Source organism: Pseudomonas batumici (genome assembly GCF_036585405.1).
GTDB classification, from domain to species: Bacteria; Pseudomonadota; Gammaproteobacteria; order Pseudomonadales; family Pseudomonadaceae; genus Aquipseudomonas; species Aquipseudomonas batumici.
This window is the reverse complement of the sequence record NZ_CP144470.1, coordinates 977,575-1,431,261: the sequence shown is the minus strand read 5'-3', so window position 1 is coordinate 1,431,261 and position 453,687 is coordinate 977,575. Positions and strand designations below refer to the sequence as shown.

412 protein-coding genes, 2 tRNA genes and 14 pseudogenes (2 of these 428 cut by a window edge) are annotated in these 453,687 nt (G+C 61.1%); 205 read left to right on the top strand and 223 right to left on the bottom strand.

Annotated elements, in window-relative coordinates; genetic code table 11:
* From NUH87_RS06135 to NUH87_RS06125, 3 genes and pseudogenes are all read right to left on the bottom strand, one after another.
* Positions 1-3,251, bottom strand: partial view of an Ig-like domain-containing protein gene (locus tag NUH87_RS06135; RefSeq protein ID WP_338525218.1) — the 5' portion only. 457 nt of this gene lie to the left of the window's left edge; 3,251 of the gene's 3,708 nt are visible here — the first part of the coding sequence; it begins with the start codon at positions 3,249-3,251; the stop codon falls past the left edge of the window.
* A gap of 4 nt (positions 3,252-3,255) precedes the next feature.
* The gene (locus NUH87_RS06130) at positions 3,256-4,404 is read right to left on the bottom strand and encodes a cytochrome-c peroxidase (RefSeq protein WP_338525217.1); all 1,149 of its coding nucleotides are present in this window, start codon (positions 4,402-4,404) and stop codon (positions 3,256-3,258) included.
* A 1,229-nt stretch (positions 4,405-5,633) separates the two neighbouring features.
* Positions 5,634-5,741, bottom strand: a pseudogene (locus NUH87_RS06125) (IS5/IS1182 family transposase); the annotation flags it as partial.
* A 137-nt stretch (positions 5,742-5,878) separates the two neighbouring features.
* Here NUH87_RS06125 and NUH87_RS06120 point away from each other — a divergent pair.
* From NUH87_RS06120 to NUH87_RS06100, 5 genes are all read left to right on the top strand, one after another.
* On the top strand, positions 5,879-7,180 hold the full coding sequence (locus NUH87_RS06120; RefSeq protein ID WP_338525216.1) for a Vps62-related protein: 1,302 nt from the start codon (positions 5,879-5,881) through the stop codon (positions 7,178-7,180).
* The gene (locus NUH87_RS06115) at positions 7,150-7,938 is read left to right on the top strand and encodes a VCBS repeat-containing protein (protein WP_338525215.1); all 789 of its coding nucleotides are present in this window, start codon (positions 7,150-7,152) and stop codon (positions 7,936-7,938) included. The genes NUH87_RS06120 and NUH87_RS06115 overlap by 31 nt, the downstream gene beginning before the upstream one ends.
* A gap of 426 nt (positions 7,939-8,364) precedes the next feature.
* Positions 8,365-8,523 (top strand): hypothetical protein, encoded by a 159-nt coding sequence (locus NUH87_RS31225; RefSeq protein ID WP_422393906.1) that lies wholly within the window; start codon positions 8,365-8,367, stop codon positions 8,521-8,523.
* 275 nt (positions 8,524-8,798) lie between these two features.
* Positions 8,799-10,268, top strand: coding sequence for a hypothetical protein (locus NUH87_RS06105; RefSeq protein ID WP_338525214.1), 1,470 nt, complete (start codon positions 8,799-8,801; stop codon positions 10,266-10,268).
* 339 nt (positions 10,269-10,607) lie between these two features.
* Complete coding sequence (locus tag NUH87_RS06100) at positions 10,608-12,869, top strand: KAP family P-loop NTPase fold protein (protein WP_338525213.1); 2,262 nt, start codon at positions 10,608-10,610, stop codon at positions 12,867-12,869.
* Positions 12,870-13,062: 193 nt separating this feature from the next.
* On the opposite strand, the gene NUH87_RS06095 is transcribed toward NUH87_RS06100, so the two are convergent.
* The gene (locus tag NUH87_RS06095; protein WP_338525212.1) at positions 13,063-13,410 is read right to left on the bottom strand and encodes a DUF6124 family protein; all 348 of its coding nucleotides are present in this window, start codon (positions 13,408-13,410) and stop codon (positions 13,063-13,065) included.
* Between the two features lie 1,083 nt (positions 13,411-14,493).
* Here NUH87_RS06095 and NUH87_RS06090 point away from each other — a divergent pair.
* Both NUH87_RS06090 and NUH87_RS06085 read left to right on the top strand, forming a co-directional pair.
* Complete coding sequence (locus NUH87_RS06090; RefSeq protein WP_338525211.1) at positions 14,494-16,443, top strand: AAA family ATPase; 1,950 nt, start codon at positions 14,494-14,496, stop codon at positions 16,441-16,443.
* A gap of 231 nt (positions 16,444-16,674) precedes the next feature.
* Positions 16,675-17,652 carry a hypothetical protein gene (locus NUH87_RS06085; protein WP_338525210.1) on the top strand — a complete coding sequence of 326 codons (978 nt, stop codon included), beginning with the start codon at positions 16,675-16,677 and terminating at the stop codon, positions 17,650-17,652.
* Between the two features lie 415 nt (positions 17,653-18,067).
* On the opposite strand, the gene NUH87_RS06080 is transcribed toward NUH87_RS06085, so the two are convergent.
* The 5 genes from NUH87_RS06080 to NUH87_RS06060 all read right to left on the bottom strand — a co-directional run bounded on the left by NUH87_RS06080 (position 18,068) and on the right by NUH87_RS06060 (position 23,084).
* Positions 18,068-18,592, bottom strand: coding sequence for a hypothetical protein (locus NUH87_RS06080; RefSeq protein WP_338525209.1), 525 nt, complete (start codon positions 18,590-18,592; stop codon positions 18,068-18,070).
* 357 nt (positions 18,593-18,949) lie between these two features.
* Complete coding sequence (locus NUH87_RS06075) at positions 18,950-20,581, bottom strand: AAA family ATPase (RefSeq protein ID WP_338525208.1); 1,632 nt, start codon at positions 20,579-20,581, stop codon at positions 18,950-18,952.
* Positions 20,582-21,020: 439 nt separating this feature from the next.
* Positions 21,021-21,917: a DUF6685 family protein gene (locus NUH87_RS06070; protein ID WP_338525207.1), complete on the bottom strand. Its 897-nt coding sequence runs from the start codon at positions 21,915-21,917 to the stop codon at positions 21,021-21,023.
* Positions 21,918-22,283: 366 nt separating this feature from the next.
* Positions 22,284-22,571 carry a hypothetical protein gene (locus NUH87_RS06065; RefSeq protein WP_338525206.1) on the bottom strand — a complete coding sequence of 96 codons (288 nt, stop codon included), beginning with the start codon at positions 22,569-22,571 and terminating at the stop codon, positions 22,284-22,286.
* A gap of 102 nt (positions 22,572-22,673) precedes the next feature.
* Positions 22,674-23,084, bottom strand: coding sequence for a hypothetical protein (locus NUH87_RS06060; RefSeq protein ID WP_338525205.1), 411 nt, complete (start codon positions 23,082-23,084; stop codon positions 22,674-22,676).
* A gap of 163 nt (positions 23,085-23,247) precedes the next feature.
* On the opposite strand from NUH87_RS06060, the gene NUH87_RS06055 reads away from it, so the two are divergent.
* Together NUH87_RS06055 and NUH87_RS06050 are read left to right on the top strand one after the other, a co-directional pair.
* The gene (locus NUH87_RS06055; RefSeq protein WP_338525204.1) at positions 23,248-23,532 is read left to right on the top strand and encodes a barstar family protein; all 285 of its coding nucleotides are present in this window, start codon (positions 23,248-23,250) and stop codon (positions 23,530-23,532) included.
* A gap of 416 nt (positions 23,533-23,948) precedes the next feature.
* On the top strand, positions 23,949-24,845 hold the full coding sequence (locus NUH87_RS06050; protein ID WP_338525203.1) for a hypothetical protein: 897 nt from the start codon (positions 23,949-23,951) through the stop codon (positions 24,843-24,845).
* A 551-nt stretch (positions 24,846-25,396) separates the two neighbouring features.
* Here NUH87_RS06050 and NUH87_RS06045 read toward each other — a convergent pair.
* The 3 genes from NUH87_RS06045 to NUH87_RS06035 all read right to left on the bottom strand — a co-directional run bounded on the left by NUH87_RS06045 (position 25,397) and on the right by NUH87_RS06035 (position 27,839).
* A complete protein-coding gene (locus tag NUH87_RS06045) occupies positions 25,397-26,047 on the bottom strand; it encodes a hypothetical protein (RefSeq protein ID WP_338525202.1) in 651 nt (216 codons plus the stop codon).
* 174 nt (positions 26,048-26,221) lie between these two features.
* Entirely contained in the window at positions 26,222-26,902 is a 681-nt protein-coding gene (locus NUH87_RS06040; RefSeq protein ID WP_338525200.1) for a hypothetical protein, read from the bottom strand.
* A gap of 511 nt (positions 26,903-27,413) precedes the next feature.
* Complete coding sequence (locus tag NUH87_RS06035) at positions 27,414-27,839, bottom strand: hypothetical protein (RefSeq protein WP_338525199.1); 426 nt, start codon at positions 27,837-27,839, stop codon at positions 27,414-27,416.
* Between the two features lie 554 nt (positions 27,840-28,393).
* Between NUH87_RS06035 and NUH87_RS06030 the strand changes: the two genes are divergently transcribed.
* Complete coding sequence (locus tag NUH87_RS06030; RefSeq protein WP_338525198.1) at positions 28,394-28,585, top strand: hypothetical protein; 192 nt, start codon at positions 28,394-28,396, stop codon at positions 28,583-28,585.
* Positions 28,586-29,167: 582 nt separating this feature from the next.
* Entirely contained in the window at positions 29,168-29,557 is a 390-nt protein-coding gene (locus NUH87_RS31220; RefSeq protein WP_422393925.1) for a conjugal transfer nickase/helicase domain-containing protein, read from the top strand.
* 96 nt (positions 29,558-29,653) lie between these two features.
* Here NUH87_RS31220 and NUH87_RS06020 read toward each other — a convergent pair whose 3' ends face one another.
* Positions 29,654-30,187 carry a carboxymuconolactone decarboxylase family protein gene (locus NUH87_RS06020; RefSeq protein ID WP_338525196.1) on the bottom strand — a complete coding sequence of 178 codons (534 nt, stop codon included), beginning with the start codon at positions 30,185-30,187 and terminating at the stop codon, positions 29,654-29,656.
* Between the two features lie 139 nt (positions 30,188-30,326).
* Between NUH87_RS06020 and NUH87_RS06015 the strand changes: the two genes are divergently transcribed.
* The gene (locus NUH87_RS06015) at positions 30,327-31,202 is read left to right on the top strand and encodes an AraC family transcriptional regulator (protein WP_338525195.1); all 876 of its coding nucleotides are present in this window, start codon (positions 30,327-30,329) and stop codon (positions 31,200-31,202) included.
* 102 nt (positions 31,203-31,304) lie between these two features.
* Here NUH87_RS06015 and NUH87_RS06010 read toward each other — a convergent pair whose 3' ends face one another.
* Entirely contained in the window at positions 31,305-31,718 is a 414-nt protein-coding gene (locus NUH87_RS06010) for an SgcJ/EcaC family oxidoreductase (RefSeq protein ID WP_338525194.1), read from the bottom strand.
* Positions 31,719-31,730: 12 nt separating this feature from the next.
* Positions 31,731-32,327, bottom strand: coding sequence for an eCIS core domain-containing protein (locus NUH87_RS06005; protein WP_338525192.1), 597 nt, complete (start codon positions 32,325-32,327; stop codon positions 31,731-31,733).
* A 185-nt stretch (positions 32,328-32,512) separates the two neighbouring features.
* Between NUH87_RS06005 and NUH87_RS06000 the strand changes: the two genes are divergently transcribed.
* Positions 32,513-33,181, top strand: a complete 669-nt coding sequence (locus NUH87_RS06000; RefSeq protein WP_338525191.1) for a dihydrofolate reductase family protein — start codon at positions 32,513-32,515, stop codon at positions 33,179-33,181.
* Here NUH87_RS06000 and NUH87_RS05995 read toward each other — a convergent pair.
* From NUH87_RS05995 to NUH87_RS05970, 6 genes are all read right to left on the bottom strand, one after another.
* Positions 33,178-33,801 (bottom strand): hypothetical protein, encoded by a 624-nt coding sequence (locus NUH87_RS05995; RefSeq protein ID WP_338525190.1) that lies wholly within the window; start codon positions 33,799-33,801, stop codon positions 33,178-33,180. The genes NUH87_RS06000 and NUH87_RS05995 overlap by 4 nt on opposite strands.
* 116 nt (positions 33,802-33,917) lie before the next feature.
* Complete coding sequence (locus NUH87_RS05990; RefSeq protein WP_338525189.1) at positions 33,918-34,265, bottom strand: hypothetical protein; 348 nt, start codon at positions 34,263-34,265, stop codon at positions 33,918-33,920.
* Between the two features lies 1 nt (position 34,266).
* Complete coding sequence (locus NUH87_RS05985) at positions 34,267-39,039, bottom strand: RHS repeat-associated core domain-containing protein (protein WP_338525188.1); 4,773 nt, start codon at positions 39,037-39,039, stop codon at positions 34,267-34,269.
* Positions 39,039-39,824 carry a DUF4123 domain-containing protein gene (locus NUH87_RS05980; protein WP_338525187.1) on the bottom strand — a complete coding sequence of 262 codons (786 nt, stop codon included), beginning with the start codon at positions 39,822-39,824 and terminating at the stop codon, positions 39,039-39,041. Before NUH87_RS05980 ends, NUH87_RS05985 begins: the two co-directional genes overlap by 1 nt.
* The gene (gene tssI, locus NUH87_RS05975) at positions 39,766-41,811 is read right to left on the bottom strand and encodes a type VI secretion system tip protein TssI/VgrG (protein ID WP_338525186.1); all 2,046 of its coding nucleotides are present in this window, start codon (positions 41,809-41,811) and stop codon (positions 39,766-39,768) included. The genes NUH87_RS05980 and tssI (NUH87_RS05975) overlap by 59 nt, the downstream gene beginning before the upstream one ends.
* Before the next feature lie 133 nt (positions 41,812-41,944).
* On the bottom strand, positions 41,945-42,463 hold the full coding sequence (locus NUH87_RS05970; RefSeq protein WP_338523663.1) for an Hcp family type VI secretion system effector: 519 nt from the start codon (positions 42,461-42,463) through the stop codon (positions 41,945-41,947).
* Positions 42,464-43,039: 576 nt separating this feature from the next.
* Between NUH87_RS05970 and tssA the strand changes: the two genes are divergently transcribed.
* The 22 genes from tssA (at position 43,040) to NUH87_RS05860 (ending at position 71,251) form a co-directional block, all read left to right on the top strand.
* Positions 43,040-44,596, top strand: a complete 1,557-nt coding sequence (gene tssA, locus NUH87_RS05965; protein WP_338525185.1) for a type VI secretion system protein TssA — start codon at positions 43,040-43,042, stop codon at positions 44,594-44,596.
* Between the two features lie 32 nt (positions 44,597-44,628).
* Complete coding sequence (tssB, locus tag NUH87_RS05960; RefSeq protein ID WP_338525184.1) at positions 44,629-45,132, top strand: type VI secretion system contractile sheath small subunit; 504 nt, start codon at positions 44,629-44,631, stop codon at positions 45,130-45,132.
* A gap of 28 nt (positions 45,133-45,160) precedes the next feature.
* On the top strand, positions 45,161-46,636 hold the full coding sequence (gene tssC / locus NUH87_RS05955; protein ID WP_338525183.1) for a type VI secretion system contractile sheath large subunit: 1,476 nt from the start codon (positions 45,161-45,163) through the stop codon (positions 46,634-46,636).
* A 14-nt stretch (positions 46,637-46,650) separates the two neighbouring features.
* Positions 46,651-47,058 (top strand): type VI secretion system baseplate subunit TssE, encoded by a 408-nt coding sequence (gene tssE / locus NUH87_RS05950; RefSeq protein WP_338525182.1) that lies wholly within the window; start codon positions 46,651-46,653, stop codon positions 47,056-47,058.
* A 10-nt stretch (positions 47,059-47,068) separates the two neighbouring features.
* Complete coding sequence (locus NUH87_RS05945) at positions 47,069-47,593, top strand: PAAR domain-containing protein (RefSeq protein WP_338525181.1); 525 nt, start codon at positions 47,069-47,071, stop codon at positions 47,591-47,593.
* A 2-nt stretch (positions 47,594-47,595) separates the two neighbouring features.
* On the top strand, positions 47,596-48,273 hold the full coding sequence (locus NUH87_RS05940) for a DUF6695 family protein (RefSeq protein ID WP_338525179.1): 678 nt from the start codon (positions 47,596-47,598) through the stop codon (positions 48,271-48,273).
* Entirely contained in the window at positions 48,270-48,635 is a 366-nt protein-coding gene (locus NUH87_RS05935) for a hypothetical protein (RefSeq protein ID WP_338525178.1), read from the top strand. The genes NUH87_RS05940 and NUH87_RS05935 overlap by 4 nt, the downstream gene beginning before the upstream one ends.
* 407 nt (positions 48,636-49,042) lie before the next feature.
* Positions 49,043-50,830: a type VI secretion system baseplate subunit TssF gene (gene tssF / locus NUH87_RS05930; protein ID WP_338525177.1), complete on the top strand. Its 1,788-nt coding sequence runs from the start codon at positions 49,043-49,045 to the stop codon at positions 50,828-50,830.
* A complete protein-coding gene (gene tssG / locus NUH87_RS05925; RefSeq protein WP_338525176.1) occupies positions 50,794-51,801 on the top strand; it encodes a type VI secretion system baseplate subunit TssG in 1,008 nt (335 codons plus the stop codon). The genes tssF and tssG overlap by 37 nt, the downstream gene beginning before the upstream one ends.
* Positions 51,802-51,814: 13 nt before the next feature.
* A complete protein-coding gene (gene tssH, locus NUH87_RS05920; RefSeq protein WP_338525175.1) occupies positions 51,815-54,463 on the top strand; it encodes a type VI secretion system ATPase TssH in 2,649 nt (882 codons plus the stop codon).
* Between the two features lie 10 nt (positions 54,464-54,473).
* A complete protein-coding gene (locus tag NUH87_RS05915) occupies positions 54,474-55,991 on the top strand; it encodes a sigma-54 interaction domain-containing protein (RefSeq protein WP_338525173.1) in 1,518 nt (505 codons plus the stop codon).
* Positions 55,992-56,140: 149 nt separating this feature from the next.
* Positions 56,141-56,278 carry a type VI secretion protein gene (locus NUH87_RS05910; RefSeq protein WP_338525172.1) on the top strand — a complete coding sequence of 46 codons (138 nt, stop codon included), beginning with the start codon at positions 56,141-56,143 and terminating at the stop codon, positions 56,276-56,278.
* Between the two features lie 17 nt (positions 56,279-56,295).
* Entirely contained in the window at positions 56,296-57,492 is a 1,197-nt protein-coding gene (gene tagH / locus NUH87_RS05905; RefSeq protein WP_338525171.1) for a type VI secretion system-associated FHA domain protein TagH, read from the top strand.
* Between the two features lie 5 nt (positions 57,493-57,497).
* Positions 57,498-57,998, top strand: coding sequence for a type VI secretion system lipoprotein TssJ (gene tssJ, locus NUH87_RS05900; protein ID WP_338525170.1), 501 nt, complete (start codon positions 57,498-57,500; stop codon positions 57,996-57,998).
* Positions 57,999-58,000: 2 nt separating this feature from the next.
* Positions 58,001-59,332 (top strand): type VI secretion system baseplate subunit TssK, encoded by a 1,332-nt coding sequence (gene tssK / locus NUH87_RS05895; protein ID WP_338525169.1) that lies wholly within the window; start codon positions 58,001-58,003, stop codon positions 59,330-59,332.
* Between the two features lie 5 nt (positions 59,333-59,337).
* A complete protein-coding gene (icmH, locus tag NUH87_RS05890) occupies positions 59,338-60,213 on the top strand; it encodes a type IVB secretion system protein IcmH/DotU (protein WP_338525168.1) in 876 nt (291 codons plus the stop codon).
* 13 nt (positions 60,214-60,226) lie between these two features.
* Positions 60,227-63,766 carry a type VI secretion system membrane subunit TssM gene (gene tssM, locus NUH87_RS05885; protein ID WP_338525167.1) on the top strand — a complete coding sequence of 1,180 codons (3,540 nt, stop codon included), beginning with the start codon at positions 60,227-60,229 and terminating at the stop codon, positions 63,764-63,766.
* On the top strand, positions 63,766-64,494 hold the full coding sequence (locus NUH87_RS05880) for a PP2C family serine/threonine-protein phosphatase (protein ID WP_338525165.1): 729 nt from the start codon (positions 63,766-63,768) through the stop codon (positions 64,492-64,494). Before tssM ends, NUH87_RS05880 begins: the two co-directional genes overlap by 1 nt.
* Positions 64,491-65,492, top strand: coding sequence for a serine/threonine-protein kinase (locus NUH87_RS05875; RefSeq protein ID WP_338525164.1), 1,002 nt, complete (start codon positions 64,491-64,493; stop codon positions 65,490-65,492). Before NUH87_RS05880 ends, NUH87_RS05875 begins: the two co-directional genes overlap by 4 nt.
* A 28-nt stretch (positions 65,493-65,520) precedes the next feature.
* Complete coding sequence (tssI, locus tag NUH87_RS05870) at positions 65,521-67,563, top strand: type VI secretion system tip protein TssI/VgrG (RefSeq protein WP_338525163.1); 2,043 nt, start codon at positions 65,521-65,523, stop codon at positions 67,561-67,563.
* Between the two features lie 53 nt (positions 67,564-67,616).
* On the top strand, positions 67,617-70,301 hold the full coding sequence (locus NUH87_RS05865) for a hypothetical protein (protein WP_338525162.1): 2,685 nt from the start codon (positions 67,617-67,619) through the stop codon (positions 70,299-70,301).
* Entirely contained in the window at positions 70,298-71,251 is a 954-nt protein-coding gene (locus NUH87_RS05860) for a hypothetical protein (protein ID WP_338525161.1), read from the top strand. Before NUH87_RS05865 ends, NUH87_RS05860 begins: the two co-directional genes overlap by 4 nt.
* 155 nt (positions 71,252-71,406) lie before the next feature.
* Here the strand turns inward: NUH87_RS05860 and NUH87_RS05855 are convergent, their stop codons facing one another.
* Positions 71,407-72,141: an SDR family NAD(P)-dependent oxidoreductase gene (locus NUH87_RS05855; RefSeq protein WP_338525159.1), complete on the bottom strand. Its 735-nt coding sequence runs from the start codon at positions 72,139-72,141 to the stop codon at positions 71,407-71,409.
* Between the two features lie 98 nt (positions 72,142-72,239).
* On the opposite strand from NUH87_RS05855, the gene NUH87_RS05850 reads away from it, so the two are divergent.
* A complete protein-coding gene (locus tag NUH87_RS05850) occupies positions 72,240-73,181 on the top strand; it encodes a LysR family transcriptional regulator (protein ID WP_338526737.1) in 942 nt (313 codons plus the stop codon).
* A 124-nt stretch (positions 73,182-73,305) separates the two neighbouring features.
* Here the strand turns inward: NUH87_RS05850 and NUH87_RS05845 are convergent, their stop codons facing one another.
* The gene (locus NUH87_RS05845; protein ID WP_338525158.1) at positions 73,306-73,926 is read right to left on the bottom strand and encodes an isochorismatase family protein; all 621 of its coding nucleotides are present in this window, start codon (positions 73,924-73,926) and stop codon (positions 73,306-73,308) included.
* Positions 73,927-74,161: 235 nt separating this feature from the next.
* Here NUH87_RS05845 and NUH87_RS05840 point away from each other — a divergent pair, with 235 nt between their 5' ends.
* Complete coding sequence (locus NUH87_RS05840) at positions 74,162-74,662, top strand: DUF3916 domain-containing protein (RefSeq protein WP_338525157.1); 501 nt, start codon at positions 74,162-74,164, stop codon at positions 74,660-74,662.
* Positions 74,663-74,763: 101 nt separating this feature from the next.
* Here NUH87_RS05840 and NUH87_RS05835 read toward each other — a convergent pair whose 3' ends face one another.
* Both NUH87_RS05835 and NUH87_RS05830 read right to left on the bottom strand, forming a co-directional pair.
* Complete coding sequence (locus NUH87_RS05835; protein ID WP_338525156.1) at positions 74,764-75,057, bottom strand: hypothetical protein; 294 nt, start codon at positions 75,055-75,057, stop codon at positions 74,764-74,766.
* Between the two features lie 53 nt (positions 75,058-75,110).
* Complete coding sequence (locus tag NUH87_RS05830; RefSeq protein WP_338525155.1) at positions 75,111-75,482, bottom strand: hypothetical protein; 372 nt, start codon at positions 75,480-75,482, stop codon at positions 75,111-75,113.
* A gap of 331 nt (positions 75,483-75,813) precedes the next feature.
* On the opposite strand from NUH87_RS05830, the gene NUH87_RS05825 reads away from it, so the two are divergent.
* Positions 75,814-76,509 (top strand): hypothetical protein, encoded by a 696-nt coding sequence (locus tag NUH87_RS05825; RefSeq protein ID WP_338525154.1) that lies wholly within the window; start codon positions 75,814-75,816, stop codon positions 76,507-76,509.
* A gap of 99 nt (positions 76,510-76,608) precedes the next feature.
* Here the strand turns inward: NUH87_RS05825 and NUH87_RS05820 are convergent, their stop codons facing one another.
* Together NUH87_RS05820 and NUH87_RS05815 are read right to left on the bottom strand one after the other, a co-directional pair.
* Positions 76,609-77,130: a hypothetical protein gene (locus NUH87_RS05820; protein ID WP_338525153.1), complete on the bottom strand. Its 522-nt coding sequence runs from the start codon at positions 77,128-77,130 to the stop codon at positions 76,609-76,611.
* Entirely contained in the window at positions 77,088-77,387 is a 300-nt protein-coding gene (locus NUH87_RS05815; protein ID WP_245220782.1) for a DUF1778 domain-containing protein, read from the bottom strand. The genes NUH87_RS05820 and NUH87_RS05815 overlap by 43 nt, the downstream gene beginning before the upstream one ends.
* Before the next feature lie 506 nt (positions 77,388-77,893).
* On the opposite strand from NUH87_RS05815, the gene NUH87_RS05810 reads away from it, so the two are divergent.
* On the top strand, positions 77,894-78,190 hold the full coding sequence (locus NUH87_RS05810) for a fructose-bisphosphate aldolase (protein WP_338525152.1): 297 nt from the start codon (positions 77,894-77,896) through the stop codon (positions 78,188-78,190).
* 189 nt (positions 78,191-78,379) lie between these two features.
* On the opposite strand, the gene NUH87_RS05805 is transcribed toward NUH87_RS05810, so the two are convergent.
* Together NUH87_RS05805 and NUH87_RS05800 are read right to left on the bottom strand one after the other, a co-directional pair.
* Positions 78,380-78,694 carry a DUF3630 family protein gene (locus NUH87_RS05805; protein WP_338525151.1) on the bottom strand — a complete coding sequence of 105 codons (315 nt, stop codon included), beginning with the start codon at positions 78,692-78,694 and terminating at the stop codon, positions 78,380-78,382.
* A gap of 203 nt (positions 78,695-78,897) precedes the next feature.
* Positions 78,898-79,302 carry a DUF3592 domain-containing protein gene (locus NUH87_RS05800; protein ID WP_338525150.1) on the bottom strand — a complete coding sequence of 135 codons (405 nt, stop codon included), beginning with the start codon at positions 79,300-79,302 and terminating at the stop codon, positions 78,898-78,900.
* 335 nt (positions 79,303-79,637) lie between these two features.
* On the opposite strand from NUH87_RS05800, the gene NUH87_RS05795 reads away from it, so the two are divergent.
* Complete coding sequence (locus tag NUH87_RS05795) at positions 79,638-80,183, top strand: NADAR family protein (RefSeq protein WP_338525149.1); 546 nt, start codon at positions 79,638-79,640, stop codon at positions 80,181-80,183.
* A 19-nt stretch (positions 80,184-80,202) separates the two neighbouring features.
* Here the strand turns inward: NUH87_RS05795 and NUH87_RS05790 are convergent, their stop codons facing one another.
* The 5 genes and pseudogenes from NUH87_RS05790 to NUH87_RS05770 form a co-directional block, all read right to left on the bottom strand.
* Positions 80,203-81,957 (bottom strand): ABC transporter ATP-binding protein, encoded by a 1,755-nt coding sequence (locus NUH87_RS05790; RefSeq protein ID WP_338525148.1) that lies wholly within the window; start codon positions 81,955-81,957, stop codon positions 80,203-80,205.
* A complete protein-coding gene (locus tag NUH87_RS05785; RefSeq protein ID WP_338525147.1) occupies positions 81,950-83,644 on the bottom strand; it encodes an asparagine synthase-related protein in 1,695 nt (564 codons plus the stop codon). Before NUH87_RS05785 ends, NUH87_RS05790 begins: the two co-directional genes overlap by 8 nt.
* A complete protein-coding gene (locus tag NUH87_RS05780; protein WP_338525146.1) occupies positions 83,644-84,315 on the bottom strand; it encodes a lasso peptide biosynthesis B2 protein in 672 nt (223 codons plus the stop codon). The genes NUH87_RS05785 and NUH87_RS05780 overlap by 1 nt, the downstream gene beginning before the upstream one ends.
* A gap of 90 nt (positions 84,316-84,405) precedes the next feature.
* Positions 84,406-84,582 carry an acinetodin/klebsidin/J25 family lasso peptide gene (locus tag NUH87_RS05775; RefSeq protein WP_338525145.1) on the bottom strand — a complete coding sequence of 59 codons (177 nt, stop codon included), beginning with the start codon at positions 84,580-84,582 and terminating at the stop codon, positions 84,406-84,408.
* Between the two features lie 245 nt (positions 84,583-84,827).
* A pseudogene (locus NUH87_RS05770) lies at positions 84,828-85,010 on the bottom strand (hypothetical protein); the annotation flags it as partial.
* Between the two features lie 171 nt (positions 85,011-85,181).
* On the opposite strand from NUH87_RS05770, the gene NUH87_RS05765 reads away from it, so the two are divergent.
* Complete coding sequence (locus NUH87_RS05765; RefSeq protein WP_338525144.1) at positions 85,182-85,478, top strand: fructose-bisphosphate aldolase; 297 nt, start codon at positions 85,182-85,184, stop codon at positions 85,476-85,478.
* Between the two features lie 88 nt (positions 85,479-85,566).
* Here the strand turns inward: NUH87_RS05765 and NUH87_RS05760 are convergent, their stop codons facing one another.
* The 4 genes from NUH87_RS05760 to NUH87_RS05745 all read right to left on the bottom strand — a co-directional run bounded on the left by NUH87_RS05760 (position 85,567) and on the right by NUH87_RS05745 (position 89,658).
* Positions 85,567-86,814, bottom strand: coding sequence for a ribonucleotide-diphosphate reductase subunit beta (locus NUH87_RS05760; protein ID WP_338522962.1), 1,248 nt, complete (start codon positions 86,812-86,814; stop codon positions 85,567-85,569).
* A gap of 278 nt (positions 86,815-87,092) precedes the next feature.
* A complete protein-coding gene (locus NUH87_RS05755; protein WP_338525143.1) occupies positions 87,093-87,467 on the bottom strand; it encodes a DUF2784 domain-containing protein in 375 nt (124 codons plus the stop codon).
* 64 nt (positions 87,468-87,531) lie between these two features.
* Positions 87,532-88,407 carry a 4-hydroxy-tetrahydrodipicolinate synthase gene (dapA, locus tag NUH87_RS05750; protein WP_338525142.1) on the bottom strand — a complete coding sequence of 292 codons (876 nt, stop codon included), beginning with the start codon at positions 88,405-88,407 and terminating at the stop codon, positions 87,532-87,534.
* 327 nt (positions 88,408-88,734) lie between these two features.
* Positions 88,735-89,658 carry a LysR family transcriptional regulator gene (locus NUH87_RS05745; protein ID WP_338525141.1) on the bottom strand — a complete coding sequence of 308 codons (924 nt, stop codon included), beginning with the start codon at positions 89,656-89,658 and terminating at the stop codon, positions 88,735-88,737.
* Positions 89,659-89,761: 103 nt separating this feature from the next.
* Here NUH87_RS05745 and tam point away from each other — a divergent pair, with 103 nt between their 5' ends.
* On the top strand, positions 89,762-90,526 hold the full coding sequence (gene tam, locus NUH87_RS05740; protein WP_338525140.1) for a trans-aconitate 2-methyltransferase: 765 nt from the start codon (positions 89,762-89,764) through the stop codon (positions 90,524-90,526).
* 60 nt (positions 90,527-90,586) lie between these two features.
* Here tam and ppnN read toward each other — a convergent pair whose 3' ends face one another.
* From ppnN to NUH87_RS05725, 3 genes are all read right to left on the bottom strand, one after another.
* The gene (gene ppnN / locus NUH87_RS05735; RefSeq protein WP_040068059.1) at positions 90,587-91,960 is read right to left on the bottom strand and encodes a nucleotide 5'-monophosphate nucleosidase PpnN; all 1,374 of its coding nucleotides are present in this window, start codon (positions 91,958-91,960) and stop codon (positions 90,587-90,589) included.
* A gap of 175 nt (positions 91,961-92,135) precedes the next feature.
* Positions 92,136-93,449: a HAMP domain-containing sensor histidine kinase gene (locus NUH87_RS05730; RefSeq protein WP_338525139.1), complete on the bottom strand. Its 1,314-nt coding sequence runs from the start codon at positions 93,447-93,449 to the stop codon at positions 92,136-92,138.
* Complete coding sequence (locus NUH87_RS05725; protein ID WP_338525138.1) at positions 93,446-94,186, bottom strand: response regulator; 741 nt, start codon at positions 94,184-94,186, stop codon at positions 93,446-93,448. Before NUH87_RS05725 ends, NUH87_RS05730 begins: the two co-directional genes overlap by 4 nt.
* Positions 94,187-94,514: 328 nt before the next feature.
* Here NUH87_RS05725 and NUH87_RS05720 point away from each other — a divergent pair, with 328 nt between their 5' ends.
* The 3 genes from NUH87_RS05720 (at position 94,515) to fabV (ending at position 96,438) form a co-directional block, all read left to right on the top strand.
* Positions 94,515-94,784, top strand: coding sequence for a DUF2790 domain-containing protein (locus NUH87_RS05720; RefSeq protein WP_338525137.1), 270 nt, complete (start codon positions 94,515-94,517; stop codon positions 94,782-94,784).
* A gap of 61 nt (positions 94,785-94,845) precedes the next feature.
* Complete coding sequence (locus NUH87_RS05715; protein ID WP_338525136.1) at positions 94,846-95,049, top strand: hypothetical protein; 204 nt, start codon at positions 94,846-94,848, stop codon at positions 95,047-95,049.
* Positions 95,050-95,241: 192 nt separating this feature from the next.
* Positions 95,242-96,438: an enoyl-ACP reductase FabV gene (gene fabV / locus NUH87_RS05710; RefSeq protein WP_338525135.1), complete on the top strand. Its 1,197-nt coding sequence runs from the start codon at positions 95,242-95,244 to the stop codon at positions 96,436-96,438.
* A gap of 90 nt (positions 96,439-96,528) precedes the next feature.
* On the opposite strand, the gene NUH87_RS05705 is transcribed toward fabV, so the two are convergent.
* The gene (locus NUH87_RS05705; RefSeq protein ID WP_040068068.1) at positions 96,529-97,353 is read right to left on the bottom strand and encodes an aspartyl/asparaginyl beta-hydroxylase domain-containing protein; all 825 of its coding nucleotides are present in this window, start codon (positions 97,351-97,353) and stop codon (positions 96,529-96,531) included.
* Between the two features lie 195 nt (positions 97,354-97,548).
* On the opposite strand from NUH87_RS05705, the gene NUH87_RS05700 reads away from it, so the two are divergent.
* The 7 genes from NUH87_RS05700 to NUH87_RS05670 all read left to right on the top strand — a co-directional run bounded on the left by NUH87_RS05700 (position 97,549) and on the right by NUH87_RS05670 (position 102,168).
* Entirely contained in the window at positions 97,549-98,205 is a 657-nt protein-coding gene (locus tag NUH87_RS05700; RefSeq protein ID WP_338525134.1) for a ribonuclease T2, read from the top strand.
* 142 nt (positions 98,206-98,347) lie between these two features.
* Positions 98,348-99,046 (top strand): AzlC family ABC transporter permease, encoded by a 699-nt coding sequence (locus NUH87_RS05695; protein ID WP_040068073.1) that lies wholly within the window; start codon positions 98,348-98,350, stop codon positions 99,044-99,046.
* A complete protein-coding gene (locus NUH87_RS05690) occupies positions 99,046-99,360 on the top strand; it encodes an AzlD domain-containing protein (protein WP_209437178.1) in 315 nt (104 codons plus the stop codon). Before NUH87_RS05695 ends, NUH87_RS05690 begins: the two co-directional genes overlap by 1 nt.
* A 161-nt stretch (positions 99,361-99,521) precedes the next feature.
* Positions 99,522-100,751, top strand: coding sequence for a D-amino acid dehydrogenase (locus tag NUH87_RS05685; protein WP_338525133.1), 1,230 nt, complete (start codon positions 99,522-99,524; stop codon positions 100,749-100,751).
* Between the two features lie 31 nt (positions 100,752-100,782).
* Complete coding sequence (locus tag NUH87_RS05680) at positions 100,783-101,079, top strand: hypothetical protein (RefSeq protein ID WP_338525132.1); 297 nt, start codon at positions 100,783-100,785, stop codon at positions 101,077-101,079.
* Between the two features lie 10 nt (positions 101,080-101,089).
* Positions 101,090-101,407 (top strand): hypothetical protein, encoded by a 318-nt coding sequence (locus tag NUH87_RS05675; RefSeq protein ID WP_338525131.1) that lies wholly within the window; start codon positions 101,090-101,092, stop codon positions 101,405-101,407.
* A 344-nt stretch (positions 101,408-101,751) separates the two neighbouring features.
* Positions 101,752-102,168 carry a hypothetical protein gene (locus tag NUH87_RS05670; protein ID WP_338525130.1) on the top strand — a complete coding sequence of 139 codons (417 nt, stop codon included), beginning with the start codon at positions 101,752-101,754 and terminating at the stop codon, positions 102,166-102,168.
* Positions 102,169-102,586: 418 nt separating this feature from the next.
* Here NUH87_RS05670 and NUH87_RS05665 read toward each other — a convergent pair whose 3' ends face one another.
* Genes NUH87_RS05665 through NUH87_RS05655 form a run of 3 tightly spaced genes read right to left on the bottom strand, consistent with a single transcriptional unit; the run spans position 102,587 to position 106,377 of the window.
* Positions 102,587-103,888, bottom strand: a complete 1,302-nt coding sequence (locus NUH87_RS05665; protein WP_338525129.1) for an FAD-binding oxidoreductase — start codon at positions 103,886-103,888, stop codon at positions 102,587-102,589.
* Positions 103,885-104,973 carry a polyamine ABC transporter substrate-binding protein gene (locus NUH87_RS05660; RefSeq protein ID WP_338525128.1) on the bottom strand — a complete coding sequence of 363 codons (1,089 nt, stop codon included), beginning with the start codon at positions 104,971-104,973 and terminating at the stop codon, positions 103,885-103,887. The genes NUH87_RS05665 and NUH87_RS05660 overlap by 4 nt, the downstream gene beginning before the upstream one ends.
* A 45-nt stretch (positions 104,974-105,018) precedes the next feature.
* Entirely contained in the window at positions 105,019-106,377 is a 1,359-nt protein-coding gene (locus tag NUH87_RS05655) for a glutamine synthetase family protein (RefSeq protein ID WP_338525127.1), read from the bottom strand.
* 173 nt (positions 106,378-106,550) lie between these two features.
* On the opposite strand from NUH87_RS05655, the gene NUH87_RS05650 reads away from it, so the two are divergent.
* Positions 106,551-107,462, top strand: coding sequence for a helix-turn-helix domain-containing protein (locus tag NUH87_RS05650; RefSeq protein WP_338525126.1), 912 nt, complete (start codon positions 106,551-106,553; stop codon positions 107,460-107,462).
* 9 nt (positions 107,463-107,471) lie between these two features.
* On the opposite strand, the gene NUH87_RS05645 is transcribed toward NUH87_RS05650, so the two are convergent.
* The gene (locus NUH87_RS05645) at positions 107,472-107,873 is read right to left on the bottom strand and encodes a hypothetical protein (RefSeq protein ID WP_338525125.1); all 402 of its coding nucleotides are present in this window, start codon (positions 107,871-107,873) and stop codon (positions 107,472-107,474) included.
* Positions 107,874-107,916: 43 nt separating this feature from the next.
* Positions 107,917-109,092 (bottom strand): class C beta-lactamase, encoded by a 1,176-nt coding sequence (gene ampC / locus NUH87_RS05640; RefSeq protein WP_338525124.1) that lies wholly within the window; start codon positions 109,090-109,092, stop codon positions 107,917-107,919.
* A gap of 245 nt (positions 109,093-109,337) precedes the next feature.
* Between ampC and NUH87_RS05635 the strand changes: the two genes are divergently transcribed.
* A complete protein-coding gene (locus NUH87_RS05635; protein WP_338525123.1) occupies positions 109,338-110,216 on the top strand; it encodes a LysR family transcriptional regulator in 879 nt (292 codons plus the stop codon).
* Positions 110,217-110,531: 315 nt separating this feature from the next.
* Here NUH87_RS05635 and NUH87_RS05630 read toward each other — a convergent pair whose 3' ends face one another.
* The gene (locus NUH87_RS05630; RefSeq protein WP_338525122.1) at positions 110,532-111,323 is read right to left on the bottom strand and encodes a glycosyltransferase; all 792 of its coding nucleotides are present in this window, start codon (positions 111,321-111,323) and stop codon (positions 110,532-110,534) included.
* Positions 111,324-111,563: 240 nt separating this feature from the next.
* Between NUH87_RS05630 and NUH87_RS05625 the strand changes: the two genes are divergently transcribed.
* From NUH87_RS05625 to NUH87_RS05615, 3 genes and pseudogenes are all read left to right on the top strand, one after another.
* Positions 111,564-112,598: a hypothetical protein gene (locus tag NUH87_RS05625; RefSeq protein ID WP_338525121.1), complete on the top strand. Its 1,035-nt coding sequence runs from the start codon at positions 111,564-111,566 to the stop codon at positions 112,596-112,598.
* An 87-nt stretch (positions 112,599-112,685) separates the two neighbouring features.
* Positions 112,686-114,040, top strand: a pseudogene (locus NUH87_RS05620) (MATE family efflux transporter).
* A gap of 144 nt (positions 114,041-114,184) precedes the next feature.
* A complete protein-coding gene (locus NUH87_RS05615) occupies positions 114,185-114,835 on the top strand; it encodes a pyridoxamine 5'-phosphate oxidase family protein (protein WP_338525120.1) in 651 nt (216 codons plus the stop codon).
* Positions 114,836-114,930: 95 nt separating this feature from the next.
* Here the strand turns inward: NUH87_RS05615 and NUH87_RS05610 are convergent, their stop codons facing one another.
* The 6 genes from NUH87_RS05610 to rtcR all read right to left on the bottom strand — a co-directional run bounded on the left by NUH87_RS05610 (position 114,931) and on the right by rtcR (position 122,170).
* On the bottom strand, positions 114,931-115,455 hold the full coding sequence (locus tag NUH87_RS05610) for a DUF2867 domain-containing protein (protein ID WP_338525119.1): 525 nt from the start codon (positions 115,453-115,455) through the stop codon (positions 114,931-114,933).
* 51 nt (positions 115,456-115,506) lie between these two features.
* Positions 115,507-117,048, bottom strand: a complete 1,542-nt coding sequence (locus tag NUH87_RS05605) for an ArnT family glycosyltransferase (protein WP_338525118.1) — start codon at positions 117,046-117,048, stop codon at positions 115,507-115,509.
* Positions 117,045-118,736, bottom strand: a complete 1,692-nt coding sequence (gene arnT / locus NUH87_RS05600) for a lipid IV(A) 4-amino-4-deoxy-L-arabinosyltransferase (protein WP_338525117.1) — start codon at positions 118,734-118,736, stop codon at positions 117,045-117,047. Before arnT ends, NUH87_RS05605 begins: the two co-directional genes overlap by 4 nt.
* A 321-nt stretch (positions 118,737-119,057) precedes the next feature.
* A complete protein-coding gene (locus tag NUH87_RS05595; protein ID WP_040066760.1) occupies positions 119,058-119,498 on the bottom strand; it encodes a CBS domain-containing protein in 441 nt (146 codons plus the stop codon).
* A gap of 186 nt (positions 119,499-119,684) precedes the next feature.
* Entirely contained in the window at positions 119,685-120,440 is a 756-nt protein-coding gene (locus tag NUH87_RS05590) for a YkgJ family cysteine cluster protein (protein WP_338526736.1), read from the bottom strand.
* A 122-nt stretch (positions 120,441-120,562) separates the two neighbouring features.
* Positions 120,563-122,170, bottom strand: coding sequence for an RNA repair transcriptional activator RtcR (gene rtcR, locus NUH87_RS05585; protein WP_338525116.1), 1,608 nt, complete (start codon positions 122,168-122,170; stop codon positions 120,563-120,565).
* 204 nt (positions 122,171-122,374) lie between these two features.
* On the opposite strand from rtcR, the gene NUH87_RS05580 reads away from it, so the two are divergent.
* The 6 genes from NUH87_RS05580 (at position 122,375) to rtcA (ending at position 129,381) form a co-directional block, all read left to right on the top strand.
* Positions 122,375-123,922 carry an RNA-binding protein gene (locus NUH87_RS05580; RefSeq protein WP_338525115.1) on the top strand — a complete coding sequence of 516 codons (1,548 nt, stop codon included), beginning with the start codon at positions 122,375-122,377 and terminating at the stop codon, positions 123,920-123,922.
* 387 nt (positions 123,923-124,309) lie between these two features.
* Complete coding sequence (locus NUH87_RS05575; protein WP_422393905.1) at positions 124,310-125,536, top strand: RtcB family protein; 1,227 nt, start codon at positions 124,310-124,312, stop codon at positions 125,534-125,536.
* Positions 125,537-125,540: 4 nt separating this feature from the next.
* Positions 125,541-126,881, top strand: coding sequence for a PBS lyase (locus tag NUH87_RS05570; RefSeq protein WP_338525113.1), 1,341 nt, complete (start codon positions 125,541-125,543; stop codon positions 126,879-126,881).
* A 19-nt stretch (positions 126,882-126,900) separates the two neighbouring features.
* Entirely contained in the window at positions 126,901-127,542 is a 642-nt protein-coding gene (locus tag NUH87_RS05565) for a hypothetical protein (RefSeq protein WP_338525112.1), read from the top strand.
* Positions 127,543-127,554: 12 nt separating this feature from the next.
* On the top strand, positions 127,555-128,343 hold the full coding sequence (locus tag NUH87_RS05560; protein WP_338525111.1) for a nucleotidyltransferase domain-containing protein: 789 nt from the start codon (positions 127,555-127,557) through the stop codon (positions 128,341-128,343).
* Between the two features lie 9 nt (positions 128,344-128,352).
* On the top strand, positions 128,353-129,381 hold the full coding sequence (rtcA, locus tag NUH87_RS05555; RefSeq protein ID WP_338525110.1) for an RNA 3'-terminal phosphate cyclase: 1,029 nt from the start codon (positions 128,353-128,355) through the stop codon (positions 129,379-129,381).
* An 82-nt stretch (positions 129,382-129,463) separates the two neighbouring features.
* Here the strand turns inward: rtcA and NUH87_RS05550 are convergent, their stop codons facing one another.
* Positions 129,464-130,471: a dienelactone hydrolase family protein gene (locus tag NUH87_RS05550; protein WP_338525109.1), complete on the bottom strand. Its 1,008-nt coding sequence runs from the start codon at positions 130,469-130,471 to the stop codon at positions 129,464-129,466.
* Positions 130,472-130,624: 153 nt separating this feature from the next.
* Between NUH87_RS05550 and NUH87_RS05545 the strand changes: the two genes are divergently transcribed.
* Entirely contained in the window at positions 130,625-131,083 is a 459-nt protein-coding gene (locus NUH87_RS05545; protein ID WP_338525108.1) for a hypothetical protein, read from the top strand.
* A gap of 213 nt (positions 131,084-131,296) precedes the next feature.
* On the opposite strand, the gene NUH87_RS05540 is transcribed toward NUH87_RS05545, so the two are convergent.
* A complete protein-coding gene (locus NUH87_RS05540; RefSeq protein ID WP_338525107.1) occupies positions 131,297-131,608 on the bottom strand; it encodes a hypothetical protein in 312 nt (103 codons plus the stop codon).
* A gap of 404 nt (positions 131,609-132,012) precedes the next feature.
* Between NUH87_RS05540 and NUH87_RS05535 the strand changes: the two genes are divergently transcribed.
* Together NUH87_RS05535 and hemB are read left to right on the top strand one after the other, a co-directional pair.
* Entirely contained in the window at positions 132,013-132,207 is a 195-nt protein-coding gene (locus tag NUH87_RS05535; RefSeq protein WP_338525106.1) for a hypothetical protein, read from the top strand.
* An 83-nt stretch (positions 132,208-132,290) separates the two neighbouring features.
* Positions 132,291-133,265 carry a porphobilinogen synthase gene (gene hemB / locus NUH87_RS05530; RefSeq protein WP_338525105.1) on the top strand — a complete coding sequence of 325 codons (975 nt, stop codon included), beginning with the start codon at positions 132,291-132,293 and terminating at the stop codon, positions 133,263-133,265.
* A 74-nt stretch (positions 133,266-133,339) separates the two neighbouring features.
* Here hemB and NUH87_RS05525 read toward each other — a convergent pair whose 3' ends face one another.
* The 4 genes from NUH87_RS05525 to NUH87_RS05510 form a co-directional block, all read right to left on the bottom strand.
* On the bottom strand, positions 133,340-133,915 hold the full coding sequence (locus tag NUH87_RS05525) for a phage infection protein (RefSeq protein WP_338525104.1): 576 nt from the start codon (positions 133,913-133,915) through the stop codon (positions 133,340-133,342).
* A 167-nt stretch (positions 133,916-134,082) separates the two neighbouring features.
* Positions 134,083-134,598 (bottom strand): NUDIX hydrolase, encoded by a 516-nt coding sequence (locus tag NUH87_RS05520; protein ID WP_338525103.1) that lies wholly within the window; start codon positions 134,596-134,598, stop codon positions 134,083-134,085.
* An 8-nt stretch (positions 134,599-134,606) separates the two neighbouring features.
* Complete coding sequence (locus NUH87_RS05515; protein ID WP_338525102.1) at positions 134,607-135,323, bottom strand: NUDIX hydrolase; 717 nt, start codon at positions 135,321-135,323, stop codon at positions 134,607-134,609.
* A 1-nt stretch (position 135,324) separates the two neighbouring features.
* Positions 135,325-135,870, bottom strand: coding sequence for an adenylyltransferase/cytidyltransferase family protein (locus NUH87_RS05510; RefSeq protein ID WP_338525101.1), 546 nt, complete (start codon positions 135,868-135,870; stop codon positions 135,325-135,327).
* Positions 135,871-136,038: 168 nt separating this feature from the next.
* Here NUH87_RS05510 and NUH87_RS05505 point away from each other — a divergent pair, with 168 nt between their 5' ends.
* The 3 genes from NUH87_RS05505 to nadE are packed head-to-tail and all read left to right on the top strand — an operon-like array spanning position 136,039 to position 138,754.
* Positions 136,039-136,692, top strand: coding sequence for an isochorismatase family protein (locus NUH87_RS05505; RefSeq protein WP_338525100.1), 654 nt, complete (start codon positions 136,039-136,041; stop codon positions 136,690-136,692).
* A gap of 3 nt (positions 136,693-136,695) precedes the next feature.
* Entirely contained in the window at positions 136,696-137,925 is a 1,230-nt protein-coding gene (gene pncB / locus NUH87_RS05500; protein ID WP_338525099.1) for a nicotinate phosphoribosyltransferase, read from the top strand.
* 1 nt (position 137,926) lies between these two features.
* On the top strand, positions 137,927-138,754 hold the full coding sequence (gene nadE, locus NUH87_RS05495) for an ammonia-dependent NAD(+) synthetase (RefSeq protein ID WP_338525098.1): 828 nt from the start codon (positions 137,927-137,929) through the stop codon (positions 138,752-138,754).
* A 7-nt stretch (positions 138,755-138,761) separates the two neighbouring features.
* Here the strand turns inward: nadE and NUH87_RS05490 are convergent, their stop codons facing one another.
* Together NUH87_RS05490 and NUH87_RS05485 are read right to left on the bottom strand one after the other, a co-directional pair.
* Positions 138,762-139,358, bottom strand: coding sequence for an NUDIX domain-containing protein (locus NUH87_RS05490; protein WP_040066732.1), 597 nt, complete (start codon positions 139,356-139,358; stop codon positions 138,762-138,764).
* 61 nt (positions 139,359-139,419) lie between these two features.
* Positions 139,420-140,622, bottom strand: coding sequence for an MFS transporter (locus tag NUH87_RS05485; RefSeq protein WP_338525097.1), 1,203 nt, complete (start codon positions 140,620-140,622; stop codon positions 139,420-139,422).
* Positions 140,623-140,966: 344 nt separating this feature from the next.
* Here NUH87_RS05485 and NUH87_RS05480 point away from each other — a divergent pair, with 344 nt between their 5' ends.
* The 10 genes from NUH87_RS05480 to NUH87_RS05435 all read left to right on the top strand — a co-directional run bounded on the left by NUH87_RS05480 (position 140,967) and on the right by NUH87_RS05435 (position 152,418).
* Positions 140,967-141,758, top strand: coding sequence for an enoyl-CoA hydratase/isomerase family protein (locus NUH87_RS05480; protein WP_338525096.1), 792 nt, complete (start codon positions 140,967-140,969; stop codon positions 141,756-141,758).
* 18 nt (positions 141,759-141,776) lie between these two features.
* Positions 141,777-142,937, top strand: a complete 1,161-nt coding sequence (locus NUH87_RS05475; RefSeq protein WP_338525095.1) for an acyl-CoA dehydrogenase family protein — start codon at positions 141,777-141,779, stop codon at positions 142,935-142,937.
* A gap of 18 nt (positions 142,938-142,955) precedes the next feature.
* A complete protein-coding gene (locus NUH87_RS05470) occupies positions 142,956-145,043 on the top strand; it encodes an acetate--CoA ligase family protein (RefSeq protein ID WP_338525094.1) in 2,088 nt (695 codons plus the stop codon).
* Positions 145,044-145,118: 75 nt separating this feature from the next.
* Entirely contained in the window at positions 145,119-146,720 is a 1,602-nt protein-coding gene (locus tag NUH87_RS05465) for an ABC transporter substrate-binding protein (RefSeq protein ID WP_338525093.1), read from the top strand.
* A gap of 14 nt (positions 146,721-146,734) precedes the next feature.
* Entirely contained in the window at positions 146,735-147,694 is a 960-nt protein-coding gene (locus NUH87_RS05460; protein ID WP_338525092.1) for an ABC transporter permease, read from the top strand.
* A 3-nt stretch (positions 147,695-147,697) separates the two neighbouring features.
* Positions 147,698-148,528: an ABC transporter permease gene (locus NUH87_RS05455; protein ID WP_338525091.1), complete on the top strand. Its 831-nt coding sequence runs from the start codon at positions 147,698-147,700 to the stop codon at positions 148,526-148,528.
* Positions 148,529-148,530: 2 nt separating this feature from the next.
* Complete coding sequence (locus NUH87_RS05450; RefSeq protein ID WP_338525090.1) at positions 148,531-150,156, top strand: ABC transporter ATP-binding protein; 1,626 nt, start codon at positions 148,531-148,533, stop codon at positions 150,154-150,156.
* Between the two features lie 39 nt (positions 150,157-150,195).
* Positions 150,196-150,897: an NAD(P)H-dependent oxidoreductase gene (locus NUH87_RS05445; RefSeq protein ID WP_338525089.1), complete on the top strand. Its 702-nt coding sequence runs from the start codon at positions 150,196-150,198 to the stop codon at positions 150,895-150,897.
* 48 nt (positions 150,898-150,945) lie between these two features.
* A complete protein-coding gene (locus NUH87_RS05440; RefSeq protein WP_338525088.1) occupies positions 150,946-151,578 on the top strand; it encodes a TetR family transcriptional regulator C-terminal domain-containing protein in 633 nt (210 codons plus the stop codon).
* 120 nt (positions 151,579-151,698) lie between these two features.
* On the top strand, positions 151,699-152,418 hold the full coding sequence (locus NUH87_RS05435; protein WP_338526734.1) for a response regulator transcription factor: 720 nt from the start codon (positions 151,699-151,701) through the stop codon (positions 152,416-152,418).
* A 1-nt stretch (position 152,419) separates the two neighbouring features.
* Here the strand turns inward: NUH87_RS05435 and NUH87_RS05430 are convergent, their stop codons facing one another.
* Entirely contained in the window at positions 152,420-157,888 is a 5,469-nt protein-coding gene (locus NUH87_RS05430) for a membrane-targeted effector domain-containing toxin (RefSeq protein WP_338525087.1), read from the bottom strand.
* Positions 157,889-158,308: 420 nt separating this feature from the next.
* Between NUH87_RS05430 and NUH87_RS05425 the strand changes: the two genes are divergently transcribed.
* The 7 genes from NUH87_RS05425 (at position 158,309) to NUH87_RS05395 (ending at position 166,979) form a co-directional block, all read left to right on the top strand.
* On the top strand, positions 158,309-159,940 hold the full coding sequence (locus NUH87_RS05425) for a 5-guanidino-2-oxopentanoate decarboxylase (RefSeq protein ID WP_338525086.1): 1,632 nt from the start codon (positions 158,309-158,311) through the stop codon (positions 159,938-159,940).
* A 71-nt stretch (positions 159,941-160,011) separates the two neighbouring features.
* Positions 160,012-161,430, top strand: a complete 1,419-nt coding sequence (locus NUH87_RS05420; RefSeq protein ID WP_338525085.1) for an aldehyde dehydrogenase family protein — start codon at positions 160,012-160,014, stop codon at positions 161,428-161,430.
* A gap of 153 nt (positions 161,431-161,583) precedes the next feature.
* Entirely contained in the window at positions 161,584-163,587 is a 2,004-nt protein-coding gene (locus NUH87_RS05415) for an aminotransferase class I/II-fold pyridoxal phosphate-dependent enzyme (protein WP_338525084.1), read from the top strand.
* 27 nt (positions 163,588-163,614) lie between these two features.
* A complete protein-coding gene (locus NUH87_RS05410) occupies positions 163,615-164,397 on the top strand; it encodes a transporter substrate-binding domain-containing protein (RefSeq protein WP_040066715.1) in 783 nt (260 codons plus the stop codon).
* Positions 164,398-164,557: 160 nt separating this feature from the next.
* Entirely contained in the window at positions 164,558-165,271 is a 714-nt protein-coding gene (locus NUH87_RS05405) for an ABC transporter permease subunit (protein ID WP_338525083.1), read from the top strand.
* A gap of 5 nt (positions 165,272-165,276) precedes the next feature.
* Positions 165,277-165,975, top strand: coding sequence for an ABC transporter permease subunit (locus tag NUH87_RS05400; RefSeq protein ID WP_338525082.1), 699 nt, complete (start codon positions 165,277-165,279; stop codon positions 165,973-165,975).
* Entirely contained in the window at positions 165,975-166,979 is a 1,005-nt protein-coding gene (locus NUH87_RS05395) for a DMT family transporter (RefSeq protein ID WP_338525081.1), read from the top strand. Before NUH87_RS05400 ends, NUH87_RS05395 begins: the two co-directional genes overlap by 1 nt.
* Here NUH87_RS05395 and NUH87_RS05390 read toward each other — a convergent pair.
* A pseudogene (locus NUH87_RS05390) lies at positions 166,935-167,363 on the bottom strand (TetR family transcriptional regulator C-terminal domain-containing protein); the annotation flags it as partial. The gene NUH87_RS05395 and the pseudogene NUH87_RS05390 sit on opposite strands and share 45 nt — an antisense overlap.
* 226 nt (positions 167,364-167,589) lie before the next feature.
* Here NUH87_RS05390 and NUH87_RS05385 point away from each other — a divergent pair.
* Positions 167,590-168,606 (top strand): succinylglutamate desuccinylase/aspartoacylase domain-containing protein, encoded by a 1,017-nt coding sequence (locus NUH87_RS05385; protein WP_338525080.1) that lies wholly within the window; start codon positions 167,590-167,592, stop codon positions 168,604-168,606.
* 21 nt (positions 168,607-168,627) lie between these two features.
* Here NUH87_RS05385 and NUH87_RS05380 read toward each other — a convergent pair whose 3' ends face one another.
* On the bottom strand, positions 168,628-169,785 hold the full coding sequence (locus tag NUH87_RS05380; RefSeq protein WP_338525079.1) for an aKG-HExxH-type peptide beta-hydroxylase: 1,158 nt from the start codon (positions 169,783-169,785) through the stop codon (positions 168,628-168,630).
* Positions 169,786-169,979: 194 nt separating this feature from the next.
* Positions 169,980-170,237: an Os1348 family NHLP clan protein gene (locus NUH87_RS05375; protein ID WP_338525078.1), complete on the bottom strand. Its 258-nt coding sequence runs from the start codon at positions 170,235-170,237 to the stop codon at positions 169,980-169,982.
* A gap of 357 nt (positions 170,238-170,594) precedes the next feature.
* On the opposite strand from NUH87_RS05375, the gene lexA reads away from it, so the two are divergent.
* The 5 genes from lexA (at position 170,595) to NUH87_RS05350 (ending at position 177,131) form a co-directional block, all read left to right on the top strand.
* Entirely contained in the window at positions 170,595-171,215 is a 621-nt protein-coding gene (gene lexA, locus NUH87_RS05370; protein ID WP_338525077.1) for a transcriptional repressor LexA, read from the top strand.
* Entirely contained in the window at positions 171,215-171,832 is a 618-nt protein-coding gene (gene imuA, locus NUH87_RS05365; protein WP_338525076.1) for a translesion DNA synthesis-associated protein ImuA, read from the top strand. Before lexA ends, imuA begins: the two co-directional genes overlap by 1 nt.
* A gap of 7 nt (positions 171,833-171,839) precedes the next feature.
* The gene (locus NUH87_RS05360) at positions 171,840-173,258 is read left to right on the top strand and encodes a DNA polymerase Y family protein (protein ID WP_338525075.1); all 1,419 of its coding nucleotides are present in this window, start codon (positions 171,840-171,842) and stop codon (positions 173,256-173,258) included.
* Positions 173,255-176,335, top strand: a complete 3,081-nt coding sequence (locus NUH87_RS05355) for an error-prone DNA polymerase (protein ID WP_338525074.1) — start codon at positions 173,255-173,257, stop codon at positions 176,333-176,335. Before NUH87_RS05360 ends, NUH87_RS05355 begins: the two co-directional genes overlap by 4 nt.
* A 97-nt stretch (positions 176,336-176,432) precedes the next feature.
* Positions 176,433-177,131, top strand: a complete 699-nt coding sequence (locus tag NUH87_RS05350; RefSeq protein WP_338525073.1) for a glutathione S-transferase N-terminal domain-containing protein — start codon at positions 176,433-176,435, stop codon at positions 177,129-177,131.
* A 23-nt stretch (positions 177,132-177,154) separates the two neighbouring features.
* Here the strand turns inward: NUH87_RS05350 and NUH87_RS05345 are convergent, their stop codons facing one another.
* Positions 177,155-177,994, bottom strand: coding sequence for an NAD-dependent protein deacetylase (locus NUH87_RS05345; protein ID WP_338525072.1), 840 nt, complete (start codon positions 177,992-177,994; stop codon positions 177,155-177,157).
* A gap of 92 nt (positions 177,995-178,086) precedes the next feature.
* Positions 178,087-178,431 (bottom strand): FKBP-type peptidyl-prolyl cis-trans isomerase, encoded by a 345-nt coding sequence (locus NUH87_RS05340; protein ID WP_338525071.1) that lies wholly within the window; start codon positions 178,429-178,431, stop codon positions 178,087-178,089.
* Between the two features lie 251 nt (positions 178,432-178,682).
* On the opposite strand from NUH87_RS05340, the gene NUH87_RS05335 reads away from it, so the two are divergent.
* A complete protein-coding gene (locus NUH87_RS05335; protein ID WP_338525070.1) occupies positions 178,683-179,702 on the top strand; it encodes a branched-chain amino acid aminotransferase in 1,020 nt (339 codons plus the stop codon).
* Between the two features lie 161 nt (positions 179,703-179,863).
* Complete coding sequence (locus tag NUH87_RS05330; protein WP_338525069.1) at positions 179,864-180,778, top strand: LysR family transcriptional regulator; 915 nt, start codon at positions 179,864-179,866, stop codon at positions 180,776-180,778.
* Here the strand turns inward: NUH87_RS05330 and NUH87_RS05325 are convergent.
* From NUH87_RS05325 to NUH87_RS05315, 3 genes are all read right to left on the bottom strand, one after another.
* Entirely contained in the window at positions 180,768-181,538 is a 771-nt protein-coding gene (locus tag NUH87_RS05325) for a substrate-binding domain-containing protein (protein WP_338525068.1), read from the bottom strand. The genes NUH87_RS05330 and NUH87_RS05325 overlap by 11 nt on opposite strands.
* Before the next feature lie 30 nt (positions 181,539-181,568).
* On the bottom strand, positions 181,569-182,867 hold the full coding sequence (locus NUH87_RS05320) for an MFS transporter (RefSeq protein ID WP_338525067.1): 1,299 nt from the start codon (positions 182,865-182,867) through the stop codon (positions 181,569-181,571).
* A gap of 163 nt (positions 182,868-183,030) precedes the next feature.
* Positions 183,031-183,909, bottom strand: a complete 879-nt coding sequence (locus NUH87_RS05315; protein ID WP_338525066.1) for a LysR family transcriptional regulator — start codon at positions 183,907-183,909, stop codon at positions 183,031-183,033.
* 244 nt (positions 183,910-184,153) lie between these two features.
* Here NUH87_RS05315 and NUH87_RS05310 point away from each other — a divergent pair, with 244 nt between their 5' ends.
* The 3 genes from NUH87_RS05310 (at position 184,154) to NUH87_RS05300 (ending at position 187,129) form a co-directional block, all read left to right on the top strand.
* A complete protein-coding gene (locus NUH87_RS05310) occupies positions 184,154-185,467 on the top strand; it encodes an MFS transporter (RefSeq protein ID WP_338525065.1) in 1,314 nt (437 codons plus the stop codon).
* 118 nt (positions 185,468-185,585) lie between these two features.
* Positions 185,586-186,140: a phosphonate metabolism protein/1,5-bisphosphokinase (PRPP-forming) PhnN gene (gene phnN / locus NUH87_RS05305; RefSeq protein ID WP_338525064.1), complete on the top strand. Its 555-nt coding sequence runs from the start codon at positions 185,586-185,588 to the stop codon at positions 186,138-186,140.
* Positions 186,141-186,316: 176 nt separating this feature from the next.
* Positions 186,317-187,129 (top strand): hypothetical protein, encoded by an 813-nt coding sequence (locus tag NUH87_RS05300; RefSeq protein ID WP_338525063.1) that lies wholly within the window; start codon positions 186,317-186,319, stop codon positions 187,127-187,129.
* Here NUH87_RS05300 and NUH87_RS05295 read toward each other — a convergent pair.
* A complete protein-coding gene (locus NUH87_RS05295) occupies positions 187,116-188,024 on the bottom strand; it encodes a LysR substrate-binding domain-containing protein (protein ID WP_338525062.1) in 909 nt (302 codons plus the stop codon). The genes NUH87_RS05300 and NUH87_RS05295 overlap by 14 nt on opposite strands.
* Positions 188,025-188,167: 143 nt before the next feature.
* On the opposite strand from NUH87_RS05295, the pseudogene NUH87_RS05290 reads away from it, so the two are divergent.
* Both NUH87_RS05290 and NUH87_RS05285 read left to right on the top strand, forming a co-directional pair.
* Positions 188,168-189,177, top strand: a pseudogene (locus NUH87_RS05290) (aldo/keto reductase).
* Between the two features lie 108 nt (positions 189,178-189,285).
* Positions 189,286-189,702, top strand: coding sequence for an SRPBCC family protein (locus NUH87_RS05285; RefSeq protein WP_338525061.1), 417 nt, complete (start codon positions 189,286-189,288; stop codon positions 189,700-189,702).
* 22 nt (positions 189,703-189,724) lie between these two features.
* Here the strand turns inward: NUH87_RS05285 and NUH87_RS05280 are convergent, their stop codons facing one another.
* Both NUH87_RS05280 and NUH87_RS05275 read right to left on the bottom strand, forming a co-directional pair.
* On the bottom strand, positions 189,725-191,119 hold the full coding sequence (locus NUH87_RS05280; protein ID WP_338525060.1) for a HAMP domain-containing sensor histidine kinase: 1,395 nt from the start codon (positions 191,117-191,119) through the stop codon (positions 189,725-189,727).
* Positions 191,097-191,780 (bottom strand): response regulator transcription factor, encoded by a 684-nt coding sequence (locus tag NUH87_RS05275; RefSeq protein WP_040066654.1) that lies wholly within the window; start codon positions 191,778-191,780, stop codon positions 191,097-191,099. The genes NUH87_RS05280 and NUH87_RS05275 overlap by 23 nt, the downstream gene beginning before the upstream one ends.
* Before the next feature lie 296 nt (positions 191,781-192,076).
* Between NUH87_RS05275 and NUH87_RS05270 the strand changes: the two genes are divergently transcribed.
* Complete coding sequence (locus NUH87_RS05270; protein WP_338525059.1) at positions 192,077-193,696, top strand: glucan biosynthesis protein D; 1,620 nt, start codon at positions 192,077-192,079, stop codon at positions 193,694-193,696.
* Positions 193,697-193,742: 46 nt separating this feature from the next.
* On the opposite strand, the gene msrA is transcribed toward NUH87_RS05270, so the two are convergent.
* The 3 genes from msrA to msrB all read right to left on the bottom strand — a co-directional run bounded on the left by msrA (position 193,743) and on the right by msrB (position 196,843).
* The gene (gene msrA / locus NUH87_RS05265; RefSeq protein ID WP_422393924.1) at positions 193,743-194,387 is read right to left on the bottom strand and encodes a peptide-methionine (S)-S-oxide reductase MsrA; all 645 of its coding nucleotides are present in this window, start codon (positions 194,385-194,387) and stop codon (positions 193,743-193,745) included.
* Positions 194,388-194,491: 104 nt separating this feature from the next.
* Positions 194,492-196,297 carry a cytochrome c biogenesis protein DipZ gene (locus NUH87_RS05260; protein WP_338525057.1) on the bottom strand — a complete coding sequence of 602 codons (1,806 nt, stop codon included), beginning with the start codon at positions 196,295-196,297 and terminating at the stop codon, positions 194,492-194,494.
* Between the two features lie 27 nt (positions 196,298-196,324).
* Positions 196,325-196,843: a peptide-methionine (R)-S-oxide reductase MsrB gene (gene msrB / locus NUH87_RS05255; RefSeq protein WP_040066799.1), complete on the bottom strand. Its 519-nt coding sequence runs from the start codon at positions 196,841-196,843 to the stop codon at positions 196,325-196,327.
* A gap of 160 nt (positions 196,844-197,003) precedes the next feature.
* Here msrB and NUH87_RS05250 point away from each other — a divergent pair, with 160 nt between their 5' ends.
* Both NUH87_RS05250 and NUH87_RS05245 read left to right on the top strand, forming a co-directional pair.
* Positions 197,004-197,720, top strand: coding sequence for a response regulator transcription factor (locus NUH87_RS05250; RefSeq protein ID WP_338525056.1), 717 nt, complete (start codon positions 197,004-197,006; stop codon positions 197,718-197,720).
* Positions 197,717-199,177 carry a HAMP domain-containing sensor histidine kinase gene (locus tag NUH87_RS05245; RefSeq protein ID WP_338525055.1) on the top strand — a complete coding sequence of 487 codons (1,461 nt, stop codon included), beginning with the start codon at positions 197,717-197,719 and terminating at the stop codon, positions 199,175-199,177. The genes NUH87_RS05250 and NUH87_RS05245 overlap by 4 nt, the downstream gene beginning before the upstream one ends.
* 49 nt (positions 199,178-199,226) lie before the next feature.
* Here NUH87_RS05245 and NUH87_RS05240 read toward each other — a convergent pair whose 3' ends face one another.
* Positions 199,227-200,150: a LysR substrate-binding domain-containing protein gene (locus NUH87_RS05240; RefSeq protein ID WP_338525054.1), complete on the bottom strand. Its 924-nt coding sequence runs from the start codon at positions 200,148-200,150 to the stop codon at positions 199,227-199,229.
* Positions 200,151-200,244: 94 nt separating this feature from the next.
* Here NUH87_RS05240 and NUH87_RS05235 point away from each other — a divergent pair, with 94 nt between their 5' ends.
* Complete coding sequence (locus tag NUH87_RS05235; RefSeq protein WP_338525053.1) at positions 200,245-201,126, top strand: EamA family transporter; 882 nt, start codon at positions 200,245-200,247, stop codon at positions 201,124-201,126.
* 21 nt (positions 201,127-201,147) lie between these two features.
* On the opposite strand, the gene NUH87_RS05230 is transcribed toward NUH87_RS05235, so the two are convergent.
* Both NUH87_RS05230 and NUH87_RS05225 read right to left on the bottom strand, forming a co-directional pair.
* Positions 201,148-202,278, bottom strand: a complete 1,131-nt coding sequence (locus NUH87_RS05230; protein WP_338525052.1) for a patatin-like phospholipase family protein — start codon at positions 202,276-202,278, stop codon at positions 201,148-201,150.
* 184 nt (positions 202,279-202,462) lie between these two features.
* Positions 202,463-203,218 (bottom strand): thioredoxin family protein, encoded by a 756-nt coding sequence (locus tag NUH87_RS05225; RefSeq protein WP_338525051.1) that lies wholly within the window; start codon positions 203,216-203,218, stop codon positions 202,463-202,465.
* A 241-nt stretch (positions 203,219-203,459) separates the two neighbouring features.
* On the opposite strand from NUH87_RS05225, the gene NUH87_RS05220 reads away from it, so the two are divergent.
* The 3 genes from NUH87_RS05220 to NUH87_RS05210 all read left to right on the top strand — a co-directional run bounded on the left by NUH87_RS05220 (position 203,460) and on the right by NUH87_RS05210 (position 205,165).
* Complete coding sequence (locus NUH87_RS05220; RefSeq protein ID WP_338525050.1) at positions 203,460-203,885, top strand: YciI family protein; 426 nt, start codon at positions 203,460-203,462, stop codon at positions 203,883-203,885.
* Positions 203,886-203,917: 32 nt separating this feature from the next.
* Positions 203,918-204,334, top strand: a complete 417-nt coding sequence (locus NUH87_RS05215; RefSeq protein ID WP_338526733.1) for a VOC family protein — start codon at positions 203,918-203,920, stop codon at positions 204,332-204,334.
* 162 nt (positions 204,335-204,496) lie between these two features.
* On the top strand, positions 204,497-205,165 hold the full coding sequence (locus NUH87_RS05210) for an HAD family hydrolase (protein ID WP_338525049.1): 669 nt from the start codon (positions 204,497-204,499) through the stop codon (positions 205,163-205,165).
* On the opposite strand, the gene NUH87_RS05205 is transcribed toward NUH87_RS05210, so the two are convergent.
* The gene (locus tag NUH87_RS05205; RefSeq protein WP_338525048.1) at positions 205,127-205,321 is read right to left on the bottom strand and encodes a hypothetical protein; all 195 of its coding nucleotides are present in this window, start codon (positions 205,319-205,321) and stop codon (positions 205,127-205,129) included. The genes NUH87_RS05210 and NUH87_RS05205 overlap by 39 nt on opposite strands.
* A 222-nt stretch (positions 205,322-205,543) precedes the next feature.
* Here NUH87_RS05205 and NUH87_RS05200 point away from each other — a divergent pair, with 222 nt between their 5' ends.
* Positions 205,544-207,259 (top strand): hydrogenase maturation protein, encoded by a 1,716-nt coding sequence (locus tag NUH87_RS05200; RefSeq protein WP_338525047.1) that lies wholly within the window; start codon positions 205,544-205,546, stop codon positions 207,257-207,259.
* Here the strand turns inward: NUH87_RS05200 and NUH87_RS05195 are convergent.
* The 4 genes from NUH87_RS05195 to NUH87_RS05180 form a co-directional block, all read right to left on the bottom strand.
* Positions 207,256-208,329: an ABC transporter ATP-binding protein gene (locus NUH87_RS05195; RefSeq protein ID WP_338525046.1), complete on the bottom strand. Its 1,074-nt coding sequence runs from the start codon at positions 208,327-208,329 to the stop codon at positions 207,256-207,258. The two genes, NUH87_RS05200 and NUH87_RS05195, sit on opposite strands and share 4 nt — an antisense overlap.
* Complete coding sequence (locus tag NUH87_RS05190; protein WP_422393923.1) at positions 208,326-209,870, bottom strand: ABC transporter permease; 1,545 nt, start codon at positions 209,868-209,870, stop codon at positions 208,326-208,328. Before NUH87_RS05190 ends, NUH87_RS05195 begins: the two co-directional genes overlap by 4 nt.
* 69 nt (positions 209,871-209,939) lie before the next feature.
* Entirely contained in the window at positions 209,940-210,956 is a 1,017-nt protein-coding gene (locus tag NUH87_RS05185) for an iron ABC transporter substrate-binding protein (protein ID WP_338525045.1), read from the bottom strand.
* A gap of 258 nt (positions 210,957-211,214) precedes the next feature.
* On the bottom strand, positions 211,215-212,285 hold the full coding sequence (locus NUH87_RS05180; protein ID WP_338525044.1) for an AbrB family transcriptional regulator: 1,071 nt from the start codon (positions 212,283-212,285) through the stop codon (positions 211,215-211,217).
* 131 nt (positions 212,286-212,416) lie between these two features.
* Between NUH87_RS05180 and NUH87_RS05175 the strand changes: the two genes are divergently transcribed.
* Positions 212,417-213,319 carry a LysR family transcriptional regulator gene (locus tag NUH87_RS05175; RefSeq protein WP_338526730.1) on the top strand — a complete coding sequence of 301 codons (903 nt, stop codon included), beginning with the start codon at positions 212,417-212,419 and terminating at the stop codon, positions 213,317-213,319.
* Positions 213,320-213,334: 15 nt separating this feature from the next.
* Here NUH87_RS05175 and NUH87_RS05170 read toward each other — a convergent pair whose 3' ends face one another.
* From NUH87_RS05170 to NUH87_RS05135, 8 genes and pseudogenes are all read right to left on the bottom strand, one after another.
* Positions 213,335-214,282 (bottom strand): AraC family transcriptional regulator, encoded by a 948-nt coding sequence (locus NUH87_RS05170; protein WP_338525043.1) that lies wholly within the window; start codon positions 214,280-214,282, stop codon positions 213,335-213,337.
* Positions 214,283-214,288: 6 nt separating this feature from the next.
* The gene (locus NUH87_RS05165; protein ID WP_338525042.1) at positions 214,289-214,648 is read right to left on the bottom strand and encodes a Na+/H+ antiporter subunit G; all 360 of its coding nucleotides are present in this window, start codon (positions 214,646-214,648) and stop codon (positions 214,289-214,291) included.
* Positions 214,645-214,923 carry a K+/H+ antiporter subunit F gene (locus tag NUH87_RS05160; RefSeq protein ID WP_040066604.1) on the bottom strand — a complete coding sequence of 93 codons (279 nt, stop codon included), beginning with the start codon at positions 214,921-214,923 and terminating at the stop codon, positions 214,645-214,647. The genes NUH87_RS05165 and NUH87_RS05160 overlap by 4 nt, the downstream gene beginning before the upstream one ends.
* Positions 214,920-215,408, bottom strand: a complete 489-nt coding sequence (locus NUH87_RS05155) for a Na+/H+ antiporter subunit E (RefSeq protein ID WP_338525041.1) — start codon at positions 215,406-215,408, stop codon at positions 214,920-214,922. Before NUH87_RS05155 ends, NUH87_RS05160 begins: the two co-directional genes overlap by 4 nt.
* Positions 215,405-217,072 carry a monovalent cation/H+ antiporter subunit D gene (locus NUH87_RS05150; RefSeq protein ID WP_338525040.1) on the bottom strand — a complete coding sequence of 556 codons (1,668 nt, stop codon included), beginning with the start codon at positions 217,070-217,072 and terminating at the stop codon, positions 215,405-215,407. Before NUH87_RS05150 ends, NUH87_RS05155 begins: the two co-directional genes overlap by 4 nt.
* Positions 217,069-217,413, bottom strand: coding sequence for a Na+/H+ antiporter subunit C (locus tag NUH87_RS05145; protein WP_040066597.1), 345 nt, complete (start codon positions 217,411-217,413; stop codon positions 217,069-217,071). The genes NUH87_RS05150 and NUH87_RS05145 overlap by 4 nt, the downstream gene beginning before the upstream one ends.
* Positions 217,413-220,330 (bottom strand): annotated as a pseudogene (locus NUH87_RS05140) (monovalent cation/H+ antiporter subunit A). Before NUH87_RS05140 ends, NUH87_RS05145 begins: the two are co-directional and overlap by 1 nt.
* A 200-nt stretch (positions 220,331-220,530) precedes the next feature.
* Positions 220,531-221,606, bottom strand: a pseudogene (locus tag NUH87_RS05135) (DMT family transporter).
* Between NUH87_RS05135 and NUH87_RS05130 the strand changes: the two are divergent.
* The 4 genes from NUH87_RS05130 (at position 221,565) to NUH87_RS05115 (ending at position 224,725) form a co-directional block, all read left to right on the top strand.
* On the top strand, positions 221,565-222,128 hold the full coding sequence (locus tag NUH87_RS05130; protein ID WP_338525038.1) for an XRE family transcriptional regulator: 564 nt from the start codon (positions 221,565-221,567) through the stop codon (positions 222,126-222,128). The pseudogene NUH87_RS05135 and the gene NUH87_RS05130 overlap by 42 nt on opposite strands.
* Before the next feature lie 140 nt (positions 222,129-222,268).
* Positions 222,269-223,735: an FAD/NAD(P)-binding protein gene (locus tag NUH87_RS05125; protein ID WP_338525037.1), complete on the top strand. Its 1,467-nt coding sequence runs from the start codon at positions 222,269-222,271 to the stop codon at positions 223,733-223,735.
* A gap of 148 nt (positions 223,736-223,883) precedes the next feature.
* Positions 223,884-223,957: transfer RNA gene (locus tag NUH87_RS05120), tRNA-Cys, on the top strand.
* Between the two features lie 414 nt (positions 223,958-224,371).
* The gene (locus tag NUH87_RS05115; protein ID WP_338525036.1) at positions 224,372-224,725 is read left to right on the top strand and encodes a DUF6124 family protein; all 354 of its coding nucleotides are present in this window, start codon (positions 224,372-224,374) and stop codon (positions 224,723-224,725) included.
* 97 nt (positions 224,726-224,822) lie between these two features.
* Here the strand turns inward: NUH87_RS05115 and NUH87_RS05110 are convergent.
* Positions 224,823-224,970 (bottom strand): annotated as a pseudogene (locus NUH87_RS05110) (DNA cytosine methyltransferase); the annotation flags it as partial.
* Between the two features lie 106 nt (positions 224,971-225,076).
* Here NUH87_RS05110 and NUH87_RS05105 point away from each other — a divergent pair.
* A complete protein-coding gene (locus NUH87_RS05105; protein WP_338525035.1) occupies positions 225,077-225,493 on the top strand; it encodes a hypothetical protein in 417 nt (138 codons plus the stop codon).
* Between the two features lie 152 nt (positions 225,494-225,645).
* Here NUH87_RS05105 and NUH87_RS05100 read toward each other — a convergent pair whose 3' ends face one another.
* Positions 225,646-226,422 carry a hypothetical protein gene (locus NUH87_RS05100; protein ID WP_338525034.1) on the bottom strand — a complete coding sequence of 259 codons (777 nt, stop codon included), beginning with the start codon at positions 226,420-226,422 and terminating at the stop codon, positions 225,646-225,648.
* Between the two features lie 92 nt (positions 226,423-226,514).
* Here NUH87_RS05100 and NUH87_RS05095 point away from each other — a divergent pair, with 92 nt between their 5' ends.
* The 8 genes and pseudogenes from NUH87_RS05095 (at position 226,515) to NUH87_RS05060 (ending at position 233,136) form a co-directional block, all read left to right on the top strand.
* Entirely contained in the window at positions 226,515-226,952 is a 438-nt protein-coding gene (locus tag NUH87_RS05095; RefSeq protein ID WP_338525033.1) for an MFS transporter, read from the top strand.
* A 380-nt stretch (positions 226,953-227,332) separates the two neighbouring features.
* Positions 227,333-227,821 carry a hypothetical protein gene (locus tag NUH87_RS05090; RefSeq protein ID WP_338525032.1) on the top strand — a complete coding sequence of 163 codons (489 nt, stop codon included), beginning with the start codon at positions 227,333-227,335 and terminating at the stop codon, positions 227,819-227,821.
* 201 nt (positions 227,822-228,022) lie between these two features.
* The gene (locus tag NUH87_RS05085) at positions 228,023-229,261 is read left to right on the top strand and encodes an FYVE zinc finger domain-containing protein (RefSeq protein ID WP_338525031.1); all 1,239 of its coding nucleotides are present in this window, start codon (positions 228,023-228,025) and stop codon (positions 229,259-229,261) included.
* Between the two features lie 234 nt (positions 229,262-229,495).
* Positions 229,496-229,888: a hypothetical protein gene (locus NUH87_RS05080; protein WP_338525030.1), complete on the top strand. Its 393-nt coding sequence runs from the start codon at positions 229,496-229,498 to the stop codon at positions 229,886-229,888.
* Between the two features lie 74 nt (positions 229,889-229,962).
* Positions 229,963-230,691, top strand: a complete 729-nt coding sequence (locus tag NUH87_RS05075; RefSeq protein ID WP_338525029.1) for a hypothetical protein — start codon at positions 229,963-229,965, stop codon at positions 230,689-230,691.
* Between the two features lie 10 nt (positions 230,692-230,701).
* Positions 230,702-230,866: pseudogene (locus NUH87_RS05070) on the top strand (recombinase family protein); the annotation flags it as partial.
* A 1,294-nt stretch (positions 230,867-232,160) separates the two neighbouring features.
* Positions 232,161-232,676 carry a hypothetical protein gene (locus NUH87_RS05065; protein ID WP_338525028.1) on the top strand — a complete coding sequence of 172 codons (516 nt, stop codon included), beginning with the start codon at positions 232,161-232,163 and terminating at the stop codon, positions 232,674-232,676.
* Positions 232,677-232,791: 115 nt separating this feature from the next.
* Positions 232,792-233,136, top strand: a complete 345-nt coding sequence (locus NUH87_RS05060; protein WP_338525027.1) for a DUF6694 family lipoprotein — start codon at positions 232,792-232,794, stop codon at positions 233,134-233,136.
* A gap of 271 nt (positions 233,137-233,407) precedes the next feature.
* Here the strand turns inward: NUH87_RS05060 and NUH87_RS05055 are convergent, their stop codons facing one another.
* Positions 233,408-233,734, bottom strand: a complete 327-nt coding sequence (locus NUH87_RS05055) for a DUF2388 domain-containing protein (RefSeq protein ID WP_338525026.1) — start codon at positions 233,732-233,734, stop codon at positions 233,408-233,410.
* Positions 233,735-234,065: 331 nt separating this feature from the next.
* Between NUH87_RS05055 and NUH87_RS05050 the strand changes: the two genes are divergently transcribed.
* From NUH87_RS05050 to NUH87_RS05035, 4 genes and pseudogenes are all read left to right on the top strand, one after another.
* Positions 234,066-234,236 carry a hypothetical protein gene (locus NUH87_RS05050; protein WP_338525025.1) on the top strand — a complete coding sequence of 57 codons (171 nt, stop codon included), beginning with the start codon at positions 234,066-234,068 and terminating at the stop codon, positions 234,234-234,236.
* 96 nt (positions 234,237-234,332) lie between these two features.
* Positions 234,333-234,872, top strand: a complete 540-nt coding sequence (locus NUH87_RS05045) for a GNAT family N-acetyltransferase (protein WP_338525024.1) — start codon at positions 234,333-234,335, stop codon at positions 234,870-234,872.
* A gap of 210 nt (positions 234,873-235,082) precedes the next feature.
* The gene (gene thpR, locus NUH87_RS05040) at positions 235,083-235,631 is read left to right on the top strand and encodes an RNA 2',3'-cyclic phosphodiesterase (RefSeq protein WP_338525023.1); all 549 of its coding nucleotides are present in this window, start codon (positions 235,083-235,085) and stop codon (positions 235,629-235,631) included.
* 39 nt (positions 235,632-235,670) lie between these two features.
* A pseudogene (locus NUH87_RS05035) lies at positions 235,671-235,964 on the top strand (transposase domain-containing protein); the annotation flags it as partial.
* Positions 235,965-236,512: 548 nt separating this feature from the next.
* On the opposite strand, the gene nadS reads toward NUH87_RS05035, so the two are convergent.
* Both nadS and NUH87_RS05025 read right to left on the bottom strand, forming a co-directional pair.
* Complete coding sequence (gene nadS, locus NUH87_RS05030; protein WP_040065010.1) at positions 236,513-236,800, bottom strand: NadS family protein; 288 nt, start codon at positions 236,798-236,800, stop codon at positions 236,513-236,515.
* A 2-nt stretch (positions 236,801-236,802) separates the two neighbouring features.
* The gene (locus tag NUH87_RS05025; protein WP_040065016.1) at positions 236,803-237,117 is read right to left on the bottom strand and encodes a type II toxin-antitoxin system RelE/ParE family toxin; all 315 of its coding nucleotides are present in this window, start codon (positions 237,115-237,117) and stop codon (positions 236,803-236,805) included.
* A 523-nt stretch (positions 237,118-237,640) separates the two neighbouring features.
* Between NUH87_RS05025 and NUH87_RS05020 the strand changes: the two genes are divergently transcribed.
* Positions 237,641-238,084, top strand: a complete 444-nt coding sequence (locus tag NUH87_RS05020) for a hypothetical protein (protein ID WP_338525022.1) — start codon at positions 237,641-237,643, stop codon at positions 238,082-238,084.
* 79 nt (positions 238,085-238,163) lie between these two features.
* Entirely contained in the window at positions 238,164-238,559 is a 396-nt protein-coding gene (locus NUH87_RS05015) for a DUF3224 domain-containing protein (RefSeq protein ID WP_338525021.1), read from the top strand.
* 45 nt (positions 238,560-238,604) lie between these two features.
* Here NUH87_RS05015 and NUH87_RS05010 read toward each other — a convergent pair whose 3' ends face one another.
* Positions 238,605-239,744 (bottom strand): lactonase family protein, encoded by a 1,140-nt coding sequence (locus NUH87_RS05010; RefSeq protein ID WP_338525020.1) that lies wholly within the window; start codon positions 239,742-239,744, stop codon positions 238,605-238,607.
* A 1,027-nt stretch (positions 239,745-240,771) separates the two neighbouring features.
* Here NUH87_RS05010 and NUH87_RS05005 point away from each other — a divergent pair.
* Positions 240,772-240,858, top strand: a tRNA-Leu gene (locus NUH87_RS05005).
* A gap of 135 nt (positions 240,859-240,993) precedes the next feature.
* Here NUH87_RS05005 and NUH87_RS05000 read toward each other — a convergent pair.
* Positions 240,994-241,360 (bottom strand): annotated as a pseudogene (locus tag NUH87_RS05000) (DUF2786 domain-containing protein); the annotation flags it as partial.
* Between the two features lie 344 nt (positions 241,361-241,704).
* Between NUH87_RS05000 and NUH87_RS04995 the strand changes: the two are divergent.
* Positions 241,705-242,193 carry a hypothetical protein gene (locus NUH87_RS04995; protein WP_338525019.1) on the top strand — a complete coding sequence of 163 codons (489 nt, stop codon included), beginning with the start codon at positions 241,705-241,707 and terminating at the stop codon, positions 242,191-242,193.
* Between the two features lie 223 nt (positions 242,194-242,416).
* Here the strand turns inward: NUH87_RS04995 and NUH87_RS04990 are convergent, their stop codons facing one another.
* From NUH87_RS04990 to NUH87_RS04970, 5 genes are all read right to left on the bottom strand, one after another.
* The gene (locus NUH87_RS04990) at positions 242,417-242,830 is read right to left on the bottom strand and encodes a hypothetical protein (protein ID WP_338525018.1); all 414 of its coding nucleotides are present in this window, start codon (positions 242,828-242,830) and stop codon (positions 242,417-242,419) included.
* A 189-nt stretch (positions 242,831-243,019) separates the two neighbouring features.
* Entirely contained in the window at positions 243,020-243,364 is a 345-nt protein-coding gene (locus NUH87_RS04985) for a hypothetical protein (protein WP_338525017.1), read from the bottom strand.
* Positions 243,361-243,984, bottom strand: coding sequence for a hypothetical protein (locus tag NUH87_RS04980; protein ID WP_338525016.1), 624 nt, complete (start codon positions 243,982-243,984; stop codon positions 243,361-243,363). The genes NUH87_RS04985 and NUH87_RS04980 overlap by 4 nt, the downstream gene beginning before the upstream one ends.
* A 116-nt stretch (positions 243,985-244,100) precedes the next feature.
* Positions 244,101-244,592 carry a PAAR domain-containing protein gene (locus tag NUH87_RS04975; RefSeq protein ID WP_338525015.1) on the bottom strand — a complete coding sequence of 164 codons (492 nt, stop codon included), beginning with the start codon at positions 244,590-244,592 and terminating at the stop codon, positions 244,101-244,103.
* Between the two features lie 20 nt (positions 244,593-244,612).
* Entirely contained in the window at positions 244,613-245,284 is a 672-nt protein-coding gene (locus NUH87_RS04970; protein WP_338525014.1) for a hypothetical protein, read from the bottom strand.
* A gap of 220 nt (positions 245,285-245,504) precedes the next feature.
* Between NUH87_RS04970 and NUH87_RS04965 the strand changes: the two are divergent.
* Positions 245,505-245,983: pseudogene (locus tag NUH87_RS04965) on the top strand (anti-virulence regulator CigR family protein).
* 176 nt (positions 245,984-246,159) lie between these two features.
* Positions 246,160-246,699, top strand: coding sequence for a hypothetical protein (locus NUH87_RS04960; RefSeq protein WP_422393922.1), 540 nt, complete (start codon positions 246,160-246,162; stop codon positions 246,697-246,699).
* 49 nt (positions 246,700-246,748) lie between these two features.
* Here the strand turns inward: NUH87_RS04960 and NUH87_RS04955 are convergent, their stop codons facing one another.
* Positions 246,749-247,291 (bottom strand): DinB family protein, encoded by a 543-nt coding sequence (locus NUH87_RS04955; RefSeq protein ID WP_338525012.1) that lies wholly within the window; start codon positions 247,289-247,291, stop codon positions 246,749-246,751.
* Positions 247,292-247,550: 259 nt separating this feature from the next.
* On the opposite strand from NUH87_RS04955, the gene NUH87_RS04950 reads away from it, so the two are divergent.
* Positions 247,551-249,440, top strand: coding sequence for a PAS domain S-box protein (locus NUH87_RS04950; protein WP_338525011.1), 1,890 nt, complete (start codon positions 247,551-247,553; stop codon positions 249,438-249,440).
* Between the two features lie 79 nt (positions 249,441-249,519).
* Here the strand turns inward: NUH87_RS04950 and folD are convergent, their stop codons facing one another.
* From folD to NUH87_RS04935, 3 genes are all read right to left on the bottom strand, one after another.
* Positions 249,520-250,398: a bifunctional methylenetetrahydrofolate dehydrogenase/methenyltetrahydrofolate cyclohydrolase FolD gene (gene folD / locus NUH87_RS04945; protein ID WP_338525010.1), complete on the bottom strand. Its 879-nt coding sequence runs from the start codon at positions 250,396-250,398 to the stop codon at positions 249,520-249,522.
* Between the two features lie 174 nt (positions 250,399-250,572).
* Positions 250,573-251,616, bottom strand: a complete 1,044-nt coding sequence (locus NUH87_RS04940) for an LLM class flavin-dependent oxidoreductase (protein WP_338525009.1) — start codon at positions 251,614-251,616, stop codon at positions 250,573-250,575.
* A gap of 117 nt (positions 251,617-251,733) precedes the next feature.
* Positions 251,734-252,219 carry a flavin reductase family protein gene (locus NUH87_RS04935; protein ID WP_338525008.1) on the bottom strand — a complete coding sequence of 162 codons (486 nt, stop codon included), beginning with the start codon at positions 252,217-252,219 and terminating at the stop codon, positions 251,734-251,736.
* A gap of 193 nt (positions 252,220-252,412) precedes the next feature.
* On the opposite strand from NUH87_RS04935, the gene NUH87_RS04930 reads away from it, so the two are divergent.
* The 3 genes from NUH87_RS04930 (at position 252,413) to NUH87_RS04920 (ending at position 256,123) form a co-directional block, all read left to right on the top strand.
* Positions 252,413-253,420, top strand: a complete 1,008-nt coding sequence (locus NUH87_RS04930) for an Ldh family oxidoreductase (RefSeq protein ID WP_338525007.1) — start codon at positions 252,413-252,415, stop codon at positions 253,418-253,420.
* Between the two features lie 499 nt (positions 253,421-253,919).
* Positions 253,920-254,867, top strand: a complete 948-nt coding sequence (locus tag NUH87_RS04925) for a DMT family transporter (RefSeq protein ID WP_338525006.1) — start codon at positions 253,920-253,922, stop codon at positions 254,865-254,867.
* Positions 254,864-256,123: an ATP-grasp domain-containing protein gene (locus NUH87_RS04920; RefSeq protein WP_338525005.1), complete on the top strand. Its 1,260-nt coding sequence runs from the start codon at positions 254,864-254,866 to the stop codon at positions 256,121-256,123. Before NUH87_RS04925 ends, NUH87_RS04920 begins: the two co-directional genes overlap by 4 nt.
* 121 nt (positions 256,124-256,244) lie before the next feature.
* Here NUH87_RS04920 and NUH87_RS04915 read toward each other — a convergent pair whose 3' ends face one another.
* From NUH87_RS04915 to NUH87_RS04815, 21 genes are all read right to left on the bottom strand, one after another.
* Positions 256,245-257,825, bottom strand: coding sequence for an aldehyde dehydrogenase (NADP(+)) (locus NUH87_RS04915; RefSeq protein ID WP_338525004.1), 1,581 nt, complete (start codon positions 257,823-257,825; stop codon positions 256,245-256,247).
* Between the two features lie 21 nt (positions 257,826-257,846).
* A complete protein-coding gene (gene abaF, locus NUH87_RS04910; RefSeq protein WP_338525003.1) occupies positions 257,847-259,244 on the bottom strand; it encodes a fosfomycin efflux MFS transporter AbaF in 1,398 nt (465 codons plus the stop codon).
* Positions 259,245-259,315: 71 nt separating this feature from the next.
* Positions 259,316-260,233 (bottom strand): dihydrodipicolinate synthase family protein, encoded by a 918-nt coding sequence (locus tag NUH87_RS04905; RefSeq protein ID WP_338525002.1) that lies wholly within the window; start codon positions 260,231-260,233, stop codon positions 259,316-259,318.
* Between the two features lie 134 nt (positions 260,234-260,367).
* A complete protein-coding gene (locus NUH87_RS04900; RefSeq protein ID WP_338525001.1) occupies positions 260,368-261,396 on the bottom strand; it encodes a trans-3-hydroxy-L-proline dehydratase in 1,029 nt (342 codons plus the stop codon).
* Between the two features lie 9 nt (positions 261,397-261,405).
* Positions 261,406-262,128: an amino acid ABC transporter ATP-binding protein gene (locus NUH87_RS04895; RefSeq protein ID WP_040065053.1), complete on the bottom strand. Its 723-nt coding sequence runs from the start codon at positions 262,126-262,128 to the stop codon at positions 261,406-261,408.
* Complete coding sequence (locus NUH87_RS04890; protein ID WP_040065054.1) at positions 262,121-262,771, bottom strand: amino acid ABC transporter permease; 651 nt, start codon at positions 262,769-262,771, stop codon at positions 262,121-262,123. The genes NUH87_RS04895 and NUH87_RS04890 overlap by 8 nt, the downstream gene beginning before the upstream one ends.
* Positions 262,772-262,780: 9 nt before the next feature.
* A complete protein-coding gene (locus tag NUH87_RS04885) occupies positions 262,781-263,446 on the bottom strand; it encodes an amino acid ABC transporter permease (protein WP_338525000.1) in 666 nt (221 codons plus the stop codon).
* Entirely contained in the window at positions 263,439-265,220 is a 1,782-nt protein-coding gene (locus NUH87_RS04880; RefSeq protein ID WP_338524999.1) for an aconitase family protein, read from the bottom strand. The genes NUH87_RS04885 and NUH87_RS04880 overlap by 8 nt, the downstream gene beginning before the upstream one ends.
* Before the next feature lie 10 nt (positions 265,221-265,230).
* Positions 265,231-266,049 (bottom strand): transporter substrate-binding domain-containing protein, encoded by an 819-nt coding sequence (locus NUH87_RS04875; RefSeq protein ID WP_338524998.1) that lies wholly within the window; start codon positions 266,047-266,049, stop codon positions 265,231-265,233.
* A gap of 243 nt (positions 266,050-266,292) precedes the next feature.
* Positions 266,293-267,042, bottom strand: a complete 750-nt coding sequence (locus tag NUH87_RS04870) for an AraC family transcriptional regulator (protein WP_040065091.1) — start codon at positions 267,040-267,042, stop codon at positions 266,293-266,295.
* A gap of 74 nt (positions 267,043-267,116) precedes the next feature.
* Entirely contained in the window at positions 267,117-268,373 is a 1,257-nt protein-coding gene (locus NUH87_RS04865; RefSeq protein WP_338524997.1) for an FAD/NAD(P)-binding oxidoreductase, read from the bottom strand.
* Positions 268,370-268,606 carry a (2Fe-2S)-binding protein gene (locus NUH87_RS04860; RefSeq protein WP_040065059.1) on the bottom strand — a complete coding sequence of 79 codons (237 nt, stop codon included), beginning with the start codon at positions 268,604-268,606 and terminating at the stop codon, positions 268,370-268,372. Before NUH87_RS04860 ends, NUH87_RS04865 begins: the two co-directional genes overlap by 4 nt.
* Complete coding sequence (locus NUH87_RS04855; protein ID WP_338524996.1) at positions 268,599-269,714, bottom strand: FAD-dependent oxidoreductase; 1,116 nt, start codon at positions 269,712-269,714, stop codon at positions 268,599-268,601. Before NUH87_RS04855 ends, NUH87_RS04860 begins: the two co-directional genes overlap by 8 nt.
* Positions 269,711-270,643 (bottom strand): 4-hydroxyproline epimerase, encoded by a 933-nt coding sequence (locus tag NUH87_RS04850; protein WP_338524995.1) that lies wholly within the window; start codon positions 270,641-270,643, stop codon positions 269,711-269,713. The genes NUH87_RS04855 and NUH87_RS04850 overlap by 4 nt, the downstream gene beginning before the upstream one ends.
* Positions 270,644-270,757: 114 nt before the next feature.
* Positions 270,758-271,429: a GntR family transcriptional regulator gene (locus NUH87_RS04845; RefSeq protein ID WP_209437141.1), complete on the bottom strand. Its 672-nt coding sequence runs from the start codon at positions 271,427-271,429 to the stop codon at positions 270,758-270,760.
* Between the two features lie 161 nt (positions 271,430-271,590).
* Positions 271,591-272,625, bottom strand: coding sequence for an HlyD family secretion protein (locus NUH87_RS04840; protein WP_338524994.1), 1,035 nt, complete (start codon positions 272,623-272,625; stop codon positions 271,591-271,593).
* A gap of 6 nt (positions 272,626-272,631) precedes the next feature.
* Positions 272,632-274,203, bottom strand: a complete 1,572-nt coding sequence (locus tag NUH87_RS04835) for an MFS transporter (RefSeq protein WP_422393904.1) — start codon at positions 274,201-274,203, stop codon at positions 272,632-272,634.
* A complete protein-coding gene (locus tag NUH87_RS04830) occupies positions 274,200-275,756 on the bottom strand; it encodes an efflux transporter outer membrane subunit (RefSeq protein ID WP_338524993.1) in 1,557 nt (518 codons plus the stop codon). Before NUH87_RS04830 ends, NUH87_RS04835 begins: the two co-directional genes overlap by 4 nt.
* Positions 275,757-275,792: 36 nt before the next feature.
* Positions 275,793-276,194 carry a cupin domain-containing protein gene (locus NUH87_RS04825; RefSeq protein WP_338524992.1) on the bottom strand — a complete coding sequence of 134 codons (402 nt, stop codon included), beginning with the start codon at positions 276,192-276,194 and terminating at the stop codon, positions 275,793-275,795.
* Between the two features lie 89 nt (positions 276,195-276,283).
* On the bottom strand, positions 276,284-276,763 hold the full coding sequence (locus NUH87_RS04820) for a carboxymuconolactone decarboxylase family protein (protein ID WP_338524991.1): 480 nt from the start codon (positions 276,761-276,763) through the stop codon (positions 276,284-276,286).
* Positions 276,764-276,894: 131 nt separating this feature from the next.
* Positions 276,895-277,638 carry an SDR family oxidoreductase gene (locus NUH87_RS04815; RefSeq protein WP_338524990.1) on the bottom strand — a complete coding sequence of 248 codons (744 nt, stop codon included), beginning with the start codon at positions 277,636-277,638 and terminating at the stop codon, positions 276,895-276,897.
* Positions 277,639-277,864: 226 nt separating this feature from the next.
* On the opposite strand from NUH87_RS04815, the gene NUH87_RS04810 reads away from it, so the two are divergent.
* Positions 277,865-279,448 carry a winged helix-turn-helix domain-containing tetratricopeptide repeat protein gene (locus NUH87_RS04810; protein WP_338524989.1) on the top strand — a complete coding sequence of 528 codons (1,584 nt, stop codon included), beginning with the start codon at positions 277,865-277,867 and terminating at the stop codon, positions 279,446-279,448.
* Between the two features lie 145 nt (positions 279,449-279,593).
* Positions 279,594-281,027, top strand: a complete 1,434-nt coding sequence (locus NUH87_RS04805) for a mechanosensitive ion channel family protein (protein WP_338524988.1) — start codon at positions 279,594-279,596, stop codon at positions 281,025-281,027.
* Positions 281,028-281,147: 120 nt separating this feature from the next.
* Here NUH87_RS04805 and NUH87_RS04800 read toward each other — a convergent pair whose 3' ends face one another.
* The 3 genes from NUH87_RS04800 to NUH87_RS04790 all read right to left on the bottom strand — a co-directional run bounded on the left by NUH87_RS04800 (position 281,148) and on the right by NUH87_RS04790 (position 283,960).
* Complete coding sequence (locus NUH87_RS04800) at positions 281,148-282,350, bottom strand: NAD(P)/FAD-dependent oxidoreductase (RefSeq protein WP_338524987.1); 1,203 nt, start codon at positions 282,348-282,350, stop codon at positions 281,148-281,150.
* Between the two features lie 135 nt (positions 282,351-282,485).
* Complete coding sequence (locus NUH87_RS04795) at positions 282,486-283,139, bottom strand: response regulator transcription factor (protein WP_338524986.1); 654 nt, start codon at positions 283,137-283,139, stop codon at positions 282,486-282,488.
* 2 nt (positions 283,140-283,141) lie between these two features.
* Positions 283,142-283,960 carry a sensor histidine kinase gene (locus NUH87_RS04790; RefSeq protein WP_338524985.1) on the bottom strand — a complete coding sequence of 273 codons (819 nt, stop codon included), beginning with the start codon at positions 283,958-283,960 and terminating at the stop codon, positions 283,142-283,144.
* A gap of 251 nt (positions 283,961-284,211) precedes the next feature.
* Between NUH87_RS04790 and NUH87_RS04785 the strand changes: the two genes are divergently transcribed.
* A complete protein-coding gene (locus NUH87_RS04785) occupies positions 284,212-286,506 on the top strand; it encodes an AAA family ATPase (RefSeq protein ID WP_338524984.1) in 2,295 nt (764 codons plus the stop codon).
* Positions 286,507-286,509: 3 nt separating this feature from the next.
* Positions 286,510-287,505, top strand: coding sequence for an endonuclease (locus tag NUH87_RS04780; protein WP_338524983.1), 996 nt, complete (start codon positions 286,510-286,512; stop codon positions 287,503-287,505).
* A gap of 10 nt (positions 287,506-287,515) precedes the next feature.
* Here the strand turns inward: NUH87_RS04780 and NUH87_RS04775 are convergent, their stop codons facing one another.
* The 6 genes from NUH87_RS04775 to ribBA form a co-directional block, all read right to left on the bottom strand.
* Positions 287,516-288,151 carry an START domain-containing protein gene (locus tag NUH87_RS04775; protein ID WP_338524982.1) on the bottom strand — a complete coding sequence of 212 codons (636 nt, stop codon included), beginning with the start codon at positions 288,149-288,151 and terminating at the stop codon, positions 287,516-287,518.
* Between the two features lie 69 nt (positions 288,152-288,220).
* Positions 288,221-289,372, bottom strand: a complete 1,152-nt coding sequence (locus NUH87_RS04770; protein ID WP_338524981.1) for an ABC transporter ATP-binding protein — start codon at positions 289,370-289,372, stop codon at positions 288,221-288,223.
* Between the two features lie 17 nt (positions 289,373-289,389).
* Positions 289,390-290,199, bottom strand: coding sequence for an ABC transporter permease (locus NUH87_RS04765; RefSeq protein ID WP_338524980.1), 810 nt, complete (start codon positions 290,197-290,199; stop codon positions 289,390-289,392).
* 6 nt (positions 290,200-290,205) lie between these two features.
* A complete protein-coding gene (locus NUH87_RS04760; RefSeq protein ID WP_338526727.1) occupies positions 290,206-291,147 on the bottom strand; it encodes an ABC transporter permease in 942 nt (313 codons plus the stop codon).
* A complete protein-coding gene (locus NUH87_RS04755) occupies positions 291,144-292,169 on the bottom strand; it encodes a polyamine ABC transporter substrate-binding protein (protein ID WP_338524979.1) in 1,026 nt (341 codons plus the stop codon). Before NUH87_RS04755 ends, NUH87_RS04760 begins: the two co-directional genes overlap by 4 nt.
* Positions 292,170-292,405: 236 nt before the next feature.
* Positions 292,406-293,518, bottom strand: a complete 1,113-nt coding sequence (gene ribBA / locus NUH87_RS04750; protein WP_338524978.1) for a bifunctional 3,4-dihydroxy-2-butanone-4-phosphate synthase/GTP cyclohydrolase II — start codon at positions 293,516-293,518, stop codon at positions 292,406-292,408.
* 75 nt (positions 293,519-293,593) lie between these two features.
* Between ribBA and NUH87_RS04745 the strand changes: the two genes are divergently transcribed.
* On the top strand, positions 293,594-293,887 hold the full coding sequence (locus tag NUH87_RS04745) for a DUF1330 domain-containing protein (protein ID WP_338524977.1): 294 nt from the start codon (positions 293,594-293,596) through the stop codon (positions 293,885-293,887).
* On the opposite strand, the gene NUH87_RS04740 is transcribed toward NUH87_RS04745, so the two are convergent.
* The 11 genes from NUH87_RS04740 to NUH87_RS04695 all read right to left on the bottom strand — a co-directional run bounded on the left by NUH87_RS04740 (position 293,877) and on the right by NUH87_RS04695 (position 304,108).
* A complete protein-coding gene (locus NUH87_RS04740) occupies positions 293,877-294,440 on the bottom strand; it encodes an NUDIX hydrolase (RefSeq protein WP_338524976.1) in 564 nt (187 codons plus the stop codon). The genes NUH87_RS04745 and NUH87_RS04740 overlap by 11 nt on opposite strands.
* A gap of 1 nt (position 294,441) precedes the next feature.
* On the bottom strand, positions 294,442-295,194 hold the full coding sequence (locus tag NUH87_RS04735; RefSeq protein ID WP_040068441.1) for a GntR family transcriptional regulator: 753 nt from the start codon (positions 295,192-295,194) through the stop codon (positions 294,442-294,444).
* Between the two features lie 102 nt (positions 295,195-295,296).
* Complete coding sequence (locus NUH87_RS04730) at positions 295,297-295,782, bottom strand: flavin reductase family protein (RefSeq protein ID WP_040068439.1); 486 nt, start codon at positions 295,780-295,782, stop codon at positions 295,297-295,299.
* 12 nt (positions 295,783-295,794) lie between these two features.
* The gene (locus NUH87_RS04725) at positions 295,795-297,276 is read right to left on the bottom strand and encodes an aldehyde dehydrogenase (protein ID WP_338524975.1); all 1,482 of its coding nucleotides are present in this window, start codon (positions 297,274-297,276) and stop codon (positions 295,795-295,797) included.
* Complete coding sequence (locus NUH87_RS04720; RefSeq protein WP_338524974.1) at positions 297,273-298,106, bottom strand: alpha/beta fold hydrolase; 834 nt, start codon at positions 298,104-298,106, stop codon at positions 297,273-297,275. The genes NUH87_RS04725 and NUH87_RS04720 overlap by 4 nt, the downstream gene beginning before the upstream one ends.
* 25 nt (positions 298,107-298,131) lie before the next feature.
* On the bottom strand, positions 298,132-298,722 hold the full coding sequence (locus NUH87_RS04715; protein WP_338524973.1) for an amino acid synthesis family protein: 591 nt from the start codon (positions 298,720-298,722) through the stop codon (positions 298,132-298,134).
* A gap of 544 nt (positions 298,723-299,266) precedes the next feature.
* Positions 299,267-299,890, bottom strand: coding sequence for a potassium-transporting ATPase subunit KdpC (gene kdpC / locus NUH87_RS04710; RefSeq protein WP_338524972.1), 624 nt, complete (start codon positions 299,888-299,890; stop codon positions 299,267-299,269).
* A gap of 12 nt (positions 299,891-299,902) precedes the next feature.
* Positions 299,903-301,978, bottom strand: a complete 2,076-nt coding sequence (gene kdpB, locus NUH87_RS04705; RefSeq protein WP_338524971.1) for a potassium-transporting ATPase subunit KdpB — start codon at positions 301,976-301,978, stop codon at positions 299,903-299,905.
* Between the two features lie 16 nt (positions 301,979-301,994).
* Entirely contained in the window at positions 301,995-303,722 is a 1,728-nt protein-coding gene (kdpA, locus tag NUH87_RS04700) for a potassium-transporting ATPase subunit KdpA (protein ID WP_338524970.1), read from the bottom strand.
* A 61-nt stretch (positions 303,723-303,783) separates the two neighbouring features.
* Entirely contained in the window at positions 303,784-303,867 is an 84-nt protein-coding gene (gene kdpF, locus NUH87_RS31215) for a K(+)-transporting ATPase subunit F (protein WP_084615063.1), read from the bottom strand.
* A gap of 94 nt (positions 303,868-303,961) precedes the next feature.
* Entirely contained in the window at positions 303,962-304,108 is a 147-nt protein-coding gene (locus tag NUH87_RS04695) for a hypothetical protein (RefSeq protein WP_245220811.1), read from the bottom strand.
* 223 nt (positions 304,109-304,331) lie between these two features.
* Here NUH87_RS04695 and NUH87_RS04690 point away from each other — a divergent pair, with 223 nt between their 5' ends.
* From NUH87_RS04690 to NUH87_RS04670, 5 genes are all read left to right on the top strand, one after another.
* On the top strand, positions 304,332-306,323 hold the full coding sequence (locus NUH87_RS04690; RefSeq protein WP_338524969.1) for an APC family permease: 1,992 nt from the start codon (positions 304,332-304,334) through the stop codon (positions 306,321-306,323).
* A gap of 176 nt (positions 306,324-306,499) precedes the next feature.
* Complete coding sequence (locus tag NUH87_RS04685; RefSeq protein ID WP_338524968.1) at positions 306,500-307,636, top strand: aminotransferase class I/II-fold pyridoxal phosphate-dependent enzyme; 1,137 nt, start codon at positions 306,500-306,502, stop codon at positions 307,634-307,636.
* Complete coding sequence (locus NUH87_RS04680) at positions 307,633-308,604, top strand: ornithine cyclodeaminase (RefSeq protein ID WP_338524967.1); 972 nt, start codon at positions 307,633-307,635, stop codon at positions 308,602-308,604. The genes NUH87_RS04685 and NUH87_RS04680 overlap by 4 nt, the downstream gene beginning before the upstream one ends.
* Positions 308,605-308,693: 89 nt before the next feature.
* Positions 308,694-309,317: a helix-turn-helix transcriptional regulator gene (locus tag NUH87_RS04675; RefSeq protein ID WP_040068417.1), complete on the top strand. Its 624-nt coding sequence runs from the start codon at positions 308,694-308,696 to the stop codon at positions 309,315-309,317.
* A gap of 87 nt (positions 309,318-309,404) precedes the next feature.
* Entirely contained in the window at positions 309,405-310,658 is a 1,254-nt protein-coding gene (locus tag NUH87_RS04670) for a 3-phosphoshikimate 1-carboxyvinyltransferase (protein ID WP_338524966.1), read from the top strand.
* 9 nt (positions 310,659-310,667) lie between these two features.
* Here the strand turns inward: NUH87_RS04670 and NUH87_RS04665 are convergent, their stop codons facing one another.
* Positions 310,668-311,318: an HAD-IA family hydrolase gene (locus tag NUH87_RS04665; protein WP_040068413.1), complete on the bottom strand. Its 651-nt coding sequence runs from the start codon at positions 311,316-311,318 to the stop codon at positions 310,668-310,670.
* 192 nt (positions 311,319-311,510) lie between these two features.
* Here NUH87_RS04665 and NUH87_RS04660 point away from each other — a divergent pair, with 192 nt between their 5' ends.
* On the top strand, positions 311,511-311,729 hold the full coding sequence (locus NUH87_RS04660; protein WP_040068412.1) for a hypothetical protein: 219 nt from the start codon (positions 311,511-311,513) through the stop codon (positions 311,727-311,729).
* A 145-nt stretch (positions 311,730-311,874) separates the two neighbouring features.
* A complete protein-coding gene (locus NUH87_RS04655; protein ID WP_040068411.1) occupies positions 311,875-312,174 on the top strand; it encodes a putative quinol monooxygenase in 300 nt (99 codons plus the stop codon).
* Between the two features lie 45 nt (positions 312,175-312,219).
* Here NUH87_RS04655 and NUH87_RS04650 read toward each other — a convergent pair whose 3' ends face one another.
* The 10 genes from NUH87_RS04650 to NUH87_RS04605 form a co-directional block, all read right to left on the bottom strand.
* Positions 312,220-313,035, bottom strand: a complete 816-nt coding sequence (locus NUH87_RS04650; RefSeq protein WP_338524965.1) for a hypothetical protein — start codon at positions 313,033-313,035, stop codon at positions 312,220-312,222.
* Between the two features lie 232 nt (positions 313,036-313,267).
* On the bottom strand, positions 313,268-313,615 hold the full coding sequence (locus NUH87_RS04645) for a DUF2493 domain-containing protein (protein ID WP_338524964.1): 348 nt from the start codon (positions 313,613-313,615) through the stop codon (positions 313,268-313,270).
* Positions 313,603-315,333, bottom strand: coding sequence for a Na/Pi cotransporter family protein (locus NUH87_RS04640; RefSeq protein ID WP_338524963.1), 1,731 nt, complete (start codon positions 315,331-315,333; stop codon positions 313,603-313,605). The genes NUH87_RS04645 and NUH87_RS04640 overlap by 13 nt, the downstream gene beginning before the upstream one ends.
* A gap of 24 nt (positions 315,334-315,357) precedes the next feature.
* Positions 315,358-315,573: a hypothetical protein gene (locus NUH87_RS04635; RefSeq protein WP_338524962.1), complete on the bottom strand. Its 216-nt coding sequence runs from the start codon at positions 315,571-315,573 to the stop codon at positions 315,358-315,360.
* Between the two features lie 113 nt (positions 315,574-315,686).
* Positions 315,687-318,398 (bottom strand): magnesium-translocating P-type ATPase, encoded by a 2,712-nt coding sequence (gene mgtA / locus NUH87_RS04630; protein ID WP_338524961.1) that lies wholly within the window; start codon positions 318,396-318,398, stop codon positions 315,687-315,689.
* A 286-nt stretch (positions 318,399-318,684) separates the two neighbouring features.
* Entirely contained in the window at positions 318,685-318,978 is a 294-nt protein-coding gene (locus NUH87_RS04625) for a hypothetical protein (RefSeq protein WP_338524960.1), read from the bottom strand.
* A gap of 509 nt (positions 318,979-319,487) precedes the next feature.
* On the bottom strand, positions 319,488-320,576 hold the full coding sequence (gene modC, locus NUH87_RS04620; protein ID WP_338524959.1) for a molybdenum ABC transporter ATP-binding protein: 1,089 nt from the start codon (positions 320,574-320,576) through the stop codon (positions 319,488-319,490).
* Positions 320,577-320,579: 3 nt separating this feature from the next.
* Complete coding sequence (modB, locus tag NUH87_RS04615) at positions 320,580-321,260, bottom strand: molybdate ABC transporter permease subunit (protein WP_338524958.1); 681 nt, start codon at positions 321,258-321,260, stop codon at positions 320,580-320,582.
* Entirely contained in the window at positions 321,261-322,028 is a 768-nt protein-coding gene (modA, locus tag NUH87_RS04610) for a molybdate ABC transporter substrate-binding protein (RefSeq protein ID WP_338524957.1), read from the bottom strand.
* A gap of 163 nt (positions 322,029-322,191) precedes the next feature.
* Positions 322,192-323,256, bottom strand: coding sequence for a nitronate monooxygenase (locus tag NUH87_RS04605; RefSeq protein WP_338524956.1), 1,065 nt, complete (start codon positions 323,254-323,256; stop codon positions 322,192-322,194).
* A 187-nt stretch (positions 323,257-323,443) separates the two neighbouring features.
* Between NUH87_RS04605 and NUH87_RS04600 the strand changes: the two genes are divergently transcribed.
* A complete protein-coding gene (locus NUH87_RS04600) occupies positions 323,444-323,902 on the top strand; it encodes a GyrI-like domain-containing protein (protein WP_338524955.1) in 459 nt (152 codons plus the stop codon).
* 52 nt (positions 323,903-323,954) lie between these two features.
* Here the strand turns inward: NUH87_RS04600 and alkB are convergent, their stop codons facing one another.
* From alkB to NUH87_RS04585, 3 genes are read right to left on the bottom strand one after another with little or no spacing between them, the layout of a single operon-like run.
* Entirely contained in the window at positions 323,955-324,611 is a 657-nt protein-coding gene (gene alkB, locus NUH87_RS04595; RefSeq protein ID WP_338524954.1) for a DNA oxidative demethylase AlkB, read from the bottom strand.
* Positions 324,612-324,632: 21 nt separating this feature from the next.
* Complete coding sequence (locus NUH87_RS04590; RefSeq protein ID WP_167337445.1) at positions 324,633-324,809, bottom strand: hypothetical protein; 177 nt, start codon at positions 324,807-324,809, stop codon at positions 324,633-324,635.
* Positions 324,810-324,848: 39 nt separating this feature from the next.
* Positions 324,849-325,154 (bottom strand): DUF1883 domain-containing protein, encoded by a 306-nt coding sequence (locus NUH87_RS04585; protein ID WP_040068390.1) that lies wholly within the window; start codon positions 325,152-325,154, stop codon positions 324,849-324,851.
* Between the two features lie 208 nt (positions 325,155-325,362).
* Between NUH87_RS04585 and NUH87_RS04580 the strand changes: the two genes are divergently transcribed.
* On the top strand, positions 325,363-325,725 hold the full coding sequence (locus NUH87_RS04580; protein WP_338524953.1) for a hypothetical protein: 363 nt from the start codon (positions 325,363-325,365) through the stop codon (positions 325,723-325,725).
* A 20-nt stretch (positions 325,726-325,745) separates the two neighbouring features.
* On the opposite strand, the gene NUH87_RS04575 is transcribed toward NUH87_RS04580, so the two are convergent.
* Together NUH87_RS04575 and NUH87_RS04570 are read right to left on the bottom strand one after the other, a co-directional pair.
* A complete protein-coding gene (locus tag NUH87_RS04575) occupies positions 325,746-326,027 on the bottom strand; it encodes a hypothetical protein (protein WP_040068385.1) in 282 nt (93 codons plus the stop codon).
* Between the two features lie 8 nt (positions 326,028-326,035).
* On the bottom strand, positions 326,036-326,221 hold the full coding sequence (locus tag NUH87_RS04570; protein ID WP_040068382.1) for a hypothetical protein: 186 nt from the start codon (positions 326,219-326,221) through the stop codon (positions 326,036-326,038).
* Between the two features lie 278 nt (positions 326,222-326,499).
* On the opposite strand from NUH87_RS04570, the gene galU reads away from it, so the two are divergent.
* The 7 genes from galU (at position 326,500) to NUH87_RS04535 (ending at position 332,908) form a co-directional block, all read left to right on the top strand.
* A complete protein-coding gene (gene galU, locus NUH87_RS04565; protein WP_040068380.1) occupies positions 326,500-327,339 on the top strand; it encodes a UTP--glucose-1-phosphate uridylyltransferase GalU in 840 nt (279 codons plus the stop codon).
* Between the two features lie 171 nt (positions 327,340-327,510).
* Positions 327,511-328,869 (top strand): glutathione-disulfide reductase, encoded by a 1,359-nt coding sequence (gene gorA, locus NUH87_RS04560; protein WP_338524952.1) that lies wholly within the window; start codon positions 327,511-327,513, stop codon positions 328,867-328,869.
* Positions 328,870-328,872: 3 nt separating this feature from the next.
* Positions 328,873-329,640, top strand: coding sequence for a helix-turn-helix transcriptional regulator (locus tag NUH87_RS04555; protein WP_338524951.1), 768 nt, complete (start codon positions 328,873-328,875; stop codon positions 329,638-329,640).
* A gap of 392 nt (positions 329,641-330,032) precedes the next feature.
* On the top strand, positions 330,033-330,953 hold the full coding sequence (locus NUH87_RS04550; RefSeq protein WP_338524950.1) for a DMT family transporter: 921 nt from the start codon (positions 330,033-330,035) through the stop codon (positions 330,951-330,953).
* A gap of 250 nt (positions 330,954-331,203) precedes the next feature.
* Positions 331,204-331,377: a DUF1427 family protein gene (locus NUH87_RS04545; RefSeq protein ID WP_084615061.1), complete on the top strand. Its 174-nt coding sequence runs from the start codon at positions 331,204-331,206 to the stop codon at positions 331,375-331,377.
* 36 nt (positions 331,378-331,413) lie between these two features.
* On the top strand, positions 331,414-332,373 hold the full coding sequence (locus NUH87_RS04540) for a zinc-binding alcohol dehydrogenase family protein (RefSeq protein WP_338524949.1): 960 nt from the start codon (positions 331,414-331,416) through the stop codon (positions 332,371-332,373).
* A gap of 76 nt (positions 332,374-332,449) precedes the next feature.
* Positions 332,450-332,908, top strand: coding sequence for a DUF2214 family protein (locus NUH87_RS04535; protein WP_338524948.1), 459 nt, complete (start codon positions 332,450-332,452; stop codon positions 332,906-332,908).
* 29 nt (positions 332,909-332,937) lie between these two features.
* On the opposite strand, the gene NUH87_RS04530 is transcribed toward NUH87_RS04535, so the two are convergent.
* Positions 332,938-333,483, bottom strand: coding sequence for a DUF4946 domain-containing protein (locus NUH87_RS04530; protein ID WP_040068369.1), 546 nt, complete (start codon positions 333,481-333,483; stop codon positions 332,938-332,940).
* Between the two features lie 229 nt (positions 333,484-333,712).
* Between NUH87_RS04530 and NUH87_RS04525 the strand changes: the two genes are divergently transcribed.
* Complete coding sequence (locus NUH87_RS04525; RefSeq protein WP_338524947.1) at positions 333,713-334,990, top strand: serine/threonine transporter; 1,278 nt, start codon at positions 333,713-333,715, stop codon at positions 334,988-334,990.
* Positions 334,991-335,166: 176 nt separating this feature from the next.
* Here the strand turns inward: NUH87_RS04525 and NUH87_RS04520 are convergent, their stop codons facing one another.
* Positions 335,167-335,544 (bottom strand): cupin domain-containing protein, encoded by a 378-nt coding sequence (locus NUH87_RS04520; protein ID WP_338524946.1) that lies wholly within the window; start codon positions 335,542-335,544, stop codon positions 335,167-335,169.
* A gap of 156 nt (positions 335,545-335,700) precedes the next feature.
* Between NUH87_RS04520 and selD the strand changes: the two genes are divergently transcribed.
* Positions 335,701-336,735, top strand: a complete 1,035-nt coding sequence (gene selD / locus NUH87_RS04515) for a selenide, water dikinase SelD (protein WP_338524945.1) — start codon at positions 335,701-335,703, stop codon at positions 336,733-336,735.
* Entirely contained in the window at positions 336,735-337,835 is a 1,101-nt protein-coding gene (gene mnmH, locus NUH87_RS04510; RefSeq protein ID WP_338524944.1) for a tRNA 2-selenouridine(34) synthase MnmH, read from the top strand. The genes selD and mnmH overlap by 1 nt, the downstream gene beginning before the upstream one ends.
* An 89-nt stretch (positions 337,836-337,924) precedes the next feature.
* Here mnmH and NUH87_RS04505 read toward each other — a convergent pair whose 3' ends face one another.
* Both NUH87_RS04505 and NUH87_RS04500 read right to left on the bottom strand, forming a co-directional pair.
* Complete coding sequence (locus NUH87_RS04505) at positions 337,925-338,980, bottom strand: permease (RefSeq protein WP_338524943.1); 1,056 nt, start codon at positions 338,978-338,980, stop codon at positions 337,925-337,927.
* A gap of 234 nt (positions 338,981-339,214) precedes the next feature.
* Positions 339,215-339,652, bottom strand: a complete 438-nt coding sequence (locus NUH87_RS04500) for an Lrp/AsnC family transcriptional regulator (RefSeq protein WP_338524942.1) — start codon at positions 339,650-339,652, stop codon at positions 339,215-339,217.
* A gap of 145 nt (positions 339,653-339,797) precedes the next feature.
* Here NUH87_RS04500 and NUH87_RS04495 point away from each other — a divergent pair, with 145 nt between their 5' ends.
* A complete protein-coding gene (locus tag NUH87_RS04495) occupies positions 339,798-340,691 on the top strand; it encodes a DMT family transporter (RefSeq protein WP_338524941.1) in 894 nt (297 codons plus the stop codon).
* 73 nt (positions 340,692-340,764) lie between these two features.
* Here the strand turns inward: NUH87_RS04495 and NUH87_RS04490 are convergent, their stop codons facing one another.
* The 3 genes from NUH87_RS04490 to NUH87_RS04480 form a co-directional block, all read right to left on the bottom strand.
* Positions 340,765-341,553: an SDR family oxidoreductase gene (locus tag NUH87_RS04490; protein WP_338524940.1), complete on the bottom strand. Its 789-nt coding sequence runs from the start codon at positions 341,551-341,553 to the stop codon at positions 340,765-340,767.
* 122 nt (positions 341,554-341,675) lie between these two features.
* The gene (gene ada / locus NUH87_RS04485; RefSeq protein ID WP_338524939.1) at positions 341,676-342,740 is read right to left on the bottom strand and encodes a bifunctional DNA-binding transcriptional regulator/O6-methylguanine-DNA methyltransferase Ada; all 1,065 of its coding nucleotides are present in this window, start codon (positions 342,738-342,740) and stop codon (positions 341,676-341,678) included.
* A 105-nt stretch (positions 342,741-342,845) separates the two neighbouring features.
* Positions 342,846-343,547 (bottom strand): 2OG-Fe(II) oxygenase, encoded by a 702-nt coding sequence (locus tag NUH87_RS04480; RefSeq protein ID WP_338524938.1) that lies wholly within the window; start codon positions 343,545-343,547, stop codon positions 342,846-342,848.
* Positions 343,548-343,742: 195 nt separating this feature from the next.
* On the opposite strand from NUH87_RS04480, the gene NUH87_RS04475 reads away from it, so the two are divergent.
* Entirely contained in the window at positions 343,743-344,342 is a 600-nt protein-coding gene (locus NUH87_RS04475) for a flavin reductase family protein (protein WP_338524937.1), read from the top strand.
* A 1-nt stretch (position 344,343) separates the two neighbouring features.
* Here the strand turns inward: NUH87_RS04475 and NUH87_RS04470 are convergent, their stop codons facing one another.
* The 4 genes from NUH87_RS04470 to NUH87_RS04455 form a co-directional block, all read right to left on the bottom strand.
* Positions 344,344-344,985 carry a LysE family translocator gene (locus NUH87_RS04470; RefSeq protein WP_338524936.1) on the bottom strand — a complete coding sequence of 214 codons (642 nt, stop codon included), beginning with the start codon at positions 344,983-344,985 and terminating at the stop codon, positions 344,344-344,346.
* 282 nt (positions 344,986-345,267) lie between these two features.
* Positions 345,268-346,686 (bottom strand): efflux transporter outer membrane subunit, encoded by a 1,419-nt coding sequence (locus NUH87_RS04465; protein ID WP_338524935.1) that lies wholly within the window; start codon positions 346,684-346,686, stop codon positions 345,268-345,270.
* Positions 346,670-347,833: an efflux RND transporter periplasmic adaptor subunit gene (locus NUH87_RS04460; RefSeq protein ID WP_338524934.1), complete on the bottom strand. Its 1,164-nt coding sequence runs from the start codon at positions 347,831-347,833 to the stop codon at positions 346,670-346,672. Before NUH87_RS04460 ends, NUH87_RS04465 begins: the two co-directional genes overlap by 17 nt.
* On the bottom strand, positions 347,826-351,044 hold the full coding sequence (locus tag NUH87_RS04455) for an efflux RND transporter permease subunit (RefSeq protein WP_338524933.1): 3,219 nt from the start codon (positions 351,042-351,044) through the stop codon (positions 347,826-347,828). The genes NUH87_RS04460 and NUH87_RS04455 overlap by 8 nt, the downstream gene beginning before the upstream one ends.
* A 219-nt stretch (positions 351,045-351,263) precedes the next feature.
* Here NUH87_RS04455 and NUH87_RS04450 point away from each other — a divergent pair, with 219 nt between their 5' ends.
* The 4 genes from NUH87_RS04450 (at position 351,264) to NUH87_RS04435 (ending at position 354,527) form a co-directional block, all read left to right on the top strand.
* A complete protein-coding gene (locus NUH87_RS04450) occupies positions 351,264-351,668 on the top strand; it encodes a hypothetical protein (RefSeq protein WP_338524932.1) in 405 nt (134 codons plus the stop codon).
* Between the two features lie 36 nt (positions 351,669-351,704).
* Positions 351,705-352,115 (top strand): hypothetical protein, encoded by a 411-nt coding sequence (locus NUH87_RS04445; RefSeq protein ID WP_040068323.1) that lies wholly within the window; start codon positions 351,705-351,707, stop codon positions 352,113-352,115.
* Between the two features lie 139 nt (positions 352,116-352,254).
* Positions 352,255-353,790 carry a tyrosinase family protein gene (locus tag NUH87_RS04440; protein ID WP_338524931.1) on the top strand — a complete coding sequence of 512 codons (1,536 nt, stop codon included), beginning with the start codon at positions 352,255-352,257 and terminating at the stop codon, positions 353,788-353,790.
* 2 nt (positions 353,791-353,792) lie between these two features.
* Positions 353,793-354,527 carry a DUF2182 domain-containing protein gene (locus NUH87_RS04435; protein WP_338524930.1) on the top strand — a complete coding sequence of 245 codons (735 nt, stop codon included), beginning with the start codon at positions 353,793-353,795 and terminating at the stop codon, positions 354,525-354,527.
* On the opposite strand, the gene NUH87_RS04430 is transcribed toward NUH87_RS04435, so the two are convergent.
* Genes NUH87_RS04430 through NUH87_RS04420 form a run of 3 tightly spaced genes read right to left on the bottom strand, consistent with a single transcriptional unit; the run spans position 354,528 to position 359,965 of the window.
* Complete coding sequence (locus tag NUH87_RS04430) at positions 354,528-356,525, bottom strand: hypothetical protein (RefSeq protein WP_338524929.1); 1,998 nt, start codon at positions 356,523-356,525, stop codon at positions 354,528-354,530.
* A gap of 16 nt (positions 356,526-356,541) precedes the next feature.
* Positions 356,542-358,221 carry an alpha-keto acid decarboxylase family protein gene (locus NUH87_RS04425; RefSeq protein ID WP_338524928.1) on the bottom strand — a complete coding sequence of 560 codons (1,680 nt, stop codon included), beginning with the start codon at positions 358,219-358,221 and terminating at the stop codon, positions 356,542-356,544.
* Positions 358,208-359,965, bottom strand: coding sequence for a flavin monoamine oxidase family protein (locus NUH87_RS04420; protein WP_338524927.1), 1,758 nt, complete (start codon positions 359,963-359,965; stop codon positions 358,208-358,210). Before NUH87_RS04420 ends, NUH87_RS04425 begins: the two co-directional genes overlap by 14 nt.
* 155 nt (positions 359,966-360,120) lie before the next feature.
* Here NUH87_RS04420 and NUH87_RS04415 point away from each other — a divergent pair, with 155 nt between their 5' ends.
* Positions 360,121-360,996 carry a patatin-like phospholipase family protein gene (locus NUH87_RS04415; protein ID WP_338524926.1) on the top strand — a complete coding sequence of 292 codons (876 nt, stop codon included), beginning with the start codon at positions 360,121-360,123 and terminating at the stop codon, positions 360,994-360,996.
* Positions 360,997-361,010: 14 nt separating this feature from the next.
* On the opposite strand, the gene NUH87_RS04410 is transcribed toward NUH87_RS04415, so the two are convergent.
* Positions 361,011-361,703: a YoaK family protein gene (locus tag NUH87_RS04410; protein WP_338524925.1), complete on the bottom strand. Its 693-nt coding sequence runs from the start codon at positions 361,701-361,703 to the stop codon at positions 361,011-361,013.
* Positions 361,704-361,928: 225 nt separating this feature from the next.
* On the opposite strand from NUH87_RS04410, the gene NUH87_RS04405 reads away from it, so the two are divergent.
* On the top strand, positions 361,929-363,575 hold the full coding sequence (locus NUH87_RS04405) for a phospholipase D-like domain-containing protein (protein ID WP_338524924.1): 1,647 nt from the start codon (positions 361,929-361,931) through the stop codon (positions 363,573-363,575).
* A 5-nt stretch (positions 363,576-363,580) separates the two neighbouring features.
* On the opposite strand, the gene NUH87_RS04400 is transcribed toward NUH87_RS04405, so the two are convergent.
* Positions 363,581-364,813, bottom strand: a complete 1,233-nt coding sequence (locus tag NUH87_RS04400) for an NADH:flavin oxidoreductase/NADH oxidase family protein (RefSeq protein WP_338524923.1) — start codon at positions 364,811-364,813, stop codon at positions 363,581-363,583.
* A gap of 78 nt (positions 364,814-364,891) precedes the next feature.
* On the opposite strand from NUH87_RS04400, the gene NUH87_RS04395 reads away from it, so the two are divergent.
* Positions 364,892-365,317, top strand: a complete 426-nt coding sequence (locus NUH87_RS04395; protein ID WP_040068310.1) for a MerR family transcriptional regulator — start codon at positions 364,892-364,894, stop codon at positions 365,315-365,317.
* Positions 365,318-365,330: 13 nt separating this feature from the next.
* Here the strand turns inward: NUH87_RS04395 and NUH87_RS04390 are convergent, their stop codons facing one another.
* Both NUH87_RS04390 and NUH87_RS04385 read right to left on the bottom strand, forming a co-directional pair.
* Positions 365,331-366,869 (bottom strand): MFS transporter, encoded by a 1,539-nt coding sequence (locus NUH87_RS04390; protein WP_338524922.1) that lies wholly within the window; start codon positions 366,867-366,869, stop codon positions 365,331-365,333.
* Positions 366,866-367,036, bottom strand: coding sequence for a hypothetical protein (locus NUH87_RS04385; protein ID WP_338524921.1), 171 nt, complete (start codon positions 367,034-367,036; stop codon positions 366,866-366,868). The genes NUH87_RS04390 and NUH87_RS04385 overlap by 4 nt, the downstream gene beginning before the upstream one ends.
* Positions 367,037-367,139: 103 nt before the next feature.
* Between NUH87_RS04385 and NUH87_RS04380 the strand changes: the two genes are divergently transcribed.
* A complete protein-coding gene (locus NUH87_RS04380) occupies positions 367,140-368,024 on the top strand; it encodes a LysR family transcriptional regulator (RefSeq protein ID WP_338524920.1) in 885 nt (294 codons plus the stop codon).
* A gap of 208 nt (positions 368,025-368,232) precedes the next feature.
* On the top strand, positions 368,233-370,314 hold the full coding sequence (locus tag NUH87_RS04375) for a putative bifunctional diguanylate cyclase/phosphodiesterase (protein WP_338524919.1): 2,082 nt from the start codon (positions 368,233-368,235) through the stop codon (positions 370,312-370,314).
* Positions 370,315-370,317: 3 nt separating this feature from the next.
* Here the strand turns inward: NUH87_RS04375 and NUH87_RS04370 are convergent, their stop codons facing one another.
* The 3 genes from NUH87_RS04370 to NUH87_RS04360 all read right to left on the bottom strand — a co-directional run bounded on the left by NUH87_RS04370 (position 370,318) and on the right by NUH87_RS04360 (position 373,020).
* On the bottom strand, positions 370,318-371,763 hold the full coding sequence (locus NUH87_RS04370) for a DHA2 family efflux MFS transporter permease subunit (protein ID WP_338524918.1): 1,446 nt from the start codon (positions 371,761-371,763) through the stop codon (positions 370,318-370,320).
* 162 nt (positions 371,764-371,925) lie between these two features.
* Complete coding sequence (locus NUH87_RS04365; protein ID WP_338524917.1) at positions 371,926-372,426, bottom strand: contractile injection system tape measure protein; 501 nt, start codon at positions 372,424-372,426, stop codon at positions 371,926-371,928.
* Between the two features lie 123 nt (positions 372,427-372,549).
* Positions 372,550-373,020, bottom strand: coding sequence for an FAD/FMN-containing dehydrogenase (locus NUH87_RS04360; RefSeq protein WP_338524916.1), 471 nt, complete (start codon positions 373,018-373,020; stop codon positions 372,550-372,552).
* A 445-nt stretch (positions 373,021-373,465) separates the two neighbouring features.
* Between NUH87_RS04360 and NUH87_RS04355 the strand changes: the two genes are divergently transcribed.
* Positions 373,466-374,896: a GGDEF domain-containing protein gene (locus tag NUH87_RS04355; protein ID WP_338526726.1), complete on the top strand. Its 1,431-nt coding sequence runs from the start codon at positions 373,466-373,468 to the stop codon at positions 374,894-374,896.
* Between the two features lie 477 nt (positions 374,897-375,373).
* Here NUH87_RS04355 and NUH87_RS04350 read toward each other — a convergent pair whose 3' ends face one another.
* The 3 genes from NUH87_RS04350 to ppk2 all read right to left on the bottom strand — a co-directional run bounded on the left by NUH87_RS04350 (position 375,374) and on the right by ppk2 (position 378,801).
* Positions 375,374-375,640, bottom strand: a complete 267-nt coding sequence (locus NUH87_RS04350; protein ID WP_338524915.1) for a hypothetical protein — start codon at positions 375,638-375,640, stop codon at positions 375,374-375,376.
* 555 nt (positions 375,641-376,195) lie between these two features.
* A complete protein-coding gene (locus tag NUH87_RS04345; protein WP_338524914.1) occupies positions 376,196-377,815 on the bottom strand; it encodes an inorganic phosphate transporter in 1,620 nt (539 codons plus the stop codon).
* A 68-nt stretch (positions 377,816-377,883) separates the two neighbouring features.
* Positions 377,884-378,801, bottom strand: a complete 918-nt coding sequence (gene ppk2, locus NUH87_RS04340) for a polyphosphate kinase 2 (RefSeq protein ID WP_338524913.1) — start codon at positions 378,799-378,801, stop codon at positions 377,884-377,886.
* 418 nt (positions 378,802-379,219) lie between these two features.
* Between ppk2 and NUH87_RS04335 the strand changes: the two genes are divergently transcribed.
* From NUH87_RS04335 to NUH87_RS04325, 3 genes are all read left to right on the top strand, one after another.
* Positions 379,220-380,161 (top strand): Ppx/GppA family phosphatase, encoded by a 942-nt coding sequence (locus tag NUH87_RS04335; protein ID WP_338526724.1) that lies wholly within the window; start codon positions 379,220-379,222, stop codon positions 380,159-380,161.
* Between the two features lie 356 nt (positions 380,162-380,517).
* Complete coding sequence (locus NUH87_RS04330; protein WP_338524912.1) at positions 380,518-381,291, top strand: ParA family protein; 774 nt, start codon at positions 380,518-380,520, stop codon at positions 381,289-381,291.
* A 62-nt stretch (positions 381,292-381,353) separates the two neighbouring features.
* On the top strand, positions 381,354-381,767 hold the full coding sequence (locus NUH87_RS04325) for an arsenate reductase ArsC (RefSeq protein WP_338524911.1): 414 nt from the start codon (positions 381,354-381,356) through the stop codon (positions 381,765-381,767).
* A 201-nt stretch (positions 381,768-381,968) separates the two neighbouring features.
* Here the strand turns inward: NUH87_RS04325 and NUH87_RS04320 are convergent, their stop codons facing one another.
* From NUH87_RS04320 to NUH87_RS04300, 5 genes are all read right to left on the bottom strand, one after another.
* Positions 381,969-382,151 (bottom strand): hypothetical protein, encoded by a 183-nt coding sequence (locus NUH87_RS04320; protein WP_338524910.1) that lies wholly within the window; start codon positions 382,149-382,151, stop codon positions 381,969-381,971.
* 124 nt (positions 382,152-382,275) lie between these two features.
* Positions 382,276-382,482: a hypothetical protein gene (locus tag NUH87_RS04315; RefSeq protein WP_338524261.1), complete on the bottom strand. Its 207-nt coding sequence runs from the start codon at positions 382,480-382,482 to the stop codon at positions 382,276-382,278.
* 283 nt (positions 382,483-382,765) lie between these two features.
* Complete coding sequence (locus NUH87_RS04310) at positions 382,766-384,994, bottom strand: xanthine dehydrogenase family protein molybdopterin-binding subunit (protein WP_338524909.1); 2,229 nt, start codon at positions 384,992-384,994, stop codon at positions 382,766-382,768.
* Positions 384,978-385,460, bottom strand: a complete 483-nt coding sequence (locus NUH87_RS04305) for a (2Fe-2S)-binding protein (protein WP_338524908.1) — start codon at positions 385,458-385,460, stop codon at positions 384,978-384,980. Before NUH87_RS04305 ends, NUH87_RS04310 begins: the two co-directional genes overlap by 17 nt.
* Positions 385,457-386,728, bottom strand: coding sequence for a c-type cytochrome (locus tag NUH87_RS04300; RefSeq protein ID WP_338524907.1), 1,272 nt, complete (start codon positions 386,726-386,728; stop codon positions 385,457-385,459). Before NUH87_RS04300 ends, NUH87_RS04305 begins: the two co-directional genes overlap by 4 nt.
* A gap of 213 nt (positions 386,729-386,941) precedes the next feature.
* Here NUH87_RS04300 and NUH87_RS04295 point away from each other — a divergent pair, with 213 nt between their 5' ends.
* The 6 genes from NUH87_RS04295 to NUH87_RS04270 all read left to right on the top strand — a co-directional run bounded on the left by NUH87_RS04295 (position 386,942) and on the right by NUH87_RS04270 (position 393,108).
* Positions 386,942-388,159 (top strand): MFS transporter, encoded by a 1,218-nt coding sequence (locus NUH87_RS04295; RefSeq protein WP_338524906.1) that lies wholly within the window; start codon positions 386,942-386,944, stop codon positions 388,157-388,159.
* A gap of 115 nt (positions 388,160-388,274) precedes the next feature.
* Complete coding sequence (locus NUH87_RS04290; RefSeq protein WP_338524905.1) at positions 388,275-389,174, top strand: LysR family transcriptional regulator; 900 nt, start codon at positions 388,275-388,277, stop codon at positions 389,172-389,174.
* Between the two features lie 104 nt (positions 389,175-389,278).
* Complete coding sequence (locus tag NUH87_RS04285; RefSeq protein WP_338526723.1) at positions 389,279-389,902, top strand: DsbA family protein; 624 nt, start codon at positions 389,279-389,281, stop codon at positions 389,900-389,902.
* Between the two features lie 204 nt (positions 389,903-390,106).
* Complete coding sequence (gene nspC / locus NUH87_RS04280) at positions 390,107-391,204, top strand: carboxynorspermidine decarboxylase (RefSeq protein ID WP_338524904.1); 1,098 nt, start codon at positions 390,107-390,109, stop codon at positions 391,202-391,204.
* A gap of 27 nt (positions 391,205-391,231) precedes the next feature.
* Positions 391,232-392,467, top strand: coding sequence for a saccharopine dehydrogenase family protein (locus tag NUH87_RS04275; protein ID WP_338524903.1), 1,236 nt, complete (start codon positions 391,232-391,234; stop codon positions 392,465-392,467).
* A gap of 287 nt (positions 392,468-392,754) precedes the next feature.
* Positions 392,755-393,108 carry a DUF3617 domain-containing protein gene (locus tag NUH87_RS04270; RefSeq protein WP_338524902.1) on the top strand — a complete coding sequence of 118 codons (354 nt, stop codon included), beginning with the start codon at positions 392,755-392,757 and terminating at the stop codon, positions 393,106-393,108.
* Between the two features lie 53 nt (positions 393,109-393,161).
* On the opposite strand, the gene NUH87_RS04265 is transcribed toward NUH87_RS04270, so the two are convergent.
* Positions 393,162-394,037: a LysR substrate-binding domain-containing protein gene (locus tag NUH87_RS04265; RefSeq protein ID WP_338524901.1), complete on the bottom strand. Its 876-nt coding sequence runs from the start codon at positions 394,035-394,037 to the stop codon at positions 393,162-393,164.
* Between the two features lie 202 nt (positions 394,038-394,239).
* Between NUH87_RS04265 and NUH87_RS04260 the strand changes: the two genes are divergently transcribed.
* Together NUH87_RS04260 and NUH87_RS04255 are read left to right on the top strand one after the other, a co-directional pair.
* The gene (locus NUH87_RS04260) at positions 394,240-395,142 is read left to right on the top strand and encodes a DMT family transporter (RefSeq protein WP_338524900.1); all 903 of its coding nucleotides are present in this window, start codon (positions 394,240-394,242) and stop codon (positions 395,140-395,142) included.
* A gap of 89 nt (positions 395,143-395,231) precedes the next feature.
* A complete protein-coding gene (locus NUH87_RS04255; RefSeq protein WP_338524899.1) occupies positions 395,232-396,524 on the top strand; it encodes an MFS transporter in 1,293 nt (430 codons plus the stop codon).
* 30 nt (positions 396,525-396,554) lie between these two features.
* Here the strand turns inward: NUH87_RS04255 and NUH87_RS04250 are convergent, their stop codons facing one another.
* The 11 genes and pseudogenes from NUH87_RS04250 to NUH87_RS04200 form a co-directional block, all read right to left on the bottom strand.
* A complete protein-coding gene (locus NUH87_RS04250; RefSeq protein ID WP_338524898.1) occupies positions 396,555-397,955 on the bottom strand; it encodes an alkaline phosphatase family protein in 1,401 nt (466 codons plus the stop codon).
* Between the two features lie 60 nt (positions 397,956-398,015).
* A complete protein-coding gene (locus NUH87_RS04245; RefSeq protein WP_338524897.1) occupies positions 398,016-399,350 on the bottom strand; it encodes a hypothetical protein in 1,335 nt (444 codons plus the stop codon).
* A 150-nt stretch (positions 399,351-399,500) separates the two neighbouring features.
* Positions 399,501-400,550, bottom strand: coding sequence for a hypothetical protein (locus NUH87_RS04240; protein ID WP_422393903.1), 1,050 nt, complete (start codon positions 400,548-400,550; stop codon positions 399,501-399,503).
* A 152-nt stretch (positions 400,551-400,702) separates the two neighbouring features.
* Positions 400,703-403,093, bottom strand: a complete 2,391-nt coding sequence (locus NUH87_RS04235) for a hypothetical protein (protein WP_338524895.1) — start codon at positions 403,091-403,093, stop codon at positions 400,703-400,705.
* A 10-nt stretch (positions 403,094-403,103) separates the two neighbouring features.
* On the bottom strand, positions 403,104-404,237 hold the full coding sequence (locus NUH87_RS04230; protein WP_338524894.1) for a hypothetical protein: 1,134 nt from the start codon (positions 404,235-404,237) through the stop codon (positions 403,104-403,106).
* A complete protein-coding gene (locus NUH87_RS04225) occupies positions 404,216-405,661 on the bottom strand; it encodes a nucleotide pyrophosphatase/phosphodiesterase family protein (RefSeq protein ID WP_338524893.1) in 1,446 nt (481 codons plus the stop codon). The genes NUH87_RS04230 and NUH87_RS04225 overlap by 22 nt, the downstream gene beginning before the upstream one ends.
* Positions 405,651-406,883: a metabolite traffic protein EboE gene (eboE, locus tag NUH87_RS04220; protein WP_338524891.1), complete on the bottom strand. Its 1,233-nt coding sequence runs from the start codon at positions 406,881-406,883 to the stop codon at positions 405,651-405,653. The genes NUH87_RS04225 and eboE overlap by 11 nt, the downstream gene beginning before the upstream one ends.
* Positions 406,880-407,764, bottom strand: a complete 885-nt coding sequence (locus NUH87_RS04215; protein WP_338524889.1) for a TatD family hydrolase — start codon at positions 407,762-407,764, stop codon at positions 406,880-406,882. Before NUH87_RS04215 ends, eboE begins: the two co-directional genes overlap by 4 nt.
* 39 nt (positions 407,765-407,803) lie before the next feature.
* Complete coding sequence (locus NUH87_RS04210; protein ID WP_338524887.1) at positions 407,804-408,586, bottom strand: EboA domain-containing protein; 783 nt, start codon at positions 408,584-408,586, stop codon at positions 407,804-407,806.
* Positions 408,583-409,473: a UbiA family prenyltransferase gene (locus NUH87_RS04205; protein ID WP_338524886.1), complete on the bottom strand. Its 891-nt coding sequence runs from the start codon at positions 409,471-409,473 to the stop codon at positions 408,583-408,585. Before NUH87_RS04205 ends, NUH87_RS04210 begins: the two co-directional genes overlap by 4 nt.
* Positions 409,470-410,663 (bottom strand): annotated as a pseudogene (locus NUH87_RS04200) (3-dehydroquinate synthase); the annotation flags it as partial. The gene NUH87_RS04205 and the pseudogene NUH87_RS04200, both read right to left, overlap by 4 nt.
* 309 nt (positions 410,664-410,972) lie before the next feature.
* On the opposite strand from NUH87_RS04200, the gene NUH87_RS04195 reads away from it, so the two are divergent.
* Positions 410,973-413,222, top strand: a complete 2,250-nt coding sequence (locus tag NUH87_RS04195; protein WP_338524885.1) for a bifunctional diguanylate cyclase/phosphodiesterase — start codon at positions 410,973-410,975, stop codon at positions 413,220-413,222.
* 47 nt (positions 413,223-413,269) lie between these two features.
* Complete coding sequence (locus NUH87_RS04190) at positions 413,270-414,004, top strand: substrate-binding periplasmic protein (protein ID WP_338524884.1); 735 nt, start codon at positions 413,270-413,272, stop codon at positions 414,002-414,004.
* Positions 414,005-414,040: 36 nt separating this feature from the next.
* On the opposite strand, the gene NUH87_RS04185 is transcribed toward NUH87_RS04190, so the two are convergent.
* Both NUH87_RS04185 and NUH87_RS04180 read right to left on the bottom strand, forming a co-directional pair.
* A complete protein-coding gene (locus NUH87_RS04185; RefSeq protein WP_338524882.1) occupies positions 414,041-414,619 on the bottom strand; it encodes a hypothetical protein in 579 nt (192 codons plus the stop codon).
* Between the two features lie 6 nt (positions 414,620-414,625).
* Positions 414,626-415,054: a DUF3224 domain-containing protein gene (locus NUH87_RS04180; protein WP_338524881.1), complete on the bottom strand. Its 429-nt coding sequence runs from the start codon at positions 415,052-415,054 to the stop codon at positions 414,626-414,628.
* 139 nt (positions 415,055-415,193) lie between these two features.
* Between NUH87_RS04180 and NUH87_RS04175 the strand changes: the two genes are divergently transcribed.
* Entirely contained in the window at positions 415,194-416,024 is an 831-nt protein-coding gene (locus tag NUH87_RS04175; RefSeq protein WP_338524879.1) for a helix-turn-helix domain-containing protein, read from the top strand.
* 10 nt (positions 416,025-416,034) lie between these two features.
* Here NUH87_RS04175 and NUH87_RS04170 read toward each other — a convergent pair whose 3' ends face one another.
* Positions 416,035-416,976, bottom strand: a complete 942-nt coding sequence (locus tag NUH87_RS04170; protein ID WP_338524878.1) for a LysR family transcriptional regulator — start codon at positions 416,974-416,976, stop codon at positions 416,035-416,037.
* 207 nt (positions 416,977-417,183) lie between these two features.
* Between NUH87_RS04170 and NUH87_RS04165 the strand changes: the two genes are divergently transcribed.
* Positions 417,184-418,149 (top strand): quinone oxidoreductase, encoded by a 966-nt coding sequence (locus tag NUH87_RS04165; protein ID WP_338524877.1) that lies wholly within the window; start codon positions 417,184-417,186, stop codon positions 418,147-418,149.
* 76 nt (positions 418,150-418,225) lie between these two features.
* On the opposite strand, the gene NUH87_RS04160 is transcribed toward NUH87_RS04165, so the two are convergent.
* The 5 genes from NUH87_RS04160 to NUH87_RS04140 all read right to left on the bottom strand — a co-directional run bounded on the left by NUH87_RS04160 (position 418,226) and on the right by NUH87_RS04140 (position 424,743).
* Positions 418,226-420,613, bottom strand: a complete 2,388-nt coding sequence (locus NUH87_RS04160) for an exo-beta-N-acetylmuramidase NamZ domain-containing protein (protein WP_338524876.1) — start codon at positions 420,611-420,613, stop codon at positions 418,226-418,228.
* Entirely contained in the window at positions 420,565-421,836 is a 1,272-nt protein-coding gene (locus tag NUH87_RS04155; RefSeq protein ID WP_338524875.1) for a putative glycoside hydrolase, read from the bottom strand. Before NUH87_RS04155 ends, NUH87_RS04160 begins: the two co-directional genes overlap by 49 nt.
* Positions 421,833-422,645 carry a polysaccharide deacetylase family protein gene (locus tag NUH87_RS04150; RefSeq protein WP_338524874.1) on the bottom strand — a complete coding sequence of 271 codons (813 nt, stop codon included), beginning with the start codon at positions 422,643-422,645 and terminating at the stop codon, positions 421,833-421,835. Before NUH87_RS04150 ends, NUH87_RS04155 begins: the two co-directional genes overlap by 4 nt.
* 206 nt (positions 422,646-422,851) lie before the next feature.
* Positions 422,852-424,078: a pyridoxal phosphate-dependent aminotransferase gene (locus NUH87_RS04145; protein WP_338524873.1), complete on the bottom strand. Its 1,227-nt coding sequence runs from the start codon at positions 424,076-424,078 to the stop codon at positions 422,852-422,854.
* A complete protein-coding gene (locus NUH87_RS04140) occupies positions 424,078-424,743 on the bottom strand; it encodes an RraA family protein (protein WP_338526721.1) in 666 nt (221 codons plus the stop codon). Before NUH87_RS04140 ends, NUH87_RS04145 begins: the two co-directional genes overlap by 1 nt.
* A 120-nt stretch (positions 424,744-424,863) precedes the next feature.
* Between NUH87_RS04140 and NUH87_RS04135 the strand changes: the two genes are divergently transcribed.
* From NUH87_RS04135 to chrA, 3 genes are all read left to right on the top strand, one after another.
* Positions 424,864-425,757 carry a LysR family transcriptional regulator gene (locus tag NUH87_RS04135; protein WP_338524871.1) on the top strand — a complete coding sequence of 298 codons (894 nt, stop codon included), beginning with the start codon at positions 424,864-424,866 and terminating at the stop codon, positions 425,755-425,757.
* Between the two features lie 150 nt (positions 425,758-425,907).
* Positions 425,908-426,726 carry an alpha/beta hydrolase gene (locus tag NUH87_RS04130; protein WP_338524869.1) on the top strand — a complete coding sequence of 273 codons (819 nt, stop codon included), beginning with the start codon at positions 425,908-425,910 and terminating at the stop codon, positions 426,724-426,726.
* A gap of 167 nt (positions 426,727-426,893) precedes the next feature.
* The gene (gene chrA / locus NUH87_RS04125) at positions 426,894-428,252 is read left to right on the top strand and encodes a chromate efflux transporter (protein ID WP_338524867.1); all 1,359 of its coding nucleotides are present in this window, start codon (positions 426,894-426,896) and stop codon (positions 428,250-428,252) included.
* Positions 428,253-428,324: 72 nt separating this feature from the next.
* On the opposite strand, the gene NUH87_RS04120 is transcribed toward chrA, so the two are convergent.
* From NUH87_RS04120 to NUH87_RS04110, 3 genes are all read right to left on the bottom strand, one after another.
* The gene (locus NUH87_RS04120) at positions 428,325-429,461 is read right to left on the bottom strand and encodes a nickel/cobalt efflux protein RcnA (RefSeq protein WP_338524865.1); all 1,137 of its coding nucleotides are present in this window, start codon (positions 429,459-429,461) and stop codon (positions 428,325-428,327) included.
* Between the two features lie 7 nt (positions 429,462-429,468).
* The gene (locus NUH87_RS04115) at positions 429,469-429,768 is read right to left on the bottom strand and encodes a metal-sensing transcriptional repressor (protein WP_338524863.1); all 300 of its coding nucleotides are present in this window, start codon (positions 429,766-429,768) and stop codon (positions 429,469-429,471) included.
* Positions 429,769-429,936: 168 nt separating this feature from the next.
* Positions 429,937-430,839 (bottom strand): LysR family transcriptional regulator, encoded by a 903-nt coding sequence (locus tag NUH87_RS04110; protein WP_338524861.1) that lies wholly within the window; start codon positions 430,837-430,839, stop codon positions 429,937-429,939.
* Positions 430,840-430,956: 117 nt separating this feature from the next.
* Between NUH87_RS04110 and NUH87_RS04105 the strand changes: the two genes are divergently transcribed.
* Genes NUH87_RS04105 through NUH87_RS04085 form a run of 5 tightly spaced genes read left to right on the top strand, consistent with a single transcriptional unit; the run spans position 430,957 to position 435,809 of the window.
* Positions 430,957-432,147, top strand: a complete 1,191-nt coding sequence (locus NUH87_RS04105) for a CoA transferase (protein WP_338524859.1) — start codon at positions 430,957-430,959, stop codon at positions 432,145-432,147.
* 15 nt (positions 432,148-432,162) lie between these two features.
* On the top strand, positions 432,163-433,131 hold the full coding sequence (locus NUH87_RS04100) for a hydroxymethylglutaryl-CoA lyase (protein WP_338524858.1): 969 nt from the start codon (positions 432,163-432,165) through the stop codon (positions 433,129-433,131).
* Positions 433,128-433,523: a VOC family protein gene (locus NUH87_RS04095; RefSeq protein ID WP_338524857.1), complete on the top strand. Its 396-nt coding sequence runs from the start codon at positions 433,128-433,130 to the stop codon at positions 433,521-433,523. Before NUH87_RS04100 ends, NUH87_RS04095 begins: the two co-directional genes overlap by 4 nt.
* Positions 433,520-434,461, top strand: coding sequence for a D-2-hydroxyacid dehydrogenase (locus NUH87_RS04090; RefSeq protein ID WP_338524855.1), 942 nt, complete (start codon positions 433,520-433,522; stop codon positions 434,459-434,461). Before NUH87_RS04095 ends, NUH87_RS04090 begins: the two co-directional genes overlap by 4 nt.
* Before the next feature lie 31 nt (positions 434,462-434,492).
* Complete coding sequence (locus NUH87_RS04085) at positions 434,493-435,809, top strand: dicarboxylate/amino acid:cation symporter (RefSeq protein ID WP_338524854.1); 1,317 nt, start codon at positions 434,493-434,495, stop codon at positions 435,807-435,809.
* 90 nt (positions 435,810-435,899) lie between these two features.
* Here the strand turns inward: NUH87_RS04085 and NUH87_RS04080 are convergent, their stop codons facing one another.
* The gene (locus NUH87_RS04080) at positions 435,900-436,478 is read right to left on the bottom strand and encodes a helix-turn-helix domain-containing protein (protein ID WP_338524853.1); all 579 of its coding nucleotides are present in this window, start codon (positions 436,476-436,478) and stop codon (positions 435,900-435,902) included.
* Positions 436,479-436,638: 160 nt separating this feature from the next.
* On the opposite strand from NUH87_RS04080, the gene NUH87_RS04075 reads away from it, so the two are divergent.
* Both NUH87_RS04075 and NUH87_RS04070 read left to right on the top strand, forming a co-directional pair.
* Positions 436,639-437,508 (top strand): alpha/beta hydrolase, encoded by an 870-nt coding sequence (locus NUH87_RS04075; RefSeq protein ID WP_338524851.1) that lies wholly within the window; start codon positions 436,639-436,641, stop codon positions 437,506-437,508.
* Positions 437,509-437,532: 24 nt separating this feature from the next.
* Positions 437,533-438,531: an NADP-dependent oxidoreductase gene (locus NUH87_RS04070; protein WP_338524850.1), complete on the top strand. Its 999-nt coding sequence runs from the start codon at positions 437,533-437,535 to the stop codon at positions 438,529-438,531.
* Between the two features lie 71 nt (positions 438,532-438,602).
* Here NUH87_RS04070 and NUH87_RS04065 read toward each other — a convergent pair.
* Together NUH87_RS04065 and NUH87_RS04060 are read right to left on the bottom strand one after the other, a co-directional pair.
* Positions 438,603-440,842: pseudogene (locus NUH87_RS04065) on the bottom strand (molybdopterin cofactor-binding domain-containing protein).
* 12 nt (positions 440,843-440,854) lie between these two features.
* Positions 440,855-441,328, bottom strand: a complete 474-nt coding sequence (locus NUH87_RS04060) for a (2Fe-2S)-binding protein (RefSeq protein ID WP_338524849.1) — start codon at positions 441,326-441,328, stop codon at positions 440,855-440,857.
* Positions 441,329-441,926: 598 nt separating this feature from the next.
* On the opposite strand from NUH87_RS04060, the gene NUH87_RS04055 reads away from it, so the two are divergent.
* The 8 genes from NUH87_RS04055 (at position 441,927) to otnI (ending at position 449,504) form a co-directional block, all read left to right on the top strand.
* Positions 441,927-442,367, top strand: coding sequence for a CBS domain-containing protein (locus NUH87_RS04055; RefSeq protein ID WP_040068105.1), 441 nt, complete (start codon positions 441,927-441,929; stop codon positions 442,365-442,367).
* 94 nt (positions 442,368-442,461) lie between these two features.
* On the top strand, positions 442,462-443,508 hold the full coding sequence (locus NUH87_RS04050) for an MCP four helix bundle domain-containing protein (protein ID WP_422393902.1): 1,047 nt from the start codon (positions 442,462-442,464) through the stop codon (positions 443,506-443,508).
* Positions 443,505-444,071, top strand: a complete 567-nt coding sequence (locus NUH87_RS31210; protein WP_422393901.1) for a methyl-accepting chemotaxis protein — start codon at positions 443,505-443,507, stop codon at positions 444,069-444,071. The genes NUH87_RS04050 and NUH87_RS31210 overlap by 4 nt, the downstream gene beginning before the upstream one ends.
* Before the next feature lie 138 nt (positions 444,072-444,209).
* Positions 444,210-445,115: an L-threonate dehydrogenase gene (gene ltnD / locus NUH87_RS04045; protein ID WP_338524847.1), complete on the top strand. Its 906-nt coding sequence runs from the start codon at positions 444,210-444,212 to the stop codon at positions 445,113-445,115.
* A gap of 10 nt (positions 445,116-445,125) precedes the next feature.
* Positions 445,126-446,415 carry a 3-oxo-tetronate kinase gene (otnK, locus tag NUH87_RS04040; protein WP_338524846.1) on the top strand — a complete coding sequence of 430 codons (1,290 nt, stop codon included), beginning with the start codon at positions 445,126-445,128 and terminating at the stop codon, positions 446,413-446,415.
* Positions 446,412-447,050 (top strand): aldolase, encoded by a 639-nt coding sequence (locus NUH87_RS04035; protein WP_338524845.1) that lies wholly within the window; start codon positions 446,412-446,414, stop codon positions 447,048-447,050. The genes otnK and NUH87_RS04035 overlap by 4 nt, the downstream gene beginning before the upstream one ends.
* 189 nt (positions 447,051-447,239) lie before the next feature.
* Positions 447,240-448,700 (top strand): SLC13 family permease, encoded by a 1,461-nt coding sequence (locus tag NUH87_RS04030; protein WP_338524844.1) that lies wholly within the window; start codon positions 447,240-447,242, stop codon positions 448,698-448,700.
* Between the two features lie 21 nt (positions 448,701-448,721).
* Positions 448,722-449,504 (top strand): 2-oxo-tetronate isomerase, encoded by a 783-nt coding sequence (otnI, locus tag NUH87_RS04025; RefSeq protein WP_338524842.1) that lies wholly within the window; start codon positions 448,722-448,724, stop codon positions 449,502-449,504.
* Between the two features lie 46 nt (positions 449,505-449,550).
* On the opposite strand, the gene NUH87_RS04020 is transcribed toward otnI, so the two are convergent.
* Together NUH87_RS04020 and NUH87_RS04015 are read right to left on the bottom strand one after the other, a co-directional pair.
* Entirely contained in the window at positions 449,551-450,369 is an 819-nt protein-coding gene (locus NUH87_RS04020) for a DeoR/GlpR family DNA-binding transcription regulator (protein ID WP_338524841.1), read from the bottom strand.
* Positions 450,370-450,517: 148 nt separating this feature from the next.
* Entirely contained in the window at positions 450,518-452,575 is a 2,058-nt protein-coding gene (locus NUH87_RS04015; protein ID WP_040068092.1) for a carbon starvation CstA family protein, read from the bottom strand.
* Positions 452,576-452,738: 163 nt separating this feature from the next.
* On the opposite strand from NUH87_RS04015, the gene NUH87_RS04010 reads away from it, so the two are divergent.
* Positions 452,739-453,687, top strand: the 5' portion of a protein-coding gene (locus NUH87_RS04010; protein WP_338524840.1) for a cache domain-containing protein. It continues 413 nt past the right edge of the window; only the first 949 of its 1,362 coding nucleotides appear in the window; the start codon lies at positions 452,739-452,741; the stop codon falls past the right edge of the window.

Genomic DNA, 453,687 nt, shown 5'->3' with positions numbered 1-453,687 from the left:
CCATTACTGGTACTGGCGTTGCCGCTGGCATCTGGTTTGTAGACGGTGAGCGATTCGCTGCGGGGATAGGTGGAGTTGGGTGTGGTGAGGTAAATACGCTGGCCGGAGGTGCCGCTGAACGTGAGGCTGCCCTTCTGGCCAATGGCGGTCGTGGTCAGGGTGACATCGGCGCCATCAATGCTGATCGTACCCGTGACATCCGCCGGCACGCTGATCAGATGGAACGTCATGCTGCCGGTGTCGGAACTACTCGGGTTGAGATAGAGCGTGTAGGTGCCCGTGGCCGGGAGCGTGAGGGTGCCCGTGTAGTCTCCTGCCGACCACAAGTTGCTATAGATGTTGCCATTACTGGTGCTGGCGTTGCCGCTGGCATCCGGCTTGTAGAGCGTGAGCATTTCGCTACGGGGATAGGTGGAGTGGGGCGCACTGAGGTAAATACGCTGGCCGGAGGTGCCGCTGAAGGTAAGGCTGCCGTTCTGGCCAATGGCGGTCGTGGTCAGGGAGACGTCGGCGCCATCAATACTGATCGTCCCCGTGGCATCCGCCGGCACGCTGATCAGGTGGAACGTCATGCTGCCGGTGTCGGAGCTACTTGGGCTGAGATAGATCGTGTAGGTGCCTGTGGCCGGGAGCGTCAGGGTATCGGTGTAGTCTCCGGTCGACCATAGCCCGGAATAAATATTGCCGTTGCTGGTGCTGGCGTTACCGCTGGCATCGGGCTTGTAGAGAGTAAGCAGTTCGCTACGGGGAAACGTGGAGTGGGGTGTACTGAGGTAAATACGCTGGCCGGAGGTGCCGCTGAACGTGAGGCTGCCCTTCTGGCCAGCGACGACTGTGGTCAGGGTGACATCGGTGCCATCAATGCTGATCGTCCCCGTGACATCCGCCGGCGTGCTGCTCAGGTGAAACGTCATGCTGCCTGTGTCGCTGCCAGTCGGGTTGAGATAGATCGTGTAAGTGCCCGTAGCCGGGAGCGTGAGGGTGCCCGTGTAGTTTCCGGTCGACCACAGGGCGGAATAAATATTGCCATTACTGGTGCTGGCGTTACCGCTGGCATCTGGCTTGTAGACAGTGAGCGATTCGCTACGGGGGTAGGTGGAGTTGGGTGTGCTGAGGTAAATACGCTGGCCGGAGGTGCCGCTGAACGTGAGGCTGCCCTTCTGGCCAATGGCAGTCGTGGTCAGGGTGACATTGGCGCCATCAATACTGATCGTCCCCGTGGCATCCGCCGGCACGCTGATCAGATGGAAGGTCATGCTGCCGGTGTCAGAGCTGCTTGGGTTGAGATAGATCGTGTAGGTGCCCGTGGCCGGCAACGTGAGGGTGCCCGTGTAATCTCCAGTCGACCACAGGGCGGAATAAATACTGCCATTACTGATGCTGGCGTTACCGCTGGCATCGGGCTTGTAGACAGTGAGCGATTCGCTACGGGGATAGGTGGAGTTAGGCGCGCTGAGGTAAATACGCTGGCCGGCGGTGCCGCTGAAGGTAAGGCTGCCGTTCTGGCCAATAGCGGTTGTGGTCAGGGTGACGTCGGCACCATCAATGCTGATTGTACCTGTGACATCCGCCGGCACGCTGATCAGATGGAACGTCATGCTACCGGTGTCAGTGCTGCTCGGGTTGAGATAGATCGTGTAGGTGCCCGTGGCCGGGAGCGTCAGGGTATCGGTGTAGTCTCCTGTCGACCATAGAGCGGAATAAATATTGCCATTACTGGTGCTGGCGTTACCGCTGGCATCCGGCTTGTAGAGAGTGAACATTTCGCTACGGGGAAACGTGGAGTTGGGCGCACTGAGGTAAATGCGCTGGCCGGCAGTGCCGCTAAAAGTAAGGCTGCCGTTCTGGCCGATGGAAGGCATTGCCAGTGTGACATCCGAGCCGTCAACACTAAGGGTGCCGGTTGGATCAGGTGGCACGTTGTACAGGTTGAGCGTCACATTGCCCGTGGCACTACTGCTGGGGTTGACCAGGATCGTGTAGGTACCGGCCGCCGGCAATGTTGTGGTGTCAATATCGACGGGGGAGGAGGAGCACGGGGTGGTGGTTAGGAGGTTGCCATTGGGGGTGTAGATGCTCAGGGTATAACAGGCTGAAAAAGTCGCCCCCGTCACATTGAGATAAAACCGCTGGTTCTGTGTCGCGTCAAAGAGCAGCAGCGCCTTTTTACCGCCAGTGGTAATGCTGGCCGTCTTGCTCGCACCAAAGGCGATACGGTCCATGTACTGAATGTCCGTTGCCAACAACGGAGAAGGCGGAACAAAAAAGTCCTGTGTGCTGATGGCAGTGCCATAGGCCGTTGTGACACTGACCTTACCGCCCAGGGTATTGGCGGGAACACTTGTGGTGATACTGCTTGTACTTGCGGAATTGATGATCAATGAGCTGGCGTTAAAAATCGCTTTGTCTTTGAATTTATCCGCCTGGAAGTTGCTTCCTGAAATCGTGAGCGCGGTGCCGGCCGTTCCGATCGTTGGCGACAAGCCAGTAATGCTGGGGGCCTGGCTCGCCGCGATCGTGAAATTGACTGTCGAGGTGGCGCTGCCTGCCGGGGTGGTCACGTTGATCGGTCCAGTCGTGGCGCCACTGGGTACCACCACCGTCAGGCGGTTGGGATAGCCCGGATCGAGGGTCACCGAACTGGCGGTGATGCCATTGAACTGCACGGTGTTTTGGCTGGCCGTGCTGTTGAAGTTATTGCCATCAATCGTGACCGTGGTGCCGGCGGGGCCTTGCGCTGGCGAAAAGACCAGGATACTGGGCGTACTGGCGGCATAGCCTTTGATGGCCGTGATATTGCCCACGGCATCGTGATCGTATTCGCTCGATACGGTGCTGTTGGTGACGCCGGTTAGACGGCCAGCCTGGTCGTAGCTATAGCCAATGGAGCCAGTGCCAACAGTGATGCTAACGGCGGACGAGGTCGTTGCGACGTTCTGGGTATCGGTGGCTTTGGCCGTGAGGCTGTAGGTGCCGGGTGGAACGTCGGTCCAGTTGAAGGCGTACGGTGCAGCGGTGACCGTGCTCAGCAGGGTGCTGCCCTGATAGAAGTCCACCTTGGCAATGTTGCCGCCGCTCTCTGTGGCATTGGCCGTCAAGGTGAGCGTCGTCGGCACGATGAATGAAGCGCCACTGGCTGGCGAGGTTAATGTCACGGTAGGCGCGGCCATGGCTTGGGCGGCAAGCACCAGGCCCAGCATCCATCCTGCCATCACCACGAGCTTATGCCAGCCTGACGCGTGCCGTGACATATCCTTATCCTCGATTCTGTTGGGGTGGGGCGGATTCACATTCAGCCCTTTGCTTGAAACGAGGGCTCGTTAAGGCTTTGAGAAACGCCACCAGATCGTTCTTTTCTGAGGGGGTCAGAATCAAAGGGTGACCGGCTTCGACGCCGCGGTAATACACTTCCAGGTCCACCGCTTCTTCAAGGGTCGCGACACTGCCGTCGTGCATATAGGGCGCCGTCTCGGCCACATTGCGCAGGCTGGGGGTGCGAAAGCGCCCGAGATCGGTCGGCTTGAGGGTGACACTGAAACGGCCCAACTCGGCCAGGTCCGGATCCGACAGCACGCGTTGTTGGCGCTCGGCGGCGGTCAGCTGCGCGAAACGAACCGCCTCTGGGGCCAAACGATCTTCCAGGCGCTTGAGCCCCACGCCCAGGGTGTGAAACTGCTGATCGGTGAACAACGCACTGGTCTGGCCGATGACATGGCATTGCCCGCACTGGGCACGACCACGAAACAACTCCAGACCACGCAATGCGGCTGCATCCAGGGCCGTTTTGTCATGCCCATAGAGATAGCGATCAAACGCAGAGTTGCCGGCCACCAGCGTGCGCTCGTAGGCCGCGATGGATTGTGCAACGTGCGCGACCGTTAACGTCTCAGGGGGGACCGCAAACGCCTTCTCGAAGGCCGCAACATAATGGTCATCTTGCCGGATGACGTGGAGTAACTGCGCCTCATCGCGCAGGCCGTGTTCGATCGGGTTGAAGAGCGGGTCAGTAGCCTGCGTCTCGAGGCTGTCGCGGCGCCCGTCCCAGAACTGGGTCTGGGCAAAGACCGCATTGATCAGGGTCGGTGTGTTACGCGTCCCCAGCTGGCGGTGGAGACCTTGGGCACGCGGCAATCCATCGATGAAGCCCTGTTCGGGATGATGACAGGAGGCACAACTGATCGAGCCGTCAGCACTCAGACGCTTGTCAAAGAACAGCGTTTTGCCGAGCTGAACTTTTTCCGTCAGGTGGTCAGGCGACGAGTCTCCTGGTACGGGTGGAAGGCCCAGCAGATTCTCGGCGGTTTGCTCGCTGCACGTCGCCGACGATAGAGGCAGAGGGTCGGCTATTGGCATGCCAACAGGCACCAGCACCAGGCACATGCTCAGGCAATGCACGATGCGCATGCTCAGTACGTGTACTGGGTGGGCGCAAGCCAGGAGTCGGGATACCAGGGGAAATAGGAGCGGAAAACGGAGTGTTTCGTATCAGTCCATTGGAGAGCGTCCAGCATTGGCTGCTGAGACTGTAGACCTGAAGCCACCATAAGCACCTCCCTGTGAACCAGAGCCGAATTTGGCTCGTCGTACACGTCGTATGCACAGCGGTTGGAACACTTGCGTGCTCACAATGGGGCCTTCATTCCATGAACGTGGGCGAGATCGAACATCCGCGATCCCGAGCATCCAGCACGGAGTGACAGTAGTACAGTGTCAAAAGAATCGCCAACGGGGGCCTGAAAACCCAGCGGGCGGGATGGCTTTTCTGCCACCAATTTAGACCCTGCGAGGTTTGTTCGAAGGCAGCCTCCTGACTTGCAGGAAGGCAGTAGCCTTCTCGTTTCACAGGCTCTCCATGTCCTGTCCTTTGCGGTAACCACAACCCGATCTGGCTGTTTTTGTTTACTTTTAAGGGGCGTCTTAGGCCGTTACCCGTATGCTCAGCCGTTCCCCCAATAGTGCGCCCCTCAAGGCCAACGCTCGAGATTAAGAGGGTGTGACGCGGTGGGAGGGGAGGAAAAAATATTTTTTGAGCAGTCGAGCTGCGGTTCACAGCGGTAGCGTTTTTTCTGAGACATTGGCCGCGACCGGTGCTTCGTACCTTGCACCAATGCAGCCGAAACGGCGCAGCGGTGCAAGATCGGTACTTGTTGCCCAGGGTGGGGAACTACACAGACTCGCCCACCTTTTTGCATTCGACCTGATCAGCCATTTGCATCGGATTTGACCACCACGCTTCGTGGTCATGACCGGCAGAAAACGATCCATAGCTACCTGTGACCAGCGGCAGAAAACGGCCAGAAGCAGACGGTCAGGGTTACTAAACCCGTAGTGCGTAGGTTTTCCCTCTCCTATCGGTAGTTGATTGAGGTGAATAAATTTTGGCTGCAAGCGTGCCATGCGTCAAATTGCCACTATGCTGCTTTTACCGTCCTCTTGGTCAGGCGGGCAGTGAGGGGCAAGAGCTCGAACATTTCACTTAGCGATAGATTTTTTTAGAAACACTGCCACGAGTTCAGGAAACCGCGACATTCAAATCTGAAGAGCGTGGTCGCCACACTTGCTGCGCCTAATGCCTGAATTGGACTTATAAAAAGGATATTTTATGTTGGCGCCACAAAACACCAAACTCGGTGCATTCCCTCGACCGTCAACTGCAGATCTGGCTTGTGATAAATCGTTTGTTGAAGCAGAGATTTTTCCAGCTTCGACCAAAGCTCGTCACTGAGCATCAATCGGGGCATTGTAAACCCGCAGGGTTACTGGTCTAGGAACCTCAATTCTGCAGTTTGCTTTTCTCTCTCAAGTCCCAGCCGCAAACGTCAACAGGCCATAAGCCTTTTTACTCATCGTGGGAAAATTATAATTGGAGCAATTGGTCATGATTACAGTTGAAGAAGTCAACGCAATTATTCAGCAGTACGGTCCCGTTTTTAAGTTCCATCCCGATGAAATGTATCTTCCCGATGCACCCGTGCCGTTCCTCGCTGCGGGCGCTTGCACATTGGGCTGGGGCTTGATTACCGGAGAGGACGACTACGATGCATTCAAGGAGCAGGGCTTGGGCCTCGTGGGATTGTTATCCCAGGACGCGCTGGCCGCTGCTGTTGCGAAGGCCAAGGCAGATCCAAATGCGAATAAAAGCGATTCTTTCCGCTACTGGCTCAATATCCATGACAGTCTAAAAGGTGGCAACCTTGATAGAGCGGCGGCGCAGGTTTGCGTGAAACGTGGTGTTACCGACGACGTCGTCAACATCCAGTTCTGGATGTTTTACGGTTACAACGGCCCTGGCAAAATCCACATCACCTTTGGCAACATCATTAACCAGATTGTGTTTCTCAAGGAAAGCGGCATTCATTACGGCGATTGGGAACATGTCACCCTGGTGTGCGGCCGGGATGCCAGTGCCCCCGCCGGGTGGAAGATCAAGAAGGTCTACCTCTCGCGACACGACCTGACCATCTGGGTTCAGGATCCCTCGACACTTTCCTACCAAGGCACGCACCCTATCATCTACGTCGCAAAAGATTCTCACGCACACTATGAATCGGCAGGGACCCATAACTACAAGCGGATCGCCCACAAGGATTACTTTGTCGGACATCTGGACGTCGACCTGTTCGACATGGCCGCAGATCAAGGTCGCCAGTTCGATGTATCGGCCGCCGGGCATGCAGACATCGTCTTTTCAGACTATCCCGAACATGGCGTAACCCCTCCGGCGTGGTGGAGTTTCGACGCCCGATGGGGGCAGTACACGAAGGAGTTCGATGATGTCAAGGTAGCGATTCCCGTGTACGGCGACTATTCCTACCCCTACAAATCGGTCGAAAGTGGCCCGAAAGGTCCTGTAGGACATGTTCCGAGTGGCCTGTCCGCTGAGTGGGCGGGTGCCATGGGCCAAGGCACCGGCGCTGTCCAGTGGCTGGTCGGCGACTTCAACGGCGACGGCAAGGATGAGATCGTCCAGGCCTGGGGCGGTGACCTCAATTTCATCATGTACGGCAGCGACGGCTACGGCGGCATCAAGACCCTGTGGACGGGGGCCATGGGCCAAGGTACTGGCGCTGTCCAGTGGCTGGTCGGCGACTTCAACGGCGACGGCAAGGATGAGATCGTCCAGGCCTGGGGGGGGATCTCAACTTCATCATGTATGGCAGCGATGGCAATGGAGGACTGAAAACACTGTGGGCGGGGGCCATGGGCCAAGGCACCGGCGCCGTCAAGTGGCTGGTCGGCGACTTCAACGGAGACGGCAAGGATGAGATCGTCCAGGCCTGGGGCGGTGATCTCACCTTCATCATGTATGGCAGCGATGGCAATGGAGGACTGAAAACACTGTGGGCGGGGGCCATGGGCCAAGGCACCGGTGCCGTCAAGTGGCTGGTCGGCGACTTCAACGGAGACGGCAAGGATGAGATCGTCCAGGCCTGGGGCGGTGACCTCAATTTCATCATGTACGGCAGCGACGGCAACGGCGGCATCAAGACCCTGTGGACGGGGGCCATGGGCCAAGGTACTGGCGCTGTCCAGTGGCTGGTCGGCGACTTCAACGGAGACGGCAAGGATGAGATCGCTCAGGGCTGGGGCGACGATCTCAACTTCATTGTGTACGGCAATGATGGTGCCAACGGAATGAAGGTTGCCTGGACCGGTGCCATGGGACAGGGTTCCGGCGCCGTCACCTGGCTAGTCGGCGACTTCAATCGCGACGGTAAAGCGGAGATCGTGCAGGGCTGGGGCGATGAGCTGAACTTCACCATGTACGCCAGTAACGGCGCCGGAGGATTCCAGAAAGCCTGGACCGGTGCCATGGGCCGGGAACCGGGTGCGGTGGTATGGCTCGTGGCCGACATCCATGGCAACGGCTCACAACAGATCATCCAGGCATGGGGGGGGGATCTCAACATGATCATGTACAGCAAAACCACCGAGTAACAACCATGTATCAAAGGCTGATCTGATGACCTTTTGGCGTATGACCTGTTGACGTTTGCGGCAGAGATTTGAGAAAGAAGAGCAAACCCGCAGGGTTCCTACACCAGTAACCCTGCGGGCCATGACTGCGTTGTTGAGCAGGCTAAATAGCACTGTGGAGCCGGTAATCCAGAGCTTGAAATGTCGACGCTCAACTATAGGATGCCGGGAGAGCAGGTCATTCAAATCCTCTCGGCCGTAGACGTCGATGGGACAGGACGCTTGACTGCACAGAGCCTCGACCAACTCCTGCTTGTTTAACCTTGTAAGCGAATGAGAGACCACCAGAATGTAGCGCTCCGGATTGAGAGCGGCTGCCTTCGGCGCCTCAGAGTTTCGTAGGTGGGTCACGAGTTGAGGTAAAGGCGTCCCAGGTCGGTGCTTTGCTTGAAGGATCCATTCAGTACCAGTGGGCGTGAAAAAGCGCCCGTCAACGCCACCATCGCGGCCAGGCTTGAACTGCTCAAATCTCACGCCTTTGTCGGCGCCGATGAGGTCAGCATACAGCACCTCGAATTCTTTTCTGAATCGCCCTCAGGTTTGTAGGCGTTCAACGACCGCTTCTGGCCGATTACTGCCTGTCGCCGTGATCGGCAGTAATGTGCAGTTCTCCGGCGATCATGGCTATGAAGCAAGATGGTCAAATCCGATGCAATCGCTGGCCAGATGCAATGCAAATGACTGGTCAGGCCGAATGCAAACAGGTGGTCAAGTGGAGTGCTATTCCGCACCAGGGCGCTGAAGCTGGCGCCGCCGCCCCCTCAGTGACGGAGCTGTATTCATGTTAAAGTGCCATCTTTCTATCGACTAAGTACGCTCGCATGGATGCCACGTTTCACCGCTTCAGCTGTTTTCCGTTGCTCGCTCTCACCTTGGCACTTTCAGGATGCCAAACCACCGGGCTCGGATCGTCCACACCGCCGGCGATCTCGCCAGGACTTGAGGTGTTCAACGCTGTTCTGAAGGAGACCCCAGAGCCAAGCTCGATCGTGCGTGAAGGGGAACGGATCACCTATGTCGTGCGCACCCCGCCGGGACGGGAGCACCGCTATCTCGCGAGTTTCGATACCGATTGCAGCAAACCTACTGTAGAGATGGTATTTCTTACCACGAGGGGCATGGTGTCGTTCTCTGATGGTCCGAACACACGCCCCGAGGAGTTGGGGCAAATCCCAGTAGAACAAAAAAAGCAGTACCTGCAGAGCGCACAACTCAAACAAGTCTGCGCTCAGACAGCACCACCCGACTGGCGCGCATTTGCGACACCCAACCATCAGGACTGGCAACTGATCGACCGCGCCAGCCTGAAGGTAAAGGGTGATGAGGTCACGTTCTGGAGTGCCCGAGTCCCGGCCAGCGAAACGCTGTTGCCCGACAAAGAAGCCTTGTATAGCCAGTCGCGCCAGCGTTGGACGGCCAACTGTTCACTGCAACAGCTTGCCCTCTTGAGTGCTTTCTATCTCGGTCCGAAAGGCCTCGTCATTGGTGGAGAGATACAGGCAAAACCCGCCCCCAAGGGCCAGGGCAGTCTGGACGCCGATGAACGCCAACTGCTTCAGTTGGCATGCGGCAAACCGCAGTCATTGGAGCAGTACGCGCATTATGAAGGGCGTGAGCAATCACCCTTTAAATTGCCGGTACCAGCGATAGCGCCCTCTATCGTGAAGGCCATCGAGGCATTGAACATGCCCAGGCCGGAGAAGAGCATCCAGCACCTGCAACTGGTGTTCAACGACTTGGCCCAGGCAAACCGACCCGGGCTATATGGCTTGGGACGCTTGGGGAGCGATACAAGCTACCCGTCGAGCGAGACAGGCAAGATGCTGGTCGAGCGCGGCCAAGGCTCGCTGAACCAGGAGGTTAAAGTCAGTTTCCGAGGTCTGATTACCCTGGGCAAAAGTAACTTCAACACCTCTGCCAATGGGTTCTCTGTCAAAGAGCGTTCACCTGCCACTAACCTCAAGTTCGAGGGTGATTGGGCAACGATGCCGGTCGGTGCGCAGCTGCGATACACCCTGGAAATACCGTTCGTCTTTGACGAAAACTTACAGATACCCAAGGACTACGGCTTTACGTGCAACGTTGAATCGCAGCGGCCTGCCAGTGCCTATTACCCGAGCCTGACAGGCAACGCAAAAGTGCTCAACTGCACCGGCTGGGACTACCAGTGGGGGCAGGGCATCGGTACTTTCGCCTACCTGGAGGCGTATGGACTGTTTGTGCCGGTCGAGTATGTCGCGAACAGCCCGTCCAAATGGTACGGGAAGTGGACGATCAAAGCGGTGGAGTGACGCCCCGCGGAACGGGAGGCCTGGCTTCCCGATCCAGTTCTACATTGAACGCCATCACCGTCGATGGAATACCAGCAGAAGATTTGATGAATACGCCGTGAGGAAGTTTTACCGGTATAGGCCAGTGCTCGTCTCTTCAATAGTACCGGTATCTCTGTGGGGAGAGTTGCCGGTACCAATCCCTCGGCAAACACTGGTACTGCCGGCTGCAGCGCCAGCGGTGAATAGCAAATCACGCATATGGGCCAGTGCATCGTAGAAAGGTCTGACTGCATGAGCAGGGCGGACCGAGATCATCATCACAATCGCCGCGGGGCCCATGGCGCAAGGAAAAACAACATGGAAAATTTACGGTTTGCCGATGACCGGCCAATCGCTAAGCACGATCAGGATCTCCTCGGCCGATCGGGGTTTGCAAAGGGCCTGACTGAAGCCATGGCCAGTTGGAAAGACCAGGAGAGTCTGGTCATTGCGCTGATGGGGGCCTGGGGCAGCGGCAAGAGCTCGATCAAGAACCTAGTCGTTGAGGACTTTAAGAGCGTCCCCGGGCATGAGGTCATCGAGTTCAATCCGTGGGAGTGGGCCGGCCAGGAGAAGCTCAGTGCGACTTTTTTCGACGAGGTCTCTCTTGCCATTCAGAGAAAAGACAAGAGCAAGGAGGGCAAGCGGCTGGCCAAAGCCCTACGCCGGTATGGACGGCGGATCAACACCGGTGCGGGGGTGATCGATGGCATGGCCAAGTACCTGCCTATACTGCTCGGATCCGCGCTGACCGCGAGCTATGTCAGCAGTTGGGTCGCCAATCCCATGATGCAAACGGTACTGCATTTCGTTAGCGGCTTTTCGGCGATAGCGGCCGTACCGGCTGTGCTCAAAAAGGTTGCTAAGTTTCTGCAGGACCTAGCCGACAGTGCGGACAAGACGGCCAAGGACGACGAGCTCACCCTGAGTGAGATTCGCGGCGAAATATCCTCTCTGTTGGCCAAGCGAAATCACCCACTGCTGATTGTGATGGATGACATTGATCGCCTGGCATCGGATCAAATGAAGGCCCTGTTCCAACTGGTCAAGGGGAATATGCAGTTTCCCAACGTGGTGTTTCTCTTGCTGTTCCAGCGCGATGTTGTTGAGGAGGGGCTCCAGCGTGCCGGTTTCAATGGGGCCGAGTATCTTGAGAAAATCATCCAGGTGCCGTTCAGCGTCCCGGTTCTTCCCGCCTCAAGCCTGGAAAAGGTGCTGTTTCAACGGTTGGACTCGATCCTCGCCGCAGAACCGCAATTGGCCGCACACTTCGACTCAAACTATTGGGCCGGTGTCTACCGGCACGGTATGAAGCCGTTTTTCCAGAACTTGCGTGATGTTTACCGCTACACGTCCACGCTTACGTTCCACTGCCGATTGCTGCGGGGAGGAGACGTGGCGGAGATCAACCCTGTGGATCTGTTTGCGCTGGAGTGCTTTCGGGTTTTCGCTCCGTCCAGTTACGAAGCAATAGCTCAGAGTAAAGAGCTGCTGACCAGTAGCCAGCAGGTGATGTCCCAAACACAAGGCGAAAAGGAGCGCATTAAAGGGCTGATCCAGCAGATGGTGGAGCGTGCGCCACAGGAGTGTCGAGAGGGCACTGAGCAGACACTGAAACATCTATTCCCCAATTTGGACTGGGCATTCAATAACACTTCGTACAGTGGCTCCATGCGGAAGCGATGGATACGCGAATCGAGGGTGTGCTGCGGCGACTTCTTTGACCGCTACTTTGAATTAGGGCTACCAGTCGAAGAGGTCTCCAACTCACTGCTACATTCCTTGGTCCAGCAACTGACCGACGCGCAGCAATTTTGCGATACGTTGCGTGATTGCGACGAGACACGGCAGAAGGCGATTTTGGAACGGCTGGAATCCCGGATAGAGGAATTTCCAATTGAACATTCTGAAGCCGTTGTCGAGACGTTGCTGGAGGTTGGTGAAACCGTGATCGGAAGTGAATCATCCATTACGTCGATGTCCGCGCCAGCCCAGACGTTTCGCTTGTTGTTGTTCTTCCTGCAGCGCCACAACGAAGCTGCCGTACGTAGCGAGCTACTGTCTTGCGCTTTCGAGCAAGTCAAAGGATTCGCTGTGCTCGAACGTGTCCTGATGTCGGAGTCCTCCGCCCGGGAAAACTCGGATATCACCGATCTGGATGACGTCGGCTTCGAAGCGCTAAAACAAGCATTTACTGAAGCCCTGTTGGTGCACGCGAACCAGGAGCCCGAAGCGTTTCTTGCGCATTGGAACTTCGTTTCCTATGCATATCGATTGAATCGGTTTGCGGACGGGGCGGGGAAAAATTGGACCAACCAGCATGTCACAACCATGGAGCGATTTCTTCTGCTGGCTCGTTCGGTCGTAAACAAGGGGACGTCCTACGGCGGCGAGGTTGCGTCTAACTTCTACTTTGTGCGTATCGCGGTGGTCGACGATTTGTTTGGAATTGAAGCATGTAAGGGATGGCTTGCCCAGGTCGACCGCGCCGCGCTGACCGGATCTGAAAAACAAGCCATTGAGCTTGTCGAGGAAGCAGTGGGAAGGCACGAGCGGGGCGAGAAGTCGGACTATGACTGAAGTGCAGTCGCGAACGCATGACAGTTAGCGGCATGGGTGTTGGAGAACAGCAACACCTGAGCCAGCCACTGCTTTGGGATTCTTATCTCGGTCTGAGTAGGTGTCAGGCAATCGCCTAAGGGGGCGGCGATTGAACCTCATACTCAAATGAACGGGAAGTCTCACTTCCCGTTCTGCTCTCGTTTGAAAGCTGTCAGCCTCTGACGCTGACCACCTGCTTATCCAGCACAGAGTCCATTTTTAGCTGTGCCAGTTCAATCAGGTGCACCACACCCATCGCCACTTTGCGGTTCGAACCGGTTTGGTTGTCGGCGTGCTCATAGGCTGTGGCTGCAGCGGATTGCAGAATCGAGTAGATGTTGGCCAGGGCGTCTTCCTGGTTCCCGGGTTCAGGCAGATGCTCATGCAGTACGGTGACAGGGGCAGGTTTCGAGACTGCATCCGGACCGAGGTTGTAGTGAGACAAAGCCCGGTCGGCGATACGAGGGTCAATGCTTTCAACGTTGGAGGTTGCGGGCGGGTTGGGGGTAGGCTTGAACATAGTACGAGGTACTCCAAGTGCATGTTTTGGAGCCGTCACCATCGCTACCAAACGATTTAAGGGTGGCGGCCGTACGCAGGTTGGTAGACCGGTGCACTAGGAACCCGGCGCGTCCGCGGACGCCCTGCGCACGACCACCATAAAAGCAGAGGCCGAAAAAAAGCGCCTTGCTCAAGGTGGCGCTTTGCGCCTAGTTACACCGAGGGCTACCAAACCCTGTCACTGATATGCAGTGATAACTCGAAGATAGCCACCGGGGCGGGCAGGCGCAAGCGGTCAGGATTTTCTAGGAAATTTCAGTCAAGGGAAAGAGATATATCTTGCATGTCGCGCGCGAGCCCCTCATCGAGGGGCGAGTAAAAAACTATTATTGTCGGGAGATGCAGTGGATACAGGCTCTGAACTGAGATGGGCGTGCTCGTAGGGGGGAGTTCGGTCTACGTTGGGTTCAAGGGGCACGTCGAGAGAGTCGTCCTCGAGAGCGTATCCCGAAGTGGGATGATTCGGATGCTCACTTTTTGCCGGAAGGGGCTAGCGAGTATTGGCCGCTTTCGGCCGATTCTGTTGAAAAAGTCGGTTTCGGTTTCCACGGCAGAAAAGTACGCCTCTGAGATTGAAATCTGTGTTCTGAGCAGAAGGTTCCGGACTTAGATTTCACGTGACAGCGGGCAAAAGTGGCGTTTTCACCGTTCAATGTATGGACAATCAGTCCAGGTCGACTTTTTCAACAGAATCGGCCAATAGCAGACTATTAGTGCATGACGTTGCGCGCTTGCATCAAAATTTTTGATGCTGCTAGGAAGCTATGGGAGGTTCAGCAATCTAGGATCCTGCTATCCGCTTGCTGAACCCAGATGGTACTTAAAGCATAAATTTAGCGATTGCGGCCTGTGACTCTACGACCGCTCACGGACACAAAACTGAGGTGAGCTAAATAGGCTGGCCATTGGCTATCATTATCGAGATCCGTAGGATAGGATCAAAAACTAGAGAGCACTATGTTGCTTCGGTGAGTACATCCGAGACCGTTTCTGGACATCTGCGAAAGCAGCAAGCCCTTGATTGATAATGGATTGATTACTTATGAAATTAACCCTTTTGCGTCCTTACAAATCACTAAAGACGTTTGAAGATATAGAGTTGCCAGACTTCACGATCATCACAGGAACTAATGGCGCAGGTAAGAGCCAATTATTGAAGGCCTTGGATGAGGGGGCCCTATCAATCGAGGGAATCGCACATTCACCACACAACCGATTGATTCGCTTATTTGATGCGACGACGTTGGTTCCTACAGATACAGGAGCGTTCGTAAGCTTTCAGAGCAAACAGGAAAGAGATGGGATATGGAATCACATATCTAGCTTGATCAACAGCGCAAGGGTAGGAGTTGAAGCGTACATGCTTCAGTGGTCCGAACTTTCTAAGCTGGATTTAAAAAAGCTAGCAATACTAGAACCATCAGACCTACCTAGCTATGGCATCCAACCCGATCAAGTTGAAGCGGTGCATAAAAATATTAAAAGTAATTTAGCTGCCAATAGTCAAAACATTGCATCACAATTTAGCTCGAATAACCCCGCAATTAACTCAAAGCTTATTGAAAAAATTACAGCTAGCTGCGGCATTCCAATCGTTGCGTTCGATATGGATTTATTCTATGAGCACTACCCAATGGCCTGGCAGCCCGTAGAGTTATTTCAACAATCGTTCGCAAGGCTTTTTTCAGAATATCAAGCAACTTTTGTAGCAAATGAAGTCAAGGCCTATCGCCGCGACATTCGTGGTGCCAACGTACCAGTATTAACCAAGGAGGAATTTTTTGAAAAGTATGGATCACCGCCTTGGGATTTCCTGAACGATATTCTAGAGGCAGCCAGTCTTTCGTTTAGAATCAATCAGCCCGATGAGTTTGAAGAGCGCCCTTACGAGCCAATACTCACAGACTTGGTTACTAATGCACAAGTGAAATTTAATGATCTTTCGTCGGGTGAAAGGATTTTAATGTCATTTGCGCTGTGTTTATATTACACGAGAGACTCGGGAGACAGAGTTAACTATCCGCTAATACTTCTTTTTGACGAAGTCGATGCTCCTTTACACCCGTCAATGACAAAGTCACTTCTTGATACCATTCAAAAGGTATTAATTGGCGAGCGTAAAATAAAAGTAATTATGACTACCCACTCCCCTTCGACTGTAGCGCTCTGCCCGGAGGAGGCTATCTTTATAATGACGAAGGAAGGGCGTGGTCGGCTTAAAAAAACCAACAAAGACAGTGCGCTATCTTTATTGATGTCGGGGGTGCCAAGCATAAGTATCAGCTACGAGAATAGACGTCAGGTTTTTGTAGAAAGTCATCTTGATGTCCAGTATTATGATCATATTCTTCGAAAAATTAAATCCAGGCTGCATCCTGCGGTATCACTAAGCTTTATTGCATCCAGTGATTCAAAAATCGGTGGGTGCGTTCATGTTAAAGATATTGTAGGGCAGCTATCCAAGCATGGAAACCCCACAATCAGAGGCTTGATTGACTGGGATACTACTAATCAGCCAAGTGATAAAATAGTAGTTCTTGGTCATAATTTTCGTTATTCTATAGAAAACTACATTTTAGATCCCTTGCTAGTAGCGATGCTACTATTTCAAGATAAGAGCGTTGAAAGAAGCGAGCTTGGATTGGGTGAGCATGAAGGGAGCGCTGACATATTGAAAATGGCTCAGCCGCGACTGCAGCGCATTGTAGACTATATTGTTGATACGGTTTCGTGTGGAGCATCTGACGCTGAATCCGTAAAAATTAAATGTGAGTACCTCGGTGGCCAATTTGTACTCCTACCCAAACCATTCATGTTAATGCAAGGGCACGGCTTTGAAGACTTGCTGAAGTCAAAATTTGAAGGCTTGAAACGTTATCACAGGACTAACGACCTAAAAGCAACAATTTTGAAACGTGTCGTTGACGAATTCCCGTCACTTATTCCACTTTGCTTGCTTGAAGCATTTAGAGAGCTACAGGAACCAATTTAAACTTAAAAGCCACCACCTCATATACTTTCTTTGTATGAAAAGGTGATAGATTTATTTTTACCCTGATTATCAGCTTTTGGCTGAAGGTTACCTATGGGGGGAAGAAAGCCGAAGTCGGATTCTGCGTAAAATAAATCTGTCCCGCTTTTCGCAGGCGGTTGGTCGGGGTGTAAATTAAGTTTGTATTTAAAAGATGGCCGGCTTTCGGCAGGTAAGGAGTGATTTGCTATAATGCTTTTTAGGTCTGTTGATATTCTGATTGGCTTCAACTTCATGGCGTCGATGTTGGTTGTGATTTTTGGCACGCTTTCGGCAATCTATGTGTTCGTGCTTTATGTGGGAGAGAAGCGAGACAAAGACCTTTCGCATTATCTGTTTTCCAGAAGGCATCGCCTAGTTCTTAGATGTTTTAATTTGCCGGGTGCTAAGGTTGCCATAATAACGGCCTCGCTCTGCGCGTTGATAATTCTATCGCTACTCTTGTTAGATATTCACCAGCAGCTAAAATTTGGGGCTGGTTTGAAATCAATAGCTTGGCATAGCTATCTTTCTATCTGGATAGTAATTGGTCCTGCAATTTTAGGGGTTGTTGTTCAGGTTGGTTCGGGCGACAAAGGTATGGTATTGCCTATCGGAAATAAGCTGGCGCTAAGCGTTGATAAGGGAAACTCGTTGGCAATCCACTTGTCGGAGGAAAAGCCGAACATAAAAAATGTCATCGCAATACTACCTCCAGTGGTGAAGGACTTAAGGGCGCGTGGAATAAAAGATCCTCTAGTCTTCAAAAGCTGGCTTTTTGTATCGCAGCTTGATCGAAATGACAAAAGTGTCAAGCAGATACGTGTGTATTTCAAGCGTGTGCAATGGCTCAGCCGACTAATCGACTGCTTACCTTGGAGTGCGCCAAGCAAGGAAAGTGTATTGCGCAAATTTTTTACCTTGGTAATACCAACTGCGACAGCTCCCTTGTATGCACTCGTTTTCTGGATGCCTATGAAGCGCTGCTTGACAAAATTACCTGGTGCTAAGTTGCGGGGGAAAGCGCAATTGCTGATGGCGAATCTTAAAGATCAAACAGGTGGCAGGATTGAGCTGATATTGCCTAGGCCAGTTTCCCCCGCAATGGTTGTCAGTTTGGGTGTAAAATTGCCAGCCATTGCTAACAGTTTTGGAGGCAAGCATGGAGGGTTTATTCTACATGTGGACTAATTGGTGGTCCTCTCATTAAGATTTCATCCGTATTCGGCAAGTGGAAAAATAGCTATGGGTTTGTTTAAAACGCTTTTCAAGCGCAAACAAACGGAGTTGAGGCTTAGAGAAGCTACAGAGGAAGATCTAGTGATGGTTCGTACTCTACTGGTCATGGAGGCGCGCAACGGTCATTTTTCTGGTCTGTCTACGCCTACGGACGTTGACTCATATATATATATCAGCTAAAAGCATCGATGAGCGATATGAAAGCGGGGAAGCAGATCGGTATTTTTCTCCAAACACTCGCTATTGGTCATGAGTCTGTGGGTTTTGTAATTCTACGGGCGTGTCCGGAGCCAACTGAGCTATAACGAAAAGGTGGCGGATTTATTTTCTGGCCTGTTAATCGACCCGGAGTCTGGCCAGACTATTGTCAAACGAAATCCTGGCATACCCTGCGCAGCACTCCGGATACATCACTAATCACTTCACCGCAACGTTGTACGAAGGCATCGTCGACTTCGATAAGGGTCGATACCTCGGAAACGTCACCCTCAAAGAAAAAGTCCTCATCCGGAAGCTTCACGCGGAATGGTAGCCTCTGCGCTTTAGCTACGAGCGTGTCATAGCTGCGACCTCTTCCGTGTTTGAGCACATTGATGGCTGCCGCTAGGTCCAGGAAGTTTTCTTTCAGGTTATTTTCTCCATGCTGGTCCAAGATAGCTTCCGTCTCGCGGAAGCCATCTTTGCAATTTAAACGGTCTTGTAAGTTGGCTTCAAAGATCGAGAACATTCCAACCGCCAAAATCACTTTCTGCAGCTGTATCATCTGGAGCGCTTTCACGAGTGGGGTGGCGGCGCTCGTTTGCAGCGCTTCAACCGTTCTCTCGTTTGCATTCCGCAGGGCTTCAAGGGTAAAGGCCGCGCAACGGTAGGCGAGCTCGTCAAAATCGTGCATGGGTCGTCTCCCGTATTGTTACATTGCTGAAGAGTAAGTTGCCCAACCGCTGCTTGCAGGAGCAAGCCTGGGCGCGTGAGCGCGCGCCCAGGTACCGCTTCAGCTGGATCGAGGTGTTAGTGCTGCCGCTGTGCTTTGGCCCTGTTCTGCCGGGTATCGCGTTTTTACTGGGTATATTGCTCTAGTGCGCCGAAGATAACTGGCGCAGTGCCGAACACCATTGGCGCAGTCGGCGCACAACGAGAAGCGTCGGCGATCATCGAGTTATCCCTTCATACACCACGTCGATAATCTCCTGTGCCCCTCGCGCGCCCAGTCATCACTCGGTGTTATCGTGAGTTGCGCTGGCGGTTTTTTTCAGGCAGCTGTTACCTCAGGAAGAACTGCGCGAATTGCTTGGTGGAGTCGGTCGTCGTGTGAGCTTTGGATAGCCCGCGTAACCCAAGCGGTGAACACCTCGATCTTCCAGTTACGCAGGTGGGCGGAAGCAAGCGCTAGGAGCGGCTTCTTGCGATCGTATACGGCCAGCAGTGAGGCTAGATCGCCTGCGGCGACAGCGGCGGTGATTTTCGTCTTCATATCGGCTGCAAGTGCTACGACGTCCAGTTCCGTCGTCCGGGCCGTGTAACTGGCAGCTATGGCCGCGATGGACTTGTCCGCCGAGAGGTCGACCTGCTTAAGCATCCTGTCGATGCGTCGGCGGCAATAGCCAAGGACGACCTCATTCACATTTTCCTCTATCCGCGCATCGTCGAGAATTGCATCCTTCAACTTGGCAAGCTTCGTTTCTAGGTCGTCTCCTTTGAGCTCGTTCATTTCCAGGATTGTGCGCGAAACGGCCGGCAGTAATAGAAGATTCTCAATCTCCGAAACGGGCAAAATCTGGATGCCGTTGCCGGCGAGACTGGCACGGTCGGCTTCGTCGTGACCGTCCGCATCAACTAATCCAGAGCATTGAATCCGGGTGAATGCTTCGTTGCGCCGCATCGTGACGACCGAGTGGATCACGGCTTCACACCCGCCGCGCGGCACCACTGTCCACCCGGGATAACATGCGCGGTAGAAGGCAAGGTCGAGGCTGCCCTGCTCACCTTCGACGAAAAGGACCGGCTTGCGACTACCAAGGATCAGAGTGACGAGTTCTTCGCTGAAACCCTCCGCCTCGGGTACGTTTTCGATGACCCAGCCAGTGTCGGGCGCGTAGCTTCGCATCATGTACTTTCTACCTGCTCGCGATGCAGCAAACTCCAGATCGTGCGTGATTAGGAGAAAAGCGCAGTCGGGCCGCGCGGCTTCTAGCTCGTCCCATAGGCGACTGAGGATAGAGCGATGAACGTGAATTTCAGGCTCATCCATGATGAAAATCGAACTTTGGTCGGCAACCAGTACCTGGCCGATAACGTAGAAGACAGCTTTTTCACCGTCGCTCATCTGCGTGATGCTGTACGGCTCGCCTGCCGTATTGTCCTTAAGGGCGCAGGCTGTGATGTCATCCGCCGTTATTTCTAAGCGGCGGGTTGGCAAGACCCGATGGTATATCGCTTTCAATTTCCGCATTAGTGTATCACCGCCCACGAACGGGGCGCCGTCAGTAGCCGCGTTGAACGCCTTCACTGCGGTATTAGCTTGTTCCGCGAAGAGCACTTGGAGCAACGCGCCGGCGTCATTGAGTATGAATCGCGGTTGAGTGTTACCCCAACGGCCAGTGTTACGGGTAGTTAGGAAGGGTCCGTAGTCGGTCGGCTTGCGGGCGCCGTAACGGAGTTGGCTTCGTGCGTACTCTTCAGTGGTTTTTTCAACCTCCGGGTCGAGCGCAAGCATCCGCTGCGCCGAGATGCGGTGCGCATTGGCTTCGAGCTGCCTTTCGCATTCAATCGCTAACTTTGTTTTTCCACTACCGTTCGCGCCGACAATAATTGTGGACAAACCCGCACGAAGCTCGATCGGCAGAGCTGCGCCTGTAACTGTGAGATCAATCGAGAGCGGCATCCATTCATCCTGAAAGGGCTGATTTCTGGAGATCTTAAGACACCATGACGAGGGCGTCTATTGAACCTTTGGGGTAAGTTAAAGCTCGCAGTGCAGGATCGAAGTAACGCGGGATCGCCCATTGGTCTATCGCTGCTGACCGCCTCGGGCGGCCGCTATCATGAGTTTGATCCAGTTGTTACGCACGAATGGGCACGCTCTGTATGCCTATCTCAAAGTTGTGCTGATGCTGTCGGCGCGATGGGCCAGCGAGATCGCGTAACTGCCGCCACATCAGTGGGGGCCAGCCGGAGTTAGGCAAGGTGACTTGGGCAGACGCTTACCTTTGATCGGACTGACCGTTATTTGATCAAGGGCTTGGTTTGCGTTGGATGCCGTTGTCTGAGCCTGTGGAAGGTGTACAAGACTATGAGCAGAGCTCTGAATTGGAAAAAGTGGTTCAGCAATCGGAAGGTCGTGCGAGGTTGTCCAGATAGACAGCCAGATCTTGGAAGCCAGCCCCGCTGAGAATGTTCGATATTTTGACTGATCTGTTGTTCTCCTTCGGCAGCATCAGCGCTCGTTGTTTGGTATAGGGAAAGGGGAGTGGCACCTCGGAGTAGGGCGCCTTGTAGTCTTTAATTGCCGTATGCAGGGCGTTGGCTTGTTTAGGCTCGGAGGAGACAACATACATATCGAAATCACGGCGAAGACAGGCCAGGGCTGCTGGATTGAGTCGATAGGTTCGAAGCCGGCCATTTAGTCGAACAGGCACATTTAGCTGTTCTGCTTGGACTATGGCTGCCGCGAGGTGGTGTGAGCCGTCGATATTCTCGATGAACACTCTTCCATCCCATGTCCATCGAGAGAACGAGTGTGGCTCATTGTCCTGGAGAATGCGTCTCTCAGCATGTGCGAGATTTTCCTTCAACTTTTCGGGAGTGACTGGGGTCAGCAGGCCCGGTGCCATAAGCTCGACGAAAGCCTTCAGGTTAGAAAAAGGGTCATACATGTCCTTGGATGCAGCGAAGCCCTGCACCTCCCGTAGGTCGCATTCCCAGTTGTCTTGCTCCTCACTGATGACCAAGGCCGATAGATGGTCATTCACCTGGTTCAACTCGCACCAGCACATATTGACCGGATCGTATAGCCAAGATAAGAGTTGGCCCTTGGTCCCCCATAGTCTCCCCTCGCAGCCGAACTTCTCCCAATTAACGACGTCACTTTTCCAGATACCGTGTCTTATCTCGCGGATTACGGCTTTCTGCAGGGGATCGTTGGTGAGGAGGGTGAATAAGCGGAACGATGGAGTATTCAGGTGTTTATGCACGAGTCGCGTGAATTTTTCAATGAACATTGTCGCATCCTGGATGACTGTTACGCGGGCCGCCTCCGGCTATCGCAGCTAGTTAGTTTAACGGTAAAGGAGTGAAGGGCGGAGCGGAAGTTGGGTAGGGAATTGCGAAGCGTAGGTAAGCTATTGTGGTTCAATATTGGACACCGCTGGTCGTATGGTCGATCACCATTGGTGAAAGAGACTGCTGCTAGGTAACTACCTGGAGGCGTATGTGCTGTTTGTGCAGGTAGAGGTTGTTGAGAACGGCTCGTACGGCAGGAAAGGGTAGTGGACGATCAAGGCGGTGGCGCGATTCCCCGGAGCGGGAAGCCTGGCTTCCCATTCAGCAGTGAGCGCTATCAGCGACTCGCGTTGTAAGCCGCTTAATCAGGCATCCCGAATGAGTTTGTCGTTAGTGGCTTGGAAAATACGGCTGGTGACGAACCCAATGTCACAATGGTCGCAGTAAAAACCGCCCACCAGCTGTTGCAGCGGGGGCTCTTTCAATAGCTCAGGTTTGCACTCATCAACGGCCAACTGATCCACACGTTGATAGCCTGCTCTTTCTTCCCCGTTAAAGCGCTGCTTGGGGCTAGCCGCGCCTATCAGCATTTCCTTCGGTCGAACGTGTTGAGCTGATCCACAACGTGGGCAGGGTTCAAGGCTGTGCTGCATGACATGACTCTATGTGAGAGGGCGGTGGCGTTGTGGGGCGATGATACTGGTAGGTTCAAGGCGTCCGTTGGGCATCGTCATTCCAAACGCCGATTAATCGTTTCACGGTTGGACAAGCAGCTCGCGCTTCACTTGCTTTGCTATCGCGGCAAAGCCCTTTCCCGTACCACGGTTGCTGGTCGAATAGTCCTGGTGGGCGGAGACATCTTCCCAGCGATCCACCGATTCAATCTGCTGGTGAGTGCTGTCTGTATCGATTTCGAAGGCTATAAAGCGATTTGCCTGGTTGAGCAATAGCCCAAACAAACGCGGCATCCCGGGGAAATCGACTTCGAGCTTGAGGACGATAGTTTCTGACCAGTTAACGCCTTGGGTCTCGCCATAATGAGCCAGGGCAGCGGGAACACCAACATCCATCCAGGCTTTCGCGGTGCGCATGAGCCAATAGGCACTGACGGCGTTCTGTTCCTGTACGTTCAACTGCCTTTTTTTGAGGAGGCGTTCAATGTCCATCACGATCCTTCGTATTGCTTTGGTTGCAGGATGCCAATGCCTTTGCGTGTCTGCAAACGGTTGACCACGATCGTGCTGTCGGCTTTGTCATCTGACCAGAGCATGGAGACCCACAGAAGTCAGTTATCCTTCTCCACGGTGAACAATTTTCGGGACGCTGGCGATGACCTTAGAGGTTGTAGAAATTGACTTGAGCGAGGTGACGAGCTCAAGCGAACTCCACTCCATCTTGAGTGAGGCGCTCGGGTTCCCCGGCTGGTACGGCGGTAATTGGGATGCTTTCTGGGATGCCATTACGGGACTTGTCCCAATGCCTGCGCAGCTGAAAATCTCAGGGTGGGAGAGCTTTTCCAGATGTTTGCCTGGTGATGCGAGGCTCATGCAGAAATGCCTTGCCGACATGAAAGCTGAGTACCCAGAGCGGGCATCAAATGTGGTGTTCGGCTAAGCGATTTTTTGAGCTGGCCCCGGTGGAGACCGAGTCCAGCAATTTTAAGAGGAGCTCTTATTCCGTCGACGCGCCGTACTTACTCCAACCTGTTCAAGGCCCAGATCGACCAGGAGTGCACCTAGCAATTCAATGACTTTCACTTTCACCACTCGGATCTAACTTTTCAATCAACCTGGAAGGCAAGCACGGTCTAAGCTCCCCGGCAGACCGAAGCTAAGAATCGATTGCCGCGTCAGTGAACGCGCCGCCACGGTCGAGGGCGACACGGCATGGCAAACATGGCCTACCATTCCGTGGCGACCCGAGCCCCTCCAGAGACCCCGGGGCCACCGCCTATCGGGTCCCGCTCGATAGCCTGCATCACGTCTATGCACAGTTGGCACAGATGCGCGTACAGCGCGGGAGATAACAGCATGGCACTTTTATTCAACCTGCCTCGTACTGCCATCAGCAACAATTTCATTCAGAAAGGACCGACCTGCTGGTATTACGCAGCAAAAATGCTGGTGGCCATGCATAACCTGCGTGGCACGGCCGCCTTCGAGCAGCAATGGAAAGGGCTGCATGAGGTGCGCAAGGTCATCAGTGAACTCAGTGCTGATTCGCAATTGGGCGGTGACCCCAGCGAAGACCTTGACTGGCTGCGTGGCCGTCTGGGTGCGACGCTGGGCCAGCATCACCAGCTGATTACCAACGTGGAACGGGCCTATGCTTTGCCCCCCGGTGTGTTCAGCGATCACGAGCGGCGCAAAAGCGTTACCATCCTGGAGCGCGCGCTAGGCATAGACCTGGCCAAGGCCCGGCGTGAGCAACAGGCAATCATTCAAGCTCGTGATCATATGACGGCAGCCAACAGCATGAGCCGCCATTATCTGCTGGACACCTTTATGCCTGGCGTCTTTGTCAGCGGCACACTGGCACTTGCTGACTGCACGCTGGAGAGTATTGAAGCCAAGCTAAGAGCCACCGGCCCCTTCTATGCCTCGGGCGATGTCTGGTCAAGCCGGGAAAACCGTCGAGTACGCAGCGGTCCGTCGACCATGATTCCTGTCGACAGCCGGGTCGAAGTAGCCACTATGGCGGTGGACTCAGCACATGCTGTGGTCGTGGCCGGTATTGTCGGCAAACATCTGTACTACAAGGACCCCAACAACTCTGCAGAGGTACGCTTCGCCAGTTTTGAAACCTTCAAGACCGGTTGGGGACGTTCTGGAAGCTGTGACTTCATTGATGTGCTGTGCCCCAACCGGGCAGGCGGTCAGACAGGCGGTTGTGTTCACACGGCAGCGCTTGTCCTGCACGATCGCTGAGTGGGGTTACTCCTCTTCCTAGGCATGTGGGCCTGCTCCTTCTGCATAGCCCACTTCGACAAAATGGCTGGTATTCTCCCTGGCTCCTCGAGAGCGGTGATGACGTTAGGGAGCCGCCTCGCACACACGTCGAGATTGATCATCCCAGCAGCCCCCCTGACAACGTAGAACAAGGTTTTGGAGGCTAGATGGTTGCAGGAAGCAATTCATTTATTTGTCCAGTGTGTGGATACGCTGAGCTCGATGAGCCTCCGTATGATGAGTTTGGTAGCTCTTCGTTTGGCCTATGCCCATCCTGTGGGACACAGTTCGGATACGATGACGCAACGTCAGCTCATATCGATTTGCGGAAAGTATGGATATCTAAAGGGATGCGTTGGTGGAGCACAGCTCGAGCTATGCCGGTTGGCTGGGACCCAGTAAGGCAATTGGGGACGGTCGAAAGGTGCAACGACAATTAACGCGGTACCGGCCGGTGAGCATCACCACAAAAACCTGAATGCAAAAAACCGCCTACCCGCCTGAAAAGACGGGTAGACGGTCAGTTGGCCTCAGTCAAACCGAGGCAGGGTGGGTTCAATGGGCAGGAGCAGATAGGTGAATCGCCTGTCTGCCGACGTGATGATCCAGAGCTTCTTCGCCGCTCCAATGTCAACGTCGTATTCCGAGAACAAGCTGGCGCCGGTCAGCACCGCCCGTTCGTTTTTCAGTCTATCCGCCCCAGGTAACTCTCCCCAGTCACCGCAGAGGTGGCGGTCAAGATAGGTCGCTATGTCCAACAGGCCTTGTTGCACGAGCGCCTCTACGCCATAGGTCATCACGACTTCACCGAGAACAAAGAGCTCTCCAGGAACCCGCTTTTCAAGCGCCTCGGCTTCATGCCTGAGCATGAGCGTCAGCACATGCAATTCTTCTTCCGTACGGTCTACGACCAGACGCAGATCCAACTGAGTCAGCACCGATCGCTCACCCGTAGAGGGAAAGCATTTGTGGCTGAAGTCAAAGAACAACGGTTCATCATCCCACACCTTTTGGATGATGGCATTGCGAGCTGCCTGATGTACCGCGGTCAGGCGATAGCCATGCTCGGCGATGTTCAGTGGCCTTGCTATGTAAACACTCTCATTCCAGGCCCTCGGAGTAAAAACGACAGGCAGGTTGAGTAGTGCTTCCTGTTGCGGTGTCAGTGCATCTAATTTCATAGGTCTCTCCAGAAAAGCCCAAAACGGAGAGACACTGCGCCCGTACGGGGAGTGTTCCCCGCATGGGCAGAAATAGTGGTGTATCAGAGCAACGCGGACAGTGCCCACGTCTTGAAGCGTTTAAACCACAGGCCGATGCCTACCGGTAGAGCAGTACAGCTTTGGATCATAATGCTATTTGCCAACGAAGTAGTCGTAGGCTATTTTCCCCACTGCACCAACTATAGCAGTGACGATAAAGCCAAACTGCCAGTTCACGTACTTGAGCTTTGATCCGATCTCCTTGATGGATGCCTCTAGTTGGAGGCCTTGCACTTGGATAGCATTTTCAAGCTTTACCCCCATTTGGTTTAGTGTTGTTTCCTGTGCCTTGATTGCTGTGTTAGTTTGATGGGCTTGCTTTTCCATCGACATCCGGAATTCATGGCCTTGTGTTTCTATTGCAAGCCGAAACTCGCTGCCTTGCTCCTTGATTTCAGCGCGTAGCTCGCTGCTTTGTTTTTCCATCGCAAGCCGGAACTCATTGCCCTGCTTTTCTATTGACGAGCGAAGTTCGTTACCTTGGTCTTTGATTTCCGCACGAAGCTCAATCCCCTGGGTGATAATCGCTTGGCTGAGCGCGTTTATCTGCTCGCCGTGGATTTTGACCGTGTCGCTAACCTCTTTGATCGAGCCACGCAGTTCTCGACCCAGATCGACGGTTTTTTGAATCAGCAGTTTCTCCGCTCGTACGAGATCGGATTTCGTTGCTACGTTTCGCACTTCGGCCTCCCAAGCCTTTACGACGGCTTTGGCTTTTTCCGGTGGTACGCTGATGGCTGACAGCGCGTCATACACAGCCATAGATCTACTCATGGTGACTCCTACTCAATGAAATCGTGACGAGGAGGCACCACCTGACGGTAGGTCTCCGTCACGGTGGGGTTGCGGCATTCGATCGGCGAGAGTGTCGACGACTGTTCGCGCTTCCGAATGCTGGGCGAACTAGGGATGATCAATGTGCTATCTGCACACCGTGGCCTCGAAGATCACGACCACTTGGGAAGGTGCTGCCAACGACAGCGAACCAGGTCAAATCATCGATCCAAACTCACTGGCTGAGATAGCCAGCTACTTCCGATGAAAATGTAGGAAACGACCTAGCTAATTGCGCGTAGCTACACGTATGCCGCGCACAGCGGCATAGAGAGCGGGGGACTCTGTTCTCAGTTCTGGATGTGTTGTTCTTTTATCGCACGTGCTGTCACGGGGTGTGCCTCAGAAGGCGCCACGTCAGCATGCCTGCTTCGGTAGCGACACCGCTGTCCATAGCGGCGTCCTGGCATAACCCCAACCGTTCAATACCGCATAGGGTATTAGCGTGGATTTATTGGTGCGCGTCTGTTGACTCACATTGCGTCGTAGCAACCGAGATATCAGATGATGCTGGTGTCGGCGCAGACGACCCGGGCTTTGAGACTGGTTTAGTAACAGGCGCAAGAATAACTAGAAATAGCGCCAGTACCGCGCCTATATAGGTCAGCCACGACATGATAGTGAAAGTCCTTCGCTCTTTGACTCTCTCGTGCTCTTCACGAATTTTAAGCACTATGTCATCGGCGATTTTGTTGCGAAGCTCGCGATGTTGATCGACAACGGTTTTGCTGAGAGTGGCTATGCTCTCGCTCTGTTCTTTAATAGATGTGCGCAGATATCTAACGGAGGAATCTAACTTGTCGCCCTGATTTGAGATGTTCTGATTTAACTGGCTTTCAGTATATGAAAGATCATATTTTGATGCTGGATCTCGCACTTCGTCCTCCTAAGCCGTTGAGAGCGGCTTTGGTCTTGTAGGGTGGTTCATTGGTGACGGCTCACACTTGCAAAGGTCGGGCGAGCCTCAACCAATCAATGAACCGTCAGTACACGGTGGTCTTGAAGACGAAGCCACCTGGGAAGAGGTTGTTGCTAACCGTCATCCCGATCTAATAATCGAGCCAATCCCATTGACTGAGATAGCCAGCCATTTCCCGGGAGGTTGTAAGGAGATGCTTCGTTTGTCGCGTGCAGATGATCTGCTCTCTGCTGGAGAACTGAGCGAATTTTGACGTATTCCTGGAGAAAACAGGCGCCTCACAACTGATACATGCATTTCCTCTTCAATGAAGCGCTTTTTCTGACAGATGATCCTTCAGGGAAGCACTACATCATTAGGGGCGCCACAAAATTGAGCGGCTGTAGAGCGGAGTTGTTCGATGAATCATCGGATCGGTTTCGCAGGTTCGCAGAGGAAAGTGGCCGTCGGCCGCTCAGCCAGCACCGTCTATCGATCTCGAGATCGATAGCCGCTACAGGGAGAACAAACAAATGGATTTGGGGACAGATGCCACTGGCGATAACACCTATACGGATCAGCTCAAACTCAGCCCTGAGCAATCGATGAACCCTAGCTTTCTGCATGAACTGGCCTGCCGCATGGAAGACTGGACAGGTGTCGAGGTACTGAGTGTCCAGCGTGAAGGACACCGTGATGAGACCGACGGCTCGATGAAATATTGAGCTTGAAGACGAACGGCTTGTAAGTGAGGCCGTTAAATAATCATGGAACGGTGGAGGTACATATGACCCGTTGAATCTGGCTGTCGCCTCTCAAATTTTGGACAACATCAAAAATGGCCAACTGCGTAGCTGTCTGGCCATGGGGTTCGAAGAGAAGGATCTGAAAACCCTCATTGATCCTCGCAGCATGGGGACCTTGGTGAATTCACCCGTCCCTTGGTTCAAGGTCGCCGTGGATGGCACTGTCGTCCACCGGCTATTGGCCCATGCCTGTCACCGCGGTGATGAATGCGAGAGCGGTCCGGTAAAGAGCCCTTGGCGGTCTAGTCCTCCCTTTTTAGACGAAGGGTGTCGGATTTTTCCGCTTGAGCACCGTGGGCTTTGCGAAGCATCTCGCGTCTGTCACTTCCTGTGCACCTTCCGACTGACACGTCTGGGTCCCACCCTCGACAGAAAAATACAGCTGGACGTAATCCTGTTTTCTTCTGGAACCCCGCGCCCAAAAGGTCATAAAAGGAAAGGCGAAACGGAAGGGGCTAAGGGAAGCAAAACGAAGGGCAAAGGGCTTACCCGCAAAAGGTCATCCGTGCACTGAACAGCCAAAAGGCTCCCTCACTCCACACGGATGGCAGGCTGAATGTTCTGGCGATTCAAATTGAAAAAGGCGGCACGATCACCCTCAACGACGCCCACGCACCGGTCCATAGTGTCGCGAGACGGCCTTTCTGGTCACTCCAAAGATCTTTCAGCGTTACGCCCAGGAACACCCCCGAAACTGCGCGGATGGCCAAGGAGCAGGGGACCAGCGATTGGCGCTGGGTTCAACGCTGTTTTGAGAAATTGGGTCTGCACCACAAGAGTGAAGAGGGCCTGAATATCTGGGTCTGTGAGGTCAAAGGTCCACGCAAAACCCGAAGCATCAAAGGGTATCTGCTCAAGGACCCCAGCCTGCGCGCAGGGCTGAGAGGCTGATCGGTGTTGAGCCAGTCGCTGACTTCGATTTCGTCATTGATCATTCTTTCGCAAGGGGATGAGCCCCACCCGGTACCGGGCGAGGCTCAGCCGGGTTTACTTCAGGGCAACCCTGGGGAAGTCCAACGGAACATCCAGGGCGACGTTGATGTAGTTGGTGAACAGATTCAGCGCCACATGGGCCAAGAGCTCGACGATCTGCTCATCATCAAAGCCCGCTTCCCGCAGGTTCGCCACATCGGCGTCATTGAGCTGTGCTCGATGCTCGACCACCTTGAGCGCGAAGGTCAGTGCCGCATCAGTTTTACCATCGGTGGACAGCCCGACCTGCGCTGCCGACATGTCGGCGGCTGAGGCACCGGCCTTCTGGCCGAGCACCGTGTGGGCCGCCAGGCAGTATTCACAGCGGTTGCGATTGGCGATGGCCACGGCAATCTGCTCGCCCAGTTTTGCACCCAGCTTGCCTTTGCCCAATGCACCAAAGGCGCCCCACATGCTCTGCAAGGCCGCCGGCGAATTGGCCACGGCCTTGAACATGTTCGGGGTGGCATCGAAGACTTGCTGGATCTGCGCCAGAAACGGCTGGCTGGCGGCAGGGGCGTTTTGAGTTTGAATGCTGACACGGGACATGGCGATCTCCTAAGGTTGGGAAAACAACCGGCGAGGGGATGGATGGGTTAGCCCCGCCGGGTAACGCGAGGTCGCAGTATAAGAAGACGTTCTGTATGATTGGGATCAATACGTCCGCTAAACATACCAATTGGTTCATATGAGCAATCTGCCGCCTCTTGACCGCCTTTCCGGCATCCTCGAACGCTTCCGCGTCCAGGCCGAGCTGCATCACTCGGGGGCGCTGTGCGGGATCAGCCACTTCGACGCCCGCGACGGGCATGGTTACCTGCACGTGCTGCGTCGCGGTGAGCTGGAAGTGCACCATCCGGGCAGAGGTGAGTTGCCCGCCTCGATGCGTTTCGATGAACCGACCCTGCTGCTGTATCCACGCCCCGTTACCCATCGCTTCCACAACCCGCCCGAGGAAGGCTCCGACTTCACCTGCGCGCGGCTGAATTTCGACGGTGGCGCCTACAACCCGCTGGCACGGGCGCTGCCGGCGTTAGTGGCGATACCGCTGGCACGGGTGTCGGGTCTGGAGCTGGCGCTCGAACTGTTGTTTGCCGAAGTCGATCACGCGCGCTGCGGACAGCGTCTGCTGGTCGACCGGATCTTCGAAGTGGTGGTGATTCAACTGCTGCGCTGGTTGCTCGATCACCCGCAGGAAGCCGGCGTGCGCCCCGGCTTCATCACCGGGCTGTCGGATCCGCGCCTGGCCCGCGCGTTGGTGGCCATGCACCAGGCACCCGGGGAAAACTGGTCGCTGGAACGCATGGCCGCCTGCGCCGGCATGTCGCGCACAGCGTTCGCCAACCACTTTCGCGAGGTGGTCGGCCAGACGCCCGCAGACTACCTGGGCGACTGGCGCATGGCGCTGGCCCAAGGACGGCTGCGCGCAGGTCAACCGATCAAGCTGCTGGCGGAGGAGCTGGGTTACGCGAATCCGTCGGCACTGTCGCGGGCCTTTACGGCCAGGGTCGGTATGTCGCCACGGGGTTGGTTGGCGAAAAGCTTGGAGGAGGTGGGTAGCTGAAGGTCTTTTAGGGAGGAGGGGGCCGCTATCGCCCCAAAGCACCTGACCGTGACACGAGACCGGCTAATGGGTGTCCCCACTTTTCCATAGCCCGAGGTTTCGCTAATCGCGCAAGATCGCCTCACCGGTCCGCGGGTTTGTCAGGGTCACATTCTCCAGCGCTCGAATGCGCCAGATCTCGTCCTGTCTCGTCAGCACGGCGAGAATCAGCGTATCCACTACGTGTGGTCCGGCAGGGTGAGCGGCGCCGGCCGCCAGGCGACTCCAGAAATGTATGACTGCCACCCCGTCGGCGATATGAGCAATATCGATGAGTTCGTTCTGGAGCGTAGAGTCACGATAGATCGTTTCGTGAATGGGAACGTGGAGCGCCACGATCTCTTCAATGCCCCGGACATAGTGACCGAAACGATTCACGAACGTCGCCTCTTGATCGAACAGGCCACCGAGAGCCGCCATGTCGTGGCTGTTCCAAGCCGCTTGGAACGCACCGGGTGCATCTTCAGGTCTTTTCATCTTCGCTAGCCTTCAGTCAGTTTCTTTCCGCACCGACCGTCTGACCTCAGCCTGTATGGCATAAGCCGGCGCCTCCACAGCATTGAAATCTTGTGTATAGCGTTGGGCAAATCCTTCTACCCCCCATTCCTGATACTGCTGCACGTGCTTTAGTTCGTGAGCCCAGAGCGCAACGTTCTGTTCTGCGGTTTGGGCGTCCTGGAAGACTATGATGTCGATCAGCGTCACGGCCCCGACATCGGGGTTTTGCAGTATGGCATTGGCGGCACTGAGTTGGCTGTTGTCGCTGACTGTGTAGCGCGCGGCATCGAGGACGCTGGGGGTGTACCAGCGCAGCAGTTGCTCCCGGATGTGCGGTGGAATGGGGCGGGTGCCGGATTTGGCTGCTTCAGCGCGGGCTTGGGTCAGCCACAGCGCCAGGGCAGGTGCCGCGATCCGGTAGAGGCCATCAGGCAGGGGGCCGAGCAACGGTCCCAGGTCTGGCAGACAGATGCAGCTATCCAGGCACACTTGTTTTTCGCCAGCTGGGCAGGCATTGGTCTGGGCTGGGACTTCAAGCGTCAGGCAAAGCACAAGCAGCGCCACCAGGCGCGTGATGATGGGCGGCATTGGGCGCTCCAGGGGCGGATGCAGCGCGAGCAGTGGGGCACTTGATCGACGACCTCGCATAAGTTTTAGCGTAGTCCCGAACTAAGCGCTCCCAATAAGCGACAGACCACCTTTCCTGCGACTGCAAAGGTGACAGATTCATTTTTTACCTAAAATAAATCTGTCCCACTTTTCCAAAGGAAGGCATGAAAATGACACGCGTCCGAGTTAATGGCTTTACGATCTCGCTTGACGGATACGGAGCGGGTCCGAATCAGGACATGAGTCATCCGCTCGGCGTGGGTGGGACAGATTTGCACCGGTGGTTAGTCCCGACACGCACGTTCCAACGGACGCTATTTGGCGTCGACGGTGGCACAACGGGGATCGATGACGACTTCGCTGCGCGGGGCTTTAAGAATGTTGGCGCCTGGATTCTCGGAAGAAACATGTTCGGACCGATTCGCGGTTCCTGGCCCGACATGAACTGGAAAGGCTGGTGGGGGGACAACCCACCCTATCACGTTCCCACATTCATCTTGACTCATCACGCGCGCGCGCCCATCCATATGGAGGGCGGAACGACCTTCTATTTCGTCACGGGCGGTATCCACGAGGCGCTTGACCAGGCGCGCGACGCAGCCAACCGCATGGATGTGCGCATTGGCGGCGGAACTAACACTATCCAGCAATATCTTCGTGCGGGCCTCATCGATGAGCTGCACGTCGCTATCTCGCCGGTCCTGCTGGGCGGGGGAGAGCGACTGTTCGAGGGGATTGACGCGCGCACTCTAGGATACGAATGCGTTGAGTTCGTCGCGTCGGAGAAAGCCACCCATGTTGTACTTCGGCGCCAAGGGCACACTGACGCCTAGGATTGAACCGGCGATAGCGCGTCGTTGGCCGATGAAGACGATACCCAGATGGCACCTTGTCGTGCTTCCTCTTCACGGTGTGCCTTGTCGATGCGGTACACGATTTCCTCCGCCAACAGGTCGGGATCGGCACTCTGGCCTCCGGTGATGCGCAGCCCACCGTAGTTGAACCCGACCAGGTGTTTACGGAACCCGCGCCCCTTGCGCGCATCCGGCATCATGAACAGGAGTTTCCAGCGTTTGTTGTTGAAGTGTGGAAGGGTGTCCGCTTTCTCGGCATGAATGTGAAGGACCAGGTTTCGCTGGATGTCCTTCAGGGTGTTGTAGCTCTCAACCTCAACCGCCTCAATCGAGGTATAGGGCACCAATCCATCGGCGTTGAAGAACCAGATCCCCTTATCCTTGAGGATCATCAGCGGCGTGGATCCTGCCTTACGATTGAGGAAGGCCACAACAAACATGAACAGTGAGCAAAAGAGCAGCACGTAGGCGAACTTGCCTACCGTGTCGATGCGCAATGCTTGAATGGCGAGAGGCAAGACAAGCAGGCCTCCAATCAAGGCGCCGATTGGGACGCGGCGGCGTTCCGAGAAAGACATATCATTAAGTGATTTTTGCATTTCGTCCTCCAATGACAAAATAGCTATAAGGTGACAGATTTATTTTCTGATGCGAGAAAATAAATTTGTCACCTTATTGTAGAGAAATAAATTTTCTCCCCTTTGTGTTTTTGGGGTTAATCATCATCCTCTAAACTGTTTAGTTCGTTCAGCATTAGAGTGTCTGTTATTTTTATCTTGCTCAAATTGTTGAGGTCGACTGCGCCCCAATCCTCGCTGTCGGAGATCTCTATAATTGTTAATGGGATTTTCTTGTTATGGAAAAAATCTATAATCGCTCTTATGTTTGCATCGTGTTCCAGATGGTCGCTCAAGTAGAGTTGGCATGTGTAAAAAAAACCTTTCTCGCCCATGGCCAGCATCTTGGAGGCGCTAGCTAACGCCCAACCAAGTTTTTTATGGAGGAATTTTGTTGCTTCAATATCCTTTACAGGGGTGCTGCACGAAATGCTTATTTTTGGCATGTTAGAATTCCTCTGGAACTAATGGGTTAAGCGGCTTGCCCATGGTGTCATTTTGGAAGTTACCACCATGCCAACGATATTGGTGCTCGCTTCTGGTTGTAGGGTAAATATTAGACTTTTTATTTGCTAATTGAGGGTAGTCTAACGCGTTGTACATGTGGTGTCCCTCCATTGACTTTCCGTCAAATTTTGGGGTCTTTTTGTTCAAAATATCCTCGGCTTGTGAGTCCGACCAATTCCTTGTGCCGGGCTCGCCGTTCTTGAGTTTTGCTCTTTCATCTGCCCAGAATCCTCTTACGCCTTGGCGTCTTCTCAGACTGAAGCGTCTATCCCAATCAAGATGGGCGGCCTCATCTTGAGTTGCCGTTCTGTTTGCAACCTTACCTTGTAGTACCTCTTTCTGAGGTTTGCTAAGTGGGCTATACGGCGTTTTATAGCTCGGTACGGGTGGGGCGCCTTCATCGACAGCTGCTTTCGCTGTCGAGTTCTCAGCCCCAATATCTGGCTTACCCCCATCCGCTCCCGGACAAGTATCCAACCCCAACGGATCCACCCACCCCGTAGGGTTAGGCACGTACTGGTAGTTGTTCAACCCACCCGCAAGCTTGATCGGATCCGGCGTCAAAAACCGTCCAGTGCCCGGATTGTAGTAGCGATGCCGGTTGTAATGTAAGCCCGTCTCCGCATCGAAATACTGCCCCTGAAACCGCAACGGGTTGTCGATTTCGGCAACGTCCAGCGTGGCGAGGTTGCCGTAGGCACGGTACTTGGCCGACCACATGATCTCGCCGCTGTAGTCGGTGAGTTCCTGCGGGGTGCCGAGGTGGTCGAGTTGGTAGTAGAACGGCTCGGCCTTCAGCGGACCTTCGCCGTCGAGCATCGCCAGTGGGCGGAAAGTACCGGGTTCATAGATGTAACTGCGATAGCGCTTGTCGGCGCTTTCGGCGATCAGCCGTTCGCCTTGCCAGAGGAATTCGGTGGTGTGGCCGTCGACGGTCTTGGCGATACGGCGCCCGAAGGCGTCGTACTTGTAACTGGCGGTACTGCCGCCGGGCAGGCTGACGCCGATCAGGCGGTGTTGGCAGTCGTAACGGTACTCGGTGACCAGTTTCTGCCCGGTGCCGCGACGTTCGCGGATCAGGTTGCCGTAGGCGTCGTAGTCATAATGGCGGTCGCCCTGCATCAGCAGGCGGTTGCCCTTGACGTTGGCCAGGTTGGCGGCGGGCTGATCACCCTGGCCCAACAGGTTGCCGGCCGGGTCGTGGGCAAAGGTTTCCGGGGTGCTGCCGCGTACGTTGATCAGCCGATCGAGCGGGTCGTAGTGGTAGCTGCGATTGCCCTTGCGGCTGTCATCGATGCCCGCGAGGTTGCCGTTGGCGTCGTAGGCGTAGCGGCGCTGGAACAGGTTGCGGTCCTGCTGGCTGACGCTGTGCGCCTGCAACCGGCCTTGTTCGTCGTACTGGTATTGGCTCAGCAGCAGGCCTTGCTGGCGCTGCTGTTCGCGGCCGGCGCTGAACTGGTGGGTGGTCAGGCGCGAACCGTTGAGGTCGATGCTGCTCAGGTGTCCGCCGGGTTGGTGGCGGTAGTCGAGCTTGCTGCCGTCGGGGAGGCGGCAATGGCTCAACTGACCCAGCGTGTCGTACTCATAACGCAGCGTGCCCCAACCCTGATGTTCAGTGATCAGGCGGTCTTGCAGGTCGTACTCGTAGGCGAGGGGCCAGTGGCCGTCGTCGACATTCACCAGGCGACCGAGGGCGTCGTAGCGGTAGTGAATGGCTTCACCGTCGGCCAGGGTTTTCACCAGCAGTCGGCCCGCCGCGTCGCGCTGGTACTCGGTGATCAGCTCGCTGTCGTCATCGCCGAATTCGGTTCTCTTCAGCAATTGTCCGTTGAGGTCGTACTCGTAGGCCGTGCGACGCCCATCAAAGCCGGTTTCCTGTTGGATCAGACCGTTCGGGTAGTAATCGAGGTGGTAGTGCTCGCCACGTTCGTTTTCGATCTCGCTGAGCAGCAGGCGCGAGTTGTCGTAGCGATAACGCAGCTGGCTGCCGTCCGGGTTGATGCGGCGACTGACCAGGTGCAGGCCATCGGCGTATTCGTAGCGAGTCACGCGGCCCAGTTCATCGCGCTCGGCGGTGACCCGGCCATAAGGGTTGTAGCTGAAGGCACGGGTGGCGCCGCCGGGCAGGGTGATTTGCGCGAGGCGGTTGGCGTTGTCCCATTGGTAGTGGGTGATGGCGCCGCTTTCTTCCTGGCGGGTGATCTGCCGACCGAGGGCGTCATAGCGGTATTTGCGCTGGCCGCCGTCGGGCAGGCGCTCTTCGAGCAACTGGCCGAGGTTGTTCCAGCCCAGTTGATGGCGGCTACCGTCCGGGTGACGGATTTCCAGCAAGCGACCCTGGCGGTCGTAGCTGTAGTGGGTGGAGTGGCCGTTCGGGTCGATCTGTTCGGTGATGTCGCCCTGGTGGTTGCGCTGGTATTTCCAGGTCGCCTGGCCACGATGGACTGCACTGACGAAACCGTTGCTGTACTCGTAGGCGGTCGGCTCGTCTTCCGGCGGAACGACGGAGGTCATGCGGCCGGCTTCGTTGTAGTGGTACTCGGTCACCGCCCCCAGCGGGTCTTTTTCGGCGATCAAGCGACCCTTGTCGTCATAGGCCTTGAGGTGTTCGGCACCGTCCGGGTCGACTTTGCTGACCAGCCGCGCCTGATCGTCGTGGGTGTAGATCTCCTCGCTGCCGTCCGCGTTGGTCACGGTCACGCTGCCGTTGTCATCCCAGACGTAATGCGCATCCATCTGCGAGAAACTGGCCCAGTGATGGATGCAGCGCGCCGACTTGCCTTCCTTTTCCCATTCCCAGAAGAAACTCGCGCCGCCGGCCAGTTGCCGCTCGAGAATCACGTTCTGATCGTTGTAGGCGTAGCGCTCGGCTTCGCCGGCCGCGTTCTTCGCCTCGATCAGACGTTGACGTGCGTCGTAGCCATAGGTGACGACGGTCTGAACGGTGCTCCAGGCCTCTTCCAGAGTGTCCGCCGGGCTGAACTGCTGATAGTCGACGGCGATGATGTGCTTGCGGTCATAGCGCAGCAGCAAGGCGCGGCCAGCACCGTTATCGACCCGTTTGATACGCCCGTGGATGTCGCGGGTGATGTGCAGGCGATTGCCGTAATCGTCGCTGATAGCAATCAGCGTCGCGCCCTGGCTGTTGTAGCGGAAGTGGTAGAAGCGGGCGCGTTCACCGGCTTGAGTCAGGATCAGCTCGGACGGATCGTCACCGAGGAAAATCGCCGCTTCCGACAGGCTGTTGGTAATGGCCGGGCGTTGCACACTCGGCAGCGGGAACGTGGTGACGCGGTTTTCGTGGTCGGTCCAGACCACCTCGTCGCCTGCGATATCGACCCGTTGCGCCAGCGCGTGACTCCAGCCGTAGCCGAGGCCGCAATCGATTTCCGCGGCGCTGGTGCGGTAGAGGCGAGTCCACTCGAAGGGCAGCAGGCCGTTGAGCTGGCCATCGGTCAGGGTCAGCAGTTCTTCACCGGTGACCATGGAAACGGGGCAGCCATTGGTGCAGGTGTCCTTGGCACTGGTCGCGCTTTTTTCGTCGGGGTTTTTCGACTGTTTGGGCGCGTCGTGGTGAGGCCTTTCAGCTTTCTCCAGTGTCGAGTTGCGCTTGCCATCGAAACGCAGCTGCGCCAGACCTTTCTTCATCTGAGTGGTGACACCCCGTGCTGCAACGGCGGTGTACTTCTCGACGTACTCCATGAAGCCTTTGATGATCTTGAACACGGACTCGACAAATCCGGTCACGGCCTTGATGACGATTTCGCCGTATTTTTTCAACCGCGCGGCCAGGTAAATGACCCCCGTGCCTTCCGCCGCAATGGTCAGCACTATCGAAATCACCATGTCGATCGCGATCCCGACGACCGCTGCCGTGGCCACTTTCGCGGTTTGGCCAGCCACCTGGGTCGGCGGCAAGCCGGCCAGCCAGATGAAGGCACTGCGCACCAGCAGAAACAGCGCGGCCTCGTCGCTGGCGAGCAACATGGCCTTTTTCATGACGTCGGGTGCGTCCTTGGCCAGTGCCTCAAGCTTGGCGAAGTCGGCTCCGAGATCATCCTTGATCTGTTTCGGATTCTTCAGGATCTCGAGCACCCGGCTGATGCCGTCCCAGACCCCCTTGATCGCCTCCCAGCCGCCTTCCAGGATGCCGGTGCCGACGGCCATGGCGGCAGACGAAGCGGACAGGGTCGCCCATTGAGGTTTGAACCCCGCCCATTCCTTGCGCAGGAAACCTTCCAGTTGAGCGGTCAGGCCGTCATAGGATTTGAACAAGGTGTCGATCTGAGCCGGTGTCACTTCATTGTGAACACGGATCTTGTAGAACTTGCCCGGCACACCCCCCGTCCAGCTGGCTTTGCCCTTGGCATCCAGTTTGACTTTGCTGACCGCACCGCCTTCCACCGCGACGATTTCGACTTCGATGTCGCCGATCGGGATGTCATAGACCGATTCGAATTTGCTTTCGATCAGCAGCGGGCCCTTGAGCGGACACTGGGCCACGCTGGAGAAGTCGCCGTCGGTCATGGTGACCGATTTGCTGGTATTACCGGCCTTGAGCACCCGCTCCATGCCCAGCAGCGAGGGCATGTCAGTCGCCCGGCTGACCTTGTCGGCCGCTTTGGCGTACCAGGTTTGGGTTTGCTCGCGGTACAGCGTCAGGCTGTCCTTGAAGGTACTCAGTTGGTTGTCGACGTAGGCAACGCGATCCATCAGCCTTGCTCCAGAATCAGGTGGTTTAGCAGTGCTTCATTAACGGGTTTCGGAGCATCGGGGCGGCGCACGAAACGGGCGACTTTGTGCCTCAGGTTGCTCTCGGGGTAGGCGGCGTAGAGGTCTGGGCGTTCCTCGCTCAGCCATTGCATCAGGTTGTCGATCAGGGGCGTCGGGTCCTTGGCCGTGAGCTGATCGAGCAACTCCTGCGGCACCTCCCACCACGGCCACGCCTTGGCCGGTGGCACGCCGCGGGCGCCGACGTCCAGGGGCTGGCCATTGATCAGGTAGCGCTCGAACACCGGCAGCAGCTCACCGGCCCCGGCACCGAGACCTTCGAGGATCGGTTGGAGATGCCGGCCGTCCCAGAAGCGAAAAAACACCTCGGTCCCGTCCGGCATGCGGACCTGGGTCAGGCTGCGCAGGTGTTCGAACACGACGTCCGGCGGGCTGCTGGAAACCGCCAGCCAGCCCCAGTCTTCGGCGTCGGTTTCGGCAATCCACTCAAGGAACGCCGAGCCGGGTTTCAGTTCCACCAGGTAAGGCATCACCGGCTGCCAGTCGGCGTAGGGGGTACCGCCCCAGATCGGGATCGGTTCGGCGCTGGCTTCTCGCTGGTAAAGCGCGTTGAGCGGTACCGCATCGCTGGCGTTGCCGATGATCACGTACAGGCGCTCGCCGGTTTGCAGCGGGCGGCTGGCGAGCCAGCCGCGGGGTGTCAGGCGATCAGAAGACGACACAGGCACCTGCCTTGCACTTTTCGCACTCTTCACAGAACGGCGCATTGCGCTTGAGGGTATTGATCTGCGCCGGGGTCAGCACCGCGCCAGCCTTGGCGGCGTCTGCCCGTTTCAGCACGCCTGGCATCAACGGCGCGGCCCCCGTGCCGCTACCCGGGCTGCCGCCGGAGTTCAGGTTGATCACCGGCCCGCTGAGGGTCACGCCACCGGCGTCGATCTTGATGAAGCTGCCACCGCCCTTGAGGGTCAGTTCGCTGCCGGCTTCGAGCACGATTTTCAGGCCACTGCTCAGGTGGATTTCCTGGCCGGCTTCGATGAATTGGCCGGTACCGATCTTGATGTGCTGGTTCACGCCCACGGTCAGGTGGTCGTCGGCCCGGGCTTCGACTTTGCGGTCGGCGTAGACGGTGTGGTGTTCTTCGGCCTTGAACTCGCTGTAGCTGTTGGCCTCGACGGTGTCGTGGCGTTCGTTTCCAACGCGGATCTTCTGGTCGTGCTCGATGTTTTCATCCCAGTCGCGCTGGGCGTGCAGGAAGATCTGCTCCTGGCCTTTCTTGTCTTCGATGCGCAGTTCGTTGAAACCGCCGCCACCCGGGGAACTCAGGGTCTTGAACGTGCTGCGGGTCTTGTTCGCCGGCAGGTCGTACGGGACGACGTTTTCCTTGTGGTACAGACAGCCGCTGATCAGCGGTTGGTCGGGGTCGCCTTCGAGGAAGGTCACCAGCACTTCCATGCCGATCCGCGGAATGGCGATGCCGCCGTAGTGAGCACCGGCCCAGGCGGAGGAGACGCGCAGCCAGCAACTGGTCTTGTCGTCGGCCTGACCTTCGCGGTCCCAGTGGAATTGCACTTTCACCCGACCGTACTGGTCGCAGTGGATCTCTTCACCTTTGGGGCCGGTCACCACGGCGCTCTGGCTGCCGAGAATGCGCGGCTTGGGATGGTTCAGCGGTGGCCGGTTCGGCACGTCCCACGGGGTGGCCTGGAAGCGGTTGCGGTAGCCCTGGTGGAAATCGTCTTTCAGGTTGGTCGTGTCGCTGGTGACCGACTCTTCCAGCACCTGCGGCTGCTTGCCTTCGTGGAGGATTTCGGTGAGCAGCCAGAGGTCGTTCCACTTGGCCTTCGGGTGCTCCGTCAAGGCCAGGAAATGGCCGCTGACCAGCAACGGCTGATCGCTTTTGCCTTCGGCCAGTTGGTAGTCGCTGCGGTGACGCTCAAGGGAGCGCTTGGCCAGGTGCTTGCCGCGTTCGCGGTCGGTGAAGCGACCTGGGTAGTCGTAATCCTCGAGGTCCGGTTTGGCGTCGCCACGGGACTCGCTTTCGAGGGTGATGCGTGGTTTTTCGAAGTCGTAGTCACGGCGGGTGGTGCGGCTGGTGCGGGTTTCCAGGCGCAGGTCGAAGCGCTTGATCACCGGGTCGTTGGCGACCATGCCGGAGTCTTGCTGATAGGCCACGGGCGCCAGTTTCGGGAACACCGTCTGGTCATCGCCGAACACCAGCTTATGGGCCGTGGCGCTGTGCTCGAAGTGGTAATGAATCCCTTCTTCCTCGCACAGGCGCTGGATGAACTGCAGGTCCGATTCATCGTACTGAACGCAATACACGCGTTCGGGATAAGTCGCCCCTAGCTGAAACTGGTAGGCATTGCTTTGGATGCCGTGCTCTTCGAGGACCTGGCCGATGATTTTCGGCACGCTGAGGTTCTGGAAGATGCGTTGGTTGATGCGGTGCGCCAGGTAGGCCAACTGCGGGCGCAAGGTCACGGAGTAACGCGTCAGGCGTTTACCGGCGTCACCTTGGGCAACGCGATAGATCTGTCCGTGAATACCCGTGCCGCTTTGTGCGAGCTGCAGGAACGCCGGTTTGTGCAACAGGCTTTCGAGGTCCAGGGACGGCTGTTCACTGACCAGTTCGACGTCGAACGCGAACGGTTGGCTGATGGCTTCCCGGCCGATGAGGGTGAACACTTGAAGATCGTTCGTAAATCCTTCTACGGTCAGGCTGAAGTGAGTCTGGTTGGCCGGCGCGAACATCCCTTGTTCCTCGTGCAGTGCAACGACATCCGTCGAGGCCCGAGCGGGCGATCAGCGAATGCAAGAATTCTTGAGTGACGCAAACAACATCGACCAGCAGAGCTGGCCGATGTTTTGTAACGGTCGGCCAGACTTAGCCGGCGACCGGGGAACGCCAGTCATCGGAACCCGAAGTACCGGAGACTTCGTGGGTCCAGGTGATTTTGCGGTAGGTGAACTCGACGTCTTCCAGGTGAGTGAAGTGCGAGTTCGACGGGTCCTGGCAGTTGTGCATGTAGTCTTTGATATCGACGATGATCGCGTCTTCAAGCTTGGTGGTGAAGTAATGTTCCTGGGTGCCGGCAGCCGAAGTGCGGTACCACTGGATGGTGATTTCGGTCAGGCGTTCGCCGGAAGTCAGGGCCGCCAGCAGCAGAGGCGAAGACTTGTCGAAGACCTTGGTGATTTTCACTGGCTTGTGCACGCGCTGGCCGGTCGGTTGGCCGGACTGTGGGTCACGCGGGATGATCACTTCGTGGACGAAACCCTGAACCATGACCTGGTCTTCGTGACCTTCCTGGTAGGTGTTGCCCACCGAATCAGCGGTGAAGGCACCGGCGGTGATCAGGCCTTGTTTGGTGCCGGTGATGGACATATACGCTGGTGTTGCCATGGATGCTCTCCTTGCTGAAACATTGAGGGTGCCCGGGAGGCGAAATCGCCCGGTGGGTATCAGTCACCTATCAGGTTTCGTGCCATTTTTATTTTTTGCATGAAAATCAATGGCTTGACGTATGTACGTGTCGGATTTTGCTCAATGTGTTGTGTGAAAAATCTCTAATGTGCGCAAGAAGTTGCGCAGTACTGCGCGAGTTCTTGCGCAGTCGTCTGTACAGCACGAATAACAGGCGCTGTAGGAATATATGCACAGGGTTATCCACAATTATGTGCGCAACTTCTTGCGCATAGTGGCCATGTGATATTAATTGTGGGTTGCCGGCGGTTGAATATTAAAGCGACATCCTTGGCGCTCCCGCTGAATAGGGGAGATGTCTCGTTTTCAGGCCAGTCGATTCATTCTGATTTTTTTGATTGCGTACTTGCTGATTGCCATCATCGTGAGTAGGATGCGCGCTCTTTTTAAGGGCCCGACCTCAATTGGATTGAATGAGTCGTCGCTCTTTGCCGTTATTTGGCGCCATTGAATTGGCAATGGTCATCTGGCGGCATTTCTCATTAAAGGTCATGGATGTCCTACTCAAGCAAACTTTCGGCTCATTACCTTGAGCTCGCCAAAATCTCTGTTTCCAAAGAAGATTTTGCGGGCGAGGACGTTCGTTTTTCGAGCGAATATGAAGCCTTGGAAAGCGAGCTGGGCAAAGCCCAATCCATGCACGAAAGCGGCCAGATCGACTGGCTGAAAATCCGCGAAAATAGCGAAAATCTGCTGCGCACCCAGTCGAAGGATTTACGGGTAGGCGCCTGGCTGACCTGGGCCCTATACCAGCGCGAATCCTTCCAGGGGCTGTTGGCTGGCCTCGGGCTTCTGGATCATTTGTGCAAGCACCACTGGGCCGAGGTTCATCCGCGCAAGGCCCGCACCCGCGCGGCGGCCATCAGTTGGCTGGTGCTGCGCATTGAGCAGGTGCTCAACGAAAACGTCGCGGTCAAAGAGCAGTTGCCGCTGTTCCGCTGCCTGGCCGAACACCTCGAGGGCCTTGATGCCACGTGCACCGAGCACTTGGGTAGCGACGCGCCACTGCTGCTGCCGATCTCCCGTCGCCTGAAAACCATGGTTCAGCGCGCCGCGGACAACCAGCCGGAACCTGGCGTTGTGAATGCTGCCGTGGCGCAGGTCAAGCAGGTCGCCACGCAGTTGTTTGCCCCCGGCGCGCCGATCGACAACGAGAAAGAAGCCCACAAGGCCTTGCGTGCCCAGCAGGAAAGCGCCCGTCCCTTGTGCGCCTGGTGGCTCAAGCAGAAGGCCACCGACTGGCGCGCCCTGCGCCTCAATCGCACGTTGTTGTGGCTGCCCATTGATGCGGTGCCCGAGCGCAACACCGAACAGATCACGGCGCTGCGCGGGTTGCCGGCGGACAAGCTCAAGGCCTACCGGGATCGTTATGAGCAGGGGGCCTACGCTGATCTGCTCGTGGAGTTGGAGGCCAGCCTGGCGAAGGCGCCGTTCTGGTTCGATGGCCAGAGAATGGTCTGGGAGTGCCTGCAAGGGCTGAACGCCGAGATGGCCATGCGTGAGGTGGAAATCCACTTCGCGCTGTTGATTCAGCGCCTGCCCGGCATCGTGGAGTTGCGTTTCCACAACGGTGATCCGTTCGCCGACCCGGCCACTCGCGCCTGGATCAGCGCCCATGTAATTCCGCACCTGCAGACCGCCAGTGCACCGCGCAAGGTCGAAGTCGTTGGCACCCAGTTGCCCTGGGAACAGGCCCTGGAAGATGTCCAGCCGATCTTGCGCAAGGACGGCCTCAAGGCCGCCGTGCAGGTCCTCAAGCAGGGCCTGCAAAACGCCCACGGCGGGCGCGTTCGCTTCTTCTGGCAGTTCGCCCTGGCGCGACTGTGCTTCATGGCCAAGAAATACGAGCTGGCCAAGACCCAACTCGAAACCCTCGACCAGACGCTACAGGACTCGGGCCTGCACGCCTGGGAACCCGATCTCGCGCTGGAAGTGCTGCATCTGCTGCATAGCTGCTGTGAGTTGTTGCCGCAGAACCATGCAGTGCGTGAACGCAAGGAAGAGATTTATCGCAGGCTCTGCCACCTCGATCTCGAAGTCGTACTCGAATAGGCCCCAGGGCCACAACCGCAAGGAGAAAAGCCATGGCCAAAGAAGGCTCGGTAGCCCCCAAGGAACGCATCAACGTCACCTTCAAACCTGCCACCGGTGGTGCTCAGGAAGAGATTGAACTGCCGTTGAAACTACTGGCAATCGGTGACTACACCCACCGCAAGGACGAACGCAAGATCGAAGATCGCAAGCCGATCAGCATCGACAAGATGACCTTCGACGAAGTGCTGGCCAAGCAAGAGCTGCAGCTGACACTGAGCGTACCGAACCGTCTTCAGGAAGACGGCGAGACTGACGAACTGGCCGTGAAACTGCGCGTCAACTCGATGAAGGACTTCAACCCGGCCAGCCTGGTCGAGCAAGTGCCTGAGCTGAAAAAGCTGATGGAACTGCGCGACGCGCTGGTGGCCCTCAAAGGTCCGCTGGGTAACGCGCCTGCGTTCCGCAAAGCCATTGAAGGCGTTCTCGCCGACGACGAGTCCCGCGGTCGCGTACTGGGTGAGCTGGGCCTGAACGCCGCCAACCAGGACGCCTGAGTCCCTATCAGCCAAGGAAGCCAACATCATGAGCACTAGCGCAGCACAGCAAACGAGCGCCGAAAACGGCGAATACAGCATTCTCGACAGCATCATCGCCGAAACCCGCCTGACCCCGGACGATGAGGCCTATGACATCGCCAAGCGCGGTGTGTCGGCGTTCATCGAAGAGCTGCTCAAACCGCAGAACGACGGCGAGCCGGTCAAGAAAGCCATGGTCGACCGCATGATCGCCGAGATCGATGCCAAGCTCAGCCGTCAGATGGACGAAATCCTGCACCACCCGGACTTCCAGGCGCTGGAATCGTCGTGGCGTGGCCTGCAGCTGCTGGTCGACCGCACCAACTTCCGCGAAAACATCAAGATCGAAATCCTCAACGTCTCCAAGGACGACCTGCTGGACGACTTCGAAGATTCGCCGGAAGTGATGCAGTCGGGCCTGTACAAGCATATCTACACCGCTGAATACGGTCAGTTCGGTGGTCAGCCGGTGGGCGCGATCATCGCCAACTACTACCTGTCCCCAAGCTCGCCGGACGTGAAGCTGATGCAGTACGTGTCCAGCGTCGCCTGCATGTCCCACGCGCCCTTCATCGCCGCGGCCGGCCCGAAATTCTTCGGCCTGGAAAGCTTCACCGGTCTGCCGGACCTGAAGGATCTGAAGGACCACTTCGAAGGCCCGCAATTCACCAAATGGCAGAGCTTCCGTCAATCCGAAGACTCCCGCTACATCGGTCTGACCGTGCCACGTTTCCTGCTGCGCAACCCGTACGATCCGGAAGAAAACCCGGTGAAATCGTTTGTGTACCGAGAAACCGTCGCCAACAGCCACGAGCATTACCTGTGGGGCAACACGGCCTACGCGTTCGGTACCAAGCTGACCGACAGCTTCGCCAAGTTCCGCTGGTGCCCGAACATCATCGGCCCACAAAGCGGTGGTGCGGTTGAAGACCTGCCGTTGCACCACTTCGAAAGCATGGGCGAAATCGAAACCAAGATTCCGACTGAAGTGCTGGTGTCCGACCGTCGCGAATACGAACTGGCCGAGGAAGGTTTCATCTCCCTGACCATGCGCAAAGGCAGCGACAACGCCGCGTTCTTCTCCGCAAGCTCGGTGCAGAAGCCGAAGTTCTTCGGCATCAGTGCCGAAGGCAAGGCGGCAGAGCTGAACTACAAGCTCGGCACCCAGCTGCCGTACATGATGATCGTCAACCGCCTGGCCCACTACCTGAAAGTGCTGCAGCGCGAGCAACTCGGTTCGTGGAAAGAACGTACCGACCTCGAGCTGGAACTCAACAAGTGGATCCGTCAGTACGTGGCCGACCAGGAAAACCCGAGCGCCGAAGTCCGTGGCCGTCGTCCGCTGCGTGCTGCCCAGATCATCGTCAGCGATGTTGAAGGCGAGCCGGGCTGGTACCGCGTCAGCCTGAACGTGCGCCCGCACTTCAAGTACATGGGTGCCGATTTCACCCTGTCGCTGGTTGGCAAGCTGGACAAAGAGTAAACGGAGCCTAACTCATGACTGGATACGGCAGCCTTTTCGAACGCCTGGGTGGCGACGCGGACAAGCGCGTCGGCTGGAGCCGCGAGGTTTCTGCCATGGCGTCCGTGGCTGCCCATCTGGCCAAGATGCTCAGCACCCGTGCGGGCAGCGTGCAAACGCTGTCCGACTACGGGCTACCCGATCTCAACGACATGCGCCTGAGCCTGCACGACTCCCTGAGTCAGGCCCGTCTGGCCATCGAAGGTTTTATCGAAGCCTACGAGCCACGCCTTACGAACGTGCGTGTCGTTTCCCTGCCGCGAGACAACGATCGGCTCCGGTTGACCTTCAGTATCGAGGGTTTGCTGGAGGTCGAAGGTTTCAAGCGTCAGGTCAGTTTTGCCGCGCGCCTGGATGGCAGCGGTCAAGTCAAGGTCAACTAAGGAGACAAGGATGTCCGGCAAACCCGCAGCACGAGTCGGTGACCCTACCGCTTGCCCGCTCTCCGGCCACGGAACCAACCCGATCGCCGCCGGTTCCGGCGACGTGTTCTTCGACGGCCTTGCGGCTGCCCGCCAGGGCGATGCCTCGGCGTGTGGTGGTGCGTTGGTCGGTGACCTTGCGGCGACCGTTTTGATCAACGGCAAGCCGGCGGCCACCCTGGACTCGGTGGGAACCCATGGCAACAAGGTCACGGCGGGTTCCGGGACAGTGATTATCGGGAACTCGCATACACCAGCGCCGTTTGTGGCGCCTGTTCCACTGAACATTTTTGGGTTTGATGTGCGCGTCCAACTGCTGGATTCGGCAACCGGAGCACCACTGAAGAATGTCGCATATGTTGCAACCCTTGAGGACGGCACCGAGGTGCAAGGGATTACCGATGAGGCAGGTCTCTCTAAATCTTTAGGTAAAAAAGCTCAATCACAAAACGTCCAGTTTGCGGCCAAGCCAAACTGGCTTTTGCGGGGAGAGTGAAAATGGCTCAAGCCGCTCAAGTCACAACGGTAGCCACGACGCCTGCCGTAGAGGTAGCCCCTGTCCAAATCTATTTGGTTGGCGACCAAGACTACGTTATTCCAATCGTTTTCCCTGATTATAAAATTCATATCGACGGTTATCAGGCGACCCTGTTTGGAAAAAAAATTGAAATCGCAGGGGGTAGCGCTCCGTACCTTGGGCATGCGGGCGTTTTAATCATTAATGGGAAAACAGGGCAGTCGAAGTATTATGAGTATGGTCGGTACCCAGGTCCGGGGCCTGCCGGTCGTGTGCGTGTTGGACAAATCCCTGATGTCGTTTTGAAAGGTGGGGCGATTACTGAGTCATCCCTGAAGAAAACGCTACGGCAAATAGCTATAAAACATGGTCAGTCCGGAGATATTACAGGGGTTGTATTAAGAGGTGTTGTCTACGATAAGGCACTGGCGTGGTTGAAGGCAAAAGAGGCCGAGAATACCAACGACAAGCGTCAGGAGTATGACCTCGGAAATCATAATTGTGTAACTTTTGCGACCGATTTGGCCGCGGCTGTTGGGTTTTCCATTCCTTTTCGTACTCGTGTGGTTGTGCCAAGCGTATATATGACGCAGTTCCAGTTTAGTGAGCCGGATTTGAATTATAAATTTGCTGCGGATACGTTGGAGATCACGAAGTGAGGGTGCTGAAGTGGTTTGTCATCTCCCTGGCAGTGCTGATACTGATTCTGGTAGCGGTTGCCTACTCATTGCTTGATCGCTCCGGTGGAAAGGTGCCGACCTTGAAAGATCATCCCAATGCTTACTGGAGCGGGGCGCAGGACGGCGGTGTTTTTTTTGAAGTCACCAAGGCGAATCCCCCGAACTATTACATTGAGGTTCGTTACGAGAGCGGCGATATTTGGTCTGAAGGTTGGGTGAAATATAAAGGCAAAGGTGAAAGCCAGCTTTTCAGCAAGGACTTGCTTGGTTATGACGGTGGGGAGGATGTTTACTTGCAGGATGGAACGGCTCTGAAACTGAGTCCGGTCATGATCAAATAAAATTAAAGCACTGATTATCAGTGAAATAGCTATATGAAGGTGTGAAGTGGTTAACCTGGATGGGTATCTGGCCGTCGTAGCCGAGAGTGATCTTTTTGGCTCTCTGGCGTTGCTGTGTCTTGTGCTGATTCTGACTGGACTTCGTCGTGGGTTTCGAGAGTCTGTGTTGCATCGGGTACTTACGTTTGTGGTGTTGATGACCGTTGTTGTGATGCAGGTTGTAGGTTCTTACTACGCTAATTTTAATCCTGCATGAGAAAGAGCGTCTGCATGCTCCAGTGCCTGCTTTTCCATGCCGTGGGGTGTGTCGGATGACCATGTTGGTTGCGGGCTACGTATTTGCCGGTCTGACGGTTGCGCTCTACAGGATGATTTATTCATGAGATTCAATACCAGGAAGGTACTCCGTGTCCTTTAACCACTACTACCAAAGCGAACTCACCGCACTTCGCCAGTTGGGTCGTCGATTCGCCGAGCGTAGCCCGGCGTTGGCGCCGTTCCTGGGGCAGGCCGGGCGGGATCCGGACGTGGAGCGGTTGCTGGAAGGCTTTGCGTTCCTGACCGGGCGTTTGCGGCAGAAGCTCGATGACGAGTTGCCGGAGCTCAGCCATTCATTGATGCAGTTGCTGTGGCCGAACTACATGCGGCCGCTGCCGGCGTTCAGCATCTTGCAGTTCGACCCGTTGAAACGTTCCGGACCGGCGCTGCGGGTCGAGCGCGATACGCCGGTGGAAAGTGTGCCGATCGATGACGTGCGTTGCCGGTTTCGCACCTGCTACCCGACGGAAGTCCTGCCGCTGGACCTGACCGCGTTGACGTACTCGGTGAAGGGCGACGGTTCGCTGTTGAGCCTGCGCCTGGAGATGAGCTGCGACGGGCATTTCGGTGAGCTGGACCTGAGTCGTCTGCGCCTGCACCTGGCCGGTGAGCGTTATATCAGCCAGATGCTTTACCTGAGCCTGCTGCGCAATCTGGAAGGCATCGAGCTGATCCCGCTGGACGTGGCCGGCAAGCCGCTCAATGGAGTTAACGGCACGCCGATGGCCTTCAAGATGCCCGGCGATCGCGTGCAGCCGGTGGGCTTTGCCGAAGAAGAAGCGTTGATCCCGTATCCGCTGAACACCTTCCGTGGCTACCGCTATCTGCAGGAATATTTCGCTTTCCAGGACAAGTTCCTGTTCGTCGACTTGAACGGCCTCGACCTGCTCAAGGCGCTGCCCGAAGACACGCTCAAGCAGATGCACGGCCTGGAGCTGCGCTTCGACATTCGCAAGAGCGGCATCCAGCGCCTGCGCCCGACCCTGGACAACGTGAAGCTTTACTGCACGCCCATCGTCAACCTGTTCAAGCACGATGCCTTGCCGATTCGCCTCGATGGCAAGCAGGACGAATACCTGTTGCTACCGGCCGAATACGACCTGGAAAACTGCGGTGTGTTTTCGATTGAAGGCGTCACCGGCTGGAAGCCGGGCGGCCTGGGTTATCAGGCGTACGTACCGTTCGAATCCTTCGAGCACGACCCGAGTTTCGATGTGCCGCAAAGCCGTCCGCATTACAGCATTCGCCAACGCACCTCGCTGCTGCACGACGGCCTCGACACTTACCTGAGCTTCGGCATTCGCCACACCGAAGCCCACGAAACGCTGTCGATCGAGCTGATGTGCACCAACCAGAACCTGCCGCGCCGGCTCAAGCTCGGCGACATCTGCATGGCCTGTGAAGAGACCCCGGAGTTTCTCAGCTTCCGCAACATCACCCCGGCGACCTCAAGCTTCGCGCCGCCGCTGAGCCACGACTTCCTGTGGAAGCTGATCAGCAACATGTCGCTCAACTACCTGTCGTTGGCCAACGTCGACGCGCTCAAGGTGATTCTCGAAACCTACGACCTGCCGCGCTACTACGACCAGCACGCGCAGAAAGTCAGCAAGCGCCTGCTGGGTGGACTCAAGTCGATCCGTCACCAGCACGTCGACCGACTTCACCGAGGGTTGCCGCTGCGCGGCTTGCGCACCGAACTGACCATCGACCCACAAGGCTATATCGGTGAGGGCGACCTGTTCGTTTTCGCTTCGGTTCTTAACGAGTTTTTCGCGCTTTACGCCAGTCTCAATTCGTACCACGAGCTGCGGGTAAAAAGCACACAGGGAGAGGTGTACCAATGGACACCACGTATGGGCCTGCAGCCGCTTCTTTAAGCGGACTGACCCGGGGAATACGCGAGTACTCGCTGTTTCAGGCCGTGCTGCTGGTGGTTGACCGGCTGCGCGAGGCCCACCCGCACCTGAGCCAGGACGATCTGTACGACCAGTTGGAGTTCCAGGCCAATCCGAGTCTGGGTTTCCCCGGCAGTGACGTCGATCGCGTGGAGTTTTTCCATGAACACGGGCAGATGCGCGCGCGTCTGCGTTTCAACCTGATCGGCCTGGTCGGTTCCGGTTCGCCACTGCCGGCGTTCTACGGCGAGCAGGCCCTGGGCGACAGCGAAGACGGCAACCCGACGCGGCATTTTCTCGACCTGTTCCACCATCGCCTGCAACGGCTGATGTTGCCGATCTGGCGCAAGTACCGCTACCGCGCCAGCTTCGAAAGCGGTGCCCTCGATCCGTTCTCCTCGCAGTTGTTTGCGCTGATCGGCCTGGGCGGCGAAGACATCCGCAAGGCTCAGGAACTGAACTGGAAGCGCCTGCTGCCGTACCTCGGCCTGTTGAGCTTGCGGGCGCACTCGGCGGCGCTGATCGAAGCGGTGCTGCGCTACTACTTCAAACACGCCGAACTGACCATCGAGCAGTGCATCGAGCGCCGCGTGGAAATCCTCGACGAACAGCGCAATCGCCTGGGCCATGCCAACAGCGCGCTGGGTGAAGACCTGGTGCTGGGGGAGAGCGTGCGTGATCGCAGTGGCAAGTTCCGGATTCACATTCGCGAACTCGACTGGGAGCGCTTTCACGAGTTCCTGCCGATCGGCTTCGGCTACCAGCCGCTGTGCGCGCTGGTGCGGTTCACCCTGCGTGACCCGCTCGATTACGACATTCGCCTGGTCCTGCGCCAGGAAGAAATCCGCGAACTGCGTATCGATGAGCAGAACGCCTGCCGCCTGGGCTGGACCAGTTGGCTCGGCCGCGAAAAAGCGGACGGGGTAGTGACCCTGGGCAGCAAAATTCATTAAGGACGTGAGACTGATGAGCAACGTAGACCTGCAACAACTGATCCAGGCGCTGGACGCCGAAACCCGTCGTGACCTGGAACGTTCGGCTGAGCGCTGCGTCGCCCGTGGCGGCAGCAAGATCCTCGTGGAAGACCTGCTGCTGGGCCTGCTGGAGCGCCCGCAGGGCTTGCTCGCACGCGCGTTGCAGGATGGCGAAGTGGACGCCGGTGAATTGAGCGCCGCCCTGCAATCGCGGGTGGAGCACAGCGCTTCGCGCAACCCGGTGTTCGCGCCGGAGCTGGTGCAGTGGCTGCAGGACGCCTTGTTGGTGGCCAACCTCGAACTGGGCCAGACTCAGGTCGAACAGGCCGCGCTGATCCTCGCGCTGCTGCGCAACCCGATGCGCTATGCGGGCAGTCGCTACCAGCCGTTGCTGGCCAGGTTGAACATCGAGCGCCTGAAAGAGTTTGCCCTGTCGCAACAGCAGCAACCGGCCAGCGGTAAACCCGCCGTGCCGGGCGAGTCGCTGCTGGAGCGCTTCACCCATAACCTGACCCAACAGGCCCGCGACGGCAAACTCGATCCGGTACTGTGCCGCGATGGCGCCATCCGGCAGATGGTCGACATCCTCGCCCGTCGTCGCAAGAACAACCCGATCGTGGTCGGTGAAGCGGGCGTCGGTAAAACCGCGATCGTCGAAGGCCTGGCCTCGCGTATCGCGGCCGGTGAAGTGCCGCAAGTGCTCAAGGGCATCGAGTTGCTGTCGCTGGACATGGGCCTGCTGCAGGCCGGGGCCAGCGTCAAGGGCGAGTTCGAACGCCGCCTCAAAGGCGTGATCGACGAGGTCAAGGCCTCGCCGAAACCGATCATCCTGTTCATCGACGAAGCCCACACCCTGATCGGCGCGGGCGGCAATGCCGGCAGCTCCGACGCCGCCAACCTGCTCAAGCCGGCGCTGGCCCGAGGCGAGCTGCGCACCATCGCCGCCACCACCTGGGCGGAGTACAAGAAGTACTTCGAAAAGGATCCGGCGCTGGCCCGTCGTTTCCAGCCGGTGCAACTGCACGAACCGACCGTCAGCGAAGCGGTGACCATCCTCCGTGGCCTGGCTCAGGTCTACGAGAAGAGCCACGGCATCTATCTGCGCGATGACGCGGTGGTCGCCGCCGCCGAGTTGTCCGCTCGCTATCTGGCGGGCCGTCAGTTGCCGGACAAGGCCGTCGATGTACTCGACACCGCCTGTGCCCGCGTTCGTATCAGCCTCGCCGCCGCCCCGGAAAAACTCGAACGCCTGCGCGGCGAATTGGCCGAAGGGGGGCGTCAGCGCCAGGCCCTGCGCCGTGATGCCGAGGCCGGCCTGCTGATCGACCACGAAGCGCTGGACGTACTGGAAGCCCGCCTGGGCGACGCCGAAGACGAAATGATCGCGCTGGAAACCCTCTGGAGCGAACAGAAGGCACTGGCCGAGCGCCTGCTGGAACTGCGCCTGCAACTGGCCAAGGCCCGTGAGGCCGCCGCCGTCGAGCAGACCGTGACGGTCGAAGAGGATGCCGAAGGTCGCGTGATCGAAACCCGGGTGGTAGACGAAGCGCAAAGCGTCGAAACCCTGGAAGCCGCGCTCAACGAAACCCACCGCGCCCTGAGCGAGCGGCAAGTCAAGGAGCGTCTGGTGAGTTTCGAGGTCTGCCCGCGGCTGGTGGCTGAAGTGATCAGCGCCTGGACCGGCGTACCCTTGGCGCAACTGGCCCGCGAGCACAACGCCAAGGTGGCGAGTTTTGCCACCGACCTGCGCGCGCGCATCCGTGGCCAGGAGCAGGCCGTTCATGCCCTCGACCGCTCGATGCGTGCCACGGCCGCCGGCTTGAACAAGCCCGATGCACCGGTCGGTGTGTTCCTGCTGGTGGGTCCGAGCGGTGTCGGCAAGACCGAAACCGCGCTGGCGCTGGCGGATCTGCTGTATGGCGGCGATCGTTTCATCACCACCATCAACATGTCCGAGTTCCAGGAAAAGCACACCGTTTCGCGTCTGATTGGCGCGCCGCCGGGCTACGTCGGTTACGGCGAGGGCGGCATGCTCACCGAAGCCGTGCGGCAGAAACCGTACTCCGTCGTGCTGCTCGATGAAGTCGAGAAGGCTGACCCGGACGTGCTCAACCTGTTCTACCAGATCTTCGACAAGGGCGTGGCCAACGACGGCGAAGGGCGCGAGATCGACTTTCGCAACACGCTGATCCTGATGACCTCGAACCTGGGCAGCGAGCGTATCAGCGAACTCTGCGAAAACGGCACGCGGCCGACCGCCGAAGTGCTCGAAGAAACCATTCGCCCGGTCCTCAGCAAACACTTCAAGCCGGCGCTGCTGGCGCGCATGCGTGTGGTGCCGTACTACCCGGTGGGTGGCCCGGTGCTGCGCGAGCTCATCGAAATCAAACTCGCTCGTCTGGGCGAGCGCCTGAACCGCCGTCAACTGGACTTCACCTACAGCCAGAACCTCGTCGATCACCTGGCCGAACGCTGTACCCAGAGCGACAGCGGTGCGCGCTTGATCGATCACCTGCTGGACCTGCACGTGTTGCCGCTGGTGGCTGACCGCCTGCTCGACGCGATGGCCAGCGGTGAAAGCCTCAAGCGTGTCCACGCGACGCTCGACGGCAATACCAGCGTGACCTGCGAGTTTGCCTGAGATGGGTGTGATGTTTACTCAAGTACCACGACCGCTGGTCTATGCCGAAGCCTTGTTTGCGCAGTTCGCCCGTCTGTCGCGGGCAGCGGACGGTGCGGCGCTGTTGGGGGATTTCGTCCGCGGCCTGGCCGAGCTCAGCGGTTGCGAGCTGACGCAGCTGTATCTGCTGGACGCCACCCATACTTGCCTGGAAATGAACGCCGAATGCCTCAACGGCATTCTGCAACCCCGGGACGCGGCGAGCCTGCCGGCGGATTACCACGGCGAACAGCTGCTGCAATTCGCCCTGTGCCAGAACCGCGTGGTGTGTCTGAGCGAGCTGAGCGGCAGCCTGCACGAAACCGCTTTCCTGCCACCGCAGGCCATGCCCTGGCAGTCGCTGCTGTGCGTGCCGCTGGTCAATCAGCAGAAGGCCGTCGAAGGCTTGCTGCTGTGCGCCAGCCACCGGCATGTCGACCTGCAAGGCTTTGGCGATTCCCTCGGTCAGTTGGGCTCGTTCGTGCTGGGTCAACTGCATCTGTTGCAACGCTTGCGTTGGTCGGCCGGTGAAGCACGCCCGGCGCCGGTCAGCGTGCCAAGCGCCAGCGGTTACGGTTTGATCGGCAAGAGTTCGGCCATGCGCCAGACCTACTCGCTGATCAGCAAGGTCCTGCACAGCCCGTACACCGTGCTGTTGCGTGGCGAGACCGGTACCGGCAAGGAAGTGGTTGCACGGGCGATTCACGATTGCGGTCCGCGTCGCTCCCAGGCGTTCATCGTGCAGAACTGCGCGGCATTCCCGGAGAACCTGCTGGAAAGTGAGCTGTTCGGCTACCGCAAAGGGGCGTTCACCGGCGCCGACCGCGACCGTGCCGGGCTGTTCGATGCGGCCAATGGCGGCACCTTGTTGCTGGACGAAATCGGCGACATGCCGCTGTCGCTGCAAGCCAAGCTGTTGCGGGTATTGCAGGAAGGCGAGATTCGCCCGCTGGGCTCCAACGACACCCACAAGATTGACGTGCGCATCATCGCCGCGACGCACCGGGATTTGTCGGTGCTGGTCAGTGAAGGCAAATTCCGCGAGGACTTGTACTACCGCCTTGCACAGTTCCCCATCGAGTTGCCGGCCCTGCGTCAGCGTGAAGGCGACATCCTCGATCTGGCCCGGCACTTCGCCGACAAGGCCAGCGCGTTCCTGCAGCGTGATGCGGTGCGCTGGTCCGATGAGGCGCTGGATCACCTGGCCGGTTACGCCTTCCCTGGCAACGTGCGGGAACTCAAGGGCCTGGTCGAACGGGCGGTGCTGTTGTGCGAGGGCGGCGAGTTGCTGGTCGAGCATTTCTCCTTGCGCATGGAAGCCATGCCCGAAGACAACAACCTGAACCTGCGCGAGCGCCTGGAGCAGGTCGAGCGCGGCCTGCTGCTCGATTGCCTGCGTAAAAACGACGGCAACCAGACCCTCGCGGCCCGCGAACTCGGCCTGCCAAGGCGCACGCTGCTGTACCGCCTCGGGCGCCTGAATATCAATCTGGGTGTTTTCAATGGCTGAACCTGTGAGTCCCGTCGCGAGAGGGCTGTCTTGTTCGCCACCAAGGATCGGTGTCAGAGCCCCGTCCTAGAGCCGTCCAATCCACTTTATTCGCATCCGATGGCGCTGCCCGAAAGGGTCGTGCCTTGTTTATTTCTGGAGACCCTCTGATGTCTGTTCGTCACTGGCAAGCCGTCCTGCTGACCCTTGTCCTATGCGGCCTCGGCGGCTGCAACGGCAATTACAAATACAACGACAACACCTATCGCCCATTGGGTGATCCGCAGGCGGCCAACCGCGGCAAGTGACCGCAAGGAGCATCATCATGGAACTGGTTTTCGAAATACTGAACACCAAGCAGTTCGTGCCCACGGACTTGTGCCAGAAGACCTTCAAGGAGGCCGGAGGCGTGATTGGCCGGGGCGAGGACTGCGACTGGATCATCCCGGACCGCAAGCGTCACCTGTCCAACCACCACGCGTTGATCAGCTACCGCGAAGGTCGGTTTTACCTGACCGATACCAGCAGCAATGGTATCGAGGACAGTGCAAGCGGCGCGCGCCTGCGCAAGGGCGAAGCGATGCGTATCGAGCACGGCAGTGCGTACGTGCTGGGGGATTTCGAGATCCGCGCGCGCCTGGTCCGCGATCCGGCGAGCTTCGATGTGGAAGTCGGCCGTCCGCAAGCCGCCGGCAGCATTATTCCTGACGATGCCTTCCTCGACCTCGACCCGCTGAACGCCCTCGACCAGCAGGAGCGCGTGTACTCGGAGATCGAGGAGTTGATCTCGCCAGGCACCGTCGTCCAGGACATCCGTCAGCGCGCCGACTATGCGCGCATCGACATGGAAAGCCTGATGGTGCCGGAGCTGATCGACGCCCCGGCAGAGCCTGCCCCCGCGCCGGCTCCGAAAGCGGTCGAGCGTCAGAGCGAGGGCTTCTGGGAGCATTTCGGCGCCGCCTTGGGTGTGGACCTCAAGGGCCTCGACCACGACACCCGAGAGGCGCTGGCGCTCAACGCGGCGCGCCTGCTCAAGCAAAGTGTCGGCGGTTTGCAGCAGAGCCTGCGGACCCGCAGCGAGTTGAAAAACGAACTGCGCCTGGCTCAGACCACCGTGCAAGGCACGCAGAAAAACCCGTTGAAATTCGCCGTCGATGCCCGTGAAGCCTTGGGCATTCTGCTGCAGCCGAACAAGCCGGGCCAGTTGCCGGCCGAGCAGGCGGTTTCCCGTGCGTTCCGCGATTTGCAGGCGCATCAGGTGGCCCTGTTGACCGCCAGCCGTGCCGCGGTGCGCGGCACCCTCGAACACTTCTCGCCACAGCAACTGACCCTGCGTTTCGAGCGTGACAACAAGCCGTTGCTCGCCACGTCCGGCAGTCGCTGGAGAGCCTATGGCCGTTATCACCAGGCGCTGCGTCAGGACGATGACTGGAGCGAGCGTCTGTTGGCCCGTGACTTTGCCCAGGCCTACGAAGAACAGATCCGCCTGATTTCCACCCTCCACACCGACCACCAAGGATGATAGGCATGTCTCGCCGCTCGACCGCTTTTCTCAAGATGCTGACTGTGTTGGCCACGTTGCTGTGGCTGGCCGGCTGCTCGTCGCTGTCGCCGTATTCTCAAGTCACCAAACTGAACCTGAAGCTGACCGCCAGCGATCGGTTGAACCCGGACCTCAACGGTCGTCCGTCGCCGATTGTCGTGCGCCTGTTCGAACTCAAGCACCCGGTGGCGTTCGAGAACGCGGACTTCTTCAGTTTGTACGAACGGGCCAAGGAGGCCCTGGCACCGGACATGGTCGCCAGCGAAGAACTGGAGCTGCGTCCGGGTGAAACCGTCGAGCTCAAGCTCAGCCTGGAGGAGGGCAGCCGCTACGTCGGAGTACTGGCCGCCTACCGTGATCTACCGGAAAGCAAATGGCGCTACACGGTGCAAGTCACGCCGCTGGACGTCACCGGCGCGGACCTGACCCTCGACCAGAATGGCATTCGAAACACCCATGAACCGCTCGCCAAGGCAGATGACTGACCATGAACACCCATAAAGTCATTTGGCAGGAAGGCATGCTGCTGCGTCCGCAGCACTTCCAGCACAACGATCGCTACTACGACCACCAGATGAAGACCCGCACCCAGTTGCTGGGCAGCTACACCTGGGGCTTCCTCAACCTGGACATCGACTTGCAGTTCCTCAACATGGGCAAGCTGGTGATCAGCCAGGCCTCGGGGATTCTGCCGGACGGCAGCCTGTTCGAACTGGGCGGCAACACCGAGCCGCTGGCCCTCGACGTGCCGCCGAACACCGGCAACACGCCGATCTACCTGGCGCTGCCGCTGGTGACCGGCAACCACATCGAGGCCCGTCGCCCGGAGCATTCCGACGTGCTGGCGCGTTACACCGCGTACGAAACGCAAGTCGCCGACTCCAACGCCGGCGATGACTCCGCCAGCCAGGTCAGCTGCGCCCGGCCGGACTTCAAACTGTTGCTCGGCGAGCAGCAGAGCGATCAGGCCTACGTGAAGCTGAAAGTCTGCGAAGTGCTCGACACCACGCCGGACGGCGTGATCAGCCTCGACCCGGATTTCGTGCCGACCTACATCCAGGCGCACGCCTCCAGCTACTTGCTGTCGTGCCTCAAGGAAGTGATCAGCATGCTGGGCCACCGGGGGGACACCATCGCCGACCGGATTCGTTCCAACGGCAAGGTTGGCGGCGCGGAAGTCGGCGACTTCATGATGCTGCAACTGATCAATCGCACCGAACTGCTGCTGCGTCACTACCTCGGTCTGGAACAGGTGCACCCGGAAGAGTTGTACCGCACGCTGTTGACCATGCTCGGCGATCTGGCGACCTTCTCCAGCGACAGCAAGCGCCCGCGTCTGGACAGCCGTTATCAGCACAGCGACCAGGGCGCGAGCTTTCGCAAGCTGATGGACGCGATTCGCCAGGTGTTGTCGATGGTGCTGGAACAGCACGCCATCGAGCTGGTCCTGCAAGCGCGTCAGTACGGCATCATCGTCTCGCCGTTGCACGATCACAAACTGCTGGGCTCGGCATCGTTCGTGTTGGCGGCCAGTGCCAACTGCGACGGCGAGGAACTGCGCCACCGCTTGCCGACGCACCTCAAGGTCGGCCCGGTGGAGCGTATCCGCCAGCTGGTCAACCTGCATCTGCCCGGCATCAAGATCAAACCGTTGCCGGTGGCCCCGCGGCAGATCGCGTTCCACTCCAACAAAACCTATTTCATCCTCGAACTCAGTTCTGAAGACCTGGCGCAACTCGAACGCTCCGGCGGTTTCGCGTTCCACGTGTCCGGCGAATTCGCCGAGCTTGAACTGAAATTCTGGGCCATCAGGAACTGACCGACATGATCAAGGACAGGGAATACCACCAGGACGACAAAACCGTCCTGCTCGACCGTCAGGGCCATGCCACGGCCTCGAGTCCGCTGACGGACTTCGCTGCGCCGCCGCGCTTCGAACAGTTGGAAGAACGCATGATCTACGCCGCACGCCTGCGTCCGGCCGAATCATTCAACATCAGCCTCAACTCGCTGGTGGCCGCCGCCTCCGAGTTGCTGTCGCACGTGGTGCGGCTCAAGCACAGCGACACCCGCGAAGACCTCTACGCCCTCAACGAGCGCCTGACCGCCGGGTTGAAACTGTTTGAAGTCCGCGCCTTGCACGACGGCGCCGAGAGCAGCCAGGTGATGGCGGCCCGTTACGTGCTATGCACCGTGGTCGATGAAGCGGTCGTCACTACGCCGTGGGGTAACGAAAGCGAGTGGTCGCAGATGAGCCTGCTCACCAGCTTCCATAACGAAACCTTTGGTGGCGAGAAGTTCTTCCAGTTGCTCGATCGGCTGTCGAAGAACCCGGTCAAGCACTTGCCGATGCTGGAGCTGATGTACCTGTGCCTTTCACTGGGTTTCGAAGGCAAGTACCGGGTGCAAGCGCGCGGCATGCTCGAACTCGAAGGCATCCGCGACGCCTTGTATCGCCAGATCCGCCAGTTGCGCGGCGACGTGCCACGCGAGCTTTCGCCTCATTGGGAAGGCTTGAACGATCAGCGCCGCAACCTGGTGCGCATCGTGCCGGCGTGGATGGTGGTGCTGTTCACCGTGGTCTGCCTGGTGGTGATGTATTCGGGCTTCGCCTGGGTGCTGGGTGAGCAACGCGATACCGTTCTGCAACCTTATCAGCCGCTGGATCCGGCTGCGGTCCAGCCGCAGTCGAAGCCGTAAACAGGGACGTGTGATGAAGAAGTTTTTCAAGAAAGTCGGCGCGTTCTTGCGCAAGACCTGGGTCTGGACCCTGCTGCTGGTGCTGTTTGTCGCGCTGCTGGTGTGGTTCGTCGGGCCGCTGTTGGCGGTCGATGATTACAAGTTCTGGGAAGGCTCGACCTCCCGCCTGCTGAGCATCAGCGTGTTGTGCCTGATCTGGGGCCTGACCATGGTCTTTGTCAGCTGGCGTGCCGGTGTGCGCAAAAAGGCTGTCGAGGAAACCGAAGACGGCCAGGATCGTATCCGCCGCGAAGAGCTGATCGACGAAGAGCAAAAAGAGTTGAAAGCGCGTTTCAAGGACGCCCTGAAAACCCTGAAGACTTCGAGCTTGTATCGTGGCCGTAGCGAACGCTGGCGCAGTGACTTGCCGTGGTACTTGCTGATCGGCCCACAGGGCAGTGGCAAGACCAGCCTGCTGGACTTCTCGGGCCTTGAGTTTCCGATCAACAAGATCGACCGCAAACTGACCCGTGACACCCTCGGCACCCGCCACTGCGACTGGTACTTCGCCGACCATGGCGTGCTGATCGACACCGCCGGCCGTTACCTGACCCAGCCGGATGCCGACGTCGATGGCAGTGCCTGGAGCACCTTGCTCGACCTGCTGCGCAAGCGTCGTCGCAACCGTCCGCTGAACGGCGTGCTGGTGACCATCCCGGTCGAAACCCTGCTGGGCGGCAGCGAACAGGACCTCGATACCCTGGCCCGCCAGGTGCGTGCACGCCTGCAAGACGTGCATCAGAAACTGCACGTCGATGTGCCGATTTATCTGGTGCTGAGCAAGGCTGATCGCCTGCTGGGCTTCGACGAGTTCTTCGATCAACTGACCCGTGAAGAAAGCGATCAGGTCCTCGGCACCAGCTTCGGCAAGGAGCAGAGCGGTACCGATGTGGCCGTGCTGCGCGCCGAGTTCGAAGAGCTGCTGCGTCGCCTCAACAGTCAGGTGATCATGCGCATGCATCAGGAGCGCGACACCCAGCGCCGTGGTCGCATTCTCGATTTCACCCACCAACTGGGGCAGATCGGCGAGCGCCTGTGCCTGTTCGTCGACATGGCGTTCACGGGCAACCGCTACCAGCGGGTCAGCCAGTTGCGCGGTTTCTACCTGACCAGTGCACCGCACCTGACTCAGCAAATGGACGCGACCACCGCCGGTATCGGCGCCAACCTGGGCATGAGCGCGGGCGTACTGCCGACCCTGCGCAGTGGCCGTTCGCGTTTCATTCATCACCTGCTTAGCCGGGTGATTTTCCCCGAAGCCGATCTGGCCGGTCTGGACAAGCGCGAGCGCAGCCGCATCCACTGGGGCCAGCGAGCCTTGTACGTCGGCGCCTTGGCGGTATTGGCTCTGTCCGGCATGCTGTGGGCGGGCGGTTTCTCCGCGAACTACGAGCGCCTGGAAAACCTGCGCAACCTGGCACAGAACTGGACCCAGCAGCGCTCGACCCTGACCGCCCGCGATGACGCCATGGCGGTGCTCAGGACCCTGGATACCAGCTACGCGGCCACCCAGGTGTTTCCGAAAAAGGGCGAGGTGGGTTACCACGAGCGCGGCGGCCTGTATCAGGGCGAGAGCGTCAATCCAGTGGTCAAGGCCGCCTACGAGCGCGAGCTTGAAGCGCAGCTGTTGCCCCGGGTCGCGACCCTGCTGGAAGGGCAGATCCGCAGCAACATGAAGGACCGTGAACGCCTGCTCAATAGCCTGCGTGCGTACCTGATGCTGAACATGAAGGATCGTCGCGACGCAGCGTGGCTCAAGGATTGGGTCGCTACCGAGTGGTCCCAGCGCTATACCGGCAACACGGCGGTGCAGAACAGCTTGAGCAGTCACTTCGAGCGCCTGCTGAAGCAGCCGTTCATCTATCCGCTGAACGATCAACTGGTGGCCCAGGCGCGTCAGGTCCTGCGCAGCGAGTCCCTGCCCACTGTGGTCTACCGGATGCTGCGCGAGCAGGCTCGCAACCTGCCGGACTACCGCTTGAGCCAGCACCTTGGCCCGCAGGGGGCGCTGTTTGTCGGCACCGACTACGTGATTCCGGGGTTCTACACCCAACAGGGTTATCAGCAGTACTTCTCGGTGCAGGGGGCGGCGCTGGTCACCGACATCCTGCAGGACAACTGGGTGCTGGGCGAAGGCGCAGGTATCAGCGGCATGGACTTGCGTCGCCTGATGGTCGAGCTGGAGCAACTGTACTTCCGCGACTACGCCAACTTCTGGAGTGAAGCGGTTGGGCAGGTCGCGCTGCCGGCGATCAGCGACTTCCGTGAAGGCGCCGAGCAACTGGCGGGCCTGACTTCGGCCAACTCGCCGATCCTGCAACTGCTGACGGAAGTGCGCGAGAACACGCGTTTCCCGGTGGTCGCCGATGTCGCTGACAACGCAGCGGATGCCGCAGGGAAACTGGCCCAGCAGGGGGGCAAGTTGGGCAAACTGGGTAAGCTGGCGTCTGCCGCCGCGGACAAGACCTCCGACCTGGCCGCGAGCAAAAACCTGCCGGACACCGCGAAGAAATCCCTGCAGCTGCGCTTCGAACCGCTGCACCGCCTGCTGGATGACAACAACGGCCCGGCCGCTGATTTGACCCCGGTCCTGACCGCGCTCAACGACCTGCAACTGCAAATGGCCAGCCTGGCGCGCGCCAGCGCACCGGAACAGGCGGCGTTCGAAATGGCCAAGACCCGCATGGGCGGCCAGCGTGATGCGCTGAGCAACCTGCGCAGTGCCTCCGGTCGTCTGCCGCGTCCGTTGAGCGTGTGGTTCAACCTGATGGCCGAAGACACCTGGCGTCTGGTGCTCAATGATTCCTACCAGTACCTGAACCAGCGTTATCAGAGCGAGTTGTACAGCTTCTACGGCAAGGCGATCAACAAGCGTTATCCGTTCAACGCCCACAGCACCAGCGACGTGGCGATCGGCGACTTCCGCGAGTTCTTCAAGGCCCAGGGCATCGCCGACCGCTTCTTCGACACCTACCTGCGTCCGTTCGTCAGTGGCGATTCGGGCAACTACCGCATGCGCAGCGTCGATGGCTACAGCCTGCCGATCTCCAAGGTCTACCTCGACCAGATGAACGCCGTGCTGGTGATTCGCCAGAGTTTCTTCGCCGACAACCCGGCCGAGCCGCAGGTGCAGTTCAAACTGGAGCCGTACACCCTCGACCCGGCGGTCAGCCGTTCCGAGTTCAAGTTTGGCGACAAGACCATCGAATACCGCCACGGTCCGATCGTGCCGGTGTCGTTCAAATGGCCGACCGAAGCCCAGGACGGTCGCACCAGCCTGCTCCTCGACAGAATGGTCGGTCGCCCGCTGGGTATCGAGAAGAACTCCGGCCCCTGGTCGCTGTTCCGCCTGTTCGATCTGATGCAGACCGAATACCTGGTCGGCCGCGACGTGCTGGTGCTCAAGGCTGACGTGGGTGGCCTGCGCGCGAACTATCTGCTGACCAGCCAACGCACGCCGAACCCGTTCGACATGGGCGTACTGCGTACCTTCCGTATGCCGGTGCAGCTCTGATGCGGGTTGCCAGCCCCTGGCGCAGCGCTGCGCGCACCGATGCCGGCAAGGTTCGGTCGCGCAACGAAGATGCCTTCCTGGACTGCCCTCAGCAGGGGTTGTGGGTGGTCGCGGACGGCATGGGCGGTCATCAGGGGGGCGATATCGCCAGCCAGTTGATCGTCGCCAGCCTGGCGGAATTGCCGGTGCAGGATGACTTCGACGAACGGCTCAATGGCATTCGCCAGTGCCTGCACTGGCTTAACCGCCGTTTGGGGCAGGAGTTGACCGTCACGGCCGGGCGCCACGACAGCATCATGGGCAGCACCGTGGTGGTGCTTTTGGTGGAGGGCAATCGCGCGGCCTGTATCTGGGCCGGCGATAGCCGCTGCTACCTGTGGCGGGGCCAGTGTTTGTATCAGCTGTCCAAGGACCACTCACTGCAACAGCAACTGATCGACGAGCAACAGATGAGCATTGAGGCGGCCCGCGCCCATCCGGCCGCGCAGGCCCTGACCCGTGCGGTCGGCGCCGCCGAGCAACTGACCCTGGATGTGCTGGAACTCGAGGTGTATCCCGGCGATACGTTCTTGCTGTGCAGCGATGGCCTGTATCAAGGCTTGAGCAGCGATGCCCTCGGCAACGCCCTGAGCCTGACTGCGCCGCAGGTTGCGCTGGAGCGTCTGTTCGACGGCGCCTTGCGTGGCTCGGCCCGGGATAACCTGACCGCCGTGGTGATTCGCCAATGACTGAACTTGTGCCGGCGCTCGACGACCTGCTGGTGAGCGAAGAGCAGGACCTCAACCTGACCTACTTTGCGTTCGCCAAGTCGCACGGCGCAGCCCCCGCACCGGCGCCGACCCCATCCAGCGTCGGTGCAATCCCCGACGTGCTGGCCGGCCGTTACCGCCTCGAGCGCCTGCTCGGTGCCGGTGGCATGGGGGCGGTTTACCGCGCACGGGACTTGCTGAGCGAACAGTTCGGCGATCCCGATCCTTACATCGCGCTGAAGATCCTCAGCGAAGAATTTGCCGAATCGCCGGACGCCAGCGCCTTGCTCTACAGCGAGTTCGCCCTGACCCGACGACTGCGCCACGACAACGTGCTGCGTCTGCACACCTTTGAAGTGGACACCGATTGCCAACGCGCCTTCATCACCATGGAACTCATGCGTGGGTTGACCCTGGACAGACTGCTCTGCGAACGGCCCCTGGGCCTGCCCTGGAAAGAGCTGCGCGATATCGTGCTGCCGATGCTCGATGCACTGGCCCACGCCCACGCCCGGGGCGTGCTGCACGGTGACATGAAACCAAGCAACGTGATGCTCAGCGAAGACGGCGTGCGCCTGTTCGACTTCGGCCTGGGTCGGGCCGAAGAGGGTATCCTGCCTGGCCTGCCACACCTGAGCCGCGACCGCTTCAACGCCTGGACGCCAGGCTACGCAGCCCCGGAGCTGCTCGAAGGCCAGCCGCTGTCGGCCCGCGTCGATGTGTATGGCGTGGCCTGCGTGGTCTACGAACTGGCGAGCGGCAAACACCCGTTTCGCCGCTTGCCCTCCACCCAAGCCCGCGATGAGCATCTGGAGCGCGAGCTGCACGCACCGAAAAATCTACCGAAACACTGCTGGCCAGCCCTGAAGGCGGCGCTGGCTTTCGATGCCGCTGATCGCACGATGACCGCCGTACAATTGCGTGACGCTTTCGCCGTCACTTCGTCCTGGCTGCAGCGTTTGCGATTTCAGGCGTAACGGATGACTACCGAACAGGGAGCAAGGAATGTTCAACACCGCTAACGAAAAGCATTTCAGCCTGACCGTCGACGACTACGTGGGCGATCTGCAAGTGCTGTCGTTCACCGGCACTGAAGGCATCAGCCAGGCGTATCGCTTCGACCTGGAGCTGGTCAGTGAGAACCCCGATCTGGACCTGGAAAAGCTCCTGCACAAGCAGGCGTTCCTCGCGTTCGATCCGCAGGGCAGTGGCATTCACGGCCAGATCTACCGTGTCGCCCAAGGCGATGCCGGCAAGCGTCTGACACGCTACAAAGTCTCCCTGGTGCCGCAACTGCAATACCTGCATCACCGCACCAACCAGCGCATCTATCAGCAGATGTCGGCGCCGAAAATCATCGCGCTGATCCTCGAAGAGCACGGCATCAAGAGCAACGCCTACAGCTTCCAGCTCGGCCAACCGTGTCCGGACCGCGATTACTGCGTGCAGTACGACGAAACCGACCTGCATTTCATCCAGCGCCTGTGTGAAGAGGAGGGTATTCACTACCACTTCCAGCACAGCGAAAAGGCCCACCTGCTGGTGTTCGGCGACGACCAGACGGTGTTCCCGAAACTCGGCCAGCCAACCGCCTATGTGCAAGGCAGTGGCATGGTCGCCGATGAGCCGGTGATCAAAGGTTTCAAGCTGCGCCTGGAAACCCGCACCAGCCGTGTCAGCCGTCGCGACTACGACTTCGAAAAACCCAGCCTGCAACTCGAAGCCGCTTACAAGCCCCACGGCGAAAGCACCGAACCGGACCTGGAAGACTACGACTACCCGGGCCGCTTCCTTGACCGCGCGCGTGGCAAATTTCTCAGCCAGCGTGCGCTGGAACGCCACCGCGCTGACTACCAGCAAGCCGAAGGCTGGGGCGACCAGACCACGCTGAGCAGCGGTCACTTCCTGGAGATGTCCGACCACCCGCGCAGCGAGTGGAACGACCTCTGGCTACTCACTGAAATCGTCCATGAGGGCAAACAGCCACAGGTGCTTGAAGAGTCGGTGACCAGCGACACCACCGCGAGCAAGGACGACTTCCACCAGGGCTACCGCAACCGTTTCCTCGCCACTCCGTGGGCGGTGTTCTACCGTCCGGCGCTGGAACACAGCAAACCCCGGGTGCTCGGCAGCCAGAGCGCCACGGTCACCGGCCCCAAAGGCGAAGAAATTCACTGCGATCAGTACGGCCGCATCAAGGTGCAATTCCACTGGGACCGCGAAGGCCTGGCCGACGACAAGACCAGTTGCTGGCTGCGCGTCTCCAGCGCCTGGGCCGGCGACCGCTACGGTGCCATCAGCGTCCCGCGCGTGGGCATGGAGGTGCTCGTCACCTTTCTTGAAGGCGATCCCGACCAGCCATTGGTGACCGGTTGCCTGTACCACAAGGAAAACCAGGTGCCCTATGAACTGCCGGCGAACAAAACCCGCACGGTGTTCAAGACCCTCAGTTCACCGGGTGGCGGCGGGTACAACGAACTGCGCATTGAAGACAAGAAGGGCGCCGAGCAAATCTTCATCCACGCCCAGCGCGACTGGGATGAAAACATCGAGCATGACCAGAAGATTCGCGTCGGCAACGAACGCCACGACACGGTGGAGAAGAACACCTACACCGAGCTGAAAGCCGAAGAACACCGCACCACCGTTGCGGATCGCAAGACCGAGACCCGGATGGACGACCATCTGACGATTGGGCAGAACCAGCACATCAAACTCGGCACGGCGCAACTGACCCGTGCGGGGAAAGAGATACACCTCAAGGCGGGGGACAAGATCGTCATCGAGGCCGAAATGGAACTCACGATCAAGGCCGGGGGCAGCTTCATCAAGCTGGATGCCGGTGGCATCTCGGTGGTTGGGCCGGTGGTGAAGAACAATGCCGGTGGATCTGCGGGGAGCGGGACCGGAATTGGGATCAAGCCGCCGGTGCTGCCGGGGGCGGCGGCTAAGGATAAGGCGGGGAGTTTGATGGAGCAGGCGTTGGTGAATGCGCCAGAGGAGCAGATCAAGCGCAAACCGAAACGAATGCTCAATTTTTCCGGCTAACAGACACCGACGGCACTCCAGGCCACCAGGGATCAGAATTCAGGTAATTGGTAATGACTGAGACAACAACAAGCAAAGTAGAGAAGTGGTCGTACCCCTTCAAAGTAGGGGGGGCAGAAGCAACGGATCCGCAGCAGTATTACAAGGCGTTGGCGCAGGCCAAGGATGGTTACTACCCATTGGGCTCCAACGGCCTTTGGCACGGCGGCGTTCACATCGACGAGGCCACTGGTCTGCTGGTGGGGGACAACGTCGAGGTCCGCTGCATTGCGGATGGCGAGGTGGTCGCCTATCGCATTGATGAGGTTTATCCCAAATCAGATTTCGGCTCGACGCACTCAGTCTTTTCAACGGGTTTCGTGTTGGTTAAACACCGCTTGGCGGCTCCCGTGCCTCCCGCACCAGCGCCTGCCCCCGGTGCGGCACCTGCGGCAGCGGCGCCAGGGCCAAGCCTGACCTTTTTCAGTCTGTATATGCATTTGCTGGATTGGGACACCTACAAGTTGAATCCGGCGCTTAAAAGGCCCGACTTCTGGGGGAAAGGGCTGTTTCAAGTAAAAGCGAGTGCTCCGGATGAGTCATTGGGGATTAGGGTTCGTAGCGGAAACTCAACACAGTTTCCTGTATTGGCGATATTGCCTCGTGGGACCACGGTGCTGACAAAGCCTGCTCCAGCAACTCAGAATTGGCTCGAGATCATCAGTGTCACGCCTGAGTTTCCGGGGTTAGCGGCAAATACCGGCTGGGTGTTTAAAGGCCAGATGAAGCCTCTTTCTGGGGATCGGTATCTTGTAGGCAAGGACGCTGTGGATCCTCTACCGGGTGAGAAAAAAGGGGCAAACATTCGAAGCGCACCCACCAATGGCCAGCCGATTGGATTTTTGCCCGTTGGGACAGAGGTCAAACTCAGCGATGAACCAACGCCTAACAAATTTCGCAAGTTGGTGGAGATCGTAAGCGGGCAGTCCACCCCTATGCTGAGCCCTGGTGCAGATGGAAAGCTGCCCGGCTTCGTTTGGCTGGACTCCCTGGAAGCAAAGAATGAGCCGAAAAGCCCTAGGGGGGAGGTAGTCCCCCTAACCTCGACCTATAAAATTAGGGCTGGTGAGGTTTTGGGACATGTCGGTAAATATCAAAATCATACGGATGCAGCACCTAAGAACTTGCTGCACCTGGAAGTGTTCAGTTGCGAAGACGTCAAGGCGTTTACTGAGCTGAGCAAGTCCAATGCCTCCAGTTTGCCGGCTACCGAGAAGACACTGCTCAAGATTCCCAAAGACAGCCTGTTGATCACTCACGTACAAGGCATGAACGCTACGAACCCACCCAAAGTGACCGATGCTCACAAAAAGGTCGGCTATGACTTTTTGGTTCCTGTCAGTGTGCTGGAGGCGTTACCTGCCGAGAAGAAAATCAAGGTGCCGGTCGTCATGGGCGGAACAACCACCTACACGCTTTGGTGGCGTCTAGACGGACTGCTTGGCGATGCAGATGGTAACGAGATCAACGGTTGGTTTGCGGAGCCGGACACCACATTGTCGCGTCACTCACCCTTTGAGTGGGAAGGCTTCACTTTTATCGAAGAAACCGTCAGCAATGTGGATCACCTGGCTGCTTTCCTTCATGCGCAGGAAAGCCTTAATGAACAGGAGCGCGCGACTTACCTGCCGAACGTCGGAAACGCTGACGATAGTCTTGCGAAGAAGCAGCTATATAAAATTCTCGATAAAAATGGTGATAGCAAACTCAAACCTGAAGAAATAACGGAGGCTCTCGGTAAGCCTTGGTTCTCTCAACCTATTTCTCAGATGGTCACACGCTACGAAAGCGAGTGGCAATACAAGTCAGAAAAATGGGATGCCCTGGATGAACTAATGGGGCATAGCGATTCGGATCCGCACAAAAGTTGGGTAGAAGAAAAGGCAAGAATCGAGCGTCTTAGTTTGTGGGGGCAGTTGTTAGGTCAGCATGGCATAACTGCTAATGCGTCTGTGCAGCATATTCATCCAGTTGGGCTGATTGCAAGCTTTGCTAAATATTCTTGTGGTTGTTTGAATATAGAAAAATTTGTGGAGGAGTACAAAAAAGAGCATCAACATGTTTTTGGTTGGTTTGCTACTAATAATGTTACACATATTTCGCTATCTAGTTCATTGAACCAAGAGTCAGAAGAAAATCTGAAAAAACTGTTGGCGATGATGATGAAGTTGTGGGGTGAGTATTTTGATGGATGTAATGATGCCTATTTAGCCTATATGTTGGCTACAATCCGAGTGGAATCATATGATTGGCATCGGGTGGTTTTTTTTGGCCCCATTCGCGAGAAAATTTCTTATGAAGACGCAGAGATTGATTACGGTTCTGGCCCTACTGGGCGCCGAGCTAGCATGGCAGAGGCATACGGTAACACTGAAATTGGTGACGGCTTCAAGTATAGAGGACGAGGGCTCAGTCAGATAACTTGGAAAGTAAACTACCAAAAATTTTCAACTGCACTTGGATTGGATTTTACAGGTAATCCGGATTTGGTGCTGGATCTGGAGTGTGCAACAAGGATTATGCTAAGAGGGATGAGGGATGGTATTTTTTCATCTGGAAACACCTTGGCTGCACATTTGTCACCTGGGAGTAAAAACTATCTTGCAGCACGTAAAATTATTAACGGGTCAGACCGCGCTGGGATTTTTAAATTTTATGCAGAAAAATTCGAAGCTCTTTTGGTGAGGATTAGAAATTGAAGTTTATAGTTTTTGTGTTGGTTATTTTTACGTCGACTTTCGTCTGTGCGGAGCCTTTGTTTCCACAGCATGAATCCTGCACAGCAGGTAAAGATAAAGCGAGTGGCTGTGGTGTAATACTTGATGAAGGTGGCTTTTTAGTCGATGGGTCTACAGGGGATAAAATTTCTATAGTTTCTGAAAACACAGGGATGATGAGCTCTAATTGGCTGTATAGATATAGCGGCAAATATGTATTGGAGCATCTGGACTTTACATCTTCAAAAGCTCGTCAGTGGGTGGTGTTCAGTTACATTGATAAGAAAATAATTATTGATAGGGTTTATAGTTTTTCGCAAGAAATTTCCGCGCAGTCAGTACCTGCTTGGTATGGATATGAGTGTCGAGGGAGTGGGGGTGAGTTAGTTAATGATAAAAATTTGGCGTTTAGCGAATCGGTTATAGCCACAATTTGTGGTGATGCTGTTAATGGTAGTTTGAGACTAAAAAAAGAAGCATTTCCATCTATGGGTGTTACTCTCGCTATAAGCATTCCTGTCTATAGTTCAAAGAAGATAGCTGGTGCGGCAACCTATCTGTTTTTTGATACGAATAAACCAGAAGTATTTCAGATGGCTTGTTATTTTAACTGCGCATTGCAGTCTCAAGATCGTAAAAAAATTTATGTCGGAAGAATTTCGAGTTCGGCATGGTTTGTTAGTCAGGTTAACGAAAATGGTTGCCAAAGCAGTGGTGGTTATAAATATAAAAAATCACAAGAGCAAATTGTATTTAGTGGCTGTGTTGAAAAAGACGCTATGAATCTTGTGGAGTACCTTCCTGGTACAAACTCTGAACGTGCACAGTTCTCCGGGAAAGCAGACGGTGAAGGGTATAAAGGTGAGTGGGTATCTAAGTCTGGTGATAATAAACGGTTTGGGTTTTTCATGTATCCACTGACCGTATATTAGAGGTGTGACGAAAAGGGGACGGATTTATTTTTTGTACGCGAGCAAGGTGGTATTCCTGTCAACCGCATCTGAAAATAAATCCGCTCCCTTTCGCTCGATAGAAAGAGTTGGTTGCGGAGCAGGCTACTAAATTTGAAAGAGTATTGAAAACTACGTCAGTCGGAAAAGGTGACAGATTTATTTTTACCCTGGGCGCCGAATTTTAGTTGAAAGTCACCTGTGGCGCACGCAGCTGACTGAAGTCGGATTCTGCGTAAAATAAATCTGTCCCGCTTTCCGCGAAATTGGGCTAACTGGCCAGTTGGGCCGCTCAGACCAGCCTTGCGCCGCCGTCGATATTCAATGTGGCGCCGTTCATAAAGCCATTGGTCATCAGGAAAACAGCGGCAGCGCCTGCCTCTCGCTGCTGACGCAGCAGCCAACACCGCGGTGCCATGGGCATTGGGGCGGTCCGACAACATCCCGGAGATAAAGATGATGGAACCGTCTTTAGCCAGGCGTTCGCCAAGGGCTCGAATGGCATGCACCGAAGCCCACAGACGCTCCTCAAATGCCCGGCGCAGGTGGTCAATCCCGGCATCCAGTACGTTGCCCACCACGTAAGTGCCGGCCAGGAGCACCAAGTGGTCTACTTTCGGGATATCCGCCAAGGCGGCGTGGATGGCTTGGCTATCGGTTACATCGGCTGCGCGCCAGGCGTCCAGACCGTTGTTGCGGGCGGCCTGCTCGGCACGGGTGGCATCGGAACCGATGATGGTCACGTGTGCGCCGTCGGCCTTGGCTTGAATGGCTGCGGCCAAACCGATGCCGGACGTACCACCGAAAATCACCACGGTACGGCCCTGCAGATTGGCGGGCAAAGCTTGATTGAGAGCAGGTGTAGTCGTCATGGTCCATCTCCTTGAACGCCTGGATGGCGTCGATGGGAGAAAGGCTAAAGGCTTGGGTCGAGATTGATAATTATGGCGTAAGTTGCTTTACTCGTGCCATGAAGGAACAAATAGGGTTGGACCGCCTTACCGGTCTCATTGCCTTTGCCCGTGCCGCCTCCCTGGGCAGCTATACCGCCGCAGCCCGCGACTTGTCGGTCTCACCGTCAGCCATCAGCAAGAGCGTGCAACGCCTTGAACAGCACTTCGAACTCAAGCTATTTAGCCGGACCACCCGCTCGCTCACCCTGACCCCGGAAGGACGGGATTTGTACGAGCGGGCATTGCGCATTTTGCGCGAGGTGGAAGATATCGATCAGGCCGCCGTTGCCTCTCGGGCCGAGCCTTCCGGCACCTTGAAGGTCACCGCGCCGCCGCCTATCGGCCTGAACATCTTGGTGCCAGCCATTCCTAAATTTCGCGAGCGTTACCCAAAGCTCGCCATCGACCTGCGCCTGGGCGACCCGTTTTCGGACATCATTGAGCAAGGCATCGACGTAGCGGTACGCGTGGGCAACCTGGCGGACTCGCGGCTGATCTCGAAAGCCTTGGGGCCTCATCGGCTAGCCGCTTTTGCTTCACCGGCCTACTTGGCCAGACGTGGCACTCCGCTGGAACTCAGCGACCTGGCGCACCACGACTGCGTGAACTTTCGTTATCAAAGTTCCGGCCAGGCATTGCGCTGGCCGTTCAATGTGGACGGGAAAGTGGTCGAGTGGGTGCCGAACTCGGCCATCGTCATCGATGCGAGCGATGCCGTTGCGGCCGTGGTTGCAGCGGGTGGCGGAATAGGTATTTCGCCTACTTATGTAGCGGCCCCCTACGTGGCTCGTGGGGAATTGAAGCCGCTCTTTCCTGAGTTTGCGGTGGACCGGGCTTCGATCACTGCGTTATGGCCGGAAAGTCGACGAGGCAGCCCCAACGTCAAAGCGTTTGTGGGGTTGCTCGGGGAGCTTTTCGCGATCCCCACAGTCTGGGACGAGATAGTTCGAAACGCTTAAATGCTTGCTTCTGGCCGATTCCTGTCTGTCGCGACCGGTTGAATCCACAACCCCTAGCGGACATAGAAGAGCGCCCCGGGTGTTCGGGGCGCTTGGCAGGCGTTGGTGGTGGATCGGTAGACGCTCAGTGGTGCGAGAAGTACTGCTTCAAGCCATACACGAGGCCGGCGAAGGGCATGCCGAGCGCAGCGTAGACGGCCTCGGCTTCGGGCGCGGCGTTGTCGGCCAGCATCTCAACGGCGACGTTCGAGTAACCGACGGGGATCACGCCGGCCTGCAGCATGCGCGCCACGCCCATGTCGACTTGCGTCTGGGTGAAACCGCCGGAAGCATCGATCACTGCATAGCTGTTGTAGCCGTCGGCAATGGCCGAGATCGCCGGGAAAGCGAGGCAAACGTCGGTCGAGATACCCGTCACGATCAGTTTCTTGCGGCCGGTCGCCTTGACGGCATCGACGACGCGCTGCTCGTCCCAGGCGTTGACGGTGGTGCGTTCGATGCGCTTCACACCCGGCAGTGCTTCGGCGAGCTCGGGGATCAGCGGCCCCCACATCTGCTCGGTCGTGGTGGTGACGATGATCGGCACCTTCAGCGCTAGCGCTGCCTTGGCCAGGCCGACGACGTTGTGCTTGAGGGCCAGTGTGTCGATGTCGCGCACGCCGGTGTAAAGGCCAACCTGATGGTCGACCAGTAGCAGGATGGCATTTTCGCGGGTCAGGCGTTCGTAAAGATGGGGCGAGTTCATGGCGAGGCTCTCCGGGGCGGAATGCCTTGACAGTATAATCTGAGAACAATGGGGCTTTTTGAAAGCAGTGGGGCGGTTTTCAGGAGGATCATCGTATGATACCGAGCACTGGATCGGCAGCTGCCGCGCCTCCACAACCCTACAGTCCCGACCAGCTATCAGGTCCCAAAAATCTGCGCCCCTCCCGTCAGCAGACAACCGCGAAAGACTTTTTCGGCATCACAAGGACGTATCAATGCGGCAAATCGGCCTCAGCAACAAGCCACTCAGAGGCATTCCCCGCCGCCTTCGCGCTCTGGAACGCTGGGCCTCCAGTTTTCGCGACGAGTTTTACCCACGATCCGGGCACATGGAGCGTTACACGCACTGGAAGATCCCGGTACACGCGGCCCTGGTCCAAGGCCCTCAAGCCAGGATCGAAGTTCAGGCCTTCTGCATTCAGCAACTGCTCGAAGCCGCTAGCCACCTGTCCGATGCTGCTGACCGCTCACAGGGTTACTACCGGGTCGCTTGCCTGCTGGTGTGGCCATGGGTTCACCAGAGCGAGGTCACCCTCTTCTATGACCGGGACTATTATCTGGGTTTTCTCGGTGAAGCCAACGCGCTCAAGCCAGAGCGGATCAGTCATGCTCTTGCGTTGCACACACCAGCGCATTTCATCGAGCACGGGCATGACGTAACTCAACCTGACGATGAGGTCGCAGTACAGTGGTGGTGCATCGGGGAGCCGGCCTGACGGGCTTCGTTCAGTCAGTCGTCACGTGCCGGAATCGACTCAATATAGATAGTCCGTTCCTGGCCGAACGCGGACTTGACCAACTTGCAATCAGCCAACCGCTAGACGCGTTTAACACAGACGCGATACCTGATATGCCGATCAAATTCGTCTTCCGGGTTCTCGTAAGCTTCAAGCTTTTCCAGGAGCCCTGTCTGCTCAAGGCTAGCTAGGTCCTCAAGAGTCCATCCAGCAGGAAAGTCGCTGGAAAAGTCTTCGCCCTGGTGTTCAACCCAGTGATAAACCCCGAAGGGGAGATAACCGAGCCACTCTGATTTATAGACAATCTCGTCAGATCCGCTGGCGGTCACCACAGCGTCGATCTTGTTTTTGATTGTTTTTTTGCGTTCATCCATGGCGTTTTCGATCTCGGTTAATAATTTTCCGCTGGGGTTAGGCTCCGCGATACTTATGGCATACCAGTATTGTCTGCGTCAGGCCGATTGCAGCCTGTCGCGAAAGGCTGAAATTGATCCAAAGCGGCCTCTTGCACGAGTTTTTCAACCAAAATCGTAGTGGCTTTAATAGCTATATCTCCGAAATCACCCTCAAGGAATAGAACGTGTTCAACAATGTTTATCCCTTCAAGCTCTCCGAGTACGCCGGAGTTTTGAACGTGAAGAGCGCCAAGCCTGATAGTTAGCTCAGAGCCGTCGGCATTCCATGCCATCAGCTTGTATTTGGTCCCGTCATCTAGACTGACAACCATCTCGAAATAGCGATGGGCCTGGTCCACTGTGATCGATAAGACGCTGCTTTCTTCGAGTTCTTGAACATCCATGGTGGAGTTTCTTTTTTTTTAAAGCAGCATTCTACTACAAGCGAACGCCTGCCTTTGAAAGTGAAGGTCCGGTTTTTGCCGATTGCAGCCGGTCGCGACCGGTTGAGTCCGCCGTGCCCCTTTTTTTAATCGTTTCCTGCTCAAAAGCGCCTGCCAGGACTCGGTCACCTTCGAAATGTACATCGTGGGCGTGTTGTCATGGCACAGATCGGCCATCGCCATGACCCTTTGCACGCGCCCGCGATAAGCACCGCTGGGGCTGTTGCAGAGCTCAAGAAACCCGTCCTGCGGGCGATATGTCACTTATCTACAAAATCGGTTTTCCAATCAGATGAAGAAGCTAATAATCACAGTGTGTGCGCTCGCTTTGCTTTCCGGGTGTGTCACCAAGAATCTAAGTGTTGAAGATCGTCAGCAAATCAAGACCATAAAAATTCTTCCGGTGTTTGTCGCGGTAGACAACTTCAAGTACACGAGTATGGATCAGGCGTGGGGTGCTGGCCTGGGCGCGGGTGCCGGCGCGGCGACTGGAATGATCACCGGTGCTTCGAACGCTGGGACGAGCGCGTTGACTGGTGCAGGGACAGTTGCGGGAACGAAAGCTGCCGATGTCTCGACCATGGACGTCTCTCGGGCAATCCTGAACAACATGCAAACCCACAACATCGACTTGGGTAAGTTGGTCCGCAAAAGCTTTGAAGATCGTGTCAAACGGGAGCATTTATTCACCATCGTTGCTAATGGCGAGCAGGCGGATGCAGAGGTCGAAATCATGGTCATGCAGTGGGGGCTTTGCTTGAAGAATTTCAGCACCGTGTTGTACCCCGTCATTGGCGCCAACGGCTTTATGAAGCGCAACGGAACCTCAGTATGGCGAAATTTCGCAACTATCTCGGTATTCAATGACGCCAACACCACCGCATATACCCCTGAGCAATACGCGACCGATCCCGAAGCCCTGCGCACCGCCTTTACCAACGTGTCTGATCTTGTGGTCGGAAATCTGGTGGAGGACATGAAGAAATAATCTATCGCCGAACGGGCGACGCCATGCGTTAAAAGCCTCAGCAATCGTACGTGCGATGACGGTTATGAAAGTCTCGAGAATGACTAGGCAACTCGGCGTTCATTGCAACGGCAGCATCATTGTTATGGGTGAGACACTGGGGCAGGGGATGAAGCCTGCATGTCTGGAATAAAAATCCGCGAGCCTGTCGTTCAAGGGATGGGCCAGAACAGCGGTTGAACCCACTGTCTCGGATGCGCTGATACACCGCTCGATTGCGTCCTGCAGCAGGTCGATGGCGTAACCATTGCCCTGAGCAATGAGGCTGATGCCCATTCGGCCAATGATGGTGACAGGGTGCTGCCCGGGAGAATTACGTTGTCGGCTCTTCGGCACTACGGATGCGCGCATGACTGATCCGTTGGACAGGGTGTAGTAACCGACGACCTTCAGGGTACCTTTGATGCAAATCACATAGACCACCGCGTGTTTGGCGGCTTGGGCCTTATGTGCTTTTTTGACGAGGTACTCATTGATCGAGCTTTCACCACAATCGAAATCGTTCAGATCGTGTTGTTCACTTAACCTTGCTGGGGCACTCAGCTCCAGCGTTTTGGCCTTGCCAGGAGTTTTTGCAGGCACTGGTTCCCTCGCACCGGATTGGATTCCAAAGCTTGCTCGAATGAGTCAAACGCATCCTCATCGAGTACGAACAACCGCCTGTCCAGAATGACCTCTTCCGCTTTCTGGCAGGCTGCTTCCAGAATGAAGCTGGTACGGTCACGGCCTGATAAGGCAGCAGCGATATCAATCAAATTTCGTTTCTTGATGTCTGCCCGCATATTGATGGGTACGGGCTTTTCTTTCGTCGGTTCTGGGGGGCTGGTCTTCAGCATCATGAAACCCTCTATGGGGGCGCTCTCTATCGTCGGCAGGCTGAGCAGACCTGCGGCACAATCGTAGCATTCCTGTATAGCAGATGTAAGTCCTGTGTATCTCATTGATATACGAGTCTTGCCTTGAGTTGTGTTCGATTGTTGATGCCTGCCAAGCGTTGATGCACGTGTAGATTGCACGCGGATTTTGTAGGCGTCCACACGTCGACACCTGCTGAAACAAAGACTTTTGGCGGCGTGGGTTGGGTGGATTGACGTCCAAGACGTTCGGAAGGTGCTTACAGAAAAACGGATTTTTCCGAGCATTTCGCTTTCTGATACCGATGGCCGTGCTGTTGTACCCTGTGCCTACCTAGTGGTCGGAAAATTCGACAGCTATCTGACGGCTTTGGCGAATTGCTTCGATGGAGTGGGGCGCTCAAGCTTGGGTCTGTTCCCCGGCTGATCCCGGAGAGCCGGGTTTCGCAGCCTGACGACATATGGAATTCTTCATGATCAGGAGTTCCAGCATGAATAGCGAGCACCCCTCCAGGCGCTTCGTCCCGATGGACAGCGTCTCCACCCAACTCCCCGTTCTCTACATCGATCGCCATGCGCCGCTGGTTGATCTGCATGCCTGCGTCAGCGAGCGCATGCGGGCGGTCAACAAGTTGATGACCTTGTTCACCTGTAGCCGACTGAGCGATAGCGATCCGCGAGACCTGGGCAACATCGCCGCGATTTCGCGCCTGTTGCTACAGGATGCCAGTGACGTGTTCGACGTGATCGAAGCGCGAGGGCTGGAAGCGAAGCGCATGGCTTCATAACGCAGTGCACAGACACAAACAAAAAGCCCTGAACAAATTCAGGGCTTTTCGGTGTTCCAGTCTATTCACCCAAGGTGAATGCCTGCATCAATCCCAGCTCAACGCACCGCCCGAAAAGATGACAGATTTATTTTCTATCCTGAACATCAGAAGGGCTCTGATTCTGTACGGAGTCATTTTGACGGTGCTTCAAGCAGCGCCGGTGTAGCGGCTCCAATCCTGACGAACGCTCTCAGTAAGATGTGGGTCCAGCAGAAGGTAAGCTCTGGCCCCCAGATTAGTTAAAAGATCCTGACTCTGACCTTCGTGAGGAATGAGCATACTGATGCCCAGGTAGTGCTCTAGGTGGAGCGTGATGGTCTGATCGTCGATGGCCAAATCCCAATAGCGTTGGTCGGGACCATCGAGCTTTGTTACCCATGAGCCTTTAAGTCCTTGCTCAAGCGTTTGGGCGATCACGTCAAATAGTTGCCAATCAGAAGCTTCTGAGATTCTCAGTTCCATCAATTCAGCGCCTTGTGGGTCAGTGGGCAATTCTAAGTGACAAGAAAAGCGGGACAGATTTATTTTACGCAAAATTCGACTGGAGCCTGCTGCGCTCCTCCCCGCAGGTGGGCCTTCAACCAAAAGCCGATGCTCAGGGTAAAAAATAAATCTGTCACCTTTTCAGTCACCTTTTCACTATAGCCGCCACCCTGCCATTCGGGTCAACGAAACAGACGTATCAAGCCCTCACTCAACTGTGCAAACCGGTTCCCGATGAAGTCGCGCGGTTGCACGCGCTCGCCAATGCAGCAGACGTCAGGGTCGGCCTTTGCGTACCAGACCGGGACGCTGTCGCCAATGTTATAACGCGCGACGGCGTCTAGCAGTTTGTGTCGCGAACGAGCATCAAGGGTCTCTCCCCAGGTTTTGTGCAAGCGCTGGCCCTCGGCGCTGTAGCTGAAGGTCAGAAGGGGGCTGCCACCGCGCCCCGGCTTTCCTTCAACGTAGGTGATCTGGCCTTCGACGATAGAGCCCTCGGTCATGCGCAGTATTTGAATCATCCGCCACAGGCTCAATAGCGTGACCATTACCGCTACGAAAACCTTTAACGACAGAACATAAGTCATGGAGCGAGCAGTCCTTGCGAGCCAGAGGGTTTGCGCGATTATTTCCTGATTGGTGGCCAGATGCTACCTCGTGATAGATGCCATGTGGTTGGGCACAGGAAGCCGCACCAAATTCCGTGCTGGGCTACTTGTCTCTGAGGCCTCTGACAAGCATCAAGGAAAGCTGCTGGGCCACGTCGGACGGTGAGTCGAGTGGGGAGCCTCGCCCATTCAACGCTGACGAATTCAAAAAGAGAATGTTGACTGCGCATGGCTGAAAAACGCTTCAATCGAGATTTACCTGGCACATCGTGGTAAACCTATTACGTCAGCAGCTAGTCGCTAAGGAAGCTCCATTGCACGACTCCAAATACCTCGAAGATCTTCGCTCCCGTTTCAACGCTGGAGAGGCGCTAGAGTATGCCTTTTTCTGGGGGCACCAACGAAGCAAGAAGGGCATCACTGCTTCGTGCTTCAGCCAGTGGTTCAACGCCGAGTTCATCGTCGAGGGGCAATGCTACCCAACGGCTGAGCATTTCATGATGGCCGAGAAGGCTGCCTTATTCGGCGATCAGGAAGTTCGTGCTCAAGTGCTTCTGGCGCCCACCCCCAACGCCGCCAAAGCGCTTGGTCGCAACGTGCGCGGATTCAACGATGAGGTTTGGCTGCAACATCGATATGCGATTGTCGTCCGGGCCAACCAGGCCAAGTTCTCCCAAAACCCGGAGCTGTGGGCTTTCCTGAAGGAGACCGGCTCTCGCATTATCGTTGAGGCCAGTCCCGTTGATAGCATCTGGGGGATTGGGCTCGCCCAGGACGATGAAAACGCGAACAACCCCAATCTGTGGCGTGGGCTGAATCTGTTGGGCTTCGCGCTTATGCAGGTCCGGGACGAAATCTAAGTGAAATGACCTGATTTTTTTATACTTCTAATCCCTTTGCGTCCGCGTCAAGCACATGGTTAATGAATGCATTGTGGGTTTTCAAACGCTGCAGGCCTTCAAAACCTTCGATTTGACCGCCGGACACAACCATTACTCGATCGGCCATCGGCAGGGCTGTAGCACGATGCGTGATGATCAAAATAGTCTTGTGCTGAAACGCGTCGACAATATTCTGAAGAATACGTTTCTCGGTGACGACATCCAGAGATGAGGTGGCCTCATCGAGTAAGATAATGTCCGGTTGACGCAGGAACAGCCTGGCCAACGCCAATCGTTGCCGTTGCCCGCCAGACAGTGTCACCCCCCTGTCACCCAGTACAGTGTCGAGTCCCTGCGGCAGGCCGGCCAAGTAGTCGCGCAATTCAGCTTTGTCCAGAGCCAGAAGCAGTTCATGGTCAGACGCAGAGGGGTGCGCGACCAATAGGTTGAATCTCAGGGTATCCTTGAACGCAAAAACCTCTTGAGAAACAAATCCGATTTTTTCACTCGCGGCGTGCAAATCTATCTCCGCGAGCTTATCGTCAAAAACACAAACCGATCCTGCCTCGTGAACATATTGCTTCATCAGAATTTTGGCGATAGTGCTTTTCCCTGCGCCACTAGGGCCTGTTATCACCACGCACTCACCGGGTTTTATTGAAAACGACACATCGTTCAGTGCCGCGTGTTCCTTTCCTGGATAGGTGAGTGTCACGCGATCAAATGCTACCGCCCAACGATGAGGGGGCGTACATTTAGAGGTCAGCCCGCGCCGTTCGCTTTGCGTGGCTATCTTGTCGATAAAAATTGCAAACGTTCGCAGCGCTTGATTGATTTCGGTAAACATATTGCCCAGGCTTTCTATAGGGGATAGCAGGGTCAATGTGTAGGCTCCAATTAAAACGAAGTTGCCAACGGAGCGCCCGTTATAGACAACGTCGTAAAGGGCTAACATGAAGGAAACCCCAAATAGCCCTACAAAGAGCAGCGCATTGATCATCTGCATTCGCACCATCGTGGTCCAGTAATGACTCTGGGCCTGACGATCTTCTTTTAAGGCTTTGTTGTAGCGTCCAAGAAGAAAGTCGTAAGCGTTATATTGCCTTGCCACGTTGATGTTGGAGATGGAGTCGGTCAGTGTTGCATAGGTGTTGCGGCCAGCCGTCATATACGCCATCTTGAGTGCTGTCAGACGACGGGCATAATAAATATTATTGATCAGGAATAGTATGACATAGACCGCCATGGCCATGGCAACAAACGTGTTTTTGCTGAGGATGAGGACGATAACGGCAATCCCTATCTGGACGATAGGGGAGACAATGGAAAAGGATAGGTTTCTGACAATGCTGAATAAATCATTCGAGGCTTGATTGACCTCTTGGCTAAGCTCCCCTGGATTTTTTTGCGAGAAGAAACTTTCTGATTGCACGCACAAGTAATTAAAGTAGCTCGCCAGCAGCGTCTGATTGGCACTTAGTCTTAGGAGGCTCTGTAAGTACATGATCACCGAGTTTATCAGCTTCGGAATGGCGATCAGGAGGAGATAGAATAGGGCGGTGATGATGATCTGCTGGGCACTGCTGGTATCGGCCTTCAGCAAGCTATCCGTTAACCGGCCCAGCATGAACGGTGCAGTAGACAAGCAGCTGGCTGCAATAAGGGTGCACACGATGGTGGACACAATGAACGTACGATCTCTTGCCTTTAGATGATGCAGGAAAAGGAGGTACAATTTTTTCCAGTTATTCATGGCTTAATAATTTGTCCGATTGAGTGCTTACCGCGAAAAGGTATTTTTCCAGTTTGAAGACATTCATTAGGTTTTTTAAGCTCTCGGTGAGCGCTACTTCGCAATTCATCTCCAAGTCAGCAAGGATCTTGGTCCTGTCTATGCCAAGCGCTGAAATCACCACGCCGTGATTTAATGTGCTGATTAAATTACTTTTGGCGCTCGATAAAGCCTTAAAAAACATCACCGACGAAGATCGCTTGGTTCGTCTCCAAGCAAAAGCCTTCCCTGTCCTTTCATAAATGGGTTGACGTATGATTATGCGATCGTGAGTATCCGAAAAAGTGTGTTCTACGGGCGTATCTACGACATGACCTATTATATTTTGCAACAGGAGTGGCGCTAGCACGGTTGTGCGGCCAGGAACCGTTTGAGTCGAGTGTAATGCAAGTAATATGGTCGACAAATGTGAATACTTGGCGCTACGCCGGTCCAACCCGCGAAGCAGATAATGCTCATCCCCCGCCTTGCTTTTCAAGGGGCCCAACCATGCAGGAGGCACGACTGAACCCTCGTGAGGCGTTAGCATCAGCGAAAGGTTACGTTTGATAATCTCATACACGCTGGCTCCTTTTAATCGAGACAGCTTTCTTGCCGTTCGAAAAAAAGACAGGTATCTCCCCTGGCTCAGTAATGAAAAGCAGGCATTGGCTCCTGGATTTTGAATAAAGACCTGATCCCCGCCATGCCCAGTCAGAATCAACCGACTTCCATTAAGCTCCAATACATCTTTCGCTGGACCCTGATGGCTGAATATAGGGGTGCTATTGAGAGAGCAGTGCTTATCCGTCGTGGTGAGTTTGAATGCATCACTAAAATCATCTTCTTGCTCTGGTTCTATTCTCATTACTTCATTGCCAAGATCACTGGCTATAACTCGCGCCTCCTCGTATTCACTGTCATCGGTGCCGGGCTTCGAATCGTTGTGTATTGCCAAGGTGTCGACGTCGCACGCTTTCAGTGCCCACAACAGGGTGCTGGAGTCCAACCCGCCCGAAAACATGAGGAGCGTGTGATCAAATGATTGAGAGAAGGTGGCCAATGTGTTTTTTAGTGTGTCCGCAATTCCCTCTGTTGGAGGTAGCGGACGATTCACAAACTCAGTATTGATTCTCCCTTGTGGACCAATACTCATCCGCTCACCCAACATGAGCTCTCTGATCTGCAAAAAGGGTGTTTGGCCACCAAATTTTTGCTGAACGCCGATGTAATTCCTGCAGTAATCAGTGTCCAATGTCTGCTGTAGGTAACCACCTCGAGAGGCGATTAATACCGGTAAATGGCTACAGAGTATTGGCTCTCCGTCGAGTGTCGTATAAAAAATATCCAGGCTCCGATATAAGCTTCTGGTAATTCTAAATTCGTCTGATTCAATGGATACGCACGTAAAGTACCCAATTGCATGGCCGAGTGAGGTTTCAGTAAAACCCGCTTCTGGGTGAATTGACTTTTGTTTGTGCTGTCCCCATGGGTGTAAAACCCCTTCAAACAGCTCAACGCCTTGGGCATTCTTCGAAAGCTTCCAGCGATCGGAAAAGCCCACCACGAAGCTCCCACACACGAGAGTGGTCAGCGTGTTTTGGCTTGCCCACCGCTCAAGGATTTTTTTTCTAGACGCAGATAACGTAACTGAGTAGGCGATGAACATCAAAGCTCCAATATCACGGCAAGTTTATTGCGCAAGTCTGGGTCATCACTGATCACTCTGTTATCTTGTTCAACCCAGGCATGACTCAAAAATGGACGCGTGCGAACACCCACTATCAATTTCACGCTTGGGATCTTCCGGCGTAAAATAAGCGTCAACGCGAGTGAATAGGTCAGGCATTTATTTTTGCTGAAATCAAGGAAGAAAACCTTGTTTAAACTGGCCTTGGCTCGATTTAAAATTTCATCATGATCATCTGCAGTTAAGGTCCGGGAATGGCTCTCTGTCTCGACGGACATGACCCGTTTGAAGCCTCCAAACCTAACGCAAAAAGCAGCGCGCAACAGGGCATATAATGCTTTTATTATGTCCATTCGCCGCAGGGGGGCTGCGGATGTCAACGGCGTCATCCAGCGTTGCTCGATATAATCTATCGGCTTTAGTGTCGACAAGCATCCGTTGGTGGGTGTTGAGGAATCAGTGATCGCACCAATCGAGTGCAGTGCGGTATAAAGAGGTGTGCCCTTACTTTTCTCTGGACAGGAGATCAGGTCGTTAACTGAACCTAGCGAAACGTTTTGAATGAGATGGAATTTGTTGTCCGCCACTGTTAGGACAATAAGATCCCGTCCATAGTAAGCGAACCCCACCTGTAAACTAGATGAAGGCATATAGATATCGTCTCAATTCCCTATGAAAACGCTTCAGTGCTCAAGGTGGACGTAACCAGAGCATGCACTCTGGCTACGCCTACTGTTTACTTAGCCATAGAAGTCTTGTGCCTGCCAATCAGCATTGATCCTGAAGGCATTAAAATATTCGGAAATTGGGCCGTCGCCCCCTTGGGTGATTTTGCTTGCACTCTGGTTCATAGTGATAACCCGCAGCTCACCGATATCTTGAGCTGTGAATGCCTTCTCGTTGGTCATATTTTCCATAATATTTCTCATGTATTGATTTAAGTGAATTTCAAGCGATGAACGCGATGTGCCATCAATTCAAATGATAAGCGTTTGCATTCGCGAGCAAAATTATTCTGCGCATTGTTTTTTGTCAAGCGTTTTTGTTGGTTCAAGGAGAGCGCTCACTCGAGAGAATCGTCTTCCCAATGCTCAACAATGCCCTCAATCAGGACTGTGTCAGATCCCCCATCTTTGCTTTTAAATGCACTGAGATTGCACATTTATGCGGCGAGATTGCTGTTATTTTCGCTCAAAAGACCACGCTGACAATCAATCCGCTGCGCCACGGCCATCGCTGCATCGAGCTCGCTGATGCCGTGCGCTTTCACCGGCGCGAACCGTTCGGCTTTTTCCTCCGGCTCCGTCATAGCCTGGGTCAGGTAGAGACTCGGTGGCACTACCCGAACAGCATCTCCATCTTTCAATCGGAAAACTCGACAGGTATCTGATGGCTTTGGCGAATTGCTTCGATGGAGTAGGGCGCTCAAGCTTGGGTCTGTTCCCCGGCTGATCCCGGATAGCCGGGTTTCGCAGCCTGACGACATATGGAATTCTTCATGACAAGGAGTTCCAGCATGAATACCGAGCACCCCTCCAGGCGCTTCGTCCCGATGGACAGCGTCTCCACCCAATTCCCCGTTCTCTACATCGATCGCCATGCGCCGCTGGTTGATCTGCATGCCTGCGTCAGCGAGCGCATGCGGGCGGTCAACAAGTTGATGACCTTGTTCACCTGTAGCCGACTGAGCGATAGCGATCCGCGAGACATGGGCAACGTCGCCGCGATTTCGCGCCTGTTTCTACAGGATGCCAGTGACGTGTTCGACGTGATCGAAGCGCGAGGTCTGGAAGCGAAGCGCATGGCTTCATAACGCAGTGCCCAGACACAAACAAAAAAGCCCTGAACAAGTTCAGGGCTTTTCGATGTTCCAGTCTATTCACCCAAGGTGAATACCTGCATCAATCCCAGCTCAACGCCCCGCCAGTCTGATACTCGATCACGCGGGTCTCGAAGAAGTTCTTCTCTTTCTTCAAGTCCATGATCTCGCTCATCCATGGGAACGGGTTGGTGGTGCCTGGGTACTCTTCCTTCAAGCCGATCTGGCTCAGGCGACGGTTGGCGATGAACTTGAGGTAGTCCTCCATCATCGCCGCGTTCATGCCCAGCACGCCGCGCGGCATGGTGTCACGGGCGTATTCGATTTCCAGCTGGGTGCCCTGCAGGATCATCTGGGTGGCTTCTTCCTTCATCTCGGCATCCCACAGGTGCGGGTTCTCGATCTTGATCTGGTTGATCACGTCGATGCCGAAGTTCAGGTGCATGGATTCGTCACGCAGGATGTACTGGAACTGCTCGGCCACGCCGGTCATCTTGTTGCGCCGGCCCATGGACAGGATCTGGGTGAAGCCGCAGTAGAAGAAGATGCCTTCCAGTACGCAGTAGTAGGCGATCAGGTTGCGCAGCAGTTCCTTGTCGGTCTCGACGGTGCCGGTCTTGAATTCCGGGTCGGAGATCGAACGGGTGTACTTCAGGCCCCAGGTGGCCTTCTTCGCCACCGATGGAATCTCGTGGTACATGTTGAAGATCTCGCCTTCATCCATGGCCAGCGATTCGATGCAGTACTGGTAGGCGTGGGTGTGGATCGCCTCTTCGAAGGCCTGGCGCAGGATGTACTGGCGGCACTCGGGGTTGGTGATCAGGCGGTACACGGCCAGCACCAGGTTGTTCGCCACCAGGGAGTCGGCGGTGGAGAAGAAGCCCAGGTTGCGCATGACGATGCGGCGTTCGTCGTCGGTCAGGCCTTCCGGGTTTTTCCAGAGGGCGATGTCGGCGGTCATGTTGACTTCTTGCGGCATCCAGTGGTTCGCGCAGCCGTCGAGGTACTTCTGCCAGGCCCAGTCGTACTTGAACGGCACGAGCTGGTTGAGGTCGGCGCGGCAGTTGATCATGCGCTTTTCATCGACCGCGACACGGGCTGAAGCGCCTTCGAGCTCGGCCAGGCCTTCGGCGACGTCGAGGGCGTCGAGCGCGGCCTTGGCGCGGGCGATGGCGGCCGAGTCGGAAGCGGTCACGGCACGGGCTTCCAGGGCCGCGGCGCCACCGGCGCTGTCGAGGCGGTCCAGGTTGGCTTCGGTGGCGTGGCCGGCGTTGGCGCCCTTGACGGCTACCTCGCCTTCTTCTTTGTCGAATTCGTCCCAGCTGAGCATCGGATATTCCTTGTGTGGGGTGTTTGTAGGCCTGGTTCACTGCCTTTTCGTCAGGCAGGTAGACACGTGTTTGAAGTTCCCGTTCAACAGGATTCACGGCATAAGCAGGCATCGAAAAACCCTGGTATCCCAGGGCGATGAGAGGTGCCGGTAGGAGAAGGCGGCACATCATGTAGTGTTTTTTATTTAATATTAGCACACTATATGGTGGTTTTCTCAGAGGGTCAATCCGAGGGACGGCAACAGCGCTGTTTCGTCGCAGCCCCTCGGCGAGGTGTCTAGAGGGCGGCTTTCGGACGGCGGGTCTTGAACAGGTGCAGGTAGACCGTGAGGTTGAGCAACAGTACCAGGGCGCCCAGGCCAAGCTGTATCGTCGGTGTCAGCCCGGCCGGGTAAATCAGTGGAATCAGGTAGTGTTCGATGAAACCTTCGCCATAACCGCCTTGTCCGGCGGCCTGGCGAAAGAGGTTTTCCCAACGGGTCAGCGGGCACTCCAGGTGGAAGACTTCCACGGCCACGCCCCAGGTCGCGGCGGGCAGGTGCAGCCAGATCAATCGGCGCCATTTGAGCACCAGCAGCCCGCCAAACAGCACGAACAGGATGAACAGCAGGTGAAACGACACCAGCCCGTCGGCTGCTATCCGGTAGAACATCTCGACTTCCTTGGCAAGTTCATGGATTAAGTCCAGACATCCTACCCGGGTGGGTGTCCGGCCTCTACCGGGCGTTGTGCTTGAGCGTCGCGAGGATGTCTTTCAGGCGCTGGGTCGTAGCTTCACTGCTGGTTTGCATCGGTGCGCGCAGTTCGTCAGCAATCAGTCCTTGAAGGGCGAGGGCGGTTTTCACCGGGCCGGGGTTGGGCTCGACGAACAGGGCCTGGATCAGCGGTGTCAGTTGGAAATAAGTCGCTCTGGCAGCTGCGAGCTGTTGGTCTTGGATCTGCCGGTGGAGTTGTACGAACAACTCGGGATGGATATGCGCCGAGGCGGCAATCGCACCGGTTGCCCCGAGGCACATCGCATTGAACATCTGGTTGTCCTCGCCGCACAGCACATCGACCTTGCCGCTGGCCAGCAGTGCCAGGGTATTGCCCAGGTTGCCGCCGCAGTCCTTGATGGCGACGATATTCTCGTGGGCGACGATCTTGAGCAGGGTCGCCTGCTCGAAGCTCACTCCGGTCCGGTAGGGAATGTCGTAGACAATGATCGGTACGCTGGAGGCATCGGCGACGGTCTTGAAAAAGGCTTCCAGACCGGCCTGGGAAGGGCGGATGTAATAGGGCGCGGGCACCAGCAGGCCGGCCAGGGGACGCTTGAGTATCTCGCTCTGGAACTGCAGCAACTCGCTGAGGTTGTTGCCTGCCAGGCCCATCACCACCTGTTGCGGCGGGACCAGTTCCAGCACGGCATCCAGCACCGCCAGTTGTTCATGTTTGCCCAGTGCGGCGGCTTCCCCGGTGGTGCCACAGACCACGATGCCGTCGACGCCGCTATCCAGCAGATGCGTGACCAGGCGCCGTAAACCGACGAAATCGATGGCCTGGTTCACGAACGGCGTGACGAGGGGAACCCAGATACCTTGAAACGATGACATGCACTTTCTCCTGATGGTTGACCGTGTCGTCACCGTCAGAAGCATAGAAGGAAGTTGGGAAGGAGGAGGGGTGACCCGTCGTCGCGCTCAATGTCCTGTCAGCTCATCTGACGGGACAGCGCGCCCCGGTCACATGAGCGACTGTTTCTTCGATTTAGGGGCAAACGCAACGCACGCCGCTGCCTTGGCATTCAAGCCAATGGCAATAGCGATAGAGTTGAACGTTGCGGACATGTTTGTTTACACCCTGGATCAGGCGTTCAGTTTTAAAAGCTGGCGGCGGGTTTGTCAATTGCCGATACCTGTTAATTGGAAGTTCCGACGGCTTCAGGTCCGGGATGATTGACTCTCCGCCGACGCCGCCTCGATCACCAGTTCCCGAAACCGCCGTAGCACCGATGAGCTATCGCCCACGCGGGTTGCCAGGTGCAGCGGTGCGATCAGCCCCGGACACTGCGACAGCGCGCGATAGGCGATCCCGTCGCCACGCAGGCGCTGCATCGAGGCCGGAACGATGGAAACCCCGAGGCCAGCGGCGACCAGACTCAAGGTGGCGGCCATGCGCGGGGCTTCCTGAATCACCTGTGGGCTGAAACCGGCTTCACGGCACGCCACCAGGATGGCGTCGTAAAGTCCCAGCCCCACCCGGCGTCGATACAGCACAAAGGCTTCGCCCGCGAGCGCGGACAAGGGCAGTGGTGTGCGGGTGTCCTGCGCCATGGGGTGATCCATCGGCAGCGCCAGCAGCATCGGTTCGACCAGGATCGGTTCGGCCTGCAAGGTCGGTGTGCCGCTCAAGGGCGAGCGCACGAAGGCCGCATCCAGGCGCTCGTGCACCAGGGCATCCATCAGCTCGCCAGTACCGGCTTCCTCCAGGACGACCGACACGCCGGAAAAGGCCTCGCGAAAATGCCGCAGCACGCCCGGCACAAATGGATGCAACGCCGCCGAACTGGTGAAGCCGACACCGAGCCGCCCTTGTTCGCCACGGGCGGCGCGGCGCACCACCTCGGTCACGCCCTCGGCCCGCGCCAGCACGGCCCGTGCTTCTTCCAGCAGCGCCAGGCCCGCCGTGGTCGGGCGAACACCGCGCGGCAAGCGCTCCATCAGCGGCACACCCATCTCGGCCTCGAGCTTCTGCAACAGGCGGGTGAGGGGCGGTTGCTGCATGTGCAGGCGCTCCGCCGCCCGGGTGATATGGCCTTCTTCGGCGATCACGACAAACGCGTGCAAACGACGCAGCTCAAGCATTTCAATACCTTTTTAGTATGGCAGCTTGTCATTATTAGCATTTGTCATCATGGCGTGCAAAACCTAGGCTTGTGCTCACTCCCCGCACACAAGAGGAAGCGTGATGACCTGGTCAGCCAAGCAATATTCGGCATTTGAAGAAGAACGCACCCGCCCGGTCCGCGATCTGGTGGCCGCCATCCCCACGCGCACGGTCCGTGTGGCCGTCGACCTGGGTTGTGGTCCGGGCAATTCCACCGAGGTCCTGGCCCAGCGTTTTCCCGAGGCGCGGGTCACCGGCATGGACAGTTCCGACGACATGCTGGTCAGTGCCCGGGCGCGCTTACCGGAGTTGAATTTCGAACTGGCCGATATCGCCACCTGGAACCCGGACCAGGCCTTTGATGTGATCCTGGCCAATGCCTCGCTGCAATGGGTGCCGGATCACGCGACGCTTTACCCCCATCTGGTCAGCAAGTTGGTCGCCGGTGGCAGCCTGGCGGTGCAGACCCCGGACAACATGCAGGAGCCGTCCCACCGGCTGGCGCGTGAGGTAGCCGCCAACGGTCCGTGGGCGGACAAGATCGCGACGGTTCGGCATCCGCCACGGCACGACGCGACCTTCTACTATGAGCTGTTGCGCCCGCACTGCAGCCACGTGGATGTCTGGCGCACCACCTATCACCATCCGTTGGCCGGTGGTCACGCTGCGGTGGTTGAGTGGTTCAAGGGCTCGGCGCTACGGCCGTACCTGGCACCGTTGGACGAGGGTCAGAAGGCAGAGTTTCTGGAGGCTTACCTGGCGGTGGTCAGCGAGGCCTATCCGGCGCTCGCCGATGGAACGGTGCTGTTGCCGTTTCCCAGGTTGTTCGTGGTCGCGACGCGTTGAAACCTGTGCGAGGGCATCTGCCTGTGCCAGTCCGGCTGGCACAGGCAGATCGCCAGGGGTTTAGCTCACCACGCGATAGCAAGGCACATAGGCCGCGCCACCGGGGAGTTTCATGCGGTGTTGTGCAACGAAGGCCTTGAGCAGCTTGTCCAGCGGTTGCATCACCGCCGCATCGCCGTGGATCTCGTAGGGGCCGTGCTCCTCGATCAGGCGAATGCCCTTATCCTTGACGTTGCCGGCGACGATCCCGGAAAACGCCCGGCGCAGGTTGGCCGCCAGTTCGTGGGCGGGCAGGTTGCGGCTGAGATTGAGGCTCGCCATGTTGGCATGGGTCGGATCGAACGGGCGCTGGAAGCCGCCGTCGATCTTCAGCAACCAGTTGAAGTGGAAGGCGTCGTTGCGTTCGCGGCGGAACTGCTTGACCTCCTTCAAGCCCTGGGCCATCTGCCGGGCCACCTCGGCCGGGTCGTCGATGATGATTTCGTAGTGTTTCTGCGCCGCCTCGCCGAGGGTCGCCACCACGAAGTCGTTCAGTTGCTGAAGGTAGGCTTCTGCGCTGCGCGGGCCGGTCAGGATCACCGGGAAGGGCAGGTCGCGGTTGTCCGGGTGCATCAGGATGCCGAGCAGGTAGAGGAACTCTTCGGCGGTACCGGCGCCGCCCGGGAAGATGATGATGCCGTGTCCGACCCGGACGAACGCCTCAAGGCGTTTCTCGATGTCGGGCATGATCACCAGTTCGTTGACGATCGGGTTCGGTGCCTCGGCGGCGATGATGCCCGGTTCGGTCAGGCCCAGGTAGCGGCCGGAGGTGATGCGTTGCTTGGCGTGGGAAATGGTGGCGCCTTTCATCGGCCCCTTCATCACGCCGGGACCGCAGCCGGTGCAGATATCCAGGCTGCGCAGGCCCAGTTCGTGACCGACCTTCTTGGTGTACTGGTATTCCCCGCTGCTGATGGAGTGGCCACCCCAGCACACCACCATTTTCGGCGCCAGGCCAGGGCGCAGGGTGCGGGCGTTGCGCAGCAGGTGGAAGACGTAGTCGGTGATGCCCTGGGAGCTTTCCAGGTCGATGCGCTGGCTTTCCAGCTCGTTCTCGGTGTAGACGATATCGCGCAGGGCGCTGAAAAGCATTTCGCGGGTGCTGGCGATCATTTCGCCGTCGACGAAGGCGTCGGCCGGGGCGTTGAGCAGTTCCAGGCGTACGCCGCGATCCTGCTGGTGAATACGGATCTCGAAGCTCTTGTAGGCTTCGAGGATGGTCTTGGCATTGTCGACATGGGCGCCGGTGTTGAGGATGGCCAGGGCGCATTGGCGGAACAGTGTGTAGATACTGCCGGAGCCGGCTTCGCTCAGTTGCTGCACTTCACGTTGGGAAAGGGTTTCGAGGCTGCCCTTGGGGCTAACCGAGGCGTTGATTACCGATCGTTGGGTCATGCTTTATTCCATCAAGGCGATGCCTCCGGGCCACAAGGCGCCGGCCGCACCAGAAAGGCTTCGCGCGCACGCGTGGTTCTAGCATAGCTAAATCGGCACCCAGGTGGTTGGTGCCGGTCTGTTCAGCTTGCAGGATTTTAACGCGCCGCGAAACCCGTAGACGTGTCGTCAGTGCTCAACTCGCGTCGCTATCCAGCTCGAGCTCCGCGCACAAGCCACCGCCCTCACGGTTGCTCAGGGTCAGGGTCCCGCCCATGGCAATGGCCAGTTGTTGGGCGATGGCCAGGCCCAGTCCGGTTCCTCCGGTGCTGCGGTTGCGTGAGTTTTCCACGCGATAGAAGGGCTTGAGAACGTCCGCAAGCTCAGCCTGGGAGATCCCCGGGCCACGATCCAGGACCTGGATCGACAGGCGCCGGTTTTCCCGGGTGGCGATCACGATCTGCGCCTGCCCGGCGAATTTCAGTGCGTTATCCACCAGGTTGACCAGCACCCGCCGTAGCGCATGGGGGCGGGTGTCGATCAGCATGCCATTCTTGCCGATCAGTTCCACGGCTTGTCCGGTGTCCTGGTAGTCGAACACCAGGCTGTCGAGAAAGGCGTCCAGGTCGATGCGGCAACTGGCTTCGGTGGCGCCGTGCACGCTGCGGGCATAGGCCACGCCTTCGCGAACCAGGTGTTCGATCTCGCCCAGGTCCTGCCAGAGCTTGTCCTTCTCGGTCGAGTCGTCCATGAACTCGGCCCGCAGTTTCATGCGGGTGATGGGGGTCTGCAGGTCATGGGAAATCGCCGCCAGCAGTTGCATGCGTTCCTTGAGGTAGGCGGCGATACGCGCCTGCATGGCGTTGAAGGCCGCCGCCGCGTGGGCTACTTCGGTCGGGCCGGTTTCGTCCAGGGGCGCGCCGTGGGTGTTGGGATCGAGGTTTTCCACGGCGTGGGCCAGGCGGGTCAGCGGGCGCACGGCAATCCGCACCGCCAGCCAGACGCAGCCGAGCATCAGCAGCAACTGGCCCAGTAATACAAAGGGCAGCCAGGGCGACATGGGCTTGATCGACGGAGTCACGTCGAGGGTCACCGGGCTGCCGTCGTGCAGTTTCAGATGGGCCTGGAAGTGTTTGCGCGGACCGGGAATGTCGCTGAAGGTCAGCGGGTAGTCACGGCCGATGGCCTCTTCGAGCGAGGGCACGGCGATCGGTACTTCGTCCGGCCGCATGGGCGTGCCGGGTTCGCCGTCGTTCAGCAGGTAGCGGTAGTTGCTCCGCTCAAGACGTGGCAACCAGTTTTCGCGTTCGTTCGCCGGCAGGCGCTCAAGGATGGCGATGGCGGTCGAGACATCGGTTTCCAGATTGCCGAGCATGGCACTCCTGGCGCTTTGATAGCGCTCGTAGGACTGCGCGCCGAAAGACAGTGCCTGGGCGAGGATCAATCCACCGAGGAAGATCAGCGACAGTCGCGAGCCCAGCGTGCGCGGCCAGCGCAGGGACAGTGTCATGGTTGCTCACCGAGGATTTCCACCGGCAGCGAGAACACATAGCCTTCGCTGCGCACGGTCTTGATATAGGCCGGCTCGCGGGCATCGTCCAGCAGGCGCTGGCGCAGGCGGCTGACCAGCAGGTCGATGGAGCGGTCAAACAGATCGGCGTCGCGGCCCTGGGTGAGGTTGAGCAACTGGTCGCGGTTCAGAACCCGCTGCGGATGATCGAGAAACACCCGCAACAGGCGATATTCGGCGCCACTGAGGGCCACCAGGGTACCGTTTTCATCCAGCAGGTGACGGGCGCTGGTGTCGAGTTTCCAGCGACCGAAACCCAGCAGCCGGCCGCTCTCGGTGACGACCAGGTTGGGCGGCAGCATCCGTGTGCGGCGCAGCACCGAGTTGATCCGGGCCAGCAGTTCGCGGGCGGAGAAGGGTTTGACCAGATAATCGTCGGCGCCCATTTCCAGGCCGATGATGCGGTCGGTTTCGTCGCTGCGCGCGGTGAGCATCAGCACGGGTGTGTTCTTGTGCTTGCCGGCGCGCAATTCGCGGCACAGCAGCAGGCCGTCGTCGCCGGGCATCATGATGTCCAGCACGATCAGGTCCACCGGCGTGGTTTCGAGGAAGGCACGCATCTGCCGGCCGTCGGCGACCACGGTGGTGCGCAGGCCGTTCTTCTTGAGGTAGTTGCCCACCAGCTCTCTGATCTCGCGGTCATCGTCCACGATCAGGATGTGATCGACATGATCCATGGGGCCAGGCTCCGTCAGTGTAGGTTCAGGGCACAGTCTAGCGAGGGCGGCGGCGGATGGCATCGGGCCTTTGTATTGCAGTGTATCTGGCGGGCTACGGATACACGGGAATGCAAAAACGCCTGGCGGTTGCGCGCCGATGGCGGCCCGCAACCGAAGGATTTGTATCGCTCTGTATCCCGGTGCCTTCGGGATACTTGAGCTTGAACGCGGGCCGGTTCGCGACACATTCGGGATACCTCAAGGGCGTTCAATGAGCTCCATCGAGGCACTGCGGAGTGCCTCGGGCTCACTGAACAACCGACCCTTGAATCGACAGGAAACCACCATGAACAGCAAATCCATCTACGCCGCCTGCCTCTTCACCGCCCTCAATATCTGCACGTTGTCGGCCCGGGCCGAAGCACAGGTCCAGCCCCAGCCAGAAACCTACAGCTACGGCACCCACCTGGATGTCAGTAAAGTGCTGTCCATCACCGAGGCCGACGGAGCAGCGTGCAGCGTCATCAACGCCCGGATGACCTACCTCGATTCACAGAGCCAGGAGCATATCCTCGACTATCGCAAATTCTCCGACCGTTGCAACGAAGGCAGCTGAGCTGTCTTCGACCCTTCACTCAAGCGCGCTGCCTTTGATCCCTGATATGAGAGCCTATGCCATGAACCACGTTAAAAGCTGCCTGACGGCGATTGTCTTCTCCCTGGCCGGTGTTGCGGTGCACGCCAATGCCGCTGCTGAAAGTCGCCATTGTGACAGTGGCGTCTGTTTCCAACTGGCACCGTTGGCTGAAGACGGTTCCCGCCATGCGCCCCAGGAGCGCTATCTCGAGGCGTCGGGTCAGGATGGCACGGTGCTGGCGTAGATGGGGGCTGGAATGTTGCGCGCTCGTCGGCTGATCAGGGTTCGGGCGATACAAGGCAAGGGATTTTGCTTTCCCCACAGGGGCCTGTGTTGTAAAAGCAGTGACGCCTCGGCTTTTTGAACGTCTATGACTAGAATCCGCGACGCTGCTTACCATCAGTGTCGATATCGGCCTATGAGAAAAGGGAACCTTATGATCATCAAACCACGCGTTCGTGGCTTTATCTGTGTGACCACCCATCCAGTGGGTTGCGAAGCCAACGTCAAGCAACAGATTGACTACGTCACCCAGCAAGGCCCGGTCAGTGACGGACCGAAGAACGTCCTGGTGCTCGGTGCTTCCACCGGCTACGGCCTGGCGGCACGCATCACCGCGGCCTTCGGCTGCGACGCCAATACCCTCGGCGTGTTCTTCGAGCGCGAAGGCGACGAAGGCAAGCTCGGCACCGCCGGCTGGTACAACAGCGCCGCGTTCCACAAGTTCGCTGAAGCCAAGGGCCTGTACGCCAAGAGCATCAACGGCGACGCTTTCTCCGATGAAGTCAAGCGCCTGACCATCGAGACCATCAAGCGCGACATGGGCAAGATCGACCTGGTGGTCTACAGCTTGGCGGCACCGCGTCGTACCGATCCGAAAACCGGTGAAGTCTACAGCTCGACGCTCAAGCCGATCGGCAAGTCGGTCACCCAGCGTGGCCTGAACACCGACAAGGAAGAGGTCAACGTGACCACCTTGGCCGAAGCGACCCAGGAAGAAATCGACGGTACCGTCAAGGTCATGGGTGGCGAAGACTGGCAGCTGTGGATCGACGCCCTGGACGAAGCCGGCGTGCTGGCGGACGGTGCGAAAACCACTGCGTTCACCTACCTGGGTGAAAAGGTGACCCACGACATCTACTGGAACGGCTCCATTGGCGCGGCCAAGAAGGACCTGGACCAGAAAGTCCTGAAGATTCGCCAGCGTCTGGCGGCCAAAGGCGGCGACGCGCGGGTTTCGGTGCTCAAGGCCGTGGTCACCCAGGCCAGCTCGGCGATCCCGATCATGCCGCTGTACCTGTCGTTGCTGTTCAAGGTGATGAAGGCGCAGGGTTCCCACGAAGGCTGCATCGAGCAGGTCTACGGCCTGTACAAGGACAGCCTGTACTCGCCGACGCCGATCCTCGACGAAGAAGGCCGCCTGCGTGCCGACTACAAGGAACTGCAGCCGCAGGTCCAGGAGCAGGTAGCGAAGCTGTGGGATGAGGTCACCACCGAAAACCTCAACGAACTGACGGACTTTGCCGGCTACAAGGCCGAGTTCCTGCGTCTGTTCGGTTTCGGGGTCGAAGGTGTGGATTACGATGCCGACGTCAGCCCGGACGTGGCGATCGTCAATCTGATCCAGGCTTGAGTCAGGACCCTGGCAGGGGCTGGTCATCCAGCGCCTGTCGGGGGATCGGCATTGCGCAACGTCGAAGACGCTGCGCAACCCTGGCTGTTGTTACTCGATGACTTTCCAGTTCTTGTAGAAGACCCGGCGCAAAGTGAACGCTGCGCCCGCGAACGCCGAGATCACGCCGTTGAGAATGAACGGTGCGTAGGACGGGCGGACGATGTCGATGAACAGGCAGTAACGCTTGGCGTCGTTCTTGTTGAAGGACGCGTGCAGCAGCGTGTCGTCGAAAATGAACAGCGGATCATCGTGCCAGTAATGTTTCTGTTTCCGGCACTGGATGTAGACGCCTTCATGGTGCGGCGCCGGGGCCATGTTGTAGAGCACACGGAACATCATGCGCAACGGGCCGAAGTGGAAGGAGGTCGAGCGGTTTTCATTGAACACCGACACGCCCACGGTCTTGACGTAGGGGAACTTCTGCTGGAGCTCGGAGATGTCCAGTTCGGTGTCGATCTTGCGCCCGTACCACTGGAAGAACAGCATGCCGCGCCGGTTTTCCGCCATCCGCGAGTCGAGGTACTCGATGATCTCGTCCTTGTGGCTCATCGCTTTGTCGATGACCTGCTGCAGGTCGCGCTGGCAGTCTTGCGGCAGGTCCTGCATCCGGTAGACGCCGCGGTTGGGCTTGCTGATCAGGTCGAACAGCGAGTTGAAGGGCGACAGCACCCAGGTGTTGCGACCGTTGCCGATAAAGTACTTCTTCGCAAGCTCGGCGGTGTAGATGCCGTTGCGCAGGAAGTCATAGATGCCGCAGACCCCGACCAGAAGCAGAAAGCCGAGGATGGTTTTTGGAAAGCTGTAGATCAGCAAGAGCACGGCCAGGACCCAAAGGACGGAGACGGCTTTCTTGCGGATAGTGCGAGTACTCATGAAACACTGCTCCCTGGAGCGACTACTGTCACGGGTGGCGTGCGCCGGGACGGCGCGGTAAAGCCTGAAAAAAGTGCTGAATGTTACTGTTTTGCAGTGGCTATTAACAGTTTTTGTTAGAGCCGGATATCAATCTGACGCCATGGTTATGCTGCGTTGATCGCCATGATGGCGCCTGAAGGAATGGGAAAACCAATGAAATTATCTTCTGTAGTCGCATTGCTCATTGTCTTGACGATGGGCTATGCAGGTGTGAGTGAAGCCCGGCAATCGAGGCCGCAGACGGAGTCGGTGGCGGGCGTCTTCGATTACTACCTGCTGACCTTGTCCTGGTCGCCGACCTTCTGTTTGACCCATGCCAATGCCCAGCAGTGCAGCGGGAAGGGCTACGGCTTCGTGCTCCATGGCCTGTGGCCGCAATATGCCAAGGGCGGCTGGCCGCAATCCTGCCCGCCGCTGACGCCCTTGACTCAACAGGAGCGGCAGAAGGGGCTCAGTCTGTTTCCCTCGGGCAAGCTGCTGGAACATGAGTGGAACAAGCACGGCACCTGCAGTGGCCTGGGCGCCTCGGGCTACCTGAATGCAGCCGACAAGGCACTGGGGGCGGTCGTGGTTCCCGAGGCCCTGCAACCCTCGACGACACCGCGCGAGTATTCCGCTGATCAGATCGTCCAACTGTTCCGGCAGAGCAATCCGGGGATGCCCGAGGGCGGCGTGACGGTGCGCTGCAGCGGACCTGAACTGGCGGAAGTGCGGGTGTGCCTGACCAAGGACCTGGGCTTCGGCGAGTGTGGCAAGGGTGTCAGGAATCAGTGCCGACAAGGGCCGGTGCGCGTGCCGCCGATTCGCTGATCGGTCCGGGGGCCCTGGGCAGCGTTTGACTCGGCGCGCTGCCACCGGGGCCAGGGCTCAAGTGCGCGGTCGTGCACAAATGTTCAAGACAGACGCGCTACGGGCTGGCAAAGTCGGCGTCTTTTCCTTGTGCCCGAGTCCTATGTCCGATCATCTGTTACCTCGCACTGCCTTCCTGCGCGGTGCCGCGGCCATCATGCCGCTGTCCCTGGCGACCGCGCCCTGGGGATTGCTGGCCGGCTCCATGGCCATCGAGGCCGACCTGACGCCCCTGCAAGGCCAGGGCTTGTCCAGCATCGTGTTTGCCGGGGCTGCGCAACTGGTGGCCATCGGCATGCTCAAGGGCGGCGCCGGGATCTTCTCGATTCTGCTCACCACCGCCTTGCTGACGTCGCAGCACCTGCTTTATGGCATGAGCATGCGCTCGGTGATTTCCCCCTTGCCCGGCCGTTGGCGGCTCGGGTTGGGCTTCCTGCTCACCGACGAGCTGTTCGCCCTGACCAGCCAGCACGACAAGCAACAGTTCAACCGTTGGTATGCCCTGGGAGTGGGGCTGACGTTCTATGTCGCCTGGAACCTGTTCACCCTGGCGGGGATCGTGCTGGGGCGCAGCATTCCCGGTCTTGAGCACCTGGGGCTGGATTTCTCCATCGCCGCGACCTTTATCGCCTTGATCACCCCGGTGGTGCGCAATGTGCCCACGGTGGTCTGCGTGGCCGTGTCGTTGTTCTGTTCGGTGCTGTTCAGCTACTGGCACTGGGGTTCGGCGCTGGTGCTGTCGGGATTGGCGGGAATGGCGGCGGGGTTTGTCTGCAACAAGCTGTATCGGGGGCGCGAATGATCGTCTGGGCGGTGATAGTTGGCATGGGCTTGCTGGTGTTCCTCAACCGTTATGTGTTTCTCGAACCGCGCCTGCCGGTGCGCTTGAGCAGCAACGCCCGGCAGTTCCTCGGCTTTGCCGTGCCGGGCATGCTCACGGCGATCTGCGGGCCGATCGTGTTCATGCCCGATCACCAGTTGAACCTGCAGTACGACAATCCGTATTTGATCAGTTCGCTGGTGGCCATCGGCTTAGTGATCTACACCCGCAACACCTTGCTGAGCATGTTGCTGAGCATGGCGTTCTTCTTTCTGTTGCGGTGGTGGTTGGCGTGATAGCGAACTGAGTCGCTGGTGCGGGGCATTTGAACGGGGTATCGCCCACCGGTAGTTTGAGTGCCTGGTCATGCGCCGCATAATGACTCCGACCTATCAGCAGCGGACCGACTGCACCGGTTGAGCCTGAGCGGCTGGGCCCTGGACAAGGAGGCGGAGTGATGGAGATTTGCGTAGTGGGCGCGGGCATCGTCGGCCTGAGCAGTGCCTGGTTTCTGCACCGGGCCGGGCATCGCGTCACGGTTGTCGACCAGGCGCCCGGACCCGGCATGGGCGCCGTGGCCGGCAACGGCGCGCAGTTGAGCTACAGCTATGTGCAACCGCTGGCCGATCCGTCGCTGTTGCCGGGTATCCCGAAGCTGTTGCTCGACCGTAGCGGGCCTTTGCGCTTCACCCCGCAATGGAGCCCGGAACAATGGCGCTGGTGCATGGAATTCCTGGCCGCCTGCCGGACCTCGGTGTCGCGCCAGACCACGGTGGAGTTGCTGGCGCTGGCGACCGAGAGCCGTCTGGCCCTGGAGGCGTTCATGCAGGCGCAGCCCCTGGACTGCGATTTCACCCGCACCGGCAAGCTGGTGCTGTACCCGGATGCCGAAGGGCTGGACAAGGCGCAGAACCAGCTACGTTTCCAGGCGGGCCTGGGATCGCGACAGCAGGTGGTCAGCGCGAGCGAGGCGGTGGCGATCGAGCCGGCGCTGGCCGGCTATCAGTCGGCGTTTCATGGTGCGATTCACACCGACAGCGAGTGCGCGGTGGATGGTCTCAAGCTGTGTCGCGAAATGGCCCGGATCATGGCCGGCGAGGGCGTGCGCTTGTTGTTCGACCGCAAGGTCGAAGGTTTCCAACGCCGTGGTGGGCGGATCACCGCCCTGAACCTGAGGCATGCCCAGGAAGGGGCCGAGGTACTGCACAGCGAGGCGGTGGTGCTGGCAGCGGGCGCTTACAGCACTGGCCTGCTGGCGCAGTTGGGGAGTCGCTTGCCGGTGTATCCGCTCAAGGGCTACAGCATTACGCTGCCGATTACCGAGCACACCCGGGCGCCGACGGTGAGTATCACCGATATGCGCCGCAAGACTGTGTTCGCCCGCATCGGTGACCGCCTGCGGGTCGCGGGAATGGTGGAGTTGTGCGGGATGGATGCGTCGATTCCGGCGGCACGGATCGAGCAGTTGCAGGCCTCGACCGAGGCGCTGTTCGGTGGCGGTTGGAATGCCGACGATTGCCAGCCCTGGAGCGGCTGGCGGCCGGCAACGCCCACCGGCAGGCCTGTGTTGGAGCGCCTCGCAGGCAGTAACCTGTACGTCAACACCGGGCATGGCGCACTGGGCATGACCCTGGCCTTTGGCAGTGCGCAGCGACTGGTGCGGCTGATCGAACACGCGGCTGGCTGATGTTTACCGACTGCAAGGGACATTGCAGGCCGTGACGGACAGCTATACCTATTACCCCATCTTCAATCAGTTGACCAGCCACACCGATGGTCTGAGTCACACGACCAGCTACAGCGATGACAGTTTTGGACATCTGACGCAGATTACCGATCCCTTGGGCAATGCCGTGAAATTCACCTCGGACGGCCAAGGGCGAACGACAGCGGGCGCCACCACTGGGGCGGTTGCGACGAGCTCCTTCATATTCGAGGGGGTCTATGACTGGGGCGTCATAGGCGAGGCTGCATGGGGCGCGATATCATCAGACGACTGTGGTTGTCAGAAATGATGAGGCAGCTATGAACGATATTGAAAAGCGGATATGGGATGCAGCGATGAGGCGAGTCGCGGCGGTGTTCGGAATCGCTCTCGATGCCTTACGCCTCGAGCAAAAATTCGGTGAGGATTTGAAAAGCAGCTTCGTTTCGAATTTCAAAAGGAACGAATTCGATCTAATCAACGACGACATATACGACGTTGTTGATCGCAAGGTGGCGAAGGATATTGCCTCTGGTGCGCTGGTTATCCGAACGGTTGAAGACTATTGCCGCTACATGGTCCGTTGCTATGAAACGAACCCCAAAGCCGTGAGGCAAGTGTTACGCATTGAAGAGTAAATTCTTTGAGTCTGCTGCCTAATTATTTCCTTCCTGCTTCCGATTCGCTCACTTGGCCGCCGATCTGAGCGATTGCAAGTCCTCCTTTGGTGCCACACCAGCACAGATCGCCGACCCCATCGGAGCGAATACCGCTCTCAGCTATTCTATTGGAGATCTCGCCAGCGTGAGCAACCCCTTGGGGCGAACCGCCAGCGACTTCACCGATAACGTGGGGCGCGTCATGGCAATAACGATCCCTTCCAGGCTGCTGGGAAGGTTGGATTAGGAGGGTGAGAATGAAAAGCATTTTGGGAGGAAAGCCTTCTTCAATCCTAAAGCAGTTGGATCCAAAGTGAGGCCCTATGAGCAAGCAAATACACGTTTTCGTAGGGTGTGCACTAATAATGCTTTTGGCAGTGGTTGTCTTTGTATATCAACTTTATACAAGGGCTATGAGTGGCGAGCTTGGCGATAAAAAATATTATTCAATTTTACAAGGTTTGGAGTTAGAGCATAGAAATGACGTGGATAGGACTTTCGTCATGATTATTAATAATGTTAATCAGGCGGGGGTGGACGTCGTGGGCTTTCCAGCTGAAGCTAATCAAGCTGCACGAGTATGGGTTATCTTGAATAGAATAGGGGAGAATGGGGCTCTTTTTGCCGTACCAGAGCGCCTAAAAACCAAAATACTATGTCGTGATGTAGATGTTGTTTCGAGCAAGAAGCAAGGAGATAACAAGGTTTTAGAGCGTTTATATTTTTCTTGTCTAAAGTAACTTGAGGTTTTATAAAAATCATGCCTCACGATAAAAATGATTTTCTAAAGGAAGTACGCCGTCGGCGCAATTCGTTCTGGTTGTGGTTGCCAGTCGCGTTCTTGACTCAACTGGCAGTCTTATTAAGTATAGAATTTTTTTGGGGGGAACCACCTGCATGGGTTTTCACAGTGCTTAATTCCGGCGGTGCTATAATTGGATTTATGTTGATAATCCGAATTTCAAACATTCGCTGTCCTAGGTGCGGAAATAAGGCGCTTCGGTTTATTCCATTTTTCACCTTGAAATACGTTCAGTGTCGATGGTGTAACTATCCAGAAAAGGAATAATTAAACGCCTGTGTGGTGAGGCATTTTTAGTTAAAAATGGGCGGCCGCAAAAGCTAAGTGCAACACCTTACCTTGTGACGTCGCACCTCTCAGCCCAACACCTCACGCAACCGATGCCACAACATCCCCAATGCCAGGAGCGGCGAGCGCAACGCCTTGCCACCGGGGAAGGTCATGTGCGGCACCGCGCTGAAGATATCCATGCCTTGGCTCTGTCCGGCATGGATCGCTTCGGCGAGCAATCGCGCGGTCCAGTGAGTCACGTTGACGCCATGCCCCGAATAACCCTGGGCATAGAACACATTCGGATACTGTTGCAGGCGCCCGACCTGGGGGAAACGATTGGCGGTGATGCCGATCATGCCGCCCCATTGATAGTCGATACGCACATCCGCCAGTTGCGGGAACACCTTGAGCATCTTCGGTCGCATATAGGCACCGATATCCGCCGGATCGCGCCCGGAATAATGACAGGCACCGCCGAACAACAGGCGCTTGTCGGCCGAGAGGCGGTAGTAGTCCAGCCCGACCTTCTGGTCGCACAGCGACAGGTTCTGCGGAATCAGCTCGGCCGCCACCTCGGGCGCCAGCGGTTCGGTGGCGATGATGTAGCTGCCGGCCGGCAGCACCTTGCCGCTCAGGCGGGGCTCCAGGTCTTCCAGGTGCGCATTGCAGGCCAGTACCAGGCTATTGGCGCGCACGCTGCCGGCGGCACAACGCACCTCCACGGTATTGCCGTGAACCAGCTCCAGCACTGGGCTGTGCTCGAATATCTGCACCCCCAGCGCCTGCGCCACCCGAGCTTCACCGAGCACCAGGTTGAGCGGATGCAAATGCCCCGAGCCCCGGTCGATCAGGCCGCCGGCATACACCGTGCTGGCGACCACCTGGGCCATGTCCTGGGGCGCGACAATCCGGGTTTCATGGGCATAGCCCAACTCCGCCAGGTGCTCCTGTTCCGCCCGAAACGCCGCGAACTGCGCCGGGGTATTGGCCAGTTCGCAGAAGCCCCAGCGCAGATCGCAGTCGATGGCGTGCTCGTGTATGCGATTGGCCACCACCTCGACCGACTCGATACCGGCGCGCTCCAGGTAGCGCACGCCTTCCTCACCAACGTACTTGGCAAAACCACTGACATCATGACCGATGCCACGAATCAGCTGCCCGCCGTTGCGCCCGCTGGCGCCCCAGCCGATCCGCCGGCCTTCGAGCAGCACCACCGAGAGTCCGCGCTGTGCCAGTTCGATGGCGGTGTTGATGCCGGTAAAGCCGCCGCCGATCACGCACACATCGGCGCTCACCTGCGATTCGAGCCGGGGATGATCCGGCATCGAACCGGCAGTCGCCGCGTAGTAGGAGCGGGCATGTTCCATTGGGCTGGCTTGACTCATTTGTTGGACTTCACTTTGCTCCAGGAGCGGGTCATCAGGCGCATGATCTCAGGCGTCGGTGTGGTGGAGATGTAGAGCTTATCGAGGACCTCCTGGGACGGATAGACCTCGGGGTTGTTCACCAGCGCCACGTCCATGTACTGCTTGGCCGCCGGGTTGGGGTTGGCGTAGCCGACGGTGGCGCTGACCTTGGCAATCACCTGCGGGTCCAGCAGGTTGTTGATGAAGGCGTGGGCTTGCTTGACGTTGGCCGCATCCGCGGGAATGGCCAGCAGGTCGAACCACAGGTTGCTGCCCTCCTTGGGAATCGAGTAGGCGATGTTCACCCCGTTCTTCGCTTCCTTGGCCCGGTTGGCGGCCTGGAACACGTCACCCGAGTAACCGAAGGCGACGCAGATATCGCCGTTGGCCAGGTCCGAGATGTACTTGGAGGAGTGGAAGTAGGTGATATAGGGGCGCAGGGTCAGCAGCTTGGCTTCGGCTTTCTTGAAGTCGTCGGGTTTCGAACTGCGCGGGTCCATGCCCATGTAGTTGAGCACCGCCGGGAACACCTCGTCGGCCGAGTCCATGAACGACACACCACATTGGGTGAGCTTTTTCAGGTTCTCCGGTTCGAACAGCACCGCCCAGGAGTCGATATGGTCGATGCCCAACACCTGCTTGACCTTGTCGACGTTGTAGCCGATGCCGTTGGTGCCCCACAGGTACGGCACCGAGTGTTCATTGCCCGGATCGTTCTGCTCCAGCAGCGTGAGCAGCTTGGGATCGAGATTCTTCCAGTTCGGCAATTGCGCGCGATCCAGTTTCAGGAAGGCCCCGGCTTTCACCTGGCGACCGAGAAAGTGGTTGGACGGCACCACCACGTCGTAGCCGGTGCGTCCGGCCAGCAACTTGCCTTCCAGGGTTTCGTTGGAGTCGAAGACGTCGTAGATCACCTTGATACCGGTCTTGCCCTGGAAGTCGGCGAGGGTGGTCTCGCCGATGTAATCGGTCCAGTTGTAGACACTGACGGTCGGCTCGGCCCGGGCGGTTGCGCTGAACAGCAGCGCCAATGCCAGCGGAACGACGGATTTCAATAGACGCATTCGACACCTCTTGGAGTTGTTTTCGGTCGGGATAAAGGTTCGGAATCAGACGCTCAGCAACAGGAATTCGCGCTCCCAGGAGCTGATCACGCGCTTGAAGTTTTCGTGTTCGGCGCGCTTGACCGCCACATAGCCACGTACGAACTGGGTGCCCAGGTAGCGTTCGAGGGTCGGGCACTCTTCCATGTGCGCCAGTGCGTCCTCGATGGTGATCGGCAGGCGCAGGTTGCGGCGTTCATAGGCCCGGCCCTCGACCTTGGCGCTCGGCTCGACCTGTTCGACCATGCCCAGGTAGCCGCACAACAGGCTCGCGGCAATCGCCAGGTAAGGGTTGGCGTCGGCGCCGGGCAGGCGGTTTTCCACGCGCATGGCGTCGGGGCTGGAGGTCGGTACCCGCAGGCCCACGGTGCGGTTTTCCTCGCCCCACTCGACGTTGACCGGAGCCGAGGTGTCCGGCAGGAAGCGGCGGAACGAGTTGACGTTGGGGGCGAACATCGGCAACACCTTGGGGATGTACTTCTGCAAGCCGCCGATATGGTGCAGGAACAGCTGGCTCATCTGCCCGTCGGCATCGACGAAGATCGGTTTTCCGGTGGCGCTGTCGACCACGCTCTGGTGCAGGTGCATGGCGCTGCCGGGCTCGTCGGCGATGGGCTTGGCCATGAAGGTCGCGGTCACGTTGTGCTTGAGCGCGGCTTCACGCAGGGTGCGCTTGAACACGGTGATCTGGTCGGCAAGGTCCAGGGCATCGCCGTGACGGAAGTTGATTTCCATCTGCGCCGGGCCGTCTTCGTGGATCAGCGTATCGAGGTCCAGGCCCTGGGCTTCGCACCAGTCGTAGACGTCTTCGAACAGCGGGTCGAATTCGTTGGCGGCATCGATGGAGAACGACTGCCGACCGCTTTCCGCACGGCCCGAACGGCCCAGCGGCGCCTTGAGCGGCAGGTCCGGGTCTTCGCAGCGCTGGGTCAGGTAGAACTCCATTTCCGGTGCGACGATGGGCTGCCAGCCCTTGTCGGCGTAGAGCTTGAGGACTTTTTTCAGGACATTGCGTGGCGACAGCTCGATGGGGTTGCCCTGCTTGTCGAAGGTGTCGTGGATCACGATGGCAGTCGGCTCGATGGCCCAGGGCACCAGATAGATCGCCGACGAGTCCGGCCGGCAGATCATGTCGATATCGGCGGGATCGAGCAGGTCGTAATAGACATCGTCGTCGACGAAGTCCCCTGTTACCGTTTGCAAAAGTACACTTTCCGGCAGGCGCATGCCTCGCTCATGCAGGAACTTGTTGGTGGGGGCGATCTTGCCGCGGGCGATACCGGTCAGGTCACTGACCACGCACTCTACTTCGGTAATCTTGTGTTCTTTCAGCCAGGAAGACAGCTGATCGAAAGGGGCATTCATAAAGACCTCGTGGTTGGTTTTTTTCTGCGCCGGGTGCCGTGTCTTCATCCCGGTCGAACGGCGAGAGACTTCCCCCGCGGCGCATTGGCGACTATCTTGGGCGAGCGATGGGGGTTCCATCTATCCACTTTATGACGCCTAAAATGCACCAAATGAGTGCAAATGGTCATCCGATGACAGAGTCAAACGCCTTGCGGGTTCAAGCGTTCAACACCGCCGATGTGGCTGAGCAGATACGGGTCACACCGGGTTGGGTGCAGCATTACCAGCAGATGTCGCCGGGGCATTTCGCCGGACAGATTCGTTACCTGGACCTGCAAGGGGTGCAGATCTACGAGGAGTGCATGAACACCCGGGTCGAACAGAACTTCAGCGCGCCGTCGGGGGCGTTGGCCTTCTGCTTCGATCGCAGCGACAACGCCCTGTATGTGCTCAACGGCGAGAGCCGCAATATCTGGATCACCCCCGAGAACTATCAGGAGGTGGCGGTGGTGTTCGGTTCGGCGTTCGTTCAGCAGCATGGCCTGGACGTGGCGCGGCTGGAGGGGTTGTTCATGGCGCCGCTCAACTCGCAGCAGAACGGCTTGTTCAGCCGCTGGCTGAGCGGGACCTTGACCCGCCTGGCGCAGACCCTCGACCCGCCGAGCCGGGAAAGCCTCACGCAGCAACTGCTGGACGATTGTCTCTACATTCTCGACAACGCCTGTGTCCGCCTGGATCGGGGCTCCTTGCAGCGTCGCGCCGAAGAGCGTTCGATCATGAAGCACATCGGCGAGTGGGCGGCCGATTCGCCTGAGCAGACCCTCAATCTGCTGGAGCTTTCCCAGGTCGCCGGGGTTTCATTGCGCCAGCTGCAGCACGCGTTCAAGGCCTACACCGGGATGACGCCGAGCCATTGGTTGCGCTTGCGCCGGCTCAACAGCGCCCGCCATGAACTGCTCGGGCGTAACGCCCAGGACAAGACGGTGGCCGAGGTGGCGATGAATTGGTCGTTCTGGCACCTGGGGCGGTTCTCCAACAGCTATCGGGCGCTGTTCGGCGAACTGCCGAGCGAGACCCTCAAGCGCGGGCAGCGGCTGCGCTGAGCGCGCGTCTCAGGCATCGCGCAACAGGTCGTTGGCGTTGAGCAGGTCGTAGGCGATCTGCGGGTTTTTCTCCAGGCCCCGGCGTATCGCCGCCGGAATCGACTGGCGGGTCTTGCGGCACAGGCCGGGATGTTCGTCGATCTGGATGTCGATGCCGCGCATGGTCCGCACTTCATTGAAGCCCGGGGCGACGCTCACGCGGAGGCCCAACTGATCGTACATCCGCTGTTGCAGGCGCTCGAGGTCGGCCAGGCTCTGCAGGTTTTCCAGACGATCGAGCAGGCGCTTTTCCTCCTGGCGCGTCAGGCTCAGGATGCGCAGGTCGGCGCCCGGCATCTGCAGCAGTTGCTCCCGCTCGCAAATGCAGGCGCCGGGAGGGCAGGGCTGGCGGATCGGGAGTGAGACTGTCATGGGCTCCGATCATAGCCAACCCGGCCGGCCTTTGCCTATCCGCTTACCGAACGCCCTCCAACGCGTTCAGGATCTGGTAGGCGGCCTTGACCCTGACCGGGTTGGGATAGTTTTTGTTGGCCAGCATCACGATCCCGACCTTCTTCGCCGGCACGTAGACGACATAAGCGCCGAAGCCGCGGGTCGAGCCGGTCTTGTTGAACAGCGCGTTCTTTTGCGGCGGGTGCGCCGGGTTGAATGGGTTGACCTTGTAGGCCTCGAGCGCCATCTCCGAGGAGTTGCCCGTCAACAATCGATCAAGCTTGACCGGGTAGGGGTAGAACTCCCATCCCAGTCCTTGGGTGGTGGTGCCCGCGACCTGGTAGTAACCGCTCTGCGTCAGGTCGATGGCTTTGTGCAGCGGGGCCTCGAGGGGTTCCGGCCGGATGTTGGCCTCGACATAGCGCAGCAGGTCGGTCGAGGTGGTCTTGACGCCGTAGGCTTCGGCATCCAGTGCACCGGGACCCACTCTGACGGGTTTGTCATCCTGGGCGTAACCCTGGGCGTAATGGCTCATCCGGGCCTCTGGAACGTGGATGTAGCTGTTCTTGAGGCCGAGCTTGGGAAACAGGGTTTTCTCCATCAGCTCATCGAAAGGGGCCCCCAGGCTTTTCGCCGCCACATAGCCAAAGAGTCCCAGGCTCGGGTTCGAATACTGGCGATGGGTGCCCGCCGCATAAGTCGGTTTCCATTGCTTGAAGTAGTCGAGCATTTTGTCCTGGGTGTCGAACGCGTCCGGGAACTGCAGGGGCAGACCGCCGGCCGAGTAGGTGCCGAGCTGGAGCACCGTGATGCGGTCGAACGCGCTGCCTTGCAGTTCCGGCAGGTAGTGGCTGACGCGTTCCGACGGGTTGAGTTTGCCCTGCGCCTGGGCATAGCCGGCCAGGGTCGCGGTGAAGGTCTTGCTGACCGAGCCGATCTCGAACAGCGTGTCATTGGTCACGGGTTGCCGGTCCGTCTTCGAAGCCACCCCGTAGTTGAAGTAATACGGCTTGTCGTTGACCAGGACAGCCACCGCCATGCCGGGAATGTTCTGCTCCTGCATGACGGGGCCGATGGCGGCGTCGACGATGGCCTTGATGTTGTCCTGGGTGTTGTCCGCCGCGAAGCTGTGGCTGGCGCCGACCAGCAGGAGGGATGTTACGAGGGCTTCCAGTTTGGCAAGGTTCTTTTTGAGCATGGCTCGAAGGCTCCCAATATGTTTCATTATGTTAACCGCTCGCCCTGGAGCGGTTTTTTGCGTCGAAAATACGCCGGTCGGATGACCCTGCTGCGTTAAGGGAGGGCGGTAGCCCCGATTTACGCGGTTTTTCGTGAGTTTTAGCGGTCCATGCAGGTGCCTGGACGCTGAATGTAGTCAGCGTGGGGGAAATCGACAAACAATGAAATTTCGGATTAGCCATTAGGAAAACTAGGAACTCGATCATGGTTCGACCGCACTTGCCGCTTAATGCGCTGCGCGCCTTCGAGGCGTCCGCGCGACACCTGAGCTTCACCCGGGCGGCGATCGAGCTGTGCGTGACCCAGGCGGCGGTGAGCCATCAGGTCAAGGGGCTGGAACGGCAGTTGAAAGTGACACTGTTCAAGCGAATTGCCCGAGGACTGATGCTGACGGCCGAAGGCGAAAGCCTGTTGCCGGTGCTGAACGAGTCCTTCGACCGGATTGCCCAGACGCTGGGGCGGTTCGAGGGCGGGCATTATAGGGAGGTGCTGACGGTGGGGGCCGTGGGGACTTTTGCGCTGGGCTGGCTGTTGCCCCGCCTGGCCGATTTCCGCGCCCGCTATCCCTTTATCGACTTGCGCCTGTCGACCCACAACAACCGGGTCGATGTGGCCGCCGAAGGCCTTGATTTTGCCATCCGTTTCGGCGCCGGTGCGTGGCACGGGGTGGAGGCCGTGCACCTGCTGGAAACGCCCCTATCGGTGGTGTGCATTCCGCAGATTGCGCGACAACTGAAGAGCCCGGCCGACGTGCTGAAGCAGACGCTGTTGCGCTCCTATCGGACTGACGAGTGGCCACGATGGTTTCAGGCCGCCGGCTTGCCGGTCGAGGGGAGGGTACCCGACAGCATCGTCTTCGATTCCTCGCTGGCGATGATGGAGGCGGCCCTTCAGGGGGGTGGTGTCGCCCTGGTGCCGGTGATGATGTTCTCCCGGCAATTGGCAGCCGAGGTGGTTCGACAACCTTTCGATATCGGTATCGCCACGGGCAGCTATTGGCTGACGCGTTTGCAATCCCGTCCTGAAACCTCGGCGATGGTGGCGTTCAGGGGCTGGCTGGTCGAGGCTATTGCCACGGCTTGAGCAGCGTTCAGCCGTGAAGCAGGGCAATGGCGAAGGACACGACAACGGCGCAGGCAATGGCAAAATTGAGATTCATGGGCTTCGTCCGAGAGAGTAGGGGCGAGCGTATCCTGGACGGATTGCAGAAAAATGAAAAATTCTGTTTTGCGATTTGAATGATCAATCGAAATGATGATTCAAGCGCCGGGTTATATCCAGGCTGCTGTAGGAGCGAGCTTGCTCGCGATGGACGTCAACGATAACGCGGGAAACCTGATGCCCCGCAGTGTCTGGACGATCATCGCGAGCAAGCTCGCTCCTACAGAATTAGTACATTCAGGCCATCACGGGACCCCGGCTCAGTTGGTTGTACATCTTGACCCGGCGGTGGTTCCTGCCATAGCCGCCCAAGGCCGCCACCGTCCCGCTCTGGATATGGTCCAGATAGCGAAAGAGCTGGCGCGGCGCAATGCACTCGACCCCGTAGCCCAGTTCAGTCATCCGATCTTGCAGCTCATAGCCGGGATTGCCGCCGTTCATATGGAAGCGCAGACCGTGTTGTTTGATCAGTCGCGCATTCCACAGCGCGCAAAAGCTCTTGAGATGCTTTTCCCGGAACGGTTTGGGTGTTCTGGCATCCAGGCCCATGGCGCGTAGGCCACGTCGGGTGTAATGCTGGACAAAGCGCGAGGCCAGGCGCCAGGTCGACCGGACAACCCCTCGGTTCAACTGTTCCAGGCAGCCGACCGCCACGACTTCCCGTGGCGCCGAGCACCGCTGGAGCATCAGGCGGAAAACCTCCGGGTCATGGATAAAGGTGTCGGTGTGCAGTAGGAACAGGTACTCGGTTTCGACTTCCGCCAAGGCAAGATCCAGGGCCCGGCCATGGGCGGCGTTCCCGGCCTCTGGCGCGTGGCCCTTGCGCTCGATCAGGTTGATCCAGTCCAGGCTGCGCAAGTAGTCGAGGCTGGCATCGTTCGAATCGTTATCGACCACGAACACCGGGGCATCGGTTCCGTGCAGGGCTGTTTGCAGCAACTCCAGGCAGGTCCGGGTCAGCTCGGGGGTCTTGTAGTTGACCAGCACGATGCTGAAGTTCGCTTGAAGGGGACGCGTGCGCACCATCATGGATAAAGCCTCGCTCATGGGCTGATGTGAGTGCCTGGATGTTCAGGCGTGGGCGCATTCTGTAAGGGGGCGGGTTTCAGGCGATTCTCCGGCGGGTAACATTTTTGACACCTGTCGCTACCGTTGTTTGCCCGGTCAAGGTCGGCAAGCGCCCGGGCCTGACGGGGTGGCGACCTATACTCAAGACAGGGGATGCCGGCGGCACGCGTGTGCTTGACCCGGCTTTCGGGAGTTGCAATCTTGAGCCCGCGTGTGCTGATCGTTGCCTTGGTGATGGTGTTGGCCGGATGCGCCGGTCTTGACCGCGCCCGTGAAACGTCGGCACCGTCTTCGGTTTCCCCGGCGGTCTGGCAGCAAGTCGATGTCGATCTCATCCAGGCGTCCGAGCAGGCCACCTTGCAATCCGACGCCTGGGCACGCAGCGCCATGGAGTATTGGCGCACGCGGATCTATCAGCAGACCGACGAAAAATTCATTCCCTGGTTTGACAATTATTGGACCCAGGAGTGGTTGTCGATCAAAGTCGGTTGGTACCAGCTCAATGACCGGGGCGAGCAGGATGCGTCAGCCACGCGCCTGGCGAGCTATCTGCAGGAGCAGTATCGAGCACGGGTTCTGGCCCCTGTGGCGTTGGAGACCGATCCCGACGCCATCATGGATCAGGCGGCGCAGTTTTACCTTGAGCAGTTGGGTAAGCAGCTAGGGTTGATCGCCCAGCGTTATGGTGTGCCGGCGGACCAGTTCGACCAGCACATCAATCAGATCCCGGCGATTTCCCTGGCCCCGCCTGCGGATCATAACGTGTCGCTCTATCAAGCGCTGCGGGCTGCGCCGTTGGCCCGGTTGCCGGCCTATGTTGCCTTGGACGCCCGTATTCACAAGGCCGGGGGCGCGAGTGAAGGCACATCGAGCGCGGGCATCAATTCGGTGGCGAAACAGACCAGCGAGAAACTCCAGGGCGAGTTCGCCAGTCGCGGGGCGGCCGGTGCGGTCGCGACGGCGGTCGGGCGGGTGGCCGGGGCGATGATCTCCCTGGGGGTGGCGGGTTTCCGTGCCATCGTCCACGAGCATGAGCAACCGGATACCCGGGAGCGACTTCGCAAGAGCCTGGGGGAGGCCTTCGACAAGGCGTGGCTCAAGCTGGTATCGGATCCGAACACCGGGGTGATGGCCGCGACCTACTATCTTTCGGCACAGATCGAAGGGCATCTCGCGACAGCGATGGAGCAGCGGGGCGGGACCGAGCCCGCGCCGAAGGTGACCCCGGGTCTTTGAGCAAGGCGATGAGACTCAACACGGGCTCCTCTATCAGGTAGAGTCGGCGGGCACGTAGCTGCCTATCCATCGGAATCCGACCCCTTCATGCAAAAAAACTCCCAGCGCCCGCTTTGGCAAACCTATTTGGTTTTTCTGGCACCCATGGTGCTTTCCAATTTCCTCCAGTCGTTCTCCGGCACTCTCAACAGCATCTACATCGGCCAACTGCTCGGCACCCAGGCATTGGCGTCGGTGTCGGGGATGTTTCCCATCGTCTTCTTCTTTATCGCCCTGATCATCGGGCTGGGGCGGGGGCCTCGGTGTTGATCGGGCAAGCCTGGGGCGCCCGCGAGCCGGACTCGGTCAAGGCGGTTGCCGGTACGACGCTGGCCCTGGGCGTCCTGATCGGCCTGGTCGCAGCCGTGCTGGGCAGCGTGTTTGCGCGCCCGGCCCTGATCGGCCTGGGCACGCCCGCCGACGTGCTCGACGAAGCGGTCGGCTATGCCCAGGTGATGATGTTGATCATGCCGCTGTTGCTGGTCTTCGTGCTCTTCACCCAGTTGCTGCGTGGCATCAGCGATACGCTGTCGCCGCTGCTGGCCTTGGCGGTCTCCACCTGCACCGGCTTGTTCCTGACCCCGGCGCTGATTCTCGGCTGGCTGGGATTGCCGCAGATGGGCATCCGCAGCGCGGCCGTGGCCGGGCTGGTGGGCACCGCGTTGGCGATGATCTTCCTGGCCTTGCGCCTGCTTCGTAAAGCCAGCGTCCTGGCCCCGGACCGGGCGTTGCTGATGGCGATGCGACTGGATTGGAACATCCTGGGCAAAGTCCTGAAAATCGGTCTGCCTACGGGCTTGCAGATGGTGGTGCTGTCGCTGTCCGAACTGGTGATCCTGTCCCTGGTCAACCATCACGGTTCCCAGGCGACGGCGGCGTATGGCGCGGTGACCCAGATCGTCAACTACGTACAGTTCCCGGCGTTGTCGATTGCCATTACCGCGTCGATTCTCGGTGCCCAGGCCATTGGCGCGGGGCGTCTGGAGCGCATGGGACCGATCCTGCGCACGGGCCTGATGATCAACACCTGCCTGACCGGCGCACTGATCGTCCTGGGGTATGGGTTGTCCCACTGGTTGCTGGGCCTGTTCATCACCGACCCGACCACCCGCGCCCAGGCCGAGCACCTGTTGCACATCATGCTCTGGAGCATCCTGGTCTTCGGTTTCCAGGCGGCGATAGGCGGCATCATGCGGGCCAGCGGCACGGTGCTGGCACCGGTGCTCATCTCGGTGTTCTGCATCGTCGGGGTGGAGTTGCCGGTGGCTTATCTGCTCGATGCGCGTTTCGGGTTGGAAGGGGTATGGATGGCCTTTCCGGTGGCTTACCTGTGCATGTTGGTGATGCAGACCACCTATTACCGGGGCGTGTGGCGGTATAAGCGGATCGAACGGTTGATTTGACCGGACGTCGGTGGCCAGGTTGAAGGCGTTCGCGGAGTTCGTTTCACGGAAATTGGTATGATCAAAAGTACTTTGATTGGATCTTTTTAAAGAGCCAATCGTACCTTAACTTGTCATTCCCATTGACTGACAAGGAATACAGCCATGAGTGAAAAGACCGGACCGTTGTCCGAACGCGCACGGGTGCGTCGGGAGCCGCGGCACGCCGATTACGAGCGTGAAACCCTCAATGCGATCATCGATGCCGCCTATGTCTGCCACCTGGCCTTTACCGATCAGCGTGGGACGCACTGCATTCCAACGGCCTGCTGGCGTGAAGGTGATTATCTCTACATCCACGGTTCCAACGGCAGCCGGTTGATCAAGGCCGCGGCGCTGGGAGCCCAGGTTTGCCTGACCATCACCCATATCGACGGTTTGGTGCTGGCTCGCTCGGCGTTCAACCACTCGATGAACTATCGCGCGGCCGTGATTTATGGCGTCTGCGAGGAAGTGGAGGGGGAGCACAAGCTGACCTCGCTGGATGCGCTGGTGGAGAAAATCGCCGTGGGCCGCTCGAAGGAGGCGCGCCGCGCCAACGCCAAGGAGCGGGCCGCCACGACCGTGTTGCGCGTGGCGCTGGACGAGTTCTCCTGCAAGATCCGTACGGGAGGGCCGAACGATGATGACGAGGATCTCGACCTGCCAGTATGGGCCGGCGTCCTGCCACTGGAACTGGTACCCGCTGCCGCGGTGCCTGCCGATGAGCGTGTCGAGATGCCGGCCTACGTCGCCCGCTGGGGCCGCCAGGGCTGACTACCCCGGTCGTATCCAGTGATTACCGTGTGTCCCTCTGTATCACAGGGTACCGATAAATAGTTGCGCATACCTGGACAAGGCCGACCGCCTGTTCAGCATCGGGAGATGTTTCTCAGGGTGATCGGCACGATCATCCGGTGAAAAGGCCCTACGGGAAGCATGTAGAGCTTGCCCAGGAGATTGTGCGTGCGCACCACCGTCGACAGGGTGAGCGTGCGCGTGCCTTCCGGCGTCGCCGCTGAGCGATTGAGTGTCAGGTAGACGTCCAGGTGCTTGTCCTTGTCGGCGAGCACCACTTCATCGGGTCGATTGGCGATCAGGGTGAAGATGCCCACCCGGTCATTTTCGCCGTAGGACGCATCGTCCCTGGACAGGTCGACCCGGGTCAGGTGCCCGAGGTCCTTGAGCCCGAACAGCTGGACCAGGCGATTGCGCAACACCATCAGGTTGTCGATCCAGGCCGGTGTCATCGACATCAGGTTCAAGGCATGCCGCAGGGCGGTGCGTTCGGTGTTGTCGACCTCCACGCATTGGCTATCGATGAAACTCGCGCCCGGCAGGTATTGATGAATGGCCGAGTCGATGGGAAGAGGGCATGTCCGTATGCGGGGGTTCATCGCGTCTCCTTGAAAGAAAAAAGGGCACCTTCCGGTGCCCTTGTTCATTGGTTAAAGCCCCTTGGCCTTGGGGATGTAGGCCACGCTGCCACTCTCTTTCTTCTTGGCAATCCGCGCGCCATTGGTGAGTTCGGTGGTGACCACCTCATGGTCGGCCGAGAGGTAGTTCAACGGCACCTCTTCGTGCTTGCTGTAGCTGGTGACGATCAGCGTGCGTGCCGGGTCCCAGCGCTGGCCACTGGTCTTCTCCAGCCAGGCCATGAACGCAGCGCTGTCGCCGGTACGTGGGTAGTCCTGGGAGTTGTTGATGTAGTAGAACGGCGTGCCCTGGTTGTTCATGTACATCGGCACTTTGTTGTCCACCTCGATCATGACCATTTTCCACTCATCCCAAGGCATTTGCTGACTGGCCTTGGCACGCACGTCGTCGGCGAACTTGATCACGCCGCCGCCACCGTTGGTCCATGGATAGAGCACGCCGATCACCAGCAGCAGAAACACCGCCGTCGCGCCGAAGCCCTTGGCCCAGCCCGGTCCCGCGACCTTGCCGGCAGCGCGCTTCTCTTCGAGGCGCCGGGTGACCCACCAGGCCGCCAGCAATTGGGCGAACGGCACCAGGGGCAGTACATAGTAGCTGCGCCGACTGCCGCTGAGGGTGAAGAACAGGAACAACAGCCCCAGTGCCCAGACCAGCCAGCGGGTATTGGGCTCGATCGTTTTCCATTGGCGTATGGCGACCCACAGGCCGAGGATCCAGCACGGTGCCCAGGGCAGGGTGTAGGCCGGCAGGTAGATCAGGTAGGTGTAGATCGGCCCCATATGGTCGAAGGGGTTGAAGAAGCGGACGACGTTTTCCTTGAACACCAGCGCCAGGCCGCTCTCGCCATAGGTCGGCGAGCCGTAGAAATGCGACAGCGCGAAAGGGACGGCGTACAGCGCGCCGGCAATGACCAGGGCGACGAACAGGCGTGGGTTGAGGTGACGTTTCCAGCGCCCGTCAGCCAGTACGTGCGGCAGCAGGATCAGTCCCGGAAGGATGAAGCCGATCAGCCCCTTGAGCAGCGAAGTCATGGACAGGATCAGGAAAAACACCGTGTAGCGGCCCAGTCGGGTGTCATCCGGCCCGCGCCAGTACCACCAGATGGCCGCGACCACACCAAATACCGTGAGGATGTCGGCGGTCGCCACCCGTGCCCAGAACACGAAATAGAAGGTGGTGGCCAGCATCCAGCCGGCGATCAGGCCGGTGCCCTTGCGCCACAGGCGCTCGCCGATCAGGTAGACCAGCCACACCGTCAGCCAGGCGGCAATCACCGACGACAGGCGCAGTGACCAGTGGCCCAGGCCACCCATCAGCCCGGCGCTGGCGGTGATCAGCCAGTAGGAGGGCAGCGGTTTGTCGTAGTAGGGTGAACCCCTGAGGTAGGGATCGAAGTAGTTGCCCGACTGCAACATCTGCAGGGCGATGTTGGCCCAGCGCGTTTCCGCGCCCCACAACTCCCGTTGGCCGAGACCAACCAGCAGCAGGAGGGCGGTTACGATAAGCAGAAGCGTCAGTGCGCCTTTGTCGGTTTTCCAGAAACTCTGATTCATGGTTGGGTCTGCGGGAAGATCATGATGATGGTATTACCCTTCTGATAACGCTTGCCGTCCAGTGGAAGCTGCTCGACTTCACGCATTTCGTCTACGCTCTTGACGCGCAGGACTACACCGACCGAACCCTGTTTACGGGCCTCGGTCATCCATTGTTCGATGCTGGCGGAGTTGACCTGCCGCTCGGCGGCATCAGGATAGTCGAGACCGTACTTCAATTCACCCGCTGTGTTGAACAAATCCACCCGCGGACGTTGCAGGCGCCAGGAGAGCGCGGAGGCGGCGCCCAGTTCGTTGCTGAGCAGGCGGTTGGTCTGGCGCAATTCATCGACATGTTCTGCAATAAATTGATCCGGCATCCTCTCGTTGATGATGCTGGCCGGCATGCCCGCCGGCAGCAGTGCCACCAGCAAGCCGATCCCCAGCGCCGGCATGGCCCAGAGGGTCAGCGGGCGCAGCGCTTGCAGGGCGTTGGCAATGATCCAGCCCATCAGCATGATGAACACCAGCGAGAGATTGAAGACTTCCGCATGGCTGTTGCTGTAGATCGAACGGCTGGTTTGCAGGTAGATCAGCGCGACCAGGGCGACCACGCCCAGGACCAGGTTGAGCCAGCCATTGATCCGCAGCAGCCGGCCTTCGGCACGGGCCACACGGTCGATCAACGCATTGCCCATCATCAGCGCCAGTGGCAATAGGCACGGCATGATGTAGGTCGGCAGCTTGCCTCGGCTCAGGCTGAAGAAGGCCAGGGGCAACAGGAACCACAGCCACAGGAAGCCGGTGCCGGCCTGGCGCTTTTCCTGCCAGGCCTGCTTGAACGTCGGGACCAGCAGCACCGACCACGGCAGGCAGGACACCACCAGCAGCGGCAGGTAGAACCACCAGGGCCGGGCATGCTGGGCGTTGTCCCCGGCAAAGCGCTGGATGTGTTCGTGCCAGAAGAAGAAATTCCAGTAGTCGGGCTCCTGGGCGTTGACCGCCAACACCCAGGGCAGCGCGACGATGACCGCCACGACTACCGCTAGCGGGCCATAGCGCAACAGTTCACCCAGGCGACGCTGCCAGAGCATGTAGGGCAGGGCGATCAGTACCGGCAGCAGCAAGGCGAGGAAACCCTTGGTCAGGAAGCCCATGCCGCAGGCCAGGCCCAGCCCGGTCCAGGCGTACAGGCGATGGCGTCGCTCGGTGCTGTCGACCGCGAACCAGAAGGCGAAGAGACTCAGGTTCGACCACAGGGTGAATTGCGGGTCGAGGTTGGCGTAGCCGGCTTGCCCGGCGATCAAGCCGAAGCTCATGAACAGCAAGGCCGAGGCGAAGCTCTTGCGCGGGTCGTTCCACAGGCGTCGGGCGATCAGGTAGGTCAGCAGCACGCTAAGGCCGGTGGAGAAAGCCGACGCCACACGCACCCCGAAAAGGTTGTCACCAAATATCGCCTGGCCGATGGCGATCATCCAGTAGCCGGCAATGGGTTTTTCGAAGTAGCGCAGGCCCATGAAGTGCGGAGAGGTCCAGTTGCCGCTCAGCAGCATCTCCTGGCTGATCTGGGCGTAGCGGGGTTCGTCGGGAATCCACAGGCCGTGGCTCATCAGAGGCAGCAGGTAGAACACCGCGAAGCCCAGCAGCAGTACCGGTACGGACCAGCGCCTGAGCGTTTCGGCGGAGAGGGGAAAGACGTGAGGGTTCATGGGTCGACCTTAGCGGTGAGCGCCGCGGCTAGGGTTTGAGCGGATCACGCACAATGCATGTACTTGATGGTCCGATCCAGGCTGTCGATGTTTAAAACTGTAAAGGGTGGACAAGGCTGGGCGCGGACGGAGGGGGAATGTAGAGACGCGCAGGTGGGAGTCAAGTGAAAGCGTTGTGAAAAAATCGGAAATATCGCCGAAAGCCCCGTATTACCTGGGTTTCATAAACATTTTGACATAATTTTCCGGCGGTAATCGGTACGGCAGGCGCGAGTGGGCTCGCGCCTGCCGTGATCCTGTTCATGGCCCCGGGGGCCGGTCTTACTCACCGCGAATATACTGTTCCAGTTGCCGGATCAGGTCGGCCTGTTCGGCAATGGCCTCCTTGACCAGGTCGCCGATGGACAGCAAGCCGATCAGTTGCCCGTCGTCGACCACCGGAAGATGGCGCAGATGCTTGTCGGTCATGATGTTCATGCAGGTTTGCACGTTCTGGCGCGAATCCACGGTGATGACCGGGGCGTTCATGATCTCGTGGACCTTGGTGGTGACCGAACTGAGTCCGTGCAGGATCACTTTGCGGGCGTAATCACGTTCGCTGATGATGCCTACTACCTGGCCGTTGTCGACTACCGGAAGGGCGCCGACATTTTTCGAAGCCATCAGGATCAGGGCTTCGAACACCGTATGGTCATGGGCGATCGTATGCACGCCCTGATGCTGGCTACCCTTGAGTTTCAACAGCTCTGCGACGGTTTTCATGGACGGCTCTCTCTGGCTGTTCTTGCTGTTCTTGTCGGGAGGGGGTCACATTCCATCGTGACCGTTCTTACAGAATCGTAGACGGATACCGCGAGGGCAATACAGAAAGCGGCATTTAGAGATTGAAAAAACGCCATCTTGGCGTTTTTGGCCGGAGTACGGTGGCGGATGGCGGGTTCGGCAGCCTTAATCCTGGGTTTGCAGTGGGATGAACGTGTAGCGCTCGTCATCTGGCTGGTTCAGTGCGGCGCCGTGTTCAAGGAGGATCCGCGCGGTCGACGGATTCGCCAGTTGAAACCCCCAGGGGGAGTTGTCCGCAGTTGCCTGTGGGCTGTCGCAGACCTCATTGGCCGCCGCGATAAAGCCCGGCATGTCGGGCAGATAGGTGGCAAAGCCGTCGCCCTTGAGGGCGGTCGTATGGATGCCCAGCCGCGTGCAGATCGCCGCTTTCTGCTGGATATCGTCCCGATCGGCCTGGCGTGAGCGCTCGATCAGCGTTGCCAGCTCGCTGGCGACCAACTGGCCTCCGACGATCAGGGGCGTTCCCTGTTCCCAGGATTCGGGCGGACAATCCTTCATGTCGGGTCGCAATGGGATGTGCGGGTTGATTTCCGCCGGATAGATGCGGCACACCAACGGCCGCCGTTCATAGATGCCGCAGCGGTTGTCGGCGTCGAGGTTGCGGCAGGGGCCCTTGTTATAGGCGGCGAATGTCACCGCCAGCCAGGCATGGGTCGTGCCGCTGGGCACCTTGGTCGAACGCCGCCGGGCATGTTCGAACTGCAAGGCCGGAACGCCATGGCCGTTTTCCAGGAAAGCCTCCACCAGGATGATCACGGTACCGCCGTCTGCCGCCCACTGCCGGGACTCGGCCAGTGTCAGCGGAACATGGTGGTCATTGCAGCATTTGCCGCAGCCCACGCAGGAAAATCGTGTATTGATCAACTTGCCACCTCAGCCAGCTTTTTTGAACCGGAGCACGAGCACCGGCCCCCGTGATTTCACGGAGTTTGAGCTGTGGAGAGGGTGAGTAGCTTTTTTGTTACAAGGTTGTAGAAATAAACTCAGTTTTTGATATTCAGTTGCTTCCAGTCCAGGCCGAACCGCGCCAGGTATTTGCGCAGACGGTCGGCATCGTTCGGATTGGCCTTGGCCTGGCGGGAGGCGTCGAACAGTTGGCGTCCGGCATCCGAGAGGCTGCTGGCCCGGCGACACACCTCGATCACGGCATTGAGTTGCAGGCGATCGAACAGATCGATTTCCCGGGCATTTTCGCCGAGCAGCTGATCCAGGGCGTCCTGCGGTTCAGCCTGGCCCCAGGCGCGGCGCAGGCGTTCTATTTCTTCTTCGACCTGGGCTTCATCGATACGGCCGCTGTCTGCCAGGGTGGCCATTCTCGTCATTGAAGCCGACAGCTCACGGAAATTGCCGAGCCAGCTCGCTTCGCTGGAACTGGCGAAGGTCAGGTAGCGGCGCCGGGCTTCGGCGTTGAAGCGCGCCAACTGGCCCTGTTCCCGAGCATGGCGCTCCAGTTCGAAGTCCAGGTTCGGCTCGATGTCTTCGCGCCTACCCGCCAGGCCCGGCAGGTCGAAGGTCCACAGGTTGATCCGGGCGTACAAGTCTTCGCGAAACAGTCCTTCGGCAACACGGCTGCGCAGGTCGCGGTGGGTGCCGGCGATGATCAGGAAGTCGCTCTCGACTTCTTTATCCGAGCCCAGGGGGAAGAAGCGTTTTTCCTCGACGGCCTTGAGCAGCATCGCCTGCTCGTCCAGGCCCAGTTCACCGATCTCATCCAGGAACAGCAGTCCGGCGTCGGCGGCTCGCAACAACCCCTCGCGACTGTTTTGCGCGCCGGTGAACGCGCCCTTGATATGGCCGAACAGCGCGGACATGGCGCCGTCGCCGCGCAAGGTGGCGCAGTTGACCTCGACAAACCGTCCCTGGATCTGATGTCGGCTGCGTTTGAGTTCATAAATGCGCCGGGCGAGAAAGGACTTGCCCGCGCCGGTCGGGCCGATCAGCAGCATCGGCGCGCGCGAGCGCACGGCGACGCGTTCGATCTGCTCGATGGTGCGGTTGAAATTGGCGTTGCGGGTGGCAATCCCGGACTTCAGGAATGCCAGCCCCTCGAGGCGCTTGTGGGTGAAGCGCGTGGCGATCCGGTCATAACGCGACAGGTCGAGGTCGATCAGCGCGTGAGTGCCGGTGACCCGTGCTTCTTCATTCAGGCGCCGGGCGGGTGAGGTCTGAATCAGCCGAGCCGGCAGATAGCGCGCCTCGGTGAGCAGGAACCAGCAGATCTGCGCCACGTGGGTACCGGTGGTGATATGCACGAGATATTCCTCGCGCTCGGTATCGAAGGGGTAGTCGGTGGTGAAGTCATGCAGCGTGGCGTACACCTCCTCGAAATCCCAGGGGTTACGCAAGGTCATGGGGTGCAGGCGTACTTCGGTCTCCGGCGATACCTGGCGAATGTCGTCGCGTATCCGTTCGGCCAGGCTCACATCCCGGGCGTCGGTGCCGTGGATCAGTTCGAGGCGGTGTACCAGCAAGTCAGGCTGCTGGCACAGACCCACGCTTGGCCTCCAGTGATTCCATCGGTTGGCGCCCTTGCCGACGCGATCGAGGGTGGAGCCGATAAAACCGAGGGTGACCAAACGCTTGCTGGACATTCTTATCCTTTGGGATAAATGACGATACAGAATAATAGATATAAAAGGCTCTTTTGTCTGGCTTAGGAGTCGATTCTTTGATGATTAAATAAAAAATTACTTATAAATCATGTTGTTATGAGATTTTTTGATGAGTTGGTAAAAACTGGCACACCACCTGCAATACCTCTGTCAGCAAACAAGACAACAGAGCGAGATGCCAGCATGGCCAATACCCAACTGTTCCAGACCCGTGCCCTGCCTATGGCGTGCGACACACTGAATGCCGCCCAGGCACCGGCGTATGCCTATACGGCTCGCCATGCCCTGGCACAGTTGGCCGTCACCGGTTGCCTGAACCAGACCTTCTATGCCAGCGCTGAAAGCCAACTGGACGAAGTCCTGAAGCGGGTGGCCGAACTTGACAGCGTCTTTGTCGCCAAGGCCGCGATTTATGCCCGCAAGAAGGGGCACATGAAAGATATGCCGGCGCTGCTCTTGGCGGCCCTGGCGGCTCAGCACTCGACAATGCTGCCGGTGGTGTTCGCACAGGTGGTGGATAACGGCAAGATGTTGCGCAATTTCGTACAGATCCTGCGCAGCGGTGTTACCGGACGCAAGTCCCTGGGGTCGCAGCCCAAGCGGTTGGTGCAGAATTGGCTGAACACAGCCAGCGAGCTGCAGTTGCTACAAGCATCAGTGGGTAATCAGCCTTCCCTGGCGGATGTGCTGAAGATGGTTCACCCCAAGCCGAGTGAAGCCTGGCGCGAGGCATTCTTTGCCTGGGTCATCGGCAAGCCGGTGGCGATCGACGCCCTGCCACCGCTGACTCGCTCGCTGCTGGAGTTTCGCGTCGGTGCGACCCGGCAACTGCCTGAAGTACCGTTTCAGTTGCTTGGCAACGAGACGCTGGACAAGCACCAGTGGGCTTCGCTGGCAATGAGCATGGGCTGGCAGGCCTTGCGGATGAACCTGAACACGTTGGTTCGCCACGGTGCCTTTGAAGTCCAGGGTTGTGCCGCGGCTGTGGCGGTGCGGCTGGCAGACCCAGAGGCAGTGGCCAGGGCGAGGGTTTATCCGTACCAGTTGCTCGCGGCCTACCGGATGGCAGGTGCCGAAGTGCCGCAGGTGATCCGTGAAGCATTGCAGGATGCGTTGGAGCTGTCCCTGGGCAATGTCCCGGCGTTGCGGGGCTCGGTGGTGATCTGCCCGGATGTCTCGGGTTCGATGCACAGTCCGGTCACCGGCTACCGCCAGGGCGCGACCACGGCAGTGCGTTGCATCGATGTGGCGGCACTGGTTGCGGCAGCCGTGTTGCGCAAGGCACCACAGGCGAGAGTGATGCCGTTCGAGAACAAAGTAGTAAAGGTGCAGCTCAATCCACGGGACAGTGTGATGAGTAACGCCCAGAAGCTGGCCGCCATTGGTGGTGGGGGCACCCGTTGTTCGGCACCGCTGGCGCAGTTGGCTGATGAAAGGGCCTGGGTAGATACCTTGATTCTGGTGTCGGATAACGAGTCCTGGATGGATGCCCGTCGTTACGGCGCTACGGAAACCATGCAGCAGTGGGAGCGTATCCGCCAGATAAACCCGAATGCGCGGTTGATCTGCATCGACATGCAACCCGGTGCGACCACCCAGGCACCGGACCGGCCGGACATCTTGAATGTCGGCGGTTTCAGTGACGCGGTGTTCGATGTCATCAGCCAGTTCACCGAGGGTGCCTATAGCGCGCAGCACTGGATGAAGACGATTGACGCCATGTCGATATGAAAAAACGCGTTCGCCCGTCATGGTGTGGATGCAACGATGCTGAATTTCGTGGCAACTGAATGCAGGTGGGACTACATCCAAGAATGTCTCACCACACCCTTGTCAGTTGTAACGAAGGTACGAATGCCAGTGGCTGTACATCTGAATGCCGGTTCAAACCCGGCCCGTGGCGACACGGATCAGTCACTCCCCTTGTCGTACCCCTTTGATTGATGGTTTTACCCCGGCGAATGCCGGTGGAACTACAGTACGCCGTGGTCGCGGGTTCGATTCCCGCTTACCGTAAGGTAATAGCTCAGTGGTCAGAGCGCGGTGCATGTTTCACCCCTTGTTGTCGCCGTTAACCCAGGACAAGGCCAGTGTATTGGCCATCAGGAAATGAAGAATATGCAAGACCAGACCTACACCTTGCTCGAAGTCGCCAACGGCAAGCCGATCAAACTCTGGACCCAGGGCGTTCCGGTCGAGCCCGAGGCTCGCCAGCAGTTGATGAACACCGCGAAGATGCCGTTCATCTTCAAACACATGGCGGTGATGCCGGACGTGCACCTGGGCAAGGGTTCGACCATCGGCAGCGTGATTCCCACGCTGGGCGCGATCATTCCGGCGGCGGTCGGCGTGGATATCGGTTGCGGCATGATTGCCGCGTGTACATCGCTGACCGCCAGTGATCTGCCGGACAACCTGCACGGTTTGCGCACGGCCATCGAACGGGCGGTACCCCATGGGCGCAGCGGCACTCGCGGCGGGCGGGACAAGGGCGCCTGGGATCATATCCCGACTTCGGCCGATCTGGCGTGGTCGGCGCTGGAGTCGCGGTTCAAGGCGATCACCGACAAGTACCCCAAGCTGGCCAAGACCAACAACCGCAACCACCTGGGGACCCTGGGTTCAGGCAACCACTTCATCGAAGTCTGCCTGGATGAGGCGAACCGCGTCTGGTTCATGCTGCACAGCGGCTCGCGTGGCGTCGGCAACGCCATCGGCAACCTGTTCATCGAACTGGCCCGGGCCGATATGCGCGGGCACATTGCCAACTTGCCGGATCGGGACCTGGCGTACTTCGAAGAAGGCAGTCGGCATTTTGACGATTACGTCGAAGCGGTTGGCTGGGCTCAGGACTTCGCCCGGCAGAACCGTGCCGTGATGATGCAGGCGGTGATCGCCGCCGCGCGCCAGGTGATCGGCAAGCCGTTTGACGCGGCGCTGGAAGCGGTGAACTGCCATCACAACTATGTGCAGAAGGAGCGGCACTTCGGCGAAGAGGTCCTGGTGACCCGCAAGGGTGCGGTGTCGGCGAAGAAGGGCGAACTGGGCATCATCCCCGGTTCCATGGGCGCCAAGAGCTTCATCGTTCGCGGGCTGGGCAACGAGGAGTCGTTTTGCTCCTGCAGCCATGGCGCCGGTCGGACCATGAGCCGCACCCGGGCCAAGCAACTGTTCACCGTCGAGGACCAGGTCCGCGCAACGGCCCACGTGGAGTGCCGCAAGGACGCGGCGGTGATCGACGAAATTCCGATGGCCTACAAGGACATCGACCAGGTCATGCACGCCCAGCGCGAGTTGGTGGAAGTGCTGCACACCTTGCGGCAGGTGGTGTGTGTAAAGGGATAGAGCGATGAATGGCAGAGAAGAGCTGAAGGGAATGCGGCATTGGCCCTATCAATTGACCGATTACGAAGCCGCGCGCGTCCGAGATGTGTTGGACAGTCACGATGCTTGCAGCGCCTGGGTGATATTGAGTCGGTCCTATAACGGTTTTGTTCGCGAAGCCGCGTTGCGTGGACTGTCTGATCATATGGGTGTTGAGGCGCTGGAGGTGCTGTTCGAGCGTTTGAATGACTGGGTGCCACAAGTTCGGGAACAGGCGGTGTTGGGGCTCGAAAAGTATCTGGTGCCCGAGAAGGCTGACTTGTTGCTTCGGGTTTTGGGAAGGCTGCTGGCGCTAACCAACAAGCAACGCACAGATCATGGCGCCACTCTTGCCAAGGCACGTGCGACGTTGTTGGCGGAATCTGTACGCCGGCAAGTGGAAGAGGCTTTTTTGGGCTCTACGGGAAAAGCTTCGCGATTTCTCTTCGGTGTGTTGATCGAGGAATCGGAAGGGCGCATGGGGTTGTTGGAAAACTCAGTGGTTCATCGGGATCCGACGGTACGGCAGTTGGCGGTGGATGCCTGTGCTGGACTGCCTGCGATACAAGCGCTGCCATTGCTGGAGCGAGCGATGCAAGCCTCGGGTGCCAGCGTTAGGGTCAAGGCACTACGGGTGCTGTTGACGCTGATCGAGGACCCGCGAGCGCATTTGCGAGCGGCCATGTTTGACGCATCTGCGGCCATGCGTTGCTTGGCTCGTTGGGCTGCGCCGCGTTGGCAATTGGATTGCCGGCAAGAGCTATTGAGCAGATTGGCTGGCCCGGTTCCTGGCAGCAAGCGGGAATGGTTGGGTTTGATCGGTTTGGCCAAGGACCTGAATGAGCCTCTGGCCGACCCGATGCTGGCTCGGGCGTTGATGCTTTCTTCGGTCAATGTGCGGTTGCAGGCGCTGAATGCACTGGGTGAGCGAGGCGTGATGCAGCAGATCGAGGCTCTGAACGACCCGTCGGACAAGGTTTTCAATGCGGCGATTGTCTTGCTGCGGCAGCAACCCAGGTCTTGTTTCGAGGTGTCACTGGAGCAGCTCCTGAACACGCAGTGGTACCAACTGCCTGAACCACGTCGCTGGCTGCTGTTGACGCTCAAGCCGGGGTGGCGGCAATTGGAGTACTTGTTGCTTCGTCATGAGCAGGAGCTTGAACAGTCGGATTACTGGTTGGATCAACTGGCTCGTTGCTGCAGCACCAGGAATACCCTGCTGGATTCGAGTACGCCCAAGATGCACCGCCAGGCATTACAGCAGCGATTGCAGGAATTGGAAGAGTCAGGAGCGTTGCCCGGGGGGAGCGTCAGCCTGCTGAAGTGATAAATAGGGAAATAACGTTATGTCGAACCTGCAGAAATTGAGCGTCATTGAATCGCAGGAAACTGCTTCATTGCGCGAGCGAATGAGCAGCGCAGGTTGCGTCTTCGAGTTTGTGGTGCTGGCAGTCGAGCCTGAACTCTCGGTGGATGAGGCGCTGCATCGACAGGCCCTGATGGCAATGTATGAACAGATCATGGTCAGCCAGCATGAGTGGCGCCAGTCATTGATTCGACTGCGACCGGACGGTATCGACCGGATACCGCCCCTGACCTGGAAGCTGGATCAGGCGGTGGCCACGCCTTTGGATTGGGCGAAGGTGCTTGATCCGAGCATGACTCTGTCTCCTCGGTTGAGTGGTTCAACGCTGTTTAATGCTTTTCGCGATCCACCCTACGGCATCAGGCTTGCTGAAGAGGCGGCCCTGGAACTCTTCAAGGAGTGGCTGGCGCTGCTCGGGTTCGATGTGCGAGACGATATCGTGGTGTTGAATTGGGTTGATGGCCTCCAGACAGACCGTGACAGGGCAGAGGGCATTCTCGGCCCGACTCCGTGGAGTAACTACTTCGAAGCTGGATTGGAATGGTGGGGTGTCTGGTGCCTGACCATCTGGAATCCTAGGCGCCGCACACTGAGTGCGCTGGTTGCCAGTGCAACGGATTGAAAGGACATAAAGATGGAACATGCAGAGCGTCACCCGCTGGATAACGCCATGCGCGCCCGGGTGCTGGAGGAGCTTGCGCGGATAGAGCGTGAGCGCAACGTCAAGGTGTTGTATGCCTGTGAGTCCGGTAGCCGTGCCTGGGGCTTTTCGTCGACGGACAGTGATTACGACGTACGGTTTGTCTACGTGGAAAAGCCGGACTGGTTCATCCAGGTCAGCGAAGCGCGGGATGTGATCGAACGGCCCCTGGACGACGAGTTGGATATCAGCGGCTGGGAGTTGCGCAAGACCCTCGGGTTATTGCGCAAGTCCAACCCGACCTTGCTCGAATGGCTCGACTCGCCCCTGGTGTACTGCAGCGAAGAAGTCGCGGCCCGGCAATTGCGTGAACTGGCAGAGGCGTTCTATAGCCCGCCGGCCGCGCGTAATCACTATTTGTCGATGGCCAGGAAGAACTTTCGCGGCTACCTGCAGGGCGAGACGGTGCGTTTCAAGAAATATTTCTACGTGCTGCGACCCTTGTTGGCGGTGCGCTGGATCGACCTGGGGCTGGGGCGTCCGCCCATGACGTTCGACGCCTTGCTCAAGACCGTCGACGACCCGCGGCTGCTGGAGGAGGTCGATGAGTTGCTGAGGCTCAAGCGCAGTGCCGATGAATCGGCCTACGGCCCTCGGCGCCCGGCGCTGCACGGGTTCATCGAAACACAATTGGAACGCCCGGTACCGGCATTGCCGCGTACCACTGAAGACAGCCAACGCCTGGACCGCTACCTGAGGGAAATGGTTCGCACCTATGCGTGAAGGAAGGATATGGAAAGGGAAGTAATCGAACTGGACGGCGCCATGGGCGGCGGCCAGGTGTTGCGCAGTGGGCTGAGCCTGTCGATGGTGACAGGGCGGGCGCTGCGGATTTGCAATATTCGGGCGAAGCGCAGTCGTCCCGGCTTGATGCGCCAGCACCTGGCGGCGGTGCTGGCGTCCGCCGAGGTCTGCGGGGCGACGGTGGAGGGCGCGCAACTCGGTTCGCAAAGCCTGTATTTCGAGCCGGGTCCGATTCGTGGTGGGGATTTTCGCTTCGTTATCGGTTCGGCCGGGAGCTGCACCTTGGTGCTGCAAACCGTTTTGCCTGCCTTGTTGCAGGCGCCAGTGCCGAGCCGTGTGGTGATTACCGGCGGAACCCATAACCCGTTGGCGCCGCCGTTCGAGTTTCTCGAACGTGCCTGGTTGCCGCTGTTGCGGCGGATGGGCGCGAAGGTCGAGTTGCAGCTCTCGCGTCATGGTTTTGTGCCGGCGGGGGGCGGTGAATTGGAGGCCTTTATCCAGCCTTCGCTGTTGAAACCTTTGCACCTGGGCGAGCGGGGAGCTGTGCTTGCGCGTGAAGCCTGCGTATTGCTCAGCGGGGTTGCCGAGTCTGTGGCCGAGCGCGAGTTGGCCAGGGTCAGCAGTCGTTTGGATTTCCCGGGCGAGTCGCGCCATACACTGCTGATCGATCCGGCTGAAGGTCCTGGCAACGCGGTGTTGCTGGAATACCGCTGTGAGCAGGTGACCGAGGTGTTCAGTGCATTCGGGCAAGCCCGCTTGCGGGCCGAGGCCGTGGCTGATGAGGCGGTCGAGGCTGCCAGGCGCTGGTTGAACAGTAGCGCCGCGGTGGGCGAGCACCTGGCCGATCAGTTGTTGCTGCCCATGGCGCTGGCCGGTGGCGGGAGTTTCACCACGCCTGGCATGACCGAGCATCTGCAAAGCAATATTCGGGTGATCGAGGGTTTTCTGCCGCTCAGGATTGCCTGTACGACGCTGGCAGATGGTGTGTTGAGCATCGAGTGTCCAGTCTTGAAATAGGTTTACACCTGTTTCACCCCAACGCCCGGTGCATCGCATCGGGCGTTTTGTAGTTCAAAAACAGCTGCGGACGACGGACGCTTCAAGGCTTGGAGAGCATTTCCTTCACCGCCGCCAAGACATCAGTCGTCGCCTGGGCTGCCGCTTCAGCATTGGGTCCGACACGCGCGCCTTTGGCCACGCAAGCATCTGTGTACTGGAAGGGCTTACCCGTTTGCTCGTTGATCAGCTGTCCATTGCTGGCCTCAACAATTTTACAGTCCCTTACACTCTGGCTGGTTTTAGCCTCGCGAACGGGACTCCAAGTGTAGGGGCTATCAAATACGTGATTGGCCCCTTCATAAGTATGATAGGCAATGTCGATGCCTTTCTTCTTCAGCTCCTTGAAATAGGGTTCGCAGACGGAAAAAGGGTCATAGTTATCCGCCAAGCCGTGGAAGACCCTGATGGGGCGCTTCATCACTACGTCTTGATCTTTGAAGTCCGTCGCACAATCCGGGTAAAAAGCGATATAACCCGCAAAACTATAGTCGGCCGACTTCCACATCTTGTCGAACCGCTCAAGTGAGGCATACAACGACGCCTGGCCACCCCGTGAAAACCCCATCAAGATGATTCGCTTGGGATCGATGCGTGGATGCTTGGCAAGCAAAGCGCCTGCATTGTAATCATCGAGTATGAAGTTCAAACGCCCGAGCTGCGCCTGGTCTGCGGAGGTACTGACTATTCCTCTTCCGGTAAAACCATCCATTGCAAAGGTAGCAATGCCTGCCGCATTGAAGGTACGTTGCCAATACGTAATATTGGACCCGACGCCACCAGAACCGTGTTGTAAAATGACAACGGGGAAGGTTCCCTCTCCCTGCGGAAGGCTTAGCACTCCCCCCAAAACCACGTCGGAACCACCTTTATCACCATTCAAAAACTGCTGATCTGTCAGGGTTTTTGAATGTATCGTGGTCACCTCTTGGCGCGCCGGAATATCGGAATCGTTCTCTGCTGCCCAAACGGTGGGCGCAGTCAGCGCAGCGAGCAAAGCCACACACTTTCCGAAAGTTTCAGGTGTTTTTTTCATGAAAGTACTAGCCATATTGTCCCTCTTTTATTATTGGATTCAAATACGCTATTCACTTTCTGGCCGCCATGGTTGCGGATTTCACGCCATCCGACCAGTCATTCCACGCACATCCAGCCACCTGCTCCACGTTCATCCAGCCAAGCAGCCGGACCTCTCAAGGAAATCATGCAGAGATTTTTTACCTGGGTCGAAACTTTTTTCTCCGGTATTCGTTCGATTGTTCTCATGGTGTTCGGGATAGTCTTCCTCGTTTGCGCTGGCATGGCGCTTTACGATGCCGCCACGCTTTGGCAAGCGCGTGATTGGCCGTCGGTTGTGGCTCGAGTCGATCAATGTTCGATGAACATGCGCTACAGCAAGCAGGACTCGTGGTGGGAAGTTTCGGCCGCGTTCAGCTACGGGGACGACTTCGCTCGTCACCACCAGGAAACCTGGACGCCACCAGATACGCCGAGGTATGGTCGCCATCCTGATCCTGTGATCAGCGATAGTGAGCAGAACGCGCTCGCGAAACGATTCTGCGATAAGGCGGCAGCCGAAGGGCTGAGGGTGTCGCCAGACCATCCATGGATGGCGTGGAGAAGCGAAGCTGTCGCGAGGGGGAGTGGAACGCGAATTTTGTGATGATAGCGGTGTGTGGTCTGGGCGCAGTGATTCTTATTGCGCTAGGCGTCTCGCTATGGCCGGGAAGGGAAGCCGCGGTGAAGTCGGCCAGTCGAAAAAAACGGACTCAGGCGGCGAGGAAGAAGGTGTAAGAGGAAAGGAACGGGAAGCACAGCTTCCCGTTCAATGACTGAGTCCTGTCAGCCTTGCCACAAAACTCGGCCGTAGCAGTCGTCAAGCGCTCTTCGGCAGGGCGTGGTGGGAGGCCCATTCCGATTTCAGGGTTTGCAGCACGCGCCCCATGAAGTCGTTGTCCGCCGCCGCTTTCTTGCCGACATAGCCCTGACCCCGGCGGTACATCTTGATGCAGGCGAACAGCTCGGGCTTGGCCTGGCTGAAGGCGCGCTCGTCGGTGTAGGGCGAGCGACCGTCGAGTTTTACATCGCCGGTTGCGCTGATCCAGAGGATATGGTCGTCGTGGCTGTCCTTGCGCGATGCGAACAGTCGAGCCAGTTGATCGATAGTCGGTTGATTGTTCAGATTCATGTTAAAGCCCCTTTGACCACTCGTTAATCTGTCTGGTTTACGCGTGTATCGATGCCAAGACGGCGAATCGCTGTGGAGCCGCACGCGGACAGTGGTGTCCGTCGAGTGTGGCGCCGGCCCTGGGCGTGATTCGTGTAGCGGAGGTGAAAGCCTGCTACACACAACGTTTCAACGAGAACAAGCAGCAGCGCGATCCTTGAACGGCGCCGACGACAGTAACGAAGTCAGCCACAAGCATTTTGAGGACGTTAGGCCAGTGCTCATCGCCCGTTGGGACGATCACGCCAGGTCAGCTTCATCAATCTGCCTTGTGGGCAGTACAGATCCGGAACAGCTCGACGGCTTGTCGAGCCTGTTGTAGCAACAGCTTTTGCAACGCTCCCGATCGGGGAGACGGGCCCATCATGCAAGCGCTGAAAGCAGGCGTCAATCATTTTGTAGTGAATATTTTTAAGCACTACATCTTGCAAATTCGTGATTTCTTACAACATTGGAAAAGGGCCGAATGGACGAAATATGACCGGCAAGTCTTGTTTTCAGCGGGTTGCCGGGTACAACCGGCGAATTCGCCGAGTGCCGCACTGTTGCAGCCTTCGTAACAGACCTTTCTTGATCTATCGGTGTAAATCGGCGCGAGACTGGCCTAAGCTCGGCAGCTTCTGAATCCGCCTCGGGAAACACGATGTCACAGCTATTTCCGACGACGCGCCTGCGTCGCCTGCGCCGAAATGAAAGCCTGCGCGGCCTGTTCCAGGAAACCGAGTTCAGTCTCAACGACCTGGTATTGCCGATCTTCGTGGAGGAGGGCATCGACGATTTCGTGCCCATCACCAGCATGCCCGGGGTGATGCGGATTCCGGAAAAGAAACTGGCAAGCGAGATCGAGCGTTACGCCCGGGCCGGTATCAAGTCGGTGATGACGTTCGGTGTGTCCCATCACCTGGATACGACGGGCAGCGACACCTGGAACGAGCAGGGCCTGGTCGCGCGCATGGCACGGATCTGCAAGGACACGGCACCGGAAATGGTGGTGATGTCCGACACCTGTTTCTGCGAGTACACCTCCCATGGTCACTGCGGTGTGCTGCATGGCGATGCCGTCGACAACGATGCCACCCTGGAAAACCTCGGGCGCCAGGCGGTGGTGGCGGCACAGGCGGGGGCGGACTTCATCTCGCCGTCCGCGGCCATGGACGGGCAGGTCCAGGCCATTCGCAGCGCCCTGGATGCTGCCGGTTTTCTCGACACCTCGATCATGGCCTATTCGACCAAGTTCGCCTCGGCGCTCTACGGGCCGTTCCGCGAGGCCGGCGGCACGGCGCTCAAGGGTGATCGCAAGGCTTACCAGATGAACCCGATGAACCGGCGCGAAGCGGTGCGTGAATCGTTGCTGGACGAGCAGGAAGGGGCCGATGCGCTGATGGTCAAGCCGGCCGGTGCCTACCTGGACATCATCCGCGATATCCGCGAAGCGTCACGCCTGCCGCTGGCGGCGTATCAGGTCAGTGGCGAGTACGCGATGATCAAGTTCGGCGCCCTGGCCGGGGCCATCGACGAGCACCGTGTTGTTCGCGAAAGCCTGGGGGCGATCAAGCGCGCCGGGGCGGACATCATCCTGAGTTACTTCGCGATGGACATTGCTCGCGACGGGATCTGACGCGTCACCGATGCGGACAAAAAAAGCCCGGCTGATAAGGCCGGGCTTTTGGTTGGATGCTGCAGTAAAGCGACTCATGCACGATTCTGGATCAGACGGTCGGAGCCACCTTCGGCTACGCGGCGATCGATCAGACGGTCGGAACCACCTTCAGCTACGCGGCGGTCGATCAGACGATCGGAGCCACCTTCGGCTACACGGCGATCCATCAAGCGATCGGAACCACCTTCGGCTACGCGGCGATCGATCAGACGATCAGAACCACCTTCAGCTACACGGCGATCGTTCAGACGGTCGGAACCACCTTCAGCTACGCGGCGATCGATCAGGCGGTCGGAGCCACCTTCGGCGACACGGCGATCGATCAGACGATCAGAGCCACCTTCGGCTACACGACGATCAATCAGGCGATCGGAGCCACCTTCAGCTACACGACGATCGATCAGACGGTCGGAGCCACCTTCAGCTACACGGCGATCGATCAGGCGATCAGAACCACCTTCAGCTACACGGCGATCGATCAAGCGATCAGAACCGCCCTCAGCGACTGCTTGTTGAGTGTGGGCGACGACGGGTTGAGCCGAGGACGCAGCGAAAACGTTGACTGCCAGTACCGAGAAAGCAAGGCCGAGGAAGAGTTGGCGTTTCATGGTGGTGTGCTCCGGGTGTTATGTGTTGGGTATGGAGCAAAGGTTACGCGACTGGATTTTTAAGAGAACTTCATTGGGTCGATGGTGACCATCGACGGTAATGATGGAGGCCCGGCATGGGGCCATGCCGGGTGGATCGGGAGGGGAATGGCGGGGGGAGCGTTGGTTTACGCGGACGCAACCTCTGCATGGGCGATCAGCATCATCGCCGCCGACAAGGTATGCCCATCGGTAATCTTGCCTGCGGCAATCATCGCCTTGAGTTGTGCCAGGCTGACGAACAGCACCTTGTCGACCTCGCCATCGGTGCTTTCGACGGCCTCGCCATCAATGTCCACTCGGCAGACGGAAACCGCGCTGGCGATCAGTGAGGTGTTGCTGTGCAGCAGGCCCAGTTCCGTGACCTTCAGGGCCGGCCAGCCGGTCTCCTCCAGAAGCTCGCGAGCGGCGGCATCGGTGGCGGTCTCACCACTGTCGATGGCGCCACGGGGGAACTCGATCGACTGGGCACCGATGGCCCGGCGTTGCAGCACCGCCAGCATCAGGCGTCCGTCCGGCAGCACGGGCACCGCTACCACGCCATTGATGGCCTGGGGTTCCTTGACGATGAAATAACCCCGCTCCTTGACCACATCGAAATAGGGCGTGTGCAGCAGGCATTGGGATTCGGTGTCGGGCTTCATGCGTGGCGTTACTCCAGAAAGCAGCGGTCGAACAGATAAAGGGCATCAGGTTTCAGGTTTTCCAGGGTGGCTTGCGGTCGGCCGCCGTCACCCTGTTTCTTGCGCCCGGTTTCACGCAGGTAGCCGGCGTCGGTCATCTTCAGCAAGCGTTGCCGGGTGCTGGTCTTGAGCACCGGCCGCGCCAGCACCCGGGAAAAGATCGCGGTGGCTTCCGGGGCGCTGAACTCGGGGCCGAGAAACATCAGCGGCAGGCTGCTGTACAGCGATTTGGAAAACAGCCGTTCCTGTGTCGCCGCCACCAGGGCGTTGTGATCGAAGGGCAGCCTGACCGAACCGTTGGCGACGCTGTCGAGATCGAACCAGGCCTGTTGCTCGTTCAGGGTCGGCTCTTCACTGACGATGGCCAGGTAGAAGGTCGAGGATGACCAGCAGCGCGGGTCGCGAAAGGCGTCGCCCACAGTGCCCACCTGCTCGATCCAGGCCAGCGGCAGGTCGACCTTGTCGCTGGCCCGCAAGCGTTCCACCGCGTCTTCCAGCGTCAGGTCGGCCACCGCGCCGTTGACCACCACGCCGGGTAAGGCCCAATGGCCCTGGAAGGGATCGGCCTCGCGCTGGTGCAGCAGGATTTGCAGGGACTGGGCGTCACGACAGTAGAAGAGCGCGCACAGGTCGACGGTGTGCAGGTAGTCGCTTTTCTTCGGCGCGGTGGAGGTACGGTCCGGCATATCAATTCCTGTGTGCGGCATAGACGCCGTAGTCTACCGGATCCATCCCGGGTGCCATCCAGTGGGTGGGTAATGTTTCGCCCAGCGCCAATCGCTCGCGCAGCAATGTACTGCGTACGCCAGCCTGTTCTTCCACGCACAGTACCGAGAAACGTTCGAGCAGTTGCGCGCCCAGATGAAAGTCCGGCAGCTGCGCGGCGACGTCGTGCCCGACCACCAGGGCGATCTGTCGGGTGGGCAGGCCGGTCATCTCGGCCAGGGCACACAGCAGCTCATAACTGTAGACAGGTGTCTCGTTGTCCCGGGCCAGTTGCTGCTCGATCCGGCACACCGAAATCGTCGACGAGCAGGCCGGACGCACCCGTTCGACGATCGATTGCAACCAGCCCAGGCGTCGCTCGTACTCGGCCATACGCTTGCCATGGGGATGCCTGAAGGACGGCGTCACCCACACCGAGCGCGCGTGACGGGACGCTTCGATCATCACCTGGGCGTGACCGGCGTGAGGGGGGTTGAAGGCGCCGCCGTAGATTGCGAGTTCGTACATGGATGGGTCTCCTTTGTTTTTAAGGTACTCGTCATGTACTTATGTATCAAGAGGCTTATTTTTTAAGAAATCCTGTCAAGGTTTGAACTGCTTAAAATCAGAAATATCGTGCTTGCATTGAAAGTACATGACGTGTACCTTTGTTTCATCGCAAAGGGAGAACCTGCCATGAACGCTCAAGTGATCAAGACCGCCGCCTTCGATGTCGACGCCCAGAAGGGCTTCACGCCGCTCTGCCCGGATGAACTGCCGGTGGTGGGCGGCCACCTGATCGGTGCCGAGCTGAACTTCATGGCCTCGTTGGCCGATATCCGCGTCGGCAGCAAGGACGCCCACAGTCCCCAGGCGCCCTGGGTGGTGGGCTCCCACGAGGAGATGCTCAAGCCCATCGGCCTCGAGCACGCCGACCTGACCTGGGTCAGCCACTGCGTACCCGGCACCGAAGGCTTCACCCTGCTCGACGAACTGCCGGCGCCGCAAGACTACGACTACTTCGTCTGGAAGGGCGTGGAGCCGGCATTGCACCCTTACGGCGCCTGCTTCCACGACCTCCATCACAAGCTTTCCACCGGTGTGATCGAGTACCTGAACGCCCGGCAAGTCCGGCAGGTGATCGTCGGCGGCCTGGCCCTGGATTTCTGCGTCAAGACCACCGCGCTGCAACTGGCGGGGGCGGGGTTCAAGGTCATCGTCTTCCTGCCGGCCTGTCGCGCCCTCAGTGCCGAAGGCGCACAGCAGGCGGTCCACGACCTGCAACAGGCAGGTATCGAGGTCGTCGACAGTCGCGAAGAACTGGTCCGCGCGGCGGGCCACAAGGAGTAAGTCATGGAAAGCGTATTCAACCGCGAAGGCGGCATCATCCAGGGACTGCTGGACACCGATTACTACACCTTCACCATGATGCAGGCGGTGCTGCACCAGTACCCCAATGTCGAGGTGGAATATCAGTTCATCGTGCGTTCCCGGGAAAAACTCACGCACCTGATCCCCGAGCTGCGCCTCGAATTGGAAAAACTCGCCGACCTGCAAATGCGCGAAGGCGAATTGCGTTTCCTGTTCAATCGGCGTTTTCGCGAGTACCTGACACCGGACTTCGAGCAATTCCTCGAGTTGTTCCGTTTCAACCTGCGCTACATCCAGGTCGCTGAAGTCGACGGTCAACTGAGCATCCGCGTCCGTGGCCCGATGTTGCACTGCATCATGTTCGAACAGCCGGTACTGGCGCTGGTCAGCGAGTTGCGCAACCGCGACAAATATCCAGACGTGGCCCTGGAAGACGTCAGCTGCAAGCTCTACCAGAAGTTCGAATGGCTGGAGAAGAACCTCAGCCGCGACGAACTGGCCGACCTGCGGGTCTCGGACTTCTCGACCCGCCGGCGCTTGTCGTTCCGCGCCCAGCGCGAGGTGGTGGACATCATGCGGCGTGATTTCCCCGGCGTGTTCGTCGGCACCAGCAATGCGCACCTGGCCTACGCGTTCGACCTGCCGCTGATTGGCACCATGGCCCACCAATGGCTGATGGTGCACCAGCAACTCGGTCGCCTGCGGGAAAGCCAGAATGCGGCGCTGGAAAACTGGGTGCGCGAATACCGCGGCCGTCTCGGGATCGCCCTGACCGATTGCATCAGCACCGATTTTTTCCTCAAGGACTTCGACCTGTATTTCGCCAAGCTCTACGACGGCCTGCGCCAGGACTCGGGGGACCCGCTTGCCTGGGCCGACAAGGTGTTGGCGCGTTATGCGCAACTGGGGATCGATCCGATGACCAAGGAGCTGATGTTCTCCGATGGCCTGAACTTCGAGACCTGTCTGCCGATCTTGCGTCACGTCCGCGGCAAGGCCCGGTTCGGCTTCGGCATGGGCACCAGCCTGGCCTGCGATGTCGAGGGGGTCGAACCGCTGAGCATCGTGATGAAGCTGGTGCGGGTCCACGGCGAACCGGTGGTGAAGTTTTCCGATGACCCGGTGAAGAACGTCTGTGAAGACCCTTCGTTCCTGCGCTATGCGGCGCAGGTGTTCAACGTGACTGAAATCAACCAGCAACTGGGGGTGTGAGATGGGAACCGAGAATCAGGATCGTATTGCCGCGGCGCTTGGGGTGAACCGGCAACTGGCACCGGGCGATGAGGCGGCGGAACTGGCCCGTCGCATCGATTTTATCAAGGCGGTGTTGAAACGCTCCGGTTGCGAGGCGCTGGTGCTCGGGATCAGCGGCGGCGTCGACTCGCTGACGGCCGGTCGGCTGTGTCAGTTGGCGGTGGAGCAGTTGCGGGAGGAGGGCGGCACGGCCCGCTTTATCGCGATGCGCTTGCCATACCGGACCCAGGCCGACGAAAGCGACGCCCAGGCGTCCCTGGCGTTTATCCGGCCGGACCAGGTCAGCACCGCGAATATCTCGGCCTGCGTGGAGGGCTTGATGGGCAGCCTTGGCGTCGAGGGTCGGGAAGCAACCCCGGCGCAGGTGGATTTCGTCAAAGGCAACGTCAAGGCCCGGGCTCGGATGATGACCCAGTACGCGCTCGCCAACTTCGTCAACGGGCTGGTGGTCGGCACGGATCACGCCGCCGAGGCGTTGATGGGCTTCTTCACCAAGTTCGGCGACGGTGCCTGCGACCTGGCGCCCTTGTCCGGCTTGACCAAGGGCCAGGTGCGGCGGCTGGCTTCGGCGCTGGGGGCGCCGGAACCACTGGTGTACAAGGCGCCGACGGCCGATCTGGAGGAACTGCTGCCCGGCAAGCCGGACGAGGTCGCCTATGGCTGCAGCTATGCCGAGATCGACGCCTACCTGTTGGGACAACCGGTGTCGGCGCAGGCCCGCACGATTATCGAGGCGGCCTACGCCAGGACCGCACACAAGCGGGCCTTGCCCTACGCACCGGTGTGAGCCGGGATCAGCGCGGGGTGTCGAGGGTCTTGTTCAAGGCCACGTACTGCAACAGCATGATGGTCTTGGCATCGACGATCTCCCCGCGCCGCACGGCGTGCAGCGCGTCGTCCAGGGACAGCTCCAGCACCTCCAGGTCCTCGCCCTCGGCTTCCAGGCCGCCACCGTGGCTGACCTTGCTGTCGCCATCGTATTCGCCGAGGAAGAAATGCAGTTTCTCGGTCACCGAGCCCGGGCTCATGTAGGCCTCGAAGATCTTCTGCACGTTCTGCACGCGGTAGCCGGTTTCCTCCTCGGCTTCGGCGCGGATGCGGTCCTCGGGCGAGGCGTTCTCCAACAGGCCGGCGGCAGCTTCCACCAGCATGCCGTCGTGGCCGTTGACGAACACCGGGAAGCGGAATTGCCGGGTCAGCACCACGGTCTGTTTTTCGCGGTTGAACAGCAGGATGGTCGCGCCATTGCCACGGTCATAGGTCTCGCGGCTTTGCCGCTGCCAGGTGCCGTCACTGCGCAGGAAATCGAAGGTGGTTTTCTTCAGCAGGTACCAGTCGTCCGAGAGGACGGTGCTGTCGACGATGCGAACCCGGTCTTTCGTTGCGGTCATGATCCACGCCCTGTGGTGTGCAAAGCGCAGATCATACAAGGGAGCGTCGTCTTTGTCGGGATTATGCCAGCGCCATCTGACGCTTCTGGCGATTGGCGACGGTCAGGAAACTCAACAGCGCCACCAGCGGCATCGCGCTGCCCAGGGCCATGATCGCCAGCCAGCCGCCTTGCTCATACAGCACGCTGGCCAGGGCCGAGCCGCTGGCACCGCCGATGAAGATGCTGGTCATGTACAGGGCGTTGAGGCGACCGCGGCTGGCGGCGTCGAGGGCGTAGACCGAGCGCTGTCCGAGCACCATGTTCATCTGCACCGCGAAGTCCAGCAGGACCCCGGTCACGGCCAGGCCGATCACGCTGTAGGCCGGATGGATCAACGCCGGGGCAAAGCTCAGGGTCGCCAGCGACATCGCCAGCCAGGACGCCCGGTGGGTATGCCCGGCATCCGCGAGTCGACCGGCCAGCGGCGCGGCGAGGGCGCCCATCGCACCGACCAGGGCGAACAGGGCGATCTCGGATTGCGACAGGCCGTGGACCCGCGACAGCTCCAGGGGCACGGCGGTCCAGAACAGGCTGAAGGTGGCAAACATCAGGCCCTGGTACCAGGCGCGCTGACGCAGCACCGGTTGGTCGCGAAACAGTTTCCCCAGCGACCCCAGCAGTTGCCCATAGCTGGCGCTGTGGTTGGGTTGGCGCTTGGGCATGGTGGTGAGGATCACCAGCATGATGAACAGCATCAGCACGGCGGCGGCGATAAACACCGTGCGCCAGCCGAAGTGATCGGCGACCACGCTGGACAGTGGTCGTGCCAGCAGGATGCCCAGCAGCAGGCCGCCCATGATCCCGCCCACCACGCGCCCGCGTGATTCTTCAGGGGCCAGGTGGGCGGCCAGGGGGATCAGGATCTGCACCGAGACAGAGCTGAAGCCGATCAGCAGCGACACCACCAGGAACACCCCGGGCTGCCGGGCCAGGCCGGCGGCCACCAGGCTGATCACCGCGATCAGCGCGGTGCCGAGCATCAGCTTGCGGTTTTCCAGCAGGTCGCCCAGTGGCACCAGGAAAAACAGGCCCAGGGCGTAGCCGATCTGGGTCAGGGACACGATCAGGCTGGCGCTGTGGGCGGAAATACCGAGGTCCGGGGCGATGAGTTCGATGATCGGCTGGGCGTAGTAGATGTTGGCCACGATGGCACCGCAGCAGAAAGCGAAGAGCATCACCAGGGCACGGGTCATGACGGGGGCGGCGTGAGGATGGTTATTCATCGGCGAAGGCTCTGGAACAGGTGGAAAGCGAGTCTAGAGACTGGCGGGCGCCGGAGTAAGACGATCACAGGCATAGTCGATATCAGCCGTGTTGATTGTCCCGAGCCCTCTGTTTCGCCTGCCTCGCCGCCAGGGCCGTCATCAGGGGGAGTTGTTCGAAGATGTAACAACTTGCCCGCAGCATCGCCTTCGATTTTATAAATCTCATTTTTAATCAATGGCTTGCCCTTTAAATCCGGCGCTCTTCGGATTTTCCCGAGAGATTGCGGTCTTACTGAACACTTGTTTAGTATCGGCTCCAGCACTTCACCTCACGCTCAAGAACAACAAGACGAGGGCCCTTCATGACCTCCCACCCGACACTGCTCGACACGGTCGAGGCCGGCATCGCCCGGATCACTCTCAACCGTCCCGAGCAACGCAATGCGCTGGACATTCCCACCCTCAAGGCACTGATCGAACTGCTCGATCGCCACGCCGCCGACCCGGCGGTACGGGTATTGGTGCTGACCGGCAGCGGACGCAGCTTCTGCGCCGGCGCGGACCTCGCCGAATGGGCCGATGCCGAACGCCGCGGGATCCTCGAAAGCTACGGCTGGACCGAAACCGCCCACGTCCTGATGAACCGCCTGCACGGCTTCGCCAAGCCGACCATTGCCGCCATCAACGGCACGGCGGTGGGGGCCGGGATGGACCTGAGCCTGTGCTGCGATTTCCGCCTGGCCGCGCAATCGGCGCGGTTCAAGGCTGGTTACACCGGCATGGCCTATTCGCCGGACGCCGGGGCCAGTTGGCACCTGCCGCGCCTGATCGGCACGGAGCAGGCCAAGCGCCTGCTGTTCCTCGACGAACTCTGGAGCGCCGACCGCGCCCTGGCCACGGGCCTGGTGAGTGAGGTCTGCGCCGATGAGCAACTGCCATCCGCCGTCGCCGAACTGGCCGCGCGACTGGCGGCGGGTCCGACCTTCGCCTTTGCCCAGACCAAGGTGCTGATCCGCGACGGTGTCCAGCGCAGCCTGGCCGAACAGCTCCAGGCCGAACAGGCCGCCGGACTGCTCTGCGGCCGCAGCCGCGATGGCGCCGAAGCGCTGCAGGCCGCCGTGGAAAAACGCCTCCCCCATTTTATCGGCCAGTAACCGAACAGCAGGTATTCCATGAATTTCCAACTGACCCAAGAGCAGGACATGCTGGTCGACGCGGTGCGCAGTTTTGTCGAAAAGGAGCTGCTGCCCCATGAAGAAGCCGTTGACCGCGCCGACGCGGTACCGCCGGAGCTGGCCGCGCAGATTCGCGCCAAGGCCATTGCGGCGGGCTTCTATGCCTTCAATATGCCGGAAGAAGTCGGCGGCGGCGGTCTCGATTACCTGTCCCAGGCCCTGATCGAGCGCGAGCTGTCCAAGGTGTCCTGGGCGCTGCACGTGTTCGTCGCCCGGCCTTCGAAGATCCTGATGGCCTGCACCGGCGCGCAGATCGAGGACTACCTGTTGCCGTGCGTGCGCGGTGAAAAGGTCGACTGTTTCGCCCTGACCGAACCGGGCGCCGGCTCCGATGCCAATGCGATCAAGACCCGCGCGGTACGCGATGGCGATGACTTCGTGCTCAACGGCAGCAAGCATTTCATCAGTCACGCCGGACACGCGGACTTCGCCATCGTCTTCGCGGTGACCGACACCTACGAACACAACGGCCGCAAGCGCAACGCCGTGACCTCGTTCCTGGTGGACCGCGACACCCCCGGCATGACCATCCGCCGCGGCCCGAAATGCGTGAGCAACCGCGGCTATCACACCAGCGAGATCTTCTTCGACGACTGCCGCGTCCCGGCTTCCAAGGTCCTCGGCGAAGTCGACAAGGGCTGGGAGGTCGCCAATGCCTGGCTGACCGCCGGCCGGGTGATGGTCGCGGCCAACTGTGTCGGCCAGGCCCAGCGCGCGCTGGATGTGGCGCTGCAATGGTCGGCCGATCGCAAGCAGTTCGGCCAGGCCATCGGCACTTACCAGGGCATCTCCTTCAAGCTGGCGGACATGGCCACGCAAATCCGCGCCGCCGAACTGATGACCCTGCACACCGCCTGGAAAATGGACCAGGGCACCATGACCGACGGCGAGGCCGGCATGGCCAAGCTGTTCGCCAGCGAAGTGCTGGGGCGTGCCGCCGACGAAGCGGTGCAGATATTCGGCGGTATGGGCCTGATGGACGAAGGGCCGGTGGAGCGGATCTGGCGCAATGCGCGGATCGAGCGGATCTGGGAAGGCACCTCGGAAATCCAGCGCCACATCATTTCCCGAGAACTGCTGCGGCCACTGCTGCGCTGATCGTACCAGGAGAACACGATGTCCATCAGAGACAACCTCAAGCGTTTGCTCGCGCCGCGCCACCTGGCGTTCGTCGGCGGACGCAGCATGGCGCGGGCGTTCAAGCGCTGCGCCGACGGCGGCTTCCAGGGCCGGATGTGGCTGGTCAACCCGCAGCATGCCGAGCTCGACGGCATTCCCTGCGTGGCGTCGGTCGCGGACCTGCCTTGTGGACCCGACGCGGTGTTTATCGCCACCAACCGTGAACTGACCCTGACCTGCGTCGCCGAACTGGCGGCCCGGGGCGCGGGCGGGGCGATCTGCTATGCCTCCGGCTTTGCCGAAACCGGTGAAGCGGGGCAGGCCTTGCAGGAGCAACTGCTACAGGCGGCGGGCGAGATGGCGCTGCTCGGGCCCAACTGCTACGGCTTGCTCGACTACCTGCACCATGTCGCGCTGTGGCCGGTGGCCCACGGCGGCAAGGCGGTGGAGAAGGGCGTGGCGGTGCTGACCCAGAGCGGCAACTTCGCCTACAACCTGTCCATGAGCGACCGTTCGTTGCCCCTGGCCTACATGGCCTCGGTGGGTAACCAGGCGCAGTTGGGCGTGGCGGAACTGATGGACGTGCTGCTCGATGAGCCGCGCGTCACCGCCATCGGCCTGCACCTGGAAGGCTTGAAGAACGTCCAGGGCTTTGCCCGTGCCGCGTACAAGGCGCTGGAGAAAGGCATTCCGGTGATCGCCCTGAAAACCGGGGTTTCGCAGATCGGTGCCGAACTGGCCCTCAGTCACACCAGTTCCCTGGCCGGTTCCGATGCGCTGTATGACAGCCTGTTCGCGCGTCTCGGGGTGATTCGGGTCAGTGGCCCGGTGAGTTTTGTCGAAACCCTCAAGGCCGCGGCCTGCGGTCATTTGCCGGCGGGTCCGAGCCTCACCGGGCTGGCCTGCTCCGGTGGCGATGCGGGGTTGATCGCCGATTATGCCGAGCGCAACGGCCTGACCTTGCCCGCCCTGGACGACGGCCAGCGCAGCGAACTGGCGCAGGTGCTGCCCGGCTACGCCAACCTGGTCAATCCGTTGGACTTCACCACGGCGATCTGGGGCGATCGCGACGCCCTGGAAAAGATGCTGGACAGCGCCATGCGTACCCCGGCCGATGCCGCCTTGCTGGTGCTCGATTATCCGGCGCAATTTACCGGCGAGCGCAAGGAGTGCGACCTCTTGCTGGAGTTGTATTGCGAGTGCCTGGAGCGGCATGGCAAGCGCGGTTTCGTCGCCTCGGCCTTTCCCGAATTGCTACCGGCCCATGCCCGCGAGCGTCTGCACGCACACGGCGTACCGGCGTTGCAAGGGGTGGAGGATGGGTTGGCGGCCTGGGGCCGGATCGCGCATTACCGCCGTCGGCGCGAGGCTTTGCTGGCGGGGGGCGAGGCGGCGTTGGCGCTCGTGTGTCCCCGCGCGTGGGCGGGCAGCGGCCGGCTGCTGGATGAATGGCAATCCAAGCAAGCCTTGCGACCCTTCGGCCTGCCGTTGCCCGAAGGTCGGCTGTGTCGTCCGGAGCAGGCCTTGGCCGAGGCGCGCAATCTGGGGTATCCGCTGGTACTCAAGGTGGTCAGTGCCGACTTGCCGCACAAGACCGAGGCCGGTGGCGTCGCCCTCAACCTCAAGGACGAGGCGGCGTTGCAGGTCGCGCTCGAGACCATGCGCGGCAACCTGGCCCGGCATGCGCCGGGGCTGGTCTTCGACCAGGTGCTGTTGGAGCGCATGGCCTCGGCGCCGTTGGCGGAGCTGATCGTCGGCATCAAGCGCGAAGCCGGTTTCGGCCTGGCACTGGTGATCGGCGCCGGGGGGATTCTGGTGGAGCTGCTCAAGGACAGTTGCAGCCTGTTGCTGCCGACCACCGACCAGGCCATTCACCAGGCGCTGCTGGGCTTGCGCTGTGCGCCGCTGCTGACCGGCTTTCGTGGCGGGCCCGCAGTGGACATGTTGGCCCTGGTCAAGGCGATTCGCTCGGTGGCGGACTACGCCTACGAAAACGCCGGACCGCTGTTGGAGCTGGATGTGAATCCGCTGCTGGTCAACGCCGAAGGCGCGGTGGCGGTGGATGCCTTGATTCGGCTGGTCTGAGGTGTAACGAGGATTCCGCGCAATAGCACAGTCAGCAAACGAACCCTTTTCCCGCAACGTAACAGGGGCAATTCGATGAGCGATAATAACAACAAGATTCCTCAACCCTCCCACGGCCTCTCGCTGCAGCGCCGCGACTTCCTCAAGCTCGGCGCCGTCGCCGGGCTGGCCGGCGCCGCCGCTTCCATGGGCTTTCCGCTGAACGGCTGGGCCGCCGAGGCCACCCCCAAGCCCGGTGGCACCCTGCGCCTGGGCCTGGCCGGCGGCAGTACTTCCGATTCCTACGATCCCGGCTCCTGGAGCGACACCTTCACCTTCGTCGGCTTCTCGGCGATCTACAACACCCTGGTGGAAATCGCCGTGGACGGCTCCGCCATCCCGGAACTGGCCGAAAGCTGGGAGTCTTCGCCAGATGCGCGGATCTGGACCTTCAAGCTGCGTCCAGGGGTGCAATTCCACAACGGCAAGCCTCTGGCCGTCGAGGATGTGGTCGCCTCGATCCAGCATCACCTCGGCGAAAAATCCACCTCCGCCGCCAAGACCGTGCTCGGCGAAGTGGTCGCGGTGCGCGCCGCCGGCAACGACAGCGTGGCCTTCGAACTGCACTCGGGCAACGCCGATTTCCCCTATGTGGTCGCCGATTATCACCTGGTGATCATGCCCGCCAAGGACGGCCTGGCCGACTGGCGTGCCGGCGTCGGCACCAGCGGGTATCGCCTCAAGTCCTTCGAGCCCGGCGTGCGCATGGCCCTGGAGCGCCACCCCGGGTACTGGAAAACCGGTCGCGCGCATTTCGACGGGGCGGAATTGCTCGCCATCTCCGACGGCGCGGCGCGGGTCAACGCGCTGATCACCGGGCAGGTCGATGTCATCAACAAGGTCGACCTGAAGACCGTCGGCCTGCTCAAGCGCAACCCGAACATGGTCATCGAGGAAACCAAGGGCGCCCAGCAATACACCTTCCCGATGCTCTGCGACAGCGACCCGTTCAAGAGCAACGACATCCGCCTGGCGATGAAGCACGGCATCGACCGCGAAGCGCTGCTCTCGTCGGTGCTCAAGGGCTATGGCGCGGTGGGCAACGACCATCCGATCCAGCCCGGCAGCCGTTTTCTCAATACCCAGCTGCCGCAGCGCAAGTACGACCCCGAGCAGGCGAAATTCCACCTGCGCAAGGCCGGGGTGGATTCGCTCAAGGTCCGCCTGCAAGCCAGTGACGCGGCCTATGCCGGAGCCGTGGACGCTTCGGTGTTGTTCAAGGAGCAGGCCAGGGCGAGCGGTATCGACATTGACGTGGTGCGCGAGCCGGCGGACGGATTCTTCTCCAACGTCTGGAACAAGCAACCCTTCACCACCTCGTTCTGGTACAGCAGCCTGACCGCCGACCGCATGTTCAGCATCGGCTATGCCAAGGGCGCGGCATGGAACGAGTCGCATTGGGACAACCCGCGCTTCAACGCACTGCTCAACCAGGCCCGGGGTGAACTCAACGACCCGTTGCGGCGCGAGATGTACAACGAAATGCAGGCGATCTGTCGGGACGATTGCGGCGCGATCATCCCGCTGTTCGCCAGCTCCGTGGCGGCACGTTCCACCCGCGTGGCCCACGGTGGGCTCACCGCGCCTTATGGCGAACTGGATGGCCTGCGGCTGATCGAGCGCTGGTGGCAGGCCTGAGGCGGGAGCGTGAGATGAACAGCATTCTGAAATTGCTCTCCCAGCGCCTGGCGCTGGGGCTGCTGTCGTTGTTCGCGGTGTCGGTGATCATCTTCCTGGCGGTGGGGCTGCTGCCGGGCGACATCGCCCAGGCCATGCTCGGGCAGTCGGCGACGCCGCAAACCCTGGCGGCGTTCCGCAGCCAACTAGGCCTGGACCAGCCGCCGTTGTGGCGTTTCGTGCACTGGATCGGGCATCTCCTGGGCGGCGACCTGGGGACGTCGCTGGCCAACCAGCGTCCCATCGCCGAACTGGTGGGCGGTCGCCTGGGCAACACCCTGTGCCTGGCCGGCCTGGCCGCGTTGGTGTCGGTGCCCCTGGCCCTGGTGCTGGGGATGCTGGCCGCGCTGTATCGCAATTCGTGGTTCGACCGGCTGCTCAACACCGTTGCCCTGAGCGCGGTGTCGTTCCCCGAGTTTTTCGTCGCCTACCTGCTGATCCTGCTGTTCTCGGTCAAGTTGGGCTGGCTGCCGAGCCTGTCGAACCTGCCGCCGGATGCCTCCTTCGGCATGCTGCTGGAACGCTCGGTGCTGCCGGTGGCGACCCTGGGCCTGGTGGTGGTCGCGCAGATGATGCGCATGACCCGCGCCGCGCTGATCAACCTGCTGGCCAGCCCCTACATCGAAATGGCCCGCCTCAAGGGCATCAGCCAGGGCCGGATCATCTTTCGCCACGCCTTGCCCAATGCCCTGGCCCCCATCGTCAACGTGGTCGCGCTGAACCTGGCGTACCTGGTGGTGGGCGTGGTGGTGGTCGAAGTGGTGTTCGTCTATCCGGGGCTCGGCCAGTTGCTGGTGGACTCGGTGGCCAAGCGCGATATCCCGGTGGTCCAGGCCTGCAGCCTGATCTTCGCCGCGACCTACATCGTGCTCAACACCCTGGCCGATGTGCTGTCCATTGCCAGCAACCCACGCCTGATGCATCCGAAGGGGTAGCCCATGAAGTCCGTATTCAAAGAGCTGATCCGCGCGCCCTGGAGTGCGAAATTCGGTTTCTGCGTGATTGTCCTGTATGTCGTGGTGGCACTGTTGGCGCCGCACCTGGCGCCCTACGGTGAAACCCAGGTGGTGGGCGATGGCTTCGCCGCCTGGGGCGCGCAGTTCCTGCTGGGCACCGACAACCTGGGGCGCGACATGCTCAGCCGCCTGCTCTATGGCGCCCGCAATACCGTGGGCATCGCTTTCCTCACGACGTTGCTGGCGTTCCTGGCGGGCGGCCTGGCCGGTCTGGTCGCGGCGCTCAAGGGCGGTTGGGTCGATATGGGCCTGTCGCGGCTGGTGGATATTCTCATGGCGATTCCGCAACTGATCTTCGCCTTGCTGATCCTCAGCGTGGTGGGCACCACCGCGACTTCGCTGGTGCTGGTGATCGCGCTGTTGGATTCGACCCGGGTGTTCCGCCTGGCGCGAGCGGTGGCGATGAATGTGGTGGTCCAGGACTTTGTCGAGGCGGCCCGGCTGCGCGGCGAGGGCACGGTATGGCTGGTGACGCGGGAGATCCTGCCCAACGCGGCGGCACCGCTGATCGCCGAGTTCGGCCTGCGTTTCTGCTTCGTCTTTCTGTTTATCAGCGCGCTGTCGTTCCTCGGCCTGGGCATCCAGCCGCCGACCGCCGACTGGGGCAGCATGGTGCGTGACAACGCGGTGCTGATCACCTTCGGCGACCTCACGCCCTTGTTGCCGGCACTGGCGGTAGCGTTGCTCACGGTGGGGGTCAATTTTGTCGTCGACTGGATGCTCTATCGCTCCAGCGGGCTGAAGGAATGTTGAGCATGAACGAACCGAACCCGAGCTTGTTGCAGATCCGCGACCTGCATATCGAAGGGCACTACGACGACGCCTGGCATCCGTTGGTGCGGGGCATCGACCTGAGCCTGGCGCGGGGCGAAGTGTTGGGCCTGATCGGTGAGTCCGGGGCGGGCAAGTCGACCCTGGGCCTGGCCGCCATGGGCTATACCCGCGACGGTTGCCGCATCACCGGCGGCTCGATTCATTTCGACGGCCAGGACCTGCGCCAGTGCAGCGCCGAGGCCTTGCGCAAGCTGCGCGGCTTGCGTATTGCCTATGTGGCGCAGAGCGCGGCGGCCTCGTTCAACCCGGCGCAACGGCTGATCGACCAGCATGTGGAGACCGCCGTGATCAATGGCGGGATCCCGCGTGCCGAGGCCGAGGCCCAGGCGGTGGAGCTCTACCGGGTGTTGCGCCTGCCGAACCCGGAGAGCATTGGCCGGCGTTATCCGCACCAGGTCTCCGGCGGCCAGTTGCAGCGGGCGATGACCGCCATGGCCATGGCTTGCCAGCCGGACCTGATCATCTTCGACGAGCCGACCACGGCGCTGGACGTCACCACCCAGATCGAAGTGCTGGCGGCGATCCGCGATGCGGTGAAGCGCTTCGGCATGGCCGCGATCTACATCACCCACGACCTGGCGGTGGTCTCGCAGATGGCCGACCGGATCATGGTGCTGCGCCATGGCAAGTTGGTGGAGGAGGCGGCGACCCGGCAGATGCTCCAGGCGCCGAGCCAGGACTACACCAGGTCGCTGTGGGCGGTGCGCAGCTTTCGTACCGAGCCCAAGGGGCGACCTGCGCAGGGCGCGCCCTTGCTCGAAGTGCGCGGCGCCTCGGCCAGCTACAGCAGCCAGCCCGTGTTGCACGATGTCTCGCTGCGGCTCTACCGCGGCCAGACCCTGGCGGTGATCGGCGAGTCGGGCAGCGGCAAGAGCACCACGGCGCGGTTGATTACCGGCCTGCTGCAACCGAGTGCCGGCCAGGTGCTGTTCGACGGCGAGGTATTGCCGGCGGACTATCGCCACCGCAGCAAGGCACAGTTACGCAGCATCCAGATGATCTACCAGATCCCCGATACCGCCCTCAATCCACGCCAGCGTATTGTCGACATCATTGGCCGGCCGCTGGCCTTCTACCTGGGGCTCAAGGGCAAGGCCCTGCGCCAGCGGGTGGCCGAGTTGCTGGAGATGATCGAGCTCGACCCGGGCAAGTTCATGGAGCGCCTGCCGTCGGAGCTGTCCGGCGGGCAGAAGCAGCGGATCTGCATCGCCCGGGCCTTGGCTGCCGAGCCGCAGTTGATCATCTGCGACGAAGTGACCTCGGCCCTGGACCAACTGGTAGCGGAGGGGATTCTCAAGTTGCTCGACCGGGTGCAGCGGCAGTTGGGCGTGTCCTACCTGTTCATTACCCACGACGTGGCGACGGTGCGGGCCATCGCCGATGAAGTGGTGGTGATGCAGCGCGGGCGGGTGGTCGACGCCGGCGCCCGGGAGGCGATTTTCACACCGCCGCACCGCGACTACACCGGCCTGCTGTTTTCCTCGGAGCCGGAGATGGACCCGGATTGGCTGGACCGGATTCTGCAACAGCGTGCCCCCAGCGTCTGACCGACACGATCTTTTTGAACAATACGATAAGGCCCCTTGATGAACGTACTGATCGTCCACGCCCACCCCGAACCGCAATCCTTCACCGCCGCGCTGCGTGACCAGGCGGTCCAGACCCTGCAAGCCGAGGGCCACACCGTGAAGGTGTCCGACCTCTACGCCATGCACTGGAACCCGGTCGCCAGCGCCGAGGACTTCTCCGCCCGGGACAACCCCGACTACCTGGTCTATGCCCTGGAACAACGGCTCGGCGTCAAGACCCGGAGCCTCGCCCCGGACATCCAGGAGGAGCTGGACAAGCTGCTCTGGGCCGACCTGCTGATCCTCAACTTCCCGATCTACTGGTTCTCCGTGCCGGCCATCCTCAAGGGCTGGATCGATCGGGTGCTGGTGTCCGGCGTCTGCTACGGCGGCAAGCGCTTCTACGACCAGGGCGGCCTGGCGGGCAAAAAAGCGCTGGTCAGCGTCACCCTCGGCGGACGCGAGCACATGTTCGGCGAGGACGCGATCCACGGCCCGCTGGAAGACATGTTGCGTCCGCTGCTGCGTGGCACCCTGGCCTATGTCGGACTCGACGTGCTGCCGCCGTTCGTGGCCTGGCACGTGCCCTATATCAGTGCCGATTCCCGCGAGCAATTCCTGGTCGGTTACCATCAGCGCCTGGAAAACCTCGACCAGGACAGTCCCCTGGTCTTCCCGCGCCTGGCACAGTTCGACGAGGCGCTGTATCCCATCCGCTGACATGACGTTGTACAGTCAGCCATCGACCTTGAAGAGGGCAGGAGCACTATGGCCGAGGAAGCGCGTTTTCTGCGTATGGACCCCGAATTGCGCAAGGCCAATCTGGTCGCCGCGACCTTGCGTTGCCTGAAGAAGTACGGCTTTGTCGGCACTTCGATCCGCAAGATCTGCGCCGAAGCCGGGGTGTCGGTGGGCTTGATCAGCCATCACTACACCGGCAAGGACGAACTGGTGGCCGATGCCTACCTGCAGATCACCGGGCAGGTCATGGGCCTGTTGCGCGACTCGGTGGCGAAGGCGGGCAGTGGCGCCCGCCGGCACCTGTCGGCGTTTTTCGAAGCGTCGTTCTCCGAGCGCCTGCTCGACCCCGAACTGCTCGAAGCCTGGCTGGCGTTCTGGGGCGCGGTGAAAACCGCTGAGGCCATCAACCGCGCGCACGATCACTCCTATGGCGAGTACCGCACCATCATCGGCAATGCCCTGACCCTGCTGGCCGAAGAGGAGGGTTGGAACGGGTTCGACAGTGGCCTGGTGGCCATCGGCCTGAGCGCCTTGCTCGACGGCCTGTGGCTGGAATGCGGGCTCAACCCCAGCACCTTCAGCCCGGCCCAGGGCGTGCAGATCTGTGAAGCCTGGGTCGATGGCCTGCAAATGGGCGGCTATCGGCGTTTCATCCAATAGCCTTTCGCAGCTTGTTGATCAAGTGTTCAGTAAGCGCTACAGTGCATCGCAAATTCCTACCGCTTCGCATAATTACAAGCATCGGCCGTTCGCGGCACGAACAGGAGCCAGGTCATGAAGGTGATGCCGCGCGTGCTGATCGTCGAAGATGATCGGCTGATCCGTGAACAGTTGGAGGCGTGTCTGACCCAGGATGGGTATGAGGTTCACTGCGTCGACTCCGCCGAGCAGGCCGAGGCCTGCCTGAGCGGTTCCCCGGTGGCGCTGGTGTTGCTCGACAGGCAGCTGCCGGGGGCGGACAGCCTGTACCTGACCCGCCAATGGCGACAGCGCTCGGAGATCGGGATCATCCTCATCGGCGAGCACAACGACGATGGCGAGCGGATCGCCGGTCTGGAATGCGGTGCCGACGACTACCTGGATACGCCCCTGAATCTGCGCGAGCTGGTTTCCCGTGCCCGCAACCTGACGCGCCGGGTGTGTCACCTGCAACCGGTCATGTCGACGCTGTCCAGCCCGCATCTCGAGCATTTCGCCGACTGGACCCTGGACGCCGACCGCCGTCGCCTGAAGGCCGGCGACGGCAGTGAAACCCTGCTCAGCCACGGTGAGTTCCAGTTGCTCAACGTGTTCATGCGCAACGCTGGCCACACGCTGAGCCGCGACCAGTTGATGGAGCAGTTGCGCAACCGCGAATGGCTGCCCAGCGACCGCTCCATCGATGTCCTGGTCGGGCGCCTGCGGCGCAAGCTCCATGACAACCCGGCCGCGCCGGAACTGATCATGACCATCCATGGGGCGGGCTATCTGTTCACCGCCCGGACCTCAAGGGCGGCTTGACTCAGACCTTGGTGGATTCGACCAGGCGCACCAGCGCCACCTCCTTGACCAGCGCCTGGCTCAGGTCGTCGATGCTGGCGAACAGCCGGGTTTCGTTGAATCCCCAGCGCGGATGAACGATATAGAACTTGCCCGTGCCCCTGTCGGTTCGGATAAGCGTCGTGACCAGGGCGCGGTTCTTGGAGCGATTGATGATCACAGGCCCTAGCGGGGCCATTTCGATGGTGAACATGCCTGCCTGAAAGAGTTTCGGATGGGTGTCGAGTCTGGGCTGGCGCAGGTAGTTGACGCTGCTGAGTTCGACCACTTGTTGCATGTCGGCTTGCTTGAGTACCCATATCAGGTCGTCAATGCTTTTGTACTGGATGCCACGGATTTTGACGTTCAGGGGGCCTTCGAGATCGATATGAAACACCTCTGAACCGTCGGGAAGCTGGCTCCGTATCACCGGCTGCTCCCGCGGGACCAACTGGCGGCCAGGGTTCTGGGGGTCGATCGGCCGGTAGACGATCGTGTACTGATCGCCGCTTTGTTCGAGCAGGAAATCCCCGGGCCGGATCAGCAATCCCCTGTGAGGCTTCGGTACCTGGGGCAGGGCTTGAGGCGCCACGTTCACTTCCAGCTTCGCATCGCCTTGTACTGGCTGGATATCCTGGGCGTATTTGCCTTGGGTGAACTCTCCCGGATCACGCAGGACGCGCAACGGCAAGGGTTGCCCGCCGACATCGACAGCTCGCAGGTGGACGGCCCCCAGCAGATCGGCCAGGCCCGGCTCGGCGCGCAGGGCGCTGGCGTGTGAGTCCTGGGTCAGGGCAATCCAGCGATGCGGGCCCTGTTGCAGTTGGTCCGTAATGATGACTTGGCGGCCATAGTACTTCAGGGCTATGGCCCGATCCGGGGTGTAGCTGCCCAGGCCCTGGCGGAAACTCGTGCCACAGTCGAGCGCCTGGACGCGAATGCCATTCTCCTGGGCGCTGCGAATCACCTCATACAAGGCGTGCGGGCCGTTCGGGTCGATGCCCTGAGCGGCATCTTGCCGTCTCAGTGTGTCCCTCAGGCGTTGGGGCATGACGCCGGTACGATGGAAATCATTGAGGTGAACCTGGTCGAAGTCCGTCAGGAGGTTTTCCAGGTACAGGGTCTTGACCTGGTGTTCCGTGGCGAGCGACTGCATGTTGTCGATCAGGAACCTGCGGCCGCCTCTTCCCCGGTAGGCGGCACTGAGGACGATACCGTTCCCGGTCCGGTAGCCACGTCCGATCAGTTGTGTTGCCAGCCCGGCCTCCAGCAGGTCGGGCGCCAATGTTCTTGCCACGGGGAGCGGTCTTTCGGCGAAGAAACTGTGTGCGTCTTCAAGCAATCGTTGCGAGATTGAGTGCACTTGCGCGGCGGCCTGCCGCTCCAGTGCGGTAGCACTCGGAACAACCCAAGCAGGATCAAGCCTTGCGGTGGTCGAGCGAATGATCTCTTCGAGCGCCCCCCGGTGAGCGGCCGGGATCTCATAACGTGCGGTGCCGACCGTCTCGGGTGCGCCGCCCAGCAGGCGATTCCTGGGCAAGGCCTGCCAATGGCTGCCTACCCGGACGAGCTCGATGTCTTCCGCCCAGTAGCGTTCCTTGAGTACGTATCGCTTATCACCCCGGGAGCCGGTGCGGTACCACTTGCCTTCCAGTTTCACGTACTGTTCCTGGCGTGTCGCGCGGTCGACGAACAGTCCGTCGCGCAGATAGTCCAGTTCCGGCGGTGTGCGAATTTCATAGTCCTTGAGGTCCGAGGCCAGGGACCTGAGGGGTGTCGCCGGCGAAGGCTCCGCGGTCAGCAGCGATTCCTGGAGACCGTCCTCGCCGATCCGGCTGGTCTTGACCAGACGGGAAGTCTTCGCGCCGGGAAGCGACCGTAGCTGCCGCAACAGGGGCCTGATCGGTTGCATCGGAAAGGGCGCCGCGGCGTCAAGGAGCGTCTGGATCAGCGCCTCCTCGGCTTCCTGATGATGACCCAGGGCAAGTGCCTGGCCGAAGTTGGCCAGGCCGTACATGCCACGCAACAGATAGACCGGCAGGCTGAGCTGCAAGGGGGCAGCGGCGAGGACTACCTCCATGACGAAGCGCCAGCCAGCGTTGATCCAGTACCAGAGCGTTTCACTGCCCACTCGTTGGTTGCTGGCTGCTAAGTATTCCACGCTGTTGATCAGATGCCAGACCCTGGCCTCGTACAGCGTGGTGAACAGATCGCCTTCGATGGGAAAGTAACGGACCAGCGGGAATTGACGGGCGAACAGCTTGGCCGGGTCCCACTGTTCGTTCCGGGCGGCTCGTGCGATGCAGTAGTTCTTCCAGTCTTGCCGGCGCAGCAACGCCTTGATCGCCGAGGCATCCGCCAGCTCGCGCCAGGCTTTCCCATCGGGAGCTTGCGGCGTGTAGAGCAGCAAGGTGCTGGCGGGGGCGTCGGTGCTGATGACCAGGACCTCGTCGATGGTCATGCCGTTGCGTGCCTGGTCCGTGCCGCCGAGCATCAGGTAGTTGGCGTGGACCCTGTAGCCGTCCAGCAGCGGGCGGCGCTGTGCCGACGGGTACTTGAGCAGATGTTCGATGCGCCTGTAGCCACGCTCCAGGGCGCTGTCCTTGGGATCGAGAAAGTCTCCGCTCAGGCGTGCGACATAGGCCTGCAGCTTCATCCGTGCACGCTGCCCTTCGAGCCAAGCCGCGCGCAGCGACGCCTGGTCCGGACCCAGCAGTTTTTCCTCGAGCAGCGTCTTGTAGCGGCCAGGTGCGTCCACGGCCGTGACGATAGCCCGCACCTGCTTGTTCGTCAGGGTGAGTGTGGGCCCTGTTGGGCTGCTGATGTCGGCTTTGTAACTGACCGTTTCGCCCAGGCGCACGCCCTTGATGTTCTCCAGCGCCAGGGCCGTCAACGACAGGTGGCGGGGCGGGCGTACCCTGTCGATCGGCGAATGGCTTTGCCAGGCCGGACTCAGGTGGTGGATGGTGCGAGTGACATGCACCACGATGTTGTCGGGGGCGGTCAGGACCTGGGGATAGTGCTGTTGCAGATGAGTCTTCAGCAGACCGGCCGCGTAGGCCTTGAGGACCGGCAGGTCGCTGAGCGAAGCGGGGACCGGGTTGGCTTCCAGGGTCGGCCGCCACAAGGCGGCGAGGCGGGTCTGTTCGTCCGGGCTGATGCTGTTGATGCGGTTCAACAGGTCGCTGAACATCAGGTCGCGATTGCGCCGCCTGAGCACCGGGACGATATCCAGCAACCTGGCCAGGCTGATGGCTCCGTCCAGTTGCCGGGCGAATTCGCCGACATCATTGTGCAGGCCCGGAGCGCCTTTGGCGAAGCGCCAGGTGTCGGTGAAGTCGGCTTTCTGCTTGGCGAGCAGGCCGTCCACCAGGCGCTGGAAGGGATCGCCTTCTTCGATCCGGAAGCTGAACGGCGCGGCGCGATCGGCAGCACCCGCCGGACTCCAGCTGCGCTGTCGCTGCGGCAGCAGATCGAGCAGCGATTCGCGCTCGACCTCGTCATCGAGGCGCTGGACCAGGCTCCTCCTCAGTGCCTGCAACGAAGCGAATTGCTCCAGGCCGCGACCGATCTGATAGAGCAACGCCGGCAGTTTGTAAGCCTCCTCATCGGGGCTGCGGGTGATGACCAGGCAGCCCTCCAGAATCAGGTTGAGCGGTTGCAGGGCGATCCGATAGACGTGGATCGGTCCGCCCAGGGGGAATTTTTTCAGCCGTTGCTCATGGGTGGGGTGGTCCAGAACCCGCTCCAGGTCCTCCCGGTGGCTTTTATCCAGGTTCAGGTCCAGCTCGCGCAACTGCGCTTCAAGGCGAATCTGGGTCTGCAGGTTTTCCCGCAGCAGCGGTGCGGCGCTGGCCCAGAAACTGTCCACGTTTTCGCTGAAGCGCGTGTCGAAGCCAAGACCCGCGTCATCCAGGGTTTTCCCGAAGCGCCCGAGGTCCAGGCCACTCAGTTGCTGTTCGGCGTAGGCGTCGGTTGGGTTGGCGTAGAAGCCGCTCGTGGCCGGGTCGAACGTCTGGACATTGCCGGCCAGGTGCTGGGTAAAGACCTCCGTCAGCGTGCGCGACTGCCTGACCGCGCGATAACGGACCTGCTCGCCGCGTTCTTCGGTGTCCGACAGGGGCCAGTACAGGGTTTGCTCATAGGTGTTGAGGAAGATCCCATCGGGATCCTTCGAGGCCGCCTGGGGGAAGTCGCGCGCCAGTTGCCGGCCCAGGAGCAGCGCGGCGAACCAGCGGAAATTAGGCTGCTGGCGCGCCAGCAGCAGGGTCCGTTCATTGGTGGCGGCCAGGGCATCGAAGGTATCCCGCTGGCTCTGGGCGAGTGGGTCGGGGGCGGCGAAGCTGGTGGGTGAATCCTGCTGGTAGCCGTTGCCATTGGAAAGACGGTGTGAAGGTTCCATGGGGGGGAGTCCTAGCAAGGCGCGTAGATGGGCGCGTGAAAGAGGAGAGTGTTGCAGCAGGTGTTCGATAGCCTTGCAGTCCGCCAGCCCGAGCGGGTTGAGCAGGGTGTCGGGCAGGGTCGCCAGGGCGGCAGGCAGATCGGGCTTGGGTTCTTGCCCCGGGGCATGCAGGGTGAAGCTGTCATCGCGGCGCAGGATGAGGTGGATCTGTTGTGCCTGTGGGTCGCCGATGCTGGTCAGGAGGGCGCCGTCCGGCGTCTGGTCGCGCAGTTCCAGCCGCACACCGCTCGGCGGCCAGTTCGGCAAGGTGGCGAGGGTGTGCAGTATCAGCCGGTGAGTGTCGTCGTTGCGCTGCCGGCTCTGCAGAAAGAGACCCTCATAGGCCTGGTTCAGGCGCTCCTCCTGCAGATACCAGTGGGCGTCGAGCCGTTGACGCTCGCTCAGTTCGCCCTCGGACAGTTTCAGCGACTGAAGGTCAGGCTCGGTCGAGTTGGCGAGCAGTTCGTGGGTCGCCGACAGGGAGAGCAAGGGGATTCGGGTGCGCAGCAGATTCACCAGCGGATCACGGGATTGCTGCCGGAAGGCATGGAGGTTGTCGAACAGTTCCTCCCGGCGAGAGGACAGCAGGGGGGCGGCCTTGCGCTTGAGTGCCGACAACTGGGTCTCGAGGGTGGCGTACTGCGCGCCCAGCAGTGACGCTCTCTGTGCCGGGCTCATGTGTTGCAGAACGCTGCTCCACAGCGTGCCATCGAGCACCCGGGCCCGGCTGACACGCACCCTCGGCAGGCTGGGCGACAGGTCGGGGCCGTACTCGGCGGCGGCCGAGTCCCCGGGTGAGTCGTACACCTGCAACACACTCGTCGTTGGCCAGATCAGTTCCAGGCTGACCAGTTGCAACTGCCAGTACAGGGACGTCACCCCGGAGATGGGGGCAGGGTCATGGCTCAGCCCGTCGATGAAGTGCTGTATCTCCTGCTCCAGTTCGAAGCGTGCGCGGGTGTCGAGCAGCAGCGCCGGTACCTGTCGGGATTCGCTGTAGGCGGCGCGCAAGGCGGGGCTGTCGATACCGCTGGCAAGCCGAATGCGTCGGGCGGTCTCGTCGGGCAGGTCGCGGAGAAAATGCTCGATGGCGTGTTCCAGTGAAACCGACGCGGCGGCGCCTGCGGGGGCTCGCTCGGGGTGATCGGAGGGCTCATGTCGAGGGTCCTTGTCGTTGCGTGATGGACGTCATTCAACGCGCAAGCCCAAGGCGGGGGGCGGTAATTAATGCTGGAGGCGAGGATGTTCAAAGATGTAACAGGTCCGCTCCGAGCACAATCAGCGATGGGTTTATTGCTTTTTAAAACAATGGGTTGGATCGAATGAGCGGCTTTTTTGGGGGCTCCGTGAAAGGATTGCCATGCTATTGAACAAGTGTTTAATATCGTCGGGCGGTCCCCCATCACGCAGAACAACAAGACGAGGGCTACCATGATCTCCCAATCGACCCCGCAACCTGCTTCCACCCCGCTCACCGGCGGCCAGGCCCTGGTGCGCCTGCTGGCCCATTATGGTGTCGACACGGTGTTCGGCATTCCCGGCGTGCACACCCTGGAGCTGTATCGCGGCCTGCCCGGCAGCGGCATCCGCCATGTGCTGACCCGCCACGAGCAGGGCGCCGGTTTCATGGCCGACGGTTATGCCCGGGTCAGTGGCAAGCCCGGTGTCTGCTTCATCATCAGCGGCCCCGGCGTGACCAACGCCGCCACTGCCATCGGCCAGGCCTACTCCGACTCGATTCCGCTGCTGGTGATTTCCAGCGTCAACCACACCGCCAGCCTGGGCAAGGGCTGGGGTTGCCTGCATGAAACCCAGGACCAGCGGGCGATTACCGCGCCCATCACCGCGTTTTCCGCGGTGGCCCTGAGCACCGATGACCTGCCGGAATTGATCGCCCGCGCCTTCGCCGTGTTCGACAGCGAGCGGCCGCGCCCGGTGCATATTTCGGTGCCGCTGGATGTGCTGGCCGGATCGATCAGTCGTGATTGGAGTCATGAAGTCGTGCGCCGTCCCGGGCGTGGGCTGCCAAGCGCCCACGCCCTGGAAGAGGCCGCCCGGCGGCTGCAACAGGCCCGGCGGCCGATGATCATCGCCGGTGGCGGCGCGCTGGCCGCCGGGGCCCAATTGCAGGCCTTGAGCGAACGCCTGGCCGCGCCGCTGTTCACCAGCGTCGCCGGTAAAGGTCTGCTGGCCCCGGATGCGCCGTTGAATGCCGGTTCAAGCCTGTGCGTCGAGCCGGGCTGGGAACTGATCGCGCAAGCCGATGTGGTGCTCGCGGTCGGCACCGAAATGGCCGATACCGATTACTGGCGCGAACGCCTGCCGCTGAATGGCGAAGTGATCCGGGTCGATATCGACCCGCGCAAGTTCAACGATTTCTATCCCTGTGCCGTGGCCTTGCACGGGGATGCGCAACAGACCCTCGCCGACTTGCTGACACGCCTGCCGGTGCAGCCCCGGGATGCCCGGGAAGCGGTGACGGCGGTGGCGACCTTGAGAGCCGCTGTGCGCGCCGGCCATGCTCCGTTGCAGAGCATCCACCAACGCATTCTCGACCGCATTGCGGCGGCGATGCCGGCGAACACCGTGATCAGCAGTGATATGACCCAGCTGGCCTACACCGGTAACTACGCCTTTGCCAGCCGGGCCCCGCGCAGTTGGTTGCACCCCACCGGCTACGGCACCCTGGGTTACGGGCTGCCGGCGGGGATCGGCGCCAAGTTCGGCGCCCCGCAGCGTCCCGCCCTGGTGCTGGTGGGGGATGGCGGTTTTCTCTACACGGTCCAGGAGCTGGCGACCGCCGTCGAGGAGCTGGACAGCCCTCTGGTGGTGCTGCTCTGGAACAACGACGCCCTCGGGCAGATCCGCGACGACATGCTCAACTTGGATATCGAGCCGGTGGGGGTATTGCCGCGCAATCCGGATTTCGCCCTGCTGGCCCGGGCGTTCGGCTGCACCGTGTGCGAGCCGCTGAGCCTGGACGAGCTGGAGCGTGACCTGCGGGCGGGCTTCGCCCATGCCGGTGTGACCCTGATCGAGCTGAAGCACGCCTGCGCCCGCTGAGTCTTTGTGGCAAGCCCGCTCGCCACACTGCCAGACCGACTTTCCAGATCGACTGATGGAGAACAATAACAATGACCACCTACACCCATCTGTATATCAACGGCGACTGGGTTGTGCCCCATGGCAGCGGTGTCGCCGAGGTGATCAACCCGGCCACCGAAGCCGTCACCGGGCACGTCCCCCTCGGCGATGAACGGGATGTCGAACACGCCGTCACCGCCGCGCGCCGGGCCTTTCCCAACTGGTCGCGAACCCCGGCCAGTGAGCGCGCCGCTTATATCCTCGCGCTGGGCCAGCAACTCAAGGCCCGCGCCGGGGAGATGGCCGCGCTGATCACCGCCGAGCTGGGCATGCCGGTGCAATGGTGCCAGTCGGTGCAGGTCGACGGTCCGCTGGAAGGCTTGCTCAGCTACGCCGAAATCGCCGCGCTGATGGAGCAGCAGCGCGAAGTCGGCAACTCCCTGGTGATTCGCGAGGCGGTGGGCGTCTGTGCCTTTATCAACCCGTGGAATTACCCGCTGCATCAACTGATCGGCAAGCTCGCGCCAGCCCTGGCGGCGGGTTGCACGGTGGTGGTCAAGCCGAGCCAGGAAACCCCGCTGCATGCCTTCCTGCTGGCCGAGATGATCGACGCCATCGGCCTGCCGGCCGGGGTCTTCAACCTGGTCAGCGGACCCGGCGCCAAGGTCGGCGAAGCCCTGGCCCGGCATCCGGACGTGGACATGGTCTCGTTCACCGGCTCGACCGCCGCTGGCGTTCGGGTGTCGATGGCCGCCGCGCCGACGGTCAAGCGGGTCTGCCTGGAGCTGGGCGGGAAATCGCCCTTTCTGATCACCGCCGATGCCGACCTCGGCGCCGCCGTACGCCATGGCGTGCAGGACGTGATGATCAACTCCGGGCAGACCTGTACGGCCTTGACCCGCATGCTGATTCCCCGCAGTCGCTACGCCGAGGCGCTGGAGCTGGCGCGGGCCGAAAGCGAAAGCCTCAAGGTCGGCGACCCGCTGGACCCGCAAAGCTTTCTCGGACCGATGTGCTCGGCGTCCCAGCGGCGCACCGTGCTCGATTACATTCGCGTCGGCCAGCAGGAGGGCGCCCGATTGTTGAGTGGTGGCGCTTCGTTGCCGACCGGACTGGAGTGTGGCTTCTACGTGCGTCCCACGCTGTTTGCCGAGGTCGATAACGGCATGCGCATCGCCCAGGAAGAAATCTTCGGCCCGGTGCTGTGCCTGCTGCCCTACGAGGACGAGGAGCAGGCCGTGCGCCTGGCCAACGAATCGCCTTTCGGCTTGTCCAGCGCGGTCTGGGCCGGCACCCCGGCGCGGGCCCTGGAACTGGCGCGCGGGCTGCGCGCAGGACAGTGCTTCGTCAACGGCGCCGCCTTCAACTACCGGGCCCCGTTCGGTGGCTACAAGCAATCGGGCAACGGTCGCGAATGGGGTGAGGAAGGGCTGGCGGAATTCGTCGAGACCAAGGCGATCCAGTGCTGAAAAGCGGCGCGACTGTCGTGAAAACGACCTGTTTGCGCTGAACGCGAAGCTGACCGATCTTTCCTGTTGAACGACTGTTCAGCTTCGACTATGTTGGCTCCATCCCGGCGGGTTGCGGGCTTGCGTTTCTTCCAATCAGAACGAGGCACTGGCATGCGGTTTTCACCTTTTGTCGAGCGGATCTGCGGTGACGGCGTCGCCGCCTGGGATATTCATCACGCAGCGTTCGAAGCCCAGCGTCGTGGCGAGGATGTGATCATCCTCAGCGTCGGCGACCCGGATTTCCCTACCCCCGATTTCATCACCGAGGCGGCCATCCAGGCGCTTCGCGAAGGCGACACCCACTACACCGAAATCGCCGGTCGCCTGGCCCTGCGCGAAGCCATCGCCGCGCGCTACAGCCAGCGCCTGGAGCGCCCGTTGCAAGCCGAAAACGTGATCACCGTGGCCGGCGCGCAGAACGCCTTGTTCATCGCTTCACTGTGCCTGCTCAGTGCCGGTGACGAGGTGATTGCCCTGGACCCGATGTACGTGACCTACGAGGCCACCCTCAAGGCCTCCGGCGCGACCCTGGTGCGGGTGCCGTGCGAGGCGGACGCCGGTTTTCGTCTCGATGCCGCGCGGCTGGCCAAGGCCATCACGCCACGTACCCGGGCGATCTTTTTCTCCAACCCGAACAACCCCACCGGCGTGGTGCTCAGCCGCGAAGAGCTGCAAGGCATCGCTGACCTCGCCATCGCCCATGACCTCTGGGTGGTGGTCGACGAGGTCTACGAGAGCCTGGCCTTCGAGCGCGAGCACGTCAGCCTGGCGGCCCTGCCGGGGATGGCCGAGCGCTGCGTGACCATCGGCAGCCTGTCCAAGTCCCACGCCATGACCGGCTGGCGGATCGGCTGGCTGGTCGCCGACCCGGTCCTGGTCGGCCATGCCGAAACCCTGGTGCTGAGCATGCTCTACGGCCTGCCGGGGTTTGTCATGGAGGCCGCGCTCAAGGCGGTGCAGGCCCACGATGAAGTGACCCGGGGGATGAGCGAGATCTATCGCCGGCGCCGCGACCTGGTGGTCGAGGGCCTGTCCGCTTGCCCGGGGATTACGGTACTCAAGCCCGATGCCGGCATGTTCGTGCTGGTGGATGTACGCGGCACCGGGCTCAGTTCCCTGGAGTTCGCCTGGCGGCTGTTTCGCGAGGCCGGGGTCTCGGTGCTGGATGCGGCGGCCTTTGGTGAACCGGCGCAAGGCTTTGTGCGGATCTCCTTCACCCTCGGCGAGGAACGCCTGGCCCAGGCCTGCCAACGTATCCGCGAGTTTGTCCGGGGGCTCATGGGCGAATCGCCCCGGCCGCCGATCAGCCGCGTGACGGTTGAAAGCGCCGTGGAGCCTGCCGCGACCAGGACCATGATCGAGGTCGACCGGCTGCACAAGCGCTTCGGCAATATCGAGGTGCTCAAGGGCGTGTCCCTGACGGCCCGCGAGGGCGAGGTGATCTCGCTGATCGGCGCCAGCGGCTCGGGCAAGAGTACCTTGCTGCGCTGCATCAACATGCTCGAAGTGCCGGACCAGGGCCGGATCCTGGTGGACGGCGAAAGCATCCACCTGAATTTCGACCGGCCCGGCGCGCCGCTGGTGGCCGATGCCCGGCAGCTGGTGCGCATCCGCTCCAGCCTGGGCATGGTGTTCCAGAACTTCAACCTCTGGCCCCATCGCACGGTGCTGGAGAACCTCATCGAAGCGCCGACCCAGGTCCTGCGTGAGAGCCGTGCCGAGGCCACTGAACGGGCCGAAGCCTTGCTTGAACGGGTGGGCCTCGCGGCCAAGCGCAACGAGTACCCGGCGTTTCTCTCCGGGGGACAGCAACAACGGGTGGCGATCGCCCGGGCCCTGGCCATGCGGCCCAAGGTCATGCTGTTCGATGAACCCACCTCGGCACTCGACCCGGAACTGGTCGGGGAAGTGCTGCGGGTGATCCGCTCCCTCGCCGAAGAAGGCCGGACCATGATCCTGGTGACCCATGAGATGGCCTTCGCACGCGATGTCTCTTCCAAAGTGGCCTTTCTGCATCAAGGGCTGATCGAGGAAACCGGTTCGCCGGATGAAGTGTTCGTACACCCACGCAGCGAGCGTTGCCGGCAATTCGTCAACGCTCATCAGACTCGCTAACGCATATAAAAAAGACGAGGCAACATCATGGGAAATCGACGTTTGGCAAACTGGTTGACGGGCGTGGCCTGTGTCCTGCTGGCCGGCATGAGTGCGGCACAAGCTGCACCCATCCGCTTCGCGGTCGCGGCCGAACCCTATCCGCCGTACACCGAGAAGCAGGCCAACGGTGAATGGAAGGGCTTTGAAGTCGACCTGATCCACAAGCTGTGCAGCGAAATGAAAGCCGAGTGCGAGATCAAGGAAGTGGCCTGGGACGGGATCATCCCGTCGCTGCTGGCGAAGAAGATCGACGTGATTTTCTCCTCCATGTCGGTGACCGAGGAGCGTGAGAAACAGATCGCCTTCAGCAAGGCCTACTACGATTCGGCGGTCGCGCTGGTCGGGCCCAAGGGCGTTTCGGTGAAGAAGTATCCGGATGACCTCAAGGGCAAGATCATCGGCGTGCAGAACTCGACTGTGAGTGCCAGCTACCTGAAGGCCTACTACGAGAAGATCGCCGATGTGAAGTACTACGACACCCAGGATTCGGCCAACGCCGACCTGATTGCCGGGCGCATCGACCTGATGATGGCGGACGCCACGGCCATGGTGGCCTTCATCAAGACCGCCGATGCCAAGGACCTGGCCTACCTGGGCGCGGTGCCGTATGACCCGATCTTCGGCAAGGGCGTGGGCGCTGGCCTGCGCAAGGATGACACCGAGCTCAAGGCCCGTCTCGACAAGGCGATCAAGACCTTGCTGGCGAGCAAGGACTATGACGAGCTGTCCCAGAGCTATTTCGGTACCAGTGTGAAACCTGCGTTCTGACCTGAACAAAAAACCTATGGAAAACGCAGAACTTGTGTAGGAGCTGGCTTGCTGGCGACAGCGGCCGATCAGGCGATGCCAGCCTTGCCGGCCTCATCGCCAGCAAGCTGGCTCCTACAAGGTGGGGTGGTGCTTTCAAGGCCGCTGACTGGAGACTGAAATGCCAGCGATGTTCGAATTGATCGATTTCAGCGAACAGGGATGGGGCAGTGCGCTGTTGAAGGGGCTCTGGATGACCCTGCAGATATCGGCCGGGGCCTTTGCGGTCGGGCTGTTCATCGGGTTGGTGGTGGCGTGCCTCAAGTTGGGCGCGCCGAAACCGATCGCGGCGCTGATGCGCGGCTACACCACGTTGTTCCGGGCGGTTCCGGAGTTGTTGCTGATCCTGTTGCTGTACTACGTCGGTTCCATGCTGCTCAACGCGTGGCTGGCCCAGCTCGGCCAGGACGCGATGAATGTCAGCGGTCCGCTGGCGGCGATCCTGGTGCTGGGATTGGTTCAGGGTGCCTACGCCTCGGAGATTTTCCGGGCGGCGATCCAGGCGATTCCCCATGGCCAGATCGAGGCGGCGAGGGCCTTCGGCCTCAGCGGTTTCGGCCTGTTCCGGCGGGTGACGCTGCCGATCATGGCGCCCTATGCCATGGCGGGGATGGCCAACCTGTGGATCAACCTGATCAAGGACAGTGCGCTGATCAGCGTGGTCGGCACCAACGAGCTGTTGTACACCGCCAAGCAGGGCGCGGGGTCGACGCGCCACTACCTGTTGTTCTACCTCACCGCTGCCGCGCTGTATTACGCGGTGACGCTGGTGTCCAACTGCCTGTCGGCACGGTTCGAGCGACGCATCCGTCGCTGGATGCCCTTGGCGGAGTGAATGAAATGATTCCAGCGTGGATATTTGAATACGTGGCCTTGTTGGGCCGCGGCTTGCAAACGAGCATCAGCCTCCTGTTGATCTCCAGCGTGCTGGGGTTCGTGCTGGCGGTGCTGGTGGCCCTGGCCCGGTTGTCGAAAAACCGCCTGGTCGCCAAGGCCAGCCTGTTCTACACCAGCGTGCTACGCGGTACGCCGCTGCTGATCCAGATCTACATCTTCTACTACGGGCTGGGCAGCCTGTTCGCGCAGTTTCCGCTGATTCGCGGCAGTTTCCTCTGGCCCTACCTGCGTGACGGCTACTGGTACATCGTGTTCGCCCTGGTGCTGTCGGTGGGCGCCTATGTCGGCGAAGTGATTCGCGGGGGCTTGCTGGCGGTGCCCAAGGGCGAGATGGAAGCGGCCTCGGCCTTTGGCATGACACCGCGCCAGTCGCTGGTGCGGGTGCGCCTGCCGCGGGCCCTGCGCTTGTTGCTGCCGACGCTGGCGGGGGAGAGCGTGATGCTGCTCAAGTCCACGGCGCTGGCCTCGACCATTGCGGTGATCGACCTGCTGGGGGCCGCCAACGTGGTGCGCGCGCAGACACTGCAGGTCTACCAGCCGTTGCTGCTGGTGGCCGGGGTCTATGTCTGCCTGACTTTCCTGATCGAGGCGCTGTTTGCCTTCGCCGAACGGCGCGGGACGCCGCTGCGCAGGTCGGTCTGATGACGACGCCACGGGTCGATCGTTCGCTGCAGGGCATCGGCCTGTGCACCCTGGGGTATGCCTTCCTGGCCTTGCAGGACGCCGCGATCAAGTGGCTGGTGGCGGATTATTCGGTGATCACCGTACTGTTCTGGCGCGGGCTGGTGGTGGTCGTGGCCTGCCTGCTGGCCGGGCGTTCGTGCCTGGTCCGGCGCGCCTGGCAGTCGCCCAGCCGGCGCCTGCTGGTGGTGCGCGGGCTGCTGTCGATCGTCGCCTGGCTGCTGTATTACACGGCGGCGCGGGACCTGACCCTGGCGGAGATGACCACCCTGTATTTCTCCGCGCCGATCATGGTCACGGTGCTGGCGGCGCTGATCCTCAAGGAGCGCGCCACGGGCTGGCAATGGTTCACCCTGGTCATCGGTTTCAGCGGCGTGGTGATCGCCTGTCGCCCGAGCCACATGGCCGACCCCTGGCCCATCGTGCTGACACTGCTGGCGGCACTGTGCTGGGCCTTTACCTACATCCAGCTGCGGCAGGTGGACGAACAGACCTCGGTGCTGGAGCAGATGCTGATCACCAACGGGGTGTTTGTCCTCTGCATGGCGCTGGCGCTGCCCTGGACCCACACCCCACCGTCGACCCCGGCCTGGCTGGGGATGCTCGGGGCGGGACTGGTGGGCGGCATCGGCCAGTTCCTGCTGTTCGCCAGTTTCCAGCGGGCCACCGCGACCCTGCTGGCGCCGTTCGAATACACCGGGCTGATCTGGGCGTTCCTGTTGTCGAGCCTGATCTGGGGCACGCTGATGGACGTGTCGCTGATCATCGGCGCCGGGCTGATCGCGCTCAGCGGCACCCTGGCGATGGTCTTCGGCCGCCACGCCTCACAGGACGTCGTTGGTGCCGAATGCTCCGTGACGCAACCCCTTTATCCAGCAGCGACAGATATGCAGGCCGTTGGCGGGGCTGAAGGTCTCGGGGTTCAGGCACCACTCGAGCCAGAGTCCGTCGAGCATCGCCGATAGGCCGATGGCAGCCAGGCGGCTGTCGTGGATCGTGAAACCTTCGGCGTTGGCCAGGTCGTCGAGCAGTTGGCGGATCAGGTCGAGGTAGGCGCGATAGCTTTTTTCATGGGACTGGCTGACGTGCCCGGAGTGGCGGATCAGGCTCCAGAACACCACCCAGACCCCGAGCAGTTGTGGGTCCATGATCCGTGGCGAGAAGGAACCGACCAGGAAGGCGTCGAGCTTTTCGGCGGCGCTGCCGGCTTGCCGGACCTCCTCGTGCAGGGTGCTGGTCAGCTCGCTGGCGAGCTTGTGGTAGGTATCGGCAATCAGTGCATCGATGCTGCCGAAATGGTGGTTGAGCAGGCCGACCGAGACGCCGGCTTCGCTGGCGATACGGCGCACGGAAATGCCGGCATGGCCGTCCCGGGCCAGGCAGCGCAGGGCGGCGGCGATCAGCAGGTCGCGGCGCTCGTCGGGTTCGGCGCGACGGAATTTGCGGGTGTCGGTGCTCACGGGAGTCCTTGAATGCGGTGCCAGATTGGCAAGCTTATTTGAACGTACGTTCAATTTCCACTGTCGAGTCTGGCGACGAACTGATTTTCAACGCTCATGAGGGGAGGGCAAGGCTATGGCGCAGGATATTTCGTTCAACGTTCGGGGCAACAACGGCGAGGACCTGCGGGTTGGCGCCTGGCGTTTCGACGGTGTCGGCAACGGCCCGAAGGTGCATGTGCAGGCCGGGGTGCATGCCGATGAAATCGCCGGCATGCTGGTGCTGCACCTGCTGATGCCGCGCCTTCGGCAAGCCGAGTCCGAGGGTCGCCTCAAGGGCAGCGTGACGCTGGTGCCGCAGGCCAATCCGCTGGGTATCGGGCAGTTCCGCCAGGGGCGGATTCTCGGGCGTTTTCATGACGCCACCGGGCAGAATTTCAACCGCGCGTTCGACCAGTCGCAGGCGCTGCGGCGGCCCGCGACCAATGTCCAGCACTGGCAAAAAAGCCTGGTGGAGTTGGCGGCCACGGCGGACCTGGTGCTCGACCTGCATACCGATGACGAAGCGCTGCCCTATGTCTATGTCCATCGTGCGTTCTGGCCCAGGGGCCGGGCGCTGGCGGCGGCGCTGAAGATGGACCTGGCGATTATCTGGGATGAGGGCGGCGACGGTTCTTTCGAGGAAACCCTCATTGCGCCCTGGCTACGCGACGGCGATACCGCGCAGCGCTTCGCCGCTACCTTGGAGTTGCGCGGCCAGGCCGATGTCAGCGATCGCCTGGCCGGGCAGGATGCCGACGGCCTGTACGCCTGGTTGTGTAGCGTCGGGGTGATCGACGAGGTGCGGCCGCTGACGGAGTGGCCGGTGCAGGCGGTGGAGATGGGGCATATGGAGACGATTCTGGCGCCACGGCCCGGGGTGCTGGTCTTCGAAAAGGAACTGGGCGACTTCGTCGAGGAGGGGCAACGGTTTGCCCGGATCCTCGGGCGTCCGGGGGACGCCTCTTCCGAAGTGATCCTGCACGCGGCCCAGGCCGGGCGGATGGTCACCCGCTACCGGGACCGCCTGATAGCGCAAGGCTCGGTGGTGGCGAAGTTCACCGGCAGCCGGGTGTCGCGCAACTGGACGGGCGGCTTGCTCGATCTCAACTAGGCCACACGCCATGGGCGGCGCCTACATGGCCATGCCCAGGGCCGAGCGGGGACCCGCTGTCGCGGGACGGCTCAGCAGGCCTGCATGGCGGTTGCGCAGGGCATGCACCTCCTGGGCGAGATTGTCCAGGAGGATCCGTCCACGGGGCGAGAAGTCGTCGCAGGCCTCGAGTTCCGGCAGGGCCTTGAGCAGACCACGCAGGATACCGAGCATCCGTTCTTCCGCCTGCTGCATTTCCGCGGCCGGGCGCTGACGCACGCGCTCCAGGTACTTGACCTGGGCGAGCGCGGTGAAAAAGGCATGGACGTAACCCTGGAGATCGCGCTGCAGGCCAGACCAGGGCAGGCTGAACAGGCGTTCCCCGGCGCGTTGTTCATCGATGATCGGGCAGACTTCAACCAGGCTGTACAGCAACTGGTGAGTCGTTTCATGGACCAGTGACTCCTCGATGTCGAGGATCGAGTGGTCTTTGGCCGACAACAGGATGGCGCCGGTATAGCGCGCCGCCGAACAACTGCGGAAGGTGCCGTCGGGCAGGTAGCAGATCAGCTTGACCAGGTGCCGGAACTGCTCGTAGCAGGCCGGCCAGGTGTTGGCGATGCGTGACAGGGCGACGCTGACCACGTCGCGGAAGAAGTGGATGGAGTAACCACTGCGCTCCAGCTGCCGACGCGTGCTTTCGTCCTCGGGGAATTCATAGCCGGGCGGTGTCGCGGCGGCGATCAGCGGATCGACGTTGAAACGCCGGATCGGCGGATGGTTCGAGTACTGGTGGTCGACCGCCGTCTGGGTGATGCGTTGCAGGACCGCCGGCAGCTCCAGCAGCATGCTTTGCAAGGAGGACGGGTTGTCCGTGTGCCCGCTCAGTACCGCGTGGGCATGCTGGAACGCCAGGGCCATCCAGATCCGGAACACCGGGTCGTTGATGATCAGGCGGCGCTGGGCGACCGGCAGCAGGATCAGGTTCGTCGCACAGGAGAAAAACGGATTGAGCCGGGCGCTGCCTTCAAAGCGCTGGAAACATTCGGCATAGAGTGCCGCGAACGTGCTGTAGCGCTGCTGGCTGAGCCGATCCAGCAGGCGGTGAAACCTGTCCGGGGTGGCGTCGGGTAAGAACGTGTTGTGCTGGAAGAGTTCGTCGAGCTGGGATTGCGGCCGGGTGGTCATGTGGGTGTCCATGGGATCTGACTCGATGAATGACGAGCGCGCAATGACGCGCCTTCAAGAAAGAGAAGTATTGGATTTTTAAATCTTGACCGTGCTTGGGTAATGGCGGGAATCAATAACCGTCCGTTGAGAATTGATTCGCGGTGGGTGGGGTAATAACTTTACGATCACTACCCTTGTGATACATCAAGTGTGCTTGTGCAGGTTTAATCCATTTGAATCCGCTGCTGGTCGAAGGTGATGTGAGCTTCGAGAGGGCTGCGCAGGATTTTCGAGGCCGCCGCCAACTGGGCAATGTCCAGGCCCTTGAACGCTACCACCTCGTCGATACGCAGGATCATGCCCAGGTCTTTGGCGGCATTGGCCGGATGCCTGTGCAGCTCCGCCGCGAATGACTCGTCCCTTATCGCGCGCCCCAGAATGGCGGCGAGACGTTCCTGATTGTTTGTATTGGATGCGGGCATGCTGATCTCCAAATAACGGTTGAAACTTTTAGGGCGCAAGGCGAAATAACAGGCCGGAAGGCTGTTTCAATAGGAGGAATGTGCGAGTGAATATAGCAAGGTGATTTTGTTTTTCAATGTTGAGGTTATTAATTTTATGAAAGTTTAAAGGGCGTGTTTTGAAAGTGTCTTGATAATATCTGTGGAAAATTCTTACGGTGTTTTATATATGGGAAAATTCCGTAGTTTTATTCGTACATTAAAGCGAATGTCGGTGATGCCATCCGAGCCCGGCCATTCGGTTTTCACGGCGTCGTGGAGCCCGGGGGCCTGTCTCTGACTGACGGCTCTTGTCAGGAAAATCCCACAGGAGTACAAATGTACTCCATGACGACTTTAAGCCCCCGCCGTACCGCCATCCTGACCTTCATCCGCGAGCGCATCGTGCGAAACGGTCAGCCCCCGAGCCTCGCCGAGATCGCCGAGGCCTTCGGTTTCGCCTCCCGCAGCGTGGCGCGCAAGCACGTGGTGGCCTTGGCCGAGGCCGGCTTGATCGAGGTCAATGCCCATCAGGCGCGGGGCATCCGCCTGCTCGATCAGGCGCCCCGGGCCGAGTTGCTGGATATCCCGTTGCTGGGCCGGGTGGCGGCGGGGCGGCCCATCGATGTCGATGCCCAGGTGGATCGCCGGCTGCTGCTCGACCCGGCGCTGTTTTCCCGCACACCGGATTACCTGCTGCGGGTGCAGGGCGACTCGATGATCGGCGATGGCATTCTCGACGGTGACCTGGTGGCGGTACGCCGCACGGGCGAGGTGCGCAACGGCCAGATCGTTGTGGCCCGGCTCGATGGCGAGGTCACCATCAAGCGCTTCGAACGCAGTGCCACGGGCATCCGCCTGTTGGCGCGCAATCCGGCCTATGAGCCCATCGTCATCGACCCCGAGCATCAGGAACTGGCCATCGAAGGCGTGTTCTGCGGCCTGGTGAGGCCAGGGTGATGGGCGCCGTGGTCGCACTGGATTCGCTGCTGAACGAGCGCCGGGTCTGGAAAGGTCGGCCCGCGGTACAGGCCCCCCGCCTGCCATCGACCGGGCATGCCGCGCTGGATGCGGTATTGCCCGGTGGCGGCTGGCCGGAGTCGGCCTTGAGCGAAATCCTGATCGCCGGCGAGGGCGTCGGTGAGTTGCAACTGGTCTGGCCGACCTTGGCGCGCCTGTCCGCCCGGGGCGAACGGATCGTCCTGGTGGCGCCGCCCCATGTGCCCTATCCCCAGGCGTGGTTGAGCGCGGGTGTGGACCTGCGGCAGTTGTCGGTGATCCAGGCGGCAGCGCGTGATGCCTTGTGGGCAGCCGAACAGTGCCTGCGCTCCGGCAGTTGCGGGGCGGTGCTGTGCTGGCCGCAGCAGGCCGATGACCGGGCCATGCGGCGCTTGCAGGTGGCGGCGGAAAGCGGCCAGACCCTGGCCTTCGCCTATCGCTCGCTGGAGGAGGCGATCAATCCGTCGCCGGCGGCCCTGCGGCTGGCCGTCGAAGGCCGGCCCGCCCAGTTGCGCGTGCTCAAGTGCCGGGGCGGGCTGGCGCATTCGGCACCGATTGCCTTCAACACAGGGCATTGAGGTCGGCATGCGTTGGGTCTGCATTGTTTTTCCGCAATTGGCCTTGGACGGTGTGCTGCGCCGTACCCCGGAACCTGAAGCGCCGCTGGCGCTGCTGACGGGGTCGCCGCAACGCCGGGTGATACAGGCGGTGAACGCGGCGGCCCGGGCCCTGGGCCTGCGTCCCGGGCAATCGCTGACTGCCGCCCATGCCCTGACCAAGGCATTTGCCAGCGCCGAATACGACCCCGCTGAAATCGAGCAGTGGCAACAGTTTCTCGCCGCCTGGGCCTATCGGTTCAGCTCCCAGGTCAGCCTGCGTTATCCGCGGGCCTTGCTGTTCGAGATCGAATCCAGCCTGGGCTTGTTCGGTCCCTGGCCGCAGCTGGAAGCACGCCTGCGCAAGGAACTGAGCGACCTGGGTTTTCGTCACCGGATTGTCGTCGCTCCGAATCCGGCGGCGGCCAGGGTCCTGGCCAATGCCTACGATGGCCTTGCGCTGGTGGACGATGAAGCCTTGCGCCAGGCCCTGGGGCCGATGCCGATCGACCGGGTCGGGCTGGAAAAAGACGCGGCCACGGCCTTGTCGCGCATGGGGCTGCGGACCCTGGACCAGGTGCTGGCCTTGCCCCGGCATAGCCTGGCCCGGCGCTTCGAGGCGTCGTTGCTCAAGCACCTCGACACCTTGCTCGGCGAGCGACCGCTGGCCCTGGCGTTCTACCTGCCGCCGGACCGCTTCGCGGCGCGGATCGAGCTGAATTTCGACGTGACTTCGCACCAGGCCCTGCTGTTCCCCTTGCGGCGCCTGACCGGGGACTTGGCGGCGTTTCTCTGTGGACGTGACAGCGGTGTGCAGCGTTTCGAATTGATCCTGGAACATGCCGGGATTGCGGACACGCGGATCAAGGTCGGCCTGCTGAGTGCCGAACGTGATCCGGCGATGCTTTTCGAACTGGCCCGCGGGCGACTGGAGCAGGTCCAGGTCGAGTCGGCGGTGCGCGGCTTTCGCCTGGAGGCCGAGGACCTGCCGGCCTTTGTCCCGCAGCACCGCGAACTGTTCGACGAGCGCCCGCAACAGTCCTTGCCCTGGGAGCAACTGCGCGAGCGCTTGCGTGCCCGGCTGGGGGATGACGCGGTGCAGGGCCTGTGTTTCCAGGCCGATCACCGTCCCGAATGTGCCTGGCAGCCGCTGTCGGCGAGCACGCCCGGTCCGTTGGCCGCGAGCGGACCGTTGCGTCCCGGCTGGTTGCTCAAGGAGCCGTTGCCACTGCCCGAACAGGCGGCGCGGGTCCTGCTGGGGCCGGAGCGGATCGAGTCGGGCTGGTGGGACGGTGCGGATGTCCGCCGCGACTATTATCTGATCGAGACCCGTGCCGGGCGGCACGCCTGGGCCTATCGCACGGTGGGTGAAAGCGGCCCGTTGCTGCTGCAGGGCTGGTTCGCATGAGCATCGACTATGCCGAGCTGCATTGCCTGTCGAACTTCAGTTTCCAGCGCGGGGCCTCCAGCGCCCAGGAGTTGTTCGAGCGGGCCAGGGAGCAGGGCTATCAAGCCCTGGCCATCACCGACGAGTGCACCCTGGCCGGGATTGTCCGGGCCTGGCAGGCCGCGCAGGAGAGCGGCCTGCCGTTGATCATCGGCAGTGAAATGCAGATCGAGAGCGGGCCCCGGGTGGTGTTGCTGGTGGAAAACCTGGCAGGCTACCAGGCCCTTTGTCGACTGATCACCCAGGCCCGGCGGCGGGCGGAAAAAGGCCGTTATCAAGTGCTGCGGGCGGATTTCCAGCAGGAGTTGCCGGGGTTGCTGGCGTTGTGGCTGCCAGAGCGGAATATCGCCGAAGCCGATGGCCGCTGGTTGTGTGAGCATTTTCCCGAACGCCTGTGGCTGGCGGTGGAGCTGCATTGCGGTCAGGACGATGAGCAGCGTCTGGCGCGGTTGCTGGCCCTGGCCGACGAACTGGCGATTCCCGCCGTGGCCAGTGGTGATGTGCATATGCACGTACGGGCCCGGCGCGCCCTGCAAGACACCATGACTGCCATTCGTCTGCACACCCGGGTCGCCGATGCCGGGCAGCAACTGCATGCCAATGGCGAACGGCATCTGCGCAGTCTCGAGGCCTTGCGCGGGATCTATCCGGCGGCCTTGCTGGCCGAGACCCAGGTCATTGCCCGGCGTTGTACCTTCGACCTCGGCCAGTTGCGTTACCAGTATCCCCGTGAGCTGGTGCCGCAAGGGCAGACCCCGACGTCCTGGCTGCGCCACCTGACGGAAGAGGGCGTCCGGCGACGTTGGCCCGAGGGGATCAGTCCCCGGGTCCGCGAGTTGATCGAAAAAGAGCTGACGCTGATCGCCGAGCTGGACTACGACAGCTATTTCCTGACGGTGCAGGATATCGTCCGCTTCGCCCGCGACCAGGGCATTCTTTGCCAGGGGCGCGGTTCGGCGGCGAATTCGGTGGTGTGTTATGCCCTGGGGGTCACCGAACTGAACCCGGATCGCACCAACATGCTGTTCGAGCGCTTCCTGTCCCGTGAGCGCAACGAGCCCCCGGATATCGATGTCGACTTCGAGCACGATCGTCGCGAAGAGGTGCTGCAATACGTGTTCCAGCGCTATGGCCGCGGTCGGGCGGCGCTGACGGCGGTGGTCAGCACCTACCATGGCGCGGGGGCTGTGCGGGATGTGGCCAAGGCACTGGGCCTGCCGCCGGATCAGATCAATGCCCTGGCCGATGCCTGTGGTCATTGGAGCGATGAACCGCCGGCGCCCGAACGGCTGCGCGAAAGCGGTTTCGATCCCGACAGCCCGGTGCTGCGTCGGGTGCTGGGGCTGACCCGGCAACTGATCGGTTTTCCCCGGCACCTGTCCCAGCATCCGGGGGGCTTCGTGATTTCCGAGCAGCCGCTGGACACCCTGGTGCCGGTGGAAAACGCCGCCATGGCCGAACGCACCATCATCCAGTGGGACAAGGACGACCTGGACAAGGTCGGTTTGCTCAAGGTCGATGTCCTGGCCCTGGGCATGCTCAGCGCACTGCGCCGTTGTTTCGACCTGGTGCAGCAGTATCGCGGCGGACCGCGCTGGACGCTGGCCAGCATTCCGCCGGACGATGAGCCGACCTACGCGATGATCGGCCGGGCCGACACCATCGGGGTCTTCCAGATCGAATCGCGGGCCCAGATGTCGATGCTGCCACGGCTCAAACCGGAGAATTTCTATGACCTGGTGATCGAAGTGGCGATTGTCCGGCCGGGGCCGATCCAGGGCGGCATGGTGCATCCGTACCTTCGGCGGCGAAACAAGGTAGAGCCGCCGATCTATCCGTCGCCGGAGCTTAAAGAGGTCCTGAAACGCACGTTGGGGGTGCCGTTGTTTCAGGAACAGGTCATGCAGATTGCGGTGGTGGCGGCGAACTACACCCCGGGCGAGGCCGATCAGTTGCGCCGTTCCATGGCCGCCTGGAAGCGCCATGGCGGGCTTGAACCGCACCGCCTGCGGCTGGCCGAGGGCATGGCGAAAAACGGTTATCCGCCGGAGTTCGCCGCGCAGATCTTCGAACAGATCAAGGGTTTTGGCAGTTACGGTTTTCCCGAGTCCCATGCCGCCAGCTTCGCCTTGCTGACCTACGCCAGTTGCTGGCTGAAATGCCATGAGCCGGCGGCGTTCGCCTGTGCGCTGATCAACAGCTGGCCGATGGGTTTCTACAGCCCGGACCAGATCCTCCAGGATGCCCGTCGTCACCACTTGCAGATTCGCCCGGTGGATGTCCGGGCCAGCACCTGGGATTGCAGCCTGGAGCCGAGTGAAGGTCCGCAGCCGGCGTTGCGCCTGGGCTTGCGGATGATTCGCGGGTTTCGCGAGGAGGATGCGTTGCGCATCGAAGAGGCCCGCGGGGCCGGGGATTTCGAGGATATCGCCGACCTCGGCGAGCGGGCGCGGCTCGATACCCGGGCCCAGGAACTCCTGGCTGACGCTGGCGCCTTGCGTGGCCTGGCGGGCCATCGTTACCGGGCGCGCTGGGAAGTGGCGGGGGTCGAGCGGCAGTTGGGCTTGTTTGCCGGGTTGTCGAGAGCGGCCGAACCCCCGGTGGCCTTGCCGCGCCCGAGTGTCGGCGAGGACCTGCAAGCGGATTACGCCAGCCTCGGCACGACCTTGGGCCCGCACCCGCTGGCCTTGTTGCGCGGGCAACTGCAAGCCTTGCGCTGTCGCAGTTCGCGGGAGCTGTTGGACGTCGAACACGGCCGGCCGGTGAGCATTGTCGGCCTGGTCACCGGGCGCCAGCGACCGGGCACGGCCAGCGGGGTGACCTTTGTCACCCTTGAGGATGAGTTCGGCAACGTCAACGTGGTGGTCTGGCGCGACCTGGCCGAGCGGCAACGGCAAGTGCTGGTGGGGGCGCAGTTGCTGAAAGTCGACGGGCGCCTGGAAACCGAGGGTGAGGTGCGGCATGTGATTGCCGGGCGCTTGAGCGACCTGGGCTCGATGTTGGCCGATATCACCGTGCGCAGCCGGGATTTCCGCTGACGACGCTCCGGCGAACAGATTATGCCTATAATCATTCGCCGAACGGATCACCCGTCGATCCGCTGTCGCATTCCCTGCCGCTTGCTGGAAGCCTTCCATGACTGATCTTTCCGAGTTCACCATCACGCAGAAATGGCCCGCGCAACATCCTGACCGACTCCAGCTCTACTCGTTGCCCACGCCCAACGGCGTCAAGGTGTCGATCATGCTCGAAGAGCTGGGCCTGCCTTATGAGGCGCACCTGGTCAGTTTCTCCAGCAATGACCAACTGACGCCGGAATTCATCTCGTTGAGCCCCAACAACAAGATCCCGGCCATCATCGACCCCAACGGTCCCGACGGCCAGCCGCTGCCGTTGTTCGAGTCGGGGGCGATCCTGATCTACCTTGCCGAGAAAACCGGGCGCTTCATGTCCAAGGACCTGGCCCGGCGCTATGAAACCATCCAGTGGGTGATGTTCCAGATGGGCGGCATCGGACCGATGTTCGGCCAGCTCGGTTTCTTCAACAAGTTCGCCGGCAAGGACTACGAGGACAAGCGTCCGCGCGACCGTTACGTCGCCGAGAGCCAGCGCCTGCTGGGTGTGCTGGACCGGCGCCTGGAAAGCCGTCGCTGGATCATGGGCGACGACTACAGCATCGCCGATATCGCCACCTTCCCGTGGATCCGCAACCTGATCGGTTTCTACGAAGCCGGCGACCTGGTGGGCATCAAGGATTTCCCCCATGTACTGCGCGCACTGGAGCAGTTCCTGGCCCGTCCGGCGGTGATCAAGGGGCTGACCATTCCGGGTTGAGTGGAGCCAGCCTGGGGCGGTGATCAGCCCAGGCGCTCGACCAGCAGCGGCAGCAACTGTTCGCATGAGGCTTCGAACTTGAAGTCGAGCAGCTCATCGGCGCGGGTCTTGCCCAGGTTGATGGCGATCAGTGGCTTGCCGCGCTCGGCCATCAGCTTGCACAGCCGAAAGGCTGAATAAGCCATCAACGACGAGCCGATCACCAGCAGTCCCGCCGCCTGCTCGGCGCTGGCCAGGGCCTTGGCGGCGGTGAGCGGGGCGACGTTTTCGCCGAAGAACACCACGTCGGGTTTCAAACGGTCGCCGGCGCACTGCGGGCAGTGGGGCACCTGGAAACGTGATTCGAAGGCGCTGTCCAGCAGGGTGTCGCCGTCGGGCGCCTGGACCGCCTCGACGCCTGCGAGATAAGGGTTCTGCGCCTCCAGCGTGAGCTGGACCGCATCGCGTTCCAGGCGAGCGCCGCAATCCAGGCACAGGACCTTGTGCAGGCTGCCATGCAGCTCGATCACATCGTGGCTGCCGGCCTGGTCATGCAGGGTGTCGACGTTCTGGGTGATCAGGCCGCTGAGATGTCGTTGCGCCTGCAGGCTGGCCAGCGCACGGTGGGCGGCGTTCGGTCGGGCCATGCGCACCCGCGGCCAGCCGAGCATGGCCCGGGCCCAGTAACGGCGCCGGGCCTGGGGCGAGCCAAGAAATTCCTGGATCATCATCGGCGGCTTGCCCCGGCGTACCCCGTCGCTGTCGCGGTAGTCCGGGATGCCGGAGGAGGTGCTGATACCGGCCCCGGTGAGCACCAGCAATGGCTGTTCGGCCATCAGTGGCGAGAGCGTTTCCAGGGCCGCGCTGACTTGCGGGTCGGGCATGGGACATCTCCGGTTATCGAGCGGCTGCCACGGTGGTGTTGGCGGGCAGCACGCGAAGATCAAGAATAGTCGCCGTGAGCAGTCAGACCTGCTCAATCATCCCTTGTCAGTACTTCCAGCAACTCGATTTCAAAGGTCAGGTCGGCCCCCGGGGCGACAAGCGAACCCATCCCGCGCTCGCCATAGGCCAGGTGCGCCGGCACGAACAGCCGACGCTTGCCGCCGACCTTCATGCCCATCAGGCCGATATCCCAGCCCTTGATCACCCGACCTGTGCCGATCACGCACTGGAACGGCTTGCCACGACTATGGGACGAGTCGAACTCGCTGCCATCGTCGAGCGTGCCGCGGTAGTGGGTGGTGATCAGGGCGCCCTTGACCACGGCCTTGCCGTCGCCTTCCAGCAGGTCCGTCACCTGCAGTTCAGTGTTCGTCATGACTTCTCCAGGGGCGGTACCCCCATGAATGATTTTTCGATCGGTATGGTCCGGCATTTTGCCATATCGCATTTCCCACGCCTGCATGGGCAGCGCCTGGCACTAGTGCATCGGACCGGGCATAAACGCATGTAGGACATGCGCATCGCCCAGGCTGCGATTTCCTGCCTGAATAGAGTATTGTGTGGGTCTGCGGAAAAAATGTCATAAGCCTGAGCGATTCGGGCGGTTATCAGATGATTGAGGGTGCCATGGGTCAGGAAAGCATTAACTGGGACAAGCTGGGTTTCGATTACGTCAAGACCGACAAGCGCTACCTGTCGTACTACCGTAACGGTGAGTGGGACAAGGGCACGCTGACCGAAGACAACGTCCTGCACATCAGCGAAGGTTCGACCGCGCTGCACTACGGCCAGCAGTGCTTCGAAGGTATGAAGGCCTACCGCTGCAAGGACGGTTCGATCAATCTGTTCCGTCCTGACCAGAACGCCGCGCGCATGCAGCGCAGCTGCTCGCGCCTGCTGATGCCGCATGTGCCGACCGACGTGTTTATCGAAGCCTGCAAGCAGGTGGTGCGTGCCAACGAACGTTTCATCCCGCCTTACGGCAGTGGCGGCGCGCTGTACCTGCGGCCGTTCGTGATCGGCGTGGGTGACAACATCGGCGTGCGTACCGCTCCCGAGTTCATCTTCTCGATCTTCTGCATCCCGGTCGGCGCCTACTTCAAGGGCGGTATGAAGCCGCACAACTTCGTGATCTCCAGCTACGACCGCGCGGCTCCGCAAGGCACCGGTGCGGCCAAGGTCGGTGGCAACTATGCCGCCAGCCTGATGCCGGGTGCCGAAGCCAAGAAGCGTGGCTTCGCCGACAGCATCTACCTGGACCCGATGACCCATTCGAAGATCGAGGAAGTCGGTTCGGCCAACTTCTTCGGCATCACCGGCAACAACGAATTCGTCACACCGAAGTCGCCTTCGGTATTGCCGGGCATTACCCGTATGTCGCTGATGGAACTGGCCGAATCGCGCCTGGGCCTGAAAGTCGTCGAAGGCGATGTGCTGATCGACAAGATCGCTGACTTCAAGGAAGCCGGTGCCTGCGGCACTGCCGCGGTGATCACGCCGATCGGCGGCATCGAGTACAACGGCAAGCTGCACGTGTTCCACAGCGAGACCGAAGTCGGTCCGGTGACCCAGCGCCTGTACAGCGAACTGACCGGCGTACAGACCGGCGACATCGAGGCGCCGGCGGGCTGGATCGTCAAGGTCTGATGCCTGCGACTGCCTGATTCGACAGTGTGAAAGCCCGGCCTGAGCAATCAGGCCGGGCTTTTTATTTCCGGGTGAACGACGCCTGTTCACGTGCAACTCATGCATCGAATCGGTTGACTCATGCGTTAGACTGATCAATCAGTTTCCGACGAGTCAGCTCCATGGCCATCAACTTCGATTTGAACGACTTGCAGGCCTTTCGCGCCGTGGTGGAGCAAGGCAGCTTTCGCAAGGCGGCCCAGGCCATCAGCATTTCCCAGCCGGCCTTGAGTCGGCGGGTGGAGAAGCTGGAGGATGCGCTGGGTGTGCGGCTGTTCGAGCGCACCACCCGGCGGGTCAGCCTGACCCAGGTGGGCCGGGCGTTCGCGCCGACGGTGGAGCGCTTGCTGGATGACCTGGACCTGGCCCTGCTCGGCATCACCGACGTGGCCTCGACCCGGCTGGGGCATGTCACGGTGGCTTGCGTGCCGTCGGCGGCCTATTACTTCATGCCGAAGGTGGTTGCCCACTATCACCGGCAATACCCGAAAATCAGGGTCAAGGTCCTGGACTCCAGCGCCAACGACGTGCATGCCGCCGTACTCAGTGGCGAGGCGGATTTCGGCCTGAGTTTCACCGGCAACCTGCAAGCGGAGATCGAATTCGAGCTGCTGGTGGAGGAGCGCTATGTCATGGCCTGTCGCCGCGATCATCCGCTGGCCGGGCGGGCCAGCGTGACCTGGACCGAGCTGTACCAGCAGGACTACATCAGCCTCGACAAGACCTCGGGCAATCGTTTCCTGCTCGACCAGGCGTTGGTGGGCATCGCACCGCAGAAGCCCGGGGTCTGCGAAACCCGGCACGTCACCACCATGATCGGCCTGGTGGAGGCCGGGTTGGGGGTGGCCGCGGTGCCGACCATGGCGATGCCGGGGGACGGGCATCCGATTCTCACCAGTGTGCCGCTGATCGAGCCGACCGTGATGCGCAAGGTCGGTTTGCTCAAGCGCCGGGGACGGGTGCTGACCCCGGCGGCACGGGAGCTGGAGCGGCTGATTGTCGAGATGAAGGTACCGCGATCCGAGGTCAGTGGCTGATCGAGTCCAGTCCGGTGGCCTTCACGGTGGCCTGGGCTGCCGGAGCGGCCAGGTAGTCAAGCAGGGCCTTGGCTTGTGCGGGATGCTCGGCTCCTACCGGAATCCCGGCGGCAAAACGCGTCACCGACTGCAGCGACTCCGGGATCTTGCCGACATAGGTCACCCCCGGCACCGGCAGCAGCTCGCTGACCTGTTGGAAGCCCAGCTGGTATTCCCCCGTTGCCACCACCGAGGCCACCGGGATCTTCGGCACCAGGGTCGCCTTGGGCTTGAGTTGTGCTTCGATGCCCAGGCGCTTGAACAGCTGATCCTGGATATACACGCCGCTGGCACTGTCGGAGTAGGCCACGGACTTGGCCTTGAGCAAGGTGTCCTTCAATTCGGCCTCGGTGCCGATGGCCGGCTTGACACTGCCTTCGCGCACCACCAGGCCGATCCGCGAATCGGCCAGTTCGACCCGCGAGCCGGGCAACACCTTGCCCTGCTTGATCAACTCATCGAGGGCATAGCCGACCATGATCAGCACATCGGCCTTTTCACCTCGCGCCAGTCGATTGGGGATGGCTTCCGGGGCCTTGCCCATGGACGGGCCGAGGATGGTCTCGAGGGTATTGCCGGTGTCGGCGGCGAATTTCGGGCCGAGGAGCTTGTAGGCGGCGGTAAAGCCGCCGGAGGTCATCACGCGGATTTCCTCAGCCTGGGCCACGCTGCCCAGGACCAGGCTGCCGAGCAGGGCCAATTTCAATAGCAATGCTTTCATCGGATCTCTCTTGTTTTTAGTGGCGAACAGTCAAACGGCCGGTTTGAGCTGCAGCGTGCTGCGGCGATACAGAAACAGCGTCGCGCACAAAGCGCAGAGCGCGGCGAAGCTCATCCAGTAGCCCGGCGCGGCCTTGTCCCCGGTGTACTGGATCAGGGCGGTGGAGATCGCCGGGGTGAAACCGCCGAACACCGCCGTGGCGAGGCTGTAGGCCAGGGAGAAGCCCGCCACCCGGACTTCTGCCGGCATGATTTCAGTCAGGGCCGCCACCATCGCGCCGTTGTACATCCCGTAGAGAAACGACAGCCACAGCAGCACCAGCAGCATGCTGGTGAAGCTCGGCGCCTGGACCAGCAGCGACAGCGCCGGATAGGCCGTGGCCAGGGTCAGGCCGGCCATGGTCAGCAACACCGGACGGCGGCCGATACGGTCGGAGAGGGTGCCGCCCAGGGGCAGCCAGCAGAAGTTCGAGACCCCCACTAGCAAGGTCACCAGCAGGCTGTCGGCGGTGCTCAGGTGCAGCACGGTCTTGCCGAAGGTCGGTGCATAGACGGTGATCAGGTAGAAGGCGGTGGTGGTCAGCGCGACCATCAGCATGCCGGCGACCACGACGACCCAGTTCTGCGCCAGGGTGTTGAACACCTCGCGCATGCCCGGACGATGACGACGCTGGGCGAATTCCTCGGTTTCCGCCAGTTTGCGGCGCAGCAGGAAGATGAACGGCACGATCATGCAGCCGACCAGAAACGGGATACGCCAGCCCCAATCGGCTACGGCGCTGGCCGACATCCACTGGTTCAGTGCGTAGCCCAGGGCAGCGGCGATGACCACGGCCACTTGCTGGCTGCACGACTGCCAGGCGGTGAAGAAGCCCTTGCGACCCGGTGTGGCGATTTCCGACAGATAGACCGAGACACCGCCCAGTTCGGCACCGGCGGAGAAGCCCTGGAGCAGGCGACCGATCAAGACCAGGGCCGGGGCCAGCAGGCCGATGCTTTCGTAGCCGGGGACCAGCACGATCAGGATGGTGCCGCTGGCCATGATCGACAGGGTGACGATCAGGCCCTTGCGCCGGCCGACGTCATCGATATAGGCGCCGAGGATCACCGCACCCAGCGGGCGCATCAGGAAGCCGGCGCCGAACACCGCGAAGGCCATCATCAGCGAGGCGAACTCACTGCTGGCGGGGAAGAAGGCGGCGGCGATATAGGTGGCGTAGAAACCGAACAGGAAGAAGTCGAACTGTTCGAGGAAGTTGCCCGAGGTGACGCGAAATACCGCGCCCGCCTTGGCACGGGGAGAGGTGGCGGTCGGTGGTGTGGCGTGCATCGTGAAGGTCTCCAGCGTTTTTATGGCCTGCATCGACGTGCAGATTTTTATTGGCCGGGATACTGGCGCAGCGCTATAGATTTGATAAGTGCATTTTTAGAATGGATTGATGCGTGGACAGGATCAGTGCTGAAGAGTGTGGCGAGCGGGCTTGCTCACCCTGCTAGGCAAAGCGCTTGACCATGAACTCGATAAAGCTGCTCAACTTGGGCGTCATCTGCTTGTCCGGCAGGTAGACCAGGTGCAGTGGTCGATCCAGGGTCTCGTGGTCGGGCAACACGTGGACCAGGCGCCCATCCTTCAAGGCGTCGTCCACCAGCGTCTGCGGCAGCAGGACGATACCGATGCCTTCCAGCGCGGCGTTCATCAACGCCGTGCCGTTGTTGGCCGACAGTTGCCCGTGGACCCGGACGCTTTCGCTGCTGACACCCTGGAACAGCCAATCACGTTGTGGCGTGGCCCGCAGGAACACCAGGCAGTTGTGCTGCCGTAGATCGCCTGGCACCTGTGGTGTGCCATGACTTTCCAGATACGCCGGCGACGCGCAGGCGATGCGTCGGTTCTTGCTCAGCAGGCGTCCCACCAGACCGCTGCTGGGCAGTTCGCCGTAACGGAACACCAGGTCGAAGCCGTCCTCCACCAGATCCACCACCCGATCGTTGAACTGCAGCTCGATGTCCACTTCCGGGTAGGCCTTGAGGTAGGCGGCTATTGCCGGGATCAACCGGTCCGAAGCCAGGGTCGGCGAAGCACTGACCCGCAACCGGCCGCGAGGATGGGCACGCTGTTCCCGGGCAATCAGTTCGGCGTGTTCGATCTGCCCGAGGATCGCCAGGCACTGGGTGTAATAACCCTGGCCGATCTCGGTCAGGCTCTGGCGACGGGTGGTGCGGTGCAGCAGGCGCGTGCCCAGGTGCTTCTCCAGGCCCTGGACATGGTTGCCGACCATGGTCGAGGAAATCCCGATGGACTGCGCCGCCGCGCTGAAGCTGCCGTGCTCCACCACCTTGACGAAGACCTTCATGCTTGCCAGAACGTCCATTGCCAACCTTTTATTGGGAGTGATCCAAGAAAGCGCTAGTTTATCAAGCGAGGCTAGGAGATCACCATGGGCAGCGACACCGGCTGAACCCGCGCTCGATGTCGTACAGCCACGGTTCAGCAAGGCGTCGTCAGCGGCATTGGGCAAAACGCTATGATCCGCTCTGTACTGCGGGTTTCGGGGGTGTGCGATCAGCGATTTATCGGGAATTCTCAAGCCGCGTGTATCGCGCCAGGTCAGTGGCATGTTGGCGATCCTGATCTCCATTGCCCTGGCATCGCTGGACACCGCCATCGCCAACACGGCGCTGCCGGCCATCGCCACCAGCCTGCACACCACGCCGGCCGCCTCGGTGTGGATCATCAATGCCTACCAACTGTCCGCCGTGGCCACCATCCTGGCCTTCGCCTCCTTCGGTGGGACCGTCGGTCATCGCAAGGTCTACCTGTTCGGGCTAGTGCTGTTCACCCTGTCGTCGGCCCTGTGCGCGATGTCGACCACCCTGACCCAGCTGACCCTCGCCCGGGTCCTGCAAGGGGTGGGCGCCAGTGCGATCATGAGCGTCAACGGCGCGTTGATCTTCAGCCTGTTCCCGCCGGAAAAGCTCGGCAAGGGCATGGGCCTCAATGCGCTGGTGGTGGGCATGTCGTTTGCCGCCGGGCCTACGGTCGCCTCGTTGATCCTGTCGGTGGCCGACTGGCCCTGGCTGTTCGGCATCAATATCCCCATCGGTCTGGTCGCCCTGGCCATGGCGATTCCCTCGCTGCCCCATACGCCGCCCAACGGCCAGCGTTTCGCCTGGGCCACGGCACTGCTGAGTATGCTGACGTTCGGCTCGCTGATCTATGCCCTGGGCGAGGGCGCGCAGTTTGCCGATGCCTTGCCGATCGGCCTGGCGCTGCTGGTGTGCGTGACGGCGGGGAGCGTGATGATCCGCCGCGAAATCGGCCATCCGGCACCGCTGTTCCCCTCCGACCTGCTCAAGCGGCCGATGTTCGCGCTGTCGGCGCTGACCGCCATTTGCTCCTTCGCGACCCAGGGCCTGGCGTTCGTATCGCTGCCGTTTTTCTTCGAGACGGTGCTGGGCCGCGATCCGGTCCAGACCGGCTACCTGATGACACCCTGGTCGGTGGTGGTGGCCTTGATCGCCCCCTTTGCCGGGCGCCTGTCGGACCGCTATCCGCCGGGCTTGCTCGGGGGGATCGGCCTGGCGGTGCTGTCCCTGGGCATGTTGTCCCTGGCGATGCTGCCCGCGGACCCGAGCGCCTTGGAGATCGGCGTGCGCATGGTGATCTGTGGCCTGGGTTTCGGATTCTTCCAGTCGCCCAACCAGAAGGCCCTGATGACCAGCGCCCCACGCGAGCGCAGCAGCGGCGCCAGCGGAACGATCGCCACCGCGCGTTTGCTCGGCCAATCGACGGGGGCCGCGCTGGTGGCCCTGAGTTTCGGCTTGTCGAGCCACGCCGGGCCGGTGCTGGCCTTGTACATCGGTGCCGGTTTTGCCGCCGTGGCCTGCCTGGCGAGCTTCTCCCGACTGGCGGCGCGCACCCTGGGGTGAGTCCGGCGCAAACGTGTGCGCCTTGTCCCCCTGCCAGTACTCGAACACGCTTTAGGGCAGTGCCATGATCGGCGCGAGTGTTGTACTGTGCCCGCGACAATCTGTGAGGATGTTTCGGATGGCTGGCCGCTTGATCTATCTCATCGGGCCCTCGGGCTCGGGCAAGGACAGTTTGCTCGATGCCGCCCGCGAACCCCTGGCCGAGCGCGGCTGCCGTATTGCCCGGCGCGTCATCACCCGCTCGGCAGAGGCGGCTGGCGAGGCGGCGCAAGCGGTCAGTGCCGAACAATTCGCGACGATGCAGGCCCAGGGCGCCTTTGCCATGAGCTGGCAGGCCAACGGCCTGTGCTATGGCATTCCGCGCCTGGTCGACGATTGGCTGGCCGCCGGCGCGGATGTGCTGGTCAACGGCTCGCGGGCGTATCTGCCACAGGCGCGGGCGCGTTATCCGGACCTGCAGGTGATTCTGCTCACCGTCGACCCGGCGGTATTGCGTGAGCGGTTGCTGGTGCGGGGGCGCGAGACCTTGCCGCAGATCGAGGAACGCCTGGCGCGCAATGCCGACTTCACGACCTCGATGTTGGCGACGGACGACCCCTCGCTGAGTCTGCTGGATAATTCGGGCTCCCTGCGCAAAAGCCTGGAAAAGTTGTTCAGGCTGATCGGGAAATAATGTTTTTTATAAGTGCGCCCCTGGTCTTTGGGAGTTTTCTTATTGTCGTTGAAATTTTTAAATAAACGGTAAATCAAAGTAATAAATTGGTCGGTTTTTACCTCGTTGAGTGGCGCCCGGGACTGATATTTTAATTGAAAATTCCCCGGGTTTTTAAACACGAGAGGTAGGCCGATATGAGTGTGGAACAGGATAACTTTGCCGCCAGATTGAAAGAACTTTCCCAGCACAGTTTCAAGATGGACAGCCTGATCATGGACACTGCCCTGGCATTGTCCGGACTCATCCCCCATGGCGCAGGGGCCTGCCTGGCACCGCTGGTGGGCTCCTACAAGATGGGCCAGGCGGATTCGGCCCTGGTGGACAATCCTTATTTCATCGTGCATGGCGTTGACCAACGGCCTTCGCCCAAGACCAAACACCTGTTGCGCCATCGTAAAGTGCGTAGTTACGTGCAGTCCTTTACCGGGACGGCGGCGGCGCTTGGCAGCACGGTCTTGCCGGTCAATCCCTACGCGCTGATTCGCGAGGGCAATGCCGCCGGTGTGACAGCGGTGCACGTGTATCGCTTTTCTGAAATGGCGAAAAATTGTCGGCAAAGTAAAACCTTGTGCCAGTGGTTTGATCTGTTGAAACTCATGAAAAACTACAAGTTGTTCAACAAGGGCCTCGGGGTTGGCTTGGCGGCGATTCCCGGCGGGGTGTCGCTGGGCGTCAGCCTGCCGATCAAACTCGGCCTGTTGGTTCACAATATCGGTGTGGCGGCCCAGGAATCGGCACTGTGCAAGGTCATCGCGATGGAGTTGCACTGGCGCGCCTATCAGGAGCGGAGCCTGTTGAAAGGCAGTGGCAGCGGCCCGGCGACTGCCATCATTCGCGAGCTCATGACACGACGCGGCGTGATGTGCGGCTTTTCCCATAACTACCCGGCATTGATCCAGGAGCCGGCCGGCTGGAATGCCTTTGCCGCCAAGATCATGGACATCTGATCGGAATCGCGTCCGGTACCAGCACTTCCCTGAAGATCGCCACCAGGGGGCGCAGATTGATGCGGTGCCAGGCCGCCCACAAGGGCGTGGTGTAGCTCAGCCAGGGTAATTCGCGCAGCACCACGCCCTGGGGCGCGTTGTGTCGCAGGCTCTGCTGGATCATCGTCAAGCCCAGTCCCGCCGCCACCAGCCCCAACGCCGTCAGCGGTTCATTGGCTTGCAGGCGGATATTGGGGTTGAATCCGGCCTGGATACAGGCCTGGACGAAATCATCCTGCTTGCCCGTGCTCTGGGGGTGTTGCACGGCGATCCATTCCTGCTCCAGGAAGTCTGCCGGACTCAACTCACCCAACTGCGCCAGCGGATGCTGCTCGGGCAGGGCCAGCAGCATGGGATCGTCGAGGACGCGGGCGCTGTCCAGGTCCGGGTCATCCGCAGAGGGCGGCTCGCTGACCAGGGCCATATCGAGGCTGCGCTGACGCAAGCCTTCCAGTTGCTGCGCCGAATTCAGGCTGTAGAGCGCGATATGCACATCCGGTCGGTCGACGCGCAAGGTGCGCAGGGCCTGGGGCAGCACCCCCGAGTGCATGGCGTTCTCGATGTAGCCGATGCACAGGCCGCCTTCTTCGCCGCGCCCCAGTCGCCGCCCGAGGGATTCCAGCCGATTGGCGTGGGTCAGGAACGCCCGGGTTTCCGTCAGGAACGTCTGGCCGTCGGCGGTCAGGCGGATGCGCTGCAGGCTGCGTTCGAACAGGGTCAGGCCCAGGCGCTCCTCCAATTGGGCGATCTGCCGGCTCAGGGGCGACTGGGAAATGTGCAGCCGCTCGGCGGCACGCCCGACGTGCTCTTCTTCGGCGACCGCGACGAAATAGCGCAGTTGGCGTAAATCCATCATGTCAGACCTTTCGGGACTCAAGTCGTGCAAATTATGTCTTGGACGGTCAAAAGTCCGCAACCTAGTATCGATCCCGACAGCGAGATCCGCTTCACCCCAGCGGGTGAGGCGGGTTGATCACTTCCATTCAAAGGATCATCACGATGAGCATCAGAGACAAACTGCCGGGCGCCATGGGTTTCGGCACCGCCCCCTGGGCAACATGTTCCGCGCCATTCCCGAGGAAGAAGCCATGGCCACCGTCGAGGCGGCCTGGGTCCAGGGCGTCCGTTACTTCGACACGGCGCCGTTCTACGGCTCGGGGCTTGCGGAAATTCGCCTGGGCGACGCCCTGGCCAGGCATCCACGGGACCAGTACGTGCTCAGCACCAAGGTGGGCCGCCTGGTCCTGGACGAAGTGGAAGACGTCAGCGCCCGGGACCTGGGCGAAAAGGCCGGGGTCTTCGAACATGGCCGGCCGAACAGGATGGTCAACGATTACTCCGCCGACGCCACGCTGCGTTCCATCGAGGGCAGCCTCGAGCGCCTGCGTACCGACCGTCTGGATATCGTCTGGGTGCACGACATTGCCCAGGATTTCTACGGCGACGAATGGCTGGAGTACTTCAACCAGGCGCGCAAAGGCGCGTTCCGCGTGCTGACCCGCTTGCGCGAGGAGGGCGTGATCAAGGCCTGGGGCCTGGGGGTGAACAAGGTCGAACCGTGCGAGCTGACCCTGCAACTGGACGAGGCGCAGCCCGATGGTTTCCTGCTGGCGGGGCGCTACACCCTGCTGGACCACGAACGGGCCCTGCAGCGGCTGATGCCGGAGGCGTTGGCCCGGCAGGTCGATATCGTCGTCGGTGGCCCCTACAGTTCCGGGGTGCTGGCCGGTGGGACGCATTTCGAATATCAACCGGCATCGTCACAAATTATGGCTAAAGTTGAACGGATAAAGGCGATCGCGCAGCGCTTCGGCGTGAGTCTCAAGGCGGCGGCCTTGCAGTTCTCCCTGGCCAACCCGGCCGTGGCGGCGGTGATTCCCGGCGCCAGCCGGCCAGGGCGGATCGCCGAGGATGTGGCGGCCCTGCAGGAGAACATTCCGCCCGCGTTCTGGCAGGCGTTGCGTCACGAAGGGCTGGTGGCGGGCAATGCGCCGTTACCGGTGGTCTGAAATCCGAGAGGTACCGATGCCCATCAAGCTGTCCGACAAGGTCATCATCGTCAGTGCTGCCAGCGCCGGGATCGGCCTGGCGGTCCAACTTGTTCCTGGAGATCATTCATGGCTGCAACCTCTGTAACCGTCGAAATCGGTGTGCCACCGGAAGAGGTCTGGCAACTGATAGGCGGGTTCGATTCCCTGCCTGACTGGCTGCCGTTCATTCCCCGCAGCAGCCTCAGCGAAGGCGGGCGTGTGCGTACCTTGCACACGGCGGACGGCGTGCTCATCGTCGAGCGCCTGGAAGCGTTCGACAACCGGGCCCGGCGCTACAGCTACTCCTTCATCGAGAAGCCGTTCCCGGTGACCGACTACCTGTCCACCTTGCAGGTCCGCGAAGGCAATGACCCGGACACCTCCGTGGTGGAGTGGGCGGGGATCTTCACGCCGGTGGACGTCAGCGAGGAGGAGGCGGTGGAACTGTTCCATGGGGTCTATGCCAGTGGCCTTGCGGCCTTGAAGGACCATTTCCCGGATTGAACACCTGGCTCGGGCCCGCTGTTCAATCCACGGTCATCAGGTCGTTTCGGCAATTGAGGATCAAGCGGGCACCGGCTTGGTCGCTGGTGCCGATGTCGAGGGTGAAGCCGTGCAGATTGACGATGGCGGCGACAATCGACAGGCCGAGGCCGAAGCCTTCGCGCTGGGCGCCGTCGTCGCAGCGATAGAAGCGCTGGAACACCGCCTCGCGCTCGGACGGCGGGATCCCCGGGCCGGAATCCAGTACTTCGATGCGGGTACTGCCGGCATCGTTGCTTGCCATCAACACCACCTCGCCGCCTGGTGGGGTGAACTTGATCGAGTTGCTCAGCAGGTTGGCCAGGGCTTCGAACAGCAAGGCGCGGTCGCCGGTAATCGCCGGCAGGGTCGCGGGCACCTCCAGGCGCAGGCCGATCTCGGCCTCTTCAGCCAGCGGCAGGTAGAAATCATGCAGCTCGTGCAACAACGGCAACGGGTCGAGCACCAGGAAGCCGGAGCGACGCTGGTGGTCTTCCAGCTCGGAAATGCGCAACAAACCGCGAAAGCGCGCCATCAAGGTATCGGTCTCGGCAATCACCCCATCCAGTTGCAGGGACTCGGGCGAACCTTCGGCGGTCTGTTGCTGGATCCGGTACAGCTGCGCGCGCAGACGGGTCAGTGGCGTGCGCAGGTCATGGGCGATGTTGTCGCAGACCCCCTTGACCTCATGCATCAGCTTCTCGATCCGGTCGAGCATGGCGTTGACGATCGCCGCCAGCATATCCAGCTCGTCCCGGCGGTTCGACAAGGGCAGGCGATGGCCCAGGTCGCCGGCGATGATCGACTCGGCGCTGGCCTGGATCGCCCGGATCCGGCGGATCGGCCGTCGGCGCAGCAGGTGCCAGCCGGCGATGCCGGGCAGAATGGTCAGCGATACCGCCCAGAACAGCGCGTGGAGAATGATCCGGGTCACACCGAACAGCGAGCCGTTGTCGCGCACCAGCAACAGCCAGCGCCCGTCGTGGGTCTGGGTGGCCACCGCGTCGCAACTGTCCTGGGGCAGGTTCGGGTCGTCGGTGTCGATGCAGTTGGCCAGTTCATGGATTCTGCCGTCCATGGGCAGGTCGGCCGGGATCGCCTGGATCGGCCCGCTCAAGTGCAACTTCTGCTCGTTGAACAGACCGTAGGCATCCACGCCACGCATGTCGAAGGTCATGCTGGTGGTCAGCGCTTCCATCAGCGGTTGGCCCTGGAAGCGCGAAAACAGGTGCTGGCGTTGCATCAGCGAATGGCGGGCGAGGGTGCTCAGGTAACCGGAAACCTCGTAGTACAGCACCCCCATCAGGCTGCAGCTCCAGGCCACGAACAGGAAACTGTAGAGCGCCAGCAGTCGGCTGGTGGAGGAGCGCCAGCCTTTAGAGGGGTTCGGCAATGACATAGCCCGAGCCTCGCACGGTGCGGATCAGCGGTGCCAGGCCCGGCACGTCGATCTTCTTGCGCAGGCGACCGATATGCACGTCGATCAGGTTGGTGCCGGGGTCGAAGTGATAACCCCAGACTTCCTCGAAGATCATCATCCGCGAGAGGATCTGCCCGGTGTTGCGCATCAGGAACTCCAGCAGCTTGTACTCGGTAGGCAGCAAGCTCAGCAACTGATCGGCGCGGGAGGCTTCGCGGGTCATCAGGTTGAGTTCGAGGTCGGCGACCCGCAGCGAGGTTTCGAATTCCCGTGCCGGGCTCTTGCGCCGCAGCAGCACTTCGACCCGGGCGGCCATTTCGTCGGAGGCGAAGGGCTTGGTCAGGTAATCGTCGCCGCCGGCGCGCAGACCGCGGACGCGCTCGTCGACATCGGAGAGGGCGCTGATCATCAGGATCGGCGTGGCAACGCCGATGGTCCGCAACGTGGTGACGATGGCCAGGCCATCGAGCTCAGGCAGCATGCGATCCAGGGTAATCAGGTCGTAGTCGCCGCTGACGGCGCGGACCAGGCCTTCGCGGCCGTTATCGACCCAGTCAACTTCAAGTCCGTGGCTGCTCAGTTCGGCCACGATTTCCTTGGCGGTTACAGCATCATCTTCGATGGTCAGGATGCGGGTCATGGGTTGCCTCGACGGACCTTCAAAACAAGTGGGCAAGTGTGCCGGGAAGCGCGTGAAAACGTTCTGAACAAATCTTCATGCTCTCCAGGCAGCTGTTCACAGGGGTGGAAACATATAGCCACACCTTGGCTGAATGAAGCCTGTCAGTAAGTTTTCTGTGGGATATTGCGAACAGTCATAGGGATTTGTTATCTGTTTGTCTGTAGCCGCGTTCGTTCGCCGTCTTGAACGAACGCTTCTTTTTATCCGGTATCCACCGGTTCCGGATGTCCGGTCGTTCCTGTACAGGTTTTTTTATGCATCGCCGCAATCTTCTGAAAGCTTCCATGGCCTTGGCGGCCTACACCGGCCTGTCGGCCAGCGGTCTGTTCGCGGCCCGGGCGCTTGCCGCCACCGCGGACGGCGACATCGAACACTTCGACTTCGAGACGTTGCAGGGGCATGCGAAAAAACTCGCCGCGAAGGACTATGTCAGCACCCGCCAGGTGTTGCCGCCGGCCTTGGCGGACATGACACCCCAGCAGTTCAACGCCATTCAATACGATGCCCGGCACTCGCTGTGGAATGACCTCAAGGGCCAGTTGGACGTGCAGTTCTTCCACGTCGGCATGGGCTTCAAGCAACCGGTGCGCATGTACAGCGTCGACGCCCGCACGCGCCAGGCCCGGGAGGTGCATTTCCGTCCGGCGTTGTTCAACTATGCCCGCAGCCGCATCGACTCGTCCCGGCTCAAGGGCGACCTGGGGTTCGCCGGCTTCAAGCTGTTCAAGGCCCCGGAAATCGACCAGCACGACATAGTCTCGTTCCTCGGCGCCAGTTACTTCCGCGCGGTGGACAAGACCGGGCAATACGGCCTGTCGGCGCGCGGGCTGGCGATCGACACCTACGCCAAGAAGCGCGAGGAGTTTCCCGACTTCACCCATTTCTGGTTCGAAACCCCGGACAAGGACAGTACCCGCTTCGTGGTCTATGCCTTGCTCGATTCGCCGAGCGCCACCGGGGCCTACCGTTTCGACATCGATTGCCAGGCCGAGCAGGTGGTGATGGCGGTCGACGCCCACATCAATGCGCGCACGGCCATCGAACAGTTGGGGATCGCGCCGATGACCAGCATGTTCAGTTGCGGCACCCATGAACGGCGGATGTGCGACACCATTCACCCGCAGATCCACGACTCCGACCGCCTGGCCATGTGGCGGGGCAATGGCGAGTGGATCTGTCGACCGCTGAACAACCCCGCGACCTTGCAGTTCAATGCCTTCGCCGACAAGGACCCCAAGGGCTTCGGCCTGGTGCAGACCGATCATGAGTTCGCCAGCTACCAGGACACCGTGGACTGGTACAGCCGGCGGCCGAGCCTGTGGGTCGAGCCGACCACGGCCTGGGGCGAGGGCTCCGTCGATCTGCTGGAAATCCCCACCACGGGCGAGACCATGGACAATATCGTGGCGTTCTGGACGCCCAAGGAGCCAGTGGCGGCGGGGGCCTCGCTGAACTACGGCTACAAGCTCTACTGGAGCGCGATGCCGCCGGTGGGTACGCCGTTGGCGCGGGTGCACGCGACCCGTTCGGGCATGGGCGGGTTTGTCGAAGGTTGGGCGCCGGGCGAGCATTACCCCGAGGTCTGGGCCCGGCGGTTTGCCGTGGACTTTACCGGCGGCGGCCTGGAGCGCTTGTCCCTGGGGGCCGAGATCGAGCCGGTGGTGACGACGTCCCGCGGTCAGGTGAAGGATATCGACGTCCTCAAGCTGGACGAAATCAACGGCTACCGGGTGACGTTCGACTGGTACCCGAGCGACGACCAGGTCGACCCGGTGGAAATGCGCCTGTTCATTCGCACCCGTGACCGGACCTTGAGTGAAACCTGGCTGTACCAGTACTTCCCGCCGGCCCCGGACAAGCGGCGCTATACCTGACACCGCGCGCCCCTGTAGGAGCCAGCAAGCTGGCTCCTACAGGCCGTCAGTTGGCATCCGGCACCAGCACCGGCTCGGCCCGGTACAGCTCCGGCTCCAGGCGCTTGAGGTTTTCCACCTTCGGCAAATCATTGATGGCGATATACGGCGCGTACGGGTGCAGCGTCAGGTAGTTCTGGTGATAGCCCTCGGCCGGATAGAAGACCTTGCCGTCCTCGATCCGGGTGACGATCGCCGAGGGAAACGTCTTGGCGGCGTCCAGCTGGGCGATATAGGCCTTGGCGATCTTTTCCTGCTCGGCATTGACCGGGAAAATCGCCGAACGATACTGCGTGCCACGGTCCGGCCCCTGGCGGTTGAGCTCCGTCGGGTTATGGGCCACCGAGAAAAACACCTGCAGCAGTTTTCCATAGCTGACCTGGCTCGGGTCATAGGTCACCTGCACCGATTCGGCATGCCCGGTCGAACCTTCTCCGACCAATTCATAATGGGCGGTATCCGCCGCGCCGCCGGTATAGCCCGACACCGCGTTCTGAACCCCGCGCACATGCTGGAACACCCCCTGGACGCCCCAGAAACAGCCGCCGGCAAACACAGCCGTGGCCTTGCCGCTGGCGCCGGCTGGTTGATCCAGCGCCGGCGGGGCGATCTGCACCGCATCCTCCGCCGACCAGGCCAGGCGCTGGAACATCAGGACCGACAGGGCCAGCGTGGCGATCCCGGCGAGTATCGGCATGGCCGACCTGGTTTTTCGTTGTATCACTGGCGTGTTCATCGTGTTCATCCTCGTGGCGATCAACCGAAGGTAAAGGCGTAGGCCTGTACACCGGGGTCGAGAAATTCGATGGAAAAGGTGTGCTCGCCGACGTCCCCGGCCTGGCGGACCAGTTGGTACAGGCGCTGCTCGGTCACCCTGCCTTCGCCGTTGGCATTGGTGTCGGTGCCGTGGTTGGCGCCCGGCAGCGCGCCGTCGATGCGCACTTTGAAGCGCACCGGCTTGCCGTCCGCGCCCGGGCCCAGCACCAGGTGCAGGTCACGGGCGTGGAAGCGGTAGACCACCTGGCCCGGGGCCTGGTTGAGCGTGACCTGCTCGGCATGGGCGGTCCATTGGCCGTCCAGGCCCCACTGGTTCAAGGCCGGCTGTGCCGGCGCCGCGTAGTTTTTCGAGTGGTCGGCCACCTGGTCGCCCGGCGAGGCGAAATTCTCGGCGCGGTCATAACCCAGGTAGGTTTCCGGCGACTTCACTTCGGCCTCGTCGGCGGCCTGCATCACGCCCTGGGCCTGGGCGCTGACCATGCCGCCGGAGACGTTCTGGTGTCCGGCTTCTTTCAGCAATTGCTGGATCACCTGCTCGGACCCTTCGTAATCGCCTTCACCGAAGTGGTGATAGCGCACGCGGCCCTGGGCATCGACGAAGTAATGGGCCGGCCAGTACTGGTTATTGAAGCCGCGCCAGATCGCATAGTTGTTGTCGATCGCCACCGGGTACTGGATGCCCAGCTTGGCCACGGCCTGGCGGACGTTGTCGATGTCGCGCTCGAAGGCGAACTCCGGCGCATGCACACCGATCACCACCAGCCCCTGGTCGTGGTACTTCTGCGCCCAGGCGTTGACGTAGGGCAGGCTGCGCAGGCAGTTGATGCAGGAGTAGGTCCAGAAGTCGATCAGCACCACCTTGCCCTTGAGGTCGGCGGCGCTCAGCGGCGCGGAGTTGAGCCACTGCACGGCGCCCGACAGGTCCGGCAAGGTGCCTTCCACCGGCAGCGCACGTTCCGCCGCACCGGCCTTGGCCGCCATCGTCATCATGCTGCCGGCCGGCTGGCCGGCTTCGCTGTTGACCGCCGCCATCATCGCGCCGTTCTGCTCCGGGGCGTTCTTCGCGGTCAGGCTATCGAGCAGCTTCTGTTCGATGCCCGAAGTGGCGACCGTGGACACCCGGGTCAGCACGCCGGTGTCCAGGCCCAGGGCGATGGCGCCCACGCCGACCAGCATGGCTGCACCCAGGCCCCGCCGCAGCCATTGCCCGGTACCGAGGTTGCGCTTCATCGTGTTGAACAGCTTGCCGCCCACCAGCAGCGCCCCGGCCAGGGAGGTCGCGGCACCGGCGGCGTAGGCCAGCAGCAACAGGGTGGTGCCGATGTTCGCGCCCTGCAGGGCGGCACCGGTCAGGATCAGGCCGAGGATCGGCCCGGCACAGGGCGCCCACAACAGGCCGGTGGCGATGCCCAGCACGAAGGACGAGCGGACGCTGGGCGAGCCGTCGTGGCGTTGCGCCGAGCGCGACAGCCGATCACCGGCCGCCACCAGCGGCTGGGTCAGGCGCTCGGCCAGGTGCGGGAGCAACAGGGTAATGGCAAAAAAGGCCATCAGCGCCATGGCCAGCCAACGCCCGTACTGGTTGGCCTGCACCACCCAGCCGCCGCCGACCGCCGCCAGGGTGGCCACCAGGGCGAAGGTCAGGGCCATGCCGCAGAGCAACGGCAGGCCGCTGCGGCGAAACGGCTCGCCGGAGCGGGCGAAGACGAATGGCAGCACCGGCAGGATGCAGGGGCTGAGGATGGTCAGGAGACCGCCGAGGTAGGCCAGGATAAGCAGGAACATGATGGAGTCCTTGTCGAAGCGTGGGAATCAGGCCGCGCCGGGGCTGAAGGTCATGGCGACACCGTTCATACAGTAGCGCAGGCCGGTGGGCGGTGGTCCGTCGGGGAACACATGACCCAGGTGGCCGCCGCAACGGTGGCAATGCACCTCGGTGCGCGAGACGCCGAAGGAGGTGTCGCGGCGGGTCGCCACGGCGTTTTCCAGCGGTGCGGTGAAGCTCGGCCAGCCGGTGTGGCTGTCGTACTTGCTGGCGGACGAAAACAGCGCCAGGTGACAGCCCGCGCAGGCGAACACGCCGTCGCGGTGCTCGTCGTTGAGGGCGCTGGAGTAGGGGCGTTCGGTCCCTTCGTGGCGCAGCACTTCGTACTGCTCGTCGCTGAGCATGGATTTCCACTCGGCGTCGCTGTGGTTCACTTCGAAGGTTTCGCCCGAATCGGCCGAACGGCTGCCGCTGCCGAAGGTCGCACCGACGGCGCGCCAGTCGAACAGGCTGGCGGCGAGCAGGGTGGCGGCACTGGAGACAAGAAAGCGTCTTCTGGAGGACATGGCGTCGCGTCCATGGTGATTGATCAGGCTTTAATTGTTGGGCGGCAAGGGTCGCGAAATCCTCCCGCAAAGTTAAATTAATTGTGAACATTGCCGCGCAGCGATCCTGCACAATGATCCAGGCATCGTTGCCATCGATTACCCGCACGAAGGCTGTCCCATGGATTCCCCCAAACGTATTCTGATCGTCGAAGATGACCTGCACCTGGCGGGGCTGCTGAGCCTGCACCTGCGGGACGAGGGCTATGAGGTCACCCACTGCGCCGACGGCAACCTGGGCCTGGCCCAGTTGAGCAAGGGCTCGTGGGATGCGCTGATCCTCGACCTGATGCTGCCGGGCGTCGACGGCCTGGAGATCTGCCGGCAGGCGCGGGCCATGGCGCGCTACACGCCGATCATCATTACCAGTGCCCGCTCCAGCGAAATGCATCGGGTCCTCGGCTTGGAGCTGGGCGCCGACGACTACCTGGCCAAGCCGTTCTCGATGCTGGAACTGGCGGCGCGGGTCAAGGCGCTGCTGCGCCGGGTGGACGCCCTGGCCAAGAGCCTGAAGATCGAGGCGGGCACCCTGGAGCAGGGCGGCCTGAGCCTCGATCCGCTGACCCGTGAAGCCCAGGTCGACGGCAAGCCCCTGGACCTGACCCCGCGGGAGTTCGACCTGCTGCATTTCTTCATGAAAAACCCCGGCACCGTGTATTCGCGCATGGACCTGCTGAACCAGGTCTGGGGTTACCAGCACGACGGCTATGAACACACGGTCAACACCCATATCAATCGCCTGCGGGCCAAGATCGAAGTCGACCCGGCGCAACCCGAGCGGATTCTCACGGTCTGGGGCCGCGGCTATCGTTTCTCGCCCGTGAGTCGCGCGCAATGAACCTGACCCTGTCCCAGCGCCTGTCCCTGGCCTTTTCCATCCTCCTGCTGGCCTGTTGCGGGGCGTCGGTGTGGTTGCAGGTGCGGGCCAGCGACATGCACGAAAAGGAAGTGGTCCAGGGCCTGTCCCGGGACCTGGCCCAGAGCATTGCGCTGGACAACAAGCTGGTGGGCACCGAGGGCCTGACCATGGAAGCGGTGCGCGCGCTGTTCGGGCAGTTGATGAACGTCAACCCGAGCGTGGAAGTCTATCTGCTCTCGCCCAGCGGCAAGATCACCGGCGATGCCGCCCCGCAAGGCCACCTGCACCGCGATCACGTGGACCTGGCGCCGATCCGCCGTCTGCTGGAGGGCCAGCCGTTGCCGATCCTCGGCGACGACCCGCGCAGCGAGGACGGGCGCAAGGTCTTCAGTGCCGCCGCCTTGCGCGGCAATGGCAAGGAGCTGGGCTATCTGTACGTGGTCCTCCAGGGCGAAGAACATGATCGCCTGGCCGCCCAGGTCTCGGCCAGTTCGGTGCTGCGCACCACCTTGTGGGCGATGACCCTGGTGGCCCTGCTGGGTCTGATCGCCGGTCTGATCGCGTTCCGCCTGATTACCCGGCCGCTGCGCCGGCTGACCGAGACCATGCGCGATTTCGATACCGATGCCGCGCCGGCGCAGTTGCCGGTGTTGTCGAGGGCGGGGGCGGGGCGTCGCGATGAAATCGAGGTGCTGGAGGCCAGCTTTGCCCAGATGGCGACGCGTATCGGCGAACAGTGGCGGACCCTGACTCAGCTCGACCAGGATCGCCGGGAACTGGTGGCGAACATTTCCCATGACTTGCGCACGCCCCTGGCGTCGTTGCACGGTTACCTGGAAACCCTGTCCCTCAAGGACGCGGTGCTGACGCCGGACGAGCGTCGGCGTTACCTGGGGATCGCCCTGGCCCAGAGCAGCAAGGTTGGGCAATTGGCCCAGGGGCTGTTCGAGCTGGCGCGCCTGGAGCATGGCGCGGTGCGTTTGCAGGTCGAGGACTTTTCCCTCAGCGACCTGATCCAGGACGTGTTCCAGAAATTCGAACTGATGGCCGAGACCCGCCAGTCGAAACTGCAGGCGGTCTTGCCCCGCGGGGCCTCGATGGTGAGCGCGGACCTGGGCATGATCGAACGGGTCCTGACCAACCTGATCGACAACGCCCTGCGCCACACCCCCGAAGGCGGCACTATCGAAGTGGCGTTGGTCCAGGGCGGCGGCAAGGTGCAGGTCACGGTCAGCGACACCGGCCCGGGGATCGCCGCTTCATTGCTGGAGAACCTGTTCCGCCGGCCGTTCAACCAGGACGGCGACCGGCGTTCCGGTGGCCTGGGGCTGTTGATTGTCCGGCGTATCCTGCAGTTGCACGACAGCCAGATTCGCCTGTTGTCGATACCCGGCAAAGGCGCGGTGTTCCATTTCGAGTTGACGGCGGTGGGTTAGGCGTGCGGCTCAGTCCGCATCATCTCCTCTCTTCCATAGCTGCGGGCGTTCATTGACTTTCTGCAAGGGCGCCTGCCGTTTCCGAAGTGAGGGTGCGCGGCATGATGATATTCAGCTCATCCGTGAGGAAGCTCTGCAGCGCCTGGACTGCTGCGGCCTGAGACTTGGGCACCGGGCGCACATAGAGGGCGAAATCCACGACGGGCGGCGGCGGCAGGCCATCGCTCGGCCCCAGCACCCGCATGCTGTCGTTGCGGATATTGCCTTCCATCAACACCGTGATGCCCAATCCGGCCTCGACCGCCGACTGCACCGCCGGCAGGCTGGTGCTGCTGCAGACGACGCGCCAGGGGATGTTCGCCCGTTTGAGAATGCCCACCACCTGGCCATGCCACAGGCAGGGTCCACCGAACGTCACCAGCGGCAGGCTCTGCGCACGCAGATCGCTGGGCAGGGTCAGGCCCCGGGCGCCGACCCAGAACAGCGACTGGGTCCAGCACGCCCGGGGCTGGGCACTGATCGCCGAGGCGTCGCCGACGATTACATCCAGGGTGCCGTCCGCCAGCCTGGCGGACATCGCCGCGCTGCTGTCGATGACGATTTCCAGGGAAATGTGCGGATAGGCCGCTGAAAAGCGCCGTAGCGCCCGGGGCAGGCTGCCCACGGCGATGTCCTCGAGCAACCCCAGGCGCACGATGCCGGCGATCTGGCTGACGGACAAGGCCCGCCGGGCATCGGCCCCGGCCCCTAGGATGCTGTGGGCGTAAGGCAGCAGCAGGTGGCCGGCTTCGGTCAGGCGCAGGCCCCGTGGCGAGCGGTCGAACAGGCGCCGCTCGAGGTCTTCTTCCAGCCGCCGCAACTGCATGCTGACCGCGGCCTGGGTCCGCGCCAGGCGCTGGGCGGCCGCCCCGACCGCACCGGTTTCGGCGACGGTGACGAAGGTTCGCAACAGACTGCTGTCGAGATCGCGCATTATCAATATTCGTGAAGTCCGGATAAGAAATATCAGCTTATTTGAAGTCTGCGTGACTGGCTAGGATGGCCCGACATTCACAGGAGACTTCGCCATGCAGGAAAACACCACCGTCCTACCGCAGCCTGTCACCCGCGGGACACAGCGCAGCACGCTATGGTGGGCGGCGCTGCTCTGCGTGCTGTCCATGGTCTTCGTCCAGTTCGGCGCGGCGTTGTCGACGCCGACCATGGACACCTACGGCACGTTCAGCACCACCTGGCTGCGTTTGTGCTGGGCGGCGGCGATTCTCGCGCTGCTGGTGCGACCGCGCCTGCACCGGTATTCGCTGTCGCGCTGGCTGGCCGCCGCCAGTCTCGGCCTGGCGATGGCGCTGATGACCACCTGCTTCTTCGCGGCGATCCAACGTATTCCCCTGGGACTGGCGATCGCGATTGAGTTTCTCGGGCCGTTGCTGGTGGCCAGCCTGGGCGTGCGCAGTTGGCGGGCGTTGATCTGGCCGGCGCTGGCCGTGACCGGAGTGTTGCTGTTGGCGCGCAACGAGGGCGGCTGGATCGGCGAGCCGCTGGGTGTGCTGCTGGCGTTCGGCGCGGCGGCGGGGTGGGCGGCTTACATCCTGCTGATGAAAAAGGTCGGTCGGCTGTTCCAGGGCTTTGAAGGGCTGTCGGTCTCGCTGTTGGCTGCGGCCCTGATTGTCACACCCCTGGGGCTTTGGCAGAGCGGCGGCCACCTGCCGTTGTTGCAGGTCGCCAGTTGCGCGGGGTTGGCGCTGTTCGTGCCGCTGCTGCCCTATGGCCTGGAGATGGTGGCCCTGCGGCGGATGCCGGCGGCTTCGTTCGGTATCCTGATGAGCGCCGAACCGGCGGTGGGTGCCCTGGCCGGCTACCTGGTGCTGTCCCAGCCGATGATCCCGATGCAGTTTGCCGGCACCGCCCTGGTGGTCAGTGCCAGCCTGGGCGTGCTGGTGCTGCCCTGACTGTCGTGGGCTGTCGCGGGTTCACGTCGTCGCGACGGGTTCAGGGATTTTCGCGGCAACGGGCAGCAGCGGGTATTGCTGGTCGGTCGCTTGCGCCACCGCGTGACCGTGCCGGGCGATCCGGTCGAACACCTCGGGCTTCAGGCGATTCAGGGTCGTGGGGAAACCGGCGGCAAAGGCGGCGTCGCTGCCTTCGAGCGATTCGATCAGGGAACTGGCGATGCTCAGGTAACCGCCACGCCCCGGCGCTTTCTTCAGGTATTCGACAAAGGTCCGGCCGCGCAGCGCCCGGGTCTGGTCGGACATGATGTCGGCCAGGCGCTTGAGGCGCCAGGGGCTCAGCACCCCGGCGTCGAACCCTGGTTTCAGCGGGGCGCCGGCATCCGAGACGATGATCGGGTAGTCGTAGCGCTTGGTCTGTCCTGTCGCCGCGTCGAACAAGGGCTCCAGGCCGAGGTTGTCGTAGACGCCACCGTCGTAGAGCCGCAGTTTGCTGAAGGGCAGGCGCACCTCGATGGCGCTGTCGAGCGGGGCTTCCCACTGGCGTTGCAGCCACTTGAACCGGCGGGTCTTGAGCGACAGCGGGCCGATGCCGCCGGGGAACGCCGCCGAAACCGCCAGGGCCTGGGCCAGGGGGAAGCCGCTGGTGGCGGCGTAACCGATGGAGTAGTCGCCCATGTTGTTGCGCTTGAAGCGAAAGCGCTTGCCGTTTTCCGCCGTGGTGCCGTTGATCGACCAGTCGGGTCGGGCAGGGAGCTGCGGCAGCAGGGCGGTCACGCCCCATTCGTGTTGCAGCGCCAGGGCCAGCAGGTTGGCCCGGGACAGCAGGAAGCGGAAATTCAGCGGGTTGCGCAACTGGCGCAAGGCACTCCAGAGCAGGCTGCGCGAGCACAGCTTGTCCCGCAGGGCGGGGTAGACACCTTGCAGGAAGGTGGCGGAGTCGGGCCATTGCCCGTGGTTCTCGTGCAGCATCAGGCCCACCAGCAGGCTGCCGCCGGACACCGTGGAAATCTGCGCGACCCGTTCCAGGGCCTGTTGTTCGGCGAGGTATTTGAGCACGCCGAGGTGAAACACCATGGCTCGAACGCCGCCGCCGGAGAGGGCGAGGGCATAGTCTGGACGTTGGCCGAGCGGGACAGCAGGAGACTCCATGTTTCCTCTCTGGTGGGCGGGGTGATAAGTGATGGCATTTCGATGTTAGTGCTTTGCGCAGGCGCGGCATAGCCTCGCGCGCTCCTTTGCAGGAGCGCTTGTTCGCGAGGGGGTGGCATCAGGTTTCCCACGTTAGCGTTGACGTCCGTCGCGAGCAAGCTCGCTCTTGCAAGGCAGGGCCGGTCTAGGCCTTGTCGGGGTGGGAACCGCAGCAGCTGTCGGCGGGTACCGCTTCATAACGATCATGGTGTTTGACCCAATCCATGGTCCCGCTTTCGTTACGGCCCTTGGGCATCAGGTCGAGGAAGTTATAGGTACCCACCAGCATGTCCAGGCCCCGGGCATAGGTGGAGTACGTGTGGAAGAGGGTGCCCTCGGGGTCGCGATAGAACACGCTGAGCCCCGGCAGCTCGTCTTCGGCGTGATCGAGGAGCTGGTAGTTGTACTCGGCCTTGCCCGCCGCCCGCTCCTCGGGCGAGGCGCTGACATGGAAGTCTTCGTTGAAGTCGCTGCCGGCCGACGACAGCCAGGGGAAATGCCAGCCCATGCGCTGCTTGAACGCCTGGAATTGCGGCCAGGGTGCGTGGGAGATCGCGACGAACGACACATCGTGGTGCGCCAGGTGCAGGTTCGCGCCGTCGAAGTGATCGGCGAGGAAGGAGCAGCCGTGGCAGCCTTCCTTCCAGCCGTCGCCGAACATGAAGTGATAGACGATCAACTGGCTGTTGTGACCGAACAGGTCGGCCAGGTGCTTGTACCCGTGAGGCCCTTCGAAGCGGTAGTCCTTGTCGACCTTGACCCAGGGCAGGGCGCGCCGCTCGGCGCTGAGCTGGTCGCGTTGACGGGTGAAGGCCTTTTCATGGATCAGGTGTTGCCGGCGCGCGGCCAGCCACTGCTCGCGCGATACCACGGGATGCTGTTCAACACTGTGCGCGTTCATGTCGATGACTCCTCGGGTCGGGGGCCGCCGGGCGGGTTTGCCGGGGCGCGAAAGGTATACTTCTATGCTTAGTCGAATGAGCGACGGCGATATCGACCGTCGATCTCCCCGGCGGCCGGAAACGGATCAACGGCGCTGAGGAAAAAAGATTTCGCGGATTGTCGATTTCGCGGTCGCTCATTCGATTAGTCGACAGAGCCGCCAATTGGCTTGTCCACCCCTACCATCAGGAGATACGACTATGCGATTCATGGTGATCGTCAAAGCCACCCCGGAATCGGAAGCCGGCCAAATGCCCAGTCAGGAATTGCTGGCGGCCATGGGCGCCTACAATGAAGAACTGGTCAAGGCCGGTGTGATGCTTGCCGGAGAGGGACTGCACCCCAGTGCCAAGGGCGCTCGCGTGCAGTTCAGCGGCAAGCAGCGGACCGTGGTCGACGGGCCGTTCATGGAGACCAAGGAACTGATCGCCGGTTTCTGGATCTTCAAGGTGCAATCACTGCAAGAGGCCATCGATTGGGTCAAGCGGTGCCCGAACCCGATGGTCAGTGACTCTGAAATCGAAATCCGCCAGGTCTTCGATCCCGAGGACTTCGGCGAGTGTTTTACCCCCGAGTTGCAAGAGCAGGAAGAACGCCTGCGCGCGCAGATGTCCGGTCAATCCTGAAACCCCGACAGAACAGGAGTTTTATCATGAGCATGAAAATCATTCCTTACCTGACCTTCAACGGTAACTGCAAGGAAGCCTTTGCCTTGTATAAACAGGTCCTCGGCGGCGAGCTGTTTTCCCTGACGTTTGCCGAGGCGCCGCCGGAGGCCGGTGTACCCAAGGATGCGCCGAACAAGGACAAGATCCTGCACGCCTGCCTGACGGTGGGCAACTTCAGCCTGATGGCGTCCGATTGTCCGCCCCATCAGCCGTTCAGCAAGATCCAGGGCATTTCGGTGTCGCTCAATGTCGACAGCGTCGCCGAGGCCGAGCGTCTGTTCAAGGGCTTGAGCGCCGGCGGCAACGTCCATATGCCACTGGCCAAGACGTTCTGGGCAGAGAGTTTTGGAATGTTTGAAGACCGTTTTGGCGTGGGCTGGATGGTCAATTGCGAGGCCAAGAGGTAAGCGCCCGGCCTGATATCGATCGCGAGCAAGCTCGCTCCTGCATGGGGCCTGATCGATGCTCTTCTGTAGGAGCGAGCTTGCTCGCGATCAAATGGCATGAGCGACACTGCCCGTCCAGGAGTGAGACACTAGGCCCATTCGGTTCATGGGCGTGAAACAGCAATGACGATTTCAAACAGTGCTGCGCGGGAGGTGGGAACCTGCGTGGCTTTCGACTTCGACGGGACCATCACCACCACCGACAGCCTGCGGGATTTCGTGCGCTACCAGGTCGGCAACCGATGCTTCCTGATCGCAACCCTGCTGGTCTTGCCATGGCTGGTCGGCATGTTCACCGGCCTGTGCAGTCGGGCCGAGGCCAAGGCGCGCTTCCTGGCGATCACCCTGCGCGGCAGGACCCAGGTCGAGCTTGAAGAGGCGGCGGCGCGCTACGCCAGCGAACGGCTGCCGATGCTGGTCCGTGCGGAAATGATCGAGCGCATCGAGGAGCACAAGCGCCGGGGGCACCGCCTGGTGCTGGTCAGTGCCTCACCCACGCTCTACCTCGGGCACTGGGCCCGGGCCGCCGGTTTCGAGGCGGTACTGGCCACGCAGCTGGAGTTTCGCGACGGGCGTTTTTCCGGGCGCCTGGCTTCGCCCAACTGCTGGGGGCCGGAAAAGGTCCGGCAGTTGCAGCAATGGTTGGGCGACGCGGGTGGGCGTGTGCGCTTTGCCTATGGCGACAGTCGCGGCGACCAGGAGATGCTGGCATTTGCCGAGCACGGCTGGCTGCGCGGACTGGGCGCCTTGCCTTCACTTGACGCCTGGCCTGAGCGCTTGCACCAGGGCTGACGGCCCGTTGCCGTCGAGCAGTCGGCGCTCTTGCAGCACATTGCTCAGGGCCTCGCGGGAGGACGGGTCCAACTGATGTTCCCGTTCCTTGAGTTCCAGCAGGATGGGGCTGGACCAGCTGCGATAGGCGCGTTCGGCAACACGAACTGGGGTCATTGTTCTCTCCTTCTCCAAGGCCCGTTGAAGGCACGGGCCACTCCATGAGCTGGAAATCCTAGCCGAGAAAAACCCGCTGCGCGAATGCGCCGGTCGGGCGGTCGTCCATTGACTTCGATCAAGGCACCGATGGCGCGGCGCTTTACTGTACCCGCTCCGGTCGGGCCATGGATTGCTCGTTGCAGCAGGGGCCCGGCGTATTGCTCAAGGAGGAGTTCAGTCATGCGTTCATTGAAAATCATTCTGCTGGCATCGGCGTTCAACGGCTTGACCCAGCGTGCCTGGTTGGAGCTGCGCGAAGCGGGGCATGTGCCGAGCGTGGTGCTGTTCAGCGATGCCGAGGCGGTCTGCCAGCAGATCGAGGACAGCCCGGCGGCCCTGGTGATCTGCCCGTTCCTCAAGGACCGCGTGCCGGCCCGGTTGTGGCAGGACACCCGGCGTCCGGTGGTGATCATTCATCCGGGGATTGTCGGTGATCGCGGGGCCAGTGCGCTGGACTGGGCGATTACCCGGCAGGTGTCCGTCTGGGGCGTGACCGCCTTGCAGGCCGCCGAGGAAATGGACAGCGGGGCGATCTGGGCCAGCCACGAATTCGAGATGCCGACGAGCATTCGCAAGTCCGAGCTCTACAACGGTCCGGTGGCCGATGCGGCCATGGCCTGCATCCACGAGGTGGTCGCCCGGTTCGGCAGCGACTTTGTGCCCCAGCCCCTGGATTACTCGTTGCCGCAGGTCCGGGGCCGCCTGCAACCGAACATGAAACAGAGTGACCGCGGCTTCAGCTGGGAGGACGACGCCGAGCTGATCCAGCGACGTATCGACGCCGCCGACGGCCAGCCCGGTGTGCTGGCCGAACTGCTGGGCGAACCGTACTACCTCTATGACGCCCATCTCGACAATCGCCGTGGAACGCCGGGCCAACTGCTGGCGGTGCATGACGATGCGGTGCTGGTGGCGACGGGAGACCGCAGCCTGTGGATCGGCTCATTGCGTTGCAAGCCCCGGCCAGGGGAGGAGACCTTCAAGCGTCCGGCGCGCCATGTGCTGGCCGGTCGACTCGACAAGGTGCCGACCTTGAACTGGTCCGTCGCCAGTCAGCCGTATTGCAAGGAGCTCTACCAACCGATCCGTTATCGCGAGTTGGGTGGCGTGGGCGAGCTGACGTTCGAGTTCTACAACGGCGCCATGAGCACCGAGCAATGCCGACGCCTGGTCAGCGCGCTGCGCTGGGCCAAGGCGCAGGACACCGAGGTGCTGTTGTTCCGGGGCGGGCGTGGCAGTTTCTCCAATGGCGTGCACCTCAACGTGATCCAGGCGGCGAAGGTGCCCGGGCTTGAGGCCTGGGCCAATATTCGCGCGATCAACGACGTTTGCCGCGAGCTGTTGACCGCCCGCCAACTGGTGGTCAGTGGCCTGACCGGCAGCGCCGGTGCCGGTGGGGTGATGCTGGCGTTGGCGGCCGACGGGGTGTTCGCCCGCGGCGGGGTGGTGCTCAACCCGCACTACAAGAGCATGGGCCTCTATGGCTCCGAATACTGGACCTACAGCCTGCCCCGTGCGGTCGGCTACGAGCGCGCGCTGCAACTCAGCGAGGAATGCCTGCCAATCAGTGTCGTCGAGGCGCGGGAGATGGGGTTGGTCCAGGATGTCGGTCCGCGTTGCCCGCAGGCCTTTGGCGCCTGGTTGATGGCCCAGGCGCAGCGCGTGGCCCACGACCCGCTGCATGCGGCGATACGTGAGCGCCGGCGCACCCGGGATGTGGCGGACATGGAGCGCTGCCGCGACGAGGAACTGGCCCAGATGCAACTGGATATGGTCCAGGACCGCAACCGCTTTTCTGAAAAGTGCCGGCACTTTGTGCTCAAGCACCCTGTCTGCGGGACACCTCGGCGACTGGTGGCGCCCTGGGCGAACAGCGCCGAGGTGGTCAGCGGCTAGCTGGCGATCTGCCGGCCCAGCACATGGGCATGACCGAGGGCCGAGACCAGGACCTCGCTGCCGACCCGCGGGGCCTGCATGCCGGAACTGCGCACCAGCAATGAACGCTTCTGGCCGTCGGCGGCCTGCGCCTTGAGTTCCACCGTCAGGGTGCAGGTGTTGCCGCCGAAGTCGCATTCGGTGACCACCGCCGGGCTGCCTTGGCCGTCCGCTTGCCCCGGCATGCGGGTCGCAACTTGCAACTGCTCGGGGCGCAGCATGATCTGTGCCGGCCCGTGGCGGCCCTCGTCGTTGACCGCCAACTGACCCAGGTCGCAGCGCGCCCAGCCGTTTTCGACCTGGGCGGGCAGGATCACCGCATCGCCGAGGAACAGCGCGGTGTCTTCGTCATCCGGCCGCAGGTACAGGTCCATCGGGTGTCCGGCCTGGACCAGCCGGCCCTTGCGCATCACCGCCAACTGGTCGGCAAAGGACAGGGCTTCGGCCTGGTCATGGGTGACCAGGATGGTGGTCACCCCGGCCTCGGACAGCAACCGCGCGACCATCTTGCGCATCGACGCCCGCAGCCCGGTGTCGAGGGCCGAGAACGGTTCGTCCAGCAGCATCAGCCGTGGGCGTTGCGCCAGGGCGCGGGCCAGTGCCACCCGTTGCTGCTGACCACCGGACAACTCATGGGGCCAGCGTTTGCCCATCTGCGGCTCCAGGGCCACGCTGTCCATTAACTCGGCGACCCGTTGTTGCCGGGTGGCCTTGTCGGCGATCCCGAAAGCGATGTTATCGGCCACCGTCATATGCGGAAACAGCGCGCCGTCCTGCGGCACGTAGCCGATCAGGCGCTGGTGCGCCGGGACCTGGGTCGTGGCATCCACCAGTGGCTGGCCGTTGAGGGTGATGCGGCCGGCGTCGGGAAATTCGAAACCGGCGATCATCCGCAGCAGGGTGGTCTTGCCCGAGCCGGAAGGCCCGACGATGGCGGTGCGGCTGCCGGTTGCAATCGACAGGTGGATGTTTTCCAGGGCCGCTTGCGAACCGAAGGACTTGTACAGCGCATGGATTTCAAGAGCGTTCATCGGCCAGCCGTGCGTTTGGATTGATGATAGAGAAGCCCGGTCAGCGGCAGCGACAGCAGGATCATGAGCAGCGCATAGGGCGCGGCACCGGCATAGTCGATTTCGCTGGTCAGCGCCCAGAAACCGGTCGCCAGGGTGCGGGTGCCGTTGGGCGCGAGCAGCAGGGTGGCGGTCAGTTCGTTGGTAATGGCCAGGAACACCAGCGCCGCGCCGGCGGCGGCTCCCGGCGCGGCGAGGCGCAGGGTGATCGACCAGAGGGCGCGGCCCGGTGAGCGGCCGAGGCTGCGGGCGATGTTTTCCAGCTCCACCGGCGCCTGGGCGATACCGGCGCGCAGGCTGACCAGGGCGCGGGGCATGAACATCAACAGGTAAGCCAGCAGGACGGTGATCGAGGTCTGGTAGATCGGTTGGGCGAAGTTGATGGTGACCGTGACCAGGGCCAGGGCGACGACGATGCCGGGCAGGGAACTGGTGATGTAGTTGCAGCTTTCCAGCAGGCGATGCAGGCGTCCGGGCGAGCGGATCGACAACCAGGCCACGGGCACGGCCGCGCAGGTGGTCAGCAGGGCGCCGGCGGCACCCAGCAGCAGCGTCTGTTCCAGGGCCGGCAGCAACTCGTCCAGCGGCCAGACTTCGCGGCCTCCGGCGATCAGCCAACTGCCCAGGGTGATCAACGGCACGCCGAGGGCGAGTGCGCTGCTGATGATCGGAATGCTCAGCGCCAGCACGGTGGTGCTGCGGCTGAGGCGGACCGTGCGTTGCTGCCGCGCGCTGCCGGAGCCGACGCGGGCATAGCGGGCCTTGCCGCGGGCAGCCGACTCGACGGTCAAAAGCGCCAGGCAGCACAGTGCCAGGATCCCGGCCAGGGTATGGGCTGCCGGGCCGCTGAAGGTGGATTTGAACTGGTCGAAGATCGCGGTGGTGAAGGTGTCGAAGCGGATCATCGCGTAGAGGCCGTATTCGGCCAGCAGGTGCAGGCCCACCAGCAAGGCGCCGCCGCAGATCGCCAGGCGCAGTTGCGGCAGCACAATGCGGAAAAACACCGCCCAGGGCTTGAGCCCCAGGGACTCGCCGACATCCTCGATGGCCGGGTCCAGGCGACGCAGGGTCGCGGCAATCGGCAGATAGAGAAACGGGAAGTAGGCGATCACCGAAACCAGCACCCCGGCGGACAACCCGTGGATCGACGGCACCAGGCTGACCCAGGCGTAGCTGTGGACGAACGCCGGCACGGCCAGGGGCGCGGTCGCCAGCAATGACCAAGTGCGCCGGCCGGGCAGGTCGCTGCGCTCGGTCAGCCAGGCCAGGGCCAGTCCCAGCGCCACGCACAGGGGAATGGTGATGACCATCAGCAACAGGGTGTTGGCCAGCAGCTCCGCCACCCGTGGGCGCCAGACCAGTGCTTCAAGGGTGGTCCAACCGGTTTGCCAGGTGGAAAGGATCACGAAGGCGATCGGCAGCAGCGCCAGCAGGGACACCAGCAGCGACAGCCCGATGATCCAGGCATTGCCCTGGCGCCCGAAGATTTTTCTGGATCGCAGACGCGAAAGCGCCGCAGGCGCGTGAGCGACTGCGGCGGGGTCCAGAGGAGAAATGGACTCTGGTATCAATTACAGGATTCCGGCTTGGGTCATCAGCTCCACCGCTTTCTTGCTGTCGAGTTTCGAGGCATCCACTTTAGGTGCGTCGAGATCCTTGAGTGGCACCAGTTTCGCATTGGAGTCGGCACCCACGCCAACGGCGTATTCGAACGATTTGCCGTCCTTGAGGACCGCCTGGCCGCCTTTGCCGGTGACCCACTTGAGGAATGCCTGGGCTTCTTCCTGGTGTTTGCTGGACTTCAGTACACCACCGCCGGAGAGGCTGACGAAGGCGCCCGGGTCCTGGTGCTTGAAGTAGTGCAGCGAAGTGTTCTTGCTGTTTTCGCCGGTCTTGGCCTGGTCGCCGAAGCTGTAGTAGTGGTAGATCACGCCGCTTTCGACTTGACCGGCATTGACCGCCTTGAGCACCGCGCTGTTGCCGCGATAGATAGTGGCGTTGGTTTTCATGGCCTTGAGCCAGTCCAGGGTCGCGGCTTCGCCTTTCAGTTCCAGTACGCCAGCGACGATGGCCTGGAAGTCGGCACCGGCCGGCGAAGCGGCCCAGCGGCCTTTCCACTCAGGGGAAGCGAGGTCGAGCAGGGACTTGGGCAGTTGGGCTTCGGTCAGCTTGCTCTTGTTGTAGACGAATACGGTGGAGCGTGCGGCGATGCCGACCCAGTTGCCGTGGGCCGGACGGTAGGCGGCGCCGACCTGTTCCAGGGTGGTCGGTGCCACCGGGGCGAACAGCTTGGCATTGTCCACCAGGACCATGGCCGGGGAGTTTTCGGTCAGGAACACGTCCGCTGGAGACTTGTCGCCTTCCTGGACGATCTGGTTGCCCATCTCGGTGTCGTCGCCGTTACGCAGGGTGACCTTGATCCCGGTTTCCTTGGTGAAGCCTTCGACCCAGGCCTTGGTCAGGCTTTCGTGCTGGGCGTTGTAGACCACGATACCGTCGGCGCTCGGGGCGGCGTAGGCATGCCCGGCGTTCAGCAGGGCGGTGGCTACCAGGGCGGTTTTCAGAAACGAAGGAAGACGGGAAATCATTGCGTGGGTAGCTCCTGCGGTCTTTTGGTATTCGAGTTGGCTGGTGTTTTCCGGTGCCTGTGTGCCAGTGCCGCCGGTCCAGTTAAACAATAGGAATCATTCGCATGCTTTGTCTGGGCGGCAATGTAGTGGGTGAAATGTGAAAATAATGTGAAATTGATCGTTAATGTATGTCATTCGTATTTTGATTAGAGCCGACGCGGGCGATTCTGCCATGAATGTCGGGTCATCGGGGGGCTTGTCGAGGCAGGGCCTGTTTTATCGGGCGAAGCGGATCACCAGGCGGGCGAAGAACGCGCCGGTGAAGATCACCGCCAGCAGCCGCAAGGTCTGCATGGCCAGAACCAGGCCGACATCGGAGTGGGTGTCGACTGCGATGATCGCCATGGTGTCGAGTCCGCCGGGGCTGGTGGCCAGGTAGACCGAGAGGAAGTCCTGGCCGAGCAGTTTGGCCAGGACCCAGGCCGAGGCGGCGCACAGGCTGATCAGGCTGACGGCGCCGAGGATCATCGTCGGCAGGCGTTTCCAGACATAGAGCACGGTCGGGCGGTCGAAGCGCAGGCCGACGTAGCAGCCGATGGCGCCATAGGCGATCGCCAGCAGCCAGGCGGGCAGGGTGATGTGCAGCACGCCGGCGAGTTGCAGGCCGCCGCCGAGCAACAGCGGCACCAGCAAGGCGCCCGCCGGTATGCGCGCACCGAGCACCACGCCGAGCACCGCGGTGGCCAGGGTCAGCCCGAGGTTGAGCAGGCTGAGGCCGTGCTGTGTCGCACCCGTGGCATGTAACTCGCCACCGTTGGCCGGGGCTTCGAGCAGATGGCTGACCAGCGCGCCGATCACCACCACGCACACCACCCGTACATATTGCATGGTCGCCACCACCCGGGCGTCGGCACCGAAATCGTCGGCCATCGAGACCATGGCCGACGCCGCGCCCGGCGATGTGCCCCAGGCCGCGGTGCTGGGATGGAGCCCGCCAAAGCGCACCATCGCCAGGCCCACCAGGGAGCTGAGGCCGATGGTCAGCAGCGTGGCGACCAGCATCAGGTGCCAGGACTCGGTCATCGAGGTCAGCACCGCCAGGGTCATCGAGTGCGCGGCCAGCAGGCCGATGCAGCCCTGGCTCAGGCGGAAGGCTTCCTTGTGCAGGCGGATGCGGGCGCCGCCGACCCCGAAGGCGATCGCCACCAGCATCGGGCCGATGAATTGCCCGGCGGGCAGTTCGGCGTGCTTGAGCAACTGCCCGCTGCCGCCGGCCAGCAACAGCAGGGCCAGCCATTGCAATGGGCGGGGCCAGGTGGTCAGGGAAAACCGTGATGATGCGGACAAGGACACTCTCCAAAGCGCTGTACGCGCCTGTTGCAGGGCGTTGAAAGCGGCGCGATGGGCAAATTATTGATAGCGCGATTGATCAAGTCCAGTTTCTAATTGTGATGAAACGATAACTTTGGTTGATCAATATGGACCTGCGGGATCTCACCTATTTCGAAACCATCGCCGAGCTCGGTCATCTGGGTCGTGCGGCGCAGAAACTCAATCGCAGCCAGCCGGCGCTGACCAAGAGCATCCAGCGGCTGGAGGCGTCGTTCGGGACCAAGCTGTTCGAGCGCGAGGGCCGGCGGATCAAGCTGACGCCGGTCGGCGAGTTGTTGCAGCAGCGCGGTCGGCAGTTGCAGCAGAGCATTGCCGAGACCCACCGTGAAGTCCGCGACTTCGCCAGTGGGGTGCTGGGCAATATCCGCCTGGGTTGTGCGGCGAGCATGGCCGAGTACCTGCTGCCGCAGTTGACTGCGGCCTTGCTGGAGCGGGCACCGGAGATCACCTTGAACCTGGCGATCGGCCAGGACGACATGTTGCGCGAGTCCCTGCGTTCCGGGCGACTGGACATGGTGATCTGCCCGCTGTTCGACGATGATCCGCAGTTGCTCTGCCATCCCTTGTTCGATGACGAGGCGGTGGTGGTTGCCAGCCGCAATCACCCGATCTTCGACGCACCGATTCGCCTGAGCGAACTGGGGCGCTATCGCTGGGTACTGCCGGCGACCGGGGTGTCGTCCCGGCGCTGGATTGACAACGTGTTCCTCGCCCATGAGCTGCCGCTGCCCTCGGTGCAGATCGAGACCAACACGATTTCCCTGCTGCCGCGCCTGATCGGCCAGACCCGCTTGCTGAGCTTTCTGGCGAGGGAAACGCTGGAGGACGTCAAGGGCGCCACGCACCTGCGCGAAGTGCGGCTCAAGGAAACCACCATGAAGCGCACCCTGGTGGTTTCCGTACGGGCCGGCGGCTATTTGTCCCCGGCGGCGCAGACCATGCTCGACCTGCTCAAGCGCGATGGCCGGGCGTTTTTCAGCGAGCGCTGAGCCTGTCGAGCGGATTCACAACGGTCGTACCGGAATGCACAGGTCGCAATCGAGGGTACCGGCCACCGGGTCGTAATGGGCGTCTTTCGGATAGCGTTCGAAGGGCGGCCCACTGCCGAACTGCATCCCGCTGCGGGGCAGCCAGTCACCGCACAGTTCGGTCCAGGCATCCGGGAAATCGCGGGTGTGGCCGCTGAAACGGGCGACCGCATAACGTCCGCCCGGCATCGTGGTCACTGTGGCTTCGCCGCTGCCGGTGAAATCCTCCGGCACCTGCACGCAGGCGTCATAACGGCATTTCGCTGCCGGGGTGATCTGCGGGTCGTCGAGGCCGATGCCGAAACGCACTTCGCCCATCAGGCCGTTGCGCTCCATCCAGGGCGCGAATACTTCGCGCCAGAAGGTGCCGATACCCGGGCCATAGGGGCCGGTGTAACGCATATAGGCGATACGGGTCGGCGGGATATCTTCAAGGGTGACGTCCATCGTCATGTCCTCTGGGGTTTGAGAGCCCTCATGGTCGGACAGGAGCAGGGCGCTTGCCTGATCAGGATTGCGAAATGACCTCAAGCGCCGTTCACGGATGTCGTTCAGGCGCTGCTCCCAGCGTGCCGGTTCGAGATGGCGCCAGGCGCTGGGGGTGACCTCGAAGTGCTGCTTGAACGCCCGGGAAAAGGCTTCGCCGGAACCGAAGCCGACCTCCAGCGCGATCTCCAGCACCGTCGCCTCGGGACGCTCGGCCAGTTGCAGGGCGGCACAGCCGAGCCGGCGGCGACGCAGGTAGTCGCCCAGGGTTTCGCCGACCCAGGCGCTGAACAGACGATGGAAGTGGAAGGGTGAGAAGTGTGCGATGGCCGCCAGCTCGGCCAATTCCAGCGGTTGGTCCAGGTGCCGGTCGATGTACTCGAGCACCCGGTTCATGCGCCGGGTGTATTCCAGCAGGCTCTGGTAGGCGACGCTCATTGCCCCTCAACTCCCGCCTTCGGTACGCCCGCTGCTGACCTCCGCCGGTACATCGTCGCCGGCCATGCGCTTGCGGAACAGCCCGGTGCGCGCCAGCAGCAGGGTGGTTACCGGTACGGTGATCGACAGCAGGATCGGGATCAGCCAGGCGTGCAGCACCGGCTCCGACTTGAGCGCCGAAAAATACAGGATCGAGGCCAGCGCCACGCACCAGGCGCCGAGGGTCGAGGCCAGCGCCGGTGGGTGCATGCGCTGGAAGAAGTCCTTCATGCGCAACAGGCCGATGGCGCCGCACAGGGCGAGCAGGCTGGCGGCCACCAGCAACAGGGCCACCGGGATTTCGATCCACAGCGATAACGCATTCATTCGATCACCTCGCCGCGCAGGAGGAATTTGGCCAGGGCAAAGGAGCCGACGAAGCCGAACAGGGCAATCAGCAGCGCCGCTTCGAAATAGGTGTCGCTGGCGTAGCGGATGCCCAGCACCAGCATCATCAGCATGGCAATCAGGTAAAGGTAGTCCAGGGCCAGGACCCGGTCCTGGGCCGAGGGGCCCTTGAACAGCCGGACCACGGTCAGCACCAGCGCCAGGCTGAAGATGAACAGGCTCAGCAGGATCGCGTTGGCGAGCAGTGCGCTCATTCGAAGATCTCCATCAGGGGGCGTTCGTAGGTCGCCTTGAAGTGCTGGATAAACGGCGCTTCCTCGTCCAGGTCGAACACGTGCAGCAACAGGATGCTGCGGTCCAGCGCCAGTTCCGACCAGACGGTACCGGGAATCACCGTGCAGATCATTGACAGCGCGGCCAGGCCGTTGGCGTCGCGCAGGTCCAGCGGCACCTTGACGAAGGCCGAGCGCGGCGCGCGGCGTCCGGCATTCAGCACGCCCCAGGCGACGGCGAGATTGGACAGCACCACGTCGGCCCCGACCCGCAGCAGCAGGCGCAGGATCACCCCGGGGCGACGGATGCGGATCGGCCGTGGGCGCAAGGGCGCCATCATCACCGGGGCGAAGAACCCGAGGGCCGCCCCCAACAGCAGGTTGCCGGGGCTGACCGAGAGGTTCAGCACCAGCCACAATAGCCAGAGCGCCAGGGACAGCCAAGGCGCGGGGAACAGGCGCTTCATGGCTGCACCTCCACGGCGGCGGACGGATTCGGCACCGGGCGGGTGGCCTGCACCGCGCTGATGTAGCGCCCGGGGCTGTCGAGGGAGTCGGCCGCGGCCTGGGTGTAGCGCAGCAGCGGCTCGGCCTTGACCGTCAGCAGGATGCACAGGCCCAGCAAGGCGACGATGGGCAGGCATTCCAGACGTCGCAGCACCGGCGAAGGGCGCTCCTGGGGTGTCCAGAAGCGCGAGATGCCCATGCGCGAGAAGGCCAGCAGCGAGGCGAGTCCGGACAGCACCAGCAGAGCCAGCAGGGCCCAGGCCGCCGGGGCGATCGGGGCGTCGATGCCCAGTCCCCGTGGATTGAGCAGGGCGCTGAGCAGGGTCAGCTTGCCGATGAAACCGGACAGTGGCGGCATGCCGATGATCAGCAGGGCACAGGCGATGAAACTCAGGCCGAGGAAGGCCATGGTCCAGGGGATGACCTGGCCGACCAAGGCCTTCTGTTCATCGTCGAGGTTGGTGCCGGGGCGCGGCTGCAAGGACTCCGGCGAGCGTGGCAGCGGGTAGATGTCCTCCTCCAGTGGCAGTTCGCTGGCCGAGCGCGAGCGTTCGATCAGTTCGGCCAGCAGGAACAGCGCGCTCAAGGCCAGGGTCGAGCTGACCAGGTAGAACAGCGCGCCGGCGGTGAGGTTCGGCTGGGCGAAACCGATGGCCGAGAGCAGGATCCCGGCCGAGACCAGGATACTCAGGCTGGCCATGCGCTCCAGGCGCCGGGCGGCGAGGATCGCCACGGCGGCGCAGGCGATGGTCGCCATGCCGCCGTAGATCAGCCAGTCGCCACCGAAACGCGCCGAAGCGCCGGCCTCACCGGAGAACAGCAGGGTCCACAGGCGCAGCAGGGTGTAGACCCCGACCTTGGTCATGATCGCGAACATCGCCGCCACCGGGGCGCTGGCCGAGGAGTAGGCGGGCACCAGCCAGAAGTTCAGCGGCCACATCCCGGCCTTGGCCAGGAAAGCCACCGCGAGAATCGCCGCACCGGCATGCAGCAGGCCGCGATCGGCTTCCGGCACCAGCGGGATCTTCAGGGCCAGGTCGGCCATGTTCAGGGTGCCGGTGACGCCATAGATCAGCGCCGCGCCGATCAGGAACAGCGACGAGGCCAGCAGGTTGATCGCGATGTAGTGCAGCCCCGCCGACACCCGCGGGCGCCCCGAACCGTGCAGGACCAGGCCATAGGAAGCGGCCAGCAGGACCTCGAAGAACACGAACAGGTTGAACAGGTCGGCGGTCAGGAAGGCGCCGTACAGGCCCATCAACTGGATCTGGAACAGCGCGTGGAAGCTGGCACCGGCGCGGTCCCAGCGGGCCATGGCGAACAGCAGCGCGCTGACGCCGATGATGCCGGTCAGCACCAGCATCAGCGCCGAAAGGCGGTCGACCACCAGCACGATGCCGAACGGCACCTGCCAGTTGCTTGGCAGGTAGACGCCGATGGAGCCGGTTTCACCCGACTGGGTGAAGAGCAGCAACAGCACCGAGATGCCCAGGCCGATCAGGCTCGACACCAGGTTGATACGGGCCTTGAGTGGCCGGTGTTTCTCGCCGAGCATCAGCATCAGCGCCGCCGTGAGCAGCGGCAGCAGGATCGGGGCGATGATCAGGTGCGACATCGGGTTCATTCCTTGGGCTCCCGGCCATCGACATGGTCGGTGCCGGTCAGGCCCCGCGAGGCCAGCAGCACTACCAGGAACAGCGCGGTCATGGCGAAGCTGATGACGATGGCCGTAAGCACCAGGGCCTGGGGCAAGGGGTCGGTGTAGTGAAGCAGATCCTGGGGCACGCCGTCCTTGATGATCGGCTCGTTGCCGATGAACAGGCTGCCCATGCTGAAGATGAACAGGTTGACCCCGTAGGACAGCAGGCACAGGCCCATCACCACCTGGAAGGTCCGTGGACGCAGTACCAGCCAGACGCCGGAGGCCGCGAGCACGCCGATGGCAATTGCAATGACTTCTTCCATCAGGCGGCTCCTGGCTTGGCTTGGGCGGTGAGTGGCTGGCTCGGCCGATGGGCACGGACCGACTGGTGCGCGAGGGCGGTGAGGATCAGCAGGGTCGAGCCGACCACCACCGCGTACACGCCGATATCGAAGAACAGCGCACTGGCGACATGGATATCCCCCAGCAGCGGCAGGTGCAGGTGGGCGGTGTGGGTGGTCAGGAACGGATAGCCGAAGGCCATCGCCCCGAGGCCGGTGACCGTGGCGAACAGCAGGCCGGTGCCCATCCAGCGCAACGGCCGCAGGCTCATCTGCGCTTCGACCCACTGGGTACCGGCGACCATGTATTGCAGGATAAAGGCCACCGACATCACCAGGCCGGCGACAAAGCCGCCGCCCGGTTCGTTGTGGCCGCGCATGAACAGGTACATCGAGACCACGAAGGCGATCGGCAGCAGCAGGCGCACCAGCACCGCCGGCACCATCATGAAGCCCAGGGCGGTGTCGCTGGCGCTGCGCGGGTTGACCAGGTCGGTGACCACGTCCGGCGCCAGCAGGCGCTGCTGGTTGGGCAGTTCGAGGCTTTCCTTCGGCGGGCGGAAGCGTCGCAGCAGGGCGAACACGGTGAGGGCGGTGGCCACCAGCACGGTGATCTCACCAAGGGTGTCGAAGCCGCGGAAGTCCACCAGCATCACGTTCACCACGTTGCTGCCGCCGCCCCGGGCAGGGCGTGGCTCAGGTAGAACGAGGAGATATGGTTGGGCGTCTGGCGGGTCAGCATGGCATAGGACAGCAGCGCCATGCCGCCGCCCACGCCCACCGACAGCAGCAGGTCGCGCAGGCGGCGGATGCGCGCCTTGGGCAGGCTGCTGGGCAACGGCGAGACGTCTTCGATACGCCTTGGCAGCCAGCGCAGGCCCAGCAGGATCAGCACCGTGGTCACCACTTCCACCACCAGTTGGGTCAGGGCCAGGTCCGGTGCGGAGAACCAGACAAAGGTGATGCAGGTCATCAGGCCGCAGACGCCGACCATGATCAGGGCCGCCAGCCGGTGGTACTTGGCTTGCCAGGCGGCGCCCAGGGCGCAGGCGATTGCCAGCAGCCAGAGGGTGACGAAGACGATGGAGCCGGGGATCTTCGGCCGGTCGCCCCAGGACAGGCTGCCGTGCAGCATCGGGATCAGGCCGGCGACCACCGCCGCCAGCACCAGCAGGAACAACTGGGTTTGCAGGCGCTGGGTACTGACCCGGCGCTCGATGCGCCGGGCGTAGCGCATGACGATCACCAGGCTGTGTTCGAACAGACGCTTGCCGTTGAGGCGGCCGATCAGCGGCGGGCGGTTGAAACGGCCACGCTTGAGCTGATTGCGCAGCAGCAGATGGAGCAGCACGCCGGCGGACAGGGCGATCAGGCTCATGATCATCGGTGCGTTCAGGCCGTGCCAGATCGCCAGGCTGTATTCCGGCAAGGTCCCGCCAACCACCGGCAGCGCCGCGGCGGCGAGGATCGCGCCGACCACCTGGGCTGGGAAGATCCCCACCAACAGGCAGGCGAATACCAGCAGTTCCACCGGTGCGCGCATCCAGCGCGGTGGCTCGTGGGGCGTGTGGGGCAGGTCGGTGGCCTTGGGGCCGAAGAACACATCGACGGTAAAGCGCAGCGAGTAGGCGACGCTGAAGGTGCCGGCGACGGTGGCGATCACCGGCAGCGCGGCTTCGACCCAGGCCGTGGAGTTGATGAATACCGTTTCGGCGAAGAACATTTCCTTGGACAGGAAGCCGTTGAGCAGTGGCACCCCGGCCATGGCGGCGCTGGCGACCATTGCCAGGGTGGCGGTGAACGGAATCAGCTTGACCAGGCCGCTGAGCTTGCGGATATCGCGGGTACCGCTTTCGTGGTCGATGATGCCGGCGGCCATGAACAGCGAGGCCTTGAAGGTGGCATGGTTGAGGATATGGAACACCGCGGCCACGGCGGCCAGCGGACTGTTCAGGCCCAGCAGCAGGGTGATCAGGCCCAGGTGGCTGATGGTGGAGTAGGCCAGCAGGCCCTTGAGGTCGTTCTGGAACATGGCGCAGTAGGCGCCGAGCATCAGGGTCGCGGCGCCGGCGCCGCTGACGATCCAGAACCATTCATCGCTGCCGGAGAGCGACGGCCACAGCCGCGCCAGGAGAAACACCCCGGCCTTGACCATGGTCGCCGAGTGCAGGTAGGCCGAGACCGGTGTCGGCGCGGCCATGGCGTGGGGCAGCCAGAAGTGGAAGGGGAACTGCGCGCTCTTGCTCAGGGCGCCGATCAGGATCAGCGGCAGCAGGACCGGATACAGGGCGTGGGCGCGGATCCGCTCGCCCGCCGCCAGCACGCTGTCCAGGTCATAGCTGCCGACCACATGGCCGAGGATCAGCACCCCTGCCAGCAGGCACAGGCCGCCGGCCCCGGTCACCGTCAGCGCCATATAGGCGCCGCGGCGGGCGTCGCTGCGGTGATGCCAGTAGCCGATCAGCAGGAAGGAGAACAGGCTGGTCAGTTCCCAGAAGAACACCATCTGGATCAGGTTGCCCGACAGCACCAGGCCGAGCATGGCGCCCATGAAGGCCAGGAAAAACGCGAAAAAGCGTGGCACCGGGTCTTCCGGCGACATGTAGTAGCGGGCGTACAGCGACACCAGCGTGCCGATGCCCAGCACCAGCATCGAGAACAGCCAGGCAAAGCCGTCCAGGCGCAGGACGAAGTTCAGGCCCAGGCTGGGCAGCCAGTTGACGCTCTCGTGAATCACGCCGCCGTGGGCGATCTGCGGGTAGAGCAGGGCCATCTGCAGGGTGCCGGCCAGGGCGATGACGCCGGCCAGGATGGATTCGCTATTGCGCGCGTTATGCGGCAGCACAGCCGCCAGACAGCTGCCGATAAAAGGCAGAAGCAGTAGAACTATCAGGGACATAGGCTTCTAATCTGCAGGAGTTTGCGAAGGATCATACGTGGCGCGCCGGGGATCACCAACCAAGAACCTGTGGCAGAATCCTACAAGGTAGGTGGTAAACGGCTGATGTGCCTGTTCGGAGTGGCGTGTCAGGGAGGGGATGTGTCGTCTGAGAGGGCGCCTTCGCGAGCAAGCTTGCTCGCGAAGAACGATAACGCGGTCTACGGGTTGTTCGGGTCCAGCGCCTCGGTTTCTACGTCGTCCTCTACCGGCTCGACATTTTTCCCCTTGGTCTTCAACTCACTGACGATCACCGCCGTCACGATCAACGCCGCCCCCAGCAGCGCGATCCCCGGCAGACGCTCGCCGGCCACGCGCCCGGCAATGCCCGCCCAGACCGGCTCCCCGGCATAGATCAAGGTCGCGCGGGTCGGCGACACACTCTTCTGCGCCCAGTTCATCGCCACCTGGATCGCCGCGCTGGCAGCGCCGAGGCCGACCGCACTGGCCACCAGCAGCCAGGAAAATTCCGGCAACGCCTCCTGGGTCGGGACGATCATCAGAAACGCCAGGATCGACGCCGTGCCCAACTGCACCACCGTCACCCGCCGTACATCGACCTTGCCGGCATAGTTGCTGATCAGGATGATCTCGGCGGCAATCGCAATGGCGCTGATCACCGTGACGATCTCCCCGGAGCTGAAGTTCAACTGCGCGCCATTGGGACCGGACAACAGCATCAAGCCGGTAAACGCCAGCATGATCCCGATACTCGGCATCAGCCCCGGGCGCTTGCCCAGCACCAGCCATTGCAGCAGCGGCACGAAGGGCACGTACAACGCGGTAATGAACGCCACCTGGCTGCTGGGAAGGCTTTGCAGGCCCACGGTCTGCAGCCCGTAGCCGAGCATGATCGCGGTGCCGATGAAGACCCCTGCCTTCACTTCGAAGGCGGTGATGTCACGCAGGCTGCGGGCCGAGAACAGGGCGACGATGGACGCCGCGGCGGCGAAACGCAGGCCGACGAAGAACATCGGGCCGCTGACGGTCATGGCGTTTTGCACCAGCAGGAAGGTGATGCCCCAGACCATGGTGATCAGGATCAGCACGCACTCGGCCTTGCTGAACCGCAGGGTCGAGGCAAACGAGGTATTGGAGTTCGCCGCAGTCATGGCCTTGCACACTCTCCAGGTGAGACGCACAATGCGCCGGAGGTGGGCAGTATACTGCGCAAACCAACCAAGTGAGCAATATAGTGCACAAAGAAAATTCGCAACGGGCTTCGGTGCTGCAGCATGTCAGCTTGAACGTGCGCCGCTTGCGTCATGAAGCTCAGCTGAGCCAGAGCGCATTGTCGGAGAAGTCCGGGGTCAGCCGGCGTATGCTGGTGGCGATCGAGGCGGGGGAAAAGAATGTCAGCCTGAGCACCCTGGACCGGGTCGCCGAGGCCCTGGACGTGGCCTTCAGCGACCTGATCCAGGCGCCGGACGCCCGCGACCCGAGTCGGATCAACGAGGTGGCCTGGGCCGGGGCGATTCCGGGGAGCAAGGCGGTGCTGCTGGCCAAGGCGGTGGCGAGCCGGGAAGTCGAACTCTGGGAGTGGCGCCTGGAACCGGGCGAGCGTTATGACTCGGAAGCGGACTGCGAGGGTTGGAGTGAACAGCTCTATGTCTTCGAAGGCTGCCTGACGGTGTTGCTGGGGGAGCAGCAACGGTCGCTCGCAGCGGGCGAGTTCTTCATGTTCCCCAGTAACCAGCCCCACAGTTATCGCAATGATGGCGAAAGCGCGGTGCGTTTTATTCGCAATGTGGTGCTGTAGGTGCAGTCGGTCGACGTTCGATCGCTTGCGATGAGGCCGGGAAGTCTTGCAGGCTTGCACGGCGGTGTGGCGGATGAACGGCTGGCCGGGGGCGACCGACACGACTTCTACCTGGGCAAGCCCTGACAAGGGAGCAAACAATGAGTGAGACCCTGAGCGGACAGGCAGCACACACCATCTCGGCGGTTGCGGGCCGCGCCGATGTGTTGATCGTCGGTGGTGGCCTGAGCGGTGCGATGCTGGCGGTGCAGTTGCTGCGTCTGCCTGGCCGGCGGCGGATCCTGATCGTCGAACCGCGTGCCGAGCTGGGGCGGGGGGAGGCCTACAGCGCCACGGAACTGGGGCATACGTTGAACGGCAACGCGGCGCGGATGAGCGTCGACCCCGATAACGCTGACGACCTGACCCAGTGGCTTGAGGCGTTTATTGCCAAGGGTGGTTGGCCGGAGTCGGATCAGCAGCACGTGCCGGTGAGTGAGCTTTTCCCTCCCCGGGGGATCTTCGGTCTCTATGTTCAGCAACGCCTGGCCGAGGCTCGGGAGCAGGGGGCGGTGTCGGGATCGACGGCTGAGCATGTGTGTGGCGAAGCGGTCGATCTGCAAATCGACGCTAGCGGCGCACGGCTGGCACTGGCCGACGGTCAGTGCCTGGAAGGGGCCTGCGCGGTGCTGGCCACCGGTATGTTCCCGGCGGCACGCACCCGGCAGAAACACTCCAGCGGCTTGAATGCCGCGGCGATAGATCCTTGGGATGTCGCCGCCATGTCGCGACTCGATCCGCAAGGGACGGTGCTGATCATCGGCTCCGGCCTGACCATGGTCGATGCGGTGGTCTCCCTGGAGCAGGCCGGGCATCGCGGGCCGATCCGGGTGTTTTCCCGGCACGGGCTGTTGCCCCATGTGCGCCGCCAGCCACCGGCCTGGGAGGATTTCCTGGCCGCCGATCAGAGCATTCGCAGTCCACGGCAGTTGCTGCGCGAGGTGCGTCGCCAATGCGCCGCTGCGTTGGCGTCCGGGATCGACTGGCAGGCTCCATTGGACACGGTGCGGGCGCATATCGGTCGGCTCTGGAGCCAGGCCAGCGATGTCCAGCGTCGGCAGTTCGTGCGGCATGTGCGGCCGTGGTGGGAGAGCCATCACCACCGTTCGCCGCCTTTGAGTGCCGAGTTGGTGGAGCGTCTTTATAAGGAAGGGCGGCTGACCATCGAGGCGGCGTCGCTCAAGGGCCTGGACGAGCCACGGGACGGGAGGGTGAGTATTTCCATCCGGCCACGGGGAGAGTCGCAGGCGCGTACGGTCATGGGAGAGGCCTTGATCAACTCTACGGGGATTGAGTACGACTGGCGGCGGGTGGATCGGCCATTGCCGCAACAACTGCTGGCACGCGGGTTGGTTCGTCCGGGACCGCTGGCGCTGGGTATTGCGGCTGATCCGGGTGGGGCGGTGGTGGACGCCGAAGGTGATATCTCCACGCGCTTGTTCGCCATGGGCCCGCCGTTGCGCGGCATGTGGTGGGAGAGCACGGCGGTGACCGATGTGGCCAGCCAGGCGAAGGCGCTGGCGGTGCGTCTGGCACGGCTGACGGACCCGCAGAAAGACCGGGGCTGACCTAAAAATTATTAGAATTCAGGGGGTTGCCAGTGTCATTCAACTAGGACATAATGCGCGCCATCAGCTCGGGCGGTAACGTCGCGAACACTGAAGAATCAAGGAGTTGCGGCAAGCCAGTCTTGCAAGGGCGCTCGATTCGACCTGAGGCCGAGTAGCAAAATGGTTATGCAGTGGATTGCAAATCCATCTACGCCGGTTCGATTCCGACCTCGGCCTCCACTCTTCAAAAGCCCCGTAGATTAGCGTCTACGGGGCTTTTTATTTGGGCTTGGAAAAGTGCTGTTGTTGTACGCTTCTTGAAGCAATCATCGGACAATTCGCTTTCAATTGCCTGAAACTTCCTAGAAAATTCTTTCGCCTTGCGCTTGCCGAAACCGGTCACTAGTCTTCGTCCATCGCTGCCAAATCAGCGGTCGGGCGTGAGAACCCGTGTTCAGTAAGCGCATCAGTGCCAGCCATCGTTACGGATATCTTTTCGTTTGCGATCGTTCCATGGTGGCTGTGCGCAGGCAGACTTCGGTCTGGCCGGTTGCCTACTGTCCGGTATTCTCACCCTGCGTACAGCTGCCACCCTTTGCCGCGTGAGAACGGCAAAAGATGGCTCCTCAATCATGTACATGTAGGAGCTGGACCATGGATAAAAGACTTACACCGGACCCGCCTGCAGGCCTGTCTGCTTCGCATACTGACAAAAGACTGGACCCAGCCGTCGAGCGCGCCTTTGCCCATTATGGACTTCCGATGAGCGACGACCCTCTCAAGTCCGACAGCCGTCCGAGGCTACCTCGCAAACCAGCCTCTCTCAGCGTCGAGGACAAACTGGTCAATGCCAGTTCGATTCTGCAATCGGCAGCGGCCACCGCCTATGAGTCCGCAGACCAACTTGATGGATCAAATCGCAAGTTGGCAATGGGCACGGTGCATTTGATCGAGTTGGCACAGTCGTGGGTGGATTCGGTTTTAGATGACGAACTCTTCGGGCGCTAAGTCAAGTTCAGTTCGGTGCACGTGAATTCTGCATCGGCTGAGATTCGATCCCTCAGGGATAGACCATAATTTTGTCGTTATCGTGGTCTGTTCCACCTAGCAGGGTCATGTCGCCGAGGTTTGGTGTATTGGGATAGTGGTGAGCCAGGACCGCCGATGGGAACGGTTCGATCTCCGCAAACCAGGCATGCACGCATGCCCAGCTGTTGCCAGGCCAGCGTCGCAGCCTCGATGCCGCTGCAGATGCTTCCGTAGGTGAATGGGCATGAATGGTCCTCGCTGGCTGGCGTGACGTGTGTTTGTGGGCTATTGCTTGATGGTCCGGCATAGAGCCGGATCGAGGAGAAGCAAATGGCAGACGTTGATCGATTGTTACCGGGAGTTACACTTCCAGTTATAAGTGCCGAAAAAAGAGCAGCCTGGAATATGAGTATCGATAACCCAGAAGAAACTAGATATAGAAAAACTGATGAATTTATTAATATGCTGGAAGAGTTGCGTACCTATGTAAACAAAAATTCGTTACGTGTTGTTATTGATCCCGAAAGTGCCGAAAAAACGTTTGATCTATTATATGCTGTTAGCTATAGTTCTGATTATCATAAGGCGGGCGCTTCTGTAGCCAGGGATTTATATCTCGAGGCTGCTAGGAAAGGCTATCCATTAATGATTAATACTGTTCGTGAAAGGCTGAATTTAATTATTTCGGAGTATGCGTCTCTCACGTATTCGTCTCTTTTGACATTAACCGGGACATTGCTTCGATGAGGTTTTGCTAAGCTTCGGCTTTCGAACCTATAAACTAAGCGGATGGGGCGTATCGTATTTTGCATCGGACCATAAAGGGGACAGATTTATTTTTTGCCGTTGCTATAAGGCCGTGAAAATAAATCTGTCCCTATGTGCATTTTTCTGCGGTACTACGGAGCAGCACCGGCAGCCTGAACCTCAATTGTCTGCTTTAACTTTATCCTTTCTATCGCGTGGGCGCATCCATACTCGGCGGCTTTATTTAGATAGTGAAGTTGTTCTTGTTTTAGGTTTTGCGTTGACATCTGAGTTGCAAAGCTCATGTAGAGGTTGGCACGAAAGTCTTTATCATTGAGTGGTACAATTGAATCGCTGTAGGAGGTGCCGCTCCAATCGCAACTTGGCATCATCCAGGGCTGTGGGTAGTACTTGCTATAAAAGGCTTCATTCTCAGGCAAAGCGTCGATTAGTGATCGGAATTCAGACGTTTTAACTTCGTCGAAGCAATAGAACATCATTTGTAAGCCCGCAGGAGTAAAACCCTGGTTCAGGCTGGACCTTAGAAGAGAGCAGACTTTATCAGCAACTTGGTCGCGAGGAACAAAGCGCGACGATATCCACGCTAGGCGATACTGCGCAGCTGGATTCCCTGCTTCAGCTGATTGTTTAATCAGGGGGATTCCTTTGCTGAGAAGTGACTGCAATCGCTCCCTGTATTGTTTTTTTTGTTCCTCGGAAGGTTTAGCCTCAGCAGAGCCCGGGGGATATTTATTGAAGAACTCGTTGTCTTCTTTGTCGACACCGTCAAGATAAGGTAGTGCTTTGAAGTACAGCGCTTCGCTTTCTGGCGTGATTTTAAGTTTTTCTGCGTTTGCACAGGCTGTGCAGAAGGCCAGAAATACTAGTGCGAAGCGTTTGATATTTTCTTTTGCCACGTATTCGTCCATGGTCACGATCGTAGGGATCGTGACGATATCACGGAGCCATCTGTCCGCCACCGAGCGGATTTTTTATTTCTCATGTCCACGGAGTCGAACGCATGGATTTTCTACACCGCGTGTTCGACAAGGCTGAATGGCTGTTGTCGGGCTGGTTGGCGCAATCGTCGCAAGCTGGCCGGTGGCACAAGGAGGATTTGACCGACTGGAAAGCCTGGACAGTGTTCCTGATTACTGGCGCATCCTGCGCCCTGTACCTGACTGGGATGGTCAGTACCTACCTGGGCGTAACCGATCCCGGCAACTGCGTGAAGCAGGTCGGTGAAACGCTTGGTGTTCTCGATGTTGACCAGAAGGGTCGACATCTGATGGCTCTGGCTCGGGCCGAACAGGCCGTAGATGCGGGCCGGGTCTGGGTGAATTTGAGGCATAACGATTCCTTGGCCGCTATAGCGACTGACCTTGAAGAGGGTGGATATTTCCTAGAAAAAATGGGGACAGATTTATTTTCACGGTCTTATCGCGATGGGGAAAAATAAATCTGTCCCCTTTTTGGTCCTGCGAATGTGCTCATGGTTTTCTCCATACATGCGCCGCCCTCCGTGATCGGATTCGGTGGCGTGAGGTTGGTTTGTGGTCTATTGCTTGATGGACCGGCATGGGGCTGGATCAGGGAGGCGATATGGGAAATCAGGGCTATTGGGATTCGGTTATTGAGTTATCCAGAAAGAGCGGCGAGTGCCACCAGGCTGGCCAACTGCTGTCTTCACGGCGCGCCTACGAGGGAGTGTCACCCGGCGCGGCGAAGCCAACGCCATTGATGAAGTGATGGTGATCGAGAAAGCATGGAGTTCAATCGTCAACCTGCGCGGGAAACCCAGGTTCCCTGCGTTCAATCTCATCGAAACAAGGGAATGCCATGGCGACTTTCGATACGAACCATGGTGGCGGAGCCACCTTTTACAAGTTCTATGTTCAAAATCACACAGCCAGTACCGGTTTGTACTATGACATCGAGATGCTGATGAACGGAACAAAATCAGAATGGCGATCTGGAATCGGGAGAGGGATTGCAAGCCCGGGAGAAACAGTGATATGCAACTTCGATCTTTATAAATCCGACATCAATCCCGTGCAGCAATTCTCTCCAGAGCAGTTACTGCGTCAGACGCTGGAGAAAGCCAGCGTGTCCCTGTTCAATGTCAACGATACGCCTATATCACTGTGGTTCTGGAGTGGGAATGGCAATCAGCAGTACATCAACTTTCTCAGTGGCGGCCCCGTAAGGGTTACAAGGGATAGTTCGATATTCAATGAAGTCAAGTTCAACCAGTACCGTTTCACGCTGGATTCTGGCGGACACAACAACGACACGCTTGATATCTTCTTCCAGCTCTACGACGCCTGAATCTTGATCTCCATGCATGCGCCGCCCTCCGCGGCCGGATGCAGGACCGTAAAGGGGACAGATTTATTTATTGCCGTTGCGATAAGACCGTGAAAATAAATCTGTCCCCATTTTTCACAGGCCTCACTGATGGCTAGCGCAGTAACGTGTTGCTAAGCGGCCAAGCGATCCACCCGCCAATTTCTTCTCTCAGGACGAGCCATGTTAACGGTCAACAATATCCTTGTTTTCGACTGCACCGATGAGGGCGTGGAGCGACTGGTGCGGGAGGGAAAGATCCGGCGTTTCGACAGCAAACTGCCCAAGGAGACATTCTGGAGCACGCATGTGGCGCCACGGCTCGCTGCCAACGAATCGGCGCTGCTCCTGCCAACGTTCAACGATTGGGTAGCAGCACCCATTGCGAGCGGCAGGCATATGCCCGGGCAATTCGTCTCCGTGTTGTCGAGCAGTCCGTTCGCACCTGCCGGGCGCCTGGACGGCGTACCTACCGGTCTGGCATTGCAAAGCACGCAGGACAAAATATTCACGTCGGTCGACGCACTGATCATCGCGCTACGAGGGCATTTTGCAGCCACGGAAAACAGGCAAAAAGAAGAGCGCCTGGCGCTCGATGTCCTCGCTAACGTCAAGATGTTCGAACGCTATGTGCTGGACCGATTGATAGTGAATATCCAGAGGGCTATCACCAACAAAGAACGCAACCGCCCCGAGGGTGAGTCGTACTACGGCCCTGGCGCGACACTGGATTGGACCCGGGACATTGTCGCCTCCCTCGCAACCGAGTTGCCGCTGACCCGGTTGTATAAAAAGGTCGCCGCTATCCACGACTTCTGCCGCTGCAACAGATTCGACACGCCGAATCGGGACACGACCCGAGGTATGCGCATCGGCACCGAGAAATACAGCCTTGCGGAGGATAACCACTGGATCGCCAACCAGCGCAGCCTGAACAACTCCATCTGGGCAGGTAAATCCGGCTCGGCGATGGATATGGTTTACGCCGCCAAGCAAATTGGCATCAATGACGATGATAGCCTTGCCGCGCTGGCATTCTGTATCGTCGCCTTCTTTCACTTCATGCCGACCAGCCAGAGTTCGACCCACACTTACCATGAGGTCATGACCGGCGCGACGAGCGTGCATGAAGGAATCAACACGTTCTACAAGGCTGCGGAAGTTCCCGGCGGACAGGACGTGTTTCGCCAGTTGCAAAGCCGACCCAGTCTCTGGAAACCAGACGACAGCGTCCAACGCTGCCCTGGTTGCAATACCACCTTTGGCGTCTTCACCCGTAAGCATCACTGTCGAGCTTGCGGCGGCATCTTTTGTGCCAACTGCAGTAAAGAGACGAAGGTGGTACCAATGCCGGCTATCCGGCCGGGTAAAGCGCCCGAGACAGGGAACCTGCGGGTCTGCAAGTCTTGTGCTAGCGGCTGATTGCCGCCAAGTCCTACTCTGGATCGTAATGCTGTTCACTTAAGCAATTTGGGGCCGCTTTGCAGCCCCAAAACAGGCAAATCAGCCTTAAGTGAACAATATTACGAGATTACCCGGGTTTTTTGCGAAAAGGTGACTGCGGAAAGGTGACAGAATTATTTTTTTCGGATTTATTTTTTTCGCCATCACGATAAGACCGTGAAAATAAATTTGTGGCAGCTCAAGGAGGTAGAGATGGAAAGCTCGAAACTGAAAGCAGAGTGCAAAAAGTGGCGTGATTTTTATTTAAAAGGCCAGAAGTGGTGGAGTGTGGCGCATCACATAGCGGCTTTCGGGACCATCATTTGCAGCATCGCAGCAGGAGCCATTATCCAAGCAGAGTTGGATCACTCTAAAATCCTCGCGTCTACTCTGACAGCAGTTGCGGCAGCTTTATCCGGTTTGTCAGCGTCCGGGGGATTTGAAAGGAAGTGGCGTAGCAGCAGGCTAAACCGAAGTCGTACAGATTGTTTGCTGCTTGACTTAGAGAGCAGTCCAGTCCCCTCTCCAGATACAATAAAGCAACTGAAAGAAATAATTTTCCAGCATGATCAGGACGTAGTTGTGGATGAGTCGAAAAGGCCTTGAGCCGTCTACCTGCGAAAAGGTGACTGTGGTGAAAGTTACATCACTCAATTTCTATTTTTAAGTGGGCCATATTTATGAAGTTTAAAGAGAAGGTGCTCTCCCTCTTGGCTGGAATCATTTCTTTGCCCGTGTTTAGTGCGCCAACAGTGACAATCGTACCTCAGCCGACGACGGGGGAAACGATTGCAGCATCCGCAGCGCTCCCTAGTCGGTGGGTCGTTGATATTGGTGGGCCATGTACTTACGGTGCCTGTATCGCGCAAAGCCCATCAACCGAGTCTGTGGTTGGCCCTTCAGTGGAGTTTTTGATTACCCCAAATGGGCAAACGGCTCAAGTTGACGCCTCTGTCGGTTTTCGAAATAGTGTGTCTGGGACTCCAAATCCTTGGGATCTGTCGAAGTACTCTGGGCTAACCTTCTACTACAAAGATTACAATGGTCAATATTCGTACAATGGAAATTCTGCTTTATCACACTACTTTCTAATATATGACAACAATAGCTGTTATCGAGAGTGGGTAATTAACTTGGTTAACTCGGATGGCTCCCCGGCCTCTGGCTCTCCCACTATCGCCTCAAGCATTTGGTACCAAATATCCGGCTCCTTCCAAACTCCGCTAGGCCCATATGTAATTCAAGGTGGCATACCGAAGAATGGTGTGCCGTGCAATAGTGTTCCACTTGATTTTTCAAATATAACCTATTTTGAAACGGGCATTTTTGGCGGTGCGATACGCCCAGGAGACGGCGTCAAATATAACTGGCTGGTTGGTACAGTAACGCCGACTTTAGTGCCACAATGAATAAATATCCCTCGGCTTCGTCCGTGAGGGTGATACGGTCGTGGTGTAGAGTATGGATCGTCTTGCCCGCAATCTCGACGACCTGCATCGCTTGGTACAAAAGCTGACCAAGCGCGGCGTGTGTATGGAGTTTCTGAAAGAGGGCTTGGTGTTCACTGGTGAAGGCTTGCCCATGGGTGTCCCCATTTTGCATTTTTGAGATGCCGTTCTCGCCGGTGAGCGACCACCCCTGGTTGTTCGCCGCTGAACCGGTCGCAGGCAATGAGTTTACCCAGGCAATCGGCAGGGCTGCACAGAATTGCGCAGGCGTCGAACCCCAGCAGTTGACCAGGCATTCATCGTCGACCGGAGCACCTTCGTCCTCAGGCGCTCCTGATGGCTTACCGGGTCGCGCTCCACTGTTGGATATTTCCTAAATTTCTTAAGGTAAGGAAAAAACGTTATTGGACTTTTGGAAGTGGCGTTGTAAAACAACAGATGCATGACCTTTGCTTGAAGGCCAATGCATCGCCATTTGCTCAAATGGAAATCGCCCAACTTTGAGCTGGGCATTGATCAATGAGCCTGACTGCCAGTACAGGGATAAGTAGCTGCGACTTTGGCCAACTGCTCGCGCACCAGCGCAGAGGGCTCATTGATCAACACTCTTCTGCAAGTTGATCCTTTCTAACCAAAAATATCGCGCGGTACAGGCCTATCGAGGTAGATGCGCTTTCATACGGCCTCCTTGGGGTATCGGGCGCCGCGGTACTCAGGACGCGACTGGTAATCAGGCTTGCAGATGACCCCGGCGAGCAAGCGCTTCCAGGTATCAGCGTTGTTCGGCAGGCAGATGCCGAACTCACTGGTGCCTCTTCGTAGATCCCGGCGCGGTCCAGCCTCCAGTAGTAGCCGCTTTCGTTGGTGCGTCAGAGGGTGATTGCCTTGTGCCTGCGGTGTGTGTTTCAGGCTCAGCACGATGAACGTGCGCCCGGGATTATTTTCTGTGGGCATAGGGGAGCCTTGGCCAGTGATCGGCTACAGTTGGTAGGTCATCGATAGGGAGATCGAACATGCAATGCTTAATTTGCCAGGCCGCCAGCGATGTTGTTCACACGACAGAAAGCTGGTCCGAGGTCAGATGCTCAGCCAAGTGTGGACACTTCAGGGTTTCAGCGAACCTTGTTGCAAAGATGAAGCTCAAAAACGAACTCTTTGACGTTGGACGAACGAGGCGCTGGCTTGAGATGGCTCGGCACGAGGGGCCGGCGCCATTGATATCGACCTATGATTACAGTGTTTCTTTATTGTGTCGTGGGATTAAATAGTGATCTGACGCCACCGGCCATGATGGTTGGCGCTGGATCTTCCAAGCCCTGGCCCACGCGGCCTCTCAATAGGTCGACTGCCAGGCAACGGAGTCAAGTGACAGCGACCTTTCGCCTGTGTCAGCATTCAGCCACGACCCCACGGCAAGGACGCTGACGACGATGCTCGACGCTCTGCAAGGCACACCACTCTGGGTCTACGGCGTTTTCCTGTTGATCTGCTACTACGGCTTCAATGCTCGAACAGCCAGCCGGGAAAGCCCACGCTCCCTGCTGACCACGCCGGGTGTTCTGACGCTATGGTCGTTCTTCTCTCTCAACTACGTAGACAACGTCGAACTGACGCTGGGCAGTTGGTTGGCCGGTATCGCATTGGGTAGCCTTGCTGCATTGCTATTGTTTTCCCGACGTGGTGTGACCCTGGACGACGAAGGCCTGGGGCTGATCGTGCCGGGCACCTGGAAAGTCCTCGGCATCTCGCTGCTGTTTTTCGCAGTGAAATACTTCATCGGCTATCAGGCCGCTGTGCACCCGGAGCGCTCGGCCAGCGCGAAGATCCTCATACTCACTGGCACCTCATCAGGATTTACCGTCGGCTTGTTCTGCGGCCGGGCCATCACCTTCTACCGTGAATGGCTGGCACTGTGTGCGATCAAAGAGAGCAGACCTACCGCCTGAGCCCGCCTCGGCGAACACTCCCTTGCTGGCTCGATAGCCTCGCGTTCACTACCTGTTAAAGGCGACGGGGTAGTGGCCTTTTGCTAAAGTCCGTTTTTTGCATGGATGGAATCAGATGAAACGGATGTTGCTCATTGGACTCGTTGCGGCGTTGTTGGCGGGTTGTGGGGATCCCAGGCTCGATGCCACGACAGAGGCGACGTTGCAGGAGTCCACGAAAAAAGTGGCCGAAAAGCTTTCTCCTGAGGAGAAGAAGCAGTTCGCTGCCGACCTGATGTTTATTGCACTGAGCAACATGGATCTCAGGAACAAGTCGGCTGACGCGATGCAACAGGACATCAATTCGAGCTTGAACGGCAAGACCGCAGCCGAATTGAATACGCTGGCGAACAGCATTCGTCTTGAAAAGCAGAAAAAGCAAAGGGAGCAGGCCTTGCAGAAGCAGTACGGCGCCTTCTGATAACGGCTGATTCTCATGGGCCTGCTGTGGCGGGTTCATGGGGGTGGAATGACGTGGTCACCATGACCCAAATGAAGCGTCGGATAATTCTGGCGAAGAAGAGTAAATAGAAGCCCAGCTTATCTGCTGGGCTTTATTGGTTTTGGGATGCGTTCAGCTTGGCGAATACTCTCTTTCGGCCCAAAGCCGCCGGACAGGAGCGCGCAAGCCGGCATAAACAGGCCTTCCTGATTCCTTCCAGGAAGTCCTGCTACTGACCTGCGTACACCGCCTAGTGACCAGCAGGTACCTCATATTGAATGAGAATTGCATTGGCCAGCTCTTCGTCAGTGGCCTTGAGGCCTGGGTTGTCATGTCGAATCTGATCCAATACCGACTCTAGATAGGCGCCGCGAATCGCTCCTCCACTGGCGACGAAGGTGGAGGCATCATCGCGGACGGGAGTCGCAATTTTGTGGTCCTTGAACGTAGAGTAAAGCGACGCAGAAATCCCTGCTGAGGTAGCAACATCGCGCGCATCGATATCGGGTCTGTGAGCCATGGCTGAACCAGCGGGCAGACAAAGCACTAGCAGAGGGATGAGGAATATGCGGCGCATAGCGTGTCCTCCTGAAGCAAGAGGCCTAAATGGCCTACCGTATATGTTTTGACGCGTGGTGCCAGCCAGGAGTTCCCTGTCAGCGGCGCATCCCGGTTCAGGTGGCGTGAGGGGGAGCTCAGATTCGCTGATCCGATCAGACGTGAAAAAGCCCAGCCCCGGACCGGAAACGGGACACCCACGTTCTCATTTTCTAGGTCCTCATTTTCATTTGATTTTCAATCCATTAGGCTTGCTGCCCACAAGGATCGCGGGTAACAAGGGATTGATGGATGGCAACTTTCTACGACTATTCAGGCCGTAATTTGTATCGCAACGCCAGGGGAGTCGCATGAAGGACTCCATCCTGTTGCTTCTCACCGCGCTGGTGGTGGCAGTCGTGTCCTGGGCGTTTTGGCATTTTGCCGGCGCCGATGGGTTCGCAGTTTTGAACCTTGTCGCGCTTGTCGCGTTGGCTGCAGATAACCTGCGGCTGCGTAGAAAGTTGAAGCGTCCGCTCTGATTCAGGACCCGAAAGGGGCCCCCCCCATTTTCGTTTGGCATCAGAATGATGTGCTAAGACATCTGGGTTTTTGGTGCCATGCATAAGGAGGTGTGGGTGCACATATTTGAAACGCAGAGACTGATTGGGCGGCCACTTTCACGACAAGACCTGCCCGCGTTGACAGAGATTTTGGGCGATCCTGAAGTCATGAAATATTCCGTGCGTGGCGTTTGTGATGAGCGTGCCACGCGCAATTTTATTGACTGGTGTCTGGGGTGTTATGCATCCCATGGCATGGGACCATGGGCTTTGATAGAAAAGGGCTCCAATGAGCTCGTTGGATTCTGTGGTGTCGGGCCAGAGGTGGTTGATGAGGTAGAAGAGGCCAGTCTGGGCTACAGGCTAGCCAGAAGATACTGGAACCAAGGCCTCGCGTCCGAAGCGAGCCAAGCGGTGTTGAATTATGTTTTTGCCCAGAAGCAGCCGGCGTCCGTCGTTGTCATCATCGAACCGGGACATAGAGCTTCGCTCAGAGTGGCTGAAAAGGTGGGATTTAAAGACTTCGATGTTCTTGAATTTCACGGCCGCACCGTGCGCTTATACCGATTGGCTCTCGATGATTGGCAGAATTCGATGTGTACGGTGAGCCGGTGATGGGGCGTCTTCACTTGCCGCTGTATCGGCAGGAGAAAATCTTTGGCCGCGCAGCGGGCGAGTGATATTACGGAGTTACTGCCGCATAAATGGGCGCCCGTTTAACCACGTAAGGCGTGTTCGGCGGATGCTTATCCGCACCTGATCAAGCCCGCCGAAACAAAGCACGAAGGCACGAACAAGCAGTAGCCTGGTGACGTGAAGAGAGGTATGACGTTGAGCAATGAACCGCAATCGCGACTGTTTTTCGCCCTAAGCTGCCCATCTACGTTGAGAAAGGCTATTTCCCAATGGCGTACATCGCTTTCGCTGAGTATCGGTCGCCCAGTTCCTGCCGCTAATTTTCATCTCACGCTGCTTTTTCTGGGCTCTGTTGATAAGGCCCAGATCGCAGAGGTTTGTGCAGCCGCATCGAAGGTTACGGCGCCCGGAAAAGCGCTGACGGTTGTCCTTGATCGCCTGGAAGTTTGGCGTAAGTCAAAGGCCTTGGTGCTTACCCCAGAAGATGCTCCGCCAGAGCTGATGCGACTGTCGTATGCGCTAGAGCAAGCGATGTTGGTGTTCGGGCACGATCAAGAGCACAAAGACTTTCGACCTCACTTGACCCTGGCCCGTGACTATCGATCTCCAGTTCCGGAAGCAGGTAGTCAGCCAGAATTCCTTCTCCGAGCCGACCGCTTTACGCTTTACGAGTCTCATAAAGGGCAATACCGGGCCTTAGCGGAATGGCCACTTGTTCAACCCGCTGAGGCTGGATGAGGACGGCTTTGGAATGGAGACAATTGATGAGGAAGGGACAGCCTCAAACGCTGGACGGCGTTGAGCCGTTGCCTGAATGACGGCGCGCAGCCCATCGACAATAACCCTATCGAAAACCAGATACGACCGTGGGCGCTCGGACGCAAAAGCTGGCTCTTTGCTGGATCGCTGCGTAGCGGCAAACGCGCGGCTGCGCTGATGAGTTTGATCCAGTCAGCCAAGCTCAACGGCCATGATCCGTATGCCTACCTGAAGGACGTTCCCACCCGTCTACCTACGCAGCAGGCCAGTGAAATTGGAGAGTTCTTGCCGCATCGTTGGCAGCCGGTTTAATTGCGCAAGATGGGATAGTCGCACGCATACGTCCGATACCCTCGCGTCCCACTTGCTCCAAACCCGTCACTCCCGAAGCCGCGTACGCGCCCCGACCAAAAGGAGGGGCTTGAAGCAAAGGGTTGAACTACGCTTAAAGCTCCACCGAGAGGATTGCTCCATGAGCGAAGATCGGGTCGTTGCACTTGAGATAGCGCTGTGAAAGCGCCGCTCTTGCTGCGCCTGTGGTCTCGGTGGCCAACCAGGTCAACCTTTGGCGTATTCGTCTAAAAGGGGGAACGACATGCGGATTTTGATAGTGGCGGTGGTTGTGGTGGCGCTGGCGGGGTGTCTTTCGTCTGGGGAGGTGCAGAGGAATGATCCGAGCATCAAGACCTCTACCTCGAAGGGGCCGAAGATGTACGTGCGGTGGGTATTTCCCAAGTGGCAGAACGCTCGCAGCGACTCGTCAATATCCGAAACCGAAAATGGGTAGCGATTGCTCGACGGGTCAATATCTACAAGGGAAGATAGGGCAGGGCATCTCACGATGCCCTTCCAGGATTTAGTCAAACCGCCAGTGCGTTGAGCACATGCACGGGGTCGTTGTGAATGGCCCTCAGAAGCGCTTTCGCTGGACCAGTAGGTTCACGCCGACCTTGCTCCCAGTTACGTAGGGTACCCAGCTGGACGTCGATCATCGCGGCGAACTTCGCCTGGCTCAGACCTGTGGCCTTGCGAATTTCCTTGATCTGCATCGCGTCGACGGTAAATTCGCGAGAGGGTTGACGTTCTCCGCGCACGATTTCGTCCATTTGCTGCACACTTTCCATCAGCTCATCAAAGAATTTGCTCATGGTTATCTCCACTGTTCAATGACCGCTTTCAACGCCTTGCGTTCGTCGATGGTCAGGTCTTGCTGTTCATTCTTGGGGTAGATCATCAGCAAGGCTATCTGTGATGCCGAGACAAAATGGTAGTAGATCACTCGGGCACCACTCCGTTTGCCGTGGCCCTTGGCCGCGACGCGGATTTTCCTGATTCCACCAGTGCCTTCAATGACATCGCCAGCCGAAGGAGCCAACACCAAGGTCTTCTGAAAGCACCCATAGGAATCGTCATCAAGCAGTTCCTTGACTCGGCGGGTGAAGATCGGGGTCTCAACAAATATCATGGTCAATATACGCCAATGACTTACTTCCATGCAATCCTATGCCTGATCAGGGTGGCTTTCACGAGCTCTTCTGTAACGGCGTATTAGGTCATGGTGATTTGCTGAGAACTGGATAGAGAGAGAAGTAGAAACGAAAGCGCGCTGGGCCTGACTCCGCATGCTGCTCGGGTTGCCGGTTCGAAAATGGTTCAAGATGTGCTTGTTCGTCACGCGAAATGGCCTGCCGAAAAAACTCATATTTCCCACGCGCTTCAGGCGTGGGAGAATATTGCGTGCGCTAAACGGCAGGGCTACTGTTCAAGTGTCGCTGCAAATTCAGCGATCGGGCTTGGTAACCCGGATTTGAGTAGGCGCACAGCGCCGCGAGAGCGGCTTTTTTTATGTTCGCGTTATGGCGGGCTGTGCGCAGGAGGCTTCGGCCTGCCGGTTCCTATTCACCGGTTTACCAACCTGCGTACGGTTCGCCACCCCTTCGCTTGGTAACGAAATGTGGCGGGCTCCTTTACTGAATAGGAGTGTCTCCATGAGCAAGAAAATTACCCCCGATCCACCTTTCATGCGCAAAGCCCTCAGTACGGCTGACAGAGACCTGTACTTGCGCAAACTTTCTGATGTCCCTTCCAACGAGCCTGAGCCGGCTCCGGTAAACAAGCCCCGTTTGCTCGATACCCTCGCGCTCACCTGCTCCAAACCCGTCATCCCCGAAGCCTCATACAAACCCACGCTGTTCGCCATCCAACCGGGCATCAATGCCCAGGACGCGCTCACCTACGTTTCGAACCTGCTCGAAACGGCGGAACTCAATGGCGACGAAATCAGCCTGCATACCAACCCCGTCGAGCGGGCGTTGTTCTGGGGCATGCTGCATTCGGTTGAGGTGGCGCGTGCGGTGGTGGATGCCCTGCTCGAGGGGGCGTTCCCGTCTGATCAGCTATCGTCAGCGTTGGACAATCATCCAATTGATTGAGCTGGCACAGGCTGTGGCTGGAGTTCTGACCAGCAGGCTGGCAACGTAAATAACCCATTCCTTTTTTGCGAGGCGCTCCATGAGCACACAAGCAAATGGTCCTTTTGAAGTTAAGCTGAACCCTGAGTCCCTCAGCGATCTTGCTGCAGGGACAGATTTTGGACGCATGTCCATCAGCAAGTCATTTCACGGCGACCTCGTGGCGATCAGTCAAGGCGAAATGCTTTCTTTCCGTAGCAGCGTGCAGGGTTCGGCGGGCTACGTGGCGATGGAAACAGTGACCGGTACGCTTCATGGTCGTACTGGCAGCTTTGTATTACAGCACAGCTCCACAATGACCCGAGGCGTACCTGAACAGTCCATTACCGTTGTGCCCGATTCGGCTACTGGGGAGCTTGTCGGGCTCGTCGGCCGCATGGTGATCAACATCGTTGAAGGTCAGCATTCCTACCAGTTTGACTACACACTCTCATGAGCTAAGCGGGGAGGGGCGAGGATGGTCACCCCCCTCCCAGGGGCTTCAGGGGTAGCTGACCGCCTGCACCCAGTTCGCGCCTTTGCCCGAAGGCGCACTGGAGCTGCGGGTGAGCGTGCCCTGTAGCGGATCAATGGCATACACACCCACCTCCGGGCTTTTCTCTCCGGTGACCAGCAGCCATTTCCCCGATGGGTCGACGGTAATCCCCCGCGGTTGCTGTTCTACCTTGATGTTCTGCACGAAGCTCAGTTGGCCGCTTTTGCGGTCTACCGAAAATGCACTGACCGTACTGCCGGTGCGCTCCGAGGTGTAGAGGAAGCGCCCGTTGGGGGTGAGCTTGATGTCGGCGGCCCAGATCAGGTTGTTGGCCAGCGGCGGCGGAGTCGGTTGACCAGGCTTGATCATCGGTCGGACGACGCCGCGCACCAGGCCCGAGTCGGCGGGAATTGCACTGACTTCGGACAACGCACTCAGGCGCCCGGTCTTCGGGTCGATGGCGAACGTGGTCACGGTGCCGGCCATCTCGCTGAGCAGGTAGAGGAAGCGATTGTCAGAGGATATGGCCGGGTGGCGAGGGCCGCTGCCCTTGGGCAGTTCGACATGGCCCAGTGACGTGAGCTTGCCACTGGCGGCGTCGAACTTGAACTCCAGGTACTGATCAGAACCCAGGTTGGCGGCGTACACGAAGCGGTTGGTTTTATCGACAATAATCGAATGCGCGTTCGGGCCGGTCTTGATGACTTGTCGTACATCATCGGTCACGACGCCCTTGGCATCGATCGCGTTGACGCTGACCAGGTCCTCGCCGTACGAGGCACCGAACAGATAGCGACCGGACTTGTCCGTCGATATGTAGGCCAGGCTGTCGGCAACGGTGGAGTTTTTCAGATGCTTGAGGGCGCCGTTGGCGGGGTCGACGCTGTAGGTCGCCACCGAATAGGGTTTGGCGCGTATGGAAGCGTAGAGTTTGCTGTGGTCGGGGCTCAGCGCCAGGGGCATGACGCCCGCTCCGGCTTCGGTAGTGGCCAGAGGCTGCAATTGCCCCTTTGCAGACAGCTCATAACTGCTGAGCGTGCCGTCGATGGCATTGGAAACGTAGACGTAGGTATTGGCCCAGGTCAGTGGGGCGGTCGCGAGCAGTGCGGCGCTGGCGAGGCTTTGCAGGGTTTTGGCTCGGATCATTCAAGGGTACTCTTTTATTGTTGTTTTTATTGTCTGTTGTCGTACAACTAGGTTCGATTTTTAGGCGACCATGCTGCCCTTGTCAATCCCGACGTTGACAGGAGCAAGCAAGGAATAGCTGTCCCGATGATTTTGGAGTTTGAAACACGAAAACCCCGCAGATGAATATCTGCGGGGTTTTTGGCCTCAGGTCAGAGGCGTTTAGGTGCTCACGATGGTGAGGCTCATCCACTTCGATGGCGGAACCGAGTGGTAGCGGGTGTACTTGTTGAAGGGATAGGGTTCCCCATTGGATTGCAGTGGGGGAGTTGTTCAGGCCGGAGGCTTTGCTGCGCGCATTGGAGGCTAGCTGAGGAACTATATGGATCAAGCAAGGTTTCATTGTTTTATTTTTTTAAATTTTTGTATTAATAAGATTGGATTGTTTTAAGTGTGCGGCTTAGGTTGTTTTTCGATTGGGCTCAATTAGATAGAGCGGCTGTTTTGTTTTCTTTATTGAGCGGTCGAATATTTGGCGTGGTATGTTTCTGGCTGTTGATGAGTGGCTTGCTAATTAACGTTCTGGTGAGTAAATCGTGAACGAAATAAAAACATTTTGATTGATAGCGAATAATTTGGACAGTTGTTAACTTACCTTTACACACAGCAAAAAGCCCGCATGTGCGGGCTTCTTGGGATGGGGCCGGATCCTTCGGCTGTGACCCATTGTGCTGGGCCTTTATGATGAAATGATTACAATCTGATATCAGATTGACGACTGTCCTATGAAAACCCGCCGGCGCCGACCTAGGAAGGCACGTCGTGGCTCCAGGTGCGGGCCAGGTTCGCGGAGCGGGCCTGCAATTCTTTGAAAATCAGTTGGTTGCGAAATGGGTGTGGTGCTGAAAATTGCCGTCAGTGAACTTGCTTCGTGGGGTGGGGATGTATATATTCGTCCCCTTGTCGCGCAGGCACCCGATGGGCGGGCAGGTTATCCGGCCATCTGGCTCGTCACGAGCCGCTGCGTAGACTGCTTTACCGCGCTACCGCCCGAATGGCGAAACTGGTAGACGCATGGGACTTAAAATCCCCCGCTCGTAAGGGCGTGCCGGTTCGATTCCGGCTTCGGGCACCATCTATTTCAAGGGCTTACGTGCGACTGTGCAGGTAGGCCCTTGTCGTTTCTGGTCCGCAATTCAGAGCGTGGTCCGCAATTCGCTCATTTCGTCGGCGTAACCTTGGCGCCGCGGCGCCTGCGGATGTACTGCTCGGTCACCCAGGCCATGGCGAAGTGCTTCGCCGCGGTCTTCGGGGAGTAGTTGCTGCGCAAGCGCCCAGCTCGCACACCTGATGCGTACTCCTTGCGAGCCTCAGTGAGCTTTGTCAGCAGAGTCTCGTAGGCGTACAGCGCGATCTGGTGAGCCGGGGGTGACACGAACGCTCGCCGATTCTGCTTCGCCTATGTCGCTCAACTGGACATCGAGCTCGGTCAGACGATACTCGCGCATCAGCGATTGAGCTTGGCGCATGGCGGTCGCCGCTTCATTCTCGTTGGAGCTTTTCGAGAGAGCCGAGCAACGCTTGATCTTGCGGATAACCCGCTCGAGCTTGCTCTCGTTGTGCTGCTTGTCGGTCATGACTTTCTCCATGCATGCGCCGTCCTCCGTGATCGGATTCGGTGGCGTGAGGTTGGTTTGTGGTCTATTGCTTGATGGGCCGGCATGGGGCCGGATCAGGGAGGCGATATGGGAAATCAGGGCTATTGGGATTCGGTTATTGAGTTATCCAGAAAGAGCGGCGAGTGCCCCCAGGCCGGCCAACTGCTATCTTCACGGCGCGCCTACGAGGGAGTGTCACCCGGCGCGACGAAGCCAACGCCATGATGAAGTGATGGTGATCGAGAAAGCATGGAGTTCAATCGTCAACCTGCGCGGGAAACCCTGGTTCCCTGCGTTCAATCTTATCGAAACAAGGGAATGCCATGGCGACTTTCGATACGAACAATGGTGGCGGAGCCACCTTTTACAAGTTCTATGTTAAAAATCACACAGCCAGCACCGGTTTGTACTATGACATCGCGATGCTGATGAACGGAACAAAATCAGAATGGCGATCTGGAACCGGGAGAGGGATTGCAAGCCCGGGAGAAACAGTGGTATGTAACTTCGATCTTTATATATCCGACTACAATCGCCTGCAGCAATTCTCTCCAGAGCAGTTACTGCGCCAGACGCTGGAGAAAGCCAGCGTGTCCCTGTTCAATGTCAAGGATACGCCTATATCACTGTGGTTCTGGAGTGGGAATGGCAATCAGCAGTACATCAACTTTCTCAGCGGCGGCCCCGTAAGGGTTACAAGGGATAGTTCGATATTCAATGAAATCAAGTTCACCCAGTACCGTTTCACGCTGGATTCTGGCGGACACAACAACGACACGCTTGATATCTTCTTCCAGCTCTACGACGCCTGAATCTTGATCTCCATGCATGCGCCGCCCTCCGCGGTCGGATGCAGCGTGTAGAGTGGGTTATGCTTCTTCGGCGTCGAGTCGAGACGCTTTGCGCTGGCCAGCGTCATGAATCATCCGCGCCACGTTTTCGCTAACCGTTATTTCGTGGCGCGGGCATTCGATGGCAATTTTCGGCGCGGGGCCAGGTACTGGCAAATGTCGTCCCATTCAAAATGGTCGGTTGCTATCCCGCGCCGCGCTTACTTGGTTTTGGAGGCGCGTCAGGACACTCATCGGCCCATCGCGTAACCGTCATGTCATTGAATTGCTCCCCAATGGTGTCGACGCGCAGGCAAGCGCCGTTCTTTGAGTAGAACAAGATGCAACGCGAGCTATCAAAAGAGCAGACATCGACCTCGAAGAACTTGCGTGCAGCTAGCTCCCGCTCCACGCCACTATATTCATAGCCATCGCTGGTATGCATCCGCGTCGGCTTCCATCCTTGTTTGACGAGCTTGGCCCTGGCTGCGACCAAGGGCTCACCGACGGCGATGCCTGCCGGCCCGCGCCTGTCGCTTGTCGCCTGCGAGCCATCCGCAAACGCTGCGCTGGTGCCAATGCAATAGAGTGCAACGAGCGCGAGTGTCGAAGCCTTCATTTGACAATCCCTCCAGCCGATTTGTAGCTCGCCAAAAACTCTGAATACTCGACATCACCGCGCTGGATGATGAAAGTTCTCTGGTGTGAGCGAGTCAGCAGCTTGTTTGCTCAGGCTGAATTACAGATTAACTTCACCCTTGGTAAGATCCGGAGAGTGGCGGCTGAAATTGACGTAACTATCCCATTTTTAGTATTTTTCGGGGCATTTGAAACCCCAACCATCAATTATCATGTTCTTTACTTCTTCACCCGTAGTGCTGACGACCAGGCAAATTTTGTTTTTTTTGTAATTGAACTCGCAATATTGAACTCCCTCGGTGCATCTTTCGACTTCACTGACACCCATGTCTCTAAGTATTTTCATGGCTCCGCCCGGTTCCATTTCATCCGTTAAATTTGGCTTCCAACCATGTTTAAGCAATGCTTTTCGGGCACTTAAAAATGTCATTCCTTTTTTGATGGGCACATCTGTTGCGTTGGCGAAAATACTAATGCAGCAAAGTAAAATGCAAGCGGTAGAGTGTAGTTTCATTTTGTAGTGCCGCCAAATTTCTTGTAGGTGGTTACGACATCGTCATACGGCATATACGGTTGACCGGACGGATGTCCGCCCAATGGGCGATTAGCTTGGCCGGGGCCCAGCGGTAAAGATTCCCAACTCCCAGATGCTTTGTGTACTGCATCTTTAATGTCGCCATTTACGATTGAGTCAATTGCACGCGCTCTTCGAAGCATTTCGATTGCAGTCAAATCCTGTGTATTTGGAGTAAAGTCAGATAGCCCCATTGCTGTAACGCAATAGTCTCTCCATGAGCCTATCGTAATTTGATATCTACCTGACGCTGTAGTTGATCCGCCGTAGCCCGCACCGGGATGGGTGGACTCATCACTAAAAGTCCATTTTCCAGTTTTATAGCCCGGTGCCCAGCCGTAGCCAAATTTTGCGTGGTAGTTACCGCCTTCGGACTCGGCAATGGTATCCAAAAATGCCTTCACGTTCTTATTCTTCAAATACTCCTCATTTTCGGCTCGTCGTTTCTGCTGCTTAGCAGGCAGCAAGACATTTTTTGGAGTGGTGTCTTTGACTGGTGTGATCGCTTTTGTAGCTACGTGAGTCATTTTTTTGCCATTCTTGCTAATCACATGAGTCATTGTGATCTCCACCAAAATAGACTTTCATGGTCTCTGCCTGACCGATCGGGAATAAAGCAGGGGCTTGCCGCCTTGCTGCCTGGAAGAACCACCGGCTCTACTGTCATACCTCAGCCCTACCAAAACAGTTTGATGCTTTCAGGCAAGTGGGAGCTCACCATATGGGTGTAGCCCAACTCATCACTGATCCCATGTTCAATGCTGCCGTCGGCGCGTTGGATGGCATAGTCGTGATTGGGCATCGGTTCGCCGGAGTCTTCGTCGACCAGTCTGAACTTGTCGCTGAAGTGCACTGGCATTGGCAACAGGCCGCTGAAGGGCGCAGGCACGAAGGTGTCACCGATAATGATAGTGCTAGCACCTGCCGTCACCGTATTGCCATGAGCGCCAACGCTGTCGACGGTGGCGGCATTGACGCCATTGATAAATACGGTTGAAGAGACGCCACCGGTAATCGGGCTTCCGCACGCCGAGGTGTCGTTCAGGCGGGCAGCGCCCAGGCCTTCAAAGATCACATCGGATGAGCCGGTTACCAGCGAATTGGTGCCGTGACCCGAAACTGGGCACGCGGTGGGATCGGTGATGCGCGCAGCAGGTTTGCCACTCATGGGAGCGTCCTTTCAGGGATTCAAAGGGGGGAGTAGAGGTCAACGGGGGCGTCTGAAAGTCGCCAGCTTTCATCCATTGGGTTGTACATGGCTCGGTGGTTTTCTTGGGGTGGACTGCAGGCCTCGAGTGCCTGCCAGGCGAGCTCGGCGCAGTCATCCATGGCGTGACCGGAATAATCATCAAGCTGGTTGAGCCAGGCGTTGTAATTGGGCATGCCGACGCTGCGATAGGCATCAAGCAGTGTCTGCGCGACTTCTTCACCCCAATGCAGGAATCGCCCGGGTGCCCACGGGCCGGTCTGGGCATGGACAAACCAGCCCAAGCTCGGCAAGTCACCATTTGCCAACCGTAACGTGCCGCGCTGTGAGGTAAGACCACAGGTGATGTGGACGGTCAGCCAGCCCTGGTGTTCTTGGATAAATCCGGTGGGATCGAAGTGTGCCAGCGGTATGACACGATAGCCCGTGCCAGGCATTGACCTGGCGACCAACTCAGCGTCCAGTCTTGAAACGAAGGACCGAATGGCCTTTCCTTTGCCGGATGCCGCACAAAGAATTTCAACCGGTGTGCTTGCAGGCGTGTCGCTGAATCCGACGATGCGAACCAGTCCATAAAGACGCAATGAGGTTTTCAGACCGCTGGGATGAAACGAGGTATCGAGCGTGCAGGAGCAGGGGATAGGCACGTCCATAGGTGAAGAGCGCATCAAATTTTACTGTCCATGTAAATTTGCGTCGGGAAGGATGCCCCAGTGAGAAGTTGTGCTCAACAACATTTACAATGTTTAGGTTGACAGCCAGTCAATGACCTTGTCAGTCATCCATGACTGGATGTAGCAGGGCATCTGGAACTTCCTTGCCTAACGCCGTCTACATTGCAGTGGGGATGTTCCCCTTTCTGGGAAAACGGATATGTTCAAATCTCGCTCGTTTATTGCGGTAGTGACGTGCTTCGCCCTGGTAGCGGGCTCTGCGGGTGCTTTGGCTGATCCGGGCAACGGCAACGGTAATGGCCAGGGAAACGGCAAGGGTTTTTCGCAAGACTTCCAGGATCAAGGCAATCAAGGCGGCCACGGCCACGGCAAAGGCAAGAAATCAGGTGGCGGTGAGTGGGGCTACGGTCCAAGCGTTGATCGAGGACGCGTCCTCGGGCACTAGGCGGGTACCGTGATTACTGGAGCCCCGGGCCTTCACTGCCGCCGGGTATCCAGAAAAAGCTGGCCCGAGGCAAACCTCTTCCACCGGGCATTGCGAAAAAACTGGATGGTCGGCTGTTGGTACAACTCCCTCGCTACGAAGGCTATGAGTGGCAACAGGCGGGTACAGACCTGATTCTGGTGTCTATCGCGAGTGGGCTCATCTATGAAGTGCTGAGTGGCGCTTTCAATTAGTGGAGGCCTGCACGGGGCCGCTCTGACATTGCGTTGATCCAATGGCAAATCAACGAGAAGAGATCGCATTCACGTTAATAAGTTGGCATGGAGGCTTCCGTCTGTCGCCTGTCTTTGAACAACACGTAACTAATTGTGTCAGAGAAGACGCAAAGACCACTTTAATGGAAGCCATCATGCGATTTAAAAAGAGAAACCTGGTAGCTGTCATGTCCTGCGTCATGATGTTTGCGGCTGCTCCTTTGTTACCGGCTGAACTGTCCGTCATGGCTTCTGCCTATGCCAAGGAAGGTGGTGGTGGCAATGGCAATGGTGGTGGCGGCGGTGGCAACGGCAATGGCGGCCATGGCGGAGAGAGCGGTGGTCATGCCGGTGCCAGTCATTCGGACAGTTCCCATAGCAGGGGGCTCGCTGAAGGTCATGAGGTCGATCATGACGGCAAGGCTATTGGCAAGTCGGTTCAGGATCATGACGGCAAGGCTATCGGCAAGTCGGTTCGGGATCATGACGGCAGGGCGGTTCGAGATCATGGCGTGAGAGGCCATCACACTGGGCGCGGCCATAAGACTTCTCGTGGCCACGGTGTTGCGACGTCGGGTGTCGCGCACTCTAAAGCGACGCATGGACTGTCGAAGGCCACGGCGATCTCGGACACCAAGGTGGGCGATCACAACGACAAAGGACTGGGCCAGGCCGCCAGCTCAACCGCTAAATAAAGGCGCTACTTCGATCGCGGCACCGCGACGAGAGGCGCACGGCCAGTGATCATGTGTGGTGTTCGTCTGGAATGAGCACCACCAGGTCCGTAGCGCCTACGTCGACCCCTGCTTGTGACAGCAAGGTGGTCACTTGCCCGCGGTGATGGGTCTGGTGGTTGAAGAAATGCATGACCAGGCCATAAAAGTTCCTGTCCGCCGGTACTCCCTGCATGCTTGCGTAGTGGAGGGGGTGATCCAGATCCGACTCGGTCACCGAGCGAGACCATTCGATAATGATCTGGTCCAGCCATACCCGATGTGCCGCCAGCTCCTGGAAACCGGGGAACAGCAACTGGTCGAGGCGCTTGGGGGCGGGAAGGGCTCGAACCGGCTCCAGGGCCAGGTACTGCGCCGGGTGCTGGGCGAATCGCTTCAACCAGACGATGTCCCCGGCCGTCAGGTGGTTCAAGGTCCCGAGAATCGAGCCGAAGAAGGCTTTTCTGTCGGCGCCCAGTTCTGCTTCGGGCAAACCCTTGGCCGCTTCATAGACCTTGGCATTCATCCACTGGTTATAGGTCGCCATCAGGCAGATATGCTGGGTACGACTCACCGTGCTCATCCTTTGATCATTTGACACGCGATCCACATTCGTCACGCAGCTCAGTCTAATACCATCCCCTTCTTGAAGCCCACCCAGATTGGCATATGCTGTCACCAGCATGCCGTGCTCACCGTGGCCAACGGCTCCACTACACGCCTAGAACGGATCGCGGCGAGCTGTCTTCGAGCTATTCTCGATCCGAAGGACAGGACACAGACGAGTCAGCTGAGAGAGGTCGTCCATTTTGCCCCACACCGAAGCAGGACGTTTGAAGCTGTTGCACGCTCTGGAGGTGCTCGACACCGAGACAGAGCCGGTTTTTGATCGACTCACCCGCTTGTTGGCCGCCACGCTTGAAATGCCCATTGCGCTGATCTCGCTGATCGACAGCGACCGCCAGTGGTTCAAGTCCAGGGTCGGGCTGGACACCCGGCAGACGCCCCGGGATATCTCCTTCTGCACCATTGCCATCGAGCAGGAGCAGACGATGGTGATCCCTGATGCGTTGAATGATCCGCGTTTTTCTTCCAATCCCCTGGTCCTCAGCAACCCGCATATCCGCTTCTACGCGGGAGCGCCGATCCGTTCCATCGAGGGCTATGCGCTGGGTACGCTCTGCGCGATCGATAACAAGGCGCGGATTCTCACCGATGAGGCGCGGCAGGTCCTGGAGGATTTTGCCGGGCTGGTCAGCCGGGAATTCCAGATGCGCGAGGCCGCGCTGCTTTCCCGCTCGCACATCACCCAGTCCGCGGCGGCCTTCGCGGCCAGCGAGGCGCGCCTGAAAACCGCCTTTGCCCTGGCGCCCACGGGCATCGCGGCAGTGGCGGGCAACGGGCGCTTTCTCAGCGTCAACGGTGCATTCTGCAGCATCGTCGGCTATGACGCCGACGAGCTCATGAGCTTGACCTTCCAGGACATCACCCACCCTGAAGACCTGGACAGCGACTTGAGTCTGCTGCGCCAGTTGACCAACGGCGAAATCGATCGCTACCAGCTCGAGAAAAGGTACCGGCACAAGGACGGCACGTCTGTCTGGGTCGACCTGCATGTGGCCAAGCTGCTGTCGGTGAACGGTGACCTGGAGTATTACATCGCGACGGTGCAGAACATCCAGCTGCGAAAGGAAACCGAGGCGTCCCTGATGACGTTGCGGCACAGCCTGGAGCAGCGTGTCGAGGAGCGTACCGCCGAGCTGCTGCGGGCCAACGAAATGCTTTCCCACACGATGGTTCAACGGCTGCAGGCCGATCGTGAGCTCAGGCAGCGGGAGGCGGAGCTGTCGGCGGTGCTGGAGTACGCCAGTGATGCCTACGTGAGTATCGATGAGTCCGGGGCGGTGAGGGCCTGGAACCGCATGGCCGAGACGACCTTCGGCTGGTCCCGTGATGAAGCGCTGGGTCAGTCATTCGAACAGCTGGTGATCCCGGCGGCGATGCATGAGGGCCAACTGGTGGGCTGGCGAGAGTATCTCGCCACCGGCGATGACCGGGCCATGCGCCAGCGCCTGGAGATCTCGGCGTTGTGTCGTGACGGCACGGTCTTCCCCGTCGAGGTGCGTATCAGCCCTGTCGAAATCGACGGGCAGCGATTTTTCAGTGTCTTCCTGCACGACATTACCGAGCGCAAGGCCATGGCCGAACGTCGCGAGAAAGAGGCGTTGACCGATACCCTGACCGGGTTGCCAAACCGCCGGTCCCTGCTCGAAGGCCTGCCCAACGCGATGGCCAGGGCGCGCCGGACCGGTGTTCCCCTGGCGGTGCTGTTTCTTGACCTGGATGGATTCAAGGCAGTGAACGATACCTTCGGCCATGAAGTCGGCGATGGCTTGCTCCAGGCCGTGGCCGAGAGGTTGAAGACCTGCCTGCGGGAGACCGATGCGGTGTTTCGGCTGGCGGGCGATGAATTCACCGCCGTTGTGGAGGGCCAGATCGGGGGGGGCCGGGACGCGGAACGATTGGCGCAAAAGCTGATTCACCTGATCAGTGAGCCGGTCCTGATCGGCTCGGCCACCGTACAGGTGGGGGTGAGTATCGGTATTGCGATGTATGGGCGCGATGATCCGAGAAGCGCGACGCAACTGTTGCGCGAGGCGGACAGCCGGATGTACGAAGCGAAGCAGGCGGGAAAGGGGCGTTTTGCCTCACAGCAGCGCTGAAGCGCCCCCAAGTCCGTGGCACGGGCTGAAGGTCGGGCGCAGGGCGGGCTGAATCCGCCCTGCATCCCGAGCCCGGGGGCTACCGGGACCGCTGCAACTGCGTGGCGATCACGGTGTTCTTCAGCAGGTAGGCAATGGTCATCGGCCCGACCCCGCCCGGCACCGGGGTGATCGCGCTGGCCACCGTGCGGGCGCTGGCATAGTCGACATCCCCCACCAGGCGGGTGCCGGTCTCGGTTTCAATCCGATTGATCCCCACATCGATCACGACCGCGCCCGGCTTGAGCCAACTGGCATCGATCAACTGTGGGCGACCTACGGCGGCGACCACGATATCCGCTAGCCGGCACAACGCCGGGGCATCGACGCTACGCGAGTGCACCACGCTGACCGAACAATCGGCCTGCAACAGCAAGGTCGCCATCGGCTTGCCGACGATATTCGAACGACCGATGACCACCGCGTGCTTGCCGCGCAGATCACCGCAGGTTTCCTGCAACAGGCGCATGCAGCCGCTGGGCGTGCAGGGCGTCAGGACTTCGGCGCCGTGGACCAGGCCGCCGACGTTCTCCCGATGAAAGCCGTCGACATCCTTGAGCGGGTCGATGGCCTGGATCACCGCATGCTCCTCGATGTGCGCGGGCAGCGGCAGTTGCACCAGGATGCCGTTCACCGCCGGGTCGGCGTTCAGTTCGGCAATCAGTTGCAGCAGTTCGGCCTGGCCGGTGCTTTCCGGCAGGCGATGTTCCAGCGAACGGATGCCGACTTCTTCGGCCCGCAGCAATTTGTTGCGCACATAGACCTGGCTGGCCGGGTCGTCGCCCACCAGGATCACCGCCAGCGCGGGGAAAAGGGCTTGCCGGGCCAGCTCCGCGATCTCGTCGCGGACTTCATTGAGCACCTGGGCGGCGATTGCCTTGCCGTCGATGTCGCGGGCCGGTGCAAGGGAAGAATTCATCGAATGCGTCACCATGGTCTGGGTGGAGGAAAGAGTGGGGCAGGTGGTGACGGAACTATATCACCCGCACGCCGATGACCAGTGTGACATAAGGCTGCATGTCGACGCGCCCGAGCGGACGTCAGGTCGGCAACGCGGGAGCCGCCGGTCGGCGCTCCCGCGGTGTATCGGGGTTCAGCGGAACGCCGGCACCACCTGCTGGATAAACAGCGCCAGGGACTTTTTCTTTTCCTCGTGGGGCAGGCTGTTGTCGCACCAGAAGCTGAACTCGTCGATCCCCAGTTCCTGGTAATAGCGAATCCGCTCGATCACTTCCTGCGGCGTGCCGATCATGGTGTTCTTGCGGATATTCTCCAGTTCGAACTCCGGCCGCTCGGCGAATTTTTCTTCCGGGCTCGGCGCCAGGAAGCCGTTGACCGGCACCTGCTTGTTGCCGAACCAGGCGTCGAAGGTCCGATAGAATTTCGAGATCGCCGTGGCCCCGACTTTCCAGCCTTCGGGATCATCGACCGCATGCACGTGGGTGTGACGCAGCACCATCAGTTGCGGACGCGGCACCTCGGGGTTGTTGTCCAGCGCGGCCTGGAACTTGTTCTTCAGGTCCAGCACCTCTTCGTCGCCCTTCATCAGCGGCGTGACCATCACGTTGCAGCCATTGGCCACGGCGAAGTTGTGGGAGTCCGGGTCGCGGGCGGCGATCCACATCGGCGGGTTGGGCTTCTGGACCGGCTTGGGCACGCTGGTGGAGGTGGGGAATTTCCAGATCTCGCCGTCATGGGCGTAGTCGCCTTGCCACAGGGCGCGTACCACTGGAACCATTTCCCGCAATGCCTGGCCGCCGCTCGATGCGGGCATGCCGCCGGCCATGCGGTCGAATTCCACCTGGTAGGCGCCACGGGCCAGGCCGACTTCCATCCGGCCATTGCTGATCACGTCCAGCAGAGCGCATTCCCCGGCGACCCGCAACGGGTGCCAGAACGGCGCGATGATGGTGCCGGCGCCCAGGTGAATGGTCCGGGTCTTGGCGGCGAGATAAGCCAGCAGCGGCATCGGGCTCGGGGAAATGGTGTATTCCATGGCGTGGTGTTCGCCGATCCACACGGTGCTGAAGCCGCCGGCCTCGGCCATCAGGGTCAGTTCGCTGAGGTCTTCGAACAACTGGCGATGACTGACACTTTCGTCCCAACGCTCCATATGGATGAAGAGGGAAAACTTCATGACGCTTACCTCGGGTCTTTTGTTGTTGGCCGGCAGGTCCGCCTGCTGAATTGTTGGTATACCATAATACTGATTGTTGCCGCGAAGCAAGGACCGCTTGCCGGTCGCCATCCGGGCTCAGGCGAGCGCGGGCAGGGCGCCCATCTTGCCGTGGCAATAGATCATCGGGCTGGCATCGGGCTCCGGCACGATGAGGTTCTTCACCGCGCCGACCATGATCGCGTGGTCGCCGCCTTCATACTCGCGCCACAGTTCGCACTCGATGATGGCGCTGGCGTTGGGCAACAGCGGGTTGCCCAGTTCGCTCAAGGTCCACTGGAGGCCCTGGGCCTTGTCCTTGCCTTTGCGGGCGAAGGCATAGGCCTCGTTCTGCTGCGCGCCGGACAGCACATGAATGGCGAAACGCTTGTTCCTGATCAGCACCGGATAGGAGTCGGAGCTGTAGTTGGGGCAGAACAGCACCAGGGCCGGGTCCATGGACAGGGAACTGAAGGCGCTGGCGGTAAGGCCCACCACCTGGCCGTCGTCATCCAGGGTGGTGATCACGGTGACCCCGGACGGGAAAGAGCCCATGACTTGTTTGTAGATGGCGGCATCGATCATTGGACGGACCTCGGCTGGCTGAAGCGGGTTTTTATTGGTTTTAAGGTATTATGGTATACCGTAATACCATGCTTGCAAGGGCTTTTTTACCAACGCCGGCGGTATGCCGAATTCGTCATGGGGCCGGTTTAAAGCGATCAAGCCGTAAGTCCTGGAATGGGCCAGTCTGGACCGTCTGTTCAAGGAGCTGATGATGATCCGACTGTCCCTGGCCGAAGCTCGCGAGCTGGCCGAATCCATCTTGCTGCACAACGGTTTCAACCTCGCCCACGCCCGTGCGGTGACCGATACGGTGATTGCCGGTGAGCGCGATGGCTGCGCCTCCCATGGCCTGTACCGGGTGCTGGGGTGCGTGAATTCGCTCCGGGCCGGCAAGGTGGCCGCCGATGCCCAGCCGCGGGTGATCGATCAGGCACCGTCGATTGTGCGTGTCGATGCGGCGGGCGGTTTCTCCCAGTTGGCGTTCCAGGCGGGCCTGCCGTTGCTGCAGGAGAAAGCCCGGGCCAACGGGGTCGCGGCCCTGGCGATCAATCACTGTGTGCATTTCTCCGCGTTGTGGGTCGAGATCGAGCAACTGACCGCTGCCGGCCTCGTGGCGCTGGCCTGCACTCCCAGCCATGCCTGGGTCGCGCCGGCGGGCGGGAGCCAGCCGCTGTTCGGGACCAATCCCATTGCGTTTGGCTGGCCGCGCCCGGGCCACACGCCCTTTGTCTTCGACTTCGCCACCAGTGCGATTGCCCGGGGCGATATCGAGTTGCATCGGCGCGCCGGCAAGGCGATTCCCCCAGGCTGGGGCGTGGACGCCCACGGGCAGCCGAGCACCGATGCGAACGTGGTGCTCGATAGCGGCGCGATGTTGACGTTCGGCGGGCACAAGGGGTCGGCGTTGGCGGCCATGGTGGAGTTGATCGCCGGGCCGTTGATCGGTGACCTGACCAGTGCCGAATCGTTGGCCTATGACGCCGGCAGCAAGTCGTCGCCGTACCATGGCGAGCTGATCATCGCGTTTGACCCGCAGCGCTTCCTCGGCGCGGCCACCGAGCAGCATCTGGCCCGTGCCGAAGTCCTGTTCGAAAGCATCCAGGGGCAGGGCGCACGCCTGCCGTCGCAACGGCGTTATGAAGCGCGGGCGCGCAGCCTGGTCGAGGGCGTGCAGATCCCCGAGGCGCTGTACAACGATCTGAAGGCGCTGCTGGCGTGAGTTTGTATTGCATTCACTTGACCGCCGCATCCGAACTGACTCGATGCTGTACGACCTGAGTAGGAGAGGGGACTTCCTCCTCTCACCGCCTTTGTGCAGTTACATATTGCGCCAGGAAATAGCCTACAGTAGATTTCCTGCCTTGCAGCAGTCCCGGATGGATTGCATACATGGACGTTAGTTCGCTGTCTGGCGGACGTTTACAAGGAAGTTATAGGATGCCGGCTGCCCGTAGTCCGACTATCTATCAGCGGGCCTTGTTCGATAAGACACTGGTCAGTTTCAAAGCGCCTTTGCCCGGTGAGGCCTTGTTCTTGCCGGCACCGCTACGGGCAACCAATGGGCCGGACCCTGAAGGGTTCCGGCTGGAGCTGGTTACCTGTTATCGGAGCGCCCCCCCTTATCTTGCCGATACCGGGCAGTACGCGGAAAACCCACAGGCACGCTTCAATTTCCCTGCCTCGCACTATGCGCGACGGGTGCTTGGGGAGTCACCTCGTTGAACGCCTTGAAAGGGCGGCTACTGCTGTTCACCTTTGCCATTCTGGCGCTGTTTTCGATCAGTTGGCTGTTGTCCAAGAACCTGATTGGCAGCATCCCGGTGATGCATGCCGTTGGGCTCAGGCTTTGGGCGACGACGGCTGCCCTGTGGTTGATCGTGGCGTTTCGCGAGCGGGCCGCATTGGCCTCCATACCCCTGCGCTCAAGGTTGCCGGGGTTTTTCATGCTGTCGGTCCTGGGCTTCTCCCTGTATTTCGCCTGCAGCTTCGGCGCCTTGAAGTCGCTGAAGGCCAGTGACCTGACCATGGTCCTTGCGACTATTCCGGGCATTACCTACCTGCTGGGTCTCCTGTCTCGCAGCCTGGGGTTTTCCTGGTTGAAGCTCAGTGGCGTGCTGATCGTCAGCGCGGCTGCATTGGCGTTCAATGCGAGCGGTAATGAAGGCGGCGCGGTGAGTCCGGCCGGCATTGCACTGGCATTGGTGGCGGCGTTTTCCTATGCCGTGTATGGCCTGCTGTCCAAGCGCTACCTCAAGGATTTGCCTCTGCTCACCTCGCTGGCCTGGGTCACCCTGATCTCTGCCACGTCCTTCGTGCCTTTGTTCATGCTTGATCCGGCGCCCTTGTTGCTGCTGAGCCTGGAGGATGTTCTCAAGGTGCTGATTCTGGGGGCTGCCTGCTCGGCTCCGGTTTATGTGTTGTACCAGAAGGTCCTGGCCGAAGGCGGCGTGCTGTACGCCAACGCGATCGGCCTGCTTGCGCCTTTCGCCGTGGTCGCCGGTGAGTGGTTGATCGGCTCCGGGGTGGCGTTAGGGGCAGTGAAAATCATTGCGATGATTGCGGTCATGGTCGGTATCAGCCTGTTGTTCGTCGATGCATCGGGTGTCTCGGGATGGCAATTGAAGCGCCGCCCCCCACGACTCCCGGTTACTGAGGAAATAAAATGAAAAAGCTGGCGTTGGTTTGCCATCGCAGTGCCAAGTTGTCATTCGTATTTGAGGCCGCACAAGCGGCGGGCATTGAACTGGTACTGATTTACGACACGACCGAGAGCGCTCCCGCTCAGTTGCCGGCGGTCACCTCGACCTGGCAACTGCCGGTTTTCGATGAGCCCCAAGTGGCTCTGGAAGCCTTCGCGGCCGGAGTGGAAGAGCGCGGGATTGGCGGGGTCATGACCGTTCGCGAAGAGGCGATCATCTGGACGGCCCTGGCGGCGAAAAAAATCGGTACGCCTGGCATCGAGCCGGAAGTGGCGGCGTTAGCGCGCAACAAATACCTGATGCGTCAGGCGTTCGCCGAGGCAGGCTTGAGGTCGCCGGGGTTTCGCTACATCGACAATCCCGAAGACCTTTCACAAGTCCATGCCCTGGGTTTGCCACTGGTGATCAAGCCGCTTTCCGGCTGGTCGAGCACCGGTGTGATGCTGGCCAGGAGCGCCGAAGAGCTACCCGGCCTCATCAAGGCCGTCTGGGATGTCCAGAGCAAGGATCTGGCGCGTTTCTACGATCAGGACAAGGCCGTGGGCCTGGTGGTCGAGCAGTATCTGCCCGGCAAAGAGTTCGTGGTGGAGTGCTTTGTCGATATCGAAGGCGTGCATGTCCTGGCAGTCGGCGACAAGGGCCAGCCTGAAGGGCCCTGGTTTGAAGAAACGATCTATCGCCAACGCCGTGATATCGATGATCCGTTGATCGTTGCCTTGTGCGAGGCGGCGCGTGAGGGGGTGAAGGCTTTGGGCATTACCATGGGCGCCGCGCATGTGGAGCTTCGCCTGGATGCCCGGCAGCAACCTTATGTGATTGAAATCGGCGCTCGTATCGGTGGCTCGGGCGTGTCGCACTTTGTGGTGGAGCAGAGCACCGGCGTCTCGTTCGCAAAACTGTGCATGACCGCTGCCCTGGGCTTGCCGACCCCAGCACTGCCCGATGTGCTGCCTGCCGCCAGAGTGGCGGCGAACTACATCATTCCACTGCGCGGCGATGGCCGTTTCAGCGGTTTCTCGGGGCTGGACAAGGTTGAGCAGCATCCTGAAACCGCACGGGTCGTGACCTTTTTCGAGGCAGGGCACATTTCACCACCCCCTCCGGCATTTGGCGGGTACCCAGGGTTCATCTTCTCGGTACATGCCTCGGACGAAGCCGCCAATGCCTATCACCAATGGCTTGATGACACATTGAGCATCATCTGGAACTACGACCTTTCGTGATCGGCGTTGGGGACAACATCGGTGTGCGTAGCGCGCCGGAGTTCATCTTCTGTGTGTTTATGTCTATATCGACAACCTGAGTGATTACAAGGAAGCGGGCGCCCGATCACCGGCGAAGGGTTCATAGGGGATTGCGGTGGCTGGTGCCGTCCACCAGGCGATTGATACCCAGCGGGTTGGCGTTTTTCAGCGCCTCGGGGAGCCAGGTATCCGGGCAGTTCTGGTAGCACACCGGACGCAGGAAACGCTCGATGGCCAGGCTGCCGACCGACGTGCCCCGGGCATCGGAAGTGGCCGGGTAAGGCCCGCCGTGGACCATCGCATCACAGACTTCGACTCCCGTCGGATAGCCGTTGAACAACACCCGGCCGACCTTTTGCTCCAGCAGCGGCAGCAGCTCGCCGTGGCCTTGCAGATCGCCAGCCTCGGCAATCAGCGTGGCCGTGAGTTGACCGTGAAGGCACTGTAGGGTGCGTTGCAGTTCGGCTTTGTCGGCCACTTCAACCACGATAGTGGTCGGGCCGAAGACTTCTTCCTGCAACAGCGGATCACCGTCGAACAGCAGGTTGACGTCAGCCTTGAACAGCTGTGGCTGTGCCTGGTTGCCCTGCTGAGGCTGGCCGGCCAGATGACGGATGCCAGCATGATCGAGCAAGGCCTGCACACCGTTGCGGTAGCTGCGCAGCGTGCCGGCGTTGAGCATGGTTTGCGCCGGTTGCTCGTTCATCAAGGTGCCGAGCAGGGCCGTGAAGGCGCTGAACCTTGGCGAAGCGATGCCGATCACCAGGCCCGGATTGGTACAGAACTGCCCGCAGCCCTGCACCACCGAGGCCACCAGTTCACGGGCGATGGTTTCGCCGCGCAGGTGCAAGGCTTCGGGCAACACCACGACTGGGTTGATGCTGCTCATTTCGGCGAACACCGGAATCGGTTGTGGCCGTGTGGCGGCCATGTCGCAGAGCGCGCGTCCGCCCGTCAGCGAGCCGGTGAAGCCGACGGCCTGAATCGCCGGATGCTTGACCAGTGCTTCACCGACCCCCGCGCCGTAGATCATGTTGAACACGCCCTTGGGCATGTCGGTGTGCTCGGCGGCACGGATGATCGCATCGGCCACCTGTTCCGCGGTTGCCATATGCCCGCTATGGGCCTTGAACACCACCGGGCAACCCGCGGCCAGCGCGGCAGCGGTATCGCCGCCGGCGGTGGAGAACGCCAGCGGGAAATTGCTCGCGCCGAACACCGCAACCGGACCGACGCCGATCCGGTACTGGCGCAGGTCGACCCGTGGCAGCGGCTGACGTTCGGGCAAGGCGCGGTCGATGCGCGCACCATAGAAATCACCACGGCGCAGGACTTGCGCGAACAGGCGCATCTGGCCACTGGTACGAGCGCGTTCGCCCTGGATACGAGCGCTCGGGAGCGCCGTCTCGCGGGTAACCAGGGCGACGAACTCATCGTCCAGCGCATCCAGTTGCGCGGCGATGGCGTCAAGAAAATCCGCACGCCGGTGGGCCGACAGTGAGCTGAAGACCGGGTAGGCCGATGCGGCGGCTCGGGCGGCGCCGTTCACTTCGTCACCCGTGGCCTGCATGAACACGAAGGGCAGGGCTTCACCGGTATTGGCGTCATGGCTGTGCAGGGTGAGGTTGCCGGCGGCGCTACGCGCACCGCCGATGTAGTTGTGGCCGATGATGTCGGGCATGGAAAACTCCTGTGATTAAGCTCATGCCAGCGAGTCGCCCCGGCGTGGCGTGGCGAGTTCGGCGCCATCGAAGGCAGAGATACGCGCAGCCGATTCGGCATCCACGGCGTGCAGCGATTTGCCACGGGTTTCGCGGGTCAGGCCGACGGCGACGAGGGAAATCAGCGCAGCCCCGACCAGGTAGAAGGCGATCGGTGTCGAGCTGTGGTACTGGTTGAGCAGGGTGAGGGCAATCAGCGGCGCCAGTGATCCGGCGAAAATCGGCGCTACCTGATAACACAACGACAGCGCGGTGTAGCGCACGTGGGTCGGGAACATTTCGGCCATCAGCGCCGAGTAGGGCGCGTAGGTCATCGACTCGATGGCCAGGCCCAGGGTGATGGCCGCCATGATCAGCCAGTTGTTGCCGGTGTCCATCATGGGGAAGCCGATGAAGCCCCAGAACGCGGTGAGCACCGCGCCGGTCAGGTACACCGGTTTACGTCCGATCAGATCGGACAGATAGCCCATCAGCGGGATCAGGAAGAAATGCAGCAGGTGCGCGCCGAACATCAGCAGCAGAACCTGTGAAGTGTCCTTGTGCACCACCAGTTTCAGATAAGTGATCGAGAAGGTCACCACGGTGTAATAAAGGATGTTTTCGGCAAACCGCGCGCCGATACCGACCAGCACGGCACGCCAGTGATGACGCAACACCTCGACCACGCCCAACTGCTGTTGCTTGTTCTGTGCCTGCCGCGCTTGAGCTTCCTTGAAGATCGGTGCGTCATCGACGCTGGTGCGAATCCAGTAGCCGATCAGCACCACCACCGCCGAGAACCAGAACGCGACGCGCCAGCCCCAGGCAAGGAACTGCGCCTCCGACAGATTCGAGGACAACAGCAGCAGGGCGATGGTGGCGACCAGGTTGCCGGCCGGAACACCGGCTTGCGGCCAACTGGCCCAGAAGCCTCGACGATTGTCCGGACAGTGTTCGGACACCAGCAGGATCGCACCGCCCCATTCACCGCCAAAGGCGAAGCCCTGGATCAGCCGCAACACCACCAGCAAGACCGGTGCCGCGTAGCCGATCTGCTCGAAGCCGGGCAGGCAACCCATCAGGAAGGTGGTGATGCCGACCACCACCAGGCTCAGTTGCAGCAGGCGCTTGCGGCCGAATTTGTCACCGTAGTGGCCGAACACCAGGCCACCCAGCGGGCGGGCGAGAAAGCCGACGGCATACAGGGCGAAGGCGGCGAGGATGCCATCGACCGGGCTGTCGGTCTGACGAAAGAACAGCTGGCCGAAGACCAGTGCCGAGGCAGTGCCATAAAGAAAGAATTCATACCACTCGGCGACAGTGCCGGCCATGGCGGCGGCCACGACACGCTTCAGTCCTGAAGCGGTGGTGGCGCGGGAGGTACTTCGAGGGTTGGACATGCTGGCGTTTCCTGTAGAGGTGCAAGGACAGGCTGCCGGGCCGGACCCGCAAGGGTCCGCCCGGCAATCACTCAGAGACCGACGTCCGGCAGCGGCGGACGATTGGCCAGGGCCTTGGCCATGATCTGCTCGACGAACACCCGGTCGGCTTCCGGCAAGGCCAGGCGCGGCGGGCGGGTCAGGGCGCTGCCACGACCGGCAATGGCTTCGCACAACTTGATGCACTGCACCAGGTCCGCCCGGGCGTCGAGGTGCAGGATCGGCATCAGCCATTCGTAGATCGGCATGGCCTCGGCGAAGCGACCGGCCTTGGCCAGGCGGAAGATGGTTTCGCCCTCGATAGGGAACACGTTGGACATGCCCGAGACCCAACCTTCGGCCCCCACCGCGATGCTTTCCAGCACCACATCGTCGAGACCGGCGAACAGTACGAAACGGTCGCCGACTTCATTGCGCACGTCGATGAAACGCCGGGTGTCGCCGGAGGAATCCTTGAAGCACACCACGTTGTCGCAGTCGGCCAGGGAAATCAGGATGTCCGGGGTCACGTCGTTCTTGTAGATCGGTGGGTTGTTGTAAACCATCAACGGCACGTCGGCGTTTTTCGCCACATAGCGGTAGTGCTCGGCGGTCTCGAAGGGCTTGGAGCCGTAGACCAGCGCCGGCATCAGCATCACGCCGTCGACGCCGGCCCTGCGCACCGCGTTGGCCACCTTGGCCGCTTGCACGCTGGTGAACTCGGCCACGCCGCAAATCACCGGCACGCGACCGCGGGCGGCGTCGACAGCGACTTCGGTCACGGCGATCTTTTCTTCGGCGCTCAGCGAGGTGTTTTCCCCCACCGAGCCACACACCACCAGGCCCGAGACGCCGTCGCGGATCACGTTGGAGATCACTTGGTGGGTCTTTTCCAGGTTGATGGAGAAGTCGTCGTTGAATTGAGTGGTGACCGCCGGGAAGACGCCGCTCCAGTTGATGCGTTTGCTCATGATGCACTCCAGTGGTTAAACGTATTTCGTATACGATATTTTAAGTGAAAAAATTAGACCAGTGTTTTTTCGCCGGGCGCCGTCATGGCGCCACCGGTTTGTCTCAATCAGCCGTCAAGCAGGGGGGTTGGCGCTCAGGCACCGGGCCAGGTGTCCGACAACCGGTAGCCTTCCGGCCACGGATCGCTCGGGTCGAGCAGCAATTGATGGGTGCCGGTGATCCAGGCCCGGCCGGAAAGGCACGGATAGATCGCCGTACGCCCGGCCACCTCGGTCAGGGAGTCGATACGGCAATGGAACTCCGAGCCGATGATCGAGCGTCCGATAAAACGCTCCCCGACCTTCAGCACACCCTTGGCCTGCAACACCGCCATGCGCGCCGAGCAACCGGTGCCACAGGGCGAGCGGTCGATCTTGCCGGGGCGGATCACCACGGCGTTGGCCGCGCTGGCGACGCCGTTCTCGTAGACCACGGGCGCGGCGATCTGGCAGAAGGAGATATGCGACCAGTCGGGGTTCAGCGGATGGACGAAGCCCAGTTGCTCGTTGGCGGCCCGGGTAATCTTCAGGCCGATTTCGACCAGGTCCCTGGCTTCGTCGGGGCGAATGGCAAAGCCCAGGCGTCGGGCGTCGACGATGGCGAAGCTGTCGCCGCCATAGGCGGTGTCGACCTGGATCGAACCCAGGCCCTCGACTTCGATCCAGGCGTCGAGACGGTCGGCGAACGACGGGACGTTCTTGATTTCCACCCGCTGGACCTTGCCGTCCTTGCACTCGGCCACGGCTTCGATGAGGCCGCCGGGGGCTTCGAGGACCAGCCGGGTCTGTGGCTCGGTCATCGGCAGGATGCCGCTGTCGAGCAGCACGGTGGACACGCACAGCGAATTGGAACCGGACATCGGCGGGGTATCGGCCGGCTCCATGATGATCCAGGCCATCTGCGCCCGCGGGTTCTTGGCCGGCACCAGCAGGTTGACGTGGCGGAACACCCCGCCGCGGGGTTCGTTGAGGACGAAGTTGCGCAGGGTCTGGTCCTCGGCGATCCAGCGCGACTGTTCCCACACCGTGGCCCCGGGCGGCGGGGCGACGCCACCGACAATCACATCGCCGACTTCACCTTCGGCATGGCAGCTGACCACGTGAACGATTTTCGATGAGCGCATCGGGTGCTCCTATTTGACCGATTTGAGGAACGCCGCCGTTTCCGGCTGCATGGGATTGCCGATGACCTGGTCGGGCGCGCCGATCTCGTGCACCAGGCCGTTGCGGAAGAACGCCACGCGATCGGACACGTCGCGCGCAAAGCGGATTTCGTGGGTCACCAGGACCATGGTCATGCCGTCTTCGGCGAGCATGCGCATGGTGTCCAGCACTTCGCCCACCAACTGTGGGTCGAGGGCCGAGGTGGCTTCGTCGAACAGCATGTAGTCCGGCGACATGGCCAGGGCCCGGGCAATCGCCATGCGCTGTTGCTGGCCGCCGGAGAGCTTGCCGGGAAAGGTCTTGAGCTTGTCGCCCAGGCCCACGTGGGTCAGTTGCCGGACCGCCAGTTCCTCGGCCTCCTGCTTGCTCCTGCCGAGCACCTTGCGCGGCGCCAGCATCACGTTTTCCAGCACGGTCAGGTGCGGGAAGGCGTTCCACTGCTGGAACACGATGCCGATCTTCTGCCGCAGGCGGTTGAGGTCGGTGGCCTTGTCGTGGACCTCGATGCCGTCGACGCGGATGTTGCCCTTGTGAATCGATTCCAGGCCGTTGATGCACATGAGCAGGGTCGATTTACCCGAGCCGGAGCCGCCGATGATCGACACCACCTCGCCCTTGTCCACCGTCAGGCTGACGCCCTTGACCACTTCGAGGTCGCCGAAGGATTTGTGTACGTTGTCGATCTCAATCATTTTCTTGCCACCTTCTTTCCAGACGAGCGCCGAGGCGAGCGACCACCAGGCTCATGACGTAGTAGATAAGGCCCGCGATGCACAGCACCAGCAGCGGTTCCTGGATGCGCGTGACGATGGTTTGCGAGGCGCGCAGCAGTTCGACGATGCCGATCCACATCACCAGCGCGGTGTCCTTCATCACCCCGAGCACCAGGTTCAGCCAGCCGGGGAACGCCACCCGGGTGGCCATCGGCAGGACGATCCAGCGCAGGTCCTGGACAAAGCTCAGGCCCAACGAGCGACTGGCCCGGCGCAGGGTCAGCGGCACCGACAGCACGCCGCCGCGCACGATCTCGGTGAAGTACGCGGCGGTGTAGACCCCGAGCACGATGCAGCCGACGCCGAAGGCGCTGATGTTCAAGCCGACGATGCTTTTCAGCGAATTGAACAGCACGAACTGGATCAGCAACGGAATGCTGCGAAACGCATCCAGCACCCAGGCCAGGGGCAGGCTGGCGCGTGGCAGCAGGGCGCGTAACAAACCGAACAACAGCCCGCTGCAAGAGCCGAGGAGGATCGCCCAGCCGGTCAGTTGCAGCGTGACCCAGGCGCCGTTGAGCAGGAACAGCAGGTCATTCCAGGACAAACTGGTGGAAAACATGGTCACTCCTCAGTAGCGGAACAGCCGCCAGGCCATCAGCCGGGCCGCTGCGACGATCGCCTTGGCAATCAGGTAATACAGCACCGCGGCAATGGCGAAGAACTCGAAGGTGCGGAAGGTCTTGACGTTGTATTCCTGGGTCACCCCGGTGAGGTCATTGTTCAGTCCGACCACCACCCCCAGCGACGTCATCAACACCGCCCAGACCATCTGGTTGCTCAGCGGATAGAAGACGATGCGCAGCAACTGCGGGACGATGATCATCCGGTAGGCCTGGAAGGCGCTCATGCCCAACGAGCGCGCGGCGCGCACTTGCGTATCGGGCACCGCCTTGAGGCCGCCGCGAAAGTTTTCCGCGAGATAACCGGCGTTGTTGAAGGTGATCCCGGCGAGCAGCGCGAACCAGGAACTGACATGCAGATCCAGCGAGCCGAGACCGAAGTAGAGGATGTAGACCTGGAACAGCGACGGGGTGTTGCGGGCAATCGACACCCAGCCGTTACCGATGCCACGCAGCAACGGATTACGGGTTTCGCGCATCACCGTCAGGGCCAGGGCGATCAGCACCCCGAAGATCATCGACAAGGCGGCGGTCTCGAAGGTGACGAGGGCCCCGGCGAGCATGTCCGGCAGGGCGCGCAGGGCCGCGCGCCATTGAAAGGTGTAGTCAAACATGCGCGAGATTCTCCAGTGGGACGGCAGGCGCCAACCAAGCCGGCAAACGCCCGCTGGCGGTGGCGGTGCAGGCGGCGTCGACGCATTCGGCGAGGCTGGCGAAGTGCACCTTGCGGCCCACCAGCCCGGGCGCGTAGTGGGCGTACTTGCCCGAGTTGGTCATCAGGGTCTTGGCGGCCAACGGGATCACCGGCTCGCCGAGCATGCACCAACAGGTGTCCGTGACCAGGGTGGCGCCGAAGGCTTCGATCACCGCGATGTGCCCGGCGGCGCGGGCCTGTTCCAATACCGCGCGGCCGCAGGTGATGGCGAGGACCACCCCGGGGTGCTTGTGTCGACCCCGGCATAGCCGGGCCAGATGGGCAAATTCGCCGAGGGAGAAATGCGGGTTGCCCAGGGACACCACATCCACCCGGCGGTCGCGGGCACTGTTGAGTTCACGCCAACTGAGCAGCAGGTCCTGCAGGCGGATTTTTTCCACGGGGATCGGGACGTCCGGCTCCAGCACCTGGGCCGGGTCGAGTGCCTCCGGCGTCACCCCGGCGATATGAAACAGCGGCGCGGCGGAAGTGGTGGCGAAGGCCGCGCCGAAGGCTTTCAGGTCGTCCAGGCTCGGCTGGCGCTGTTCCAGCCCCAGCACCAACGGAATCCGGCTGCCGGCCAGGGCGCCGATGTGATAACCGAGCAGCGGGTAGAACGCATCATCCAGTTCGCCCAGGGCGGGCAGTTCGATTTTCAGCCGGGCCTTGCGTTGGGCCTCCAGATGGCAGCCAATCAACGGCGCGCGACCGGTCAGGGCAATGCAGATATCCAGGTAGTCCGGGTATTTCAGGGTACGGGCGCCGATCACGCTGTTGGCGTAGACCACGGCGTTGGACTCGGCCCAGACGATCTGTTCGCCGACCTTCGGCGCGCTGTCGAGCAAGTAGGGCGCGCAGGTGAAACTGAGCTGCGCGCCCATCGCCATATACGCATCGCCCAAGGCGCTGGCGGGTACACCCAGTGCCGGGTCGATACCCAACTCGCGCCAGCGGCGCTGGTCGACCGAGATGGAGTTGAGGGTGGTCGGTACCCGCACTTTTGCCCCCCATTGCACCCACTGTTCGGCAAAACGCAGGCTCGCAGGTCCCGTATAGATGCAGCCGTCGATGTGTGCCTGGGTGACATCCACCAGGCTGCTGGCACCTTGCAGTTGCGCCATGCGCAGGACGATCCGCATGGCGACTTGGGCGGCCTTGCCGTATTGGCCATCGAGCAGCGCCAGGTCGTATTCGGTGAGTTGGATCGAGTCGTCGGTTTTTTCGCTGGGCAACGCTTTGTCGAGTGTCTGTCCGGCAGTCTCGGGCACCTGTTCGAACAGCGTTACGCCGGCACCTTCGACCCGCGCGAAGACCTTGCCGCGCAAGGCGGCGAAGGCCTCCCGGCCGATGCACAGCACCGGCAGGGAACGCTCGAAAAGGGTCTGTGCCACCAGCACGCCCAGGGTCAGGATCTCATCCGGCTCGGCCAGCACCAGGGCGGCGGGCGCGTGACCGTTGCTGATCAGCTCCATCATCACGCTGCTGCCGGTGCAGGAGCCGCGGCCGCTGGGCAGCGCCAGCACGCGACCGGCCAGGTGCTCGCCACTCAAGGGGTGATGGCGGTCGATCACCTCGCCACTGAAGGGATCGACTCCGCCCCAGAAACTCAGGCCGACATCGGCGAACAGCAGGGAACCTTGGGCGGCCCCCTCGACCAGGCTGCGTCCGATCAGGGAAGTGGGCGTGCTGGGCATTCAGCTTTCCTCAGTAGTAGACGTGGGGCACGGTCAGGTCGGTCGGTGGAATCTCGGTTCCGACCCACTTGACGAACAGCTCCTTGTAACGTCCGGTACGGACCTGCTGGTTGACGAACAGGTTGAGGTAGTTGATCAGGCCATACTCGTTGCGCTTGGCACCCAGCGAGACATAGTCGATGACATACGGGGCATTGCCGGCGACCTTCAGGTTCTTGTATTTGCCTGATTTAAGCGTAGCGGCTGCCACGGTATTGGTGACGACGGTGGCGTCGATATGGCCCTGGGCGACGGCCAGGATGGTGTCGTTCTGCGATTGGTAGGCGCGGAAGCTGCCGGTCCCCCAACTCTTCTGGTCCTTTTCCAGGGCGATGGCTTCGAAGGTGCCGCTGGTGTTGCCGACCGGCTTGCCCTTGAGGTCTTCGTACTTGCCGATGCCGGTGTCGCTACGGGTCAGGACCACCATCTGGAAGGCGAAGTAGGGAAGGGACAGGCCCACGGTCTTGGCCCGCTCGAGGGTGTCGGAGGTGGAGGCTACGATCACGTCGGCACGGCCCGAGACCAGCGCCGGAATCCGATCCGGAAACGGTGTCTCGACGATCTCGGCCTCGACCCCGAGGATTTTCGCCAGGTCGTTGCAGTAGTCGACGTCGAAGCCCACCGGCTTGTTGCTCTCGTCGCGAGAACCCATCGGCGGGAAGTCCAGGGTCACGGCGCAGCGCAGTTTGCCCGAGCCGATGATGTCGTCGAGCTTGTCGGCCTGGGCCGTGGCGATAAAAGCAGTACTGAGAACAGCGCTGAGGGCTACGGCAAATGTGCGGTTTTTCATAGAGGCCTCGTGGTCGGTTGAGTGCTGTTGAATATCGTATTGCGAATTTCGTATACGATATTTAATTAGCAATGAGCGTGCCTGTTTTTCCGCGATCGCGCGAATGACCGTCGAGGCCATGGGCTAGAGATGTTGCGGGGTTGTCGGGGGCGCAAACGCGAGAACGCGGGGTATTGGCGGGGTGTTACAGAAGGGAGCAATAGGACACATCGCGCCCCTTAAAGGAACACTCGCCCCGCGCCCTCAGCGACGACTGTCGCGATACTGGCTGGGCGCGAGGCCGGTCAGGGCGCGGAACTGCCGGCTGAACGCGCTGTGGTCGGTGTAACCGCAGCGCAGGGCGATTTCGGTGATGGGCAAGTCGGTGTGCAGCAACAGCCGCGAGGACTCCTCCAGGCGGGCCTTGTGAATCATCTGTCGCGGGGTGAGCTGGAACACCCGCTTGCAGTGGCGTTCCAGTTGCGCCACGGAAAACCCGGCAATCGCCGTCAGTTCGGCGAGGCTGATGGGCCGGGCGAAATGGCTGCGGATATGGGCATCCACCGCAGCGAGTTTCGGGAAGGCCGGATGACTGGACTGGGGCAATTGCAAATCGCGGGAGATACCGGCGAGGCCGACGATATGACCTTGCGGGTCGAGCAGCGCGAGTTTGTGGGTCAGGCACCAGACCGGCTGGTTGCCGTAATAGAGGTGCAGTTCGAGTTGGTCGGCCAGCTCGCGACCACTCGCCAGCACCCGGCGATCCTGCGCGGTGTACAGCGGGCCGAAGCGTTCCGGGAAGACCATTTCGGCGGTGCGCCCGAGCAGCTCGGCGCTCTGTTTGAAGCCGCAGCGCCGCGCCAGGGTCTGGTTGACGAAGACGTAGCGGGCCTCGCGGTCCTTGATGAAGAACACCACGTCCGACAGGGTATCGAGCAGCGGCGCGATCGACTGCAAATTGCTCAGCAGCGTGGGCAGATCGCAGGGTTTGAAGTGGCTGAGCGAGGCATGCATGGCGCTGGAGGTCCGATGGCGATCTCCGCGATCATAGAGACTCGGCGCCAGGCCCGGAAGCCCCGGGCCGGTCTTCAGGCCGGCGGTGAGTCGTCCAGGCATGACAGGGTCTCGATCCGGGCCGGGCTGAAGGGCGGACGCGGCGCCGAGGGTTGCCAGCCGAACAGGTGCTGCGTGGCGGCGCCGCAGATCCGCCCCTGGCAGGCGCCCATCCCGCAGCGACTGGCCAGTTTGGCCGCGCGCCAGTCGGTGTGTGTCGCCAGTGCCGAGTAGGGGACGTCTTCGCAGCGGCACACCAGGGTATCGGGTTGCGCCAGTGACTTGAGCCGCGGGTCGAGGCTGAAGGTGCGGTTCAAGGTGTTGGCAAAGCCCTGCCAGCGTGCACGCCGAGGCCACAACGCCTGGGCTTGCCGACGATCGCCGACAGCCGCGTAACCGGCAATCGCGCCTTCGACCAACGCCAGCTCACTGCCGCCGAAACCGGTGCATTCGCCCGCCGCATAGTGATCGGCGCGGCTGCTGGCTTGCCAGGTATCGACCACCAGCGCCTGGCCATCGAGTTCACAGCCCAGGGCCTGGCCGAGCTGGGTGTTGGGGGTCAGGCCGAAGCCACACGCCAGGCGATCGCAGGCCAGCTCGACGATTTTTCCCTGCTGTTGCAGGCGCACGCCCTCCAGGCGATCGGTGCCCAGGGCAGCGAGTACGTGGGTACCGGTTCGATAATGGCGGTCGAACAAGCTGAACGACTGCAGCAGTTTGCCCGGCCAGCGTGGCAGTTGCGCGGCGAAAGCGGCGACGGCGGCGCTGCTCGCCTGTTCGGCGATGCGCAGCACACGGGCGCCGTTGTGTCTGGCGGTCGCGGCGCTGGCCAGCAGCAGCGGTCCGCTGCCGGCGATCAGCAGGCGTTGATCGCGCACCGGCAACCCGCCCTTGATCAGCGCCTGGAGTCCGCCGACACCGGTCACGCCGGGCAAGGTCCAGCCGGGGAAGGGCAGCAGCAATTCGCGTGCGCCGGTACACAGGATCAACTTGTCGTAACCCAGGACCCAGCCGCGCTCATCATTCTCGACCAGCAGCTGTTTCGGGCCGGCACAGGCAATCACCCGCGTGCCGGCATGGCAGCGGACATTGCCGCAGTTCTCCAGTTGCTCGCGCAGGCGCTGGGCCTGTTTCGGCAGCTTGGCCTGGGGGCCGTCGCGCCAGATTTGCCCGCCCGGCAGCGGGTTGTCGTCGAGGATGACGATGCGTGCGGTGCTTGGCGCCGCGGCGAGCGCGGCGGCCATGCCGGCGGGGCCGGCACCGATGATCAGCAGGTCGGCGTGTTCGTTCATGCCTGAGTCTCCACTCGCATGCCGTCACGGCAGAGGGTCTGGCAGGCCAGGCGGCGTCGACCGTCGATACTCACCCGGCATTCCTGGCAAATACCCATGCCGCACAGCGGGGCGCGACGTTGACCACTGACCGAGGTCCGGGTGCAGCCGTCGCCGCCCAGGGCCAATGCCGCCGCCACGCTGGTGCCCTCGGCGACCCTCAGTGTACGACCGTCGCAGATCAATTCAGGCATAGATGGGCTCCCCGAGAAAACGTTGTGGCAGATAAGGCTGCACGGCCAGCGGCGGTGTTTCACCGAACAACTGCGCCACCAGCAGGTCGGCGGTGCCGGGTGCTGTGGTGACCCCCAGGCCTTCGTGGCCGACGGCCAGCCACAGGCCTTTGCGTTGCGGGTGCTGGCCCACCAGCGGCAAGCCGTCGGGACTGGCGGCGCGAAACCCGGTCCAGGCACGGATGCCGTTGAGTTGCGCCAGCCCGGGCATGTACTCGGTGGCGCGCTTGAGCATCCTGGCGAGCATCCAGCCTTCGACCTGCGGATCGGTGGTGCCGAATTGTCGCGAGGCGCCGATAAACAGCTGCCCAGTCGGGCGCGGCTGGATATTGCACGCTGTCGAAGGGCCGCTGGCGTTGTGGGCACTGGTGACGTAACCGAGTTCCACCAGCGTGTGGGTGACTTTTCCGGGGTAGCGATCGGTGATCAGCAAGTGGCCTTTCTTCGGTTCGATCGGCAATTCAGGGCACAGCTCGTTGGCCTGGATGCCGTTGGCCAGAATCACCGCTTCGGCCTTCAGCCAGTGACCGTCGTCGAGGCGCACACGGTGGCCGTCGATTTCACTGACCCGCGCCCGGCGTTGACTGATATTGGCTGTTTCGAGCATCCAGCGGGCGGTCGCCGGGGCATAGAGAATGCCGTCGCCATTGATCAACAGCCCGCCTTCCAGGCCTTCGCGCAATTCGGGTTCGCGTTGGCGCAAGGCGTCCGGACTGAGCAACTCGCAGGCCACGCCCTGGGCCTGCAGGTTCAGGTATTTGCCCTGGGCGACGGCCATTTCTTCGGCATTGGCCGCCAGCCAGAGGGTACCGTTGCGGCGGTAGGCGCAGCCGCCGGGCAAGTCTGGCGCCAGTGCGCGCCAGCGTTGCAGGGAGTATTGGCTCAGTGCCAGTTCGGCGGGGTTATCGTCGAGCACCAGTAAATGCCCCATGCCCGCCGCCGTTGCCCCGGGCAGGCCGGCATCCAGCACCAGCACCTGCAAGCCGCGTCGGGCCAGAGCCTGGGCACAGGCGGCGCCGATGATGCCGGCGCCGATCACGATCACATCGGCCACCTGGCCCTCGTTCACGGACGAATGCCCCAGGCGAACGGGTCGTCCTGTTCGATGATCAGGCTGGCTTCGGCGCTGATGAAGGCACGGCCGCGAATGGTCGGCACGATGCGTTCGCCCTGGCGTTCGTAGGAACCCTCGAACTGGCTGCCGATAACGCTGGCCTGACGCCAGATCTGTCCCGGTTGCAACTTGTCGTCGGCCGCCAGGCACGCCAGCTTGGCACTGGTGCCCGTGCCGCAGGGGGAGCGGTCGTAGGCTTTGCCGGGGCAGAGGACGAAGTTGCGGCTGTCGGCGTGCGGGTCATCGGCGAACAGCTCGATATGATCGATCAGGCCGCCGTCTTCGCCGCGAATCCCCTGGGCTTCGAGCGCCTGCTGGACGGCGAAGGTATAGGCGGTCAGCGCCTCGAGATTGTCGCCGGCGATGTCCAGACCATGTTCGGCGATCAGGAAGAACCAGTTGCCGCCCCAGGCGATATCGCCAATGACCTGGCCGATGCCTGGTACTTCCAGTGTCACGGCCTTGCGGTAACGGTAGGCCGGGACGTTGCGCACGCTCACCGAACCGTTTTCGTGCAGGGTCGCCTGCACCGTGCCCACCGGGGTTTCGATGCTATGCACGCCCGGGCCGATCTTGCCCAGGTGTGCCAGCGAGGCCACCAGGCCGATGGTGCCGTGGCCGCACATGCCGAGGTAGCCGGTGTTGTTGAAGAAAATCACCCCGGCACAAGCGTTCGGGTCCACCGGTTCGCAAAGCAGTGCGCCGACCAGCACATCGCTGCCCCGTGGTTCGAGCACGCAGGCCGCGCGCCACCGATCATGCTGGTCGGCCAGGCGCTGGCGACGCTCGGCCATGCTGCCGCTGCCCAGGTCAGGAAAACCGGCGGTCACCAGGCGGGTGGGTTCGCCGCCGGTGTGGGAGTCGATCACGGTGATGCGTTTCATGGGAGGGCCACGTCCGTTCAGATGAGTGAACAAAAGAGTGGCCTGTGGAGGGGCGTTCCGGCTTGAGGGTTTTATCCTGTGCCGATGACGAAATCGGCACAGTGCGCCACGCGGTCAGTGGCTGTGGGGCAGGTGTTCGAACAGGGTCTTGCAGACGCCGGCGATATGTTCGTCGAGCAGCTTCACCGCGAGGTCCACGTCACCGGCGCGACAGGCCGCCAGAATCTCCCGGTGTTCGTGGTCGGCGCGTTCCTTGCCGGCGGACAGGCTCATCTGCATGCGCAGGTAGCGCTCCAGCTTGTCGTTGACCGAACGGATCAGCCCGACCAGGAACGGTCGTTGCGCCGGTTCGTAGAGGCAGGCGTGCAGTTCCCAGTTGAGTTCGGCCCAGCGGCCCACGTCGTCTTCGCCGATGAACTCCTGGCAGATGCGCTCGGCGCGAGCGAAGGTTTCTTCGGTCATGTTCGGAATCGCCAGGCGCAGCACCTTGTCCTCCAGCAGCATGCGCACTTCGAACATCTGCGCCAGTTCCGCATCGGAAACCCGCGTGACCATCGCCCCGCGATTGCGCTGGAACATCACCAGGCCTTCGGCTTCCAGGCGCTTGAGGGCCTCGCGCACCGGAATCTTGCTGACGTTGAACTGGCGGGCGATATCGTCCTGGCGAATCGGCTCATCCTCGGCGAAATGGCCGGCGACGATGGCGTCGCGCAGATGGCGGGTGATGATTTCCGAAGTCGAAGGCGAATTGCCAAGGTCGGGGGCGTTGAGTTTGGGTAGGGCCACGGTTCTGATCGTTCGAAAGGAGTTGTGCAGATGGTATACGAAATCGTGTCGGTGTTCCTGGGGGGATGGGCTGAACGGTCGGGCCATTCCGTGGATCGCCGCATTTTCGTTCCGGAGCCACTGACGGTGGACTTCATCCATCCGTCCGACGAGCCCCGGCATTACTTACCTACACGAATTTTGGCTGTTACGGACATGCCGACCCGCAGCTTCGCCGCGGAAGATTGGGCGGGATTCATGCGAATGCGTACTGGCAAGCGCTGGACGATCTTGGTGAAGTTACCCGTGGCATTGTGTGGTGCAACGGCGGAGTAGCTGACGCCACTGGCCGGCCCCAGGCTTTCCACCGTTCCTTTCAGTGCCTCGCCCGGCAAGGCATCCACCTCGATATCCACGGCCTGGCCCGGCTGTACGCGGGCGAGCTGTGTCTCGCGGAAGTTGGCCGTGATATAGACCGCATCGAGCGGCACAATCGCCAGCAAGGGGTTTCCGGTATTGACGAAAGCACCGATGCGTACCGATTTCTGCCCGACCATGCCGTCGATCGGTGCGCTGATGCGGGTATAGGACAGCTTCAGCTCCGCGGCGGCTTGTGCGGCTTGCGCTTGGGCAAGGGCCGCCCTGGCTTTTTCCAGGTCGGCTTTCAGGACATCCACCTGCTGCCGGGCAGCCTGTAAACCTGCTTGGCTCTTTTCCCCTCGGGCCAGTTGAATGCTCAATTGCGTTTCGGCCTGTTGCCGTGCCTGCACAGTGCCCGACCCGTCGCTGGCCAGGTTGCGATAACGCGCCTGATTGACCCTGGCCAGCTTGAGGGCTGCATCATCGGCGGCGACCGCCGCGTGTGCCTGGCGTATGGCACTTTCCTGTTGGATCAGGTGCGCTTCCAGGCTGCCGATACCAGCCTGGGCACTGGCGACCTGGGCCTTTGCCGCATTCACGGCAACAACGAAATCACGATCATCGATCGCAACGAGCAGTTGCCCTTTCTTGACCGGCTGGTTGTCTTCGACCAATACCTTGTCAACCGTGCCCGACACCTGCGGTGCCAGCGTGGTGAAATCAGCTTGTACGTAGGCATCATCGGTGGACTGGGTCGATGCGCCGGATTCAGGGCGATTGAGATAGAGAACGCCGCCGATCGCCACGGCGAGCAGCAGCACGGCACTGATGAGTTTGGCTTGCTTCGGTAATGCCATGGTGGGTTACCCGTGTGAGGAAGATGAAACGGAAGAAGGGAGCGAGGCCGCGCGCAAGTCGGGTGCGGGGATGTAGGTCAGCCGCAGCACGAGAGGAATCAGCAGCAGTGCCAGAATGCCGAGCACGCGATAGGCGTCGGCGACCGACAGCACCAGCGACTGCTGGTCGATGATGCCCAGCAATTGGGCCGGTGCCGGCGCCAGGGCGTTACCGGCCAGGGCTACCTGGTCCAGCAGCATTTCCCCATGGAAGCGCTCCCGCACGGTCACGAGCTGCCCAACCAGCGCGGCACCGACCAGCGACCCGAAGGCGCGCAGTGTGTTGATGGTGCCGGATACATAAGGTCCTTCGGGGGGCTGCACAACGCTGGTGACCAGGAACAGCATCGAGATCACCGCCATCGGCTGGCCAAAGGCTTGCAGCGTTTGCGCCACGACGAACTGGTCGCGGTTCCAGTCGGAGGTCAATTGCGCACCGCAAAGGCACGCCAGCGCGATCAGGAACAGCCCCGACGCGAACACGATGCGCGCGTCGACCCACTTGCGGTACAGCAGCAGCGCCACCACAAACCCCAGGAGCAGTTGCGGCAAGGCGATGATCAGGCCGATCGATGCCATTTGCGGGAGTCGGTAGTTCTGCAGTGGGCCGAGATAGCTGGCCGGCAATAGCGAGCTGGACATCAGCGCCACCAGCAGCGAGACGAACAGCAGGCAGCCCAGTCCCAGGTTACGGCGTCCCAGGATCTGCAATTTGATGAACGGCGAGGGGTGATACCACTCGGTCAGCAGGTAGACCGCCATCAGGGCCAGCCCCGCCATCAGCGATACCGTGATCAACGGCGACTGAAACCAGTCCAGCCGCACGCCTTGATCCAGTGCGACGGTAATCAAGCCGAGCGCCGGTACACCGCAGGCCATGCCGGACCAATTGGCCTGCCGAAAGCGTGCGGTCTGGATGGGTTCGTGTGGGAGCCCCCAGCCCACCAACAAGCCGGCGAGGCAGGCGAGGGGAATGATCTGCCAGTACAGCCAGCGCCAGTCGAGCAGCCCATCCGTCCAGTACCCGGCCAGCCAGATGGACAGGTTGGGCGCGAAGGTCGCGGTCATCGCATACAGAGCCAGCCCATACAGGCGGATGGGCAGTGGCAGGAATTTCAGTGCGGCCATCATCAGCAACGGGATCGTCGTACCGCTGGCAACGCCTTGCACAAAGCGCAGGATCAGCAGCAGGTCCAGATCGTGGATGAAGGGCAGGATCACCGCCAGCAGTGTACAAGTACCGAGCATCCACAATTCGAAGCGCCGGAGCGAAAGGGTAATGGCAAACCACGCCGAAAAGGGCATGGCGATCAATTCCCCGGCACTGTAGGCCGTGGTCAGCCAGGAAGCGTCGTCAAGGCCGAAGCCGAGCGCACCGCGTACATCGGCCAGGGCCAATGCGCCGACACGGGCGTTCAACCCTGCCATCATGGCGGCAAGGAAAATACCGACAAGACCGACCATGGGCCGTTGCGAGGGCTTGGCCAAGGGCACTCCGGTTGCGGGAACGTCCCCCGGTGAGAATGCGGCGCCACTCATGGGGAGGCCTTCGTGTGTGAAGTGACCGGCGACACAATGGCAACCGGAGCATCCGATGAAGGCACTGCCGAACCCTCGACGCCAGCCCCAGGCGCGTGCTTGAGCGCATCCGGGTCCCAACCGCCACCCAGCGACTTGTAGAGATTGACCACGGTGAGCGTGGCGCTGGTGGCGCTGTCATTGAGACGGGTCTGGCTGGCCAGCACGTTGAGCTGCGCTGTCAGTACGTTCAGATAGTCGCTGGCACCTTCCTGATAGCCGCGCTCGGCAGCCTGCAGGGCCTGCTTGTTCTGTTCATACGAAACCAACAGTTCGTCATGTCGGCGCTGCTGGGCCGCCCAGGCATCCAGGGCGTCGTCCACTTCATGCCAGGCGCGCAATACCGTTTGCCGATAGGCCAGCGCCGCGGTTTTTTGCCGTGCTTCGTTCAGGGCCAGGCGTTGCGTCAAGCGCCCGCCCTGGAAGATCGGGAGGTAAACCGTCGGGCCGACGGAAAAGACGCGGGAGTCCCAGCTCAGGAGATCGCCCCCTTCGAAGGCCTCCACACCGATTTGCCCTTTCAAGCCGATACGTGGGTAGAAATCCGCTTTCGCCACACCGATGTCTGCCGTGGCGGCATGGAGCTGTGCTTCGGCGCGCAGGATATCCGGTCGCCTGTGGGCCCATTCAGAAGGGATACCGACCGGCATGCTGGTCGGAAGTGAAGGCAAGGGCAGGGTTTCACCCAATTGTGCATCGAGTGCGCGCGGCTTTTCTCCCACTAACAATGCCAGTGCGTTCATCAGCGCGTTGCGGCGCTGGAGCAGCTCGGGAACCGTGGCCTTGATGGTCGCCACCTGCGCGCGAGCGGACGAGGTTTCGAAGCGGGTGGCGACGCCATTACGCTCGCGGCTTTCGGTCAGGCCGAGGGTGCGCTCGGCGACCGTCAGATTCTGCTGGGCGATGTCCAGTTGCGCCTGTGTTCCGCGCAACTGCAAATAGGTTCGCGCCACTTCGGCGGACAAGGCTACGCGGGCTGCTTCGCGGTCGTACACCGTGGCTTCCAGGGCCGCTGCGGCACCCTCGCGCAGACGTCGCGCACGCCCCCACAGGTCGATCTCCCAACTGGCATCGAATCCAAGCTGCCAGAAGTCGCTGGGGCTGCTGGAAGCGCCCAGTGCGACGAACTTGCCATGTTCGCTGAGCCCCTCGCGTGCATAGCTGGCGCCGGCGCCCACGCTGGGCAGCAACTCCGAGGCGGCAATGCCCAGTTGTGCCCGGCTTTGCTCGATGCGCTCGGAGGCCATTTGCAGATCCAGGTTGTCGGCCTGCGCACGCGATTGCAGTTCGGCGAGCACGGCGTCGTTGAACAACCGCCACCACTGCGAGGGGACTGCGGCGTCGGAAGTCCGGGTGGCATCTGGAGGCGCCTGCCTGGGTGTCAGTACCGCTTCATGAAGCCCGTTGTCAGGCTTCACGAAATCGGGACCCACCATGCAGCCGGCCAGCGAGACGGCGCATAGCGCCGCGCTGGCGTACCGGTTGAGTTGTGAAAACACTGGTTGCGAGATCACTGCAGTGTCCTGTTGAAGGAGGGGATGGTGTCGGCGTCAGTGCACCAGCGTAAGGATGGGGGCGTCGCTGCTCTTCAACAGGAAGACCAGAAACTTGGCGGGCTTGGTGAGACTGGCATTGCGTCCGACCGTGTGTATATCGTCCGGACCTTCGTAGAAGGTCTGTCCCGGCGTCAGCGTGACGGATTTGCCGCCGCGCACGCCCATCACGATCGAACCCTCCAGCACATAGACGAATGCATGCGCATTGTGTCGATGCACAGGGTCTACCGCACCCGGCGGATACTCCACGGTGATGACCACCGCGTCCTTGCCTGGATAGTCCGTCAGCGCTTTGGTCACCAGCGGTGTCACATGGGCTTGTGGTGGCCCCTGTTGTGCATTGGCGGTAGCGGCTACCAACAAAAGCAGCATGGTCAGGGTTCTGAAAACAGTCATGGTTTGTTCCTCGCTAGCGGATCGCAACGGTCTGTCGTGAGTGGGCGAGTGGCGGCGCAGCGATGTCACACCGCTGCGCCGCTGCCGGGTCAGAACAGACCGGATTTGTCGACGCCGAAGGCCTTGTCGTATGCGCCGGGTACGAGTTGGAACGCCACGTTGATGCGATTCCAGGCGTTGATCGACATGACCAGGAAGGTCAGGTCGGACAGTTCCTTCTCGGACAGTTGGGTACGAACCTGTTCATAGAGAGCGTCGGGCACGCCTTGGTCCGGCATCCGGGTCAGGATTTCGGTCCAGGCCAGGGCCGCGCGTTCGCGCGCACTGAACAGTGGGGACTCGCGCCAGATGGCGACGTGATGCAGCCTGAGCGGTCGTTCGCCATGGATCGTGGCTTCCTTGACGTGCATGTCCACGCAGAAGGCGCAGCCGTTGATCTGCGATGCCCTGAGATCCACCAGATGGCGGATCGACTCCTCGATGGCGCTCTGTTTGAAGGCCAGGCTGAACTCGACGAACTTCTTGAACAGTTCGGGGGATTGCTTCTGGTAATCGATACGTTGGGTCATGATGGATCCTCGATGTGAGAGGTGCGTCGTACACTGGCGTCCAGCCTGCCAGCGCCTGGCTAGCGCGCCTGCGCACCCAACAGGAGTGTGCAGGCGGTGGTGATCGATGAGCTCCGGGCTCATCGCTGTGTCTAGGGGCGATTGAGCCAGTTCTGGAAACGTGTCGCGCCGATGTGCGCGTTATCGCCCGCGACCAGGGAGCGATCATCCAGCTCGCTGCCGAAGTAGAGTGCGCGCACGTCGGCGATGACCGGCCGCTTGTCGTTGCGCGCGGCAAGAAACTTGCGCGCCAGTTCATCGAGCGGGAAGCGATCAGGTCCGGCCACCTCGACGATGCCGTTGAGCGGTGCGCCGACCGTGAGATCGGCCAGCACGGCCGAGACGTCATCCGCTGCGACGGGCTGGATAAGGGCGGGCGAAAGGCAAATCGTGTCGCCGACGGCACCGGCGTTGACAATGCCTTCGACGAACTCGAAGAACTGGGTCGCGCGCAGGAGGGTGTAGGGAATCTTCGATGCCTTGATCAGCGCTTCCTGGGCAACTTTTGCCCGAAGGTAACCGCTTTGTGGAAGGCGATCGGCGCCAACGATCGAGAGGGCCAGGAAATGCTCCACGCCAGCGGCAGCCGCGGCGGCCAGCAGGTTTCGACCGGAGGTCTGGAAGAACGCCAATGCAGCCTGGTCTTCGAATGAGGGAGAGTTCGCTACGTCGACGACGACCTGGGCGCCGGCAAGTACTTGCGCCAGCCCTTGTCCGGTGAGGGTGTCCACGCCTGTGCTACGCGATGCGGCTATCGTTTCATGACCATTGAGACGCAGCCTGCTGACAATATTCGAGCCGATAAGTCCGTTACCGCCAATCACGACAATTTTCATGTCCTGCTCCTCGCTTGAGTGACGATCAGCCTCATTGCGGCGACCGATGGAGCAAGTGTGCTCGCCAGCCGGGCCGGATACTTTGCCAATGCCTTGGGTTTCCATTGGATTTGGCTTGGGTATTTGTCCAGGAGCCCGTGTTATAAAGGCTTCAGCCTGGCTGCCAATCGCGGTCGGTGGTTGTGGGCATGTGCCCGGTGGGTCAGTACGGGACAAGGAACCCTGAATGCTATTGGTGTTTGACGACTGCGTGCTCGATCTGGAGCGACGCGAACTCCTCCGGGCTTCCCGGGTCATTGCGACGGCGCCCCAGGTCTTCGACCTGTTGGTCTATCTGGCCCGCAGTCGCGAGCGCGTTGTCAGCCGAGATGACCTGATCAATGCCATATGGGGCGGTCGCATCGTCTCGGAATCGACCTTGGCCAGTCATATCAATGCGGTGCGCAAGGCCGTCGGCGACAACGGTCAGCAGCAGTGCGTGATCCGCACGGTGGCCCGCAAGGGATTCCGCTTTGTCGCCGATGTCAGGGAAGTCAATTCATTGGAGGGCGCTGGCGTTCCTGGCGCCGAATCTGCCCCATCGGCTCACGCCGAGGCATCCGCACCGGCACTGCCGGCCAAACCCTCCATTGCGGTACTGCCGTTTGTGAACTTGAGCGGGGACCATGAGCAGGACTACCTGGCCGATGGGGTGGTAGGCGATATCATCGTGGCGTTGTCGCAGTATCGCTGGCTGTTCGTCGTCGCGCGCAACTCGAGCTTCACCTACAAGGATCGTACGGTGGACGTGAAACAAGTCGGTCGCGAACTGGGTGTGCGCTATGTGCTGGAGGGCAGCTGGCGCAATGCAAACAATCGAGTGCGCATCACGGTCCAGTTGATCGATGCGACAACCGGCACCCACCAATGGGCGGGCCGTTTCGAAGGTGTGCTTGGGGACATTTTCGAACTGCAGGACCAGATTACCGAAAGCGTGGTCGGTGCAATCGCACCCGAGCTTGAGCGGGCGGAAATCGAGCGTGCGCGGCACAAGCCAACCGAAAGCCTCGACGCCTACGACTATTATCTGCAGGCAATGGCCAAGCTGCATCATGGAACCAAGGAAACCATCGACCAGGCGCTGCCGCTCTTCCATAAGGCCATGGAGTTTGATCCGGATTTTGCATCGGCCTACGCGATGGCGGCCTGGTGTTATAGCTGGCGCAAGGCCAATCGCTGGTTGATTGGTTGTCCAGAGGACATCGCGGAGGGTATTCGACTCGCCCGCCGGGCCGTGGAGCTGGACAGGGGCGATGCGGTCGCGCTGACCCGAAGCGGCCATACGATCAGCTATCTTGCCGGTGATCTCCCGGGCGGCATCGCCTTGCTGGACAAGGCACTGGTGCTCAATCCGAACCTCGCGGCCGCCTGGTTCCTCGGTGCGTTCCTCAGGCTCTGGCATGGTGAAACCGATGTGGCCATCGAGTACTTTACCCACGCCATGCGCTTGAGCCCCCTCGATCCGGAACTGTACAGGATGCAAGCCGGAATGGCGGTCGCGCATCTCTTCGTGGGGCGTTTCGATACGGCGTCGTCATGGGCGGAGAAAGCCTTCCGCGATTTTCCGGGTTTTCTGTTGGCGGCGGCCATCCTCGCGGCCAGCCATGCGCTGGCCGGCCGGATGGTCGAAGCGCAGTCCGCGATGGAGCATTTGCGTCAGCTCGACCCTACATTGCGTCTCTCCTGTCTCACCGAGTGGCTGCCGATCCACCGGCCGGACAATCTCGCCACGTTGGTGGACGGTCTACGCAAGGCAGGGCTGCCGGAATAAGTGGGTGCGCAAGCACACCAACGTATGAGCCGTTAGCACTGAAGCAGGAGTGCCGGGTGCTGGTGTGCGACTTAAAGTGCATCGCCAGCTTGCCACCTGTTCACTGAATCCGTGCACGGCATACAGGATTCTGGAGAAGTCACTCATGTTCACGCTCCTGCAGGCTCACCCCCTGATCGTTGCTATCACCCTGATACTGATTGAACTGGCGCTCTGGCAGTTGATTGGTGCCTCACGGCGTAACCTTCGAATGTGCGTGCGGGTCGGGATATTTGTGCTGTTCTGCTGGGTCATGCTGTCTGTCGGCATCAGCCCCTTGCAACCCCCTCTCTGGCCGGAGGATCCCGTACTGAACCTGATGGCCACGGTGCTGGGCATCGGCTGGTGGCTGTTTGCGGCCAGGACACTGACGGTGATCCTGGGCAATGGCCTGATCTCTCGCGCCGGTCGCAACGCGCGGTTGCTCTACGATCTGATGGGGGCGTTGATTTTCCTGATCGGCATTATCGGCGCCGCCGCCTATGTCCTGCAGCTGCCGGTCAAGGGCTTGCTGGCGACTTCCGGGGCGATGGCGATCGTGATCGCCCTGGCGGTGCAAAGCACCTTGAGCGATCTGTTTTCAGGCATCGTGATCAATACCACCAAGCCTTACCAGCTGGGGGACCAGGTTTCCATTGATGCCACCCAGGGCAAAGTGATCGAGATCGACTGGCGTTCGACGCATCTGATCACCGATATGGGGGCTGTCGCGGTGGTTCCCAACTCCGTGGCCGCGAAGGCGCGAATCATCAATTTCAGCCGCCCCGGGAACGTCCACGGGGTCAGTGTGACCATTGCGGTACCCAGCAGTGTGCGTCCGCGTCGCGTCATTGATGCCCTGGAAAAAACCTTGCGCGGGACCCAGGCGTTGTTGCCGGCGTTTTCCACCAAGGTCTCGATCAAAAGTTCTCATCTCGAGTTCACCGAGTACGAGCTCAAGGGCTACATAGCGTTGGAGCAAGACAAGACCGAGGTGTGCAACCTGATGTTCGATCTCGCCCATCGTCACCTCGAAGCCACGGGGGTTTCCTGGGACACCGACCAGGACAGCCAGCCCTGGAACCGTCAACGCCAGTTGCTGGAGGACGTGCGTATTTTCCGCTCACTGGGCAACGATGAGCGTGATCGTCTCGCCGGCGAAATGACTCCGGTGGACTATCAGGCCGACGAGGTGTTGCTGGCGTTCGGCGAGGTTGCCGATAGCCTGATGATTATCAGTACCGGGGTGGTTTCGGTCTCGATTCATGACGGTGAAAAGCTGGTCGAGGCCATGCGTATCGGGCCGGGGGAAGTCATGGGCGAAGAGGGGGGGCTCGCCGAAAGCCTCTCGCGAGGAGAGTTTCGCAGTATCACCAGTGGCCGGCTTTTCCGGATTGAAAAAGCGGCGCTCGACAATCCGTTGAAACACTCCAGCGATTTGAAGACTGCCCTGAGCAATCTGCAGGATCAGCGCCAGGGAATCCGTCAGGCCATTCTGGTGCAGAAACCTGTACAGATCAAGAAAAGCGGATGGCTGCACTGGCTGTTGCAAAAGCGCTGAAATGGCTTTCTCGAGAAAAAAGCGCCCGCCGGAAAACACGTGGCGGGCGCTCGGGAAATGCCCGACTCAGCAAGGAGAGAGCGGGTCGGGACAGGGAGGTTCAACGGGCGTTTTCTGGCGTCAGGCCACCGGGATCAGCGGGTCGGCGGCGGCAAGCGCGGTGGCGCGATCAGCCGCGGGCGGATAGATCCACACCGTGTTGATTTGAGTCTTGAACGCCTTGGCCTCGTGCTTGATCAGTTTCACCTGCCGATCCCAGCCCTCGGTGAACACCGCGCCCCAGGCGCCCAGGTCCACGCAGGTGACGTACTTGGGTTGGCTGTAAGGCATCTGCTCCACGCCCAGCAGGTCTGCGGCGGCGTTGTTGCCGGCATAGCGGCCCAGGGCAATGGCATGCTGGCAGGACATCACCGAGAAGTTGCCCACCGCGTCGGTCGAGGCATAGGCCACATCTCCGGCGGCATACACTGCTGTTTGACTTAGCACTTTCAAGTGCTTATCGACATGCAGTCTGCCTTGATGATCACGGGTACCGTCCACATGTTCGGTCAGGGGGCTGGCACGCAAGCCAGCGGTCCAGATCACGGTGTTGGATTCGATGCGCTGACCATCGGCCAGGGTCACCCCCTTGGCATCGACTGAAGCGACGCTTGCATTGAGCACCCATTCGACCCCCAGATGCTCTGATGCCTCGGCGATGAAGGGACTCAGTTCATTGCCCATTGCGCCGGCAATTTTCGGGCTGCGGTCCACGACTATCACTCGGATATCGGCGTCGTTACCCAGGGCCGCGCGCAGACGCGCGGGCATTTCGGTCGCGGTTTCGATGCCGGTCAGACCACCCCCCGCGACCACTACCGTGTTGCGGGCCACGCTGGCGGGCAGATCCTTCAGCGATTTCAGGTGGGCTTCCAGACGCGTGGCTTCTTCGATCTGGTCGACATCGAACGTATGTTCGGTCATGCCTTCGGTGGCGGGGCGAGCAACATGGCTACCGGTGGCAAGTACCAGTCGGTCATAACTCAGCTTGCCTGGCTGGCCCTGTGTGTCGCGGTAGCTGACCTGTTGGTTCTTCTCGTCGATGACGTTGGCCGAGCCCTGCACGAATTTCACCCCCACGGCGTCGAACAGATCGTTCAGGGGGGCCTTCATGGTATGCACGTCGATCTCGTAGAAACGTGGCCGGATCCGCAGCTCGGCCTGAGGCGCCAGAACGGTGATATCGACGTCATGACGATTGTGCTGGTCCAGCAAACGGGCGGCGCTCAAGGCGCTCCATACTCCGCCGAACCCCGCGCCAATAATCAATATCTGCTTTCTCATTAGTTGCTCCTGTTTGTGTTCGCTTGGACTGCGGGGGATGTTATCCACGCGCACGGACCGGAGCACTTCTACATAGGGGCGGTCGAGGCATGACGAAGTATGACGTCCGTATACCAAGGTATTGAATGACGCCTGTTACTGGGTGGGCGGGTGAATTGAAATGGCCGCGGCCATCCGCACCAGATCGGCAAATGAGCGTGCCCCCATTTTTCGCATGGCTTGGCCGCGATGTATCTTGACCGTGATTTCGCTCAGGCCAATTTCCCCGGCCGTCTGTTTGTTCATCAAGCCTGAAACGGCCAACGCCATGACCGTTTGCTCTCGCGCCGTCAGTGTCGAGTAGCGCCTGCGCAAATGATCGGTCTGACGCTCGGCCTCGCGCTGCCGCCTGTCCCGTGCATGGGCGGCGTAAACTGCATCGATCAGGTCTTGCTCACGAAACGGCTTGGTCAGAAAGTCCACCGCTCCGGCCTTCATGGCACGTACGGTCATGGCGATGTCCCCGTGCCCGGTGATGAACACGATCGGCAGGTGGATGCCGGCCGTGGCCAGTTCGTTCTGAAAATCCAGGCCACTGCTGCCTTGCAGCCTCACATCCAGCACCAGGCAACTGGTGGCGTCCGGGCGGTTGTAGTGCATGAAATCGGCGGTCGAATGGAACAATTCGACCCGCAATCCGAGGGAGCGCAACAGGCTTGCGAGTGATTCGCGCAGTAGTTCGTCATCGTCGACGATGAAGACGAATGGCTCGCTGTCAGCGGTGGTGTCAGTGGGGAAGGCGGTGTTCATTGTCAGCTCGACTCGCGGGTGGCCAGTACCGGCAGTGCAAACAGGAAGGCGCTGCCCTGGCCCGTTGCGGCGGTGGCCCAGATACGCCCATTGTGAAAGTCGATGATCGATCGGCAGATGGAAAGTCCCAGGCCCAAACCGTTTTCCTTGGTGGTGAAGAACGGTGTGAACACCTGAGGCAGGATATCGGCGGATAGCCCCGGGCCCTGGTCGGTCACTTCCAGTACGGCCTCGTTGTTTTTCACCCAAGTCCGGACGCCGAGGGTTCGTTTACCGACTTCGATCGTGTCCATTGCGTGGCAAGCGTTGATGATCAAATTGATGATGACCTGTTGCAGCTGCACTCGATCGGCGTTGACCTGCTCGGTGAAGGTGGCGAGATCGATTTTCGGAAAGACCTTGTGTTGTGCCAATTCGAATTGGACCAGGTCCAGAGTCTCCTGGACGATGTCATTGAGCGACTCTTTACGGCGTAGCGGATCGCATGGGCGAGACAACCCCCGGAACCGGCGGATGATCTCGCTCGCCCGGTTGGCGCAGGTGATGATCCGCTCCAGTGATTGGCGTGCTTCGCCCAGTTCCGGGACCGGGCGATCGAGCCAATTGCGGCAGGCTTCACCGCTGCTGATGATCGCCGTCAGGGGCTGATTCACTTCATGGACGATGGACGCTGCCAGTTCATCCAGCGAGGTCACGCGGGTGACATGGGCCAATTGGGCCTGGGCGCGGAACAGGGCTGCCTTCGCCCTGATCGCTGCGTTGATCGAAAACAGGGTGAGCGCCAGCAACAGGAACATGATGCAGAGCAGTTCGTACAGCATCTTGCAGTGGATACCTGTCTGGAGTGGAGGGGGGGCGATCAATGCAGCCAGCATGCTTGCCAGGCGGGCGGAAGACTTTGCCGGTGCCTTGGATTTCCATTGGATTTCGGTTGGCTATTTGTCCAGGCGCCCGGGCGTTGGACATGAACCCTTTCCGTTGCGAATACGCTTTTTGTGGAGGGGGCGTTTAGAATCATCGATTTTTGGGGGGAGCGTGACAGCCTTCTCCCGGCTGCTTAGGGAAGAGAGCCATGCAACGCTTTGATCGCAGTTCCGTGCCGCCGCCGAGTTTTTTGCAAAGTCGGGAGGCCAACGCCAGCAGGCAGGTGCTGGCTGATTATTTTCTGTCGGACCAGACGAAGAGGGCACAGACCCGGGCCCCGACATTCACGCTCGATCTGGATCATGAGTCCGTCCATACAGCTCTGGCACGGTTGTTTCGCGGAAAATGTGCGTTCTGCGAAAGCAAGGGTCTCACGTTACCCTACCGATTTCGCCCGGACAGAGGGGTCACTCCTGTTGAGCAGACCCCAGATGCCCATTTGTATTACGTATGGCTGAGCGGCGCCTGGGAGAATATCTATCCGGTATGCAAGGACTGCAGACCCGACCGACCAGATTACTTCCCTGTTCAAGGCAAGCGTTCGCCCTTACCAACAGTGCTCCAGCTTAGAGGTTATGTGGGGGAAAACCTCGGAGTATGGCGCCACTATCCGCTGAAAGAACGCCAAGTCCTGCTCGATCCCGGTGGGCGAATAAATCTTGCCAATCATCTGTCTGTCGATCTTTCGGGTGAGCTGTTTGCACTGACAGAGCGGGCACGTGAAACGATCTCCCATTTCAAGCTCAATCGCGCTCAGTTGCTCAGGCGGCGCGGAAAAAAACTGAAGGCCTATTTTGATGAAATGATCGACGTGGAGCTTTCTCGGTTGGAGGAGAACAGGTTGTTCCTTGACTTTGCCAGACTGGAATTTGGTGGTCTCTGGTACCTGCTATGCCGTCGTATCGTATTGGAGCTTTCACCGACCCCCGTGCAGCCGCTGGCACTTTCACCTAGCCGCATTTACGCGACACTTCGCACCGTTGTCCGAAGTCTGAGCTCTCAAGACTGGTCTGGAGGGCTTGAAGCCAGACTGGCACTCCCGGTTGCGCAAAGGTTCGCCCAAGCGCCAGAACAGCAGCAGTCCTTGCCTCGTGGATACTCCCCCCTGGAATCGATTCACTTGAGTAATTTCAAGGGAATCGAGCAACTCGAACTGTTGATACCTCCCGTGCAAGAGGCGCCTTCTGCGAACGTGAAACCTGCGAAGCCAGCGCTACTGATCCTGGGCGAAAACGCCGCCGGCAAAAGCTCCATCCTCGAAGCTACGGCCCTGGCGCTCTGTACTGAACAGGCCCGCGCGCAACTACCGGTCGACGTTGCAGCGCTACCTCTAGATCCTGAGCTGTTGGGTGCGGGGCAGGTCCCTCGATGCACCTCGGCGACGGTGACCGTCACCTTCCAGGACGCCAGCAAACGAGAACTGACCATCGCCGGTGGAGCCTACTGGCACGAAGGTACCCCCATCGCGCCGCCGGTCTTCGCCTACGGCGCTTTCCGCCAATACCAGAAACAGGTACGACGCTACAGCCCGGGCAAATCGATCATCAACCTCTTCGACTCCACGGCGCTGCTGTCCAACCCGGAAAAATGGCTGTTGGGCCTCAAGCAGGTCGAGTTCGACAGTGTGGTGCGAGCCCTGCGGGATATCCTGTCCATCGAGGGCGAGTTCGAAGTCATGGAGCGTGACTTTGAAAACCAGCGCTGCCTGATCGTCACGGCGGCTGCCGGTAGCCAGGCCCTGTATCGAACACCGCTGAGCCTGGCGTCCTCGGGCTATCGTTCGGTGCTGGCGATGGTCTGCGACATCATCCAGGGCTTGATGAATCGGCGCATCAACCCCTACTTCGAAAGCCTGGAAACCGCCCAGGCCGTGGTGCTGATCGACGAGGTCGAAGCCCATCTGCATCCGCGCTGGAAAATCCAGATCATGGGCGCATTGCGCAGTGCCTTGCCGAACGTGACCTTTATCGCCACCACCCACGATCCGCTGTGCCTGCGCGGCATGCGGGACGGCGAGGTGATCGTCATGCAGCGGGTCGCCAGCGCGGACAATCCCGACAGCGAGTGGCCGGTCATGGTGGAGCAGGTGATCCGGCTCCCCAACGTCAGCCAACTGACCATCGAGCAGTTGCTGACCTCGGACTTTTTCAGCCTCAGCTCCACCGACCAGCCGGACACCGAGCGTGAGCTGGCGATGTTCGCCGACCTGCTGGCCGCCCGGGAGCGGGGCCAGTCCCTGAGCGACGCCCAGCAGCAGGCCTGGAGCCGTTTCGAACGGGATATCAGCGATGCCTTGCCGGTGGGGGCCACCGAAGTTCAGCGGCTGGTGCAGGAAGCGGTGGTGGAGTATCTGCAAAACCGTCGACAGGCCAGTGCGCTCAAACTCGGCGAGCTACGGGAAAAATCCAGACAGCGGATCCTCGCCATCCTGGAGGGAATCTGAAGCATGCGCGCCGTCATTCGAACGACTGCCAAGGCGCCGCAGGCGCTGTCCGGAGCCGACTCGCCCGCCGCCAGGGAGCTGCAAAAGCTCAAGGCCTGGTTCGCCGCGCCCGTCGGCAATCCGCCGGCTTTTGCGGTGTACAAGATCGACAGCGTCAAGCAGCAGCTCGACGAGCTGTTCCACGGCAAATGCGCCTATTGCGAAAGCTTCTTCGCCTCGACCGCGCCGGTGGATGTCGAGCATTACCGGCCCAAGGGTGCGGTGTCCGAGGACGCCAGCCATCCCGGCTATTGGTGGGTCGCCATGGATTGGGACAACCTGTTGCCCAGTTGCATCGACTGCAATCGCAAGCGCAAGCAGGTCACCCCCAGGCTCTCGGCCAGGCTGCTGACCCTGCGGGATGACCGCCAGGGGTTCAACCAGGGCCGCCTGCTGCTCTCCGGGAAGAAGGACAGCTTTCCGATCCTCGGCCAGCGGGCCATGTCCGACGCGGCGGACCTTGCCGCTGAGTACCCGCTGCTGCTCGACCCGTGCCGCGACAACCCGGACGAACACCTGAAGTTCCATATCAACCGGAGCAACCTGATCGGCCTGGTACTGCCCAGGCCTCACTCGGGCGCGGACCTTGCGTCGATGGCCGAAGCCGTCATGGACGACCATCTCCAGGACGCGCTGACAGCCGGCGTGAGCCTCAAGGGCAGCGTCTCGATTCATGTCTACGGCCTTAACCGCCTGGGCCTGGTGCAGGAGCGCACGCGCTTGCTGCGCCAGCTGGAGTTCCTGGAAATGCTGGCGCTGGAAGTGGGGGAGATGGCGGACAAGCTGGTGCCTGATCCCGAGGCGCCACCCTCGGCCACGGTTGCCAGTATCGCCAAGCGCCTGTACTTCCTTCAGGACCGGATCCTCGGGGAAATGAAGCGCATGGCCCGGCCCGAGGCGCCTTACTCAGCCATGGTCCGGGCCTGGATCGAGGATTTCAAGGTACGCTTGCAGGCCTGACTAGGCCTGACTACGGTGACGTTTCCACGCTGCGTACGCCCTGGTGCTCGGCCACCGCTCGCAAGGTCTTGAGGCTGATCATGGGCGCGTCGACCACGAACCGATTGGCCAGCCAGGAGGGGATATCGCCGGCCGGTTCGGCTTGCAGCTCATAGGTCACCCGGGTTTGCCGGTCGCTTTCCGGGCGCATGGTCCAGGTGCCTTTCAGCTGGCGGACACGGATCTGTCCCGGTGTGGCGGGCACGAAGCCGGGCACGGCTTCCAGCCGCCGGGTCAGGCTGCCGTCGTCGGCGCGTTCGCTGTGCACGTGAATCACCATGTCGCGGGTTTGCGCCGGCCATGGCAACGCGGTGGTGAGGTAGACCCAGGTGTCGTCGCCGTCATTTTTCAGCAGGCGCATGTCGGCGCAGGCATACAGCCACTTGCAGGCGACCCGGAGGTTTTCCTGCAGGTCGCTCAGGGTGCCGACATCGGCCTTGATCTCCACCTCGCCGCGAAAGCTCTGGTAGCGTGAACCCGGGACGTGGCGCAGGTAGACCTGAATGCCGTCTTCGTCCTTGGCCAGGTGCCAGTCGGTGGGCGCCGCCAGTGTCGCCGTGCAGAGCAGGGCACTGGCCAGCGCTGTGGCAGATAACAGGATGTTCATTCGGCTCTCCGGGTTGCACGGCCAACAGGGCATGGCTACCCAGATATAACACCTGAACCCGGGTTTTATTCAATGGGCGCCGGCCGCCTTGTTCAGATCACCCTCGCTCCACTGCGTATAGACGCAGGCATCGGCGCTGGCCCAGCGCACCCGCACCGGATCGCCGGCCTTGAGTGGCATGCCGGTGGCCGACAGCGCCTTGACCGTCATCGCCGTGCCGCCGTCGGTCATCACGCTGCAGGTCTGGCTTTCGCCGAGGAAGAGCATTTCGCCGACCTTGGCCGGTACCTCGTTCCAGCCAGCCGGCAGTGGTTCGGCGGCGGCCTGTGCGAGACTCAGGGCCAGGGCCTTCTCCGGACGCACCATCAGCAACAGCGGCTGGTCGTTGGAAACCCCGGAGGTCGGCCGGATTGCCAGGGCCTGCCCCTCGAAATCCCCCGTGGCGTTGCCCCGGGCCTTGAGCTTGAGGAAGTTCGAGTTGCCGAGGAACGAGGCGACAAAGGCGTTCGGCGGGTTCTGGTAGAGGTCGTAGCCGCTGCCCAGGCCGACGATCTTGCCGTGGCTGAAGATCGCGATGCGTTGGGACAGGCGCATGGCTTCTTCCTGGTCATGGGTCACGTAGACAATGGTGATGCCCAGCCGGCGATGCAGTTGGCGCAGTTCGTCCTGCAGGTCTTCGCGCAGCTTCTTGTCCAGGGCACCGAGGGGTTCGTCCATCAGCAGGATGCGCGGTTCGTAGACCAGCGCCCGGGCAATCGCCACGCGCTGTTGCTGGCCGCCGGAGAGCTGGGACGGGCGACGATGGGCAAAGGCTTCGAGCTGGACCAGCTTGAGCATCGCGTCGACCCGGCGTGAGCGCTCCTCGCTGCTGAGTTTGCGCAAGGTCAGCGGGAAGGCGATGTTGTCCCGCACCGAGAGGTGCGGAAACAGCGAGTAACGCTGGAACACCATGCCGATGTCGCGCTTGTGCGGCGGTACCTTGACCAGGGACTGTCCGCCCACCAGGATCTCGCCGCTGCTGGGGGTTTCGAAACCGGCCAGCATCGACAGGGTGGTGCTTTTGCCCGAGCCGCTGGAACCGAGGAAGGTGAGGAATTCACCGTCGCGGATCTCCAGGGAAATGTTGTCCACGGCGGCGAAGTCGCCGTAGTGCTTGTTCAGGTTGCGCAGGCTGACCAGGGGGCGGTCCTGCTGCGCGGGGTCTTTGATCACGGCACTCATGTTCTACTCCAGGGCGCTCAGGCGCGCAGTTCATTGCGCCGGCGCAGGGCGGCGGCGATCACCATCACCAGCACCGACAGGCCGATCAGCAGCGTCGAAGCGACGGCGATCACCGGGGTCAGGTCCTGGCGCAGGGTGGTCCACATTTTCACGGGCAAGGTTTGCAGGGTCGGGCTGGCCATCATCACGCTCAGCACCACTTCATCCCACGACACCAGGAAGGCGAACAGCGCACCGGCCACCATGCCGGGGCGAATCGCCGGAAAGGTCACCTTGAACACCGCCTGCAGGCGCGAGGCCCCGCAGATCACCGCGGCGTCCTCGATCGACTGGTCGAACAGCTTCAGCGAGTTGATGATCGAGATGATGGTGAAGGGCAGCGCGACGATCACATGGCTGACCACGAAGGCGAACATCGTCCCGGTGTAGCCGAGCTTGAGAAACAGCGCATACACCGCCACGGCGATGATCACCAGGGGCACGATCATCGGCAGGGTGAACAGCGCGTAGAGCAGTTCCCGCCCGGGGAAGCGCCCGCGCACCAGGGCGAAGGCCGTCGGCAGGCCGAGGGCGACCGCAAAGAAGGTGGTCAGGATCGCCACCTTCAAGCTGGCCATCGCGGCGTTCATCCAGTCGGCGTTGGAGAAGAACTGGCCGTACCATTTCAGCGTCCAGCCCGGTGGCGGAAACACCAGCCACTGGGAGGAACCGAACGACAGCAGCACGATGAACACGATCGGCAGCAGCAGGAACAACGCGATCAGCCCGGTCGTGAGATAGAGGCCCAGGCGCAGGCGCCGGCTCATGGCATTGGGAGTCAGGAGCATGGCGGCTTACCTCGCGTTACGGGCGCCGACCGGGGATTCCGGCTGGAGCTTCAGGTAGAAGTAGAACAACACCAGGGTGATCAGGATCAGCAGGGCGGCACCGGCGCTGGCCAGGCCCCAGTTGAGGAACGACTGCACCTGTTGAATGATGAACTCCGGCAGCATCATGTTCTGCGCACCGCCCAGCAGGGCCGGCGTGACGTAGTAGCCCAGGGACATGACGAAGACCATCAGCCCGCCGGAAAACAGCCCCGGCCGGCACAGCGGCAGGAACACCCGCAGGAAGTTGGTCCAGGGACTGGCCCCGCAGATGGCGCCGGCCTGCAGGATCATCGGGTCGATGGCCTGCATGGTCGCCTGCAACGGCAGCACGATGAACGGGATCATGATGTAGCTCATGCCGATCACCACGCCGGTCAGGTTGTGCACCATCTCCAGCGGCTGGTCGATGATGCCCATGGCCATCAAGGCCTTGTTGATCACCCCGGAGGCCTGCAACAGCACCAGCCACGAATAGGTCCGGGCCAGCAGGCTGGTCCACATCGACAGCAGCACGATACTCAGCAGCCAGCGGCCCCAGCCACGCGGCACCAGGGTGATCGCCCAGGCCAGGGGAAAGCCCAACAGCAGGCTGAACAGGGTGACCAGCCCGGCCACCGAGAAGGTGTTGAGCAGGACCCGTGCATAGGCAGAGTTGGCGAACAGCTGCTGGTAGTTCTCAAGCCCCGGCGTGGGTTCCAGGACGCCGCGCAGCAACAGGCCGATCAGTGGCGCGAGGAAAAACACGCCGAGGAACAGCAGGGCCGGTAACAGGTTACCAGCCCCTCGCCAGCGCTGCGCATACGAGGACTGCTGCATGACCGCCGCCTTGCTGCTGGCCAGGCCGGCAGCGCCAGGGGCGCTCCCGGTCGGACGGGTGTCAGTGGAGAGCGTGGCCGCCATTTTCATTTGACCAGCCATTCGTTCCACCGTGTCGCAATGGCCGGACCGTTCTTGGCCCAGTACGCGAAGTCGAGGGTGATCTGATCCTTAGCGTAGGCAGTCGGCAGGTTCGGTGCCAGTACCGAGTCCAGGCGGGCGACGCTGTCGACGTTGACCGGGGCATAGGCGGTCAGGTTGGAGAAGTCGGCCTGGCCCTTGGCGCTGCTGGCATTGGCCAGGAACTTCATGGCCGCCGCCTTGTTCTTGGAACCTTTAGGCACGACCAGGATGTCGGCCATGACCAGGTTCTGTTTCCAGCTCACGCCCACCGGTGCGCCGTCCTGCTGCAAGGCGTAGATCCGGCCGTTCCAGAACTGCCCAAGGCTGGCTTCACCCGAGGCCAGCAGTTGCTGGGATTGCGCGCCGCCGCCCCACCAGACGATGTCTTTCTTGATGGTGTCGAGCTTCTTGAAGGCGCGGTCCAGGTCCAGCGGGTAGAGCTTGTCGGAGGGAACGCCGTCGGCCAGCAGGGCCAGTTCCAGCACGCCGGGGCTTGGCCATTTGTACAGGGCGCGTTTGCCCGGGTAGGTCTTGGTGTCGAACAGGGCGCTCCAGTCCTGCGGCTTGCCGGCGCCCAGCTTGCCTTGGTTGTAGCCGAGCACGAAGGAGAAGTAGAACGAACCGACGCCGTGGTCGGAGACGAAACGCGGGTCGATCTTGTCGCGCTGGATCTGGCTGAAGTCCAGCGGTTCGAGCAGGCCTTCGGCGGCGGCGCGCAGGGCGAAATCGGCTTCGACGTCGACCACGTCCCACTGCACGTTACCGCTTTCGACCATGGCCTTGAGCTTGCCGTAGTCGGTGGGGCCGTCCTGGACCACGCTGATGCCGCTGGCCTTGCTGAACGGGTCGGCCCAGGCCTGCTTCTGCGCGTCCTGGGTGCTGCCGCCCCAGCTGACGAAGTTCACGCTTTCGGCCGCCATGGCGACATTGCAGGCCAGGGTCAGCAAGCCTGCGGCCAGTACGGCGGTTGCACCTTTGTTCAACACCATTTTCACGCCCTCATTTGTTGTGTTTTTGAGCGGGTTGTTGATGCCCGCCTATCGGGAGCAGTAGGTCCATCGGAGCCCTTTGAGGCGACCCTGCCAAGGGGTGTTGCGTGTGCTTTCCCTGTCGGGGGCACTGGGAAAAACTCTCCGGTCTACGGAATATCATATTATGGTATTCCAAACTTTCTGCAAGCACTTTGCCTGACCGGTGATCCGGCCTTTGGGCTTTCTGCGGGGAATCAGGCCAGTGGAAAGGGGATGCTTTCCACCACCTGCAGATCGTAGCCGGTCAGCCCGGCATATTTGAGCGGCGGCCCCAGGTGGCGCAGCTGGCCGACCCCGATGTCCTGCAGTATCTGGGCACCAGTGCCGATCTCCGAATAGATCCGCGATTGCGAGCGGCTGTACTGGCGTGGTGGGCGGGTCAGTTGCGGTACGCGCTCCAGCAGTGCCTGGGACGACTCATGGTTGGCCAGCACCACGACCACGCCGCAGCCTTCCTCGGCGACCCGCTGCAAGGCGGCCCACAGCGTCCAGTTGCTCGGCCCGTGGTACTCGGCGCCCACCAGGTCGCGCAGCGGATCGATGACGTGGACGCGCACCAGCGTCGGGGTGTCGCGGCGGATATCGCCCATGACCATCGCCATGTGCACGCCGCCCTCGATGCGGTCCTCGAAGGTGACCAGGCGGAACGTGCCGTGCACCGTCGGCAGTTCCCGTTCGCCGATACGCACCACCGTGTGCTCGGTGCTGAGGCGGTAGTGGATCAGGTCGGCGATGGTGCCGATCCGGATCCCGTGCCGACGGGCGAAGACCTCGAGGTCCGGGCGGCGGGCCATGCTGCCGTCGTCGTTCATCACTTCGACGATCACCGAGGCCGGGGTAAAGCCGGCCAGGCGCGCCAGATCGCAGCCGGCCTCGGTGTGTCCGGCGCGGGTCAGCACGCCACCTTCACGGGCGCGCAGGGGGAAGATGTGCCCGGGCTGCACCAGGTCTTCGGCGCGGGCATCGGCGGCCACCGCGGCTTCGACGGTGCGAGCGCGGTCAGCGGCGGAAATGCCGGTGGTCACGCCGTGGGCGGCTTCGATGGACACGGTGAAGGCGGTGCTGAACGCGCTGCCGTTGCTCGGCACCATCTGCTCGAGGCCCAGGCGCCGGCAGTGCTCGTCGGTCAGGGTCAGGCAGATCAGCCCGCGCGCTTCGCGGGCCATGAAGCTGATGGCCTGGGCGTTGCAGCAGTCGGCGGCGATCAGCAGGCCGCCTTCGTTTTCGCGATCTTCGTCGTCCACCAGCAGGACCATCTTGCCCTGGCGGTAGTCGTCGATGATGTCCTGGATACGGTCAAAGGCCATGCCGGCGCTCGCTCTGTATGAAAGTGTGATTTATGGTATACCATAATACAAAATCAACCAGCAATGAGGTCATCGATGAAGGCTTACTGGATTGCCCATGTGGAGGTCACCGACCCTGAGCAGTACACCGAATACACCCGCCGCGCCCCGGCGGTGTTTGCCCGCTACGGCGGGCGCCTGCTGGCACGGGGCGGACGCGCCGAGGCCCTGGAGGGCAGGGCGACGCCACAGCGCAACGTGGTGATCGAGTTCGATTCCTACGACCAGGCGCTGGCCTGTTATCGTTCGGCGGAATATCAGGAGGCGCGCGGGCACCGCGAGGGCGCGGCCCGGGCCGAAGTGATCATTGTCGAGGGGCTCAGCGGATGAAGTGAACCGTGCCGCTGTCGTCGTTGCCGACGTAGAGGCCGTAGACCCCGGCCTCGCGTTCCTCGATATAACGTTCGAGAATCTGCCGGATGGCCGGGTAGTAGATGCTGTCCCACGGGATCTCGTCCGGGGCGAAGAAGCGGTAGTCGAGGGTTTCCGGCCCGTACTGGCCGGTCTCTTCCAGGGCGAGGGCGCGGAAGATGATGTACACCTCGCTGATGGTCGGCACGCTGAAGATCGAATACGGCGAGACGATCTGTGCGCGCACGCCGCTTTCTTCCCAGACTTCGCGCAACGCCGCCTGTTCGGTGGTTTCGCCGCTTTCCATGAAGCCCGCGGGCAGGGTCCAGGTGCCGGGCCGTGGCGGGATCGCCCGTTGGCACAGCAGGTACTTGCCGTCGCGCTCGATGATGCAGCCGGCGATGATCTTCGGGTTGACGTAGTGGATGTAGCCGCAGCCCCTGCACATCAGGCGTTCATGGGTGTCGCCCGGCGGCACTTGCCGGCCGAGGTCGGCACCGCCGCACTGCGGGCAGAAGCGCGGGCTGGCCATCTCAGCGGCCCATGCGCGGTTCTTTGAGGGCGATGGGCGCGGTGATCTCGGGGGCCGGGCCGGCTTCGTCCTGCTTGCGCTTGAGGTACTCCAGCGCCACCTTGGCCGCCGCGCGCACGTGGTCGACCGAGGCCTGGTGGGCGGCCAGCGGGTCGCCGCTCTTGATCGCCTCGACGATCCGCTCCATTTCCTGGTTGCTGGCGCCGCGACGGTTTTCCTGGGACACCGAGGTGGCCCGCAGGTAGCTGATGCGGGCCTGCAGCTGACGCAGCTGGGTGGCGGCGACATGGTTGCCCGAGCCTTCGAGCAGCACGTCGTAGAAACCTTGCACCGAATCGATCACCTGCTGCAGCTCGCCGTCCTTGAGGGCCTTGCGATTGACTTCCAGGGCCTTTTCCAAGGCCTTGATGTCCTTGGCCTTGGCCCGCAGGGTGAACAGCTGGACGATCAGGCCTTCCAGCACGCAGCGCAGTTCGTAGATATCGACCGCATCGTCCAGGGTGATGATGGCGACGCTCGGGCCCTTGGCATCGGCGAACGCCACCAGGCCTTCGGACTCCAGGTGACGCAGGGCTTCGCGCACCGAGGTGCGGCTGACGCCCAGGCGCTCGCAGAGGTCGCGTTCGACCAGACGGTCCCCGGGCAGGAGTTGGAAGTTCATGATGGCGCTTCGCAGCTTGTCCAGCACGATTTCGCGCAGGGTAACGGGGTTGCGATTGACCTTGAAGCTGTCGTCGAGTGGCAGGCGTTTCATGGGATCCGCTCTAAAAGTTCGTGGGGCCGATCGAGGGCCGAAATCGTCGCCAAGCTTATCATGCGTCGTTCCTCTTCGTCGGCCCGCACCGTGGCAAAAGGCTCAGGCCAGCGCGGGCAGCGGGCCGAGCTTGCCCTTGTGGTAGATCATCGGCGTCACCGGCTGCTCGGGCAGGATCAGGTTCTTGACCGCGCCGACGATGATGGCGTGATCGCCGCCGTCGTATTCGCGCCACAACTCGCACTCGATGATCGCCGTGGCCTTGTCCAGCAGCGGGTTGCCCAGGGCGCTGAGGTGCCAGTCGATGCCGCGGGCCTTGTCCTTGCCCTTGCCGGCGAAGGCATAGGCCTCGGCCTGTTGGTCCGCCGCGAGCAGGTGGATGGCGAAGCGCTTGCTGTCGCGCAGGATCGGGTAGGTGTCCGAGGCGTAGTTGGGGCAGAACAGCACCAGCGCCGGGTCGATGGACAGGGCGCTGAAGGCACTGGCGGTGATGCCGACGATGCCGCCCTCGGCGTCCAGGGTGGTGACCACCGTGACGCCCGACGGGAAGGAGCCCATGACTTCTTTGTAGATACCGGGTTCGATCATCTCGGTTGTCTCCTAGCGCATCACGAAGGGGTCGGGCATCGGTGCCGACGAGAGGTTGATCCACACCGTTTTCAGTTCGGTATAGGCCAGCACCGAATCGATGCCGCTCTCGCGACCGTAACCGCTGTTCTTGAAACCGCCGATGGGCGCCATGGCCGAGACCGCGCGGTAGGTGTTGACCCAGATGATCCCGGAGCGGATGTCCCGCGCCAGGCGGTGGGCCCGGCCGAGGTCGCGTGTCCAGATGCCGGCGGCCAGGCCGAACTGCGAGTCGTTGGCGATGGCCAGGGCTTCGGCCTCGTCCTTGAAACGGATCACCGAGGCCACCGGGCCGAAGACTTCTTCCTGCATGATCTTCATTGAGTTGCGGTCGCATTCGAACAAGGTCGGCTCGTAGAACCAGCCTTCCGGCAGGTGCCCGGGGCGCTTGCCGCCCAGGCGCAGGCGCGCGCCTTCGGCCAGGGCGTCGGCCACCAGGCCTTCGACCACGGCCAACTGCTGGGCGGTGGCCATCGGGCCCATCTCGCTGCTGTCGTCCTGCGGGTTGCCGATGCGGATGCGCTGGGCGCGGGCTACCAGGCGCTCGACGAATTGGTCGTAGATCTCGTCCTGCACCAGCAGGCGCGAACCGGAGACGCAGCTCTGTCCGGACGCCGCGTAGATCCCGGCGATGGCGCCGTTGATCGCGCTGTCCAGGTCGGCATCGGCAAAGATGATGTTCGGCGACTTGCCGCCCAGTTCCAGGGACAGCTTGGCGAAGTTCTCGGCGCTGCTGCGCACCACATGGCGGGCGGTGGCGGCACCGCCGGTGAAGGCGATCTTGCGCACCAGCGGGTGGCGGGTCAGGGCGGCGCCGGTGCTCGGCCCGTAACCGGTGACGACATTGACCACGCCGGGCGGAATGCCGGCTTCCAGCGCCAGCCGTGCCAGCTCCAGGACGGTGGCCGAGGCATGCTCGGAGGGTTTGAGCACGACGGTGTTACCCGCCGCGAGGGCCGGCGCCAGCTTGATCGCGGTCAGGTACAGCGGGCTGTTCCAGGGGATGATCCCGGCGACCACGCCCAGGGCTTCGTGCACGGTGTAGGCGAACAGGTCCGGCTTGTCCAGCGGCAGGGTGCCGCCTTCGAGCTTGTCGGCCAGGCCCGCGGTGTAATGGAAGAATTCCGGCAGGTAGCCGACCTGGCCACGGGTCTCGCGGATCAGCTTGCCGTTGTCGCGGCTTTCCAGCTGGGCCAGGCGTTCCTTGTTATCAGCGATCAGATCGCCGAGGCGGCGCAGCAGCTTGCCCCGGGCGGTGGCGCTGAGGCCGCGCCAGGCCGGGTTTTCGAAAGCCCGTTGCGCGGCCTGGACGGCGCGCTCGACATCCGCTTCGTCGGCGTCGGGCAATTGCGCCCACGGCGCGGCGAGGGCCGGGTCGAGGCTGTCGAAGGTCTTGCCGGACAGGGCATCGACCCATTCACCGTCGATGCACATCTGGAAGCGGGCGAGTGTCATGCAACGATCCCCTTTATTGGAGTTGGACGGGTATGCGCTGTCGCGAGGAATTCCAGGAGCATCTGGTTGACCATGCGCGGCGATTCTACCGGCATCATATGCCGCTGCTCGGGCAGCACGGTAACCCGCGCGCCGGGTATACGCCGGGCCAGTTGCTCGGCCATTTCCGGGGTGGAACCCGGGTCCAGTTCGCCGGTGGCGATCAGGGTCGGTGCCTGGATGCTGCCCAGGTCCTCGGCGCGGTACATGTCCTGGGTGGCGAACAACTCGTAGGTGGTCAGGTAACCCAGGGGATCGTTGCCGGCCAGGGTCTGGCGGATGGCGGCGATCTGCGCCGGGTTCGCCGCCTGGTACTCGCGGCTGAACCAGCGGGAGAGGGCTGCCTCGGCGTTGGCATCCGGACCGTGTTGCGCCGCCTGGCTGGTGCGGGCGATCACCCCGGCACGCTGCTCGGCGCTGCGGTTGAACACGCTGTTGAGCACCACCAGGCCTTGCAGCTGTTGCGGGTAGTGCAGGGCGAAGGCCCGGGCCACCAGGCCGCCCATGGAAAAACCGATCACATGGGCCGCCGGCAACTGCAGGTGCTCGAGCAGTTCGTGCAACTGCTCGGCGTACCCGGGCAGCCCGCAGTCCGGGTCGGGGCGGGGGCTGGCGCCGTGTCCGAGCATGTCGTAGGCGATCACCCGGTAGTGCGGCGCCAGGCCGACAATCTGGCCGCCCCACATTTCTTTGTTCAGCCCTACACCGTGGATCAGGACCACGGGCGGGCCCTCGCCGGTCGCCAGGTAACTGGTGCCGGCCGGGGTGCGTTCAGCAGTGTGCCGAATCATGGAGCGCTCCTGCCTTGCTTGTTGATTACCGGGCTTTTTCGGCGGCCAGTTCTTCCAGGTCGATGTAGCGGTTGCCGATGCGCGGGTGCACGCGGCCACCGTCGGCGCAACCCAGCACCACGACGATTTCGTCGGCGCGCGGGGCGTCTTCGATGCGCATTTCCAGGGTGATGTAGTGCGAGCGCAGGCCTTCGTCGTCCTTGTGCATCATCGGGATCTGGATCGAGGTGCCGGGACCGCCGCGCTTGTTGGTGAAACTCAGGTAGCTCTTGGCCTGGACCGCCTCGCGGTAGTGGTTGCCGAAGCGCAGGGTGTGGATCACCGCCGAGGCGTGTTCGATTTCACCGTCGGCGCCGACCACCGCGGCCTTGCCGTAGGCTTCGATGCGCTCGGCGCCGCCGATGGCCGCCACCAGGCGTTCGACCATCATGGCACCCAGGTCGGAGCAGTGGGCGCGGATTTCCGGTTTCAGGTCTTCGACGAAACCACGACCCAGCCAGGGGTTTTTCATCACCACGGCGAGGCCGATCATGGTCACCGGTTTGTCGGTGGCCTTGCCGCCTTCGATCAGGGTCTGTTCGGTATAGCTGACGATCTTGCGGATTTCGAAACTCATAAGGGGCTCCTGAGGTGTACGTTGAACATATGGTCTGATGGTATACCATAATATTTGACGTGCAAGCCCCTTGTGAAAGTTTGTGGGTCCTGTCTCCGTATGGGATCTTGAAAATGCCGAAAAACCTGTAGGCGCCAGCTTGCTGGCGATGAGGCCCGTCAGTCTTGTATCGACTTCAGGGACGCCATCGCCAGCAAGCTGGCTCCTACAGGGGGCGGTGTTTTTTAGCGACAGCCGGTCAAGGTGACCTTGCAGGTCGACGGCGTTCCGTCCGATTCAGCGGCGTAGCGCCGGCAGTTATCCAGCGCTTTCACACTGGCGCTCTTCACGCTCGGTCCCCAGGCCAATCCGCCATCCCCCAGCGTCGGCACCGCCTTGGCGTAACAGGCGTAGCCTTCGACCGGGGTCTGCGAACGCCTCCCGAGCAGCCGGCGATCATTGAAAAACCGAGCGCCAGCATCAGCAGGCAGGGGATGCTTCGTGAGATGTGTCCGTTCATGTCAATTGTCGCTGTTGCAGAGTAAGTCCCGTCTATTGTCCCGTCTTATTGATGAACCGGATAGTCCCGTTGCAGAGCCAGGTTCAGGGCCAGCACATTGACCCGAGGCTCACCGAACAGCCCCAGCGAAGGTGCCTGGGTATTGGCCTGGACCAGCGCCAGTACTTTATCCAGGGCCACGCCGCGTTGTTGCGCCACGCGGGTGGCCTGCAGGATGGCATTGGCCGGGCTGATGTCCGGGTCCAGGCCGGAGGCCGAGGTGGTCAGCATGTCGGCGGGCAGTGTCTGGCCGGCCAGTTCAGGCTGGGCCTGCTCAAGGGCATGCCGGTCAGCCGTCAGCCGATCGCTCAGGGCCTGGCTGGTCGGACCCAGGTTGGAGCCCGAGGAGCTGGCCGCGTTATAGGGCGACGGCACGGTTTTCAGCGGGTCCTTGGGATCGGTGTCGGTGGTGGCCGACGGACGTCCGTGGAACCACTGCGGGGCATCCCACTGCTGGCCGATCAGCGCCGAGCCGATGACCTGACCCTCGGGGCTCTTCACCAGGCTGCCGTTGGCCTGCGCGGGAAACAGCAGTTGCCCGATCCCGGTGATGGCGAACGGATAGGCCAGGCCGCACAGCACAAAGGTAACGGCTGTCACGCGCAGGGCCGGTGACAAGAACTTGATCATGATCGGATCCTCCTACAGGAAGGGCGCCAGGCACAGGTCGATGAGCTTGATGCCGACAAAGGGCGCAATCAGCCCGCCGACGCCGTAGACCAGCAAGTTGCGATAGAACATGGTTTCCGCGCTCTTGGGCATGAAGTTGACGCCGCGCAGGGCCAGGGGAATCAGCGCCGGAATGACCAGTGCGTTGAAGATCAGTGCCGACAGGATCGCGCTCTGTGGCGTCGCCAGGTGCATCAGGTTCAACGCCACCAGGCCCGGCAGGGCGACCATGAACAGCGCCGGCAGGATGGCGAAGTACTTGGCCACGTCGTTGGCGATGGAAAAGGTCGTCAGCGCGCCCCGGGTGATCAGCATGCGCTTGCCGATGGTGACCAGGTCCAGCAGCTTGGTCGGGTCGGAGTCCAGGTCGATGATATTGGCCGCTTCCTTGGCCGGCATGGTCCCGGTGTACATGGCCAGGCCGACATCCGCCTGGGCCAGGGCCGGGGCGTCGTTGGTGCCGTCACCGGTCATGGCCACCAGGTGCCCGGCCGCCTGTTCGCGGCGGATCAGCTTGAGCTTGTCCTCGGGGGTGGCCTGGGCGACGAAGTCGTCGAGCCCGGCCTGGGCGGCAATCACGCTGGCGGTGGTCGGGTTGTCACCGGTGATCATCACCGTGCGGATGCCCATGGCGCGCAATTGCGCGGCCCGTTCGCGGATCCCCGGCTTGAGCACGTCGGACAGCTTGATGATGCCCAGGATCCGCCCGTCGATGGCCACCGCCAGGGGCGTCGCGCCCTGCTGGCTGACGCCCAGGGCGATGCGTTCGAGGTCAGCGGGAATCTCGCTGGCGTAGCTGACCAGGGAATCCACCGCGCCCTTGCGCACCACGCGCCCGTCGGCCAGGTCCGAACCACTCATGCGGGTCTGCGCCGAGAAGTCCATGCCCACGGCTTCTTCCAGGCGGCTTTCCTCGTGGATGCCCTGGGCCTTGGCAAAGGCCGTGGTGGACTTGCCTTCCGGGGTGCTGTCGAACAGCGAGGCTAGGTAGGCCGCCTGTTGCAGTTCCTGGCGTGTCACCCCCTTGACCGGCAGGAGTTCGGTGGCCTGGCGGTTGCCGATGGTGATGGTGCCGGTCTTGTCCAGCAGCAGGGTGTTGACGTCGCCGGCGGCCTCCACCGCCTTGCCGGACATCGCCAGCATATTGAAGCGCAGCGTGCGGTCGATGCCGGCGATACCGATGGCCGAGAGCAGGGCGCCAATGGTGGTGGGAATCAGTGCGACGATCAGGGCCACCAGGTCGGCGACGTTGATCTGCGCGTGGAGGTAGCTGGCCACCGGGGCAATGGCGGTGACCACGATGACGAAGATCAGGGTCAGCACCGAAAGCAGCACGGTGAGGGCGATCTCGTTCGGGGTTTTCTGCCGTTTGGCGCCTTCCACCAGGCTGATCATGCGGTCGAGGAAGGTGTTGCCCGGCGTGGCGGTGACCAGGATCACCAGCGAGTCGGAGATCACCTTGGTCCCCCCGGTGACCGAGGAGTTGACGTCCGAGCCGGACTCCTTGATTACGGGTGCGGATTCACCGGTGATCATCGATTCGTCGACATAGGCCGCGCCTTCGACCACTTCACCGTCCATGGGAATCAGCTCGTTGCGGCTGACCCTGATCAGGTCGTCCTTGCGCAGCGACGCGGCGGACACCACTTCCGTGCGGCCGCCGGCGAGCAGCCGCGTGGCATTGAGTTGCGTGGTGGTCTGGCGCAACGATGCGGCCTTGGCCTTGCCACGACCCTCGGCCATGGCTTCGGCGAGGTTGGCGAACCACACCGTGATGAACAGGATGAAGGTCACCACGCCGTTGTACAGCGAGGTGGCATTCGACGGCCCGAACAGCTGCGGGTCGAGGGTCAGCGCCGCGGTCACCAGGGTGCCGATCCAGACCACGAACATGACCGGGTTCTTGATCTGCACCCGTGGATCGAACTTCTTCAGCGGCTCGACCAGGATCAGCCGCAGACGCTCCTGCCGATTCTCCTGGCGCCGGCCCTTGCGGGCCTTGACCGGGGTCGACAGCGGGGCCAGTGGTAATGCTTTTTCAACTTTCATGTCAGTCTCCTCAGCCTTAGAACAGCAAGTGCTTGTTCATGGCGAAAAACTCGGCGATCGGTCCCAGGACCAGCGCCGGCAGGAAGGTCAGTGCGCCGACGATGACGATCGTCGCCAGCCACCAGATGCCGAACAGTGGGGTGTCGGTGCGCAGGGTGCCGATGTTGGGCTCCAGGGTCGGCTTGGCGGCCAGCGAGCCGGCGACCGCCATCAGGAAGATGATCGAGGGATAGCGACCGATCATGATCACGCAGGCGATGGCGAGGTTGTACCAGGGCGTATTGGCGTTCAGTCCGCCAAAGGCCGAGCCGTTGTTGGCGGCGGCGGAGGTGAAGGCGTAAAGCACTTCCGAATAGCCATGCACGCCGGCGTTACCCAGCGCGGCCACGCCGTAGGGCACCACCATGGACCAGGCCGAAGGGGCGAGGATCACCAGCGGGTGAATCAGCATGGCCAGCGAGACCAGGATGATTTCGCGTTTCTCGATCTTCTTGCCGAGAAATTCCGGGGTGCGCCCGACCATCAGGCCGGCGACGAAGATCCCGATCAGGCCGTAGATCAGGAAGTTGAGGAAGCCCACGCCCTTACCGCCGAAGACGCATTGCAGCATCATCTGCACCAGGGTCGAGAGGCCGCCCAGCGGGGTGAAGCTGTCGTGCATCGAGTTGATCGAACCGGTGGTGAACGCCGTGGTGTAGGCGGCGTACAGTCCGCTCTGGGCGATGCCGAAACGCACTTCCTTGCCTTCCATGTTGCCGCCGGCCTGCAGTGCGCTGGCGTGGGTGTCGATACCCAACTGACTCAGCAGCGGTGTGCCGGCCTGCTCCGGAATCACGCAGAGCAGCAGGAAACCCACCAGCATCAAGGCCATGACGCCGTAGATCAGCGTGCTCTGGCGGTGGTTCCTGATCATGTGGCCGAACATCACCACCAGCGCGGCGGGCAGGCTGGCCATCAGCAGCATCAGTACGAAGTTGCTCAGTGCGCTGGGGTTCTGGAACGGGTGCGCGGCGTTGACGTTGAAGAAGCCGCCGCCGTTGGTCCCCAGGTTTTCAATCGCTTCCTGGGCCGCGACCGGCCCCAGGGTCAGGGTCTGGTGGCCGCCCTGGAGGGTGTCGGTCACCACGCTGGCGTCCAGGGTCTGGGGCACGCCTTGCCAGATCAGGAACAGGCTCAGCAGCACGACCACCGGTAGCAGCACCCGGGTGGTGAAGCGGATCAGGTCGCGGTAGAAGTTGCCGAGATTGGCGCCGCCGTCGCTGACCAGCAAGGCGCGGATAAAGGCAATCGCGACCACGAAGCCGGTCGCCGCCGAAGTGAACATCGGAAAGGTGATGGCGGCCATCTGGCTGAAGTTGGACAGGGTGCTTTCCCCGCCGTAGCTCTGCCAGTTGGTGTTGGTGATGAAGCTGATGGCGGTGTTGAACGCCTGCATCGGTTCCATGCCGGCGAAATGCTGCGGGTTGAGCGGCAGCACATTCTGGAAGATCAGCACCAGGTAGATGAGCAGGGCCATCACCAGGTTGGTCGCCAGCATGTGGAAGGTGTAGCTCTTCCAGTTCATGGCCTGGCTGCAGGCCTGCTTGCCGATCAGCCGGTAGAGCAGGTTGTCGACGGGATCGAGCACCCGGTCGAGCACGGTTTTCTGATCAGTCACCACCCTGGCCAGATACCGTCCGACCACCAGGCTCAGCGCCAGCGTGGCGATCAATGTAATGATGATTTGTAGCCAGAGGTGTGACATTGCATGAACTCCTGAATCAACGGACTGTTCTGGCGTGCTCCAGCAAACATGAAGAGAACGCTCAGAACTTCTCCGGGTTGATAACGGCATAGAACAGGTAGATCACTACGCCGACCACCAGCGTCAATAACAGATCAATAGCCATATCGAACTTTCCTTCTTGTTGTTCCTGAGTGGGGCCGCGGGCGCAGATCGCCCGCAGCGCTGGTTCAAGCCCTGTCGATGAGCGGTTTGCAGGATCAGTTGCGGCTGTGCCGGTTTGGCAGGACAGGCTTGATGTCCGGGGCTTTCGAGGGCGTGATGACGGTCTCGGCAAAGAAGACGATCAGCCCGCACAACAGATAAAAGCCGATGATCGCTGCGAACAGGAGTGCGCTGAGTAACATGGCGTTAGTCCTCGATACCTGTAGCGTTAGTGGGCACTTTCAATCGACGGGGTCGATCTCGGTGGGTACACCTAAAGTATAAGTAGAGGGTTATTCGGGCCCGATAAGGCCTGCGTCTTTTTAGGCTTTCGCGCTATCAATTTTTCGTAAAAAAACTTGGCTAATTGATACGGGGTGGTCCTAACTGACCATAAGGCTATAAAGCATTTAATGGGTGGCGCTCATGCTCAAACTGGAACGGCTGGCGCAGGGGCTTATCGGGCCCGCGCGCGATCCACTGGCCCCCGATACACGCGCCCATACCTTGCTGGTCGGCCTGTTGGCCTGGGCTGGCCTTGGCGCCAGCGGCCTGTCTTCCGTCAGTTACGGTCCGGAGAGGGCCTATCTCGCCTTGGGCGCCCATCCTCAGTTGGGGGTGTTCCTGGCGCTGGCGACGCTGCTGACCGTCTGGGTCCTGTCGCTGGCCTATCGTCAGGTCGTCGAGCTGTTTCCCTCGGGCGGTGGGAACTACAAGATCGTCTCGGAACTGCTGGGTCCCAGGTTCGGCCTGGTGGCCGGTTGTGCCTTGCTCGTCGACTATGTGCTGACCATCTCGGTCTGCCTGGCCAGTGGCACGGACGCCTTGTTCAGCCTGCTGCCGGTCGATTTCCAGAGCCACAAGCTGACGGTGGAGATCGGTCTGGTGCTGCTGCTGATCCTGGTGAATCTGCGTGGTATCGCCGACTCGATCCGCTTGCTGCTGCCCCTGACACTGGGGTTCGTGCTGGTGCACGTCGGGCTGATCGTTTATGGCGTTGCATCGAAAGCCGCTGACCTGACCGGCACACTGGCCCGAAGCACCACCGAGACGCTGGCATTGTCCGGGGATATCGGCTGGCCGCTGCTGATGGCGCTGTTCCTGCGTGCCTACTCCCTGGGCGGCAGTACCTACACGGGGCCGGAGGCGATCGCCAACAACGTCAACCTGTTGGCCGAACCCCGGGTCAGGACCGGGCGTACCACCTTGCTCTCGGTGGGTTTTCCACTGGCGTTCATGGCCGGCGGCATGATTCTTTTATACAGCCTCTGGGGCGCGCAACCGACCTATGGGCAGACCCTCAACGCGGTGGTGTTCAAGTCCGTTATCGAGCAACTCGGGATTGCGCCGGGCGTCGGCCATGGGCTGCTCCTGCTGACCCTGGCGCTGGAAGGCGGCATTGTGTTCGTCGCCGCCAACGCGATCCTGATCTTCGCCCCCTCGCTGCTCGGCAACATGGCCGCCGACTCCTGGCTGCCGCATCGTTTCTGCAATTTGTCCAACCGCCTGGTCAAGCAGAACGGCGTGGTCTTCGTCGGTGTCTGCGCGTTGCTGATCCTCCTGCTGTCACGCGGATCCCTCGGGATGCTGGTGGTGCTCTACAGCATCAATGTGTTTCTCAGCCTGGCCCTGGCCAAGGCCGGGTTGTGCCGGCACTGGTGGCAGCATCGGCGCGAAGGGCCTTGGTTCGGGCGGATACTGGTGGCGGCAACAGGCTTTTGCGTGGCCTCGGGCATCCTGCTGGTGACCCTGACGGAAAAATTCTTCGAAGGCGGTTGGGCGACGCTTTGCCTGACCCTGCTGGTGATCGGCGGATGTGCCGTGGTCCGGCATCACTACGCCAAGGTGGAAGCCCTCCGGACGCAGATGGACACCGAGTTCACACTGCCGGCGCAAGTGCTGGCAACGGTTACCCGTATCGAGCCCTCGCCGCAGGCGCCGACGGCGGTGATCCTGGCCACCGAACACTGGGGCGCGGCGATCCATACCTTGCTCTGGGTGCAACGCCTGTTCCCGAACCGCTTCACCCATGTGCTGTTCGTCGGCATCGTCAAGGTGGAGGGCCAGGTCTGGGGGCGGATCGACGGTGTGCAGCAACGCAAGACCCGGCTTGACGAATCCATGGATCAACTGGAGGCCTTCTGCGCTCAGGCCGGTCTCAGCTCGACGCGGCGGATCGGCTACGGGACCGACCCGGTCGCCGAGCTGCAGAAGCTGCTCGGCGAAGCCACCCGGCATTACCCGGGTTGCGTGTGCTTCAGCAACAAACTGATCCTGCAGAACAGTTGGGGCTTCAGCGAATGGCTGCACAATCAGACGCCGCTGTTACTGCAACGTCAGTTGCATCTGGATGGCATTCCCCTGGTGATTTTGCCCCTCAAACTGAACGGGGCCGGGCACAAGAGTGTGATGGCTTGAGTGCTCCGGGGTACCGCAGGGGGAGCGCACAGGTGTTGATGGGTATCGAAGGCGGAGTGCTTGTTTTATATAAAATGTAAAAAATATACTATCTATATAATTTTTCGTATTCTCTGTCCAAGGCCTGATGTCCCTGACGCGAAGGCCGTGACCTGAACAGACCTGGGGGAACACGCATGGCCACACTTCCGGATTTCCGACTGGAGACCTACTTTTCCAAGTGGGAATTCTCCGCGCGCTACCACATGACCGCGTCCGATGCGCAAAGCATGGCCCTCAAGGACCTGCTGGCCCTGGCCGATGCGGCGGACCGCGAAGCCTTCGAGACGCTGTCCCTGGGCTACACCCAGACGTTCGGGGCACCCGAGTTGCTGGAGGTGATCGCTTCAACCTACGAGCGCCAGACCCCGGCCGACCTGCTCTGCTTCGCCGGAGCCGAGGAGGGGCTCTACGTGGCCATGCATGCGCTGCTGGACAAGGGCGACCATGCCATCGTGGTGACGCCCAACTATCAGTCCTCGGAAACCATTCCGTTGAGTCTCTGCGAGGTCACCGGCGTGGCCCTGGACCCGGAGCAGGGCTGGACGCTGGATATCGATGCGCTGGCGGCGGCGATTCGGCCCAACACCCGGCTGATCTCCATCAACTTCCCGCATAACCCCACCGGCAAGATCCTAGAGCGCGAGCGTTTCGACGCCCTGGTGAACCTCTGTCGCCGGCACGGTATCTATCTGTTCAGCGACGAGGCCTATCGCTTGCTGGGGTTGGGTGCGGGCGGGCAACTGCCGGCCGTGGCCGATGTCTACGAGCGCGGTCTGTCGCTGGCGGTGATGTCCAAACCCTATGGCCTGCCGGGGCTGCGGATCGGCTGGATCGCCTGCCAGGACCGGGCGTTGCTGTCGCGCATGGAGCGGATGAAACATTACCTGTCGATCTGTAACGCCGGCCCCAGTGAGGTCCTGGCACGGATCGCGCTCAAGGCCCGCGAGCCGATCCTGGCGCGGATTCACCAGTTGATGCGCCACAACCTCGCGTTGCTGGATGGGTTTTTCCGCGAGTTCGACGGGCTGTTCGAGTGGTATCGCCCTGATGGCGGCTGCATTGCCTACCCGCGTTACCTGGGGGCCGAAGGGGTCGAGCGTTTCGCCAGCGACCTGGTGGAGCGCACCGGTGTGCTGTTGTTGCCATCGAGCATCTATGAGTCGGCGCTGGGGCCGGTGCCGCGGGATCGCTTCCGTATCGGTTACGGCCGGGCGCATATGGAGGAGGGGCTGGAGGTGTTCGCCAACTACCTGCGCGGTCGCCGCCCGTGAGCCCGCTGGCGCTGCCGGTCCACGGGCTGGGGGAGTTGCGCAGCGTGCTGCTGCGCAAGGACATGCTGCGGGTGGTGCGCGAGGCCTTTGTCCGCCATGCCGAAGGTGAGGTCGTCGCGCCTCGGGGCGGTGAGCTGCTGTTCCAGGACCCGCCGGGGGACTGCCATATCAAGTTCGGCCATTTTCGCGGTGGCCAGGTGTTCGTGGTCAAGGTGGCGATGGGTTTCTATGAGAACGCCGCCAGGGGCCTGGAAACCAATAACGGCCTGATGCTGGTCTTCGATGCGCGGACCGGGGCGACCCTGGCCGTGCTCAATGACCAGGGTTGGCTGACCAGTTGGCGGACCGCCGCCGCCGGGGCGTTGGCGGCCAAGGCCGGTGCACCGTCGCGGGTCTCGGCGCTGGGCATTGTCGGCAGCGGCCATCAGGCCGAACACCAGGCGCGCTGGACGGCCGAGATGTTGGGCGTCGAGCGGGTGTTCATCTGGGGACGTAGCTCGGAAAAAGCCGTGCGGCTGGCCGCCGGCTTGAGCCATCAGGGCTTGATCGCCCAGGCTGTTCCGAGCGTGGAGCAACTGTTCGAACGGTGCAATGTGGTGATGACCTGCACGCCGTCGACCTCGGCGATCGTCCCGGCCTCGGTGGTGCGGCCCGGCACCCATATCGTCGCGCTGGGGGCCGATAGTCTCGGCAAGCAGGAACTGGACCCGGCGATTCTGGCCCGGGCCCGGGTGATCATGACCGATGACCGTCATCAGTGCGCCGAACGAGGTGAGTTGGCCCATGCCCTGGCGGCGGGGTTGGTCGAGGCCGGGGTCGATGTTTCGCTGGGGCAGGTGCTGGCCGGCAAGGTCCCGGGGCGTTTCAGCGACGATGATGTGACCGTGGCTGACCTGACGGGGCTGGCGGCCCATGACATCGCCATTGCCAGCCTGGCGGTCGAGTCGTTGCGCAATGCGCAGCGGTAGGTGATGGCCTATAGCCATTAGTGGCGCGCTCGCTCCAGAAGGGGGCATTGCGTACAATTCCCGTTCATTTTCAATGGCCCGGCTCCCCTATGGTCGATATCGCCTTCATGAACGCCGCCGCCGAGGGCTTCGCGGCGCTGCTGTTTCCCGACCTCGAAGCGGTGGTCCACGATGTCCGCAGCGGACGGATCACCCATATCGCCAACAGCTTTTCCAGGCGCAAGGTCGGCGACCCCTCGTTGCTCGACGACCTTGGTGAGCTGGAGCAGGGCGCGGATGTGATCGGCCCCTACGAAAAGAACGGCGCCAACAACCGCCAGTTGCGTTCGATCAGCATTGCCGCGCGGGCCGACAGCGGTGAGATCGTGGCCTTGCTGTGCCTGAATTTCGATGTGACGGCCCTGTCCCAGGTGCAGAAACTGCTGGGCGGCTTTGCCGCCGGCCTCAAGCCGCAACCGCGTCCGCAGGCGTTGTTCAACGCCGATTGGCGGGAGAAGTTCAACGATATCGTCGAGGCTGTCTCGGTCCGCCAATGCGTGCGCCGAAGCGATTTCGGCCGCGCGGAAATCCGCCAGGCGCTGATCGAGGCCAAGGTCAGCGGGCTGCTGGATATCCGCAATTTCATCGATTATTTCGCGGAGTACTTCGAGATTTCCCGGGCAACGGTTTACAACTACCTGAAAGCGATTGCCGTCGACGACGGAAACGGATGATCCTCCGGGCGCATTAATGGCATCATGGCGCACTTGTCGAGGCGCACGAGCCTGTGCGCTGATCTTTCGAGTCTGGAGAGTTGATCAATGGCTGTGCAGCAAACCCTCACCGTGATCCCGCCGAACGCGTCCCTGAACGGAAAGGTGACGCCGCCCGGTTCGAAGTCGATCACCAACCGGGCCCTGTTGCTCGCCGCCCTGGCCAAGGGCACCAGCCGCCTGTCCGGGGCGCTGAAAAGCGATGATACCCGGCACATGTCCACCGCCCTGCGGCAGATGGGCGTGCAGATCGACGAGCCGGACGAGACCACTTTCGTGGTCACCGGCAATGGCAAGCTGCAAGTGCCTGAGCAAGCGCTGTTCCTCGGCAATGCCGGGACGGCCGTGCGCTTCCTGACCGCGGCGGTGACCACGGTGGACGGTCGCGTGGTGCTGGATGGCGACCACTATATGCGCAAGCGTCCCATCGGCCCGTTGCTCGAAGCCCTGCAACGCGGTGGCCTGGACGTCGCCAGCGAGACCGGTTGCCCGCCGGTGATCGTGAACGGCCGTGGCGGTGTGCAAGCCAGGCGTTTCGAGATCGATGGCGGCCTGTCCAGCCAGTACGTGTCGGCCTTGCTGATGCTGGCGGCCTGCGGCGAAGGCCCGATCGAGGTGGCGTTGACCGGCAAGGACATCGGCGCCCGCGGTTACGTCGACCTGACCATCGCCTGCATGCAGGCCTTCGGTGCCCAGGTCGAGGTGCTGGACGAAACCCTGTGGCGCGTCGCGGCCACCGGCTACCGCGCCTGTGACTACCGGATCGAGCCCGACGCGTCGGCCGCCACCTACCTGTGGGCGGCGCAGGCCTTGACCGACGGCCAGATCGACCTGGGCGTGGCCGGCGAAGATTTCACCCAGCCGGACGCCAAGGCGCTGGAGGTGATCCAGCAGTTCCCGCACATGCCGGCGGTGATCAACGGTTCGCAGATGCAGGATGCCATTCCGACCTTGGCTGTGCTGGCGGCGTTCAACGAAACCCCGGTGCGCTTCGTCGAGCTGGCGAACCTGCGGGTCAAGGAGTGCGATCGGGTCCAGGCGCTGTTCGATGGCCTCAACGGCATTCGTCCGGGTCTGGCGAGCGTGGAAGGCGACGATCTACTGGTCGCTGCCGATCCGGCCCTGGCCGGCACCACTTGCGATGCGCTGATCGACACCCACTCCGACCATCGCATCGCCATGTGCTTCGCCCTGGCCGGCCTGAAAGTGGCGGGTATCCGCATCCAGGACCCGGATTGCGTGGCCAAGACCTACCCGGATTACTGGAAGGCCCTGGCTTCGCTGGGCGTACAGTACGCCTGAGCGATCTGATCAGGCCTGGACCAGCGCCAGGCCTTGTTCGTTGATATCGACGGCGACCTGTAGGTAATCGGCCAGCACCCGGTGCGGGGTTTGCATCGGGTGGGCGTGGGTGGCACTGATCACCACCACCCGTGCGGCAGCGGCTTCTCCCGCGGCGATGCCCGCCGGGGCATCTTCAAATACCAGACAGTCTTGTGGCCTGACGCCCAGGCGTTGCGCCGCCAGCAGGTAGCAGTCGGGCGCCGGCTTGCCGTGGGCGATGTCTTCGGCGGTGATCACCAGGGGTGGGAAGTCCAGGCCGGCGGCAGCCATCCGGCGTTCGGCCAGGGCTCGCGGCGCCGAGGTGACAATGGCCCAGCGCTCCGCTGGCAGGGTCGCGAGAAAGGCTTTCGCGCCTTCGATGGCGATCACGCCCTCGACGTCGTCGATTTCGGCCTGGGTGATCGCCGCCGCCTCTCGTTCGGGATCGACCCCGGGCAGGTTCTGGCGGCGCACGGTCTCGACACTGCGCACCCCGTGAATGGTCTGCAGGAAGGCTTCGACATCGAGGCCGTGGCGCGCTGCCCAACGGGCCCAGACGCGCTCGGCGCTGGCGATGGAGTTGAGCAGTGTCCCGTCCATATCGAATAGAAACGCCGCGAATCGCTGACCTTCAACCATCTCTGTTCTCCACTGTCGACCCCTGTCCCAGGGCAAGGCCCGCATGCTAGCACGGGCTTTTCGATTAATCGTTCAGCGCCGGCAAGCCGTTTGTGCCAGGTGAAAGGGGGGCGAGGGGCGGCAGGCTGTACCGGCATTGCCTACACTTGAATTGACAGCCCGGACGGTCCGGGCTGCTGATGCGAGGTGCGTATGGATACTCAACCTGCTTCCCCGTTCACGGCGTTTGCGCAACAGCGCGTCCAGGCCATGCCCTGGCGCAAGGTGCCGATCCCGGATGAGGACGAAGATCCGCCCAGTGAGAGCACGGACGACGAAACCGATCACGAGGCGCCGCCGCAAACCTGGAAACACCCCGATGATGGCAAGACCCTCTCGGAGCAGGACGAGGAGCTGCCGCTCAAACCCTGAAACCCGCGGCCCGGCGCGGAGCCGGGTCGCGCTGTGTGTGCGCCGCTGATACGCCGACAGTGCGAATGCGATCCTCGAACTTGAAGGTGGCGGGGCAAGGACTCATGATCGCTGACGACTTCATCTCCCTTTTCCAGGAAATACCATGAACCATGAAATTCGTGTTGTGGCCATTCTGCATGCCAAACCGGGCAAGGCAGCGGAGTTGGAAGCCCATCTCAGGGCCTGCGTGGTGCCGTCCCGTGCCGAAGCCGGCTGCCGCGAGTATGTCCTGCATGTCGATGAGGCCGATCCCGAGCGTTTCGTGTTCGTCGAGCGCTGGATCGACCATGCCGCCATCGAGCATCACCGCAATACCGGGCACTACCGGGCGATGGGCGCGGCGATCGGCGATTTGCTGAGTGAGCGCCAGGTCCTGCTGCTGGATGAAGTGCCAGGGCAGTAACGAGGCTGAACCTGGCGAGTGAGTGCCAGGTTCGTGGCCGGTTGCCTAGAAGCGCACAGTCGCGCCGGTGGTGAACCAGCGGTCCCGGTCGCCGTTCAGGTGCTGGCCGAGCACCAGGTCGATGTCGAGTTTCTCCCCGATATGCAGGCGCGGTCCGGCCTGCCATCCCTGGTCGCCACTTTGTTGGCCGAAGCGCTCGGCCACCAGGGTCAGCGACTTCAGCACATCGTATTCCACGGCGGTGCCCCAGGTCAGGCCCTCGCTCGGCTTGCCGTCGTTATAGGCGTGGTACCAACCGGTACTGAGCGTCATGCGCAAGGCTTCGAAGGGTTTGTAGGTCAGTGGCACGGCGATATCGGCGCCGTCGAAGGCGTGTCGGCGATCCGTGGCGACGTGCGCCTGGCTCAGCACAGCGGCTTCGAGTCCGAGGTCCTCGCGGCTGAGAATCGAGACCTTGAGGTGCGGACTCAGCAGGGTGGTGTGTTCACCGTCGTCGCGGCTGCGGTTGATGTCGGCGCCGAGTTGCACGGCGGGCAGGCCGGTGGGTGTGCAGTCCGCCGAGAGCACGGTGTCGCCGCTGGCGGCGTCGTTTCGACCGCTCTTGTACCAGGTGTCGATATTGCACTGGCCAGGATCGTTGATCCCGCCATCATCGACGACGTACGAGCCACCGGCTGCATGGGCCTTGGAGTAGAGGGACAACAGCAGGAAGGTGGCGAAGGCGGCACCGACAAAGACCACCGTGCGCTGCAGGGAGCGGCGCCGGGAGGGCGGCAGGTGCTTAAGCAGGGAGCTGGAAACCGTCGGCGTTGGCCGGGCGGTGGTGGTATGACGGGTGTGGCGAGAAGTGGATTTTTTCATGGCAGGTCTCGGTGATCAGGTGTTCACGCGAGCGCGCGTCGGGTGCGCGTCGTCGCGAAACGGACAAAGGTGGATGGGTGTCGTTGTAGGGGGCGTTACAACTGGGGTCTTCATTCATGCTTGATGCTCCTTCGGGGTGAACGGTCAGTTGACCGCGTGCAGGCAATGGCCTGGCCTTTACCGGAATGAAAGGCCGGGCAGGGGTGTTGCTTGAAAAAGGGTGAACAGGTGTTCAGTCCTCCAGGGAGAGGACTTCGATCTCCAGGGCCCTGGCCTGGGCCACCAGGTCTTCGGTGTCGCTGCCGCCCGGAAAGGCAATCACCAGCTCAGGTTCGCTGTCCATCAGCATGAACTGGTTGCGCCGGCGTTCGGCCTGCTTGCCGTAGAGCTGCCAATTGGACGGATAGCGCACCAGGTGCGTGCCGTTTTCCCGGGCCCAATCCTCGATTTCGCTGCCCAGGAACTGGTTGCCGCCGTGGATCAGCACACTGATCTTGCGGGTCTGGTGATAGGCCTCCAGCACCTTGCGGCACATGGCAGCGTTCAAGTAGTAGCGCCCGGCGCAGATCAGGACGCGCATGGGTAGTTGTCCTTGTCGATCAGGTTGTCGTCGTTGAGCTCAAAGGCGTGCACGGGCCCTGGCGCCGGTTCACTCGCGCCCGGCGACTGGGCTTCCAGGGCGCGTTCTCCCGACCGTTCGAGGACCGGATAGGCCAGCGCCGCGATGTGGTGGTGCACGCGCCGGTAATCGCGCAACACCCGTTGGAAAATATCCCCCGATTCGGCCCAGGTGCTCTTGTCGGCGCTGAGTTTGCGAAAGTGTTCGCGGCTGGCACCGGCTTCCAGGCGGCGAATCACTTCCTTGCGCTCCACCAGCCGATGCGCGGTGGCGATGTCTTCACGCAGGAACACGGTGACTGCCAGGCTCAGGCTTTCGCGCAGTTCCTCGTGCAGCGGATGGATGTGCCCCAGCTCGAACCCCGAGAAGCTTTCGCCACGGCGCCGACGGCGCGCCGCCAACTGGGCGAGGTTGGTGGAGAGAATGTCGCCGGCATGCTCCAGGTTGATCACGAACATCAGGATTTCCTGGGCGCGGTCGGCATCCTCGTCGCTCAGGCCGTCCTGGCCGATATCCGCGAGGTAGGCCCGGATCGCCGCGCTGAGCAGGTCCAGGGACTGGTCGAGCTGGCGGATAGCCTCGGCCGAGACTTCGCCGGGTTTCTGGAACAGCTGCAGCACCCGCTCGAGCATGACCGAGAGCATGTCGGCGATGCGCAGGGCTTCGCGCACGGCGTTCGACAGACCGATATTGGCCACTTCCAGTCCGGCCTCGTCGAGGTACTGCGGCATGCCCGGGTCGGCGGCCTGTTCCGGCGTCGGCAGCAGGCGTGTCAGACCCTTGGCGAGCTCGTCCACCAGGCCGATAAAGCCCAGGGCCAGGAGCAGGTTGAAGGCGATATGCAGGTAGACCACCCGATGCGCCGGGGTGACGGCGGCCTCGGCCAGGCTCTTGCCCAACAGGTCGGCGAACGGCAGCACCAGCAGCGTGCCGAACAGCCGTACCAGCAGGTTGCCCAGGGGCAGGCGCCGGGCGACCGGAGTGGCGGCATTCATCAGCGAGGGCAGGGCGCCGCCGATATTGACCCCGAGCACCAGCGCCAGGGTGGTGACCGGCGACAGGGTACCGGTGCCGGCCAGGGAGGCGATCAGCAGGATCACCGCGACGCTGGAGTGGCAGATCCAGGTCAGCAACACCGCCACCAGCAGGGCGATCAGCAGATCGCCGTCCAGGCCTTGCATGACTACATGGAACAGCGGTGTGCTTTCCAGCTGTTCGAGGGCGGCACTCAGCAGACTCAGCGCGAGCAGCATCAGGCCCAGGCCGATCAGGGCGCAGCCGACGCTTTCATAGCGCGAGTCGTCGCGCAGGCGGAACACCACGAAGCCCGCCAGCAGCACCAGGGGGATGGCGATCGAGGTGTCGAAGCTGAGCAGTTGCACCACCAGGGTCGAGCCGATATTGGCCCCCAGCATCACCGCCAGCGCCGGGGCGAGGCTGAGGGTGCCGGCAGCGGTGAAGGAGGTGGCCATGAGGCTCACCGCGGTACTGCTTTGCAGCACGCTGGTGATGCCGATGCCGCAGAGCAGGGCCTTCCAGCGTTTATCGAGATTGCGGCCCAGGCCATTGCGCAGCTGGGTGCCGAAGCCGCGCAGCAGTGCCGTTGAAATCATGTGGGTGCCCCACAGCAGCAGGGCAATGGCGCCGGCGAGGTGGATCAACAGAGCGGTTCCAGACATGAGGATTCTCCACGTACTGGTTTTTTACTTTCTGGGTGGGCGCAACAACCTCACCGAGACACGACTCATGGTGCTGGAGAACGCCAGCAGGTAGCGCATTTCGATGGCGGTCAGCGTCCGGCGAACATAGAGCTTCACGGTGACCCGCCTGACCACTTTTGCCGCCTTGGTCAGGAACAGGACCGACAGCGCCCGATAGCTGTAGTCGAGAACGGTGAGGAACTGGGAGAGTGGTTCCATGGTGGGCTCCGGGGAATGGCCGGTTTTGTCGGGTGCGATGTTGCGAGCGGCGCGAACCCTGTAGGAGCCAGCAAGCCGGCTCCTACAGGTTCGGTTTCATCCTTGGAAGCGCGTTAGAACCACTGCTTGAAGCGGCGGATGTAGAAGGTCTTCATGCCCTGGGCCACCACGCAGTAGGCCAGCAGGGTGCCAACCAGCCATGGGAAGTACGCCATCGGCAGGGGGACCAGGCCGACCAGCGTGCCCAGTTGCGAGAACGGCAGGTAGATGCCGATGGACACCGCCAGGCAGGTCATGAGGATGATCGGCAACGACGCGGTGCTCTGGAAGAACGGGATCTTCTGGGTCCGCAGCATATGCACCACCAGCGTCTGCGACAGCAGGCCCTCGACGAACCAGCCGGATTGGAACAGTGCCTGGGCTTCCACGCTGTTGGCGGCGAACACGTACCACATCAGGGCAAAGGTGGTCATGTCGAAGATCGACGAGGTCGGCCCGATCCACAGCATGAAGCGCCCGATGTTCTTCGCATCCCACTTGCGCGGCTTGCGCAGGAATTCCTTGTCCATCTTGTCCCACGGCAGGGCCAGCTGGGAGATGTCGTAGATCAGGTTCTGCAGCAGCAGGTGGATCGACAGCATCGGCAGGAACGGAATGAACGCGCTGGCCACCAGCACCGAGAACACGTTGCCGAAGTTGGAGCTGGCGGTCATGTTCAGGTACTTCATGATATTGCCGAAGGTTTCGCGGCCCTTGAGCACGCCTTCTTCCAGCACCATCAGGCTCTTTTCCAGGAGGATGATGTCGGCCGATTCCTTGGCGATGTCCGTGCCGCTGTCCACCGAGATGCCGACGTCGGCGTCCCGCAGGGCCGGGGCGTCGTTGATGCCGTCGCCGAGGAAGCCCACGGTGTGGCCGTTGGATTGCAGGGCCTTGAGCACCCGGGATTTCTGCAGCGGGGTCAGCTTGGCGAAGACCGTGCGCTCCTCGACCCGCCGCTTGAGGGTCGCCTCGTCCATGTGCTCGATGTCCTGGCCCAGCAGCGGCAGGCCCGGCTCCAGGCCGACTTCACGGCAGATCTTGCAGGTGACCACGGCGTTGTCGCCGGTCAGCACCTTGACCGTGACGCCGATGTCGCGCAGGGCGGCAATCGCCGGTCCCGCGGTTTCCTTCGGCGGATCGAGGAAGGTCAGGAAGCCACGGATGACCAGGCCGCGCTCGTCGGCGGTCTTGTATTGCTCCTTGGCCTGCGCCTTGGGAATGTCGCGGGTCGCCAGCAGCAGGACGCGGAAACCGTCCTCGTTGTAGTCGTTGGCCAGGGCCAGCAAGGTCTTGCGGCGTTGCTCGTCCAGGGCCACGACCGCGTTGCCTTCCATGACGTGGCTGGAGATGGCGAGCATTTCCTCGACCGCGCCCTTGCAGACCAGCAGGTGGTCGTTGCGGCTGTCCTTGACGATGATCGACAGGCGCCGGCGGACGAAGTCGAAGGGCAGTTCATCGACCTTGCTGTAGGCGAACGGTTCCTGGAACTTGGGATTCTCCCGGGAGAATTGCAGGACCGCCTGGTCCATCAGGTTCTTCATGCCGCTCTGGTGAAAGCTGTTGAGCCAGGCCAGCCCCAGCACCGCTTCATCGCGCTGGCCCGCGGCGTCGACGTGGTGTTCGAGGATGATCTTGTCCTGGGTCAGGGTGCCGGTCTTGTCGGTGCACAGCACGTCCATGGAGCCGAAGTTCTGGATCGCGTTCAGGCGCTTGACCACCACCTTGCGCCGGGCCATGGCCATGGCGCCCTTGGCGAGGTTGGCGCTGACGATCATCGGCAGCATTTCTGGGGTCAGGCCCACCGCCACCGCCAGGGCGAAGAGCAGTGCATCGCTCCAGTCGCCTTTGGAGAAACCGTTGAGCAGGAACACCACCGGCACCATCACCAGCATGAAGCGGATCAGCAGCCAGCTGACGCTGTTCACCCCACGGTCGAAGGCGGTCTGTACCCGCGAACCGACTATCGCCTTGGCCAGCGAACCGAAGTAGGTGCGCGCCCCGGTGGCGACCACCACGGCCTTGGCGGTGCCGCTGACCACGTTGGTGCCCATGAAGCAGATGTTCTGCAGGTCCAGCAGGTTGCTCTGGTCGGTGCCGGTGGTGGCGGATTTTGCCGCGACATCGCCGAGGGTGTCGTACTTTTCCACCGGCAAGGCTTCGCCGGTCAGCACCGCCTGGCTGATGAACAGGTCGCGGGATTCGATCAGGCGGATATCCGCCGGAATCATGTCGCCGGCCGACAGGTGCACGATATCGCCGGCCACCAGTTCGCGCATCGGCACTTCACGCAGCACCGGCTTGTTGCCCATCTGCTCGCGCCGCAGCACGGTGGCGGTGGTGCGGACCATGGCCTTGAGGGCTTCGGCGGACTTGGCCGAGCGGTGTTCCTGCCAGAAGCGCAGGGTGCTGCTCAGGGTCACCATGGTCATGATGATGATGACCTTGGTCAGGTCGCCTTCTTCGCCGGCGCGCTCGGCCAGCCAGAAGTCGGTGAAGAAGCTGATGCCGGCGAGGATCAGCAGCACGTAGATGAAGGGGTTGTTCAGCGCCTGGAGGAATTGGATGAGGGCGTGCGGCGGCTTGTCGTGGGCGACCTCGTTGAAGCCTTCGCGTTGCAGGCGGCCGGCGGCGTCCAGTTCGGTCAGGCCGTCACGGCTGGCCTTGACGTTGCTCAATGTGGTGGCGAGGGTGTGTTGGGATTCACGGGCAGCGCGCATCGACAGCTTGGTGTCGTCCTTGGCGCGGTTTCCGGTGGGTCGGATAGGGTCTTTGACTGCGTTCATAACTATGCCTCTGTCACCTCTGTGTGACCGGGCATATAGACGATTCACCTATTCAACAGGCGAACGAATACAGGCCGAGTCACGCGGATGCGATGAATTCGAATTAGGGGGCGTATAGAGGTTTAACGTTCGCTGCCCGTCCACGAAATAATGACGGACAGCGAACCGCCTACTGGCTTCGTCCATAATGAAGTGCTCGACTGTTAATAATTAAAGACATGACAATGCCGTGCACTTCGAAGTTCGAAATGCTGTTGCGGTAGTTGTCATTGTCAGCGCAAGGCAATTAAGCGGCGCGGGCCTCGACAGACAGGTTCGGGATCAGGCCGGCGCGCTGGGACAGCTGCGCAAGCCCCATACTCTGCGGGTCCTGGCTGTCATCGAAATTCCAGCGTTGTTGCAGCTGGCCGGTGGTCGGGCAGATACGCCAGGCGACGCAGGCGCGTGCCGAAGCCTTGTAGGAAGGGGTCGCGAACAGCGCGTTGCCACGCGGGGCTTTCACCGACTCGCGGGACAGCTTGACGCGCATGTTCGAAGCAAAGGCGCGAACGCCTGGCATTACAGCGGATTTGAAAGTCATAACACACCTCGCGACCGGACTGGCGCCGGCAGAGGCGAGTTACGGAAGGAGCATCAAGCCCTGGCGCAGCTCACCCGACCTGTACGTCGAGTCCCGTCATTTTCTGGGTTAAGCGCCCGGTGAACCGCATTCGCGGGAACCGGACAGCGTCTAGATACTGTGTCCATTGGGTTCTTTTGTGAGTTGAAAAAAGGCCTGAGCAGCAGGCCCGGGAAATTTACTCAGGCTCCGGCGTCAAGTCAACCTCAAATGTGCGTTTTGATGGAATTAAGTTGAATGAATGCTGAAGCGCAACTTTATTATCTGATTGTTGGGTGAGTCACAGCGTAAATGTAACGGCTTATATATCCGCCTCTATGCTTAACCGACTCTTTGAAGAAGAACTCCGGTTTTGCGAACGTCACGAAACCAAATGTAGGAGCCAGCTTGCTGGAGATGAGAACCGAAAGTCTTGCCGCGACTATCCGGCCGCCATCGCCAGCAAGCTGGCTCCTACAGGGGCGGGGGGCTCAGGCCAGCACCGCCACCGCCTTGATCTGCGCCCAGAGGCTCTGCCCCGGTGCCAACTTGAGCTGGTCACGGGAGTAACGGGTGATCCGTGCCAGCAACGGCGTGCCCGCGGCCTCCAGCCGGACCAGCACGTGGGCGCTGTTGTCGGCGGGGATTTCACCGGTGATCGTCACCGGCAACAGATTGAGGATGCTGCTGTGTTCGCCCGGTTGCCGACTGAGGCTGACGTCCCGGGCCTGGATCTTGAAGCGCAGGTGCTTGCCCGGCGCCAGCGGTTCGTGAGCCACCCGCATGCTCAGCTGGCTGCCGGGCAATTGCAGGGTCAGCAACTGATACTGGGGGTCGTAGCCGCTGACCGTGCCCTGGATCACCACGCCGGCGTCATCGCCCAGGGCCATGGGCAGGTCGAGGCGTGCCAGGGTTTCGCCGATCGGGCCGCTGGCCAGGGCCTTGCCCGCGCCGAGCAGGACGATATGGTCGGCCAGGCGCGCCACTTCGTCCTGGGCGTGACTGACGTAGAGCACCGGGATTTCCAGTTCGTCATGCAGGCGTTCCAGATACGGCAGGATCTCGCTCTTGCGCTGGCTGTCGAGCGCCGCCAGCGGTTCGTCCATCAGCAGCAACTGCGGGCTGGTGAGCAGCGCCCGGGCAATGCCGACGCGCTGGCGCTCGCCGCCGGACAGGTGCTGTGGGTGACGGTCGAGCAAATGACCGATGCCCAGCAGCCCGGTGGCATGGGCCATGTCGACCCGGCGTTGTTCGCGAGGAATGCGGCGTAGTCCGAATTCCAGGTTGGCGCGTACCGACAGGTGGGCGAACAGGCTGGCTTCCTGGAACACATAACCCAGGGCGCGCTTGTGCGGCGGGACGAACAGTTGGCGGCTGCTGTCCTGCCACACCTGGTCGTTGATCCGGATCAAGGCCTCGGGGGCCTTTTCCAGGCCGGCAATGCAGCGCAGGCAGGTGGTCTTGCCCGAACCCGAGTGCCCGTACAGGGCGGTAACGCCACGACCGGGCAGTTGCAGGTCGAGGTCCAGGGCGAAGTCCGGATAGTTCAGCCGCAGGCGGACCTGTATCGAAGCAGCCATGGCTCAACTCCAGCTCATTCTGGTCTTGCGGCTCGAGTACAGCGCCAGCAACACGAGGAAGGAAAACACCAGCATGGCGCCGGCCAGCCAATGGGCCTGCAGATATTCCAGGGCCTCGACGTGGTCGTAGATCTGCACCGAGACCACCCGGGTCTTTTCCGGAATATTGCCGCCGATCATCAGCACCACGCCGAATTCGCCGACGGTATGGGCGAAGCCGAGGATCGCGGCGGTGATAAAGCCCGGTCGCGCCAGGGGCAGGACCACGCTGAAGAAAGTGTCCCAGGGGTTGGCGCGCAAGGTTGCCGCCACCTCCAACGGGCGAGTGCCGATGGCACTGAAAGCGTTTTGCAACGGTTGCACCACGAAGGGCATCGAGTAGATGACCGAGCCGATCACCAACCCGGTGAAACTGAAGGTGAGGGTGCCCAGCCCGATGGACTGGGTGAACTGGCCGATAAAACCGTTGGGGCCGAAGGCGATCAGCAAGTAGAAGCCGATCACCGTCGGTGGCAGCACCAGCGGCAGCGCCACCACGGCCCCGACCGGCCCGCGCAGCCAGGAGCGGGTGCGGGCCAGCCAGAGCGCAATCGGAGTGCCGATCACCAGCAGGATCACGGTGACCAGGGACGCCAGTTTCAGGGTCAGCCAGATGGCGGCGAGGTCGGCACTCGAGAGCGGCATTTAGATCTGGTAGCCGTAGGACTTGATGATGGCGGCGGCTTTCGGTCCCTTGAGGTAGTCCACCAGGGCCTTGGCGGCGACGTTGTCCTTGCCTTTGTTGAGGATCACCGCGTCCTGCTTGATGGTGTCATGCATATCGGCCGGGACGATCCACGCCGAGCCGCTGGTGACCTTGCCGTCCTTGTAGATCTGCGACAGGGCGACAAACCCCAGCTCGGCATTGCCGGTGGAGATGAACTGGTAGGCCTGGGTGATGTTCTGGCCGGTGACCAGCTTGTCCTTGACCTTGTCGGTCAGGCCCAGCTTGCCCAGTACCTGGGTGGCGGCCAGGCCGTAGGGCGCGGCCTTGGGATCGGCGATGGACAGGTGCTGGTACTGGTTGTCCTTGAGCACCTTGCCATGGGCGTCGACATAACCGTCCTTGGCCGACCACAGGGCCAGGGTGCCGACGGCATAGGTGAAGCGCGAGCCGGGAACGATATCGCCTTCTTTTTCCAGTTTGGCGGGAGTGCTGTCGTCGGCGGCGAGGAACACCTCGAATGGCGCGCCGTTCTTGATCTGGGTGTAGAACTGGCCGGTGGCGCCGTAGGCCGCGACCAGCTTGTGGCCGGTGTCTTTTTCGAAATCGGCGGCGATGGCCTGGATCGGGGCGGTGAAGTTGGCCGCGACGGCCACCTGGACTTCAGCGGCCTGGACCGAACCGAAAGCAAGAACGCCGAGCAGCGCGGCCAGGCAAGTCGGGGCAAAGCGTGAGGCACGAATGATCATGAAGCGGCTCCGTTCAAACGTTGGGGCAGGCACAGGCGCCGCTTGTTATAAGAAGTGTGCGGCGCTGGGAGAGTGAATCGCTATATATCGGAATATATAGCGATTTCATTCCTGTGGCGAGCGGGCTTGCCGCCTTGAACACGCCGGCTCCTGCAAGGGGGCATCAGCGTCCGGTCAGTTTTGCCAGGGCCTGTTCCGCCAATTGCCGGGTCAATGCCTCGGCCGGCAACTCCACGCCCAGGCGCAACGCCTGGCCTGCCCACAGGTTGCTGAAGTCCGCCTCGCCCTTGGCCCGCAGGGGCATCAGCGCACCACCGGCCAGGGGGAACGCCGGGGCCATGTCGCTGATCGGCCCCAGTTCGCGCATCGCCCGGTTCATGATCCCCCGCGCCGGCCGGCCGGTGAACAGGTTGGTCAGGGCCGTCTGGCTTTCCTTCGCCGTGCGCAGCGCCTGGTGATGGGACGCCGACACCTTGGCCTCCGGGGTGAACAGGTAGGCCGTCCCCAGCTGTACCGCCGAGGCCCCGAGCATGAAGGCCGCCGCGATACCGCGGCCGTCGCCGATACCGCCGGCGGCAATCACCGGTACTTTCACCGCGTCGACGATCTGCGGCACCAGGGCGAGGGTGCCGACCTGGGTGTTGAGGTCGCTGCTGAGGAAAAGGCCGCGATGGCCGCCGGCTTCGTTGCCCATGGCGATGATCGCGTGGCAGCCGCGCTCTACCAGCCAGCGCGCCTCATCGACGGTGGTGGCGCAACCGACGATGGTCGCTCCGGTAGCTTTCACCCGGCTGAGCAACGCATCGGGCGGCAGGCCGAAATGGAAACTGACGATCTCCGGACGCAGCTCTTCCACCAGTTGGCAGCTGGTTTCATCGAAGGGCGCACGGCTGGACACCGGTGTCGGGGCGTTGAAATCCACGCCCAGCTCACGGTAGTAGGGCGCCAGGCGCTCTTTCCAGCGTTTTTCGCGCTCCGGGTCCGGCGTCGGCGGTTGGTGGCAGAAGAAGTTGATGTTCAACGGCGCCTGGGTCGCGCTGCGAAAGGTCTGCACTTCCTGGCGAATCTGCTCCGGGGTGAGCATCGCGCAGGGCAGGGACGCGAGGCCGCCGGCCCGGGCGACGCCGATCATCATGGCGGACGTGGTGGCACCGGCCAGCGGGGCCTGGATGATCGGTAGCTGGATGCCGAACAGGTCAAGAATACGGGTATCAGGCCAGGTGCTCATGACGACTTTTCTCCGGGGCAGATAAAAGGATAACGACGAGAACTGGGCAAATTTGTATCAGGAATACTGTCCGCAAGGCCAGTCGCGGTCTGTTTGAATGGACAAAAGAGTGATCGTCGGTGACGGCACCGGAGAATCCACTTAAAGTTGTCGCACTTCAAAACCGCCGTTCAGGAGCACGATTCAGATGGATGTGAAACGCGTGGAAGTAGCCGCTTTCCAGGTGTCCGGCCCACAGGTCCGGACCCGTAACCAGGATGAACAGCAACCGCAAACCGCCAGGATCGGCGGGTTGTGGGGCGGTTTTTTCGCCGAGGGGCTGGCCGAACGAATCAGCACCCGGCAGCCGGATTCGCTGGTGTACGGCGTCTACTCCGGTTATGAGTCCGATGCCAGCGGTTATTTCGATGTGACAGCCGCCGTGGCGGTCACGGCGCCCGCACCCGGCCATGAGACGGTGCAGGTGCAGGGTGGTCCCTACCTGGTCTTCGAAGGGCGTGGGGCCATGCCGCAGACGGTGATCGACACCTGGGGCCGGATCTGGTCCTACTTCGAACAGCACCCCGGGCAGCGTCGCTTTGCCACGGATTTCGAAGCCTACACCGGGCCTGACAGCGTTGCGGTGTATATCGGGATCGTCGATTGACTCGGGGGCAGGCCTTTGCCCGCCTGTATCGGGTGGTCGCAGGCGCGGGCGGCTAACCGGCGGTGCGCAAGGTGAAGTTGAGGCGTTCGGCCCCCAGCTGCGGGTGATGGCCTTCCTTTATCGGCAGGACGCCATGAAAGCGCAGGCGGTCGACGCCGCCCCACACCACGATATCGCCGTGAAACAGCGGGATGCGCTGGGTCCTGTCGCTGCGTGCATGGCCGCCAAACAGGAAGATCGCCGGCAGGCCCAGTGATACCGACACCACCGGTGCCGTGAGGTCGCGCTCGTTGCGGTCCTGGTGCAGGGACATCTTCGCCCCCGGCAGGTACCGGTTGATCAGGCAGGCATCGGGGGCGAAGTGTTCAAAGCCCGCCGTCCGTGCCGCCTCCACCGCCAGTTGCCGGAACACCTCGGGCATTGCTGGCCACGGGCGGCCGCTCTGCGGGTCGAGGCGGGTGTAGCGGTAGCCGTCGCGATCGCTGGTCCAGCCCAGCGTGCCACAACTGCTCAGGCTGGCGGACATGGTGAAGCCGCCGGGGGTGACCATCTGCCGAAACGGCGCTTGCACCAGCACTTCGGCCAGGGCCGGCAACAGACGCTCCACCCAGGGCAGGGCGAAGCCGCGCAGCACGCAGGATTGTGCGCCGATGGGGTCAAGGCGTCCGGGTTGTTGCAGGTCCGCGTCGGCAAACAGGTCGAGGGTCATGGCAGGCCGTTTGCGGCGCGCTTACAGCGCCTTGCTGGCTTTCACATCGCTGATGACGTCGGCGCTTTCGCCATGAATGGCTTTCAGCGCGGCCAGGGCTTGCTCGTCGCTGCCGTTTTCCAGTTGGGCGAATTCGAAGCGACGCTCACCGTTGAGCTTGTATTTGATGACGTATTTGGTGGTGGGTTTGGTGTTCACGGCGATTCCTGTAACGGGAAGATGGACAGCGGTGGTCATTCAGCGCAGTTTCGAGCTGGAGCGCCGAATGATGCGAATCGAGTGTGTCAGGTTCGGCTTGCGGGTAACGCTGATGGCGCGCTTGGTCACCACGGTATCGATGGTAATATTCCAGAAGCCGGTGCTCGGGACGGTGATCTTCGCTGGAAAGGTGTCAAACGCGCCACCGTGATAGGTGTGACGACCGCCATTCTTGAAGCTGCGAAAGTTGGCGTCGTTCATGAGGCGGATGTTGCACGTCTGGGAGCAGTCGATCACGACGATGTCGTCTTCGTTGAGGTGCTCGCGCTGGTGGATGAATTTCATGGGCGCCTCCAGAAGGCTTTTTCTACAAAATCAAAAAGATAGCATGTGGCGCAGGGCGTTTTTAGCGCAGTAGCGGATTTATTCGAGCAACCGGCTCCCAGTCTGACGGATTGCGTAGCCTTGTCGCCATAAAAGTTGGATTAAATCCTGGAGCAGGGGAGAAAAATCACCTGGTTGCTGTCCTACCGTCTTTATCGGAGATTTGCTTATGAAGTGGGGTGTGTGGGCGTTGGTGGCTCTGGCCATGAGCGGGTGCGCGAGTGTATCGGACATCGAGCAGTCACCGCCGACGATGAGCGTGATTTCGGGCAAGAAGCCCATGGCTTATGCCCAATGCTTCGATGCACGGCTGACCAAGGATCGCGGCCCTTCGTTGATCGAGCCCTATCACAAGGACGGGGTCAGGGTGGTCGTGCGTGACCGTTTTTCCACCCATCCGTCGGCGGTGCTATTGATTGAAGAGCGCTCCAGCGGCAGCGGCAGCAGCATCAAGGTCTTCGAGAGCATGTCCAACTTCCCGTTGCGTCCCCCGGCCGTGATCAATGCGGCGGAGCACTGCATTTCAGGCTGAGCCGCCTGGCGAGTGCCTGGCTATTTGCACTCGACGTACACCGTGCGGCTTTTGAAATTGCCGACGTCGACGCCCAGGGTCTTGTCGCTTTCCTTGGGCGCGGGTGTGCCATCGGTGCCGACGATGACGTAGCCGGTACCGGCGCAGGAGTCATCGGCTTTCTCGTAGCACTTGGCCCAGGACATGGCTTCGCCCGAGCAGTCGATGGCCAGCCCCTGTTGGCCGTTGGCCAGATAGGTGTTGGACGCCGTTGCGCAGCCGCCAAGGGCCAGCAGCGCAATCAATGCCAGAAGCTTGTTCATGCCGTCGTTCAATCCTTGCTGCCACGGCGCCGAGCGGGGGCGGGGGTATCTTCGAACACCGAGGCCACTTCAATGGCCAAGGCTTCGGTGGGGAACGGACCAGCGACAGGTTCGCCGTCGCCCCCGGTCAGCCACCATTGGCCGTCTTTTGCTTGAGTGATCAGGTAACCGTTCACTTTTTTTGCTGCCGACATCGATCTGTCCCATGGGCTGATGAAAGGTGCCGATGATAGCTCAGATCAAGGCGCAAGCCTTCAATCCGCGGCTGAAGTCGATGCCCGCAGCGCAAACATCGACCATTGATCGGGCCACCGGGCGCCGGATGTCGCAATATTTGACACAATCCCGGAACTATCTGGCCTCAGGTTTCTCTATGTTGGCGTCAGTCTGCTATCAGCGGGGCATTGTAAGGTGGCCGCCGCCTGATTAGACTGCGCCGAAACTCGTACACACCGCCCTTTCAAGGACTTATATGATCAAGAAATGCTTGTTCCCAGCAGCCGGTTACGGTACTCGCTTCCTCCCAGCGACTAAAGCCATGCCCAAGGAAATGCTGCCGGTGGTGAACAAGCCACTGATCCAGTACGGCGTCGAGGAAGCGCTGGACGCCGGCTTGAGCGAGATCTCGATCGTGACCGGTCGCGGCAAGCGCGCGCTGGAAGACCACTTCGACATCAGCTACGAGCTGGAAAACCAGATCAAGGGCACCGACAAGGAAAAATACCTGGTCGGTATCCGCAAACTGCTGGACGAGTGCTCGTTCTCCTACACCCGTCAGACCGAAATGAAAGGCCTGGGTCACGCGATCCTGACCGGCCGTCCGTTGATCGGTGACGAGCCTTTCGCCGTGGTACTGGCGGACGACCTGTGCGTCAACCTCGAAGGCGACGGCGTGCTGACCCAGATGGTCAAGCTGTACAAGCAGTATCGCTGCACCATCGTCGCGATCCAGGAAGTCGATCCGCAGGAAACCAACAAGTACGGCGTGATTGCCGGCGACCTGATCGGTGACGACCTGTACCGCGTACGCAACATGGTCGAGAAGCCGAAGCCGGAAGACGCGCCGTCGAACCTGGCGATCATCGGTCGTTACATCCTGACCCCGGACATCTTCAGCCTGATCGAGCAGACCGAGCCGGGCAAGGGTGGCGAGATCCAGATCACTGACGCCCTGATGAAGCAGGCCCAGGACGGTTGCGTGATCGCCTACAAGTTCAAAGGCAAGCGTTTCGACTGCGGTGGCGCCGAAGGCTACATCGAAGCAACCAACTTCTGCTTTGAACACTTCTACAAGACCGGCAAGGCTTACTGATCAGGTCTGTTTTGCAGGAAAGAAGCCACCCAATCGGGTGGCTTTTTTTATAGGCGCTGATCCACGAATTCGCGCCTACCATTTTTATTTCGTCCACACGCCCCCACATATTTCTGACGCTGACCCAGAAGGCTACAGCGGGTATGCTGTGCGCCTGCCGAGGAGATTGAAATGGCCTACGATTTTGACCTGTTTGTAATTGGTGCCGGTTCCGGCGGTGTGCGTGCGGCGCGGTTTGCCGCGGGGTTTGGCGCCAAGGTGGCGGTGGTCGAAAGCCGCTATCTGGGCGGCACCTGCGTCAACGTCGGTTGTGTGCCGAAAAAGCTGCTGGTGTACGGCGCGCATTTCGCCGAGGACTTCGAACAGGCCCAGGGCTTCGGCTGGTCGCTGGGCGAAGCGGACTTCGACTGGGCGACCCTGATTGCCAACAAGGACCGCGAAATCCAGCGTCTGAACGGCATCTATCGCAGCTTGCTGGTCAACAGCGGCGTGACCCTGATCGAAGGCCACGGCAAGCTGGTGGACCCGCATCAGGTTGAAGTCAATGGCCAACGCTACAGCGCCAAACATATCCTGATCGCCACCGGTGGCTGGCCACAGATTCCGGATATCCCCGGCAGCGAGCACGCCATCGGCTCCAATGAAGCGTTTTTCCTCAAGGAACTGCCCAAGCGCATCCTGGTGGTGGGCGGCGGGTATATCGCCGTCGAGTTCGCCGGGATCTTCCACGGCCTGGGCGCCGACACCCAGTTGCTGTATCGCGGCGAGCTGTTCCTGCGCGGTTTCGACGGTTCGGTCCGCCGTCACCTGCAGGAAGAGCTGACCAAGCGCGGCCTGGGCCTGAACTTCAACGCCGATATCGAGCGGATCGACAAGCAGGCCGATGGCAGCCTCAAGGCCACCCTCAAGGACGGTCGCGAGCTGGAGGCCGATTGCATCTTCTACGCCACCGGCCGGCGTCCGATGCTGGACAACCTGGGCCTGGAAAACACCGGGGTGAAGCTGGACAAGAACGGCTTCATCCAGGTCGACGAGCTGTACCAGACCAGCGAACCGTCGATCCTCGCCCTGGGCGATGTCATCGGCCGTGTGCAATTGACCCCGGTGGCCCTGGCCGAAGGCATGGCGGTGGCCCGTCGGTTGTTCAAGCCCGAGCAGTATCGTCCGGTGGACTACGCGATGATCCCGACGGCGGTGTTCAGCCTGCCCAATATCGGTACCGTGGGCCTGAGCGAAGAGCAGGCGCGGGAGCAGGGCTACGACGTGCAGATCTTCGAAAGCCGGTTCCGGCCGATGAAGTTGACCCTGACCGAGTGCCAGGAGCGGACCCTGATGAAGCTGGTGGTGGACGCCAAGACCGACAAGGTGCTGGGTTGCCACATGGTCGGGCCGGAGGCCGGGGAAATCGTCCAGGGGTTGGCGATCGCCCTGAAGGCCGGCGCCACCAAGCAGCATTTCGACGAAACCATCGGCGTGCACCCGACGGCGGCGGAAGAGTTCGTCACCATGCGTACACCGGTGGCCGGCTGAACCATGGCCCTGGCCACACCCCCGGACCTGAGCGACACCGACAGGCCCGTACAGCCGCTGGCGCGGACCTATCCGCGGGGCTTGTTCATCGAGCCCCACGCCCATGTCTGGGGCCAATTGCTGTATGCGATGTCGGGGGTGATGTGGGTCGAGACGCCCCACGAAGCCCTGGCGGTGCCGCCGCAGCGCGCGGTGTGGCTGCCGCCTGGCGTCTCCCATGGGATCCGGGTGGTGTCAGACCTGCAGATGCGCAATATCTACCTGCGCCCGGCGTTGGCCGAGACCCTGGAAAGCACGGTCCAGGTGATCGAGGTCGGCGGGCTGCTGCGCGAATTGATCGTGCATCTGGTGGAGCAGGGCGAGGATCCCCGGAGCGACTATTACGAAGCGCTGGTCAACCTGGCGCTGCTGGAGCTCAAGCGGGCGCGGCGGGCGTTTCTGAAGATTCCCATGCCGTCGGCCACTGACCGCCGGCTGATGAACCTGTGCCAGGCGGTCATGAGTGCACCGTCCCTGGACATTTCGTTCGAACAGCACGCGCAATCGGCCGGGGCCAGTGTGCGGACCCTGGCGCGCCTGTTCCAGGGCGAGTTGGGCATGGGTTTCGCCGAATGGCGGCGTCAGGTGCAGCTGGCGACCGCCGTGGCGGAACTGATCCAGGGCGTACCGGTGAGTCGTATCGCCCGGGCGCTGGGCTATTCGCCCAGCAGCTTCAGCGACATGTTCCGGCGCGCCCTGGGGGTTGCGCCGTCCCATTACCCGGCGGGCTAGCGACCGTCGACCGTATCCGTCCGGCCATTACCATCGTCGGCGTCACGATCGGATATCACTCCGACCATGATCTACCTCGAAATCCCACACTCACGCGCCTGCCGACGCAGCGGGCGAGTGAAATCGATCAGTTGCTACCGCATAGGTGACAACCGGTCTAATCGCGCAAGTCGTGATGCCCGAACGCATACCCATTTTCGGCAGCAAGAATCGGGGTGCGAGCACAGTGTGAATATCTTTACCGTAAGGCTCCAAACCTAGAGGGGTCCACCATGGCTTCCGTTTATCTGGCCTTTGCTCCTAACCATTCCAGTCACTTTTTGGATTGCCCGGCATCAGCTGCGCAGTTCTTGAGTCATTTTTTAGTTAACGAACAGCGGTGAAGGTAACCCATGAGATTATCCGATTATGTTCGACTACTTGTTCTGGCGGCGATCTGGGGCGCCAGCTTTCTCTTCATGCGCATCGCGGCTCCTGTTTTGGGCGCATTGCCGACTGCATTTTTTCGCGTAGTGTTGGGCGCCATTGGCTTGGCCGTCATTCTTGCCATTTTGAAAACCAAAGTCGACTTCAAAGGCAAGCTGAAGGAGACCATGGTGTTGGGTGTTATCAATTCTGGCATCCCATTTTTGATGTATAGCGTGGCCGCATTGTTGTTACCTGCCGGTTATTCGGCAATTTTTAATGCGACCACGCCGCTGATGGGGGTGATGATCGGTTGGATGTGTTTCAGCGATTCATTGACACCGAAAAAGGCCGCCGGCGTGTTGATCGGCTTGATGGGCATTACGCTGCTGACCACCACCGGCCCCGTCACACTTTCAATCACCGTGGTCACGGGCGCGTTGGCGTGTTTAGTCGCCACCGGTTGCTACGGCGTAGCAGGATTTCTGACCAAACGATGGGTCGCTGATAAGGGGGGGCTGGACGCGAAACTCGTAGCTTTTGGCAGCCAGATTGGTGCGACGCTGTTTCTCGCGCCGTTCTTCGGAATCTCAGCCGCAGTGAGTCCACCGGCGACTTGGGGTAACTCGACGGTTTGGATCGCACTGGTTGCGGTGGGTTTCATCTGTACCGCGTGTGCGTACATTCTGTATTTCCGCTTGATCGCCGATATTGGGCCGGTGCGTTCGCTGACCGTGACCTTCCTTATCCCTCCCTTCGGCGTGCTGTGGGGTGTGATGTTCCTTGGTGAACATCTTTCGGCCGCACATTTGTACGGCGGCGGGCTTATTTGCTTAGCGGTGTGGTTCGTTCTCAGCAAGAGCAAACCGAAGCAGGAGCCCTCCAGGCAGATCCCAGCCTCGGATTGATCCAACAACTTAAACTGCCCTCAACGATTTCCCATCTGATCGGCTGGTGCCCACTTGGATTTAAGTGCACACCCTGTCCTGGTTTTGCGGAGTCGGGTAGATGACTTGGCCGGACGGATACCATCGACCGGCTGCTCCTACAAGTAAGGAGGGGGAAGCGGGTTGGCCGAAATTCAGAAGCCTTTGACCGACGCCCCTGCTTTACCGGCCATAGACTCTGGGCATTCCCTCACCGAGCCTGGAGTTCGTCATGAGCTATCTTATTTCTCTCGCCATTGGCATCGCCGTCGGCCTGCTTTACGGCGGGCTCGACTTCCGTTCCCCGGCACCGCCCGCCGTGGCCCTGGTTGGCCTTCTGGGTATGCAACTGGGGGAAAAGGCCTGGCCCCTGGGCAAGCAATTGGTCGCCGGCTGGCTGTCCTGAATCCACTGTTTTTTTCTCTGACTGGATGCATACCTTATGAAAGCCCTGCAATTTTCGAAAACCGGCGACCTCTCGGCCCTGCAACTGGTCGACGTGCCCACGCCTGTACCGGCTGCCGGAGAAGTTCTGGTGCAGATCAAGGCGGCCGGCCTGAACCCCAGCGATGTGAAAAACGTGCTGGGTCGTTTCTCCTACACCACGCTGCCACGGATTCCCGGCCGGGATTTCGCCGGTGTGGTGATCGAAGGGCCGCAAGCGCTGCTCGGCCAGGAAGTCTGGGGCACCGGCAAGGAGCTGGGCTTCACCGGTGACGGTTCCCATGCCCAATACCTGACCCTGCCCGCCAGCGGCGTGGCGATCAAGCCGACTCACCTGAGCTTCGCCCAGGCCGCCAGCCTCGGTGTGCCGTTCACCACCGCCTGGGACGCCCTTGAGCGCAGCCTGGTGAAGGCCGACACGCGCCTGCTGGTGATCGGTGCCAACGGTGCCGTCGGCAGCGCCGCACTGGCCCTGGCGAAGATCCGTGGGGCGCGGGTGCTGGGCGCGGTGCGGCGTGCGGAGCAGGTCAAGGCGCTGGAGGACAAGGGGATTGCCGCGATCCAGCTGGACAAGCCGGAGGACCTGGCGGCCTCGGTCAACCAGGTCTTCCCGGGCGGTGCCGACGTGATCTTCGACACCACCGGTTTCTGGCTGCCGGCGGCCGTGCCAGCCCTGGCGCCCTTCGGCCGGATCGCGATCATCGCCGCGCCGGCGGACGGTCACGTGCAGTTGCCGGCCCTGGCCCTGTATCGCAAGGGTGGTTCGGTGGTCGGGATCAACTCGTTGCTCTACGGCACCGAGGCCTGTGCGCGGATGCTCGATCAGTTCGGGCGCTTCTTTGACGAGGGCTTGCTGGAGCTGCCGATGGGGCTGCTGGAGTCGCCGCTGTCCGAGGGCCTGGCGCGCTATGCCGAGGTCAACCAGGGGGGCAGCGACAAGGTGATCCTGCTGCCCTGAGCAGGGACGCTGGCGGACCGGGCAAAAGCGTGCGGGCTGAGCTACAACTGTCTTGCCCATTCAAGGAGACAATCCGATGCTCGCACACTGGTCCCTGGCAGCACTTCACCTTCTGGCCTTCGGTATCGCCCTGGCGGCGGTATTCGGACGAGGCGGGGCGTTGCGCCGCCTCGCCGGCACAAGCCCGGCCGAGCTGCGGCAGGTGTTCATCTGGGACAATCTGTGGGGCATCAGCGCCGCCATCCTGTTGATCAGCGGTGCCCTGCGGGCTTTCGGCGGTTTCGAGAAGGGCACGGATTACTACCTGCACCAGCCGCTGTTCCACCTCAAGTTGACCCTGTTCGTGATTATCCTGCTGCTGGAACTGGCGCCGATGATCAGCTTGATCAAATGGCGTATCGCGCTGAAGAAAGGGGCGCCCATCGACATCGGCCGAGCCCGGCTGTTCGCCCGGATCAGCCATATCGAAGCGCTGTTGATCATGCTGATCGTGATTGCCGCCAGCGGCATGGCCCGGGGATTCCTGGCCGGGTAGGGCATACGCCAGCCCGGCAGGAGCCGCTATCAGGGCTGCAGGCGCAGGCTCGCCCTGATGCCGTTGACCACCGGTTCCACACTCTTGTAGCCGTCCGCGGAGCCTGCATAGGCCAAGGAATAGGCCTTGCCATCGCGGGTCGCGGCCACCAGGGTCTGGGTCATCACGTGACCGCCGTTCTGGGTGATGGTGCAGGTGGTTTCCACTGCGGGCATGCCGCCCAGGGTGCTGTCGTGAATACGGTTGCACACGCTCATGAACCCGCGCTCGACAAAATTCTTCTGCACCGCCTTGCGCATCTCCAGTAAAACGCCGGGGAGGTTGACTTCATGACCGGGGTTGAGCGCCGACTCGGTCAATTCCATGACCATCAGCGGGTCGCCGTTGGGATCATTCTTCACCGCGCGCTGGCGCAGGCCGCTGATGACTTCGCCCGCTGCGTTTTGGGCCGGGGGCAGGGTCTGCACCTCCCAGTCGCCGGGCCAGGTGATGATCAGGTCGTCAGCCAGGGCCGCCGGGCTGCCCAGCAGTAGAAGAAGGGTGGTGAAACAGGCACGACATTGCACGGAGGTCATGGGAAAGCACTGATCGAAAGGCTGGATTTGATTGTTACAGTGTATCAATACTCTGCGCGCGATGGCTGATAAAACTGCCGGCGCAGTACACCGTTACTCAGCTAACCCTTTGCTTCTCAAGCTTAATCCCGGACAATCGCGCCCCTCTTATTGGCCGGGACGCTGCCAGTGACCTGTTTTTATCCGTCCCGGTCGCGTGGTAATGACCGGCTAACGGAGATTCGACCGGATGACTGACCAGGCCAACAGCGTCGACGAACGCTATGAATCGGCGCCTGCTGCACTGAGCAGCTGGAGCCGCCAAGACACCACCTGGATGCTGGGCCTGTTTGGCACGGCCATCGGCGCGGGCACCTTGTTCCTGCCGATCAACGCGGGGCTGGGCGGCTTCTGGCCGTTGCTGGTCCTGGCGCTGCTGGCGTTCCCCATGACCTTCTACGCCCACCGTGGCCTGACCCGTTTCGTGCTCTCCGGCCGCGATGGCGCGGACATCACCGAAGTGGTGGAGGAACACTTCGGCCTCAAGGCCGGGGCGCTGATCACCTTGCTGTATTTCTTCGCGATCTTTCCGATCCTGCTGATCTACAGCGTGGCGCTGACCAATACCGTCGGCAGTTTCCTCGAGCACCAGCTGCACCTCGTGCCGCCGCCCCGGGCGCTGCTGTCGCTGATGCTGATCCTCGGCCTGCTGGTGGTGGTACGCTGCGGCGAGCAGGTGATCGTCAAGGCCATGAGCCTGATGGTCTATCCGTTCATCGTCGCCTTGCTGTTCCTGGCGGTGTACCTGGTCCCGCACTGGAACGGCGGCATCCTCGCCACGGCCGGCAGCCTGCCCGAGTCGTCGGCATTGCTGCACACCTTGTGGCTGGCGATTCCGGTGATGGTGTTCTCCTTCAACCATTCGCCGATCATCTCGGCCTTCGCGGTTGACCAGAAGCGTCGTCATGGCGCCCACGCCGAAGAGCGCAGCTCGCAGATCCTGTCGCGGGCGCACCTGCTGATGGTGGTGATGGTGCTGTTCTTCGTCTTCAGCTGCGTGTTGACCCTGTCGCCGGCGCAACTGGCCGAAGCCAAGGCGCAGAACCTGTCGATCCTGTCGTACCTGGCCAACCACTTCAGCAACCCGACCATCGCCTTCGCGGCGCCGTTGATTGCCTTCGTGGCGATTGCCAAGTCCTTCCTGGGGCACTACATCGGTGCCAGCGAAGGCCTCAAGGGCCTGATCGCCAAGAGCGGTCGCAAGCCGGGCGCCAAGGCCCTGGACCGGATGACCGCGGCGTTCATGCTGGTGGTGTGCTGGCTGGTGGCGACCTTGAACCCGAGCATTCTCGGCATGATCGAGACCCTGGGCGGGCCGATCATCGCGGCGTTGCTGTTCCTGATGCCGATGTACGCGATCCGCCGGGTGCCGGCGATGCGTCAGTATTCGGGGCAGATGTCCAACGTGTTCGTGACGCTGGTGGGCCTGGTGGCGATTTCGGCGTTGATCTATTCGTTGTCGGCTTGACCTGAAGCGCGCTCCGCCTGTGGGTGGAGCGCGATCTTCTGTAGGAGCCAGCTTGCTGCGGGCGGCGTTCCGACGATGAGGCCGGTGAGTCTTGCATCGCCTGTTCGGTTGTCATCGCCAGCAATCGAGCGTCGACCGGCTGCTCCTACAGGTTTGCGGTGTTCTTCAAAAACGCTTCAGACCCAGACATCGTTGCTGGCTGTCATATCGCCGCCTTCTTCCCCTGTATTGATCACCCCGCGCGGCTCGATCAATAGCATCTTGACCTCCCGCTCGGCGAACGGCTTGTGTTCGACGCCCTTGGGCACCACCAGCATTTCCCCTGCCGCCAGATGCACCTGGCGATCGCGAAAGTCGATGCGCAGCACACCTTCAAGGATGATGAACGTCTCGTCGGTATCGGCATGGGAGTGCCAGACGAAATCGCCTTCTACCTTCACAACCTTGAACTGGTAATCGTTCATTTCAGCGATGATCCGGGGTTGCCAGTGTTCATTGAACAGGGCGAGCTTTTCCGCGAAGTTGACCGGGGACGGTGTGTGCGAAGCAGTCATGGGCTGGGTCTCATAGGGGATCACGGAGATTCAGCCTAGCACCGTCCAGGCTGCTTGATCGAATCCTGCAAGCTCACGCTGGGGTCATGTCTGAGCCGGGCCGGGTGTCGGCGGGTCTGTTAAACTCGGAGAATTTGAACGGATTGAGGTGTACCGATGAGCGAACCGATTCGTCTGACCCAGTACAGCCACGGCGCGGGCTGTGGCTGCAAGATTTCGCCCCAGGTGCTGGAAGTCATCCTGGCCGGCAGTGGCGCCCAGAACCTCGACCCGAAACTCTGGGTCGGCAATGCCTCGCGCGACGATGCCGCGGTGTATGCCATCGATGAAGAGCGCGGCGTGGTCTCCACCACCGACTTTTTCATGCCGATCGTCGACGATCCTTTCGACTTCGGTCGAATTGCCGCGACTAACGCCATCAGCGACATCTACGCCATGGGCGGCGACCCGCTGATGGCCATCGCCATTCTTGGCTGGCCGGTGAACCAGCTGGCCCCGGAAATCGCCCGGGAAGTGATTCGCGGCGGTCGCGCGGTGTGCGACGCGGCGGGTATCCCCTTGGCCGGTGGCCACTCCATCGATGCTCCCGAACCGATTTTCGGCCTGGCGGTGACCGGTCTGGTGGACAAGCGCCATATGAAGCGCAACGACACCGCGACGGCCGGCTGCACGCTGTACCTGACCAAACCCCTGGGCATCGGCGTACTGACCACGGCGGAAAAGAAAGGCAAGTTGCGCAGTGAAGACGTGGGCGTGGCCCGGGACTGGATGTGCACCCTGAACAAACCCGGCAGCCGCTTCGGCAAGCTGGCGGGCGTCACCGCGATGACCGACGTCACCGGATTCGGCCTGCTCGGCCACCTGGTGGAAATGGCCGACGGCAGTGGCCTGACCGCCCGTATCGTCTATGAGCAGGTGCCGCGCCTGCCGACGATCGAGTATTACCTGGACCAGGGCTGCGTGCCTGGCGGCACCCTGCGTAATTTCGACAGCTACGCCAGCAAGGTCGGTCCTCTGCGCGAGCTGCACAAGCGTGTGCTGTGCGACCCGCAGACCAGCGGCGGACTGCTGGTGGCGGTCACCGCCGAAGGCGAGGCGGAGTTCCTCGCCGTGGCTGCCGAGCTGGGCCTGAAGCTCGAGCCCATCGGTCAACTGGTGGAGCGACAGAGCCACGCGGTAGAGGTGCATTGATGTCCCTCGATATCACCGACTACCGCAGTCTGTTTCTCAATGACACGCCGATGATGGATACCCGGGCTCCGGTCGAATTCAGCAAGGGGGCCTTTCCCGGAGTGGTCAACCTGCCGCTGATGAACGATCTTGAGCGGCAACGGGTCGGCACCTGCTACAAGCAGCATGGGCAGCAGGCCGCCATCGTCCTCGGGCACCAACTGGTGTGCGGTGAGGTCAAGGCGGCCCGACTCCAGGCCTGGGCCGACTTTGCCCGCGCCCATCCCGACGGTGCGCTGTATTGCTTCCGTGGCGGGCTGCGTTCGCAGATCGTCCAGCAGTGGCTCAAGCACGACGCAGGGATCGACTACCCGCGGGTCGGCGGTGGCTACAAGGCCATGCGCAGCTTTCTGTTGCAGACCGTCGAGCAGGCCGTGGCGCAGGCGGATTTCGTCTTGCTGGGAGGCATGACCGGCACGGGCAAGACCGATGTGATCGTCCAGCTGGAAAACAGCCTGGACCTGGAGGGGCACGCCAACCATCGTGGCTCCAGCTTCGGCAAGCGCGCCACCGGCCAGCCGTCGAATATCGACTTTGAAAACCGCCTGGCTGTGGACCTGCTGAAGAAGCGGAATCGCGGCATCGAGTCCTTCGTGCTGGAAGATGAAAGTCGCATGGTCGGGCGCTGCTCCTTGCCGCTGGCGCTGTACCAGGGGATGCAGCGGTTTTCCATGGTCTGGCTCGAGGACAGCCTGGAGGGCCGGGTCGAGCGTATCCTGCGTGACTATGTGGTCGGGCTCTGCGCGGAATTCATCGCGGTGCATGCCGAGCAGGGCATGCGGTTGTTTGCCGAGCGTCTGCTGGGCAGTCTGGACAACATCCACAAGCGCCTGGGGGGCGAGCGGCATCAGCGGATGAAGGCCTTGATGCAGGCGGCGCTGGAAGAGCAGGCGCGCAGTGGCGCGGTGGATCTGCACCGGGCTTGGATCGAAGGCTTGTTGAGCGAATATTACGACCCGATGTATGCCTTCCAGCGTGAAAGCAAAGGCGGCCGGATCGAGTTTGCCGGGGAGCGGGCGGCGGTGCTGGAGTATCTCAAGAGCCGCCGTCAGCGGGGCTGAATCCATATTCCATGGCGCACCGCCAAATTTCTGGAAGATCACGGAGCCTGTGGGAGCCGGCAAGCCAGCTCCCACAGTTTTATGGCGTCTTACAGGACCAGCATGGCCACCAGCCCGCTGGCCACGCCCACCAGCATCGTCAGCACGGCCACGGTCACCAGCACCTTGGCGTCGAACTCCTTGCGCAGCATCAGCAGCGACGGCAGGCTGACGCTCGGCAGGGTCATCAGCAGCGCCACCGCCGGCGCGGTGCCCAGGCCCAGGGTCATCATGGTCTGCACGATGGGAATCTCGGCCGCCGTCGGAATCACGAACAAGGTCCCGATAATCGCCAGCGGTACCAGCCACAACAGGCTGTTGCCCATGGCACCATCAACGTGGGGGAACAGCCAGACCCGCGCCGCGCCCAGCAACAGCACCGCCAGGATATAGATCGGGATGGTGGTCCAGAACAACTGCCACAGGGTCTTGCCCCAGCGGGCCATGAAGCTGCGCTGGTCCGGGCTGCTGGCATCGACCACGGCTTCCACCGCCGCTTCCGGCAGGATCTCCGGGCGAGCGACCCGCTGTGCCACCAGCGAAACCCCCAGCACCAGCACCAGGCCCGCCACCAGCCGGATCGCGGTGAAGCCCCAGCCCAGGACGAAGCCCATGAACACCAGGGTCGCCGGGTTGAGCACCGGGTTGGCGATCCAGAAGGCCAAAGCCGCACCCACCGAGACATTCTGTCGACGCATCCCGGCGGCCACCGGCGCCGCGCAGCACGAGCACATCATGCCGGGCAGGGCGAACAGCCCACCGCGCAGGGTCGAGGCGAAGCCGGCGCGCCCGAACAGGCGCAGCAGCCAGTCGCGGGGAATCAGCACTTGCAGCAGCGAGCCGAGGATCACCGCCAGCACCGCGGCTTTCCAGATCGCCAGGAAGTACACCTGGGCGTAGGCCAGTGCGGCGGCCACCGGTGAGGCCGGATTGTCGTTGATGATCGAGCCGCCGATGCTGTGGCTGTCGGCGGCGACGAAGGCCTTGGCGTAGTAGGGTGACCATTTGACGTAGTACAGGCCGATGGCGGCTACGGCGAGAAACAGCAGCGGTTTCCACCAGAGCGACCAGCCTCGGGCGGGAGCGACTTGGGTAAGAGTGGGCATGGGAAAATATCCGGTGAATAGGGGGTGATGGGTGAATGATAACCTAGCCGCGAGCCTTCGCCAGCCGACGGCCCCCGCGCGCACTGAAGGTTTCGGCCTATCAGGCTGTGGGCGACTTCTTATAGCGTGCCGGCTGTGTATCTTCGCTGGCTCAAGTGCGCCTGGCGACCGGCCTGATGCTGCATTCCCCTGCGACGGGGTGTTCTTTTCCGCGGAGGCGCCGAGCGGATGATTTCATGTCATGGGCGGCAAGCGGCGCTTGATCGGCGTCTTCTTGACGATGGCGGTGTTGGTTTCGGCGTGGTGGTTGAGCCGGTCCAGCAGCGTATCGAGTTGTTCCATATCCCGTACATGCAGGCGGGCGATAAAGCAGTCGTCCCCGGTGACCTTGTCGCATTCGGTGAACTGGGGAATCGCCTGGATCTGGCGCTCCACTTCCTGCAACTGGCCGGGCAGGGGGCGAATACGCACGATGGCCTGCAACAGGTAACCGAACGATTTGGGCTCGACATCGACGGTGTAGCCCTTGATCACGCCGCGCTCTTCCAGCCGGCGCAAGCGTTCCGCGACGCTGGGCGAGGACAGGCCGCTGACCTGTGCCAGGGCTTTCAGCGAACGCCGCGAGTCGCTCATCAAGGCGCTGATCAACAATTGGTCTATTTCATCAATCATTGCTGTCTCGTTAGGTGAATTTTTGAAATGGCCTTGATAAGAAAGGCAAAGATAGAGTCTAGCCTATTTATGGCGCTGGAGAAGCGGGCAGGGGACTTGGCATACTTTCGCCATCCATCAAGGGCCTACTCACAGGAGCTGACTCATGAACACATCACTGCATCGCGGTTCGCTGGAAATGGTCGCGGCCATGTTGATCTCGGGAACCATCGGCTGGTTCGTGCTGGTGTCCGGCCAGCCGGTGCTGGACGTGGTGTTCTGGCGCTGTCTGTTCGGCGCGCTGACGCTGTTGCTGATCTGCGGGGTGATGGGCTTTCTGCGTCCTGGCATCCTGACCCGCACCACCTTCCTGCTGGCGGTGCTCAGCGGCGTGGCCATCGTCGGTAACTGGGTACTGCTGTTCGCCTCCTATTCCCGGGCCTCGATTGCCATTGGCACGGCGGTCTACAACGTTCAGCCGTTCATGCTGGTGGGCCTGGCGGCGCTGTTTCTCGGTGAGAAGATCACCGCGCAGAAACTGTTCTGGCTGAGCCTGGCCTTTGTCGGGATGCTGGCGATTGTCAGTGCCCACGGACAGTCGGGAGAAAGTGGTGGCGAGTACCTGCTGGGCATCGGCCTGGCGTTGGGGGCGGCGCTGTTGTATGCCATCGCTGCGCTGATCATCAAGCGCCTGACGGGCACGCCACCGCATTTGATTGCCCTGGTCCAGGTCTGCACCGGGGTGTTGCTGCTGGCGCCCTGGGCGCATATTTCGGCGTTTCCCCAGCAGCCGAGTGCCTGGGGTAGCCTGCTGACCCTGGGGATGGTTCACACCGGCGTGATGTATGTGCTGTTGTATGGCGCCATCCAGAAACTGCCGACGGCGATGACTGGGGCGCTGTCCTTTATCTATCCGATTGCGGCGATCTTCGTCGACTGGTTCGCCTTCGGTCATCAGCTGGTGCTGGTGCAGTGGGTCGGGGTGATTGCCATCCTGCTGGCGGCGGCGGGGATGCAACAGGGCTGGACGCTGGGCTTCAAGCGGGTGCTCGTGCGCTGACGGTGCGCAAGCAGCCGGATCACAAGATCCGGCTTTACGGGATAAGACGATCCGTGGCGTCGAGACGCTGGCTTCAGACGCCGTTGCGATAACGCGCCGCTGGCAGCACCTGCCGGAAGTTCGGCAGCATCGTCAGGCGGGCGGCTTCCAGGGCTTTCCACTGGCCTTCATCGGGCAGCGGTGGAATGGTCACGGTTTCGCGGCGATCGAAACCCACCAGCGCCGCGTCCACCAGGTCATCGACCTCCATCACCGCCGGCAGGTCCTCGATCCGTTTGCCCGAGCGCTCCCAGATTTCGGTGCGGGTGGCGGCCGGCAATACCGCCTGCACGTACAAGCCCTTGGAACCCAGTTCGATATTCAGTCCCTGGCTGAGGAACAGTACGAAAGCCTTGGTCGCCCCGTAGACCGTCATCTGGAGCTCCGGTGCCAGGCCGACCACCGACGCGACGTTGATGATCGAGCCCGTGCCCGCCTGGACCAGGCGTGGCGTGATCGCGCTGGTCAGGCGGGCCAGGGCGGTGATGTTGAGGTTGATGACCTGGCTGACTGCATCAGGCGTCTGTTCCAGGAAAGTCCCGGTGCCGCTCATCCCGGCGTTGTTGACCAGAATGCCGATAGTCGCATCGTCCCGAACCCGCGACTCGATACGTGCCAGATCGCCGGCATCGGTCAGGTCGGCCTGGAGCACATCCACCGAAACCCCGGTTTCCTCCCGCAGCCGTTCGGCCAGGCTGTCCATGCGAGCCTTATCCCGGGCCACCAGCACCAGGTCGTGACCGCGTTTGGCAAAGCGGTCGGCATAAACGGCACCGATACCGGTGGAAGCACCGGTGATCAGAACGGCGGGTTTGACTGTCATGACGGTAATCCTCAACGGGTTGATTTATTCATGACGATCGTCATGCTATATAAAATATTATGCTTGTAATATATTCTGTCAAGCCTATCCACATCGAGTGCTTGAGCCAGAACATGCCGGTGTTATTGCGCTTCCCGATCCAGCAACTGCCGCTTGCGCTCGACACCCCAGCGATAACCGGACAGGTTGCCGTCGCTGCGTACCACCCGATGGCAGGGAATCGCCACGGCCAGGCTGTTGGCGCCGCAGGCCTGGGCCACTGCGCGGAAGGATTTCGGCGCACCGATCATCTGCGCAATCTCGGCATAACTCGCCGTACTGCCCACCGGAATATTGCGCAACGCCTGCCAGACCCGTTCCTGAAAGGCCGTGCCGCGCAGGTCCAGGGGCAGGTCCAGGCCGATGGCCGGTGCTTCGATAAAGCCCACCACCTTGGCGATCAGTTGCTCGAAGGCCGCGTCGCCACCGATGAAGTGAGCCTGTGGGAACTTGTCCTGCAGGTCCTTGGCCAGGGCATCCGGGTCATCACCGAGCAGGATCGCGCAGACACCCCGGTCACTCTGGGCCACCAGAATCGCCCCCAACGAGCACTGGCCGATGGCAAAACGAATATCGGTGTTGGCGCCGCCAGCGCGATAGTCGCTGGGTTTCATGCCCAGAACGTCATTGGACGATTCATAGAACCGGCTGCTGGCGTTGAAGCCAGCCTCGTACAAGGCCTCGGTAACCGAGCCGCCCCGTGCCAGCTGCGCCCGCAGTTTGCCGGCCCGGTGGGCCGTGGCGTAGGCCTTGGGCGTAAGACCGGTGACCGCCTTGAACACCCGGTGGAAGTGAAAAGGGCTCAGTCCCAGTTGTTCGGCCAAGGGGTTGAGCGAGGGCGAGGTCTCAGACGCTTCGATGAGCTGGCAGGCGCGGGTTACCAGGGCCACGTGTTGTTCATTGATCGACGTCTGGTCGGCGGCGGCGCGCCGGCTCGGCCGGTAGCCCGCGGCTTCGGCCTGCTCGGGGCTATCGAAGAACTCGACGTTTTCCGGGTTGGGCCGACGTGCGCTACTGCTGGGGCGGCAATACACGCCCGTAGTCCTGACGCCGTAGACGAAGCTCCCGTCGGCGCTGGCGTCCCGCGCCAGTACCGCTTGCCAGCGCGGATCATTTTCCACGGGTTTTCCTTGGGTCGAGATTTTCATGGTGCTCTCCTGTCGGAAGATTCAGTTCTCGTCCAGCGTAACGGCGCGGCGAGAGGGGAAAACTCCGAGTCTTGCGGTTGAATTCTACTGCCAGTGGGCGGGATGTCAGGTGGCGTCATGAAAGATGATGCCCAGGGTATGGCGCCGCCCTGTGTTCACGCGGCTGACGCCATGGCGCATATTTACCCGATAGAACCCGCGTGTGCCGTGCACCGGGCGTTGGGCCACGGCAAAGATCACGGCATCGCCCTGTTTCAGCGGGACCACCTGGGGGCGGCTCTGCATACGTGGGCGCTGCTCGGTCAGGACGAATTCGCCGCCGGTAAAGTCCTCTCCCGGGCGGGACAGCAGAATGGCGACTTGCAGCGGAAACACCTGTTCGCCGTACAGGTCCTGGTGCAGGCAGTTGTAATCGCCGGCTACATATTGCAGCAGCAATGGCGTGGGGCGTTGCTGGCCGGCGTCATGGCAACGCTGGAGCAGGGCCTGGTGCGTCGAGGGGAAGGACACGGCGATCTGCATGCGCTGGTTCCAGTCATTGGCAATCGCTGCCAGAGGTGGATAGAGCTCGGTGCGTAGTTGTTGGACCAGGGCAGGGAGCGGATAGGCGAAGTATTGGTATTCTCCCTGGCCGAAACCGTGGCGGGCCATGATGACCCGGGAGCGAAACGGCTCTTTGCGTGGGTACAGGGCGGCCAGCTCCAGGCATTCGTCAGGGCTGAGCAGATTGGGCAACAGCGCATTGCCTTGCTGATCCAGGTCGCGGCTGATCGCCGGCCAATCCAGTGATTGCATTCGGGTGTGCATGAGGCTGCCTTGAGGAGTATCCGGGGCGTGCAGTCTAGAAAGGCCGCCGGGCGCAAACACTCCGACTCTTGCGGTTGAATTATCCTGGCACAAAATGAGGTGGGCGATCCCGTTTCCTTGGCTGAGGGGGGCTGTGTTTCCCCGGCGCGCTCACCTAGGATGTTCCCTCTGTATTTTTGCCAGGAAACATTGCTTATGTCCGCCGCTTATCGTCTTGCCGTGCCGTTGTCCAAAGCCTACCGCCTGCTTAATCACGGTCCTACGGTACTGGTCAGCGCCGCCCATGACGGTCAGCGCAATATCATGGCGGCCGCCTGGGCCATGCCGCTGGATTTCGAACCGCCGAAGGTGGCGGTGGTGATCGACAAGTCCACCTGGACGCGGCGTCTGCTGGAGGCCTCAGGCACCTTCGTGCTCAACGTGCCCTGCGTGGCCCAGGCCGATATCGTGCAAACCGTCGGCACCACCTCCGGCCTTGAGCTGACCCAGAATCATAGTCGTGACAAGTTCGATGCCTACGGTCTGGAAACTTTCATCGGCGAGAAGACCGATGCGCCGATGCTGGAGGGCTGTGTCGCCTGGTTGGAGTGTCGGTTGCTGCCGGAGCCGCGCAACCACGAACAGTACGACCTGTTCCTGGCCGAAGTCATTTCCGCCCAGGCCGATTCGCGGGTCTTCAGCGAAGGTCGCTGGCATTTTGAGGGGCACGATGAGTTGCGCACCTTGCACCACGTCGCCGGCGGGCATTTCCTGAAAATCGGCGACGCGGTGGACGGTGAAGTCCTGCGCTCCTGACTCAGCGATTCGCCATCAGATGCGCGCCGAACAGCAGGTAGCAAGTCCCGGCGAAGCGATCCAGTCCTTTGCGGCAACGGCTGTAGAAGGCTGACATCCGCGTACTGGCAAACACCAGGGCCACGCTGGCGTACCAGCAAAAGGACAGGCTGCTCATGATCGCGACGGCCATGGCCAGCAGCGGGGCGGGCGGGGCGCTGGGCATGGTGGTGGCGAAGATGGTCGCCACGAACAGCGCTGACTTGGGATTGGTCATATTGCCCAGCAGACCCCGGCTATAGGCCGAGAGCAGACTGCGCCGCGGTTCGTGGAGTGTCGGCTGCTGACCGGCGCTGGCGGGCTGCTTGCGCAGGAACAGCTTGATGCCGAGGTAGATCAGGTAAGCACCGCCGGCGATCTTCAGCGCCAGGTACAGCGATGGCGCGGCGGTGAACAGGGACTTGATCCCCAAGCCACCGGCCAGACCCCAGAGGATGGTGCCGGTGGCGACACCCAGCGCGCAGGCCACGCCATGCTTGCGCGAGTTACCGGCGGCGAGCTGGGCGGTGGTGAAGAAATTGGGGCCCGGCGTGACCACGGCAACGACCCAGAGCAGGGCGAGAGAGATCAACGGCCCGGCGTACAGAAGGTGCTGGTTTTCCATAAGGGACTGTCCTATTGCGCGGTAATTCGTGTACTGGCTGTCTGAAGCGTTCGGACGAAACCTTCGCAGCTTTTGTCGCCACTTTCCAGCAATTCCCGGGGCCTGACGGGCCGTTCGTGTGGTAGACCGATACAGAGTTGGAGCTTTGAGCCCATGGAAGTTTTGGTCTCCGCGGAAGTTGGGCCTACCCCCATGTCGGTCAGTCGAGACCTGTGGGAGCGAAGCCTGTCCGCGCAAACGGAGGGGCCGCAGCTATAGCACTCCCACAGGTTTGCATCGGTCTTAGCCCTGGGTGCTCCAACCGCCGCCCAACGCGGTCATCAGACCGATGCTGGCCTGCAGCTGGCGGGTCTGCAAGGCCTGCAATTGTCGCTGCGCCTGCAGTGCCGCGGTCTGCGCCGTCACCACGTCCAGGTAGTTCACCGCCCCGGCCTGGTAGCTGTTCATCGCCAGGGTCTGGGTGTTCTGTGCAGCACTCACTGCCGCCTGCTCATCCTGGGCCTCCTGTTGCAAGTCCCGCAGTTGCGCCAGGTTGTCCTCGACTTCGCGCACCGCACGCAGCACCTGGCTACGGTAATGGGCCGAGGCTTCTTCGAATTCGGCCTTGGCCTGATGCTCCTGGGCACTGAGGCGACCGCCGTCGAAAATCGGCAGGTTGACCAGTGGCCCCAACGCCCAGTACCGATTACCCGTCGACAGCAGGTTGCCGCTGCCCTGGGTCTGGCCGCCGAGCAGGCCGGTCAGGCTGAAATCCGGGTACCAGGCAGCCTTGGCCACGCCGATCCCGGCATTGGCGGCAAATACCCGCCGTTCCGCCGCGGCGATATCCGCACGCCGTTGCAGCAGGCCGCTGGGCAGGGCGCCGGGCACCTTGGGAATGGTCAGGAGCGCCTGGGTCGGCGGCAGTTGGAAATCACTGGCCGGCTCTCCCACCAATTCGGCAATGGCGTGTTCGGCCAGGTTGCGTTGGCCGCGCACTTCGTCCAACTGCGCCCGGGCCTCGGCCAGTTGGCTCTGGGCGCGGGTCAGGTCGAGTTCCGAGGCGATCTGGCCCTGGTAGCGGTCGCGGGTCAGTTGCAGGGCCTGGGTGTAGTCATCCAGGGAGCTGGTGAGAATCCGGTCCTGGGCGTCCAGGCCGTTGAGCTGGACATACAAGGTCGCCAACTGCTGTTGCAGGCTCAGGCGCGCCACCGCCAGGTCGTCGCCCGAGGCCTGGGCCTGGGCGTCGCCGGCGGCCACCTGGTTGCGAATCCGCCCCCACAGGTCGAGGTCGAAGTTCAGGGCAAAGCCTGCGGTGTTGCTGTTGTACACCGACGGCTGGGTGCTGCCGCGCAGCGGGCGATTGTCCGATTGGCGCTGGCGCAGGGGTTGCGCGCTGGCGCTGATCTGCGGGAACAATCCGGCATGCAACTGGCTCGCGTAGGCCTGGGCGCCGTCGTAGTGCGCGAGGGCGGCGGCCAGGTCCGGGTTGGCCTTGAGCAGGCGCTGTTGCAGGTCATCGAGCTGCTTGTCCTGGAACAGCGTCCACCAGTGTTGTGACAACCGCTCGCCCGGTTGTGCCAGGTGCCAGGGGCCGTCGCTGGTCTGCTCGCGATAGTGTTCCGGCAGGTCGAGTCGGGGCGGCTGGTAGGTCGGGGCCAGGGAGCAGCCCTGCAAGGTCGCGATCAATAGCCAGGCGCAGCGCTTAAGCCTTGGGGACATGCTGGCCTCCGGCGTCGGCGAGTTTCACCGGGTCGCCTTCGCGCAGGGCGTCCGGCGGGTTGTCGATCACGGTGTCGGCGGGTTTCAGGCCTTGGTCGATCACCAGGCGTTCGCCCAGGTCCAGGCCGATGTGGATGTCGCGCAGGTGCACATGGGACTGGGCGTCGAGCACGGCCACCTGGGTTCCCTGGGCGCGGAAGATCAAGGCGCTGGCGGGAATGCTGACGCCATGGGTGTCCGCCGGGATCGGCAGGGTCGCCTCGGCGTAGTCGCCCGGCAGCAGGGCGTTGTCCGGGTTCTCGGCGACGAACTGCGCCAGCAGGGTGCCGGAGCGCGAGTCGACGGCGGTGGAGTTGCCCACCAGTTTCGCGCTGAACTGCCGGCCAGGATGTTCCGGCACGCTCAGTTTCACTTCGAGACCGGGACGGATCACGCTGGCGTAGTTCTGCGGGATGGGCACGTAGAGCCGCAGTTGATGGGTGTCGGCGATGTCGAACAGTTCCGGGTCGCTGTCGCTGTCGGCCTTGATCAACTGGCCGATATCGGTGTTGCGGGCGGTGATGGTGCCGGCGAAGGGCGCGCGGAGGGTCTTGTACCCTTCCAGGGCCGACAGCCGTGCGTAGTCGGCGCTCGCCGCTTCGGCATTGGCCTTGGCCGCGGCGGCGTTGGAGCTTTTTTCATCGGCTTCCTGGCGCGACACCGAATGGGTCCCCACCAGGTTCTGCCAGCGCGTGGCGGTGGTCTCGGCCAGGCGCGCGTTGGCCTGTTCCTGCAGCAGGTGGGCATGGGCCTGGGCGACCTGCTGGTCGAGGTCCGGGCTGTCGATCTCGGCCAGCACCTGGCCGGCCTTGACCTGGCTGCCGATGTCGGTTTTCCAGTCCTTCAGGTAGCCGCTGACCCGCGCATGGATCGGCGCCTTGCTCCAGGCTTCCAGGCGGGCCGGCAGGCGCAGGGTATCGCCGGCGGCGTTCTGCGCCGGCTTGAACACACTGACCATGGGCACGGCGGCGGTTTCGGTCCAGGTGGTCACGGCCTGTTCATGGCGGGTCCGCGCGGCAATCCCGTTGGCGACCAGCAAGGCGGCCAGGGTCAGCCCGCCGACGCCCAGGTAAAGCAGGCGTTTGCCCGAGGGTTTGCGATCAGTCATGGGTGTTTTCTCCAGCTACGGCGCGAATGGGCTGGCGGCCGTGCACCAGGCTGAACACCACGGGGACGAACAGCAGGGTGGCAGTGGTCGCCAGGATCAGACCGCCGATCACGGCGCGTCCGAGGGGGGCGTTCTGTTCTTCGGAAAGGGCCAGCGGCAACATGCCGATGATCATCGCCAGGGCGGTCATGCACACCGGGCGGAAGCGGGTATAGCCGGCTTCCAGGGCGGCCTTGAGGGCATCGCCGTGTTCGGCCAGGCGTTCGCGGCAGAAGCTCACCACCAGGATCGAGTTGGCGGTGGCCACGCCCATGCAGAGGATGGCCCCGGTCAAGGCCGGCACCGACAGCGAGGTGCCGCTCAGGAACAGCATCCAGACGATCCCGGCCAGGGCCGCGGGCAGGGCGGTGATGATCACGAAGGGGTCGACCCAGGACTGGAAGTTGACCACGATCAGCAGGTAGATCAGCACCACGGCGCCCAGCAGGCCGAAGCTCAGGCCGCTGAAGGCCTCATGCAGGGCGTCGATCTGGCCGTGCAGGCTGACAATCGCCCCCTTGGGTCGCAGGGCGGAGGCATCGTCGAGGATCTTCTGGATGTCATGGGCCACCGCGCCGAGGTCCCGGCCTTGCACGCTGGCGTAGATGTCCAGGGTCGGCTGGATGTTGTAGTGGGTGACCACCGCCGGGCTCTGGACCCGATTGATGGTCGCCAGGCCCCCGAGAATCTGCGACTGGCCGTTGCTGCCGGTGACCGGCAGCGCCTCCAGTGACGGCAGGCTGTCCAGGCGGTATTGCGGGGTGGCCGCGACCACGCCATAGGACACGCCGTTGGCCGGGTTGAGCCAGAAGGTCGGCGCCACCTGGGAGCTGCCCGCCAGCGAGGCGACCATGCTGTTGGTGACGTCGCGTTCGGTGATGCCCAGGCCCTTGGCGCGCAGACGGTCGACCTTCACTGCCAGCGACGGGTAGCCGACCGACTGCTGGATCCGCAGGTCGGCGATCCCCGGCACGTGTTGTAGGCGCCGTTGCAGCTCCAGGGCGAAGGTGCGGTTTTCCTCGGCACTGCGCCCGGAGATCTTCACGTCCAGCGGAGCCGGCGCGCCGAAGTTGAGGATCTGGCTGCTGATGTCCGCCGGGAGGAACGCGAAGTGGCTGCCGGGGAAGCTTTCCGGCAAGGCCGTGCGCAGCTTTTTCACGTAGTCGGCGGTGGGCTGGTGATCGGCCTTGAGGGTCACCTGGATATCGCCGTCCTGTGGGCCGATGGTGCCGCTGCTGCTATAGGCCATGTCGATGCCGCTCAATGGAATGCCGATGTTATCGACGATGTTGTCCAGTTCCTCGGCGGGAATCACTTCACGGATCCGCGCTTCGATACGGTCGAAGGTGGCGGCGCTTTCCTCGATCCGCGTGCCCAGCGGCAGGCGTACGTGCAGGGCCAGGGCGCCGGCGTCGGTGGCGGGGAAGAAGTCCTCGCCCAGGCTCGGCAGCAGGCTGAAGGACGCCAGCACGCAGGCCAGGAAACCCAGCAGGAAACGCTTGCGGCAGCCCAGCGCCAGGGTCAGCAGGCCGTGGTAGACGTCGCGTACCGCGGAGAAGCCGCGCTCGAAACCCTGCTGGAAACTCAGTACGCCTTGCAGCAGGCGATTGCGTGGCCGGCTGTGCTGTTCGCCTTCGTGGTGGTTGATGAATTCATCTTCGGGATGATGACCGCTGCCGCCCTCGACCACATGGGGCTTGAGCAGGAACATCGCCAGGGTTGGCACCAGGGTCCGCGACAGGATGAAGGAGCTGGCCATGGCGAAGATCACCGCCAGGGCCATCGGCCGGAACAGGAAACCGGCAATGCCTTGCAGCATGAACATCGGCACGAACACGATGCAGATGCACAGCAGCGAGACGAAGGCCGGGCCGACGATCTGCTTCGCGCCGTCGAGGATCGCGTCCTTGACCGCCTTGCCCTGTTCCAGGTGCCAGTTGATGTTCTCGATGGTCACCGTCGCATCGTCCACCAGGATCCCCACTGCCAGCGCCAGCCCGCCCAGGGTCATGACGTTGAGGGTCTGGCCGGTGGCGGCCAGCAGGGCGATGGCCGAGAGCACCGCCAGCGGAATCGAGGCGGCGATGATCAGGGTCGAGCGCCAGCTGCCGAGGAACAGCAGGATCATCGCACTGGTCAGCAGGGCGGCGATGATGCCTTCGCGGGCCACGCTGCCCACGGATTGCTTGACGAACACCGAGGCGTCGCCCAGCAGTGAGGTCTTGAGTTCCGGCGGCAGGGTTTCGTTGATCAGCGGCAGCATGTTGCGGATGCCGTCGACGATCGACAGGGTGGAGATATTGCCGTTCTTCATGGCCGGCATCAGCACCGCGCGGCGGCCGTCGACCCGTACGATGTTGGTCTGTGGCGGCGAGCCGTCACGCACGTGGGCCACCTGGCCGATGGTGATCAGGGCACCGTCGACGGTCTTGATCGGCAGGTCGTTGAGTTCTTCGATGACTTTCGGGCTGTTGTTCAGCAGCACGGTGTATTCGTAGGGGCCGAGTTTGGCGGTACCCACCGGAATGATCTGGTTCTGCGCGGCCAGGGCGTTGCCCACATCCTGCGCCGAGAGGCCCTTGGCGGCCAGCGCCTGGGGATCGAGGTCGAGGGTGATCTGGCGTTGCTTGCCGCCCATCGGTGTCGGAATCGCCAGGCCCGGCACGGCGGTCAGCGGCAGGCGGATGTTGTTCTGCACCAGGTCGCGGATCTTCGCTTCCGACAGGGTCGGGCTGGAAAACGCCATCTGCAGGATCGGCACCGTCGAGGCGCTGTAGTTGAGGATCAGCGGCGGGGTGATGCCCGGCGGCATTTGCTTGAGCACGGTCTGCGAGACCGCGGTCACCTGGGCGTTGGCGGTGCGGATGTCCACGCCCGGCTGAAAGAAGATCTTGACGATGCCCATGCCCGGCAGCGATTGCGACTCGATGTGTTCGATGTCGTTGACCGTGGTGCTCAGGGAGCGTTCGTAGGTGTAGATCACCCGGCCGGCCATGTCCTCGGGAGACAGGCCGTTGTATTGCCAGACCACCGCGACCACCGGAATGCCGATGTCGGGAAACACGTCGGTGGGGGTCCGCAGGGCCGCCAGCGGCCCGATGATGCAGATGAATATCGCCAACACGATAAACGTGTAGGGCTTGAGCAGTGCGGTCTTTACCAGCCCGAGCATGCCTGAACCTCCGGGGAGTGGAATTGCAAACACCGGCAGTCTTGCGTCTGGAACTTAACGTTCAGCTTTCACCAACATGAAGGGTTTTTTAGATAAGGACTGAAAATCCCTTCATGTGTGTTCATTTGTACAAGCCTCTCTACTTCGCCACTCTTGGCCTCGATCAGACGGACTTTCCGTCCAGCGATACCGCCCTTGAATATGAGAGGAATTCATTCAATGACACTTAAGCCACTGATGCTGATTTCGACCCTTGGACTGGTTGGCTTGCTGTCCGCCTGCGCGGCGCCGGTGCCCAAGGCTGATCCGAGCGAAGCCTGGATCGGTCTCGGGCAGGGTTCCAGCGACGACCTGCTGGCCGAGCGCGTGGATGGCAAGCGCGTCGACGACGGTCGCTATTTCGAAGTGGCGCCGGGCAAACACGATCTGAACGTGCTCCTGGTCCAGGGCGCCAACGGTAATAGCGAGCAGCCCGAGTGCACCGGCCAGGTGGAGTACGACCAGTTCAAGGCCGGCAAGCACTATCACCTGGTGGAGTCGGGAGCCGGTTCCAATGTCGGCGTCGCGCTGGTGAACGACCACGGTGCGACCGTGGCCCACTCCAGGAAATTTTCCTGCATCTGACAGCCAACAGTTTTTTCATCTTTGAGGTAGAACACCATGACATTCAAACCCCTGATGCTGCTTCCAACCCTGGGCCTGGCCTTTCTGCTGTCCGCCTGTGCCGGCCCCATGCCGAAGGCTGATCCGAGCCAGGCCTGGATCGGCCTGCAGGATGAAGCGCCGAACGACCTGCTCGCCGAGAAGGTCGATGGCAAGAAAATCGACGACGGGCGTTTCTTCGAGGTGGCCCCGGGTTCCCACAAGCTGGACGTGATGCTGGTGGAGATTCCCTCGGGCGACGGCAACCCGCAGGACTGCTCGGGCGAGGTCAGCTACAACCACTTCAAGGCCGGTGAGCACTACAAGTTGGTGGAGTCGAGCCTGGGCCAGGAAGTCAACGCACGCCTGATGGATTCCCATGGGCGGCAAGTGGCCCAGACCGGCGACTTCCAGTGCATGCCGGGCTGAGGTCGACGGGCCTCTGATGTGCCGCACGGACCGCCTGTCTACTTCGGCGGCGGTCTCGAGGCAGATTGATATCACCTGATCTAATGTTGCTGTCGGGCCATCAAGTCCCCGGCCCAATGGATTTTCAGGGAGAACGATCATGGCACATGTACGTCGCGACGTATGGAAGTTGGACCCGGGCTGGAACGAGACCTTGCTGTGGTATGCGCGCGCGGTCGAGGCGTTGCGCAAGAAACCGATCACCGACCCTACCAGTTGGTTGTTCCTGGCGGCGATGCATGGCATCACTCGACCGCTCTGGGAAAGCGCCGGCTATGTGACCCCGCAGACAGCTTTTCCGCCGCAAGCCGAGCAGGACCTCTACTGGAACCAGTGCCAGCATCAGAACTGGTATTTCTTCCCTTGGCATCGAGGCTATCTGGCCTCGTTCGAGCAGATCGTGCGTGCCACGATCGTCGACCTCAAAGGGCCCGCGGACTGGTCGCTGCCTTACTGGAACTACAATGCCAGCGCCCAGGCCCAGGAGCTGCCGAAGTGCTTTGCCCAGCAGAGCTGGCCGGACGGCGCGCATAACCCGCTGTATGTCGAGCGTCGTTATGGGTTGGGCGTGACCCCGATTGTCGTTCCAGAGAAATATATCCGGCTGACGGCACTGCGGGATCACACCTTTGCCGGCTCCGAGACCGGTGTCCCTCCCGGGTTCGGTGGGCCGGAGTCGCCCTTCATCCAACACGGCGTCGCTAACGGACGGCTGGAGTCTGAGCCGCACAACAACGTCCACGGCGTGGTGGGCGGCAGTTCAGGCAACATCTCAGGATTGATGAGCGTGCCCAATACGGCGGCGCTGGACCCGATTTTCTGGCTGCACCACGCCAATATCGATCGGCTGTGGGAGGTCTGGCTCAAGTCTTATGGCGGCAACCAGAACCCCACCGATCCGGCCTGGCGGGACGGCCCTCTCGATTCGGGACGCCCTTTCATCGTGCCGGAGCCCGGAGGAGAGCCCTGGAAGTTCAAGGTTCGTGATGTGCTGGATACGCGCGTGCCCAAGCTGGACTATATCTATGAAGACACCACGGCTCCGCAAAGCAAACACCCTCTGCTTCAGCATCGTCTGTTGAATCTCGGAGCCAATGTCGTGGCACCGGTCCCGGAGGCGCTGATGGCCCGCAAAGCCGATGTCGAACTGATCGGCGCAAACGCGTCGGTGCTCAATCTGTCAGGCGGCAGTGTCGACACCTCCGTGCAACTGGATAAACCCGGTGCGCAGAAAGTGCTGAACAGCCTGAAATCGACCGCGAACTTCTCCTTGAAGGCTCCGTCGTTGCCGGACCGGGTGTTCCTGCACCTGGAGAATATCCGGGGCCACAAGGACTCGGCGCTCTTTGAGGTCTACGTCAATCTGCCCCCGAACGCCGTTCCCGACGAGCATCCCGAGTTGCATGTCGGGACGATATCGCTCTTCGGTGTGGAGCAGGCCAGCCAGGCAGGCGGTCACCATGGCGGCAATGGCGTCAGCCACGTATTGGATATCACCGAGGTGGTGGATGCCCTGCATCTCGACGGAATCCAGGACCTGAACAAACTGAACGTGCGGTTTGTACCGGTTACACCCGTGGGGCCCCAGGACCAGATCACGATCGGTCGAGTGAGTGTCTACCGTCAGGGCGATTGAGCATGGGGCGGTATCTGCTGCTTTTCCTGAGCAAGGGGAGCCGGCCCTGGCTGACGCTGATCAGCCTGGCCGGTTGGGGTTGGCTGCTGGGCGGGGTGCAGAGGCTCTCGGCCCCGGCGTTCTGCGGCGGCTGGCCGTCCTTGGGTTATACCGCGAGCTGGCAGGGGATTGAACAGGCACTGCTGTTCAATCCTCCGCTGGCGTTGTTGGGGGACTGGACTCTGATGCTGCTGGCGATGATGCCCTTGCTGCTGGCCCATCCGCTGGAACATCTGTGGCGAGCCAGCCTGTCGAGACGGCGTTGGCAGGCGCTGGGCCTGTTCGTGCTTGGCTTCGGCAGTGTCTGGACCCTGGCGGGGGTAGGGTTGCTGACGGTGGCGGTGGGCGTCCGGGTGTTGCTGGGCGTCGAGCCGTCGACGGCCTTGGTCGGCGGCTTGCTGATCTGTTTGCTGTGGCAGGCATCGCCTGCCAAGCAGCGCTGCTTGAACCACTGTCATCACCAACCGCGTATTTCAGCGTTCGGTTTCGCCTTTCTCAGGGATTGCCTGAAGTACGGTGTCGTCAGTGCTGCCTGGTGCGTGGGTTCGTGCTGGGCAGTGATGCTGCTGCCGATGCTGGCCGAACAGGGGCATCTGCTGCTGATGCTGTTGACCATGACCTGGATGGTGCTCGAGCGTTTGCAGCGCAACCGAGTGCCCCAATGGCGCTGGCCATTCCGGTTGCGCTTTGCACGTTGATCAGTAAGGTGCCGCGCTGATGGTCGCGTTGCGCCAGGCGGTGCGCAGTTGTTCGTCGAGCAGTGTCGGCACCGTCTTGCCCGGCTGTTGTTGCAGGCTCAGCTTCAACCCGTTGAGCGAGCGACCACTGAGGCGATTGCCCGCCAGATCCTCACGAAAGACCTTTTCGGCTTCGTCCGCCTTGCCTTGCTCCAACAGCGCATAGCCCAGGGATTCGCGCAGGGTGTAATACCAGTCCGGCGGCTCGTTGTAGCTCAGCGCATCCTGAATAGCGACCGCCTTGCGCCAGGCGCCGATGATCTGCTCCTGGTTATTGCCCTGCAGTGACTTGAGGTCCGTGGCCAGGGCCTGCGAAGGGTCCTTGCCGAAGACCTTGGCGGCGGTTTCCCGCAGTGAGGCCAGGTCGAGCTTGCCGTGACTGCCGGCCTGGGCCTTGTTCAGCAGGATCAGGTTGGCGATGCGGAACAGTTCCACCGCCTTGTTGTTGCCGTAACCGAGGTCCGATTTGCGTTTCAGGGCGTCCGTCACCGCCTGCCAGTAGTCCTTGAGCGCGTCGTCGGCCGCCGCGTTGTCCAGGCCGTCCCGGGCCAGTTGCTGGTAAGCCTTGGCATAGGCGGCCATGACCTGGGTGTAAGGCGCGGTCAATGGCTGCCAATCCTTGTCGGCCTGGGTGCAGGTCTCGTTGATGGTCTTCAGGCCTTGTTCGATCTTCGGCTTGATGCGCTCCAGTGCCGTCCAGTCCTGGAAGCGCACGGCGAAGTAATAGGGCACCGCATAGAAGTAGTCGGTCTTGGTGCGGATTTCGTCGGGGTACTGTTTGCAGAGAAAGTCCAGCGCCGAATAGCGCGTGGTGTTTTCCACCAGTTCCTCGGCCATGTTCATGGCTTCGTTCTGGCGGCCCTCGATGGACAGGGTCCAGGTCAGGAAGTGGATGTTGTGGCCCAGGTAGTGCAGCGGGTAGGGGCTCTGCGGGTCGACCTGGTGGGCGTAGGCCCGGTCCACCGAGACCGCCGTGTAGTTGGCGACGCTGGCCAGGGCGTTGTTGCCGGTGCGCTGGTAGATGTGCGAAGCCATGTGCACCAGGTGTCCGATGGCCGGGTTCTGCTCGCGAAAGCGATTGGCCATGGGCAGCCCGCTGTCGGGGAAGGGCGACTCCTCGATGGCGTGAATGTAGAAGTGATTGGCGCCGCTGTGCAGCTTGTCCTGCACCAGCACGCGGTTGAGCACTTGCAGCGCCTCATAGGCCGCCGGTGTCGGGTGGACTTCATTGGAGACCGCTTCTTCGCCGTCCCACCACTTCCAGGGGGTGAGGTTGAGCAGCGCGTCGGCGTAGAGGGTGGCGGCATCGAGGTCGTCGAAATAGGTCTGCGACAGCGCTTTCATGGCATCGGCGTAGTGCTGTTTTCCAGCGCCGTCGAGGCTGACCTGGCCGTCCTGCAGGGTGTAGACGCTCAGGAACGCCTTGGCGTAATCGACTTCACGTTGCAGCTGCTGTTCGGTGAAGCGCGCCTTGGCGGCCGGGTCCTTGAGACGGGCGTTGGCATTTTCCAGGGCGATCTGCGCCGAACGATAAGCGAGCTGGTCGCAACCGAGGGTGGCGTCGCTGTTGATATTGGAGTTGGCCGACAAGGCAATGCCCCAATAGGGCATCGCCGACCCTTCGTCGAAACGGCTGGCCTGGTAGAAGGCCCGGATCGCTTCGGAGAAGTTGAAGCCGTATTGCAGGGCGATGCCCTGGCTATAGAAGGCTTCGACCTGATCGGCGTCTTTCAGGCTGACCAGGGGGTAACGCGTGTCGCCCAGACCCGAGAGCAACTGGCCCGGGTCGGTGTCCCGCGGGCTGACGCACTGGTGCAGGACGTCCAGGTAGGGCGTGTCGGGCGAGACCGGGGTGAAACGCTTCACGGCTTCGGCTGTTTCGGGGCCGTGGGTATGGGCCTGGGCCACGGACAGGCCGGTGAGCAGCAGGGCAGCGACAGCAAGACGCAGTACAGCCATGTAGTGATTGCTCCTGTCAGGACGCGAGTCGTTCGATCTGGGGCGCGAGGTCTTTCTGCGGGATGACGACCTGGACCAACACGGTCTCGTCGATCACCAGCAATTTCAGCAGCAGTTCGCGCAGCTCACCCTCGGTCGAGACCCTGTAGCCCCTGGCGCCGAAGCCCTTGGCCAGGGCCAGGTAATCCCAGCTCGGCAGGATGTCGAACGGCGCGAACTCCCCATGTTCCTTGAACGCGTTGATGTTCACGAAGGCCTGCTCGATGGCGTAGACCTCGTTGCTCATGACGAACACCACGGCATTCACGCGATTGCGCACCAGGGTCGAGAGCGACTGGCACATCATCATGAAACCGCCGTCGCCGGCGACCACCAGGGGCCGGCGCCCACCGGCCATGGCCACACCGAGGGCGCAGCCGGTCTCATGACCGAGGGAGCCCCAGATCGCATCGGCGACAAAGCTGTTTTCGGGCATGCCCATGATATTGCTGGCGGCGTACAGCGCCGAGCTTTCCCCGAGGATCAGCGCACTGTTGTCCCACAGGCGTTGCTCCCGGGCGAAGTCGGCGAGGGTGTCCAGGAACCGCTCGTAAGTCAGCGGCGTGTCGTGGTCGGTCGCCCCGAGCAGTGGCGAGAGGGGCTCGCGCGGGTGCAAGGGCAGCGGGAAGTTCTCGTCCAGCCCGAGTGCGCTGGTCAGGGCACCGAGGTACTGCGGCAGGGGAACATGGGGGTAGTACTGCAGGCCGGTGCGGGCCTGTTGGGTGTTGACCAGGATGATCTGGCCGAAATCCTTCTTCAGCAGCTGCAGGTAGTCGTCGGTGAAGATCACCCCCAGGGCCAGGATGCAATCGGTCTGGTCCACCAGGTCCTGGGTCCACAGCCGCGAGGCGGTGCCGGCGTAGGTGCCGATGAATTGCGGGTGGTTCTCGTCGACAACGGTCTTGGCTTCCAGTGAGGTGGTGAACGACAGGCCGCTGGCTTCGATCAGGTGCAGCGCCTGCTTTTGCAGGCCGAAACGGGCGATCTCGATGCCGAGCATGATCAACGGTTTTTTCGCCTCGCGCAGGCGTTGCACCGAGGTCTCGACCGCCGCGTCCAGCGATTGCAGATCACAGGCGGCCGGCACGGCGCGGAGTTCGCCTTTCGGCTCTTCGCAGGGTTCGCCCCAGACGTTCTGCCAGGCTTCCAGGTAGATCGGCCGGCGCTGGCTGATGGCAGCGACCAGCGCCCGGTCGATCAGTGCCGGTGCGGTGCGGCTGTCGTCCAGCAGTTCGCAGGCCACCGTGATGTTCTCGAACACCTTGCGCCCGACCTCCAGGTCGCCGGTGGAGTGGTGGAACAGGACGTCCTCGGACCAGATGATCTGGCGGTTCTTCGCCGACGGGCTGGCGCTGATCACCACCACCGGGTTGCGCTCGACATAGGCACCGGCAATCGCATTCATCGCGCTGAAGGTCCCCACGCCGTATTGCAGCGACACCGCGCCGATCCCGGCATAACGGGCGTAACCGTCGGCGGCGTAGGCGGCACTCAGTTCATTGACTTCGCCGACCGGCCGGATATCGGCGGATTGCTCCAGGGCGTCCATGAAGCCCGACACGTAGTCGCCGGGTACCTGGAACACCTTGTGGACACCCAGTTGATGGAGCCGTGCCAGCAGGTAGTCGGCGACGCTGAAGTCCTTATTCGTTGCCATGGTCGATCCCCTTGTAGGCAAACTGGGTCACTTCGTTCAGGGTGTCCGCGCAGTCCTTGCAGGCCGGGTGCCGGCCCGGTTCCAGGGCGCAGCCGTCGGGTGTCGGTACCGGCAACAGGGCGTAGTGCTTGGGTAACCACGCCGGGCGCTTGAGCCCGAAGAAGTCCTGGAGTGTCGATTCGGCCACGGTCAGCGCGCCTTCGACCCAGCCCTGGCCATAGGAGTAGGCTTCGCCGACGATATGGATCTGCTGCTTTTCCACGGGGCGGCGCATGCGGCAGATGATCTGGTCGATGCGGTAATTGGCTTTCCACTCATGCCAGCCGCCGCCGTACGGGTCGGCGTCCCAGGCGTGATAGACCGCCGAATAGGGACGCGGCAGTTCCACCTGGTCATGGACCTGGGCGACCTGCATCTGCGCCACCCGGACCATCTCGTCGCTGACGGTGAACTGGGTCCTGGGCACCACCGGCTCGGCCTTGAGCAGGCCGGCCAGGTTGGCGGGCATGTGGCCAACGAACGGCGCGCCGTCTTCCAGGCCTTTCCAGAACGGCACGGTGCCGATGTCATTGTAGGAGGCCATCAGCAACGAGTTGAGCGTCGGTTCGCCGCCTTTCTGCTCGCATTCGGTGCCCATGTAGTAGATCTGCCGCACCGGCAGGTCGGTGACCGAACGCCCGGCCACCAGCCCGAGCGAGCGCCACCAGGGTTGTTCGTAGGCGAGGAAGAGCTTGAAGGCCGACTGCATCAGTACCGAGCCGAGATTGTCCTTGAGCCAGGGATCGCTGAAAAACGGCGAGTCGATCAGTTCCAGTGAGCGGCGTGGCATGGCCAGGATGATTTTCCTCGCCTTGACCACGGACTGGCCAGCGCTGTCGTGGGTACTGCCATCCACCGTGGTGGTGGCCTGGAAATGCAGGCGGTAGGGGAAGTCGGCATCCTTGGCGTAGCTGATGGCGGTCAGCCGCTGGTTCATGTGCACCCGTTGCTTGCCCGGCAATTGTCCCGGCAGCTTGGCGAAGCTGGCGGCGAGCGTCAGGGGCAGGCTCTGGAAACCCTTGGTCAGGGTCAGGAATTCGGTGGTGTCCTTGTATTCGGTGGCCGGCAGCTGGGTCACGGCGCTGGCATTTGCGACGTTGGCGTCATAGCCGCCGGCGTCCTTCATGAACTGGTAACCCTCGTTGCTCATCACCCGGTAGAGCAGGTTCCAGAAGCCATACTTCCAGATCTCCTTGCCGAACACCGAGACCTGCATCTGCTGGCACAGGCTGAGCTTGTCGAACCCCGGGTACACGTAGTTCATCACCTTGACCTGCAGGTCCTCGGGGCCGAAGCCGCGCTCGGACCAGGCCAGGTCGTAGGGGATCTTTTCCGGGGCTTCGACGAAGTCGCGATAACGGAAGCGCTTGCCGCGCAGGTAAAACAGGTTGTTCTTCGCGTAGACCGGCTTGGGCGCGCCCATGGGGAAATCCTGGCTGGGCAGCTTGAGGTGCCTGACCAGGCTGTCCACCAGCACATGGCCGTCGGCGCCCGGGATATAGCGCATGCCGCCGACCTCGGCGACTACATTGGGCAGCCCGGGTAGGTTGATGCTGAACAGGCGCCCGCCGATCCGGTCGCTGTATTCGAACAGGGCGATGTTCTGCGTGTCGCCATGGATCTGTTGCAGACGCCAGGCGCTGTAGCTGCCTGAGACGCCGCCACCGACCACGGCCACGTCAAGTTCCAGTTCTTGCGACTTCATGGCGAACTCCATTTCGAGGAGAAAGAGGAACCGAGCATTCCGTTCGCGCCAAGTATTGTAGAGTTTTGCCGAAATGCTAGTTTGCCATCACGTTGATTTCCAAGTCGCCAGCTATGCTCCTGTATGACTGTCATCGAGTACGAGCGAGGCCCGCCATGCCCACTGTCAAGACTGCCCTGGTGCTCGCTGGGGGCGGTAGCCTCGGCGCCGTCCAGGTGGGCATGCTCAAGGCCCTGGTGGAGGCCGGGGTGAACTTCGATCTGGTGATCGGCGCCTCGGTGGGCGCCATCAACGGCGCCTACTTCGCCGCACGACCTACCGCCCAGGGTGTGGAGGAACTGGCGGACTTCTGGCGCGGTTTGCGCAAGGGCGATGTGTTTCCCCTGTCGTTGCTCGATACCCTTGGCGCGCTGATCAATCGGCGCGGCTTTCTGTTGAAGGCCACGGCGCTGGAGCGACTGGTCGCGCGCGCGTTGCCCGTGGACCGAATCGAAGACACGGTCCTGCCCCTGCATATCGTCACCACCAACCTGCTGACGGGCGCCGAAGAGCTGTTGTCCAGCGGCAGCGCGGAACAGGCGCTGCTGGCCAGCGCGGCGATCCCGCTGGTATTTCCTTGCGTGAGGATCGGCGAAAAGCTGTTGATCGACGGTGGCGTGGCGAGCAATACCCCGATCGCCAGCGCGGTCGACCTGGGGGCCAGGCGCATCGTGGTGGTGCCTACGGGCTTCGGCTGTGCCTGCCCGGAACCGCCGGCGGGTCTGGTCGCCCTGGCGCTGCACACCTTGAACCTGATGAGCATGCGGCAACTGGTCCGCGATATCGAACTCTACACGGAGCGGGCGGATATTCATGTGGTGGCGCCGCTGTGCCCCTTGGGTATTTCGGTCTTCGACTTCAGCCAGACCGACGCCTTGTTGCAGCGCGCCCATGAGCAAACCTGCGCCTGGATCAAGGACGGGGGGCTGCTTCGTAGCGGGGTGCCCGATTCGCTGCAGGCCCACACCCATCCCTCGGCGCACGGGCACTGAGAGGCTGACGGCCGTTACGACTGGAGTCGGTCGCTGCGGTAGACCCGCAGGCAGACGCCGATGGCGACCACCACCGGCAGGATCAGTGCCCATGCTCCGCCGGCGAGGTAGAGCAGGGCCGCGCTGGTGCACCCCGCGACAAAGGCCAGCAGGGTCGCGCCAATCGGCTTCAGGCGTTGTTTGATGATTGTTCGTTGTTCTGCCGCCCGCTCGGTCCAGAGGGCAAACACATCGATGGCAAACTGGGTGACGTTGCCGGTCATCAGCGTGGTCGGCGGGGTGCCTTTCATGTGCTGGCGGGAAATCGCGTTCTGAATCGCCATGGCGGTCACCCCGGTCATGCCGGTGATCAGCGCCGTCGCGCTATCACCATCGCTGAACGGTCCCCAGATAATCGCCAAGAGGGCAAAGGCCGCGAGCATCAGGGTATGGGTGATCAGCAGCAGGCGCAGCGGCGCCAGTCCCCGACGATGGATTGCCACCGCCGCCAGGTGCGTAAGCCCCACCACCAGCGCGAACACCGGCAGCGCGATCAGCTTGGACACCGCGCCGGAGGTGCCATGGACAATGCTCACGCCCAGGGTGACGAAGTTGCCGGTGACATGGGCGGTGAACAGGCCCTGCAAGGCGAGGAAGCCCAGGGTGTCAACGAAGCCGCCGTTGAAACTGAGGGCCGGCCCCACGCTGGCGGGCAAAGGGTATTCCATAGTGTGTTCTCTCTGGCTCGGGTGTTGGTAGCGACAGTTGTCGAGTGAGGGACTGGCCCTACCGAGTCGGGCCAGACGGTAACCCGCCGCTGGTCGCTGATCAAGGTAGAACGATTGAAACGCCTCATCGAAGATTTCATGGAGAAAATCGGCGCGGGAAGCGCCTGGCGTCATAAAAATTCGCTACGCTCGCCTACCACAGCAAACAGCTCAAGGATGTGATGCATGCGCGTACTTCAGACCAATCCCCAGGACGATTTCCGGGTCAAGGCCTATGCCGGGACCAGCGGCGTGTTGCTGGCCATCGACCTGGCCGAATCGCGGCGGGCCGGCCTGCTCGGTTTTGCCATCGAGCGGCAGGAGGGCACCCGGCCCTGGGAGTTCCTGTTCAACAGCCTGACGTTCCCTGGCAAGGAGCACACCTTTCCCCAGTACCACGCGACCCCCAGCAACCTGGCGCCGTTGCAGAAATTCCGTTGGGCCGACTACAACGTCGAGCCGGGGACCACCTGCAGCTATCGGGTGCACCTGGCCTACGGTACGCCCGATGCGCCGCAGTTGGGCGAGTCACTGGCCGTGACGGTGACCACCGACAATGGCCTGCCCAAGGGCCAGCGGGTTATCTTCAACCGCGCGGTGGCGGCCAGCCAGGGTTTCGAACGCAAGTTTCCCGAGCTGGACAAACTGATCAGCACCCAGAAAAACCTGCCCATCGAAGCCTGGCCCGATGCGGCGCGCCTGTGGCTGGAAAACGGTCTGCTGGAAGAGCTGCTGGGGTTTATCGCCCGGGCGACGGACGTGCAGTGGGGCCTGGATATCGCCATCTACGAATACCAGTTGCAGGCGATTGTCGATGCGGTGAACGCGGCGCAGCAGCGCGGCGTGCGGATTCGCGTGCTCTACCACGCCAAGGTCGGTGACGAGGACACCACCCTGAACGAGCAGAGCCTGGCGCCGATTCCGGCCGAGAGCAAGCGCGGGCGGGTCACCAGCAATATCTTCCACGACAAGTTCATCATTCTCAGCCAGCGCGATGCCGGTGGCGAGTACCGGCCTGAAGCGGTGCTCTGCGGCAGCACCAACTTCACCGCCAACGGCGTCTATCGCCAGGCCAACGTGGTGCATGTGCTCGATGACGTCCGCTTGGCCACCGAGTACACCCAGGTCTTCGAGGAGATCTGGGCCGCCCCGACGGATGTGGCGGCGACCCGCAAGTGGATCACCCAGAACAACCCCATGGACCCGAGCCAGCCGTTGTTCGCCGGGTTTTCCCCGCGCACCGGGCAGGGCGACCTGAAGGAGTTCGTGCAGATCATCACGGCGGCGCAAAAGGACGTGCTGTTCGCCACGGCCTTCACCTTGCCCCAGGAAATCCTCGACGCCTTGCTCGGCAAGCCCCATGACGATGTGCTGCGTTTCGGCCTGCAGAATACCGCCAGCAGCATCTCCGGCATTCACGCCGACCGGACCGACGATTTCGTCGCCACGGCCTTGCTCAATACCGGGCTGGAAGGCTGGATCAAGGAAGGTCTCCTGGGCCAGAAGGGCAACCTGCTGGTGCACACCAAGGCCATCGTCACCGACTTCACCACGGACGCGCCGACCATTATTAGCGGCAGCCACAACCTCAGCGTCGGCGCCAGCGACGGCAACGACGAGAACTACCTGGTGATTCGTGGCGACGTCGATCTGGCCGATCGCTATGGCCTGGAGATCCTGCGCTTCTACGAGCATTACCGGTTCCGCTATTACGCGAAGAAGCTGGCGCTCAAGCAGGTCCAGCCGCTGTCACCGGACAACAGCTGGAGCGACGGCTACTACCAGGAGGGCGACTTGAAGATGCTCTCGCGGTTGCGGTTTGCCGGGCGCTGACAGGGTCAGGCGCCCAGGTTCTTCATCGCCGTGCGGTACTGCTTCGTCCGTCGACCGATAAACAACCGATCCAGCACCAGCGCCCACACCGCCGAGACCTCGGGGTGGGGGCGCCGGCCCTTGCTCAGGCGCTTCAACTGGTACTTGACCACCGCCATGCTTGCCAGCGATGCCAGCGGCTTTTTCTTCCAGTGGATCGGCGGCAATTGCGGATGGCTGTCGCGGCCTTCGCGCCAATGCCGGGGCAGGTGTGGTTCCACGGCCAGCGCGGTACCGATACCGGCCATGGCGATGCCGCTGTCCAGCACCTGCTCGACAATGGGCAGGCGCCGAATGCCGCCGGTGACCATCACCGGCATCATCGCCACCTTCGCCAGCTCACCGGCCATCTCCATGAAATAGGCTTCCCGTGCCAGGGTGCGACCATCCCGCGCTTCGCCCTGCATGGCCGGTGCCTCGTAGCTGCCGCCCGAGAGTTCGACCAGGTCCACCGGCAAGGCATTGAGCCATTCGATCACCTGGCGGGCATCGTCCGCATCGAAGCCGCCGCGCTGGAAGTCCGCCGAGTTGAGTTTGACCGCCACGCAGAAGTCCGCTGAAACAACGGCCCGGACCGCCTTGACCACCGACAGCAACAGCCGTGCGCGATTTTCCAGCGAGCCACCCCACTGGTCGGTACGTCGGTTGCTCAGCGGCGAGAGGAACTGGCTGAGCAGGTAACCGTGGGCCGCATGGATCTGCACGCCAGTGAAACCTGCCTGCTCGGCGAGACGGGCGCTGTTGGCGAAGCGCCCGATCACCTCTTCGATATCGCTTTCGCTCATGGGCCGCGGCTCGGCGAACATCTTCGAGAACCCGCCCAGGTCCAGTGCCACCGCGGACGGTGCCCAGGCGATCTGGCCCAGATTGGCCATGGTCTGGCGCCCGGGATGGTTGATCTGCATCCAGAACTGCGCGCCCTTGGCGCGGCCGATGGCGGCCCACTGGCGGAATTTCTCCAGGTGACGATCGTCCTCCAGCACCACGCCGCCAGGTCCGGTCATGGCGCGGCGGTCGATCATCACGTTGCCGGTCAGCAGCAGCCCGGGTTCGCCGTCGGCCCAGGCACGGTAGAGTTCCAGCAGGTGAGCGGAGGGCGTGTTATCCAGGTCGGCCATGTTCTCTTCCATGGCGGCCTTGGCGATACGGTTCGGGACCTGAACGCCATTGGGCAAGAGCAGTGCTTGAAAGGGTGACATGCTTGACTCCGGGGTGGTGGGGAGTTCAGGCTAAGCTTAAACCTAACTTTAATGTCAAGCGTCCATTCGAGGCCCCTTATGAAAATCGGTGAACTGGCCCTGCGCAGTGGCCTGGCGGCGTCGAAGATCAGGTTCTACGAAGCCCAGGGGTTGATTCGCAAGGTACAGCGCCAGGCCAATGGCTACCGTGAGTACCCGGCCGAGGTGTTGCAGACGTTGTCGATCATCCAGTGTGCGCAGCAGGCGGGTTTCAGCCTTGAGGAACTGCGGGCGTTGGTGCCGGGGGCCGAGGCGGAGAGCCTGGATCATGAGGTCATGGTCGACAGCCTGGAGCGCAAGATCGACCAGATCGAAGCCATGCAGGCGCGCCTGGCCCATAGCAAGTTGCAGTTGCTGGGGATCGTCAACAGCATCCGCAACCGGCCTGAGGGGACCAGTTGCACGGAAAATACCGAGCGGGTATTGGCATCGCTGCAGTCCACGTCGTCACGTCCGCCCTTGTAGCCGCGTCTCGGTTCTATTCATGGGCCAGTGAATAGGAGCGGGTGACGGGGAGGGGGTGGCGCATCAGGCTGCCCACCGCCAATGCCCCTGACAACGCCAGCAAACCCGCCACCCAGAGCACCGTGCCGAAGCCGCCGACGAAGGCTGCGCGGGCCAGGGGTTGGACCACCTGGCGCGCGGATTCAGGCAGTGCCGCCATGGCCGCCGGCATGTCACCGGCGACGACCCGCGAGGCAATCGCCCGGGCCTGGTCGAGCCAGGGGGCGGCCTGTGCGGCGAGGCTGGCGTGGAGCAATTGCTGGGTATGGCTGGCCAGCAAGGCACCAAACACACCGATGCTCAACATGATCGCGCTGAAGCGCATGGTGGTGCTCATGCCCGAGGCCATGCCGGCCCGTTCCCGGGGCACGCAGGCCATGATGTTCTTCTGGGTGTCGCCGTTGAGCAGCCCGGCACCGGCACCGGTCACGGTAATCGCCAGGGCGAACGGCAGGTAGGCGCCACTGCCGACTGCCCAGGCACTGAGCAGGTTGCCGCAACCGACCAGGGTCAGGCCGCCCGCCATCATCGTCGCCGGGGCGAAGCGCGAGGCCAGTCGGATACCGATGCGCGGACAGATCAGCATGGCCAGGGCGAAGGGCAGCATCCCCAGGCCCGAAGCCACGGCGGAAAACCCCAGGCCGTTCTGCAGGTAGAACGGCAGCAGGGTCATCATCACCTGGGCACAGCCGGCATAGGCGAACATTCCCAGCAGGGCGCCGATAAAGCGCGGATGGCGAAACAGTTGCAGATCCACCATCGGCCGTTTCTGCAGCTGTTCGACCCACACGAACAGGCCCAGCAGCGCCGCGCCTCCCAGCAGTCGGGCGTAGGTCAGCGGGTTGTTCCAGCCGATGCGGTTGGCCTCGATCAAGCCCCAGATCAGGCACAGCAGCGCGCCACTGAAGGCCAGGCTACCCCAGGGATCCAGGCGGGCCGCCTGGCTGTCCCGGGATTCCGGCACGGCGTGGCGGACCATCGCCATCAGTGCTAGTCCCACGGGCAGGTTGAGGTAGAAGATCCAGCGCCAGCCCAGGTACTGGGTGATCAGTCCGCCGACCGTGGGCGCGGCGGTCATGGCCACGCCCATGCAGGCACCCCAGAAGGCCCAGGCCTTGGCCCGTTTGGTCTCGTCATGAAAGGTGTGGCCGATGGAGGCGAGGGCGGAGGTCAGCAGCAGCGCGGCGCCGACGCCCTTGATGGCGCGGGCGATATCGAGGAACAGGCTGTCGGGTGCCGCGCCGCAGCCCAATGAGGCGAGGATGAACAGGGTCAGGCCGCAGAGCAGGGTCCTGCGCCGGCCGAAGCGGTCGGCGATGCTGCCGGCCGGCAGCAGCAGGGCGGCGAAGGCCAGCATGTAGGCACTGACCACCCATTCGATATCGGCGAAGTTGGCCCCCAGGTCGCGGGCAATGCTCGGCAGGGTGACGGCGACGATATTGGTATCGAGGACGATCAGCGAGCAGACGCCGGAGGCGGTCAGCAGCGTCAGTCGTGGGCTGACCCGGCTCATGCTCGGACCTGCGGCGCCAGCGTGGAGATGGTGGCCTTGATCCGCGTGCGGCTCAGATCCAGCTCATGGATTGCCTTGTGGGCAATGGCGGGTGACGAGTCGGCCGCAGACATCCGCGTTAGGTCCAGGCAAGCACAAGACAAGGGGATCAGGGATTTGACGTGCATGGTACAAGCTCTCTACTGTGGCGATGGAAGCAGCTTATCCTGGGCCTTGCGCGGTTTTGTTAGGTGGGCTTCGGCACTTCATTACCTTTGAGCTAATACGCCTATGGAGATCCGTCATTTCCGCTATTTCCTGGCGGTGGCCCGGCAACGCAACTTCACCCGTGCGGCTGAGCAACTGGATATCGCGCCGCCAACCTTGAGCCGACAGATCCAGGACATGGAGGCCGCCCTCGGCACCCGGTTGTTCCTGCGCGGGCAGCGCGAGGTCAGCCTCACCGAAGCCGGCGCGGCGTTGCTGCCGGAAGCCGAGGCGACGGTGCGCCAGTTCGAGTTCGCCCAGCGCAATGCGCAACGGGCCGGGCGCGGTGAAGTGGGGCATATCGAACTCGGTTACGTGGCGTCGGCGGTGTACTCCGGTGTGTTGCAGCGCCAGGTCAAGGCCTTCAGCCGTGAGTTCGCCGAAGTCAGCCTCACCGTGCGGGAGAGCCCGATGGCGGTGTTGCCGGGACTGATCGCCGAGGGGCGTTTCGATATCGGTTATGTGCGTTCGCCCATGTCCTTGCCCGAGGGCGTGGACGCGGTGCGCCTGAATGCCGAGGGGTTTGTATTGGCCGTGGCGGACGATGCCTGGTTGTGTCGCCTGAAACGGATCGGCGCCGAGCACTTGCAGAACGAGACCTTCATTCTCCCGGAGCAGATCAGCGGCACCTTGCAGGTGGCCGCCCAGGGCGGTTATGCGCCGAAGCTGGGCCCACAGCCCGGCGGGTTGGTGGCGGTGATCGCGGCGGTGTCCCTCGGCCAGGGGGTGGCGGTGGTACCCGAGTCGGTGGTCGGGCATGTGCACCTGCCCAATGTGGTGTATCGACCGATCCACGACTGCGAGGCGAGCTCCTGGCTGTCGTTGATCCATCGGCGCTTCGAAAAGGCCCCGGCGGTGGCGCGCTACATCGAGCGGGTCAAGCGTGAGTTTCCCAGGGATGAGCCCTGATCCGTCCTCAGGTCAGGCTGGCGCGTAACGAATAAATCCTGCCGTTGGTCGGTCTTTCCGGGGCCCCGATCTGTACGGCAGGCAAGCCATGCTGAATAATGGCAAGTGGCCAATATTTCACCGTGCGCTTCATGAGGAAGCAGGTACAATCCGTGGTTTTTTTCATCGAGCCTGGGGGGCGTCCGGTTCGATGTCTTAGAGATTTGTCATGCTTATTGGTAGCTACTCCCTCGCGCTGGTCTTTATTTCTCTTTGTGTGGCGATCCTCGCCTCTTATACCGCATTAGACCTGACCGGGCGCATTGCCACGGCCCGCGGTTGGGCGGTTCATTTGTGGATGGCCGGTGGTGCCCTGGCCATGGGCGTGGGCATATGGTCCATGCACTTTATCGGGATGCTGGCGTTCAGGCTGCCCATCGAGCTGGGCTACGACGGGCCACTCACGCTGCTGTCGCTGCTGATCGCGATTCTTTCCAGCGGCTTTGCCCTCTGGCTGGTCAGCCAGCCCCGCCTGCCGGCGCTGCAGTTGGCATTCGGCGCCCTGGTCATGGGCGCCGGCATCAGCGCCATGCATTACTGCGGGATGGCGGCACTGAAGATGCAGCCCGGCATCGACTACGACCCCACCCTGTTCGGCGCCTCGCTGGCGATTGCCGTGGTCGCTTCGGCGGCGGCCTTGTGGATCGCCTTTCGGCTAAGACGTAATACCCCCTATGTGCGCCTGGCCCGTAGTGGGGCGGCGGTGATCATGGGCCTGGCGATTGTCGGCATGCACTACACCGGCATGGCCGCGGCCAACTTTGCCCAGGGCAGCTTTTGCGGGGCGGCGGGCAGCGGTCTCTCCGGCAAGGGGCTGGACAGCCTGGTGCTGGTGACCAGCCTGGCGGTGCTGTCCATCGCGCTGTTGATCTCAATGCTCGATGCGCGGCTCGAGGCGCGGACCGCCATGCTGGCCGACTCGCTGAGCCAGGCGAACCGGGAGCTCACCCATCTGGCACTGCATGACACCCTGACCGGCTTGCCGAACCGGGTCCTGCTGGCGGACCGGATCGACCAGGCGATGCACAAGGTCATGGCCGAAGGTGGTTGCTTCGCGCTGATGTTCATCGATCTGGACGGTTTCAAGCCGGTCAACGACGCGTTCGGCCACCACATGGGCGATCAGTTGTTGCGTGAGGTCGCCCTGCGCCTGCGTGACGGCTTGCGCAGCCAGGACACCCTGGCACGTATCGGCGGTGATGAGTTCGTGTTGCTGGTGCAACTGGCCGAGCCGGACGATGCGCTGCAAGTGGCGTCGCGTCAGGTCGGCCTGATCTCCCGGCCGTTCCGGCTGGCCGAACATGACCTGCAGATCTCCGCCAGCCTCGGTATCGTGCTGTACCCGGGTAACGGCCAGACCGCCGAGGAGCTGTTGATGAACGCCGACGCGGCGATGTATCACGCCAAGGGCTCCGGCAAGAACGGCCACAGCTTCTTCGATGCCTCGATGAACAGTAACGCGCGCAAGCAGTTGCAGTTGTTGCAGGACCTGCGCCAGGCCTTGGAGCAGCGGCAGTTCCGTCTTTATTATCAACCCAAGTTCGACGCCCTCAAGGGCACGCCGGTCGGTGCCGAGGCACTGCTGCGCTGGGAGCACCCCGAGGAAGGGCTGTTGCTGCCGGACAAGTTCATTGCCCTGGCGGAAAAGACCGGCCTGATCATCACCATCGGCGACTGGGTGCTGGACGAGGCGTGCCGGCAAATGCGCCTGTGGTATGAGCAGGGCTACCAGCACTGGCGTATCGCGGTGAATCTCTCGGCCCTGCAGTTTTGCCATGCAGGCCTGGTCGACAGCGTGGCCGGCGCCCTGGCCCGGCACCACTTGCCAGCCAACAGCCTAACCCTGGAAATCACCGAAACCACGGCCATGAGTGACGCCGATGCGAGCATGGCGGTGTTGCAGAAACTCTCGGACATGGGGGTGGACCTGTCCATCGACGATTTCGGCACCGGTTATTCGAGCCTGATGTACCTCAAGCGTCTTCCGGCCAACGAGCTGAAGATCGACCGCGGTTTTGTCCGCGACCTGGAGCATGACACCGACGATGCCGCGATCGTCTCGGCGATTGTCGCACTGGGGCAGGCGCTGGGGCTGCGGATCGTCGCCGAAGGGGTGGAGACCGACATGCAGCAGACCTTTCTCACCCGCCTGGGGTGCGACTCCTTGCAAGGCTACTTGCTGGGGCACCCCTTGCCGGCGGAAAGGTTCATGGCCGATATAGGTCGGCTCAAACAGCCGGTCGCGAGTTAAGCCCTAGGCCTCGACACCCCCCAGGCTTTCACCGGTCTTGTCGCGCATCATCACCGCGGCCAGGCCGGCGCCCAATGCGGAAAACACCGCCCCCACCAGGAAGGCAACCTGATACCCGTCGTTGAGCGCCGACAGTGCCGGTGCGCCCGCCACCAGGTGCAGTTCGGTGCGCGCCGCCGCCAGACTCGCCAGCGCCGCCAGCCCCAGTGCACCGCCCATCATGAAGGCGGTATTGACCATGCCCGAGGCCAGCCCCGACTCGGACGGCGTGACATCGTTCATCGCCGCCAGCAGCAGTGGATTGAAGGCAATGCCCGCGCCCAGGCCCAGCAACAGCATGCCCGGGAGAACGTCGCGCAGGAAGTGGCCGTCGACCGGCGCCTGGGCGAACAGCAACAGCCCGAGGGTCGCCAGGGCCAGGCCGGCGGCCAGCGGCAGGCGAATGCCGAAGCGCATCACCAGCTTGGCCGAGATCCCCAGTGAAAACACCGCCATGATCAGGTTGGCGGGCAGGAACGCGAGCCCCACCTCCCAGGGCGTGTAGCCCAGCACCAACTGCATGTACAGCGCCGACAGGAAGAACCAGGCGAACATCGCGGCCGCCCAGAGCACGCCGACGATATTGGCGATGGCCAGGTTGCGCAGGCGGAACAGGCGCAAGGGCATCAGCGGGGTTTTCACCCGGGTCTCGATCATCAGGAAGAGCAGTAACAGGCCGACGGCAATCAGCAATAGCATGACGGTGTGCAGCGAGCCCCAGCCCATCTCGTTGCCATTGACGATGGCGTAGACCGCCAGCATCAGCGAGGCGGTCACAGTGACCGCACCGGCCACGTCCAGGTCGCGGGACAGATGCTGGTTGAGGGTTTTCGAGAGCAGGCGCAGGGACAGCGCGATCACCGCCGCGCCGATCGGCAGGTTGACCAGGAAGATCCAGTGCCAGCTCAAGGTGCTGGTGAGCACGCCACCGAGCAGGGCGCCCAGGCTGCCGCCGCCGGCACAGACGAAGCCGTAGACACCCATGGCCTTGGCCCGGTCGGCCGGTTCGCTGAACAGGTCCATGATCAGCGACAGGGCCACGGCGCTCACCACGGCGGCGGCGAGGCCTTGAAGGGCCCGGGCCCAGATCAGCATCTCCTGGTTATGGGCCAGGCCGCAGGCCAGCGAGGCGAGGGTGAAGAAGCCGATACCCAGCAGGAACAGGCGTCGATGCCCGTAGAGATCGCCCAGGCGACCGCCCAGCAGCAGGAAGCCGCCGAAGGTCAGCATATAGGCGTTCACCACCCAGGCGAGGGAAGTTTGCGTGAAGTGCAGGTCGGTCTGGATCGACGGCAGCGCGACGTTAACGATGGTGGTATCGAGCACGATCATCAACTCCCCGAGGCACAGGACGATCAAGGCGAGCCAGCGGTGGTCCGACTTGGCTGCGGGGGAGGCAGGTGAGGTCATGAGGGTTTCTCGTGTGAGGGCCGGTGAGTTTAGGTCGCCGGTCAAGCGTGGCTCAATAGAGAAAGTGTAGGGAGGTTGTTAAGGGAGCAGGGGGACGGCTGATGATCGGAAAGCGTAGATCGAAGACTATGCCGCCGTGGACATTCGAACTGACCACAGCCGTTATGGTTTCCAGGTGACGAACAGAGGCTTGTCCATCCAGGTTTGCCTGATAACCGAGAAACTGAAGGGAGAGTGCGCCAATAGGATGTCGTAAGGGCGCGGCTTTACTGTCATTTCCCATCGATCATTGGCATTCGCCAACAACCCGTCCCTCACCAGCCAGTTGCCCCTGAAACCGTCGATGCTCATCTTGCCGGTCGCTGGCCAATACTCTATGACCTTACTCAACAGCGAAAGGCAGATCTCGTGCTCGGCATCGGTGAGGTCAGGCGTTGACTCAAGGGGCTGGTCTGGAGGTAGACCGCAGAGCAGTTTATTAAGCGTCAGGTGTTGATCGAGCGTTTCGGTTTGTCCCGTGACAAGAAATTGCAGGACATGCACGGCTCGGTGTTGTGCGTTATTGCTAACGAACGCACCTGCTTCGGTCAGCAGGTCAAGACGCGAGAACAATGGATTGAAAAAACTGTGTAGGAGAACAAGGCCTGCGTTATTGATTTGCATCGTGACTTCCCTAAAGGCCAATCGATGAGTGGCAACGTCTCGGAGAATTGAACTGTACCCGGTTTTTCCAGGCCGGGCTCAAGCCAACCTGTTGAACCGAATGGCCTTCAGGCGTGAAAGCCGTTATGGAGCCGCCACCTTGTCCAGCGCGGCGCGCAAGTCAGTGGCACTGGCGAATTCGCGCTGTGCGACCAAGCGGCCATTGTCCAGTTGCAGCCACAGTACTTTCTCCTCGGCGCCTGGGTAACGCGGTACTACGCGGCTGTCGCGGTCGAGCAGGACGCGGTAGTTGTAGTCACGCATGGCGGGAATGGCGAAGAGTTTGCTGACCAGTACGGGCATGCGCTGGATGTCGGCCACGAACACGCCATGCCGCACCTCCAGGAAACCTTTGGGTTTGTCCTGCAAGGCCGCCTTGACCAGCTTCGCGCCGTCCATCGTACGGGCGACCAGCAGGATCTGGGTGTGCGTGTCCAGGCTATAGGGTTGGTCATATTGATCAAGCAGGGTCCAAGGGGCCAGGCGCTCGCCGACCTCCGTCGCCTGAACCAGAACCGGTAGCAGGCTCAACAACAACACAATGACAACTTTCACCGTTCATGACCTCGTGTCCAAGAGTGACTGCTTGGCAGGCTTGAGTGACGGGAGTCATCACGTTCGCGTAGCCACATCATCCATGAAGTCGCCTGTAGCAACCCCGGCAACAGAATAGCAAGGTGGGTGGTGCGCGTCCGCTTCTCGCGTCTATCTGTGGAGCTACAGGCCCCTGAGCGTCATAAACCGACGGTGAAGATCCAGCGCTGGTCGGCCCCTGACTGCAAGAGGCTTTCGGGGGCGTGGGAAAACGAGACATTCGTTGTTGGTTAATTTTTCATATGCGTTTTTTCGACTTCAGCAGCGGAAAGTGGTGGGTGGTCTACAATGGCAAAGTATCAACTCGCCAGATGTTTGCATGATGATGTGGGGAGCGTTGGCATGTCGGTGATTTTGGAGTGGGCACCGGATCGGAGCGGGAAAAATGGATTTGCGTGAGGGGGTTATGGATAATTCTGTCGCTACCGGCGAGCCGCCTGAGGCTATCCATCTCATAATTAAATTTTATACCTGCTTGCTGCTGGCAGGGTTTGCGTTTGTTCCGGCCTATCTGGTTGGCTACTTGTATTTCTTTCAGGACCCGACCCTTTTATTCGAGGACCACACGTTCCATATCATCGCGATCACGGCCGCCACCCTGGAGGGTTTGTTTGTTACTTACGTCACCTGGTGCTGCTATCAGTCATCGGGAGATCCGCTGCTGCGGTGGATGACATTGGGGTTTCTCGGTTTTGTGATGATCTATGCCTTGCATGGCGCGTTCACCGGGCTTGCCCACTCCCATATCTGGCTTTTCCTGCTTTACGGACCGGCCTCTCGACTGGTCATGGCGATTCTGCTGTTAGTCGGCATGCTGTCGTACCATCAACCACCTGATGCCGCGGACCAACGCACGAAGCCCCGCCTGTGGTTGACCTGGATCGGGCTGTTCCTGCTGGTTGACCTGGCAGTGGCATTCGTTGCGAACTCGCAGGTCGCCGGCCATCCTGCGGTACGCCTCTCGCTGGAAGGTGGTGCCCTCGTTCTTTCCACATTGAATGTGGCAGTGGTCCTGTTGCGCCGTTTCCGTTCACCACTGATGGTCATTTTTGCCATCTCGGTCACCGCGTTCGCGTTGTCATCCCTTGCATTCATCCTGGCGCGCCCTTGGAACCATATGTGGTGGCTCGCCCATGCGATCTTCGCCGCTGGATTCTTCTTGTTGAGCTATGGGGTAGCGCAAGCGTTCCTCAGCACTCGGTCGTTCTCGAAGATTTACAGTCAAGGGGAACTGATGGTGCGTCTTGCCGAGTCGATGGCATACGCGGAAAGTGCCCTGAAGGAACTCCAGCGAACCAATCAGGAGCTCGACCACCTTGCGGCGACCGATCCACTGACAGGCGCTGATAATCGGCGTCGTTTCATGGCGCGGGTCGATGCCGAAATTGACCGGGTCAGGCGCGGCGGCGCTCCGTTCTCCGTGTTGGCGCTCGACCTGGACAATTTCAAGTCCATCAATGATCGCTACGGGCATCAGGTTGGCGATGACATCCTGAAGAGGTTCGTGCAGGAATGTCTCGATTCGATCCGGCCGTATGACGGCGTAGCTCGAGTGGGCGGGGAAGAGTTCATGATACTGCTGCCCCAGACTTCACTCGAAGGCGCGCGCGTAATCGCCGAGCGTCTGCGAAGCGCCGTTGCCACTACTTCTTTCAATTTCAGCCAGCAGCGGATAACCGGGGTCACAGTGAGCATCGGCGTATCGCAATCTGGACGCGACGGGGACTCTATTGAGGAGATTCTGCGTGTAGCCGATCAACGCCTGTATGACGCGAAACACCAAGGTCGTAACCGTGTGGTCACTACCGTCAAAACCAACCTGCAGCCTCTGCCCTGATCATCTATCGCCTGATCGTCCCAGTCGACGATGGCTGGCCGCTATCCTTGAGCGTTTCAACTAGGGTGATCAGCCCCCATCGCGCGCGGTCGCCTTAAGACTGGCAATAGGTTTACGCTAGGTTTCGCTACGCGCTGGCACGACAGGGCCAGCTTTTCAGCAATGCTTCGAGCTCAGCATCGTCTATCAGCCCTACTGGATATCGCTGCAATAGCGCACCTCTGTACTCAGCCGTTTGCACCACCGGCATTTGATTCCTCCGTGATGCACCGATCATTCTCTTCCGTGAGCCTGTGTTCGCAGTTAAACGGCGAATTTTTTTCCGGCATTCTGCGTTCATAAGCCCCCCCCTCCAGCGTGTTGGCGAGGGAAAGCTACGGGGCTTGTGTGACAAAAATAAGTCAGGTGGGCGATATCAGATTAGTGGCGTTTCTCTAAAGCCAAGCAGGCCCTACAACAACGCTGGGGACTGTCATTTCACCCTCCCTGAGCTGAAGCAACCTGGTGTTGAATCGCGTCGAGATATTGAGATTTCAGTTGGTCGGCCAGCGGACCGAGTATCGGATTGGTCTTAAATCCCACCAGAAGCGTATCAATGATTGCAGTGACCCTCTCGGTGGCTGTGTCGACGCTCGAAGGGACAGAGGGATCAAAGCTGATGGCCTCCAGTTCCACGTCGAGCTGCTTCAATACCGGCTCAGCCGCCTGCATTTGAGCGCGAACTACGTCTAGCGTTGAATGCATAGCTACATCCTTGGGGGCGGTAACGTCACGATTCCATTTGGGTCAGGTGATCTTGAAATTGATCAGGGCTTGGAGCGAAAGGAGCCGGTCACCTGCTGACATAAAACTGAAATCTGATTGTAGGCTACGTGTGAGCCGCGTTGTAGTCGGCAACCTCCCTTGCAGGCAGTACAAGGAGCCCTGGATGTGTTGTTTAGTGGGTAAGGTGTTGATTTTGAAGGGGGGCAATCGAACCGAAAAAGCACATAAAACGATCAGGCAAAAAAAAGCTGCCTTGGATGGCAGCAGGAAAAAGAGCACACGTTCGATGTGTAAGGTGAGTATTGCTGTCGATGGGTTACAAAATAATGATGTATTTGTTGGGGGGCTGAGATCATTCCTCAAGATGGCTTTGCTACCGGTCTGTTGAGGCTGATAGGCAAGGGGCGACGGGTGCCCGGACTATCTGATCGATTATCCCCGGGGCGCCGATAAGACCCATGCCGTGCTGTGCCTGTCCTCACTGGCCGGTTCCCACCAACTGGTGGGTTCAGCGGCTGTTTTTGATTGAGGGGGTCAGAATAGTTTGGTGAACAGCCAGTAGAGGCTTCCAGACAGTAGGATCGCCGCTGGAAGAGTCAGTACCCAGGCCATCAGCAGGTTGCGGATAGTGCGCATCTGCAAACCTGCGCCATTGGCGACCATGGTTCCGGCCACCCCCGACGACAAAACATGAGTGGTGGACACCGGCAGGCCGAACATGTCGGCGGCGCCGATGGTCAGCATGGCCACGGTTTCTGCCGAGGCGCCCTGGGCGTAAGTCAAGTGGGTCTTGCCGATCTTCTCGCCCACCGTCACCACGATACGCTTCCAGCCGACCATGGTGCCCAGCCCGAGGGCTATAGCCACCGCTATTTTCACCCACAGAGGAATGAACCGCGTGGAGTTGTCGATCTGCTGCTTGAACAGTTGCAGCTTGCCACTGGTGTCGGCGTCGAAGTTACCGACTTTGTTCTTGTCCATCAGGCGAATGGTTTCACTGGCCAAGTACATATCATTACGCACGTTGCCCACGACCTCGACCGGTACCTTGGCCAGCGAGCCGTAACCCTTGACCTGAGCACCGATGCTGCCGGTCAAGGCGGCGAGAGCCGGCACCAGTTGTGGCGTCGCTTCCTTGCTGCGCACGTAGTCGGAAAGGATCAGTCGAGGCTCAGCCGGGGCGGGTAGTGGTGAGCTTTTCACCAGGGCTTGCTGGGTGACTTCAGCCACGGCCCCGAATTGCAGCGCCTGATCGGCAGGCATAGCGCGGTTCAGTGCATAGGCCATCGGCAGGGTGCCCACCAGAATCAACATAATCAGGCCCATGCCTTTCTGGCCGTCGTTGGAGCCATGGGCGAACGACACGCCAGTGCAGGTCAGAATCAACAGGCCACGAATCCACCATGGCGGCGGAGTGTTGCCTTTCGGAGCCTTGTAAAGGGCGCGGTTCTTGACGAAGGCTCGCAATGCCAAAAGCAGTAGGGCGGCACAGCCGAAGCCGACCAGGGGAGAGAGCAGCAGCGCGTAACCAATTTTGGTTGCCTGAGCCCAATCCACGCCGCTGGTACCGTCACGCCCGTGCATCAGCGCATTGGCCACACCGACACCGATGATCGAGCCGATCAGGGTGTGGGATGAAGACGCCGGCAAGCCCAGCCACCAGGTGCCGAGGTTCCACAGGATCGCAGCGATCAGCAGGGCGAAGATCATGGCGAAACCAGCGGAGGAGCCGACCTGCAGAATCAGTTCAACCGGCAGCAGGGCGATGATGCCGAACGCGACTGCACCGCTGGACAGCAGCACCCCGAGGAAATTGAATAACCCCGACCAGGCCACCGCCAGGTTTGGTGTCATGGAGTTGGTGTAAATCACCGTAGCCACGGCGTTGGCGGTGTCGTGGAAACCGTTGACGAATTCAAAACCCAAGGCGATTAACAGCGCCACACCGAGCAGCAGGAACGGCGTCCAGGTGGTCACCACGGTGCCGAGTTCGTTCATGTCGTGCATCAGGCTGTAGGCGGTAAACAGTAGGCCGGTACCCAGCACTGCAAAAAAAACCACCAGGGTAATCATGCTCGGCTTGCGGTTGAGTTCGGGTCTTGAATCTTGGGTGGGGGAGGCCGATGAGTCTGCGGTCAGGGTTTGGGGCGTCATATGAAATCCGTTCATAGAGTATGTGAAGGTAGGGCGCCTGGCACGGAGCGTCCCCTGTTCGGCCTGTCTTAATAGACCTGAGGCACGATGAGTTCCGGTGGTGTTGGGCTGCGGCTGTAATCTTCCTGTCGCACGCGTTGCGGCAGTTCGATCACCGGTAGCTCCACTTCCTCATAGCGCATTTGTCCGAGAAGGTGATGGATGCAGTTGAGTCGGGCTTTCTTCTTGTCGTCGGCTTGCACCACCCACCAGGGCGCCTCGCTGATGTGGGTGCGCTCAAGCATGATTTCCTTGGCCTTGGTATAGGCTTCCCAGCGTCGGCGCGACTCCAAATCCATGGGGCTGAGTTTCCACTGTTTGAGCGGATCATGAATGCGACTGAGAAAGCGCAGATGCTGTTCCTGGTCGGAAATGGAGAACCAGTATTTGATGAGCTGAATGCCGGAGCGTACGAGCATCCGCTCAAACTCTGGCACGGTACGGAAAAACTCTTCGTATTGATCGGCGTTGCAAAAGCCCATGACCTGTTCGACCCCGGCGCGGTTGTACCAACTACGGTCGAATAGCACGATTTCACCCGCTGCCGGCAGGTGTGACACGTAGCGCTGGAAGTACCATTGGGTGCGTTCTCGGTCGTTGGGTGCAGGTAGGGCGGCGACGCGGCATACCCGAGGATTGAGTCGCTGGGTAATGCGCTTGATGACTCCACCTTTGCCGGCTGCATCGCGTCCTTCGAACAGGATCACTACTTTGTGGCCGGTCTTGACCACCCAGCTTTGTAGCTTCACCAGTTCTCCTTGCAGGCGGAACAGTTCGCTGAAATAGCGTCGTCGGGCTTCCTTCTCACTTCCATCCTGAGCGTGTTCATCGAACAGCGCGTTCAGGTCATGTCCGTCTTCCGATAATTCCAGTTCCAGCTCTTCGTCACTGTGATCGAGCAGCTCGCGGTGGATGCGCTGTATCAAGGTGTCCTGGGTTGAAGGCATGGCGGGAAACTCGCGTCGTGGGTGGCGGCATAAATATTAGTTGAAATTTGTTGCGGGGTAGTTACGAGAGATAATGCTTTACTGCTGTTGCTTGTTGGTGAAACGATTTATCTATGATTATGTGAGCATTATTGGCGATTTAATTGGGTTGATCTCGTCGCGGGAGGGGCGATTAATGTCTGGTTTTCGCTATCGAAGTGACCAGCATCCAATACGGGTGCTCAGGCAGGAAGCGCTGCCGTGGTGGTTCTGAACAATGCCAGATTGGGTTGTTTCGGCTGGCGCTGAGTCTGTTCCTTCAAAAAGGATAGGGGTGTCATCTTGGCGTCATCGAATCGATGGCAAGATCCTCGCAAACCGTCTTGAGTGCTCGGCGGCCCTGCGCCTGCTGACTGATGAATTTGCGAGGAATACCCGTATGAAAGGAGACGCCTCCCTGTTCGCGGCCGTTGACCTGGGCTCCAACGCGTTTCGCATGATGATTGGCCAGTCGGTCAGACGAAACCAGCAGCTCGTGATCCAGGAGGTGAAGACCCTGCGTGAGCCTGTGCGTTTGGCGGAGGGCTTTCAGGACGGAGCACTGGACGAGTTGGCGCTGGATCGGGGATGGCAAGCGCTCGCACGATTTGGCAAAAAGTTACGCGGCTTTGAGGCGGGGCGTGTGCGGGCGGTGGCAACCAGTGCAGTGCGCGAAGCCGATAACGCTCAATTATTTTTGGCCAGCGCGGAGCGGCACCTGGGGTTTCGGATAGACGTCATCTCCGGGCATGAAGAGGCGCAACTGGTGTATGCCGGCGTTGCTCATACGATTCCCAGTGTAGAAAATATGCGGTTGGTCGTGGACATCGGCGGCGGTTCAACCGAATTAATTCTGGGGCAGGGCACTCAGCCCCTGTTGACCGAAAGCATTGCCATTGGCAGTGGCACCTTTGGCGCGCTTTACTTTCATGGCGGGTGTATTACGGCTCAGGCGCTGCTTGAGGCTGAGCGTGTCGCCACCCTGCAGTTTGAAAAAGTCGTGTGTCGCTACCGCGCGCTGGGCTGGCAGCAGGCTATTGGCTCTTCTGGAACGGCGCGGATGCTGGCCAAAGTGCTCAACGCCAATGGGTTGAATGATTTTGGCCAAAGCGGCATCACCTACGGCGGTCTGTTGCGCCTGTCGTTGCGCCTGCTCGAAGTGAGGCATGTCAAACAACTCAAACTGGCGGGCCTGCAACGTCACCGTCTGAGCATCTTGCCTGGCGGCTTGGTGGTCATGCTGGCGGCGTTCAAGGCATTGGGTATCACGCAGATGATTCCTTCCGAACCGGGTTTAAGGTTCGGCGTTCTTCATGGTCTGATGCATAAAACTAATCACTAACGGTTGCTGCACTACCCGTTACCAGCGCCTGCTCAATTTCGAGCATGCTCATCAGGGCCTCTTCTGTTACCTCCCGCCTGGTAATACATCGCTTACCTTTCTTCTACAGAGCGGCTGGAGTGCCCGGTTAAAGGAGGCCTCCAGCGTTGGCAACGATTGTTCACGAACCAGCGCTTAAGCACCAGGCGTCTCCTGCCTGCAATTGCGTGCAGCCGAAGACACCGCTACAGATTGCCAAGGCAATCAATTGCTCGAGATACGATAAGCTGGCGAGAGGATTCAAAGACCTGATCATGCTGGCCTGTAAAACTTAAGGGAAGAGACATGTCCACATACGATAAATTTTGGGACATTTCATGAGACGCGTTGTGTTCAATCAAAAAGGTGGCGTCGGCAAATCCAGCATCGCTTGTAACCTCGCCGCCATCAGCGCTTTTGAGGGCTACCGCACCCTGCTGATAGATCTGGATGCCCAGGCAAATGCCACCCACTATTTGACCGGTCTCAGTGGAGAGGATGTTCCCCAGGGGATCGCTGATTTCTTCAAGCAGACGCTGTTCCCCGGCCCGGCCTCGAAGAAGGCTCAAGCTCATATCCACGAAACGCCCTTCACCAATCTGCACTTAATCGCTGCCTCGTCGGAGCTGAGTGATCTGCAGTCCAAGCTAGAGACGCGCTACAAAATTCAGAAGCTAAGCAAGCTTCTCGACAGGCTTGATGAAGATTATGAGCGGATCTACATGGACACTCCGCCGGGTCTGAATTTTTACAGCGTTTCGGCGCTGATTGCCGCTGACCGTTGTTTGATCCCTTTCGATTGCGACAGCTTTTCCCGTCAGGCGATTTACGGTGTGCTTCGAGAGATCGAGGAGATCCAAAGTGATCATAACGAGAGGCTGGAGGTTGAAGGCATCGTCGTTAACCAGTACCAAGCTCGCAACGCACTGCCGCAACAACTGCTCGACGAGTTGATTGCCGAGAAGATGCCAGTGCTGCCTGCGTACCTGATGAGTTCGGTGAAGATGCGTGAGTCGCATCAAGCCAGCAGGCCACTGATCTATCTGGAACCACAGCACAAGCTCAGTCGGCAATTCGCGGAGCTGTTCAACTTGCTTGAAAGCCGGGCTTGAACGGAGCGGCTAGCAGTCGTCTACGATTACTAGTCAAACAGGCTGAGATTGGGGAGAAGGGCATGGCTGACAAAGTTCGGGTGCTATTCGTCTGCGCAAAAAACGACGTTCGTTCACCCCTGGCAGAAGCCCTTCTTCGGCACACTGATTCGTTGCACTTCGAAGCCTTCAGCGCTGGCCTTGCGGCCAGTGAGATCGACGCACGCACCTTGGCGTCTCTCGATCATATCGGTGTGGACGCCACGGGGCTGCGCAGTAAAGCAATCGATGAGCTTGAGGGGCAGCAGTTCGACTACGTCATCACGCTGTGTGATAAATCGTCCGAAGAGCTATCTCGAATGCCAGCCTCTGGCGAGATCATAGTGTGGAGTTTTGAAGATCCGACAACCAGTGAGAGGCATGAGCCTTTTCGTCATGCTCTCCAGGAAATTCACGACCGTATCAACATGTTCGTCACCTTGAAAACCCGGCCGTAAAGCGACAGGCGCCCATGACTGTGACTGACTTCCTGCCGACACTCAGTTGGTAGACTTGGCATAGCGACTGCCAAAACGATCAGGCAAAAAAAAGCTGCCTTGAAGGGCAGCAGGAAAAAGAGCACACGTTGCATAGAGTGAATATTGCTGTCTATGGGTTACAAAATGATGACGTATTTGTTGAGGGGCTGAGATCATTCCTCAAGATGGCTTCGCTATCGGTCTGTTGAGGCTGATAGGCAAGGGATGCGGTGCATTGATGCGATCCTTCAGCCTTTTCACAAAGGCTTCGGCCTCCGCGTAGCTACGAAATCTGACGCGCCAAGCGTTCATCACGACAAGCCAGCCAGCGTTGGTCTTCACTTCTTCAATACTGATCAGCACCGTTGGAACCCTTTCGTGAGGTGGATGGGCCAATGTCGAGCTCGGACTACAGTGTTCATACCTTTACGAGGTGCGCCCGTCGCTTCCCAATCAGAACCTGTCATTGGCGTTGATCGCTTTCATCTTACGGTTTCTTCAGTGATTCGATTCCCTTTCTGACGGACTCGGCGTTCAAGTCAAGCGTGGCGATAGCGCCAAGAACATGACTGGAAACGCCGGTGGACCCTCTCTGGTCTATCCACATCCCTATCGACTCGATGGCGTCGGCCAGCGCGAGCTGGTTTTCGTGGAGCTTTTCGAGAATATCAGGCAGTTGAGAGTCAGCTGGCATGGCGATATCTCCTCAGGGGAAATGTAAGCCTAGCAGCGTCAGAGTGGGTGTGCCGGTACGTCGAGAGGTGGTGGTTCAACTGAGTTGGACATTACCTTGGGTTGCTTATCTCAGTTTGGGCAGGTGTCAGGCAATCGCCCTCAAATATGCTGCGGTCATGTGCGGCCCAATCAAGAGCCTGTTCCAGCACGAGCAAATCCAGGTGTCGCATGGCAGCCTCTGTTACGGATGGCCGGGCTAGTCGGTATAACCAGCGTGCAAGCTCGGTCAGCAAAGGTTGCACTTAAACTGATCGAGTCAGGGGCAGTTGCAAAGGCCGTCGGCCAGTGGCGTGAGTCACCGCATTTCCGAGGGCTGCAGCCATGGGGCCTTGTACGATCTCTGCGGCACCCAGAAATGGCTGTCCTGGCTGATCGATCAAATGCACTTCTACATTGCGCGGCAATTGCGGAAAACGCAGGATCGGATAACCGCTCCAGTCATAACTACGCACGCCGCCAGCATCAAAATCGATGGCTTCGAACAACGTCCAACTGGTGGATTGCACGATCCCACCCTCTATCTGGTTTCGCAGGCCGTCGGGGCTGACGATCTGTCCGACATCCACGGCCGTGATCACCCGATCAACCACGATGTCGCCCGTTTGAGGATGAACCTGTACCTGCACCGCGATGGCGCAATACCCCATGATGTTTTTGTAGCGAGCGAAGGCAAAGCCGACCCCCACGCCCGGGGCAGTGGGCTTGGCTGGCCAACCGAAGTTGTCCCGCACTCGCTCTATCACCGCTCGAGCACGAGGATCATCCAGATGTGCGAGGCGAAAAGCGACTGAGTCCACGCCGGCACGCGATGCCAACTCATCAATACAGGCTTCAATTGCGAAGACATTGATGTGCGCACCCAAGGAGCGCATTGCCGACGTGCGAAATGGCATCTGGGTAATAAAATTCATGTCGACACGGCTCGATGCCACGCTGTACAGCGGTACGGCGTTACGGTCACCGTCGCCTTCCGGCTGCGCGATAGGAACCGATGGGGCTGAGGCGAACGGTTTGGATAGCAAGCGCGCAGGTAACAGGCGACCGGCATTGACGATGCGTTCGTTGTGCGGGGTCGTCCACAGTTCGTATGCCCAATCCTGAAGTCGACCGCTTTGATCCAGGCTCGCCTGCACCTCGGTGATCATTGCGGAGCTGTAGGGCTCCCAGAGGTTTTCCTGCTCTCGCATCCATTGAACCCGCACGGGATAACCGGGCACTCGCAGGGCAATCAGTGCAGCGTCCGCCGCCGCATCATCCGCCCCGTTATGGCCGTAACAGCCCGACCCCTCGACATGGATGCATCGAACCCGATCCGGCGCTAACCCCAGCATTTCCGCTATCCCGTCGCGTAGCGGATAGACGCCTTGAGTATGCGTCCAGACGGTAAGCCTATCGTCCTTGAACCAGGCCACCGCGCAGGACGGACCGATAGAGCCGTGCATGAGATAGTGTTTGGTCACCCGTGCCCGGTAACTCGGTCCAGGTACTGCAGCCGGACTGCCCTTGTGGCTGATGGGGTAACGGCGCGATGTCAATTGAGGGAGCAATGCATGGATAGTGCGTGCGTCGGGCAGCGCAACGCCTTCGCTCCATTTCGCCTGCTCATACCCTGCGCGCATTGCCTTCACTGCTTGCCATTCGTCCTTTGCAACGACCGCCAGGTAGTTGCCGTCACGAACGACCTGCACCACACCAGGAAGGTTTTGCAAGGCGCTGGCATCGAACGACTGCAGTTGGCAACCTGGCCTGGGTGGCCGGATGACGCGTGCGTGCAGCATGCCTGGAAAACGCAGGTCTTGTACGAATGCGGCGCCGCCGCTGACCTTGGCCGGGATGTCCAGGCGTGGCAGCGAATGCCCGATCAGGCTGAATTTTTCTGCGGCTTTTGCCGGAGACTTCGTCTGCGCATAGCGATGAAGATCCACCGTGCTCACTGCTTCGAAGTAGCTCATACGCTGCCCGTTGGGCCCTTGAATCATCGCATCACGCGTCACCAACCGATCAGGCTCGACGTTCCAACGCCTGGACGCGGACTCCACCAGCAATTGGCGTACTTGGGCCGCGGCGTTGAATAACGCTGTTCCGCTGTCGAAGACGGTGTGACTACCTGCGGTATAGCCTTCATTGGGGGTCAACGCGGTGTCGGCAGTCAGCAGGTTGATTGCATTGGGCGCTACTTCCAAACGCTCGGCTGCGATCTGCAACAACGCGGTTTTTACCCCGGTACCCAGTTCGACCTTACCGGTGTAAACGGTTATTCCCTGCGCATCGACGCGGATCCAGGCATCCAGGTAGGGGTTAGTGCGCAAGCTACCGGCCAGGTCTGGAGCCAGAATCAGGGTGCCGAGCGTATCCACCTCGGTGTCAGCCAGTACATTGCCTGCAACCGGTAGCAGCGAGAACGCCACCAGCAAGGAACCGTTGCGCAGGAAGGCGCGCCGCCCAAGATCGACGTTAGCGTTGGTCTTCATGGTGTGCTCCAGACGCGGCGACGGCGCGGATGGCGCCAATGATTCGCAGGTGTGTGCCGCAACGGCAGAGGTTCGGTGCCATGTAGGCGGTGATGGTCTGCTCGTCAGGGTTTGGATTGCCCTCCAGCAGTGCCTGGGCTCGCATCAACATTCCGGCTATGCAATAGCCGCATTGTGCGGCCTGCTTCTCGATAAACGCCTTTTGCAGCACACTGGGGTGATCGGCTGAGCCCAGGCTCTCTACGGTACGAACGTGTTTGCCCTGTACGCTTGAGCAAGGTGTGACACAGGAAAATATCGGCTTGTCGTCGACGATCACCGTGCAGGCGCCGCACTGGCCAAGCCCACACCCATACTTTGCGCCATTGAGCTCAAGCTGGTTGCGCAGGGCATAAAGCAGAGGGGTATCGGCGTCGATGTCCAGGAGGTGGGACGATCCATTGACATTCAGGGTCATGTGGGTCATTTCGCGTCCTCGCGTAGGGTTGCGATAGTGTCTGAAAGGTCGGCCCAGGGATGGTCCGGCTCGGCACGAGCACGCAGGTACGTAGCCAGCACGGTGAGTTGGGCCTCGTTCAGGGTGGCAGCAAACGCCGGCATGCCAGGGCCTGAAGCGCCAGGGGTCATGGCGATACCCTCCTGCACCGTTTTGATGAAGTTGCGTGAAGTGGCGGAGCGCATGGCGGATGTGTCTGCGAGATCAGGGCGCCCGTCGATCAATCGCATGGGGGCGCCTGGTCCATGGCAACCGGCGCAGGAAGTTTGGAAGAGTGCTGCCCCTTCATTTTGCGCAGTCGGATCGACAGCTCTGATGTCAGGAGACGCCGATCGTGGTTCAGCTGAAGGGTGCGCATCCAGGCTCAGCAGGTATTCGGCAATGGCTTGTACATCACTGACCGGCACTTTCGCCAGGCTCAGGCTGACCGGTCTCATTGGACCTGCCGCTGCTCCGTGGTCGGCAGCCACCTCACCGCGCAGATAGCCAACCAGTTGCTGGCTGTCCCAGGGTTTATGCGCATGGGCCAAGCCAAGCAGGGAAGGCGCCTCCCAACCATCGACCATGCCCCCGGCCAGCGATTGCCCAGACTTTTCAGCGCCCAGAAGGTTGAGTGGTGAATGGCAGCTCGCGCAGTGTCCAGCGCCTTCCATCAGATACCGCCCACGATTCCATTGGGCCGTTTGCCGGGACTCCGATTGTGGCTGTTCGCCGTGAAGGAACAGCAGGTTCCAGAACGAAACCAGCGGCCGAATGTTCATGGGGAAGTTCATCTGGTTTGGCCTGGCAGGTGAATCTACTGGCGGCCCGCTCATCAAATAGGCGTAAGCGTCTTGCAGATCGCCATCGCTCATGCGGCGATAATGTGCGTAGGGAAACGCTGGATAAAGAAAATGCCCGTCGCGGGATATCCCGTGACGCATGGCCCGCTCGAACGCTTCCAGAGACCATTCACCAATGCCGGTGCGATCGTCGGGTGTGATGTTGGTGCTGTAGAGCGTGCCAAAGGGCGTCACCAGTGCGAGTCCACCGGCCAAATACCCGCCTCCCGGGCGCGTATGGCAGACCGCGCAATCGCCGGCCTCGACAACCCGCGCTCCGCGCATGACTTGCTCGGCATTCTGCAACGCATGTTGCTTGACGGGGGCGAGGGACGGCCGCCACATCAGAGCACCGGCTAAAGCGGCGCCACAGACGGTGAGGGTAAGCACGCCTAACCAGAGACCTTTCTTGTTCATGTTTGGTCATCCTTTGCCAGTGCCGAGATGTGAAGGGTAGGCAGGCATGCGGATGCGGGGTATCGCCTCGCCACGCAAAAGTGTGTTGCGCCAACTGCAAGTCCGCCGGGCATTGCGCCTCGCGCATTGCAGTGTTGCTCCGCAGCCTGATTCCTAAGTGGGGAGCAGGTACCTACGCTACCGGCTCCATTCAACCCCTAATGAGGTGTGGCCATGTCCCTTGGCAGCTCCACAACATCCGATCTGAAGGCGGCTTCCGTTACGTCGCCAACCCTGTCCGCAGCGATGGTGATTTTGCTCGCCTTCTGTTGTGGCGCCGTCGTCGCAAATCTGTATTACGCCCAGCCAATCGTTGAACTGGTCGCACCCCAGGTTGGCCTATCAAGCGAGCATGCGAGCCTCATCGTTGCATTGACTCAGCTCGGATATGCATTGGGTCTGTTCTTTCTGGTACCGCTGGCTGACCTGATGGAAAATCGTCGGCTGGTGGTTGGCTTCTCGCTGGCGGCTTCCTTGTGTTTGGCCGGTGCCGCGCTGAGCCAAACGCCTTCAACCTTTCTGATCTGTTCGTTGTTGATCGGCCTCACGTCGGTGGCAGTGCAAATCCTGGTGCCGCTGGCAGCGCACATGGCGCCAGAAGCGTCCCGCGGCCAAGTGGTGGGCAATATCATGAGTGGCTTGCTGTTGGGGATTCTTCTTTCACGCCCGATCGCCAGTACGCTCACCGAGTCATTCGGCTGGCACGGTGTGTTTTTTGGTGCATCTGCCCTGATGGCGATGATTGCCGTCTTGATGGGTGTCGCTCTACCTCGACGAATGCCCGCTCACCGTGCCAGCTACGGGGCGTTGATCCGTTCGATTTTTACCCTGGCGCGCCGCTACGGCGTGCTTCGTGAACGCTCTTTGTATCAAGGGTTGCTCTTTGCCAGTTTCAGCATTTTCTGGACGATTGCGCCTGTCGAACTCATCCGTCATCACCATTTCAGTCAAACACAGGTAGCACTGTTTGCCTTGGTGGGGGCTGTCGGTGCGATAGCGGCTCCGATTGCAGGACGCCTGGCGGATGCCGGTCATGCAAAACGGGGTACCGTCATCGCTCTGATTCTTGCGCCAGCTTCGCTTTTGATCGCTGCGCTGCCGGCCTCAGGTTACCTGTGGTTGGTCGTTAGCGCAGTGCTGCTGGACTTTGCCGTTCAACTGAACATGGTGTTGGGACAGCGTGAGGTCTATGCTCTCGATCCGCACAGTCGCGCTCGTTTGAATGCGGTATACATGACCAGTATTTTCCTTGGCGGAGCCTTGGGCTCACTTCTGGCGAGTCCGCTTTACGAACGATTGGGATGGAATGTGTTCGTCTGTCTGGCCGCTTTGATACCCGCCGTTGCTGCCGTGCTGTTTTTTAGCCGCCTGCGCATCAGCGCGAACGCGTGATTTTTTTCAGCACAACCATTCAAGGCAAAGGTGCAAGACTTGTTCAGAATGCGTCCAACTAAGTCTATCGGTTGAGCGACTGGAGCCAGTCGCTCACAACATCGGAATTTGGGCCATGGACAAACTGCTTGCGCTGACTATGTTCGTCGAAACCGTGCGCTGCGGTGGTTATTCTGCTGCGGCGCGTAAACTCGGTGTCTCAACCTCATCGGTCACCCGCCAAGTCGCGAGCCTCGAAGCACAGTTGGGAGCGTCACTGCTTAATCGTACGACGCGCAACACGAATCCCACCGTCGCGGGACAAGCGTACTTCGAAAAGGCTCTGTCTATCCTTGATGCCCTCGCCGAGGCAGATACGGCAGTTGCCGACCGCAGCACCGAAGCTCGCGGTCGCTTGAGGGTAAGCGTACCGGTCGAGTTTGGTCGGCGGGTTGTGGCGCCACACCTGGGACGCTTGCTTTCCCAGTACCCAGAGCTCGACGTGAGCCTGTCGCTGAGCGATCAAATGGCCGATCTATTGAAGGAGCGAATCGATCTGTCCGTTCGATTGGGTTCCTCGCTAGCCAGCGACGACATTATCAGTAAACCGATTGGCCGGTTCGAACGATGGGTGGTAGGAAGCCCCGACTATTTCGCGAGAGCCGGCATTCCCTTGCAGCCCCAAGAACTTTTGAATCACGAATGTTTGTGCTTCGATTATGGCGACATGCATCACGGCTGGGCTTTTCGCGGCTCAGAAGACTGTATTCGCATCAATGTTCAGGGACGGTTTGAAAGCAACAATGCCGATATCCTGCGTGAGGCGGCTTTGAATGGCAGAGGCACCGCGTTGCTGGCGGATTGGCTAGTGGCCGAAGACGTGCGCCAAGGGCATCTGACCCGCGTGCTCGCCAACTACGAGGCCAACCCGGGCGACGCCAATGGCATCATCAACGCGCTGTATTTGCCAAACCATCGAGGATCGAGCCGGGTGAAGGTTTTCATCTCTTTTCTCGAAGAAATCCTTAGCTACTGATAGCGATAACAGAGCACACGCAATGCAGTATTGCGTTGCGGATGTCTACCTGGATCGGGTCAATTCACCTAAAGTCTGGTCACTGGACATTTCGGTTGACCGACATGAAAAACCATTTCATCGCCTTCGCCTTTGATTTCCTCAATCCATGGTGCTGGCTGGGTGAAAAGCGCCTGCGCCAAGCCATGGCTAAAACCGGGGTAACCCTCCCTCTCGACTACCAGGCTTGTCGGTCAGCGCATCTGAAAGCGCAGATTGGCGTGGACTATCGCACCTACCGAGAGAATCGCTTTGGCAGCCAAGCCAAAACCTATGAAGAGGCCCTATCCCTTGCCGCTACGGAATTCGGCATCTCGTTGGACTTCGGTCTGATCACCACGATGCCGGATACGGAACCTGCGCTTCGGCTCATGCGGTGGCAGAAGGATAGGGGTAAATGCACCCAAACCCTGTTTGAAGGTATTTACCAGGCGCATTTTTGCGAGGGGAAGGACCTAAGCGATCCAGCGTCGCTTCTCGCATTATTGGAGCAGGACGCCGAGCGACAAATGGCCCTGAACTTTCTGCGTAGTGACGACGGCGTTAAGGACCTTGTGAAGGCCGAGCGCGAAACCATCGCGTGGTGTGGACGGCTGACACCCGCCATCCAGCTAGGCGAGACGGTAATAAGTGGTGCGCAGCCATCAGAAATATTGGCAACACTGCTTAACTCTCGATCGAGGAATTGAGGTCGCCCAGGTTGAGTAAGAGGAGGGGGGCAAGAAGCGCGATCACAACGGCTCCAGGGGCTTGTGAGCTCAATTGAGACGTGTCCGGTTTCCCCAGGTCCAGCTAGGCTGACTCAGCGAACCGTGCTTTCTGCTCTTTCGATATGGAGTCAGTGAAGGCACAATGCGCATCCTTTTTTGACTGGCCTTGCCGGAGGCCTCGAAATGATCAAGACACCGTACTACCTCATCGACAAACAAAAGCTGCTGGCGAACATGCAGAAGATCGCCTACGTGCGCGAGCAGTCCGGGGCCAAGGCCCTGCTGGCACTCAAGTGCTTCGCCACCTGGTCGGTGTTCGACCTGATGCAGCAATACATGGACGGCACCACGTCGTCGTCGCTCTACGAGCTCAAGCTCGGTCGACAGAAGTTCGCTGGCGAGACCCACGCCTACAGCGTGGCCTGGGCCGACGACGAGATCGAGGAGATGCTCGACAACTGCGACAAGATCATCTTCAACTCCATCAGCCAGTTGCAGCGCTACACCGAGGCATCAGCCGGCAAGGTGCGCGGCCTGCGGGTCAATCCGCAAGTGAGCAGCTCGGATTACCTGCTGGCCGACCCGGCGCGCCCGTTCAGCCGCCTGGGCGAGTGGGACCCGGTCAAGATCGAGCAGGTCATCGAGCAGATCTCTGGCTTCATGTTCCACAACAACTGCGAGAACAGCGACTTCGGCCTGTTCGACCAGATGCTGGGCGCCATCGAAGAGCGCTTTGGCCACCTGCTGCACAAGGTCGAGTGGGTCAGCCTCGGCGGCGGCATCCATTTCACCGGTGAAGGCTACGCGCTGGACGCATTCTGCGCTCGCCTCAAGGCCTTCTCGCAAAAATACGGCGTGCAGGTCTACCTGGAGCCGGGCGAAGCGGCCATCACTCAGAGCGCGTCGCTGGAAGTCACCGTGCTCGACACCCTCTACAACGGCAAGCACCTGGCAGTCGTGGACAGCTCCATCGAGGCGCACATGCTCGATCTGTTGATCTATCGTCTGAATGCCAAGCTGGCGCCCAGCGAGGGCGAACACACCTACATGGTGTGCGGCAAATCCTGCCTGGCCGGAGACATTTTCGGCGAGTATCAGTTTGATCGACCGCTGGCCATCGGCGATCGGCTGTCGTTCATCGACGCGGCGGGCTATACCATGGTCAAGAAGAACTGGTTCAACGGTCTGAAAATGCCGTCCATCGTGGTGAAACAACTCGACGGTAGTGTCGAGGTGGTTCGTGAGTTTGGTTACAACGATTACATGTCCAGCCTTTCGTAAGCTGGCAGAGAAGGAGAAATAGAAAAATTGAAGAAGAACGTACTTATCATTGGTGCAGGAGGTGTCGCCAAGGTGGTGGCCCACAAGTGCGCGCAGCACAACGATGAACTCGGTCGTATTGCTATCGCGTCGCGCAACATCTCCAAATGCCAGGCCATCATCGACAGCATCAAGGCCAAGGGCAGCCTCAAAGTGCCCGCCGATATCCAGGCCTTTTCGCTGAACGCCCTGGATGTCGAAGCGACCAAGGCGCTGATCCTCGAAACCGAATCGCAGATCGTCATCAACGTCGGTTCCGCCTTCCTCAACATGTCGGTGCTGCGTGCCTGCATCGATACCGGCGCGGCCTATCTGGACACTGCCATTCATGAGGAGCCAGGCAAAATCTGCGAGACGCCGCCCTGGTATGGCAACTACGAGTGGAAGCACCTCGAGGAATGCCAACAGAAGAACATCACCGCCATCCTCGGTGTGGGCTTCGACCCGGGTGTGGTCAACGCCTATGCAGCGTTGGCGCAGCAACAGTATTTCGACCGCATTGATTCGATCGACATTCTTGATGTCAATGCGGGTTCCCATGGCAAGTATTTCGCCACCAATTTCGACCCGGAAATCAATTTCCGCGAATTCACCGGACAGGTGTGGAGCTGGCAGAACAGCCAGTGGACCAGCAACACGATGTTCGAAGTCAAACGCACCGACGACCTGCCAGTGGTCGGGGCGCAGAACCTGTACCTGACCGGCCACGATGAAGTGCACTCGCTGTCGAAGAACCTCGACGTGCCCAATGTGCGTTTCTGGATGAGCTTTGGCGAGCACTACATCAATGTGTTCACGGTGCTCAGGAACCTCGGCCTGCTCTCCGAGCAACCGGTCAAGACCGCCGAAGGCCTGGAAGTGGTGCCGCTGAAAGTGGTCAAGGCCGTGCTCCCTGATCCAAGCTCGCTGGCGCCCGGCTATACCGGCAAGACCTGCATTGGCGATCTGGTCAAGGGCACCAAGGATGGCCAGCCACGCGAAGTGTTCATCTACAACGTGGCGGACCACGAGGAAGCCTACGCCGAAACCGACAGCCAGGGTATTTCCTATACTGCGGGCGTGCCACCGGTGGCGGCCGCCCTGCTGGTCGCGCGTGGCGAGTGGGACGTGCAGCGCATGGCCAACGTCGAGGAGTTGCCGGCTGAGCCGTTCCTCAAGGCACTGGATGTCATGGGTCTGCCGACCCGCATCAAGGACGAGAATGGAGACCGTCCCTGGAACTGAAATGCCTGAGGCCTCCACACCAGGTGTGAGTCTCGTTTCTCGTTCCGTGCACAAGAACGCCGCTCTTTGAGCGGCGTTTTGCGTTGTGTCATGTGTATCGATAAGGAAAGCTCGAAAACGCCGTAAAGGCTTTCGGCGAGGAGCAAGGTGTAATGCCCGTTCGCTTGCCTTACACTCGCGGCTTCCCCGTAATCGGTCTTCAGATAAGGAATCCCATGAGGCGCTTACTCTCCATCTGCTTGCTATGTGTCGCCACTTCAGCCGTTGCCCAGTCCGTGGAGCCCGGTATGTGGCAGGACGAGGCGCACTATGCGTTGAACGGAAGAGCTATCCCGAGTGCTCCAGGCGCTGCACAATGCCTGAGTGCGAGTGATGCAAAAGATATCCGGGCAACCCTGGAGCGAAGACTCAAAAGCGATCAGACCGGCTGCAAGATCACCAGTTGGAACAACGTCGGCACAAAGGTCAATGTCGCCTTGGCGTGCACGAATCCACAAGGTACTGCCATTGCCAATATCTCCGGAACGGCCACCCAGACCGCCTATGATTTGAAAGGTACGTCGCAGGGGCAGGGCGCGCAAACAGGTGCCTATGTTGTCGATATCCATTTGCAGGGCAAGCGTGTCGGTAGCTGCAACTGACCTTGAGTACTCGGGGGCTTGCCGTCTCGGTCCTCGACCTCGGCGGCATCCCGTCAGGCAGGCCCCAATCTTTTCGCGCACCAATCCCATACCGCATTCACGGCCTTTCTCTGCGACGATGATCGCTTGCGGACGAGGAAATAGTCGGGCTCGATAATGGCGGTCGTATCCGTCACCTGCACCAGCCGGCCTGCCTCCAGGTCGGCCGCCACGAAAGCCCGGCATGCCAGCGCGACACCCTGGCCGGCCAGGGCGGCGTCCAGCGCCAGTGTCGTTTGGTTGAACACCGCTCCCGAGAGCTTGCCGCCGGATGACAGGAACCTTGGCCAGTGGTCATGGGCATCATGCACAAGCGCCAGCGTACGCAACTGCTCGATGCCCAGGGGGAGCGTCATGCCGCTGAGCAGATGCGGGCTCGCCACGGCCACCAGTTCCTGGCGGAATAGCAGCCGTGCCTCCAGGTCAGCCGGGAAGGGCGTACGGGTCATCCGCACGGCAATGTCCACCTGATCGTGGTCGAAGTCTGACAACGCCTCGGTGGCCACCGTGCGTAACTCCACATCGGGCAGGGCTGCATGCAATTCGGCCAGGCGCGGGATCAAGAGCTTGGCGGCAACGGTGGGCGTAACACTGATCGTCACCCTGTCGGGCCGGGCCAGAAGCTGCCCGGTCGATTCGGCGAGGGTGTCGAAAGCGCGGGTCACGTCCACGAGGTAGGCCGCTCCCTGCGAGGTCAGGGCCAGTCCACGCGAGAGACGCTGAAACAGCGCAATACCCAGATGCTCTTCCAGCGCACGCACCTGCTGCGCGACAGCGCCTTGCGTGACGCCCAACTCGTCGGCGGCCGCGCGAAAGCTCAGTCGGCGGCCGGAAGCTTCGAAGGCGCGCAACGCATTCAGTGGTGGCAGTTTGCGGCGGGGCTGGGTCATTGGCGTTAACAGTAGTTTTTCTACACTCTAGCGCGTTTATTTGTAGCGCGAAAGTTTGCCCAGTGCTTGCGATGATAAGGCTCGAGGTCGAGGTGTTGGAGGTTTTCTGAATGTAGAAAAGCTCGCACCGATCACCGCTAACCCGAGCGGCCTTTTCTTGGCCGCAAAGGGCTCTCCAACGCTATTCCGAGAGATAGATACCATGCGTCGTGCTTATGTCGCACTTGCCACGCTCGGCCTCATCTGGGGGACGAATTTCATCTACATGAAATGGGCCACCGCCCTGATTTCCCCGGCGCAGACGGTGTTCATGCGTGTTTTCTTCGGCTTTCTGCCGCTTGTCCTCATGGCTTGGCGAGCCAAGGTCATTACCCGCGGGCAATGGCGTCACCTACCGCATTTCGCGGTGATGTCGGTGCTGGCGACCACCCTCTATTACTACGGGTTCGTGGCTGGGACAGCCTTGCTTCCCACCAGTGTCGCCGGCCTGTTGAGTGGTTCGATCCCGATCTTCACTTTCCTCTGTGCGCTGCTGTTCCTGCGTGAAGAACGCCCGACCCGCCGCATGGCGGCGGGTATCGCCCTGGGCTTTGCAGGAATCGTCCTGAGTGCGCGCCCGTGGGAGGGGGCGAACGGTGTACCGCTGCTCGGGGTGATCTGGATGATGGTCGGGACGCTGAGCCTTGGCGCTTCCTTCGTCTATGCTCGACGCTACCTTTCGCCGCTGAACCTTGCGCCGCTGGCCCTGGCAACGTGGCAGGCAGGGCTTGCAGTGCTGACCCTGCTGATCCTGACTGATTTCCACGGCATCACGGCGATTTCGGCGGATCTTCATGCCATGCTCGGCGCGATCATTGGGCTGGGCATGCTCGGCACGGGTGGGGCGTTCCTGATCTACTACTACATCATCCAGAAGCTCGGTCCGGTGCGGGCATCCGGCGCGACCTATATCGCCCCTGTCGTGGCTGTCATCATCGGTGCGGTGGTGGGGGAGCCAGTCACGGGCATCGAGCTGCTGGCTCTGGCCCTGATTCTTGGCGGGGTGGTGTTGATCCAGACCGGGCAGCACAAGGTCACAGCGCCCAGCGTGAAGTTGGCCCGTTGAGCCGGTTCACTGCTGGCTTGATCGAGTGAAGTCGTGAGTAGATATGGAGTTCTACCTGGCCTGTTGAATGACTGTGCGGAGTTGATGATATGAAGTTGTTCAGGCCATTGCTTCAGCGGCCCGTAGCGTTGCTGTGGGGAGGATTGGCACTATCGGCCATCGGTGACGAGCTCTTCGCGATCGCCATCGCCTGGATGGCAGTGCAGATCGCTGGTAGCGATGCGAGCTGGCTCAGTGCGTTGCGCGGTGGGGCGGCGCTGGCAGGGGCGCTGCTGGGGGGCATCTGGGCCGAGCGCTGGGACCATCGGCGCACGATGATCGGTGCCGACCTGGTGCGGGCCGGATTCGCCTTGATTCCGATGCTGGCCTGGGCGCTGGGTATCATGAGCCTGTGGATGCTGGCGGTGCCGGTCATGCTCATGATGATCGTCAACTCCCTGTTCGAACCGGCCTTGCGTGCCAGCCTGCCACGGATTGTCGCGGCGCCGGAGCAGTTGCAGGCAGTCAATGCGCTGTTCGACGCGATCATCCGGGTGGCTCGGGTGATTGGGCCGATGCTGGCGGCGGCCATTACTCTGCTTATTCCGCTTGAGCAGCTGTTTACCCTCAATAGCCTGACATTCCTGGTCTCGGCCTGGGCGGTGATGAAGCTGAGCAAGGCATTGCCTCGTCAACCGATCAAGCTGACGAGCCGGCGCGCCGCCTTCACCGCCGGTTGGCGTAGCCTGGTCGGCCGCCGACGGATGCAGGCAGTCTATGTGTGTGCCGGGTTGGGCAACGTCGCCTGGAGCCTGGGCATTTCCATCGGCATGGCACTGGCGGTGGTCAAGTACGACATCCAGGGCTTCGGTGTTCGGGGGTTTGCTGCCTATGGTCTGATCATGGGTGCCTATGGTTGCGGCAACCTGATCTCTATTTTTGTCGTCGGCAACCTGACTATTCGTCGCCTGTACGGTGGTTTTACCTTCGGTTCCGTGGTCAACGGCCTGGGCATCGCGACCATCGGTGCGGCGGTGATGTACCTGCCGGCAGAGCACGTCCTGGCCGGTATGATGTTTGGCGCCGGTCTGGCCGCGCTCGGCGGGCCGCTGATCGACATCTCGTTCATCCTGCTCATTCAAACCACCTTCAGGCAAAGCGAGATCACCGGGTTGGCCAGGCTGCGCTTTGCCGCGCTGGGCGCCTCTATTCTCATCGCCGGGGCCTGTGGCGCGACACTCTATGCCCGGTTCGAAACCGGCATGGTCATTGTCGGTAGCGGGATTTTTGAGGTCATCGTCGGTGCGATCGTATTGCTCGTTCCCAAGGGCAATGAAGCCGTCTACGCGAACACAGGCGAAGCACCAGGCTCCTCGTCGAGGAGCCGCATCTTGCAGACGTAACCGCCTATGAGTTTGGAGTAGTTCCTCGCTTCAAGAATGTGCGTGAGTGATCCGTCTTGTGAAGAAATCAATGGCATGTTGCCGAGTACCCATCGTCTGCAGTGTCGCTGCCGGGTCGAGTCCGAAGCGCCTGGCGGAACCTGTGACCAGGCTTTTTTGAAGATCATTGAGTGCCGCAGTCAGCGACGGCTGCGCGAAGGTGGTTACGCTCGGCGCCGATATGGAGGGTAAATCGGCACGAGCTGTACTCAGGGTGAGCAACTGGTTGAGCGTCGGTGCCGCCGCAATCCGCTTGCTGGTGAGCATGTTCTTCGGCGGGATGCCGACCCAGTCCCGCAAGGTGGCCAGAATACTGGTGTGATCGTAGGGTGCAGTCGGGGTGTCCGATCTGAAGACGGTGCCAGCCTGGATGTAGGGTGAGATCACCACTGTTGGCACCCGTACGCCAAAACGCCTGAAGTCGAAGCCGTGACCCTCCGTAGAACGCGCCTGGTCAGGTGGAACGGCATTGAATGGCGGGGTGACATGATCGAAACAACCGCCGTGCTCGTCGTAGGTGATGACCAGCAGGGTCTGGTTCCAGCCCGGCGAGGTACTGACAGCCTTCCAGATTGAATACAGGAAGGCTTCGCCCGCTTGAACATCATGAGGGGGATGCTGGTCGTTAGGGTCGGATAGAAAGCTGGGCTCGATAAACGAATAGCGGGGCAACGAGTGGGTTTGACACGCATCCAGAAAAGCGGAAAAGCCCCTGAAGTGGGGATTGAGCACGGGGTCCCATAATTTAGGGAACATCGTCCGGGTCAGGGAGGGGGTCAGGATGGTGTCGCTGTAAACGCTCCAGCTGCATCCAATCGATTCCAGGACGTTGAATATGGTCGGCACATTCCAGGCGAACGGGTCGGGAGGCGTGCCGTTGTCGACATGGCCATTGGAAGTGCCTGCGTGAACAAAAGCACGGTTAGGCCACGTCTGGCTGGGCACGGAGGCGAACCACGCATCGGACACCGCATAGGCGCGGGCCAATTGGGCCAACACCGGCAACTGCGCCGGGCTGTAACACTGCATGATCTGATCGGGGTTGGGTGTTTCCGTGGTGGCGTAATTGTCCACGAAACCCATGGGAGGCGTATTGTCGGGGCTTACGGGGCCGTCTCTGAACAGCTGGTAGGTGACGTTGGCAAAGGTTTCCTGCGGATCGGGATCTGGAAGCTGAAAGCCGCTGGCATTCGGCGTCACCGGAATATGACGCGCGGGTGTGGCGTCCGAGCGAGGGTTGAACATGCCGGGGCGCAGGCCGTCAAACTGAGGGGCACTGGTCGTCGGCAAGACATGCGACGGCGGGTTGTCACTCGGATAGAGCCAGCCCAGCATCGTATCCAGTGAGCGGTTTTCCAGCATGACAACGACGACATGTTCAATCTGATTCATGGTGTTCACCTCCAGTGACCAACCACCTGTCTTGCGAAGTCGCGATCTGACGCCACCCCTTTACAGCCCGATATCGGGCGGCGTTATCCGTGCCAGCATCGCTGTGTACTCTTCGGCCGCAATTTGGCGAAATTTCATTTTGGTAACGGCCTGGCGCTGGGCGTCATCTTCGCTGGGGAAGAGGCGGGCGGCAGCGTTCTCGACGATCAGATCGGGTGTCTCGATCAACGGAAACCCGGGGGAATCCATGCTTGGCCCGGCGGTGAGCGCCTGCACCAGCAGATAGACAGGGACGACATCCGCAAGTCCCACGGGAAGCAGCCTGGCTGCGTTTTCCCCCAGATGGCGGCGCACGATGGCCTGGGAGCCCAGGCGCAAGGTGAACCTGAAGGGGAATCCGGTACGGATTGAAAGCAATACCGGATCCGCCGTGGCGACCTGCTCGATGGAACTGATGCCCTCTGCTTCCAGCGTCGCCACCACCGGCAGTGTGACGCCTTCAAGGACCAGTAACTTATCTGAACTGCCGTCCTGCTTTTCCTGGCGGGTGATTTGTGGAAAGCCCATCCTGCGCACGATCTTCATGAGCGAATCCACCGGAAGGGTACCCAAGGCGAAGGCCGTGACGATATGGGCGCCATCTCCCCGGCCAGCATTGGCGATCACCAGGGCGAGGGGGATGGCCAGAAACAACCGTAGGGAATACCAATACACGTCGGAAGTGTTCAATGATTTGCGCCGGATACTCAACACCGAGTCGCTGACGACAAACATGAAAGCGCCCGCCAGTGAACTCACGACCAGTGAATGGTCAAGATCATAGAGGCAAGCGATTTGAAACATGGACAAGCAGTTCTGAGTGACATAGTTACAGGCAACTAAAGCGGCCGCTGCATAAACCACCGCCAGCAGAATGATGAACGGCACGGCAAAGGGCACCAATCCATATTGTTCGTGGTATATCCGCGCGAACAAACGTTCGCAGAGTATCGGGTTTTCATCGGCGCAGGCTCGCCAACGATCGCCTGGAGCATCCTGACTCAGTTTTCCTTCGTCCTGGAGGGAATGGATGAGACTAGGCGACCAGAAGCGTTGCAGATAGGCCGCCAGGGCGCCACCTTTCAAGCTGTTCTGGAATTCGTTGTAGCGGGAAAACCAGCCCAGGCTCAAGAACAGGATGAGCGGAGTACCGACGATCACCGTGGTGAAGGCTGCGAGTAAGGCCGCCAGCAATAAAACGTTCTCATCAAGGTCGGCCACCACCCGCATGAACCACAGACCTGTCATATTGATCAGCAACAGCGTCCCGGCAAGGATCAGGGCCCGTCCCCGTGGTTTGAAGTGCGACTCTTTGAACAGCTGAGTTCGGGTCCTTTTGCCATTGGATTCTTCCATGGAATTACTCCTCGGTCTCCTCCAGAAGTAAAGCGCGAACCTTCGGGAAGTATCACTACGAGTAACACTAGCAACGGAAATTGGATCGTCGAGTCAATCATCAACGTGGGCTAGGTCGTTTTCGAATAGTCCCAATTTCGAACGAGACACCTACAGCTGTATCCGACGCAGTCGGCCGGTCAGGGCGGCGATGCCATGCTCCGGCGTGGGCAGCGGGCGACCGGGTAACCCCATGCCTTCGCTCACCAGCACCGCGCCGGGTATCAGACACAGGTTGGACGGTGTATCCAGGCCGCGGGCAAGGACAGTGAGTTGTGCGGTTAGCAGATTGCAGCTCAGCAGGCGGCCACTGAAACGCGCGAAGCCGCCATGCAGCGGCTCTCCCGCCCAGTCCTGCGGCAGTGGCTGCAACAGCCGGTCGCAGAGTTCCAGCACCAACAGGTTGCCCTCCGGAGACAGTGCCAGGCCAGTGGGGAGTTGCAGACCGCAAAGCACACTGTCGATCTGCCCGGTGCCAGGCCAGACCCGTATGACCTGGCCCGCCTTGTCGGCAAAGTCGATGCCCTTGCGTGCCGGGGAGCGGTGCAGTTCCCCGGAGAACAGGCTGATCAGCACGGCCTCGGTCGCCGGTTCGTACACCAGGGTCACGGGCACGGCGTCCTGGCCCTGATCCAGGTCGGGCAGTTCGGACAGTACGCGCTCACCCTGTGCGTCGGTGAACTCCACGAGCTGGTTGGTATCGGGCTTGACCGCCAGCCAACTGCGGCGCGTCGGGTGGTAACACAGCGAATTCAAATTGCCGCGGCTGCTGAAGACCGGCTCGGGGGGCGTGTATTGCAGATCCAGTATCTTCGAGCCCTCGACATAATCCGTCTGGCTGACCAGGTAGCGCCCGTCACCGCAGGCAATGTCCGAAAGGCCCATGATTTCATCGCGCAGCATGCGCGCCTGCAGGTTCATCGAGCGAAATCCCTGCGCGAGGATTTCGGGGGGGAGATAGGCGCCGGGTTGTTGCGGATCGGGGCGCAGCCGACTGATCCGCCCGCTGAAGGTCTGCTCCGACAGGCCGGAGCCGGCTTCAACCAGCAGCAGGCTGCCATCGGCCTCCACACACAGGCCGCGAGGGTTCAGCAGCCCCTCGGCGATAAGGCTGCTGGGACGCAGGGATTCGATGGGTCGATCAGGAATGGCAACGGACATAGGCACTCTCCATGTTCAAACAGGCGCTGAGCAATCACGGCTTCGTGGCCTGGGCAGCAGGCTTGGCAGCCACTGATTGGAAAAGTCGACTCTCCTGTGCAGCGCCGGGTGACGAGCTGCCACCCGGCGTCCTGCTGGAGGTGTGTTGTTGTTCAGCTGTCGTAGTCACTCATGCTGAGCTGCTTGGGTGGGTAATTGCGCTTCACCAGGGCCTTCGCCCAGAGTTCGAGCACGGCGCGACGACTTTGCGACATGTCGCGGGTGATGGGCATCGCTAGCGTGCTTTCGTCCTGGTACGGCTTGCTGATCAGCCGAATCAGCTGGTCGATGGCGCCTTCGACCCGCTTCCGGGAGTTGAGCGGCATGAACTTGTTCATGATGGGGTACAGGTAATAGTAGGTTTGCAGGATGCGTGGGTAGATGAAGTCGTTCCACAACTTCTCTGGAGCTAGCTTATCCATGTAGATGGAGTTCCATTTGTCGATGAACTCCTGTTGCAGCTGCAGGTCCACCGGCAGAACACGTATCGGGGCGAGGAAGTCGGTATAGGCTTCGAGGATCGGGAAGCTGAAGGGGATGACTGAGGGCGTGTTCTTTTGCTGCACGAAAAAACGCAATGTGGGGAAGCCCGGGGCCACGGCCTTGAAGTTCAGCTGGGCAATGCCCTGGGGGTCGGTGGTGATGGCGACATAGGAATACTTCACCGTGCTGGCCTGGGTGTTGTTCAGTGTCCTGGTGACAGTGGTGCCCCCGTAGAATTCCAGGCAAGGGCGCAGGTCGACCGCGATCGGTTTACCCGGGCCATGCAGGAACTGTTGATAACTGATCGGGGTTCCATCCGGATTACCGTTCTGCAGAGCGGTCAGCCGACGGCCGCTGCCCGTGCTCCGGTAGCTCGATACGGGGGGCGCGTCAGTGAATTGCGGCAGATTGGGCTTGTTCAGGGTACGGTCCGTCGGGTTGTCGTAGAACAGCGTGAAGTCGGCCGCGTTACTGAATGCCAGGTAGTAGTCGCTGCTGGTCACCATGTAGGGGTTGCCATACTCCGCCACCCACAGTGTGGTGTCGGCGGCCGGCTTGCCATTATTTTGCACCATGATGGTCAGCGTCTTGCTGTCACCCACGTCGATGAAACTACCGCTTTCTATCACCTCGGCGGTCCACGTCTGCTGGTTGGCGGCGATCACCGGGGTTATTGCGCGCGGGGCCCACTGTCGCAGAGTCAGGGGAGCACCGGACTCCAACATCCTCCTGGCCACGTCGTCGAGAGTGAAGTCGACGATGCCCGAGCGTTTGTCGAAGGCCGATTGCTGGTATTTCTCGAAGCCGAATTTGGCCACCGTGTTGAATTGCCCATTCTTTTCGACGCCCAATTGGTAGCTGCCAGCGCTGAATTTTTCCGGGGTGAGGATGGCGGCCTCGGGATCCACCGGATAGCACGGAAAGGTGTTGCTCAGGTCCAGCGACAAGGTGTCGCCGGTAACCTGCGCCGAGATCACCCCCAGCTGGGTGCTTTTCACCTCTTCGTGGTGGCTTGTTTTAAGAAGGATGGATACGGGCTTGTCGGGTATCAGGCGCAGTCCGGCGGGGGCGGTGGGGTATTCGTCGGGCAACCACAGGCCCAGGGTCGCGGCGGTGCGGCTATAGGCGGGGTTGGAGAAAATCTCGGCAACGTTGTCCAGGCCCTGCTTGTACAGTTTTTGCACATACTCCATGGTCGGAATGTCATGGGAGCGGGTGTCGATTTTCTGCGTGATGTCGTTGAAAACACCGTTCCTGTCGTAGCAGGTCAGGTAAGTGGAGAACCTGAACATCAGGCCCTGCGCCTCTTGCTTCTGCATCTCCTTCTGAAGGTTGAGCAGCAGGGGCGAGCGGCCGATGACCCATTCCAGATTTTCCTTTGGGAAGCAGGTCTGCCAGGTGGTGGTGACATGCACCAGGCCACCCAAGGCCGCCCACTTGAAGTTCAGGAAGCGGTCCATCATCCGGTACTTGCGATTGAGGGTCAGGCCACATGTCGAATCCCCCAGCACCAGCTTGTCGAAATACAACGCCGTGAAGGTGTTCTGCCACGGGCTGATGTCCACGAAGCGCGCGGCAGTGGGGTCGGAGCTGCCAAGGGGATTTCCGAGCAACTGGTAGGGCATGTCGATCAGCGGATCCTGGTCGATGTAGGAATGGGCCTGCAGCTCGCCGCCAATGATCCTGGAGCGGATATCGTTCCCATAATTCACCGTGCCGCAGGCATTGTCGCCGAACAGGTCCCATTCGGCGGGCATATACGGATAGTTGTTCGGGTCGCCATTGCCCGGTACCTGCAACACATAGGTCGGCAGGTCTTGCGCCTTCAGGGGTGAGATGATCCAGGGCATCAGCTGGGTGGGGGCGTTCTTGCGATTGATGTCGAAATGCTCCATGAACGACCAGTTGATGTCCGCGTTGACCGCGTCATAAAGTGGAAACATATCGTTGTTGTTGGCCGTTGGCGGGTTCCAGAACATATGGCCGTTGAGGTAGATGCGAGGGAAGTTCAATACACTCATGTCATGCTCCTTAGCGTTGCCACTGGGCGTGTTTCAACGACCAGACAAAGTCCAGTTTTTTGTAACCCTCGAAAAGCTTTTTCGGCAGCGGGGTCGTGGGGTAGAGAATGCCGCCACCGTCTCCCTGGGCGAAATTGAAATAACCCTTTGTGTTCGAGTAGGCAGCGGTGTTATGGCAGGCCAGGCAGGACGACGTGTTCTGGAAGGCCGACTCCAGTTGGGAGTTCGCCAGTACCTGGGTGACAGGTTTGAATTCAACCCCGATCAGTTCGTACTTCGACAGGGCGGGATAAGCGGCCTGGAAGCGGGCATTGGCTGCCTGGGCGTCCGGTGTCGGTCCCGTGCTGTTCTTCATGGCCTTTCCGGCATGGGTCACGGTGTACTTGGAGTTGTTGATATTTTCGAAGGTGGTCCAGACCCAGTTGGGGTTCAGCTTGTTGACGACATGCAAGCCGCTCAATGCGGCATAGCCGACTTGGTATGTGCGGTCTTGTGGGTAATAAGCCTGGGCAATGTAGTAGCCGTCGTTTACCAGTTTCTGCATGTAGTCCTTGTCTGTGCCGATCCACAGCCAGGCGGCTTTCAATTCCCAGGCGGTGTCCGGAAACACCAGGTCGCTAGTCAGGGCGTCCTGGCCATTCATGTTGTAGACCTTGCTTTTCACGATGTAATCGAACGTGTCCTTGCCCATCAGCAGTTGGAAGCGTACCGGGTTGCCTTTTTGAGACGCCGGCGCGGCACCGCCCATTTCCAGGATCATGCCATCGACCTGTTGGGTGGCGCGCAGGTCATGGAACGTTCGTAACGGGTCCAGTCCCAGCTTCTTGGCTTGCTCGCGCACAAAATACGGCGGCATCGGGTGGTGCTCATACGAGGCGGGCGCGGCGCCATTGCGTAGGTAGACCTGCTCCGAGGGCTTCATTGTCTCCCATACACGATCGGGGCTTTTCGCGGCGCTGGGCTGGTTCAAACAGGCGAACCAGTTCCAGGCCATGGCCTCGGGACTCTTCTGGAACTCTGCCCGGGTGTTGTTGATGTCTCCTCCGAATTGCAAGAAGTCGGTGCACTTGAAGGTGTCGGTGTTCTCGGCCTGGGCCAAACCGGCCAAGGCACTCAGAACTGTTATGGAAATGGCTCGCCGCATGGAAGCTCCTTGGCATTGGCCGGGTCGGTGTGTGAATGCCCCAGGAAGTGCTCCAGGAGCAGTTGCTTCACTTCCGTGGCCGCAAGACGCTGAGGCAACGGCAGATCGCAATCGGTGATGAGTAGCGGGCCGGTCCGTTCGCTAGCGGGCAGGCGGCCATGGCTGCCGCGGACCAGGCGGGTGTCCAGCGGAATCAGGTCCATGTAGTAGCGAAAGCCGAGCTTTTTCTGCAGCAGGCGGCGCGCCACTTTCAATTTGGGGAAACGGATGGCCGGGTCGATGAACAGCTCCAGCGGGTCGTAGCCGGGCTTGCGATGGATGTCCACGGTGCGGGCAAAGTCCGGTGCCTTGCGATCGTCGAACCAGTAGTAGTAATCGAACCAGCAACCCGCCGCGGCCACGGTCACCAGCTCGCCGCTGCGCGGATGATCCAGCTGCCAGGCGCGTTGTTCGGCTTTATCCAGCACCTGTTCGATGCCGGGCTGTCGCTGCAACAGCGCCTTGACCCGAGGGATGTCTTGCGCCTGCTTCACGTAGACATGCGCGATCTGATGATCGACAACGGCAAAGGCCGCGCTGGCGCCGGGATCGAGCAATTCCCAGGTCAGCGACTGGCGCACCTGCAACAAACCTTCCGCGCGCAATAGGCGGTTGATGGAGACCGATTGCTCGACGGCTTCGATCCCGTATTCGGACAGCAGCATCACCGCCGCGCCTTGCGCTCGGGCAAAGGCCAGCAGACGCCCCACTTCACTGTCGATGGCCCGCACCTCGTCGGCAATCGACGGATGATCCGGGCCCAGGCGCTGCAGGCTGTAGTCGAGATGGGGCAGGTAGACCAACTGCAGGTCGGGGCGATCGAGCTGGAATTCGGCCATGGCGCAGTCGACGATCCAGCGGCTCGACGCGATACCGGCCGCCGGGCCCCAGAAGCTTGGAAAGGGGAACTCGCCAATCTGCTGCTCGATACGCTCGTGCAACGCTGCCGGTGCCGAATACAGGCCGAACATCTTGCGACCATCGGCCGGATAGTGAGGGCGCGGGGTGATGGCGGCGTCCACGTCCGCATACATGTTGTACCACCAGAACAACTGGCTGCAGCGAAACCCGGGGAGCTGGCGCTTGAGTGCCTGCCAGACTTTTTCACCCTGGATCAGTGCGTTGGGTTGCAGCCAGAAACGGACTTCGGCCTGATCGCGAAAGTACCAGCCATTGCCCACGATACCGTGCTCCGACGGCGCCAGACCGGTGAGGATCGAGGCCTGCACCGTGGACGTGACGGCCGGGAACACCGGTTGCAGGCTGGCCATTTTTGCGGTTTTCAACAGGGCATTGATGTGGGGCGTCGCCGCCCCCAGCAGCGCCGGTGTCAGCCCCACCACGTTGATCAGCAACAGCGGTTGACGCGGGTGATCAGAGGGCATCGGCGTACACCTCCCGTGTCTGGGGATGCAGCAAATGCCGCTGCCGCAGTTGGTCTTCGACCCAGTGCAGTTCGGCGGCGATTCCCTGGAGTTGGGCGTGCTCGGTCGTGGGCCGCAATTGGGCGGGCAGGACGCCCCAACTGTAGGTTTCCACTTCCAGCACGGGACAAAAATCCCCATGGTCCGCCAGAAAGTCGAAGGTCTGCGCCAGGGCGATCTGACTGCCGCTGAGTTCGGGCAACAGCAAGTGTTCGCTGAACAGCGGAATGTGGAAATGAATCCTCAGTTCCGGGTATTGCCCCGGGTTCTTTGCACAATCGTCGAGGGCGGCGGGAAGGTCAGCCCAGGCCAATAAGCGATCCTGCGCATCTCGGGCTTTCACTTGATGCAGGTAGGTGGTTTCGGCAAAGTCGCTCAGTGTCTTGAGGACGTGTTCGCGCCGGCTGTCGTCTTGAGGGGGCAGGCGACAGATCAAGGCGTTGGACAGCTGGATCTTGCCGACGGGCACCCGTGCCTGACGCAGCCTGTCCAGCGACTGATAGCAGTCTTCGAACATCACGGCCTGGTGGCAGACATCAAAACACAGCGCCAGATGTTCATGATGCGGGTCAGTGGTTTGCCAGTGACGGAAAAAGGCGATGGCCTGGTCGGTGTTTTCCAGCACGCAGTCCGGCTCCATCTCCAGGCAGAACACGATTTTCTTGCCCGTCTTCAGATGCAGCCTGGCCAGTGAAGCCGTGAGTTGGCGCAACTGAGACTCGGCACGCTGCTGCAACCTCGGGTTCCAGCTGGCGGCATAGCCCAGCGGCACGGTGGAAATCACCCCCTGGCGACAGTCTGGCGGCAAGGCCTGCGCGAGGATCCGCGCCAGATTCAGGCTGTACGCCAGCCGTTTCGGATTGGCCCAACTGGGCAGATAGACCTCGGCTTTCACCGCGCCCCGATGAAATTGCCCGTAGGGAAAACCATTCAGCGAGGTCAGGCGTAGTCCGCTGCGTTGCAGCAGGTTCAGGAAGTTCGAACGAGCCGACATCTGCTGCAATTCCGCGGCGGCGAGGGCGCTGATCCAGAGTCCGCTGTCCTGCTCGTTGAGTCCGCGCAACTGACGTACCCCCTGGAAATGCGCCTCGATCGAGGCGCACAGTCCGGCCAGCTTGGGGGTGGGGTGGACGTTGCTGCAATAACCGATTTGTGTGGGCATCCATTCCCTGGCCTGGCTCATTTCACCACCGGCTCCTGACCGCGCAGGGCCGAGTTTTCCTGCCATTGTCGGCGTTGATCGATGGGCAGCGGCGTGCTGACCTGGATCTTGTCCAATTGTCCGCTCTGGGCGAAGAAGTCCACCGGATTGTGAAACAGCACCTGCTCGACCTGTGCTTCGCTGAAACCGGCGGCAAGCATCGCCTGGCCGGTTTTCGGTACCTTGAGCGGGTCGCTGATGCCCCAGTCGGCGGCGCTGTTGACCACCATCTTCTCGGTGCCGTACTCCTGCAACAGGGCGACCATGCGCTGCTCCGACATCTTGGTGTTGGGGTAGATGGAGTGGCCGCGCCAGCAGTCGCTGTCCAGCACCAGGGGCAGGGTCAGTTCGTTGAGGTGGTCGATGATCACCAGGTGCTCGGCGATACCGACCTCGCGAATCACGGCCAGGGTGCGCTTGGTGCCACCGATCTTGTCGCGGTGCGGGGTGTGCACCAGCACCGGCAGGTTGAATTGCCTGGCCAGCTCCAGCTGCGCGGCGAGGAAGCGGTCTTCTTCCGGGGTGATGTCGTCGTAACCGATCTCGCCGACCGCGACGACGCCGTCCTTGACCAGATAGCGAGGCAGGATCTCCAGCACCTCATTGGCCACCGACAGGTCATTGGCCTCCTTGGGATTGAGGCCGATGGTGCAGAAGTGATGGATGCCGAACATGCTGGCGCGAAAGCGTTCCCAGCCCAGCAGGGTGTCGAAGTAATCGATGAAGCTGCCGACGCTGGTTCTGGCCTGGCCTTGCCAGAAAGCCGGTTCGATGACCCCGGTGATAGCGGCGGCCGCCATGTTCTGGTAGTCATCGGTGGTTCGGCTGACCATATGAATGTGCGGGTCGAAGTACTTGAGCATGGTGAGTCCTCGTCTAGGGGAGAGGGGCGCCGTTGAGCATCAGCTCGGTCGGGGGCTGCTGGGGCTGGGCAGGTGCTCACGCCACTCCGGCGGCAAGCGTTGCTGCTGATTCAGGTCGACCAGACGCTGGCGTTGCGCCGGGTCGAGCAGGTCAAAGGCGATCGCTCGGGGCAACCCGGCGGACACCGTACGTTGCGCAGCCAGCTGTTCTTCCAGCAGGTCCAGCGCCAACTGGTTGAGGGTGATGCTGTGGCGTTGGGTCAGACCGGCCAGGCGCCCTATGTCGAGTCCCATGCCCAAGGCTTTCAGCACCAACTGGTGGAAGGCTCGTTCGCTGTAGTGGCGCGCCGGGTAGAGGGTGTCCAGGGCGAGGGCGGCAAACACCTGGCTGTTGCTGGTGCGTCCGGCCTGCAGCGCCAGTTCGACGCAGAGCCCGTGGCTATCGAGCCAGTCCAGGGCTTTCAAGAGGGCGATCTTTTCCTGATCGTCGCCCCACAGAAACAGCTGGCGCAGCAAAGGCAGTTGCCCGGTGGCGGGTTGTTGCTCCAGGACCTGGGCCAGCAGCAACGCCCGCGCCAGCTGGACGTTGCTCCAGCCGGCACTGTCGGGCACTGCCTGCTCGTCGAGGCTGCGCTTGCACTGGCTGCTCAACAGCGCCGAGGTGTTGGCGTCCGGGTGTTGGGTGAGCCTCTCCTGCGCCTGGCGCCACCACTGCCGCTCGCTGTCATCGAGCTGTCGGGTGAAGGCCTGGCGCTGTTCGAGGAGGCACTCGTGCCGCATGGCGAGGGCGGTGGATGGCTGTGCAGTGACGTCCATGTTCATGTCGGTTTGACCCAGCGCTGGAAGTGTGGAAGCAGGAAAAACACCAGGACGCATAACAGGCTGCCCAACGGTTGGTTGGCCACGGCCAGCACCAGGGCATCGAACAGCGGCAGGGCTGCCAGGCCGGCGCCGATAAAGGCGCGGACCTGCCGTTGCCGTGGGTTGGCCAGGTGGCGCCAGTAGTGCCAGCCCAGCCAGCCCAGCCAGAGCAGCAGCACAGGCCAGAACCAGTCGTTGTCGGCATAGAGCGCCAGGGCCAGCGGGCTCAGCATGAGGATCAGCGGCAGGCGGCTGAGCAACTGGTTGCGATGCTCCTGCCGGGCCAGGTAGGTCAGGCCGCTGATGTACACGCCCAGCAGGATCGCACACAGCCAGATCGGCTCCGGTGGCACCGCCAGGCTGGCCGCGGCGGTGAGGTAGAGGGTCGAGCGGCAAGCCCCCATCAGCCAGACGCTGTGGGTGTATTTCTTGTGCAGCAGGTTGTAGCCGAGGATGCAGCTCACCAGCAGGGTGGCGCTGACCAGCAGCCAGTGCGGCTGGTCGATCAACCGGCTCAAGCCCAGCACCGAGGCGGCGGCCACTATCAGCATCAGCGCGGTGGCCAGGCCCACCTGCTGGCGGCTGACCAGCCCCAGGGTGATGGGGCGGGGGTTGTGGTGCTGCTGGTCCCAGTCGGCATCCAACAGGTCGTTCAACAGCATGCCGGCCAGGTAGAGCGCCGACAGTGCCACCAGCAGCAGGATCCACATCAGGGCCGACGGTGGCGCCAGGGCTCCGGCACTGCTGGACAGCAGGGCGGCGGCCAGGGTATTGGTCCACACCGTGGGCAGGTTGGACACCCGGCCCAGGGTCATCCAGGTCTTCAGGTTCGGCGCTGTGTGGCTCATGGCGCGCAGCTCTCATGTAAACCCAGCACCAGGCCGGAACGGCTCGACAGCCGCAGCAGCGCTTCCTCCATCAGCGTGGCCTCTATTTCATGCAGGTCCACCGATTCGCCGATCCGCTTGAGCATGGGGATGGAAAGTTGCCCGCCCAGGTGCTGGCGGAACTCCTCCAGTCCGAGCAGGACCTGTGAACGCCCCTGTGCATCTTTCAACAGCAGTTCCGGTGGGCACAGGCAGAAGCCGAGCTTGAGCAGCAGGCGCAGCACACGATCGGTGTCGGCATCGCTCAACAGGCCCTTGGCATTGGCATAGAGTCCATCCAGGGCCATGCCCACCGCCACGGCCTCGCCATGGCGCAGCCTGTGGCCACTGAGGTTTTCCAGTTTGTGCGCGGCCCAATGCCCGTAGTCCAGTGGCCGCCCGTTACCGCGCTCGAACGGGTCGCCGGCACCGGTGATGTGCTCCAGGTGCAGTTCGGCACAGCGGCGAATGGCATAGCGGCTGGCCGGGTGATCGAAGTGGGCGAGGGCGTCGGCCTGTTGCTCTATCCAGCGGAAAAACGCCTCATCCTTGATCAGCGCCACCTTGACCGCTTCGGCCAGCCCGGCAATCTGGTCGCGACGGCTCAAGCTGGTCAGCAGCTGGAAGTCATTGATCACCGCGGTGGCGGGGTAGAAGGCCCCCAGCAGGTTCTTCTGGCCGAAAGCATTGATGCCGTTCTTCACGCCGATACCCGCGTCGTTCTGCGCCAGCACCGTGCTCGGGATACGGATCAGGCGAATGCCACGGTGGAAGGTGGCGCTGGCATAGCCCACCGCATCCAGCACCGCGCCACCCCCCAGGGCCAGCACATAGCTATGCCGGTCCAACCCATGGTGCAGCATGTCGGCGTACAGTTGCTGCAACACCTGTGGCGCCTTGCTCGTTTCGCCGGCCGGGACGGCAATCGGCGCGGCCAGCAAATGCAGGTCTGCGGCATGGGTGGCAAAGTAGATATCGATCTGTTTCAGCAACTGCGGGGCGCTTTGCAACAGTTGCTCATCAGCGAACATCAGCACGCTGACAGGAACCTGATGTTGCGCTGTCAACTGGCGGTGCAGGCAGGGATTTTCCGGATCGAACAGATGATCGGTGAACACCACCGGGTAGTCGTAGCTCACTTCGAAGCGCCCGTGCAGCGCTTGCTCGGAGTCTTGCTTTTGCGAGAACGCACGATACCCATGGCTGCGATTCATCAAGCATCCCTCTTGATTGTGATGACTTAATCCGTGTCAGCAACTAAAAACAGCGCGTGGCTTTTTTTAAGGAAAGAGATGCCCTCCGTCTGAAGTGGCGGGTTTCATGTGCGGTGAGTTGTGCTTTGAGAGGCAATGGTGAGCCTAGACCGGCATACTGCTTTTGCAAGCTTGCTGGCTGGCAGTTTGGGGGTGAACTTTTTCAGCGCAAATACACGAAGCCGTTACACTGATGACGGTGATTGCAGGCATGAAGTGGTAAAGAAAATGGACTCTGGAGTCGGATTGATCAGTGGTGAAGAAGCCGAGCGCTTGAAGGATATCGAGCACCGGTTGCTCTCGATGTCGGTCAATGCCACCCGCTCGGCCACCTGTATCGTCGATGCCGAGGGGCACCTCATTTATGTCAATGACGGGTTTGTTCGATTGCTGGGCTATGCCCGTGAAGAAGTGATCGGTCAGTCACCGCTTATATTCTTTGCCTCGGATACGCGAGCCAAAGCGTTTGCGCAGCAGGTGCTGGAAAAAAACCTCGGCGGTCAATCCAATGAAATCAGCGCGCTGATCAGCAAGCGTAATGGCCAACGGCTATGGCTGCATGTTTCCTCGACGCCGGTGTTCGATCATCAGGGCAAGGTCGAAAACATCGTGATCGTGTTGACCGACATCACCCGGACAAAGCTGCATGAGGTGCTGCAGGACAAGATCATTGGCGCGCTGTTGAAAGAGGCGTCGCTGGAGAGCGTGCTGACCTTGCTGTGTCAGGAGATTGAACACATCGCCCCCGAGGTAGCGGTCTCGATCCTCAGTGTGGACCAGGCGGGCATTCTACACCCCTTGGCCAGCCCGGGCCTGCCGACGGACTACTCCAGGGCGATCGAGGGCTTGTCAATCGGCCCGGCCAAGGGCTCCTGCGGTACGGCGGCCTACAGGGGCGAGCCGGTCCTGGTCACGGATATTCACCACGATCCGCTCTGGGCCGAGTTCCGGGCCCTGGCGAAACTGTCGGGTTTCCAGGCGTGCTGGTCGGTTCCGGTACGCAACGGTGCGGGACGGGTTGCTGCGACTTTTGCGCTCTACTTCCGGGAGTGTCGCGGCCCCGATCCTCTGCATATGCATCTGGTGACGGCGGGAATCCACCTGTGCATGTTGGCGCTGGAGCGGGAAGAGGCCCGGCAGTCCATTCGCCGAATGGCCTTTTATGATGCATTGACCGGTCTGCCCAATCGCAATTTCCTGCTGGCCCAGGCCGAGCGGATCCTGCTCGAAGTGGCTGAAGAACAGGCCGAGCTGGCGGTCCTGTTTGTCGACCTGGACCGTTTCAAGCAGGTCAACGATGCCCTGGGGCACGCCTCGGGGGACGAACTGCTGCAAGTCATGGCGCAACGGCTGCGCAGCGTGCTGCGGGAGTCGGACATTGTCGGGCGTTTGTCCGGGGATGAGTTCGTGCTGGTGTTGCCACGGATGAACGCCACCCAGGTCACGACCTTCCTTGAACGGCTGATGATGATCCTGAGTGTCCCGGCAACCATTGCCGGGACGGCGGTGGTGGTGTCGGCCAGTATCGGCATCAGTCTGTTCCCGGAGGACGGGAGTGATATGGAAAGCCTGCTGCATTGTGCCGACATCGCCATGTACCAGGCCAAGCGCGTCGAACGCGGCAGCTTCAGTTTCTTTCTCGAAGAGATGAACAAGATTGCCCAGGAGCGCTTGATGCTGGAGACGGCCTTGCGCAAGGCCCTGGCCGGTGACGGGCTGCATCTGGTCTATCAGCCGCAGGTCGATCTGCGCAGCGGACGCCTGGTCGGTGCCGAAGCGCTGGCGCGCTGGGTGCATCCGACGCTGGATCATATTGCGCCCAGCCGATTCATTCCCCTGGCCGAGGAGTGCGGGCTGATCAATGCGCTGAGCCAATGGGTGTTACGGGAAGCTTGCGAGCAATTGGCGCTGTGGCGTCGAGAAGGATTGGTGGTCCCCTCCTTATCGATCAACCTGTCGCCGATCAACTTCCACAACCGGAACCTGGCCGAGTTGATCGACCGGCAATTGCAGATTTGCGATTTGCAGCCCGGCGACCTGTGCGTGGAGGTGACCGAAGGCGTCTTGTTGTCCAGTAGCGCAGGCACCGAGCAAACCATCCGCGATTTGCATGCCTTGGGGGTGCGCCTGGCGATTGATGACTTTGGCACCGGTTACTCCAGCTTGGGGTATTTGCGGCGTCTCCCGATCAGCGAGTTGAAACTGGACAAGAGCTTTGTCGACGACCTGGAGCGCGACGCCTCCTGCCGCGCCCTGAGTGAGTCAGTCATCGGTATTGGCAAGGGACTTTGTTTGCCGGTGGTGGCGGAAGGGATCGAGCACGCCGCCCAGCGCGATATCCTCATGGCCCAGGGATATGAGGTCGGGCAAGGCTATTTCTTCTCGATCCCTCTGCCGTGCAAGGCGTTCGCGCAATGGGTCATGGCGCGCGAGGCCGGGTTCCGTGCGGAGGTGGAGGACGAGGTGCGAGACAGCTAGGGGACGGCTGTCATAAACTGAACGGACCATTACGTTGAGGTGGCTTCATGAGGTTGCTGTTCGGTTGCGTGCTGTCTTTCCTTGCTTTCTCGGCTACCGCAGCCGATCTGCGCATGCTGACCGATAACCATCCGCCCCTGAATTTCCAGCAGGGTAATGAGCTGGTGGGGTTCGGCGTTGACGTGGTGCGCACCCTGGCACAAAGCGCGGGCGATCAAGTGCGTATTGAGCAAGCCCCCTTGCTTCGAGCCTTGCAAGTCGCCGGCACTGACTCGGATACGGCGGTCTTTACCGTGTTGCGTACTGCCGAGCGCGAGTCTCACTACCTGTGGGTCGGCCCATTGATGGAGGTTGAAACGGCACTCTATGCAGGCTCCGCAAAGGCGCAGCCAGTGCTCAACCTGCAACAAGCCGGCGCTGTCGACCGGATCGCAGTGCCGCGTAAATGGCTGGCCTACGATTACCTGAAAAAGCAGGGGATGAAAAATCTGTATGGCGTGGACACCCCAGAGCAGATGATGAAGTTGCTACGTCTGGAGCGAGCGGATCTGATCGTCGCGGATACGCTCACCGTCGCCACACTGGCTCGCGAGGTTGGACTTGAGCCCAACGCACTGCACTACCAATTGCCACTGATGACGCAGGGCGCCTATATCGCCTTCTCCCCGCAGACGGACGCTCGCCTGGTTGCACGCTGGCAAAGCGCGCTCGATGAGATGAGCCGTGACGGGCGCCTGCAACAGCTGAAACAGCGTTGGCTGATTGATCACGTCACCAAGTAACCGGAATGACCTGCGCTTACAGGCCCTCTGGTTTTTTCAGTGCACGCCGCGCGCCGCATCCCAGATGTCCTGCACGCCTAGATTGGCATGCCAGGCTTCGAATTGGGAGCGCCATTGTTCGAAGGGGGGACCCAGCGGATGACGAGGGTCGCCGCTCAGTGAGTACGCCATGCCTTCGATCAGCCATTTTGGCTGGGTGGCGACTGCCAGGTTTCCGAGCGTTTCCGCCTGTCGATAGTGGATCAGTTCGTGAGCCAGATAGAACGCTTTCCAACCGCGAGGGGCGACGATCAAACCCACATTCCCAACGGCGGCTGCCGCGCGTTGTCCAAGTCCAAAGGATTCAGCGCAGGCATCAGTCGTGCAAAACACGACACGAGGGACGCTTCGAAATGGCCCGACGGCAGTGGCGGCCGCTGCATATCCTTCGTCGTACAGTCGTTGGGCGTCGCCCAATTGCGCAACGCTGTCCGTGCAGATATTCGGCAGTGGGCAAGTGACTTCCGGAATGATCAAGGGGGCAACGACTCGGAGCGGTTTCACGAACGCCAGCACGGCGGCGGGTAACGTCAATACGGTGATGGCCGATATCAGGATTATGCGTTTCAGCTTCATGACTATTCAGCGCGCTGGCATGAGTTGATAGTTGAACAGATAGTAGTGCTGCCCATCCCGAATATCTATTTCCATCGTACCGCTGAGTCCCTCCAACTCACCGGTACCCGAATCAGGTACGACCTGAACGGTCAGTGTTCGCTGGCCTCTGTCCATAATCCCCCAATGCATCAACACAAAGCTGCCTGGCCTTCCCGCCAGATGGCCCTCGACCCGCTCCATCGCCACATAGCCGGCCGATCCCGGGGTTGTCGAGAGGGAGGCAAGCATCTCTCCCAGACTATGAGCCTCCAGGTCCCCCTGAAACGTTTTGTGTATGGCCTTTCTACTCAGTTGAGCGGCCTCGGTACCTGGCGCAACGGAGTGGCTGGGTAGTTGGACGTCGAACGTTCCCTCGGCTTGCATGCTGTCATCCCCATGAAAAGTCCAGGTCATGCTGAACCGGACCCTGTTGTTGTCGACGCCAATCCCTCGACTGTTTACAGTCAGCCTCTGTCGGGATCAGCGGCCTGTTTGACCGGTCCACACAGTAGGACCTGTCCCTGATTTGCATTGGAGCAGATGGCAACCGAAGATGATTGGAAAAACACGACCGGCAGCGACTGCTATCTCGGAGCCCGCCCGAGGCGTCCTTAATCAACGATTGAAGGGGCCGCAGTTCACTCACCTTCGCGAGGCACCATCAGGCCAGCTGGCGGAATGGGTCGAACATTATTGGCATGTCAGCTGGAATCTTGATGATCAGCCGGCACAGCAACAGGAAACCCTGCCTCACCCCAATGTGCATCTCGTTGTGGAAAGGGGTCAGGCCCATGTATGGGGACCTCGTCGCTCCCGTTTCAGCAAGACGCTGTCCGGTAACGACTGGGCGTTTGGCATCAAGTTTCGTCCCGCCGCATTCCAACCTTTTCTGGGTGGACCGGTCAGCCGCCTGGCTAATCTATCGATCCCGGCCTCCGAGGTCTTCGGGGCGCTGATCGACAGGTTGGCCGAGCACCTCGAATGTCCGGGGATGGCCAGCCTGTGCGAGCAGTCGGAAGCGTTGCTCTGTGCCTGCCTGCCGCAACCCGATGAGCGTGTACAACGGCTCAATGACCTCATCGCCCAAGTCGCGTCAAACAATGGCCTGACTACGGTGGCACAGCTCAGTGAGCTGTCCGGTTTCAGCGAGCGGCAGTTACAACGCTTGTTTGCACACTACGTGGGTGTCAGTCCGAAGTGGGTGATTGCCCGATACCGGTTGCATGAAGCGCTGGCCCTGCTGCAGAGCGGTGAAGCCAGGCCGGGGACAGAGCTCGCGCTCAAGCTGGGTTATTTTGATCAGGCACACTTCATCAGAGACTTCACTCGGATGGTCGGCCTGGCGCCCGCGAAATATGTCCAAACACACACCGATGGCCAGTGATCGATTCAGCCTATGTGCGGGGGGCATGGATCGGTCGGGTCGCCCGTTGCTCTTCCGGAAGCGCCTCGAACAGCTGCACCATCCAATCGACGAAAACCCGTAGACGTGCGCTCAAGTGCCGGTTCGGCGTGTAGATGATCGAAATGGGCACCGAATCGGTCGGCCAGTCGGTCAGCAACGGGACCAAGGTACCCGCGTCGATATGAGGCTGGGCGACAAGACGCAGGGTATGCAGGATGCCGAGCCCGGCGAGTCCGGCTGCCAGCGCGGCATTCCCGTCATTGACCGACACGAGATAGTGGCCCTGCACGGTGATCTGCTGCGCATCGGCGTTGAGCACGATCGGCGATTTACGCCCGGAACCGGCATAGACGTAGCGGACCAAGGTGTGTCCGACCTCCAGATCCGCCGGGAACTCAGGCGTCCCGTGCTTTTTCAGATACTGCTGGGTCGCGCACAGGACAAACGGCAGATCACCGAGAGGGCGTACGACCAGCGAGGGATCCGTGACATTGCCGGCGCGCACGGCGCAATCGACCCGGTCGTTGATCAGGTCGATCGGCCGATCACTGGCGCCAATGTCCAACTGCAACTCAGGGTAGCGCTCGTGGAATGCCGGCAGCGCAGGAATCACCAACTGGGTGGCGATCATCGAGCCCATGTCGACCCGTAGTCGACCGCGGGGGCGCCGTCGAGCACTGGTCAGGTCTGCTTCCGCTTCCTGCCACTGCTCCAGGATGCGTGACATGCGTTCCTGATACGCCGCCCCCTCGCTGGTCAATGCGACGCGCCTGGTTGTCCGATTCAACAGCTTGACTTGCAGGTGCGCCTCGAGCACCTGGACCAATTTCGTCACCGTGTTGCGTGGCAGTTCCAGCGAATCCGCCGCCTTGGTGAAGCTGCCGGTTTCCACCACACGTATGAAGGCGCGAACGGCGCTCAGTTGGTCCATGGCATCTCTCGAATCAGTTCATGGGGGGGCTGCTCATTATCACCTAAACAGGAACACTGGTGCGCCAAAGCTGACATTTATCAGTATGGTTGAAGACAATAAGATCAGTGCCATACCCGCTGGCGCGCTCTGGAACGCAAGAGCGGGATGAAAGATCGATGCCCGGCTTGGCCGGCATTCCAACCTTCATTGAATGCGAGAAAAGTCATGGCACAGCATATTCGTATTTCTAAAACCGGAGCCCCCTCGGTCCTGCAGCATGAGAACGTCGAAGTTGGCGAACCCGGTGCGGGTCAAGTGCGGCTCAAGCAGGAAGCCGTTGGCGTCAACTTTGTCGATACGATGTTTCGAGACGGTACCTTCCCGGTGCCGCTTCCCTTCACCCCCGGCGTGGAGGGCGCGGGTGTCATCGAGGCCGTTGGCGCAGGTGTCACCCATGTGAAGGTCGGGGATCGGGTCGGCTATTGGTTTGCGCTGGGTGCCTACGCCGACGAACGCCTCGTCGAGGCCGAGGCTCTGGTGAAGCTGCCGGCGGGGGTGTCGAGCGAGCAGTCTGCTGCGATCTTCACCAAGGGCTTGAGCGCGTGGGCATTGGTCAAGCAAGTCCATGTCGTGAAACCGGGCGAGACCGTGCTGGTTCACGCCGCGGCGGGCGGCGTAGGGTCACTCGTTGCATTGTGGGCGCAAGCACTCGGTGCGAAGGTCATCGCAACGGTTGGGAGCCCCCACAAGATGAAGGCTGTCCGCGAGCGTGGCATCGAACATGTGCTCGACGTCAACGATGCGGATCTGGTCGCCAAGGTGAGGGCGTTGAATGGCGGTCACGGTGTCGATGTCGTCTACGAGCTTGTCGGCGCGACGACTTTCGCCGCATCGGTGGCGTCGGTTCGCGACGGGGGTGACCTCGTGCACCTGGGCAACGCGTCGGGACCCGCGAAGGTCGACAAGGCGGCCCTGGCGGCGCGCGCCATTCGTTATGTCCAGCCCGTCACCGGCCAGGTGGTGAACAGTCGCGCGATTCTGGATACTGCGAGCCGGGATCTCTTTGCTGCCCTGCAGGACGGCATCTTCGGTCAACTCCCCATCACGCGATACCCGCTTCGCGAGGTTGGCCGTGCCCATGAGGACATCGCGGCGCGGCGGGTGACGGGGTCGGTGATTTTGACGCCTTGAGTGCTTCCAAAGGCCGGGCCTTGGTTTCAGCCCGGACCTCGGCGGTGACGGATAAACGCCTCCGGCGTCGCCGAGGTCAGTAGTACAAGCTCTCCTGCCGCAGTTGCGCGAAGTGCTCCAGCGCTGTGGCATCGAGCGCCTGCGCCGCATCAGCCGTCGCGCCGTCGTGAATCGCTTGCCACACGGCCTGCGAGCCGACTGACGCGCGGGTCGCCGCCAGATCGAAGGTGTCGGGATAGAGCGCGTGCAGGGTGGCGAGCAGCGTCAAGCCCAGGCTGGCGACGGGGTGGGGTAGGGATGTCGTGTCGCGCGTGATGCTCACGCCATGACAGAGCCTGCCGCGCCAGGTTGACTCGGTGGGAACGAAGTCGACCGCCTCGAAATGCGCGCCCGTATCAAGCGCATTCAGCGCGTTGGCAAGTCGCGTCGCGTCGATCCACGGCGCGCCGATCCACTCGAACGGATGCGCGGTACCACGGCCCACACTCAGGTTCGCGCCTTCGAGCAAACCGATATCCGGGTACAGGTCCAGCTGGGGCAGTGTGCGCAGGTTCGGCGACGGCGGCACCCAACCGAGACCGGTGTCGGCAAACGTCATCGCACGGCGGTACCCCTGCATCGGCACGACGCGCAGATCCGCACCGATGTGCTTGTTGCGATTGAACAGATTCGCCAGTTCGCCGAGCGTCATGCCGGGTACCAGCGGCGCCGGGAAATAGCCGGTGAACGATTCGCGTTGGCTGTCCAGCACCGGCCCGCCGAAGCGCTGCGCACCGAGCGGGTCGGGCCGGTCCAGCACAAACAGCGGGATGCCACGCGCTGCCGCGGCTTCGAGGGCATAACCCAGTGTCGTTTCATAGGTGAAGAAGCGTACGCCGGCATCCTGGATATCGAAGACCAGCGCATCCAGTCCACGGAGCGAATCGCTCGGGAAGCGCCGCGTCGCGCCGTAGAGACTGTGTACGATGAGGCCCGTCGCCGGGTCGGGCACGTCGCCGACCCGCTCGTCCATGTCGGTGTTCAGCCCATGTTCCGGCGAGAACAAGGCGGCCAGGGTGACACCTGGCGCGTGGGCGAGGACGTCAACGGTGCGCCTGCCCTCGGCGTCGAAGCCGCTGCGATTGGTGAGCAGGCCCACGCGCAGGCCGGCAAGCGGAGCGAACTGCTGAGCTTCAAGCACGTCGATGCCGGCCTGTACCGGGCCAGTCGAGGTCGGCAGGCGCTCGGCGGCCCGCAGCGTCGGCAACGCCGACGGCAGCAACCGGCCGATCTGCGCGGCGCCCATCGGCGGGGTCCGGCTTGCCAGCAGCGCGAGCAACTGCGAACGCAATGGGCGGGCATCACCGCCGCCGCGCGGATACACGCGGTTGCTCAGGATGACCATGAACTGATGGGTCACCAGATCGACCCACAACCCCGTACCGGTATATCCGGTGTGGCCGATGACGCCGATCGGCGGCAGGCGATCATGGTTCGACACCAACGGGGCGGCCAGTTCCCAGCCGAGACCGCGCCAGGGTACGGCCGAGAGCGGCGGGGCGGCAGCGGCGAGTGCGGCGATGCTCTGCGGTTGCAGAATCCGTGTGGCGCCCGCGTGTCCGTCGTTCAGCAGCATCTGGGCGAAGCGGGCGAGGTCGTCCGCCGTGGAAAACAGCCCGGCGTTGCCGGAAACACCGTCCATCCATTGGGCGGTCGGATCGTGCACCTGACCACGGCGTACGCGGCTGCTGTCGGCGAGCGTCGGCGCGGTGCGTGCCGTTCGCCCGGCGTCCGGCAGAAAGAGCGTGTCGCGCATGCCCAGCGGCGCGAAGATGTGAGCCTGGCAATAGGCGTCGAGCGGACGCTGGCTGATGCGTTCGACCAGTTCGCCGAGCACCACGAAATTCAGGTCACTGTAGATGACCCGTTCACCCGGCGCGCTGCGCGGGCGCTCTGCGGCAATCGCCTTCAATACGCCTTCGCGGCCCGGTTGCGTGGGTCGCGCAAGCAGGTCCGGGCGTAGCCCTGAGGTGTGGGCGAGCAGGTCATGCACGGTCACCGCGTCCTTGCCGTTCGCCGCGAAGGCGGGCCAGTACCGCGTAACGGGGGCGTTCAGGTCGATGCGGCCGGCTTCGGCCAGTTGCATGATCGCCGTGGTGGTGGCGATGACCTTGGTCAGCGAGGCGAGATCGAACTCGGTGTTCAGCGTCATCGGTTCGCGGTCCGGGAGGGTCGCGCGCAGTCCGAAGGCTTCGCGGTAGAACACGTGGGTGGCGTCCCCGATCAGGACCACGGCCCCCGGAATGCGCCCGGCGGCGATCTGTCCCTCGACGATCTGCGTGGCCTGCAGGCGCGCCGCCGTATCGAGATCGGCGGCACCGGCAAGTTGCGCCGTCGCCATGGCGCCCAGCAGCGCCCAGTGCTTCAGCACGCCGATCAGTGCTGCGGTAAATCGGCGGCGTTGTAGTGATTGTGCGGGTTCCATAACATCCATCCATCGCTGTCGGCGGCGTCGGCGGCCTGTATCTGCGCATTGATCGCCGTGGCATCAAACACGCGATGATCGAACGCATAATCGCGAAAGGCCTGTAGCCACGGACGAAAGCGCACGCCCGGCAGGTGGGTACGCTTCACGGCCTCTGCCAGGGAGCGCCTGATGATCTGGCCGGGATCGGCGACCGGGTCGCTCAAGCCCGGCAGGCCCCAGCCGAAACCGGACGGGTAGAGCATCGGCGAAATATAGTCGAGCGGCGCACCGAGCGTTTCGAGTTGCTGGCCGATCGCGGTATCGTCGAGATTCCAGCTGACGTAGCCGAAGATATCCGCGGAGACGAACACGTTGTAGGGCGCCAGGCGCGTGCGTGCGTTCTGCAGGAAGCCGACGATCGCCGCCGTCCGGTTGCGCCGGGTGTTCGGCTGGGCAAAGCGCAACCCACCCTTGTCGGGAAAGCGTACATAGTCGAACTGGATCTCGTCGAAGCCCATCCGTGCCGCCTCTTCGGCGACATCGATATTGTGCTGCCAGACGTCGTGGGAAAACGGGTCCATCCATTGCAGCTTCTCGTTATCGCGAAACGGTTCGCCTTCTGCGGTGTGCACGCTCCATTCCGGATGCGCATCGGCGAGCGGATCGTCCTTGAACACCACGATGCGCGCGATCAGGTACAGGTGTTGTGCATGCAGCCTGGCCAGCAGCGCCGGAAAGTCCCGTAACTGGGGCGCGCGCTCGACCGCCCGGGCCGCCGCGCCGATCTTCTCGCGGGCCACGCTGCGATACGCGGTCAGGCCACGATCGCCCTTGACGTCGATCACCAAGGCATTGATCAAGCCGTTGTTGGCAAGGCTGACGGCGTTGTTGCGCAGCGTCGCGTTGGTGACGCCGAACACCGACAGATAGACCGCCTTCGGTCGAAACGGGGTCAACACCAGCGTCACCGGCGTTTCGTCGGATACCGTCGCTTCCGTGCGCAGATAGCCTGGTGCGCGGGCTCCGATGCTCGTGACCGCCTGGGCGGTCTCGAATCGCCCGTCTTCGTCGGTACGGATCACCTCGGCAGTTGTCGTGACGATTGCGCCGACGACCGGGTTCTGCGTGCTTGAGTCGAGTACGACACCGCTGACGGCGAGGGCGCTTCGACCTATCAGCAGGGCGGCGATGGCGAGCAGTGCCGGGATTGCGTATCGCTTCAGTGGGCGCCGGAAGGTCATTGTGGGTTTCCTGGCGAGGGCATGGGTGGAGTGTTCGGTTCCCCGAGCAGGTGCGCGAACGCGTTGGCACCATAGGCATCGATCATTAGGAAACGCGGCAGTGCGAGTAACCGTGAGTGGCGGTCAGCCTTGCGCGCGTCCAGCGTAAAGGCGGCCACGTAGTGCTCGTCGGCGGCGAGCGCGATCAACTCGTCGTCGTAAATGCCGAACGGCCACGCGAGCATGTCGACCGGTGCACCGGTTTGCGCCTCGAGACGGCGGCGCGAATGGTCGAGTTGAGTGCGCACGAACTGCTGGAAATCCGCGGGTGTACGCTGTCTGCGCTCGACCTTGAAGTTGGGATGCCAGTAGGTGTGCGACTGGATGTCGATGAGCCCGGTCTGTTTCAGGGTGCGCAATTGCTCCCAGGTCAGCGCATAGGAGGCGTTCGAGATCGCCGACGGGTAGATGAACAGCGTGACCGGAAAGCGCTCGCGCAGCACGATGGGCAGCAGTTTCTCGAATACCGAACGATGCCCGTCATCCACCGTGATCACCGCCGGCTTTGGCGGCAGCGTCACATTGGGATCGCGCAGCCAGTCGACCACCTCACGCAGCGGGACGATCTGGTAGCCCCGCTCGTGCAGGACGCGCAACTGGCTCTCGAAGGTGCCCATGCGCACGGTCATCGAGTCGTCCGCCGTCTCCGAAAAGCGGTGGTAAACGAGGATCGCGACGCGCGGTTCGGCGCTCTGTGCGGCGCCGTCCGCGCCCCAGGCAAGCCCGCAGAGACATGCCAGCACGACACACAGCGTGAATTTTGCGCACATGCCGCAGCTCCTGCACGAGTCGTTTCCACTCGCGTCATCCATCTCGCGCAAGCGAGGCGCATCCAGTGTGCGTTGAGCGCGGCATCGTCCCGATGATGCAAATCAAAGCCGTGTGGCGCCTGGCCCGGAGTGTCGATTTGATCTACTTGAAGGTTAGCTCATGGTTGACAGCTCAAGGGCCTGAATCGGTTGTTACCGGTAGCTGATCAACGCAGGGCGCTGCAGAACCTGTGAATAGCTTCGCAGGCCTGGCGCAAGGCGGCATCATCCAGCGCATAGGCGATACGAATGTAGGGGCCGAGCCCGAACGCGCTGCCGTGCACGACGGCGACATCCGCTTCATCAAGCAGGGCGTGGGCGACCTCTTCATCGCCATGCAGCACCCGCCCGGCCGGGGAGGTGCGGCCGATCAGGCCGGCGCAGGAGGCGAAGGCATAGAACGCACCGGCCGGGCTCACGCATTCGAGTCCGGGGATGTCGTTCAGCAGTCTTACCATCAAGTCCCGACGACGCTGGAAAACCGCCCGGCTTTCGTGGATGAAGTCCTTGGGGCCCTCCAGTGCGGCGAGTGCCGCTTGTTGCGAGACCGAACTCGCTCCAGAGGTCTGTTGCCCTTGCAGCTTTTCCATGGCCTCCAGCAACCAGCGTGGTCCGGTGGCGAAGCCGATGCGCCAGCCGGTCATGGCATACGCCTTGGACACACCGTTCATGGTCAGGATCCGCGACGCCAGTCGTGGCTCCACCTGGGCCAGGGTGTGGAACGCCTGGTCATCGAAGATCAGGTGTTCGTAGATGTCATCGGCCAGGACCAGCACCTGGGGATGGGCCAGCAACACGTCGGCCAGGGCGTGCAGCTCATCCCGGCTGTACACCGCGCCGGTCGGGTTGGAGGGCGAGTTGAGGATCAGCCAGCGGGTCTGCGCTGTGATCGCGGCACCCAGGGCTCCTGCGGTCAACTTGAAGCCCGTGTCGGCGTCGCAGGTGACGATCCTGGCTTCACCGCCGCACAGTTGCACCATCTCCGGGTAACTGACCCAGTAGGGTGCCGGCACGATGACCTGGTCGCCCTCGTTCAGGGTGGCGGCCAGGGCGTTGTAGATCACCTGTTTGCCGCCGTTGCAGACCAGCGTGTCCTGCCAGGTGACGTCCAGTCCGTTCTCGCGGCGAAACTTGGCGGCCACCGCTTCACGCAGGGAACGTACACCGGCGACTTGGGTGTAGCGGGTGTGGCCGTGCTCGATGGCGTCGATGGCCGCTTCACGTACATGCCTGGGGGTATCGAAGTCGGGTTCGCCCGCGCACAGTGAAATGATCGTTGCGCCTTGCGCCCGCCGTTCCGCCACCCGGTCCATGATCCGGTAGGTCGCCGAAGGTTGCGCGCTGGCCAGGCGCTGGTTGAGACATTGAACCCGTTCCTGGTCTTGAAGATTCATCAGGCGTGCTCCGCGTGGATGGCTTCGAACTGGGTGTCGTGCATCACCTCGGCCACCGAGCGGCCGCTGCGGACCGCCTCGACCATGCCGTCCTGGCGGCGGGCAATACGCTCGCCCAGCGCGATCACCTGCTCGATGTGGGCCGAAGGCACGAACACCGTGCCGCAGTGGTCGGCGATGACATAGTCGTCCTCGCTGACAGCGACACCGGCCACGTCAATCGTCACGGCGGCGGCGATCTGCACCACGCGATTGCGCGCACTGATCATCGTCACGCCACGGCCGTAGACCGGATAACCAATCTCCGCGCTGCCGTCGATATCGCGACTGAAACCGTCGATCACCGTGCCGCGTACCTGCTTGCCGGACGCGGCATTGGCCAGGATATCGCCCCAGCAGGAAATGCCGTCGATACCGCCGGCAATCACCAGCACGCGGTCATCGCTGTGTATCTGCTCGACCACCGGGGTGATCAGGTGCACGGTGGGAGCGCTGCCGGACTTGGGCGCCAGCAGCACGGTGCTGGCCCGCCCGACGATTTTCGGGCACTGCCACAGCGGGCGCAGTCCCACCGTGGCGCCGGGCAGGTCGAGGAAATCGAGCGCATCGGACACGGTGTTGGTGTCCAGCGCCGCCAGGCGTTCCAGCAAACGCTTGTGGGTCATGTTCTGGTTGGTCATGGGAGAACCCCTGTGGTGACGGAGGTGCCCAGTGTCGGCGTGGCTATTCCATAGGTATATTACTAATCACAGAAGCGTTAGATACGCTGAACCTATGGATTCGCCATGATCAATTTCCGTCTGATTCGTCATCTCTGGTTGTTCCTGGCGGTGGCCGAGGAACAGAATTTCGGCCGTGCCGCCAAGCGTCTGGGGATGTCCCAGCCACCGCTGAGCGAGCAGATCCAGGTCCTGGAGCAGGCGCTCAAGGTCACGCTCTTCGAGCGTTCGCGGCGTGGGGCGAAACTGACCCCGGCCGGGGCCGCGATCCTGCCGGCGGTGCGCAAGTTCGCCGAGCAACTGGAACGCCTGGAACTGGCTGTGGAGGAGGCGGTGGCGGGGCAGTCGGGCCTATTGACCATCGGCGCGATCTCGACGGCCATGTTCGATGTGTTACCGGGCTTGATCGAGCAACTGAAGCGCGAATACCCGCACCTCACCGTGTCGGTGCGGGAAATCGACAGTGTCGAGGCCGTCCCGGCGCTGGAGGCCGGGGATATCGACCTGGCGTTCGCCCGTCTGGACGGTGACCTGGGCGCTTCGATCAAGTCGCTGCCGTTGACGGAAGATCGCCTGATGGTGGCGCTGCCCAGTGATCACCCGTTGGCTTCGCGCACGCGGATCAGCCTGTCGAGCCTGGCCAGCGAGCCCTTGGTGATGTTCTCGCGAAAAGTCAGCCCGGTGTATTTCGATAACTTGATTGCAACCTGCCGGGCCAGCGGTTTCTCCCCGCGGGTGTTGCATGAGGTGCGTTCTGTCGCTTCGCAGATCGCCTTTGTCAGCTGTGGGCAAGGCATCGCGCTGGTACCGGCGTCGCTGAAGAAACTGGCCCCCGACAATGTTGTGTTTCGAACGCTTGGCCAGAAGCTCAACGTTGTCACCACCGCGGTGGCGTGGAACGCAGGCAGGCCCAATCCGTTGGTGGAGGCGTTGATTGCCCGGTTTCAGGCCAAGGTGTGACCGGGAGGTTTTCCCGGGCTGATAGGTTTGGCGTATGAAAGCCTTCCTGAATCAGTCATTTACAGACGGGCTGGTCCCCTTGAAATTGCCGCCTGTGCCGTCGGCAGCCCTTGTCTGGGCGACAACCTTTTCGTTCAAGGAGTTATTCACGTGTCTTCGCCAGAAACGTTCATTCATACGCAGCTCCCGCTGACGGTAGAGGGTGTTCAACTGAACGTCGCCGCCCTTTATCGTGAGGGGACCTTGGCACCCATTGTGTTCCTGCATGGTTTTGGCTCGACCAAGGAAGACTATGCCGACATCGTGCAGCAGGCTGCCTTTGCCGGTCATCCCTTTGTCGCTTATGACGCGCCGGGGTGCGGTGAGAGCCAGTGCGCCGATCTGTCGAAGATCTCCATTGGCTTTCTGTTGCAGACCGCGTTGCAGGTGCTGGCGCATTTCGGCATCGAACGCTTCCATCTGGTCGGCCACTCCATGGGCGGACTCACCGCGTTGATGCTGGCCCATCAGTTCCCGGAGCGGGTACTGAGCTTCGTCGATATCGAGGGCAACATTGCCCCGGAAGACTGCTTTCTCAGCCGTCAGATCGTCGACTATCCGGCGGATGATCCCGAGGCGTTCTTCGCGGCGTTCATCGCCCGTACCCGACAGGCGCCGGCCTATGCCAGTGCGCTTTACTCGGCAAGCTTGCGGCATAAGGTGCGGGCCGGTGCAGTGCGCGGGATTTTCCAGTCGATGGTCGATCTTTCCGATAACGCCGACCTGATGGGCAAGTTCCTCGGACTGAAATGCCCGCGCCTGTTCATGTATGGCGAACAGAATGCTTCACTGTCCTACCTTTCGCACATTCAGGCCGAAGGTGTGCGGCTGGCGCCCATCGCGCAGTGTGGGCACTTCCCCATGTATTCCAATCCGATTGCGATGTGGCAGCAGATTGCCGATTTCCTGGGCGTCGGTCATCCAGGTTGAGGTTACCGGGGGAGGGGCGCGTGGAACTGTTGGGTGAGAGGGCACATTTTTGCCTTTCGAACGGGCAGGGCTTCGTGAAACCATGACCCACGACGACCATCCGTTGCCGGTTGCGAGCGCCATCTTCGACGGCCTGCTCGTAGCGTCTGTGAAAGAGGAACAACCCCATGAGCAAGGTTTCCCCGTCAATCCTTGAAGAGGACCTGCCAAGACCTGAGGCGATCAGTCTGCGCGAGGCGTTCTGGTTCTGGTTGAAGCTCGGTTTCATCAGCTTTGGCGGACCGGCGGGGCAGATCTCGATCATGCACCAGGAGTTGGTGGAACAACGGCGCTGGATATCCGAACGGCGATTTCTGCATGCCCTCAACTTCTGCATGCTGCTCCCTGGGCCGGAGGCTCAGCAGCTGGCGACCTACATCGGCTGGCTGATGCATAGAACCTGGGGCGGCGTGATTGCCGGGGGGCTCTTCATATTACCCTCGCTGTTCATCCTGATTGCCCTGTCCTGGATGTATATCGCGTTCGGCGACGTACCGCTGGTGGCGGGTCTGTTCTATGGCATCAAGCCCGCCGTCACGGCCATCGTGGTGCAGGCGGCTCATCGGATCGGCTCCCGAGCCCTGAAGAGCGGTTGGCTGTGGGCCATTGCGGCGGCTTCATTCGCGGCGATATTTGCATTTGATGTTCCCTTCCCGCTAATCGTACTGAGTGCGGCGTTGCTCGGTTACCTGGGCGGGCGCCTTGCTCCCGAAAAATTCAGAATCGGGGGGCACAGCGCGGCCAGGAAATCCTATGGCCCAGCCTTGATCGATGACGACACCCCGTCCCCTGACCATGCCCGATTCAGCGGGGTAAAACTGGTTCTGGTGGTCCTCGTGGGCGCTGCGTTGTGGGCGTTACCCATGGGAATCCTGACCGCACTCTTTGGCTGGGAAGGCACCTTGACCCAGATGGGCTGGTTCTTTACCAAGGCCGCGCTGCTGACATTTGGTGGTGCCTATGCGGTGCTGCCTTATGTCTACCAGGGCGCGGTCGGCCACTATGGATGGCTGACGCCAACACAAATGATCGATGGCCTGGCCTTGGGGGAAACCACACCCGGGCCGCTGATCATGGTGGTGGCTTTCGTCGGTTTTGTCGGCGCCTATGTCTCCAAGGTGTTCAGTGCCGATCAGGTGTTCCTGGCGGGAGCGCTCGCTGCCACGGTGGTGACCTGGTTCACCTTCCTGCCATCGTTCCTGTTCATTCTCGTGGGTGGCCCGCTGGTGGAGGCGACTCAAAACGAACTCAGGTTCACCGCGCCGCTGACCGGCATCACCGCCGCCGTGGTTGGGGTCATTTTCAATCTGGCGGTGTTCTTCGGCTATCACGTGCTGTGGCCCAAGGGGTTCGGCGGCACCCTCGATTGGCCTTCCGCGCTGATCGCGATTGCGGCAGCGATTGCCTTGTTTCGCTTCAAGCGTGGCGTGATTCAGGTATTGCTGGCATGCGCACTCGTTGGTTTGGCGGTGCACCTGCTGCGCTAGACTGCATGGGCAGCTACGTGGCGGCAGCGAATGCCGCCACGTAGCGGGTGAGTTGAAACACTCAAGCGCGCCTTATGCGTTCAAGCCGATCCAGCCATGGATACCCACGTACAGGCCGACGCCGATGATCAACACGCTGGACAGGTAGGGGGCTCGACGAGCAACGGTGCCCAACCAGGGCCAGCGGTTGGAAGCCTGCCTGGCGCCAATGGCCGCGGCAGCACCTACGGCAACCAGGGTGATTGCCAAGCCGATGCTGAAGCACAGGACGAGCATGCCGCCCAGCGCCACCTCTTTAACCTGGAGGCACAGCAACAGGACGGTAATGGCGGCAGGGCATGGAATCAGGCCGCCCGTCAGACCAAACATGACGATCTGTCCCGTGGTGACTTCGCGGTTGGTGAAGCGCTTACGGATATCGTTGGCGTGTGCACGCTCATGCGCATCCTGATAGCCATCAATCGACAGCTCCAGGCCTTCCAGCTCGGAATGCGCGTGCCCGTGATCATGTTCCTGGTACTCCAGGTCGTAATCGTGGGAGTGCCCCGCATGTCCAAGACTCAAGCGAGCGTTGAATTCATGCGGTTCCGGGATATCGACCGTTGATTCCAGGAAGCCCTCGCGCTCGACGAAAGCGAACGACTGAGTGCTACCGTCCGGACGAATGGTCGTCAGGCGAACATCCGAGGCGGACCAGGCATGGCCGGTCAAGGTCCTGAAGCGCCAGTGCGGTGGCATGCCTTCTTCGAAGATCGACAGTTCGATGCGGCCGTGGCCAGTATCGATTCGATGGGTTTCATCATGGTGACCATGGTCATGCTCTCCATGATGGTGGTGATCATCCTGCTCGAACCTGGCCATCCGCTCGCCGTGCCAGGTACGCCACAGCATCCAGAGCGCAATCGCGATGATCAGCGCGGAGGAGGCGAGCTGAAAGTAAGGCTCAGTGGTTTGGGCATCCAGACCTTTGCCCAGGTACATGCCGCCGATGGCGACCAGCCACACCACCGCCGTGTGCGAAAGCGTGGCGGCCAGGCCCAGCAACACGGCCTGTTTCAGCGTGCCCCGGATGGCGATGATGAAGGCGGCCATCATGGTTTTTGAATGACCCGGTTCCAGGCCATGCAGAGCGCCAAGCAAGATAGCGCTCGGGAAATACAGCCAGGCGTGTGAACCGCCTTGTTGCAAGAGTTCAGCTAAGTTGGGCATGGCAGACCTAGAGGTACTTGGTGATTTGTTTAAAGGCTTCCAGCGGTCCGCGCTCGCCGGTATTCAGCGCCGAAACGGTGTCTTCCAGACAGTGATCGATGTGATCCTGGATGAGCGTGCGCTTGGCCTGACACACCGCCTTCTCCACGGCATGCAGCTGCTGGGCGATGTCCACACACTCACGACCTTCTTCGATCATGGTGATGATGCTGCGCAGATGGCCATCCGCCCGTTTGAGGCGCTTGATGATCGCTTCATGGCTTTGATGGACGTGGGGATGGTTGTGTTCGTGTTCATGCTCGCTCATGAGGTGAGCCTCGGGTCTCAATGAATGGCGTAAATATACTATCCCCCACTATAGGATATGGTCAAACGCATTGAAGCCAGAAAGGACTGGCCATGGCCGCGTTGCGGCCCTTGATCCCGGCTACTCTCTTGTTGATTGAGCGCCGCCGAGCTGTATGTGGGGTGCATATCAGCCGCGCACGCTGCTCAGATATTCAAATAACTTGGCCGCCTCCGGAGCCAGTTGCGCCGCATCTTTGACCCCGACGAACAAAGTGCGCTGCGCCCAGTCATCGCTCAGGTCGACCGCCATCAGTCGAGTACCGAGCAATTCGCTGCGTACCGCTTGCAGCGGCAAGATCCCGATACCCAGGCCGGCTTCGATCATGCGGCAGATACCGTCGAAGCTGCTGACCTGGATGCGCACCTTGAGGATCTTGCCCGCACCCACGGCGGCGTCGGTGATGCGACGCAGCAACGAGCTGCCCTGGTTGAGCGCCACATAATCGAAACCGAGCGTGTCCGTGAAGGACAGGCTACGCGCATTGGCCAGTTCATGGCCGACGGGCACCAGCAACACCAGGCGGTCGTCACGATAGGGCAGGGTGTAGAGCCCCTCCGCTGGTACGTTGTCGGCAAAAATACCGATATCGGCACGCCCGCTTTCCACGGCTTGAATGATCGGTTCGCTGAGGGCTTCCTCCAGCCCGATACGCACGTTCGGGTTGGCCTGGAGGAACTGCGCCAGATCATCCGGCAGGAACTGGACCACGGCGGAAGTGTTGGCGCACAAGCGTACATGCCCGCGCACCCCCACCGCGTAATCACTGGCGTCACACGCCATGCGGTTCACACCTTCGAGAATGGTCCTGGCGTGCTCGACCATCCCTTGTCCCGCCGCTGTCAGTTCAAGTCCCCTCGGCAGGCGCACGAACAACGGGCACTGGGTCGTGCGCTCCAGTTCGGCCAGGCGTTTGCTGGCCGCCGAGACCGTCATGTTGGCCTTCTCGGCGGCCCGGGTCAGGTTGCCGGACTCGGCGGCGAAGATCAGCAGGCGCAATGACAACAGATCGAAATGCAGGGGATTGATCATCAAGGATGTCCGAGGCTTTCCATTCAGGAAAGGGTAGTGGCGAAATATGAAATTTTCATCTGCCCGGTTTCTGTCGATTATCCAGGTCACAAGTACTCGACAAGAACGGTAAACGTCATGGAATTACCTCTGCAAGGTGTCAAGGTCGTGGAGCTCGGTCAACTGATTGCCGGGCCCTTTGCGGCGAAAATGCTCGGTGAATTCGGTGCGCAGGTGATCAAGATCGAGCCGCCGGTCACCGGGGACCCGTTGCGTAAATGGCGCCTGCTGCACGACGGGACTTCCGTCTGGTGGGCCGCGCAGTCGCGTAATAAGCGCTCGCTGACCCTTGATTTGCGCCAGGCCGAGGCGCAACAGGTGGTGCGCCAGTTGGTGGCGGATGCCGATGTGCTGATCGAGAATTTTCGCCCGGGGACCCTGGAAGGTTGGGGGCTGGGTTGGGACACGCTGCACGCGCTGAACCCGAAGCTCATCATGCTCCGGGTCTCCGGTTATGGTCAGACCGGGCCTTACCGCGACCGTCCCGGATTTGGCGTGATCGGCGAAGCCATGGGCGGGCTGCGCCATCTCTCCGGCGAGCCCGGGCGCACGCCGGTCAGGGTCGGTGTTTCCATTGGCGACTCGTTGTCGGCCTTGCACGGGGTGATCGGGGTTCTGCTGGCCCTGCGTCACCGCGAGCAGAACGGTGGGCAAGGGCAGCAGGTCGACGTGGCGCTGTACGAGTCGGTGTTCAACATGATGGAAAGCCTGTTGCCCGAATACTCGGTGTTCAACGCCATTCGCGAGCCCGCCGGCAGCAGCTTGCCGGGGATCGCGCCGACCAACGCCTATCGTTGCCGCGACGGTGGCTTTGCCCTGATCGCCGGCAATGGTGACAGCATCTATCAACGCCTGATGGAGGTGATCGGCCGCCGTGACCTGGCGAGCGATCCCGACCTTGCGCAGAACGATGGCCGGGTGTTGCAGGTCGAGCGCATCGACGCCGCCATCTCCCAATGGACCGCACGGCTCGGCCTCGATGAAGTCCTGTCGATCCTGACCGAGGCGCGTATTCCCGCCGGCAAGATCTACAACGCCGCCGACATCGCCCAGGACCCGCACTACCGGGCGCGCGACATGCTGCTCGACAGCCGTCTGGACGACGGCACCGCGGTGACCTTGCCTGGCATCGTGCCCAAGTTGGGCAGCACACCAGGGCGCGTGGCGCACTCGGCACCGACCCTGGGCCAGCATACCGCCGAGATTCTCGGTGAGCTGGGTATCGACCCCGCGCAACAGGCCGACTGGCGCCAACGCGGCATCATTTGAACCCGAGGAATGTCCATGCAACGTCTGTTTTTGCAGGAAGTCGCCACCCGTGACGGCTTCCAGAACGAAGCGCGGTTTATCGAAACCGCCGACAAGATCGCCATGATCGATGCCCTCAGCCAGTGTGGTTTCGCCAAGATCGAGGTCACCTCATTCACCTCGCCAAAGGCCATTACCGCGCTGCGCGATGCCGAGGCGGTGATGCAGGGCATCCGGCGCAATCCGGCGGTGGAATACACCGTGCTGGTGCCCAATGTGCGCGGCGCCGAACGGGCCCTGGCGTGCAACATCGATGAAGCCAACCTGGTGATGTCGGTCAGCGAACCGCACAACCGCTCCAACCTGCGCATGAGCCGCGAGCAGTCGTTCGCCCAGCTCAGCGAAGTGTTCCGCGTGATCGGCCAGGCGCCGGTGGCGATCAACGTGTCGTTGTCGACGGTGTTCGGCTGCCCGATGCAGGGCGATGTGCCGGTGGGCGAGGTGTTGCACTGGGTCGAGCGCTTTGCCGAACGGGGCGCCCGTGGCGTGACCTTGTGCGACACCACCGGCATGGCCTATCCGAGCCAGGTCGAGGCGCTGTCCCGGGCCGTGCGTGAGCGCTTTCCGGCGCTGCAACTGACCCTGCATTTCCACAACACCCGTGGCATGGCCCTGGCCAATGCCCTGGCGGCCATCGACGCCGGTGTCGAGCGTTTCGATGCCTCCCTCGGTGGCCTGGGCGGTTGCCCTTACGCGCCGGGGGCCAGCGGCAATGTCTGCACCGAAGACCTGCTGCACATGCTGCAGTTGATGGGCTTCGACACCGGGGTCGACCTTGACCGTGTGCTGGCGATTGCCGCCCGGTTGCCGGGACTGGTCGGCCACGACATTCCCAGCCAGATCCTCAAGGCCGGCAAGCGCCTGGACCTGCACCCGATACCCGCCCATGTCGCCAACCTGGAAAAACAGGTGCCGTCGACCCGAACCCAGGAGCTGCAACCATGATCGACCATCTTGACCACCTGGTGCTGACCACTATCGACCCCGTGGCCGCCGAGGACTTCTACGTGCGGGTCATGGGCATGCAGGTGCAGACCTTCGCTGGTGGGCGCAAGGCGTTCACCTTCGGCCAGCAGAAAATCAACCTGCACGTGCGCGGCCACGAGTTCGAGCCCAAGGCGCACCTGCCCGTGCCGGGGGCGCTGGACCTGTGCTTCATCGCCTCGATCCCCCTCGATCAGGTGATTACACACCTGGCCCGTGTCGACTGGCCCATCATCGAAGGCCCGGTGTTGCGCACCGGGGCCACCGGGCCGATCCGTTCGGTGTATGTGCGTGATCCGGACCTGAACCTGATCGAGATCTCCGAGCCCGTACAACCGGAGCGTGCGGTATGAAGGTGGTATTTCTCGACAGCGCCAGCCTGCCGCTGGGCCTTGCGCGTCCGGCCTGGGTCAGCGACTGGCAGGACCGTTCCGATACGCCACCGGACCAGGTGGTGAACGCGGCCCGCAATGCCGATGCGCTGATCACCAACAAGGTACGCATCGGCCGAGCCGAACTTGAACAGTTGCCCAACCTGCGCTTTATCTGCGTCGCGGCCACCGGTTACGACTGTATTGACCTGGCGGCCTGCCGTGATTTCGGTGTGACGGTAAGCAATGTCCCGGCCTACTCGGCGCAAAGTGTCGCCGAGTCGGTGATCGCCTCGATCTTCGCCTTGCGTCGACAGTTGTTCGCCTACCAGGCGGCAGCACAGCGGGACTGGCCGACTTCGCGGCATTTCTGCGTCCATCGCGCGCCGATCCTGGATGTGCAGGGCAGTGTGCTGGGCATCGTCGGCCGGGGTGCTATCGGCCTGGCCACCGCACGCCTGGCGAGCGCCCTGGGCATGCAGTTGCTCTATGCCGAACACCGTGGCGCGATCCCGGTGCGCAAGGGCTACCAGGCCTTTGAAACGGTGCTGGCGCAAAGTGACGTGATCTCGCTGCACTGTCCGCTGAGCGAGCGCACCCGCCACCTGATCGGTGCCGCGGAACTGGCGCAGATGAAACCCGGCGCCTTGCTGATCAATACCGCCCGTGGGCCGTTGGTGGATGAACGCGCGCTGCTCGCGGCCCTGGACAGCGGCCGCCTCGGCGGCGCGGCCCTCGATGTGCTGGACCAGGAGCCGCCGGCGGCCGATCAGCCATTGCTCACCAGTCTCCATGCCAACCTGATCGTCACGCCCCATGTGGCCTGGGCCAGCCAGAGCAGCCTGCAACGGCTGGCCGACGGGATCCTCGGCAACCTGCACGGCTACTACTCGGGGAGCCCGATCAACCTCGTGTCGTAAAAGCTTCACCACCCAACAAGAAGGTCCGCCCATGACAACCATAACAATAAGAGAACCGCGCCATTCACGGCTGCGCGGCGTGTTCCGCCATCTGTATGTGCAGGTGCTGCTGGCGATCGCGCTGGGCATCCTCTTCGGTCATTTCTACCCCGGCCTCGGTGAGGAAATGAAGCCGCTGGGCGACACGTTCATCAAGCTGATCAAGATGCTGATCGCGCCGATCATCTTCTGCACCGTGGTCAGCGGCATTGCCAGCATGCAGAGCCTCAAGCGCATCGGTCGGGTCGGCTTCAAATCGTTGCTGTACTTCGAGGTGCTGACCACCCTGGCGCTGGTGGTCGGGCTGATCGGCGTGAACCTGATGCAGCCCGGTGCGGGCCTGCACATCAATCCGGCGAGCCTCGATGTCCATGCCATCGACAGCTACAGCAAGCTGGCCCATGAACAGAGCGTGGTGGGCTTTCTCACCCATATCGTGCCCAGTACGGTGTTGGGCGCATTTGCCGAGGGCGACATCCTCCAGGTGCTGTTCATTTCCATTCTGTTTGCCTTCGCCCTGCAGATGCTGGGTGATGTCGGCAAGCCGCTGCTGCACCTGATCGACCTGGTGGCCCAGGCGTTTTTCCGCATGGTCAGGATGGTGATGTATGTCTCGCCGTTGGGGGCCTTCGGCGGCATGGCCTTTACGGTCGGCAAATACGGCGTGGGTTCCCTCGGGGCGTATGGCCAGTTGCTGATCTGCTACTACGTGACGGCGCTGTTCTTTGTGCTGGTGATGCTCAACCTGGTGGCGCGGCTGGCGGGTTTCAGCCTGTGGCGGTTCCTCAAGTACATCCGCGACGAGCTGTTCCTGGTGCTGGGCACCTCGTCTTCGGAGTCGGCCTTGCCGCGCCTGATGGGCAAGCTGGAGCGCCTGGGCTGCGAGAAGTCGGTGGTGGGGCTGGTGGTGCCTTCGGGTTACTGCTTCAACCTCGATGGCAGTTGCATCAACATGACGGTGCTGGCGATCTTCATCGCCCAGGCGCTGGATATCCCCCTCGACCTGTGGCACCAGGTCACCTTGTTGTTGATTCTGCTGCTGACCTCCAAGGGCGCGGCCAGTATCACCGGCGGGGCGTTCATTACCCTGGCGGCCACCCTTGGTAGCCTGGATGTGATCCCGGCAGCGGGGCTGGTGCTGGTACTTGGGGTCTACCGTTTCATTTCCGAGGGTGGGGCGTTGATCAACGTGATTGGCAACGGTGTGGCCACGTTGTTCATCGCCAAGTGGGAAGGGGCGCTGGACGAAGAGAAACTGGCGGCCGAATTGCACAAGGGCTGTGCCCGCGAGCCAGAGGTACAACCCTGAACGAGTTGTCGCGAGACAGCCCCAGGACCGCTCAGTCCACGAATACTGGGCGGTCCCGGGTTTGCGAGAGGGCTTGTCTCAAGCCGTAGCTCATGGCGTGGCGGGCAACAGGGGCGCGAGCATTTCCGTGCGACAGGCTTCGAGAATCTCATCCGCCAGTGGCGAGTCATCCGGACAGGCCCGTGACAACACGATGGCACCGACCGCCTGGGCCAACAGGTTGATCATCTTGGCTCGCACGTTGTGCTGATCCACGTCGCCTGGCACCGTGCCCTCGCGCTCAAGGACGGCGAGCGTGTTTTCGATCCCGTCGGCAAAGGTCGTCCTGATCTCTTCCGGTTGACGCGCGGCATCCCCGCAGAGGGCTGCCATCGTGCAGCCCAGGCTGCGGGCATCACGGTGTTCCCGTGACACGTAAAGGCTGATGTACTCGGCGAGGTCGAGACCGGCGTTATTGGCCAGGGTCTGGGACAGCCCGCACGCAGCGGCTTCGGCCATCAAATCGGCTTTTGAGCGGAAATGCTTGTAGAACCCGCCATGGGTGAACCCGGCAGCCGCCATCAGGTCTGCCACCCCCACGCCGTCATAGCCCCGTTCGCGAAACAGGACGGAGGCCGTCTCGACGATGCGCGCCCGGTTCGCCTGGGCCTGCGCCTTGGTGACTTTCATATCCCAATACCTCTTTGCGTCTGCCAACCGCCAGATGGTCACTATACATAGATGTCGATCATCATCAAAGATGTTGACGGTTTGGATTATGATCATCATCATAAAGATGCGCCACTACCTGTCATGAGCGACACTCTCTACGAGGCGCGCGGAGTCAACCATGAGCCATGCCGACAAACCGCTTCACCCAGGGCCCGATACGTCGTACGGGCAGGCCGCGAACCGCTCGATCAATGTCGGCGGGACGGCTTTTGCCTACCGTGACCTGGGACCTCGCAGCGGTGTGCCATTGATTCTTCTCAATCATTGGGGGGCGGTACTGGACAATTTCGACCCGCGGATCATCAATGGCCTAGCCAGCAGGCGCCGCGTTATCGCCACTGACTACCGGGGGATCGGCGCGTCGGGTGGAACAGCCCCGGTGACCATCGGTGCCATGGCACAGGATGCAATCGCCCTGATTCGCGCACTGGGTTTCGAGAAGGTCGACCTGCTCGGTTTTTCCCTTGGCGGATTCGTGGCGCAGGACATGGCGTTGAAGGCCCCCGAGCTGGTCCGCAAGCTGATTCTGACCGGTACGGGACCCGCCGGCGGCCAAGGCATCGACAGGGTATGGGCTACGTCCTGGCCCTTGATGATCAAGGGCCTGCTGACGCTGCGCGATCCCAAGTTCTACCTGTTCTTCACCGCCACGGCCAATGGTCGCCAGGCCGCGAAGGCCTTCCTGAAACGATTGCAGGAACGCAAGGAACATCGGGACAAGGCTCCCACGCCTGCGGCCTTCCTGCGGCAGTTGAGGGCGATCGAAGCCTGGGGCCGTCAGGCGCCCCAGGATCTGGGCAGCCTTCGGATCCCGGTACTGATCGCCAACGGCGATAACGACATCATGGTACCTACCGTCAACTCCACCGACATGGCGCGTCGCATTCCTGATGCGCAACTGATCATTTACCAGGACGCCGGGCATGACGGGATTTTCCAGCACCATGCCGACTTCGTGCCCAAGGCCTTGTCCTTCCTCGACGCCTGACACCCTCCAGAGAGCTGAATCACCATGAAGGCATTTTTTATCGATCGCTATGGCAAGCGTCACGGACGTATTGGCCAGTTGCCCGACCCTGAGGTTCGGGACAACGATGTGCTGGTCCAGGTCCATGCCACCAGCGTCAACCTGTTGGATTCCAAGATCAGGAAGGGCGAGTTCAAACTGATCCTGCCGTATCGTTTTCCACTGATCCTGGGCAATGACCTGGCGGGTGTCGTGGTCCGGGTGGGGCCTGGCGTGACTCGCTTCAAGCCGGGCGATGAGGTCTATGCCCGCCCTCGCGAGGATCGTATCGGCACTTTCGCCGAGCTGATTGGCGTGACGGAAGACGCGCTTGCGCTGAAACCCCGGAACCTCGGCATGGACGAAGCTGCCGCCGTTCCCCTGGTTGCGCTGACGGCCTGGCAGGTGCTGGTGGAAACCGCCAAGCTGAAGAAGGGGCAGAAGGTGCTTATCCATGCCGGCTCGGGTGGGGTGGGCACGATCGCCATCCAGCTCGCCAAGCATCTGGGGGCCTTCGTGGCCACGACCACCAGCACAAGTAATGTCGAGTGGGTGAAAGCGCTGGGCGCGGACGTTGTGATCGACTACAGGAAGCAGAACTTCGAGAGCCTGTTGCAGGACTACGATGTCGTGCTGAACAGCCTGGGCGCAGATGTCCTTGAGAAATCACTCAAGGTCCTGAAGCCGGGCGGCCAACTGATTTCCATCTCCGGTCCACCCACCCCAGAGTTCGCGCAAGAGCAGGGACTGTCCTGGGGACTGAAACAGGTCATGGGGCTCTTGAGCTACGGCATCCGGAGGAAAGCGCGCAAGCTCGGTATCCGCTATGCCTTCGTTTTCATGCGGGCCAGTGGTGTTCAACTGCGTGAGATCAGCGCCCTTGTCGAGGCCGGCGCGATCAAGCCGGTGGTGGATCGAACCTTTTCATTCGAGTCGACAGCCGATGCCCTGAACTATGTCGAACAGGGGAGAGCGAAAGGCAAGGTGATCATCAAGCTCAGGTAATCCGGAAACGGTGACCGCACCCACGCATCCCACGGTGCGGCCCACCCGGTAGGCGCTGAGTTCCATCAGTTTTACACCAGTTTGAAGGGCAACTGACGCACCGGCTTACCCGTGAGGCTCGCGATCGCATTCGCAAAGGCGGGGGCCAACGGGGGCAGGCCGGGCTCACCCATCCCGGTGGGTGGTTCGGCGCTGGGCACGATGTGGACGGCAAACTCGGGCATGTCGGTGATGCGCGGAACGCTGAAGTCAGCAAAATTACTCTGTTGCACGACACCCTCTTTCAGGGTGATGGCACCGCCCGGCAGGCACATCGACAAGCCCATCAGGGCAGCACCCTGCACCTGGGCTTCAACGCTGCGCGGGTTGACAGCCAGGTTGCAGTGTACGCCGGCGGTCACATGGTGCAGCACCGGACGGCCGTTCTGCACCGAGGCTTCCACGACGTAGGCCACCACCGAACTGAAAGACTCGTGTACCGCAACGCCCCAGGCCCGGCCGGCAGGCAGCTCGCGTTTGCCGTATTGGCTCTTGTCCACGGCCAATTGCAGCGCCGCGCGATGGCGCGGACTTTGATCGGCAAACAGCTTCATCCGGTAAGCCACTGGATCCTGCTTCGTGGTTCGGGCGATCTCATCGATCAACGTCTCCATCACGAAGGCTGTGTGGGTGGAGCCCACACTGCGCCACCACAACACAGGGACGTTGAGCTTCGGGTGATGCACCGTCAGACGCATCGGCAGCGGGTAGGGATCACGCATTCCTTCCGTCGCCGTGGGGTCGATACCATTCTTCACCTGTCCCCCGAACATGGTGCCCGAGATGATGGATTGTCCGACCAACACGTGGTCCCAGGCCAGCACCTTGCCGCTGTCGTCGAAACCGATGCGCGCGCGGTGCAGGTGCATGGGGCGGTAATAGCCACCCTTGATGTCGTCCTCGCGGCTCCACAGCGTGCGCACCGGACCATTCAAACCGGCCGTTCGTGCCACCTTGGCTACCTCGCAGGCCAGCACCACAAAGTCGCTGGTGGCTACGCCACGCCGACCAAAGCCGCCGCCAGCCGTCTGCACGTTGATCTGAACCTGCTCGGGCTTGAGATTGAGTACGCGAGCGGCCGCCGCGCTGTCAGTACCGGGTAGCTGGGTACCCGCCCACAACTCGGCGCGGCCCTCGGAAAGCTGGACCGTACAGTTCAACGGTTCCATGGGCGCATGGGCCAGGTACGGGAACACGAACTCGGCTTCCAGTTGATGCGGCGCTGTTGTCAGCGGTGTCATGTCCGCCTCGAACTTGCGTGGGCCAGGGTGGCCTGCCAGCTCCCGGTAGTCGGCCAACTGCTTCTCGCTGTCTACCTTCTCTACAGTCGCTGTATCCCATTGCAGCTTGAGTGCATCCCGCCCTTGTTTGGCCTGCCAGTAGCCGTCGGCCACGACTGCCACGCCTTCAGCCCCCCATCAAGCGGGACACGCAGCACTGCCTTCACGCCTTTGACGGCGCGGGCCGCGCTGTCGTCTACAGAGGAGAGCCTGGCGCCGAACACCGGTGGGCGGGCCACCACGGCGGTGAGTTGCCCCGGCAGGCGCACATCGATACCGAAATTCTGCTGACCACTGCTCTTGGCCTTGGCATCGATGCGCGTGGTGGCATGGCCAATGATTCGGAAGTTTTTGGGATCCTTGAGCGTGACTTTCTCAGGTACAGGCAGCGCCATAGCGGCCTCGGCCAGTTCACCATAGCTGGCTTTGCGGTCCGCCGGGCCGAGTACCCAACCGGCATGGGTACTCAGGCTCGCCACGTCCAGGTTCCAGCGCGCTGCTGCCGCGGCGAGCAGCATGGCGCGAGCACGAGCGCCGAGTTCGCGGTACTGGGTATAGCTGTTCTTGATCGAGTTGGAGCCGCCGGTGAGATGCATGCCGTAGAGCGGGTCCTGGTAGGCGATATCGGCGCTGCCGTTGCGACTGCGCACGAGGCTCCAGTCGGCATCGAGCTCTTCGGCGAGGATCATCGGCAGGCCTGTCTGCACGCCCTGGCCGAACTCCAACCGGTTGATGGTCACCGTGACCTCTCCATTGGATGCGATCTGCACGAATGCGGAGGGTTGCTGATTCGGCTTGAGGGGCCCTGCGGCGACGCTGCTGTCCTGTTGCGCCAGGGCCAAGTGAGGAAATGCGCCCAGCGCAAGGCCGCCAATGCCAAGGATCTTGAGGAAGCTGCGGCGGGGGAGTGTGGCGGGGCCGTCGGCATGATCACGGTCAAGCATGTGTTGCAACGCGTGGGGGAGCTCGTCCGGGTAGGTGTCGTTGAACATGGCGAACTCCGATCAGGCGAGGGCTTTAGCGGCATCAGCCACCGCAGCGCGAATACGGGCGTAGGTGCCGCAGCGACAGATGTTGCCGGCCATGGCCGAGTCGATCTCGGCCACCGTGGGCTGCTTGCCCTTGGGTTGGGCCTTGAGGAAGGCCGTCGCGCTCATGATCTGACCACTCTGGCAGTAACCGCATTGCGCCACGTCGTGCTTGACCCATGCCTCGTGTACGGCGGTACCGACCGGGTCGCTGCCGTTGGTCGTCGCTTCGATCGTCGTGATCTTCTTACCCTCGGCGGCTGCGATAGGTGTGACGCAGGAGCGAATGGCCTGACCATCCAGGTGAACGGTGCAAGCACCGCACAGGGCAGCGCCGCAGCCGAACTTGGTGCCGGTCATGCCCAGCGTGTCGCGCAACGCCCAAAGAATGGGGGTACCAGGGTCTACGTCAACCGTGTAGTCACGGCCATTGATGTTGAGGGCACTCATAATGGGACGGCTCCCCGGGGATGAGTTGGATCAGTCTTTCGAAATGATTTGTGTCGAAGGAAGAACGAACGCCACAGGTGATTGTAGGACGAGTCTTCGTTGACTGCCGAACGCTGAACCTGGTCAGTCTCGTCTATAGGTGACGGTGGCTGATTTTTTCGAATCTAGGCCGTGTTTAGCTTGGAAACTAGACCGCTGGATCGGGATAGAGTCATAAGCTGAGTTAATTAATCACGTGTTGCCATTCAGTCTGCACTTTTATGAAGCGCCGGGCGTTACGGCGTGCACCAGCCGGAGGCGGCGCAATGCGCTTTCGCCGCCTTCCGCTCAAGTGTCCAGAGGGATGACCTCTGTCCATCGGCCCTGAAGTCTCTGTGCTGCCGACTGGCACAAAGCCTGCAGGGCTAGCCCCGGGTTCATCTGGAAGGTATTCCTGTGGACAGCCCCCTCGGTCAACGACGATCGATTGGCCGAATCGGTCAGGGCAACATCGGTGATCCGTTCAGCACCGCAAAATAACAGGCAAAGGCGCCTGGAACCGCAAGGTTTCAGGCGCTTTTTTTTGCCTTTTCAACCGTGAACAGTATTGGAGGCCCCTATGAAAACAGCCGCGCAACTGCTCAAGCTCAAGGTCGTGCAAAACCAGCAGGTGCATAGCATCGCGCCAGACCAGATGGTGCTGGAAGCGCTGAAGATGATGGCCGAAAAGAACGTCGGCGCTCTGCCCGTCATAGAGGCGGGGCAGGTGATCGGTGTGATCAGTGAGCGCGACTATGCACGCAAGGTCATTTTGCAGGGGCGCTCTTCGGTCGGGACGCAGGTTAGGGACATCATGAGCGCGCCGGTGGTCACGGCAGACAGTCAGCAGAGCATCGAGCGTTGCATGGCGGTCATGACCGACAGTCATCTGCGCCATCTGCCGGTGATGGACGGCGATCAACTGATTGGCCTGTTGTCGATCGGCGATCTGGTCAAGGAAGCCATCGCCGAGCAGGCCGACCTGATCCGGCAACTGGAGCACTACATTCGCGGCCATTGAAACGACCCGGGGCACAGTGAGTCCGGGGCTTGTGGGGCATGAAGTTTTCAAATGCGCTGCCCATCGGGCAGGTATTAATCGGGGAGCATTTGAGATGGCCAAGCTAAGCACGGCACAGCGTATCGTCATCGGCTTTGCCATTGCGCCGTTGTTACTGACAGGACAGGCGTTGTATGCGTTGCACGATCTGGCGACGCTCAAGGAACAGGCAATAGTGATCGTCAAACAGGACTGGCCGAAGATCGATCCGATCATGGTCATTGCCACCGGTGTGCGGGACAACGCCAGGAACACCCGGGATCTGCTGATCGACAAGGATAATCAGCAAGCCCAACAGTCGATCGATACCACCAGGAAACGGATCACCCAGGCACTTGAAACCCTTGAGCCACTGTTCTACCTGCCAGAAGGCAAGGCCGCCTATGCGGCCCTGAAAAAACATCGCGAGGCCTACGTCGCCGCGTTCACCCAGGTGCAGGTGTTGATCCGGCAAGGGGCTTTCGAGGCCGCGATGACGCAGCTCAAACAGCAAGTCGTCCCCGCCGAACAGCAGGTCTATCAAAGCCTGGATGCCCTGATGGCGCTGCAAGGGCAGATCTTCGTCGATCGTGAGCGGTCGGCGCAGGCGCTGTACAGCGATGCCCGCCTGAACATGCTGGGCTTGTTCGTGTTCTGCCTGGTCTCGGTCATCGCCGCCGCGGTGATCGTCACGCGCAGTGTCACCCGGCCCTTGGGGGGCGAGCCCGACGATGCGGCACGGGTATTGAGTCAAATCGCGCAAGGCGACCTGACGATTCACGTGCCCGTGAGTGCCAATGCTGGCGACAGCGTGATGGTGAGCATGCAGCAGATGCAGCAGAGCCTGAACACGATGGTCCGGCACATTGCCGTGTCGGTCGATCAGGTGGCCAGCTCGTCCGAAGAGTTGAGCGCGGTCAGCAGCCAGACCAGTAGCAGTTTGCAGTTGCAGGGCCAGGAGATCGAGCAGGCCGCTGCCGCGGTCAATCAGATGACCGCCGCTGTCGACGAGGTCGCCCGCAATGCGGTCAGCACCAGCGAGGCGTCCCGGGTGTCGGAGCAAACCGCGCAGCGTGGCCGTGAGCAGGTGCAGGAAACGGTGGCCTCGTGGCGGACGGCATGACGGATACCTCGCAGCGTATCCAGCATCTGGCCGGACGTGTGCAGGACATCAGCACGGTGCTGGAGGTGATTCGCAGCATTGCCGAGCAGACCAATCTGCTGGCCCTCAACGCGGCGATCGAAGCGGCCCGTGCCGGTGATGCCGGACGGGGTTTCGCGGTGGTCGCCGATGAGGTGCGGGCGCTGGCGCATCGTACCCAGGTGTCGACCGAGGAAATCGAGCAGATGATCGGCAACGTGCGGCTCGATACCGGGCACGCGGTGAGCGCCATGCAAAGCAGCAGTCACCTGGTGCAGACCACCCTGGAGGTTGCGCAACGCTCCGGCGAGGCACTGGAAGAGATCACCCGGTCGATCTCGCAGATCAATGAACGCAACCTGATGATCGCCAGTGCCACGGAGCAGCAGGCCCTGGTGGCGCGCGAGGTGGATCGCAACCTGGTGGGCATTCGCAACCTGTCCGAGCAGGTCTCGCTGGGTGCCCGGCAGACTCACACCGCCGGTCTGGAATTGGCCCGGATGGCCGGCAGCCTGCATCAGACCGTGGGGCGCTTCAGGACCTAGGCCGGCAGGGGGCAGGGTGCGGGTCCTTGCCCCTTGGGCGGTCTTTCAGAAGCGATGTTAAAAAATGTTATTTTGAAAAAATACTTCACATATTCTGTTCATTGGGGGATTATCCGCTCAACTTGATGGAGTCCCCTCATGAATAACAAGAATGTCGGTGTGGTCGGTTTGGGCGCGATGGGGCTGGGCATTGCCCGCTCGCTGTTGCGCAGTGGTTTCCAGGTGCATGCCTGTGATGTACGGGCGGCGGTGACGGAGCAGTTTGCCGGTGAGGGTGGGGTGGCATGCGCTTCGCCCGCGCACATGGCGGGCGAGTGCGAGGTGATCATCACGGTGGTGGTGAATGCCGAGCAGACCGAGACCGTACTGTTTGGCGAAGGCGGCGCCGTGGCCACGCTGCGCCCTGGCAGCCTGGTCATCGGTTGTGCCACCGTGGCGCCTACCTATGCGGTCGATCTTGGCCGGCGCCTGGCCGAGAAGGGCCTGCTGTACCTGGATGCGCCGATCTCCGGCGGTGCGGCCAAGGCCGCCGCCGGCGAGATGACCATGATGACCTCGGGCCCGCAGGAGGCTTACGCCAAGGCCGAGGCGATTCTTGCGGGCATGGCCGGCAAGGTCTATCGCCTGGGTGACGCCCATGGCCTGGGTTCGAAGGTCAAGATCATCAACCAGCTCCTGGCCGGGGTGCACATCGCGGCCTCCGCCGAGGCCATGGCGTTGGGTCTGCGTGAAGGGGTCGATGCCGACGCGCTCTACGAAGTGATCACCCATAGCGCCGGTAACTCCTGGATGTTCGAAAACCGCGTGCCGCACATTCTCAAGGCCGATTACACGCCCTTGTCCGCGGTGGATATTTTCGTCAAGGACCTGGGCCTGGTGCTGGATACCGCGCGCGCCAGCAAATTCCCGCTGCCGCTGTCGGCCACAGCCCACCAGATGTTCATGCAGGCTTCCAGCGCCGGTTTCGGCCGCGAGGACGACTCGGCAGTGATCAAGATTTTCCCGGGCATCCAGTTGCCGACGGCCAAGACCGAGCCTGTTTGAGGACCGCACCATGAACACCCGTCCATTACTGGGCTGCATCGCCGACGATTTCACCGGCGCCACCGACCTTGCCAACATGCTGGTGCGCGGCGGTATGCGTACCGTACAGAGCATCGGTATCCCGAGCCGCGAAGTCGCCGCCGGGATCGACGCCGATGCGATTGTGATTGCCCTGAAGTCACGTACCACACCGGTTGCCGAGGCGGTCGAAGCGTCCCTCGCGGCACTGGCCTGGCTGCGTGAACAAGGTTGCGAGCAGATCTTTTTCAAATACTGTTCAACGTTCGACTCCACGGCGGCTGGCAATATCGGCCAGGTCAGCGAAGCGCTGCTGGCGGCCCTGGGCAGTGACTTCACCCTGGCGTGCCCGGCGTTTCCGGAAAATGGCCGGACGATCTTTCGTGGCCACTTGTTTGTCCAGGATCAACTGCTCAACGAGTCGGGCATGCAGCATCATCCCTTGACGCCGATGACCGATGCCAACCTGGTCCGGGTGCTGCAATCGCAGACCAGCCTGGATGTCGGCTTGCTGCGCTACGACAGCATTGCCCAAGGGGTCGAACAGGTGCGTGGGCGAATCGCCGAATTGCGCGGGCAGGGGGTCGGCATCGCGATCGCCGATGCCTTGTCGAACCATGATCTGTACACCCTGGGCGCGGCCTGCGCGGACTTGCCGTTGCTGACCGGCGGTTCGGGGCTGGCCCTGGGCTTGCCGGACAACTTCCGCCGCGCCGGCAAGTTGCGTGAGCTCGATGCGTCGGAACTGCCGCCGGTTTACGGTGATGAAGTGGTGTTGGCCGGTAGCGCCTCGCTGGCGACCAACGGGCAAGTGGCCGCCTGGCTCGAAGCCGGTCGACCGGCACTGCGTATCGATCCACTGGCCTTGGCCGCCGGTGAGCCGGTCGTGGCGCAAGCCTTGGCCTTCGTCTGTGATAACGATGAAACCGTCTTGATCTATGCCACCAGTTCGCCGGAAGAGGTCAAGGCGGTGCAACAGCAGTTGGGTGTCGAACAGGCCGGTAGCCTGGTGGAAAACGCCTTTGGCGAAATCGCCCGGGGGCTGCGTCAGAGCGGCGTGCGGCGCTTCGTGATTGCCGGTGGCGAAACCTCGGGAGCCGTGGTTCAGGCCTTGGGTGTGCAACTGCTGCGGATCGGTGCGCAGATCGATCCGGGGGTGCCGGCGACGGTCAGCACGACCGATGAGCCGCTGGCATTGGCCCTCAAATCCGGCAACTTCGGTGGTCGCGACTTCTTCGACAAGGCCTTGAAGCAACTGGCCCAGGCTGGAGAGGCGCAATGAGCAATGAAAACGCCTTGCGCGAAGAAATCTGCGAGGTCGGCCGCAGCCTTTACCTGCGCGGTTATACCGTCGGCAGCGCCGGCAATATCAGTGCGCGTCTGGACGATGGCTGGTTGATCACCCCGACTGACGTCTGCCTCGGGCGCCTCGACCCGGCGACCATTGCCAAGGTCAACCTGGCCGGCGAATGGGTGTCCGGTGACAAGCCCTCGAAGACCCTGGCGCTGCATCGCCAGGTCTATGACCGCAACCCGGGGGTTGGCGGTGTGGTTCACACTCACTCCACCCACCTGGTGGCCTTGACCCTGGCCGGTGTCTGGCAACCCAACGACATCCTGCCACCGCTGACGCCGTATCAGGTCATGAAAGTCGGGCATATCCCGCTGATCGGCTATCAGCGACCCGGCTCGCCGAAGGTCGCCGAACAGGTCGCCCAACTGGCCAACAGCGTTCGCGGCGTGATGCTCGAACGGCTGGGGCCGGTGGTCTGGGAAAGTTCGGTTTCCAAGGCCAGCTACGCCCTGGAAGAACTCGAGGAAACCGCACGACTCTGGTTGATGAGCAACCCCAGGCCCGAACCGCTCGATCAAGCGGCGCTGGACGAGCTGCGCGAGACCTTCGGGGCGCACTGGTAGAGCACGGATTTAGCAGCACAGATCGATAACGCAGGCCCTGTCCGGGAGACGCACAGCGACTCTCGATGGCCCCGGCTTGCCTGAAAAAACAATAACAACAGGAAATCCAAGCATGACTTACCTTCACCAAGGCACTTGCAGGTCCAGCGGCGCAACCGCTGCGTTCACCCGGCGCGGAGGGCTGCCGAAATGAGCCCGTTGATCCTGATGGTGACCGCCGGGCTGGGCATCGCGCTGTTGCTGTTCCTGGTGCTCAAGTACAAATTCCAACCCTTCGTCGCCTTGATGCTGGTGAGCATCCTGGTGGCCCTGGTCGCCGGGGTGAAGCCGGCGGAGCTGGTCGCCACCATTGAAGGCGGCATGGGCAAGACCCTGGGCCATATCGCGATCATCATTGCCCTGGGCGCGATGATCGGGCGGATCATCGAACTCTCTGGCGGTGCCGAGGCCCTGGCCAGGACGCTGATCAGCCGTTTCGGCAACCGGCGTACACCGCTGGCGCTGACGATTGCCGGTTTCATGGTCGGGGTGCCGGTGTTCTTCGAGGTCGGGGTGATCATCCTGATGCCGCTGGCCTATGGCGTCGCTCGCAGTGCGCGCAAGCCGTTGCTGGTGTTCGCGCTGCCGATGTGCGCGGCCTTGCTGACCGTGCATGCCTTCCTGCCGCCACACCCGGGCGCCGTCGCCGCTGCCAGCCAGCTGGGTGCCGACCTTGGCCGGGTGCTGATGTTCGGCCTGCCGATCACCGCGCTGCTGTGCTATGTCGGCTACCGCGTGGCCGGACGCATGACCCGTCGGGTGTACCCGATGACCGACGATATTCGTGCCGAGGTCTACGGTCCGCATGTCACCCATGAAGACCTGGTCGCCTGGGGCAATGGCAACGACACCAGTACTGCGCAAGCGGCCGTGGCCGTGTCGCACATGGGCCTGGAAGAGTCCACCGGCAGCCTCGTCGCCAAGCTGCCGCCGGCGCCGCCACCGGGTTTCGGCCTGATTGTCGGGTTGATCCTGTTGCCGATCATCCTGATTCTGCTGGGCACTCTGGCCACCTCGCTGCTGCCTGCCGACTCGACCCTGCGCGGCATCATGACCGTACTCGGTGCGCCGCTGGTCGCGCTGCTGATCGACACCTTGCTGTGTGCCTGGCTGCTGGGTTCGCGGCGGGGCTGGAGTCGCACCCAGGTGTCCGATGTGATCGGCTCGGCCTTGCCCGGTGTGGCGATGGTGATCCTGATTGCCGGTGCCGGCGGTGTCTTCGGCAAGGTCCTGGTGGATACCGGCATCGGCGCCGTGGTCTCCGATCTGTTGCGCACCACCGGTCTGCCGGTGCTCGCCCTGGGCTTTCTGCTGACCCTGCTGCTGCGCGCGGTACAGGGCTCGACCACGGTGGCGCTGGTGACCACTGCCGGGATCATCAGCCCGTTGATCGCGACCCTCAACCTCACCCCGAACCACCTGGCCCTGCTGTGCCTGGCCATGGGCGGTGGCGGCCTGGCGATGTCCCATATCAATGATGCCGGCTACTGGATCTTCACCAAGCTGGCCGGGCTGAATGTGGGTGACGGTCTGCGCACCTGGACGGTGCTGACTACCTTGCTCGGTACGCTGGGTTTCTGTATTACCTTGCTGATCTGGCCGTTTGTCTGAGCCTTTATCCTGGGAGCTACCATGCCTCGTTTTGCTGCAAACCTCAGCATGCTTTATCCGGAAAAGGGCTTTCTGGAGCGCTTCGCCGCGGCCGCCGCCGATGGTTTCGAGGCGGTGGAGTACCTGTTTCCCTACGACTACAGCGCCCAGGAGCTGAAGCAGCGCCTGAGCGACAACGGCCTGGTGCAAGCGCTGTTCAATGCGCCGCCGGGCGATTGGGCAGCGGGGGAGCGGGGCACCGTGTCGTTGCCGGGTCGCGAGGGTGAGTTTCGCAGTGGTTTCGACCGCGCCCTGGACTATGCGGCGGTGCTGGGCAATTCACGTATCCATGTCATGGCCGGCCTGTTGCCCTCCGAGAGCGAGCGGGCACGGCATCATGGCATCTACCTGGAAAACCTCGCCTATGCGACGGCCGAAGCGGCCAAGGTCGGGGTGACGGTGTTGCTGGAGCCGATCAATACACGGGACATGCCGGGATTTTTCCTCAAGCGGCAGGATCAGGCCCAGGCCATCTGCAAGGAAGTGGGCGCCAGCAACCTGAAGGTCCAGTTCGACTGCTACCACTGCCAGATCGTCGAGGGTGACCTGGCCAGCAAATTGCGCCGGGATTTCGAGGGGATCGGCCATATCCAGATTGCCGGCGTGCCGGACCGCCACGAGCCGGATCTGGGGGAGGTCAACTATCCCTATCTGTTCGAGCTGATCGACCAGTTGGGCTATGACGGCTGGGTCGGTTGCGAATACCGGCCGCGCGGCGACACCTCGGCGGGCTTGCAGTGGCTGCGCGACTGGAAGGCGCGCTAGGTTTGAGAGGGCGGCGGATGTAAATCCGCCTCCTACTCGATAGACCTTAAGGCGTCACGCCGGAGGGCAACATCAGTTCGACGCCTTGTTTTCGAATACCGTCGGCTGCCGCAGTGGCCAGCGCGTCGTCGCTGATGATGATGTCGAACTGTTCCAGCCCGGCGATCTTGTATATGCTGAAGGTGCCGTACTTGGAACTGCTGGCCACCAGAACCACCTGGGACGCCGACTGCATCGCCACCTGCTTGACCTCCACCTTCAGCGCCGAAGGCGTGGTGAGGCCGCGACGCAAGTCCCAGGAGCTGGTGGAGATGAACGCGATATCGGTGACCACCTGGCGCAAGGTGGCGACCGCCAACCCGCCCACGCAGGAATGGTTGGAGTGATCCAGCTGGCCGCCGGTATGAATGACCGTGACCTGGGGCGCGTCCATCAAGGCCTGGGCGATGCCGAAGTCGTTGGTCACCACGGTCATGCCGGAAAGCGCCTTGACGTAGGGGACGATCTCCAGGGTGCTGGTGCCCGCATCCAGGTAAATCGTCATATCGGCGTGCAGCAACCGGGCGGCGAGTTTCGCCATCGCCTGTTTCTGCGGCAACTCGACCACGGCCTTGAGCTGGTGGCTGGGCTCACTGTGCAGTTGGCTGGCGATCCGAACGCCACCGGTGACCGAGTAGGCCCGACCTTCCTGCTCCAGCAGCGCAATGTCACGACGCACCGTCATGTGCGAGCACTCGAACATTTCCATCAACTGATGAACGCTCAGCACCTGGTGCTTGCGCAACTGTCGCAGCATCAACTCACGGCGCTGTTCAGGAATCATCGGTGCGCCGCTTTCGGCGGCGATGTCCTTTTGACTAGGCATTCGGGCTCCACAATGAAGAAATCCGCCGACAAGGAAAGCGGAGCAAACATAGTAGCGAATCCGCGTCAAAGGAACGAGGTGTTGCGGCTCACCAACGAAAAATGCCCCGTAGCTTTCGATACGGGGCATTTTTTTCATCTAGCTTCGATTACGCCTCTGGAACGGCCTGGAAGGGCGATTCCTTATCCGTACGCTCCTGGCTGCCCCAGGCCGAGACACCGACCTTGATCGCATAGAACAGGATGCTGAAGACCACGAACAGGAACAGCGCCGTCAGCGTGGCGTTGGTGTAGGCGTTGAAGATCACGTGCTGCATCTGGGTGATGTCCTTGGCCGGGGCGATCACCTGTCCGGCTTCCAACGCGACGCTGTACTTCTTCGCCAGGGCGAGGAAGCCGATGGCCGGGTTGGCATCGAACAGCTTGATGAAGCCGGCGCTGGTGGTGCAGATCAGCAGCCAGGCGGCGGGCAGCAGGGTGACCCAGATGTATTGCTGGCGCTTCATCTTGATCAGCACCACGGTGCCGAGCATCAGTGCGATACCGGCGAGCATCTGGTTGGAGATACCGAACAGCGGCCACAAGGTGTTGATGCCGCCCAGCGGGTCGATCACGCCCTGGTACAGCAGGTAGCCCCACATCGCCACGCAACCGGCGGTGGCGATCAGGTTGGCGGTCCAGGACTCGGTACGCTTGAGTGCCGGCACGAAGGAACCGAGCAAGTCCTGCAGCATGAAACGCCCGGCACGGGTGCCGGCATCCACGGCGGTCAGGATGAACAGTGCTTCGAACAGGATCGCGAAGTGGTACCAGAACGCCATGGTGTTTTCACCGGGCAGGACATGGTGGAGGATTTGCGCGATACCGACCGCCAGGGTCGGTGCACCGCCAGCACGGGCCAGCACAGTGGTTTCGCCGATGTCCTTGGCCACTGCCAGCAGGGCGTCCGGGGTGATGGTGAAGCCCCAACTGCTGACGGTCTGCGCCACGGCCACTGCATCAGCGCCGACCACGGCGGCCGGGCTGTTCATGGCGAAGTACACGCCCGGATCGATGACCGAGGCGGCGACCATCGCCATGATGGCCACGAAGGACTCCATCAGCATGCCGCCGTAACCGATATAGCGGGCATGGCCTTCGCTGGCCAGCAGCTTGGGCGTGGTCCCGGACGCGATCAGCGCATGGAAGCCGGACACCGCGCCGCAGGCGATGGTGATGAACAGGAACGGGAACAGACCGCCTTTCCAGACCGGGCCGGTACCGTCGACGAACTGGGTCAACGCCGGCATTTTCAGCACGGGCATGGTGATCAGGATGCCGATCGCCAGGGCCATGATGGTGCCGATCTTGAGGAAGGTCGACAGGTAGTCGCGCGGTGCCAGGATCAGCCACACCGGCAACACGGCGGCCACGAAGCCGTAGCCAATCAGCATCCAGGTGATCTGGATCCCGGTGAAGGTGAAGGCCTTGGCCCACACCGGATCCGCGGCGATCTGCCCGCCCAGCCAGATCGAGCCGAGCAGCAGGAGCACGCCGACAATGGAAATCTCACCGATGCGGCCCGGGCGGATGTAGCGCATGTAGACGCCCATGAACATCGCGATCGGGATGGTCGCCATCACCGTGAAAATGCCCCATGGGCTCTCGGCCAGGGCCTTGACCACGATCAGCGCCAGCACCGCGAGGATGATGATCATGATCAGGAAGCAGCCGAACAGGGCGATAGTCCCCGGGATGCGGCCCATTTCCTCGCGGACCATGTCGCCCAGGGAACGGCCGTTGCGGCGGGTGGAGAGGAACAGGACCATGAAGTCCTGCACCGCACCGGCCAGCACGACCCCGGCAATCAGCCACAGGGTGCCGGGCAGGTAGCCCATCTGCGCCGCCAATACCGGGCCGACCAGTGGTCCGGCGCCGGCAATGGCGGCGAAGTGATGGCCGAAGAGAATGTGCTTGTTGGTCGGCACGTAGTCCAGGCCATCGTTGTTGACGACGGCGGGAGTGGCGCGCATGGGGTCGAGTTGCATCACCTTGTTGGCGATGAACAGGCTGTAATAGCGGTAAGCGACGAGGTAGATAGCGACTGCGGCGACTACGATCCAGAGGGCATTGATGGCTTCGCCGCGGCGCAGGGCCACGACACTCAGCGCAAACGCTCCCAGGACAGCCACGGCAAACCAGGCGAGGTGTTTAGCCAGACGGGTCATTGCGTGTCTCCTGCCGACAGTCGGTAGACTGCGGCGGTAATTTTTATAATTGTGTCCGCTGTGCGGAGCTGGCCCAATATCCGTGTATACCGTCAACAAAAGTATCCGCACGACTACGTACGCAGCGTCTACGTAGTTCTACTGAGAGCCCCGGTAATCCGTCATGCAGCTCAAGCACAAAATCGTCGCCCTGGGAATCTTGCCGCTGGTCATGGCCATTGCTGTCATCTGCGCGCTGGTGATTTCCCTGAACCGCCAACTGGGCGATCAACAGGCGCAACTGATCGAAGACAGCATTCTGGCCAGCAAGCGCGCCGAACTGAAGAACTACGTCGCCATGGCGCAAAGCCTGATCGCGCCGCTCTACGACGACGGCAAGGGTGACGAGCACGCCCAGCAACAGGTGCTGGAAGAACTGCGCAAGCTCAGCTTCGGGGTCAATGGCTACTTCTTCGTCTACGACCGCGAGGGCCGCAGCCTGATGCACTCGCGCCAGTCGGAACTGGTGGGCCAATACCTGTGGGACATGAAGGACCCCCACGGTCTGCCGGTGATCCAGGCGTTGCTGAAAAGTGCCGAATCAGGGGAAGGCTTTCAACGCTACGCCTGGAACAAACCCTCGACCGGCCAGGTGACCGACAAGCTCGCCTATGTGGTGATGCTGGACCGCTGGGGCTGGATGCTCGGTACCGGCATCTACCTCGAGGACGTCGAGCGCGCGACACAGCAGGCCCGTGACGAGGTGGCCCTGGGCATCCGCAAGACCATGCTGGCGATTGCCGGGGTCGCCCTCGTGGCGGTGCTCCTGGTCTTTGCCGGCGGCATGACCCTGAACGTCAGCGAGCATCGCCTGGCCGACAGGAAACTCCAGCGTTTGACCCAGCGGATCGTCAGCTTGCAGGAGGAAGAGCGCTCACGGGTTTCCCGTGAGCTGCATGACGGTATCAGCCAGGTCCTGGTGTCCATCAAGTTTCAGTTCGAACTGGCCAGCCATGTGCTGGAGAAAGGGCAGGACAGGGGCCTGGGCATTTTAAGAGAGGCCATCGAGCGCCTGGGGGAAGCGATTGGCGAGGTGCGCAGCCTCTCTCACGATCTGCGCTCGTCGCTGCTCG

Bases quoted from the DNA above. Each gene is read 5' to 3' on its own strand.
- NUH87_RS06130 (WP_338525217.1), bottom strand. From the start codon at position 4,404: ATGCGCATCGTGCATTGCCTGAGCATGTGCCTGGTGCTGGTGCCTGTT.
- NUH87_RS06120 (WP_338525216.1), top strand. From the start codon at position 5,879: ATGATTACAGTTGAAGAAGTCAACGCAATTATTCAGCAGTACGGTCCC.
- NUH87_RS06115 (WP_338525215.1), top strand. From the start codon at position 7,150: ATGTATGGCAGCGATGGCAATGGAGGACTGAAAACACTGTGGGCGGGG.
- NUH87_RS06105 (WP_338525214.1), top strand. From the start codon at position 8,799: ATGGATGCCACGTTTCACCGCTTCAGCTGTTTTCCGTTGCTCGCTCTC.
- NUH87_RS06100 (WP_338525213.1), top strand. From the start codon at position 10,608: ATGGAAAATTTACGGTTTGCCGATGACCGGCCAATCGCTAAGCACGAT.
- NUH87_RS06095 (WP_338525212.1), bottom strand. From the start codon at position 13,410: ATGTTCAAGCCTACCCCCAACCCGCCCGCAACCTCCAACGTTGAAAGC.
- NUH87_RS06090 (WP_338525211.1), top strand. From the start codon at position 14,494: ATGAAATTAACCCTTTTGCGTCCTTACAAATCACTAAAGACGTTTGAA.
- NUH87_RS06085 (WP_338525210.1), top strand. From the start codon at position 16,675: ATGCTTTTTAGGTCTGTTGATATTCTGATTGGCTTCAACTTCATGGCG.
- NUH87_RS06080 (WP_338525209.1), bottom strand. From the start codon at position 18,592: ATGCACGATTTTGACGAGCTCGCCTACCGTTGCGCGGCCTTTACCCTT.
- NUH87_RS06075 (WP_338525208.1), bottom strand. From the start codon at position 20,581: ATGCCGCTCTCGATTGATCTCACAGTTACAGGCGCAGCTCTGCCGATC.
- NUH87_RS06070 (WP_338525207.1), bottom strand. From the start codon at position 21,917: ATGTTCATTGAAAAATTCACGCGACTCGTGCATAAACACCTGAATACT.
- NUH87_RS06065 (WP_338525206.1), bottom strand. From the start codon at position 22,571: ATGCAGCACAGCCTTGAACCCTGCCCACGTTGTGGATCAGCTCAACAC.
- NUH87_RS06060 (WP_338525205.1), bottom strand. From the start codon at position 23,084: ATGGACATTGAACGCCTCCTCAAAAAAAGGCAGTTGAACGTACAGGAA.
- NUH87_RS06055 (WP_338525204.1), top strand. From the start codon at position 23,248: ATGACCTTAGAGGTTGTAGAAATTGACTTGAGCGAGGTGACGAGCTCA.
- NUH87_RS06050 (WP_338525203.1), top strand. From the start codon at position 23,949: ATGGCACTTTTATTCAACCTGCCTCGTACTGCCATCAGCAACAATTTC.
- NUH87_RS06045 (WP_338525202.1), bottom strand. From the start codon at position 26,047: ATGAAATTAGATGCACTGACACCGCAACAGGAAGCACTACTCAACCTG.
- NUH87_RS06040 (WP_338525200.1), bottom strand. From the start codon at position 26,902: ATGAGTAGATCTATGGCTGTGTATGACGCGCTGTCAGCCATCAGCGTA.
- NUH87_RS06030 (WP_338525198.1), top strand. From the start codon at position 28,394: ATGGATTTGGGGACAGATGCCACTGGCGATAACACCTATACGGATCAG.
- NUH87_RS06020 (WP_338525196.1), bottom strand. From the start codon at position 30,187: ATGTCCCGTGTCAGCATTCAAACTCAAAACGCCCCTGCCGCCAGCCAG.
- NUH87_RS06015 (WP_338525195.1), top strand. From the start codon at position 30,327: ATGAGCAATCTGCCGCCTCTTGACCGCCTTTCCGGCATCCTCGAACGC.
- NUH87_RS06010 (WP_338525194.1), bottom strand. From the start codon at position 31,718: ATGAAAAGACCTGAAGATGCACCCGGTGCGTTCCAAGCGGCTTGGAAC.
- NUH87_RS06005 (WP_338525192.1), bottom strand. From the start codon at position 32,327: ATGCCGCCCATCATCACGCGCCTGGTGGCGCTGCTTGTGCTTTGCCTG.
- NUH87_RS06000 (WP_338525191.1), top strand. From the start codon at position 32,513: ATGAAAATGACACGCGTCCGAGTTAATGGCTTTACGATCTCGCTTGAC.
- NUH87_RS05995 (WP_338525190.1), bottom strand. From the start codon at position 33,801: ATGCAAAAATCACTTAATGATATGTCTTTCTCGGAACGCCGCCGCGTC.
- NUH87_RS05990 (WP_338525189.1), bottom strand. From the start codon at position 34,265: ATGCCAAAAATAAGCATTTCGTGCAGCACCCCTGTAAAGGATATTGAA.
- NUH87_RS05985 (WP_338525188.1), bottom strand. From the start codon at position 39,039: ATGGATCGCGTTGCCTACGTCGACAACCAACTGAGTACCTTCAAGGAC.
- NUH87_RS05980 (WP_338525187.1), bottom strand. From the start codon at position 39,824: ATGCGCCGTTCTGTGAAGAGTGCGAAAAGTGCAAGGCAGGTGCCTGTG.
- tssI (WP_338525186.1), bottom strand. From the start codon at position 41,811: ATGTTCGCGCCGGCCAACCAGACTCACTTCAGCCTGACCGTAGAAGGA.
- NUH87_RS05970 (WP_338523663.1), bottom strand. From the start codon at position 42,463: ATGGCAACACCAGCGTATATGTCCATCACCGGCACCAAACAAGGCCTG.
- tssA (WP_338525185.1), top strand. From the start codon at position 43,040: ATGTCCTACTCAAGCAAACTTTCGGCTCATTACCTTGAGCTCGCCAAA.
- tssB (WP_338525184.1), top strand. From the start codon at position 44,629: ATGGCCAAAGAAGGCTCGGTAGCCCCCAAGGAACGCATCAACGTCACC.
- tssC (WP_338525183.1), top strand. From the start codon at position 45,161: ATGAGCACTAGCGCAGCACAGCAAACGAGCGCCGAAAACGGCGAATAC.
- tssE (WP_338525182.1), top strand. From the start codon at position 46,651: ATGACTGGATACGGCAGCCTTTTCGAACGCCTGGGTGGCGACGCGGAC.
- NUH87_RS05945 (WP_338525181.1), top strand. From the start codon at position 47,069: ATGTCCGGCAAACCCGCAGCACGAGTCGGTGACCCTACCGCTTGCCCG.
- NUH87_RS05940 (WP_338525179.1), top strand. From the start codon at position 47,596: ATGGCTCAAGCCGCTCAAGTCACAACGGTAGCCACGACGCCTGCCGTA.
- tssG (WP_338525176.1), top strand. From the start codon at position 50,794: ATGGACACCACGTATGGGCCTGCAGCCGCTTCTTTAAGCGGACTGACC.
- tssH (WP_338525175.1), top strand. From the start codon at position 51,815: ATGAGCAACGTAGACCTGCAACAACTGATCCAGGCGCTGGACGCCGAA.
- NUH87_RS05915 (WP_338525173.1), top strand. From the start codon at position 54,474: ATGTTTACTCAAGTACCACGACCGCTGGTCTATGCCGAAGCCTTGTTT.
- NUH87_RS05910 (WP_338525172.1), top strand. From the start codon at position 56,141: ATGTCTGTTCGTCACTGGCAAGCCGTCCTGCTGACCCTTGTCCTATGC.
- tagH (WP_338525171.1), top strand. From the start codon at position 56,296: ATGGAACTGGTTTTCGAAATACTGAACACCAAGCAGTTCGTGCCCACG.
- tssJ (WP_338525170.1), top strand. From the start codon at position 57,498: ATGTCTCGCCGCTCGACCGCTTTTCTCAAGATGCTGACTGTGTTGGCC.
- tssK (WP_338525169.1), top strand. From the start codon at position 58,001: ATGAACACCCATAAAGTCATTTGGCAGGAAGGCATGCTGCTGCGTCCG.
- icmH (WP_338525168.1), top strand. From the start codon at position 59,338: ATGATCAAGGACAGGGAATACCACCAGGACGACAAAACCGTCCTGCTC.
- tssM (WP_338525167.1), top strand. From the start codon at position 60,227: ATGAAGAAGTTTTTCAAGAAAGTCGGCGCGTTCTTGCGCAAGACCTGG.
- NUH87_RS05880 (WP_338525165.1), top strand. From the start codon at position 63,766: ATGCGGGTTGCCAGCCCCTGGCGCAGCGCTGCGCGCACCGATGCCGGC.
- NUH87_RS05875 (WP_338525164.1), top strand. From the start codon at position 64,491: ATGACTGAACTTGTGCCGGCGCTCGACGACCTGCTGGTGAGCGAAGAG.
- tssI (WP_338525163.1), top strand. From the start codon at position 65,521: ATGTTCAACACCGCTAACGAAAAGCATTTCAGCCTGACCGTCGACGAC.
- NUH87_RS05865 (WP_338525162.1), top strand. From the start codon at position 67,617: ATGACTGAGACAACAACAAGCAAAGTAGAGAAGTGGTCGTACCCCTTC.
- NUH87_RS05855 (WP_338525159.1), bottom strand. From the start codon at position 72,141: ATGACGACTACACCTGCTCTCAATCAAGCTTTGCCCGCCAATCTGCAG.
- NUH87_RS05850 (WP_338526737.1), top strand. From the start codon at position 72,240: ATGAAGGAACAAATAGGGTTGGACCGCCTTACCGGTCTCATTGCCTTT.
- NUH87_RS05845 (WP_338525158.1), bottom strand. From the start codon at position 73,926: ATGAACTCGCCCCATCTTTACGAACGCCTGACCCGCGAAAATGCCATC.
- NUH87_RS05840 (WP_338525157.1), top strand. From the start codon at position 74,162: ATGCGGCAAATCGGCCTCAGCAACAAGCCACTCAGAGGCATTCCCCGC.
- NUH87_RS05835 (WP_338525156.1), bottom strand. From the start codon at position 75,057: ATGGATGAACGCAAAAAAACAATCAAAAACAAGATCGACGCTGTGGTG.
- NUH87_RS05830 (WP_338525155.1), bottom strand. From the start codon at position 75,482: ATGGATGTTCAAGAACTCGAAGAAAGCAGCGTCTTATCGATCACAGTG.
- NUH87_RS05825 (WP_338525154.1), top strand. From the start codon at position 75,814: ATGAAGAAGCTAATAATCACAGTGTGTGCGCTCGCTTTGCTTTCCGGG.
- NUH87_RS05815 (WP_245220782.1), bottom strand. From the start codon at position 77,387: ATGATGCTGAAGACCAGCCCCCCAGAACCGACGAAAGAAAAGCCCGTA.
- NUH87_RS05810 (WP_338525152.1), top strand. From the start codon at position 77,894: ATGAATAGCGAGCACCCCTCCAGGCGCTTCGTCCCGATGGACAGCGTC.
- NUH87_RS05805 (WP_338525151.1), bottom strand. From the start codon at position 78,694: ATGGAACTGAGAATCTCAGAAGCTTCTGATTGGCAACTATTTGACGTG.
- NUH87_RS05800 (WP_338525150.1), bottom strand. From the start codon at position 79,302: ATGACTTATGTTCTGTCGTTAAAGGTTTTCGTAGCGGTAATGGTCACG.
- NUH87_RS05790 (WP_338525148.1), bottom strand. From the start codon at position 81,957: ATGAATAACTGGAAAAAATTGTACCTCCTTTTCCTGCATCATCTAAAG.
- NUH87_RS05785 (WP_338525147.1), bottom strand. From the start codon at position 83,644: ATGTTCATCGCCTACTCAGTTACGTTATCTGCGTCTAGAAAAAAAATC.
- NUH87_RS05780 (WP_338525146.1), bottom strand. From the start codon at position 84,315: ATGCCTTCATCTAGTTTACAGGTGGGGTTCGCTTACTATGGACGGGAT.
- NUH87_RS05775 (WP_338525145.1), bottom strand. From the start codon at position 84,582: ATGGAAAATATGACCAACGAGAAGGCATTCACAGCTCAAGATATCGGT.
- NUH87_RS05765 (WP_338525144.1), top strand. From the start codon at position 85,182: ATGAATACCGAGCACCCCTCCAGGCGCTTCGTCCCGATGGACAGCGTC.
- NUH87_RS05760 (WP_338522962.1), bottom strand. From the start codon at position 86,814: ATGCTCAGCTGGGACGAATTCGACAAAGAAGAAGGCGAGGTAGCCGTC.
- NUH87_RS05755 (WP_338525143.1), bottom strand. From the start codon at position 87,467: ATGTTCTACCGGATAGCAGCCGACGGGCTGGTGTCGTTTCACCTGCTG.
- dapA (WP_338525142.1), bottom strand. From the start codon at position 88,407: ATGTCATCGTTTCAAGGTATCTGGGTTCCCCTCGTCACGCCGTTCGTG.
- NUH87_RS05745 (WP_338525141.1), bottom strand. From the start codon at position 89,658: ATGCTTGAGCTGCGTCGTTTGCACGCGTTTGTCGTGATCGCCGAAGAA.
- tam (WP_338525140.1), top strand. From the start codon at position 89,762: ATGACCTGGTCAGCCAAGCAATATTCGGCATTTGAAGAAGAACGCACC.
- ppnN (WP_040068059.1), bottom strand. From the start codon at position 91,960: ATGACCCAACGATCGGTAATCAACGCCTCGGTTAGCCCCAAGGGCAGC.
- NUH87_RS05730 (WP_338525139.1), bottom strand. From the start codon at position 93,449: ATGACACTGTCCCTGCGCTGGCCGCGCACGCTGGGCTCGCGACTGTCG.
- NUH87_RS05725 (WP_338525138.1), bottom strand. From the start codon at position 94,186: ATGGATCATGTCGATCACATCCTGATCGTGGACGATGACCGCGAGATC.
- NUH87_RS05720 (WP_338525137.1), top strand. From the start codon at position 94,515: ATGAACAGCAAATCCATCTACGCCGCCTGCCTCTTCACCGCCCTCAAT.
- NUH87_RS05715 (WP_338525136.1), top strand. From the start codon at position 94,846: ATGAACCACGTTAAAAGCTGCCTGACGGCGATTGTCTTCTCCCTGGCC.
- fabV (WP_338525135.1), top strand. From the start codon at position 95,242: ATGATCATCAAACCACGCGTTCGTGGCTTTATCTGTGTGACCACCCAT.
- NUH87_RS05705 (WP_040068068.1), bottom strand. From the start codon at position 97,353: ATGAGTACTCGCACTATCCGCAAGAAAGCCGTCTCCGTCCTTTGGGTC.
- NUH87_RS05700 (WP_338525134.1), top strand. From the start codon at position 97,549: ATGAAATTATCTTCTGTAGTCGCATTGCTCATTGTCTTGACGATGGGC.
- NUH87_RS05695 (WP_040068073.1), top strand. From the start codon at position 98,348: ATGTCCGATCATCTGTTACCTCGCACTGCCTTCCTGCGCGGTGCCGCG.
- NUH87_RS05685 (WP_338525133.1), top strand. From the start codon at position 99,522: ATGGAGATTTGCGTAGTGGGCGCGGGCATCGTCGGCCTGAGCAGTGCC.
- NUH87_RS05675 (WP_338525131.1), top strand. From the start codon at position 101,090: ATGAACGATATTGAAAAGCGGATATGGGATGCAGCGATGAGGCGAGTC.
- NUH87_RS05670 (WP_338525130.1), top strand. From the start codon at position 101,752: ATGAGCAAGCAAATACACGTTTTCGTAGGGTGTGCACTAATAATGCTT.
- NUH87_RS05665 (WP_338525129.1), bottom strand. From the start codon at position 103,888: ATGAGTCAAGCCAGCCCAATGGAACATGCCCGCTCCTACTACGCGGCG.
- NUH87_RS05660 (WP_338525128.1), bottom strand. From the start codon at position 104,973: ATGCGTCTATTGAAATCCGTCGTTCCGCTGGCATTGGCGCTGCTGTTC.
- NUH87_RS05655 (WP_338525127.1), bottom strand. From the start codon at position 106,377: ATGAATGCCCCTTTCGATCAGCTGTCTTCCTGGCTGAAAGAACACAAG.
- NUH87_RS05650 (WP_338525126.1), top strand. From the start codon at position 106,551: ATGACAGAGTCAAACGCCTTGCGGGTTCAAGCGTTCAACACCGCCGAT.
- NUH87_RS05645 (WP_338525125.1), bottom strand. From the start codon at position 107,873: ATGACAGTCTCACTCCCGATCCGCCAGCCCTGCCCTCCCGGCGCCTGC.
- ampC (WP_338525124.1), bottom strand. From the start codon at position 109,092: ATGCTCAAAAAGAACCTTGCCAAACTGGAAGCCCTCGTAACATCCCTC.
- NUH87_RS05635 (WP_338525123.1), top strand. From the start codon at position 109,338: ATGGTTCGACCGCACTTGCCGCTTAATGCGCTGCGCGCCTTCGAGGCG.
- NUH87_RS05630 (WP_338525122.1), bottom strand. From the start codon at position 111,323: ATGATGGTGCGCACGCGTCCCCTTCAAGCGAACTTCAGCATCGTGCTG.
- NUH87_RS05615 (WP_338525120.1), top strand. From the start codon at position 114,185: ATGAGTGAAAAGACCGGACCGTTGTCCGAACGCGCACGGGTGCGTCGG.
- NUH87_RS05610 (WP_338525119.1), bottom strand. From the start codon at position 115,455: ATGAACCCCCGCATACGGACATGCCCTCTTCCCATCGACTCGGCCATT.
- NUH87_RS05605 (WP_338525118.1), bottom strand. From the start codon at position 117,048: ATGAATCAGAGTTTCTGGAAAACCGACAAAGGCGCACTGACGCTTCTG.
- arnT (WP_338525117.1), bottom strand. From the start codon at position 118,736: ATGAACCCTCACGTCTTTCCCCTCTCCGCCGAAACGCTCAGGCGCTGG.
- NUH87_RS05595 (WP_040066760.1), bottom strand. From the start codon at position 119,498: ATGAAAACCGTCGCAGAGCTGTTGAAACTCAAGGGTAGCCAGCATCAG.
- rtcR (WP_338525116.1), bottom strand. From the start codon at position 122,170: ATGTCCAGCAAGCGTTTGGTCACCCTCGGTTTTATCGGCTCCACCCTC.
- NUH87_RS05580 (WP_338525115.1), top strand. From the start codon at position 122,375: ATGGCCAATACCCAACTGTTCCAGACCCGTGCCCTGCCTATGGCGTGC.
- NUH87_RS05575 (WP_422393905.1), top strand. From the start codon at position 124,310: ATGCAAGACCAGACCTACACCTTGCTCGAAGTCGCCAACGGCAAGCCG.
- NUH87_RS05570 (WP_338525113.1), top strand. From the start codon at position 125,541: ATGAATGGCAGAGAAGAGCTGAAGGGAATGCGGCATTGGCCCTATCAA.
- NUH87_RS05565 (WP_338525112.1), top strand. From the start codon at position 126,901: ATGTCGAACCTGCAGAAATTGAGCGTCATTGAATCGCAGGAAACTGCT.
- NUH87_RS05560 (WP_338525111.1), top strand. From the start codon at position 127,555: ATGGAACATGCAGAGCGTCACCCGCTGGATAACGCCATGCGCGCCCGG.
- rtcA (WP_338525110.1), top strand. From the start codon at position 128,353: ATGGAAAGGGAAGTAATCGAACTGGACGGCGCCATGGGCGGCGGCCAG.
- NUH87_RS05550 (WP_338525109.1), bottom strand. From the start codon at position 130,471: ATGGCTAGTACTTTCATGAAAAAAACACCTGAAACTTTCGGAAAGTGT.
- NUH87_RS05545 (WP_338525108.1), top strand. From the start codon at position 130,625: ATGCAGAGATTTTTTACCTGGGTCGAAACTTTTTTCTCCGGTATTCGT.
- NUH87_RS05540 (WP_338525107.1), bottom strand. From the start codon at position 131,608: ATGAATCTGAACAATCAACCGACTATCGATCAACTGGCTCGACTGTTC.
- NUH87_RS05535 (WP_338525106.1), top strand. From the start codon at position 132,013: ATGCAAGCGCTGAAAGCAGGCGTCAATCATTTTGTAGTGAATATTTTT.
- hemB (WP_338525105.1), top strand. From the start codon at position 132,291: ATGTCACAGCTATTTCCGACGACGCGCCTGCGTCGCCTGCGCCGAAAT.
- NUH87_RS05525 (WP_338525104.1), bottom strand. From the start codon at position 133,915: ATGAAACGCCAACTCTTCCTCGGCCTTGCTTTCTCGGTACTGGCAGTC.
- NUH87_RS05520 (WP_338525103.1), bottom strand. From the start codon at position 134,598: ATGAAGCCCGACACCGAATCCCAATGCCTGCTGCACACGCCCTATTTC.
- NUH87_RS05515 (WP_338525102.1), bottom strand. From the start codon at position 135,323: ATGCCGGACCGTACCTCCACCGCGCCGAAGAAAAGCGACTACCTGCAC.
- NUH87_RS05510 (WP_338525101.1), bottom strand. From the start codon at position 135,870: ATGTACGAACTCGCAATCTACGGCGGCGCCTTCAACCCCCCTCACGCC.
- NUH87_RS05505 (WP_338525100.1), top strand. From the start codon at position 136,039: ATGAACGCTCAAGTGATCAAGACCGCCGCCTTCGATGTCGACGCCCAG.
- pncB (WP_338525099.1), top strand. From the start codon at position 136,696: ATGGAAAGCGTATTCAACCGCGAAGGCGGCATCATCCAGGGACTGCTG.
- nadE (WP_338525098.1), top strand. From the start codon at position 137,927: ATGGGAACCGAGAATCAGGATCGTATTGCCGCGGCGCTTGGGGTGAAC.
- NUH87_RS05490 (WP_040066732.1), bottom strand. From the start codon at position 139,358: ATGACCGCAACGAAAGACCGGGTTCGCATCGTCGACAGCACCGTCCTC.
- NUH87_RS05485 (WP_338525097.1), bottom strand. From the start codon at position 140,622: ATGAATAACCATCCTCACGCCGCCCCCGTCATGACCCGTGCCCTGGTG.
- NUH87_RS05480 (WP_338525096.1), top strand. From the start codon at position 140,967: ATGACCTCCCACCCGACACTGCTCGACACGGTCGAGGCCGGCATCGCC.
- NUH87_RS05475 (WP_338525095.1), top strand. From the start codon at position 141,777: ATGAATTTCCAACTGACCCAAGAGCAGGACATGCTGGTCGACGCGGTG.
- NUH87_RS05470 (WP_338525094.1), top strand. From the start codon at position 142,956: ATGTCCATCAGAGACAACCTCAAGCGTTTGCTCGCGCCGCGCCACCTG.
- NUH87_RS05465 (WP_338525093.1), top strand. From the start codon at position 145,119: ATGAGCGATAATAACAACAAGATTCCTCAACCCTCCCACGGCCTCTCG.
- NUH87_RS05460 (WP_338525092.1), top strand. From the start codon at position 146,735: ATGAACAGCATTCTGAAATTGCTCTCCCAGCGCCTGGCGCTGGGGCTG.
- NUH87_RS05455 (WP_338525091.1), top strand. From the start codon at position 147,698: ATGAAGTCCGTATTCAAAGAGCTGATCCGCGCGCCCTGGAGTGCGAAA.
- NUH87_RS05450 (WP_338525090.1), top strand. From the start codon at position 148,531: ATGAACGAACCGAACCCGAGCTTGTTGCAGATCCGCGACCTGCATATC.
- NUH87_RS05445 (WP_338525089.1), top strand. From the start codon at position 150,196: ATGAACGTACTGATCGTCCACGCCCACCCCGAACCGCAATCCTTCACC.
- NUH87_RS05440 (WP_338525088.1), top strand. From the start codon at position 150,946: ATGGCCGAGGAAGCGCGTTTTCTGCGTATGGACCCCGAATTGCGCAAG.
- NUH87_RS05425 (WP_338525086.1), top strand. From the start codon at position 158,309: ATGATCTCCCAATCGACCCCGCAACCTGCTTCCACCCCGCTCACCGGC.
- NUH87_RS05420 (WP_338525085.1), top strand. From the start codon at position 160,012: ATGACCACCTACACCCATCTGTATATCAACGGCGACTGGGTTGTGCCC.
- NUH87_RS05415 (WP_338525084.1), top strand. From the start codon at position 161,584: ATGCGGTTTTCACCTTTTGTCGAGCGGATCTGCGGTGACGGCGTCGCC.
- NUH87_RS05410 (WP_040066715.1), top strand. From the start codon at position 163,615: ATGGGAAATCGACGTTTGGCAAACTGGTTGACGGGCGTGGCCTGTGTC.
- NUH87_RS05405 (WP_338525083.1), top strand. From the start codon at position 164,558: ATGCCAGCGATGTTCGAATTGATCGATTTCAGCGAACAGGGATGGGGC.
- NUH87_RS05400 (WP_338525082.1), top strand. From the start codon at position 165,277: ATGATTCCAGCGTGGATATTTGAATACGTGGCCTTGTTGGGCCGCGGC.
- NUH87_RS05395 (WP_338525081.1), top strand. From the start codon at position 165,975: ATGACGACGCCACGGGTCGATCGTTCGCTGCAGGGCATCGGCCTGTGC.
- NUH87_RS05385 (WP_338525080.1), top strand. From the start codon at position 167,590: ATGGCGCAGGATATTTCGTTCAACGTTCGGGGCAACAACGGCGAGGAC.
- NUH87_RS05380 (WP_338525079.1), bottom strand. From the start codon at position 169,785: ATGGACACCCACATGACCACCCGGCCGCAATCCCAGCTCGACGAACTC.
- NUH87_RS05375 (WP_338525078.1), bottom strand. From the start codon at position 170,237: ATGCCCGCATCCAATACAAACAATCAGGAACGTCTCGCCGCCATTCTG.
- lexA (WP_338525077.1), top strand. From the start codon at position 170,595: ATGTACTCCATGACGACTTTAAGCCCCCGCCGTACCGCCATCCTGACC.
- imuA (WP_338525076.1), top strand. From the start codon at position 171,215: ATGGGCGCCGTGGTCGCACTGGATTCGCTGCTGAACGAGCGCCGGGTC.
- NUH87_RS05360 (WP_338525075.1), top strand. From the start codon at position 171,840: ATGCGTTGGGTCTGCATTGTTTTTCCGCAATTGGCCTTGGACGGTGTG.
- NUH87_RS05355 (WP_338525074.1), top strand. From the start codon at position 173,255: ATGAGCATCGACTATGCCGAGCTGCATTGCCTGTCGAACTTCAGTTTC.
- NUH87_RS05350 (WP_338525073.1), top strand. From the start codon at position 176,433: ATGACTGATCTTTCCGAGTTCACCATCACGCAGAAATGGCCCGCGCAA.
- NUH87_RS05345 (WP_338525072.1), bottom strand. From the start codon at position 177,994: ATGCCCGACCCGCAAGTCAGCGCGGCCCTGGAAACGCTCTCGCCACTG.
- NUH87_RS05340 (WP_338525071.1), bottom strand. From the start codon at position 178,431: ATGACGAACACTGAACTGCAGGTGACGGACCTGCTGGAAGGCGACGGC.
- NUH87_RS05335 (WP_338525070.1), top strand. From the start codon at position 178,683: ATGGGTCAGGAAAGCATTAACTGGGACAAGCTGGGTTTCGATTACGTC.
- NUH87_RS05330 (WP_338525069.1), top strand. From the start codon at position 179,864: ATGGCCATCAACTTCGATTTGAACGACTTGCAGGCCTTTCGCGCCGTG.
- NUH87_RS05325 (WP_338525068.1), bottom strand. From the start codon at position 181,538: ATGAAAGCATTGCTATTGAAATTGGCCCTGCTCGGCAGCCTGGTCCTG.
- NUH87_RS05320 (WP_338525067.1), bottom strand. From the start codon at position 182,867: ATGCACGCCACACCACCGACCGCCACCTCTCCCCGTGCCAAGGCGGGC.
- NUH87_RS05315 (WP_338525066.1), bottom strand. From the start codon at position 183,909: ATGGACGTTCTGGCAAGCATGAAGGTCTTCGTCAAGGTGGTGGAGCAC.
- NUH87_RS05310 (WP_338525065.1), top strand. From the start codon at position 184,154: ATGTTGGCGATCCTGATCTCCATTGCCCTGGCATCGCTGGACACCGCC.
- phnN (WP_338525064.1), top strand. From the start codon at position 185,586: ATGGCTGGCCGCTTGATCTATCTCATCGGGCCCTCGGGCTCGGGCAAG.
- NUH87_RS05300 (WP_338525063.1), top strand. From the start codon at position 186,317: ATGAGTGTGGAACAGGATAACTTTGCCGCCAGATTGAAAGAACTTTCC.
- NUH87_RS05295 (WP_338525062.1), bottom strand. From the start codon at position 188,024: ATGATGGATTTACGCCAACTGCGCTATTTCGTCGCGGTCGCCGAAGAA.
- NUH87_RS05285 (WP_338525061.1), top strand. From the start codon at position 189,286: ATGGCTGCAACCTCTGTAACCGTCGAAATCGGTGTGCCACCGGAAGAG.
- NUH87_RS05280 (WP_338525060.1), bottom strand. From the start codon at position 191,119: ATGTCATTGCCGAACCCCTCTAAAGGCTGGCGCTCCTCCACCAGCCGA.
- NUH87_RS05275 (WP_040066654.1), bottom strand. From the start codon at position 191,780: ATGACCCGCATCCTGACCATCGAAGATGATGCTGTAACCGCCAAGGAA.
- NUH87_RS05270 (WP_338525059.1), top strand. From the start codon at position 192,077: ATGCATCGCCGCAATCTTCTGAAAGCTTCCATGGCCTTGGCGGCCTAC.
- msrA (WP_422393924.1), bottom strand. From the start codon at position 194,387: ATGTTCCAGCGCCTGGCCTGGTCGGCGGAGGATGCGGTGCAGATCGCC.
- NUH87_RS05260 (WP_338525057.1), bottom strand. From the start codon at position 196,297: ATGTTCCTGCTTATCCTGGCCTACCTCGGCGGTCTCCTGACCATCCTC.
- msrB (WP_040066799.1), bottom strand. From the start codon at position 196,843: ATGTCCTCCAGAAGACGCTTTCTTGTCTCCAGTGCCGCCACCCTGCTC.
- NUH87_RS05250 (WP_338525056.1), top strand. From the start codon at position 197,004: ATGGATTCCCCCAAACGTATTCTGATCGTCGAAGATGACCTGCACCTG.
- NUH87_RS05245 (WP_338525055.1), top strand. From the start codon at position 197,717: ATGAACCTGACCCTGTCCCAGCGCCTGTCCCTGGCCTTTTCCATCCTC.
- NUH87_RS05240 (WP_338525054.1), bottom strand. From the start codon at position 200,150: ATGCGCGATCTCGACAGCAGTCTGTTGCGAACCTTCGTCACCGTCGCC.
- NUH87_RS05235 (WP_338525053.1), top strand. From the start codon at position 200,245: ATGCAGGAAAACACCACCGTCCTACCGCAGCCTGTCACCCGCGGGACA.
- NUH87_RS05230 (WP_338525052.1), bottom strand. From the start codon at position 202,278: ATGGAGTCTCCTGCTGTCCCGCTCGGCCAACGTCCAGACTATGCCCTC.
- NUH87_RS05225 (WP_338525051.1), bottom strand. From the start codon at position 203,218: ATGAACGCGCACAGTGTTGAACAGCATCCCGTGGTATCGCGCGAGCAG.
- NUH87_RS05220 (WP_338525050.1), top strand. From the start codon at position 203,460: ATGCGATTCATGGTGATCGTCAAAGCCACCCCGGAATCGGAAGCCGGC.
- NUH87_RS05215 (WP_338526733.1), top strand. From the start codon at position 203,918: ATGAAAATCATTCCTTACCTGACCTTCAACGGTAACTGCAAGGAAGCC.
- NUH87_RS05210 (WP_338525049.1), top strand. From the start codon at position 204,497: ATGACGATTTCAAACAGTGCTGCGCGGGAGGTGGGAACCTGCGTGGCT.
- NUH87_RS05205 (WP_338525048.1), bottom strand. From the start codon at position 205,321: ATGACCCCAGTTCGTGTTGCCGAACGCGCCTATCGCAGCTGGTCCAGC.
- NUH87_RS05200 (WP_338525047.1), top strand. From the start codon at position 205,544: ATGCGTTCATTGAAAATCATTCTGCTGGCATCGGCGTTCAACGGCTTG.
- NUH87_RS05195 (WP_338525046.1), bottom strand. From the start codon at position 208,329: ATGAACGCTCTTGAAATCCATGCGCTGTACAAGTCCTTCGGTTCGCAA.
- NUH87_RS05185 (WP_338525045.1), bottom strand. From the start codon at position 210,956: ATGATTTCCCGTCTTCCTTCGTTTCTGAAAACCGCCCTGGTAGCCACC.
- NUH87_RS05175 (WP_338526730.1), top strand. From the start codon at position 212,417: ATGGACCTGCGGGATCTCACCTATTTCGAAACCATCGCCGAGCTCGGT.
- NUH87_RS05170 (WP_338525043.1), bottom strand. From the start codon at position 214,282: ATGAGCGTCGCCTACCAGAGCCTGCTGGAATACACCCGGCGCATGAAC.
- NUH87_RS05165 (WP_338525042.1), bottom strand. From the start codon at position 214,648: ATGAATGCGTTATCGCTGTGGATCGAAATCCCGGTGGCCCTGTTGCTG.
- NUH87_RS05160 (WP_040066604.1), bottom strand. From the start codon at position 214,923: ATGAGCGCACTGCTCGCCAACGCGATCCTGCTGAGCCTGTTCATCTTC.
- NUH87_RS05155 (WP_338525041.1), bottom strand. From the start codon at position 215,408: ATGAAGCGCCTGTTCCCCGCGCCTTGGCTGTCCCTGGCGCTCTGGCTA.
- NUH87_RS05150 (WP_338525040.1), bottom strand. From the start codon at position 217,072: ATGAACCCGATGTCGCACCTGATCATCGCCCCGATCCTGCTGCCGCTG.
- NUH87_RS05145 (WP_040066597.1), bottom strand. From the start codon at position 217,413: ATGGAAGAAGTCATTGCAATTGCCATCGGCGTGCTCGCGGCCTCCGGC.
- NUH87_RS05125 (WP_338525037.1), top strand. From the start codon at position 222,269: ATGAGTGAGACCCTGAGCGGACAGGCAGCACACACCATCTCGGCGGTT.
- NUH87_RS05115 (WP_338525036.1), top strand. From the start codon at position 224,372: ATGGATAAAAGACTTACACCGGACCCGCCTGCAGGCCTGTCTGCTTCG.
- NUH87_RS05105 (WP_338525035.1), top strand. From the start codon at position 225,077: ATGGCAGACGTTGATCGATTGTTACCGGGAGTTACACTTCCAGTTATA.
- NUH87_RS05100 (WP_338525034.1), bottom strand. From the start codon at position 226,422: ATGGACGAATACGTGGCAAAAGAAAATATCAAACGCTTCGCACTAGTA.
- NUH87_RS05095 (WP_338525033.1), top strand. From the start codon at position 226,515: ATGGATTTTCTACACCGCGTGTTCGACAAGGCTGAATGGCTGTTGTCG.
- NUH87_RS05090 (WP_338525032.1), top strand. From the start codon at position 227,333: ATGGCGACTTTCGATACGAACCATGGTGGCGGAGCCACCTTTTACAAG.
- NUH87_RS05085 (WP_338525031.1), top strand. From the start codon at position 228,023: ATGTTAACGGTCAACAATATCCTTGTTTTCGACTGCACCGATGAGGGC.
- NUH87_RS05080 (WP_338525030.1), top strand. From the start codon at position 229,496: ATGGAAAGCTCGAAACTGAAAGCAGAGTGCAAAAAGTGGCGTGATTTT.
- NUH87_RS05075 (WP_338525029.1), top strand. From the start codon at position 229,963: ATGAAGTTTAAAGAGAAGGTGCTCTCCCTCTTGGCTGGAATCATTTCT.
- NUH87_RS05065 (WP_338525028.1), top strand. From the start codon at position 232,161: ATGCTCGACGCTCTGCAAGGCACACCACTCTGGGTCTACGGCGTTTTC.
- NUH87_RS05060 (WP_338525027.1), top strand. From the start codon at position 232,792: ATGAAACGGATGTTGCTCATTGGACTCGTTGCGGCGTTGTTGGCGGGT.
- NUH87_RS05055 (WP_338525026.1), bottom strand. From the start codon at position 233,734: ATGCGCCGCATATTCCTCATCCCTCTGCTAGTGCTTTGTCTGCCCGCT.
- NUH87_RS05050 (WP_338525025.1), top strand. From the start codon at position 234,066: ATGAAGGACTCCATCCTGTTGCTTCTCACCGCGCTGGTGGTGGCAGTC.
- thpR (WP_338525023.1), top strand. From the start codon at position 235,083: ATGACGTTGAGCAATGAACCGCAATCGCGACTGTTTTTCGCCCTAAGC.
- nadS (WP_040065010.1), bottom strand. From the start codon at position 236,800: ATGAGCAAATTCTTTGATGAGCTGATGGAAAGTGTGCAGCAAATGGAC.
- NUH87_RS05025 (WP_040065016.1), bottom strand. From the start codon at position 237,117: ATGATATTTGTTGAGACCCCGATCTTCACCCGCCGAGTCAAGGAACTG.
- NUH87_RS05020 (WP_338525022.1), top strand. From the start codon at position 237,641: ATGAGCAAGAAAATTACCCCCGATCCACCTTTCATGCGCAAAGCCCTC.
- NUH87_RS05015 (WP_338525021.1), top strand. From the start codon at position 238,164: ATGAGCACACAAGCAAATGGTCCTTTTGAAGTTAAGCTGAACCCTGAG.
- NUH87_RS05010 (WP_338525020.1), bottom strand. From the start codon at position 239,744: ATGATCCGAGCCAAAACCCTGCAAAGCCTCGCCAGCGCCGCACTGCTC.
- NUH87_RS04995 (WP_338525019.1), top strand. From the start codon at position 241,705: ATGGCGACTTTCGATACGAACAATGGTGGCGGAGCCACCTTTTACAAG.
- NUH87_RS04990 (WP_338525018.1), bottom strand. From the start codon at position 242,830: ATGAAGGCTTCGACACTCGCGCTCGTTGCACTCTATTGCATTGGCACC.
- NUH87_RS04985 (WP_338525017.1), bottom strand. From the start codon at position 243,364: ATGAAACTACACTCTACCGCTTGCATTTTACTTTGCTGCATTAGTATT.
- NUH87_RS04980 (WP_338525016.1), bottom strand. From the start codon at position 243,984: ATGACTCATGTGATTAGCAAGAATGGCAAAAAAATGACTCACGTAGCT.
- NUH87_RS04975 (WP_338525015.1), bottom strand. From the start codon at position 244,592: ATGAGTGGCAAACCTGCTGCGCGCATCACCGATCCCACCGCGTGCCCA.
- NUH87_RS04970 (WP_338525014.1), bottom strand. From the start codon at position 245,284: ATGGACGTGCCTATCCCCTGCTCCTGCACGCTCGATACCTCGTTTCAT.
- NUH87_RS04960 (WP_422393922.1), top strand. From the start codon at position 246,160: ATGCGATTTAAAAAGAGAAACCTGGTAGCTGTCATGTCCTGCGTCATG.
- folD (WP_338525010.1), bottom strand. From the start codon at position 250,398: ATGAATTCTTCCCTTGCACCGGCCCGCGACATCGACGGCAAGGCAATC.
- NUH87_RS04940 (WP_338525009.1), bottom strand. From the start codon at position 251,616: ATGAAGTTTTCCCTCTTCATCCATATGGAGCGTTGGGACGAAAGTGTC.
- NUH87_RS04935 (WP_338525008.1), bottom strand. From the start codon at position 252,219: ATGATCGATGCCGCCATCTACAAACAAGTCATGGGCTCTTTCCCGTCC.
- NUH87_RS04930 (WP_338525007.1), top strand. From the start codon at position 252,413: ATGATCCGACTGTCCCTGGCCGAAGCTCGCGAGCTGGCCGAATCCATC.
- NUH87_RS04920 (WP_338525005.1), top strand. From the start codon at position 254,864: ATGAAAAAGCTGGCGTTGGTTTGCCATCGCAGTGCCAAGTTGTCATTC.
- NUH87_RS04915 (WP_338525004.1), bottom strand. From the start codon at position 257,825: ATGCCCGACATCATCGGCCACAACTACATCGGCGGTGCGCGTAGCGCC.
- abaF (WP_338525003.1), bottom strand. From the start codon at position 259,244: ATGTCCAACCCTCGAAGTACCTCCCGCGCCACCACCGCTTCAGGACTG.
- NUH87_RS04905 (WP_338525002.1), bottom strand. From the start codon at position 260,233: ATGAGCAAACGCATCAACTGGAGCGGCGTCTTCCCGGCGGTCACCACT.
- NUH87_RS04900 (WP_338525001.1), bottom strand. From the start codon at position 261,396: ATGCGCTCATCGAAAATCGTTCACGTGGTCAGCTGCCATGCCGAAGGT.
- NUH87_RS04895 (WP_040065053.1), bottom strand. From the start codon at position 262,128: ATGATTGAGATCGACAACGTACACAAATCCTTCGGCGACCTCGAAGTG.
- NUH87_RS04890 (WP_040065054.1), bottom strand. From the start codon at position 262,771: ATGTTTTCCACCAGTTTGTCCTGGAATGACCTGCTGTTCCTGCTCAAC.
- NUH87_RS04885 (WP_338525000.1), bottom strand. From the start codon at position 263,446: ATGTTTGACTACACCTTTCAATGGCGCGCGGCCCTGCGCGCCCTGCCG.
- NUH87_RS04880 (WP_338524999.1), bottom strand. From the start codon at position 265,220: ATGCCCAGCACGCCCACTTCCCTGATCGGACGCAGCCTGGTCGAGGGG.
- NUH87_RS04875 (WP_338524998.1), bottom strand. From the start codon at position 266,049: ATGAAAAACCGCACATTTGCCGTAGCCCTCAGCGCTGTTCTCAGTACT.
- NUH87_RS04870 (WP_040065091.1), bottom strand. From the start codon at position 267,042: ATGCATGCCTCGCTCAGCCACTTCAAACCCTGCGATCTGCCCACGCTG.
- NUH87_RS04865 (WP_338524997.1), bottom strand. From the start codon at position 268,373: ATGAACGAACACGCCGACCTGCTGATCATCGGTGCCGGCCCCGCCGGC.
- NUH87_RS04860 (WP_040065059.1), bottom strand. From the start codon at position 268,606: ATGCCTGAATTGATCTGCGACGGTCGTACACTGAGGGTCGCCGAGGGC.
- NUH87_RS04850 (WP_338524995.1), bottom strand. From the start codon at position 270,643: ATGAAACGCATCACCGTGATCGACTCCCACACCGGCGGCGAACCCACC.
- NUH87_RS04840 (WP_338524994.1), bottom strand. From the start codon at position 272,625: ATGGCATTACCGAAGCAAGCCAAACTCATCAGTGCCGTGCTGCTGCTC.
- NUH87_RS04835 (WP_422393904.1), bottom strand. From the start codon at position 274,203: ATGAGTGGCGCCGCATTCTCACCGGGGGACGTTCCCGCAACCGGAGTG.
- NUH87_RS04825 (WP_338524992.1), bottom strand. From the start codon at position 276,194: ATGACTGTTTTCAGAACCCTGACCATGCTGCTTTTGTTGGTAGCCGCT.
- NUH87_RS04820 (WP_338524991.1), bottom strand. From the start codon at position 276,763: ATGACCCAACGTATCGATTACCAGAAGCAATCCCCCGAACTGTTCAAG.
- NUH87_RS04815 (WP_338524990.1), bottom strand. From the start codon at position 277,638: ATGAAAATTGTCGTGATTGGCGGTAACGGACTTATCGGCTCGAATATT.
- NUH87_RS04810 (WP_338524989.1), top strand. From the start codon at position 277,865: ATGCTATTGGTGTTTGACGACTGCGTGCTCGATCTGGAGCGACGCGAA.
- NUH87_RS04805 (WP_338524988.1), top strand. From the start codon at position 279,594: ATGTTCACGCTCCTGCAGGCTCACCCCCTGATCGTTGCTATCACCCTG.
- NUH87_RS04800 (WP_338524987.1), bottom strand. From the start codon at position 282,350: ATGAGAAAGCAGATATTGATTATTGGCGCGGGGTTCGGCGGAGTATGG.
- NUH87_RS04795 (WP_338524986.1), bottom strand. From the start codon at position 283,139: ATGAACACCGCCTTCCCCACTGACACCACCGCTGACAGCGAGCCATTC.
- NUH87_RS04790 (WP_338524985.1), bottom strand. From the start codon at position 283,960: ATGCTGTACGAACTGCTCTGCATCATGTTCCTGTTGCTGGCGCTCACC.
- NUH87_RS04785 (WP_338524984.1), top strand. From the start codon at position 284,212: ATGCAACGCTTTGATCGCAGTTCCGTGCCGCCGCCGAGTTTTTTGCAA.
- NUH87_RS04780 (WP_338524983.1), top strand. From the start codon at position 286,510: ATGCGCGCCGTCATTCGAACGACTGCCAAGGCGCCGCAGGCGCTGTCC.
- NUH87_RS04775 (WP_338524982.1), bottom strand. From the start codon at position 288,151: ATGAACATCCTGTTATCTGCCACAGCGCTGGCCAGTGCCCTGCTCTGC.
- NUH87_RS04770 (WP_338524981.1), bottom strand. From the start codon at position 289,372: ATGAGTGCCGTGATCAAAGACCCCGCGCAGCAGGACCGCCCCCTGGTC.
- NUH87_RS04765 (WP_338524980.1), bottom strand. From the start codon at position 290,199: ATGCTCCTGACTCCCAATGCCATGAGCCGGCGCCTGCGCCTGGGCCTC.
- NUH87_RS04760 (WP_338526727.1), bottom strand. From the start codon at position 291,147: ATGAAAATGGCGGCCACGCTCTCCACTGACACCCGTCCGACCGGGAGC.
- NUH87_RS04755 (WP_338524979.1), bottom strand. From the start codon at position 292,169: ATGGTGTTGAACAAAGGTGCAACCGCCGTACTGGCCGCAGGCTTGCTG.
- ribBA (WP_338524978.1), bottom strand. From the start codon at position 293,518: ATGGCCTTTGACCGTATCCAGGACATCATCGACGACTACCGCCAGGGC.
- NUH87_RS04745 (WP_338524977.1), top strand. From the start codon at position 293,594: ATGAAGGCTTACTGGATTGCCCATGTGGAGGTCACCGACCCTGAGCAG.
- NUH87_RS04740 (WP_338524976.1), bottom strand. From the start codon at position 294,440: ATGGCCAGCCCGCGCTTCTGCCCGCAGTGCGGCGGTGCCGACCTCGGC.
- NUH87_RS04735 (WP_040068441.1), bottom strand. From the start codon at position 295,194: ATGAAACGCCTGCCACTCGACGACAGCTTCAAGGTCAATCGCAACCCC.
- NUH87_RS04730 (WP_040068439.1), bottom strand. From the start codon at position 295,782: ATGATCGAACCCGGTATCTACAAAGAAGTCATGGGCTCCTTCCCGTCG.
- NUH87_RS04725 (WP_338524975.1), bottom strand. From the start codon at position 297,276: ATGACACTCGCCCGCTTCCAGATGTGCATCGACGGTGAATGGGTCGAT.
- NUH87_RS04720 (WP_338524974.1), bottom strand. From the start codon at position 298,106: ATGATTCGGCACACTGCTGAACGCACCCCGGCCGGCACCAGTTACCTG.
- NUH87_RS04715 (WP_338524973.1), bottom strand. From the start codon at position 298,722: ATGAGTTTCGAAATCCGCAAGATCGTCAGCTATACCGAACAGACCCTG.
- kdpC (WP_338524972.1), bottom strand. From the start codon at position 299,890: ATGATCAAGTTCTTGTCACCGGCCCTGCGCGTGACAGCCGTTACCTTT.
- kdpB (WP_338524971.1), bottom strand. From the start codon at position 301,978: ATGAAAGTTGAAAAAGCATTACCACTGGCCCCGCTGTCGACCCCGGTC.
- kdpA (WP_338524970.1), bottom strand. From the start codon at position 303,722: ATGTCACACCTCTGGCTACAAATCATCATTACATTGATCGCCACGCTG.
- kdpF (WP_084615063.1), bottom strand. From the start codon at position 303,867: ATGGCTATTGATCTGTTATTGACGCTGGTGGTCGGCGTAGTGATCTAC.
- NUH87_RS04695 (WP_245220811.1), bottom strand. From the start codon at position 304,108: ATGTTACTCAGCGCACTCCTGTTCGCAGCGATCATCGGCTTTTATCTG.
- NUH87_RS04690 (WP_338524969.1), top strand. From the start codon at position 304,332: ATGCTCAAACTGGAACGGCTGGCGCAGGGGCTTATCGGGCCCGCGCGC.
- NUH87_RS04685 (WP_338524968.1), top strand. From the start codon at position 306,500: ATGGCCACACTTCCGGATTTCCGACTGGAGACCTACTTTTCCAAGTGG.
- NUH87_RS04675 (WP_040068417.1), top strand. From the start codon at position 308,694: ATGGTCGATATCGCCTTCATGAACGCCGCCGCCGAGGGCTTCGCGGCG.
- NUH87_RS04670 (WP_338524966.1), top strand. From the start codon at position 309,405: ATGGCTGTGCAGCAAACCCTCACCGTGATCCCGCCGAACGCGTCCCTG.
- NUH87_RS04665 (WP_040068413.1), bottom strand. From the start codon at position 311,318: ATGGTTGAAGGTCAGCGATTCGCGGCGTTTCTATTCGATATGGACGGG.
- NUH87_RS04660 (WP_040068412.1), top strand. From the start codon at position 311,511: ATGGATACTCAACCTGCTTCCCCGTTCACGGCGTTTGCGCAACAGCGC.
- NUH87_RS04655 (WP_040068411.1), top strand. From the start codon at position 311,875: ATGAACCATGAAATTCGTGTTGTGGCCATTCTGCATGCCAAACCGGGC.
- NUH87_RS04650 (WP_338524965.1), bottom strand. From the start codon at position 313,035: ATGAAAAAATCCACTTCTCGCCACACCCGTCATACCACCACCGCCCGG.
- NUH87_RS04645 (WP_338524964.1), bottom strand. From the start codon at position 313,615: ATGCGCGTCCTGATCTGCGCCGGGCGCTACTACTTGAACGCTGCCATG.
- NUH87_RS04640 (WP_338524963.1), bottom strand. From the start codon at position 315,333: ATGTCTGGAACCGCTCTGTTGATCCACCTCGCCGGCGCCATTGCCCTG.
- NUH87_RS04635 (WP_338524962.1), bottom strand. From the start codon at position 315,573: ATGGAACCACTCTCCCAGTTCCTCACCGTTCTCGACTACAGCTATCGG.
- mgtA (WP_338524961.1), bottom strand. From the start codon at position 318,398: ATGAACGCAGTCAAAGACCCTATCCGACCCACCGGAAACCGCGCCAAG.
- NUH87_RS04625 (WP_338524960.1), bottom strand. From the start codon at position 318,978: ATGACTTTCAAATCCGCTGTAATGCCAGGCGTTCGCGCCTTTGCTTCG.
- modC (WP_338524959.1), bottom strand. From the start codon at position 320,576: ATGGCTGCTTCGATACAGGTCCGCCTGCGGCTGAACTATCCGGACTTC.
- modB (WP_338524958.1), bottom strand. From the start codon at position 321,260: ATGCCGCTCTCGAGTGCCGACCTCGCCGCCATCTGGCTGACCCTGAAA.
- modA (WP_338524957.1), bottom strand. From the start codon at position 322,028: ATGATCATTCGTGCCTCACGCTTTGCCCCGACTTGCCTGGCCGCGCTG.
- NUH87_RS04605 (WP_338524956.1), bottom strand. From the start codon at position 323,256: ATGAGCACCTGGCCTGATACCCGTATTCTTGACCTGTTCGGCATCCAG.
- NUH87_RS04600 (WP_338524955.1), top strand. From the start codon at position 323,444: ATGGATGTGAAACGCGTGGAAGTAGCCGCTTTCCAGGTGTCCGGCCCA.
- alkB (WP_338524954.1), bottom strand. From the start codon at position 324,611: ATGACCCTCGACCTGTTTGCCGACGCGGACCTGCAACAACCCGGACGC.
- NUH87_RS04585 (WP_040068390.1), bottom strand. From the start codon at position 325,154: ATGAAATTCATCCACCAGCGCGAGCACCTCAACGAAGACGACATCGTC.
- NUH87_RS04580 (WP_338524953.1), top strand. From the start codon at position 325,363: ATGAAGTGGGGTGTGTGGGCGTTGGTGGCTCTGGCCATGAGCGGGTGC.
- NUH87_RS04575 (WP_040068385.1), bottom strand. From the start codon at position 326,027: ATGAACAAGCTTCTGGCATTGATTGCGCTGCTGGCCCTTGGCGGCTGC.
- NUH87_RS04570 (WP_040068382.1), bottom strand. From the start codon at position 326,221: ATGTCGGCAGCAAAAAAAGTGAACGGTTACCTGATCACTCAAGCAAAA.
- galU (WP_040068380.1), top strand. From the start codon at position 326,500: ATGATCAAGAAATGCTTGTTCCCAGCAGCCGGTTACGGTACTCGCTTC.
- gorA (WP_338524952.1), top strand. From the start codon at position 327,511: ATGGCCTACGATTTTGACCTGTTTGTAATTGGTGCCGGTTCCGGCGGT.
- NUH87_RS04555 (WP_338524951.1), top strand. From the start codon at position 328,873: ATGGCCCTGGCCACACCCCCGGACCTGAGCGACACCGACAGGCCCGTA.
- NUH87_RS04550 (WP_338524950.1), top strand. From the start codon at position 330,033: ATGAGATTATCCGATTATGTTCGACTACTTGTTCTGGCGGCGATCTGG.
- NUH87_RS04545 (WP_084615061.1), top strand. From the start codon at position 331,204: ATGAGCTATCTTATTTCTCTCGCCATTGGCATCGCCGTCGGCCTGCTT.
- NUH87_RS04540 (WP_338524949.1), top strand. From the start codon at position 331,414: ATGAAAGCCCTGCAATTTTCGAAAACCGGCGACCTCTCGGCCCTGCAA.
- NUH87_RS04535 (WP_338524948.1), top strand. From the start codon at position 332,450: ATGCTCGCACACTGGTCCCTGGCAGCACTTCACCTTCTGGCCTTCGGT.
- NUH87_RS04530 (WP_040068369.1), bottom strand. From the start codon at position 333,483: ATGACCTCCGTGCAATGTCGTGCCTGTTTCACCACCCTTCTTCTACTG.
- NUH87_RS04525 (WP_338524947.1), top strand. From the start codon at position 333,713: ATGACTGACCAGGCCAACAGCGTCGACGAACGCTATGAATCGGCGCCT.
- NUH87_RS04520 (WP_338524946.1), bottom strand. From the start codon at position 335,544: ATGACTGCTTCGCACACACCGTCCCCGGTCAACTTCGCGGAAAAGCTC.
- selD (WP_338524945.1), top strand. From the start codon at position 335,701: ATGAGCGAACCGATTCGTCTGACCCAGTACAGCCACGGCGCGGGCTGT.
- mnmH (WP_338524944.1), top strand. From the start codon at position 336,735: ATGTCCCTCGATATCACCGACTACCGCAGTCTGTTTCTCAATGACACG.
- NUH87_RS04505 (WP_338524943.1), bottom strand. From the start codon at position 338,980: ATGCCCACTCTTACCCAAGTCGCTCCCGCCCGAGGCTGGTCGCTCTGG.
- NUH87_RS04500 (WP_338524942.1), bottom strand. From the start codon at position 339,652: ATGATTGATGAAATAGACCAATTGTTGATCAGCGCCTTGATGAGCGAC.
- NUH87_RS04495 (WP_338524941.1), top strand. From the start codon at position 339,798: ATGAACACATCACTGCATCGCGGTTCGCTGGAAATGGTCGCGGCCATG.
- NUH87_RS04490 (WP_338524940.1), bottom strand. From the start codon at position 341,553: ATGACAGTCAAACCCGCCGTTCTGATCACCGGTGCTTCCACCGGTATC.
- ada (WP_338524939.1), bottom strand. From the start codon at position 342,740: ATGAAAATCTCGACCCAAGGAAAACCCGTGGAAAATGATCCGCGCTGG.
- NUH87_RS04480 (WP_338524938.1), bottom strand. From the start codon at position 343,547: ATGCACACCCGAATGCAATCACTGGATTGGCCGGCGATCAGCCGCGAC.
- NUH87_RS04475 (WP_338524937.1), top strand. From the start codon at position 343,743: ATGTCCGCCGCTTATCGTCTTGCCGTGCCGTTGTCCAAAGCCTACCGC.
- NUH87_RS04470 (WP_338524936.1), bottom strand. From the start codon at position 344,985: ATGGAAAACCAGCACCTTCTGTACGCCGGGCCGTTGATCTCTCTCGCC.
- NUH87_RS04465 (WP_338524935.1), bottom strand. From the start codon at position 346,686: ATGTCCCCAAGGCTTAAGCGCTGCGCCTGGCTATTGATCGCGACCTTG.
- NUH87_RS04460 (WP_338524934.1), bottom strand. From the start codon at position 347,833: ATGACTGATCGCAAACCCTCGGGCAAACGCCTGCTTTACCTGGGCGTC.
- NUH87_RS04455 (WP_338524933.1), bottom strand. From the start codon at position 351,044: ATGCTCGGGCTGGTAAAGACCGCACTGCTCAAGCCCTACACGTTTATC.
- NUH87_RS04450 (WP_338524932.1), top strand. From the start codon at position 351,264: ATGACACTTAAGCCACTGATGCTGATTTCGACCCTTGGACTGGTTGGC.
- NUH87_RS04445 (WP_040068323.1), top strand. From the start codon at position 351,705: ATGACATTCAAACCCCTGATGCTGCTTCCAACCCTGGGCCTGGCCTTT.
- NUH87_RS04440 (WP_338524931.1), top strand. From the start codon at position 352,255: ATGGCACATGTACGTCGCGACGTATGGAAGTTGGACCCGGGCTGGAAC.
- NUH87_RS04435 (WP_338524930.1), top strand. From the start codon at position 353,793: ATGGGGCGGTATCTGCTGCTTTTCCTGAGCAAGGGGAGCCGGCCCTGG.
- NUH87_RS04430 (WP_338524929.1), bottom strand. From the start codon at position 356,525: ATGGCTGTACTGCGTCTTGCTGTCGCTGCCCTGCTGCTCACCGGCCTG.
- NUH87_RS04425 (WP_338524928.1), bottom strand. From the start codon at position 358,221: ATGGCAACGAATAAGGACTTCAGCGTCGCCGACTACCTGCTGGCACGG.
- NUH87_RS04420 (WP_338524927.1), bottom strand. From the start codon at position 359,965: ATGAAGTCGCAAGAACTGGAACTTGACGTGGCCGTGGTCGGTGGCGGC.
- NUH87_RS04415 (WP_338524926.1), top strand. From the start codon at position 360,121: ATGCCCACTGTCAAGACTGCCCTGGTGCTCGCTGGGGGCGGTAGCCTC.
- NUH87_RS04410 (WP_338524925.1), bottom strand. From the start codon at position 361,703: ATGGAATACCCTTTGCCCGCCAGCGTGGGGCCGGCCCTCAGTTTCAAC.
- NUH87_RS04405 (WP_338524924.1), top strand. From the start codon at position 361,929: ATGCGCGTACTTCAGACCAATCCCCAGGACGATTTCCGGGTCAAGGCC.
- NUH87_RS04400 (WP_338524923.1), bottom strand. From the start codon at position 364,813: ATGTCACCCTTTCAAGCACTGCTCTTGCCCAATGGCGTTCAGGTCCCG.
- NUH87_RS04395 (WP_040068310.1), top strand. From the start codon at position 364,892: ATGAAAATCGGTGAACTGGCCCTGCGCAGTGGCCTGGCGGCGTCGAAG.
- NUH87_RS04390 (WP_338524922.1), bottom strand. From the start codon at position 366,869: ATGAGCCGGGTCAGCCCACGACTGACGCTGCTGACCGCCTCCGGCGTC.
- NUH87_RS04385 (WP_338524921.1), bottom strand. From the start codon at position 367,036: ATGCACGTCAAATCCCTGATCCCCTTGTCTTGTGCTTGCCTGGACCTA.
- NUH87_RS04380 (WP_338524920.1), top strand. From the start codon at position 367,140: ATGGAGATCCGTCATTTCCGCTATTTCCTGGCGGTGGCCCGGCAACGC.
- NUH87_RS04375 (WP_338524919.1), top strand. From the start codon at position 368,233: ATGCTTATTGGTAGCTACTCCCTCGCGCTGGTCTTTATTTCTCTTTGT.
- NUH87_RS04370 (WP_338524918.1), bottom strand. From the start codon at position 371,763: ATGACCTCACCTGCCTCCCCCGCAGCCAAGTCGGACCACCGCTGGCTC.
- NUH87_RS04365 (WP_338524917.1), bottom strand. From the start codon at position 372,426: ATGCAAATCAATAACGCAGGCCTTGTTCTCCTACACAGTTTTTTCAAT.
- NUH87_RS04355 (WP_338526726.1), top strand. From the start codon at position 373,466: ATGGATAATTCTGTCGCTACCGGCGAGCCGCCTGAGGCTATCCATCTC.
- NUH87_RS04350 (WP_338524915.1), bottom strand. From the start codon at position 375,640: ATGCATTCAACGCTAGACGTAGTTCGCGCTCAAATGCAGGCGGCTGAG.
- NUH87_RS04345 (WP_338524914.1), bottom strand. From the start codon at position 377,815: ATGACGCCCCAAACCCTGACCGCAGACTCATCGGCCTCCCCCACCCAA.
- ppk2 (WP_338524913.1), bottom strand. From the start codon at position 378,801: ATGCCTTCAACCCAGGACACCTTGATACAGCGCATCCACCGCGAGCTG.
- NUH87_RS04335 (WP_338526724.1), top strand. From the start codon at position 379,220: ATGAAAGGAGACGCCTCCCTGTTCGCGGCCGTTGACCTGGGCTCCAAC.
- NUH87_RS04330 (WP_338524912.1), top strand. From the start codon at position 380,518: ATGAGACGCGTTGTGTTCAATCAAAAAGGTGGCGTCGGCAAATCCAGC.
- NUH87_RS04325 (WP_338524911.1), top strand. From the start codon at position 381,354: ATGGCTGACAAAGTTCGGGTGCTATTCGTCTGCGCAAAAAACGACGTT.
- NUH87_RS04315 (WP_338524261.1), bottom strand. From the start codon at position 382,482: ATGCCAGCTGACTCTCAACTGCCTGATATTCTCGAAAAGCTCCACGAA.
- NUH87_RS04310 (WP_338524909.1), bottom strand. From the start codon at position 384,994: ATGAAGACCAACGCTAACGTCGATCTTGGGCGGCGCGCCTTCCTGCGC.
- NUH87_RS04305 (WP_338524908.1), bottom strand. From the start codon at position 385,460: ATGACCCACATGACCCTGAATGTCAATGGATCGTCCCACCTCCTGGAC.
- NUH87_RS04300 (WP_338524907.1), bottom strand. From the start codon at position 386,728: ATGAACAAGAAAGGTCTCTGGTTAGGCGTGCTTACCCTCACCGTCTGT.
- NUH87_RS04295 (WP_338524906.1), top strand. From the start codon at position 386,942: ATGTCCCTTGGCAGCTCCACAACATCCGATCTGAAGGCGGCTTCCGTT.
- NUH87_RS04290 (WP_338524905.1), top strand. From the start codon at position 388,275: ATGGACAAACTGCTTGCGCTGACTATGTTCGTCGAAACCGTGCGCTGC.
- NUH87_RS04285 (WP_338526723.1), top strand. From the start codon at position 389,279: ATGAAAAACCATTTCATCGCCTTCGCCTTTGATTTCCTCAATCCATGG.
- nspC (WP_338524904.1), top strand. From the start codon at position 390,107: ATGATCAAGACACCGTACTACCTCATCGACAAACAAAAGCTGCTGGCG.
- NUH87_RS04270 (WP_338524902.1), top strand. From the start codon at position 392,755: ATGTGGCAGGACGAGGCGCACTATGCGTTGAACGGAAGAGCTATCCCG.
- NUH87_RS04265 (WP_338524901.1), bottom strand. From the start codon at position 394,037: ATGACCCAGCCCCGCCGCAAACTGCCACCACTGAATGCGTTGCGCGCC.
- NUH87_RS04260 (WP_338524900.1), top strand. From the start codon at position 394,240: ATGCGTCGTGCTTATGTCGCACTTGCCACGCTCGGCCTCATCTGGGGG.
- NUH87_RS04255 (WP_338524899.1), top strand. From the start codon at position 395,232: ATGAAGTTGTTCAGGCCATTGCTTCAGCGGCCCGTAGCGTTGCTGTGG.
- NUH87_RS04250 (WP_338524898.1), bottom strand. From the start codon at position 397,955: ATGAATCAGATTGAACATGTCGTCGTTGTCATGCTGGAAAACCGCTCA.
- NUH87_RS04245 (WP_338524897.1), bottom strand. From the start codon at position 399,350: ATGGAAGAATCCAATGGCAAAAGGACCCGAACTCAGCTGTTCAAAGAG.
- NUH87_RS04240 (WP_422393903.1), bottom strand. From the start codon at position 400,550: ATGTCCGTTGCCATTCCTGATCGACCCATCGAATCCCTGCGTCCCAGC.
- NUH87_RS04235 (WP_338524895.1), bottom strand. From the start codon at position 403,093: ATGAGTGTATTGAACTTCCCTCGCATCTACCTCAACGGCCATATGTTC.
- NUH87_RS04230 (WP_338524894.1), bottom strand. From the start codon at position 404,237: ATGCGGCGAGCCATTTCCATAACAGTTCTGAGTGCCTTGGCCGGTTTG.
- NUH87_RS04225 (WP_338524893.1), bottom strand. From the start codon at position 405,661: ATGCCCTCTGATCACCCGCGTCAACCGCTGTTGCTGATCAACGTGGTG.
- eboE (WP_338524891.1), bottom strand. From the start codon at position 406,883: ATGAGCCAGGCCAGGGAATGGATGCCCACACAAATCGGTTATTGCAGC.
- NUH87_RS04215 (WP_338524889.1), bottom strand. From the start codon at position 407,764: ATGCTCAAGTACTTCGACCCGCACATTCATATGGTCAGCCGAACCACC.
- NUH87_RS04210 (WP_338524887.1), bottom strand. From the start codon at position 408,586: ATGAACATGGACGTCACTGCACAGCCATCCACCGCCCTCGCCATGCGG.
- NUH87_RS04205 (WP_338524886.1), bottom strand. From the start codon at position 409,473: ATGAGCCACACAGCGCCGAACCTGAAGACCTGGATGACCCTGGGCCGG.
- NUH87_RS04195 (WP_338524885.1), top strand. From the start codon at position 410,973: ATGGACTCTGGAGTCGGATTGATCAGTGGTGAAGAAGCCGAGCGCTTG.
- NUH87_RS04190 (WP_338524884.1), top strand. From the start codon at position 413,270: ATGAGGTTGCTGTTCGGTTGCGTGCTGTCTTTCCTTGCTTTCTCGGCT.
- NUH87_RS04185 (WP_338524882.1), bottom strand. From the start codon at position 414,619: ATGAAGCTGAAACGCATAATCCTGATATCGGCCATCACCGTATTGACG.
- NUH87_RS04180 (WP_338524881.1), bottom strand. From the start codon at position 415,054: ATGACCTGGACTTTTCATGGGGATGACAGCATGCAAGCCGAGGGAACG.
- NUH87_RS04175 (WP_338524879.1), top strand. From the start codon at position 415,194: ATGATTGGAAAAACACGACCGGCAGCGACTGCTATCTCGGAGCCCGCC.
- NUH87_RS04170 (WP_338524878.1), bottom strand. From the start codon at position 416,976: ATGGACCAACTGAGCGCCGTTCGCGCCTTCATACGTGTGGTGGAAACC.
- NUH87_RS04165 (WP_338524877.1), top strand. From the start codon at position 417,184: ATGGCACAGCATATTCGTATTTCTAAAACCGGAGCCCCCTCGGTCCTG.
- NUH87_RS04160 (WP_338524876.1), bottom strand. From the start codon at position 420,613: ATGGAACCCGCACAATCACTACAACGCCGCCGATTTACCGCAGCACTG.
- NUH87_RS04155 (WP_338524875.1), bottom strand. From the start codon at position 421,836: ATGACCTTCCGGCGCCCACTGAAGCGATACGCAATCCCGGCACTGCTC.
- NUH87_RS04150 (WP_338524874.1), bottom strand. From the start codon at position 422,645: ATGTGCGCAAAATTCACGCTGTGTGTCGTGCTGGCATGTCTCTGCGGG.
- NUH87_RS04145 (WP_338524873.1), bottom strand. From the start codon at position 424,078: ATGAATCTTCAAGACCAGGAACGGGTTCAATGTCTCAACCAGCGCCTG.
- NUH87_RS04140 (WP_338526721.1), bottom strand. From the start codon at position 424,743: ATGACCCACAAGCGTTTGCTGGAACGCCTGGCGGCGCTGGACACCAAC.
- NUH87_RS04135 (WP_338524871.1), top strand. From the start codon at position 424,864: ATGATCAATTTCCGTCTGATTCGTCATCTCTGGTTGTTCCTGGCGGTG.
- chrA (WP_338524867.1), top strand. From the start codon at position 426,894: ATGAGCAAGGTTTCCCCGTCAATCCTTGAAGAGGACCTGCCAAGACCT.
- NUH87_RS04120 (WP_338524865.1), bottom strand. From the start codon at position 429,461: ATGCCCAACTTAGCTGAACTCTTGCAACAAGGCGGTTCACACGCCTGG.
- NUH87_RS04115 (WP_338524863.1), bottom strand. From the start codon at position 429,768: ATGAGCGAGCATGAACACGAACACAACCATCCCCACGTCCATCAAAGC.
- NUH87_RS04110 (WP_338524861.1), bottom strand. From the start codon at position 430,839: ATGATCAATCCCCTGCATTTCGATCTGTTGTCATTGCGCCTGCTGATC.
- NUH87_RS04105 (WP_338524859.1), top strand. From the start codon at position 430,957: ATGGAATTACCTCTGCAAGGTGTCAAGGTCGTGGAGCTCGGTCAACTG.
- NUH87_RS04100 (WP_338524858.1), top strand. From the start codon at position 432,163: ATGCAACGTCTGTTTTTGCAGGAAGTCGCCACCCGTGACGGCTTCCAG.
- NUH87_RS04095 (WP_338524857.1), top strand. From the start codon at position 433,128: ATGATCGACCATCTTGACCACCTGGTGCTGACCACTATCGACCCCGTG.
- NUH87_RS04090 (WP_338524855.1), top strand. From the start codon at position 433,520: ATGAAGGTGGTATTTCTCGACAGCGCCAGCCTGCCGCTGGGCCTTGCG.
- NUH87_RS04085 (WP_338524854.1), top strand. From the start codon at position 434,493: ATGACAACCATAACAATAAGAGAACCGCGCCATTCACGGCTGCGCGGC.
- NUH87_RS04080 (WP_338524853.1), bottom strand. From the start codon at position 436,478: ATGAAAGTCACCAAGGCGCAGGCCCAGGCGAACCGGGCGCGCATCGTC.
- NUH87_RS04075 (WP_338524851.1), top strand. From the start codon at position 436,639: ATGAGCCATGCCGACAAACCGCTTCACCCAGGGCCCGATACGTCGTAC.
- NUH87_RS04070 (WP_338524850.1), top strand. From the start codon at position 437,533: ATGAAGGCATTTTTTATCGATCGCTATGGCAAGCGTCACGGACGTATT.
- NUH87_RS04060 (WP_338524849.1), bottom strand. From the start codon at position 441,328: ATGAGTGCCCTCAACATCAATGGCCGTGACTACACGGTTGACGTAGAC.
- NUH87_RS04055 (WP_040068105.1), top strand. From the start codon at position 441,927: ATGAAAACAGCCGCGCAACTGCTCAAGCTCAAGGTCGTGCAAAACCAG.
- NUH87_RS04050 (WP_422393902.1), top strand. From the start codon at position 442,462: ATGGCCAAGCTAAGCACGGCACAGCGTATCGTCATCGGCTTTGCCATT.
- NUH87_RS31210 (WP_422393901.1), top strand. From the start codon at position 443,505: ATGACGGATACCTCGCAGCGTATCCAGCATCTGGCCGGACGTGTGCAG.
- ltnD (WP_338524847.1), top strand. From the start codon at position 444,210: ATGAATAACAAGAATGTCGGTGTGGTCGGTTTGGGCGCGATGGGGCTG.
- otnK (WP_338524846.1), top strand. From the start codon at position 445,126: ATGAACACCCGTCCATTACTGGGCTGCATCGCCGACGATTTCACCGGC.
- NUH87_RS04035 (WP_338524845.1), top strand. From the start codon at position 446,412: ATGAGCAATGAAAACGCCTTGCGCGAAGAAATCTGCGAGGTCGGCCGC.
- NUH87_RS04030 (WP_338524844.1), top strand. From the start codon at position 447,240: ATGAGCCCGTTGATCCTGATGGTGACCGCCGGGCTGGGCATCGCGCTG.
- otnI (WP_338524842.1), top strand. From the start codon at position 448,722: ATGCCTCGTTTTGCTGCAAACCTCAGCATGCTTTATCCGGAAAAGGGC.
- NUH87_RS04020 (WP_338524841.1), bottom strand. From the start codon at position 450,369: ATGCCTAGTCAAAAGGACATCGCCGCCGAAAGCGGCGCACCGATGATT.
- NUH87_RS04015 (WP_040068092.1), bottom strand. From the start codon at position 452,575: ATGACCCGTCTGGCTAAACACCTCGCCTGGTTTGCCGTGGCTGTCCTG.